Source organism: Sphingomonas naphthae (assembly GCF_028607085.1).
Lineage (GTDB): Bacteria > Pseudomonadota > Alphaproteobacteria > Sphingomonadales > Sphingomonadaceae > Sphingomonas_Q > Sphingomonas_Q naphthae.
The window spans coordinates 2,099,987-2,544,444 of record NZ_CP117411.1; the positions used below are offsets into that span (position 1 = coordinate 2,099,987).

General features: G+C 67.7%; 480 protein-coding genes, 6 tRNA genes, 7 pseudogenes and 1 riboswitch (2 of these 494 running past the window's edge). Of the genes and pseudogenes, 207 read left to right on the plus strand and 286 right to left on the minus strand.

The features are described from left to right. Nucleotides 1-46: the 5' end (the start) of a phosphoenolpyruvate carboxykinase gene (locus tag PQ455_RS09820; RefSeq protein WP_273685895.1), read on the minus strand. Its footprint begins 1,559 nt before the window's first position; only the first 46 of its 1,605 coding nucleotides appear in the window; the start codon lies at nt 44-46; the stop codon falls past the left edge of the window. Nucleotides 47-307: 261 nt separating this feature from the next. On the opposite strand from PQ455_RS09820, the gene PQ455_RS09825 reads away from it, so the two are divergent. From PQ455_RS09825 to PQ455_RS09850, 6 genes are all read left to right on the plus strand, one after another. Next, nucleotides 308-1,012 (plus strand): response regulator transcription factor, encoded by a 705-nt coding sequence (locus PQ455_RS09825; protein ID WP_273685896.1) that lies wholly within the window; start codon nt 308-310, stop codon nt 1,010-1,012. Then, nucleotides 981-2,549 (plus strand): sensor histidine kinase, encoded by a 1,569-nt coding sequence (locus PQ455_RS09830; protein WP_273685897.1) that lies wholly within the window; start codon nt 981-983, stop codon nt 2,547-2,549. The genes PQ455_RS09825 and PQ455_RS09830 overlap by 32 nt, the downstream gene beginning before the upstream one ends. Nucleotide 2,550: 1 nt before the next feature. Further along, nucleotides 2,551-2,973, plus strand: a complete 423-nt coding sequence (locus PQ455_RS09835; protein ID WP_273685898.1) for an HPr kinase/phosphorylase — start codon at nt 2,551-2,553, stop codon at nt 2,971-2,973. A 10-nt stretch (nt 2,974-2,983) separates the two neighbouring features. After that, nucleotides 2,984-3,862, plus strand: a complete 879-nt coding sequence (gene rapZ / locus PQ455_RS09840; RefSeq protein WP_273685899.1) for an RNase adapter RapZ — start codon at nt 2,984-2,986, stop codon at nt 3,860-3,862. A gap of 69 nt (nt 3,863-3,931) precedes the next feature. Then, entirely contained in the window at nt 3,932-4,339 is a 408-nt protein-coding gene (locus PQ455_RS09845) for a PTS sugar transporter subunit IIA (RefSeq protein ID WP_273685900.1), read from the plus strand. Further along, entirely contained in the window at nt 4,336-4,647 is a 312-nt protein-coding gene (locus PQ455_RS09850) for an HPr family phosphocarrier protein (RefSeq protein WP_273685901.1), read from the plus strand. Before PQ455_RS09845 ends, PQ455_RS09850 begins: the two co-directional genes overlap by 4 nt. A gap of 85 nt (nt 4,648-4,732) precedes the next feature. Here PQ455_RS09850 and PQ455_RS09855 read toward each other — a convergent pair whose 3' ends face one another. From PQ455_RS09855 to thiS, 4 genes are all read right to left on the minus strand, one after another. After that, entirely contained in the window at nt 4,733-5,347 is a 615-nt protein-coding gene (locus tag PQ455_RS09855) for an Isoquinoline 1-oxidoreductase subunit (RefSeq protein ID WP_273685902.1), read from the minus strand. Next, nucleotides 5,344-7,503, minus strand: a complete 2,160-nt coding sequence (locus tag PQ455_RS09860; RefSeq protein ID WP_273685903.1) for a xanthine dehydrogenase family protein molybdopterin-binding subunit — start codon at nt 7,501-7,503, stop codon at nt 5,344-5,346. Before PQ455_RS09860 ends, PQ455_RS09855 begins: the two co-directional genes overlap by 4 nt. 2 nt (nt 7,504-7,505) lie before the next feature. Continuing rightward, a complete protein-coding gene (locus tag PQ455_RS09865) occupies nt 7,506-7,967 on the minus strand; it encodes a (2Fe-2S)-binding protein (protein ID WP_273685904.1) in 462 nt (153 codons plus the stop codon). A gap of 270 nt (nt 7,968-8,237) precedes the next feature. Further along, complete coding sequence (gene thiS / locus PQ455_RS09870) at nt 8,238-9,239, minus strand: sulfur carrier protein ThiS (protein WP_273685905.1); 1,002 nt, start codon at nt 9,237-9,239, stop codon at nt 8,238-8,240. Nucleotides 9,240-9,356: 117 nt separating this feature from the next. On the opposite strand from thiS, the gene aroQ reads away from it, so the two are divergent. The 5 genes from aroQ (at nt 9,357) to PQ455_RS09895 (ending at nt 12,402) form a co-directional block, all read left to right on the plus strand. Then, complete coding sequence (gene aroQ, locus PQ455_RS09875) at nt 9,357-9,797, plus strand: type II 3-dehydroquinate dehydratase (RefSeq protein ID WP_273685906.1); 441 nt, start codon at nt 9,357-9,359, stop codon at nt 9,795-9,797. A gap of 38 nt (nt 9,798-9,835) precedes the next feature. After that, complete coding sequence (gene accB, locus PQ455_RS09880) at nt 9,836-10,318, plus strand: acetyl-CoA carboxylase biotin carboxyl carrier protein (protein WP_273685907.1); 483 nt, start codon at nt 9,836-9,838, stop codon at nt 10,316-10,318. 5 nt (nt 10,319-10,323) lie between these two features. After that, the gene (gene accC, locus PQ455_RS09885; RefSeq protein ID WP_273685908.1) at nt 10,324-11,679 is read left to right on the plus strand and encodes an acetyl-CoA carboxylase biotin carboxylase subunit; all 1,356 of its coding nucleotides are present in this window, start codon (nt 10,324-10,326) and stop codon (nt 11,677-11,679) included. After that, complete coding sequence (gene arsC, locus PQ455_RS09890) at nt 11,676-12,011, plus strand: arsenate reductase (glutaredoxin) (RefSeq protein ID WP_273685909.1); 336 nt, start codon at nt 11,676-11,678, stop codon at nt 12,009-12,011. The genes accC and arsC overlap by 4 nt, the downstream gene beginning before the upstream one ends. Nucleotides 12,012-12,183: 172 nt before the next feature. Next, entirely contained in the window at nt 12,184-12,402 is a 219-nt protein-coding gene (locus PQ455_RS09895; RefSeq protein ID WP_273685910.1) for a hypothetical protein, read from the plus strand. A 148-nt stretch (nt 12,403-12,550) separates the two neighbouring features. On the opposite strand, the gene PQ455_RS09900 is transcribed toward PQ455_RS09895, so the two are convergent. From PQ455_RS09900 to PQ455_RS09910, 3 genes are all read right to left on the minus strand, one after another. Then, the gene (locus PQ455_RS09900) at nt 12,551-13,243 is read right to left on the minus strand and encodes a glutamine amidotransferase (protein WP_273685911.1); all 693 of its coding nucleotides are present in this window, start codon (nt 13,241-13,243) and stop codon (nt 12,551-12,553) included. Nucleotides 13,244-13,333: 90 nt separating this feature from the next. Beyond that, nucleotides 13,334-14,737 carry an NAD(P)H-dependent flavin oxidoreductase gene (locus PQ455_RS09905; protein WP_273685912.1) on the minus strand — a complete coding sequence of 468 codons (1,404 nt, stop codon included), beginning with the start codon at nt 14,735-14,737 and terminating at the stop codon, nt 13,334-13,336. A gap of 110 nt (nt 14,738-14,847) precedes the next feature. After that, complete coding sequence (locus PQ455_RS09910; RefSeq protein WP_273685913.1) at nt 14,848-15,705, minus strand: alpha/beta fold hydrolase; 858 nt, start codon at nt 15,703-15,705, stop codon at nt 14,848-14,850. A 38-nt stretch (nt 15,706-15,743) separates the two neighbouring features. On the opposite strand from PQ455_RS09910, the gene PQ455_RS09915 reads away from it, so the two are divergent. Further along, the gene (locus tag PQ455_RS09915; protein WP_273685914.1) at nt 15,744-17,168 is read left to right on the plus strand and encodes a protein adenylyltransferase SelO family protein; all 1,425 of its coding nucleotides are present in this window, start codon (nt 15,744-15,746) and stop codon (nt 17,166-17,168) included. A 91-nt stretch (nt 17,169-17,259) separates the two neighbouring features. On the opposite strand, the gene PQ455_RS09920 is transcribed toward PQ455_RS09915, so the two are convergent. Beyond that, nucleotides 17,260-17,553: a hypothetical protein gene (locus PQ455_RS09920; protein WP_273685915.1), complete on the minus strand. Its 294-nt coding sequence runs from the start codon at nt 17,551-17,553 to the stop codon at nt 17,260-17,262. Between the two features lie 114 nt (nt 17,554-17,667). On the opposite strand from PQ455_RS09920, the gene cobA reads away from it, so the two are divergent. The 6 genes from cobA to PQ455_RS09950 all read left to right on the plus strand — a co-directional run bounded on the left by cobA (nt 17,668) and on the right by PQ455_RS09950 (nt 22,901). After that, on the plus strand, nt 17,668-18,465 hold the full coding sequence (cobA, locus tag PQ455_RS09925) for a uroporphyrinogen-III C-methyltransferase (protein ID WP_273685916.1): 798 nt from the start codon (nt 17,668-17,670) through the stop codon (nt 18,463-18,465). Next, nucleotides 18,462-18,758: a DUF2849 domain-containing protein gene (locus PQ455_RS09930; protein ID WP_273685917.1), complete on the plus strand. Its 297-nt coding sequence runs from the start codon at nt 18,462-18,464 to the stop codon at nt 18,756-18,758. Before cobA ends, PQ455_RS09930 begins: the two co-directional genes overlap by 4 nt. A 176-nt stretch (nt 18,759-18,934) precedes the next feature. Next, on the plus strand, nt 18,935-20,569 hold the full coding sequence (locus PQ455_RS09935; RefSeq protein ID WP_273685918.1) for a nitrite/sulfite reductase: 1,635 nt from the start codon (nt 18,935-18,937) through the stop codon (nt 20,567-20,569). 122 nt (nt 20,570-20,691) lie between these two features. Then, nucleotides 20,692-21,117, plus strand: a complete 426-nt coding sequence (locus tag PQ455_RS09940) for a DUF934 domain-containing protein (protein ID WP_273685919.1) — start codon at nt 20,692-20,694, stop codon at nt 21,115-21,117. After that, on the plus strand, nt 21,110-21,862 hold the full coding sequence (locus PQ455_RS09945) for a phosphoadenylyl-sulfate reductase (protein ID WP_273685920.1): 753 nt from the start codon (nt 21,110-21,112) through the stop codon (nt 21,860-21,862). The genes PQ455_RS09940 and PQ455_RS09945 overlap by 8 nt, the downstream gene beginning before the upstream one ends. 90 nt (nt 21,863-21,952) lie before the next feature. Further along, nucleotides 21,953-22,901 (plus strand): IS630 family transposase gene (locus PQ455_RS09950; protein WP_273685921.1). Its coding sequence is split into 2 segments (ribosomal slippage): nt 21,953-22,294 and nt 22,296-22,901, totalling 948 coding nucleotides; the frame shifts between segments, so codons are not numbered across the junction. A 120-nt stretch (nt 22,902-23,021) separates the two neighbouring features. Here PQ455_RS09950 and PQ455_RS09955 read toward each other — a convergent pair. The 8 genes and pseudogenes from PQ455_RS09955 to ilvD form a co-directional block, all read right to left on the minus strand. Beyond that, nucleotides 23,022-23,375 carry a DUF423 domain-containing protein gene (locus PQ455_RS09955; protein WP_273685922.1) on the minus strand — a complete coding sequence of 118 codons (354 nt, stop codon included), beginning with the start codon at nt 23,373-23,375 and terminating at the stop codon, nt 23,022-23,024. Beyond that, the gene (locus PQ455_RS09960; protein ID WP_273685923.1) at nt 23,372-25,129 is read right to left on the minus strand and encodes a monovalent cation:proton antiporter-2 (CPA2) family protein; all 1,758 of its coding nucleotides are present in this window, start codon (nt 25,127-25,129) and stop codon (nt 23,372-23,374) included. The genes PQ455_RS09955 and PQ455_RS09960 overlap by 4 nt, the downstream gene beginning before the upstream one ends. Then, nucleotides 25,126-25,584, minus strand: a complete 459-nt coding sequence (locus tag PQ455_RS09965; protein WP_273685924.1) for an iron-sulfur cluster assembly scaffold protein — start codon at nt 25,582-25,584, stop codon at nt 25,126-25,128. Before PQ455_RS09965 ends, PQ455_RS09960 begins: the two co-directional genes overlap by 4 nt. A gap of 50 nt (nt 25,585-25,634) precedes the next feature. Then, nucleotides 25,635-26,186, minus strand: coding sequence for a CvpA family protein (locus PQ455_RS09970; protein ID WP_273691339.1), 552 nt, complete (start codon nt 26,184-26,186; stop codon nt 25,635-25,637). Between the two features lie 188 nt (nt 26,187-26,374). Next, nucleotides 26,375-27,571, minus strand: a complete 1,197-nt coding sequence (locus tag PQ455_RS09975) for a class I SAM-dependent RNA methyltransferase (RefSeq protein WP_273685925.1) — start codon at nt 27,569-27,571, stop codon at nt 26,375-26,377. A gap of 129 nt (nt 27,572-27,700) precedes the next feature. Then, a complete protein-coding gene (locus PQ455_RS20995) occupies nt 27,701-28,564 on the minus strand; it encodes an NAD(P)H-hydrate dehydratase (RefSeq protein ID WP_337958576.1) in 864 nt (287 codons plus the stop codon). A 36-nt stretch (nt 28,565-28,600) separates the two neighbouring features. Next, a pseudogene (locus PQ455_RS21005) lies at nt 28,601-29,067 on the minus strand (NAD(P)H-hydrate epimerase); the annotation flags it as partial. A 128-nt stretch (nt 29,068-29,195) separates the two neighbouring features. Then, the gene (ilvD, locus tag PQ455_RS09985; RefSeq protein WP_273685926.1) at nt 29,196-30,917 is read right to left on the minus strand and encodes a dihydroxy-acid dehydratase; all 1,722 of its coding nucleotides are present in this window, start codon (nt 30,915-30,917) and stop codon (nt 29,196-29,198) included. A 366-nt stretch (nt 30,918-31,283) separates the two neighbouring features. Here ilvD and PQ455_RS09990 point away from each other — a divergent pair, with 366 nt between their 5' ends. From PQ455_RS09990 to PQ455_RS10000, 3 genes are all read left to right on the plus strand, one after another. Next, a complete protein-coding gene (locus PQ455_RS09990) occupies nt 31,284-31,847 on the plus strand; it encodes a 5-formyltetrahydrofolate cyclo-ligase (protein WP_273685927.1) in 564 nt (187 codons plus the stop codon). Beyond that, complete coding sequence (locus PQ455_RS09995) at nt 31,844-32,056, plus strand: DUF2842 domain-containing protein (protein WP_273685928.1); 213 nt, start codon at nt 31,844-31,846, stop codon at nt 32,054-32,056. The genes PQ455_RS09990 and PQ455_RS09995 overlap by 4 nt, the downstream gene beginning before the upstream one ends. 164 nt (nt 32,057-32,220) lie before the next feature. Further along, nucleotides 32,221-33,171, plus strand: coding sequence for a GGDEF domain-containing protein (locus PQ455_RS10000; protein ID WP_273685929.1), 951 nt, complete (start codon nt 32,221-32,223; stop codon nt 33,169-33,171). A 238-nt stretch (nt 33,172-33,409) separates the two neighbouring features. Here the strand turns inward: PQ455_RS10000 and PQ455_RS10005 are convergent. After that, a tRNA-Asp gene (locus PQ455_RS10005) sits at nt 33,410-33,486 on the minus strand. A gap of 58 nt (nt 33,487-33,544) precedes the next feature. Continuing rightward, nucleotides 33,545-34,708 carry an AI-2E family transporter gene (locus tag PQ455_RS10010; RefSeq protein WP_273685930.1) on the minus strand — a complete coding sequence of 388 codons (1,164 nt, stop codon included), beginning with the start codon at nt 34,706-34,708 and terminating at the stop codon, nt 33,545-33,547. A 398-nt stretch (nt 34,709-35,106) separates the two neighbouring features. Between PQ455_RS10010 and PQ455_RS10015 the strand changes: the two genes are divergently transcribed. Both PQ455_RS10015 and PQ455_RS10020 read left to right on the plus strand, forming a co-directional pair. After that, the gene (locus PQ455_RS10015; RefSeq protein WP_273685931.1) at nt 35,107-35,667 is read left to right on the plus strand and encodes a cell wall hydrolase; all 561 of its coding nucleotides are present in this window, start codon (nt 35,107-35,109) and stop codon (nt 35,665-35,667) included. 141 nt (nt 35,668-35,808) lie between these two features. Further along, nucleotides 35,809-36,756 (plus strand): IS5 family transposase, encoded by a 948-nt coding sequence (locus tag PQ455_RS10020; protein ID WP_273685932.1) that lies wholly within the window; start codon nt 35,809-35,811, stop codon nt 36,754-36,756. Nucleotides 36,757-36,897: 141 nt separating this feature from the next. On the opposite strand, the gene PQ455_RS10025 is transcribed toward PQ455_RS10020, so the two are convergent. From PQ455_RS10025 to PQ455_RS10035, 3 genes are read right to left on the minus strand one after another with little or no spacing between them, the layout of a single operon-like run. Beyond that, nucleotides 36,898-37,206 carry a hypothetical protein gene (locus tag PQ455_RS10025; RefSeq protein WP_273685933.1) on the minus strand — a complete coding sequence of 103 codons (309 nt, stop codon included), beginning with the start codon at nt 37,204-37,206 and terminating at the stop codon, nt 36,898-36,900. A 29-nt stretch (nt 37,207-37,235) separates the two neighbouring features. Then, nucleotides 37,236-37,880, minus strand: coding sequence for a histidine phosphotransferase family protein (locus tag PQ455_RS10030; protein WP_273685934.1), 645 nt, complete (start codon nt 37,878-37,880; stop codon nt 37,236-37,238). Between the two features lie 52 nt (nt 37,881-37,932). Next, on the minus strand, nt 37,933-38,328 hold the full coding sequence (locus tag PQ455_RS10035; protein ID WP_273685935.1) for a M67 family metallopeptidase: 396 nt from the start codon (nt 38,326-38,328) through the stop codon (nt 37,933-37,935). A gap of 15 nt (nt 38,329-38,343) precedes the next feature. Here PQ455_RS10035 and PQ455_RS10040 point away from each other — a divergent pair, with 15 nt between their 5' ends. From PQ455_RS10040 to PQ455_RS10050, 3 genes are all read left to right on the plus strand, one after another. After that, complete coding sequence (locus PQ455_RS10040) at nt 38,344-39,300, plus strand: RluA family pseudouridine synthase (RefSeq protein ID WP_273685936.1); 957 nt, start codon at nt 38,344-38,346, stop codon at nt 39,298-39,300. Nucleotides 39,301-39,373: 73 nt separating this feature from the next. After that, nucleotides 39,374-40,282, plus strand: coding sequence for an RNA polymerase sigma factor RpoH (rpoH, locus tag PQ455_RS10045; protein ID WP_273685937.1), 909 nt, complete (start codon nt 39,374-39,376; stop codon nt 40,280-40,282). A 113-nt stretch (nt 40,283-40,395) separates the two neighbouring features. Further along, nucleotides 40,396-40,806: a hypothetical protein gene (locus tag PQ455_RS10050; RefSeq protein WP_273685938.1), complete on the plus strand. Its 411-nt coding sequence runs from the start codon at nt 40,396-40,398 to the stop codon at nt 40,804-40,806. A 9-nt stretch (nt 40,807-40,815) separates the two neighbouring features. Here the strand turns inward: PQ455_RS10050 and PQ455_RS10055 are convergent, their stop codons facing one another. Continuing rightward, the gene (locus PQ455_RS10055; protein WP_273685939.1) at nt 40,816-41,769 is read right to left on the minus strand and encodes a LysR family transcriptional regulator; all 954 of its coding nucleotides are present in this window, start codon (nt 41,767-41,769) and stop codon (nt 40,816-40,818) included. 90 nt (nt 41,770-41,859) lie between these two features. On the opposite strand from PQ455_RS10055, the gene PQ455_RS10060 reads away from it, so the two are divergent. Further along, nucleotides 41,860-42,480 carry an FMN-dependent NADH-azoreductase gene (locus tag PQ455_RS10060; RefSeq protein ID WP_273685940.1) on the plus strand — a complete coding sequence of 207 codons (621 nt, stop codon included), beginning with the start codon at nt 41,860-41,862 and terminating at the stop codon, nt 42,478-42,480. Nucleotides 42,481-42,604: 124 nt separating this feature from the next. On the opposite strand, the gene PQ455_RS10065 is transcribed toward PQ455_RS10060, so the two are convergent. Then, entirely contained in the window at nt 42,605-44,047 is a 1,443-nt protein-coding gene (locus tag PQ455_RS10065; protein ID WP_273685941.1) for a class I adenylate-forming enzyme family protein, read from the minus strand. Then, on the minus strand, nt 44,044-44,631 hold the full coding sequence (locus PQ455_RS10070) for a TetR/AcrR family transcriptional regulator (protein WP_273685942.1): 588 nt from the start codon (nt 44,629-44,631) through the stop codon (nt 44,044-44,046). Before PQ455_RS10070 ends, PQ455_RS10065 begins: the two co-directional genes overlap by 4 nt. A 149-nt stretch (nt 44,632-44,780) precedes the next feature. On the opposite strand from PQ455_RS10070, the gene PQ455_RS10075 reads away from it, so the two are divergent. Both PQ455_RS10075 and PQ455_RS10080 read left to right on the plus strand, forming a co-directional pair. After that, a complete protein-coding gene (locus PQ455_RS10075) occupies nt 44,781-45,635 on the plus strand; it encodes an alpha/beta fold hydrolase (protein WP_273685943.1) in 855 nt (284 codons plus the stop codon). Between the two features lie 2 nt (nt 45,636-45,637). After that, nucleotides 45,638-47,962 (plus strand): TonB-dependent receptor, encoded by a 2,325-nt coding sequence (locus PQ455_RS10080; RefSeq protein ID WP_273685944.1) that lies wholly within the window; start codon nt 45,638-45,640, stop codon nt 47,960-47,962. A gap of 126 nt (nt 47,963-48,088) precedes the next feature. Here the strand turns inward: PQ455_RS10080 and PQ455_RS10085 are convergent, their stop codons facing one another. Then, the gene (locus tag PQ455_RS10085) at nt 48,089-48,676 is read right to left on the minus strand and encodes a thymidine kinase (protein WP_273685945.1); all 588 of its coding nucleotides are present in this window, start codon (nt 48,674-48,676) and stop codon (nt 48,089-48,091) included. A 135-nt stretch (nt 48,677-48,811) separates the two neighbouring features. Here PQ455_RS10085 and PQ455_RS10090 point away from each other — a divergent pair, with 135 nt between their 5' ends. Further along, nucleotides 48,812-50,239 (plus strand): UdgX family uracil-DNA binding protein, encoded by a 1,428-nt coding sequence (locus tag PQ455_RS10090; protein WP_273685946.1) that lies wholly within the window; start codon nt 48,812-48,814, stop codon nt 50,237-50,239. On the opposite strand, the gene PQ455_RS10095 is transcribed toward PQ455_RS10090, so the two are convergent. Next, on the minus strand, nt 50,236-50,802 hold the full coding sequence (locus tag PQ455_RS10095) for an arylesterase (RefSeq protein WP_273685947.1): 567 nt from the start codon (nt 50,800-50,802) through the stop codon (nt 50,236-50,238). The two genes, PQ455_RS10090 and PQ455_RS10095, sit on opposite strands and share 4 nt — an antisense overlap. Before the next feature lie 134 nt (nt 50,803-50,936). On the opposite strand from PQ455_RS10095, the gene PQ455_RS10100 reads away from it, so the two are divergent. The 6 genes from PQ455_RS10100 to PQ455_RS10125 all read left to right on the plus strand — a co-directional run bounded on the left by PQ455_RS10100 (nt 50,937) and on the right by PQ455_RS10125 (nt 58,618). After that, a complete protein-coding gene (locus PQ455_RS10100) occupies nt 50,937-51,626 on the plus strand; it encodes an ABC transporter ATP-binding protein (RefSeq protein ID WP_420542868.1) in 690 nt (229 codons plus the stop codon). Then, nucleotides 51,623-54,121: an ABC transporter permease gene (locus tag PQ455_RS10105; protein ID WP_273685948.1), complete on the plus strand. Its 2,499-nt coding sequence runs from the start codon at nt 51,623-51,625 to the stop codon at nt 54,119-54,121. The genes PQ455_RS10100 and PQ455_RS10105 overlap by 4 nt, the downstream gene beginning before the upstream one ends. A 142-nt stretch (nt 54,122-54,263) precedes the next feature. After that, on the plus strand, nt 54,264-54,614 hold the full coding sequence (locus PQ455_RS10110; protein WP_273685949.1) for a YbaN family protein: 351 nt from the start codon (nt 54,264-54,266) through the stop codon (nt 54,612-54,614). A 34-nt stretch (nt 54,615-54,648) separates the two neighbouring features. Next, entirely contained in the window at nt 54,649-55,494 is an 846-nt protein-coding gene (locus PQ455_RS10115; protein WP_273685950.1) for a DUF5694 domain-containing protein, read from the plus strand. Nucleotides 55,495-55,551: 57 nt separating this feature from the next. Next, a complete protein-coding gene (locus tag PQ455_RS10120; protein WP_273685952.1) occupies nt 55,552-57,075 on the plus strand; it encodes a diguanylate cyclase domain-containing protein in 1,524 nt (507 codons plus the stop codon). Nucleotides 57,076-57,121: 46 nt separating this feature from the next. Beyond that, a complete protein-coding gene (locus tag PQ455_RS10125; protein ID WP_273685953.1) occupies nt 57,122-58,618 on the plus strand; it encodes an MFS transporter in 1,497 nt (498 codons plus the stop codon). Nucleotides 58,619-58,652: 34 nt separating this feature from the next. Here PQ455_RS10125 and PQ455_RS10130 read toward each other — a convergent pair whose 3' ends face one another. Both PQ455_RS10130 and PQ455_RS10135 read right to left on the minus strand, forming a co-directional pair. Then, nucleotides 58,653-59,963 (minus strand): amidohydrolase family protein, encoded by a 1,311-nt coding sequence (locus tag PQ455_RS10130; RefSeq protein WP_273685954.1) that lies wholly within the window; start codon nt 59,961-59,963, stop codon nt 58,653-58,655. Continuing rightward, nucleotides 59,960-61,345, minus strand: coding sequence for an amidohydrolase (locus tag PQ455_RS10135; protein ID WP_420542869.1), 1,386 nt, complete (start codon nt 61,343-61,345; stop codon nt 59,960-59,962). Before PQ455_RS10135 ends, PQ455_RS10130 begins: the two co-directional genes overlap by 4 nt. 397 nt (nt 61,346-61,742) lie before the next feature. On the opposite strand from PQ455_RS10135, the gene PQ455_RS10140 reads away from it, so the two are divergent. Next, nucleotides 61,743-62,249 (plus strand): peptidylprolyl isomerase, encoded by a 507-nt coding sequence (locus tag PQ455_RS10140; RefSeq protein ID WP_273685956.1) that lies wholly within the window; start codon nt 61,743-61,745, stop codon nt 62,247-62,249. Nucleotides 62,250-62,498: 249 nt separating this feature from the next. Here the strand turns inward: PQ455_RS10140 and PQ455_RS10145 are convergent, their stop codons facing one another. The 3 genes from PQ455_RS10145 to PQ455_RS10155 form a co-directional block, all read right to left on the minus strand. Beyond that, complete coding sequence (locus PQ455_RS10145) at nt 62,499-63,665, minus strand: FAS1-like dehydratase domain-containing protein (RefSeq protein ID WP_273685957.1); 1,167 nt, start codon at nt 63,663-63,665, stop codon at nt 62,499-62,501. A gap of 64 nt (nt 63,666-63,729) precedes the next feature. Continuing rightward, the gene (locus PQ455_RS10150; protein WP_273685958.1) at nt 63,730-64,245 is read right to left on the minus strand and encodes a nitroreductase/quinone reductase family protein; all 516 of its coding nucleotides are present in this window, start codon (nt 64,243-64,245) and stop codon (nt 63,730-63,732) included. Between the two features lie 42 nt (nt 64,246-64,287). Further along, a complete protein-coding gene (locus tag PQ455_RS10155) occupies nt 64,288-64,662 on the minus strand; it encodes an EthD domain-containing protein (RefSeq protein ID WP_273685959.1) in 375 nt (124 codons plus the stop codon). Nucleotides 64,663-64,853: 191 nt separating this feature from the next. On the opposite strand from PQ455_RS10155, the gene PQ455_RS10160 reads away from it, so the two are divergent. Continuing rightward, on the plus strand, nt 64,854-65,723 hold the full coding sequence (locus tag PQ455_RS10160; protein WP_273685960.1) for a LysR family transcriptional regulator: 870 nt from the start codon (nt 64,854-64,856) through the stop codon (nt 65,721-65,723). A gap of 130 nt (nt 65,724-65,853) precedes the next feature. Here PQ455_RS10160 and PQ455_RS10165 read toward each other — a convergent pair whose 3' ends face one another. The 6 genes from PQ455_RS10165 to PQ455_RS10190 all read right to left on the minus strand — a co-directional run bounded on the left by PQ455_RS10165 (nt 65,854) and on the right by PQ455_RS10190 (nt 69,787). Next, the gene (locus PQ455_RS10165; protein ID WP_273685961.1) at nt 65,854-66,639 is read right to left on the minus strand and encodes a LysR family transcriptional regulator; all 786 of its coding nucleotides are present in this window, start codon (nt 66,637-66,639) and stop codon (nt 65,854-65,856) included. Continuing rightward, on the minus strand, nt 66,636-67,034 hold the full coding sequence (gene apaG / locus PQ455_RS10170) for a Co2+/Mg2+ efflux protein ApaG (RefSeq protein WP_273685962.1): 399 nt from the start codon (nt 67,032-67,034) through the stop codon (nt 66,636-66,638). Before apaG ends, PQ455_RS10165 begins: the two co-directional genes overlap by 4 nt. Next, on the minus strand, nt 67,031-68,239 hold the full coding sequence (gene metZ / locus PQ455_RS10175; protein ID WP_273685963.1) for an O-succinylhomoserine sulfhydrylase: 1,209 nt from the start codon (nt 68,237-68,239) through the stop codon (nt 67,031-67,033). The genes apaG and metZ overlap by 4 nt, the downstream gene beginning before the upstream one ends. A gap of 89 nt (nt 68,240-68,328) precedes the next feature. Further along, nucleotides 68,329-69,198 (minus strand): alpha/beta fold hydrolase, encoded by an 870-nt coding sequence (locus PQ455_RS10180; protein WP_273685964.1) that lies wholly within the window; start codon nt 69,196-69,198, stop codon nt 68,329-68,331. A 26-nt stretch (nt 69,199-69,224) separates the two neighbouring features. Further along, the gene (locus PQ455_RS10185; RefSeq protein ID WP_273685965.1) at nt 69,225-69,413 is read right to left on the minus strand and encodes a helix-turn-helix transcriptional regulator; all 189 of its coding nucleotides are present in this window, start codon (nt 69,411-69,413) and stop codon (nt 69,225-69,227) included. Next, the gene (locus tag PQ455_RS10190; protein WP_273685966.1) at nt 69,410-69,787 is read right to left on the minus strand and encodes a hypothetical protein; all 378 of its coding nucleotides are present in this window, start codon (nt 69,785-69,787) and stop codon (nt 69,410-69,412) included. The genes PQ455_RS10185 and PQ455_RS10190 overlap by 4 nt, the downstream gene beginning before the upstream one ends. 127 nt (nt 69,788-69,914) lie before the next feature. Between PQ455_RS10190 and PQ455_RS10195 the strand changes: the two genes are divergently transcribed. From PQ455_RS10195 to PQ455_RS10215, 5 genes are all read left to right on the plus strand, one after another. Beyond that, nucleotides 69,915-70,466: a glutathione peroxidase gene (locus tag PQ455_RS10195; protein ID WP_273685967.1), complete on the plus strand. Its 552-nt coding sequence runs from the start codon at nt 69,915-69,917 to the stop codon at nt 70,464-70,466. A 686-nt stretch (nt 70,467-71,152) separates the two neighbouring features. Continuing rightward, the gene (locus PQ455_RS10200; RefSeq protein WP_273685968.1) at nt 71,153-72,364 is read left to right on the plus strand and encodes a toxic anion resistance protein; all 1,212 of its coding nucleotides are present in this window, start codon (nt 71,153-71,155) and stop codon (nt 72,362-72,364) included. Next, nucleotides 72,361-73,104 carry a hypothetical protein gene (locus PQ455_RS10205; RefSeq protein WP_273685969.1) on the plus strand — a complete coding sequence of 248 codons (744 nt, stop codon included), beginning with the start codon at nt 72,361-72,363 and terminating at the stop codon, nt 73,102-73,104. Before PQ455_RS10200 ends, PQ455_RS10205 begins: the two co-directional genes overlap by 4 nt. 205 nt (nt 73,105-73,309) lie before the next feature. Continuing rightward, nucleotides 73,310-73,864: a dCTP deaminase gene (dcd, locus tag PQ455_RS10210; protein WP_273685970.1), complete on the plus strand. Its 555-nt coding sequence runs from the start codon at nt 73,310-73,312 to the stop codon at nt 73,862-73,864. Nucleotides 73,865-73,878: 14 nt separating this feature from the next. Next, the gene (locus PQ455_RS10215) at nt 73,879-74,547 is read left to right on the plus strand and encodes a phosphorylase family protein (RefSeq protein WP_273685971.1); all 669 of its coding nucleotides are present in this window, start codon (nt 73,879-73,881) and stop codon (nt 74,545-74,547) included. Between the two features lie 79 nt (nt 74,548-74,626). On the opposite strand, the gene PQ455_RS10220 is transcribed toward PQ455_RS10215, so the two are convergent. Then, nucleotides 74,627-74,956 (minus strand): tetratricopeptide repeat protein, encoded by a 330-nt coding sequence (locus PQ455_RS10220; protein WP_273685972.1) that lies wholly within the window; start codon nt 74,954-74,956, stop codon nt 74,627-74,629. Between the two features lie 708 nt (nt 74,957-75,664). Beyond that, the gene (gene radA, locus PQ455_RS10225; RefSeq protein WP_273685973.1) at nt 75,665-77,035 is read right to left on the minus strand and encodes a DNA repair protein RadA; all 1,371 of its coding nucleotides are present in this window, start codon (nt 77,033-77,035) and stop codon (nt 75,665-75,667) included. Between the two features lie 117 nt (nt 77,036-77,152). Here radA and PQ455_RS10230 point away from each other — a divergent pair, with 117 nt between their 5' ends. Together PQ455_RS10230 and pyrF are read left to right on the plus strand one after the other, a co-directional pair. After that, nucleotides 77,153-77,464, plus strand: a complete 312-nt coding sequence (locus PQ455_RS10230; protein WP_273685974.1) for a LapA family protein — start codon at nt 77,153-77,155, stop codon at nt 77,462-77,464. An 8-nt stretch (nt 77,465-77,472) separates the two neighbouring features. Beyond that, complete coding sequence (gene pyrF / locus PQ455_RS10235; protein WP_273685975.1) at nt 77,473-78,150, plus strand: orotidine-5'-phosphate decarboxylase; 678 nt, start codon at nt 77,473-77,475, stop codon at nt 78,148-78,150. 92 nt (nt 78,151-78,242) lie between these two features. On the opposite strand, the gene PQ455_RS10240 is transcribed toward pyrF, so the two are convergent. The 3 genes from PQ455_RS10240 to folP form a co-directional block, all read right to left on the minus strand. Continuing rightward, nucleotides 78,243-79,304: an NAD(P)H-dependent flavin oxidoreductase gene (locus PQ455_RS10240; RefSeq protein WP_273691342.1), complete on the minus strand. Its 1,062-nt coding sequence runs from the start codon at nt 79,302-79,304 to the stop codon at nt 78,243-78,245. Between the two features lie 129 nt (nt 79,305-79,433). Continuing rightward, complete coding sequence (locus PQ455_RS10245) at nt 79,434-80,339, minus strand: FkbM family methyltransferase (RefSeq protein WP_273685976.1); 906 nt, start codon at nt 80,337-80,339, stop codon at nt 79,434-79,436. Nucleotides 80,340-80,479: 140 nt separating this feature from the next. Next, nucleotides 80,480-81,574, minus strand: coding sequence for a dihydropteroate synthase (gene folP / locus PQ455_RS10250; protein WP_273685977.1), 1,095 nt, complete (start codon nt 81,572-81,574; stop codon nt 80,480-80,482). Nucleotides 81,575-81,925: 351 nt separating this feature from the next. Here folP and PQ455_RS10255 point away from each other — a divergent pair, with 351 nt between their 5' ends. Next, nucleotides 81,926-82,420 (plus strand): CAP domain-containing protein, encoded by a 495-nt coding sequence (locus tag PQ455_RS10255; RefSeq protein ID WP_273685978.1) that lies wholly within the window; start codon nt 81,926-81,928, stop codon nt 82,418-82,420. Between the two features lie 39 nt (nt 82,421-82,459). Here PQ455_RS10255 and PQ455_RS10260 read toward each other — a convergent pair whose 3' ends face one another. Next, nucleotides 82,460-82,624 (minus strand): hypothetical protein, encoded by a 165-nt coding sequence (locus tag PQ455_RS10260; protein ID WP_273685979.1) that lies wholly within the window; start codon nt 82,622-82,624, stop codon nt 82,460-82,462. 246 nt (nt 82,625-82,870) lie between these two features. Here PQ455_RS10260 and PQ455_RS10265 point away from each other — a divergent pair, with 246 nt between their 5' ends. Continuing rightward, nucleotides 82,871-83,236, plus strand: coding sequence for a MarR family transcriptional regulator (locus PQ455_RS10265; RefSeq protein WP_273685980.1), 366 nt, complete (start codon nt 82,871-82,873; stop codon nt 83,234-83,236). 515 nt (nt 83,237-83,751) lie between these two features. Here the strand turns inward: PQ455_RS10265 and PQ455_RS10270 are convergent. Beyond that, nucleotides 83,752-84,159, minus strand: a complete 408-nt coding sequence (locus tag PQ455_RS10270) for a DUF3775 domain-containing protein (RefSeq protein ID WP_273685981.1) — start codon at nt 84,157-84,159, stop codon at nt 83,752-83,754. A 171-nt stretch (nt 84,160-84,330) separates the two neighbouring features. Between PQ455_RS10270 and PQ455_RS10275 the strand changes: the two genes are divergently transcribed. The 4 genes from PQ455_RS10275 to PQ455_RS10290 all read left to right on the plus strand — a co-directional run bounded on the left by PQ455_RS10275 (nt 84,331) and on the right by PQ455_RS10290 (nt 86,252). Continuing rightward, nucleotides 84,331-84,407: transfer RNA gene (locus PQ455_RS10275), tRNA-Met, on the plus strand. 78 nt (nt 84,408-84,485) lie between these two features. Next, nucleotides 84,486-84,866: a hypothetical protein gene (locus PQ455_RS10280; RefSeq protein ID WP_273685982.1), complete on the plus strand. Its 381-nt coding sequence runs from the start codon at nt 84,486-84,488 to the stop codon at nt 84,864-84,866. A 70-nt stretch (nt 84,867-84,936) separates the two neighbouring features. Continuing rightward, complete coding sequence (locus PQ455_RS10285; protein ID WP_273685983.1) at nt 84,937-85,368, plus strand: hypothetical protein; 432 nt, start codon at nt 84,937-84,939, stop codon at nt 85,366-85,368. Nucleotides 85,369-85,418: 50 nt separating this feature from the next. Beyond that, the gene (locus tag PQ455_RS10290) at nt 85,419-86,252 is read left to right on the plus strand and encodes an alpha/beta hydrolase (RefSeq protein ID WP_273685984.1); all 834 of its coding nucleotides are present in this window, start codon (nt 85,419-85,421) and stop codon (nt 86,250-86,252) included. An 81-nt stretch (nt 86,253-86,333) separates the two neighbouring features. On the opposite strand, the gene murA is transcribed toward PQ455_RS10290, so the two are convergent. Beyond that, nucleotides 86,334-87,620 (minus strand): UDP-N-acetylglucosamine 1-carboxyvinyltransferase, encoded by a 1,287-nt coding sequence (murA, locus tag PQ455_RS10295; protein WP_273685985.1) that lies wholly within the window; start codon nt 87,618-87,620, stop codon nt 86,334-86,336. 291 nt (nt 87,621-87,911) lie between these two features. Here murA and PQ455_RS10300 point away from each other — a divergent pair, with 291 nt between their 5' ends. Further along, nucleotides 87,912-88,070, plus strand: coding sequence for a hypothetical protein (locus tag PQ455_RS10300; protein WP_273685986.1), 159 nt, complete (start codon nt 87,912-87,914; stop codon nt 88,068-88,070). Nucleotides 88,071-88,114: 44 nt separating this feature from the next. Here the strand turns inward: PQ455_RS10300 and PQ455_RS10305 are convergent, their stop codons facing one another. The 49 genes from PQ455_RS10305 to PQ455_RS10545 all read right to left on the minus strand — a co-directional run bounded on the left by PQ455_RS10305 (nt 88,115) and on the right by PQ455_RS10545 (nt 124,315). After that, nucleotides 88,115-88,762: a S24 family peptidase gene (locus PQ455_RS10305; RefSeq protein WP_420542779.1), complete on the minus strand. Its 648-nt coding sequence runs from the start codon at nt 88,760-88,762 to the stop codon at nt 88,115-88,117. 206 nt (nt 88,763-88,968) lie between these two features. Further along, on the minus strand, nt 88,969-89,187 hold the full coding sequence (locus PQ455_RS10310) for a hypothetical protein (protein WP_273685988.1): 219 nt from the start codon (nt 89,185-89,187) through the stop codon (nt 88,969-88,971). After that, a complete protein-coding gene (locus PQ455_RS10315; RefSeq protein WP_273685989.1) occupies nt 89,184-89,993 on the minus strand; it encodes a DNA adenine methylase in 810 nt (269 codons plus the stop codon). The genes PQ455_RS10310 and PQ455_RS10315 overlap by 4 nt, the downstream gene beginning before the upstream one ends. Nucleotides 89,994-90,132: 139 nt before the next feature. After that, a complete protein-coding gene (locus tag PQ455_RS10320; RefSeq protein ID WP_273685990.1) occupies nt 90,133-90,534 on the minus strand; it encodes a phage tail assembly chaperone in 402 nt (133 codons plus the stop codon). Between the two features lie 10 nt (nt 90,535-90,544). Continuing rightward, nucleotides 90,545-91,270, minus strand: a complete 726-nt coding sequence (locus tag PQ455_RS10325; RefSeq protein WP_273685991.1) for a gp53-like domain-containing protein — start codon at nt 91,268-91,270, stop codon at nt 90,545-90,547. Then, nucleotides 91,270-91,983, minus strand: coding sequence for a YmfQ family protein (locus tag PQ455_RS10330; RefSeq protein ID WP_273685992.1), 714 nt, complete (start codon nt 91,981-91,983; stop codon nt 91,270-91,272). Before PQ455_RS10330 ends, PQ455_RS10325 begins: the two co-directional genes overlap by 1 nt. Nucleotides 91,984-91,987: 4 nt before the next feature. After that, nucleotides 91,988-93,028, minus strand: coding sequence for a baseplate J/gp47 family protein (locus PQ455_RS10335; protein WP_273685993.1), 1,041 nt, complete (start codon nt 93,026-93,028; stop codon nt 91,988-91,990). A 2-nt stretch (nt 93,029-93,030) separates the two neighbouring features. Beyond that, nucleotides 93,031-93,495: a phage GP46 family protein gene (locus PQ455_RS10340; protein ID WP_273685994.1), complete on the minus strand. Its 465-nt coding sequence runs from the start codon at nt 93,493-93,495 to the stop codon at nt 93,031-93,033. Continuing rightward, a complete protein-coding gene (locus PQ455_RS10345) occupies nt 93,492-94,163 on the minus strand; it encodes a DUF7168 domain-containing protein (protein WP_273685995.1) in 672 nt (223 codons plus the stop codon). The genes PQ455_RS10340 and PQ455_RS10345 overlap by 4 nt, the downstream gene beginning before the upstream one ends. Beyond that, a complete protein-coding gene (locus PQ455_RS10350; protein WP_273685996.1) occupies nt 94,160-94,678 on the minus strand; it encodes a phage baseplate assembly protein V in 519 nt (172 codons plus the stop codon). The genes PQ455_RS10345 and PQ455_RS10350 overlap by 4 nt, the downstream gene beginning before the upstream one ends. After that, nucleotides 94,675-95,742, minus strand: coding sequence for a phage baseplate assembly protein (locus PQ455_RS10355; protein ID WP_273685997.1), 1,068 nt, complete (start codon nt 95,740-95,742; stop codon nt 94,675-94,677). Before PQ455_RS10355 ends, PQ455_RS10350 begins: the two co-directional genes overlap by 4 nt. Then, nucleotides 95,735-97,021 carry a DNA circularization protein gene (locus tag PQ455_RS10360; RefSeq protein WP_273685998.1) on the minus strand — a complete coding sequence of 429 codons (1,287 nt, stop codon included), beginning with the start codon at nt 97,019-97,021 and terminating at the stop codon, nt 95,735-95,737. Before PQ455_RS10360 ends, PQ455_RS10355 begins: the two co-directional genes overlap by 8 nt. Beyond that, complete coding sequence (locus tag PQ455_RS10365; RefSeq protein ID WP_273685999.1) at nt 97,018-98,559, minus strand: tape measure protein; 1,542 nt, start codon at nt 98,557-98,559, stop codon at nt 97,018-97,020. The genes PQ455_RS10360 and PQ455_RS10365 overlap by 4 nt, the downstream gene beginning before the upstream one ends. 261 nt (nt 98,560-98,820) lie before the next feature. Continuing rightward, entirely contained in the window at nt 98,821-99,111 is a 291-nt protein-coding gene (locus PQ455_RS10370) for a phage tail assembly protein (RefSeq protein WP_273686000.1), read from the minus strand. Next, nucleotides 99,111-99,479 carry a phage tail tube protein gene (locus tag PQ455_RS10375; RefSeq protein WP_273686001.1) on the minus strand — a complete coding sequence of 123 codons (369 nt, stop codon included), beginning with the start codon at nt 99,477-99,479 and terminating at the stop codon, nt 99,111-99,113. The genes PQ455_RS10370 and PQ455_RS10375 overlap by 1 nt, the downstream gene beginning before the upstream one ends. Nucleotides 99,480-99,502: 23 nt before the next feature. Then, on the minus strand, nt 99,503-100,969 hold the full coding sequence (locus tag PQ455_RS10380) for a phage tail sheath subtilisin-like domain-containing protein (RefSeq protein ID WP_273686002.1): 1,467 nt from the start codon (nt 100,967-100,969) through the stop codon (nt 99,503-99,505). A gap of 4 nt (nt 100,970-100,973) precedes the next feature. Beyond that, entirely contained in the window at nt 100,974-101,147 is a 174-nt protein-coding gene (locus PQ455_RS10385) for a DUF2635 domain-containing protein (RefSeq protein ID WP_273686003.1), read from the minus strand. Then, on the minus strand, nt 101,140-101,784 hold the full coding sequence (locus tag PQ455_RS10390) for a phage protein Gp37 (protein ID WP_273686004.1): 645 nt from the start codon (nt 101,782-101,784) through the stop codon (nt 101,140-101,142). The genes PQ455_RS10385 and PQ455_RS10390 overlap by 8 nt, the downstream gene beginning before the upstream one ends. Continuing rightward, nucleotides 101,781-101,948, minus strand: a complete 168-nt coding sequence (locus PQ455_RS10395; protein WP_273686005.1) for a hypothetical protein — start codon at nt 101,946-101,948, stop codon at nt 101,781-101,783. Before PQ455_RS10395 ends, PQ455_RS10390 begins: the two co-directional genes overlap by 4 nt. After that, nucleotides 101,945-102,436, minus strand: a complete 492-nt coding sequence (locus tag PQ455_RS10400; protein WP_273686007.1) for a phage virion morphogenesis protein — start codon at nt 102,434-102,436, stop codon at nt 101,945-101,947. The genes PQ455_RS10395 and PQ455_RS10400 overlap by 4 nt, the downstream gene beginning before the upstream one ends. Then, nucleotides 102,436-102,852, minus strand: a complete 417-nt coding sequence (locus PQ455_RS10405) for a gp436 family protein (RefSeq protein WP_273686008.1) — start codon at nt 102,850-102,852, stop codon at nt 102,436-102,438. The genes PQ455_RS10400 and PQ455_RS10405 overlap by 1 nt, the downstream gene beginning before the upstream one ends. 132 nt (nt 102,853-102,984) lie before the next feature. Then, nucleotides 102,985-103,713, minus strand: a complete 729-nt coding sequence (locus tag PQ455_RS10410) for a hypothetical protein (protein ID WP_273686009.1) — start codon at nt 103,711-103,713, stop codon at nt 102,985-102,987. Continuing rightward, the gene (locus tag PQ455_RS10415) at nt 103,710-104,603 is read right to left on the minus strand and encodes a Mu-like prophage major head subunit gpT family protein (RefSeq protein WP_273686010.1); all 894 of its coding nucleotides are present in this window, start codon (nt 104,601-104,603) and stop codon (nt 103,710-103,712) included. The genes PQ455_RS10410 and PQ455_RS10415 overlap by 4 nt, the downstream gene beginning before the upstream one ends. A 12-nt stretch (nt 104,604-104,615) precedes the next feature. After that, entirely contained in the window at nt 104,616-105,026 is a 411-nt protein-coding gene (locus PQ455_RS10420) for a hypothetical protein (protein ID WP_273686011.1), read from the minus strand. Beyond that, nucleotides 105,023-106,084 carry a phage protease gene (locus PQ455_RS10425; protein ID WP_273686012.1) on the minus strand — a complete coding sequence of 354 codons (1,062 nt, stop codon included), beginning with the start codon at nt 106,082-106,084 and terminating at the stop codon, nt 105,023-105,025. Before PQ455_RS10425 ends, PQ455_RS10420 begins: the two co-directional genes overlap by 4 nt. A 114-nt stretch (nt 106,085-106,198) precedes the next feature. Further along, entirely contained in the window at nt 106,199-107,323 is a 1,125-nt protein-coding gene (locus PQ455_RS10430; protein ID WP_273686013.1) for a phage head morphogenesis protein, read from the minus strand. Then, the gene (locus PQ455_RS10435) at nt 107,323-107,811 is read right to left on the minus strand and encodes a hypothetical protein (protein WP_273686014.1); all 489 of its coding nucleotides are present in this window, start codon (nt 107,809-107,811) and stop codon (nt 107,323-107,325) included. Before PQ455_RS10435 ends, PQ455_RS10430 begins: the two co-directional genes overlap by 1 nt. A 1-nt stretch (nt 107,812) precedes the next feature. Continuing rightward, nucleotides 107,813-109,516 carry a DUF935 domain-containing protein gene (locus PQ455_RS10440; protein ID WP_273686015.1) on the minus strand — a complete coding sequence of 568 codons (1,704 nt, stop codon included), beginning with the start codon at nt 109,514-109,516 and terminating at the stop codon, nt 107,813-107,815. A gap of 9 nt (nt 109,517-109,525) precedes the next feature. Further along, entirely contained in the window at nt 109,526-110,833 is a 1,308-nt protein-coding gene (locus PQ455_RS10445; RefSeq protein ID WP_273686016.1) for a phage terminase large subunit family protein, read from the minus strand. 179 nt (nt 110,834-111,012) lie between these two features. Then, nucleotides 111,013-111,576: a DUF3486 family protein gene (locus tag PQ455_RS10450; protein ID WP_273686017.1), complete on the minus strand. Its 564-nt coding sequence runs from the start codon at nt 111,574-111,576 to the stop codon at nt 111,013-111,015. A gap of 3 nt (nt 111,577-111,579) precedes the next feature. Continuing rightward, on the minus strand, nt 111,580-111,882 hold the full coding sequence (locus PQ455_RS10455) for a VpaChn25_0724 family phage protein (RefSeq protein WP_273686019.1): 303 nt from the start codon (nt 111,880-111,882) through the stop codon (nt 111,580-111,582). Beyond that, the gene (locus tag PQ455_RS10460) at nt 111,879-112,226 is read right to left on the minus strand and encodes a hypothetical protein (RefSeq protein ID WP_273686020.1); all 348 of its coding nucleotides are present in this window, start codon (nt 112,224-112,226) and stop codon (nt 111,879-111,881) included. Before PQ455_RS10460 ends, PQ455_RS10455 begins: the two co-directional genes overlap by 4 nt. Before the next feature lie 22 nt (nt 112,227-112,248). Beyond that, nucleotides 112,249-112,689, minus strand: a complete 441-nt coding sequence (locus tag PQ455_RS10465) for a hypothetical protein (protein ID WP_273686021.1) — start codon at nt 112,687-112,689, stop codon at nt 112,249-112,251. Nucleotides 112,690-112,697: 8 nt separating this feature from the next. Then, entirely contained in the window at nt 112,698-113,099 is a 402-nt protein-coding gene (locus tag PQ455_RS10470; protein ID WP_273686022.1) for a transglutaminase-like cysteine peptidase, read from the minus strand. Between the two features lie 130 nt (nt 113,100-113,229). Continuing rightward, nucleotides 113,230-115,698 (minus strand): hypothetical protein, encoded by a 2,469-nt coding sequence (locus PQ455_RS10475; protein WP_273686023.1) that lies wholly within the window; start codon nt 115,696-115,698, stop codon nt 113,230-113,232. Further along, nucleotides 115,695-116,318, minus strand: a complete 624-nt coding sequence (locus PQ455_RS10480) for a putative peptidoglycan-binding domain-containing protein (protein ID WP_273686024.1) — start codon at nt 116,316-116,318, stop codon at nt 115,695-115,697. The genes PQ455_RS10475 and PQ455_RS10480 overlap by 4 nt, the downstream gene beginning before the upstream one ends. An 83-nt stretch (nt 116,319-116,401) precedes the next feature. Then, nucleotides 116,402-116,773 carry a hypothetical protein gene (locus tag PQ455_RS10485; protein ID WP_273686025.1) on the minus strand — a complete coding sequence of 124 codons (372 nt, stop codon included), beginning with the start codon at nt 116,771-116,773 and terminating at the stop codon, nt 116,402-116,404. Between the two features lie 3 nt (nt 116,774-116,776). Further along, the gene (locus PQ455_RS10490) at nt 116,777-117,490 is read right to left on the minus strand and encodes a regulatory protein GemA (protein WP_273686026.1); all 714 of its coding nucleotides are present in this window, start codon (nt 117,488-117,490) and stop codon (nt 116,777-116,779) included. Further along, nucleotides 117,487-117,954: a hypothetical protein gene (locus PQ455_RS10495; protein ID WP_273686027.1), complete on the minus strand. Its 468-nt coding sequence runs from the start codon at nt 117,952-117,954 to the stop codon at nt 117,487-117,489. The genes PQ455_RS10490 and PQ455_RS10495 overlap by 4 nt, the downstream gene beginning before the upstream one ends. Further along, on the minus strand, nt 117,951-118,097 hold the full coding sequence (locus PQ455_RS10500; RefSeq protein ID WP_273686028.1) for a hypothetical protein: 147 nt from the start codon (nt 118,095-118,097) through the stop codon (nt 117,951-117,953). Before PQ455_RS10500 ends, PQ455_RS10495 begins: the two co-directional genes overlap by 4 nt. 1 nt (nt 118,098) lies before the next feature. Continuing rightward, complete coding sequence (locus PQ455_RS10505) at nt 118,099-119,049, minus strand: AAA family ATPase (protein ID WP_273686029.1); 951 nt, start codon at nt 119,047-119,049, stop codon at nt 118,099-118,101. Nucleotides 119,050-119,067: 18 nt separating this feature from the next. After that, on the minus strand, nt 119,068-121,017 hold the full coding sequence (locus tag PQ455_RS10510; protein ID WP_273686030.1) for a transposase domain-containing protein: 1,950 nt from the start codon (nt 121,015-121,017) through the stop codon (nt 119,068-119,070). Continuing rightward, nucleotides 121,014-121,487, minus strand: a complete 474-nt coding sequence (locus tag PQ455_RS10515; protein ID WP_273686031.1) for a hypothetical protein — start codon at nt 121,485-121,487, stop codon at nt 121,014-121,016. Before PQ455_RS10515 ends, PQ455_RS10510 begins: the two co-directional genes overlap by 4 nt. Further along, a complete protein-coding gene (locus PQ455_RS10520; RefSeq protein ID WP_273686032.1) occupies nt 121,484-121,921 on the minus strand; it encodes a DUF2786 domain-containing protein in 438 nt (145 codons plus the stop codon). The genes PQ455_RS10515 and PQ455_RS10520 overlap by 4 nt, the downstream gene beginning before the upstream one ends. After that, nucleotides 121,918-122,331 (minus strand): hypothetical protein, encoded by a 414-nt coding sequence (locus PQ455_RS10525; RefSeq protein WP_273686033.1) that lies wholly within the window; start codon nt 122,329-122,331, stop codon nt 121,918-121,920. Before PQ455_RS10525 ends, PQ455_RS10520 begins: the two co-directional genes overlap by 4 nt. Next, nucleotides 122,324-122,545, minus strand: coding sequence for a hypothetical protein (locus PQ455_RS10530; protein WP_273686034.1), 222 nt, complete (start codon nt 122,543-122,545; stop codon nt 122,324-122,326). Before PQ455_RS10530 ends, PQ455_RS10525 begins: the two co-directional genes overlap by 8 nt. Further along, nucleotides 122,542-123,066, minus strand: coding sequence for a LexA family protein (locus PQ455_RS10535; RefSeq protein ID WP_273686035.1), 525 nt, complete (start codon nt 123,064-123,066; stop codon nt 122,542-122,544). Before PQ455_RS10535 ends, PQ455_RS10530 begins: the two co-directional genes overlap by 4 nt. Further along, nucleotides 123,063-124,052 carry a ParB N-terminal domain-containing protein gene (locus PQ455_RS10540; protein ID WP_273686036.1) on the minus strand — a complete coding sequence of 330 codons (990 nt, stop codon included), beginning with the start codon at nt 124,050-124,052 and terminating at the stop codon, nt 123,063-123,065. Before PQ455_RS10540 ends, PQ455_RS10535 begins: the two co-directional genes overlap by 4 nt. A 2-nt stretch (nt 124,053-124,054) precedes the next feature. Continuing rightward, nucleotides 124,055-124,315 carry a helix-turn-helix domain-containing protein gene (locus PQ455_RS10545; protein WP_337958512.1) on the minus strand — a complete coding sequence of 87 codons (261 nt, stop codon included), beginning with the start codon at nt 124,313-124,315 and terminating at the stop codon, nt 124,055-124,057. 249 nt (nt 124,316-124,564) lie between these two features. Here PQ455_RS10545 and PQ455_RS10550 point away from each other — a divergent pair, with 249 nt between their 5' ends. From PQ455_RS10550 to PQ455_RS10585, 7 genes are all read left to right on the plus strand, one after another. After that, nucleotides 124,565-125,029 carry a hypothetical protein gene (locus PQ455_RS10550; protein WP_273686037.1) on the plus strand — a complete coding sequence of 155 codons (465 nt, stop codon included), beginning with the start codon at nt 124,565-124,567 and terminating at the stop codon, nt 125,027-125,029. After that, on the plus strand, nt 125,026-125,430 hold the full coding sequence (locus tag PQ455_RS10555) for a hypothetical protein (protein WP_273686038.1): 405 nt from the start codon (nt 125,026-125,028) through the stop codon (nt 125,428-125,430). Before PQ455_RS10550 ends, PQ455_RS10555 begins: the two co-directional genes overlap by 4 nt. A gap of 78 nt (nt 125,431-125,508) precedes the next feature. Next, a complete protein-coding gene (locus tag PQ455_RS10560) occupies nt 125,509-125,754 on the plus strand; it encodes a YozE family protein (protein WP_273691346.1) in 246 nt (81 codons plus the stop codon). A gap of 736 nt (nt 125,755-126,490) precedes the next feature. After that, nucleotides 126,491-126,778, plus strand: coding sequence for a hypothetical protein (locus PQ455_RS10570; protein ID WP_273686040.1), 288 nt, complete (start codon nt 126,491-126,493; stop codon nt 126,776-126,778). Nucleotides 126,779-127,384: 606 nt separating this feature from the next. After that, the gene (locus PQ455_RS10575; protein ID WP_273686041.1) at nt 127,385-128,443 is read left to right on the plus strand and encodes a DNA topoisomerase IB; all 1,059 of its coding nucleotides are present in this window, start codon (nt 127,385-127,387) and stop codon (nt 128,441-128,443) included. Between the two features lie 3 nt (nt 128,444-128,446). Next, nucleotides 128,447-129,661, plus strand: coding sequence for a mechanosensitive ion channel family protein (locus tag PQ455_RS10580; RefSeq protein ID WP_273686042.1), 1,215 nt, complete (start codon nt 128,447-128,449; stop codon nt 129,659-129,661). A 41-nt stretch (nt 129,662-129,702) separates the two neighbouring features. After that, nucleotides 129,703-130,188, plus strand: a complete 486-nt coding sequence (locus PQ455_RS10585; protein ID WP_273686043.1) for a pyridoxamine 5'-phosphate oxidase family protein — start codon at nt 129,703-129,705, stop codon at nt 130,186-130,188. Between the two features lie 180 nt (nt 130,189-130,368). On the opposite strand, the gene PQ455_RS10590 is transcribed toward PQ455_RS10585, so the two are convergent. The 4 genes from PQ455_RS10590 to cobU all read right to left on the minus strand — a co-directional run bounded on the left by PQ455_RS10590 (nt 130,369) and on the right by cobU (nt 133,761). After that, nucleotides 130,369-130,641, minus strand: a complete 273-nt coding sequence (locus tag PQ455_RS10590; protein WP_273686044.1) for a hypothetical protein — start codon at nt 130,639-130,641, stop codon at nt 130,369-130,371. Between the two features lie 286 nt (nt 130,642-130,927). After that, on the minus strand, nt 130,928-131,113 hold the full coding sequence (locus tag PQ455_RS10595) for a YbdD/YjiX family protein (protein ID WP_273686045.1): 186 nt from the start codon (nt 131,111-131,113) through the stop codon (nt 130,928-130,930). Continuing rightward, nucleotides 131,110-133,158, minus strand: a complete 2,049-nt coding sequence (locus PQ455_RS10600) for a carbon starvation CstA family protein (protein ID WP_273686046.1) — start codon at nt 133,156-133,158, stop codon at nt 131,110-131,112. Before PQ455_RS10600 ends, PQ455_RS10595 begins: the two co-directional genes overlap by 4 nt. Before the next feature lie 93 nt (nt 133,159-133,251). Next, a complete protein-coding gene (cobU, locus tag PQ455_RS10605; protein ID WP_273686047.1) occupies nt 133,252-133,761 on the minus strand; it encodes a bifunctional adenosylcobinamide kinase/adenosylcobinamide-phosphate guanylyltransferase in 510 nt (169 codons plus the stop codon). A gap of 91 nt (nt 133,762-133,852) precedes the next feature. On the opposite strand from cobU, the gene PQ455_RS10610 reads away from it, so the two are divergent. The 4 genes from PQ455_RS10610 to PQ455_RS10625 all read left to right on the plus strand — a co-directional run bounded on the left by PQ455_RS10610 (nt 133,853) and on the right by PQ455_RS10625 (nt 136,669). Next, nucleotides 133,853-134,449, plus strand: coding sequence for a nitroreductase family protein (locus tag PQ455_RS10610; protein WP_273686048.1), 597 nt, complete (start codon nt 133,853-133,855; stop codon nt 134,447-134,449). Between the two features lie 41 nt (nt 134,450-134,490). After that, nucleotides 134,491-134,829: a GntR family transcriptional regulator gene (locus PQ455_RS10615; protein ID WP_273686049.1), complete on the plus strand. Its 339-nt coding sequence runs from the start codon at nt 134,491-134,493 to the stop codon at nt 134,827-134,829. Nucleotides 134,830-134,965: 136 nt separating this feature from the next. Beyond that, nucleotides 134,966-135,910, plus strand: a complete 945-nt coding sequence (locus PQ455_RS10620) for an L-threonylcarbamoyladenylate synthase (RefSeq protein ID WP_273686050.1) — start codon at nt 134,966-134,968, stop codon at nt 135,908-135,910. Continuing rightward, nucleotides 135,911-136,669: a hypothetical protein gene (locus tag PQ455_RS10625; protein WP_273686051.1), complete on the plus strand. Its 759-nt coding sequence runs from the start codon at nt 135,911-135,913 to the stop codon at nt 136,667-136,669. It begins immediately after the preceding gene. Nucleotides 136,670-136,680: 11 nt separating this feature from the next. Here the strand turns inward: PQ455_RS10625 and PQ455_RS10630 are convergent, their stop codons facing one another. The 5 genes from PQ455_RS10630 to PQ455_RS10650 form a co-directional block, all read right to left on the minus strand. Beyond that, on the minus strand, nt 136,681-136,824 hold the full coding sequence (locus PQ455_RS10630; RefSeq protein WP_273686052.1) for a hypothetical protein: 144 nt from the start codon (nt 136,822-136,824) through the stop codon (nt 136,681-136,683). Nucleotides 136,825-136,956: 132 nt separating this feature from the next. Then, a tRNA-Arg gene (locus tag PQ455_RS10635) sits at nt 136,957-137,033 on the minus strand. Nucleotides 137,034-137,121: 88 nt separating this feature from the next. After that, nucleotides 137,122-137,973, minus strand: a complete 852-nt coding sequence (locus tag PQ455_RS10640) for an amidohydrolase family protein (protein WP_273686054.1) — start codon at nt 137,971-137,973, stop codon at nt 137,122-137,124. A gap of 65 nt (nt 137,974-138,038) precedes the next feature. Beyond that, nucleotides 138,039-138,821: a helix-turn-helix domain-containing protein gene (locus tag PQ455_RS10645; RefSeq protein ID WP_273686056.1), complete on the minus strand. Its 783-nt coding sequence runs from the start codon at nt 138,819-138,821 to the stop codon at nt 138,039-138,041. Nucleotides 138,822-138,909: 88 nt separating this feature from the next. Next, a complete protein-coding gene (locus PQ455_RS10650; RefSeq protein ID WP_273686057.1) occupies nt 138,910-140,085 on the minus strand; it encodes a DUF3667 domain-containing protein in 1,176 nt (391 codons plus the stop codon). Between the two features lie 39 nt (nt 140,086-140,124). Between PQ455_RS10650 and PQ455_RS10655 the strand changes: the two genes are divergently transcribed. From PQ455_RS10655 to PQ455_RS10695, 9 genes are all read left to right on the plus strand, one after another. Next, on the plus strand, nt 140,125-141,381 hold the full coding sequence (locus PQ455_RS10655; RefSeq protein ID WP_273686058.1) for a glutamate-5-semialdehyde dehydrogenase: 1,257 nt from the start codon (nt 140,125-140,127) through the stop codon (nt 141,379-141,381). Between the two features lie 42 nt (nt 141,382-141,423). Beyond that, nucleotides 141,424-141,678, plus strand: coding sequence for a CopG family ribbon-helix-helix protein (locus PQ455_RS10660; RefSeq protein ID WP_273686059.1), 255 nt, complete (start codon nt 141,424-141,426; stop codon nt 141,676-141,678). Nucleotides 141,679-141,719: 41 nt separating this feature from the next. After that, complete coding sequence (locus tag PQ455_RS10665; protein WP_420542780.1) at nt 141,720-141,965, plus strand: type II toxin-antitoxin system RelE/ParE family toxin; 246 nt, start codon at nt 141,720-141,722, stop codon at nt 141,963-141,965. After that, nucleotides 141,962-142,621, plus strand: a complete 660-nt coding sequence (locus tag PQ455_RS10670) for a nicotinate-nucleotide adenylyltransferase (RefSeq protein ID WP_273686061.1) — start codon at nt 141,962-141,964, stop codon at nt 142,619-142,621. Before PQ455_RS10665 ends, PQ455_RS10670 begins: the two co-directional genes overlap by 4 nt. 20 nt (nt 142,622-142,641) lie before the next feature. Then, nucleotides 142,642-143,007, plus strand: a complete 366-nt coding sequence (gene rsfS / locus PQ455_RS10675) for a ribosome silencing factor (protein ID WP_273691347.1) — start codon at nt 142,642-142,644, stop codon at nt 143,005-143,007. Nucleotides 143,008-143,013: 6 nt separating this feature from the next. Beyond that, nucleotides 143,014-143,436 carry a 23S rRNA (pseudouridine(1915)-N(3))-methyltransferase RlmH gene (locus tag PQ455_RS10680; protein ID WP_273686062.1) on the plus strand — a complete coding sequence of 141 codons (423 nt, stop codon included), beginning with the start codon at nt 143,014-143,016 and terminating at the stop codon, nt 143,434-143,436. Beyond that, complete coding sequence (locus tag PQ455_RS10685) at nt 143,436-144,623, plus strand: murein hydrolase activator EnvC family protein (RefSeq protein WP_273686063.1); 1,188 nt, start codon at nt 143,436-143,438, stop codon at nt 144,621-144,623. The genes PQ455_RS10680 and PQ455_RS10685 overlap by 1 nt, the downstream gene beginning before the upstream one ends. A gap of 96 nt (nt 144,624-144,719) precedes the next feature. Continuing rightward, complete coding sequence (locus tag PQ455_RS10690) at nt 144,720-145,280, plus strand: hemerythrin domain-containing protein (protein WP_273686064.1); 561 nt, start codon at nt 144,720-144,722, stop codon at nt 145,278-145,280. Nucleotides 145,281-145,436: 156 nt separating this feature from the next. Then, complete coding sequence (locus PQ455_RS10695) at nt 145,437-147,050, plus strand: M20/M25/M40 family metallo-hydrolase (RefSeq protein WP_273686065.1); 1,614 nt, start codon at nt 145,437-145,439, stop codon at nt 147,048-147,050. A 54-nt stretch (nt 147,051-147,104) separates the two neighbouring features. Here PQ455_RS10695 and PQ455_RS10700 read toward each other — a convergent pair whose 3' ends face one another. The 3 genes from PQ455_RS10700 to PQ455_RS10710 form a co-directional block, all read right to left on the minus strand. Next, nucleotides 147,105-147,815: a ribonuclease T2 family protein gene (locus PQ455_RS10700; RefSeq protein WP_273686066.1), complete on the minus strand. Its 711-nt coding sequence runs from the start codon at nt 147,813-147,815 to the stop codon at nt 147,105-147,107. Between the two features lie 37 nt (nt 147,816-147,852). Next, complete coding sequence (gene nadC, locus PQ455_RS10705) at nt 147,853-148,695, minus strand: carboxylating nicotinate-nucleotide diphosphorylase (protein ID WP_273686067.1); 843 nt, start codon at nt 148,693-148,695, stop codon at nt 147,853-147,855. A 424-nt stretch (nt 148,696-149,119) separates the two neighbouring features. After that, complete coding sequence (locus PQ455_RS10710) at nt 149,120-149,503, minus strand: hypothetical protein (RefSeq protein WP_273686068.1); 384 nt, start codon at nt 149,501-149,503, stop codon at nt 149,120-149,122. Between the two features lie 189 nt (nt 149,504-149,692). On the opposite strand from PQ455_RS10710, the gene PQ455_RS10715 reads away from it, so the two are divergent. Both PQ455_RS10715 and PQ455_RS10720 read left to right on the plus strand, forming a co-directional pair. Beyond that, complete coding sequence (locus tag PQ455_RS10715) at nt 149,693-150,454, plus strand: APH(3')-I family aminoglycoside O-phosphotransferase (RefSeq protein ID WP_273691349.1); 762 nt, start codon at nt 149,693-149,695, stop codon at nt 150,452-150,454. 35 nt (nt 150,455-150,489) lie between these two features. Further along, nucleotides 150,490-151,365, plus strand: a complete 876-nt coding sequence (locus tag PQ455_RS10720) for a DUF2071 domain-containing protein (protein WP_273686069.1) — start codon at nt 150,490-150,492, stop codon at nt 151,363-151,365. A gap of 78 nt (nt 151,366-151,443) precedes the next feature. On the opposite strand, the gene PQ455_RS10725 is transcribed toward PQ455_RS10720, so the two are convergent. From PQ455_RS10725 to PQ455_RS10760, 8 genes are all read right to left on the minus strand, one after another. Beyond that, nucleotides 151,444-151,974, minus strand: a complete 531-nt coding sequence (locus PQ455_RS10725; protein ID WP_273691351.1) for a F0F1 ATP synthase subunit B family protein — start codon at nt 151,972-151,974, stop codon at nt 151,444-151,446. A gap of 76 nt (nt 151,975-152,050) precedes the next feature. Next, a complete protein-coding gene (locus PQ455_RS10730; RefSeq protein ID WP_273686070.1) occupies nt 152,051-152,545 on the minus strand; it encodes a F0F1 ATP synthase subunit B family protein in 495 nt (164 codons plus the stop codon). 66 nt (nt 152,546-152,611) lie between these two features. Then, nucleotides 152,612-152,839 carry a F0F1 ATP synthase subunit C gene (locus PQ455_RS10735; RefSeq protein WP_273686071.1) on the minus strand — a complete coding sequence of 76 codons (228 nt, stop codon included), beginning with the start codon at nt 152,837-152,839 and terminating at the stop codon, nt 152,612-152,614. A gap of 48 nt (nt 152,840-152,887) precedes the next feature. Continuing rightward, entirely contained in the window at nt 152,888-153,673 is a 786-nt protein-coding gene (locus PQ455_RS10740; RefSeq protein WP_273686072.1) for a F0F1 ATP synthase subunit A, read from the minus strand. 41 nt (nt 153,674-153,714) lie between these two features. After that, the gene (locus PQ455_RS10745) at nt 153,715-154,032 is read right to left on the minus strand and encodes an AtpZ/AtpI family protein (RefSeq protein ID WP_273686073.1); all 318 of its coding nucleotides are present in this window, start codon (nt 154,030-154,032) and stop codon (nt 153,715-153,717) included. A 305-nt stretch (nt 154,033-154,337) separates the two neighbouring features. Further along, a complete protein-coding gene (locus tag PQ455_RS10750; protein WP_273686074.1) occupies nt 154,338-154,715 on the minus strand; it encodes a YdbL family probable chaperone protein in 378 nt (125 codons plus the stop codon). A gap of 2 nt (nt 154,716-154,717) precedes the next feature. Continuing rightward, nucleotides 154,718-154,876, minus strand: a complete 159-nt coding sequence (locus PQ455_RS10755) for a YnbE family lipoprotein (protein WP_420542870.1) — start codon at nt 154,874-154,876, stop codon at nt 154,718-154,720. 47 nt (nt 154,877-154,923) lie between these two features. After that, complete coding sequence (locus PQ455_RS10760) at nt 154,924-158,031, minus strand: intermembrane phospholipid transport YdbH family protein (protein ID WP_273686076.1); 3,108 nt, start codon at nt 158,029-158,031, stop codon at nt 154,924-154,926. A 256-nt stretch (nt 158,032-158,287) separates the two neighbouring features. Between PQ455_RS10760 and radC the strand changes: the two genes are divergently transcribed. After that, nucleotides 158,288-158,983: a RadC family protein gene (gene radC / locus PQ455_RS10765; protein WP_273686077.1), complete on the plus strand. Its 696-nt coding sequence runs from the start codon at nt 158,288-158,290 to the stop codon at nt 158,981-158,983. A gap of 3 nt (nt 158,984-158,986) precedes the next feature. Here radC and PQ455_RS10770 read toward each other — a convergent pair whose 3' ends face one another. Then, nucleotides 158,987-159,847: a methyltransferase domain-containing protein gene (locus PQ455_RS10770; protein ID WP_273686078.1), complete on the minus strand. Its 861-nt coding sequence runs from the start codon at nt 159,845-159,847 to the stop codon at nt 158,987-158,989. A gap of 44 nt (nt 159,848-159,891) precedes the next feature. Here PQ455_RS10770 and PQ455_RS10775 point away from each other — a divergent pair, with 44 nt between their 5' ends. From PQ455_RS10775 to PQ455_RS10800, 6 genes are all read left to right on the plus strand, one after another. After that, complete coding sequence (locus PQ455_RS10775) at nt 159,892-160,662, plus strand: ComF family protein (RefSeq protein ID WP_273686079.1); 771 nt, start codon at nt 159,892-159,894, stop codon at nt 160,660-160,662. Nucleotides 160,663-160,699: 37 nt separating this feature from the next. Continuing rightward, a complete protein-coding gene (gene grxC / locus PQ455_RS10780; protein WP_273686080.1) occupies nt 160,700-160,957 on the plus strand; it encodes a glutaredoxin 3 in 258 nt (85 codons plus the stop codon). Next, nucleotides 160,957-161,784 (plus strand): carbon-nitrogen hydrolase family protein, encoded by an 828-nt coding sequence (locus PQ455_RS10785; protein WP_273686081.1) that lies wholly within the window; start codon nt 160,957-160,959, stop codon nt 161,782-161,784. Before grxC ends, PQ455_RS10785 begins: the two co-directional genes overlap by 1 nt. Continuing rightward, complete coding sequence (locus tag PQ455_RS10790; RefSeq protein ID WP_273686082.1) at nt 161,781-162,260, plus strand: DUF1178 family protein; 480 nt, start codon at nt 161,781-161,783, stop codon at nt 162,258-162,260. The genes PQ455_RS10785 and PQ455_RS10790 overlap by 4 nt, the downstream gene beginning before the upstream one ends. 73 nt (nt 162,261-162,333) lie before the next feature. After that, nucleotides 162,334-162,410, plus strand: a tRNA-Arg gene (locus tag PQ455_RS10795). A 248-nt stretch (nt 162,411-162,658) separates the two neighbouring features. Next, nucleotides 162,659-163,162, plus strand: a complete 504-nt coding sequence (locus PQ455_RS10800) for a GAF domain-containing protein (RefSeq protein WP_273686083.1) — start codon at nt 162,659-162,661, stop codon at nt 163,160-163,162. A 103-nt stretch (nt 163,163-163,265) separates the two neighbouring features. On the opposite strand, the gene phaR is transcribed toward PQ455_RS10800, so the two are convergent. Continuing rightward, a complete protein-coding gene (phaR, locus tag PQ455_RS10805; RefSeq protein WP_273686084.1) occupies nt 163,266-163,841 on the minus strand; it encodes a polyhydroxyalkanoate synthesis repressor PhaR in 576 nt (191 codons plus the stop codon). Nucleotides 163,842-163,929: 88 nt separating this feature from the next. Here phaR and PQ455_RS10810 point away from each other — a divergent pair, with 88 nt between their 5' ends. Both PQ455_RS10810 and PQ455_RS10815 read left to right on the plus strand, forming a co-directional pair. Continuing rightward, nucleotides 163,930-164,925: an alpha/beta fold hydrolase gene (locus tag PQ455_RS10810; protein ID WP_273686085.1), complete on the plus strand. Its 996-nt coding sequence runs from the start codon at nt 163,930-163,932 to the stop codon at nt 164,923-164,925. A gap of 38 nt (nt 164,926-164,963) precedes the next feature. Further along, nucleotides 164,964-166,136, plus strand: coding sequence for an acetyl-CoA C-acetyltransferase (locus tag PQ455_RS10815; RefSeq protein WP_273686086.1), 1,173 nt, complete (start codon nt 164,964-164,966; stop codon nt 166,134-166,136). 77 nt (nt 166,137-166,213) lie between these two features. Here the strand turns inward: PQ455_RS10815 and PQ455_RS10820 are convergent, their stop codons facing one another. The 8 genes from PQ455_RS10820 to PQ455_RS10855 form a co-directional block, all read right to left on the minus strand. After that, nucleotides 166,214-167,113: an iron-containing redox enzyme family protein gene (locus tag PQ455_RS10820; RefSeq protein ID WP_273686087.1), complete on the minus strand. Its 900-nt coding sequence runs from the start codon at nt 167,111-167,113 to the stop codon at nt 166,214-166,216. A 216-nt stretch (nt 167,114-167,329) separates the two neighbouring features. Beyond that, nucleotides 167,330-167,893: a peroxiredoxin gene (locus PQ455_RS10825; RefSeq protein WP_273686088.1), complete on the minus strand. Its 564-nt coding sequence runs from the start codon at nt 167,891-167,893 to the stop codon at nt 167,330-167,332. 35 nt (nt 167,894-167,928) lie between these two features. Continuing rightward, on the minus strand, nt 167,929-168,693 hold the full coding sequence (locus tag PQ455_RS10830) for an ABC transporter ATP-binding protein (protein ID WP_273686089.1): 765 nt from the start codon (nt 168,691-168,693) through the stop codon (nt 167,929-167,931). Continuing rightward, the gene (locus PQ455_RS10835) at nt 168,693-169,493 is read right to left on the minus strand and encodes an MlaE family ABC transporter permease (RefSeq protein ID WP_273686090.1); all 801 of its coding nucleotides are present in this window, start codon (nt 169,491-169,493) and stop codon (nt 168,693-168,695) included. The genes PQ455_RS10830 and PQ455_RS10835 overlap by 1 nt, the downstream gene beginning before the upstream one ends. Before the next feature lie 58 nt (nt 169,494-169,551). After that, nucleotides 169,552-169,917, minus strand: coding sequence for a GFA family protein (locus PQ455_RS10840; protein WP_273686091.1), 366 nt, complete (start codon nt 169,915-169,917; stop codon nt 169,552-169,554). Beyond that, the gene (locus PQ455_RS10845; protein WP_273686092.1) at nt 169,914-170,285 is read right to left on the minus strand and encodes a tRNA-binding protein; all 372 of its coding nucleotides are present in this window, start codon (nt 170,283-170,285) and stop codon (nt 169,914-169,916) included. The genes PQ455_RS10840 and PQ455_RS10845 overlap by 4 nt, the downstream gene beginning before the upstream one ends. Before the next feature lie 81 nt (nt 170,286-170,366). Further along, nucleotides 170,367-170,657, minus strand: coding sequence for a DUF2218 domain-containing protein (locus PQ455_RS10850; RefSeq protein ID WP_273686093.1), 291 nt, complete (start codon nt 170,655-170,657; stop codon nt 170,367-170,369). Further along, a complete protein-coding gene (locus PQ455_RS10855) occupies nt 170,657-171,241 on the minus strand; it encodes a PadR family transcriptional regulator (protein WP_273686094.1) in 585 nt (194 codons plus the stop codon). The genes PQ455_RS10850 and PQ455_RS10855 overlap by 1 nt, the downstream gene beginning before the upstream one ends. Before the next feature lie 95 nt (nt 171,242-171,336). Between PQ455_RS10855 and PQ455_RS10860 the strand changes: the two genes are divergently transcribed. Beyond that, nucleotides 171,337-172,647, plus strand: a complete 1,311-nt coding sequence (locus PQ455_RS10860) for a replication-associated recombination protein A (RefSeq protein WP_273686095.1) — start codon at nt 171,337-171,339, stop codon at nt 172,645-172,647. Next, nucleotides 172,644-172,976: an MmcQ/YjbR family DNA-binding protein gene (locus tag PQ455_RS10865; RefSeq protein WP_273686096.1), complete on the plus strand. Its 333-nt coding sequence runs from the start codon at nt 172,644-172,646 to the stop codon at nt 172,974-172,976. Before PQ455_RS10860 ends, PQ455_RS10865 begins: the two co-directional genes overlap by 4 nt. An 18-nt stretch (nt 172,977-172,994) precedes the next feature. Here the strand turns inward: PQ455_RS10865 and PQ455_RS10870 are convergent, their stop codons facing one another. From PQ455_RS10870 to PQ455_RS10880, 3 genes are all read right to left on the minus strand, one after another. Beyond that, entirely contained in the window at nt 172,995-173,249 is a 255-nt protein-coding gene (locus tag PQ455_RS10870) for a BrnA antitoxin family protein (RefSeq protein ID WP_273686097.1), read from the minus strand. After that, nucleotides 173,203-173,484 (minus strand): BrnT family toxin, encoded by a 282-nt coding sequence (locus PQ455_RS10875; RefSeq protein ID WP_273686098.1) that lies wholly within the window; start codon nt 173,482-173,484, stop codon nt 173,203-173,205. The genes PQ455_RS10870 and PQ455_RS10875 overlap by 47 nt, the downstream gene beginning before the upstream one ends. Before the next feature lie 74 nt (nt 173,485-173,558). Next, nucleotides 173,559-174,683, minus strand: a complete 1,125-nt coding sequence (locus PQ455_RS10880) for an NAD(P)/FAD-dependent oxidoreductase (protein WP_273686099.1) — start codon at nt 174,681-174,683, stop codon at nt 173,559-173,561. A gap of 48 nt (nt 174,684-174,731) precedes the next feature. Between PQ455_RS10880 and PQ455_RS10885 the strand changes: the two genes are divergently transcribed. The 8 genes from PQ455_RS10885 (at nt 174,732) to PQ455_RS10920 (ending at nt 182,147) form a co-directional block, all read left to right on the plus strand. Continuing rightward, entirely contained in the window at nt 174,732-175,199 is a 468-nt protein-coding gene (locus PQ455_RS10885; protein WP_273686100.1) for an A24 family peptidase, read from the plus strand. A gap of 43 nt (nt 175,200-175,242) precedes the next feature. After that, nucleotides 175,243-176,268: a Flp pilus assembly protein CpaB gene (gene cpaB / locus PQ455_RS10890; RefSeq protein WP_273686101.1), complete on the plus strand. Its 1,026-nt coding sequence runs from the start codon at nt 175,243-175,245 to the stop codon at nt 176,266-176,268. 1 nt (nt 176,269) lies between these two features. Beyond that, nucleotides 176,270-177,853, plus strand: a complete 1,584-nt coding sequence (locus tag PQ455_RS10895) for a type II and III secretion system protein family protein (protein WP_273686102.1) — start codon at nt 176,270-176,272, stop codon at nt 177,851-177,853. 17 nt (nt 177,854-177,870) lie between these two features. After that, nucleotides 177,871-178,251, plus strand: a complete 381-nt coding sequence (locus tag PQ455_RS10900) for a CpaD family pilus assembly lipoprotein (protein ID WP_273686103.1) — start codon at nt 177,871-177,873, stop codon at nt 178,249-178,251. Then, a complete protein-coding gene (locus PQ455_RS10905; protein ID WP_273686104.1) occupies nt 178,248-179,507 on the plus strand; it encodes a CpaE/TadZ family protein in 1,260 nt (419 codons plus the stop codon). The genes PQ455_RS10900 and PQ455_RS10905 overlap by 4 nt, the downstream gene beginning before the upstream one ends. After that, nucleotides 179,507-180,463: a type II secretion system F family protein gene (locus tag PQ455_RS10910; protein WP_273686105.1), complete on the plus strand. Its 957-nt coding sequence runs from the start codon at nt 179,507-179,509 to the stop codon at nt 180,461-180,463. Before PQ455_RS10905 ends, PQ455_RS10910 begins: the two co-directional genes overlap by 1 nt. Before the next feature lie 4 nt (nt 180,464-180,467). Continuing rightward, on the plus strand, nt 180,468-181,454 hold the full coding sequence (locus PQ455_RS10915) for a type II secretion system F family protein (protein ID WP_273686107.1): 987 nt from the start codon (nt 180,468-180,470) through the stop codon (nt 181,452-181,454). Between the two features lie 186 nt (nt 181,455-181,640). Further along, nucleotides 181,641-182,147: a hypothetical protein gene (locus PQ455_RS10920; protein ID WP_273686108.1), complete on the plus strand. Its 507-nt coding sequence runs from the start codon at nt 181,641-181,643 to the stop codon at nt 182,145-182,147. Between the two features lie 134 nt (nt 182,148-182,281). Here PQ455_RS10920 and PQ455_RS10925 read toward each other — a convergent pair whose 3' ends face one another. Beyond that, a complete protein-coding gene (locus PQ455_RS10925) occupies nt 182,282-183,082 on the minus strand; it encodes a DUF1134 domain-containing protein (RefSeq protein ID WP_273686109.1) in 801 nt (266 codons plus the stop codon). Nucleotides 183,083-183,221: 139 nt separating this feature from the next. Here PQ455_RS10925 and PQ455_RS10930 point away from each other — a divergent pair. From PQ455_RS10930 to PQ455_RS10945, 4 genes and pseudogenes are all read left to right on the plus strand, one after another. Further along, nucleotides 183,222-183,311, plus strand: a tRNA-Ser gene (locus PQ455_RS10930). A 611-nt stretch (nt 183,312-183,922) separates the two neighbouring features. Further along, nucleotides 183,923-184,276, plus strand: coding sequence for a ParB/Srx family N-terminal domain-containing protein (locus PQ455_RS10935; RefSeq protein ID WP_273686110.1), 354 nt, complete (start codon nt 183,923-183,925; stop codon nt 184,274-184,276). Between the two features lie 23 nt (nt 184,277-184,299). Further along, nucleotides 184,300-184,966, plus strand: a pseudogene (locus tag PQ455_RS10940) (IS6 family transposase). 257 nt (nt 184,967-185,223) lie between these two features. Continuing rightward, complete coding sequence (locus tag PQ455_RS10945; RefSeq protein WP_420542871.1) at nt 185,224-185,925, plus strand: IS6 family transposase; 702 nt, start codon at nt 185,224-185,226, stop codon at nt 185,923-185,925. Between the two features lie 139 nt (nt 185,926-186,064). Here the strand turns inward: PQ455_RS10945 and PQ455_RS10950 are convergent, their stop codons facing one another. The 11 genes from PQ455_RS10950 to PQ455_RS11000 form a co-directional block, all read right to left on the minus strand. Further along, complete coding sequence (locus tag PQ455_RS10950) at nt 186,065-186,388, minus strand: DUF2924 domain-containing protein (protein WP_273686112.1); 324 nt, start codon at nt 186,386-186,388, stop codon at nt 186,065-186,067. Nucleotides 186,389-186,478: 90 nt separating this feature from the next. Continuing rightward, nucleotides 186,479-186,961: a DUF3489 domain-containing protein gene (locus PQ455_RS10955; RefSeq protein ID WP_273686114.1), complete on the minus strand. Its 483-nt coding sequence runs from the start codon at nt 186,959-186,961 to the stop codon at nt 186,479-186,481. A 226-nt stretch (nt 186,962-187,187) separates the two neighbouring features. Continuing rightward, complete coding sequence (locus PQ455_RS10960; RefSeq protein WP_273686115.1) at nt 187,188-188,369, minus strand: acetyl-CoA C-acyltransferase family protein; 1,182 nt, start codon at nt 188,367-188,369, stop codon at nt 187,188-187,190. Between the two features lie 41 nt (nt 188,370-188,410). After that, nucleotides 188,411-189,640, minus strand: coding sequence for an NAD(P)/FAD-dependent oxidoreductase (locus PQ455_RS10965; RefSeq protein ID WP_273686116.1), 1,230 nt, complete (start codon nt 189,638-189,640; stop codon nt 188,411-188,413). Further along, nucleotides 189,637-190,755, minus strand: coding sequence for an amidohydrolase family protein (locus PQ455_RS10970; protein ID WP_273686117.1), 1,119 nt, complete (start codon nt 190,753-190,755; stop codon nt 189,637-189,639). The genes PQ455_RS10965 and PQ455_RS10970 overlap by 4 nt, the downstream gene beginning before the upstream one ends. Further along, nucleotides 190,664-191,515, minus strand: coding sequence for an alpha/beta fold hydrolase (locus tag PQ455_RS10975; protein WP_273686118.1), 852 nt, complete (start codon nt 191,513-191,515; stop codon nt 190,664-190,666). Before PQ455_RS10975 ends, PQ455_RS10970 begins: the two co-directional genes overlap by 92 nt. 10 nt (nt 191,516-191,525) lie before the next feature. Next, complete coding sequence (locus PQ455_RS10980) at nt 191,526-192,272, minus strand: SDR family oxidoreductase (RefSeq protein ID WP_273686119.1); 747 nt, start codon at nt 192,270-192,272, stop codon at nt 191,526-191,528. After that, entirely contained in the window at nt 192,272-193,192 is a 921-nt protein-coding gene (locus PQ455_RS10985) for a VOC family protein (RefSeq protein ID WP_273686120.1), read from the minus strand. The genes PQ455_RS10980 and PQ455_RS10985 overlap by 1 nt, the downstream gene beginning before the upstream one ends. 22 nt (nt 193,193-193,214) lie before the next feature. After that, complete coding sequence (locus PQ455_RS10990; RefSeq protein WP_273686121.1) at nt 193,215-193,739, minus strand: aromatic-ring-hydroxylating dioxygenase subunit beta; 525 nt, start codon at nt 193,737-193,739, stop codon at nt 193,215-193,217. Then, nucleotides 193,736-195,031: an aromatic ring-hydroxylating oxygenase subunit alpha gene (locus tag PQ455_RS10995; RefSeq protein WP_273686122.1), complete on the minus strand. Its 1,296-nt coding sequence runs from the start codon at nt 195,029-195,031 to the stop codon at nt 193,736-193,738. Before PQ455_RS10995 ends, PQ455_RS10990 begins: the two co-directional genes overlap by 4 nt. A 23-nt stretch (nt 195,032-195,054) precedes the next feature. Beyond that, the gene (locus PQ455_RS11000; protein WP_273686123.1) at nt 195,055-195,375 is read right to left on the minus strand and encodes a 2Fe-2S iron-sulfur cluster-binding protein; all 321 of its coding nucleotides are present in this window, start codon (nt 195,373-195,375) and stop codon (nt 195,055-195,057) included. Nucleotides 195,376-195,526: 151 nt separating this feature from the next. On the opposite strand from PQ455_RS11000, the gene PQ455_RS11005 reads away from it, so the two are divergent. Further along, nucleotides 195,527-196,291: an enoyl-CoA hydratase/isomerase family protein gene (locus PQ455_RS11005; RefSeq protein WP_273686124.1), complete on the plus strand. Its 765-nt coding sequence runs from the start codon at nt 195,527-195,529 to the stop codon at nt 196,289-196,291. A gap of 7 nt (nt 196,292-196,298) precedes the next feature. Here the strand turns inward: PQ455_RS11005 and PQ455_RS11010 are convergent, their stop codons facing one another. Continuing rightward, entirely contained in the window at nt 196,299-197,552 is a 1,254-nt protein-coding gene (locus PQ455_RS11010) for a CaiB/BaiF CoA transferase family protein (RefSeq protein ID WP_273686125.1), read from the minus strand. A gap of 232 nt (nt 197,553-197,784) precedes the next feature. Between PQ455_RS11010 and PQ455_RS11015 the strand changes: the two genes are divergently transcribed. Beyond that, nucleotides 197,785-200,280, plus strand: a complete 2,496-nt coding sequence (locus PQ455_RS11015) for a TonB-dependent receptor (RefSeq protein ID WP_273686126.1) — start codon at nt 197,785-197,787, stop codon at nt 200,278-200,280. Nucleotides 200,281-200,383: 103 nt separating this feature from the next. On the opposite strand, the gene PQ455_RS11020 is transcribed toward PQ455_RS11015, so the two are convergent. Beyond that, complete coding sequence (locus PQ455_RS11020) at nt 200,384-201,190, minus strand: SDR family NAD(P)-dependent oxidoreductase (RefSeq protein ID WP_273686127.1); 807 nt, start codon at nt 201,188-201,190, stop codon at nt 200,384-200,386. A gap of 16 nt (nt 201,191-201,206) precedes the next feature. Next, complete coding sequence (locus tag PQ455_RS11025; protein WP_273686128.1) at nt 201,207-201,971, minus strand: enoyl-CoA hydratase-related protein; 765 nt, start codon at nt 201,969-201,971, stop codon at nt 201,207-201,209. Between the two features lie 96 nt (nt 201,972-202,067). Between PQ455_RS11025 and PQ455_RS11030 the strand changes: the two genes are divergently transcribed. The 3 genes from PQ455_RS11030 to PQ455_RS11040 are packed head-to-tail and all read left to right on the plus strand — an operon-like array spanning nt 202,068 to nt 204,432. Continuing rightward, complete coding sequence (locus PQ455_RS11030) at nt 202,068-203,057, plus strand: phosphotransferase family protein (RefSeq protein WP_273686129.1); 990 nt, start codon at nt 202,068-202,070, stop codon at nt 203,055-203,057. Continuing rightward, nucleotides 203,054-203,449, plus strand: coding sequence for a DUF6285 domain-containing protein (locus tag PQ455_RS11035; protein ID WP_273686130.1), 396 nt, complete (start codon nt 203,054-203,056; stop codon nt 203,447-203,449). The genes PQ455_RS11030 and PQ455_RS11035 overlap by 4 nt, the downstream gene beginning before the upstream one ends. 2 nt (nt 203,450-203,451) lie before the next feature. Continuing rightward, nucleotides 203,452-204,432, plus strand: coding sequence for an NADPH:quinone oxidoreductase family protein (locus tag PQ455_RS11040; protein ID WP_273686131.1), 981 nt, complete (start codon nt 203,452-203,454; stop codon nt 204,430-204,432). Nucleotides 204,433-204,444: 12 nt separating this feature from the next. On the opposite strand, the gene PQ455_RS11045 is transcribed toward PQ455_RS11040, so the two are convergent. From PQ455_RS11045 to PQ455_RS11055, 3 genes are read right to left on the minus strand one after another with little or no spacing between them, the layout of a single operon-like run. After that, nucleotides 204,445-205,650, minus strand: coding sequence for a CaiB/BaiF CoA transferase family protein (locus PQ455_RS11045; RefSeq protein ID WP_273686132.1), 1,206 nt, complete (start codon nt 205,648-205,650; stop codon nt 204,445-204,447). A gap of 23 nt (nt 205,651-205,673) precedes the next feature. Continuing rightward, nucleotides 205,674-206,717, minus strand: a complete 1,044-nt coding sequence (locus tag PQ455_RS11050) for a DUF7064 domain-containing protein (RefSeq protein WP_273686133.1) — start codon at nt 206,715-206,717, stop codon at nt 205,674-205,676. A gap of 37 nt (nt 206,718-206,754) precedes the next feature. Next, nucleotides 206,755-208,110 carry an MFS transporter gene (locus PQ455_RS11055; protein ID WP_273686134.1) on the minus strand — a complete coding sequence of 452 codons (1,356 nt, stop codon included), beginning with the start codon at nt 208,108-208,110 and terminating at the stop codon, nt 206,755-206,757. A 119-nt stretch (nt 208,111-208,229) separates the two neighbouring features. Between PQ455_RS11055 and PQ455_RS11060 the strand changes: the two genes are divergently transcribed. Next, on the plus strand, nt 208,230-209,069 hold the full coding sequence (locus PQ455_RS11060) for a MaoC/PaaZ C-terminal domain-containing protein (RefSeq protein WP_273686135.1): 840 nt from the start codon (nt 208,230-208,232) through the stop codon (nt 209,067-209,069). Nucleotides 209,070-209,071: 2 nt separating this feature from the next. On the opposite strand, the gene PQ455_RS11065 is transcribed toward PQ455_RS11060, so the two are convergent. Both PQ455_RS11065 and PQ455_RS11070 read right to left on the minus strand, forming a co-directional pair. Then, nucleotides 209,072-209,722, minus strand: coding sequence for a TetR family transcriptional regulator (locus tag PQ455_RS11065; RefSeq protein ID WP_273686136.1), 651 nt, complete (start codon nt 209,720-209,722; stop codon nt 209,072-209,074). 64 nt (nt 209,723-209,786) lie between these two features. Next, the gene (locus tag PQ455_RS11070; protein ID WP_273686137.1) at nt 209,787-210,542 is read right to left on the minus strand and encodes an enoyl-CoA hydratase-related protein; all 756 of its coding nucleotides are present in this window, start codon (nt 210,540-210,542) and stop codon (nt 209,787-209,789) included. A 56-nt stretch (nt 210,543-210,598) separates the two neighbouring features. Between PQ455_RS11070 and PQ455_RS11075 the strand changes: the two genes are divergently transcribed. After that, nucleotides 210,599-211,357, plus strand: a complete 759-nt coding sequence (locus tag PQ455_RS11075) for an SDR family NAD(P)-dependent oxidoreductase (protein ID WP_273686138.1) — start codon at nt 210,599-210,601, stop codon at nt 211,355-211,357. A gap of 19 nt (nt 211,358-211,376) precedes the next feature. On the opposite strand, the gene PQ455_RS11080 is transcribed toward PQ455_RS11075, so the two are convergent. From PQ455_RS11080 to PQ455_RS11105, 6 genes are all read right to left on the minus strand, one after another. Beyond that, complete coding sequence (locus PQ455_RS11080) at nt 211,377-212,180, minus strand: crotonase/enoyl-CoA hydratase family protein (RefSeq protein ID WP_273686139.1); 804 nt, start codon at nt 212,178-212,180, stop codon at nt 211,377-211,379. A 20-nt stretch (nt 212,181-212,200) separates the two neighbouring features. Further along, on the minus strand, nt 212,201-213,349 hold the full coding sequence (locus tag PQ455_RS11085; RefSeq protein WP_273686140.1) for an acyl-CoA dehydrogenase family protein: 1,149 nt from the start codon (nt 213,347-213,349) through the stop codon (nt 212,201-212,203). Continuing rightward, complete coding sequence (locus tag PQ455_RS11090; RefSeq protein WP_273686141.1) at nt 213,342-214,388, minus strand: acyl-CoA dehydrogenase family protein; 1,047 nt, start codon at nt 214,386-214,388, stop codon at nt 213,342-213,344. The genes PQ455_RS11085 and PQ455_RS11090 overlap by 8 nt, the downstream gene beginning before the upstream one ends. Before the next feature lie 86 nt (nt 214,389-214,474). Then, a complete protein-coding gene (locus tag PQ455_RS11095; protein WP_273686142.1) occupies nt 214,475-214,936 on the minus strand; it encodes a nuclear transport factor 2 family protein in 462 nt (153 codons plus the stop codon). Beyond that, nucleotides 214,936-216,570 (minus strand): FAD-dependent monooxygenase, encoded by a 1,635-nt coding sequence (locus PQ455_RS11100; protein WP_273686143.1) that lies wholly within the window; start codon nt 216,568-216,570, stop codon nt 214,936-214,938. Before PQ455_RS11100 ends, PQ455_RS11095 begins: the two co-directional genes overlap by 1 nt. 28 nt (nt 216,571-216,598) lie before the next feature. Next, complete coding sequence (locus PQ455_RS11105) at nt 216,599-218,008, minus strand: FAD-dependent oxidoreductase (RefSeq protein WP_273686144.1); 1,410 nt, start codon at nt 218,006-218,008, stop codon at nt 216,599-216,601. A 143-nt stretch (nt 218,009-218,151) separates the two neighbouring features. Between PQ455_RS11105 and PQ455_RS11110 the strand changes: the two genes are divergently transcribed. Then, nucleotides 218,152-219,117 carry a LysR substrate-binding domain-containing protein gene (locus PQ455_RS11110; RefSeq protein ID WP_273686145.1) on the plus strand — a complete coding sequence of 322 codons (966 nt, stop codon included), beginning with the start codon at nt 218,152-218,154 and terminating at the stop codon, nt 219,115-219,117. A gap of 6 nt (nt 219,118-219,123) precedes the next feature. On the opposite strand, the gene PQ455_RS11115 is transcribed toward PQ455_RS11110, so the two are convergent. Beyond that, a complete protein-coding gene (locus PQ455_RS11115; RefSeq protein WP_273686146.1) occupies nt 219,124-219,744 on the minus strand; it encodes a TetR/AcrR family transcriptional regulator in 621 nt (206 codons plus the stop codon). A gap of 133 nt (nt 219,745-219,877) precedes the next feature. Here PQ455_RS11115 and PQ455_RS11120 point away from each other — a divergent pair, with 133 nt between their 5' ends. From PQ455_RS11120 to PQ455_RS11150, 7 genes are all read left to right on the plus strand, one after another. Beyond that, complete coding sequence (locus PQ455_RS11120) at nt 219,878-220,702, plus strand: SDR family NAD(P)-dependent oxidoreductase (RefSeq protein WP_273686147.1); 825 nt, start codon at nt 219,878-219,880, stop codon at nt 220,700-220,702. A 27-nt stretch (nt 220,703-220,729) separates the two neighbouring features. After that, nucleotides 220,730-221,920 carry an acyl-CoA dehydrogenase family protein gene (locus PQ455_RS11125; protein WP_273686148.1) on the plus strand — a complete coding sequence of 397 codons (1,191 nt, stop codon included), beginning with the start codon at nt 220,730-220,732 and terminating at the stop codon, nt 221,918-221,920. Nucleotides 221,921-221,932: 12 nt separating this feature from the next. Next, entirely contained in the window at nt 221,933-223,045 is a 1,113-nt protein-coding gene (locus tag PQ455_RS11130) for an acyl-CoA dehydrogenase family protein (RefSeq protein WP_273686149.1), read from the plus strand. 85 nt (nt 223,046-223,130) lie between these two features. Beyond that, nucleotides 223,131-224,261 carry an acyl-CoA dehydrogenase family protein gene (locus PQ455_RS11135; protein WP_273686150.1) on the plus strand — a complete coding sequence of 377 codons (1,131 nt, stop codon included), beginning with the start codon at nt 223,131-223,133 and terminating at the stop codon, nt 224,259-224,261. Nucleotides 224,262-224,343: 82 nt separating this feature from the next. Next, nucleotides 224,344-225,537 (plus strand): CaiB/BaiF CoA transferase family protein, encoded by a 1,194-nt coding sequence (locus tag PQ455_RS11140; protein ID WP_273686151.1) that lies wholly within the window; start codon nt 224,344-224,346, stop codon nt 225,535-225,537. Beyond that, nucleotides 225,534-226,535, plus strand: coding sequence for an alcohol dehydrogenase catalytic domain-containing protein (locus PQ455_RS11145; protein ID WP_273686152.1), 1,002 nt, complete (start codon nt 225,534-225,536; stop codon nt 226,533-226,535). Before PQ455_RS11140 ends, PQ455_RS11145 begins: the two co-directional genes overlap by 4 nt. Nucleotides 226,536-226,614: 79 nt before the next feature. Next, nucleotides 226,615-227,385: a FadR/GntR family transcriptional regulator gene (locus PQ455_RS11150; RefSeq protein WP_273686153.1), complete on the plus strand. Its 771-nt coding sequence runs from the start codon at nt 226,615-226,617 to the stop codon at nt 227,383-227,385. Nucleotides 227,386-227,396: 11 nt separating this feature from the next. Here the strand turns inward: PQ455_RS11150 and dmpG are convergent, their stop codons facing one another. From dmpG to PQ455_RS11165, 3 genes are read right to left on the minus strand one after another with little or no spacing between them, the layout of a single operon-like run. Continuing rightward, nucleotides 227,397-228,422: a 4-hydroxy-2-oxovalerate aldolase gene (gene dmpG / locus PQ455_RS11155; RefSeq protein ID WP_273686154.1), complete on the minus strand. Its 1,026-nt coding sequence runs from the start codon at nt 228,420-228,422 to the stop codon at nt 227,397-227,399. Further along, nucleotides 228,422-229,363: an acetaldehyde dehydrogenase (acetylating) gene (locus PQ455_RS11160; protein ID WP_273686155.1), complete on the minus strand. Its 942-nt coding sequence runs from the start codon at nt 229,361-229,363 to the stop codon at nt 228,422-228,424. Before PQ455_RS11160 ends, dmpG begins: the two co-directional genes overlap by 1 nt. After that, nucleotides 229,360-230,151 carry a 2-keto-4-pentenoate hydratase gene (locus PQ455_RS11165; RefSeq protein ID WP_273686156.1) on the minus strand — a complete coding sequence of 264 codons (792 nt, stop codon included), beginning with the start codon at nt 230,149-230,151 and terminating at the stop codon, nt 229,360-229,362. The genes PQ455_RS11160 and PQ455_RS11165 overlap by 4 nt, the downstream gene beginning before the upstream one ends. Before the next feature lie 83 nt (nt 230,152-230,234). Between PQ455_RS11165 and PQ455_RS11170 the strand changes: the two genes are divergently transcribed. Continuing rightward, complete coding sequence (locus PQ455_RS11170) at nt 230,235-230,981, plus strand: IclR family transcriptional regulator (protein WP_273686157.1); 747 nt, start codon at nt 230,235-230,237, stop codon at nt 230,979-230,981. Here the strand turns inward: PQ455_RS11170 and PQ455_RS11175 are convergent. Beyond that, entirely contained in the window at nt 230,971-231,915 is a 945-nt protein-coding gene (locus tag PQ455_RS11175) for a LysR substrate-binding domain-containing protein (RefSeq protein WP_273686158.1), read from the minus strand. The two genes, PQ455_RS11170 and PQ455_RS11175, sit on opposite strands and share 11 nt — an antisense overlap. 107 nt (nt 231,916-232,022) lie before the next feature. Here PQ455_RS11175 and PQ455_RS11180 point away from each other — a divergent pair, with 107 nt between their 5' ends. Both PQ455_RS11180 and PQ455_RS11185 read left to right on the plus strand, forming a co-directional pair. Beyond that, complete coding sequence (locus PQ455_RS11180) at nt 232,023-233,195, plus strand: FAD-dependent oxidoreductase (RefSeq protein ID WP_273686159.1); 1,173 nt, start codon at nt 232,023-232,025, stop codon at nt 233,193-233,195. A 152-nt stretch (nt 233,196-233,347) separates the two neighbouring features. Next, entirely contained in the window at nt 233,348-234,064 is a 717-nt protein-coding gene (locus PQ455_RS11185; RefSeq protein ID WP_273686160.1) for an IS6 family transposase, read from the plus strand. Nucleotides 234,065-234,220: 156 nt separating this feature from the next. On the opposite strand, the gene PQ455_RS11190 is transcribed toward PQ455_RS11185, so the two are convergent. The 8 genes from PQ455_RS11190 to PQ455_RS11225 form a co-directional block, all read right to left on the minus strand. Continuing rightward, on the minus strand, nt 234,221-237,265 hold the full coding sequence (locus PQ455_RS11190; protein ID WP_273686161.1) for an efflux RND transporter permease subunit: 3,045 nt from the start codon (nt 237,263-237,265) through the stop codon (nt 234,221-234,223). After that, on the minus strand, nt 237,262-238,302 hold the full coding sequence (locus PQ455_RS11195; RefSeq protein ID WP_273686162.1) for an efflux RND transporter periplasmic adaptor subunit: 1,041 nt from the start codon (nt 238,300-238,302) through the stop codon (nt 237,262-237,264). The genes PQ455_RS11190 and PQ455_RS11195 overlap by 4 nt, the downstream gene beginning before the upstream one ends. Continuing rightward, nucleotides 238,299-239,639: a TolC family protein gene (locus tag PQ455_RS11200; RefSeq protein ID WP_273686163.1), complete on the minus strand. Its 1,341-nt coding sequence runs from the start codon at nt 239,637-239,639 to the stop codon at nt 238,299-238,301. The genes PQ455_RS11195 and PQ455_RS11200 overlap by 4 nt, the downstream gene beginning before the upstream one ends. Nucleotides 239,640-239,728: 89 nt before the next feature. Further along, nucleotides 239,729-239,899, minus strand: coding sequence for a hypothetical protein (locus PQ455_RS11205; RefSeq protein WP_273686164.1), 171 nt, complete (start codon nt 239,897-239,899; stop codon nt 239,729-239,731). After that, nucleotides 239,896-241,050, minus strand: coding sequence for a glycosyltransferase (locus PQ455_RS11210; RefSeq protein ID WP_273686165.1), 1,155 nt, complete (start codon nt 241,048-241,050; stop codon nt 239,896-239,898). The genes PQ455_RS11205 and PQ455_RS11210 overlap by 4 nt, the downstream gene beginning before the upstream one ends. After that, nucleotides 241,047-241,562 carry a DUF2141 domain-containing protein gene (locus PQ455_RS11215; protein WP_273686166.1) on the minus strand — a complete coding sequence of 172 codons (516 nt, stop codon included), beginning with the start codon at nt 241,560-241,562 and terminating at the stop codon, nt 241,047-241,049. Before PQ455_RS11215 ends, PQ455_RS11210 begins: the two co-directional genes overlap by 4 nt. Then, a complete protein-coding gene (locus PQ455_RS11220; protein ID WP_273686167.1) occupies nt 241,559-242,473 on the minus strand; it encodes a hypothetical protein in 915 nt (304 codons plus the stop codon). Before PQ455_RS11220 ends, PQ455_RS11215 begins: the two co-directional genes overlap by 4 nt. Before the next feature lie 91 nt (nt 242,474-242,564). Beyond that, nucleotides 242,565-243,362, minus strand: a complete 798-nt coding sequence (locus PQ455_RS11225) for a polysaccharide deacetylase family protein (protein ID WP_273686168.1) — start codon at nt 243,360-243,362, stop codon at nt 242,565-242,567. A 182-nt stretch (nt 243,363-243,544) separates the two neighbouring features. Here PQ455_RS11225 and PQ455_RS11230 point away from each other — a divergent pair, with 182 nt between their 5' ends. From PQ455_RS11230 to PQ455_RS21060, 5 genes and pseudogenes are all read left to right on the plus strand, one after another. Continuing rightward, complete coding sequence (locus tag PQ455_RS11230) at nt 243,545-244,060, plus strand: RNA polymerase sigma factor (RefSeq protein ID WP_273686169.1); 516 nt, start codon at nt 243,545-243,547, stop codon at nt 244,058-244,060. Continuing rightward, entirely contained in the window at nt 244,057-245,007 is a 951-nt protein-coding gene (locus tag PQ455_RS11235) for a FecR family protein (RefSeq protein WP_273686170.1), read from the plus strand. Before PQ455_RS11230 ends, PQ455_RS11235 begins: the two co-directional genes overlap by 4 nt. A gap of 76 nt (nt 245,008-245,083) precedes the next feature. Continuing rightward, nucleotides 245,084-247,357, plus strand: coding sequence for a TonB-dependent receptor (locus PQ455_RS11240; RefSeq protein ID WP_273686171.1), 2,274 nt, complete (start codon nt 245,084-245,086; stop codon nt 247,355-247,357). After that, complete coding sequence (locus tag PQ455_RS11245; protein WP_273686172.1) at nt 247,344-248,456, plus strand: glycosyltransferase; 1,113 nt, start codon at nt 247,344-247,346, stop codon at nt 248,454-248,456. The genes PQ455_RS11240 and PQ455_RS11245 overlap by 14 nt, the downstream gene beginning before the upstream one ends. 228 nt (nt 248,457-248,684) lie before the next feature. Continuing rightward, nucleotides 248,685-249,129: pseudogene (locus tag PQ455_RS21060) on the plus strand (IS6 family transposase); the annotation flags it as partial. 25 nt (nt 249,130-249,154) lie between these two features. Here PQ455_RS21060 and PQ455_RS11255 read toward each other — a convergent pair. Then, nucleotides 249,155-250,256, minus strand: a pseudogene (locus tag PQ455_RS11255) (IS3 family transposase). Nucleotides 250,257-250,438: 182 nt separating this feature from the next. On the opposite strand from PQ455_RS11255, the gene PQ455_RS11260 reads away from it, so the two are divergent. Further along, a complete protein-coding gene (locus PQ455_RS11260; protein ID WP_273686174.1) occupies nt 250,439-253,285 on the plus strand; it encodes a hybrid sensor histidine kinase/response regulator in 2,847 nt (948 codons plus the stop codon). A 301-nt stretch (nt 253,286-253,586) separates the two neighbouring features. On the opposite strand, the gene PQ455_RS11265 is transcribed toward PQ455_RS11260, so the two are convergent. From PQ455_RS11265 to PQ455_RS11280, 4 genes are all read right to left on the minus strand, one after another. Beyond that, a complete protein-coding gene (locus PQ455_RS11265) occupies nt 253,587-254,375 on the minus strand; it encodes an SDR family NAD(P)-dependent oxidoreductase (RefSeq protein ID WP_273686175.1) in 789 nt (262 codons plus the stop codon). Continuing rightward, entirely contained in the window at nt 254,372-257,467 is a 3,096-nt protein-coding gene (locus tag PQ455_RS11270; RefSeq protein WP_273686176.1) for an efflux RND transporter permease subunit, read from the minus strand. Before PQ455_RS11270 ends, PQ455_RS11265 begins: the two co-directional genes overlap by 4 nt. Beyond that, nucleotides 257,464-258,555: an efflux RND transporter periplasmic adaptor subunit gene (locus PQ455_RS11275; RefSeq protein ID WP_273686177.1), complete on the minus strand. Its 1,092-nt coding sequence runs from the start codon at nt 258,553-258,555 to the stop codon at nt 257,464-257,466. Before PQ455_RS11275 ends, PQ455_RS11270 begins: the two co-directional genes overlap by 4 nt. A gap of 75 nt (nt 258,556-258,630) precedes the next feature. Then, on the minus strand, nt 258,631-259,251 hold the full coding sequence (locus PQ455_RS11280) for a TetR/AcrR family transcriptional regulator (RefSeq protein WP_273686178.1): 621 nt from the start codon (nt 259,249-259,251) through the stop codon (nt 258,631-258,633). Nucleotides 259,252-259,346: 95 nt separating this feature from the next. Between PQ455_RS11280 and PQ455_RS11285 the strand changes: the two genes are divergently transcribed. From PQ455_RS11285 to PQ455_RS11295, 3 genes are all read left to right on the plus strand, one after another. Further along, on the plus strand, nt 259,347-260,783 hold the full coding sequence (locus PQ455_RS11285; protein WP_273686179.1) for an efflux transporter outer membrane subunit: 1,437 nt from the start codon (nt 259,347-259,349) through the stop codon (nt 260,781-260,783). 250 nt (nt 260,784-261,033) lie between these two features. Further along, entirely contained in the window at nt 261,034-261,822 is a 789-nt protein-coding gene (locus tag PQ455_RS11290) for an alpha/beta fold hydrolase (protein ID WP_273686180.1), read from the plus strand. A 16-nt stretch (nt 261,823-261,838) separates the two neighbouring features. Then, nucleotides 261,839-262,957 (plus strand): PAS domain-containing sensor histidine kinase, encoded by a 1,119-nt coding sequence (locus PQ455_RS11295; protein ID WP_273686181.1) that lies wholly within the window; start codon nt 261,839-261,841, stop codon nt 262,955-262,957. Here the strand turns inward: PQ455_RS11295 and PQ455_RS11300 are convergent. Further along, nucleotides 262,954-263,304: a response regulator gene (locus tag PQ455_RS11300; protein WP_273686183.1), complete on the minus strand. Its 351-nt coding sequence runs from the start codon at nt 263,302-263,304 to the stop codon at nt 262,954-262,956. The two genes, PQ455_RS11295 and PQ455_RS11300, sit on opposite strands and share 4 nt — an antisense overlap. 319 nt (nt 263,305-263,623) lie before the next feature. Between PQ455_RS11300 and PQ455_RS21065 the strand changes: the two are divergent. After that, nucleotides 263,624-263,877 (plus strand): annotated as a pseudogene (locus PQ455_RS21065) (DDE-type integrase/transposase/recombinase); the annotation flags it as partial. A gap of 223 nt (nt 263,878-264,100) precedes the next feature. On the opposite strand, the gene PQ455_RS11310 reads toward PQ455_RS21065, so the two are convergent. From PQ455_RS11310 to coxB, 13 genes are all read right to left on the minus strand, one after another. Beyond that, nucleotides 264,101-265,885 (minus strand): glycoside hydrolase family 15 protein, encoded by a 1,785-nt coding sequence (locus tag PQ455_RS11310; protein ID WP_273691353.1) that lies wholly within the window; start codon nt 265,883-265,885, stop codon nt 264,101-264,103. A gap of 62 nt (nt 265,886-265,947) precedes the next feature. Beyond that, the gene (locus tag PQ455_RS11315) at nt 265,948-267,063 is read right to left on the minus strand and encodes a Gfo/Idh/MocA family protein (RefSeq protein ID WP_273686186.1); all 1,116 of its coding nucleotides are present in this window, start codon (nt 267,061-267,063) and stop codon (nt 265,948-265,950) included. Between the two features lie 228 nt (nt 267,064-267,291). Then, nucleotides 267,292-267,519, minus strand: a complete 228-nt coding sequence (locus PQ455_RS11320) for a DUF3072 domain-containing protein (RefSeq protein ID WP_273686187.1) — start codon at nt 267,517-267,519, stop codon at nt 267,292-267,294. 118 nt (nt 267,520-267,637) lie between these two features. After that, nucleotides 267,638-268,729, minus strand: a complete 1,092-nt coding sequence (locus PQ455_RS11325; RefSeq protein ID WP_273686188.1) for an extracellular catalytic domain type 1 short-chain-length polyhydroxyalkanoate depolymerase — start codon at nt 268,727-268,729, stop codon at nt 267,638-267,640. A 31-nt stretch (nt 268,730-268,760) separates the two neighbouring features. Continuing rightward, on the minus strand, nt 268,761-269,162 hold the full coding sequence (locus PQ455_RS11330; RefSeq protein WP_273686189.1) for a hypothetical protein: 402 nt from the start codon (nt 269,160-269,162) through the stop codon (nt 268,761-268,763). 74 nt (nt 269,163-269,236) lie between these two features. After that, nucleotides 269,237-270,157, minus strand: coding sequence for a cation efflux transmembrane domain-containing protein (locus PQ455_RS11335; RefSeq protein WP_273686190.1), 921 nt, complete (start codon nt 270,155-270,157; stop codon nt 269,237-269,239). Further along, nucleotides 270,154-270,573 (minus strand): hypothetical protein, encoded by a 420-nt coding sequence (locus PQ455_RS11340; protein WP_273686191.1) that lies wholly within the window; start codon nt 270,571-270,573, stop codon nt 270,154-270,156. Before PQ455_RS11340 ends, PQ455_RS11335 begins: the two co-directional genes overlap by 4 nt. A gap of 24 nt (nt 270,574-270,597) precedes the next feature. Continuing rightward, nucleotides 270,598-271,062: a DUF4126 family protein gene (locus tag PQ455_RS11345; protein ID WP_273686192.1), complete on the minus strand. Its 465-nt coding sequence runs from the start codon at nt 271,060-271,062 to the stop codon at nt 270,598-270,600. A gap of 27 nt (nt 271,063-271,089) precedes the next feature. Continuing rightward, on the minus strand, nt 271,090-272,160 hold the full coding sequence (locus PQ455_RS11350; RefSeq protein WP_273686193.1) for a c-type cytochrome: 1,071 nt from the start codon (nt 272,158-272,160) through the stop codon (nt 271,090-271,092). After that, nucleotides 272,157-272,738 carry a cytochrome c oxidase assembly protein gene (locus PQ455_RS11355; RefSeq protein ID WP_273686194.1) on the minus strand — a complete coding sequence of 194 codons (582 nt, stop codon included), beginning with the start codon at nt 272,736-272,738 and terminating at the stop codon, nt 272,157-272,159. Before PQ455_RS11355 ends, PQ455_RS11350 begins: the two co-directional genes overlap by 4 nt. Then, the gene (locus PQ455_RS11360; protein WP_273686195.1) at nt 272,735-273,124 is read right to left on the minus strand and encodes a hypothetical protein; all 390 of its coding nucleotides are present in this window, start codon (nt 273,122-273,124) and stop codon (nt 272,735-272,737) included. The genes PQ455_RS11355 and PQ455_RS11360 overlap by 4 nt, the downstream gene beginning before the upstream one ends. Then, on the minus strand, nt 273,121-275,661 hold the full coding sequence (locus PQ455_RS11365; protein ID WP_273686196.1) for a cbb3-type cytochrome c oxidase subunit I: 2,541 nt from the start codon (nt 275,659-275,661) through the stop codon (nt 273,121-273,123). Before PQ455_RS11365 ends, PQ455_RS11360 begins: the two co-directional genes overlap by 4 nt. Further along, nucleotides 275,658-276,539 carry a cytochrome c oxidase subunit II gene (gene coxB / locus PQ455_RS11370; protein ID WP_420542781.1) on the minus strand — a complete coding sequence of 294 codons (882 nt, stop codon included), beginning with the start codon at nt 276,537-276,539 and terminating at the stop codon, nt 275,658-275,660. The genes PQ455_RS11365 and coxB overlap by 4 nt, the downstream gene beginning before the upstream one ends. 389 nt (nt 276,540-276,928) lie before the next feature. On the opposite strand from coxB, the gene PQ455_RS11375 reads away from it, so the two are divergent. Further along, nucleotides 276,929-278,626, plus strand: coding sequence for a thiamine pyrophosphate-binding protein (locus tag PQ455_RS11375; RefSeq protein ID WP_273686197.1), 1,698 nt, complete (start codon nt 276,929-276,931; stop codon nt 278,624-278,626). A 66-nt stretch (nt 278,627-278,692) separates the two neighbouring features. On the opposite strand, the pseudogene PQ455_RS21070 reads toward PQ455_RS11375, so the two are convergent. Continuing rightward, nucleotides 278,693-278,788 (minus strand): annotated as a pseudogene (locus tag PQ455_RS21070) (IS481 family transposase); the annotation flags it as partial. A gap of 183 nt (nt 278,789-278,971) precedes the next feature. Between PQ455_RS21070 and PQ455_RS11380 the strand changes: the two are divergent. Continuing rightward, nucleotides 278,972-280,000, plus strand: coding sequence for an AraC family transcriptional regulator (locus PQ455_RS11380; protein ID WP_273686198.1), 1,029 nt, complete (start codon nt 278,972-278,974; stop codon nt 279,998-280,000). On the opposite strand, the gene PQ455_RS11385 is transcribed toward PQ455_RS11380, so the two are convergent. Genes PQ455_RS11385 through PQ455_RS11400 form a run of 4 tightly spaced genes read right to left on the minus strand, consistent with a single transcriptional unit; the run spans nt 279,997 to nt 285,608 of the window. Continuing rightward, entirely contained in the window at nt 279,997-280,935 is a 939-nt protein-coding gene (locus tag PQ455_RS11385) for an alpha/beta hydrolase fold domain-containing protein (RefSeq protein ID WP_273686199.1), read from the minus strand. The two genes, PQ455_RS11380 and PQ455_RS11385, sit on opposite strands and share 4 nt — an antisense overlap. Further along, nucleotides 280,935-282,275 (minus strand): MFS transporter, encoded by a 1,341-nt coding sequence (locus PQ455_RS11390; RefSeq protein ID WP_273686200.1) that lies wholly within the window; start codon nt 282,273-282,275, stop codon nt 280,935-280,937. Before PQ455_RS11390 ends, PQ455_RS11385 begins: the two co-directional genes overlap by 1 nt. Next, nucleotides 282,269-283,249 (minus strand): alpha/beta fold hydrolase, encoded by a 981-nt coding sequence (locus PQ455_RS11395; protein WP_273686201.1) that lies wholly within the window; start codon nt 283,247-283,249, stop codon nt 282,269-282,271. The genes PQ455_RS11390 and PQ455_RS11395 overlap by 7 nt, the downstream gene beginning before the upstream one ends. Continuing rightward, nucleotides 283,239-285,608, minus strand: coding sequence for a TonB-dependent receptor (locus PQ455_RS11400; protein ID WP_273686202.1), 2,370 nt, complete (start codon nt 285,606-285,608; stop codon nt 283,239-283,241). Before PQ455_RS11400 ends, PQ455_RS11395 begins: the two co-directional genes overlap by 11 nt. 354 nt (nt 285,609-285,962) lie before the next feature. Here PQ455_RS11400 and PQ455_RS11405 point away from each other — a divergent pair, with 354 nt between their 5' ends. After that, entirely contained in the window at nt 285,963-288,068 is a 2,106-nt protein-coding gene (locus PQ455_RS11405; RefSeq protein WP_273686203.1) for an alpha-ketoacid dehydrogenase subunit alpha/beta, read from the plus strand. A 2-nt stretch (nt 288,069-288,070) separates the two neighbouring features. Beyond that, nucleotides 288,071-289,297, plus strand: coding sequence for a dihydrolipoamide acetyltransferase family protein (locus PQ455_RS11410; protein ID WP_273686204.1), 1,227 nt, complete (start codon nt 288,071-288,073; stop codon nt 289,295-289,297). 219 nt (nt 289,298-289,516) lie between these two features. Here PQ455_RS11410 and PQ455_RS11415 read toward each other — a convergent pair whose 3' ends face one another. Then, nucleotides 289,517-290,116 (minus strand): TetR/AcrR family transcriptional regulator, encoded by a 600-nt coding sequence (locus PQ455_RS11415; protein ID WP_273686205.1) that lies wholly within the window; start codon nt 290,114-290,116, stop codon nt 289,517-289,519. A 65-nt stretch (nt 290,117-290,181) separates the two neighbouring features. Between PQ455_RS11415 and PQ455_RS11420 the strand changes: the two genes are divergently transcribed. Further along, nucleotides 290,182-291,024: an oxidoreductase gene (locus PQ455_RS11420; protein WP_273686206.1), complete on the plus strand. Its 843-nt coding sequence runs from the start codon at nt 290,182-290,184 to the stop codon at nt 291,022-291,024. A gap of 10 nt (nt 291,025-291,034) precedes the next feature. Beyond that, entirely contained in the window at nt 291,035-291,730 is a 696-nt protein-coding gene (locus PQ455_RS11425) for an aspartate/glutamate racemase family protein (RefSeq protein WP_273686207.1), read from the plus strand. Nucleotides 291,731-291,737: 7 nt separating this feature from the next. Here PQ455_RS11425 and PQ455_RS11430 read toward each other — a convergent pair whose 3' ends face one another. The 5 genes from PQ455_RS11430 to PQ455_RS11450 form a co-directional block, all read right to left on the minus strand. Continuing rightward, nucleotides 291,738-293,309 carry an alpha/beta hydrolase gene (locus PQ455_RS11430; RefSeq protein WP_273686208.1) on the minus strand — a complete coding sequence of 524 codons (1,572 nt, stop codon included), beginning with the start codon at nt 293,307-293,309 and terminating at the stop codon, nt 291,738-291,740. Between the two features lie 93 nt (nt 293,310-293,402). Beyond that, nucleotides 293,403-293,984, minus strand: a complete 582-nt coding sequence (locus tag PQ455_RS11435) for a DUF308 domain-containing protein (protein ID WP_273686209.1) — start codon at nt 293,982-293,984, stop codon at nt 293,403-293,405. Between the two features lie 117 nt (nt 293,985-294,101). Next, nucleotides 294,102-294,743, minus strand: coding sequence for a DUF1109 domain-containing protein (locus PQ455_RS11440; protein WP_273686210.1), 642 nt, complete (start codon nt 294,741-294,743; stop codon nt 294,102-294,104). Next, complete coding sequence (locus tag PQ455_RS11445) at nt 294,733-295,236, minus strand: sigma-70 family RNA polymerase sigma factor (protein WP_273686211.1); 504 nt, start codon at nt 295,234-295,236, stop codon at nt 294,733-294,735. The genes PQ455_RS11440 and PQ455_RS11445 overlap by 11 nt, the downstream gene beginning before the upstream one ends. A 139-nt stretch (nt 295,237-295,375) precedes the next feature. Next, on the minus strand, nt 295,376-295,528 hold the full coding sequence (locus PQ455_RS11450) for a hypothetical protein (protein ID WP_273686212.1): 153 nt from the start codon (nt 295,526-295,528) through the stop codon (nt 295,376-295,378). A 149-nt stretch (nt 295,529-295,677) separates the two neighbouring features. Between PQ455_RS11450 and PQ455_RS11455 the strand changes: the two genes are divergently transcribed. The 5 genes and pseudogenes from PQ455_RS11455 to PQ455_RS11475 form a co-directional block, all read left to right on the plus strand. After that, a complete protein-coding gene (locus tag PQ455_RS11455; protein ID WP_273686213.1) occupies nt 295,678-296,589 on the plus strand; it encodes an ABC transporter ATP-binding protein in 912 nt (303 codons plus the stop codon). Next, the gene (locus tag PQ455_RS11460) at nt 296,586-297,344 is read left to right on the plus strand and encodes an ABC transporter permease (protein WP_273686214.1); all 759 of its coding nucleotides are present in this window, start codon (nt 296,586-296,588) and stop codon (nt 297,342-297,344) included. Before PQ455_RS11455 ends, PQ455_RS11460 begins: the two co-directional genes overlap by 4 nt. After that, nucleotides 297,341-298,435, plus strand: coding sequence for a sensor histidine kinase (locus PQ455_RS11465; RefSeq protein ID WP_273686215.1), 1,095 nt, complete (start codon nt 297,341-297,343; stop codon nt 298,433-298,435). Before PQ455_RS11460 ends, PQ455_RS11465 begins: the two co-directional genes overlap by 4 nt. Further along, nucleotides 298,432-299,043, plus strand: coding sequence for a response regulator transcription factor (locus tag PQ455_RS11470; protein ID WP_273686216.1), 612 nt, complete (start codon nt 298,432-298,434; stop codon nt 299,041-299,043). Before PQ455_RS11465 ends, PQ455_RS11470 begins: the two co-directional genes overlap by 4 nt. A 233-nt stretch (nt 299,044-299,276) precedes the next feature. Beyond that, nucleotides 299,277-299,513: pseudogene (locus PQ455_RS11475) on the plus strand (3TM-type holin); the annotation flags it as partial. Nucleotides 299,514-299,520: 7 nt separating this feature from the next. On the opposite strand, the gene mutT reads toward PQ455_RS11475, so the two are convergent. Beyond that, entirely contained in the window at nt 299,521-299,922 is a 402-nt protein-coding gene (mutT, locus tag PQ455_RS11480; protein WP_273686217.1) for an 8-oxo-dGTP diphosphatase MutT, read from the minus strand. Between the two features lie 70 nt (nt 299,923-299,992). On the opposite strand from mutT, the gene PQ455_RS11485 reads away from it, so the two are divergent. Together PQ455_RS11485 and PQ455_RS11490 are read left to right on the plus strand one after the other, a co-directional pair. After that, nucleotides 299,993-300,166 (plus strand): Flp family type IVb pilin, encoded by a 174-nt coding sequence (locus tag PQ455_RS11485; RefSeq protein ID WP_273686218.1) that lies wholly within the window; start codon nt 299,993-299,995, stop codon nt 300,164-300,166. 115 nt (nt 300,167-300,281) lie between these two features. Continuing rightward, a complete protein-coding gene (locus PQ455_RS11490; protein ID WP_273686219.1) occupies nt 300,282-300,440 on the plus strand; it encodes a Flp family type IVb pilin in 159 nt (52 codons plus the stop codon). Between the two features lie 228 nt (nt 300,441-300,668). Here the strand turns inward: PQ455_RS11490 and PQ455_RS11495 are convergent, their stop codons facing one another. The 3 genes from PQ455_RS11495 to PQ455_RS11505 form a co-directional block, all read right to left on the minus strand. After that, the gene (locus PQ455_RS11495) at nt 300,669-301,610 is read right to left on the minus strand and encodes an acetyl-CoA carboxylase carboxyltransferase subunit alpha (RefSeq protein ID WP_273686220.1); all 942 of its coding nucleotides are present in this window, start codon (nt 301,608-301,610) and stop codon (nt 300,669-300,671) included. Between the two features lie 174 nt (nt 301,611-301,784). Next, entirely contained in the window at nt 301,785-302,834 is a 1,050-nt protein-coding gene (locus tag PQ455_RS11500) for a glycosyltransferase family 4 protein (protein ID WP_273686221.1), read from the minus strand. Continuing rightward, complete coding sequence (locus PQ455_RS11505; RefSeq protein ID WP_273691356.1) at nt 302,831-303,679, minus strand: UDP-2,3-diacylglucosamine diphosphatase; 849 nt, start codon at nt 303,677-303,679, stop codon at nt 302,831-302,833. Before PQ455_RS11505 ends, PQ455_RS11500 begins: the two co-directional genes overlap by 4 nt. A 285-nt stretch (nt 303,680-303,964) precedes the next feature. Here PQ455_RS11505 and PQ455_RS11510 point away from each other — a divergent pair, with 285 nt between their 5' ends. Together PQ455_RS11510 and PQ455_RS11515 are read left to right on the plus strand one after the other, a co-directional pair. Continuing rightward, nucleotides 303,965-304,612: a class I SAM-dependent methyltransferase gene (locus PQ455_RS11510; protein WP_273686222.1), complete on the plus strand. Its 648-nt coding sequence runs from the start codon at nt 303,965-303,967 to the stop codon at nt 304,610-304,612. A 2-nt stretch (nt 304,613-304,614) separates the two neighbouring features. Next, on the plus strand, nt 304,615-305,250 hold the full coding sequence (locus PQ455_RS11515; RefSeq protein WP_273686223.1) for a hypothetical protein: 636 nt from the start codon (nt 304,615-304,617) through the stop codon (nt 305,248-305,250). A gap of 96 nt (nt 305,251-305,346) precedes the next feature. Here PQ455_RS11515 and PQ455_RS11520 read toward each other — a convergent pair whose 3' ends face one another. Further along, a complete protein-coding gene (locus tag PQ455_RS11520; protein ID WP_273686224.1) occupies nt 305,347-307,014 on the minus strand; it encodes an aminotransferase class III-fold pyridoxal phosphate-dependent enzyme in 1,668 nt (555 codons plus the stop codon). 35 nt (nt 307,015-307,049) lie between these two features. On the opposite strand from PQ455_RS11520, the gene asd reads away from it, so the two are divergent. Continuing rightward, on the plus strand, nt 307,050-307,940 hold the full coding sequence (gene asd / locus PQ455_RS11525; RefSeq protein WP_273686225.1) for an archaetidylserine decarboxylase: 891 nt from the start codon (nt 307,050-307,052) through the stop codon (nt 307,938-307,940). Between the two features lie 51 nt (nt 307,941-307,991). Next, entirely contained in the window at nt 307,992-308,972 is a 981-nt protein-coding gene (locus PQ455_RS11530) for a hypothetical protein (protein ID WP_273686226.1), read from the plus strand. A 22-nt stretch (nt 308,973-308,994) separates the two neighbouring features. Here the strand turns inward: PQ455_RS11530 and PQ455_RS11535 are convergent, their stop codons facing one another. Continuing rightward, entirely contained in the window at nt 308,995-309,675 is a 681-nt protein-coding gene (locus tag PQ455_RS11535) for a uracil-DNA glycosylase (RefSeq protein WP_273691357.1), read from the minus strand. 23 nt (nt 309,676-309,698) lie between these two features. Between PQ455_RS11535 and folK the strand changes: the two genes are divergently transcribed. Next, nucleotides 309,699-310,196, plus strand: coding sequence for a 2-amino-4-hydroxy-6-hydroxymethyldihydropteridine diphosphokinase (gene folK, locus PQ455_RS11540; RefSeq protein ID WP_273686227.1), 498 nt, complete (start codon nt 309,699-309,701; stop codon nt 310,194-310,196). On the opposite strand, the gene PQ455_RS11545 is transcribed toward folK, so the two are convergent. The 9 genes from PQ455_RS11545 to PQ455_RS11585 form a co-directional block, all read right to left on the minus strand. Next, nucleotides 310,193-310,927 (minus strand): lysophospholipid acyltransferase family protein, encoded by a 735-nt coding sequence (locus PQ455_RS11545; protein WP_273686229.1) that lies wholly within the window; start codon nt 310,925-310,927, stop codon nt 310,193-310,195. The genes folK and PQ455_RS11545 overlap by 4 nt on opposite strands. A 4-nt stretch (nt 310,928-310,931) precedes the next feature. After that, complete coding sequence (locus tag PQ455_RS11550) at nt 310,932-311,354, minus strand: Fur family transcriptional regulator (RefSeq protein ID WP_273686230.1); 423 nt, start codon at nt 311,352-311,354, stop codon at nt 310,932-310,934. Nucleotides 311,355-311,414: 60 nt separating this feature from the next. After that, nucleotides 311,415-311,885: a GNAT family N-acetyltransferase gene (locus PQ455_RS11555; RefSeq protein ID WP_273686231.1), complete on the minus strand. Its 471-nt coding sequence runs from the start codon at nt 311,883-311,885 to the stop codon at nt 311,415-311,417. Further along, nucleotides 311,882-312,505 carry a tRNA (adenosine(37)-N6)-threonylcarbamoyltransferase complex dimerization subunit type 1 TsaB gene (gene tsaB / locus PQ455_RS11560; RefSeq protein ID WP_273686232.1) on the minus strand — a complete coding sequence of 208 codons (624 nt, stop codon included), beginning with the start codon at nt 312,503-312,505 and terminating at the stop codon, nt 311,882-311,884. The genes PQ455_RS11555 and tsaB overlap by 4 nt, the downstream gene beginning before the upstream one ends. Nucleotides 312,506-312,508: 3 nt before the next feature. After that, nucleotides 312,509-313,114, minus strand: a complete 606-nt coding sequence (locus PQ455_RS11565) for a malonic semialdehyde reductase (protein ID WP_273686233.1) — start codon at nt 313,112-313,114, stop codon at nt 312,509-312,511. A 28-nt stretch (nt 313,115-313,142) separates the two neighbouring features. Further along, entirely contained in the window at nt 313,143-313,715 is a 573-nt protein-coding gene (locus tag PQ455_RS11570; RefSeq protein ID WP_273691358.1) for a NifU family protein, read from the minus strand. A gap of 31 nt (nt 313,716-313,746) precedes the next feature. After that, complete coding sequence (locus PQ455_RS11575) at nt 313,747-314,649, minus strand: tyrosine recombinase (protein WP_273686234.1); 903 nt, start codon at nt 314,647-314,649, stop codon at nt 313,747-313,749. A 115-nt stretch (nt 314,650-314,764) separates the two neighbouring features. Beyond that, the gene (locus tag PQ455_RS11580) at nt 314,765-316,558 is read right to left on the minus strand and encodes a hypothetical protein (RefSeq protein WP_273686235.1); all 1,794 of its coding nucleotides are present in this window, start codon (nt 316,556-316,558) and stop codon (nt 314,765-314,767) included. A gap of 13 nt (nt 316,559-316,571) precedes the next feature. After that, a complete protein-coding gene (locus tag PQ455_RS11585; protein ID WP_273686236.1) occupies nt 316,572-316,706 on the minus strand; it encodes a hypothetical protein in 135 nt (44 codons plus the stop codon). 73 nt (nt 316,707-316,779) lie between these two features. Here PQ455_RS11585 and PQ455_RS11590 point away from each other — a divergent pair, with 73 nt between their 5' ends. From PQ455_RS11590 to PQ455_RS11600, 3 genes are all read left to right on the plus strand, one after another. Continuing rightward, nucleotides 316,780-317,334 carry a shikimate kinase gene (locus tag PQ455_RS11590; protein ID WP_420542782.1) on the plus strand — a complete coding sequence of 185 codons (555 nt, stop codon included), beginning with the start codon at nt 316,780-316,782 and terminating at the stop codon, nt 317,332-317,334. Next, nucleotides 317,331-318,431 (plus strand): 3-dehydroquinate synthase, encoded by a 1,101-nt coding sequence (gene aroB, locus PQ455_RS11595; RefSeq protein ID WP_273686237.1) that lies wholly within the window; start codon nt 317,331-317,333, stop codon nt 318,429-318,431. Before PQ455_RS11590 ends, aroB begins: the two co-directional genes overlap by 4 nt. A 221-nt stretch (nt 318,432-318,652) precedes the next feature. Then, nucleotides 318,653-319,900 carry a TCR/Tet family MFS transporter gene (locus PQ455_RS11600; RefSeq protein WP_273686238.1) on the plus strand — a complete coding sequence of 416 codons (1,248 nt, stop codon included), beginning with the start codon at nt 318,653-318,655 and terminating at the stop codon, nt 319,898-319,900. Between the two features lie 98 nt (nt 319,901-319,998). Here PQ455_RS11600 and PQ455_RS11605 read toward each other — a convergent pair whose 3' ends face one another. Further along, the gene (locus PQ455_RS11605) at nt 319,999-321,135 is read right to left on the minus strand and encodes a DUF3089 domain-containing protein (protein WP_273686239.1); all 1,137 of its coding nucleotides are present in this window, start codon (nt 321,133-321,135) and stop codon (nt 319,999-320,001) included. Nucleotides 321,136-321,244: 109 nt separating this feature from the next. On the opposite strand from PQ455_RS11605, the gene rimO reads away from it, so the two are divergent. Beyond that, on the plus strand, nt 321,245-322,579 hold the full coding sequence (gene rimO / locus PQ455_RS11610; protein WP_273686240.1) for a 30S ribosomal protein S12 methylthiotransferase RimO: 1,335 nt from the start codon (nt 321,245-321,247) through the stop codon (nt 322,577-322,579). 194 nt (nt 322,580-322,773) lie between these two features. Here rimO and PQ455_RS11615 read toward each other — a convergent pair whose 3' ends face one another. Continuing rightward, the gene (locus PQ455_RS11615; protein WP_273686241.1) at nt 322,774-323,988 is read right to left on the minus strand and encodes a polyhydroxyalkanoate depolymerase; all 1,215 of its coding nucleotides are present in this window, start codon (nt 323,986-323,988) and stop codon (nt 322,774-322,776) included. A 123-nt stretch (nt 323,989-324,111) separates the two neighbouring features. Here PQ455_RS11615 and PQ455_RS11620 point away from each other — a divergent pair, with 123 nt between their 5' ends. Together PQ455_RS11620 and PQ455_RS11625 are read left to right on the plus strand one after the other, a co-directional pair. After that, on the plus strand, nt 324,112-324,762 hold the full coding sequence (locus tag PQ455_RS11620; RefSeq protein ID WP_273686242.1) for a glutathione S-transferase: 651 nt from the start codon (nt 324,112-324,114) through the stop codon (nt 324,760-324,762). A gap of 146 nt (nt 324,763-324,908) precedes the next feature. Continuing rightward, complete coding sequence (locus PQ455_RS11625; protein WP_273686243.1) at nt 324,909-325,607, plus strand: Crp/Fnr family transcriptional regulator; 699 nt, start codon at nt 324,909-324,911, stop codon at nt 325,605-325,607. A gap of 94 nt (nt 325,608-325,701) precedes the next feature. Here the strand turns inward: PQ455_RS11625 and PQ455_RS11630 are convergent, their stop codons facing one another. From PQ455_RS11630 to pspF, 26 genes are all read right to left on the minus strand, one after another. Next, complete coding sequence (locus tag PQ455_RS11630; protein WP_273686244.1) at nt 325,702-326,379, minus strand: DedA family protein; 678 nt, start codon at nt 326,377-326,379, stop codon at nt 325,702-325,704. 236 nt (nt 326,380-326,615) lie between these two features. After that, nucleotides 326,616-327,326, minus strand: a complete 711-nt coding sequence (locus PQ455_RS11635) for a biotin--[acetyl-CoA-carboxylase] ligase (RefSeq protein WP_273686245.1) — start codon at nt 327,324-327,326, stop codon at nt 326,616-326,618. 88 nt (nt 327,327-327,414) lie between these two features. Next, the gene (gene nuoN / locus PQ455_RS11640) at nt 327,415-328,851 is read right to left on the minus strand and encodes an NADH-quinone oxidoreductase subunit NuoN (RefSeq protein WP_273686246.1); all 1,437 of its coding nucleotides are present in this window, start codon (nt 328,849-328,851) and stop codon (nt 327,415-327,417) included. Beyond that, nucleotides 328,848-330,383 (minus strand): NADH-quinone oxidoreductase subunit M, encoded by a 1,536-nt coding sequence (locus PQ455_RS11645; protein WP_273686247.1) that lies wholly within the window; start codon nt 330,381-330,383, stop codon nt 328,848-328,850. Before PQ455_RS11645 ends, nuoN begins: the two co-directional genes overlap by 4 nt. 5 nt (nt 330,384-330,388) lie before the next feature. Further along, entirely contained in the window at nt 330,389-332,527 is a 2,139-nt protein-coding gene (gene nuoL, locus PQ455_RS11650) for an NADH-quinone oxidoreductase subunit L (protein WP_273686248.1), read from the minus strand. Between the two features lie 7 nt (nt 332,528-332,534). Further along, nucleotides 332,535-332,840: an NADH-quinone oxidoreductase subunit NuoK gene (gene nuoK, locus PQ455_RS11655; RefSeq protein WP_273686249.1), complete on the minus strand. Its 306-nt coding sequence runs from the start codon at nt 332,838-332,840 to the stop codon at nt 332,535-332,537. Continuing rightward, on the minus strand, nt 332,837-333,448 hold the full coding sequence (locus PQ455_RS11660) for an NADH-quinone oxidoreductase subunit J (RefSeq protein ID WP_273686250.1): 612 nt from the start codon (nt 333,446-333,448) through the stop codon (nt 332,837-332,839). Before PQ455_RS11660 ends, nuoK begins: the two co-directional genes overlap by 4 nt. Before the next feature lie 147 nt (nt 333,449-333,595). Then, entirely contained in the window at nt 333,596-334,081 is a 486-nt protein-coding gene (nuoI, locus tag PQ455_RS11665; protein WP_273686251.1) for an NADH-quinone oxidoreductase subunit NuoI, read from the minus strand. After that, nucleotides 334,078-335,130, minus strand: a complete 1,053-nt coding sequence (gene nuoH / locus PQ455_RS11670) for an NADH-quinone oxidoreductase subunit NuoH (RefSeq protein WP_273686252.1) — start codon at nt 335,128-335,130, stop codon at nt 334,078-334,080. Before nuoH ends, nuoI begins: the two co-directional genes overlap by 4 nt. Next, nucleotides 335,127-335,528, minus strand: a complete 402-nt coding sequence (locus tag PQ455_RS11675; protein WP_273686253.1) for a clan AA aspartic protease — start codon at nt 335,526-335,528, stop codon at nt 335,127-335,129. Before PQ455_RS11675 ends, nuoH begins: the two co-directional genes overlap by 4 nt. Further along, nucleotides 335,528-337,534, minus strand: a complete 2,007-nt coding sequence (gene nuoG / locus PQ455_RS11680) for an NADH-quinone oxidoreductase subunit NuoG (protein ID WP_273686254.1) — start codon at nt 337,532-337,534, stop codon at nt 335,528-335,530. Before nuoG ends, PQ455_RS11675 begins: the two co-directional genes overlap by 1 nt. Then, nucleotides 337,535-337,915, minus strand: coding sequence for a clan AA aspartic protease (locus PQ455_RS11685; RefSeq protein ID WP_273686255.1), 381 nt, complete (start codon nt 337,913-337,915; stop codon nt 337,535-337,537). It abuts the gene before it with no gap. A gap of 84 nt (nt 337,916-337,999) precedes the next feature. Further along, nucleotides 338,000-338,590 carry a hypothetical protein gene (locus PQ455_RS11690; protein ID WP_273686256.1) on the minus strand — a complete coding sequence of 197 codons (591 nt, stop codon included), beginning with the start codon at nt 338,588-338,590 and terminating at the stop codon, nt 338,000-338,002. 107 nt (nt 338,591-338,697) lie between these two features. Further along, nucleotides 338,698-339,996 (minus strand): NADH-quinone oxidoreductase subunit NuoF, encoded by a 1,299-nt coding sequence (nuoF, locus tag PQ455_RS11695; RefSeq protein ID WP_273686257.1) that lies wholly within the window; start codon nt 339,994-339,996, stop codon nt 338,698-338,700. Beyond that, a complete protein-coding gene (locus PQ455_RS11700) occupies nt 339,996-340,223 on the minus strand; it encodes a hypothetical protein (RefSeq protein WP_273686258.1) in 228 nt (75 codons plus the stop codon). Before PQ455_RS11700 ends, nuoF begins: the two co-directional genes overlap by 1 nt. Beyond that, the gene (locus PQ455_RS11705; protein ID WP_273686259.1) at nt 340,220-340,390 is read right to left on the minus strand and encodes a hypothetical protein; all 171 of its coding nucleotides are present in this window, start codon (nt 340,388-340,390) and stop codon (nt 340,220-340,222) included. The genes PQ455_RS11700 and PQ455_RS11705 overlap by 4 nt, the downstream gene beginning before the upstream one ends. Continuing rightward, nucleotides 340,387-341,025: a complex I 24 kDa subunit family protein gene (locus PQ455_RS11710; RefSeq protein WP_273686260.1), complete on the minus strand. Its 639-nt coding sequence runs from the start codon at nt 341,023-341,025 to the stop codon at nt 340,387-340,389. Before PQ455_RS11710 ends, PQ455_RS11705 begins: the two co-directional genes overlap by 4 nt. After that, nucleotides 341,018-341,272 (minus strand): hypothetical protein, encoded by a 255-nt coding sequence (locus PQ455_RS11715; protein WP_273686261.1) that lies wholly within the window; start codon nt 341,270-341,272, stop codon nt 341,018-341,020. The genes PQ455_RS11710 and PQ455_RS11715 overlap by 8 nt, the downstream gene beginning before the upstream one ends. Further along, entirely contained in the window at nt 341,269-342,477 is a 1,209-nt protein-coding gene (locus PQ455_RS11720) for an NADH-quinone oxidoreductase subunit D (protein WP_273691361.1), read from the minus strand. Before PQ455_RS11720 ends, PQ455_RS11715 begins: the two co-directional genes overlap by 4 nt. Nucleotides 342,478-342,530: 53 nt before the next feature. Further along, a complete protein-coding gene (locus PQ455_RS11725; protein ID WP_273686262.1) occupies nt 342,531-343,199 on the minus strand; it encodes an NADH-quinone oxidoreductase subunit C in 669 nt (222 codons plus the stop codon). Beyond that, complete coding sequence (locus PQ455_RS11730) at nt 343,196-343,747, minus strand: NuoB/complex I 20 kDa subunit family protein (protein ID WP_273686263.1); 552 nt, start codon at nt 343,745-343,747, stop codon at nt 343,196-343,198. Before PQ455_RS11730 ends, PQ455_RS11725 begins: the two co-directional genes overlap by 4 nt. Then, complete coding sequence (ndhC, locus tag PQ455_RS11735) at nt 343,738-344,115, minus strand: NADH-quinone oxidoreductase subunit A (RefSeq protein WP_273686264.1); 378 nt, start codon at nt 344,113-344,115, stop codon at nt 343,738-343,740. Before ndhC ends, PQ455_RS11730 begins: the two co-directional genes overlap by 10 nt. A 277-nt stretch (nt 344,116-344,392) precedes the next feature. Then, the gene (locus PQ455_RS11740) at nt 344,393-345,208 is read right to left on the minus strand and encodes an inositol monophosphatase family protein (RefSeq protein WP_273686265.1); all 816 of its coding nucleotides are present in this window, start codon (nt 345,206-345,208) and stop codon (nt 344,393-344,395) included. 139 nt (nt 345,209-345,347) lie between these two features. Continuing rightward, nucleotides 345,348-345,911 carry an elongation factor P gene (gene efp / locus PQ455_RS11745; RefSeq protein WP_273686266.1) on the minus strand — a complete coding sequence of 188 codons (564 nt, stop codon included), beginning with the start codon at nt 345,909-345,911 and terminating at the stop codon, nt 345,348-345,350. Nucleotides 345,912-346,088: 177 nt separating this feature from the next. Beyond that, nucleotides 346,089-346,715: a superoxide dismutase gene (locus tag PQ455_RS11750; protein ID WP_273686267.1), complete on the minus strand. Its 627-nt coding sequence runs from the start codon at nt 346,713-346,715 to the stop codon at nt 346,089-346,091. 246 nt (nt 346,716-346,961) lie between these two features. After that, entirely contained in the window at nt 346,962-347,993 is a 1,032-nt protein-coding gene (gene pspF, locus PQ455_RS11755; protein ID WP_273686268.1) for a phage shock protein operon transcriptional activator, read from the minus strand. Nucleotides 347,994-348,175: 182 nt separating this feature from the next. Here pspF and PQ455_RS11760 point away from each other — a divergent pair, with 182 nt between their 5' ends. From PQ455_RS11760 to PQ455_RS11800, 9 genes are all read left to right on the plus strand, one after another. After that, nucleotides 348,176-348,664: an energy transducer TonB gene (locus PQ455_RS11760; protein WP_273686269.1), complete on the plus strand. Its 489-nt coding sequence runs from the start codon at nt 348,176-348,178 to the stop codon at nt 348,662-348,664. Between the two features lie 104 nt (nt 348,665-348,768). After that, on the plus strand, nt 348,769-349,443 hold the full coding sequence (pspA, locus tag PQ455_RS11765; protein ID WP_273686270.1) for a phage shock protein PspA: 675 nt from the start codon (nt 348,769-348,771) through the stop codon (nt 349,441-349,443). Nucleotide 349,444: 1 nt separating this feature from the next. Further along, the gene (pspB, locus tag PQ455_RS11770) at nt 349,445-349,741 is read left to right on the plus strand and encodes an envelope stress response membrane protein PspB (RefSeq protein ID WP_273686271.1); all 297 of its coding nucleotides are present in this window, start codon (nt 349,445-349,447) and stop codon (nt 349,739-349,741) included. Between the two features lie 41 nt (nt 349,742-349,782). Further along, on the plus strand, nt 349,783-350,172 hold the full coding sequence (gene pspC, locus PQ455_RS11775) for an envelope stress response membrane protein PspC (RefSeq protein ID WP_273686272.1): 390 nt from the start codon (nt 349,783-349,785) through the stop codon (nt 350,170-350,172). Nucleotides 350,173-350,202: 30 nt separating this feature from the next. Continuing rightward, nucleotides 350,203-350,481 carry a hypothetical protein gene (locus tag PQ455_RS11780; RefSeq protein WP_273686273.1) on the plus strand — a complete coding sequence of 93 codons (279 nt, stop codon included), beginning with the start codon at nt 350,203-350,205 and terminating at the stop codon, nt 350,479-350,481. An 81-nt stretch (nt 350,482-350,562) separates the two neighbouring features. Next, a complete protein-coding gene (locus PQ455_RS11785) occupies nt 350,563-350,844 on the plus strand; it encodes a hypothetical protein (RefSeq protein WP_273686274.1) in 282 nt (93 codons plus the stop codon). 26 nt (nt 350,845-350,870) lie between these two features. Then, the gene (locus PQ455_RS11790) at nt 350,871-351,143 is read left to right on the plus strand and encodes a hypothetical protein (RefSeq protein WP_273686275.1); all 273 of its coding nucleotides are present in this window, start codon (nt 350,871-350,873) and stop codon (nt 351,141-351,143) included. 20 nt (nt 351,144-351,163) lie between these two features. After that, the gene (locus PQ455_RS11795; RefSeq protein ID WP_420542872.1) at nt 351,164-351,409 is read left to right on the plus strand and encodes a hypothetical protein; all 246 of its coding nucleotides are present in this window, start codon (nt 351,164-351,166) and stop codon (nt 351,407-351,409) included. 154 nt (nt 351,410-351,563) lie between these two features. Beyond that, entirely contained in the window at nt 351,564-351,956 is a 393-nt protein-coding gene (locus PQ455_RS11800; RefSeq protein WP_273686277.1) for a SufE family protein, read from the plus strand. A 13-nt stretch (nt 351,957-351,969) separates the two neighbouring features. Here PQ455_RS11800 and PQ455_RS11805 read toward each other — a convergent pair whose 3' ends face one another. Further along, complete coding sequence (locus PQ455_RS11805; protein WP_273686278.1) at nt 351,970-353,715, minus strand: DUF885 domain-containing protein; 1,746 nt, start codon at nt 353,713-353,715, stop codon at nt 351,970-351,972. A 191-nt stretch (nt 353,716-353,906) separates the two neighbouring features. Between PQ455_RS11805 and PQ455_RS11810 the strand changes: the two genes are divergently transcribed. The 3 genes from PQ455_RS11810 to PQ455_RS11820 are packed head-to-tail and all read left to right on the plus strand — an operon-like array spanning nt 353,907 to nt 356,889. Next, on the plus strand, nt 353,907-355,154 hold the full coding sequence (locus PQ455_RS11810) for a putative DNA modification/repair radical SAM protein (RefSeq protein WP_273686279.1): 1,248 nt from the start codon (nt 353,907-353,909) through the stop codon (nt 355,152-355,154). 38 nt (nt 355,155-355,192) lie between these two features. Next, nucleotides 355,193-356,125: an ABC transporter ATP-binding protein gene (locus tag PQ455_RS11815; RefSeq protein ID WP_273686281.1), complete on the plus strand. Its 933-nt coding sequence runs from the start codon at nt 355,193-355,195 to the stop codon at nt 356,123-356,125. Next, the gene (locus PQ455_RS11820; protein WP_273686282.1) at nt 356,122-356,889 is read left to right on the plus strand and encodes an ABC transporter permease; all 768 of its coding nucleotides are present in this window, start codon (nt 356,122-356,124) and stop codon (nt 356,887-356,889) included. Before PQ455_RS11815 ends, PQ455_RS11820 begins: the two co-directional genes overlap by 4 nt. 115 nt (nt 356,890-357,004) lie before the next feature. On the opposite strand, the gene PQ455_RS11825 is transcribed toward PQ455_RS11820, so the two are convergent. Further along, nucleotides 357,005-359,143 (minus strand): TonB-dependent receptor, encoded by a 2,139-nt coding sequence (locus PQ455_RS11825; RefSeq protein ID WP_273686283.1) that lies wholly within the window; start codon nt 359,141-359,143, stop codon nt 357,005-357,007. Nucleotides 359,144-359,218: 75 nt separating this feature from the next. On the opposite strand from PQ455_RS11825, the gene PQ455_RS11830 reads away from it, so the two are divergent. Together PQ455_RS11830 and PQ455_RS11835 are read left to right on the plus strand one after the other, a co-directional pair. Then, the gene (locus PQ455_RS11830) at nt 359,219-359,959 is read left to right on the plus strand and encodes a hypothetical protein (protein ID WP_273686284.1); all 741 of its coding nucleotides are present in this window, start codon (nt 359,219-359,221) and stop codon (nt 359,957-359,959) included. Nucleotides 359,960-360,023: 64 nt separating this feature from the next. Then, entirely contained in the window at nt 360,024-360,515 is a 492-nt protein-coding gene (locus PQ455_RS11835) for a hypothetical protein (RefSeq protein ID WP_273686285.1), read from the plus strand. 46 nt (nt 360,516-360,561) lie between these two features. Here PQ455_RS11835 and PQ455_RS11840 read toward each other — a convergent pair whose 3' ends face one another. After that, complete coding sequence (locus tag PQ455_RS11840; RefSeq protein WP_273686286.1) at nt 360,562-360,888, minus strand: hypothetical protein; 327 nt, start codon at nt 360,886-360,888, stop codon at nt 360,562-360,564. Between the two features lie 189 nt (nt 360,889-361,077). On the opposite strand from PQ455_RS11840, the gene uvrA reads away from it, so the two are divergent. Next, entirely contained in the window at nt 361,078-364,029 is a 2,952-nt protein-coding gene (gene uvrA, locus PQ455_RS11845) for an excinuclease ABC subunit UvrA (RefSeq protein WP_273686287.1), read from the plus strand. Nucleotides 364,030-364,050: 21 nt separating this feature from the next. Here uvrA and PQ455_RS11850 read toward each other — a convergent pair whose 3' ends face one another. After that, nucleotides 364,051-364,335 carry a GNAT family N-acetyltransferase gene (locus tag PQ455_RS11850; RefSeq protein WP_273686288.1) on the minus strand — a complete coding sequence of 95 codons (285 nt, stop codon included), beginning with the start codon at nt 364,333-364,335 and terminating at the stop codon, nt 364,051-364,053. A gap of 143 nt (nt 364,336-364,478) precedes the next feature. Beyond that, nucleotides 364,479-364,604 (minus strand): type B 50S ribosomal protein L36, encoded by a 126-nt coding sequence (ykgO, locus tag PQ455_RS11855; protein WP_004210176.1) that lies wholly within the window; start codon nt 364,602-364,604, stop codon nt 364,479-364,481. Nucleotides 364,605-364,763: 159 nt separating this feature from the next. Between ykgO and PQ455_RS11860 the strand changes: the two genes are divergently transcribed. Genes PQ455_RS11860 through PQ455_RS11875 form a run of 4 tightly spaced genes read left to right on the plus strand, consistent with a single transcriptional unit; the run spans nt 364,764 to nt 367,076 of the window. Next, entirely contained in the window at nt 364,764-365,357 is a 594-nt protein-coding gene (locus PQ455_RS11860) for a DUF4136 domain-containing protein (protein ID WP_273686291.1), read from the plus strand. Next, nucleotides 365,354-366,481, plus strand: a complete 1,128-nt coding sequence (locus PQ455_RS11865; RefSeq protein ID WP_273686292.1) for a M14 family metallopeptidase — start codon at nt 365,354-365,356, stop codon at nt 366,479-366,481. The genes PQ455_RS11860 and PQ455_RS11865 overlap by 4 nt, the downstream gene beginning before the upstream one ends. Nucleotides 366,482-366,540: 59 nt before the next feature. Then, nucleotides 366,541-366,759, plus strand: a complete 219-nt coding sequence (locus tag PQ455_RS11870; RefSeq protein WP_273686293.1) for an antitoxin MazE family protein — start codon at nt 366,541-366,543, stop codon at nt 366,757-366,759. Beyond that, the gene (locus PQ455_RS11875) at nt 366,756-367,076 is read left to right on the plus strand and encodes a type II toxin-antitoxin system PemK/MazF family toxin (protein WP_273686294.1); all 321 of its coding nucleotides are present in this window, start codon (nt 366,756-366,758) and stop codon (nt 367,074-367,076) included. The genes PQ455_RS11870 and PQ455_RS11875 overlap by 4 nt, the downstream gene beginning before the upstream one ends. A gap of 80 nt (nt 367,077-367,156) precedes the next feature. On the opposite strand, the gene PQ455_RS11880 is transcribed toward PQ455_RS11875, so the two are convergent. Further along, nucleotides 367,157-367,711, minus strand: a complete 555-nt coding sequence (locus PQ455_RS11880) for an FKBP-type peptidyl-prolyl cis-trans isomerase (RefSeq protein WP_273686295.1) — start codon at nt 367,709-367,711, stop codon at nt 367,157-367,159. A gap of 46 nt (nt 367,712-367,757) precedes the next feature. Further along, a complete protein-coding gene (rpsU, locus tag PQ455_RS11885) occupies nt 367,758-367,964 on the minus strand; it encodes a 30S ribosomal protein S21 (protein WP_007404630.1) in 207 nt (68 codons plus the stop codon). A gap of 213 nt (nt 367,965-368,177) precedes the next feature. Between rpsU and PQ455_RS11890 the strand changes: the two genes are divergently transcribed. From PQ455_RS11890 to PQ455_RS11900, 3 genes are all read left to right on the plus strand, one after another. After that, on the plus strand, nt 368,178-368,726 hold the full coding sequence (locus tag PQ455_RS11890) for a (2Fe-2S)-binding protein (protein ID WP_273686296.1): 549 nt from the start codon (nt 368,178-368,180) through the stop codon (nt 368,724-368,726). Nucleotides 368,727-368,874: 148 nt separating this feature from the next. Next, nucleotides 368,875-369,651, plus strand: coding sequence for an RcnB family protein (locus PQ455_RS11895; protein ID WP_273686297.1), 777 nt, complete (start codon nt 368,875-368,877; stop codon nt 369,649-369,651). A 213-nt stretch (nt 369,652-369,864) separates the two neighbouring features. Continuing rightward, on the plus strand, nt 369,865-370,341 hold the full coding sequence (locus PQ455_RS11900) for an RcnB family protein (RefSeq protein WP_273686298.1): 477 nt from the start codon (nt 369,865-369,867) through the stop codon (nt 370,339-370,341). Nucleotides 370,342-370,441: 100 nt separating this feature from the next. Here the strand turns inward: PQ455_RS11900 and PQ455_RS11905 are convergent, their stop codons facing one another. Both PQ455_RS11905 and PQ455_RS11910 read right to left on the minus strand, forming a co-directional pair. Continuing rightward, nucleotides 370,442-371,125 (minus strand): hypothetical protein, encoded by a 684-nt coding sequence (locus PQ455_RS11905; RefSeq protein ID WP_273686299.1) that lies wholly within the window; start codon nt 371,123-371,125, stop codon nt 370,442-370,444. A 24-nt stretch (nt 371,126-371,149) separates the two neighbouring features. Further along, the gene (locus PQ455_RS11910) at nt 371,150-372,736 is read right to left on the minus strand and encodes a lysine--tRNA ligase (RefSeq protein WP_273686300.1); all 1,587 of its coding nucleotides are present in this window, start codon (nt 372,734-372,736) and stop codon (nt 371,150-371,152) included. Nucleotides 372,737-372,811: 75 nt separating this feature from the next. On the opposite strand from PQ455_RS11910, the gene PQ455_RS11915 reads away from it, so the two are divergent. Then, the gene (locus tag PQ455_RS11915; RefSeq protein ID WP_273686301.1) at nt 372,812-373,378 is read left to right on the plus strand and encodes a hypothetical protein; all 567 of its coding nucleotides are present in this window, start codon (nt 372,812-372,814) and stop codon (nt 373,376-373,378) included. 181 nt (nt 373,379-373,559) lie between these two features. Here PQ455_RS11915 and queE read toward each other — a convergent pair whose 3' ends face one another. The 7 genes from queE to PQ455_RS11950 all read right to left on the minus strand — a co-directional run bounded on the left by queE (nt 373,560) and on the right by PQ455_RS11950 (nt 379,492). Next, complete coding sequence (queE, locus tag PQ455_RS11920) at nt 373,560-374,207, minus strand: 7-carboxy-7-deazaguanine synthase (protein ID WP_273686302.1); 648 nt, start codon at nt 374,205-374,207, stop codon at nt 373,560-373,562. Continuing rightward, nucleotides 374,207-374,926, minus strand: coding sequence for a 7-cyano-7-deazaguanine synthase QueC (gene queC, locus PQ455_RS11925; protein ID WP_273686303.1), 720 nt, complete (start codon nt 374,924-374,926; stop codon nt 374,207-374,209). The genes queE and queC overlap by 1 nt, the downstream gene beginning before the upstream one ends. A gap of 168 nt (nt 374,927-375,094) precedes the next feature. Continuing rightward, nucleotides 375,095-376,027, minus strand: coding sequence for an Hsp33 family molecular chaperone HslO (gene hslO, locus PQ455_RS11930; protein ID WP_273686304.1), 933 nt, complete (start codon nt 376,025-376,027; stop codon nt 375,095-375,097). Beyond that, complete coding sequence (locus tag PQ455_RS11935) at nt 376,024-376,203, minus strand: hypothetical protein (protein WP_273686305.1); 180 nt, start codon at nt 376,201-376,203, stop codon at nt 376,024-376,026. Before PQ455_RS11935 ends, hslO begins: the two co-directional genes overlap by 4 nt. Nucleotides 376,204-376,401: 198 nt before the next feature. Then, nucleotides 376,402-377,331 carry an ornithine carbamoyltransferase gene (argF, locus tag PQ455_RS11940; RefSeq protein ID WP_273686306.1) on the minus strand — a complete coding sequence of 310 codons (930 nt, stop codon included), beginning with the start codon at nt 377,329-377,331 and terminating at the stop codon, nt 376,402-376,404. Beyond that, nucleotides 377,328-378,527 (minus strand): aspartate aminotransferase family protein, encoded by a 1,200-nt coding sequence (locus PQ455_RS11945; RefSeq protein ID WP_273686307.1) that lies wholly within the window; start codon nt 378,525-378,527, stop codon nt 377,328-377,330. The genes argF and PQ455_RS11945 overlap by 4 nt, the downstream gene beginning before the upstream one ends. A gap of 125 nt (nt 378,528-378,652) precedes the next feature. After that, the gene (locus PQ455_RS11950) at nt 378,653-379,492 is read right to left on the minus strand and encodes an ABC transporter permease (protein ID WP_273686308.1); all 840 of its coding nucleotides are present in this window, start codon (nt 379,490-379,492) and stop codon (nt 378,653-378,655) included. Nucleotides 379,493-379,560: 68 nt separating this feature from the next. On the opposite strand from PQ455_RS11950, the gene PQ455_RS11955 reads away from it, so the two are divergent. Continuing rightward, nucleotides 379,561-380,283: a GcrA family cell cycle regulator gene (locus tag PQ455_RS11955; RefSeq protein WP_273686309.1), complete on the plus strand. Its 723-nt coding sequence runs from the start codon at nt 379,561-379,563 to the stop codon at nt 380,281-380,283. A gap of 16 nt (nt 380,284-380,299) precedes the next feature. Then, nucleotides 380,300-381,325 (plus strand): phytanoyl-CoA dioxygenase family protein, encoded by a 1,026-nt coding sequence (locus PQ455_RS11960; RefSeq protein ID WP_420542873.1) that lies wholly within the window; start codon nt 380,300-380,302, stop codon nt 381,323-381,325. A gap of 3 nt (nt 381,326-381,328) precedes the next feature. Here PQ455_RS11960 and PQ455_RS11965 read toward each other — a convergent pair whose 3' ends face one another. The 4 genes from PQ455_RS11965 to PQ455_RS11980 all read right to left on the minus strand — a co-directional run bounded on the left by PQ455_RS11965 (nt 381,329) and on the right by PQ455_RS11980 (nt 388,583). Next, complete coding sequence (locus tag PQ455_RS11965; RefSeq protein WP_337958520.1) at nt 381,329-382,288, minus strand: DMT family transporter; 960 nt, start codon at nt 382,286-382,288, stop codon at nt 381,329-381,331. Nucleotides 382,289-382,447: 159 nt separating this feature from the next. Then, the gene (locus PQ455_RS11970) at nt 382,448-385,177 is read right to left on the minus strand and encodes an Rne/Rng family ribonuclease (protein ID WP_273686311.1); all 2,730 of its coding nucleotides are present in this window, start codon (nt 385,175-385,177) and stop codon (nt 382,448-382,450) included. A gap of 530 nt (nt 385,178-385,707) precedes the next feature. Further along, complete coding sequence (phhA, locus tag PQ455_RS11975; RefSeq protein WP_273686313.1) at nt 385,708-386,550, minus strand: phenylalanine 4-monooxygenase; 843 nt, start codon at nt 386,548-386,550, stop codon at nt 385,708-385,710. A gap of 164 nt (nt 386,551-386,714) precedes the next feature. Beyond that, a complete protein-coding gene (locus PQ455_RS11980) occupies nt 386,715-388,583 on the minus strand; it encodes a CHASE3 domain-containing protein (RefSeq protein WP_273686314.1) in 1,869 nt (622 codons plus the stop codon). Nucleotides 388,584-388,824: 241 nt separating this feature from the next. Between PQ455_RS11980 and PQ455_RS11985 the strand changes: the two genes are divergently transcribed. Both PQ455_RS11985 and cbiB read left to right on the plus strand, forming a co-directional pair. Further along, nucleotides 388,825-389,787, plus strand: a complete 963-nt coding sequence (locus tag PQ455_RS11985) for a threonine-phosphate decarboxylase (RefSeq protein WP_273686315.1) — start codon at nt 388,825-388,827, stop codon at nt 389,785-389,787. Further along, entirely contained in the window at nt 389,780-390,805 is a 1,026-nt protein-coding gene (gene cbiB, locus PQ455_RS11990; RefSeq protein WP_420542783.1) for an adenosylcobinamide-phosphate synthase CbiB, read from the plus strand. The genes PQ455_RS11985 and cbiB overlap by 8 nt, the downstream gene beginning before the upstream one ends. 95 nt (nt 390,806-390,900) lie before the next feature. On the opposite strand, the gene PQ455_RS11995 is transcribed toward cbiB, so the two are convergent. From PQ455_RS11995 to PQ455_RS12025, 7 genes are all read right to left on the minus strand, one after another. Continuing rightward, on the minus strand, nt 390,901-391,605 hold the full coding sequence (locus PQ455_RS11995) for an adenosylcobinamide-GDP ribazoletransferase (protein ID WP_273686317.1): 705 nt from the start codon (nt 391,603-391,605) through the stop codon (nt 390,901-390,903). After that, the gene (locus PQ455_RS12000; protein ID WP_273686318.1) at nt 391,602-392,171 is read right to left on the minus strand and encodes a histidine phosphatase family protein; all 570 of its coding nucleotides are present in this window, start codon (nt 392,169-392,171) and stop codon (nt 391,602-391,604) included. Before PQ455_RS12000 ends, PQ455_RS11995 begins: the two co-directional genes overlap by 4 nt. Further along, the gene (gene cobT, locus PQ455_RS12005; RefSeq protein ID WP_273686319.1) at nt 392,168-393,184 is read right to left on the minus strand and encodes a nicotinate-nucleotide--dimethylbenzimidazole phosphoribosyltransferase; all 1,017 of its coding nucleotides are present in this window, start codon (nt 393,182-393,184) and stop codon (nt 392,168-392,170) included. Before cobT ends, PQ455_RS12000 begins: the two co-directional genes overlap by 4 nt. Beyond that, a complete protein-coding gene (locus PQ455_RS12010) occupies nt 393,181-393,588 on the minus strand; it encodes a DUF1636 domain-containing protein (protein ID WP_273686320.1) in 408 nt (135 codons plus the stop codon). The genes cobT and PQ455_RS12010 overlap by 4 nt, the downstream gene beginning before the upstream one ends. A 119-nt stretch (nt 393,589-393,707) precedes the next feature. Continuing rightward, a complete protein-coding gene (locus tag PQ455_RS12015) occupies nt 393,708-394,244 on the minus strand; it encodes a hypothetical protein (protein ID WP_273686321.1) in 537 nt (178 codons plus the stop codon). A gap of 14 nt (nt 394,245-394,258) precedes the next feature. Next, nucleotides 394,259-396,235, minus strand: coding sequence for a TonB-dependent receptor plug domain-containing protein (locus tag PQ455_RS12020; RefSeq protein WP_273686322.1), 1,977 nt, complete (start codon nt 396,233-396,235; stop codon nt 394,259-394,261). Nucleotides 396,236-396,386: 151 nt separating this feature from the next. Further along, a riboswitch (cobalamin riboswitch) is annotated at nt 396,387-396,580 on the minus strand. A gap of 235 nt (nt 396,581-396,815) precedes the next feature. After that, nucleotides 396,816-397,811: a PhoH family protein gene (locus PQ455_RS12025; protein WP_273686323.1), complete on the minus strand. Its 996-nt coding sequence runs from the start codon at nt 397,809-397,811 to the stop codon at nt 396,816-396,818. A gap of 116 nt (nt 397,812-397,927) precedes the next feature. Here PQ455_RS12025 and PQ455_RS12030 point away from each other — a divergent pair, with 116 nt between their 5' ends. After that, nucleotides 397,928-398,434 (plus strand): hypothetical protein, encoded by a 507-nt coding sequence (locus tag PQ455_RS12030; protein WP_273686324.1) that lies wholly within the window; start codon nt 397,928-397,930, stop codon nt 398,432-398,434. Between the two features lie 128 nt (nt 398,435-398,562). On the opposite strand, the gene miaB is transcribed toward PQ455_RS12030, so the two are convergent. Together miaB and PQ455_RS12040 are read right to left on the minus strand one after the other, a co-directional pair. After that, nucleotides 398,563-399,879: a tRNA (N6-isopentenyl adenosine(37)-C2)-methylthiotransferase MiaB gene (gene miaB, locus PQ455_RS12035; RefSeq protein WP_273686325.1), complete on the minus strand. Its 1,317-nt coding sequence runs from the start codon at nt 399,877-399,879 to the stop codon at nt 398,563-398,565. 64 nt (nt 399,880-399,943) lie between these two features. Then, entirely contained in the window at nt 399,944-400,387 is a 444-nt protein-coding gene (locus PQ455_RS12040; protein WP_273686326.1) for a response regulator, read from the minus strand. Nucleotides 400,388-400,554: 167 nt separating this feature from the next. On the opposite strand from PQ455_RS12040, the gene PQ455_RS12045 reads away from it, so the two are divergent. Both PQ455_RS12045 and PQ455_RS12050 read left to right on the plus strand, forming a co-directional pair. After that, nucleotides 400,555-401,877 (plus strand): dicarboxylate/amino acid:cation symporter, encoded by a 1,323-nt coding sequence (locus PQ455_RS12045; RefSeq protein WP_273686327.1) that lies wholly within the window; start codon nt 400,555-400,557, stop codon nt 401,875-401,877. A gap of 60 nt (nt 401,878-401,937) precedes the next feature. Continuing rightward, entirely contained in the window at nt 401,938-402,747 is an 810-nt protein-coding gene (locus PQ455_RS12050) for a transporter (protein ID WP_273686328.1), read from the plus strand. A 46-nt stretch (nt 402,748-402,793) separates the two neighbouring features. Here PQ455_RS12050 and PQ455_RS12055 read toward each other — a convergent pair whose 3' ends face one another. Together PQ455_RS12055 and PQ455_RS12060 are read right to left on the minus strand one after the other, a co-directional pair. Then, nucleotides 402,794-403,843: a Glu/Leu/Phe/Val family dehydrogenase gene (locus PQ455_RS12055; protein WP_273686329.1), complete on the minus strand. Its 1,050-nt coding sequence runs from the start codon at nt 403,841-403,843 to the stop codon at nt 402,794-402,796. 116 nt (nt 403,844-403,959) lie between these two features. Then, a tRNA-His gene (locus PQ455_RS12060) sits at nt 403,960-404,036 on the minus strand. Nucleotides 404,037-404,174: 138 nt separating this feature from the next. Here PQ455_RS12060 and PQ455_RS12065 point away from each other — a divergent pair. The 6 genes from PQ455_RS12065 (at nt 404,175) to PQ455_RS12090 (ending at nt 409,771) form a co-directional block, all read left to right on the plus strand. Beyond that, entirely contained in the window at nt 404,175-404,603 is a 429-nt protein-coding gene (locus tag PQ455_RS12065) for an RrF2 family transcriptional regulator (RefSeq protein ID WP_273686330.1), read from the plus strand. Nucleotides 404,604-405,004: 401 nt separating this feature from the next. Then, nucleotides 405,005-405,808: a sulfate ABC transporter permease subunit CysT gene (cysT, locus tag PQ455_RS12070; protein ID WP_273686331.1), complete on the plus strand. Its 804-nt coding sequence runs from the start codon at nt 405,005-405,007 to the stop codon at nt 405,806-405,808. After that, a complete protein-coding gene (gene cysW, locus PQ455_RS12075) occupies nt 405,805-406,656 on the plus strand; it encodes a sulfate ABC transporter permease subunit CysW (protein WP_273686332.1) in 852 nt (283 codons plus the stop codon). Before cysT ends, cysW begins: the two co-directional genes overlap by 4 nt. After that, on the plus strand, nt 406,656-407,699 hold the full coding sequence (locus PQ455_RS12080; RefSeq protein ID WP_273686333.1) for a sulfate/molybdate ABC transporter ATP-binding protein: 1,044 nt from the start codon (nt 406,656-406,658) through the stop codon (nt 407,697-407,699). The genes cysW and PQ455_RS12080 overlap by 1 nt, the downstream gene beginning before the upstream one ends. A gap of 49 nt (nt 407,700-407,748) precedes the next feature. Next, a complete protein-coding gene (locus tag PQ455_RS12085) occupies nt 407,749-408,036 on the plus strand; it encodes a hypothetical protein (protein WP_273686334.1) in 288 nt (95 codons plus the stop codon). A gap of 214 nt (nt 408,037-408,250) precedes the next feature. Beyond that, the gene (locus PQ455_RS12090; RefSeq protein ID WP_273686335.1) at nt 408,251-409,771 is read left to right on the plus strand and encodes a fumarate hydratase; all 1,521 of its coding nucleotides are present in this window, start codon (nt 408,251-408,253) and stop codon (nt 409,769-409,771) included. Nucleotides 409,772-409,815: 44 nt separating this feature from the next. Here the strand turns inward: PQ455_RS12090 and PQ455_RS12095 are convergent, their stop codons facing one another. After that, the gene (locus PQ455_RS12095; RefSeq protein ID WP_273686336.1) at nt 409,816-410,412 is read right to left on the minus strand and encodes an outer membrane protein; all 597 of its coding nucleotides are present in this window, start codon (nt 410,410-410,412) and stop codon (nt 409,816-409,818) included. Nucleotides 410,413-410,574: 162 nt separating this feature from the next. Between PQ455_RS12095 and PQ455_RS12100 the strand changes: the two genes are divergently transcribed. Further along, complete coding sequence (locus PQ455_RS12100; protein ID WP_273686337.1) at nt 410,575-411,645, plus strand: hypothetical protein; 1,071 nt, start codon at nt 410,575-410,577, stop codon at nt 411,643-411,645. A gap of 12 nt (nt 411,646-411,657) precedes the next feature. Here PQ455_RS12100 and mutM read toward each other — a convergent pair whose 3' ends face one another. Next, nucleotides 411,658-412,470 carry a bifunctional DNA-formamidopyrimidine glycosylase/DNA-(apurinic or apyrimidinic site) lyase gene (gene mutM, locus PQ455_RS12105; protein ID WP_273686338.1) on the minus strand — a complete coding sequence of 271 codons (813 nt, stop codon included), beginning with the start codon at nt 412,468-412,470 and terminating at the stop codon, nt 411,658-411,660. Between the two features lie 45 nt (nt 412,471-412,515). On the opposite strand from mutM, the gene PQ455_RS12110 reads away from it, so the two are divergent. Both PQ455_RS12110 and ubiB read left to right on the plus strand, forming a co-directional pair. After that, nucleotides 412,516-413,259 carry a class I SAM-dependent methyltransferase gene (locus tag PQ455_RS12110; protein WP_273686339.1) on the plus strand — a complete coding sequence of 248 codons (744 nt, stop codon included), beginning with the start codon at nt 412,516-412,518 and terminating at the stop codon, nt 413,257-413,259. Between the two features lie 154 nt (nt 413,260-413,413). After that, a complete protein-coding gene (ubiB, locus tag PQ455_RS12115) occupies nt 413,414-414,958 on the plus strand; it encodes a 2-polyprenylphenol 6-hydroxylase (RefSeq protein ID WP_273686340.1) in 1,545 nt (514 codons plus the stop codon). 49 nt (nt 414,959-415,007) lie between these two features. Here the strand turns inward: ubiB and PQ455_RS12120 are convergent, their stop codons facing one another. The 4 genes from PQ455_RS12120 to PQ455_RS12135 all read right to left on the minus strand — a co-directional run bounded on the left by PQ455_RS12120 (nt 415,008) and on the right by PQ455_RS12135 (nt 418,860). Next, nucleotides 415,008-415,745, minus strand: a complete 738-nt coding sequence (locus tag PQ455_RS12120; RefSeq protein ID WP_273686341.1) for a TlyA family RNA methyltransferase — start codon at nt 415,743-415,745, stop codon at nt 415,008-415,010. 17 nt (nt 415,746-415,762) lie between these two features. After that, nucleotides 415,763-416,287 (minus strand): TIGR02594 family protein, encoded by a 525-nt coding sequence (locus PQ455_RS12125; protein ID WP_273686342.1) that lies wholly within the window; start codon nt 416,285-416,287, stop codon nt 415,763-415,765. 186 nt (nt 416,288-416,473) lie between these two features. Further along, nucleotides 416,474-418,396: a 1-deoxy-D-xylulose-5-phosphate synthase gene (gene dxs / locus PQ455_RS12130; RefSeq protein ID WP_273686343.1), complete on the minus strand. Its 1,923-nt coding sequence runs from the start codon at nt 418,394-418,396 to the stop codon at nt 416,474-416,476. A 65-nt stretch (nt 418,397-418,461) separates the two neighbouring features. Further along, entirely contained in the window at nt 418,462-418,860 is a 399-nt protein-coding gene (locus PQ455_RS12135; protein WP_273686344.1) for a MerC domain-containing protein, read from the minus strand. Nucleotides 418,861-419,025: 165 nt separating this feature from the next. On the opposite strand from PQ455_RS12135, the gene PQ455_RS12140 reads away from it, so the two are divergent. After that, nucleotides 419,026-419,454: a hypothetical protein gene (locus PQ455_RS12140; RefSeq protein ID WP_273686345.1), complete on the plus strand. Its 429-nt coding sequence runs from the start codon at nt 419,026-419,028 to the stop codon at nt 419,452-419,454. A gap of 86 nt (nt 419,455-419,540) precedes the next feature. Next, entirely contained in the window at nt 419,541-419,981 is a 441-nt protein-coding gene (locus PQ455_RS12145) for a hypothetical protein (RefSeq protein WP_273686346.1), read from the plus strand. A 74-nt stretch (nt 419,982-420,055) separates the two neighbouring features. Here PQ455_RS12145 and PQ455_RS12150 read toward each other — a convergent pair whose 3' ends face one another. Further along, complete coding sequence (locus PQ455_RS12150) at nt 420,056-420,811, minus strand: competence/damage-inducible protein A (RefSeq protein ID WP_273686348.1); 756 nt, start codon at nt 420,809-420,811, stop codon at nt 420,056-420,058. 65 nt (nt 420,812-420,876) lie between these two features. Between PQ455_RS12150 and map (PQ455_RS12155) the strand changes: the two genes are divergently transcribed. From map (PQ455_RS12155) to PQ455_RS12195, 9 genes are all read left to right on the plus strand, one after another. Continuing rightward, complete coding sequence (gene map, locus PQ455_RS12155) at nt 420,877-421,704, plus strand: type I methionyl aminopeptidase (RefSeq protein ID WP_273686349.1); 828 nt, start codon at nt 420,877-420,879, stop codon at nt 421,702-421,704. 314 nt (nt 421,705-422,018) lie between these two features. Further along, nucleotides 422,019-422,357, plus strand: a complete 339-nt coding sequence (locus PQ455_RS12160; protein ID WP_273686350.1) for a P-II family nitrogen regulator — start codon at nt 422,019-422,021, stop codon at nt 422,355-422,357. A 149-nt stretch (nt 422,358-422,506) separates the two neighbouring features. Continuing rightward, nucleotides 422,507-423,919, plus strand: a complete 1,413-nt coding sequence (glnA, locus tag PQ455_RS12165) for a type I glutamate--ammonia ligase (protein ID WP_273686351.1) — start codon at nt 422,507-422,509, stop codon at nt 423,917-423,919. A 226-nt stretch (nt 423,920-424,145) separates the two neighbouring features. After that, nucleotides 424,146-424,358, plus strand: a complete 213-nt coding sequence (locus tag PQ455_RS12170) for a ParD-like family protein (RefSeq protein WP_273686352.1) — start codon at nt 424,146-424,148, stop codon at nt 424,356-424,358. Between the two features lies 1 nt (nt 424,359). Further along, the gene (gene map, locus PQ455_RS12175; RefSeq protein ID WP_273691364.1) at nt 424,360-425,142 is read left to right on the plus strand and encodes a type I methionyl aminopeptidase; all 783 of its coding nucleotides are present in this window, start codon (nt 424,360-424,362) and stop codon (nt 425,140-425,142) included. 260 nt (nt 425,143-425,402) lie between these two features. After that, entirely contained in the window at nt 425,403-428,588 is a 3,186-nt protein-coding gene (locus PQ455_RS12180) for an efflux RND transporter permease subunit (protein WP_273686353.1), read from the plus strand. Continuing rightward, nucleotides 428,581-429,780, plus strand: a complete 1,200-nt coding sequence (locus PQ455_RS12185) for an efflux RND transporter periplasmic adaptor subunit (protein WP_273686354.1) — start codon at nt 428,581-428,583, stop codon at nt 429,778-429,780. Before PQ455_RS12180 ends, PQ455_RS12185 begins: the two co-directional genes overlap by 8 nt. Then, a complete protein-coding gene (locus PQ455_RS12190) occupies nt 429,767-431,200 on the plus strand; it encodes an efflux transporter outer membrane subunit (RefSeq protein WP_273686355.1) in 1,434 nt (477 codons plus the stop codon). The genes PQ455_RS12185 and PQ455_RS12190 overlap by 14 nt, the downstream gene beginning before the upstream one ends. Before the next feature lie 11 nt (nt 431,201-431,211). Then, nucleotides 431,212-431,487: a hypothetical protein gene (locus PQ455_RS12195; RefSeq protein WP_273686356.1), complete on the plus strand. Its 276-nt coding sequence runs from the start codon at nt 431,212-431,214 to the stop codon at nt 431,485-431,487. Between the two features lie 68 nt (nt 431,488-431,555). Here PQ455_RS12195 and PQ455_RS12200 read toward each other — a convergent pair whose 3' ends face one another. Both PQ455_RS12200 and PQ455_RS12205 read right to left on the minus strand, forming a co-directional pair. Further along, nucleotides 431,556-432,170: an outer membrane protein gene (locus PQ455_RS12200; RefSeq protein ID WP_273686357.1), complete on the minus strand. Its 615-nt coding sequence runs from the start codon at nt 432,168-432,170 to the stop codon at nt 431,556-431,558. 116 nt (nt 432,171-432,286) lie between these two features. Next, nucleotides 432,287-433,024: an extensin-like domain-containing protein gene (locus PQ455_RS12205; protein ID WP_273686358.1), complete on the minus strand. Its 738-nt coding sequence runs from the start codon at nt 433,022-433,024 to the stop codon at nt 432,287-432,289. A gap of 72 nt (nt 433,025-433,096) precedes the next feature. Here PQ455_RS12205 and PQ455_RS12210 point away from each other — a divergent pair, with 72 nt between their 5' ends. Beyond that, entirely contained in the window at nt 433,097-433,948 is an 852-nt protein-coding gene (locus PQ455_RS12210; RefSeq protein ID WP_273686359.1) for a class I mannose-6-phosphate isomerase, read from the plus strand. A gap of 12 nt (nt 433,949-433,960) precedes the next feature. On the opposite strand, the gene PQ455_RS12215 is transcribed toward PQ455_RS12210, so the two are convergent. After that, nucleotides 433,961-434,590, minus strand: a complete 630-nt coding sequence (locus tag PQ455_RS12215) for an NUDIX hydrolase (protein WP_273686360.1) — start codon at nt 434,588-434,590, stop codon at nt 433,961-433,963. A 107-nt stretch (nt 434,591-434,697) separates the two neighbouring features. On the opposite strand from PQ455_RS12215, the gene PQ455_RS12220 reads away from it, so the two are divergent. Further along, complete coding sequence (locus PQ455_RS12220; protein WP_273686361.1) at nt 434,698-434,952, plus strand: hypothetical protein; 255 nt, start codon at nt 434,698-434,700, stop codon at nt 434,950-434,952. Nucleotides 434,953-434,975: 23 nt separating this feature from the next. Here the strand turns inward: PQ455_RS12220 and PQ455_RS12225 are convergent, their stop codons facing one another. Both PQ455_RS12225 and PQ455_RS12230 read right to left on the minus strand, forming a co-directional pair. After that, on the minus strand, nt 434,976-435,725 hold the full coding sequence (locus tag PQ455_RS12225) for a LytR/AlgR family response regulator transcription factor (protein WP_273686362.1): 750 nt from the start codon (nt 435,723-435,725) through the stop codon (nt 434,976-434,978). A gap of 128 nt (nt 435,726-435,853) precedes the next feature. Beyond that, nucleotides 435,854-437,035 (minus strand): sensor histidine kinase, encoded by a 1,182-nt coding sequence (locus PQ455_RS12230; RefSeq protein WP_273686363.1) that lies wholly within the window; start codon nt 437,033-437,035, stop codon nt 435,854-435,856. 155 nt (nt 437,036-437,190) lie between these two features. On the opposite strand from PQ455_RS12230, the gene PQ455_RS12235 reads away from it, so the two are divergent. The 6 genes from PQ455_RS12235 to rpsI all read left to right on the plus strand — a co-directional run bounded on the left by PQ455_RS12235 (nt 437,191) and on the right by rpsI (nt 441,467). Continuing rightward, nucleotides 437,191-437,463, plus strand: coding sequence for a hypothetical protein (locus PQ455_RS12235; protein ID WP_273686364.1), 273 nt, complete (start codon nt 437,191-437,193; stop codon nt 437,461-437,463). Nucleotides 437,464-437,695: 232 nt separating this feature from the next. Next, nucleotides 437,696-438,244: a hypothetical protein gene (locus tag PQ455_RS12240; RefSeq protein ID WP_273686365.1), complete on the plus strand. Its 549-nt coding sequence runs from the start codon at nt 437,696-437,698 to the stop codon at nt 438,242-438,244. A 169-nt stretch (nt 438,245-438,413) separates the two neighbouring features. Continuing rightward, nucleotides 438,414-439,439 (plus strand): COX15/CtaA family protein, encoded by a 1,026-nt coding sequence (locus tag PQ455_RS12245; RefSeq protein ID WP_273686366.1) that lies wholly within the window; start codon nt 438,414-438,416, stop codon nt 439,437-439,439. 1 nt (nt 439,440) lies between these two features. Continuing rightward, nucleotides 439,441-440,280 carry a hypothetical protein gene (locus PQ455_RS12250; RefSeq protein ID WP_273686367.1) on the plus strand — a complete coding sequence of 280 codons (840 nt, stop codon included), beginning with the start codon at nt 439,441-439,443 and terminating at the stop codon, nt 440,278-440,280. 156 nt (nt 440,281-440,436) lie between these two features. Then, a complete protein-coding gene (rplM, locus tag PQ455_RS12255; protein WP_273686368.1) occupies nt 440,437-440,916 on the plus strand; it encodes a 50S ribosomal protein L13 in 480 nt (159 codons plus the stop codon). After that, nucleotides 440,916-441,467: a 30S ribosomal protein S9 gene (rpsI, locus tag PQ455_RS12260; RefSeq protein WP_273686369.1), complete on the plus strand. Its 552-nt coding sequence runs from the start codon at nt 440,916-440,918 to the stop codon at nt 441,465-441,467. Before rplM ends, rpsI begins: the two co-directional genes overlap by 1 nt. Nucleotides 441,468-441,567: 100 nt before the next feature. Here the strand turns inward: rpsI and PQ455_RS12265 are convergent, their stop codons facing one another. The 3 genes from PQ455_RS12265 to PQ455_RS12275 form a co-directional block, all read right to left on the minus strand. Then, complete coding sequence (locus PQ455_RS12265; protein ID WP_273686370.1) at nt 441,568-442,251, minus strand: PAS domain-containing protein; 684 nt, start codon at nt 442,249-442,251, stop codon at nt 441,568-441,570. Nucleotides 442,252-442,424: 173 nt separating this feature from the next. Further along, entirely contained in the window at nt 442,425-443,537 is a 1,113-nt protein-coding gene (locus PQ455_RS12270; RefSeq protein ID WP_273686371.1) for a CapA family protein, read from the minus strand. 1 nt (nt 443,538) lies between these two features. Then, nucleotides 443,539-444,458 carry the 3' portion of a CaiB/BaiF CoA transferase family protein gene (locus PQ455_RS12275; RefSeq protein WP_273686373.1) on the minus strand. 265 nt of this gene lie beyond the right edge of the window, so 920 of the gene's 1,185 nt are visible here — the last part of the coding sequence; the start codon falls outside the window, past its right edge; it ends in the stop codon at nt 443,539-443,541.

Here is a 444,458-nt window from a genome sequence, read left to right on the forward strand (position 1 = left end):
CGAAACCCTGGGTGGCGAGGCCGTGGGTCGGGATGCGGCTGGTCAAGTGTGGTACTCCCCCGATGGGCGCGCGAAGGCCGCGCTCGATGACTGCTGTATCAAGGCATAACTTGGGGCCGGCGATGCGTCAAAGGGGGCTTTGGGATAGAAACGGTCGCGGAACGGCCAATTCTGCGGAATCGCGACGGGCCGGTGCGGGGAACGGCCGAAAGATTATGCGAATTTGCGAAGCGAAGCCGGAAACGCATTTTCTGTCTTACGCTAAAGGCTGGACGCCCGACGCCCCAGGGCGCACATAGCGGCCACGATGACCGCCTCGATCGCTCTCGTCGATGACGACCGCAACATCCTGACCTCGGTTTCGATCACCCTCCAATCCGAGGGATTCGCCGTGCGCGTCTATTCGGACGGGGAGACGGCGCTGAAGGCGCTGACCGAAAATCCCGCCGACCTCGCCGTGCTCGACATCAAGATGCCGCGCATGGACGGGATGGAACTGCTGCGCCGCCTGCGCGAGAAGAGTCAGGTGCCGGTGATCTTCCTGACCAGCAAGGACGACGAGCTGGACGAGGCGCTCGGCCTCGCCCTCGGCGCCGACGATTATATCACCAAGCCTTTCTCGCAGCGCCTCCTGATCGCCCGCATCCGCGCGCTGCTGCGCCGCACCGAATCCCGCGCCGGCGTCGTGCATGACGACGCGCCCGTGGCCGAGATGATCGAGCGCGGCCGCCTGTCGATGGACCCGGCGCGCCACCGCGTGCAGTGGGGCGGGCGCGACGTGACCCTTACCGTCACCGAATTCCTCATCCTGGAGGCCCTGGCCCAAAGGCCCGGCTTCGTGAAATCACGCGACCAGCTGATGGATACGGCCTATCAGGACGATGTCTATGTCGACGACCGCACCATCGACAGCCACATCAAGCGGCTCCGGCGCAAGTTCCGCCAGGTCGATTCCGATTTCAAGGCGATCGAGACGCTCTATGGCGTGGGCTACCGCTTTTCGGAGGAATGACGAGGGCGAGCTTGGCTGGACCGCCGGGCTGACGCTCACCGCCCGCATCCTCGCGGTCAACATCTTCGCGCTCGCGCTGCTGGCGGGCGGCTTCTTCTATCTCGACAGTTTCCGCACCCAGCTGATCGATCAGCAGATGGAGCAGAAGGCCGACGAGGTGGTGGCGGTCGCCGCGGCCGTGGGGGCGGCGCCCCCGGCCGCGCGCGGGCCGATGGCGGCGCGGATCGGCAACGCGCTCGATTCGCGCATCCGCCTCTACGGCCGCGACGGCGCGCGCCAGCTCGACAGCTTCGCCTTCGGCCCGCCGGCCTATGTGCTGCGCGATCCCAATACCGAGCCGCTCCAGCGTCGAATCGCCCGCTTCCTCGATCGCGCGATCGACACGATCGTATTCGCCGATCGCCCGCCGCCCTATGCCGAGCCGGCGCGCGACCGGCTGGAAGCCTGGCCCGAACTGCGCACCGCGCGGGCGACCGGCGCCGAGCGGACGATGCTGCGCCGCGCGCCCGATCGCACCCCGATGATCTCCGCCGCGATGCCCTTGCCCGACGGCACCGGCGTCGTGCTGGTCACCGCCAACGCGCGCGATATCGTGCGCAGCGTGCGGGCCGAACGCTTCTGGCTGAGCATAATCCTGCTCGGCACGACCATCCTGTCGGTGCTGCTCTCGCTGTTCCTGGCGCGCACCATCGCCCGGCCGCTGCGGCGGCTGGCGCTGGCCGCGCACCGCGTCCGCCTTGGCCGCGCGCGCGAGGTGCAGGTGCCGCGCCTGCCCTCGCGCCGCGACGAGATCGGCACGCTCGCCCGCGCGCTCAGCGATATGAGCCAGGCGCTGCGCCAGAAGATCGACGCCACCGAAGCCTTCGCCGCCGACGTGACCCACGAGCTGAAGAACCCGCTCGCCTCGCTGCGGTCTGCGGTGGACAGCCTCGATATCGTCCAGCAGCCCGATCTGCGCCAACGGCTGGTCACCGTCATCAAGGACGACGTGCACCGGCTCGACCGGCTTATCACCGACATCGCCGAAGCCTCGCGCCTCGACGCGGAATTCGCGCGCGCGCGTTTCGAGACGATCGATCTGGGGCTGATGATCGAGGGGCTGATCGCCGCGCGCGAGGCGCGCGGCCAGCCCGAGAATGTCCGCCTCGCCTTCGCCCGCCCGCACAAGGGCACGGCGGTGGTGTTCGGCGACGGATCGCGCCTGGCCCGCGTGTTCGAGAATCTGATCGACAATGCCGTGTCCTTCTCGCCGCCGGCCGGGCTGGTGCAGGTCTCCGCCACGCGCGACGACGAGGAGGTGGTGATCCGGGTGGACGACGAGGGGCCGGGCGTGTCGCACGAGATGCGCGACGCGATCTTCAACCGCTTCCATTCGATCCGCCCGGAGAGCGAGGGCTTCGCGAGCCATTCCGGCCTGGGCCTCGCCATCGCCAAGGCCATCGTCGAGGGGCATAATGGCACGATCACCGTGGAGGATCGCGACGATCGCAGGAGCGGCGCCCGCTTCCTGATCCGCCTGCCGGCGGCGGTGCGCTGAGGTGGCGGCCGGGCTGACGATCCACGCGACCTGCGTGGCGATCGACGGCCGCGCGGTGCTGCTGATCGGCCCTTCGGGATCGGGCAAGTCCGATCTGGCGCTGCGCCTGATCGATCGCGGCGCGAAGCTGGTGGCGGACGATCGCACCATCCTCGATCCCGTCGCGGGCGAATTGCGGGCCAGCGTGCCCGCCACCATCGCCGGCCAGATCGAGGTGCGCGGCGTCGGCATCGTCGCGGCCACGCCCGTCACCGCCCCCGTGGCGCTGGCGGTACGGCTGGACGCCATGCCCGAGCGGATGCCGCCCGAAGTCCTGCCGCTGACCGATTATGCCGGCCTCGGCGTGCCGACCCTCGCGCTCGACGGCTTCGAGGCCTCCGCCCCGCTCAAGGTCGAACTCGCGCTGAAGGCCCTCCCCCGATGACCGCGCCCCGATGACCGGCGCCTCGCGCCCCCGCCGCATCCTCGTCCTCACCGGCCTTTCGGGCGCCGGCCGCACCACCGCGCTGAAAAGCCTGGAGGATATGGGCTGGGAGGTGGTCGACAACGTCCCCCTCCGCCTGCTCGAACGCCTCCTCGAAAGCCCGCCACCGGCCGGCGCGCTCGACGAGGATCGCCCCTTCGCGCTCGGCATCGACAGCCGCACGCGGGGCTTCGATACCGGCCGCATCCTGTCGCGCGTGTCCAAGCTGCGCGAGGATCTCGACGTCTCGGTGCTGTTCCTCGACTGCGCCGGCGCCGAACTCGCCCGCCGCTATTCGGAGACCCGCCGCCGCCACCCGCTGGCGCAGGACCGCCCCGCCGAGGACGGCATCCTGCGCGAACGCGAACTGCTCGCCCCTCTGCGCGCCGCCGCCGACCATCTGATCGACACCACGGGCCTCACCACCAACGGGCTACAGGCCGAGATGCGGGCGCTGTTCGGGGCGGACGGGGCGGGCGGGCCGACGCTGTCGATCATGTCCTTCGGCTTCTCGCGCGGGGTGCCGCGCCAGGCCGATCTGATGTTCGACATGCGTTTCCTGCGCAATCCGCACTGGGAGCGCGACCTGCGCCCTCTGACGGGACTCGACCGCCCCGTCGCCGATTACGTCGCCGCCGATCCGGCCTATGCCGAGGCGCTGGAGCGGATCGAGGGGCTGCTGCTGATGTTGCTCCCGCGCTACGCCGGCGAGGGAAAATCCTATGTCACGGTGGCGATCGGCTGCACCGGAGGGAAGCACCGCTCGGTTCACGTTGCGCAAAGATTGACAGAAACATTGCGCGCAGCGGGATTTTCGCCCACCCTCACCCATCGCGATCTCGTGCGTTAGACATGGAGAGGCGATGGACTAGGGGGATGGCAGGCCCGTTGGCAGGATGAAGATGGACCGGGTGGCTGCATGATCGGATTGGTGTTGGTGACGCACGGCGGCCTGGCCGCGGAATTCGTCACCGCTATGGAGCATGTCGTGGGCAAGCAGCGCGCCGTCGAGGCGATCTGTATCGGCCCGGAAGACGACATGGAAGCGCGACGCGCCGACATCGCCAAGGCGGTGAAGGCGGTGGATGATGGCTCCGGCGTCATCCTGCTGACCGATCTGTTCGGCGGCACGCCCTCCAACCTCGCCATCTCGCTCATGGAGCCCGGCCGCGTCGAAGTCATCGCCGGCGTCAACCTGCCCATGCTCATCAGGCTGGAGGGTGCGCGAAAGATGATGAAGGTCACAGCAGCGGTGGCGGCGGCACGCGAGGCCGGCCGCAAATATATCTCCGTCGCGTCCGAGGTTCTCGGCGAGGCGGCGGCGTGACTGGCCCCTTGCTGGGCGGGTCCGATGGCGTCGGCGAGGCCGTCCGCCAGACCGTCCTGATCGCCAACAAGCGCGGCCTCCACGCCCGCGCCTCGGCCAAGTTCGTCACCCTCGCCGCCGCGCAGGACGCAACGATCGAGGTGGAGAAGGCGGGCTCCGGATCGGTGCTGGGCACGTCGATCATGGGGCTGATGATGCTGGGCGCCGCCAAGGGCGACCATGTCACCATCAGCGCGAGCGGCGCCAAGGCGGATGCGGCACTGGCCGTGCTGGTCGAACTGGTCGAGAACAAGTTCGGCGAGGAGTGACTCTCGCGAAAATGGGTTCAGCGAGAGTCACCGATCAGCGAGGGTGGTACCCGTAGAGGGCGGCTTCAGCTCGCGCTCCAACGACTCACGACGGGCACACCGCGCCGCTCTCCGCCCACGCCTTGAACAACTCGCCGAACTGCTTCTGCGTGCCGGGCGCGGGGGTGCGGGTGCCGCCGGGGTGCCAGCCCCAGCCGACCAGCTCGTCCTCGGCCATGTGGTGGATCAGTTGGGCCATGTCCTTGCCGCCGTTGCGCGCCGGATCCTTGATCTGGCGGCAGATCTCGCCGAGCGACTTGCCCTGCCAGGCCATCTCGATCGGCGCCAGATGCCACATCGGATTGCCCGGCACGCCCGCCGGATCGAAATTCGCCGCATGGTGGCAGGTGGTGCAGCGCATCCCCGGCGCGCCCATGCCGCCCGCGCCGCGCACGACGAGGGGCTCGTGCGGGCGCATCGCGTCGGTCTGGGTCGGACGGTCGCCGGCGGGGTGGCAGTTGAGGCAGCGCGGGCTCTGGATGACCTTGCCGACCTCGGCGAAGAGCGCGAGGCTGCGTTTGTTGCCGTCCGTGATCGAGGCGAACGCCGCGACCGGCTTCAGACCCACTTCCGGCGTGGCGGGCGCGGTGCGCGCGGCGGCGGCGCCGATCGCGGCCAGCGCGAAGCCGGCGACGCCGACTGCGAGGAGACGCGCGCTCATGCCCGCACCATCGGCAGGCGCGTGGGGCGTTCGCGGCCCAGCCGGGCCATGGCGTTGGCGACGGCGGGGGCGAGCGGCGGGACGCCGGGCTCGCCGATCCCGGTCGGTTTCTCGGTCGACGGCACGATCACGACCTCCACCTCGGGCATCTCGTGGATGCGGAGCGAACGATAGGTGTCGAAATTGGCGACGGTGGGCCGCCCCCCTTCCAGCGGCACCTCGGCATAGAGCGCGTGGCCGAGGGCATAGCCGATGCCGCCTTCCAGCTGCGCGCGGATGATGTCCGGGTTGATCGCCACGCCCAGATCGACCGCCGCCCACACCTTGTGGACCTTCGGCGTGCCGTCGGGTGCCAGCGACACTTCGGCGATCTGCGCGACGAAGCTGCCGAAGCTCTCGACGACCGCCACACCCCGCGCACGGCCGTTGACCGGCCCCGGCCCGTTCCATCTGGCGAGTTTCGCCACCGCCTTCAGCACGCCGGCGAAGCGCGGGTTATCGATCAGGGCGAGACGCCCCTCGACCGGATCGCGCCCGTCCGCCTGCAACAGCCGATCGACGAAGCACTCCACCGCATAGCCGGTGTGGGTGTGGCCGACCGAACGCCACCAGAGCGTCGGCACCGGGCTGTCGACGGTATGCGCCATGCAGCGGAAGTTTTCGGTGCGGTAGGGCAGTTCGCTGGCGCCCTCGCTCATCGTGGGATCGATGCCGTCCTTCATCATCGCCGCCGCGAAGGGGCTGGTGGCGATGAAGGATTGGCAGACGATGTGGTTCTTCCACCCCTTGATGACGCCGCCCTCGATCGAGCCCTCCATCGTGTGGAGCGCCAGCGGGCGATAATAGCCGCCGGTGATGTCGTCCTCCCGCGTGCGGACGAGCTTCACGGGCTTGCCGGGGCCGATCGCCCTGGCGGCCTCGGCCAGTTCGACCGCCAGCTCGGCATCGGATTGGGCGCGGCGGCCGAAGCTGCCTCCCGCCAGCAGGGTTTCGATCGTCACCTTGTCCTGCGGCAGCCCCAGCACCTTGGCGATGGCGGCATGGTCGGCGGTCTGCATCTGGCACCCGAAGCGGGCGACGGCGGTCTTGCCATCCCATTCGAGGAAGCCGTCGAGCGGCTCCATCGGCGCGTGGGCGAGGTAGGGGAAGACGAACTCGGCCTTGTGGCGCTGGCCGGTGGCGAGGCCCGCCTCGACATCGCCATGCTGGTTGACGACCCGGCCGTCCGCGCCCGTCACGCTGGCACGATAGTCGACGAGCATGTCCTCGGTGCCGCGCGTCTCGGCGGCGGCCTCGTTCCACTTGGCCTCGATCAGCCGGCGCGCCTTCAGCGCGGGCCAGGTGCCGGTGGCATAGACCGCCACCCCGCTCGACACTTTGCGGACGGCGACGACGCCCTTCACCTTGAGCGCGGCGGCGCCATCGAACGTGTCGATCTTCGCCCCGAACAGGGCCGGGCGCGCGACGACGACGGTCAGCATCCCCGGCGCGGCCTGATCGATCGTGAATTTCGCGCTGCCGTTGACCTTGGCGGCGCTGTCCACCTTGCCGACGACATGGTCGCGGCCGATGAACTTATAGTCCTTGGGATCCTTCAGGGTCGGGCGCGGCGGGGCCGGCAGGGTCGCGGCGGCGGCGGCGAACTGGCCGAAGCGGCCGCTGCGCTTGCTCGGCCGGTGCGCGATCACGCCCTTGTCCACGGTGATCGTCGCGGGATCGACGCCCCATTGCTTCGCGGCGGCCAGCACCAGCATCGCGCGGGCGGCGGCGGCGGCGCCCCGCATCTGATCGAACGAACTGGCCATGGCGGAGGAGCCGCCGGTGCCCTGGATGCCGCCCATCACGGCATTGCCGTACAGCTTGGCATCGGCCGGCGCCGAGGTGGCGCGCATCTGGCTCCAGTCGGCGTCCAGCTCCTCGCAGGCCATGGTGGCGAGGCCGGTGTACGGCCCCTGCCCGAATTCGATATGCTTGGAGATCACCGTCACCGTGTCGTCCGCGCCGATGCGGAGGAAGGCGTTGGGGTTGGCGGGCGGCGGCGGGTCACCCGGCGCGGCCTGCGCGTGGGCGCCCTGCGGCATCAGGTGGAAGCCGACGACCAGCGCGCCGCCAGCGGCCAGCGCGGCGCGGCGGGTGATGTTCTGCTCATAGCCCATCGTCAGGCCTCCAGCGCCTTGGCCGCGTCATGGATCGCGGCGCGGATGCGGACATAGGTCGCGCAACGGCAGATATTGCCGTTCATGGCATGGTCGATATCGGTGTCGCTGGGCTTCTTCACCTCGCGCAGCAGCGCGACGGCGCTCATCACCTGGCCCGACTGGCAATAGCCGCATTGCGGCACGTCACGCGCGATCCACGCGGCCTGCACCGCCTTCGCCTCCGGCCCGCTGACCGCCTCGATCGTGGTGACCCGCCCCTTGCCGACGGCCGAGACGGGCAGCGTGCAGGAGCGCACCGGCTGGCCATCGATATGCACCGTGCAGGCGCCGCATTGCGCCACCCCGCAGCCGAATTTGGTGCCGGTGAGGCCGAGATTGTCGCGGATCACCCACAGAAGCGGGGTGTCCGCATCGACATCGACGCTCCGCGACGTGCCGTTGACCGATATGCTGAATGCCATCGCCATGATCCTCGTGCGAAGCCGTGCCTATAATGGGCGCAGGCGACAGCGTTGTCATGTGCAACCGACTCGCAATATCGCGTTGTATATCGTTGGACATATTGGGGGATGCTGGGGATCGAAGTGGACTTCTTCTTCGTCACTGCACCTAGCGGTGGACGGCGAGACAATAAACATCCGTGCTCCTGCGCAGGCAGGAGCCCAGGGTGACACGCGCTGCCCTTTTTAACCCCGGGCTCCTGCCTGCGCCGGAGCACAAGAGAAATTACCTCAGATTAAGCCCGCCAGAGGGCTGGACGGATCGGCATAGCGCCGCTTGGCCATCCGCCCGGCGCGATAGGCCAGGCGGCCCGATTCCACCGCCAGCCGCATCGCTCGCGCCATCAGGATCGGGTCTTTCGCCTCGGCGATGGCGGTGTTCATCAGCACGCCGTCGCAGCCCAATTCCATCGCCGCCGCCGCATCGGAGGCGGTGCCGACACCGGCATCGACCAGCACGGGCAGGCTGGTGCCCTCCACGATCAGCCGGATGGTGACGGCGTTCTGGATGCCGAGGCCCGATCCGATCGGCGCGCCCAGCGGCATGATCGCGACCGCGCCGGCATTTTCCAGCCGCTTCGCGCCGATGGGATCGTCGACGCAATAGACCATCGGCTGGAAACCCTCTTTGGCGAGGACTTCGGTGGCGCGCAGCGTCTCGTGCATGTCGGGGTAGAGGGTCCGCGCCTCACCCAGCACCTCCAGCTTCACGAGGGTCCAGCCGCCGGCCTCGCGCGCCAGCCGCAGGGTGCGGATCGCGCTTTCGGCATCGAAACAACCGGCGGTGTTGGGCAGGTAGGTGATCTTCTTCGGGTCGATGAAGTCGGTCAGCATCGGCTGGTTGCGATCGGCGACGTTCACGCGGCGCACCGCCACGGTCACGATCTCCGCGCCCGATGCCTCGACCGCCGCCGCATTCTGGGCGAAGTCCTTATATTTGCCCGTGCCGACGATCAGCCGCGATCGGAAGGTCTTGCCCGCAACCGTCCAGCTGTCGTCGGCTGCGGCCACATGATCGCCGCCGCCGACGAAATGAACGATCTCCAGATCGTCGCCATCCTCGACCTTCACGTCGGCGAGCGTGGTGCGCGGCACGACCTCCAGGTTGCGCTCGACCGCGACCTTCTCGACCACCAGCCCCAGTTCGGCGACCAGCTCGGCGATGCTGATCCCGTCCGTCACGCGGCGATGTTCGCCGTTGAGGCGGATGGAAAGCGTTCCGTCGGTGGTCATTCGGGTCTCCATGGGCGTCGGCCGCGATGGCCGCCCCTCATCATGTCTCGACTTGGCTCGCAACGAGCGGCTAGGTACGGCCGCGATATAGGTCAACTGCCAAGGAGCGGAACCCGCATGAGCGATAAGCAGACGGTGTTCGTGCTCAACGGCCCCAACCTCAACCTGCTCGGCATGCGCGAACCGCATATCTATGGCCACGACACGCTCGACGACATCGCCGCCATGCTGGAGGATCGCGGGGTGGAACTGGGCCTCGCGGTCGATCTGCGCCAGTCCAACCACGAGGGCCATCTGGTCGACTGGCTGCACGAGGCGCAGGCCGAGGGGGCGAAGGCGGTGCTGCTCAACGCCGGGGCCTTCACCCATACTTCGGTGGCGCTGTACGATGCGATCAAGGCTGTCACCGTGCCCGTGATCGAGGTGCATCTGTCGAACCCCCACGCGCGCGAGGCGTTTCGCCACAAGAGCTATGTCGGCATGGCCGCCAGGGGCACGATCGCCGGTTTCGGGCCGGCTTCGTATCTGCTCGCGCTGGACGCGGCCGCCAAGCTCTGACATGGCCGCGCGCTTGAGAGTAACAGGAGGCCCGATCCATGGCCGATAACATTGCCACCCCGATGCAGGTGGACCCGGAATTCATTCGCAAGCTGGCGCTGCTGCTCGACGAGACGCAGCTGACCGAAATCGAGGTCGAGGACGGCGACCGCAAGGTGCGCGTCGCGCGCAAGCCCGCGCAGGTCGTGGCCGGCGGCGCGATGCAGGCCGCCGCCCCCGCGCCCGTCGCGGCCCCCGTGGCGGCGGCCCCCGCCGCGCCCGCGCCCGTCGCCGATCCGGCGGCCCATGCCGGCGCGGTGCGCTCGCCGATGGTGGGCACGGCCTATCTCTCGTCGGCGCCCGGCTCGCCCGCGTTCGTTTCGCCCGGCAAGCAGGTCGCCGCCGGCGACACGCTGCTGATCGTGGAAGCGATGAAGGTGATGAACCCGATCGTCGCGCCCCGGGCGGGCACGGTGAAGCTGGTGCTGGTCGACAACGGCCAGCCGGTGGAATTCGATCAGCCGCTCGTGATCGTCGAGTAAGCGGCGTGGCCATCGAGAAGGTATTGATCGCCAATCGCGGCGAGATCGCGCTCCGCATCCACCGCGCCTGCCACGAGATGGGCATCAAGACGGTCGCGGCGCATTCCACCGCCGATGCCGATGCGATGCACGTCCGCCTCGCCGACGAGGCGGTCTGCATCGGCCCGCCGGCCGCGACCGACAGCTATCTCAACATCCCCAACATCATCTCGGCCGCCGAGATCACCGGCGCCGACGCGATCCACCCCGGCTACGGTTTCCTCTCCGAAAACGCGCGCTTCGCCGAGATCGTCGAGAGCCACAACCTCATCTGGATCGGCCCCAAGCCCGAGCATATCCGCACGATGGGCGACAAGGTGGAGGCCAAGCGCACCGCCGGCGCCCTCGGCCTGCCGCTGGTGCCGGGCTCCGACGGCCCGATCGAGGATATCGCCGAGGCCAAGGCGATCGCGCGCGAGATCGGCTATCCAGTCATCATCAAGGCGGCCTCCGGCGGCGGCGGTCGCGGCATGAAGGTGTGCACGAGCGAGGACCAGCTCGAAACCTTGATGAGCCAAGCCGGCACCGAGGCGAAGGCGGCGTTCGGCGACGCCACCGTCTACATGGAAAAATATCTCGGCAATCCGCGCCACATCGAATTTCAGGTGTTCGGCGACGGCCGGGGCAACGCCATCCATCTGGGCGAGCGCGACTGTTCGCTCCAGCGCCGCCACCAGAAGGTGCTGGAGGAAGCCCCCTCCCCCATCCTCTCCGCCGCCGAGCGCGAGGAGACGGGCGGGATCGTCGCCAAGGCCATGGCCGACATGGGCTATCGCGGCGCCGGCACGATCGAGTTCCTGTGGGAAAACGGGAAATTCTACTTCATCGAGATGAACACCCGGCTCCAGGTGGAGCATCCGGTGACCGAGGCGATCACCGGCCTCGATCTCGTCCGCGAACAGATCCGCATCGCCGACGGCAAGGATCTCACGCTCCGACAGGAGGATGTGACCTTCCGTGGCCATGCCATCGAATGTCGCATCAACGCCGAAGACCCGCGCACCTTCGCCCCTTCGCCGGGGCTGGTGAAGGGCTATCACGCGCCGGGCGGCATGAACGTGCGGGTCGATAGCGGGCTCTACGCCGGCTACCGCATCCCGCCTTATTATGATTCCATGATCGCCAAGCTGATCGTGTGGGGCCACACCCGCGAGGGCTGCCTGCGCCGGCTGCGCCGCGCGCTGGAGGAATTCGTGGTCGATGGCCCGAAGACCACCATCCCGCTGCACCAGGCGCTGCTGGAGGACCCCGAGTTCCAGGCGGGCGACTATACGATCAAATGGCTGGAGGAGTGGCTGGCGCGCGAGGAGCCCTCGGCGTGAAGGCCACCATTTTCCACAATCCGCGCTGCTCCAAATCGCGCGAGGCGCTGGCGATCCTTCAGGACGCCGGCGCCGATGTGGAGATCGTGGAATATCTGAAGAATCCACCCACGCGGGCGCGACTCGCCGGCCTCTACGAGCGGGCGGGAATTAGGCCGCGTGACGGGCTGCGAAAGGCGGAGGACGGCGCGAAGGCGCTCAAGGATGCCAGCGACGACGCCATATTGGATGCGATGGCCGCCGATCCGATCCTGATCGAGCGGCCGCTGGTCGAAACCGAAAAGGGCGTAAGACTGGGCCGCCCGCCCGGAGCCGTGCGCCAGATATTGTAGGCTTTTGCACCGAAGCATCCACAGATGGGATCACATCCATAACGGATGGGTTGCGAAGCGATATAGTTAACCTTTATCAGTCCCAGCCTAATCTCGTTTCAGAATCGTTACGCCCCCGACCAAGGGGCACGCGGGGAAACGGATTCGAGAGAATCGCTGGGGGGGAAGTTTCATGGCCGCTGACAACAGCCGCCACATCGGCCGACGCTGGTACGAGCAGGCGCCACAGCTGGCGTCACGCCGCCCGGCACCGCCACGCCGCGAGAGCAAGTGGAGCCGCCGCTGGATCTTCGCCGTCGCCACGGTGACAGCGCCGGTCTACCTGCTGTTCCTGGTGATCGGCGCGGTGGTCTATCCGTTTGTGCAGGCGTGGCCGGGCGAACAGGAGTAGGGCTTTTCTAAAGCCCTCCCCTTGATGGCGAGGGTTGGGAGGGGTGATCCATCGACCGGGCGCAGCGCCTGGGGTGAGGTCACACTCACCCTCCCACCGCTACGCGGCGGGCCCCTCCCTCTCCCATCGAGGGAGAGGGATTAAGAGGTCACTCCAGCCCCGCCAGCCATTCGGCGATCAGCCGGCGGCCGGCCCGTACCGTCGCGGGGCCAAGCGCCTCGTAATCCGCCCGCAGCGCCGCGACCGTCGTACCGGCGGATTCGACATAGGCTTCGTCGCGCAGCCAGGCGTCGATCCGCGGGTCTTCGCCCATCTCCGGGTGGCATTGCAGCGCCAGCAGGTGGCGACCACGCCGGAAGCCCTGCACATAAGAGGCGGTGCGGGCCAGCACCTCGACATTGTCGGGCACGTCGAACGTGTCGCCATGCCAGTGCAGCACCGGCACGTCGGCGATGTGGCGCAGGGGCGAGGCGGCGCCCGCGTCGGTGAGCTGGACGGGCGCGAAGCCAACCTCTCGCACCGGCCCCGGATAGACTTTCGCGCCCAGCGCCGCCGCGACCATCTGCGCGCCGAGGCACACACCGAGCGTCGGCAGGCCGCGCCCGATGCGGATCGACAGGCGGTTCACCTCGCAATCGATCCAGGGATAGGCGATCCGCTCATGCACCCCCATCGGCCCGCCCATCGCCACGACCAGATCGGGCGAGAGGAAATCGGTGGTGGCGAAGGCGCAATCGGTGACGTCCACCCGATCGATCACATAGCCCGCATCCTCGATCGGCTGGCGGAAGCCGGCGATCCCTTCATAGGGGGTGTGGCGGATGATGAGCGCGCGTTTCATGCTCCCAAGGTAGCAACGGGACGCTGAACGCCAACAAAGCTAATCTTGGCGAGAGACAATGGGGTGGTGCGCCACCTCGGTAGTCGGCGATCAATGCCCCGTCAGGATACGGTCCACCAGCTGCTTCACCGTCGGCACGAAGCCGTTCGAGTAGAAGGGATCCTGCTTGAACTTGTAGGCCGCGTGGCCCGCGAACATGAGGTTCTGGTCGATATCGCCGCCGTGGGCGATGTCCTGCAGGGTCTTCTGGATGCAGAAGCTGCGCGGATCGGCGAGGCGGCCAGTGGAATTGCCCTCGGTATCCGCCCAGGCGGAGAAGCTGCACTGGCTGAGGCAGCCCATGCAATCCGCCTGATCCTTGCGGATGACCTTCATCTCCTCGGGCGTGACGAAGACGAGCGTGTTGTCCGGCGTCTTGAGCGCGGCGGTATAGCCGAGCCCATACCATTCGCGGGCGCGGTGCAGATCGCCCAGCGTCACCCAGAAGCTCTTGCCCTTCACGCCCACGTCGAGCTGATATTGATGGTCGCCCGCCGCTTCACCGGAAAAGGCGATCTGGCGATCCGAGCGCGCCTCGAGGTTGCGCAGGAAGGGGTTGCGGACGGCCGAGGAATAGAAGCCGGTCGGCGAGAAGCGGTGGAGGAGGATATCGCCCTCGTCCAGTTCCATCAGCCGCTGCTTCCATGCCTCCGGGATGGGGCTCTCCTGCGTCAGCAACGGCCGCGTGCCGAATTGGAAGGCGATCTGGCCGAGTTCGGGATTGTCGATCCAGTGATCCCAATCCTTCAGGTGCCATACGCCGCCGGCCATGATGATCGGCACGTCGTCCGAAATGCCGCCGGTGCGCATCGTATCGCGCAGCGCCTTGACGCGCGGATAGGGGTCCTGCGGGGCGCGCGGGTCCTCGGCGTTGGACAGGCCATTGTGGCCGCCGGCCAGCCACGGATCCTCATAGACCACGCCCGCCAGCCATTCGGCCGCCTTGGAATAGGCCCGCTTCCACAGCGCCGAGAAAGCGCGGCCCGAGCTGACGATCGGCAGGTAGTTGACGCCATAGGACGCGGCGATCTCGGACAGCTTGTAAGGCATGCCCGCGCCGCAGGTGACGCCCGCGACCAGGCCGCGCGTCCGTTCCAGCACGCCATGCAGCACCCGCTGCGCGCCGCCCATTTCCCACAACACGTTGATGTTGATGGCGCCCTTGCCGCCGGAAATGTCGAAGGCGCGCTTCACCTGCTGGACGGCGCCCTCGATCGCATATTCGACCAGCTCGTCATGCCGGGCGCGGCGCGTGAGCGCGCGATAGACCTGCGGGATGATCTTGCCATCGGGATCGTAGCTGTCGGCGTTGACGGCGGAGACGGTGCCGATCCCGCCTGCGGCCGCCCAGGCGCCGGAGCTGTTATGGTCGGAAACCGCGACGCCCTTGCCACCTTCGATCAGCGGCCAGACCTCGCGCCCGCCATACAGGATCGGGCGCACACCCTTGAACAACGTCAATCTCCTTGGGAGCCAATCGCGCGCCTATAGGGCAAGTTCCCACAGAAATCGCGGGGAATTTGGTGTCTGGCCCGCGACAGCCCGCGGCGGGTCGTGCCGGCCGGTCAGTCGATCCGGGCGAGGAAGGCTTCCAGCGCCGCCACCGCATCGGGCTCGTCGAGCGTGGGGGTGTGGCCGACGCGGGCGATGGTCGCGAGTTCCACGGTGGGGATGCGCGCGGCCATTTCGTCGGCGATGGCGGCCGACAGGATATCGGATCGCTCGCCGCGCACCACCAGCACCGGCACCGCCCCCAGCGCCGCCGCGACCGGCCACATATCGACCGGCGCATCGGCATTGGCCGCGCGGAACGGCTCGGCGATCTTCATGTCGTAATCCAGCACCACCCGGCCGGCGGGGGTCAATTTGGCCTGGCGTTTGGCCATCGCGATCCAGTCGTCGATCTCGTAATCGGGATAGACGTCGCCATGGCCCTCCTGAAGATAGCGGGCGGCGTGCATCCAGGTCGGCCAGGTCGATCCCTTGCCGACATAGGTGCGGATGCGGGCGAGACCGATCGGGTCCAGCACCGGGCCGACGTCATTGAGCACCACGCCGGCCAGCCGCTTGGCGTCGGTCGCGGCCATCACCATCGCGATCAGCCCGCCGAGCGAGGTGCCGACGATGCCAAACCGCTCCAGCTTCAGCTCGACGACCAGCGCCTCCAGATCGCGCACATAGGTGAGCGGCACATAGGTCATCGGGTCTTTCGCATAGGCGCTCTCGCCCCGCCCGCGCAGATCGACCGCGATGATCCGCCGCCGGCCCGAGAAACGCTCGGCGAAGCCCGCGAAGTCGCGCGCGTTGCGGGTGAGGCCGGGGATGCAGATCAGCGGGGCCTTGTCATCCGACCCCGGATAGTCGCGATAATGGAGGCGCAGGCCATCATGTGACCACCAGATGCCGTCGCTGTAACCCGCCATGCTTGCGTCTCCCGAACCTCCACCCCCATATCCCCCCGATGCCGATACCGCCAACCCCGTCGCCCTTCCGCCCCGAAACCGCGCTGCTGGGGCAGACGGCGATCATCGATCCGGTCGAGGCGGCGGACTTTCCGCAGACGATCCTGCGCTTTCGCAACGATCGCTGGGCGAAGGCGGTCGGGCTGGACGGGCTGAGCGATGCCGAGTGGCTGGCGCATTTCGGGCGGTTCGCGCCGCTGGCGGGGTCGCTGCCGCAGCCGCTGGCGCTGCGCTACCATGGCCACCAGTTCCGATCGTACAATCCCGATATCGGCGACGGGCGCGGCTTCACCTTCGCGCAGCTGCGCGACGGCGCGGGGCGGCTGCTCGATCTGGGCACCAAGGGTTCCGGCACCACCCCCTACAGCCGCTTCGGCGACGGGCGGCTGACTCTGAAAGGCGGCGTGCGCGAGGTGCTGGCGACCGAGATGCTGGAGGCGCTCGGCGTCGAGACGAGCAAGAGCTTCTCGCTGATCGAGACCGGCGAGGCGCTCCAGCGCGGCGATGAGCCCTCCCCTACCCGCTCGTCGGTGCTGGTGCGGCTGGGCCATGGCCACATCCGCATCGGCAGCTTCCAGCGGCTGGCGTGGGTGAAGGATGCCGAGGGGATGCGCGCGCTGGCGGATTATGCGTTGCGCGAACTTTATGGCGAGGCGCCGGGCAACGATCCGGGCGCGCAATTGCTGGCGCTGACGGTGGAGCGCACCGCGCGACTGGCGGCTTCCTACATGGCGGCCGGCTTCGTCCATGGCGTGCTCAATTCGGACAATATCAACGTCACTGGCGAGAGCTTCGATTACGGCCCGTGGCGCTTCACGCCCTTGTGGGACGGCGGGTTCACGGCGGCCTATTTCGACCATCAGGGCCTCTACGCCTTCGGCCGCCAGCCGCAGGCGATCCAGTGGGACGTGGCGCAACTGGCGCTGTCGCTCCGCCAGATTTCGGGCGACGAGCCGCTGACCGAGGCGCTCGACGCCTTCCCCGCCGCCTATGAGCGCCATCATATCGCGGCGATGCTGGGCCGGCTGGGCGTGAAGCCGCGCGGCGACGAGGCGGACCTGACCCTGTTGCAGGCGTTCGACCGGGCGATGGCCGAGGGTATGGTCGAGATCGACCGCGCCTTCTTCGACTGGCGCGGCGGGCGGCGGCGCGGGGATTCCCCGGCGGACGCGGCCTATGCGACCCCGCTGTTCACCGCCTTCGCCGATCTGGTCGCGGGCTATGCGCCGAGCGTCTCGCTGGATCATCCCTATTGGGCGGACGAGGCGCCCTGTTCGATGCATATCGACGAGGTCGAGGCGATCTGGGCGCGGATCGCGGAAGACGACGACTGGTCGCTGTTCGAGGCGAAGGTGGCGGCGGTGCGGCGGATGGGTGAGGCCCACAATCCTCCCCTGCAAGGGGAGGTGGCAGCCGGAGGCTGACGGAGGGTTATCGCGCTATCGGGAGCGGGTCACCCCTCCACCATCGGCTGCGCCGATGGTCCCCCTCCCCTTGCAGGGGAGGATCAATCCGTCACGGAATCCACGGCACCCAATCCCATACGCTCTCGCCCGTCAGCCGCCGGCAGAGGCGATCGACCAGCCACATTGCGAGCATCGCCGGGATGAAGGCCAGGCAGACGGCGCAGACGCCCGCGAAATCGGCCTCGCTGGCGGGTACGATCGACGCGATCAGCGCGTTCATCGGCAGCCACGCCAGATAGCCGACGCCCATCCCCACCGCGCTTTCGATCGCGAAAAAGATCAGCAGGCCGAAACAGCCCAGCACCCCCGGCCCCTTGCGCTTGCCCGATCCATCCTCGGCCATTTCGCCTCCGTTATCGATGTATCGATGCAACGCCGGCCCGTTGAAATCTTTCCTTCCGCCCCTCCAACCAACCGTCGATTGCGCGCTGCGGCATGGGCGACCATCTAGGCGAGCATGGCAAGTCTCCTCGATCCCGATGCGCGTGGCCGCGTCATCCTCGTCGGCGCGGGGCCGGGCGATCCCGGCCTGCTGACGATCCGCGCGGTCGAGGCGCTGCGCGCCGCCGACGTCGTGGTGCATGACGGGCTGATCGATCCAGCGGTGCTGGATTATGCGCCCGAACATGCCCAGCGCATTTCCGTGGCCAAGAGCCGTGACCGGCATACGCTGCCGCAGGAGGCGATCAACGCGCTCATCATCGCCCATGTGAAGGCGGGGTCGATCGTGGTGCGGCTGAAGGGCGGCGACCCGTTCGTGTTCGGGCGCGGCGGCGAGGAGGTCGAGGCGGTGCGCGCGGCCGGCCTGCGGGTCGAGGTGGTGCCGGGTGTCTCGGCGGCGCTCGGTTGCGCGGCGGATGCGATGCTGCCGCTTACCCATCGTGACTGGTCGAGCGCGGTCAGTTTCGTCGCGGGCCAGTGCAAGGGGCTGACCGAGCAGAATTGGGCGGGTCTGGCCGGACAGGGCCGCACGCTCGTGATCTACATGGGCGTCACCTGCTCCGCGCTGATCGCGGACAAATTGATGGCGGACGGCGTCGCGCCCGACATGCCGGTGGCGGTGCTGGAGCGCGGCACCTATGCCGACGCCCGCGCGATGCGGACATTGCTGGCCGATCTCGGCGACATGGTGGCGCGCGAGGCGGTCAAGAGCCCGGCGATCATCATCGTCGGCGAAGTGGTCCTGCTGTCGGACGCCGAGGACAAATTGAAGGCACTGGCGCAACAGGCCCAGGCCATGACGGGGGTCTCGTGAAACTGTTGACGGGAAACGATCTGGTGACGGGCGACGTCACCTGGTGGGCCGGCGGCGAATGGTCGCGCCATGTGGCGGACGCGGTCGATGTCGGCAGCGAGGGCGAGGCGATCGGCGCGCGCGAGGAAGCGGCGCTCAGGGTCAACGGCCCGGTCGTGATCGACGCGACGGCGACGCCCGAAGGCCCCCGCCCCGCCCACATCAAGGACCGCATCCGCGCCTATGGCCCGACGGTGCGGCCCGATCTGGCGATCCTGCCGGCCGACAGACTGGCCGGGAGCTGGGTGATATGAGGATGTTCAGTTCCTCCCCAAGCTGTGCTTGGCTAGGGGGACCGCTCGCGCAGCGAGTGGTGGAGGGGCCATCCGCCCTTTCCCATCGCCGTTCCGCCCATTCGCTTTTCCCCTCCACCATGCTTCGCATGGTCCCCCTCCCCAAGCGCCGCTTGGGGAGGAATTAGAGGTCGCCCATGTACCAGTACGACACCTACGATCAGGCCCTCGTCGACACCCGCGTCGAGGAATTCCGCGATCAGGTCGCCCGCCGCCTGTCGGGCGCGATGACCGAGGATCAGTTCAAGCCGCTGCGGCTGATGAACGGCCTCTACCTCCAGCTGCACGCCTATATGCTGCGCGTCGCCATCCCCTATGGCACGCTCAGCGCCGTGCAGATGCGCGTGCTGGGCGATATCGCGCGGCGCTACGACAAGGGCTACGGGCACTTCACCACCCGCCAGAACCTCCAGTTCAACTGGATCAAGCTGGAGGATACGCCCGACATCCTGGCCGAGCTGGCCAAGGTGGAGATGCACGCCATCCAGACCAGCGGCAATTGCATCCGCAACATCTCGTCGGACCAGTTCGCCGGCGCCGCGGCGGAAGAGGTGTGCGATCCGCGCCCCTGGGCCGAATTGCTGCGCCAGTGGAGCACCTTCCACCCCGAATTCACCTATCTGCCGCGCAAGTTCAAGATCGCCGTGGTGGCGTCGGAGAGCGACCGCGCGGCGGTGCGGCTGCACGATATCGGGCTACAGCTTCGCCATAACGAGGCGGGCGAACTGGGCCTGCGCGTGTTCGTCGGCGGGGGCATGGGCCGCACGCCGATGATCGGGCCGCTGCTGCGCGACTTCCTGCCGGCGGGCGACTTCCTGAGCTACATGGAAGCAGCACTTCGCGTGTACAATCGCTACGGCCGGCGCGACAATATCTACAAGGCGCGCATCAAGATCCTCGTCCACGAGATCGGGATCGAGGCGTACGCCGCCCAGGTCGAGGAGGAATTCCTCGCGGTGAAGGCGCTCGGCATCGATCCGCCGCCCGCCGAACTGGCGCGGATCACCGCCTTCTTCGCCGATCCCGCTTTCGAGGCGGACGCGGCGGATGCGATCGATCGCACCGATCCCGATTTCGCTCTTTGGGTGGATCAGCAGGTCCACGCCCACAAGCAACCCGGCTATGCCATCGCCACGATCAGCCTGAAGCCGATCGGCGGCATCCCCGGCGACGCCTCGGCCGACCAGATCGACCTGATGGCCGACCTCGCCGAAAAGTACAGCTTCGGCGAACTGCGGATCACCCATGCGCAGAATGTCGTGCTGCCGCACGTCCGCAAGGCCGATCTGTACGCCATCTGGCAGGCGCTCGACGCGGCCGGCCTCGCCACGCCGAACCTCGATCTGGTGAGCGACATCATCGCCTGCCCCGGCCTCGATTATTGCGCGCTGGCCAACGCCCGCTCGATCCCGGTGGCGCAGAAGATCGCCGAACGCTTCGCCGATATCGAGCGGCAGCGCGATCTGGGCGAGCTGAAGCTCAAAATCTCGGGCTGCATCAACGCCTGCGGCCACCACCATGCCGGCCACATCGGCATCCTCGGCGTCGACAAGAAGGGCGAGGAAAATTACCAGCTCTCGTTCGGCGGATCGGGCGCGGAGGATGCGAGCCTCGCCAAGATCATCGGCCCCGGCTTCACCGAGGACGGCGTGGTCGATGCTGTCGAGAAAGCGTGCGACACCTATCTGTCGCTCCGCACCGACGGCGAACGCTTCCTCGACACCTATCGCCGCGTGGGGCTCCAGCCGTTCAAGGAGGCGATCTATGGGTAAGCGACCCGTGCGCCTCCCGTGCTTCGACTTCGCTCAGCACGAACGGGGGAGAACCTCCGCCACACAATATCCGTTCGTCCTGAGCGAAGTCGAAGGACGTGCCCCGATCGGTAACCTTTCCCATGTCTGATGGCCTCCGCTTCCGCACCGACGAGCCGCACGAGGAGCCGGCGGTGACGCTCGACGCCTTTCTCGGCGAAACCAACGCCACCGCCGTGCGGCTGGAATCCGATGAGGATCCGCGCGCCTTGCTGCCGATGCTCGATCGGCTGTCGCTGATCGAGGTGGCTTTCCCCAAGTTCCGCGACGGGCGGGGCTATTCGGCCGGGCGTATCCTGCGTGAAGCCGGCTATACGGGCGAATTGCGCGCGCAGGGCGACGTCCTGGTCGATCAGATTCCGCTGATGCGCCGTTGCGGCTTCGACAGTTTCGCGCCCCAGGCCGCGATCGACCCGGAGGTGCTGCAACGATCCCTCGACCGCTACGACCTCGCCTATCAGGGTGCCGCCGACCCGACCGTGCCGGTGTGGAAACGCCGTCATGGGTGAGGCAGCTCTCCGCCAGATGGACGTGATCGATGTGTCGCCGGCTTTCACGCAGGCCGATGCCGACGCGCTCAACGCGCGCTTCGCGGGCGTCTCCACGCAGGACATGCTGCGCGAATTGCTGACCGGCGAATTGCGCGGGCGGATCGCGGCCGTGTCGTCGTTCGGCACCGAGAGCGCGGTGTTGCTGCACATGATCGCGGGCGTGGATCAGGACGTGCCGGTGATCTTCACCAACACGCAGAAGATGTTCGGCGAGACGCTGGCCTATCGCGATGAGCTTTCCGAGCGGCTGGGCTTCACCGATCTGCGCGTCTATCGCCCCGACCCGCGCATTCTGGCGGCGAAGGACAAGACCGGCCTGCGCTGGTCCTACGACCCCGACGGCTGCTGCGACATCCGCAAGGTCGAGCCGTTGCGCCGCGCGCTGGTGCCGTTCGATGCGTGGATTTCGGGCCGCAAGGGATTTCAGGGCAAGACCCGCAGCGCCCTGCCCCGCTTCGAGATCGACGAGGGCCGGCTGAAGATCAACCCGCTGGCCGATTGGGCCAAGGCCGATCTGGACGCCTATTTCGCCGAGCATGACCTGCCCCACCATCCGCTGGAGGCGCAGGGCTATGCCTCGATCGGCTGCTCGCCCTGCACCAGCGTGGTGAAACCGGGCGAAGACCCGCGTTCGGGCCGCTGGCGCGGCTGGGACAAGACCGAATGCGGCATCCACAAGCCGGGCGAAGAGCCGGTCTTCTAGAGCGTGCTGCGGATAGATTGAATCGATTGGGGATTCCCGACGGTCGCTGGATGTGATTCAAGCTGCTGGCTGGCGAGGAGGTCAGTCAGAATGGCACGAGCCTATTCGCAAGATTTGAGGGACCGGGTGATCGATGCGGTGCTGCGTGGCGGAGAGAGCCGGCGGTCTGCGTCGCGGCGCTTCGGGGTAAGCGAGGCCTCGGCGATCAAATGGGTGCAGCGGGTCGAGCGGCTGGGTGACCGGCGGTGCGCCGGCACTGGCGGGCACCGTCCCTCGAAGGTGAAGCCGGAGCGCGACTGGTTGCTGGCGACGATCGCGGAGGAGCCCGACATCACACTGGCGGCCCTGTCGGCCCGGCTACTGGCCGAGCGCGGCGTACGGGCGGACACCGGCATGCTGTCGCGCTTCTTCACCGGCGAAGGCATCAGCTTCAAAAAAAACCGTGCTGCCCAGCGAGCAGGACCGGCGTGACGTTGCCCGCCGGCGGGCGAGCTGGAAACGGTATCAGGGCAAGCTCGATCCCCGGCGGCTGGTCTTTATCGACGAGACCTGGGCCAAGACCAACATGACGCGCACCCATGGGCGTTGTCGGCGCGGGGAGCGTCTCCATGCCAAGGTGCCGCATGGCCACTGGAAGACGCTGACTTTCCTGGCGGCGCTCCGCCACGACCGGATCGATGCACCTGCGGTGATCGATGGCCCGATCAACGGCAAAAGCTTCCTCGCCTACGTCGAGCAAATCCTCATCCCGACGCTTGGCCCCGGCGACATCGTCATCCTCGACAATCTCGGCAGCCACAAAGGTGAGGCTGTGCGCAGCGCCATCCGGGCCGCAGGTGCAAGGCTACTGTTCCTTCCGCCCTACAGCCCAGACCTCAACCCGATCGAGCAGGTCTTCGCCAAGCTCAAGACGCTCCTCCGCAAGGCCGCAGAGCGCACTGTCGAAACCACATGGCGACGCATCGGATCGCTCCTCGACGCCTTCTACCCGTCCGAATGCGCCAATTACCTCGTCAACTCCGGCTATGCTTCAATCTAATAACAGAATGCTCTAGCCCCCCACCCGTTCGTGCTGAGCGAAGTCGAAGCACGTGCGACTGGATGGTATCGTTTGGGGCACGTCCTTCGACTTCGCTCAGGACGAACGGGGCGGTTGAAGCTACCGCCGCATCACCCGCACGGCCAGCACCAGCCAGCCGAGGATCAGCCCCACACCGCCGATCGGCGTGACCGCGCCCAGCCAATGGGGCATGCCCAGCGCCATCGCATAGAGCGTGCCCGCGAACAGCGCCCCGCCGGCCACGAAGGACCATGCCGCCAGCCGCGCGCCCATCTGCGCCGCGACCAGCGCGGCCACGGCATGGACCAGCTGATATTCGGCGCCCGTGCGCAGCCATTCGGCGGGCTTGCCGGTAAAGCCGTGCGCGCCCATCGCGCCCGCGATCACGCCCGCCGCGCCCGAGAGCGCCGCCAACAAGGCGACCAGACCGCCACCACCGCCCGCCCGCCTCATTCGACCTCCTGCCGCCCGTCGTTGCGGAACATCAGGTCGCGCGCGGGCTGGGCGAAGATGTCGCCCGCCTCGACCTGGGCGCGAAGCCGCGCCTTGTCGCGCAGGCGATATTCCTGCTCGATCTTGTCGACCTGCTCCTCGTCCAGCCCGATCGCGCCCAGCGCCAGCCGGCCGAGCTTGACGGCCGATTCATAGACTTCGCGCACCGTGGCGGAGATATCGATGCCCTTGTAGCGCAGCAAAGCACGGCGATCGTAGGCGCGCACGAAGATGGCGGCCTGGCGGAAGCTGTGGAGCGCCGCCGTCAGTTCCTCGGGACTGAGCTGGTCGCCATCCATCGCGAACACGATCGTGCGCGCCTCGTCACCCCCCGCCTGCCGCAGCAGATCGAGCCGGGTGCCGTCGCCATAATAGACCTTCATGTCGAAGCGGGCGGCGATGTCGATCTGCTCGGCCTTGTTGTCGATGATGGTCACGGTCGCGCCCGAGGCCATCAGCATCTGCGCCACCGTCTGCCCGAAACGGCCGTAGCCGACGACGATCGCGGACGACGGGGGCGATTTCTCCGCCCCGTCCAGATCGTCGCGCGCGGCGGGCTTGGGTTCGTTGAAGCGGCGCGTGAGGATCATCAGGAACGGCGTCGTCGCCATCGAGAGGGTGACGACGGCGCCCATCAGGCTGGCGGCCTCCGGCGCGATCAGCTGCGCATTGGCGGCCTGCGCGAACAGCACGAAGCCGAATTCGCCGCCCTGGCTGAGCAGCAGGCCGAGACCGAGCGCCTGCCGTCCCTTGATGCCGAACATCCGGGCCAGCAGGAAGATGATGAGCGTCTTGACCGCAACCACCGCGACGGCGAGGCCGACGATGAACAAAGGCCGCGCGGCGATCGCCGCCAGATCCAGCATCATGCCGACGGCGAGGAAGAACAGGCCGAGCAGGATCGTGCGGAACGGCTCGACGTCCGCCTCCAGCTCGTGGCGATAGGGCGAATCCGCCAGCATCACGCCCGCGACGAAGGCGCCGAGCGCTGTGGAGAGGTGCAGCCATTCCATCAGCGCGGCCGAAGCCAGCACCGTGAACAGACCGGCGGCGACGAACATCTCGCGCTCGCCGAGGCCGCCGATCAGGCGGAACAGCGGGTTGATGATCCAGCGCCCCGCCGCGACCAGCCCCGCCACCGCCAGCACGGTATAGATCGCCAGCATCCAGCCCGGCGGCGCCGAGGGATCGGCCGGGGCGCGGGAGAGCGCGGCGATGATCGTGATGAGCGGCACGATCGACAGATCCTGGAACAGCAGGACCGAGAAGGATCGCTCGCCGAAGGGGGTGTTGAGGCGGCCGGCGGAGCGCAGCATCGGCAGCACCTGCGCGGTGGAGGACAGCGCCAGCGGCATCCCGATCGCGATGGCGGCTGGCAGGCTGAAGCCGGTCATGGTGTAGATCACCGCCGAGAGCGCGAGGCCGCAGACCACGACCTGTGCCAGCCCCAGCCCGAATATGTCGCGCCGCAGCCGCCACAGCCGGCTCGGATGCAGCTCCAGCCCGACGAGGAAGAGGAGGAGGACGATGCCGAGTTCGGCGATGCCCAGTTTCTGCTCGGCCTCCCCCACCCAGCCGAGCCCCTGCGGGCCGATCACCGCGCCGGCGACGAGATAGCCCAGCACCGCGCCGAGCCCGAGGCGGCGGAAGAGGAATACGAACGCCAGCGCGGCGCCCAGCATGATGACGCCGTCGACGATCGACCCCTCGCTCATGCGGCGGCCGTGGTGCCGGAGGTGGTGTCGCGGGTGGCGGCGCGCTCGGCGGCTTCGGCGACCGCCTCGAAGGCGAGGCGGATCGAGGCGTGGCGCGCGCTGTGCGGGCGGGCGGGGGCGAAGATGTCGAGACCCGGCCAGTCGCCCGGATCGTCGCGCGTGCCCGCCAGGAAAGCGGCCAGCGCGTCGCGCGTGGCGGTAAGTTCGGCGGGGCTGCGGCCGATCGCGTGCGCGCCCATCAGCGAGGCGGAGGCCTGGCCCAGCGCGCAGGCGCGGACGAGCTGTCCGATTTCGGCGACGCAGCCGTCCTCGCCCAGCATCACGTCCACCGTGACGCGGCTGCCGCAGACGGGCGAGCGGCGCTCGGCGGTGGCATGGGGGTCGGCCAATCGCGCATGGTGCGGGATCGATGCCGCCAGCCGGAGGATCGTGGTGTTGTACAGCGCCGCGCTCATGTCGCGCCCATGTAGGATGGAATGGGCCGGGCCGCCACCGTCCGTTGGCGCTATTCCGTCGCATTCTCCAGCGGAGGGTCGGCGGCATTGTCCGCCGCGCCCGCCCCGGCCCGCTGGCGCGCCTTGACCCAATCCATGATCGATCGGCCGCTGGCGTTGAGCAAAGGATAGGTGCGCGACTTGGCGATGAACTCGGGCCGCTCGGCCTGCCCACCATAGAGGAAATCATAGCCCAGGTTGAGCGCCAGGAAGAGGAGCGTCGCCGCCAGCAGCCCCTTCAGCCCGCCGAAGCCGAAGCCGAGGATGCGATCGACCGGGCCGAGGATAGAGGTGCGCGTCCGCCGCCCGATCGCCGTCGCCGCCATCTTGCCGACGAAATAGGTGACGAGGAAGATCAGCACGAAGGCCAGCACCGCCGCCCCGGCATGGGTGGCGATCACGCCTTCGAAGAGGGCGGTGACCGGCGTGCCGAGGAACTTCAGCGCCACCACCGCCAGCACCCACGCGGCGAGCGACAGCACCTCGGTCACGAAGCCCCGGATGAGGCCCAGCACGGCGCAACCGCTCAACAACACGAGCGCGACGATATCGAGCATGGTCAGCATGGACGTGGTGCTAGCGGAGATCGAACGCGGCGGAAACGATTCCTGTCTTTAGCTCGGTTCAGCCTTGCTGAACCGAGGGCGGCACCAGCCCGCTCCCCACCCGGCCTCCCATTCAGCATATGCTATGGGAGGCCGGGTGGGGGAGCGGGCTGGTGCCGTCTCATCCGCGTGAGCGGATCAAAGCCTTACCTACTGAAACGGCTCGCCAGCTCGACGTGCGTGGACCAGCGGAACTGGCCCACCGGCCGTATCCAGTCCAGCCGCCAGCCGCCCGCGATCAGTGCCCGTGCGTCGCGGGCGAAGGTGGCGGGGTTGCAGGAGACATAGGCCAGGCGCGACGCCGTCGACGCGGCGAGCGTTGCGACCTGTTCCCTGGCGCCGGCGCGTGGCGGATCGAGGACGATGGCGGCGAAGCGGTCCAGCTCGGATGTCGAGAGCGGGCGACGGAAGAGGTCGCGATGTTCGGGAAAGACCGCGCGGCCGGCCTGCATGGCGGCGCCCTTCAACGCCAGCATTGGATCGCGCGCACCCTCCGCCGCATAGACCTTCGCCCGCGCCGCCAGCGGCAAAGTGAAGGTGCCGAGCCCGGCGAACAGGTCGGCGATGGTGGGCGCGTCGCCGATCGCGTCGATCACCGCCGCGACCAGCGCCGCCTCGCCATCGGCGGTCGCCTGGAGGAAGGCGCCGGCGGAGAGCGGCACCTTCACCCCGCCGAGCGTGACGGTCACCGCATCGGGCTCCCAGCGGGTCTCGGGGCCGAACCCTTCGTCGATCGACAGGCGGGCGAGGCCATGCCCTTCCGCAAACATGGTCAGCGCCTCGCTCTGTTCGAGGCCGGGCGCCGCCATCCCCTCGAGCGCGAGATCGACGCCGCTGTCGGTGAGCGTCATCTGCGCCGTCGCGGTGCCGCGATCGGGCAGCAGGCGCGCCATCAGCTGGCGCAGCGGCGCGACCAAAGCGAACAGTTCGGGCGCGAGGATGTGACATTCGGCCATATCGACGATCCGGTGGCTCGCCTCCTCGTGGAAGCCGACGCGCACCACCCGCCCCTTGCGCTCGATCGACAGCGCGGCGCGACGGCGGGTGCGCGGTGGCGAGAGGTGGATCGGCGCCATCTCGGGCGGCTCGATCCCCTGCTGGCGCAGCGCGCCGACGATCTTGTCGACCGCGAACCCGCCATAGGATTCGTCGTCGACATGCATCAGCTGGCAGCCGCCGCATGTCGGGAAATGGCGGCACGGCGGATCGACATGGTGCGGCCCCGGCGTGACGCTGCCGTCCAGCTCCAGCCAGTCGCCCGGCGCCGCCTGCGGCGACTTGCGCCCATCGGCGGTGATGCCATCGCCACGCGAGGCGATGCGGACGATCAATTCTGCGGTCATGCCGCGCCCCTACAGAGGTTTGGGGGATGGGGCCACTTTACTCCGTTCGTACTGAGCGAAGTCGAAGTACGTGCGACCAGACGCAGCGTTTGGGGCACGCCCTTCGACTTCGCTCAGGGCGAACGGGGGTCAATGTGCGCAGGCGCCGATCAAGGCCGGCAGGCGCATTAGCAGATCGTCCGCGATCAGCGCCGGGCCGGCGGCCTCCCCTGCCCGCCCATGGAGCCACAAGGCGGCGCAGGCGGCGTCGAACCGGTCGAGGCCGCGCGCCAGCATGGCGGCGACGATCCCCGCCAGCACGTCGCCCGTGCCCGCCGTCGCCAGCCAGGCGGGGGCCGGTGGGGCGATGGCGGCGCGGCCGTCGGGCGCGGCGACGATGCTGTCGGCGCCTTTGAGCAGGACGACGGCGTTGGCGAAACAGGCGGCGGCGCGGGCGCGATCGAGCTTGCTGCCGGGCAGATCGCCGAACACGCGCGCGAACTCGCCTTCGTGGGGCGTGAGGACGGCGGCGTCGAACGCGCGGCCGCGCGCCATGGCGATGGCGCCGGCGTCGATCACCAAAGGGCGGCCCGCGCGGAAGGCGGCCTCGGCGCGGGGCGCGTCGCGCTCGGCGATGCCCGGCCCGACCACGATCGCGCCGATATGCGGGTTGGCGAGGATGGGGAACAGCTCGGGCAGGCCGATCGCGCGGCGGACGATCGCCGCCGGGCCGGCGCCGGTGGCGGTCTCGCCGGCGAGCAGGACATAGCCGGCGCCCGATCGCGCCGCCGCCTCGGCCGCGAGCTGCGCCGCGCCGGGCATCCCGCCGGCCAGCACCGCCACCATGCCCCGGCTGTATTTGTGATCCTCCGGCCCCGGCGCGGGCAGATGCGGGCGGCCGATGAGGCTGGTCCGGCTCTCCACCGCAATGCCGATGTCGCCGACGAGCAGCGTGCCGCAATGGCGGGCGGCGGGCTGGAGGCGGTGAGCAGGCTTGAGCGCGCCAAGCGCCACGGTGGCGTCGAAATCGGGGACGGGTGAGAGGATCGCGCCGTCGTCGCTGGAAACGCCGCTCGGCAGATCGACGGCGACGCGGCGTTTCGCACCCGCCGCCAGCCGGGCCAGCGCGGCGACGGTGGCATCGTCGAGCGGCGTTTCAGGCCGGTGCCGAACAGGGCATCGACGAGGATCGGCGCGGGCTCGGCGTCGGCGAGGGAGGTGACCGGGCCGTCCCAGCCGGCGCGCGCCGCGCGGGCGGCGGCGGTGGCGGGATCGGCGCTGGCGGCGACGCGGACGGGGATGCCCCGTTCGGCGAGCAGGCGGGCGACGACATAGCCGTCCCCGCCATTGTTGCCCGGGCCGCACAGGATGAGCGTTTCCGCGCCCGCGCCGATGCGGAGGACGGCTTCGGCGATGGCCTTGCCGGCGCGCGCCATCAGCGTTTCGACCGGGGTGCCGGCGGCGATGGCGCGATCCTCGGCGGCGCGCATTTCGGCGGCGGTGAGGATAAGGGTCATGGCCTTACCTCACCGCCCAAAGACCGTTCGTCCCGAGCGCAGTCGAGGGGCGTGCCCCAAACGGTGCGCTTGGTCGCACGTCCCTCGACTTCGCTCGGGACGAACGGAGAAAAGATGCAGCGTCAGCCTCAGATATCCGCGAACACATGGGTTTCGGCCCTGCCGCCGGGGTGGGTCACCGCGCCGGCCCACGCCGGGCCGACATTCTGGGCGTAGCGCCACAGCGCGCCCGCCTGATAATCGTTGCGGCGCGGCACCCAGGCGGCGCGGCGTTCGGCAAGCACGGCCTCGTCCACCAGCAGGTCGATCGTGCCCGCCTCGGCGTCGATCGCGATCTTGTCGCCATTCTCGACCAGCGCGATCGGGCCGCCATCGGCCGCCTCGGGGCCGACATGGCCGATGCAGAAACCGCGCGTGCCGCCGGAGAAGCGCCCGTCGGTGATGAGCGCCACCTTCTCGCCCAGCCCCTGCCCGTAGAGGGCGGCGGTGGTGGAGAGCATCTCGCGCATCCCCGGCCCGCCCTTCGGCCCTTCGTAGCGGATCACCACCACGTCACCGTCGGTGATCTGCTGCGCCTCGACCGCGGCGAAGGCATCCTCCTCGCGCTCATACACCTTGGCGGTGCCGGTGAACTGGAGCCGCTTCATGCCGGCGACCTTCACGATCGCCCCCTCGGGCGCCAGAGAGCCCTTGAGGCCGACGACGCCGCCGGTGGGCGTGATCGGGGCCTTGGCGTCGTAGATCACCTTCTGGTCGGGGTTCCAGGTCACCTGATCGATATTCTCGGCCAGCGTCTTGCCCGTCACGGTCATGCAGTCGCCATGCAGCAGTCCCTCGGCATGGAGCGTCTTCATCAGCATGTAGATGCCGCCCGCCTCGTACATGTCCTTGGCCACATAGCGCCCGCCGGGCTTGAGATCGGCGATATAGGGCGTGGTCTTGAAGATGTCGGCGACGTCGAACAGGTCGAAATCGATGCCGCATTCATGCGCCATGGCCGGCAGGTGCAGCGCGCCGTTGGTCGAGCCGCCGGTCGCCGCGACGATGCGCGCCGCGTTTTCAAAGGCTTCGCGGGTGCAGATGTCGCGCGGGCGCAGGTTGATCTTGAGCAATTCCATGATCTGGCGCCCGGCCGCGACGGCGATTTCCTCGCGGCTCTTGTAGGGCGCCGGCGCCATGTTGCTGTTGGGCAGCGAAAGCCCGATCGCCTCGCCGACGCAGGCCATGGTGTTGGCGGTATATTGGCCGCCGCACGCGCCATGGCCGGGGCAGGCCGCCTTCTCGATCGCGGTCACCTCGGACAGCGGGCAATTGCCGGCGGCATAGCGGCCGACCACCTCGAACACGTCGATCACGGTCAGGTCGCGCTCCTGATAGCGGCCCGGCAGGATCGATCCGCCATAGACGAAGATCGACGGCACGTTGAGCCGCAGCATCGCCATCATCATGCCGGGCAGCGACTTGTCGCAGCCGGCGAAGGTGACGAGCGCGTCGTAGCAATGGCCGCGCACGCTGAGTTCGACCGAATCCGCGATCACCTCGCGGCTGACGAGCGAGGATTTCATCCCCTGATGGCCCATGGCGATGCCATCGGTGACGGTGATCGTGTTGAAGCGGCGCGGCATCCCGCCATTCTCGTTCACGCCCTGGCGGCACCAATCGGCCTGCGCGTCGAGCGTGGTGTTGCAGGGCGCGCTGTCGTTACCGGCGGACGCGATGCCCACGAACGGCCGCGCGATCTCCTCCTCGGTGAGGCCCATGGCGTAATAATAGCTGCGGTGCGGGGCGCTCTCCACGCCGACCGAGACGTAGCGGCTGGGCAGGCGGGATTTATCGAAGATGTGCGTCATGGAGCCTTCCTTGGGATCGCGCCGCCTCTAGGCCGTGGAACGGCCGAAACGCAAGCCCGTCGAGTAAGGAAATGTGAATTTTTTCTCGATCGAAGCAATTTTGTTTCTTTTGATGCGAGCCGCGCCGGGGCGCCCTGCCCATTGCGCCGGCCCCGCCCCGATCCTAGATAGGCAGGTGGCGGGCACTGCCCGGTACGAGCCAAATTTATCCCTGAGGCTATTCATCATCCTTGGGGGCTGTCCCTGCCCGGATCCTGGTCCGACGCACATGGTCCCCACCTGACGTAAACGGGCGTCAGAGGATATACCGGCACACGGCCACGGCGGTCCCGCCACCCGCTTCCTTTGGCTGACGAGCATGAGCGCATGACGAGCAAGGCCGACCTCCGCTCCGAACTGCGCCGCCGCCGGGCCGACTATGTCGCGGCGGAGCGCGCCGGCGGCGGCCTGCTGGTGCCGACGCTGATGATCGCCGAATATGCCGCGCGCCACCTGCCCGCATCGGGCACGATCGCCGCCTATGTGGCGCAGGGCGACGAGGTCGATCCCACCCCTTTGCTGTTTCAGGCGATCGATCGTGGCCTGACGATCGCGCTGCCGTGGGTGGCGACACGGGCCGAGCCGATGCGTTTCCACCACTGGTTTCCCGGCGACGAGCTGGTCCCCGGCCCCTTCGGCCTGCTCCAGCCGCGCACCGACACGGCTGAACTGGTGCCGGACGTGGTGTTCACGCCGCTGGTGGGTTTCGACCGGCGCGGCCACCGGCTGGGCCAAGGCGCGGGCTATTACGATCGCGCGCTGGCGCGGCTGCCGAACGCGCGAGCGATCGGGCTGGCATGGGCGGTGCAGGAGGTGGATGCCCTGCCCTTCGAGCCGTGGGACGTGCCCCTTTACGGCATCGCCACCGAATGCGAGTGGATCGGCGCATGAACCCCACCTGGCGCAAGCCTGCCGGCATGATCCTCATCATCGCCATCATCACGCTCTGGTGCGCCGTCGTCGTCACCGTCGCCGACGCCGCCGCGCTGCCGACATGGGCGGCGCTGCTGCTGTATGTCGGCGCCGGAATCGCCTGGCTGTGGCTGTTTCCGATGCGGCGGATTCTCTACTGGATGGAGCATGGCCGCTGGCGGCCATGAGGCGGTCGGTTCAGACCGCGCGAATCCCTTGCCGGGAGGGTGGCGCAGGGCTTAGGTAAACAGCCAATTCGGTATCCATTCTGGATATGCTTGGCGGAGCTGGTCCCCTGAGTTCGCAGACGCCCCCTGGAAGCCCGCGCGAGCTGTTCGACCGGATCGGCGAGATGCTGTTCACCAACGGCCTCGATCCCAGCCCGGTCAACTTCTCGCTCGGCCACCGCTACTGGACCGGGGAAGACCCGGAATTCAACAGCCTGATCGACGAGACGATCGCGCAATCGGGTGGCCTTTCCTCCGTGGCGGCCGCCGCGATCGTCGCCGAGCGCAGCGTCGAACTGTCGGCGGTCGATCTCGCCCGCCTCGCCGCCGAGGCGCAGGAGCGGCTGGGCCGCATCGCCGACCAGATGGCGGGCACGGGCGAGGAGGTGCGGTCCTATGGCGTGGCGCTGGAGGAGAATGCCGCCGGGCTCTCGGCCGGCGCGGACCCGCGCGCCATCGTCGAGACGCTGATCGGCCTGACCAGCGCGATGATCGCCCGCACGCGCGAGGTGGAGCGCGACCTGCGCCAGACCGGAGACGACATGCGCGGCATGCGCGCCAGCCTCGCCGACGCGCAGGCCAGCGCCAACAAGGATGCGCTGACCGGCCTGCCCAACCGCCGCGCGCTCGACGCGCGCTTCGCGCAATCGATCGAGGGCTGCAACCGCGACGGCACCGCGCTGACCATCGCGATCTGCGACATCGACAATTTCAAGGGCATCAACGACGGCTTCGGCCACCAGATCGGCGACGAGGTCATCAAGTTCGTCGGATCGTCGCTGGCCGACAAGGATGCCGCCGTGTTCACCGCGCGCTATGGCGGCGAGGAATTCGTCGTGCTGTTCGAGGGGATCGAACTGGGTGACGCGGTGGCACGGGTCGATCGCATCCGCGCGGCGATCTCGGCACGCGAGCTGCGGATCACCGCCACGGGGCAGACCTTGGGCAAGATCAGCTTCTCGGCGGGGGTTTCGGCCTGCAATCCGGGTGACGGCGCCTATGCGGTGCTGCGCCGGGCGGACAATGCGCTGTACGCGGCCAAGCGCGCCGGGCGGAACCGGGTGATCGCGGGGTAATTCCCGCATCGTCCGTCATTGCGAGCGTAGCGAAGCAATCCAGTTTCGACGCTGGTGTCCGGTCGAGCGGCTGGATTGCTTCGCTGCGCTCGCAATGACGAAGAATGGAGCCGTGCCGATCGGCACCGCGATATGCTTGCATGATGCTGGATCGGGCAGCCTGACGGCATGACGACCTGCGCCTGCCCCCCTTGGGGGCGCCATCCTGATGTCCAGTAAATATCTGAAAACAAAAGGATGGCGCGAGTGACGGGGCTCGAACCCGCGACCTCCGGCGTGACAGGCCGGCGCTCTAACCAACTGAGCTACACCCGCGTGAACCGCGTCGTGGAGGGGCCAACTAGTGAAGGCCCGGGGGACTGTCAACGACCTTTCATCGCCCTTTTCGTGTTGGCGCGATTTCGTCGGCGGGCGTGGCGGCGAGCGTACCGCCATCGAACAGGAAGGCGGCCACGTCGGGCTTGCCGGAGGCCGCCAGCACGGTGCGGGTGATGATGAGCAGCGGCACCGCCAGCAGCGTGCCCAGCGCGCCCCACACCCACCCCCAGAAGCTCAGCGCGACCAGGATCATCAGCGGATTGATCGTCAGCCGCCGCGCGACCAGCGCCGGGGTCACCAGATTCGCCTCGATCAGATGCACGCCCACGAAGATCGCCGCCGGCATCATCGCCCACCACGGATCGCTGAACGTCATCAGCCCGCCCGTCGCCAGCAGCAGCGCCGCGCTGATCGGGCCGATATAGGGCACGTAATTCATGATCGCGACAATGCCGCCCCACATGATCGGCGTGGGCATGTGGACGAAATAGAGCGCCGCGGCGACCATCGCGCCCAGCGTGAAATTGATGATGGTGATGGTGAGCAGATAGGAGGAGGTGGCGTCCACCACCTCCTGGATCACCCGCGCGGTCGTCATCGCGCTGGAGAAACTGCCCCGCGCGGTGATCGTGTGGCGGCGCATCCGCGTCCAGCCGGACAGGAAGAAATAGACCACCAGCACGCCGAAGAAGATCTGGATGAGCGCATAGGGCGCCGAGGCCGCGATCATCTCCAGCGCGGAATTGGGCTGCTCGACGGTGACGGTGCGCACCTTGTGGCGGCTGCGCAGCAGGGCGTTGGCGGTCTCGTCGACGAAGCGTTCCAGGCTGGAATACAGTTCGATCACCGGCGCCAGATTGGTGCGGATGCGCACGGCGCGCTGGGGCAGCAGCGCGAACCAGTCGGTCGCGGGCATCACGATCGCGGCGATCGCGACGTTGGCGATGCCGAGGAACACGATCAGGCAGATCAGCGCGGCGAGCTTCGAGGGGATGCCGCGCCGCTCGAGCCATTCGAGCAGGGGCACCATCATGATCGCGACGACCAGCGCCGCCGTGACGGGAAGGAAGAATTCCGCCCCCGCACGCAAGGCGAAGGGCATGGCGAGGATCAGGCCGACGGTGCCGCACATCGCCACCGCCGCCAGCAGCCGATCGCGGCGATAGCCGCCCGCGATCTGCTCGCCGATCAACCGTTCGACTTCGCGTTCCTCGGCCACAACGCCCCTTCTCCGGCGACGTCGAATCGTCGCACGCGAGTCGCATAGCATCCTTTCGCCGCCGATTGCGCCGCCGACACGCGGCCTCCCGCCGATTGTGTCGCAAGCGTTACGGTTTTCGGGATTTTCTGTTGCGGCGCGGCATATTTAGGCGCCGTACCGAACACGAAACCCGGCCGCGCAACGCCGAAATCGCGAAAACGGCCCGCTCGGGTCACCGCGCGACTCTCACCGCTCGTCGCGGCTACATTGACCATTAACCGGGATCGGGCATGGGCGGGCCATAGCCGGTCGTCGGGGGACGTTACCTCACCCACAGCGACAAGTCGTAAAGCGTCCGACGCTGCTCTTGGTTCCGAGCGGCGGTGCGGAGCTTCGCGCATCCGATGGTGTGTTTGATGACGTTTGCGGTTCGTATCTCGAAGGGCATGAAGGCCAAGGCGCTCATGGCGCTGGCGATTGCAGGCACGGCCGGTCTGGCGAGTGCGGCCCCCCTTCCCGATTATGATCCGCAGTTCATCAGCTCGACCAGCCTCAATCTCCAGACCCTGGACGCCAATCTGTCGGCGCCCGTGCGCACCACCGCAGCCGAGCCTTCGCCCCGCGAGCTGGAGTGCATGGCCAAAGTCGTGCACCACGAAGCCGCCAACCAGCCCCGCGCCGGCCAGCTCGCCGTCGCCCAGCTGATGATGAACCGCATGGAATCGGGTCGCTTCGCCGACACGATCTGCGGCGTCGCCGCCCAGCGTGGCCAGTTCTTCGATGTCGATGCCTATACCCCACGCCAGGATGCGCGCTGGGATGTCGCGATGGAGGTCTCGCGCGAGGCGATGACCGACAGCGCCAAGCCTGTCGTGCCGGGCGCCCTTTTCTACCATGCCAACACGCAGGGCGCGACGAGCTTCTTCCGCACCCGCCAGCGCGTGGCGACCCTGGGCGACCATATCTTCTATCGTTGAGCGCTGTTGTGCTCCTGCGAAGGCAGGAGCCCAGAGCCCCACACGTCGCGTTAGACAACCCTGGGCTCCTGCGAAAGCGAGATCTTTGCATAAGGTGTGGATTGGTGATTCATTCTCCTTGAGGGATCGAGGAGGCATGGGATGCGTCGGGAAGCGGGGCAGGGATCGTTTGCGGACGTGTTGGTGGTGGGCGGCGGCAACCGGCGGCTCGAGCGGATCGCGGAATTGCTGGATTGGGGTCGGCTGGAGGGGTTGCTCGGTGGGGTTTATGCGTCGGGGACAGGGCGGCCGTCCTATGCGCCGCTGACGCTGCTTCGGATATTGCTGCTGCAGGGCTGGTACGGGTTGAGCGATCCCGCGATGGAGGAGGCGCTGGGCGACCGGCTGTCGTTCCGGCGGTTCGCGGGTCTTGGGCTGGACGAGCGCGCGCCGGATCATTCGACGATCAGCCGGTTCCGGACGCTTCTGGCCGACCGGGGACTGGCGGACGGCATCTTCGCCGAGGTCGGCCGGCAGTTGGACGCACAGGGCGTGACGATCCGTTCGGGCACGCTGATCGACGCGACGGTGATCGAGGCGGCGGCGGCCGAACCGCACCGCCAGAAGGGCGGCGGTCGGTCGCAGGCCGATCCCGACGCGCGCTGGGTCAAAAGCGCGAACGGCCAGGCGCGGTTCGGCTACAAGTTGCACGCCGCGGTCGATCTGGGGACGGGCATCGTGCGCCGGGCTATCGTGACCGGCGCCAACGTCGCCGACGTCGATCAGGGCCATCATCTCGTCTGTGGCGACGAAACGGCCGTCTATGCGGACAAAGGCTACGTCGGTCCCCGCCTGCGCGAGCGGCTGGCCCGCGACGGCATCCGCAACCGCGTCCAGAAGAAGGCCGGCACCGGCCGGCCCCTCACACCCCGCGAGACATGGCGCAACCGGCTCATCGGCTACCGGCGCGGCAGGATCGAAGCGGTGTTCGGAACCCTCAAACGATCCTACGGACTGGCGCGAATGCGGCTCATGGGCCTGGCTCGCAACACCTGCGCCACCCTCCTGACCCTCACCGCATGGAACCTTGCCCGCGCCGCAGCCCGGTGAACCCTCATCTTCACCCCCAAGGGCTCACGCCAACCCAGCGCTAAGCGCAACCGACCGATCGCGCCGCCGGCTCATTCGCAAATCTGTCCAGACACCACTTACGCAAAGGTCTCGCCTTCGCAGGAGCACGGTGTTTTGATGTCAGCGCGCCCCGCCGATGGTCAGCGCCTGCGCCTGCTTCCACCAGCCGTGCATCGTCGCGCGCGGGGCGCCCAATCCCAGATCGTCGGTGATCGCCACCCATTGCTCGGCCGCGTCGGACAGGCGTTCCTGCGTCGGCGAGGGGGTGAGTTCGTTGGCCCAGTCGCGGATGGTGACGGCGTTGGTGGCCGCCAGCAGCAGCGCGGCGACGGCGATCGCGGCGGAAGCCCAGCCGAGGCCGGCGAGCGCGGCATAGCCGTCGACATCCTCCAGATCGACCGGCGAGAGCGTCTCGTTCGCGCTGTGCATCGGCTGCGGCATCGGCGCGTGTGCCGGCGTCAGGCGGCGGGGGCCGGGGCGCCCACCAGCGAGGCGCCGAACAGCAGCACGCCATCCTCCTGCCCCACCTGGACGCTACCGCCCTCCTCCTCCGCCAGCCGGCGGACCAGCCAGGCGGCGGCGGTGCGCGAACTGGGCTCCTCGGACGAGGCGCCCGAGAGGGTGGCGAGGATCTCCGCGTCGGTCGCGAGGCGCGGCCCCTCGGCGCGGACGACGACCTCCTCGCCCTCGGCACCGATATCGAGCTGGCCACCGCGCACCAGCGCGTCGCCGGCGATCAAAGCGAGGTTGAGCAGCACCTTGGCGGCGCGCTTGGAGAGGGTCGGCTGGGTGACGTGCCAGCCGATCATGGTCTTGCTGCCGGGGCCGCCCAGCACGCCCTCGATCGCGCCCTTGATGTCGCGCGCGTCCACTTCGCCGGCGAAGCCGCCGGCGGCGCCGAAGGCCAGGCGGAAGAATTTCAGCTTCTCGGCCGAGACCCGCGCGCTTTCGGTCAGCAATTCCATGACCCTCTTCTGCATCTCCGGGTCGGTCTCGTCGGCGAGCAGCTCCAGGCCATTGTTGAGCGCGCCGACCGGGCTCAACAGATCGTGGCACAGGCGCGAGCAGAGGAGGCTGGCGAATTCGACGGCGGGGTCGGACACGGGGCGGACGTCCTGAAAGCAACTGGGGCGCTCCATGTGGCCGCTGCCGCCGTCAGGCGCAACACTCCTTGATCGCCAGCCGGCGAAAAGCGCCGCCCTCAAGCGCAAGCCACAGCAACGCCTCCTCCGCGCCGAGGATCAGCCAGTAGCGCCCCGGCTCGGCCATGGCCGCATCGGTGGCCGAGGGGTGCGCGCTGCCGCCGGGGTGGGAATGATAATGACCGATCATGCGCGGCCCCCCTGCCCGCGCCGCCCGGTGCGCGGCGAACAAGGCCGCGGGATCGATCTCGAACGTGCGCGCCGGATCGGCGGCGACGTTGGCGGTGGGATCGGCCCGGTCGATCCGGTTGCAGGCGCCGAACAGCAGCCCGCAGATTTCGGCATGTGGGCTGGCCGCCGCCTCGGCCCGCAATCGCGCCAGCAGCGCCCTTGAGATTTCGACCGCCATTCCTATCTGATAGCCATGTCCGGGGGGATATCACACCATAGCGTAACTTTGCCCGACGAGGCCGCCGGATGGCGGCTGGATCGCGCGCTGGCGGCCGCTTTGCCGATCCTGTCGCGCGAGCGGCTGAAGGTGCTGATCTCGGCGGGTCAGGTGACCAACGCCATGGACGTGCCGGTGCGCGATCCGGCGACCAAGGTGATGGCCGGCGCACGTTTCACCATCGCCGTGCCGCTGCCCACCGCCGCGCACAACCAGGCGCAGGATATCCCGCTGGTGATCGCTTACGAGGACGAGCATCTGATCGTGGTGGACAAGCCCGCCGGGCTGGTCGTCCATCCGGCGGCGGGCAATCTCGACGGAACGCTGGTAAACGCGCTGCTGCACCATTGCCGTGGATCGCTCTCGGGCATCGGCGGGGTCGAGCGGCCGGGGATCGTCCACCGGATCGACAAGGATACGTCGGGGCTGATGGTGGCGGCCAAGACCGATCGGGCGCACACCGGCCTGGCCGCGCAATTCGCCAAGCACACGATCGACCGGCGCTATCTGGCGATCGTGCAGGGCAAGCCCATGCCGATCGAGGGCACGGTCAGAAGCTGGCTCGGCCGATCGGATGCCAACCGCAAGAAGATCGCGGTCCAGCCCGACGGGCGCGGCAAGCATGCGGTGACGCACTACCGCACGTTGGAGCGGCTGAACGGCGCGGCGCTGGTGGAATGTCGGCTGGAGACCGGCCGGACGCATCAGGTGCGCGTGCATATGGCCTCGATCGGCCATCCTTTGCTGGGCGACCCCGTCTATGGCGGATCGCAGAAGGCCCATCGTGCGTTGTTGGGGCAATTGGGGTTCGGGCGACAGGCGCTGCACGCGGCCCATCTGGGGTTCACGCATCCCATCACAAGCTGCGCTTTGTCGATGGATAGCAGCATTCCGCCGGATATGCAGACGCTGTTCAGTAACCTTGGTGTATAAGAGACGTTGAAAGGGACGAGCGATCGTCCCGGTTCAGAGGGCGGGTGATCCGCCCAAGGGAGTGTAGAAGATCATGGCAAGCGGCAAGAACGTCCCAGCGACCGTTCCCGCACTTGGCGGGGAGCAGAGTCTCAACCGCTATCTGTCTGAGATCAGGAAGTTTCCCCTCCTCAAGCCCGAGGAGGAATATATGCTGGCGAAGCGCTTCGAGGAGCATCAGGATCCGGATGCGGCGGCACGCCTCGTCACCTCGCACCTGCGACTCGTGGCCAAGATCGCCATGGGCTATCGCGGCTATGGCCTGCCCACGTCCGAGCTGATCTCGGAAGGCAATATCGGGCTGATGCAGGGCGTGAAGAAGTTCGACGCGGATCGCGGCTTCCGGCTGGCGACCTATGCGATGTGGTGGATCCGCGCCTCGATCCAGGAATATATCCTGCGGTCGTGGAGCCTGGTGAAGATGGGTACCACCGCCGCGCAGAAGAAGCTGTTCTTCAACCTGCGCCGCATGAAGAGCCAGCTCGACGCGTTCGAGGACGGCGACCTGCGCCCCGAGGACCTCACCAAGATCGCCACCGATCTCGGCGTGTCCGAGGAAGAGGTGACGAACATGAACCGCCGCATGTCGATGGGCGGCGATTCGTCGCTCAACGTCGCCATGCGCGAGGATGGCGAGGGTCAGTGGCAGGATTGGCTGGTCGACACCGATCCGTTGCAGGACGAGCGACTGGCCGACGCCGAGGAAAAGGACGTGCGCCACGGGATGCTGCTGGAGGCGATGAACGCCCTCAACGATCGCGAGAAGCATATCCTGGCCGAACGCCGCCTGGCCGACGACCCCAAGACGCTCGAGGAACTGAGCCAGGTCTATGGCGTCAGCCGCGAGCGGGTGCGCCAGATCGAGGTGCGCGCGTTCGACAAGCTGCAGAAGGCGATCATGCGTATCGCCGGCGAGAAAAGGCTGCTGCCCGCCGGGGCGTGATCGCCCGGCCGGATGGCTGAGGACATGGGGCCGGCGGTCGCGGGATCGCCGGCCCTTTTCGTGCGCGAAAGGCGCAGATTGCCGGGATTGCGGGGCTCGGCTATCCCCATGCCATGCGCGACGATCCCGCCCCGAGCAACGTGGTCGAACTCCACCCGATGGCCCGCGCGCCGCGGCCGGCGGCGCCGCGTGGCACGATCGCGTCGGAGATGCTGCTGATCGGCTCGCTCTGCGCGCTCTACGCCTTCCTGCAATTCACCATCTCGCCCGACTGGCCGGCGTGGATCCTCGCCCCCGCCGTGGTGCTGGCCTATCGGATCGCGATGCGGAATGCCGAGCGGCGCGGCACCCGGCGCGACTGGCTGCGCAACGCCGCCGCCTTCATCGTCCCCTTCGCCGCGCTCTACACGCCGCTGCAATGGGCGATGTCGCCCGACTGGCAGGCGTGGGTGATCGCGCCGCTGCTGGTGGCGCTGGGCTGGGGTGCGCTGGGGCTGATGGTCTATCTGTTCGAGGAAGGCTGAGCGGCCGGATCAGCGCGCCGGCAAAGTGCCCTTCACCTGCGCCTCGACACACAATTCCCACGGACGCTCGGTCGCGAAACTCTTCACCAAATGATCGACCAGCGCGCGCACCCGCGCGGTGCTGGCGCGGCCGTGGGGGAGGACGGCGTAGAGGCCCTGCTCCTCGAACGGGGCATCCGCCAGGATATGTTCGAGGCTGCCGTCGCGCAGGCCCGGCGCCGCGATGAAGGTGGGCAGGATGGCGATGCCGAGGCCGGCGCGGCACATCTCGCGGATGGCATCGCCATTGTTGACGCGGGCGCGGGCGTTGAGGCGGGCGCGTTCCCACCGGCCATCCACCTTGAAGCGCCATTCGGAGCCGTTGGCGGCATTGGCGTAGAAGAGCGCGTCATGCCCGGTCAGGTCGGCGGGCGTCTCCGGCCGGCCGCGCGCCGCCAGATATGCGGGGCTGGCGATCACCACCACCTCGACCGGGGCGAGCTTGCGCACGACGAGGCTGGAATCGGGCAGGCTGCCGATGCGGACGGCCAGATCATATTGCCCGGCGACCAGATCGACCCTTTTGTCGTCCAGATGCAGGTCGAGTTCGATCCTCGGATGCTCGATCAGGAAATTGGCCAGCACCGGCGGCAGATAATCGATGCCGAAGCTGAGCGGCGCGGTCACGCGGATCGGCCCGGCGACCTCTGACGTGGCCTCGGCGACCGCCTCGTGCGCGGCCTCCAGATCGGCGAAGATGGCGGCGAGGCGGCGGTGGTAGTCGCCGCCCACGTCGGTCGGCTCGGCCCCGCGTGCCGATCGCACGAGCAGCTTGGCGCCAAGCGTGGCCTCCAGCCGCGCCACGCGACGGCTGATGATCGACTTGTCCACGCCCAGCCGCTCGCCGGCGCGGGCGAAGCTGCCCGTTTCGACCACGCGGGCGAAGGCGGTGACGTCATCGAGATCGACGGGTGTCTGTTTCATGTTCCGCAACGCCAAGGTTCACGCTCTATGTATTCCAGCAACGGCCGGTGCTGTCTACATGGTCTGCACACTTTCCAGTGGAGCAGTGAAATGGACAGCATCCTCGTCATCCGCAGCAGCAGCACCGGCGCCGCATCGGTCTCCAACACGCTGATCGACGGCCTCGTCGCCCGCATCGCGGCCGAGGAGCCGGGCGTCGCGATCGTCGAGCATGACCTCGACAGCGCGCCCGTCCCCCATATCCGTGCCGACGCGCTCTCCGGCCTCGGCCGGGGCGGCCCCGTCACCGATGCCGCGCACGAGGCACGCATCCTCTCCGACAAATTGATCGGCGAAGTGAAGGCCGCCCGCGCGATCGTGATCGGCGCGCCGATGTACAATTTCGGCATCAACTCGACCCTGAAGAGCTGGTTCGACCATGTGCTGCGCGCCGGCGAGACGTTCCAATATACCGCCGCCGGCCCCGAGGGTCTGGTCGCGAGCAAGCCGGTGATCGTGATCGAGACCCGCGCGGGGGTCTACAGCAGCGGCCCGATGACGGCCTATGATTCGCAGGAGCCGCATCTGAAGGCCATGCTTGGCTTCATGGGGCTGACCGACGTGGAATTCGTCCGCGTCGAGGGGCTGGCGATGGGCGAGGCCGAGGTGAAGATCGCGGCTGCGGCGGATGCGCTGGCGGGTGTCGGTCTGGGGCTGGCCGAGGCGGCCTGACGACCTGACCCGTCACCCCGGCCTTGTGCCGGGGTCCACGCCTCCCCACCCGATGCGGCCGATTGGCAGCGCTGGCGATTGGTTCGCGGTGGACCCCGGCACGAGGCCGGGGTGACGGATGGTATTATGCGGGCTGGCGCTGGATATCGGCCAGCTCCGCCAGCCTGCTCCGCATTACCTTGCCCAGCACGTTGCGGGGGAGAGCCTCGACGAAGCGGAAGCGCCGGGGGGCCTTGAAGCCCGCCAGATGCGCGCGGCAGTGGGCCGCCAGTTCGTGCGTGCTCACCGGCGCGGTCGCCACCACATAGGCGACCGGCACCTCGCCCCATTCGGCGTCGGCCTCACCCGCCACCGCCACCTCGGCGACCGCCGGGTGCATGGCCAGCACCGCTTCCACCTCGCTCGCGTGAACGGTCTCGCCGCCGGAGCGGATCATGTCGCCGATGCGGCCGACGATGGTGGCGTAGCCGGCCGCGTCGATCCGGCCGAGATCGCCCGAGCGCAGCCACCGCCGCCCGTCGAGCGCCACGCGGGGATCGGGGCGGCGCCAATAGCCGGGGGTGACGCCGGGGCCGGCGAACCAGATTTCGCCCACCTGATCGGGGCCGAGCGCCCCGGTTTCCCCCATGATCCGCACCTCGACCAGGGGCTGGGCGCGGCCGACCGAGGTGGGGCGGGCACGGGCCGAGGCGGGGTCCATCACGAAGGCGGTCGGGCCGGTCTCGCTCATCCCCATGCCGCCGCACAGGATCGCGCCGCGCGCGGCGAACCGCTCGATCAGGTCGGGACGGAGCGGCGCGCCGCCGCTGCCCCAGAAACGGACGGACGAGAGATCGGCGGCGTCGAAGGCGGGCAGACGCGCGATCCGCTCATAGATGGTCGGCACCGCGAACACCGCCGTGACCGCGCCGATATGGGCCAGCACCGCCTCCGCATCGGCATCGCGCAGCAGCCGCACCCGGCCGCCGGTCATCAGCATCGGCAGCGCATAGAGGTTGAGGCCCGCCGTGTGGAACAGCGGGAGCATCGTCAGGCAGCTTTCGCCGGGGCCGAGGGCTAGGAAGGCGGCGACATTGTCGCGGTTCGCCAGCGCCATGCGCGGCGTGTAGATCACGCCCTTGGGCTCGCCCGACGTGCCGGATGTGTAGATCAGATACCAGATCGCGTCGGGCTCGCGCGCGCAGGGCGGCACCGGCGCGGCATCGAAACTGGCGGGCAGCGACACCATGCCGTCGGCCAGAAATTCCGGCTCGGCCAGCACCAGGGCGGGTTCGATATCGGCCAGCAGCACCGCGCGCTCGGCCGGGGTCAGCCGCCAATTGAGCGGCACAACGATCGCCCCCGCCCGCCAGCAGGCGAAGAGCAGGACGAAAACCTCCGCCCGGTTGCGGCAGAGCAGAGCGACCCGGTCACCCTGCCCCACGCCCTGCCCGGCCAGCCAGCCGGCCGCCTGCCCCGCCATCGCATCCAGCGCCGCGTAGGTCAGGCCGCGCCCCGCCGCCGGCTCCTCGATGGCGACCGCATCGGGCGTGGCCGCCGCCTGCGTGGCCAAGAGGTCGGCGATCATCGCGGGCTCAGCCCCCGCGCCACCAGATCGCCCGCCGCGCGCGCCACCTCCTCGGCCGAGGCCTCGGGCTGCCACAGGCCGTAGCGCAGGCCGAGAAACACGCTCATCCCGATCAGCGCCCAGGCGCGCACCTCGTCCGATCCTTCGCTGATCCGGCCATCGGCGCGGGCGTGGGCGAGGCCGTGGGTATAAGCCTGCGCGAAGGCATCGTAATGGCGGCGATAGGCATCCTCCGCCACGAACTGCGATTCCTCGACGATGCGGTAGATTTCGGGGCGCTGGCGGACGAATTCGATATAGGCCTGGATACCCAGCCGCTCGGCCTCCAGCCGATCGGTCACGCCGCTCAGCCGATCGTGGATATGGTGGCGGACCTGATGGCTCATATCGTCCACCAGCGCGCGGAACAGTGGCTCCTTGCCCTCGAAATAGGTGTAGAAGCTGCCGAGCGCGACGCCGGCGCGGATGGCGATGCCGCTCACCGACGCCTCGGCATAGCCGCGCGTGCCGAACTCCACCGCTGCCGCGTCGAGCAGCTTGCGGCGGGTGGCCTGCCCCTTCTTCGTGCGCGGTTCGCGGTCCATCGCGCCCTTCTGTGCCCCGAAAGCCACAGTGGCAAGGGGAGCGATGCCGACTTCAAAAGTGAATGTTGACTCACTTTTCGGGAACGCGCATTTCGCGGGCCTCGATCGGCGCCACCAGAGCGCGCGACAGGGGAAGAGGGTTGCAAGGCTTGCCGCAGTTCGTCGCCAGTGATGGTCACAGCCTCGCCTATCGCGACGAGGGCGCGGGGCGGCCGCTGCTGTTCCTCCACGGCCTCACCGCCTCCAGCGCGCTCTTCGCCCCGCAGGCCGCCGCCTTCGCGACAAGCCACCGCGTGATCCGCCTCGACCTGCGCGGCCATGGCGCGAGCGGCGCCGACCCGGACGCCGACATCGCCCGCGTGACCGACGACGTGCGCGAGCTTATCGAGGCGCTGGACCTCAACGATATCATCGGCGTGGGCTGGTCGCTGGGAGCGATGCTGCTGTGGGGCCTGCTCGACAGCCCGGCCGCCGCGCGCTTCGCCGGCGCCGTCGCGATCGACATGAGCCCCAAGGTCGGCAACGAACCCGGCTGGTCGCTGGGCTTGGTCGATATGTCGATGCGCGAGGGCGAGCCCGGCGAGAGCTGGTCCGATCGCAGCAAGCGCATCGCCGGGCTGATCGTCGCCAACGGCATGGCCGACGCCCGCACCACATTGATCGACAAGATGGCGCTGGTCATGTCGGACAGCGACCCGGCCACCGTCGCCGCGCTCGGCACATCGATGATGGAGCAGGATTTCCGCGACGTGCTGCCGCGCATCACCGTGCCGATGCTGGTCGTGCATGGCGGGCTGAGCCGCTATTATCCCGCCGCCACCGCCGCCTGGGTCGCCGATCGCCTGCCCCACGGCCGGCAGGTGACCTTCGCCCGATCCGGCCACACCCCGCATCTGGAGGAGGCCGAGGCGTTCAACCGCCTGCTGGCCGACTTCGCCGCTACCACCCCCACCACCAACGACGCCAGCCGGAGCGAACCGGCGACGCCCCACCCAGGGAGATGATGATGACCCGTATGCCCACGATGCTGCACACCGGCGCGGCGCTCGCCGCGCTGATCGCCGCCGCCCCCGCCTTCGCGCAGGACGTGCCCGCCGCCGCCGAGACCACCACCGCCGCCGATGCCGGCAGCGGCGAGATCGTCGTCGTCGCGCGTCGCCGCGAGGAGCGGTTGCTCGACGTGCCGATCGCCGTCACCGCGCTGTCGGGCAACGACCTCGCCAAGCAGCAGGCGATCGACCTGTCGGGCGTGCAGGGCACGATCCCCAACGTGAACATGGTGCAGGGGCGTGGCTCGGCCTCCAACGCCAACATCTTCATTCGCGGCGTCGGCCAGCCCGACGCGCTCCAGACCTTCGACCCAGCGGTCGGCGTGTATGTCGACGGCGTCTACATGAGCCGCATCCAGGGCGCGCTGTTCAACCTGTTCGATGTCGAGCGGGTCGAGGTGCTGCGCGGGCCGCAGGGCACGCTCTACGGCAAGAACACGATCGGCGGCGCGGTCAACGTCGTCAGCAAGAAGCCCAATCTCTCGACGCTGACGGCCGCGGGATCGGCCACCTACGGCCGCTTCGACCAGATTTTGCTCAACGGCTATGTCTCCGCCCCGCTCGTCACCGACAAGGTCGCGCTGTCGATCGCGGGCGTGTGGGACAAGCGCGACGGCCTCGTCACCGATCCGCTGACCGGCCGCAAGTACAACGACCGCGATACGGTCGCCGGCCGCGCCATCCTGCGCGCCAGGCCGACCGAGACGCTCGAGCTGATCGCGGCGGGCGACTATACCCGCCAGCGCACCGCCGCGACCCTGGGCTATGCCACCGCGACGCTCACCAACATCAACCTGCTGACGGGCGCGAGCATCAACGTGAAGCCGGGCTATCCGCTCGGCCGCTACGATTATCGCACCTCGACCAGCCTGAAGCCCGGCCAGGGCCAGCGGCTGGATCATTGGGGCGGATCGCTCACCGCCAACCTCGAGCTGAACGACATCTTCTCGCTCTCCTCGATCACCGCCTATCGCCGCCTGAAGCCCGATTATTACATCGATTTCGACGCGACCGAATTGCAGGTGGCCGATGCCTTCGTCGGCGTGCGCCAGCGCCAGTTCAGCCAGGAGCTTCAGTTCAAGGTCGATACCGGCAAGCTCAACGCGGTCGCCGGCCTCTATTACCTGCGCGAGCACATCACCTCGCATCAGGAAAGCTATGACGACAATTACCTGCGCCTCGGCGCGGTGCCCGTCACCTTCACCCGCTATATCGACGACGATCAGCTGACCCACAGCTATGCGGCGTTCGGCCAGGCGACCTACGACTTCACCGACCAATTGGCGCTGACCGCCGGCCTGCGCTACACCAAGGAAAAGAAGCGCTATTTCCGCACGACCTATACCGTGCTGGCCGGCGCCGCGACCGCGCCCTTCGTGTTCCCCAACAGCCTGCCCGCGCCCTTCAACGCGGACGATACCGCCACCTTCGATGCATGGACGCCGTCGGCCACCCTGTCGTTCAAGCCGACGCCGGATACGTTGCTGTACGGATCGGCCTCGAAGGGGTTCAAGTCGGGCGGCTTCAACGGCCGCGTGAACGGTCTGGGCGACGTGACGCAGGTCATCAACGGCGTCACCACCGTCGTCCCGAACTTCGCGCCGGAGACGGTGTGGACCTATGAGGTCGGCGCCAAGGGCAGCTTCCTCGATCGCCGGGTGAGCATCTCGGCCGACGTGTTCCGTTCGGACTACAAGGACTTCCAGGCGCGGGTCGGCGGCGGCACCACGGGTGTCGCGGGCGGCAGCTTCCCGGTGGTCAACGCCGGCAAGCTGCGCATCTGGGGCGTCGAGGCGGAACTGGCGGTGCGCCCGACCCGCCAGTGGAACATCCGCGCCAACCTCGGCTACCTCAACGCGAAATATCTGGAGTTCAACGACAGCCGCCGCGCGCCGGCCTTCTCGTGCAACCCGACCGGCAACGCCATCACCTGCCGGCCGGCCTTCACCCCGCCGATCACCTACAGCCTGGGCAGCGACTATGCGATCCCGCTCGGCGAGATGGGCAGCGTCACGGTCGGCGGCGACATGCGCTTCGTCGACAAGCATTTCCTGTCGGTCGACAATCGCGCGGGGCTGAAGGAGCCGGGCTATTATCTGTTCAACGCCTTCGTCCAGTTCGACGCGGCGGGAGGCAGATATTACGTTCGGGGCGGCGTGAAGAACATCACCAAGACGCTGTACCGCACCGACGGGCAGGAATTCTCCTCGGTCGGCAACATCCAGACGGTGTATTATGGCGATCCGCGGACGTGGAGCGTGACGGCCGGGTTCCGGTTCTGATTTTCCGCTCCCCTCCCCTTCAGGGGAGGGGCCGGGGGTGGGGGTTGTCCATCCGGCCCCACGTTCGTTGGATTGCGCTGACAGCCCCCACCCCAACCCCTCCCCTGAAGGGGAGGGGCTTTTTGTTCACCGCCCCCCGCCCGCGTCCCCGCGCATGAAATGCCGCCGGCACACCGCCACATAGCGGTCGTTACCCCCGATCTCGGTCTGCGCGCCCTCGCGCACCGCGTGGCCCTTGGCGTCCACCCGCAGGTTCATCGTCGCCTTGCGGCCGCAGGCGCAGACCGCCTTCAGCTCGACCAGCGAATCCGCCAGCGCCAGCAGATGGCGGCTGCCCTCGAACAATTCCGCCTGGAAATCGGTGCGCAGGCCATAGGCCAGCACCGGCACGTCCAGCTCGTCGCACACCCGCGCCAGCTGGAACACCTGATCGCGGCAGAGGAATTGCGCCTCGTCGATCAACACGCAGCTCAAGCGGCTTTCCGCATGGCGCGCGGCGATCGCGGCGAGCATGTCCGTGTCGCGATCGAAGGAGACGGCGGGCATGGCCAGGCCGATGCGCGAGGCGATCGTGCCCGCTTCGTAGCGGTCGTCGATCGCGGCGGTGAACAGCATCGTCTCCATGCCGCGCTCGCGATAGTTGAAGTCCGCCTGGAGCAGCGTCGTCGATTTGCCCGCGTTCATCGAGGCATAATAGAAATAGAGCTTGGCCATGGCCTCGCCTGAGACCATGGCCGGCGCGTGCGGTCAATTGGCCGGTGGCCTGTTGCCGGGCTATCCGGCCGACCGGTACAAGCCTTGAAATCGCGGCCGACGATAACCAAAACCCGGCCCGATCGTTTCCGCATCATGACCCGCGTCGCCACCCTCGCCGCAACTGACGATTTCGATGGCTGGCGCACCGCCGCCCGCGCGCTGGCGCTGGCCCGCGTGCCCGCCGGCGACGTGATCTGGCAGGTGGGGGAACAGCCGACCGACCTGTTCGGCGACGAGGCCGAGCCCGATGCCGCGCCGGGCGCCGGCTTTTCCGTGCCCCGCCCGTTCGTCGATCTCGCGCGCACCGCGATCGCCCATGCCGATCCCGAGCGGTTCGCCTTGCTCTATACTGCGCTGCTCCGCATCCGCGCCAACCCCGCGCTGCTGGACGATCGCGCCGATCCGCTGGTCGGGCGGCTGGAATCCATGGCAAAGCAGGTGCGGCGCGACATCCACAAGATGCGCGCCTTCTTGCGCTTCCGCGAGATCGGCGAGGGCGAGGCCACCCGCTTCGTGGCGTGGTGGGAGCCGGAGCATCATATCGTGCGGCTCAACGCCGATTTCTTCGTGCGCCGCTTCGCCACGATGCGCTGGTCGATCCTCACCCCCGAACTGTCGGTGCATTGGGACGGCGAGACGCTCGATTTCAGCCCCGGCGCCACCCGCGCCGACGCGCCCGACGGCGATCCGCTCGAGGAGACCTGGGCGACCTATTACAGCAACATCTTCAACCCGGCGCGCGTGAAGATCGGGGCGATGCTGAAGGAGATGCCGCGCAAATATTGGAAGAACATGCCCGAAACCGCGCTGGTGCCGGGCCTGATCGCGGGCGCGCAGGCGCGAGAGGCGGAGATGGCGGAGAAATCGCGGGCCAAGCAGGCGGTGGGCGGCAACAGCCTGATCGCGTGGGAGGCACTGCGCGAGGAGGCGGCGCATTGCACCCGCTGCCCGCTCCACGCGCACGCGACGCAGACGGTGTTCGGCGAAGGGCCGATCGATGCCGCTTTGATGTTCGTGGGCGAGCAGCCGGGGGATCAGGAGGATCTGGCGGGCAAGCCCTTCGTCGGCCCGGCGGGGCAATTGTTCGATCGAGCGCTGGCCGAGGCGGGGGTCGATCGCGCGCGGACCTATGTGTCCAACGCGGTGAAGCATTTCAAATATGAGCAGCGCGGCAAGCGGCGCATCCACAGCAAACCCAACGGCGCCGAGATCGAGGCCTGCCGCTGGTGGATCGATCGCGAGCGCGACCTGATCCGCCCGCCGGTGACGGTGGCGCTGGGGGCCACGGCGGCGCGATCGCTGATGGGCAAGGTGGTGACGATATCGGGGACGCGGGGACGGGCCCATATGCTGGCGGACGGCGGCGAAGCGTGGGTAACGGTGCATCCCAGCTATCTGCTGCGTCTGCCCGACGAGGCAGCGGCGGCGGCGGAATATGCGCGCTTCGTGGAAGAGCTGCGGCAGGTGGGCGAGCGCGCCGGGGTGATGTTGTCAGGCTCCTCCCCGGGCAAGACCATCTAACGCAGCGCTTGCCGCACCCCCGGCAGGATGCGGCGGACGATGATGCTCACGCCCCTCGCATTGGGATGCAGCCCATCGGACTGGATCAGCGCGCGGTTGCCCGCCACGCCATCGAGGAAGAAGGGGTAGAGCGGGGCGCGGTAGGCTTTGGCGAGGCGTGGGAAGATCGCGTCGAAGCGGCGGCGATAGTCCTGCCCCAGATTGGGGGCGGCGCGCATGCCGGCGATCAGGACGGGGATTTGGCGGCGTTGCAGTTCGGCGAGGATCAGGTCGAGATTGTCCTCGGTCTGCCTGGGCGGCAGGCCGCGCAGCATGTCGTTGGCGCCGAGTTCGACGATGACGAGATCGGGTTTGGCGCCGAGCCCGCGCAGCCCCCACGCCAGCCGCGCCCGCCCCTGCCGCGCGGTATCGCCGGAGACGCCGCCGTTGCGCACCTCGGCCTTGGCGATTCCGTCCCGTCGCAGCGCCGCCTGAAGCTGCGCGGTGAAGCCCTGGCGCGGCGGCAGGCCGTAGCCCGCCGTCAGACTGTCACCGAACGCCCATATCAGCGGGCGCTGGGCCATGGCCGGACCCGCGACCATCGCGAAAAAGAACGCGATCAGGGCGGCACTCCGGTGGACAAGCCGACGAAGCGAACCATATCCGGCGGATCGTGACAGCATCAGTCTCTCCCAGCATCGCCCAACCCGTCGCTCCGCTGCCCGATAGCAGCGTGATCGCGGCGCGCAACGTCACGCTCGCGCTCGGCCGGGCGCCGGCGCGGGTGGAGATATTGCGCGGCATCGATCTCTCCGTGGCGGCGGGCGAGAGCGTGGCGCTGCTGGGGCCGTCGGGATCGGGCAAATCCTCGCTGATGGCGGTGCTGTCCGGGCTGGAGCGGCCGACCGGCGGCAGCGTGCATGTCACCGGGCTCGATTTCGCGACGCTGGACGAGGATGCGCTGGCGGTGGCGCGGCGCGGGCGCATCGGCATAGTGTTGCAGGCCTTTCACCTGCTGCCGACCATGACCGCGCTGGAGAATGTCGCCGTGCCGCTGGAGCTGGCGGGCGAGCGCGATGCCTTCGCCCGCGCCGAGGCCGAATTGCGCTCGGTCGGCCTCGGCCACCGGCTCGATCATTATCCCGCGCAGCTTTCGGGCGGCGAACAACAGCGCGTGGCCGTCGCCCGCGCGCTGGCGCCGCGCCCGACGCTGCTGTTCGCCGACGAGCCGACCGGCAATCTCGATACCACTACCGGCGCCACGATCATGGACCTGCTGTTCGCCCGCCATCGCGACACCGGCACCACCCTGTTCGTCATCACCCACGATCCCGGCCTCGCCGAGCGGTGCGGGCGGGTGATCGCGCTGGCCGACGGGCGGATCGTATCGGATCGGCGCAACGCTTGAGCATCGCGTGGACGCTGGGCCTGCGCGATCTGCGCCGGGGCGGGCGCGGGCTGCTTCTGCTCGCCATCTGCCTGTTCCTCGGCACCGCCTCGCTCGCGGGCATCGGCAGTCTTTCGGCCAGCATCATCGCCGCGCTCGACGCGCAGGGGCGGCAAATGCTGGGCGGCGATCTGGAGATGCGCGTGTCGCAGCGCCGCGCCACGATCGACGAGCAGGCGGCGTTCGCCTCGGCCGGCGGCCAGCTGTCCGAAACGATCGTGATGCGCGCGATGGCGCGGGCCGAGCGCGGCGGCGGATCGGCGCTGATCGACCTGAAGGCGGTCGACGATCGCTGGCCGCTCGTCGGCAGTCTGGAGATGGCGCCCGGCGCGCTCGCCCCCCGCCCCCATGGTCGCGACGTCGCCATCGCGCAGGCGCTGGCCGACCGGCTGGGGGTGAAGCCCGGCGATCCGATCCGCATCGGCGCGAGCCTCTTTAGGGTAAGCGGCATCCTCACCGCCGAGCCCGACCAGCTGGGCGAGGGCTTCGCCTTCGGTCCGCGCGCGCTGATCGATATCGGCGCGGTCGATGCGACCGGGCTGATCCAGCCGGGAAGTCTGTTCACCGCGCGCTATCGCATGGCGCTGCTGCCCGGCACCGACGCGGCCTTGCTCGGCGACCGGCTGGTGCACCGCTTCCCCTCGGCCGGCTGGACGATGCGGACGATCGAGGGCGCGGCCAACCAGCTGCGGCGCGGAATCGACCAGCTGGGCCAATTCCTGCTGCTCGTCGGCCTCTCCGCGCTGGCGATCGCGGGGATCGGCGTCGGCAGCGGCGTTTCGGCCTATCTGGCGGGCAAGACGCGGATCATCGCGACGCTCAAGGTGCTTGGCGCGCGATCGCGGACGATCGCGGCCGTATTCCTCGCGCAATTGGGGCTGGTCGCGGGCGGGGGCATCCTCGCCGGGCTGGCGCTGGGCGCGGTGGTGCCGGCGATCGTCACCAAGGTGGCCGGCGCCGCTTTGCCGGTGCAGCCGCGCCTCGACCTCTATCCCGTTCCGCTGCTGACCGCCGCCGCGCTGAGCGCGATCGTGGCCCTGCTGTTCGCGCTACCCGGCCTCGCCCGCGCCCGCCGCGTGCCTGCCGCGACCCTGCTGCGCGATGCGCTGGCCGGCGGCGAGCGGCTGTCGTGGCGGGTGATCGGGCTGATGACGGGGCTGATCGCGCTGCTGGCGGTGCTGGCTATCCTGACCTCGACCGACAAATTCCTTGCCGGCAGCTTCCTCGGTGCGACGGCGGGGCTGGTCGTGCTGCTGTGGCTGCTGGGGCTCGGCGTCCGCACGGGCGCCGCCCGCCTGCCCCGCCCCCGCAATCCCCTGCTGCGGCTGGCGCTGGGCAACCTCCACCGCCCCGGCGCGCAGACGGATCGCCTGGTGGTGGCGCTGGGCCTCGGCTTCTCGCTGTTCGTGGCGTTGGCCGCGATCGACACCAGCCTGTCGAGCGAGATGACGACCAGCGCGCCCGCCAAGGCGCCCCGCTTCTTCGCGGTCGATCTCCAGCCCGACGATGCCGCCACCTTCACCCGCGCGGTCCGCTCGGTCGCGCCCGATGCCCGGCTGGAGCTGACGCCATCACTGCGCGGCGCGATCGCGGCGTTCAAGGGCCAGCGCGTCGCCGACATGAAGACGCTGCCGCAAGGCGCGTGGGTGCTGCGCGGGGACCGGACCATCACCTGGTCCGCCACCCTGCCGCCGCGATCGGAGATCACCGCCGGGCGCTGGTGGCCGGCCGACTATCGCGGGCCGCCGCTCGTCTCGATCGAGGATCGCGCGGCCGACATGCTCGACCTGAAGGTGGGCGACGAGATCATTGTCGCCGTCCTCGGCGTCGAGGTGAAGGCGCGGATCGCGGCGCTCCGCAAAATCGACTGGCGCGGCATGGGCCTCAATTTCGCGATCGTCTTTTCCCCCGGCCTGATCGAAGAGGCGCCGCACGGCCTGCTGGCCGGCGTCTATGCCCCGCCCGCCAGCGACGGGCGGCTGGCGGCGGCGGTGGCGAACGCCCTCCCCTCGGTCACCCTGATCCGGGTGGGCGACGTGATCGGGCAGGTGAGCGACCTGCTCGCCCGCATCGCCTTCGCCATCCGCGCGGCGGCGGCGGTGACGGTGGCGGCGGGCATCGCCGTGCTGGTCGGCGCGGTCGCCGCCTCGGCCAACGCGCGGCGGCAGGATAGCGTGATCCTGAAGCTGGTCGGCGCACGGCGGGGGCAGGTGCTGGGGATACAGGCGCTGGAATTCGGCCTGCTCTCGCTCGTGCTGGCGGCGGTGGCGCTGGCGACGGGGCTGGGCGCGGGCTGGTATGTGATCGTGCAGATCTTCGAACTGGCCTGGGCGCCGGGGTGGGGCGTGATCGGCGCGACCCTGCTGGCGGCGATGGCGGCGACGATGGGGATCGGGGTGATCGGCACCCTGCCGGTGCTGCGCGCCCGGCCGGCGGAGGCGTTGCGGGGGGCTTGAGCCGGTCCTTCCGGATCCGTTCGTGCCGAGCGTAGTCGAAGCACGTGAAGCTGGGCCCAGCGCTTGGGGCACGTGCTTCGACTAGGCTCAGCACGAACGGGTTAATGGTGGCGCCCATCGGCGTCTGCTACGCTCACCCGCCATGCGCCTCTTCTATCTCTCGGCCGGCATCCTCGCGATCGTCGTCGGCGTCATCGGCATCTTCGTGCCGCTGCTGCCGACCGTGCCGTTCATGCTGCTCGCCGCGTTCTGCTTCGCCCGCAGCAATCCCGAATGGGAGCGGCGGCTGATCGAGCATCCGCGCTACGGCCCCCACATCCTGGCCTGGCGGGAGAAGGGCGCGATCAGCCGCAAGGGCAAGACGGCATCGCTGCTGATGCTGACGGGCAGCGCCATCATCGGCCTCGTCTTCCTGCCCTATCCCTGGTGCTACACCCCGCTCGGCGTGGCGCTGATCTGCGGCACCTGGATCGCGACCCGGCCGAGCGGCTGAGGGAACCCGGCGCGGGCAGCGGCGTATCCCCGTCATGCTCGCCGCGCTCCTCCTCGCGCCGCTCCTTGCCGGTGCCACGCCCGATCCGCTGCTGATCGACCGCCAGCCCGAGGCGCGGCCCGGATTGCTCGTGCTCGGTTCCCCGCACCTGGCCAACAGCAACCGCGACGTCGTCAACACCCGCATCGGCGACATCACGACACCCGATCGCCAGCGCGAGATCGCGGCGCTGGTCGATCGGCTTGCCGCCTTCCGCCCGACCCGCATCGCGATCGAATGGCCGAGCGCGCGGCAGGACCGGCTCGACGCGCGCTACGCCGCCTATCGCGACGGCACCGCCCCGCTCAAGCCCGACGAGCGCGAGCAGATCGGCTTCCGGCTGGCCAAGCAGCTCGGTCTCGCCCGCATCGACGCGGTCGACTGGAACGGGCGACCGGCGGGCAGCGAGGCCGACTGGGACTATTCCGCCTGGGCCGAGGCCAACGGCATGGGGCCCCGCTTCGCGGCGATGAAGGCCGGCGCGCAGGCCGAGGTGGATATGGACGAGGCGTTCATGGCCTGCACCGCGATCGGCGACTGGTATCGCCGCTACAACCAGCCCGAGGCACGCGCCCGCAACAATCGCCGTTATTATGATTTCGCGATGCTGGGCGCGGGCGAAACCAATCCCGGCGCGACGTGGGTCGGCAGCTGGTATGGCCGCAACCTGCGCATCCTCGCCAATCTCGTCCGCCTCGCGCCGGCGGCGACCGATCGCGTGCTGGTGCTCTACGGCTCCGGCCATGCCTTCCTGCTCGATCAGTTCGCGCGGCAATCGGGCGCGTTCGCGGTAGCCGATACCTTGGCGTATCTTCCGCCACCGGCCGCGCGACGCTGCTGAGCGGCCGGATCTCGCTTCGTCGATTTCGGCTTGTCTCAATGTATGTTACGATACGCCATGCTCCACGCCACGCCAGCGTCGCCGATCGAGGCCTGTGACGCCGAGCGGCTGCGGCTGGAACGGCTCGCCGCGCTGGACATTCTCGACAGCCCGCGCGAGCGCGAGTTCGATGCGGTGGTGGCCATCGCCAGCCGCCTGCTCGACTGCCCGATGGCGCTCGTCTCGCTGGTCGATGACCATCGTCAATGGTTCAAGGCATCATGCGGGATCGACGCGGTCGAGACGCCGCGCGACATCGCCTTCTGCGCCCACGCCATCCGACATGACGACATCATGGTCGTTCCGAACGCGACGCTCGACCCGCGCTTCGCCGCCAATCCGCTGGTCACGGGCGATCCGCGCATCCGCTTCTATGCCGGCGTGCCGCTGCGCCTGTGGGGTACGGACGGGATCGACGGCATCGGCACTCTGTGCGTGATCGATATCAAGCCGCGCCTGCTCACCGAGGCCGATGCGGCGGTGCTGCGCGATCTGGCCGCGCTGGTCTGCGCCCTCATCCGCGCCCGCTCCACCGCCGCCGACGCCATCCGCCTGTCGAGCGAATTGCAGGAACGCTGCCATGCGCTCGATCGCCAGCATCGCCAGTTCCGCCATGCCGAGCGGCTGGCGCAGATCGGATCGTGGCGGCTGCCGATCGGCGGCGACGCGGTCGAATGGTCCGATCAGGTGTATGAAATCTACGGCCTGCCGCTGGGGGTCCAGCCGCCACTGGACAAGGCGCTCGATCATTATCTGCCGCACGATCGCCCCACGATCGCCGCCGCGCTGGAGCGCACCATCGCGGGCCAGGGGCCGTACGATATCGAAACCGAATTCGTCACCGCCACCGGCCAGCGCCGCCGGGTGCGCAGCGTCGGCGAACTGGAGGTGATCGATGGCCGGCCGGTCGCGGCGATCGGCGTGTTCCAGGATGTGACGCGCCAATATGAGATGGAGCAGGCACTGCGCCGCAACGCGACCACCGACGCGCTGACCGGAATCCCCAACCGGGCCCATTTCACCGAAATGCTGGCCGGGAAATTCGCGCAGGCGCAGGCCGAGGACGGGCCGCTCGCCTTGCTGCTGATCGACCTCGACGGCTTCAAGCAGGTGAACGACAGTTTCGGCCACATCGCCGGCGACGGGCTGCTCCAGCTGATGGCCGAGCGGCTGCGCAAGCCCGCCCGCGCCCATGCCTTCGTGGCGCGGCTGGGCGGCGACGAATTCGTGATGCTGATCTCCCGCCCGCGCGACTGCGCCCGGCTGGAAACGCTGGTCGCCGGCCTGCTGCGCGACCTGCGCCACACCGTGTCGCAGGACGGCCAGACCCGCGCCGTTTCCGCCACGATCGGCGCGGCGATGGTCGAGCCCGACATGGCCGGCCCCGCCGACCTGATCCACAAGGCCGACCTCGCCCTCTACCACGCCAAACGCGAACAACGCGGCACCGCCCGCATCCATGGCCGGGACATGCCCATCATGGCGGCCCGCCCCGCGACGACGCGGCTGGGCGGGACCGCGAGGGGCACGGTGGCGGGGTAAGACCCCCGGCCGCCCCGGCCTGCGCCGGGGCGACCGCCAATTGTTCATGGTGATTGACGCCCGCCCCCGGCCCGGCGAGCGTGCGCCGATGGGGCATCATCACACCAAAGGCCGGCTCGCGCTGTATCTGTTGCTCGGCGTGTCGGCCGGGTTGCCGCTGTTCATGTTCTCCTCGATCCTGTCGCTGCGGCTGAGCGAGCATAAGGTCGGGCTGGTCGTGATCGGCTTCTTCGCGTGGGTCGCGCTGTTGCCGACGTTCAAATTCCTGTGGGCGCCGCTGCTCGATCGGGTGTCGGTGCCCGGCTTCGGGCGCTTCTGGGGCAAAAGGCGCGGGTGGATCATGCTGGCGCAGCTCGGCATCTTCACCTCGCTCTGCGCGATGGCCTTTACAGCCACCGACCGGAGCCTGGGCGTCACCGCCCTCTGCGCGGTGCTGCTCGCCTTCTGGACGACCACGCTGGAGATCGCCGCCGACGGCTGGCGGATCGAGATCGCGCCCGACCAAGCCGAGCAGGGGCCGATCGTGGCGGCCTATCTGTGGGGCTATCGATCGGCGATGGTGGTGGCGGGCAGCGGGGCGCTGATCGTGGCCGATATCGCGGGGTGGACGGGGGCCTATCTGGCGATCGCGGCGGGGGCCTTCCTGCCCTTCCCCATCCTCGCCGCGATGCGGCCCGAGGGGGACGGCGGCGGCGGGCGGATGGTGGCGCTGGCGACGGGGCTGCTGGCCAGCGCCACTATCCTGATCGGCGTGGCGGGGGCGACGGCTGCGATCGGCGGCGTGGTGCTGGCGCTGGCGGCCGGCGCCGGGATGAGCGCCACGACCAACGTGACGCCGGTGGTGCTGCTGATCTGCCTCGCCCCCTTCGTGGCGATGGCGCTGGCCCTGCCCGCGATCCGCCGCGCGCCGGCGGACGCGCCGATCCGCACCTCGGCCGCGATCGGCCCCTATGTGGATATCTTCTGGCGCTACGGCAGCGGCGCGCTGGTGCTGCTGGCGTTCGTGTCGCTCTACCGGATGGGCGACGTGCTGGCGATGGCGCTGGCCAAGCCGCTGGTGAAGGGCGCGGGCTATACGCTGACGCAGATGGGGCTGGCCGACGGCGTGGTGGCGCTGGCGGCGAACATGGCGGGCGTCGGCGCGGGCGGCTGGATCGCGACGCGCTGGCCGCAGGGCTGGACGCTGGCGCTGGGCGCGATGCTGGCGGCGATCGGCAACTGGGCGTTCGTATGGCTGGCGCACGAACCGCCCGGCACGGCGGTGCTGGTAATCGCTACCTTCGCTGACCAGTTCGGTAACGGCATCGCGGCGGCGGTGTTCGTGGTCTATCTCTCGATGCTCGTGAACCCCGCGTGGCCGGGGGCGCAATATGCCTTCCTGTCGGGCTTCGCCTTCCTGCTACCGCGCCTGCTGGCCGGGGCGGCGGGATCGATGGAGGCGAGCATTGGCTATGACGGGTTCTTCCTTCTGTCGGGCGGGTTGAGCGCGGCCTCCGTGCTGTTGCTGCCGTTGGTGATGCGGGTGCGGGCTCGCGACGCATGAAGCCCCTCCCCTTTAGGGGAGGGGCTTCATGGCATCAATAGCTGTACGCCTTCGGCAGCGCGCCCTCCTGCGGCGTGATGTAGCGATCGCGCAAACGGGTCTGGCGGGAGACCATCGGCTGCGACACGCCGTCGATCCACACCGCCTGTGGCAGCGAGGCGAGTTCGAGCGGGTCGCCGCTCCAGATCACCACGTCGGCGCGGCGGCCGGGGCGGAGCGAGCCGAGTTCGTCGCCCATCGCCAGCGCTTCCGCCGGCTTGGAGGTGATGCTGGCGAACGCCTTGCCCCAATCGAGCCCGGTGGCACCCGGCACCCTGGCGATCGCCACCAGATTGCCGGCGAACTGCTTGAGGATATGCTCGCCCGCCGCGTCGTTCACACCGATGGTCGAGATGGCGACGGGGATGCCCGCCGCCGTCATCCGCCCGACATTGCTTTCGGTGGCGGCGAGATTCTCGAACGCCGCCGGCAGATCGGCCAGCGCCGAGGCGATCACCGGCACCTTCGCCGCCGCGATCTCGCGGGCGACCATCCAGCCCTCGGTGGCGCCGACCAGCACCAGTTTCAGCTTCGGATAATCGCGCGTCAGGCCCAGCACCGCGCGAATGTCGCTGGCGCGCTCGACATGGACCATCATCGGCACCTTGCCGTCCATCATGTCGAGCAGGGCCTGCGCGTCGGCGCGCTTGAGGAGCGAATCCTTGCCGCGCCCGTCGAAGCCCGCCGGGTTGCGGCGATAATCCTGCGCCTGGGTCAGCGCGTCGCGGAACATCGCGAAGGCCGCCGGGCGGCTGCCGCCCGCCAGCTTGCCGCCATCCTCGCCCAGCTCGACATATTGGAAGGCGTGGGCGCGGGTGAGCGGCTGGGCATCGGCGCCGAGATCGATCACCGCCCCCTGCCCGCCGAAGATCGAGCTGACCGCGCGCGGCGCGACGATCGCGCGGGTGACACCGCCGACCCGCTCGTTGCCGATCGCGACCGCGTCGGGGTTGATCGTCGCCGCCACGTCGAGCCCGGCCGAGAAAGGCGAGGTGCGCGCGGCGGCGTCGTTGCTCTCGGCGACGCCCGCCGCATCGGCCAGACCCAGCTCGCTGGGACCGGCGACGATGCCGGCGGCGACCCACTTGCCGGTCGCGTCGATCACGGTGGCGCCGGCCGGGGCGGCGACCCCCGCGCCCGCCGCGACGATGCGGCCATTGCTGAACACGACGGTGCCGTTGGGGATCGGCGCGGAGCCGTCCCCCAGGGCCACGGTGCCGCCGGTGATGGCGACGGTCTGCGCCACGGCGGGGGCGGCGAAGCCGATGGCGGTCATCGTCGCCATCAGAAGAAGCGCACGCTTCATTTCACGTCTCCCATGCCGGGCTGGCCAAGCTCGAAGTCGCTCACCGGGCGGCGCTTCGGGTCCATCGAATCGTAGAGGAGCGCGCCATCGACCCACACCTTTTCGGGGCGGGTGTAGACGCTGAACGGATCGCCGTTCCACAGCACCACGTCGGCCATCTTGCCGGGCTTGAGGCTGCCGGTCTGGCCATCGATGCCGAGCGCCTTCGCCGGCCCGAGCGAGAGCCATTCCCACGCCTCGGCATCGGGCACGTCGATGCCGGCGCGGCGGCCCGAGGCGAGCGCCTTGGCGACTTCCTGGTTGAGCCGCTGGATGCCGTTCTCGTCGTCCGAATGGATGGTGGCGCAGGCGCCCGCCTTGTGGAGCAGCGCCAGATTTTCGCCGATGCCGTCGAAACTCTCCATCTTGAAGCCGTACCAGTCGGCCCAGACGGCCGCGCAGGTGCCGTTCTGCTTCAGGAGATCTGCGATCTTGTAGGCCTCGACCGCATGGTGGAAGGCGGTCACCTTGTAGCCGAATTCCTTGGCCATATCCATCACGATGGCCATTTCGTCGGCGCGGTAGCAATGGTTCTGGACGCGGATTTCGCCGGCCAGCACGCCGCGCAGCGTGTCCATCGCGATGTCGCGATCGGGGGCGCTGCCGCCGTCCTTCTCATAGGCGTCCCACTTGCGCTTGTAGGCCGCCGCCTTCGCCCAGGTCTGGCGATCGACCGCGACATTGCCCATCCGGGTCGAGGGCTGGCGCCCCTTCGATCCATAGACGCGCTTGGGATTCTCGCCGCACGCCATCTTCAGGCCATAGGGCGCGCCGGGGAACTTCATCCCCTGCATGGTGCGGGCGTAGACGTTCTTCAGGACGACCGATCGCCCGCCGAACAGATTGGCGGAGCCAGGCAGGATCTGGAGCGCGGTGACGCCGCCATTGGCGAGCGCGCGCCCGAAGCCGGGGTCCTGCGGCCAGACGCTATGTTCGGCCCAGACGTCTGCGGTGACGGGGCCGGTCATCTCGTTGCCGTCCGAATGCGCCTGCACCGAAGGGGTGGGGTAATCGCCCAGATGGCTGTGGATATCGATGATGCCGGGGGTGACCCACTTGCCGGCGCCGTCGATGATCGTGGCGCCCGCCGGAACCGAGAGGCTCTTGCCGACCGCGACGACCTTGCCGTCGGCGAACAGCACCTCGCCGCCGTCGATCCGCCCGCCCTCGCCATCATAGACCGTCGCGTTGCGGACGAGCGTGGGGACGCCGGGATAGGCATGGTAGGTCGAGGGGAAGGGATCGTGGGCATAGCCCTTGTTGAGCCCCGGCCCGGCCGGCTTGCTGGCGGCGCTCTTCGGCTTGGCCCCATCGCCCGCGCAGGCGACGACGCCGAGCGTCATCGCAAGCGCTGCCGACAGCCGCAGCCACTGTTTCGTGGTCGTCATGTCGCCCCCTGTTCTGGTTCGTTACGGGGAGGTTAGGCGGAACGGACGGCGAGGTCCATGCCTGGTGCGGCGATGATCCTCCCCTGCAAGGGGAGGTGGCAGCCCGCAGGGCTGACGGAGGGGTATCGCGCTATCGAGGGCGGGTCACCCCTCCACCATCGGCTTCGCCGACGGTCCCCCTCCCCTTGCAGGGGAGGATTTTTCGTTTGGGTTGCGTCACCCGCCCCGAACCCGACATAGGGGGTCGCCGACCTGTCCCGCCCCGGAGGCCGTCATTCGCCATCTGTATCGCTTCGCCCTGCTCGCTCTCTCAGCCGTCACACTTGGTGCGGCGTCCCCGAAGCCGGTTCGGGTGAAGCTCGCCACCAGCCTCGGCGCGATCGTCATCCAGCTCGATACGGCGCGCGCGCCGCTCAGCAGCGCCAATTTCCTGAAGTATGTCGACGACAAGCGCTTCGACGGCACCACCTTCTATCGCGCGGCGCGCAACCCCGGCGATCCGACCAAGGGGCTGGTGCAGGGCGGGATCGACCATTTCGTGCCGAAAGCCTTCAACCCCGTCGCGCACGAGCCGACCAGCAAGACCGGCCTTTCGCACATCGACGGCACCGTCTCGATGGCGCGCAACGCGCCGGGCTCCGCGATGGGCGATTTCTTCGTGACGGTCGGGCCGATGACCTATCTCGACGCGAAAGATGGCCGGCCGGGCTATGCGGCGTTCGGCAAGGTGGTGGCGGGCATGCCGGTGATCCACAAGATCCTGTCGCTGCCGACCTTCCCCGGTGGCTTCTCGAAAGAAACCAAGGGGCAGATCCTGCGCAAGCCGGTCACGATCGTGAGCGCGCGGCGGATGCCTTAGGGCTGGGGTTGCGGTGCTGTGGAGGGCGCGAGGCCCCTCCACCATCCTGCGGATGGTCCCCCTCCCCATCTGCGATGGGGAGAAATTGCGGGAACGTCATGCCATGATCACCGTCGTGCTCCTGCGCAGGCAGGAGCCCAGGGTGGCAGGCGGTGCGCTTCGTGAACCTGGGCTCCTGCCTGCGCAGGAGCACCGGAGAGCCTGGATCGAATGTCGGTTCTCCGTGTGCGCTCCCCGAGCCGAAAGGCGTTACGCCCCCTTCTTCGGCAGCGCGATCTCCGCCGTGCCGGTGCACATCGTCACGCCGCGCTGGTTGGCCATCTTGTGCTTCACCTGGATGAGATGGCGGCCCTCGGCGTCGACCAGCTTGTCGATCACCTCAGCGGTCTGGATGGTGATGTCGCCGGACAGCGCCGGGCCGCGATAGTTGGCGATCGAGTGGACGACCATGCCATGCTCGCCCGCGAAGCCGGCGAGGTAATCGGTGACCCACGATCCCATCGAGGCGCCATAGCCATAGGCGCGCGGCATGCCGATCTTGCGCGCCCAGCGCGGGAAGAGGTGGCCGCGCGAGGGTCCGTAATAGGCGCCGTCGGTGAGCGTCGGGTTGACGAGCTGCATGTCGGGATCATTCTCGTAGCCCGCCATTTCGGGCGTGAAGCCGAGCGCGAGAAGATCGTTCTTGCGCATGTCGAGCGTGCCCCAGGTGTTGATGAGGAAGGCGCGCCATTCGGTGGTGAAGCTGGCGATCGAATGCGGGCCGAACACACGCTCGGGCAGCTGATCGCCGACCGACACATCATCCCACCAGCGCTCCTGGTGGCCGAGATCGTGGAGCATTTTGACCCATTCGAACGCGCGCGCCTCGACGGCGGCGAGTTCCTCGTCGGTCCACACCGGCTCCTCGGCATCGGCCATGTTGACGCTGTCGCCGCCGGCCTTGGCCTGATAGCGGATCGAGGTGGAGCGCTGCTTCGAGATCAGCGCGCCATGCTGGTTGCGGTAGAAATTGTCGCCGCGCTGGAAGCAGGTGGGGCCGAACGAGGTCTGCTTGACGACATAGTCGAACGGGATGCGTTCGTTGACGATCGTGTCGCCGGCCGAGACCTGCGTGTCCGAGAACCAATATTCGTCGCCGCCGAACAGCAGGTGCGAATCCGGGATGCGGCCGACGCAGGCGGGGGCGACGCCATGGCCGTCGTCGGTCGCGATCGGGAAGCTCTGCGGCGCGATCAGCTTGCCCCAGCGGCTCGCGGCGGAAAAGGCCGGATCGTAATGGAGCAGGTTGGCGTAATGCATGGCATGCGCCCAGCGGCGGAAATCATTGTTCGCAAGCGGCTCGCGAAGCGGCGAATAATCCATCGTCTTGCCGAGATATTGATCGATATCCGAGCAATCGAGCGTCGATGCGGTCATGCAGATTTCCTTTGCCGGCGCGGGCGGCCGGGTGACGTTCAGCGGGAATGGTCGGGCGCGGGCCTCAATATTGGCGGGTGCCGGTGGCGTCCGATTCCTTGAACACCGGGATCGCCTCGACCGCGCTCATCATCACCAGCGGCAGGATCCGATCGGTCGACGCCTGGTAGGTGGCGTAGAAGGGGTGGCAATCGACGAAGAAGTCCCACACCTTCTGGCGCTCGGTGCCCTCGGGCTCGCGCCAGGTGCCGCGGAAGGCCTGGGTGGCGATCTGGAATTCGACCTCGTCGGCCTCGACGATGTTGAGATACCAGGCGGGATGATGATCCGCCCCGCCCTTGGAGGCGCAGATCACGACCTCGCCGCCGATGTCGGCGTAGCAGAGCGGCGTGATGAACACCTTGCCGCTCTTGCGACCGACATATTTGACCAGGCAGTTGGTGGCGAAGCTGCGGCCGCCGACGGCGGTGATATCCATGATATGGCCCTCCGCGCCACCCGAGCGGAGGTAGGATTCGCGATGCTCGGCCACCCAGTCGCGGCGGACGGCACTGATGGCGGCGGCGGATTCGGTGCTCAACGGGGCTCTCCCTGACAATGCGGTGGTCGGACGGGCGCGGGCTCAGTCCCTGTAGGTCAACTCGATGTGGGTCATCTCGCCGTTCGGCCCCATCGCGGAATCATATTCGATCACCGAACAGATCGGATTGCTGTTGGAGGCGAACAGGTTCAGCTCGTCCTCACGGATGGCATCGATCCGCTCGGGGCTGGAGATCACCTTCTGCGAAGCCTCGAACTCCTCGCGGCTGTTCCACCAGATTTCCATGATGCAATCATAGCCCGGATCGATCACCTCGCCGGTGATGGGGTTCTTCTCATGCTGGAGATAGCGGCGGACATAGCGCGAGGCGCCGTTGATCGCGCGCTTCTTGCCCATCTTCTTGGCGAGGACCGAATGCTGGTTTTCATAATAGTCCATGAATTGCTCCATGGTCATGTCGGGCCGCTTCCGGAAAAAGCAGATCTGCTTGAACATGCGCCGATACCCTCTCGCCTGATCTCTCGTTGACGAGGTGGCGATCGATACCGGCCGGGGGCCGGCTCTTTTCGCCTCTCGCGGCTGGCAAAGTGGGCGCGGGTCGCTATGCTGTCTAATACCCATTTCGCGTAAGGCTATGTGATCCGGTTATGGACCTATCGATCGGACGGCTGCATCAACTGCTGCTGGTGGCGCGCACCGGCAGCTTCTCGCGCGCGGCGGCGGAGCTAAATATCAGTCAGCCGGCGCTTTCGCGCAGCATCGCGGCGCTGGAGGAGCGCTACGGCTTCCAGATCTTCAACCGGATGGGCCATGGCGTGCAGCTGACCACGGCGGGCGCGCAAGTCATCGCCCAGGCGGAACCTCTGCTGCAAAGCCTGCGCGTGTTCGACAACAATATGCGCCTGTTCGGGTCGGGCGCGGCGGGCAGCCTCCAGATCGGGCTCGCGCCCTTGCTCGCCAGCCAGATCCTCGGCCATTTCGCGGGCGAATTCTTCGCGCCCGACACGATCGCGCAGCTGCGCGTGATGGTGCGGCCCGGCAACGATCTGCTCGAGGCGCTGAAGAAGGATGCGATCGAGCTGTTCCTGTTTCCGGAGAGCCATATCGATCCGGGGCCGGAGATCGACGTCGAGAAGTTCGGCCACATCCAGGCCTCCTGCGTGGTGCGCAGCGGCCATCCGCTGGCGGCGCGGACGGACCTGAAGATGGAGGATCTGCTGCCCTATCCCTGGGCCAGCTCGATCGACCCGCCGGTCGCCAAGCACAAGCTGAGCACGGCGCGCTTCGTGTGCGACAATTACCATATCCTGCGCGAAGCGACCTTGCGGAGCGATCTGGTGTGCATCTGCTCGCTGGCGTTCGTCGCCGAGCAGCTGGAGGACGGGAGCCTGACCGCGATCGCCGTGGCGGACCTGCCGCTGCCGCCGACCCCGATCTATCTGGCCCGGCTGCGCGGGCGGATCGGATCGCCGCTGGCGGAGACGGCGCTGAAGCGCATCCGGCAATATCTGATCTGATGCGAGGCTTCTCCCCTCCCGCTTGCGGAGGGGGCGAGGGTGGGCCTCGACGGATAGGCCGGAGCGCGCCCCTGCGGGCCGCGCACCCACCCCCAGCCCCTCCCGCAAGCGGGAGGGGAGCGCCTTTACCTCACCCCGTCAGCGCGGCGACGAGGGCCTTGACCTTCTTCTGGCGCCATTGCGGCACCGGGGCGACCGCCCAGTAGCGGCGGCCGTCCTCGACCGGGGCGATCGCGGTGACGCGGCCGGCGGCGATGTCGGCGGCGGCAAGGAGGTGGGGAACGCAGGCGCGGCCGAAGCCGGCGGCGGCGGCGTCGATCGCGAGGCCGGCGTCGGCGACGCTGACACCCGCGCCCTTCTCGCCCGCCGGGCAGCCCGCCCAGGCGATCGGCGTGTCCGCGCCATCGGCCAGGCCGACGCTGACGAAGCCGGCTTCGCCCAGCGCAACCCCCTCATGCTCGCCCGGGCCCTCGGCCAGACAGAGGGCGAGATCGAGATTGGCCTCGGTGAAATCGAGGCCACCATCGGACGCGAGCAGCACGAAGCGCAGATCGGGATCGGTGCGGCCATAGGCGGCGAGCCTGGCCGCCAGCCACTTGGCGCTGATGTCGCGCGGGGCGGCGATGGTGAGCGTCTTGGAGGATTGGCCGGCCTGCATCGCGCGCACCGATTCCTCGAACTGGAGGAAGCCCGCCCTGAGCGCATCGAGCCCGGCCTCGCCCTCGGGCGTCAGCTCCAGCCCGCGCGCGGTGCGTCGGAACAGGACGACGCCGAGCGTATCCTCCAAGGCGCGAATCTGCTGGCCGACGGCGGCCGGCGTCACCGCCAGTTCGTCGGCGGCGCGGGTGAAGGACAGGTGGCGCGCGGCGGCGTCCAGCACGCGCAGGCCGTTCAGGGGCAGGTGCGTCCGCTTCATTCCGCCACCGCCGGCCCGATCAGGGGAAATTGGGGGATTTCGACGCGGAACACCGATCCGTCCTCGCCGACCATCTCGTAATCGCCCTTCATCGATCCCGTCGGGGTCGAAAGCGGGCAACCCGAGACATAATCATAGCTGCCGCTCGGCGCGATCACCGGCTGCTCGCCGACGACGCCCTCGCCCTCGACGAGATGGCGATGGCCGATCGCGTCGCTGATCGTCCAGCGGCGGGTCATCAGCTGCACCGCCATCGGCCCGTCATTCTCCAGCCGGATATGATAGGCCCAGAACCAGCGGCCGCGCGCCGGCTCGGATTGCTCGGGCAGGAAGCTGACCGCCACGCGCACCGTCACGCCGCGCGTCGTCTCCGCATAAGGGAAGAGCGCCTTCAAAGACCGACCTTCTTCAAGGCGCGGTCGAAATCCTCGATCACGTCGGCCGGATCCTCCAGGCCGACGTTGAGGCGCAGCAGCCCCTCCTCGACATTCATCTCGGCGCGCACCTCGGGGCTGAGGCCGGCGTGGGTGGTGGAGGCCGGGTGGGTCATCAGCGAGCGGCTGTCGCCGATATTGTTGGAGATATCGACCAGCTCCAGCGCATCGAGCAGGCCGTGCGCCTGTTCGCGCCCGCCATCCAGATAGACCGACAGGATCGTGCCGCCCGCCGCCATCTGCTTCATGGCGAGGGCGTGTTGGGGATGGCTTTCGAGGCCGGGGTAGAGCGTGCGCTCGATCCGGCCCGCCAGGAAGCGCGCGACCTCGAGCGCATTCTCGCTCTGGCGGCGGATGCGCAAGTCGAGCGTCTCGAGCCCCTTCAGCACCACCCAGGCGTTGAACGGCGCAAGCGTCGGCCCCGTGTTGCGGGTGAAGGCCAGAAGCGTGTTCTCGATGAATTCCTCGCTGCCGCACACCGCGCCCGCCAGCACGCGGCCCTGCCCGTCCATCATCTTGGTGGCGGAATGGGCGACGATATCCGCACCGAACTCCAGCGGGCGCTGGAGCAGCGGCGTGGCGAAGGCATTGTCGACGATGCTGGTGATGCCGTTCGCGCGGGCGATGCCGCACACCGCTTCCATATCGACGATGTCGAGCGTGGGGTTGGCCGGCGTCTCGAAGAAGAACACCTTCGTGTTGGGGCGCACGGCGGCGGCCCAGGCATCGTTGTCGGTGCCGTCGACGATCGTGGTCTCGATGCCGAAGCGCGGCAGCAGCGTGTCGGTGAGCCAGCGGCACGAGCCGAAGGCCGCGCGCCCGCCGACGAGATGGTCGCCCGCCGACAGCTGGCAGAGCAAAGCCGCCGTCATCGCCGCCATGCCGGTCGCCATCGCGCGGCACGCCTCGGCCCCCTCCATCAGCGCGATACGATGCTCCAGCATCTCGACCGTGGGGTTCTGGAGGCGCGAATAGGTCATCCCCGGCGCCTCGCCGGCGAAGCGCGCGGCGACCTCGGCCGCGCTGTCGTAGGTGTAGCCCGAGGTGAGGAACAGGGCCTCGCTCGTCTCGCCAAATTCGGAACGCACCGTGCCGCCGCGCACCGCCTGGGTCGCGGGCCGCCAGCGGCTGGTGATGCTCCTGTCCTGTCCGGTCCTGCGCTTCATGGCGGCGCTTTGCCCCCGGTGGGGAGGCTTCGTCAACTTAGGCGTTGGGGTGGACGGGCGGAATATCCGGCATCCGCCCTGCCCGCGCCTCACTTCAGGAAGGCGTCCACCGCCGCGTCGAAGGCGGCGGGCTGGTCGAGCATGATGAAGTGGAAGCTGCCGTCGATCCGCTTGAGGGTAAGCTTCGCCGTCCCGGCATAAGCGCCGGCATAGAGCGCGTCGATCACCTCGGCGCCCACGCCATAGACCGGATCATAAGCGTAGAGGACGGTGACCGGCACGGTGACGCGGGCGAGATCGGGGCGCAGATCGGTGGTCATCAGTTCGTAGGCGGCGCGGGCGACGACGCTTTTGTCGGACGCGACGGCTTCGCGGATCGGGCCGGGGCGTGCCGCCTCGGTCTTGATGTAGCGCGCCATGCCGGCGGTCTGCATCGCCGCCCACTGCCCGGGCGTGGCGGCGGCCATGCGGTCGCGGAACAGCGCGGCCTGGGGGGCGACGGTCTCGACGGTGGCGGCGGGGTTCATCACCAGCGGGAAGAAGGGCAGCGCATCCACCGCGAGCAGCCGCCCGACGAGGGCGGGATGGCGCTCGGCGAGCATCAACCCAGTCTCGGCGCCCATCGAATGGCCGATCACCGCCGGCGCCGTCAGTTTGCTGGCGGTGATGTAGGCCGCGATCTCCTCGGCGAGCGGGGCGACAACCGGCCCCTCCCCGCCATTGCCGGCGACCGGCGCCCCGGCGAAGCCCGCGACCTGGATCAGATGGACGCGGTGGTTTGCCGCAAGCCTCTTCGCCGTGGGGCGCAGCACATCGGCGGAGGAGGCGAGGCCGGGGATCAGGATCACGTCCGGCCCCTTGCCGGACACCTCGACGGTGAAGCGGGTCGGCGCGGCGAGCGCGTGGCCGGCGAGAAAGACGAGCGCGAACAGCGCCGCGAACCATTGCAACGGACGCATGAGCAATTCCTTTCGGGACACGGAAATCAGGGGATGAAGATGTCTTCGATGCGCGCCGCGAACAGAGCGGCGATCTGGAAGGCGAGCGGCAGCGAAGGATCGTAACGGCCGTTTTCCAGCGCGTTGACCGTCTGGCGCGAGACGTTGAGCGCGGCGGCAAGGTCGCCCTGGCTCCAGCCGCGTTCGGCGCGCAGATCCTTGAGGCGGTTGTTCACCGGTAGCGCAGCCGGGCGAGGACCAGCCCGGCCATCCACGCCACCGCCATTACCGGCCATACCGCGAAGGCGTGCATCCGGGGCAGGCCCGCATCCTCCAGGAACCCGTAGGCAAAGGTGCCGAGCGCGGTGACGGCGAAGCCGAAGGCCAGCGCCTCGAACTGCATCCTGCGCTGAAGCTCGTCCAGCCGGCCGATACCGCGCATGATCGCGATCAGCGCCGCGACGCAGCCCAGCATCGGCAACAACGCCAGCGCGATGCGTGCGCCGCCCACGGGGTGATAGGCGCGATCGGCCCAGTTCATCCCCACCAGCAGCACGGCATAGAGGCCGAGCGCGGCCATCAGTTCGATCATGTAGCGACGTTGGGTCATGGTGGCTTCCTCCTGTAAAGCAACCTTTACAGAGGGTGAGTCGGACCTGTCAAGCACGCTTTACATCGGGTTGACGATCGGCGGGCCGCTTCCCTTATTCGGAGCCTCATCCCAGGAGAGAGCCCGCATGACCGCCATTCAGGATATCCCGCTCAAGACCATCAAGGGCGCGGACACGAGCCTCGCCGATTATGCGGGGCAGGTGCTGCTGGTGGTCAACGTCGCCTCCAAATGCGGGCTGACGCCGCAATATGAGGGGCTGGAGGCGCTCTATGCGAAATATCGCGATCAGGGCTTCGCCGTGCTGGGCTTCCCGGCCAACAATTTCGGCGGGCAGGAGCCGGGCAGCGACGCCGAGATCGCCGATTTCTGCACGCTGAACTTCGCGGTCGATTTCCCGATGTTCTCGAAGATCTCGGTCGCGGGCGAGGATCGCCACCCGCTCTACGCCGCCCTCACCGCCGCCGAGCCGACCGCGCAGGGCGGGGGCGAAGACTTTCGCGAGAAACTGCGCGGCCACGGCCTGACCCCGACCGAGGCCCCGGACGTGCTGTGGAATTTCGAGAAGTTCCTGATCGGCCGAGACGGCGAGGTCGCCGCCCGCTTCGCCCCGACGACCGCGCCGAACGACGATGCCCTGATCTCCGCGATCGAACGGGAATTGCATCCGGGCGAGTGAGGATCGCGGAGGGGGCGCCCTGCCTCCGCCCCCTCGAGGATCGCCCGGACAAAAAAAGGCCGCCCCGAAGGACGGCCTGAAGTTTTAGGAGAGGATGCCTGAAAGGCCTGATCCTTGTGCATCGCAGCACCCGATTCTGCAAGCCCCCATGTACCAAATAGTTACCGAACATGTCTGGCAGGGAAAAGCCATGATAATCCATTCCTGCCAATGGCTTATCGTGGAAGGGCGTCGGGATGCCGATCCGCTGTTGGACCAAAGTAGCACATCGCGGGGGCGATGAGCGGGTAGCCGCGACACCGCCGATCCCGCATCGTGGAAGTCGATGCGGTTGCGATTGGCAACGAATCCAAAATGTCGGGAATCAGCCGGGGTAACCGGTATCAGTCGCCGGCGCGGATCCCGCCGCCGGATCGCCGGCCAAAAAAAAGGCCGCCCCGAAGGACGGCCTGAAGTTTTAGGAGAGGATGCCTGAAAGGCCCGATCCTTGTGCGGCGCAGCAGCGAGTCTCGCAATTGCAATAGTAGGAAATGTGGTTGCAAAGATTGCAAGCTGCAACCGGACGGGAACTTTCCTGTTTTTGAAGCGTGCGTGAAATGAGTCGCGCGGGGAACTTGAACCCCGCGCGGGGAACGGCCATCTTGGGCGTGACACACGACTAATACACCGGGCAAAGGGCATCTCCCATGGCGACGCAGACGGCCGAGACGACGACCGAACTCAAGCTGACCCCGCCCGCGCCCGTCGCGGTGATCGCGCCCGAAAAGGCCGCCGGGCTGGTGCCGCTGGGCGACGAGCAGAAAACCAAATTGCAGGAGCGGATCGACGGCTTCGTCAGCGAACTGGTCGCGTTCGATGCCAACAGCCCGGAATTCGGCAAGAAGGTCGATCAGATCACCAACATGGGCCGGCGCGAGATCGCCGAGGCCGCGGGCTTCTCCAACCGCTTCCTCGACAAGCCGGTCAAGGCGATGGACGCCGACACCGGCGTCGGCACCGATCTGGCCGAACTGCGCCGCACGATCGAGGATCTCGATCCGGGCAAGCGCGGCAATCTGCTCGCGCCCAAGAAACTGTTCGGCATCCTGCCCTTCGGCAACAAGCTGCGCGACTATTTCGACGGCTACAAATCGGCGCAGACCCACATCTCGTCGATCCTGGCGCGGCTGGCGGGCGGCAAGGACGAATTGCTGAAGGACAATGCCGCGATCGACGTCGAGCGGCAGAATTTGTGGGCGGCGATGGGCCGGCTGGAGCAGATGATCCACGTCTCCAAGGCGCTCGACCAGAAACTGGAGGATACCGCCGCCGATCTGGAATCGACCGATCCGGCCAAGGCCAAGGCGATCCGCGAGACCGCGCTCTTCTACGTCCGCCAGCGATCGACCGACCTGCTGACGCAGATGGCGGTCACCGTGCAGGGCTATCTGGCGCTCGATCTGGTCAAGAAGAACAATGTCGAGCTGGTGAAGGGCGTCGATCGCGCGTCCACCACCACCGTCTCGGCCCTGCGCACCGCCGTCACCGTGGCGCAGGCGCTGACCAACCAGAAACTGGTGCTGCAACAGATCACCGCGCTCAACACGACGACCGCGAACATGATCGAATCGACCGGCACCATGCTGAAGGAGCAGACCGGTCAGATCCACCAGCAGGCGGCCTCGTCGACGATCCCGCTGGAGACGCTGCGCCGCGCCTTTCAGAACATCTACGACACGATGGATTCGATCGACAAGTTCAAGCTGGAGGCGCTCAGCTCGATGAAGCAGACCGTCAACACGCTGACCGACGAGGTCGAGAAATCGCGCGGCTATATCGCGCGGGCCGAGGGCCAGGCGCAGGCGCAGCTCACCGGCGGTAGCGGCGGCAACGATCCGTTCAAGGCGATCGAGGGATGAGCAACGATCTGGCGCGGATCACCGAGGAGATAAAGCTCGCGGTGGCCGCCCGCGCCGGAGAGGCGCTGCACCATATCTCGCCCGAAGGCCGCCGCCAGCGCCAGCGCCAGCGCGAACGCCGCCGCAAGGCGATGCTGCGCACCCTTTCGCGCATGATGTGGGCGGCGCTCGCCATCGCCATCGCCGCGATCGGCTGGGGCATATTGATCGCGCCGCTGGGCATCATGGGCGTGGTGGCGGCGGCGGCCACGATCATGCTGGCGTGGATCGCGATCATCAGCCTCGCCACCGTCGAGCCCGCCGCGACGCCGCAGGCGCTGGCCACCAGCGACCTGCCCCTCCTGCCCCAGCGCACCGAGGAATGGCTGGTGCGCCAGCGCCCGGCCCTGCCCGCGCCCGCCGTGCGGATGGTGGATTCGATCAACCTGCAACTGGAGGCGCTGTCGCCCCAGCTCCAGGGCATCGACCCGACCACACCGGTCGCCGGCGAATTCCGCAAACTGGTGTCGGAGGAGCTACCCGAACTGATCCAGGGCTATCAGAAGGTCCCCGCCGCGATGCGCGGCCAGGCGCGCGGCGGCGAGGCGCCCGACAAGCACCTGGTGGAGGGCCTCTCGATCGTGAAGAGCGAGCTGGAGCGGATGACGAGCCAGCTCGCCAGCGGCGATCTCGACCGGCTGGCGACCCAGAACCGCTATCTGGAACTGAAATATCGCGGCGCGGGCGACGAACCGGCCTGAGCAGCGCTCTCCCGCCGAAGACTTTCAGCCATTTCCCGATCAGGCTATGGGCAGCCGTCGGGCTCGTCGAAGCGGGGCCTTCGGCTGCGCCCAGAGCGAACCGCACGTCGGCAATACAACGCACCGCACCCCTTGAACCCCGCCGCCCAAACATCGTAGCGCGACATCATCCCGGCCACCGCCGGACGCGAGGGGGAAGTCGACCATGTCCGTGATGTCCGATCGCTGGATCCGCGAGCAGGCGACGCAACACGCCATGATCGAGCCCTTCGTCGAGGCGCAGCGGCGCGACGGCTGCATCTCCTACGGTCTCTCCTCCTACGGCTATGACGCGCGCGTGTCGGACGAGTTCAAGATCTTCACCAACATCGACAGCGCCATCGTCGATCCCAAGGATTTCGCCGCCAACAGCTTCGTCGATCGCAAGACCGACGTGTGCATCATCCCGCCCAACAGCTTCGCCCTGGCCCGCACGGTCGAATATTTCCGCGTCCCGCGCGACGTGCTGGTGATCTGCCTCGGCAAATCCACCTATGCCCGCTGCGGCATCATCGTGAACGTCACGCCGCTGGAACCCGGCTGGGAGGGGCATGTGACGCTCGAATTCTCCAACACCACGCCGCTGCCCGCCCGCATCTACGCCAACGAGGGCGCCTGCCAGTTTCTCTTCCTCCAGGGCAACGAGCCCTGCGAGGTGAGTTACGCAGACCGCTCCGGCAAATATATGGGCCAGCGCGGCGTGACGCTCCCCCGGCTGTGAGCGGGCGTCGTCCGATGAAGCGCATCGGCATCGTCACGGGGATGCAGGCCGAACTGGACGCCTTTCGTCCCGATCTGTCCGGCGACATCCTCCCCGGCCCGATCGCGGTGCGGGCACTGGCGCATGGTGGCAAGGCCTGCTTCCTCGCCTGCACCGGCATCGGCAAGGTCGCGAGCGCCAGCGCGGCGGCGCTGCTCATCCATGTCCACCGGGTCGAGCTGCTGCTGGTGATCGGCACGGCGGCGCGGATCGGGCTGGGGCCGGGCGGAGCGCATCGGATCGTCGATGCGCTCCAGGTGGATTACGGCGCCCGTAGCGAGAGCCGCTTCGCCCGCTACGATCCCGGCACGGTCCCCTTCGGCCCCGAGCCGGTGCTGACGCCCTATCGCGCTTTCGACCTGCCCGGCATCGCCTTGCCCGGCGCGCGCATCGCCAGCAGCGACATGTTCGTCGAAAGCGCGCTCCATGCGGAAGAACTCGGCACCGCTCTCGGCGCGACCCTTATCGACATGGAGACGGCGGCAGTAGCGCAGGCGGCGGCACTGGCCGGCGTGCCATGGGCGGCGATCAAGGCCGCCACCGACGCGGCCGACGAGGACAGCGCCTCCAGCTTCCTCGAACACCTCGCCCGCGCCGCCCGCGCGGCGGCCGAGGAAGCGGAGAGGGCGATCGCGGCGCTATAGCCCGCCCCGTGCTCCTGCGCAGGCAGGAGCACATGGGTTGGGATGGTGGTAGATGGAGGGGCTCACCGCCCCCCTTTGCTCAGCGCGAGGCGAGCGTCATGCCGCGCGTGGCGACATCGTGCGACCAGATCGGCGCACCGCTGGCGGTTTCCATCAGCACGTTCTGTTCGGACTGAACCATCCGATAGAGCGCGACGGCTTCGGCGGCGCGGCCGGTCTTGTTGTAGACGGCGGCGAGATTGAGCAGCACGCCCGGCTCGCGCTGGCCGGCGGCGACCTGTGCGGCCAACTGGGTTTCGGCGGCGGTATAATCGGCTTTGGTGATCGCCCTGAAGGCGACCTGGTCCTGCGCGGCGGCGGCCGTGAGAGGGGCAGCCACGAGCGCAGCAAAGGCAAGGATCGAGCGCATAGTCATTCTCCTTCGTTCGAGTCGGGAGGTGAATGTTACGCTTTTAAGACTCTTCGGCAATTTATTTGCGTGCTGCGCTGCGGTGGGGATCGGGATCGGATGTGATCGGGATTTCAGGAGGTTGGATGGCGGGCGGTGTATGGCTGTCGGGCCGAACCACGAAGGCGGACGCCTGACGGATAGGCTGGAAGGATGTTCGCGCGGAGACGCGGAGGCGCGGAGAGAAGAAAGGAGCTTGATGGGGCGTGGCTCTCCCGGCCTTGGCCAAGGCCGCCACGTCGCCCCGGCGGAGGCCGGGGCCGCAGGGGGCTAGGGGTGTGGCCGCAGAAACGCGTGGCTCTCCCACCGGCTGCCACACCGCCCGAGACCCCGGCCTTCGCCGGGGTGACGGCTTGGGGATGGCTTAATCCGCACCCCAGGGACGAGACACAACTGCGGATTGGTGAAGGTGTCTGGGGCTGCCCAGGCGGCGCGTATCGCTTCCGGCGGCCCCGGCCTTCGCCGGGGCGACGAGATGGGCTTGGCGTAATCGCCAGAGCCAGCCATTCAACGCCTCATCCGCGCCTTAACGCTTGTAAGCCGCTCCGCCGAACCGTTCGCCCCACCCGAAACTCCGCCCCGCCCCCCGGAGAGCCACGTCCCACCAAACCCCTTCTTCTCTCCGCGTCTCCGCGTCTCCGCGCGAACAAACCTCCACCCTATGCCCGATCACCCCCGCCCCAGCAGATGATCCACCATCGCCCCCAGGGTCGAAAAACTCGCCACCGTCATCGGCGCCTCCTTCACCGACGCCGGCGCCAGCGCCCGCGTGAAGCCCAGTTTCGCCGCCTCGCGCAGCCGCAGCGCGCCGTGCGCCACCGGGCGGATTTCGCCCGACAAAGCCACTTCGCCGAAGATCACCGCTTCGGCCGGCACGGGCCGCTCCGCCAGCGCCGACACCAGCGCCGCCGCCACCGCCAGATCCGCCGCCGGATCGGACACGCGATAGCCGCCGGCGATGTTGAGATAGACTTCGCAGGCCGAGAAGCTCAGCCCGCAGCGCGCTTCCAGCACCGCCAGGATCATCGCCAGCCGCCCGCTGTCCCACCCCACCACCGCCCGCCGGGGCGTGGCGCCGCTCGCCAGCCGCACCACCAGCGCCTGGATCTCCACCAGCACCGGCCGGGTGCCCTCCATCGCCGGAAACACCGTCGCCCCGGCGATCGTCTCGCCGCGATGGGTGAGGAACAGGGCCGAGGGATTGGCCACTTCGTCCAGCCCGCCCTCGCCCATCGCGAAAACGCCGATCTCGTCGGTGCCGCCGAAGCGGTTCTTGGTGGCGCGCAGCAGCCGATATTGGTGGCTGCGCTCACCCTCGAACGCCAGCACCGTATCGACCATATGCTCCAGCACGCGCGGCCCCGCGATCGACCCGTCCTTGGTGACATGGCCCACCAGGATCAGCGCCGTCCCCCGCTCCTTGGCGAAGCGGATCAGTTCCTGCGCCGAGGCGCGCACCTGGCTGACCGTGCCCGGCGCGCCCTCGATCAGATCGGAGTGCATCGTCTGGATCGAATCGATGATGAGCAGCGCGGGCGGCACCCCCGCCTCCATCGTCGTCAAAATGTCGCGCACCGATGTCGCCGTCGCCAATTGCACCGGCGCCTTGTCCAACCCCAGCCGCCGCGCGCGCAGCCGCACCTGATCGGCCGCCTCCTCGCCGGAGATATAGGCCACCGACAGCCCGGCCAGCGCCAGCCGCGCCGCCGCCTGCAACAGAAGCGTCGACTTGCCGATCCCCGGATCGCCGCCGATCAGCGTGGCGGACCCCGCCACCAGACCCCCGCCCAGCGCCCGATCGAATTCCGCGATCCCGGTCGACAGGCGCGGCGGCAACGGCGTTTCGGCATCGAGCGGCGACAGCACCACCGCGCGGCCCCCGGTCCTCAGATGGTGCTTCGCCGCGAACGGCGTCACCACGCCGCCGCCGGCCTCCTCGACCAATGTGTTCCACTCGCCGCAATCGGTGCATTGCCCCTGCCAGCGCGGGCTGGTGGTGCCGCAGGCCTGACATGCGTAGCGTTTCTGCGGCCGTGCCATCCTGCCCCCCGATGCCATGAACGAAAAGGGAACATAGGCATTCGTTTCGGCGATGGCAAGCCCGCGCTGGCCAATCCCCTCGCAACGCTCTAAGCCGTCCCCAGCAGGAGAGGTGCGATGAATTTCCTGAAAACCCTGTTCTGGATCGCGATCACGGTGATCGCCGTCGTCTTCGCCACCAACAATTGGCGGCCTGTGTCGATCAACCTGTGGGCGGGTCAGGTCGCGGACGCGAACCTGCCGGTCGCCTTGTTCATCGCCTTCCTCATCGGTTTCCTGCCCACCTGGGCGTGGCATCGCGCCAAGCTGTGGCACCTGCGCCGCCAGCTGCCCGCACCCATCCCGTCCGTCCCTTCCGTGCCGCCCACACCCGTCATCGATGCCGTCCCGGCCCGCCCGATCGCGGGGAGCGCCGACGCGGTCATCTGAGTAAAATCATGTCCAGCCGTATCTTCGTCGCCATCGACACGCCCGATCTCGCCCGCGCCAAGGCGCTCGCCGAACGGGTCCACACCCATGTCGGCGGGCTGAAGCTGGGACTGGAATTCTTCGCGGCCCACGGCCAGGCCGGCGTGCGCGAGATCGCCGCGATCGGCCTGCCGATCTTCCTCGACCTGAAGCTCCACGACATCCCCAATACGGTGGCGAGCGCGGTGCAGGCGCTGTCGAGTCTGAAGCCCGCGATCCTGACGGTCCATGCCGCCGGGGGCCGGGCGATGATGGAGGACGCCAAGGCCGCCGCCCCGCCCGGCACCAAGGTGGTCGCGGTCACGGTGCTGACTAGCCTCGACGGCGGCGATCTGGCCGATATCGGCGTCGGCCAGCCCGATCCCCATGCCCAGGTCGAGCGGCTGACGGCGCTGGCCCGCGACGCCGGGCTCGACGGCGTGGTCTGCTCCGGCAACGAGGTCGCCGCCGCGCGCAAGCTGTGGCCCAAGGGTTATTTCGTCGTCCCCGGCGTCCGCCCCGAAGGCGGCGCGGTCGGCGACCAGAAACGCACCATCACCCCCCGCCAGGCACTCGACAATGGCGCGAGCGTGCTGGTGATCGGCCGCCCCATCACCAAGGCGGAAGACCCGGACGCGGCGGCACGGGCGATCGCGGCGACGTTGTAACAACATACAGGTCGCCCCAGCGAAAGCTGGGGCCTCCCACCGCCGGGCAAAACCTCACGAGATGCCAGCCTGCGCTGGCATGACGATCAGGGTCAGGCGCCCCGCACCGCCCGCAACTCCTTCCGCAGCGTCTCCACCAATTCCCCCGCCGGCATCGCCCGTGCCAGCGGCGCGCCCTGCCCGGCCCATTGCGCGCCGAAGCCATGCTCGCCCCGCGCCCTGGCGGCGGCGTGGAGGGCTTTGCCGGCGTCGTAGGCGATCGGATAATCGGGTGGGGCGAGGCCCGCCAGCGCATCCGCCAGCGCGGTGAAGCGGTTGGCCAGCGCGCGGGCGGGGCGGCCGGAGATCAGCGCGGTGAGCGTCGTGTGGAAGGCGGCGGGGCCGGCGAGCGCGGCGCGATAGGCGGGGTCGGCGGCGGACTCGGGGCAGGCGATGAAGGCGGTGCCCATCTGCGCCGCGACCGCGCCGAGATCGAGCGCGGCGGCGATCCCCGCGCCGTCCATGATCCCGCCCGCCGCGATCACGGGCAAGCCGGTGTGGCGCATCAGCAGCCGGGTCAGCGCCATCGTGCCGAGCGCGTCATCGGGCGCGGCGGGATCGAACATGCCGCGATGCCCGCCCGCCTCGATCCCCTGCGCCACGATCGCGTCGATCCCCGCCGCCTCGATCGCCCGCGCCTCGGCGAGGCTCGTCGCGGTCGCGAGCATCAGGATGCCGCGCGCCCGCAGCGCCGCCACCGCCCCGGCCGGGGGCAGGCCGAAGTGGAAGCTGACGACCGGCGGCGCGATCTCGACCAGCATCGCCAGCATCGCCGCATCCTCGGCTAAGCTGCGGTAGATGGTGCGCAGCGTGGCCGGCGGCGCGGCGCCATATTCGGCGAAGACCGGGCGCAGCGCCGCCAGCCACGCGGCCTCGCGCGCCGGATCGGGGGTCGCCGGGCCATGGACGAACAGATTGACGTTGAACGGCCGATCGGTGCGCGCCCGCACCTCGCCGATCATCGCGCGGGCGCCGGCGGCATCGGTCGCCCCCACCCCGATCGATCCCAGCGCGCCGGCGTTGGATACGGCGGCGGCCAGCGCGGGGGTGGAGACACCCGCCATCGGCGCCTGGATCAGCGGGAGGGTGAGGCCGAGCGGGTCTAGGAAGGGCATGGTCATCCTATCGCAGCCTCATCCTACCTTTCCGTTCGTCCTGAGCGCAGTCGAAGGGCGTGCGGCTGGACGATATCGTGTGGGGCACGTCCTTCGACTGCGCTCAGCACGAACGGGTGAGTGGGGCGATCACCCCCGCGTCAGCACGATCCCCGGCCGTGGCGGCACGTTCGGCAGGTCCGCGAACGACAGCGGCGCCAGCTCCGTCCCGACGATGTCGAACGGCTTCAACCCCATCCCCGCCAGATCGCCCAGGAAGGCCGACAGGTCGAAGCCCGCCGTGCGGATCTGGTCCGGCGACCATTCCATCACGATCCGCAACTGCGGATTGTCCGCGATGGTGCGGCGGGCGCCCGCGAAGGCGAGCGGTTCGGCGCCCTCGACGTCGATCTTCATATGATCGACCCGCCCGCCCATCTCGGCGGCGAGATCGTCGATCCGCACGCCCGTCACCGTGAACGGCTCGACCGCCGGCTCGCCCATCAGGTCGGTCAGCGCCGTGCCCGGATCGGTCATGCTGGTGTTGCCCGGCCGGCCGATGCGGCGATACAGCGTCACCGGATCGCGGCTATCGCAGATGGCCGCGTGGACGATGCGGCTATTCTCCTGCACATTGTTGATCGCCAGATTGTCGCGCGCCAGATCGGCGACCCGCCCGTCCGCCTCGATGCCGACGACCTGACCCTGCGGGCACAGCCGCCCCATCAGGCCGGTGTAGAAACCGAAGTTGCAGCCCGCATCGATGCAATGGTCGCCGGGCTTCAGCACGCGGATGAAATAGTTGGTCAGCACCGGCTCGAACTGGCCGGTGATGATGAACCAGGGCGCGATCAGCCGATCATCGGCTTCGACCATGAAACCGAAATTGCGGCCGGCCATCACCGCCTTCACCAGCACGCGATTATTGCCCATGTAGGTGGCGCGCGAACCGTGGCTGAAGGCTTCCAGCGCGTGGACCTGATGGGTGAGCTGTTCGATCTGGCGCTGCATCCGCCTGGATCGCTTGCCGCTGACCCTCTCCCACAAACCGCGCATCGTTGCTCCTGTTCTGATCCGGCCTTGCCGGATCAGGGCGGCACCGGCCCGCTCCCCCACCCGGCCACCCATAAGATACTGCCGTTGGGTGGCCGGGTGGGGGAGCGGGCCGGTGCCGCCGCCAAATTCGCCGGCGGCTATTACATGGGCGTGGGAGCTTGGAAAGTCAGCGCCTGATCGCGCATCCCCCGCCACACACGCAGCGCCTGCACCGTCTCGGCCACGTCGTGCACGCGGAACAGCTGTACCCCCTGCCCCGCGCCCGCCATCACCGTGGCGAGCGATCCGCCCAGCCGGCGATCGGCCGGCGCCTCGCCATCGAGCGCACCCAGGAACCGCTTGCGGCTCGCCCCCAGCAGGATTGGACAGCCAAGGCCGTGGAACAGCGACAGGCCGTTTAGCAGCGCCAGATTGTGCGCCACCGTCTTGCCGAAGCCGATGCCGGGATCGACGACGATCCGCGCCCGATCGATCCCCGCCGCCACCGCCGCCGCGATCCGCTCGCCAAGCCAGTCGTAGACCTCCAGCAGCACATCGCCATAAGCCGGCCCGCGCTGCATCGTCTCGGGGCTGCCCTGATGGTGCATCAGCACGACCGACGCGCCGGCGCGCGCCACAACCTCGGCCGAACGCGGATCCCACAGCAGGGCCGACACGTCGTTGACGATGGCGGGCGCCGCCGCCAGCACCGCCTCCATCACCCCCGCCTTGCGCGTGTCGATCGAGAGCGCGACGCCGGCCCGCGCCAGCCCCGCGACGACGCGCGCGACCCGCGCGATCTCCTCGCCCTCCCACACCGCCTCCGCCCCCGGCCGGGTCGATTCCCCGCCGACGTCCACCAGCGCCGCCCCGGCCGCTGCCATCGCGACGCCGTCCGCCACCGGGTCGGCATGGGTGCCCCCGTCCGAGAAACTGTCGGGCGTGACGTTGAGGATCGCCATGACCTTGGGCTCGTCGAGCCCGATCCGCCGCTCGCCCAGCATCAGCGCCGGGCGCGGCGCGGTGAGGCGGGCGATCGTCGCCTCGGCCCCGGCCCGCGCGGTGATGTCGAGCGTGGCGAGGAAGGAGGACAGGCGCTCGACCGGAACGAGCGTCGTGCCCGTCCGGCGACCATCCGCGGCGGCGATCGCCTCGATCGCGGAGAACCAGCACAGCCCTCCGGCGAGGCGCAGCACCTGCCCATCGAGGCCGAAGGGTGCGTCGACGAAGGCGGTAGGGCGGAGGTAGAGGGTCATCGGCGACCTCTACGCCCGGCGGATGGGCGAAGTCGAGGAGCCGAAGCCGCCCCGCCCCACTCCCCAAACCAACACCGTCCGTCCTGCGCGAAGTCGAAGGACGCCCCCCGATCGGTGCCGTCCGGTCGACTGCGCTTCGACGTCATACCGGAGGGACGAGGTTCATCCTGAGCGCCTGTCTCGTCGGGCGGCCCCGGGGCCCGGCACGAAGGCGTTGCTGGCTGTGGCAGCTGGCGGATAGCTTGTTCCAGCACCGACTTTTTTCATGTCGCGTGGATCGCATGCCGTCGATCCTCGTTACCGCTCTCGCGACGGGTCCATGAAGTCCCGCGACGGGAGGAATGTCAGTGCATGGCGAGAATCGGCCCTCTGTTCGCGATCGCCTGCACACTGGCCCCGGCTACGACGCTTGCCGGCGCCCCTAGCCGGATCGATCCCGCCCGCATCGTCGCCCTCCACAATGTCGAGCGCGCCCATGTCGGCACCGCGCCGCTGATCTGGAGCGATACGCTGGCCGCCAGCGCGGCCGTGTGGGCTCGTACCCTCGCGCGCGCCGGGCGGATCTGGCACGATCCGCAGAACAAGGTGGAGGGCGAGAATATCTGGATGGGCACGCGCAATGCGTACAGCCTGACCGAGATGCTGGGCCATTGGGCGGCGGAGAAGGAGCAATTGCCCGATCCGGCGCGCTGGCTCGATAACCATGCCGCCGTTGGCCACTACACCCAGATGATCTGGTCGACGACCACGTCGGTCGGCTGCGCAATGGCCAGCGACCGATCCAATGATTTCCTCGTCTGTCGCTATGCGCCCGCCGGGAATGTCGTCGGACGCCCGCCATATTGATCGCCGCCGCGATCGGCCGACACGGGCCCGCCGCCCCGACTATTTATCGGGATCGATGCCCTGCGCGATCAGGCGATGGCGCAGATCGTCCATCGCATGCTCGATTCGCGCGGCCGTGATCGCATCGCCATCGTCCGCCCGGAGACAATCCAGCGCCTCCTTCAGATGGTTAAGGCATTTCAGATGGTTACTGCCTGGTGTCACAAACACATTCCGGTGCCTCGAGAGGGCTATGAACGATAGACGAAGGCATCCAGCCTTCTCCACACCAACGCAATAAGGTCCAATTCGGATGCACCGCCAGACGCAAATTGCGCGCGGGGGCCGCGTCCTTCTAAGCGGGTGGGGGTGTAGGGCGTTCGGAGCGTTTCTTTTGGCGCGGTCGATATTGTTCCGTTATGGTAACGAAGTTGGGCAGGCGGGCCTGACACTGTGCGAAAGACGCTAGAAATGTCGCACGCCGAGGCGAATTTCGAGATGCCCGTGCTGGCGGCGCGGGCGCGGCACATGCTGGTGATGCGTCGCCGGCGTGGCGAGGCGCTGGGTGCCCAATATTTCGCCGATCCCTGCTGGGATATGATGCTCGACCTGTTCGCCGCGCAGATCGAGGGTAAATCCATCTCCACCACCAGCCTGTGCGTCGCCGCCAACGTGCCGACCACCACGGCGCTGCGCTGGATCCAGGCGCTGCTGGTGGGCGGCCATATCACCCAGCGCACCGACGATCGCGACGCGCGGGTCAAATGGGTGGCGCTCAGCCCGGCGACGTTCGACAAGATCGCCCGCATCGTCCGGGAGTCCGCCGCGCCCGTATAGGTGCCGATCGGACGCGCGGCGGCGGCGATGGCTCCCCGTGGCCTTCCGCATGGCGGGAAGCGGGTGGCGGGGTTGATCCCGCCCCCGGTCGGGGCTAGGGCCGCCCGGCGTGATGGGCTCGTAGCTCAGTCGGTAGAGCAACGGACTTCATTAGGAGCCATGAGCGGCGAAAGCGCTTGTGGGATGGTGTCAAATTCGGGGAACCCTCTCGCGTGATGGCGGTGGCGATCCCGAGCCAAGCCCGATCCGCTCCCTTCGGGGCAGGACGGGAAGGTGTAGAGACTTGATGGCACCCGCCTAACGCCCCTTGCGGGCCACGGTGAAGGGAAAGTCCAGACCACGAACGCCCGCACGGGCGGCGGCGGAAGCCGAAGTGGGATGTTAATCTGTAGGTCTCGGGTTCGAATCCCGACGAGCCCACCACGCAAAGCCCTCTTCCGCTCCCGCCGCCAATGCAGCATTCTGCCGATCGCCGCCGCGACGCGGGCGACCGGCGGGCCCGCCGGCCAATGCCCTCAATCGATCTGGCCGATACCCTCGCAGCTCAGATCGAACGCGGTCAGCCCTGCATCCAGATTGGCCGCCAGGGTCGGCATGTCGAGCAACTGGTCGATCATCGACTGGGCGTTCTCGTCGCCGGCTTCCTCCAGCGCATCGTCCCACTCGGTCGCATCGAAGGTGCCGCGCCCGACCCAGGCGAGCGACAGGATTTCGGCCAGCTGGTCCTCGCCGAGGTCTTCCAGCAGCGCCTGGATCTCTTCCTCGATGCCGGTATTGGCCTCATCCTCCAGCACCGCGAACTGATCGTCACTGTCGCTGGGATCGTCCTCCTCGTCATTCTCGATGGCGGGCACCTGCGCCTCCAGCTCGCGCGCCCGGATGATGAGACGACAGATCGTCTCGAGCGAAACCGAAAGCTCCATAAGCTCGTCCCCTTGCGGCAATGCGTGGATGGTATCGAAGGGGGCGAACGTGGCGCGACGCGCGCGGTTCCGCGATCATCGCTCGGGCGCGAAACACAAGGTTGACCCCCAACCACGCCCTGCCTATAGCGCCCGCCTCGCCGAAGGCCCTTGCGGGGCGTCGCTTGGTGGGGCGGAGTAGCTCAGCTGGTTAGAGCACGGGAATCATAATCCTGGGGTCGGGGGTTCAAGTCCCTCCTCCGCTACCATTTCGACACCCTGATCCGCCGCATTGCGGCCATCTTCCATCCATAGCGTCACCGGGTGCCGATCGGGGTCGCCTCACCATGACTGCCCTGACAGCGATCGCCGTCTTGCTGGCCGGCCTCGGGCATGCGCGTCCGTCCACGATGGAGGCGATGGCCCGCTTCCATGCCGCTTATGACGGCGATCCCGAGATCCATTGCCGGGAAAAGACCGGCGAGATCATCGTGTGCGCGCGTCGCGGCCGTTCGCCGTATCGGCTGCCCTTGCCCGATGAACGGCCCGCCATCCGGATGGCGGGGGAGGCGCCGCATGGCGCGGTCGGCGGCTCGCCCGCGCGGATCGCGCCCGGCTTCGGCCTCACGTTGACCATTCCGATCGGCAAGGGACCGGGGCAGGCGGCGCCCGCAAAGGCCTCGCTTCAGGGTACGGGCGATGCCATGGCCGCAACCAGACGGCCCTGAGGACAGCTGGCAGGAACATCTTACCCGCCCGGCGCTTTCCCGTCCGAAAGACTGTGACGGAGGTGATCCGATGGTGCGTCCGATATCGATCATGCTGGGCTGCGCGTTGATCGTGCTGAGCGCGGCGATGTCGCTGTTCGGCGGCTGGGCGCGCTATGCGGCGCTGTCCGAAATGGCCGAGATGTCCGGCGCGGGCGAGAATGCCGGGGCGATGGCGTCGATCCAGGCGATCTTCGTCGGCTCGGCCCTGATCGCCGGGCTGTTCCTGTCCGGCATGGCGGCGCTGATCTGGTATGCCCGCTCCACCGCCGCCCGCCTCGCGCTGACGGTGGTGCTGGCGATCGGGCTGGTGTGGACCTACGTTTTGTCCGCCACCGGGCCGACCGGGCTGGGCACGCTTCAGTCGGCGGTGGACGTAGCGGCCCTGATCCTGCTTTGGCTGCCGGCGAGCAGCGCGTTTCTGGCCGGCAGGACGCCGCCGCCGACCACTTTGCAGCGCTGAGCGACGGATCGCCATCCAACCTGCGTTCAAGGCGGCGAGGAGATGACGATATGCGCTTCGACGGAATGGTTCTTGCCCTGATCGGGATGCTGACCGCGATCCCGGCACACGCCGCGCCGACGACGATCGGCTATGGCGCCGATCCCAAGCAGACGCTGGAATTTCACCCCGCCCCCGCCGGCAAGCCGAAGCCGCCGCTGGTGATCTTCATCCACGGCGGCGGCTGGCGGCGCGGTGATCTGGCGACCGGGACCGGGGCCAAGCCCGATTTCTTCACCGCCCGGGGCTATGCCTTCGCCACGATCAACTATCGGCTCGTGCCGCAGGTGACGGTGGCGGACGAGGCGCGCGACGTGGCGGCGGCGGTGGCGCGGCTGCGGCGGGATGCGGCGCGGCTGGGTTTCGATCCCGATCGGATCGCGCTGATCGGCCATTCGGCGGGCGCGCATCTGGCGGCGCTGGTCGGCACCGAGCCGGCCTATCTGAAGGCGGCGGGCGTGCCGATCTCCGCGATCCGCGCCGTCTCGCTGCTGGATGGCGCCGCCTACGACGTGCCGCGCCAGATGGAGACGGGCCGGCCGATCCTGCGCCGGCTTTACGGCAAGGCGTTCGGCGATGACGAGGCGACGCAGGCGGCGCTGTCGCCGACCCGCCATGCGGCCGCGCCCAACGCGGGCGCCTTCCTGATCCACTGCCTGTCGCAGCGGAGCGACAGCTGCCCGCAGGCCGAGGCGCTGGCCACGGCACTCGGCAAGGCGGGGACGGCGGCGAAGGTGGTGCCGGTGGACGGCACGACCCACCGCCAGCTCAACCAGAATATCGGCGCGGACGGCGACGGGCCGAGCGCCGAGGTGGCGGCGTTTCTGGCGGGGGCTTTCAGATGATCGTCACTGCGAGCGGAGCGAAGCAGTCCAGGTTCCGCCGCTGGATTGCTTCGCTACGCTCGCAATGACGAAGGGCAGTGATCAATCCGCGCCGATACGCTCGATGTCCGCACCTACGGCCGACAGCTTTTCCTCCAGCCGCTCGTAGCCGCGATCGAGGTGGTAGATGCGGTTGATCTGCGTCTCCCCCTCCGCCGCGAGGCCGGCGAGGACGAGGCTCATCGAGGCGCGCAGATCGGTCGCCATCACCGGCGCGCCGACGAGGCCCGTCACGCCGCGCACCACCGCCGTCCGCCCGCGCACCTGGATGTCGGCGCCCATGCGGGTGAGTTCGGGGACGTGCATGTAGCGGTTCTCGAAGATGGTCTCGGTCAGCACGCTCGCGCCCTCGGCCAGCGCCAGCATCGCCATGAACTGCGCCTGCATGTCGGTCGGGAAGGCCGGATAAGGCGCGGTCGAGAGGGTCAGCGCCTTGAGGCGGCCATCGGCCACGACGCGGATGCCGCCGTCCACGGTGGAAACCTGGAGCCCCGCCTCGACCAGACCGTCGATGATCGCGGCCATGTCGGCCGCGTCGGCGCCGGCCAGCGTCAGGTCGCCGCCGGTGATGCCCGCCGCGCAGGCGTAGCTGCCCGCCTCGATCCGGTCGGGCATGACGCGATAGTCGGCGCCGTGGAGGCGGGGCTGGCCCTGCACCACGATCCGTTCGGTGCCGATGCCCGAAATCTCCGCGCCCATCGCGACGAGGCAGCGGCACAGATCGGTGATCTCGGGCTCACGCGCGGCATTGTCGATCACCGTCTCGCCATTGGCAAGGCTCGCAGCCATCAGCGCGTTTTCGGTGGCGCCGACCGACACCAGCGGGAACACGATGCGGCCACCGCGCAGGCCGCCATCGGGCGCGCGCGCCTTCACATAGCCGGCGGCCAGCTCGATCTCGGCCCCCAGCGCCTCGAGCGCCTTCAGGTGGAGATCGATCGGGCGGTTGCCGATGGCGCAGCCGCCGGGCAGCGACACGGTCGCCTCGCCCTCGCGCGCGACCAGCGGGCCGAGGACGAGGATCGAGGCGCGCATCCGGCGCACCATGTCGTAGGGCGCGGTGGTCGAGGCGATCTTTTCGGCGCTCAACGTCATCGAGCGGCCCCATTCGGCGCCGCCGCGCGCGCCGGCGATCGTGGTCGAGACGCCGAGGCCATTGAGCAGGTGGCCGAAGCCGTCCACGTCGGCCAGACGCGGCAGGTTCGACAAGGTCAGCGGATCGGCCGTCAGCAGCGCGCAGGGCAGCAGGGTGAGCGCGGCATTCTTCGCGCCGGAGATGGGGACGGTGCCGGAGAGGCGGTTGCGCCCGCGAATGATGATGCGATCCATGGGTGCCGCCTTAACGAAGGCGGTGCGGGGTGCCAAGGAAGCGGAAGAGAGTCATTTGTTTGATCCGCTCACGCGGATGGGGCCGCACCAGCCCCCACCCCCACCCGACCGCCCGAACAGCGTACCATGTGGGCGGTCGGGTGGGGGTGTGGGCGGGCGGGGCCCGCGCCGTGAGGCGCGCAAAAAACTCCGCAATCAAACTTCACGGCTTCGTCATGACGCTTACGCACTTCGGTGGCATAAGGCTGTCACAAGGCCCCGGCACAGGGGCCAGTGAATGAGGAGACGACCATGGCCGACGACGATCTCGTCTATCTGCTGAGACGCAGCGTGGAAGAGCAGCGGCGCATGAAGGATGCCCGCGCGGAACGCAGCCGCGCCCCCTACCGCGACATGGCCGACGGCCACCGCGGCCCCGGCGGCGACAATCCGCGCGCGTTTTCATGGTGATGGCCCCCCATTAGCATCACCGTGAGGGGCGTCGGCATTCCCCCCTATCCCAGCCGGCGCCCCACCCACACCACCCGACCGATCACATCGATCGACGACACCGCGATATCCGGCCAGCTGGGATAGCGATCGTTGTCGCTCACCACCGCGATCCGGCCGTGCACCGGGCCGATCGCGATGCGCTTGACCATCAGGCGATCCTCCAGCCGCAGCACATAGATGCCATCGCGCAGCCGATCGGCGCGATCGCCGCGATCGACGAGGATCTCGTCGCCGTCGTGGAGCAGCGGCTCCATCGATTCGCCCTCGACCCGGATGATCGACAGATGATCCGGCCCGGCCGCCGCCATTTCGCGCAGCATCGGCCTGGGGAAGGCGATCGTGCCGGTGACATGCTCGCCCGAAACCTCGCGCCCCGCCCCCGCCGACGCACCGACCGCGAGGCGCGGCACCCGCACCAGATCGGCCGGGGGTAGAGGCGCCGGGCCGCCCAGCACCGATTCGTCGACGTTGAAATAACGGGCGAGCTTGCGGCGATCGGCTTCGGCGAGGCGCCGGGGCGTGCCGCGACGGATGAATTGCTGAATGTAGGCGTCGTTGCGGCCGAGCAGGCGCGACACCGAGGTATAATCCTCGCGATGCGCGTCGATCAGCGCCTGGAGGGCGGTGCGTTCCTGCGTCATCATGTTCATCCGATACGGCTAGGATTTTTCCTAGACAAGTAGGAAATGGCTTGCGACCAGATGGAACGTAACAGGAACATCGGAGTCGGGGCAATGCATCTGCTGACCACAATCGAACGCTATCTTCGCAAGACCGGCATGCGCCCCACCCGCTGTAGCGCGACAAGAGCTTTCGGAGTGTCAGACAAGAGGTTCTGGAGCACTCCGAAGCGCGATCAGATGATGCGGACCCCGGTGATGTCGGTCATTGCGACATAAGCATAACCGGGCTGGCCGACCTCTTTGAAACAGACGATTTCGCGGCCTTCATCGAGAACGTAGATGTCATCGATCTGCACCCAATTTGGGAACTGAGGCGTCCAGAGCCAGATCTCCCCGCCTCCTGCTAGATTTTCATGGGCCAGCTTGAACAGCGCCTCTGCTGCCTTCGTCATACGTCCTCCTTAGGCGTGATGATAAGCTCGCGCGCCTCGGTAGGCGGCCCGCTAATGCGATAGGTAAGCTCCACTGGCTGGATGTGGAAGTCAGCAAACATCTTCCGCACCTCGGGCCGATCGTTGATCGACAGGATAAACCGTCCCTTCAGAGCCGCTAAGACCCCTCTTAGAAGGTCGAAGTCCATCCATGAGAAAACGTCGGCGCCATAGTCGCCCTCGCATCCCCAATAGGGGGGATCGCAGTAGAAGAGCGCGCCTGGCCGGTCGTAACGCCGGATGAAGTCGGCGAAGTGAAGCCGCTCGATGGTGACGCCGCACAGCCGATCGTGAACCTCTTCGAGCAGCGGAACCAGCTTGGTCAGATCGAAGCGCGCCGGGCCCGTCCGCGAGGTGCCGAAGTGCCGACCCGCCACCTTGCCTCCGAACGCGGTGCGCTGGAGGTAGAGGAAGCGCGCCGCCCGCTCCAGATCGGTCAGCGTCACCGGATCGACCTTCATCAGCCGATCGAACTCTGCCCGACTGCAAAGCTGGTAGCGGAGCATGTCCAGGAAGGCTGTGTAATGCCGCTGAAGGATGCGGAAGAGCGTCGAGACGTCGGCCGAGATGTCGTTGACCACCTCCACCTTCGGCCGCGCATCACGGCGGAAGAAGACGCCGCCCATCCCCACGAAGGGTTCCGCATAGAGATCATGTGGGGTGGCGGCGATCTGGTCGACCAGACGGCGGGACAGGTTACGCTTGCCGCCGATGTAGCCGGCGACGGGACGAACCGGATCTACCGGTTCGAGAGATATGGACTCCATATGCTTTGATGCTCACAAACACCCCGCCGCGTACCGGCCGGGGGAATCGATCGCGGACCATGGGCCGCGTGAGGTGCAGGGGGCTAGCCTGCGGTGAAGCGCCTTGCAGGGCGCCAACCTCCCTCGTCATCCAGCGCGATCAGCCGGGCGGCGTGGGAAACTCGATCGAGGCGGCGTCCTGGCCGGCCGCGATCGCGGCGGCGGCCTGTGCCGGCAGATCACGAAGCGCCTGACGATACGCCTTCCATTGCTGCCGGCGAGGCGACGCCATCGCGTCCGAAAGCTGGGTCCAATCGGAGGTGGCCAGCGCCGCGTTGCGCAGCTCGCGCAGGCGGGCGAGCTGATCCTCGGCCGTGACCACTGGCGCTACCGCGATCGGCAGGCCGTCATCATCGCCCTCGATCCGCATCCCTTGGCTCTGCGCGATCAGCAGCTCTTCCCACCGCGCGTCGCTGACCTCGACCGCGTCGGCCGGCCGCTCATCGCTGGCATGAATGTCCGGATGATAGAAACCGCCAGTCGTCTTGCTGTAGAACTTCATGTTGGACTCCTTAGAAACCGAACGCGATCCAATGGGCCGCCGCCGGAGAGGCGACACCCGAGCTTTGCGCCTGCCAAACGGTCATGCCGCTCGGGCTGCCGAAGTCCGTTCCCGCCCAGGCGGTTGGCGCCCCGCCGGCCGCGTTGACCGCGAACCCGCGAAAGAAGGCGTTGGGGAAGGTTATCGGGAAGGACACAGCGGCGCTGCCGCCCCCGCTGGTCGTGCAGCCGCCCCACTGGATGATCAGGCCGCCCGGCAAAATCGCATAGCCGGTGGCACCGACTGACAGGACGCCGGGCATCTGGCCCGAAGGCACCTTCCCCGACCCGTCGAGCGAGGCGACGCCATTGGCCGCGCCCTTCTGCCCGCTCGCGATATAGGAAGCCGCGAGGTTCGGCACTTGGCCCGACGGCACCTTGCCGTCACCATCGAGAGACGCGACGCCACCCGCCGCGCCGCGCCGGCCGACTGCGATATAGCTGCCGGATAGATCGGGCACGGTGTAGGCGTTGACGGCTGCCTCTGCTCGCTGGTTCGCGAGAGTGCGGATGGCATCGTACAGCTGGGAATTGGCGCCTTTCGCCAAGCCGATGCCCATCGCCTCGATGACGTAGCAGATCGCTTCCTGCACAGCCTCGGGCCAGTCCTGACCGAGCACCGTGGCCCGCTGGCCCGCCTGCGGGTCACCGACCGAGAAATGGCCATTCAAACTGCCGGGGGTATCGATCCTATGCATCAGGACGCTCCAAGAAAATCGAACCAGAGCATCGGCTCTGGGGGAACAGGCGCGGGCGCGGGCGGCGCCTGGGTGAAGTCGAACCAGAGCATCGGCTCGGGATCGGTCGGGTAGGCAAAGAGCGGCGAGCTGTGGGCCGGTGCCGCCCGCATGACGACGCATTCGAGATCCTCGGCGCCAAAGCTGGCAAGCCGTTCGTCCACGGTGCTGAGCGTGGTGAACTCGGCGATCGCGACGCGCGGCGTGTCGCCGATCGTCTCACTGGGCGGCAGGACGCGGACGATGAAGGCGGCCCGCCAGCCGTCATCGCTGATCTCGCCATCGATCCGCGAATTGCAGTCGAAAGGCTCGGGCTCGCGGATTTCGACATCGAGGCCGAGGCGCGCCGCCAGATCAACGAAGAAGCCGACCGACTGGCCGCCGAGGCCGGCGATCTTGCGCGCCAGCGCCGTCTGCCGATCGGCGATGCTGCCACCAACCGGCACACAGGCATCGGGCAAGCCGGCAACCCGCTCCCAGTCGCCGAGCAGCTCCAGTGTCGTCGACGGATCAAGCTCTTCGAGCAGGTCGGCCGAGCGGGCGTCCACACGCGCCATTCCGTCCGCCATCGCCGCCAGGAGCCGCGTAAGCATCGCATCGGGCGCGCGGCTCCACGCCTGGCCTTGCGGCAGGAGCGCCTGAAGCTGCTGGAGATAGCGGGCCGCGTCGAGCATCGGATCACCAGGTGATCGCGCCGACGCGCGCCAGCCGGCCCGGCGCGCTGACGACATTGGCGGTCGGCGAGATCAGCACATGATCGCTTTCGCCGGCAGCGGTGCTGATCGCTTCGCGGATATGGCTGACCGGCAGGATTCCGCCCGGCTGGGCCTCGCGCTGGAACAGGTCGATCAGCTCGGCCTGGACGGCGGCGCGGACGGCGGCGGTGCCGGGCGCGAGGGAGATATGGAGCGGGATAGCTTCGATGATCGGCGCGAAGACGGTCAGCGCCGCCGTGACCGGCCGCCGATCATCGAGATAGGCGCGCACGACATCGAGATCGCCAGGACCGGGGATGATGTCCGTCCGCGCCTCGCATACGAAGGTGACGCCGACGGTGCCGGGACCGAGCCAGCCGGGATAGACCCACGCGCGCGTCACGCCCGCGCATTCGAGGGTCCACCTTTTGTAGTCGGCGAGGTTGCCGCCGTGCGGCGGCTGGCGGATGCGGTCGAGCAGCCGCGCGCGGAGCGCCTCGGGATCTTCCTCCTCGGCCCCGCCCTTCAGGCCGTCGCCACCGATCGTCGCGATCGAGGACACGCCAGCCACGGGCGACACCAGGGTGAGCTGCTGGCCCGCGAGCGCGTTCGCCGCCGAGCCGGTCAGCGCCGCCGCCACCGCGATCGTCCCCACTCCGCCGGTCAGCACGACATCAGCGATCGTCAGATATTCGACGCCGTCGCTCCGCAGGAGGGCGGTGGCGGCCGGAACGGGCGAGCCCGCGACGCCGGTGAAGGACACGTCGCCGGTTGCCGCCGTCGCGACTTTCGGCGTCACGCCCCAGATCCGCGCGTGGCGGGCTAGCCAGTCTGTTGCTGTATCCGGCATCGCCTCAGCCGCGATCGTGTCGAGATAGCCGTAGAGGCCGAACAGGCCGGCGCCATGGACCCGCGCCAGCACATCCAGGACCGAGCGGCGCAGGCGGCTGTCGGCGCCATCCAGCCGCGCGGCGAGATCGTCGCGCTGGCGATCGACCAGATTGGTCAGGGTAGGACGGATCAAACTCATCGGCCCGAAAGCTCCCGCGCGGTCGCGCTCCAGGTGAAATCGTAGCGCTGGCGCCCGCCGCCGGCCGGCCGGGTGACCGTCACGCCGATCGCCAGCACGTCGCCCGCCGCCGCCGTCTCGACGGCGATCGCCGCGACGACGCCGTCATCGAGCAGCCATTTGAGCGCTTCCTCGGCATAGCCTCGCGCGACGACGGCGACGTCCGCCAGGCGCTTGGCGCGGCTGAGCAGCCACAGGCGCGAGCCGATCACATCGCCGGCCTGCGCTGGCACGGCGTCGCCCCACCAGCCGCCCCGCGCGCCTTCAGCCGGCAGCACGTCATCCGGCCGCGCGGGCGCATCGGTGAAGAGCGAGATGAGGATGGCGGTGAGCAGGCCGTCGTCGGTGGCCAAGCGAGCGCCGTCGAGAGCGATGTCCGCCTCCATCAGGGCGTCACGCCAGGTGAGAGCAATATCGGTCATACAACGCGACCGATGCGAACCGGACCATCTGGCGTGCCGCCGACGCCGCGCGCGATATTCACATCGCGTCCGGCGCTCACACCTCGGAAATAATCGTCGTCGATCCGACGCGCCCCCGCCGATGGCCGCGCCGCAACGTTGATAAGTCCCGGATGCTGTTCAGCCAGATAGCGGCCGATAAGGTCATCGGTTTCAGCGGTTGGCGCCAGCGACTTGATTGATTGCCGCACAACGGCTGCCCACCCCGCGCAGAACGCGTCGGCCCTAACCCGCTTACGGTAAGCAGTTTTGACGCGTCTCAAGTGCTGATCGAGATACCTGGCCCGCTCGGCCTTCAGCCGCCGGTACAAGATCGTGAATGCATAGCTCGCTATCTCTGGCAACGCGCCCCGGCCGACGAACCGATAGTCGCCAACGCTGTCAAGAAAGCGGGTGACGCCGATCGCAGCGCACACCGCATCGGCAAGCAATGTCTGCCAGCCCGCCGGCCGCCTCGTGCGGCTCGCACGAGCTGACGCTTCGCCGACTTCGATTAGATCAAGATCAACGCCGTGAAGCCGCGCCAGTTCGGCAGCTTTAGCGAGCGCAGCGGCGGCTTCATGCTCGTTAGCGCTGCGAGAAAGCGCGAGACACTTCCGGATTTTAGTGATCACCTCCGCCTTGGTCACAGCGCCCTCACTTTGCTGGAGCCGCTCGTGATGATGCCGCCCGACACCGGATCGCCGACACGCGCGATGGACTTGCCGCCCGTGCCGCCCAAATCGACCGAGTCAGTTTCGATCGTCACACTAGCGGCGCTGATCTTGAGCGGCTTCGGGGTGACGACGCGGATGCCGTCGCGACCGAGCAGGATCGACTGCCCCTGATCGTCGTAGAGCGCCACTTCGCCCTCGCGCAGTCCCTTCAGGCGAAATCGTCGATCATCCACGGCAATGACCAGGCCGTGGCTCCGCAGGCCGCCGACGAACATCACCGCCGCCTCGGCGCCGGGACGCGGTACCGAGGTGAAGCCATATTGTTGGAGCCGCTCGACGTCGTCGTGGCCTTCGTCGGCCAGCACCTGGATCTGGACAGCCTGAAGCCCCTTGTTGTCGCTGATCGCGGACACGATGGCGCGCGCCACCATGCCCGACATCCGGCGCCGGATTGGCGCCAGGAAGCGATTGAGCGCCTCCGCGTTCATGCCGCCTTCTCCAGGCGCGCGGCCTCGGCGCGATCGGGGATGGCGAGCTGGGTATAGGCTTCCTTGCGGGCGAGCCGGATCTCGACCCGCTGCCCTTCGTCTTCGTCGAGGCGGAAGGATATACCCGCCGCCACCAGCGGCGCCGTAATCCAGACCGATGGCAGATCGGCATCGACCGCCTGCATCTCCGACCAGAGCTTGCCGTCGTCGCGCCGCCAGCCCGCGAGCGTAACGGTCGCTTCCTGCGCCCGCGCCGCCCGCACGATCGCCTCCCAGGCTGCCCGTTTGCGCAAGGTCGCGATGTCCGCCTGATCCTCGGCCATCACGATCGTCGGCCGGTACCGTTTCACCGCCGGATCGCTGGCGCTGGCGGTCGGCGCGGCGGCGGCGGTGCCGTTGACATCATCGTCGCCGGCAGCCTGCCCCTTCACGACATAGCGGCTGAACCGGTTCGAGACGTCGTGCCGCGCGGATATCCGCATCGGCTGCTCGCCCTCGACGATGCGCACTGCCGGCCCGACCGGCTCGGCCGTGATGATCTCGATGTCGCCGGCCGGCGTCGAGACGGCGAGCAGTCCGCGCTGTTGGCACAGCCGCAGGATCGCCTCCGATACCGTCTCGCCAGGCTGAAGCGCGAAGAGGCGAAACGGCGCGCCGGTCGAGGTGCGGGCCACGACCGAAATGCCGAACGGCTTCGCCAGCTCGCCCGCGATCTGTTCGAGCCGCCGCCCGCGCCAGCTGCCCGGCTTCGCGATCGCCGCGCAGTCGACCAGATCGCCTGCTCGCCCCCGGCCGGCCACGCTGATCGAATGATTCTCGCCATCGATCTCCGGCGTGAGACTATCGACCCAACCGGTGATGACCGTCTCACCGCCGATCTCGACGCGGCAGGGCTGATCCGGCGTGATCGGCCAGGCCGCCCGCGTGATCGGGTCGCGGCTGGTCACGCCCAGCTCGAACGACGGCGCGAGCGCGTCGAGATCGCGTTGGATCGCGATGGATGTCCAGCCGCCATATGCCTTGCCGCCGATGACAAGGGTGACGCGATCGCGATCCTCAGGCACCGGCCGTCCTTTCACCCAGCACCTCGACCGGCTGACCACCCATGACAAACCCCGGATGCCGGATGCCATTGCGGGCGACCAGGTCGGCCGAGCGCGAGAGAAGATCGTCCAGCGTGCCGTCGAGCTGATGCGCCAGCGCGAGGGCGGGGAGCGTCCGGCTTGGGCTGACCGTGTAGATCCGGGCCAGCGAGCCACCGCGCGCTGTGATGTCGCGCACCATGATAAGACGAAGCCGGTCGAGATCGTCGGCGGCGGCGTCATCGCCGGCATCGGCCGCCGCAACCGCGAGCGCGTCCAGATCATCCTGCAACGCGGAGCGGAGCGCGGCGGCCTCGTTGTAGCTGGCGAACACGATCTGCGAGCAGCTGCGCACCGCCTCGGCCGCCGCGATCGTAGTAATCAGACGGGTGAGCGCGACCTGATTTTCCCACTCCTGCCGGCGTGCCGGAGTAAAGCCGATCGGCGCCGGGCTGGTCGCGGTGGCGACGATATAGGGACCGCTCGGTGCGCCGATCGTCGCGGCGACGACGGGCGGGAAGGCGACGCCATCGCTCATCACGCGCCGCAGAGCGGTGACTCGCGAGGCGGGCGAGCTGCCGAGCTGGCCAAGCGCGAACAGCGCGCCATCGATCGCCTGGGCGAGCAGCAGCGGCGACCTAAGCAATCCTCCCGGCAGGACGTTGAGACCGATCAGGAAGGTGCGAAGCGCATTCCCGGTGCCGCCCTGAAGGACGCCCGCCGCAGTGGTGACGGCTGTAAACACGCCGATCGCGTCGGCCGCCGCCGCCTCGACGAACGCTGGCAGACGGGCCACGCTGAACCCGGCGGCGAAGCGCTCGATCGCGCTCAGCTTCACGTCGTCGGCCACCTCGACCGCCGCGTCCGCCGTGGCCTGGCGCACCTCGGCCGCGACAATCTCGCCGGCCTCGACCAGCTCGATCGTGAAGGTGGCCATGCCACCTTCCTCGGTCGATTCTGCGACCGTGTAGGTTCGGCATTGTGCCTGAAGCGTGCCGCGCCAGGGGTGGACCAGCGTGCCCGGCCCCTTCGCCTCGCACGCCGCAATCAGCGCGTCGCGCGCCGCCATATAGTCGGCGCCGATGACGATCGCGTCGATGGTGAACCGGGCCGCCGCCCGGCCGATGTCTTCGGCCCAGCCGGTATCCCGCTGGGGATAGCTGTGGTCAGGCCCGCGCCGGCCGCCGCTATTCTCGGCGGCCCGGACGGCGAACGCCGCGCCCCGGAAGCTGCCGGGCTGGAGTTGGTCGCGCCAGCTCATGCGACGGGCACGAAGCCACGCGACACGTCGATCGGCACGTCACGGTTGACCGAGGAGAGCTTGGTCGTGCGCGCTTGGGTACCGCGATCCGTCGTGATGTGGATGTCGAGCTTGCCGCCGACCTTGACCGGCGCCTGCGGCCGGGCGGGCGTGGCGCGCCGCAGCGGCGGTCCCAAACGTGGCGCGGCCGGCGACGTCGACAAGCGGCGCGGATTGGCCATGATCCGCTGCCACGACGGGGCAAGCTGGGGCGGGCGAACGGGGCGGACCAGCGGCGCCCGCCCCTGCATCAGGCTCCAGCCCGGCGCGCGCTCCTGCTCAGTCCGGGGCGAGCGGATCGACCAGCGCGGCTTCGGCGCAGACGGGTAGCGGAGCGGCTTGCCGTCCTGCCCGTTGAACAGATACTTGCCCCACTGATCGGGAAAATATCGGTCAGCCGCGTCGGCGGCGCCCCACACCTTAGCGGCAACACCATCAGCAGCAGCCTGGAAGCGGCCAAACTTTTCGCGCCACCGATCAAGTTCTCTCAGAATTGGTACAAGATCAGCCAAACCGCCTGCGAGATCACGCACAGTGCCGGCGAGATAGTTGATATCGTCGCCAACCGCCTTCCAATCGGTTCGCGCTATGGCATCACCAGCCCTAGCAAGCCCGTCGCCCACCTTCGTGGCCCACTTATCGAGCGATCCATCCCGCTCGGCCTTCTCTGTCCAGGCGAGCAGCTTCGCGAGGTTACGATCCAGCATCTTGCCGAACCCGCCATCCCAGACCCTCCGCGCCACGCCGCCGAGGAAGTCCATCAGGTTCGACCATTTCCCCGCCACTGTGCGCGACTGGCGATCCATACCACCCGCGAACTTCGCATCGAAAATGGTCAGCAAAGCGGCCTGGATCTTCTTCGCGTCCTTCGCGACGCTGACCGAGGCGGTCTTCCCGGCCTTGGTCATGTATCGAAATGTAGCCGTCGCGCCCTTCTGGCTGCCGACGATGCCGAACTCCTTCAGGCGCTCGAACTCACCCGTCTGCGCGTCGGCCATCATCTCGACGGCGTCATCGAGGGACTTGCCAAGGGCGCCGGCCGCGTCGCCCAAGCTCCGCAGCGACCCATCCATCGGGTCGATGCCGAGATTACGGGATTTGATGAAAGCGGCAACGACGTCTTCGAGCTGATAGGGCGTGGTCTTGGCAAAGTCGGCGATCCATTTCAGCGACCGCTCCGCCTTCCCCGATGATCCCTCGATCCCCTCCATTTGAGACCGAAAGCCCTCGAACCGCGCGCCCGTCGTGATCGTCGCCCAAAGGCCGGTGATCGCCGCGCCGCCCAGCGCCAGCGCCCCGCCCCGGATTGTGCTGCCGATGAACTCGCCGGTGCGCCGCGCGGTGCGGCGCGTCAGCTCGAAGCGCCGATCGAGGCGAGCAAGAGCCCCGACCCCTCGCGTCGCCATGCGATCCATGGCGACGCCAGCGCGGCCCGCGCTGACCACAAGCGAGCGCGTCGAGCGGGTGACCGCCTCGACACCGCGCGAGGCGCGACGCATCGAAGTGTCCAGCCGCCCGGCACGCTCGCGCACGCGATCGAGCCCGGTGGCCGCCGCCGCACCGGCCGCGCGGCCCCGCTGGCCCATCCGATCGAGCGAGCCCGAGGCCCCGCGCACGGTGCGGGACAGGCCGCGCTCGGCCGCCGTGATCAGAATGCTAAGACGCATCACCATCTGAGAGACGCTCCACCTGGCCAAACCACATCTTCAGGTCGGCGACGTCCCAATTCATGTAATCGGGAGGCCAACCGAGGCTGGCGACTATGTCGCCGAGGATGTCCCGCCAGTTGGCCGGCCAGGCTTGGTAAAACCCTCGACGATGTCGCCGATCGCGTCGAAGTCCTGCGCGTCCAGTTCGTCGATCACCGCGACGGGCTGACCGGAGAGCTTGGAGATGAGCAGGATCGTGCCGGCGACGGTGCCGATCGCTTCGTCGGCGACGCGCATGTCACGCGCCTTCGGCCGCCGAAGCGTGATGTGGGTGATCTCCTCCCGATCGGTGCCGATCGTGACGGAAAGCGGGTGCTTCAGCGGATGCGTGATCTCGCTCATCAGCCGATCCTCATCTCTTCGGCGGGCGGCCCCATGAACACGACCTTCGCCTTGCCCTCGGTGACGCTGATGATCTCGCCGGAATAGGCATGGCGCACTACGTAGGTCTGGCCGGTGTCCGCCTCGAACGTGACGGTCGCGTCGTCGATCGCCGCCAGCTCGACCAGACTGACATCCGCCGTGACCAGCACGTCGCATTCGATCTTGGACGATTTGGTCGCCTCGCTGAACATGCCGGCCCGGTGGTCGGCCTCCTGTTCGTCGCGCTTGATCCCGCCCAGCTCCATGCTCGACTTGCCGGCGGTCGTATATTCCTTGCCGTTGACCCGGATGTGGGTCTGTCCCCAGACCTTGTTCCTGTTCGCCATCTTAAGCCCTCCTTAGTCGCCGCTCAGAGGCGAAATTCGACGCGCGCCGCGATTGTGCGGAGCTGGTTGACGATGTCGGGCGGCACCAGGACATCGACCCTGTTCGGATCGCCCGCGCTCCGCTGGACCTGCAGGTCGGCCGCGAACTGATCGATATTCTCAACCAGGCCGGCATCCTCCCAGTCGCGCGCCAGGGCGAGCAGCTCGGCGCGGATGTCGCGCGGACGGACCACCGCCTGGCCGGCCGCGATCGTTGCCGTGTCGCTCGCCAGCTTGTGGCGCGGCCAGCGCTCGGCGAAGCGGACGCGCAGGCTGTGGCGAAGATAAAAGAGCGTGAGCGGCGTGTTGACGTCGAGCCAGGCGACGCTGTCGAGGCCCTGCGCGTTGAGCTGGTACGTCGTGATCGGCCGCTCGATCGTGACGGTGCCCCCGGCATCGACCGTCCAGGTAGAGATGCCGTCGCGCAACAGCAGCTCGCGCTCCACCCGCGTGAAGCGATCGGCCTCGGCCGGCGCCACGAGGCCTGGCAGCGGGAGCGTCTGGAACGGCCGGGCGGGATCGATCGCGCCATAAAACGCGATCTGCGCGCCATGCGCCGCCGCCCAACGCCAAGGCGGCGTGGGCGAGGACTTGGCGCCGATCGGGCAAAGGTACTGGCTGTTGCGCGCCGCGCCGATCGCCGCGAGCGCCGATTGCGTGCCTGCGAGACCCACATAGGCGATGCCGCCGATCATCCGGAGCGGCCCGGCGCGGCTCGCCAGTTCGGTCTCCACGCTGGTCAGCGTGGCTGTGTCGCCGAACGGCAGGATGAAGGACGCATAATGCGCGTCGCCGATCGCCGCCCACACCGCCGAGATATCCGGGTTGGCGGCGCCCGCCGTGCCGGCCGCGAACGCCACGGTCAGCCCGGCCGGCGTCGCCTCGCCCTGGTAATAGTTCAGGCGGACATCGACGTCGTTGCCGGCCGTCCCCTTGTTGCGCGCGGTCAGCGTGACGACACCGGCGGCGGCGCTGGCGGTCACCGGCAGATCAGGCTGCGCGGCGATCGCGGCGACGATCGCGGTGGCGACGGTTGAGACGGATGCGCCGGAGGCGACCGCCACCGGCACGGCGGTGCCGGCTATCATCAGCGCCAGCACACCCGTCGCGGTTGCCGCGCCGGTCAGCGTGACCGTCTTGGTCGCCGCGACGCCGGCACCGTTATCGTCGAGCGCGATCGCCCAGCATTCGGTGCTGTCGTTGACCGCCTTCAGCCCGGCGATCATGTCGGCCAGGAGCGAGCCCCGACCGAACGCGACCACCGCCTGGGCGGGCGAGACGATACGAGTGGGCGTGAGCGCCGCCACCGTGCCGGCCGCCAGGCGCTGGCCGATCACGAGGATCTTCGACGGCGCGGCCGGCAGGCCGGATACCGCCTTAGCGCTATCGAACTCGACGTAGCTGCCGGGAACGCGCAGATCGACCGGGATGGCATTGAAGCTGATCGGCATGGGCTCAGCCCTCCTTCTTCTTGGGGGCGCCGATCAGGACATCGCCGTCTTGGCGGCGGCGCTCCCAATAGGTCGACCAGGTCACCGGCTCGCCGGCCGGATCGAGCAGGGCGCCGTCCGCGTGACGGACGCGCCGATCGGGCGCCGGGGTCACGAAACGGGTATCGGAATCAATCATCGTCGGCCCTCACGGTCAGGTGGTCGGTAGCGTCGGCCGAGGCATCGGCCGGGATCTGAATGCCGGGCACGCCGGGGCTGGCATCCACGTCGCCGAGCGGCGGGATGTCCCAGTTGACGTGCGCGGTGATGAAGTCGCCGATCGCGTTGTCATCGAAGGGCGGGCGCAGCGAGGCGACCGGCACGCGCGTGCGCAGCTCCACCGCGAGCATCGACACCTTGCGCTCTTTCAGCGCGGCCAAGCGGGCAACGAAACGGAGCTGGCCGACCTCGAACCCGCCGATGTCCAGCCCGAGATCCTGATCGGCGAACAGGAGCGTAACGTCGACCGCCAGGCGATAGCTGCCCGTCTCGCGCTCATCGCCTGGCCGGCCGTGGCGCGTCGCCTGTTCGTCGCGCAGGCTCTCCGCCATCACGACGACGCCGAACAGCATCTCCACGGCCTGTTCGTCCGCTATCGATCGCCAGCCGGCGTTCGTCACCCAAGCGGCGGGCGCGTTGATCTTGCCCTTGGTGCCCAAATATTCATCCCAGTCGTCGGGATAGGTCTCCAGCGTCCGGAAGCGGTAGCCGAGCTGGCCCGTCTCGCCGGCTGCCTCCAGGCGCGCGAGGATCGCATTCTCGATCGTCGCGATCATCGCCGCGTCCGATCGAACGCGCACATCGCCATGCCGATCGGCCAGATCGCGATGCCCGCCAACACGGCGGGATCGGCTTTCTCTTCCGGCTTACCGATCAGCAGAAGCTCGCCGTAAAAGGCAATGATGCCACCCAGCCAGAGGTGGATGATGAAGCTGATCATGCGGCCTCCAATCCAAAGAAGTCCTCGGTCAGCGCCTCAATCTCATCCTCATCTTCGTCGCCGATGCCGAACATCGGGCGGGCGGGGATGATGACCTGGCGCGCTGACCGGAAGCCGATACCGGGCAGCTTGAAACGCAACGGGCCATTGCGGCCGACGATCGTCGCGCCGTGCTGATGCACACCGGCATAAATGACGTTGGTGCCAACGCGGACGCTATCGGCCAGTGCGATGTAGCTGACCGATTGCTTGAGGCGGGCGGAGAGCGTCAGCGTCTTGCCGCCGAACTGCTCGACCCGGCGGCTCGGCGTCCAGCGCGAGCCGTCCGGCCCGCGCTCATCCTCGAACCGCTGGAGCGTCGATCCCTCCATGGCCAAGCCGATCGCATCCATAAGCGGCGACAGATCCTCGCCGCGCTCCTGGATGGCGCGGAGGCGTCGCTCGATGGCGTCCTGCCCCTCGACGCGGATTTCTACCGAGGCGGCCATCAGAAGCCTGCCATGCTGTCGCGGGTGAACAGGCGCTCGCCGCCCTCCACCAGGACCACGCCATCGCGCTCGACCTGCTCTTCAACGCCGGCATCGAGCTTCAGCTTACCGGAGGCGATGTCGCGCAGCTGCGCCAGGGCGGCGGCGTGCCGCTTGGCGATCGTCTCGGTCGGCGCATCCTGGTCCAGCTCATAGCGGGCGATGTCGCAGGCGATATTGGTCAGCAGCACCGATGGCGGCGAGATAGGGAGCTTGTAGGCCGTGGCGACATAGCCATCGATCACGGCGGCGGCGGCGTTGAGCGCGCGGCCCGTCCGCACCGCCACCGCCGTGCCGTCGCCTTCGTCGTCGCAGAGCTGCGCGATCGCGCGCTCCGTGAACGCGAGGTTGAGATCGGCAAGGGTGGCGTAGGCCATGGTCAAACACGCTTCCCAAAGTGCGGCAAGCGTGGTGGGGTGGGTTAGGTCAGGCGATCCCGACCAGGCATGGGGGCCTCGCGAGCCGTACCACGCGTGTCTCCACCCCGCTCTGCTCGCGGGTTATTCAGATCAATCGTCCGCCGAGGCGCGACGGCGGCGGGTGGGCGGCGGGCTTTCGGCCACCAGCGTTGGGGCCAGCTCGGCCTCGGACGGCGTGGGCGCGTCGCCCAGAGCGGCGAAGCGCGCGGCATCACCCTCGGGCGCCCCGGCCGCCGCGCTGGCGGCGATCGCGGCCTTGGTGGCGGCGGGCGCGTCGCGATTGGCCAGCTCGGCCGCCTGCGCCGCCAGTTCGCGGGCCACGACATCGCCATCGCCAATCGGCCCGGCTTGCGAGGCCACATCGGCGGCCGGGACGCTTACCGCCATCGCGAGGCCGGTCGCGGCCGGCGCGTCGCGGTTCGCCAGCTCGGCCGCCTCGGCGGCGATCTCCTGCCGGCCAAGGATCCGCGACGTCGCGCCGCGCATGGCATCGGCCACGTCGTCACCGATCTCCAACAGGCCGGCCTCGAAACGCCGAGTCACCTCGGCGATCGAATGCTCATCCACGTCGCCCAGCGCGTCGGCAACCTTGGCGAAGCCGGCGCCCAGGCGAACGAAGAGGTTGCCGTCGAGCGCGGCCTCGACGATCAGGCGCGGCTCGCGCACCAAGTCCGCCAGCTGCTTCCAGGTGACATCCTCGCCGAGCAGCTCGACCGCCTCGGGACCGAAAGCGCGGCCCGCGCGGCGGAACGCGCCGCCCGTTGCCGTGACGCGGATGATGTGCGCGGCGGCGGCCGCCGCCAGACCGAGGCCGCTCATGCGAGCCACGGCGTCATCACCGCTTCGGAGGTGCCCTGCCACTGGTTGGTCGCGCCGCCGGTGGTGAGCTGGTTCTTGGTGATCGCCGTCGCCGCGCCGGTCAGCGCAGGCGGCACGATCAGCTTGCGTGGGCGGAGGCCCAGCGGGCGACCATAATCGCCTTTCATGCTGGCGAGCGCGACATAGGCCGCCTCGTAATTCTCGACCGTGAGCGGCTGCCGGCTGGCATAGGCGAACTGCCAGAAGGCGAAGCCGACCGCCATGCGACCATCGACGCCGTACAGAAATTCCCGACGCTCGAAGACGTTGTCGTCGGTATCCTTGTCCTTCTTCACCCAGGCGAAGTCGCGGCGCATCTGGTAGATGATCGGCTTCAGCGCGCGGCTGTCATCGACCAGCACCCAGAGCGGACCCGAGCCGCCGCCATAATTCGAGACGCTAACTGGCGTGCCGGCTTCGTCCAGGACAGGATGATCGGTGTCGAAGAAGTACTGGCCGTCATAGCAGATCGTGGAAGAGCCCAGCTTGAGAAGGGCGTAGACAAGCTCGGAGGGATGAGCTGCGACCGATCGGCCCAGTTCCTCGAACAGCGGTGTGTACTGGCCGATGTTGTCGTCCTCGATATCGTCGCGATCGACGCCGACAGTCAGCTCGTAGGGTCGGTTGGTGATCTCGTACTTGCCGGACGAGATGTTCTGCACGACGCGCGGGCCGAGCCACTCACGGACGGACGGGATCTTGCCGAGCCAGCCATATTCGTTGGTTTTGGTCGACGAAGGCACCGGGGTGGCGACGAGCAGATGATCGCTCTCCGCCTGCCCTACGCCACGTGAGAAGGCGGCGTTGAAGCCGACTCCCAGCGTGCGAAGATTGTCACCGTTGATCAGCATCTATCGAACCTTTCAGAGAGTGGAGCGAACCCAGACGCCCTGGGCGTCCACCTGGACGATGCGGCCGGCCTTGGACCGCGCGCCGCTGCCGTCCGTCTTGGCGACGGTCTGATCGTCGACAACGTAGCAATCGTCTCCGATCTCGGCCCGCGTGATGGCGTCGGCGCTGGCGCTGTTGGCCCAGCGAAAGACGCCCGACTCGATCTCGGCACGGACGTCACCATCGGCACCGGCATTAACGACGGTCTTTTTGACCCGGCCGACCGCGATCAGATTCAGTGCCGGGGTGCCGGGAATGGCGAAGCCCGTGGCGCTGAGACAAGCGAGAGCGCCCGCAAAGAGCGTGGTAGCCCCCTTTACAGGGTGAGAGGATGCGCCGGGCATCATGGCCGGCGTGTTGCGGGCGGCGGTCAGCGCGGTCATGCCGCCAGCTCCTTCTTGGAGGCGAGCCATTCGGCATCGCTGATATTGAGCAGCCGGGCGGTCGACTTGTCCTTCTCGCTGAGCGTGTTCTCGACCACGACCTTGCTCGCCGCCGTGCCCTGCCCCTCGCTGACGATCGCCGGGGCAACACCGAGGAAGTTCGCGAAGCCGGCCGGATCGGCCTTTACGTAGCCGAGCGCCCATTCCCGGCTGGCCGGAGTGATCTTGCCGGCGGTGATTGCGGCATCGACCGAGGCGGTGGCGCGATCCTCGTTGGCCCCTTCGACCTTGGCGCGCAGCGCGTCATATTCGGCGCGCGGGACGAAGCGGTTGAAGTCGGCGCGGCCGGCGATGGCGCCAGCGGCGGCGATCGCCATCTCCTCCACCGTCGCGGCGGCGGCGAGCCCCAGCGCCAGCGCGACGGGCGCGGTGGCGGCGGTGGCCGTCTTTTCCTTCGCGGTCCCGATCGCGGCCAGGATCGCATCCTCGCTCGCGTCGGCGCCGAGGCCGAGCGCCCCGGCGATCTTCGACAGATCCATGTGCTGGTCTCCGGTGAGCTGGGCCGCAACAGCTCGGGTGTCGAGAGCCGGTCGATTGACCAGCGCGGCGTTGAAAAGGCGGGTGACGCGCCCGTTCGACTTGTCGAAGCCGAACCAGGGCGAGGTGTAGCGATACTCGCGCGCGGCGATCGCGGCGGCGGCGGCGGCGGTCCATTCGACCTCGCCCCAGATGCCGTCCTGATCGGCCGCGAGCGTGGCCGGCTTGATCCACCCCGACGCCTTGGCGGGCGCCTCGCGCGTCCCGGCGCTGGCGGCGGCTTCGCCGAGGTGATCGTAATCGAGCATGAAATCCGTGCCATCGAGCGTGGCGCGGGTGGCGGCGATCACGGCGCTGGCGTGCGCCAGGTCTTCCAGCACGTAGGGGCCACGACCATCGCGGGTGATGTGCGAGCCCATCGGGAAAAGATGGATGCGGGTGGCGACGGCGCCGTCATCGTCCACCACCACTTCCGTGGCGGATGCGATCGCGCGCAGCTCCGAACCCGATACCCCCGCCATGCTGGCCCCCTGTGCGACTGGACTGCCCGGTCGTTGGAGCCGTTATGGAGAGGTGGCGGATAGGGTCGTCATGACAACGTCATGGAAAGGATGCGGGGCAGGAAAACGATCGTGTCAGGCCGCCCGCGCCCGATGGCTTACGAAGCGCCAGCCCGCGCCCGAGACCTCAGCGATCGTCGTCGCCCCTTCCTCGCGGCGAACATAGCGGCGCGTCAAGCGGGCTCGGCCGCTGGCATCGCGAACCCACGTCCACCGGCTCGACGTTGGGCGAGCGATCGCCTGGGCGGCGCGCGCCAGCTCGGCCGGCGCGGCCGGCAGGCGATGGCGTCCGTTGCCGGTGCGAAACCAGCCGCGCCCGATCGCCAGCGGGAAGCCGTCGCGATCGTGTACGATCCGCGCCTTCCCGTCCTTGATTCCGAACACGCTGAGGAATGCATCGATACCGGCCTCGACGTCGCCGGCCGCCGCCGTGGCGTCGCCCTCGATCGGCAGACCCGGCATGTGGCTGGGCGCCAGCGGATCGAGATAGGCCTTGCCGATGTTGAAGTTGAAGCCAGGTGAGATGCCCTGCTCGATCGCGGAGACCTCGCCAGTGCGCGGATTGACATACTGGCGTTTGGGAAAGGCGACCGGCTGTTCGGTGATGGCCCAGCCCCGCCGTTCCATCACGCGCTGATTGACCGGCTGGGCGGTACAGGCGCAGCCCCAGCCGCAGGGGCCGTAATGGGTATCCCACCAATCGTCGTCGACCGGGCGGATCGTGCCGTGCCAGGCAACGTGCTGCGGCCGGGCATTCTCCATCTTGAGCGAGTGCATGTAGCGCAGATACGGAAACGCCTTCTTGTTGCGCTCGATCCGCTCCCACCGGCCGGCGGCATAGGCTGAGCGCATGTTGACCTCGAAGATCGTCTTCAGCCGTCGCGGGCTGCCGAGCTGGACGTTCTTCAGCTCGCCCGTCTCCGGATCGCGCATCGGTTTGCGGCCCCACCAGCCCTTGGCTTCCAGGGTCGGCCGCAGATTGGCCCGGAAGGTTTCGAGCGTCTGTCCGCCCGCGATCGCTTCGTCCAGGGCGGCGCGAATGTCTTCCAGAAGGTCGCGGCTCATCACCTTGGCGACGGTGAAGGCGCGCGCATGTTCGCCGTTCCAGACATCCTGCCAGGCGAAAGACCCTGCCAGCCCCTTGGCGCGGAAAAAGCGAAGCGCCTCGACCGGCGAGACGATCGGTAGCGGTTCGACCATCAGGCGATGATCGCCCGGCCGGCGAAGTCGCCGAGCGCCCGGCCGGCGCCGACCGAAAGCGCCGGGCTGAGCGTCCACAGAATGCCGCGATAGCGGACATAGCCGCCGAGGTTGAAGAGATAGCCTGGCGCCGCGCCGATGATCCGATGATGACCGACGCTGGCCAGCGCGGCGGCGATCGCCGCCCTCGGCGACCGCGTGTAGCGCGCCTCGTAACGGACAACCCCGTCGGCACCCGCCCAGGCATGAAAGATGGTCGCGCCATCGGACGTCTCCCAGGAGCCGGCGATCGGCGTGCACCGATCCTCGAACCCCATGCGATCGCCCGCCTCTATCAGGAGACCGATCGGGTTCCCCGCCTGGTCATAATCGAAGCGCGCCACGTTGGCGGGCGCGTAACTGGCCGCGCCGCTGCTGTCCCGCACCGGCGCGGCGGCCCGACGACTGAAGCTGAAGGTGCTGGCGAACGGGAGGCCGACTAGCGCCACGTCAATTCTCCATCCGCGTTTCGACATCCCCAGCGAGGCGCGAGGCGAAAGCGGCGCGGGCGAGCTGCTCTGCGATGCCGGCGGTGTCCATCCCGTCGAATGCCTCGATCAGCCGATCGCGAAGCTCTTCCAAATTATCGACGTCCTCGATCATCTGATCGATCGGCGCGATCACCGGGGCGAAAAGCCCCTCCCAATCCTCCAGGGCGACGTCCGCGCCCAGCCCGATCGCGTCGGGTTCGGCCTCGATCGGCGGCATCACACCGATCGTGCGCCCCTCGTTGGCCCATTTGGGCGATTTAAGAAGGGATAAGAAGGCAGGTACGGCGGTCGAGTGGGGGTCAGGACCATTACGGGGCTCCACGGCGCTCCTGGGGCGTTTACCGGCGCCCGCCGCCGCGTCGCCTTCTCCCGCCGCCGCGCTGCTTGCCGGCCGCAGCGGCTCCTCGCCCTCGCGCGGCGCGGGCAGGCCGGCTAGATCGCGCATCTGATCGGCGCCGATCTGAACGCCGAGACTGGCCAGCGTGTTCGCCGAGGCGACTAGGCGCTGGACGTCGAGGGCGTCCTGTCGGCCGATCCGAACGCGCGGATAGACCTCGCGCGGTCCCCGGTTGAAGCTGACCAGGAGCGGCACAAGCTGCATGTTGATCGTAGCGGACGTGAGCGCGGCATCGGCGTCGCGAATATCCGCGCGCACCTCGCTATGCGCGTTGGCCTGTCCCGAACCCAGCCCCCCGGCCACCGCATCGCTGCTCGCGGTCTGCCCGGTTACCGCCTTCGAGATCTGCTGCTCGAAATAGACCAGCAATGCCTGGAACAGCGCCGTGCCGTTCGTCGATCCGCCCGTCTCGAAGGTGACGTCCATCGACTTGGGGAAAGCGGCGGCGAAATCAGAGGACAGCGACGCCAGCCCGCGCAGGAGCTTGCGGATGTCTCCCTCGGCCGTCCCCGCTTCATATTTGCCGATGCGCAGCGGCAGGCCGTAGGCCTCGTTAAAGCGGTTCCAGTCCTTGATGCCGAAATTGCGAAACAGGTAGGCCCAGGCGACGCAGCGAGCGAGGCCGCCCCGGATCGGGAGCCCCGTCTTGGCCGGATGGACATGCTCCAGATATTTGCCGCCGGAGAGCGGCTGCGGCCCCGCCTCGGTCTTCAGCAGGAGCGTCCGCCCGTTGGTGCGGTCGAACTCGAACCAGCGCGGGTCGCGCGTCTCAAGGCGGATCGGCGTCCAGGCCTTGGCCGTCGTCTGCCAGATGATCTCGGTGACCGAGAAGCCCTTCCCGATCGCGTCGAGGATATCGAACAGCTCGAACTGGAGCATGTCCCGCTTCAGCCAGTCGCGGACCAGCTCGGCATCGCCTTTCGCCTGGTCATCGTCGCCGGCCGCGTCGACGACGATTGGCAGTTGCGTCACCGCCCGCTTACGGGTGGCCAGCACGCCGAGATAATGGAGATCCTTCTCCTCCATCTCCTCGGCAAGTTCGAGATAGGCGACGGCATCGCCATCCTCGGCCGAGCGCAGCAGGCCCGCCAGGCGCTCGGGGGTGAGGCCCTGCGCTGGATGCCCCGATTGAATCGACCGCACACCCATGTTGGTCGGGCCGGCGATATCGACGGTCAGTTCTTCGCGGCGGAGCGGACGGCCCTGCGGATCGACCAGCATGGGCAGGTTGCGGGACGCGCCGATCGGTACGAGGTCGTTTGTCACGGAAAGCTCCTACCAGGCCCCGGCGCCGAAACGGCCGCCGGGTGTAATGTCATCGTCGGAGGCACGATCGCGCATTCCCGCTCGATTGGCGGCCGCAGCGGCTCGGTTCACGCCATGATATTCGATCGCCTGAAACGGGATGTCGGCGGCGCGACTGGCAAGCGCGCCCGCCCAAAAGCGATCGGCGTGAACCTCTCCTTCGTTGATGATCCGAACGCCTCCACCCACCGACGATGCACGTTTGATCGCTCGCAGATCGCTGCGGATGACCGGATCGGGTGGGATGCGGATAAGGCCGCGCTCGAAACGGGTCTGGAGCGAGAGTGCCAGATCAAGGCGGGTTGGGCCGGTCAGGAGCTGGCCAATCACACGGGTCGTGCCATGCCGGCGCTGCGCGTCCTCGACCACCTTCTCACCCATGCCGGTCTGGTCGATCCATGCCGACGCTATGCGCCGGGTCGCGAACTGCTGATCAAAGTGGGCATCCTGGTGGGCGAAGCTGGTCCCGACTTCCTCGTAACGATCGCGCAGCCACAGTACGTCGCCGACCAGCTCGAACGTCCATTGGATGGCGCCATCCTTGCGTCGTGCCACGTCGCGGCCGAGGTAGCAGAGGCCCCCTGCGTACAGATCGGCTCGGCCGGCGTCGGCATGTTCGCAGGCCGCCAGATCCTCGGGCTTTATGAGCGAGCCCGATCCGGCCTTGGGAATGCAGTCCAGCTCTTCCTCGGCATCGGCACCGTAGCTGGCGCGCACCTCGGCGATCCACGTCGCCTTGTCGGCGATCTGTGCGCCCTTCGTCGCGGCGACCATCCGAACGCGCTCATACAGGCCGTCTTCGATCGCCTGGTCGAAGGCGATCGTTACCGCCTGGCCGCGCCGCCGGCCTGCGCGCACTTCGTCCAGGAGGACATTGAATGGATTGCCGACCCCGTCATGGGTCGAGATGATGATCACCTGGCCGCCCCAGATCAGCAGCGCCATGGCGGCCTTGATGACCTCGCCCAGATTCTTGTGAAATGCGGCTTCGTCCACGACGACGATGCCCTGCTTACCGCGAAAAGCTCGCGGCACGGACGGCAGCGCCGTGATTTTCAGCCCGGACGAAAAGCGGATGCTGAACGCCTTGATTGGCCCCTCATCATCCTCGATCACTTCCTCGCCGATCGCGTCGGCCGCGATCCCGTAGGCCCGCGCCCACATGGCGCACACGTCGATAAACTCGCGCGCCATCTCCAGGTCGTAGCCCATGTACCAGCCGGTCTGCCCGCCGGCCGAGACGCGCGTGGCGGCGCGCAGTACGAGATAGGCGGCCACGCCCCAGGTCAGGCCGATACGACGGCTCTTCTCGATGATAACCAGGGCTGTGCCGGCGTAGAGCAGATCGACCGTGCGGCGCTGATAGCCGAGCAGCAGATCGCCCGGCGGAAGCCGGCCGAGCAGCTGCTCGGTCGCCTCGCGGTCGGCCGAGGTGCTGACGTCCTTCCATGGGGCGCTCACGCGTCGGAGCCCAGGACGGCGCGGCGGATGAAATCGACGGTTTCCTTGCCGAGCCCGCTTTGCTTCGCGGCGCCCTCGGCGCGCTTGGCCGCCTCCTTTCGAGCCTCTTCGCGTACCTTCAGGACCATGTCGGCATTCGTCTTCCGGGCGCCCGCCAGCGCCTGCAATGACTTCGTCAGATAGGCGACGTCCTTGGGCTCGAACATCACCGGCGAGCCATCGCCATCGTCGTTGGTCGCCGTGGTCAGGCGCAGGATCATCGCGTGCATCAGCTCGATATTCAGATCAGCGGTGCGATCCTCGGAGGCGTCGCCGACATGAGAGATCAGCGCATTGGCCACTTCACGCGACTGGCGAAGCTGCGCGCCAATCTCCTCGATCGACTTGACGTGGCGGCCGAGCGCCGAGCGCGACACCTCGCCCTTGCCGAGCTGCCGCAGCTTCGTGAGGATTTCATCGATCGTCCAGCCGTGGTCGATCCGCAGCTTGCCGATCAGATCCTTGATCTCGGGATCGAGCCGATCGACCGTGGACGGCCGGCGCCGCAGGGGCCGCGCCACCGATCAGACCTTCGGCGCCGGCCGCTGGACGCCAGGATAGGTCGACAGCCCCGCCTGCACGTCCAGTCCGCGTTCGGTGATCGTCGCGACGACAAGATCGGCCATCGGCTCGCGCGTCGTCACCAGGCGCGCGTCCGCCAGCCACGCCAGCTCGCCGCGCACCATCGACCGCGAGGCCGTCAGGCCGAGATCGCCCACCGCCTGGCACAGGATGGAGCTGTTGGCCGCATAGCCCGGTGCGACCGCCAGGACGCGCAGCAGCGACAGGCGTAAATGCGGCAGGAAGGCCTCTTCCAGATAGCTCATTGCCCCTTGATCCCCCGCTCGAGGAAATAACCTTCGATGCGGGCCACCCCCGCCTCGGTGCGATCCGCGGCTTTCACCGCGCCCTGCAATTCGGAGCGCAGGGCCATGATCTGCCCCTCCAACGCCACCACTTCGCCGCTCGACGCGACCCGTGCTTCCATTGCTCTGATCTCCCCCCGGAGCGTTTCGACTTCACTTGTGCGGGCAAACCCCTTGAGCTTGCCCTTCAGCTCGCGGACCTCGCCCCCGATGGTATTCAGCTGGCGTTGCAGCGCCCCGGTCCCCACCGGGTTGCTCTTGCCGCCCCGAAAGGCGGAGATGCCGACGAACGTGAGGATCGCCACGCACAGGACGATCTCGATTAAATTAAACGACATCGTCGCTCCCCTTCTTCGACCAGGCTGCCGCCCACGCATCGAGCGCGACCCTGGCGAGCGTCATCACCGACTTTGCGACCATCGCCACGAAGGCGAGGCCCGAATATCCAAGGCCCACGCTCCACCCGAGCGCAATGATCGGCCGCTTCTCCCCGGCTATCACCAACCCCAGCACGCCCAGCGCCAGGAGGATGGTGAGCGCGGCATTGCCGGATCGGCCGAGCTTGGCGCCGGCTTCAGAGGCAGGCGCCACGCGTCGGGCGAGGAACACGCCCAAAACGCCGAACAGGGCCGACAGCACCGGCACCTGCCAGCCGGCGACAATGATGATCGAGGGGCCGAACGACGGCATCGGGCCGGGCTGCATCGCCGAGGCCACGCTGGCCAAGCCCGCGCCGAACACCGGCCCGGCGATCGCCTGACGGACCATGAACCGGATCATACGAACAGCGCCCATCCGGTGGGGCTCGCGGCGCTCTCCCGCCGATCGCCGCGATAACCGAGACGTTTCAGCATCGCCCAATCGACGATGCGGTCCCGGCGATTATCCAGCACGATCGTGTTGCCGCCACTTTCGACCGTCACGACGCAATGGCGCTCGGCCGTCTCGGTCCAGCACACCGCCAACCGGACGTCGCCGACCGGCCAGCCCAGGCGAACCAGCTCCGCCTGTTTTGCGAGCGCCATATCCTCGCAATCCGCCCCGGTGCCCGGCCGTGCCGGCTCCCAATGCTCGACGACACCAAACGTGGCGAGATCGGATAGCTGGCGCGACGCATGGTTCACGCGCAGATTGACCGCCGCCAGTTCGCGCCGCTGCGCCGCTGTCAGCGCGTGCATCGCGGCCACTCCGGATGTCGGCGACACAGATCGACCCAGCCGGTGGGCGGATCGGCGGGACCGCCGTCGCGCATCGGCGACGGGGCCGGGGCGCAGCTGACCAGCGCGAGGGCCAAGAACAACGCGCGGCTCATGTCGGCACCACGAAGGAGGTTGACGGCAGCTTCTGGACGTCCGCGTCGTACAGGCGGACGCCCGATGCGCTGGCGGTGGCAGCGCGGTCGATCGTGACGGTCGTGCCGCTCACATTCTCCACGCGCGCGCCGACCGGGATGCCGGCCCCGCGAATATGGTCGCCCTTGCGCCAGCTCGGCGCATAACTCACGCCTGTGATATCCGCGCTCCCGGCGGTGGTGACGCCAGTGTTGGGGTAATGGAAGCGCATCCACCACGTCAGGCTCAGCGTATAATTCGCCGAATAGAAGCTGGTACCGACGCCGGTGACGGTGACCGCCGATCCGCTGATTGCGGTGACGCGGCCCAGGACATCGGCATAGTAGGGTTGGCGGGTGACGTTGCCAAACCAGTCCTCGATCGGCAGCTCCTCGGTGCTGACCGTATCGCCGATCCTGAAGATCGAGGGGTCGGGCGCGAGGAAGGTGGCGGTGCCATCGCCGTTCGCCGTTACGGCCGTCGAGCCGAGGGAAATCGAGGCGACCCCCACGCCAATGCGATATTCGTTGAGCGGCTCGTTCATGAACACGAGCTTCTGGCCGCTGCACGCATAGGATCGATCGTGCAGGTTCGGCCCGCCGGCCATCTGGATCTGGTCGATATTGTTGTTGCCGTTGCCGTTGCCCAGCACGCCATCGTTGATGATCATCGACGATATGAAGCGGAACAGGCCCGATCGCGCTGGCGTCGGCCCGAGCTGCACCTCGCCACCATAGGGTGAATTGGCCGCGTTCAGGCCGCTACCGCCGATCGAGCAATTCTCGAACGTGACGTTCTTGCCGGCCGGCGTGAACAGCTTGTGCGGGACCATAGTGCCCGTCTCGAACGAGCAGGAATCGAATTTGACCGGCACATTGGCGTACATGAAGACATCGGCGAATTTCGAGCCGGTCGCCATGTTCAGGTGACAGTTGAAGAAGGAAGCGCCGTAGAGCGCCGCCGCGTAGCTGCCGCCGATAAAGCCGAGGCTCGCGAAACTCTCGGCGTGCATGTCGTACACCTTCGCGGCCGGTTCGGCGTGCGACCCGTAAGCCGCGAAGATGTATTTGATGAAGCCGATGTTGAGGCCGAAGATATGCGGCACCGGACCATTGCGGGCGCCGTAGTGGAGACCCGAGAAAGCGAACTCGGAACCGAACACCGTACCGCCGTGCCAGAAATAGCTGCGCGCCTGTGTTTGCGTCGTCGCCACGCCGATCCGGTTGAATTGCAGGAAGCAATCGTACCAGTGAAATTCGGACGAACCGTTGGACTGGCCGACCGCGTCGGTTAGGAAGGCGCAGACGGTGTTGACCACCGACACTTCGCGGAAGACCAAGCCGGCCGACGCTGGCGGCGTGTTGGAGTAATAGGCCGCATAGCCCGGCCAGCCCCCGTCGCTCGGCACGGTGTTCCCGCCAAACGGATCGACCGCGATGCCAGTGTGGGGCGAATAGCGGCTGTCGCGCACGCCGTTGTTGAGGAAGAACGCTGGGTTCAAGATCTGTTCGATCTGAGCCGGATAGCCGTAGGTGTTCCGCCCCACGATCTGGATGCTCTCGATCGTGCAGCCGCGACCGCCCTGAAGGCCGACAACAAACAGATCGCCGAACGTAGAGGTGATGACCGTGGAAGCGCGGTTATAGCCGATGTTGCCACCGTCACCGCGCCATTTCAGCGTCACGAAGTCCCACGCACCGCCGCTAGAACGCTTGGCGATGAACAGAGGCTTGGAGACTTTGTAGCCGCCCTTCGGGGTATAGAGCTTCAGGCCGTTCGCGATCGAATAGTCGATAGCGGCCTGAAGGCGCGCCCAGTCGTCCGGCAGGTTGCCGTAAGTCGTCGGGGACAACGCATCCGTGGTGGCGCCGCCCAACGCGCCAAAATGACGGCTATTCACCTCGCCGCCGTCATGGGCGAGACGGAACACCCGGCCATTCGACGTAAGCACCGACGAATAGGGGTTGGCTGCGACATAAGCGGCGTTCAGGCCGCCGTCGTAGCGCAGCAGCGGATAAGAGCCGTCGCCATAGCTGCCGTAGCCCGAACACAGGATGAGATCGGTGCCGTTGGGGACCAGGAGCCCCGAGACATTGTTGAACGGCCCCACGGCCATCGCATTGCCGCCAGGATCGCCCTTGTCGCCGACGAACAGGTAGGAGCGCACCCAGGAGCCGCCGCCGGGCGCGCCCTGCTTCAGATAATAGCCGTTCCGCCCGATCGCGGCATCGCCGTAGACCAGCGCCAAGGCGCCATCCGCCGCCGACAAAGGAAGATCGGATGAGCCGAGCGCGGCGATCGCCGCCGGCCCCACAGTGGACAGCAGGCGCTGGAAGTCCATCGCCTGCATCTCGCCGCCCGGCGCCTGGACGGCGATCAGATCGGTCGGATTGAGCGTGTTGCGGCGCGCGAGCTGGTCGAGCCGGCGGGTCTCCAATTCGATCACGCCGACTTGCCCCACCAATTCTCGGGGTGGCCGGGCATGAACCAGTCTGAGCGATTATCCCACCCGGCCAGATAGATCCCGTCGCTGGGCCGCCGTGCCACGAGATTCTCGTAATATTCCTCGCGCATCGCCCACCAGGCGCCCGCCATTGCCTCTTCGCTGCGAGCCGCCCGAGCGGCGAAGGCCCTCGCCGTCGCGCCGTTGACGCCGATCACGCCATCCTGGCCTACGTCGAGCAGATCTTGCAGCAGCTTGATCGAGGCGACGGGACCGGCACCCCAGCCGAAATCCACGATCGAGGCGGTCGCCCGGTTCCAGACAAGGCGGTCAAGACCGGGGCCGACGTAGAACAGCTTGCGCGCGATCGCGACCGCCTTGGCCAGATCGATAGCCTTGATGTCGGCGGCGCTGATGTTGGTTCGGCCGAGATAGGTGGCAAGAGTGGCGGCGGTGACACCGAAATTGGAGCCGACCAGCGCGCCCTGGCCCTTCTTCTGCGCCTTGGCGCCGGGCAGGTACCAATTGCCATTGTCGTTCGGATCGAGCGAGAGATAACCGCGCCGCTCGCTGCCCTCCCAGCGGCGGATATAGGCCGCGAAGAAACCGTCCGGTGAAATCATGTGGCGCATCCCTGAAGCGATGTCAGGGTGATGGCGGCCTATGCCCGGCCGGTCGTCATGACGTTGTCATGGAAAGCGGTCGGTTACTCGAAAAGGTCTATTTGTCCGCTCTCGGGATCGTCTTCGCCGAGGATGCGATAGACCTGCCGTTCGCTATAGCCTGTCTGCTCGGCAATGCTGGTACGGGTCAAGCGCCCGGTGGCCGCCAGCTCGCGCACCACTTCGCGCTCCCGGCCGCGCTTGGGGATGTGCAGGCGGGTCGCCGGCATTGCCTCGACCAGGCGCATCGCATCGTCCAGCCCGACCGTCTTGACTAGCGGGTCATGGGGGCTGAGCCGCTTCGGGATATAGAGATAGCGCCCGCCGAATTTGCGCACGATCGCATTCGCCGCCGTCTCGCCGACCGCATCGACCAGCAGCTGGTAGGATGGCGAAATCTGCGCGTCGTGCGCCATGGCCTATACGCCTCGCGCCGCGCGCAGCTTTTCGCCGAGACCGGCCGCCAGCACGCCGAGATCGCCATCGGACGCGAAGATGTGGCCGGTATCGAACCGCATCCCGAGCAGCGACCAGGCCGCCTGCTCGACCGACCAGTCACGCGGCGCGATCTTGGCGGACTTGAGCTTGGCGAGGATCGCCGCGACCAGGCGCAGGCGCAACGTGCGGACGGCGCGATCGGGGGCGACGGCGGACAGTTCCTGCGACCACCCCTCGCGCTCGGCCATCGCCTTCAGCGCCTCGATCAGGCGATAGCCGAGACGCTGATCGGCCCACTGCATCCGCTCGCAGCCAAGCTGGCGGCACGCAAACGCCTCCAGCGCCTGTTCGGAAGGATTGCGGACGGCGCCGAGTTGATGGAGCGAGATCCACATCGCCCGCGCTTTACCCGCCACCTTATGATCGGCGGCTGGCCGGCCGCCACGCTGGGGGCGAGGCGCCGACGCCGCCGCCTTGGCCGTGAAGCCGCGCGACTTGAAACGCTCGACGACATCGACCAGCTGGCCGTCGCTGCAATCGGCCGCGCTGGAGACGCCGGCGACGTCCATCAGCACCGCCATGTAATCGTCATCGGTCAGCCCCAGCTCCTTCTTCGCCACATGCACCTTGGCGATGAGAGCGCGGCGGCGGGGGTTGGCGGCGAACTGGGCGGGGCGAGAGACAGCGGCGCTCATTGCAGGGGCATCCGGAGCTGTTGCGGGTCGGTAGGGAAGCGGACGCCGCTGGAGGTGCAGTCGGCGCAGCGGCAGACGTCGAGATGTTGGATAAAACGGGTCAGCATCCGGTCGGTAAGCTGCCGGTAATCCGGATCAGCCGCCCGGCGTTTTTCAGCGCTGGCCATCATGTAAACGATGGTGGTGTGGTCGCGCTTCAGGAGGCGACCGATCCGCGCATAGCTATAACCGAGCGCCTTGCGAACGACCCACGCCACCGCGCTACGCACGATCGCCGGCTGGCGACGATGGTCGGTCGAAGGCGCGACGATATCGGTCACCCGCAGGCCGGTCGCGACGGCGGCAAAGGCGACGATCGCGGCGCCCGACGCGTTTTCCCAGTCCGTATCCTGCTCGGCCTCCAGGATCGCGATGCGGGCTTCGAGCGCCTCGACCCGATCGGCCACGTTGCGCGCACGCTTCATGGCTCCATCGCCATAAAAACGGCGATCCAGCCCATCAGCGAGAGGATGATGATGGGCAGGCCGACCAACATGCCGATGCCTTCGGTTGGGCGCCGTCGAACGCCCTCGGCAAGCACGTCGATCACGAGGCGGACGGTCGCCATCTCAGCGCCGCCCGATCGTCTGAAGGCGAAGCGCCTGGGCTTGCTTCAGGTGGTCCAGGGTGAGCTGTTGCTGCGCGCCGAACGCGGTCATCGACGCGATCTCCAGCACATGGGTACAGGCGCGCAGGGCGCCTTCCCCGCGCTTGCGGCCAATCGTCACGATGAACGCGCGCATGGCTTCGTCCGTGATGCCCCAGGCGTCCAGCAGCGCGCGCAGATCGTCGTCGAGCGGCTCGCGCTGGACATGGACGTAGGAGACGCGGCTCTTGATCTGCGCCAGCGCCAGCTTGCTGCCGTCCTCCAGCCGGCCGACCACCTCTTCGTTGCCCATCAGGACAACGCCAATGCCGGTTTCGTCATGCCAGCTCCGGATTTCGTCGATCGCCCGCTCCTGGAGCTTGTGCGCTTCGTCGAAGATCAGCAGCCCGCCGGTGCCCATGATCCGCTGCTTGATCGCCATGCCGACGCCGAGGGCTGAACCCTTCTTCATGCGGCTGTTGACGACATAGGCGACATTCGAGGCGATCGTGCTGGCGCTCGCCGACGCATGGCTGACGGTCACCAGCCAGACATTGCTGCCATGATCGCGATAATGCTCGGCCGATTTCGTCTTGCTGATCCCCGGCGAGCCGACGATCACGACGATGCGACCGCGCTGCGCCCAGGCGAAGAGGTTGTCGAGCTTCGCGGCGGTCGGCGTATCGTACCAGGTCGGTATCGTCGGCGCGGCGATCCGGGCGATCTGGTCGATCTTCTGCCGGTACCGCTCGACCTTCTCGGCGATCTTGTAGCCTGGCGCTGCGTAGGAGCCGCTACCCCATGGCGACAGCGTGCCCGAAGGTACATCGACGAGAATGCCAAGCTCGGCCCAGCTTTTGCCGGTCTGCTTACGATGCTCCAGAAGCCACTGACGGGCTTCCTCGGTGTTGATGTCGACGGGGAGCGTGGCCATGCCGAAAGTCCTTCCTGATCAGTCGACAAGCCGCAGGCGGCTGATGCCGGCCGCGAAGGTGTCGATATGCGTGGTGAGAGCGGGCGCGGCGTCGAGCGCCGGCTTGAGCGCGGCGGCGGTCTGGCCACGACGGCGAACGGGGCGGATGATGCTCGGCTCGGTCACCGGCATTTCATCGACCTGGACGGGCAGCAGCGCCGCCAGCTGCTCGGCATCGAGCAGCTGTTCCAGTTCGGCCGCGCGGCGAACCGCCTTGCGCAGATCTGATTCCTGCCGGGCGCGCGTCTTGGCGGCGGCCATGTCGAGGAAGCCGGTCGCCTCCAGCAGCTCGGCCGACACGAGGTAACGGCCATCGCGGCTGTAGACATGGAGCGGTTGGGTCAGATCGTCCGGATCGAAACGGACGGTGACCTTCGTGCCGGCGATCTGTGCCAGCTCGGGCGCCCAATAGCGGTTGCCAGCCAGGTCGATCGCGCCGGACTTCCGATCGGTCGGACGATCCTCGGCGGTGAGCAGCGCCAGGCGAAGCTGCTCGGGGGTGGCCTTGCCGATCGGTGCGGCGGCATAAGATGCCCGGAATACATCGTCGAAGCTGAACTTGCCTTGCGCCATTTCAGTTCGGCGACCCGGCTTTTCATTGTGCGCGCCAATCGAAGCTGTGACGACGCGAATGAAATCGTCATAGGCGACAGCGCGATCGCCGTAATTCTCCGGCTTCGCGTCGGGTTTATTGCCGGTGTAGGCGCCTGCGAACGCCGGATGCTTGGCGATCGCATCGCAGAAATCGCGGAAGCCGCGCTCGATCGGCTTGGAGGAACCGCGAAACGGCAGCGCCCAATGCGTCTGGATGCCCAGCTGGGTGAGGATGCCGAGCGGCTCTTCCTCACGGATGCGGAAGCGGAACCGCGTCTTCGCGCCACCGGTGATCCACTTGCTGGCGAACGCCCGGCCGTTGTCGAGCAGGCAACCCTTGGGGATGCCCCACGTCTTGAAAAGGTCGGCGAACACGAGCCTGGTCATCACCGCGTCTTCGCTGAAGCCGATACGCCATGAGAGGAACCGCCGGCTCATCACGTCCTGGATCGCGATCATCACCGGGCGGCGAACCTCCCCGTCGGGGAAGCGAACGAACACGTCCCAGCGGTGACCGTCGATGTTCACCAGCTCCATCGCGTGGAGCATGGCGACGCTGCGAACTTGCGGCGGCAGCGTGGCGCGAAGCGCGTCGCCACCCGCGCGCCGCGCGATAACTAGGCGCTGATCGAGCCGCTCGATCTTGCGGAACAGCGTGCGCTCGCACGGCAGCTTCATGCCGCGCGGATCGGCATAGTCGCGCTTCAGCCGCCAATAGCAGGATGCGAACGTCGGCGCTTCGGGACGCAGATAATCGGACAGCAGCACCTGCCAGGCGACATCCTCGATCTCGGCCACGGCACCGCCGCCCTTGCGGCACGGCGCGAGGTGCGGGAGCCAATCATTGGGATCGATGCCGTCGATCAGCTGGAGCCAGCTCCACAGCGTGGAGCCGCTGACACCGTGCGCGGCGGCGGCGGCTGTGACGGCGGCCGACCGGCTGAGCCCACCGCGCTCGAACGCGCCGATCGCGCTGACGACCGTCAGGCGCCGCTTGGCCTCCGCTCGCGTCTTGTCCGTCTGTGCCTCGTACCAGGGCCAGCGGCTCGCCGGGCGATCGGTCAGATCGGCGGTGACGGTCGCCTCACCGGACAGGCCGCGCGCGGCCAGCTCCATCCGCGTGGCCGGGGGCAGCAGCGAGAGGTGATATTCGAGCCCGCCGCCCCGGCCGCCGCGCGGGCGGGCGAGCGCCTTGCCGTCGCTATCGACCTTCAGCGCCCAGCGTTCCGCCTCGGCGCGCTCGTTGACCTTGCGCTTAACGCGCGGGAGGCCGGGCAGCGCCATGTCCGCCAGCTCGGCCGCCGAAAACCATTGCTTCCCCCCCGACCCGATCACGCCACATTGCCCCCACGATGGATCGGTCGAACCGACTGGTTCAGCCGCCGGATTTCCTCTTTGATCGCGGCCTCGCGCGCCTTCAGCTGGCCGAGCTGCGCGACCAGGATTTCCTTGTCCCAAAGGATGCGGCCACCGAGGCGCTCGACCAGCGACTCGATCATCGACCGGTCGCCGGTCACCGCCGCCAGCACGAAGGCCCGGCCGAGACTGATGTTATGACCGTCGCGCGCGGGCGAGGCGTAAGCGTCCAATATCCAACGCGAGACGGCGCGATCGGGATCGGTCCCGATCGCCGCCGTCATCGCGCCCGCTATTTCTTCGCGGGAGCGCGCATCATGCTTCAGCACCTCGCCGACGGCGGCTGCCACCCACTCTTCGATGCCAGCCCATGCCGCCGGGCCGGTCACCGGCGCCGGGGTGGCGAACAGGTCCATCTGGCCTGCGGTGGCGTGCCGCTTCTTGCTCATACGCGGTGGCCGTTCACCAGCCGCCGCTTACGCGCCTTGGTTTCATCCCAGCCCGCTGCGATCGCGGCATCGACGATCATGCTGTCCGTGACGACGGGATGGAGGCGTGTCGGCACGATCCAGGCGCGCGGCACCTCATATCTCGCGGTCTTGCGATAGCAGGGCGTGCCGTTGGCCGAGAGGTAGGCTGCCGCGTCCTCGGCCGCGTCGAAACAGGCTTGATGGTCGGAGATATCGTCCTCGAACGGCGCGCAGTCCGGCGGCAGATCGAAGTCGCTGGGGTCGAGATCGTGCGCGGAAATGAGCGCCCAGGCGCGACCGGTCGCGGCGCGCGCCTCACCCTCGAACTCGCTCCGCTTCGCCAGCGCGAGGCACTTGCGAACCGTGGCGGCGATCTCGCGCACACGCTCGAACGGATCGTCGAAGCCGCTCACCCGACGAACCCCTTGGCGATCGCGAGCGAAATCAGCGCATCGTCGTCGATCGAAGCCGGCCGGCCGTCGATGATCCAGCGACTGGCATCGCCGCCTGTTACGCTGGCGCGATAGACGATGAAGCCGCGCCGCTGGAGATAGCGACGGGCCTGCTCGGCCGTATCCGCCGTGCGATGATCCCGCTCGGCCATTTCGGCCCGAGCATTGGCCGACCACGCGCTGAGATAGCCGTGGCGGATGCGTTCGCCACGCGTGCTGCCCGCCTTGCCAACCTCCCCCGCGAGTAGCCGCTTCGTGCAACGGCGCTGGAGTGAGCGGCGATGGAACGCCTCCCGATCGATCGGCTGATCTTCGACTGGACAGACATAGTCCTCTACCCAGCTGCGAAACGGCTTTTGGAGATCAGCCACGGGCGACGATCTCCAAGCGCGGCACCGGGCGAGGCAGCGCCTTCAGCAGCTCGCGCACGTCGTAGGGTTGAAGACCGGCCGCCAGCACGGTTTCCCGGCTGAAGGCGCGATCGGCCAGCATTTCCCGGCCGATCTCGACCGCATCGTGTCGCCGGATCATGTCGGCGATCGCCATCAGGAAGCCCTGCGCGATCCAGGCGTCGGCTGCGCTCACTGGCGGCCTCGCTCGGCCGCTTGGGTGGCCGCCCGCCAGACCGCATCGCTATAGGCATTGCTGTCGGCGGTGAGGCGCGATCGCTTCGCGATGCCGTGGAGCCGGAAGATCTCGTTACGATGATCGCGATCGACGCTGTACCAATGGTCCCGGCACATCAGATGGCCGCTTTCGACCGGCTCGCCGCACCGAGGGACGGCGCAGGTCGGCGCGTAAGCCGAGGCGATCGGCCGCTCGCGGTGGAGCGCCTCTAGCGTCACGCCCCGGCGCGCCAGTTCGCGGCGGAGCGCGGCGGTCGGGATCGCCACGAGGTCTGGCAGATCAGGCAGAGCGAGATCGCGGTTGCGGCCGGTGCCGCGCCGCAGGAGCTTACCGTCCGCGATCAGCAGCTCGACGATGCGATGCGCATTCGTCTTGCTGATCGTCAGCCGGGCGCCGATCTCATCGAGAGTCGGCGCGCAGCCGATCTCAGCAATCCGCTCGCGGATATAGTCGAGCGCGACGACGTGATGGGGGGTCACAGGTTGCCCCCCTTCTTTAGCTCGGCGATCGCGTGATCGATCAGGCTGCCGCTCATCATGCCGATGAGCTGGCTGAGAGCGCCCTTCTTCTCGGTCAGCCCCATGCGGCCGAACGAGCCGATGAACGCGGATAGCGCCTTGTCCTCGGGCGACTGGCGGGGCTTCTGCTGAAGCGTTGACACCGCGCCGCTGACCGTCTTCGCCTGGTCGCCGACCAACAGGGTGACCACCAACCCCTGTTGCCTCTCATCCAGCTTGGCCAAGGCGCGGAGCTGGGATGCGTTCTTAAGGATGGGATGCCCCACCACGATGCCATCATCGTCGGCGTAATTCCGCAGGCGAGCAATCAGGGAGGGTGCGAGGCGGCGGTGGAGAAGGAGATCAAGCTCAATTGAACGACGCCCGAGACCAAGCGAAGTGCCAATCTGTTCCGACCATCCATATACAAACGAAATCGTTTCGTTTGTATCGCACGCCTCGGCTTTCAACGCCTTCTGCCACCGCGTCGCGATCGAGACGGCACGGCCGTCCTTCTCTGGATCGATACCGTTGCGCTCCTTATGGAGCGCGACCAATTCCGCAATGAATGAGGCGCGGTCGATCGGATCGAGCCCGCGCCGCCAAAGGTTCTCGCTTACCTCGCGAGCGATACGCTCTTGCGCGTCGGCCTCGACGACTTTGGCGCGCAAATACTCGATCCCGGCCAGCTGCGCGCCCGTAACGCGATGCGCCCCGGCGACCAGCAGCCAGCCGGCTTCGCCCTCGACGCGGCAGACCTCGATCTCGGTTTTCTGCCCCTCCGCAACCATGATCTGGCCGAGAGCACTCGCCCACATCGGATCAACGGCGCGCAGGCGCTGGCCGATGCGCACATCCCTTGTCTCAACGAGAATGATTTCACCAACGACCGTCGGCGCGGCAAGCCGAGCGCGCTGTTCTCCTTCAGGCGAACCCGCGTAAATCTCCGCCAAAAGCTTCTGCGCCATGTCTAGCGCCCTCCCACGATTATACGGTGCGACAGCTCGGCATCCGCGCTACAACCCGAAAAGTCGGGTCGATTTGTAGGAGCGAGCGGTTCCGTGAGTGCCTTTTCGATAGCCTCTGTCACACGGGCGTTGGTGCTGCCGCGTAAGACGTCATTCACCGACTTGGGCGGGAGCGACCGCGCGCGCTCGAAGGCAGCGATCGTTCCGAACCGCTTTCGCAAGCCCGCCTTGACGTCTTCGCGATGCATGTCTGCGATGTTCATATGTTAAACCCGAATGTTCGGCCCGAAACATTGGGTAAGCAGCCGCGACGGCGCCGTCAAGCGCTCAGTACCGAAAACCCGGTAGGAAGGCGTCTGATCGAGGCCCTTTCAGGCCGAGATTTGGTGTGGCTATCCCGAGAAACAGGTATACCCGACAGCACACTCGGGGGTTACATCAAGAACGGAATATCTCGCGCGGATAATGCGGTTCAAATTGCTGTAGCGGTTAAACGCACAGTCGAATGGCTGATGACTGGCCGGGACCTGGCCGATCGCGCTAACTTGGTCGCGGTGGATCATGCTGAATGGTCTTCGATCCCGCGTTACGATCTGCGCGCATTTAACGACGAAGGAAAAGGCGCAGCCCTTGATCACACGGCCTTCCGCAAAGACTGGCTCTATCGAACCCTGCAACGGTCTAATGGACTTTGGCTGACGAACCTGCTGTCAGATTACACAGGCGGCGCGATTGCAGAGGGAGAGACAGTGTTTTGCCACGACGTGGCGGTGAACGATCTGGCTGAGGGGCACGTATGTATATTTCGCATTGACGGCGCGATCTACGTAGCGCGCTACTCTGTGCGCTCTTCTCCAGGCATGACAGTTGCCGACAGGATCGATGAGGAAATCGTGACCGCCGGGGAGCTAGGCACCGGTGAAGGCGAGTTCATGCCAGTCGCTCGAATTGTCGGTAGGCTAATTGGTCGGATATGAAACAGATTGCCCTCGCCACTTGCCTTGTCTTGTTGGGCTGCAATGATGTCGCCGCTCCACCAGCCGGTGTGGAGAAGCGCGCGACAGATCAGGCGCGACCTGGCCTATCTATCGAGCGGCTCGTTGCCGCCGAAGCCGCGCTTCGGGCTGAACCCGCTGTGCTCGATGTGCTTTCGCGTCCGCATGGCGCCGTTAAATGGCAGATCGCGGTGGCCGACGACGGAAGCCCCCGTTGGGGCTACGCAGCATATATCTGCCTGCGACTACGTGGGCTGGGCGCCTACGACGACCAAACAGACGTGCGGATTGTCGATGCGCGCCAGGCTCGAATTTCAGGTGACTTTCGCGCGGCCAGCCTCAGCCATATCCGATGTCGCGACGAACAGCGCATCGACCCATAGCTTGCCTTTTTGTTCCTGTTCTGTTCTTTCTCCACCTGGACGACTCGGCGCCGGCAGTCGGCGACGACCGCGTCCATAATGTGGAGACACATAGTGATCGCGCATCAATCAGATACGCCTAAGGCAACCTTTGGCTCTTGGTTACTCGCTCAGAAAAGCCGCTCAGATGCGGTCGGTCACCTCGCACAGGCTGCTGCCACAGATCGGCAATTTCCGCGCGACGGCGATCCAAAGGCGGTCAGCCGCAGGCTCAACCAGCTCGGGGCAGATACCGAAATGCACGAAGCGCTCGAAGCCGCCGAGCTGGACTACCACTGTCACTGATCTTCGGCTGAACGCAAAAGAGCCGACCTTGCGGCCGGCCCTTCCGTAGAAGCCGACGTCGAAACGTGCGGACCCCTCGTGTGCAAACTGGGCTTCGCACGTTTCCTCGCCGCCAGGCAATAGCCCGGCGATGAACAGGCTCGGAAAAGGGGCCCAGTTCAGTCCCCCCGCCTCCCAGCCCATATGCGTGAGAAAGCCCGCCGGAACCCTGAATTTCCGCCATTTTTTTGAAGTGGGCCCCCGGTTGCTGAACTGGGCCCCCTCCGGTCCCAGTTCGCGGTAAGGCAAAAGGTGCCGTCCAAGCCGGACATGAGGCCCCGCAACGATCCTAGAATGGCGGAAAGCAGCCGATAAGAGGTTTCTAAGAGGCCGCGCGGCTCACGAGCACCACTCCAGAACGTCCTGTCCGAACTACGTCTAAACGGGGCGTCACTCTAGACATCGGCGCCGATGCGCCCGGATCGCTGGCCCAAGCGACACAATGGCCGTTTTCCGCCGTTTATCCCGCGTAATCCCGGCCAATGCCGTTCAATCCCGGCCCGCCGCCCATTTTTGGATCACTCCAGAACCTCTTGTCCCCTAACACCCGCTTCGGGCGGGAGGCGGTGCGCGACCCGCGATTCGTGTTCGATCTCAGGAACGGGCGCGAGCCAGGCCGAAAGGTCCGCGACAAGGTGCGGACGTTCATCACCTCCGCGCCGCCCGTGACCCGCCCTGCCCGGCGGGAGGCGCGCTGATGGCCGACGCCGGCACCGCCTTGCTCCGCGCGCTCACCGACTGCGCGGGGATACGACCCGAAATCATGGAGGCTGAAATGACGCGATGGTCCAGCGTGACGTTCGAGGGGGCACGGCACCGGCTGGTGATCCGCCTGCCGGGGCCGGCGGCGGGGCGGCTGGCGAAGGCCGTGGCGGGCGATGCCGTGACGCCGGTGGGGCATGTGCTGGCCGATATCGCGCTGGTGCGGCGGGTGGAGGATGCCGGGGAGCGGATGGAGATCGAGGCGCTGACGGTGGAGGGGTAGGTTTTTGTTCGCGCGGAGACGCGGAGGCGCGGAGGCGCGGAGGCGCGGAGGCGCGGAGGCGCGGAGAGAAAGGGGGAGAAGAACGGGTTTTTGGGGCGTGGCTCTTCGGGCGTTGCGGATGAGCGGCGATGGGTGGGAATGGGCGATGACCAAGAATGCCACGTCGCCCCGGCGGAGGCCGGGGCCGCAGGAGGCTGGGGATTCGGCGTTGGCTATCGGTGGCTCCCCCGGCCGGGTGCCGTACCGCCTGAGGCCCCGGCCTTCGCCGGGGCGACGGTTTGGGGAGGGGTTTGGTGGCTCCCCCGGCGTGGCGCATCATTTCTGGCGGCCCCGGCCTCCGTCGGGGCGACGTGGCAGGTTTTACCCGACCTTCGATGCGCCACGTCCCATCACGCGCCTCTGCTCTCCCTGATCTCTCTCCCTTCTTCTCTCCGCGCCTCCGCGTCTCCGCGCGAACCCCGCAACCTTCCCGCCGCCGAACCGTCCTTAGGAGCATGATGGATGACCTGGCCCCTCTCCCCCCGCTCGACGCGCCCGCGCCGCTCTATCCCCTGCCGGAAGACGTCTGACGGGAACCGCAGTGGCGAAAGCGCCGTTCCCCCGGCCATGACCGCCAAATCCGCTGCCAACGATCCGCACCCGCTCCCCTCCAAGCTGGTCTATGTCGACGACCAGCTGCCCGGCATCTCCCGCAGGAAATCGGGCCATGGCTGGGCCTATTTCGATGCCAGGGGCCAGCGCATCAGGGATCGCGAGGAGATCGACCGGCTGAACGCGGTCGCGATGCCGCCGGCCTATAAGGATTGCTGGTTCTGCCCCTCGCCGCACGGCCATATCCTGGCGACCGGCTTCGACGAGAAGGGGCGCAAGCAATATCGCTACCACCCCGCCTTTCGCGAGGCGAAGGACAGCGCCAAATATGAGCGGTGCGCCGATTTCGGGCGCCACCTGCCCCTGCTGCGCGCGCGGGTCGAGGCCGATCTGGCGGGGCGCAAGCTGGCGCGGGATACGGTGCTCGCGGCGATCGTGCGGCTGCTCGATCTGGGGCGCGTGCGGGTGGGCAACGAGGCCTATGCCAAGGCCAACAAGAGTTTCGGGGCGACGACCTTGCGCAACCGCCACGCCAAGGTCAGCGGATCGAAGCTCCGCCTCGAATATCTCGGCAAGTCCGGCAAGATGCAGAAGCTGACGATCGAGGACGGGCGGCTGGCGCGGATCGTGCGGCGCTGCCAGGATCTGCCGGGGCAGCATCTGTTCCAATATCTCGACGACGACGGCGCGCGCCACGGCGTCGGATCGGCCGACGTGAACGCCTATATCCGCGAGGCGACCGGCGAGGATTTCAGCGCCAAGGATTTCCGCACCTGGGGCGCCAGCGTGCTCGCCTTCGACCATATCTGGGCGGCGGGCGCCGAGGGGAAGGTCTCGCTGAAGGGGATGCTGGAGGAGGTGGCGGCGGCGCTGGGCAACACGCCCGCGATCAGCCGCAAATCCTATGTTCATCCCGCCCTCATCGAAATGTGCAAGACGGGCGACGTGACATCGCTGTGCGAGGCGCGCCTGCCGCGTGCTACGCGCTATCTGAACCCCCATGAGCGCGCGCTGATCGCCTTCCTCGACGAACTGGCCAGCGCGACATCCAAGGAGACGGCCAAGGCCGCCTGACCCATGACCCAATCGACCACCGAGGACGTCCTCGCCAAGGCCGCCGAAGAGCCGCTGTTCAAATCCCCCGCCGACGTGCTGATCCTGTGGGACCAGTCGCTCGACTGGCTGCTCCACCATTGGCTCCAGATCGCGATCGCGGCGGGCGCGGGCGCGGTGATCGTGGCGGCGCTGCTGGGGCTGAAATCGCTCAGCAAGAAGCTGTGCGTGCGCAAGGGCGCGCATGGCTGGCCGCTGATCCTGGGCAAGGTGGTGTCACGCACGAGCTTCTTCTTCATGGTGATGCTCGCCGCCCGGCTGGTGTCGGGCTACGCCCGCCCGCCCGAGATGGTCGCCTCCACGATCGAGGTGGTGTGGACGATCACGGCGGCGGTGCAGGCGGCGCTGTGGGCGCGTGAACTCATCATCGGCATCATCGAGCAGCGCAGCGGGGACCATGACGGCTCCACGCTCGGCAGCGCGATCGGCATCATCCGCCTGCTCGTCACGGTGGTGCTGTTCGCCATCGCCACGGTGGTGATCCTCGACAATCTGGGCGTGAACGTCACGGGCCTGATCGCGGGCCTCGGCATCGGGGGCATCGCCATCGGCCTGGCCGCCAAAGGCATCTTCGACGATCTGTTCTCGGCCCTGTCGATCATCTTCGACAAGCCGTTTCGGCGCGGCGATTCGATCAAGTGGGACGGCACGGCGGGCACGGTCGAGGCGATCGGCCTGAAGACGACCCGCGTGCGGGCGGTGACCGGCGAGGAAGTGGTGATTTCCAACACCAACCTGCTCAACAAAGAATTGCACAATATGGCGCGGCTGGCGCGGCGCCGGAACGTGCTGACGATCGGCGTGACCTATGAGACGCCGCCCGACAAGCTGGCCGAGGTGCCCGATCTGGTTCGCCGGATCGTGGAGCAGGAGGACAAGTGCAAGCTGGTGCGCTGCGGGATCGTCAATTTCGGCGCCTCGAGCGTCGATTTCGAGCTTCAGTTCGACGTGATGTCGGAAGTGTACGACGTGGTGTTCAACGCCCGCCATCACGTGCTGCTGGCGATCCTGCGCGCCTTCAACGAGGAGGCCATCGGCATCGCCTACCCCACGCAGGTGACCTACACGGCGGCACCCGGCGGCGAGCTGGTGATGCCCTGGCCTTCCGAGGTCGTAACCCGGCTGCCTGATGGCCCCGCACCGGCGATAGACAATGCGGGAGCGGAACCCGCGCGCTAAGCCATTGGTTCTTCGCGGGACATCACCCGAGGAGAGACGATATGGCGACCGATGCCGAAATCGAAGGCAAGTTCTGGAGCGCGCTGAAATCCGCCCCCAATCTGATGCTCGGCCTGGATGGCGCGCGCGACGGCCACACCCAGCCGATGACCGCCCAGTTCGAGGGCGAGCATGGCCCTATCTGGTTCTTCACCACGAAAGACAATACTTTGGTGGCCGCGCTCGGCGCCTCGCACCGCGCGATCGCCAGCTATACCGGCAAGGGCCACGACCTGTTCGCCACGCTCCACGGCACCGTCACGATCGACAATGACGCGGCCACGATCGACCGGCTGTGGAGCAAGGAAATCGAAGCCTGGTATCCCGCCGGCAAGGCCGACCCGAGCCTGACGCTGCTGCGGCTCGACCCGGACAAGAGCACCTTCTGGCTCAACGGATCGAGCATCGGCGCCGCGATCAGCAAGCTCTTCGGCAACGACCCGAAGGAAGGCTATAAGGACAATATGGCGACCGTCGCGCTGGCGTGACGCAAGGCGCCGAATGAAAACAGGCCGGTCGCTGCGAGGCGGCCGGCCTGTTTCTGTTCAAAGCCCTTCCCTTTCAGGGGAGGGGTTGGGGTGGGGGCTGTCGCGCAATCCAACGCCAGTAGTGCCGGACCGACAGCCCCCACCCCCGGCCCCTCCCCTAAAGGGGAGGGGAGGATGGTTTTACTGTGGCGAAGCACCGCCGTTGCCCGCCACGCCGATCGGGCGGTCGCGCATCGACTGGGCGCTGGCCTCGGTGATCGCCTTCCACTCGGCGGCGGTGCGGCACACTTTCTTCTGCATCATGATCGATCCGGTGCTGCCCTCGTTGCGGCGGCAGATCTTCTTCTCTTCGGGCGCCGGTGCGGCGGCACCGGCCGGCGCGGCGGTCTGCGCGGCGAGCGGGGCGGTGGCGAGGACGGCACTGGCGACAAGCACGACAAAAGACTTCGACATCATCGATCCTGAACAAGCTCCGGCGGACGGGGGATCCGACTCCGCGCTACATTGCTGGAATGTGACTGATTTTCTCGCACTCTGCAATTGCGCCTTGTGCAGCGCACCATGGCCGAAACGATCGGGTTTTGCTCCCACTATCTCCCGTCCATCCCGAGCGAAGTCGAGGGATCGCAGGACCGAGCGCAGCCGAGGGCCGTCTCCCACAACACCGCATCTCGGCTTCGCTCGATGCTAACTGTCCCTCGACTACGCTCGGGATGGACGGGATTTGTATGAGGTAACCCTAACAACACCGCCCGCCATTCTTCCCCCCATATCGCGCCTCCTGCCGATCGCGGAAGAAGGCCACCCGTGTCAGCGGGGTCGCCTCCGGGTGATGCTCGGCCATATGCGCGCGATAGGCGTCGTAGCTCGGCACGCCGACCATCAGCCGCGCGGTCTCGCGCAGGCGCGCCCACAGGCGGATCATTCGGCGGGCACCAGCGCGGGCGGAATTTCGGCCACACTCGGCCGATCCGCGCGCCGCGCCGCCAGACAGGTGCGGATCGTGAAGACGAGGATCACCAGCACCACGGCCAGGAACAGCGCGCACAGTGCGGCGTCGATGCGGTCGTTGAAGAGGATGCGCTCCATCTCCGCCATCGACTTGGCGGGCGCCAGTATCTCGCCGCGCGCCGCCGCGTCGGAAAAGCGCGCGGCGTGGGCGAGGAAGCCGACCTTGGGATCGGCCGACAGCAGTTTCAGCCCGCCCGCGCTGAGCGTGCAGAGCAGCAGCCAGCCGGTCGGCAGGATCGTCACCCAGGCGAAGCGATCCTGCTTCATGCGGAACAGCACCGCCGTGGCCAGCATCAGCGCGATGGCCGCCAGCATCTGGTTGGAGATGCCGAACACGGGCCACAGCGTGTTCACTCCGCCCAGCGGATCGGTGACGCCCTGATAGAGGAAGAAGCCCCACGAAGCGACGCACAGCCCGGTCGCCACCAGCCCCGGCCACCACGCATCGCCATCCTTGAAGCGCGGCGCGACCAGCCCGATCAGGTCCTGGAGCATGAAGCGGCCGGCGCGGGTGCCGGCGTCCACCGCCGTCAGGATGAACAGCGCCTCGAACAATATCGCGAAATGATACCAGAAGGCCTTCATCGCCGGCCCGCCGAGGATGTGGCTGAAGATTTCGGCCATCGCCACGGCGAGCGTGGGCGCGCCGCCCGAGCGCGAGATGATCGTCGCCTCGCCCACGTCGCGCGCGGCCTGCGCCAAGGTGTCGGCGCCGATCGGGAAGCCCATGGCGGTGACGGCGGCGGCGGCGCTGGCGGGATCGGTGCCCAGCACGGCCGCCGGGCTGTTCATCGCGAAATAGATGCCCGGATCGAGGATCGAGGCGCCGACCAGCGCCATGATCGCCACGAAAGCCTCCGTCAGCATCGCGCCATAGCCGATGAAGGGCGCGTGCGCCTCGCTGGCGATCAGCTTGGGCGTGGTGCCGCTGGAGATGAGCGCGTGGAAGCCCGAGACGGCCCCGCAGGCGATGGTGATGAACAGGAAGGGGAAGAGCCCGCCCGCCCACACCGGCCCGCCGCCCTGGGTGAATTGGGTCAGCGCCGGCATCCGGAGCGGCGGCGCCATGATGACGATGCCCACCGCCAGCGCGGCGATCGCCCCGATCTTGAGGAAGGTGGAGAGGTAATCGCGCGGGGCCAGCAGCAGCCACACCGGCAGCACCGAGGCGACCGCGCCATAGCCGATCAATATCCAGCACAGCTGCACGGGCGTGAAGGTGAAGAGCGGACCCCAGAAAGGAGATTGCGCGATCGACTGGCCGTAGACGAGCGCGAGGATGAGCCCGACGAGGCCGAGCAGCGACACCTCGCCGATACGGCCGGGGCGTATCCAGCGGGTGTAGGCGCCCATGAAGAGCGCCAGCGGCACGGTGGCGGCCACGGTGAACATGCCCCACGGGCTCTCGGCCAGCGCGCGCACCACGATCAGCGACAGCACCGCCAGAATGATGACCATGATGACGAAGGCGCCGAACAGGGCGACCGTGCCCGCGATCGGCCCCATCTCCATGCGGATCAGCTCGCCGAGCGATTTGCCATCGCGCCGCATCGAGATGAACAGCACCATGAAATCCTGCACCGCGCCCGCCAGCACGACCCCGGCGATGATCCAGAGCGTCCCCGGCAGATAGCCCATCTGCGCCGCCAGCACCGGCCCGACCAGCGGCCCCGCCCCCGCGATCGCCGCGAAATGGTGGCCGAACAGCACGGTGCGGTCGGTCGCGACATAATCCAGCCCGTCGGCGCGGCGCACGGCGGGCGTGGCGCGGGCGGGATCGAGCCGCATCACTTGGCGCGCGATGAACAAGGCATAATAGCGATAGGCGACGAGGAAGATCGAAACGGCGGCCGTGACGATCCACAACGCATTGACCGCCTCCCCCCGCGCGGTGGCGACGACGGCGAGCGCGGCGCTGCCGATCAGGGCGAGGAGGATCCAGGGGGCGTGCTTGAACATGGTGGCGACCCTAGCCGCAAGCGGGCGGGCATGGCCAGACGGGTGGTGGCCGCCGGTGATTGCTGGGCTGTGTTTTCACGTTTCCCGTTGGGGTTACTTCAGCTTCAGCGGCAGCCCGGCGGCCACGAACATCACCTCGCCCGCCGTCGCCGCGACGGCCTGATTGATCCGTCCCGCCACATCGCGGAAGCGGCGGGCCAGCGCATTCTCCGGCACGATTCCCAACCCCACCTCGTTGGACACGAGAATCACATGGCCCGCCGCCGCCCCGATCGCCGCGACCAGATCGGCCGTCTCCGCTTCGTCGTCGCGCTCGGCGAACAGCAGATTGGAGGCCCAAAGGGTCAGGCAATCGACCAGCAGCACCCGCCCCGCCCCCGCCTCGGCGCGGATCGCGGCGGGCAGGTCGAGCGGGGCCTCCACCGTCCGCCAGCGCGGGCCGCGATCGGCCTGGTGGCGGGCGATGCGATCGGTAATCTCGGCATCGAACGCCTGCCCCGTGGCGAGGAAGATCAGTTCGCCGGGCAAAGCCTCGGCCCGCGCCTGGGCATAGCGGCTCTTCCCCGAACGGGCGCCGCCGAGGACGAAGAGGGTGTCGGCCATGGCGCGTCCGTAGACGATCCTCCATGGCGCGGGGAGGATTTTCCCGACCGCACCCGTTTCCTCGCCCCCCATCGCACCCTAGATAGCCCCCATGTTCAACGACACCGCCACCGCCGCCACCCTCCTCGCCACCCGCCGATCGGGCAAGCCGCGCGACATGGTGGCGCCGGGGCCGGATGCCGCCCAGATGCGCCGCATCCTGGAAGCCGCGATCCGGGTGCCCGATCATGGCAAGCTGGCGCCGTGGCGCTTCCTCACCATCGCCGATGCCGCCCGCGAGGACTTCGCCGCGCTGCTGCGTGACGCCTATATCGCCACCAAGCCCGGCCCCGGCCGGGTCGAACTCCAGGCGATCGAGGACTTTGCGCATCAGGCCCCCGCGCTCGTCATCGCGATCTTCGCGCCGGTCACCACCAGCCACATCCCCTTGTGGGAGCAGGAATTGTCGTGCGGCGCGGCCTGCATGAACCTGCTGACCGCGACCCATGCCGAAGGGTTGGTCGGCGGCTGGCTGACTGGTTGGGCGACCTATTCGGAGGCGGTCGCGGCGGGCCTGGGCCTCACCGCGCACGAGAAGATCGCCGGTTTCCTCTTCCTCGGCACCCCCTCGCGCGACCTCGAGGAGCGGCCCCGGCCCGACTATGACAAGGTCGTCGCGGCATGGCCGGCGGATGGACCAAAAGGTTAAAAGCGGTTGACGCGGATCAGTGTTTTACTACAGTGACGCACATGAGCGCCGACCGTCCCGTCTACCTCCGCCTGCGTGACATGATCGCCGACGCCATCCTCGATGGCCGCATCAAGGAAGGCGACGCCCTTCCCTCGGTGCGCGGTTTCGCCGCCGAGCAGGGCGCCAACCCGCTCACCGTCGCCAAGGCCTATCAGTCGTTTCAGGAGGAAGGGCTGGTCTCGGTCCGCCGCGGCATCGGCATGTTCGTGGTGGAAGGCGCGGTCTACCGCCTGCGCACCCAGGCCCGCGAACAATTCCTGAAGGACGAATGGCCCCGCGTCGCCGCCACCATCCGCCGCCTCCACCTCGATCCCGCCGATTTGCTCGAGCGGGTCTGAATCCTCGAAGAACCCGTGCGTCCCGAGCGAAGTCGAGGGACGTGCCGCAAACGCCAGGCTACCGGTGCGCTGACTGCGCTCGATACGAACGGTGTTGAGCGTTGCGTCCCCGGCCCGGCGATGATCTAGCCACCTCGTGCAGACCCGAATCATCCCCGCCGATCCCGCCGGTATCGCCGAGGCCGCCGCGCTGATCCGCGCGCGCCAGCCCGTCGCGGTGCCGAGCGAGACGGTCTACGGCCTCGCCGCCGACGCCACCGATAGCGAGGCGGTCGCGCGCATCTATGCCGCCAAGGGCCGCCCGGCGTTCAATCCGCTGATCGTCCATGTCGCCGATCTCGCCGCCGCCCGCGCCATCGCGAGCCTCGACACAGCCGCCGAGGCGCTGGCCGCGCGTTTCTGGCCCGGCCCGCTCACCCTCGTCCTGCCGCTGCGCCCCGACGCGGGCATCGCCAGCCTCGTCACCGCCGGGCTCGACACGATCGCGATCCGCGTGCCCGCCCATCCGGCGATGCAGGCGCTGATCGCGGCGAGCGGGCGGCCGCTTGCCGCCCCCTCCGCCAACGCCAGCGGCACCATCAGCCCGACCCGCGGCGCCCACGTCGCCCGCTCGCTCGACGGCAAGGTGGCGCTGATCCTCGACGGCGGCGCGACCGGCCACGGCCTGGAATCCACCATCGCCGCCCCCGGCCCCGGCACCCTCCGCCTGCTCCGCCCCGGCCCGATCACCGCCGCGATGCTGAGCGAGGCAACCGGTCTGCCCGTCACCTCACCCACCGGCGGCGCCATCGAAGCCCCCGGCCAACTCGCCGCCCATTACGCGCCCTCGAAACCCCTCCGCCTCGACGCCACGGACGCCCGCGACGGCGAATGGCTGATCGGCTTCGGATCCGTGGCCGGCCATGTCTCGCTATCCCCCACCGGCGATCCGGTGGAAGCGGCGGCCCGCCTGTTCGACCTGCTTCACGAAGCCGACGCCGGCCCCGCCCCGTCTATCGCCATCGCCCCGATCCCCCACGACGGCCTCGGCGCGGCCATCACCGACCGCCTTGCACGGGCGGCGATGGGGGCCGCCAGATGAATGCAGGATCAGGTCGGGCGCGGCGCGCTTTTTTCCGGCTTGCATAAATGCCCATGCAAGCTGACGCTGGTCGCCATGTGGAACAATCGCGGCTTTGACATTGCCCGTTATGTCATTCTGGCGACGTTGGCGTTCAGCTCCATCATCGCGCTTTCGACCGGAGCAATCCTGGCCGCAGTTTGGACGATCGATGCCCGAAGTTTACCGGCATATGCCGTCGTCCCTCTGTGCTTCTGTCTACTGATCGGCTTTCTCACCGGCCTTCCGGCTTTTTGTTTCCGGCGGGACATCGGACGACAGCGGCTGAACATCATAGCGGCCGGCAGCGTCGGGTTTCTCTCGGCGGTCTGCATTCTTATGGGCATGACATACAGTAATTCCTGCTCCGCGGTGGGCTGGAATTACGACCAAGATGCCGACCTGATGATCCCAGCCATCGTTTGGACGGATACGTGGAGTTGCCACCGTGTGGGGAATTATCAACAATTTTCCGGCGTGTGGAATTACGGCGAACGGCACCAATCATTCCAGCCTACCGGTGCGCAGGCATCCTTGCCGCCCGGAAATCTCTATATCGACGAAGCTGCTGCAAATATGATCTTTGATCATCTACTCCACCATCGGCCGAACCGCTACGCAGGTGCGAGCATTTTCATCAAATTTGGCGGGAACGTGCTTGCTCAGGGACGGCACGACGCCACCGATCGCCCTCTGTATCAGGTCAGGGATATCTCGGAGGCTCACCTTCTGAACGAATAGGCTGTCCTGGACTACCGTCGCCGCCACCACGCGACACCGCCGCCCAGCCCCAGCAGTCCGATCGCCGCAACGCCCGCGATCTGCACCGCCGCCCAGAGGGCGGTGGTGACGAGGATCGACATGAACGCCCCGATCGCGGTGGTCGCCTGGATCATGCGCGGATCATAGCATGGCGGCGATGCGTGCACCACGGATCAGCCGGATGGATGGTCGTCATCCACCAGCATGGTCGGTCACTATGGTGGTGGAGATTCGCGGCCTGGCTGCCGCTGGACCATTTGGGAAAATGGTGCGCCCGGAACGATTCGAACGTCCGACCCTCAGATTCGTAGTCTGATGCTCTATCCAGCTGAGCTACGGGCGCGTTGGAGCGGCGCTATTAGGCGGGGGTCGCGATGGGCGCAAGCCATTAAAATGCCGGGCGCGCGATTTTGTCCTGCGGTCGCCCAGTCCTATCGCGGCGGCGCCAGCCCGAGCAGCCTGCGCGCGTTGTCATAGCGGATCAGCGATTTCTCCTCCGCCGTCAGGCCGAGGCGGTCGAGGGCCTGGGTCATGCGGTGCAGCGAGAATTGCGGATAGTCCGAGCCGAGCAGGATATGATCCAGCCCGACGTTGCGCATCGTCCAGACGAATTCGCCCTGGATCGGCGAGCCGGCCGCCAGCGCGACGGTGGCGGAGATATCGAAATAGAGATTGTCGGCGAGCAGCCCATCTGCGGTGCGGGCCAGCGCGAGGATGTTCCAGAAGCGGAAGTTGAGCCCGCCCATGTGCGCGAAGATGAACTTGGTCTGCGGGCAGGCGATGGCGAGGTTGAAGAGCTTCTCGCTGTCGCCGGGCAGGATGCTGGCATTGTCGATCAGCACGACCAGCCCGAGCGCCCCGGCGCGCTTGACGAGGGTGGCGACGCGCGGGTCGGCGGGATCGAACTTCTGGGTGTGGGGGTGGATCTTGAGCAGCCGCACCCCGCGCGCCGCGACCCGCTCCAGCTCGGCGATCGCGGCGGCGCCGTCATAGGGGCGGACGGTGGCGATCGGCAGCAGGCCGGGGTGGCGCGCCGCCAGCGCGAGGATGCCGTCGTTGCCGGCACGGATCACGGCGGGATCGCCCGCCAGCGCCTGGTTCGGCCCGCCGAACCACATCGCCCCATAACCCGCGACCGCCTCGCCATCGGCCTTCAGCTGCGCCTGATAGGCCGCGATCGAGGCTTCGCCATCGTGGAGGTGGACGTGATTGTCGAAGATCTGCGCGGGCGCCGGGAGGGCGGGCAGGAGGAGCGCGAGAGTGGCGAGCAGCGGTCTCATCATGCCGAAATGAAATCAGGGATGACCAGCCGCCGCAAGGGTGTGTCTCGTACTCGCCCGCCCCGGCTTCAGCCGATCGTCACACCCACGACCCGCCAATTGCCATCCTCGCGATCGAGCGCGACGGTTTCCACCGCCTCCGCCTTGTTGGCGAAGCGCGTGCGGAACTTCACCACCTCATAGCCATCGGGCGGCGCGGGAAGATTCTCCTGGCTGACCAACGTGCGGGAGATCACCGCGCCGAGAGGCACGCGTACCTTCTGCGAGACCGTCGCCCAGACCTGCGCCGTATTCAGCTTGCGGAACGCCGCGCCGCTCGCGGCATAGCTGTCGTCCCACCGGCCCTCGTCCACAAGCACCAGCCATTGCCGGGCGGCGGCCACCACCTCCACGTCCTGCGCCGTGCTCGCGGCGGCCGACAGCGAGGAGGGGGAAGAGGCGATCTGCGGCAGAGCAACGAGGGCAAGAAGGCCGAGAGCGAATGTCATGACGGATACTCCGATGATGATCCGGAAGCGGCGATATCGCCGCCCCGCGCCGCCGATCGGCGCGTCGTCCTGATCCATCCGGGGTTCGGCCCCGTCTCCCCCGATTTCCGTGTCCCCAAACGATTGGGGGGTCGGCGGAACCGTGCCGTCCCCTTCCGCCTCGAGCAACAGACGCGCCGCCTCGCGGCTGCTCGACACCGCCATCTTGCGCCGTGCGTCGCGCAACCGCTCGTTGATCGTGTGGACCGAAAGGCCGAGGCTGCGGGCGATCGACTTCGCGTCATGACCGCGCACCATCAGGCGCAGGGTCTGCTTCTCCTTTTCGGTCAGCGCCCCGAAGCCGTCGTTCACCTGCGTGTTCATACCCCTCGGGGGCTAGGCCGGGCGCCCGGCGGCAGCTACCCCAAAAAATTCGTGTCCCTGTACGGGCGGCCTTTTATCGAAGCCCCCCTCAATGCGCCGTCCCCATGTAGAACAGCATCGACACGAACAGGCTGCTCGTGATCGTGGTTATCATCAGCAGCGTGAAGGTCCGCCATGTCGCGCCGAAGCGGCCGAGGCCGTAGCCATATTTCAGCTGCTTATACATGTGGATCGGCGGCAGGATCGAGAAGGCGGTCCACAGCACCCATTTCGCCACACCGATCCAGCTCAGCACCACCAGCACCACCACCAGCAGGCTCATCGCCGCCAGCGAATAGGTCGCGAAGATGGCGTGGTCGTAGAGGCCGACGCCGCGGCGGAACAGGAACATCATCCAGATGAAGGGCAGCGAGATCGGGATCAGCGCCCAGCTATATTTATAGGCGGACGACTTGATCTTGTAGGCGAGCAACTCGGGATTCTCGCTGGCGTGGCGGAGCGACTGATCGAGCCAGGAGATGCCGGTGTTGAGGCCGACCTTCTCCTCGCGTTCGGGCTGGGCGGTGGCCTTGGCGGTGCCGGCCATGCCGCCGATCGTCTCGATCGCCTTGATCGATTTCTTCGTGTCGGCGATCTGCGCGTCGATGCGTGCGCGCTGGGCATCGGTGGTGGCGACGCTGCGCGCCTGTTCCAGCGCGGAGAGTTCGCCGACGGTATTCTCGCGCGCCTTGGCCATGCCCTTGGCGGTTTCGTTGATGAAATTCTTCTCGACCCCGCCCTTGCCGGTGCCCGTCCAGGCGAGGTTGGAGACGACCGCGAACATCAGAAAGACCGAGAACAGGAACAGCGCCATCGGCGAGACGAATTTCACCCGCTCGCCATCGATATAGCGGCGGGTGAGGTGGCCGGGCTTGGTGGCGAGCAGCGGCAGCGTGTGCCAGGTCCGCCCCTCGAAATGGAACACGCCATGGGCGATATCGTGGAGCAGGCCGGTGGCGTCCTTGTGGAGATGACCGGGCTGGCCGCAGGCGTGGCAATGCGCGCCCACCAGCGGCGTGCCGCAATTGAGGCAGGCGCCATGCCCGTCGGAATGATGCTTGTCGTTGGGCAGCGGACCGCCGCCCGCCGCGCCCGCCTTGCCCGAGAAGGTCCGCGCGACGAGGCCGCCCGTCACGATCGTCCCTAGGTCGTCGATACCGTCGCTCATCCGCTCACCCCAGCGATGCCTCCGCGCATCCTGCCCCAGCCGATGGCGCTTCGCCAAGCCTGTTCCGCTGCGGTGCATCATGCTACCGGCGCGACCATGAGCGAGCATCCCACCAAGCTGATCGCGTCGATGGGCGCACGGGCACGCGAAGCGGCGCTGGTGATGGCCGCCGCGCCGACCGCGTCCAAGGCCGCCGCGCTGCGCGCCGCCGCGACACGCATCCGCGCCGCCGAGACCGCGATCCTCTCCGCCAACGCCGAGGACGTCGCCCGCGCGCGCGGCGCCGGGCTGTCGGACGCGATGATCGACCGGCTTATCCTGAACCCCGACCGGCTGGGCGGCATCGCCACCGCGCTGGACGATGTGGCCGGCCTGCCCGATCCGGTCGGCGAGATCATCGACGAGCGCGAGCGGCCGAACGGCCTGGTGCTGCGCCGGGTGCGCGTGCCGCTGGGCGTGATCGGCATTATCTATGAAAGCCGGCCCAACGTGACGGTGGACGCCGGGGCGCTGGCGCTGATGGCGGGCAATGCCGCGATCCTGCGCGGCGGCTCCGAAGCGGTCGAGACCAATCGCGCGCTCCACACCGCGCTGGCCGCCGGGCTGGCCGATGCCGGCCTGCCGACCGACGCGGTGCAACTGGTGCCGACGACCGATCGCGCGGCGGTGGGCGCGATGCTGACCGCCTCCGGCCTGATCGACATCATCGTGCCGCGCGGCGGCAAGGGGCTGGTCGCGCGGGTGCAGGCCGAGGCACGGGTGCCGGTGCTGGCGCATCTCGACGGCATCAACCACCTCTATATCGACGCCGCCGCCGACCCGGAGAAAGCCGCCACGCTTGCGGTGAACGCCAAGATGCGCCGCACCGGCGTGTGCGGCGCGACCGAGACCCTGCTGATCGACCGCGCCTATGCCGATCCCGCGCCCGTGCTGGCAGCGCTGATCGACGCCGGCTGCGCGCTGCGCGGCGACGTGGCCGCGCAGGCGGTCGACGATCGCGTGACGGCGGCGACGGGGGAGGATTGGGATACCGAATATCTCGACGCGATCTGCGCGGTGGCGCTGGTCGATGGCGTCGAGGGGGCGATGGCGCATATCGCCGTCCATGGATCGCACCACACCGACGCGATCGTCACCGAGGACGAGGCGGTCGCCGAACGCTTCCTCGACACGGTCGATTCGGCGATCGTGATGTGGAACGCCTCTACCCAGTTCGCCGACGGCGGCGAGTTCGGGCTGGGCGCGGAGATCGGCATCTCCACCGGCCGCCTCCACGCGCGCGGCCCGGTCGCGCTGGAGGGGCTGACGACCTACAAATGGCAGGTGCGCGGAACGGGCCAGACCCGGCCGTGATCGCCGCTTGTATCGCCTGTATACAAGCGATACATTGATGCCATGAGCAAGACCGCCGTCATCACCGCCCGCCTCGACGAGGAAACAATGGCCTTGGTCGACAAGGTCGCCAAGGCGCAGGGCCGCAGCCGGGCGTGGTTCGCCGCGCACGCCATCCAGCGCGCTGCCGAGAAGGAGGCCGATTTCCTCGCCTTCGTGCAGGAGGGGATCGACGCGGCCGATCGCGGCGACGTGATCCCGCATGAGGATATCGTCGCGAGGGTCCGGGCGCGTCGGGCGGCGAAGTCCGCGCATTGATGCGGATCGTCTGGACGGGTCCGGCCGAAGCGGACCTTGGCGTGACCGATGATTATTGGGCGCAATATTCCGAAGAATCTGCCGATGCCATGTTGCTCCGCATCCACAGTGCCGCCGCGTTCCTCACGGGAATGCCCCACGCCGGGCAGCGGCTGGAGGATACCGCCGCGCGCAAGTGGACGGTGCGCGGCACCAACTACGTCCTGCTCTATCGCGTGATCGGGGAGCGGCTGGATATCCTCCGCGTCCACCACGCCGCCGAGGACTGGCGCACATTCCCCGAATGACCCCTACCGGCCTGCTCGGCGGCTCCTTCAACCCGGCGCATGGCGGGCATCGATCGATCAGCCTGTTCGCGATCCGCGCGCTGGGGCTGGGGGAGATGTGGTGGCTCGTCTCGCCCGGCAATCCGCTGAAGCCGAAAGCCGGCATGGCGCCCCTGCCCGCCCGCCTCGCCTCGACCCATCGCATGGCCCGCAACGCCCCGATCCGGCCGACCGCGATCGAGCAGCACCTCGGCACGCGCTACACCGTCGATACGATCCGGCGGCTGATCCGCCGTTATCCGAACCGCCGCTTCGTGTGGATCATGGGCGCGGACAATCTGGCGCAGTTTCACGAATGGCGGAAATGGCGGGAAATCGCCCGCCTCGTGCCGATTGCGGTAATCGCCCGACCGGAGTATGATCGGGCAGCCCATGCCGCGAAGGCGATGGGCTGGCTGCGGTCCGCCGTCCGGCCGCGAGCCCAGGCGAGGAACTGGACGAGTTGGAGACCGCCGGCGATCGTGCTGCTGCGCTTCCGCCCCGACCCACGCTCCGCCACCGCCCTGCGCGCGCGCGATCCGGACTGGCATCTGTCTGTCGAAACAAGGGGCCTGCGCGATCGCGTGACGCGCCGGCCCATCCATGAGGAGGTTACTTGCCCACCCCTACCCCGTTAGCCGCCGTCTCCGACCGCGGCATCCCCGGCGCCGATTCCGTCGAGACCCTGCACCGGCTGGTGCTCTCGTCCCTGGATGACGACCAGGCGGTCGAGACCGTCTCGATCCCGCTCGCGGGCAAATCGAGCTTCGCCGACCATATGGTGATCGCCTCCGGCCGATCGACCCGCCAGGTCGCCTCGATGGCGATGAAGCTGGTCGAGCGGATCAAGGCCGAGACCGGCCGCAGCTCGCGCATCGAGGGTCTGCCCAGCGCGGACTGGGTGCTGATCGACGCCGGCGACATCATCATCCACCTGTTCCGGCCCGAGGTCCGCAGCTTCTACAATCTGGAGCGGATGTGGGGCTTCGGCGATTCGCCCAGCCCCGCCGTCGGCACCGCCTGACGCTCCTTGCTGCTCCACATCGTGGCGCGGGGTAAGATCGGTCGCGGGCCGGAGGCGGAGCTTGTCGATCGCTACCTCAAGCGCATTTCCTGGCCGGTGAAATCCACCGAGCTGCCCGATACGGGCGGCCGGATGCCGCCGATCGAGCCCGGCACGGTCCGCATCCTGCTCGACGAGAAGGGCAGGCAACTCCCCTCGATGGCCTTCGCCGAGATGCTCGGCCGCTGGCGCGATGACGGCCGCCGCGAGGCCCGCTTCCTGATCGGCGCGGCCGACGGGCACGACGACGAACAGCGCGCCGACGCCGATCTGCTGCTGGCCTTCGGCGCGGCGACCTGGCCGCACCTGATGGCGCGCGCCATGCTGGCCGAACAGCTCTGGCGCGCGACCAGCATCCTCGCCAACCATCCCTATCACCGCGAAGGCTGATGCGGCGGATTGGGATCATCGCCGCTTTGGGCGCGATGCTGGTCGTCGGCGGCGCGGCGCAGGCGGCCAACGAGCGGGCGGCGCTGGCCTCGGCCAATCGCGCCGCCGCCTCGGCCGGCAATCGCGCGCGGCTGCTCGCCGCCGCCGCAGCTAAGGCGACCAACGACGCCGATCGCATCCGCGCCAACGCCGCCGCCATCGCCGCCAGCGTGCAGGCGGGCGAGGCGCGGATCGCGCTGGCCGAGACGCGGCTGCGCCTGATCGAGCGCGAGCGCCACCGCCAGCGCGACGAACTCGCCCGACGACAGGCGCCGCTGACCCGCGTTCTGGGCGCGCTGGAGACGATGGCGCGGCGCCCGGCGGCGATGACCCTGGTGGAGCCCGGCTCGCTGCGCGACGTCGTCCACGTCCGCGCGCTGATCGGCGCCGCCACGCCCGAGATCGAGCGCCGCACCGCCGACTTGCGCGCCGCGCTGACCGAGAACGAACGCCTCCGCGCGGCGGCCGAATCGGGCATCCTCTCGCTGCGGCAGGAGCGCGCCGCGCTGGGCGCCCGCCGGGTCGAGCTGGCCCGCGCCGAGGCGCAGATCCGCGCCCGATCCGCCAGCCTCGCCGATTCCGCCATGCTGGAACAGGAGCGCGCGCAGGGTCTGGCCGAAAAGGCGCGCGACCTGACCGCGCTGGTCGATCAGATGAACGATCAGGCGTCGGTGCGCGAACGCCTCGCCTCGCTGCCCGGCCCGCTGCTGCGCCCGGCGCTGCCCGGCGCGGTCGCCAGCCCCCCGCCCGCGCCCGAGCCCGTGGCGGGCAATGCCGCCCGCCCGGCCTATCGCATCCCCGCCATCGGCCAGCTCGTCACCGGCCTGGGCGAGACCAATTCGGCCGGCATCCGCACCCGCGGCCTCACCATCGCCACCGCCCCCGGCGCGCAGGTGGTGGCCCCCGCCGGCGGCCGCGTGTCCTTCGCCGGGCCGTTCAAGGGCTATGGCCAGGTCGTCATCATCGATCATGGCGGCGGCTGGAACAGCCTCGTCACCGACCTCGCCGTGGTCGCGGTGCGAGTGGGCGATACGATCGTCCAGGGCAGCCCCCTCGGCCGGATGGGCAACGGCGCCCCCCGCCTGACGGTGGAACTGCGGCGCGGCGGCCAGACGGTGGATATCGCGCGGCTGGTGAGCGTGGGGTGACCTTGCCGGAACAAGGCCGGCCAGCCCGTATCGAGCGCGGGGAACTTGCCGCCCGCACGCGCCGTTCTTGTCGCGACCTAACCTGAGGAATTCGACATGGCCGGCAAATATGAGGCGCGCAACACGCAGGGTGACCATCGCGTGCTGGACGACGACCCCAAGGCGATCGCGCTCCTCAAGGAAGAGCATCGGATCTTCCGCAAGCTGTTCGATCGCGCGGAGAAAGCCGAGGGCGCCGATCTGAAGGCTGTCGCCGACGAACTCTGCCTGCGCCTCACCGTCCACATGACGATCGAGGAGGAAATTCTCTATCCAGCGCTGAAGCCCGTAATCGGCGCCGACGAGGTGGATGAAGGGATCGTCGAACATGCCTCCGGCAAGCGCATCATCGCCGAACTGGAGCAGCTCAAGGGCACGGAGGAACTGTTCAAGTCCAAGGTGCATGTGCTGGGCGAGGAAACGATCCACCATATCGACGAGGAGGATGAAGACCTCTTCGCCGACGCCAAGGAAGCCCATGCCAAGGGCCGGATCGATCTGGACGCCGTGGGCGACGATATGCGCGCCCGGCAGGCCCAACTCTACCGCCAGGTCGAGGAAACCGGCGAAGTCGGCGTCACCTGCGAGACCGACGCGGACGAGATCGCCCACGTCTGAGCATCGGGGCGCGCCTTCCCGATCGGGAGCGAACGTGCCGGCATAGGGTATCCAGTCGAACAGCGGTACGATCCTGCCGCATTCAATGCTGTCCTCCAGCGGCTGGACTGCCTTATGTCAGCGGTACAGCCCGATTCGGAGGAACCCTTTTCCCTCATGCGCCTCAACACCCTGATCGCCGCCCTCGCCTCCACCGCGCTCGTGGCGCCGGCCGTCGCCGCGCCGCTCGATGCGCCGACGATCAACAGGATCGCCGACCAGAGCTTTCAGCACAGCCAGGTGATGCAGACCGCCGCCTATCTGACCGACCGGATCGGCGGACGCATGACCAATTCGCCCGCCATGCGCGAGGCGGAGAAATGGACGCAGGGACAGTTCAAGGGCTGGGGTCTTTCCAACGTCCACCTCGAAGGGTTCGAGTTCGGGCGCGGCTGGTGGATCGAGAATGCCAGCGTGCGGATGGTGAGCCCCCGGCCGATCACCCTGCGCTCGATCCCGATCGCCTGGACGCCGGCGACGACGGGCACGCTCTCGGCGCCGATCATCGTGGCGCCGATGGCCAAGGAGCGCGACTTCGCCGAGTGGCGCGGCAAGCTGGCCGGCAAGATCGTGCTGGTGACCTATCCGGCGCCCGCCAAGGACGACGAGGCCGCCGCGCCGTTCAAGCGACTGACCCGCGACGACATCACCAGGATCAACAAGGTCGAGCAGCCCGATCTCGACCCCGATTTCGACAAGCCGCGCTATGAGCGCACCGTGTGGCCGCGCAAGCTGGACGCCTTCCTGAAGGCCGAGGGCGCGGTGGCGTGGGCGCGCATGTCCTATCGCGACAACGGCCTCGTCCATGGCGAGGGCTATCGCTATCAGGTGGGCGACACCGCCGCGCTGCCCGGCGTGGAGATCGCCGCCGAGGATTATCGCCGTCTCGCCCGCCTCGCCAAGACCGGGCCGGTGACGCTGGAGATCAATTCCAACGTCCATTTCGTCGATACCGACACCAAGGCCTATAACGTGCTGGCCGACCTGCCGGGCAGCGACCCGAAGGCGGGCTATGTGATGGCCGGCGCCCACCTCGACAGCTGGGTGGCGGCCGACGGCGCCACCGACAATGCGGCGGGCAGCGCGATCATCATGGAGGCGGCGCGCATCCTGAAGGCGATCGGCGCGACGCCGAAGCGCACGATCCGCTTCGCTTTGTGGGCCGGCGAGGAGCAGGGTATCCATGGCTCCGACGCTTATGTCCGCCAGCATCTGGCGACCCGGCCACTCAATGCCGACCCGGAGAAAGCGGCGCTGGGGCCGAGCTTCAACAGCCGCACCTATCCGGTGACCAAGCTGCCGGGCTATTCCGATCTGGCCGGCTATTTCAACATCGACAATGGCGGCGGGCGCCTGCGCGGCCTCTACACCGAGGGCAATTTCGCCGCCGTACCGATGCTGAAGGACTGGCTGTCGCCGTTCGAGGGCTTCGACGCGACATCGGTGGTGGCGGCCAAGACCGGCGGCACCGACCACGTCTATATGCAGACGGTGGGCCTGCCCGGCTTCCAGTTCATTCAGGACCCGCTGGATTATGGCAGCCGCACCCACCATTCGAGCGTCGACACCTACGATCATTTGCGCGCGACCGATCTGCGGCAGGCGGCGGTGATCCTGGCGTCGGTGCTGCTGTCGGCCGCGAACAGCGACAAGCCGATCCCGGCGGGCACCACCCCGACCCAGCCGAACGACACCGATCCGTTCCGCTACAAGGATCCGTCGAAGGATTGAGAGACAAGGGGCCGGCTTCGCTCTCGGACCAAGCCGGCCCCTATCGTCCTCCCCTTACTTCCGCCCCCGCCAGATCTTCACCGTCGTCGTCGGGCGCGGCCCGCCGGGGCGGCAGGCGGTGGGCTTGAAGGCGGTATCGAGGCACAGCCACACCTCCTCCAGCCAGCCCTGCCGGTTGATGTTGAGGTGGATCATGTCCGCCCGCATCCCCGGATTGGCGCGCGCGAAGGAGCGCGAGAAGCTCGCCACCGTCTGCGGCCGGCGCGACAGCCAGTCCATGTTGGGGTAGCGCAGCCCCGCGTAGAGCGCGCGCGAACGGCCGAAATAGGCCGCCGGGGTCACGCCCATGCAGGTGGCGTGCTTGGCATATTCATGCTGCACCAGTTGCGCGTCGGGCGTGGCGCACAGCATGTCGCGCACCACCTTTTCGGGCACCAGCGGCGCGGTCTTGCAATATTGCGGCCACAACTTGCCGACGCCGTCCGGCCACAGGCCATGCAGGGTGAAGCCGAAACGCGGCGCCCCGCCCCCGCCGCACTGGAAGGCATCCGCCGCCGATCGCAGCCGGGTGCGGCAATATTGCGGGGACCAGGTGATCGCGAGCGTATAGCTGCCGGTCGGCAGGCGGCGCGCCGGCTCCTGCGCGGTCGGCCCCTCGACCCGATAGGGCGGCACCCGCGCCGGCACGCTGCACTGGCTGGCCTGCGCCAGCGCCGCCCCGGGCGCCGCCAGCAGCGCCAGCGCGAGCCACATCCGCTTCACCATGTCCCTGCCCTCCCGTCGATCCGTGGATATGTGCCGTTCAGCCCGCCTTGAAGTCGAGCCCGATGTCGGCGGCCGGCGCCGACTGGGTCAGCCGCCCGACCGAAATATAGGTCACGCCCGTCTCGGCGATGGCGCGGATCGTTTCCAGCTTCACCCCGCCCGAGGCTTCGGTCGGCACGCGCCCCCCCACCAGGGTCACCGCGCCGCGCAGGGTCGGCGGGTCCATATTGTCGAGCAGCAGATGCGTCGCCCCCGCCGCGATCGCCGGCTCGATCTGATCGATCCGATCCACCTCGACGATGATCGAGGGGATGCCCGCCACCACCGCGCGCCGCACCGCCTCACCGATGTCGCCCGCCACCGCGACATGATTGTCCTTGATCATCGCGGCATCCCACAGGCCCATGCGGTGGTTGGTCGCCCCGCCCATGCGCGTGGCGTATTTCTCCAGCAGGCGCAGGCCGGGGATGGTCTTGCGCGTGTCGAGCAGGGTCGCCCCCGTGCCCCGGATCGCATCGACATAGGTGCGGGCCAGAGTGGCGACGCCCGACAGATGCTGCACGGTGTTGAGCGCCGACCGCTCCGCCGTCAGCAGCGCGCGCGCCTTGCCGCGCAGGCGCAGCAGCTCGGTGCCGGCCGCCACCCGGTCGCCATCCTGCACCAGCCGCTCCAGCCGCACGTCGGGATCGAGCGCGCGGAAGAAGGCTTCGGCGATCGGCAGGCCCGCCACCGTGATCGCGTCGCGGCTGTCCATCACGCCATCGAAGATCGCATCGGCCGGGATCACCGCCGCCGAGGTGATGTCGCCCTTGTCGCCCAGATCTTCGGCCAGGGTCGCGGCGACGAAGGCGGCGACATCGAAACCGGGCAGATCGGGCATCGGGGGACTCTCCTCGGGGGGATCGGACGGAGGTTGGGCTCGCTGCTCCGTTGGCAGAATATCCGCCTGTAGGACAGGCCCGAAACCGGCCGGGCAATCGACTCACCGCATGGTTAATTATTTTTCACGGGAGGGGTGTGGAGTCGTCGTTTCGGCTTCGTCCTGCTCTCAAGGACCGCGCAGGCAGATCGCGGACCCGACCCCCGCCCGGCACTTTTTCCGGCGGGTCAGAGCGAATTTGGGGTGAGGACAATGAAGGGTATCTGCCTGGCTGGCGTCTGCGTTCTGTCGGCTATGTTCTGGGCGGCGGCCGCCGTCGCGGCCGTCGAGACGATGTTCTGAAGAGGGCTTGATCCTGGGCTGGGGGGCGATCCTCCAGCCTGTCGTGGATGAATGCTCGGGGGCGGGCGACAGCGCCCGCTCCTCACACCAGCGTCGGATCGTACCGAACCTGCCGGCGGACGTAGCAGCGGCTCGTCGCGTCGCCGCGCGCGCCGCCCCAGGCGGGCACCATGCACATGCGATCCGGCCCGGCCATACGGAACAGATAGACCGCGCCGCCGCGCGTCTGCGCCTTCACCGTCGTCTGGTGGACGCTGTAGCCGCGCAGGGCGATGCCCTCGCCGGTGCCGATCACCATGCTGTCGCTCGTGAAGGTGAGCTGCTGGCGCGGATCGCCGGGCTGCCAGTCCTGCTCCGGCCCCGCCTCGCGCGCCCAGGCGCCGAGCAGGGGGTTTTCCTTGTCGGCCGCCGCCGCCGGTGCCGCCACCGCCGCGATCAGCCCCATCATGCCCAGCAGCACCCGCATCGCTCATCCCCGTCGCGAAACCGCCGGAACCTAGCCACGCCGCCCCGCCCCGATCAAGCGCGGGATTGCGCGGCTTTGGGGATAAATGCCGGCGCCGCTATACCCCCTCGGGGCGGGAACGGAGAGTGACGGGTGGCAGACGACAGCGAACGTGAAACGCCCTGCGCCGCCCCCGCCCTGCCCGATGCCATGGCCGCGTCGCTCGACTTCTATCTTTGGGCGCGCGACACGATCGGCGAATCGGGTGGGGCCGTCTACCGCCTGCATGGCAAGGCGGGCGCGCCGGATCTGTTCCTGAAACATGGCGCCGCCAGCGTTGCCGGGGATATCACCGACGAGATGGCACGGCTGCTCTGGCTGGCCGATCACCTGCCCGTACCCGAAGTCCGCCACTTCGTCCGCACCGACGACGCGGCATGGCTGCTGATTACCGCGATGCCGGGCCGCACGGCTTTCCAATGCCTGGAGGACGACCCCGGCGCGGCGGACACGATCGTCGATGCGCTGGCGGCCTTCCTGCGCCGCCTCCACGCCATCCCGATCGACACCTGCCCGTTCACCAGCGCGCACCCCCATCGCCTTGCCCGCGCCCGCGCGCGGATCGACGCCGGGCTGATCGACCTCGACGATTTCGACGAGGCCCGCGCCGGCTGGAGCGCCGAACGGGTGTGGGACGCGATGCAGGCCCTGCTGCCGCTCGCCCCCGATCCGGTCGTCACCCATGGCGACTTCTCGCTCGACAATATCCTGATGATCGACGGCGCGGTCGCCGGGCTGATCGATGTCGGCCGGGTCGGCATCGCCGATCGCTATCAGGATCTGGCGATCCTGTGGAACTGCCTGCACGAATTCGGCGGTGGCCTGCCCGAACGTCTCTTCGACCAATATGGCATCGCCGCGCCCGACCAGGCGAAACTTCGCTTCCACCTCATGCTCGACGAACTTTTCTGATTTCACGACTAGCGCAACATAGGCATCGACTGGCCATGACCGAACCTTCGCCTTTTGCAGCAGCATCATCTTTTCGCGCGCCGACCGATGGCTTGATGGGTCGATTGCAAAACCGATTGGCGAACTCCCGACCGATCAAGGCCCTGCTTCGCACCATCATGAAACGCCTGCCGTTCGCAGTTCTGGAAAGCGATGTCCGTGATGTTATCTACGCCAACTGGGTCGTACCGGCAGAAGCCGTCGCCGACCTCGTGCCACCCGGCGTGGAGATCGTACAAGTCGATGGACACACCATTCTGACCATACTCACCTACGCGCATGGTCATTTTGGCCCTGCTCTGGCGGGATCGGGGCGCCGGCTGTTCCCGTCGCCTCGCCAGAGCAACTGGAGACTGTACGTCACAGGCATCGGTGCCGCGTCACCCACGAAGCCGACCGTCCTGTTTCTCGCAAACATATTCGACAGCGCGCTCTATGCGGTCGGCACCCGGCTGTTCAGCGACGTGATGCTCGCTCACCATGCTCACAATTTCCGGCACGGCCGGCAGGGTGATATCTGGACGACCGGTGTCGAGAGTGCGGGCAGCGCACCGGACTGGCTTATCAGGGTTCGCGACACCGAGAGCGCAACAATTCCCCCTGAATTCCGGCCGTTCTTCGCGACCTATGCCGATGCCCTGAACAGTTTATGCCTTCAGGATGCGGCGATTGCCCCGGTCGATGGCATGGCGGCGTTGGCAATCGCCGAAATCGACCTTCCGATCGCTATCGAGAGTTGCGTGCCGATGTTGGTCGAGACGTACCGGCCAGGCTCGCTTCTTGATCGCATCGGTGCCACCAGCGAGCCGTTCTGTTTTAGAGTACCGAAAGTCCGTTTCCGGGCGCTTTCCGAGCATCTCATCACAATCTAGCGTCGTCGACGCTCGCAAACGAAAAAGGCGCCACCGTTCCCGGCAGCGCCCCTGTGTCGTCGATCGGGCCGAACTGCCTCAGTTCAGGCGTGCCGATCCGATGCCCGAGATCGTGCGGTCGATCAGCGCCTTGTCGGCCACCGCGTCGTTGCGTTCCGTGAGGATCGCGGCGGCGGCTTGCGCCGCGATGCGGGCGGCTTCGGCGCGGACTTCGGCGATGGCGCCGCGTTCGGCGGCGCCGATCTTGTCCTCCGCCATGCGGCGGCGGCGTTCGATCAGCGCGGAGGCGTCGCTCTCGGCGCGGGCGACGATCGCCTCGGCTTCGGTGGCGGCGCGGGCGAGGATGTCGTCCGCTTCCTTCGCGGCCTCGGCCGACTTCTTCAGATATTCCGCCTTCAGCGCCTCGGCCTCGGCGCGCAGCTTGGCGGCCTCGTCGAGATCCTTGCGAATGCCGGCGATCTTCTTGTCGAGCGCCTTGCCGATCGCCGCCGGAACCTTCTTCCACAGCATCAGGCCGATCAGCACCAGCATCGCCAAAGCGACCCAGCCGGCACCGTTCAGATAAAGCGCGCTCGGCTCGCTGTGAGGGGCCATGCCGTCGCTGCCCATATGGGTCTTGACCAGCGGCTCCTCGTCGATCGTGTTGGCGAGCGCGGGGGTGTGATGGGACATGGTCGAGCCGCCCTTATTGTGCCGTCGCGGCGCGACGCACCGCCGTGGCGGCCTCGTCGGTCGAGACGGTCAGGCCGGCGAGACGCGCGACCAGATCCTGGGTGATCTCGGCCGCGACGCTTTCCAGGTGCGAGAGCGCATCGGTCCGCGCCGCCGAGAGGCTGGCTTCGGCCGTGGCGGATGCACCCGCCAGCACGGCATCGGCCTGCTTGACGCGGGCCTCCGACGCGGCCTGGGCCCTGGCCTTGGCATCCTGGTTCTGGGCGAGCGAGGTGGCTCGCGCCTCGTTCATCCGCACCCGATAGGCTTCCTCGCCGGCATCGGCTTCGGCCTGGGCGCGCTCGGCGGCGGCCAGATCGTCGGCGATGCGGCGCTCACGGCCCTCGACGGTCGATTCGATCTTCGGAAGCATCGCCTTGCCGATCCCGAAATAGATCAGCGCGAAGACGATCAGCATCCAGAAGACCTGGCCGGCGTAGGTGGACGCAAGCTGTTCTATCTGAGGCATCGGCGGCTCTCGACGGAGTTAGGCAAATTCAAACGGCCGCCGGGCGCGAACGCCCGGCGATCCGGCTCAGGCGACGAACAGCAGGATCATCGCGACGACGAACGCCAGCAGGCCGAGAAGCTCGGCGGCGGCGAAGCCGATGAACAGGCGGCCCTGCTGGCCGTCGGCGGCCGACGGGTTGCGCAGCGCGCCTTCGAGGAACGAGGCGAACACGTTACCCACGCCGAGCGCGGCGAGGCCGAGACCGATCGCGGCGAGACCGGCGCCGAGGAACTTGGCTGCAACAGGATCCATCGTAAAACTCCCTATCTAACTGATTTCAAGCGATTTGACCGCGCGGTCTTAGTGAAGGTTGACCGCGTCGTTCAGGTACAAAGAGGTGAGCAGCGCGAACACATAGGCCTGGATCGCGCAGACCAGCAGCTCGAGCGCCGAGATACCGACCATCAGCACGAAGGTGGGCAGGCCGACCAGCACGCCATAGCCGATGCCGGCGGCGCTGGCGTTGATGACGAAGCCCGCGAGCACCTTCAGCAGGATGTGGCCCGCCGTCATCGCCACGAACAGTCGCAGCGCGAGGCTGAACGGGCGGATCATGAAGGAGAGCAGCTCGATCACGAACATCAGCGGGATCATCACCACCGGCGTGCCGTGCGGCACGAACAGCGAGAAGAAGTGGAAGCCATGTTTGGCGAAGCCCACCACCAGCACGGTGCCGAACGCCAGCACGGCGAGCGTGCCCGTCACGGTAAAATGGCTGGTCGAGGTGAAGGCATGGCCGCCCGGAACCACCCCGATCGGCGCGAGGCCGAGGATGTTCGACAGCAGGATGAACATGAAGAGCGAGAACACGAGCGGCACGAACCGGCGCCCTTCGGGGCCGATATTGGCGTGCATCATGCCGGTGATGAAGCCGGTCACGCTCTCGACGGCGGCCTGCCAGCGGCCGGGCACCAGCTGGCGCTTCATGCCGCCCAGCATGAACACCCACAACCCGACCAGCGTCAGCACCATCCAGAGCGCGCTGTTCGTGAAGGAGAGGTCGTACCCGCCGACCATCAGATGCTGGCCGAACAATGGTTCGACCGTGAACTGATGCATCGGGTCGATCTTGCCGCCGTGCGCCATGCCCCTGTTCAGCCCCGTTTCTTAGTCCAAGCGCCCGAAGTTCACTCCGGGCGCTCCATGGAGATTCGATAGATGTTCCTGATGGCGACGCCGATCCCGAGGAACAGCAACACCAGCAGCGCCCAGGGTGCGGTCCCCATCCAGCGGTCGAACAACCAGCCGAGCAAGGCGCCACCCGCCGGACCCGCGATCATCTCGGCCAGCACGCGATTGCCCTGGGCATAGCCCTTGCCGGAACCGTCGCGTGCCTTGCCGCTTCTGATCGCCTCGGCGGCGCGTGCGTCGCTCAACCGCTTGTCCAGCGAGGAGATTCGCGCGTCTTCGCCGATGGGATCCCGCTCGGAATCTCCTGCCGCCATGTCCGTCTCCTCCAGCCTGCCCCTCATGGGCTGACGCGGGGGGTGCGGCCATGCCGGCGGGCTATCCCGTCCAGGCGCCGACCCTTTAGGAAGCGGTATCCTACAAGTCAACCGCACCGGGATGGGCGTAAAGGATGAGAGCGCGGGAGGCGATCGCGTTCGATCGCCCCGGCGCTTTTCCCGATTTTCAGCGGCAGACTCGTCGCCCTGAAACAGCCGTTGGAAATTACGCCCTGCTGACACCGGTGTCCATGCCGATCTTTGGATCGGCCGCCCGGCCCCCACAGGGGCGATCGCCGATCCGTTTACTTGCAGACGGCCGGCAACGGCACCGGCGCATTGCCCTGGCGCACCGCCCAGTTCGCGCCGGACTTGTAGGCTTCGCCCGGCGCCACGCGCTTGGCAAGCTGGTCGCAGCCACGCGCGGCGGCCACCTCCTGCACGGTCGCGCCCTGCGATCCGGCGATGTCGGTGTAGATCTGGCGGCGCTTGATGTTGATCGCGTCCACCGCCTGCCGCACCGCCGTCGAGGGGGCCGAGGCGAAGCCGAGATAGCCGTCCGCCTGCTCGCCGACGGCGCCGCCCGCGCGCGCCTGCGCCACGACGGCATCCTCGGACTGCGCCACCGCGATGCCCCCCGCCATCAGCAGGAGACCCGCGAAACCGATCACAAACCGCGCCATCGTCAGAACACTCCCGGATATTGCTGGTCGAGATTCTTCACATTCTCGCGCAAGGACACGACCACTTCCTGGCGGATGGTGACGTTCAGGTTGATCTCGATCGGCTTGTCGGGCGCCTTGACCGAGATGCAGCCGGCCAGAAGCAACGGCGATGCGATCATCGCCGCCGCCACCCCCAGCCCGCCTATCCGTATCTCCATGGGCATCCTCATCGTCTATTCTCACTTACAGGGGGCTGAACGGTGGGGGAAGCGGAAGCGCCGCCCGATCCGGGCAGCACGCCCGCCGGGGGCAGCGCCTGCCGGATCAGCCCGCGCGGATCGTTGAGCGAACTGGCCGAATTGAGCAGCCCCCGGAAAGGCGCGCGGATCGTGATGCGGAAGCGGAACGGCAGGTTGCTGAACTGGCCCATGATCCCGCGCCGCGCCGCCTTGGGCGTCTCGTTGGTGCCGTCGAAGAACACCTGCGTCACGACATCCCCGTCGAGCGCGCCGTCCAGCCCGATCGACAGCGAATCGTAGCGCATCGATTTCAGCGCATCGAAGGCGAGCTTGCCGAACGTGCCGAGCTGGGCGTTGGACAGCTCGCCGACATAGGCCAAGGTGCCGCCGGCCTTGCGCACCGTCAGCCGCCCGCCGACGATCCGCCCGCCCGTGTCGTCGAAGATCATCGGGAGGCTGCCGTCGAACGTGCCGGTCACCGCGATATTCTTGAAATCGAACTGTTCCACGAACTTGGCGGCATCCATTCCCGTCACCCGGAAGGTCATGCGCCGCTCGACCGGCCGCCCGAAATCCATCTCGGTCGGCGCCAGCTCCAGCTCCCCGCCCGAAAAAGGCCAGCGCGCCGCCTCCACCTTCACCCTTTGCTCGGGGAGCAGCTGGTAGCGGACGACGCCTTCGCTCACGGCGATGCCGGGGTTGATCTCGGCGATGGTCGCCACCTGCCCCGGCGGGGTGGCGAGCGCGAGCAGATCGGAGAAATGGATGCGCCCCTTGATGCCCTTCACGGGGCCGAAGGCGGCCGCCAGATCGACGCCTTCGGTGGCGAAATCGCCGTCGCTGGACACACCGTTGGCATCCCAGCGAATCCGCCCCTCGCCCGTGAGCGAGCCCTGCACGTTGGCGATCACGCCCAGGGTCAGCCTGGTCAGCGCCTCGGGCTGGAGCCGATCGTCGAACAGCAGCCGGCCGACCGCCAGCGTCGCGTCGCCCGCGCCCTTGCCCAGATCGTGCCGCAGGTTGACCGCCGCGATCTCCGCCGCCGTCTTTGGCTCCAGCAGATGCCCCGACGCGGTGATGACCCCGCCGCGCAGCTCCAGCGTCACGTCGCGCGACACCAAAGGCTCGAATCGGGCGGGCGCCCCGGCATCGGCCACCGTCAGCCCGCCGCCCAGCGCCAGCACCCCACCCTTCAGGGTCCAGTCCCCGGCGGCGCCCGACAGCAGCAGCGGCACATTGCCGATCTTGCCCGATGCGTCGCGGAAGGTGCCCGCGATCCCGGCCGGGGAGAATCGCCCATCGAGCGTAGGCAGGTCGAGCTTGGTCGGGTCGTCCCCTTCGCCCAGCCGCACCGTCAGCCCCTGCGCGGTGAAGCCCGGCCGGTCGAGCGGCACGGCGATAGTGCCAAAGGCGAGCACCAACGGCGCCTTGCCGACCGCGCCCAGGATCCGCGTCCCGGCGATCCGCACGCCGCCGCCCCCGGGCGTCACCATCGCCGCGCCGATCGGGCAGAGCGGCAGGCTGGCCGGGCGGAACACCGTCCCCGCGATGGCCAGCCGCGCGAAGCCGAGACGCTCGCACTGGCGGTTGACGAACAGCCCCCGCGCCCCCGCCTCGCCCGCAACCGGCAGGGTCAGCCCCTCGACCCGCCCGTCCGCGACCGGCCCGTCCAGCGTCAGCCGGGTCGCGAAGCGCAGCGCGCCACCCTCGGCGCGCGAAAAGGCGACCGGCGCCAGCGCCACGCGCGAATCGGCCGTGCCGAACGGCGCCACCTCGGCGCGGCCGCTGATCGATCGGTTGCCGGTCAGCAGCAGGCGTGTCGTCGGCAGCCCGCCGCCCGTGATCGTCCCCGCCAGATGCAGCAGCGGTATCCCGCCCTGCACGATCACAGCCTCGGGCTGGCCCTGCGCGCGCACCGCCAGCGCCGCGCCGCTCGCCGCCTTCAGGTCGATCCGCTCGATCGCCAGCCGCAACGGCGCGTCGCCCGCCCGCAGCGACAGCCGCGCCGATCCGCCGAACGCGCCCGCCGCCGCCTCGATTGCCCGGCCCAGCCCCACCAGCGCCGGCCCGGCGGGCGAACCCGCCCCCGCCGTCGCCAGCGCCCGAACGGCCCGCGCATCGGCCGATCCGCCGGCAAGGCTTGCGTCGCCCGCGACCTCGATCCGCCCGCCCGTGAAGCGATAGCCGCCGTCGAATTCCATCCGCCGCGCACGCCCGCCGGGCACCGCCGCCTCGTCCAGCGCGACCCGCATCGCGCCGTTGGTCGCCTGCGCCGTACCGCTGAAATCCACCCGTCCGCGCGCCGCCTTGGCCCGCACCGATCCGGCGGAAACACCCGCCGTCACGAAGCCCGCCGCCCCGCGCCAGCCGTCGAGCGCCTTGGCCAGCGTCGCGTCCAGCTCCAGCCGGGGCGCCGTCACCGTCGCCCCCGCACAGGCCAGGCTCGCGCTCCGCACCGGCCCGGCGAGGGTCGGCTCGCCGCCCGCCGTGGTGAAGAGCAGCCGCCCCGCCACGTCGCTCGCCCGGCATCCCGCCGCCAGCGCCACCGGCATCGCCACGCCGAGCGTGCCGCGAAACCCGCCCGCCAGATTGCCCCGCCCGGCCAAACTCAGTTGCGCGATGCCAACCGGCGTCTCCAGCCGCATCGCCGCGTCGCGCAGGTCGACAGCGACATCGGGCAGCGCGAACGGACCCCCGCCCGACGGCAGGAGCCGATCGACGCTCCCGAGGCTGAGCGTGCCCTTCACGATCCGCCCGCGCAGCCGCACGCCCTCCGCCTCGATCCGCGTCACGCTCGGCCAGCCGAAGCGGTAGCGCAGGTGGACGGTGGCGCGGCGCGCGGTCAGGTCGGGCGCGGTCGGGTCGCCCAGCGAGACATGCTCGATCGTCTGGCTCGAAACCCCGAAACGGGCGATGCGATAGCTGCCGTCGACCCCGTTCCGCCACAGCATCCGATCGATCGCATTGCGCGCCAGCGGCTCGCGCTGCGACCAGCCGACCGCCAGCCCGAGCGCGAACACGCCCACGGCGCCGCCCGCGATCCAGCGCCCGATGCGCCGGGGCGGCGTCGCCTGTTCGTCATCCTCGTCGATCACCCCACCCTCTTCCCGCCTTTCGCGTCCGGGCTCAACCCCGGGGATACAGCGCCGTTCCTCCCCAAGCTCGCTTGGGGAGGGGGACCGCCGGCGCAGCCGGTGGTGGAGGGGTATCCGCGTTCCCCGCTGCGCGCGGACCCCTCCACCATTTGCTCCGCAAATGGTCCCCGTCCCCGAGCAAGCTCAGGGAGGAATTTATAGTCCCCGCTGGACCAATCCCCGCAAAATTCGCAAAGTCGGCGGTGCAGGGGGAATCATGGCCGACGCGGAACCGATCGATCCGGGGCAGGACGCCAGCGGCCATCGCGCGCGGCTGCGCGGCCGGCTGCTCCATCAGGGGCCGGATGCGCTGCTCGATCACGAGCTGGTCGAATATCTCCTTGCCCTCGCCATCCCCCGCCGCGACACCAAGCCGCTCGCCCGCTCCCTGCTGGCGGAGTTCGGGGGGCTCGGCGGCCTGTTCGATGCCGATGCCGATGTGTTGCAGAAAGCCGGCCTGTCCGAAGGCGCCGCCGCCGCGATCAAGATCGCCCGCGCCGCCGCCCTGCGCCTGCTCAAGACCGAGGTTGCCAGGCGTCCGATCCTCGCCAACTGGCAGGCGCTGGAGGATTATCTCCACGCCGACATGGCCCACCGCGCGGTCGAGGCGGTGCGCGTCCTGCACCTCAATACGAAGAACATGCTGATCCGCGACGAGCTGGTGTCGCAGGGGTCGATCGATCAGGCGGCGGTGCATGTGCGCGAGGCGGTGAAGCGCGCGCTCGATCTCGGTTCGGCCGCGATCATCCTCGTCCACAACCACCCCTCGGGCGACCCCAGCCCCAGCCGCGCCGACATAGCCCTCACCCGCGAGATCATCGCCGGGCTCAAGCCGCTCGGCATCGCCGTCCACGACCATGTCATCGTCGGCGCCCACGGCCAGACGAGCCTGCGGGCGAAGGGATTGATCTGATCCTCAGTCGCGCGGCTTCAGCGCCGCCGCCAGCGAGGCCGTCGCCGATCCGCGTCGCGCCGGTTTGGGCTGATCGGCCGAGGGCGCCCAGCCGGTGAGGTAGACGATCTCGAACCGTTCGCGCACCCGCCCGTCCGCGTCGGCCCCTTCGGAAAAGCTCTCGATCAGCGCGGCGAGGCGACCACGCGTGAGGGGCGGCGGGTGCGGGGCGGCCAGCATGCTGGTCCACGCCATGCCGCGCAGGTCGCGCATCAGTTTCAGCGGATCGGCATAGCCCACGTCGATCGGCTCGCTATCCGCCACCGGCAGCGCGAAGCCGGCGCGGACGAGCAGGTCGCCCGCCGAGCGCACGTCGATCTGCGGGTGGAGCCGCGCCGCCACCCCCTGCCCCGCCGCGATATCCGCCACCATCAGCGCGCGGCGCAATTGGGGGAGAGACCCCGCCCCCGCGAAGGCCGCGAGGAACAGCCCGTCCGGCCGCAGCGCGCGCCGCGCCAGCGCCAGCGCGCCGGGCAGATCGCTGACCTGATCCAGCACGCCCGCCGAAATCACCAGATCGACCGAGCGTTCGGCCACCGCCGGGCGATCCTCCTCGCCCAGCAGCGCGCCCGTCGCGGCGGCGAAGCGCGGGCCGGCCTCCAGCGGGGTGACGCCGAGGCCGCGCGCCTGCAACTGGCGGGTCAGCCGCCCGTCCCATCCACCGATCTCCAGCACATTGCGGAACGGGCGCGTCACCATGTCGAGCCGGTCGAGCAGCCCTTCGATGATCCGGTCGATCAGGAAGGCATGGTCGTCGAATCCGGGCGCGGCGCGGTCGCGGCGCAGGCGGCGGAGCGCGGGGTCGAAGATCTGGGGGTTGTCCATGGCGCGGGGCTTGTGCCGCCTGCGCCGTCGCGGGACAAGCCGGCATGGCATGGGCGGGATCGATCGTGGGCGGCGCACGGCGCGGGGCGGCGATGGTGCTCGCCTTTGCCTTGCCGCCGCGCTGCCCCGGCTGCGGCGGCATCCAGGCCGAGGATCATCACTTCTGCGCCGATTGCTGGCGCGCGCTCGATTTCGCGGGCGCCGACGCCTGCCACCGCTGCGGCGCCACCCAGGAGATCGCGCCCGCCGGCGGCGAATGCGGCGCCTGCCTCGCCGATCCGCCGCCGTGGGACCGGATGGCCGCCGCCGTATCCTATGGCCCGATCGCCCGCGCGATCGCGCTGCGGCTCAAGCATGGCGGGCGTACGGGCCTTGCCGAAACGGTCGCGCGGCAGATGGCGCGGCGGGTGGAGATCGGGCCGGATACGCTGATCGCGCCCGTACCGCTCCACCGCTGGCGCATCTGGCGGCGTGGGTACAACCAGTCGGCGCTGATCGCCCGGCGGCTGGCGGCGGCGCGGGGCGGCACCTTGGCGCTCGATCTGCTGCGGCGGGACAAGGCGACGCCGATGCTGCGCGGCCTCGGCCGCAAGGCGCGTGCCGAAACGGTGCGGGGCGCGTTCAGCCTTTCCTCAGACTGGGGCGCTAGAGTGAAGGGTGGCACGGTGCTGCTGGTCGACGACGTCTTGACCACCGGCGCCACCGCGACGGCCTGCGCCAAGGCCCTGAAGCGCGCCGGGGTTGCGTCCGTATCGGTCGTCACCTGGGCACGGGTGCAACGGGACGTGGGGCAGGACGTTGACTTTCACAGCTGACGGCGACACGCCGCCGACCGAAACGAGGATGGAAACGATGCCCAAGGTCGAAATCTACACCAAGATGTTCTGCCCATACTGCACGCGCGCCAAGAAGCTGCTGACCGACAAGGGCGTGGCGTTCGAGGAATATGACATCACCATGGGCGGTGCCAAGCGCGACGAGATGCTCGCCCGCGCCAACGGCGGCCGCACCGTGCCGCAGGTGTTCATCGGCGACACGCATGTCGGCGGATCGGACGATCTCGCCGCGATGGAGCGACAGGGCAAGCTGGACGAGCTGCTCGCGGCCTGATGCGGATCGGCGTTCTCCAGACCCGGACCGGGATCGATCCGGCCGAGAACGCCGCCGCGCTTGTGGCGGCGATCGAGAGCGCGTCGGCGGGCGGCGCCGACATGCTCTTCACCCCCGAGATGAGCGGCCTGCTCGATCGCGACCGCAAGCGCGCCGCGCCGAACCTGTACGCGCAGGCCGACGATCCCGTGCTGGCGGCGGTGCGCGCGGCGGCGGCGAAGGCGGGCCTGTGGGTCCAGCTCGGCTCGCTCGCGGTGCGCGAGGGCGACGGCGGGCGGATGGCCAACCGCGGCTATGTGATCGACGACAGCGGCGCGATCCGCGCGCATTATGACAAGATCCACCTGTTCGACGTCGATCTGCCCAGCGGCGAGAGCTGGCGCGAATCCGCCGCTTATGCCGGCGGCGACCGGGCCGTGGTGGCGGAGACGCCATGGGGCCGGCTGGGCCTTTCCATCTGCTACGATCTGCGCTTCCCGCTGCTGTTCCAGGCGCTGAGCAACGCGGGTGCCGCGATCATCGCCATCCCCGCCGCCTTCACCGTGCCGACCGGCAGGGCGCATTGGTCGGTGCTGCAACGCGCCCGCGCGATCGAGAGTGGCGCCTTCGTCGTCGCGGCGGCGCAGGCCGGCGTTCATGCCGACGAGCGCGAGACCTACGGCCATTCGATGGTGATCGACCCTTGGGGGCAGGTGCTGCTGGAGATGGACGCCGAGCCCGGCCTCGCCTTCTGCGACATCGACCTCGACCAGATCGCGGCCGTCGCGGCGCGCGTGCCGGTGGTGAAGCATCGCAAGGCCATCGGCCCCGCCGAAATCGCGCCATGATCGTCTTCGATCTGGCCTGCCCCGCCGGCCATGTGTTCGAGGCGTGGTTCGGCTCCTCGACCGATTATGACGACCAACAGGCGCGCGGCCTCGTCTCCTGCCCCCTGTGCGGCGCGGGCGAGGTGACCAAGGCGGTGATGGCGCCGTTCGTGGGCGCCAAGGGCAACCAGCAGCGCAGCGAACCGGCCGTGACGACCGCGCCCTCCCCGCCGACGCCCCCCGGCCCGCCGCCGAGCCCCGAACAGGTCAAGGCGATGTTGGCGACCTTGGCGGAGACTCAGGCGAAGATGCTGTCGGGCGCGGCTTACGTGGGCAAACGCTTCGCCACCGAAGCCCGCGAAATGCACCTCGGCGAGCGCGACGAGGCGCCGATCTACGGCGAAGTCTCGATCGACGAGGCACGCGCGCTGCATGACGAAGGCGTACCCGTCGCCCCCCTGCCCTTCCCGGTGCGTGCGCCGGGACAGGATAATTGACCCCGCCCGGCACGGGCGCGCGGCACACACGACCCTTGAGCCCTGGCCCGCCCGTCGATAGAGCGGCCCGTACGGTTCCATAGCTCAGCAGGATAGAGCAGCGGTTTCCTAAACCGAAGGTCGCAGGTTCGAATCCTGCTGGGACCACCACCGCATCGCAACGATTTCAAAACCTTTATGGCGGTATTCACCGAGGATGCGGTGCGCAGATCATTCGGCCATGACGTTGCGGCGGCGGAATAATCCATTCAGCCCACCGCTTTGGCCTTGCGCGTCGGGGATTTCCTTGGGAATCTGCATATTACCAATTCGGATACTGTTCAGGGAGGGATTCCCGGTGCTCGGCTGCTACCTTGCTCGAATCGCCCATCACCTTGAAATCGTTAGAATTGCCTAAGATGCTGATGACCCACATCGCGCCGGCCTACACCGCAGACGAGGACGCCCGCGAAACCGCCGTCATCGCCTCCGGCCTGCTGTACCCGGAGATTGGCCTGCGGCTGCACGACATCGTCGCGCGGGCGCGGGCGTCGCTGCACACCGGCATGGCCGCGCTGACGATCATCACCGGCGACGATCAGGTGCTGATCGCGGCGGACGGCATCGGCACGGGCACGACGAAGCGATCGACCAGCTTCTGCGGCCATTCGATCCTGAACCCCCATCATGTGATGATCGTGCCCGACGCGCAGCTCGACCGCCGCTTCGCGGGCAATCCCAACGTCACCGACGATCCCCACATCCGCTTCTACGCTGGCGCGCCGCTGGTGTTGGCGAGCGGCCATGCGCTGGGGACGTTGTGCGTGTTCGATCCCGAGCCGCGCACCGGCATCTCGCTGCGCGAGATGGAGGAATTGCGGCAGCTGGCCGCCAAGGTGATGGCGTTCGCCAAGCGGAGCTGAGGCTTCGGCCGCATTGATCAGCGGCAGATCCGGGTAGCCTGGATCGCTTCCGCAGGACGGCCAACCTGCCGTCCCGGCAGTATGATGCGCCGACAGCGGCCCGTTACTGGCCCATCTTGTCGATCTTGTCCTGCATCGCCGCCAGCTGGGCCTTGAGCGCGGCGAGGTCGTCGCCGCCCGTGGCGGCCGGCGCCGGGGTGGGCGCGGGCTTGGCGCCGGAGGCGCCGGGCACCGCGCCGGGGCGGAACGCCTGGGCGGCGGCCTCCATCATTTCCATGTTGCGCTTGGCGATCTCGGCGAAGGGGCCGCCGCCGAACGCGCCTTCCATGGCCTGGCGGAATTGCGACTGGTTGCGGCGGAACGCCTCCATCGACGCCTCCAGATATTGCGGCACCATCGACTGCATGGAATCGCCGTAGAGCGAGATCAGCTGGCGCAGGAAGCTGACCGGCAGCATCGTCTGGCCGCGATTTTCCTCTTCCATGATGATCTGCGTCAGCACCGAATGGGTGATGTCGTCCTCGCTCTTGGCATCGACGACCTTGAAGTCGCGCCCGTCCCGAGTCATCTGTGCCAGATGGTCGAGCGTGATATAGCTCGACGTCTCCGTATTATAGAGGCGACGGTTGGCATATTTCTTGATGATGACGGTGCCGGATGTCCCCGCGGTTTTCGCCATGTCGCAACTCCCCTGATTTATGCTGCCCCTAGCACCCTTTGATGCCGCACCGCAACACAGGCCGCGACCCCTGCCGCTGTTCCTGGATATGCTGCGCAGCGAAACCGATGGCGATCCCGCGCGACGCGCGAAAGCGCTGAAGGGGCTGGCCGCCTACCAACAGGCCGGGCGCCCGGAAAAGCAGGATCCCGCGCCGGTGATCGCGCAGGTCGGCCGCGCGCGGATCCGCGATTATGGGGGTGAAGGGCGACCGGTGCTGTTCGTGCCCTCGCTCATCAATCCGCCCAGCGTCCTCGATCTTTCACTGCACAATTCGCTATTGCGGTGGCTGGCGACGCAGGGCCTGCGGCCGATGCTGGTCGATTGGGGCGAGCCGCTACCGGAGGAACGCGATCTCTCGCTGGCGGGCCATGTCGAACATTTGCTGCTGCCGCTGATCGACGCGCTGCCTGAACCGCCGGTGCTGGCGGGCTATTGCGTGGGCGGGACGATGGCGGTGGCCGCCGCCGCGCGCCGCGCCCTGCCCGGCCTCGTCCTGATCGCGGCACCCTGGTGCTTTTCCGGCTTCCCCGACGTGTCGCGCATCGGCCTGACCGATCTGGCCAATGCTGCGGAGGACGGGGCGCAGCAATTGGGGCTGTTTCCGATCGAGGTGTTGCAGACCGGCTTCTGGAAACTCGATCCGGCGCGCACCGTCGGCAAGTTCGAGCGGTTCGCCGGCCTCGACCCGGCGAGCGAAGCGGCGGCCGATTTCGTGCAGCTGGAGGATTGGGCGAGCGACGGCCCGCCCCTCACCCTGGCCGCCGGTTTCGAGCTGATCGACGCGCTGTTCGGCGACGATCTTTCGGGCAAGGGCGAATGGCATGTCGCGGGCGCGCCGGTGAAGCTGGCCGACATCGACTGCCCGGTTCTCAACATTCTTTCCACCACCGACCGGATCGTGCCCGCGACCAGCGCCGCGCCGATCGGCGAGCGGCTGGTGCTGGGGCTTGGCCATGTCGGCATGATCGTCGGCGGGCGCGGGCGTCGTGCTTTGTGGGAACCGCTGGCGGAGTGGCTGGCGCGTCTGCCTTCCGATCGCTAATTGAAGCCGCAAATCACCCCCGATCGGAGTTTTGCCCTGTGACCGACGTCGTCATCACCGCCGCCCGCCGCACCCCCGTCGGCAGCTTCCTCGGCGCCTTCGCCACCGTTCCCGCGCATGAACTGGGCCGCGTCGCGATCGAGGCCGCGCTGGCCGACGCCGGCGTGAAGGGCGAGGAAGTGTCCGAAGTGATCCTCGGCCAGGTGCTGACCGCCGGTCAGGGCCAGAACCCCGCGCGGCAGGCATCGATGGCGGCCGGCGTGCCGAAGGAAGTGCCGGCGTGGGGGCTCAACCAGGTCTGCGGTTCGGGCCTGCGCGCCGTCGCGCTCGCCACGCAGGCGATCCAGTGCGGCGACGCCACGATCGTCGTCGCCGGCGGGCAGGAAAGCATGTCGCTGTCGGTTCATGCGCAGGCACTGCGCGCCGGGCAGAAGATGGGCTCGGTCGAGCTGGTCGACACGATGATCAAGGACGGCCTGACGGACGTCTTCAACAAATATCACATGGGCATCACCGCCGAGAACGTCGCCGAGCAATATGCGATCAGCCGCGAGGATCAGGATGCGTTCGCGGTCCGCTCGCAGACGCTGGCGTCGGCCGCGCGCGCCGATGGCAAGTTCGCCGGTGAGATCGCCCCGGTCACGATCAAGGGCCGCAAGGGCGACGTGGTGGTCGATCGCGACGAATATATCCGCGACGGTGCGACCGTCGAAGCGATGGCCGGCCTTCGCCCGGCCTTCAAGAAGGACGGCAGCGTCACCGCCGGCAATGCCAGCGGCATCAACGACGGTGCCGCCGCGCTGGTGCTGATGTCGCGCGAGGAGGCCGAAAAGCGCGGTGCGCCGATCCTGGCGCGGGTGGCGAGCTGGGCGACGGCGGGCGTCGATCCCTCGGTGATGGGCATCGGCCCGATCCCGGCTTCGACCAAGGCGCTGGAGAAGGCCGGCTGGACGGTCGCCGATCTCGATCTGGTCGAGGCGAACGAGGCGTTTGCGGCGCAGGCGCTGTGCGTCGGCCGCGAGCTGGGGCTCGACCCCGACAAGGTGAACGTCAACGGCGGCGCGATCGCCATCGGCCATCCCATTGGCGCGAGCGGCGCGCGCGTGCTGACCACCCTGCTGCACGAAATGATCCGGCGTGACGCCAAGAAGGGTCTCGCGACCCTGTGCATCGGCGGCGGAATGGGCATCGCGCTCTGCGTGGAGCGGTAAGCTGATCGCTCGTCATTGCGAGCGCAGCGAAGCAATCCAGTCCGGCGGTGGATTGCTTCGCTGCACTCGCAATGACGTTATTTCCACAGATGCGCGCGATAGCGATCGAAGCAGCGGGCGCCGCAGGTCAGGCGGATCAGGGCGCCCTCGGCCATGGCTGTGGCAGTCGCCGGATTGCCCTCCACCAGCGGGCGGATGGCTTCGCGGTTCCAGTCGGCGCTATGCTTTACGTCGAGAACGGCGTGCAGGTCGAAATAGCGGCGCTCGCGATCGGTGAGGCCGATGCGGCGGAGGCCGGCGGCGACGCAGGCGGAGCGGCCGGGGGCGGTCAGCTCGATCACGCCGAGCGCGCCGACCGAGTGGAAGGCATAGCGCCGGCTGGTCGCCATCGCGGTCATCGCATTGGCGAGCGACAGGCTTTCCCACACGGTATTCTCGATCACGGGATCGACCGCCAGCGTCTCGACCAGCGTGTCGAGCATCGGGCCGTGCATGCCCTTGGCATTGCCGCGCCCCATCTCGTCCCAATAATTCCGCGCCAGTTCCAGCTTGGGCAGCGTCGGCAGCTTCACCTGCGTCAGCGCGACGAGATCGTCGAAGCCGGCCTCGCCGGCGGCCTCCTGCTCGAAGAACCATCGGAGTTCGTCGCGGGTGGCTTCCTCGGCAAGCCACGGGAACAGCGGATCGCCCTGCCCCGGACCGGTCGCCTTCAGATCTTCGAACCAGGCGATGAAGCCGTCTGCGTCGGTCGGCACGGCGGCCGCCTCGTCGGCGATCTCGGCGCGGAGTTCCTCTAGGAAGCCGCCTTCAAGGCGGAGCATGCGAACGTCGCGGTCGAGGATCTTCTGCCAGTCGGCCTGGGGGAAGGCCGGGGAGAGGCGCTCGCGGTTCCAGTGGGCGAGCCCGCGCTGGAAGCTGTCGGTAAGGAATTGGGAGGCACGCGGGGTCGCGCGCTCGTCCACGGGGCGAGTGGCCATCGGTCGATCCTGATGATGAAAGTCAGGCGTAGAACGGCGGCGTTGGGGGTGGGTTCCGTGGCGCATCGATAACGCGATGAACGGAGCGAAAGGGTTGATCTAGTTTAGGAAATTAACGACTGTAGTGCTCCTGCGAAGGCAGGAGCCCAAGGTCACACGCGCTGCGCTTCGACACCCTGGGCTCCTGCCTTCGCAAGAGTACGGTTGCAATCAGCCTCAATCCTGGACGATATTCTCGACGGAGCGGCTGGGATGTTCTTCCATCCAGGCCAGCACCTTGTCGGGCGCGCTTTCGCCATAGGGGTCTTCGTCGGCGCCGGTGTCGTTGATGCCGGGTTCCTCGAACCAGGCGACGATCTCGCCGTCGTCGACGATCATGGCGTAGCGCCAGCTGCGGCTGCCGAAGCCCAGATGGTCCTTGTTGATGAGCATCCCCATGCGGCGGGTGAAGGCGCCCGAGCCATCGGGCAGCAGCTTGGTCTTCTTGAGCCCCAGATGCTTGGCCCATTGATACATCACGAAGGCGTCGTTGACCGACAGGCAATAGACCTCGTCGGCCCCCGCCGCGCGCAGATTATCATAGGCCATTTCGTAGGCCGGGCATTGCTCGGTGGTGCAGGTGGGCGTGAAGGCGCCGGGCAGCGCGAAGACGACGACGCGCTTGCCGTCAAACACGTCGGCCGTCGAAAGATCCTGCCAGCGGAAGGGGTTGGGGCCACCGATCGATTCGTCCCGCACGCGGGTCTTGAGCGTCACATCGGGTACGGTGCGTCCGAGCATCGGCGAAATCTCCTCTACTTACTGGATGGGCCAACTCACTGGATAGGCCCATCGGCCTTGCCCTGAACGAACTGGTCCACATAAGGGTTGCCGGTATCGTAGAGCCGGTCGCGCGGGCCCCGCCAGATGATCCGCCCATCGTAGAGCATCGCCACGCGGTGGGCGATCTTGCGCGCCGAGGCCATGTCGTGGGTGATGGTGAGCGCCGTCACCCCCAGATCCTCGACGAGGCTGACGATGAGATCGTTGATGACATCGGCGCGGATCGGATCGAGGCCGGTCGTCGGCTCGTCAAAGAAGATGATCTCAGGACGCGGGGCGATGGCGCGGGCGAGCGCGACCCGCTTCTGCATGCCGCCCGACAGTTCGGACGGGCGCAGATTGAGGATGCGGTTGTCGAGGCCGACCCGCTCGAGATTCTCCTCGGCGATCTTGCGCATTTCGGCCGCGTTGCGGGCATGGCCACGGGTGAGCGCGAAGGTCACGTTGCGCCACACGGGCAGCGAATCGAACAGCGCACCGCCCTGGAACAGCATCCCGAACTTGGCGCGCACCCGCTCCTGATCGCGACCGCGCAGGCCGACGACATTCTCGCCGTCGATCAGGATCGATCCGCGATCGGGCGTGACGAGGCCGAGGATGCACTTGAGCGTCACGGACTTGCCGCTGCCCGACTGGCCGATGATCGCCATCGATTCTCCCGGCTCGATCGACAGATCGATGCCGTTGAGGATCGTGCGGCTGCCGAAGCTCTTGGCGACGCCGTTGAGCGCGATCTTGGGGGTGGGCGCGCTCGCCATCAGCCGAACGCCGCCACGGTGATGACGAGGTTCGACACGAGGATCAGGATGAAGGCCGAGACCACCGCGTTGCGGGTCGCGTTGCCGACGCCGGCGGCGCCGCCCTCGGTATGATAACCGTGATAGCAGCCCATCAGCGCCACGAAGAAGCCGAACACGCCGGCCTTCATCAGCGCCATCGCGAAATCGTCCGCATCAAGGAAGCGGCGCGTGACGGCGAGATAGTTGGAGGCATTGAAGCCCAGCTTGTAGACCGCCAGGAAATAGCCGCCGAAGATGCCGATGGCGTTGGCGATCAGCACCAGGATCGGCATGGCGATCAGCGCGGCGAACAGGCGCGGGGCAATCAGGTAGCGATAGGGATCGGTGCGCAAGGTCGTCAGCGCGTCGATCTGCTCGGTCACCTTCATCGTGCCGATCTCGGCCGCCATCGCCGAGGAGACGCGGCCGGCCACCATAAGACCCACCAGCACCGGCCCCAGCTCGCGCACGATGCCGATCACCACCACGGCCGGCACGGTCGAGGTGGCCGAGAAGCGCGAGCCGGCGGTGTAGATCTGCTGCGCCAGCGCCGCGCCGGTGAAGATGGCGGTGAGGCCGACGACGGGGAGCGAGAACCAGCCGATATGGGCGATCTGCTCCAGCAACCGGCCGGGATAATAAGGGGGCGTGAAGGCGCGCAGGATCGTGTTCAGAGCAAATTTCGTCGTGCGGCCCACGGCGGCCAGCAGGCCGAGGATGAGCCGCCCGATGATGGCGAAGGGCCGGATGACCGGAAGGACGGTGACTGCAACGCTCATGAAACCCCGCTGATAGCGGGGGCCACGGGTCCGCAGCAACCTGAAAACGCCAAATCCGTCAGCCGACCGCGCCGGGATGATTGCGGCCATCGAACGGCACGATCGTCACGTCGGCGGGCCGGCCCTCCTCGTCCACGCAGCGCCAGTTGACGCTGATGGCGTCGGGGTGGGAGCGCGGCTTGTAGAAGCTCTTGATGCCGCACTGCTTGCAGAAGATGTGGCGCGCCTTGCCGCTGCCGAAGCGATAGGTGGTCGTCTCGCCCTTGCCCTCGACCAGCCGGAACTTCGTCTCGGGCACGATCAGGTGGAGATAGCCGGTCATGCGGCAGATCGAGCAGTCGCAGTCGAGCAGCTCGACCGGGCCGTCGGTGATCGACGCCTCGAATCGGACCAGTTCGCAATGGCATCCGCCGGAGACGATCAAAACAACCTCCCGCCGTTGGGCACCGCGCGATCGGGCGAGACGAGCATGACCTCGCCGGCCTCGTCGGGGAAGCCGAGGGTGAGGACTTCGGAGAGGAATTTGCCGATCTGGCGCGGCGGGAAATTGACGACGGCGGCGACCTGGCGGCCGACCAGTGTGTCGGGCGTGTAGAGCGCGGTGATCTGCGCGCTCGACCGGCGGGTGCCGAGCGTCGGGCCGAAATCGATCGTCAGCTTGAAGGCGGGCTTGCGCGCCTCCGGGAAGGGATCGACCGCGACGATCGTGCCGACGCGGATGTCGACCGCGAGGAAATCGTCGAAGGCGATCGGGGCAGCCGCCGGGGCGGCCGGATCGTGGGTGAGGTGCATAAGGAGCCCCCTGCCCCGGTGACGGCGGCGGTGCAAGGGTGGCGCGTCGCCCCGGCGGAGGCCGGGGCGACGAGATGTGGCTCAGGCGTCCACCCACTCGAACGGCAACGGCGCCTCCCGGAACGCGAATCGGTCGAGATGCTCGGCGACAACCTGTTTCGCCCGTGGCAGGGCCTCCGCCTCGGCCGCGTCGATCGTCACGGTCAGCGCCTCGGGCGTCGCCGCCAGCGTTGTCTTGCCGAAGGGCAGCGCGATCGTCCCCGCCTCTGGCGTGAAATCGACCGCGAACTTGTGGCTCCAATGCTTGCACAGCTGTTGCAGGTAGCGGCTGCCGTTGGCGGTCGCCACGGTGGCGGTGGTGACCGCGCCCATCACAGACGCTCGATCCTGGCGGCGGCCTCGTCGATCAGCGCCACGATCTCGTGGAGCTTGTCGCGATCGAGCTTGTCCTCGCCCAGCTTGTGCTGGAGCACCTGGCGCAGATTGCCCACCGCCCGCTTGATCGGGGCGACATCGGTGCGGGCGCTGTGCTGGCCGAGCGCATCGATGCGCGCGAACAGCTCGGCGACTTCGGCGCCCTTTTCGGCGAGGAAGGCGCTGCCCGCTTCACTGATGCCGAACAACCGGCGCTGGCCGCCCGTCTCGCGCTCCTCGATATGGCCCATGTCCACCAGCAGGGTGAGCGTGGGATAGACCACGCCGGGGCTGGGGGCGTAGGCGCCGCCGGTCCGCTCCTCGATGGCGCGGATCAGATCGTAGCCGTGGCGCTCCTGCTCGGCGATGAGGCTGAGCAGGACGAGCTTCAGTTCGCCGCCGTCGAACAGCCGGCGCCGGCCGCCGCCGCGCCCATGGCGCCCTTCGGGGCCGCCCCGGCCGAAGCCATGGCCGCCGCGACCGCCTTCACGGTCGGGATGGCCGAAGCCGCCGACCCAGTGAGAATAACCTTGTCCAAACATTCGATATCCTTTCATGTCGAACTGCATCTAAGATATATCTTGATAGTCTTCAAGAGGCTTTTGCGAAAAGTCTTCTCGCACCCTATCTGGGGGGCATGGCCGATCTGTTCGGGGATGATCCCCCGCCCCCCGCCCCCGCCGAAACCGCGCCGCTGGCCGATCGCCTGCGCCCCCAGACGCTGGGCGACGTCGTGGGGCAGGAGCATCTGACCGGGCCGGACGGCGCGATCGGGCGGATGGTGGCCGCCGGGCGTCTGTCGTCGATGATCCTGTGGGGGCCGCCCGGCACCGGCAAGACGACCATCGCGCGGCTGCTCGCCGATGCGGTGGGGCTGCGTTTCGCGGCGATCTCGGCGGTGTTCTCCGGCGTGGCCGATCTGCGCAAGGTCTTCGCCGAGGCGCGCGAGGCGGCGCGCGCGGGCAAGCGCACATTGTTGTTCGTGGACGAGATCCACCGCTTCAACCGATCGCAGCAGGATGGTTTCCTGCCCTATGTCGAGGACGGCACGGTCACTTTGGTGGGCGCGACGACCGAGAATCCGTCGTTCGAGCTGAACGCCGCGCTCCTGTCCCGCGCGCAGGTGCTGATTCTCAACCGGCTCGACAGCAAGGCGCTGGAATTGCTGCTGGCGCGCGGCGAGGAGGCCGAGGGTCGGCCGCTGCCGATGTTGCCCGAAGCGCGCGCCGCGCTGGTGGCCTCGGCCGATGGCGACGGCCGCTTCCTGCTCAACCAGGCCGAGACATTGTTCTCGATCGAAGTGCCCGCCCCCCTCGATCCGGCCGGGCTGGCGGCGCTGCTCCACCGGCGGATGGCGGTCTATGACAAGGATCGCGAGGGGCATTACAACCTCATCTCCGCGCTGCACAAGAGCGTGCGCGGCTCCGATCCGCAGGCGGCGCTCTATTATCTCGCGCGGATGCTGGTGGCGGGCGAGGAGCCCTTGTTCCTGCTGCGGCGGATGGTGCGGATGGCGGTCGAGGATATCGGCCTCGCCGATCCGCAGGCGCTGGTGCAATGCCTCGCCGCCAAGGACGCCTATGACTTCCTCGGATCGCCCGAGGGGGAACTCGCGATCGTGCAGGCGTTGATCTATCTGGCGACGGCGCCCAAATCGAACGCGGTCTACATGGCGCAGAAGGCGGCTTATCGATCGGCCAAGGATACCGGATCGCTGATGCCGCCGCAGACTATCCTGAACGCGCCGACCAAGCTGATGAAGCAGGTCGGCTACGGCAAGGGCTATACCTACGATCACGACGCGCCGGATGCCTTTTCAGGCGACGATTACTGGCCCGACGAGATGGACGCCCAGACCTTCTACGCGCCCACCCCGCGCGGCTTCGAGGCGAAGATCGGCGAGCGGCTGGCCTATTGGGATCGGCTGCGTGCGGAGCGGCGGGGATGAGCCTCGACTGGGACATGGTGGTGGCGATCGCCGCCGCGCTGCCGGGCGCGGAAATCACGACCTATTATGGCGACCCGGCGGTGAAGGCCAACGGCCGCCCGATCGTGACACCCGGCCGCGAGCCGGGCAGCTTCGTGCTGCACATCGACCTGGATACCAAGGCGATGCTGATGGAGACCGACCCGGCGACCTTCTGGGAAACGCCGCATTATCACGGCTGGCCGGGCGTGCTGGTGCGCTACGCGACCGACGATCCCGATCGGGTGACGGCACTGATCGCACGGTCCCACGCATGGGCGCTGGCGCGAAAGGCGCCGAGGAAGCGGTAGGCTATCCGACGATCGATGTCAGAGCCCGGCCGCCTTCCGCAAGGCATCGTTCACGCGGGTCTGCCACCCCTCGCCGCCCGCCTGAAAATGATCCAGCACGTCCGGGTCGAGCCGCAATGAGACATGGCGTTTGGGATGCGCGAGCTTCGGGCGGCCCCGGCGCACCAGTGTTTCCCCGACGAAGGCGTCGGCGCCATCGGCCCAGCTTTGCGTCAGCTTGGGGGCGTCATCGGGATCGATCCCGTTCGCGCCAATAGATTTCTCGTTCTTCATCGTCCGCAATCCTTATCGAGATCACACGCACCGCATCCGCTCGCGGGGTCCAGACGACCACGACGGGCCGGCCATCCAGCGCGCCGAGAACGATGTGCCGAACCTCGCCATAATCTTTTCGGTCATCGATTCTCGTCAGGAAAAATCCGCCGAGAACCTTCGCCACATCGTTGAAATCCAGACCATGCGCTTCGAGGGTGGCGTCGCGCTTGGCCGTATCGAACTCGATCCGCATCGCCTTCGCCTGGCCCTCGTCTTTAATGTAGCACGATTATATCGCGCTACAATATTCGTAGCACGAAAATCCTGTTACTCGTCGCGGCCGAAGCGTGTCGGCGCGTAGCGGTCGGGATCGATTCCGCCCAGCCAGCCCGGCATCGTCCGCCCCAGCACCAGCGCCGCCGCCATCGCCGCCGCCGCAGGCGCGGTCTGGATGCCGAAGCCGCCCTGCCCCGCGCACCAGAAGACGCCGGGGGCCTGTCCGTCGAAGCCGTAGACGGGCGCGCGATCGGGGCCGAAGCTGCGGAGGCCGGCCCAGGCGTGTTCGCGGGCGAGGATTTTCCAGTCGACGACTTTTTCCAGCCGGTCGATCGCCACCGCCATGTCGATTTCCTCGGGGGCGACGTCGTGCGCGGCGACTTCGGTTTCGTCGTGGGGGGAGAGCCAGATGCGGCCGCCGGCCTCGGGCTTGAAATAATAGCCGCCGCGCGCGTCCATCACGAGCGGCATGTCGGGCACGGCCGGGGGATCGATGCGGAGCTGGACGATGGTGCGGCGGTAGGGGGTGATGGCGATCGGCTGCGCGCCGGCCATGGCCGCAACCGCGCTCGCCCAGGCGCCGGCTGCGTTGACGACGATTGCGGCATTTACCGGGCCGGCGGGCGTGTCGATGCGCCAACGGCCGTCTTGGCGGGCAAGGCCGCGCACGGGGGCGTCGCACAGCAGGGTTACGCCAGCCTGCCTTGCGACCCGAAGGCAGGCGGCGTGGAGGGCGCCGACGTCGATGTCGCGGCAGGTGGGTTCGGCCAGCGCGCGATCGAACCCGGGGCGGAGACCGGGCAGGATCGCCTCCAACTGGTCGCGCCCGACGGGCTCCAGCGCGACGCCCATGCCGGCGAAATCGGCCGCCAGCGCGTCCAGCGCGGAGCCGCCGCCGGGGCCGGCGAGGTGGAGTTCGCCGCGCGGGTGGAGGAAGCTCTCGCCGCCATATTCGGCCGGCGGCTTCTCCAGCCACGGCCCCGAGGCGCGGGTGAGCGGCTGTACGGCGGGGCCGCCATAGGTTTCGCTCCAGAACGCGGCCGAGCGCCCGGTGGAATGGCGGCCGGGCCGGTCCTCCCCCTCGATCAGCACCACGCGCGCGGCATCGCCGATGGCGGCGGCGAGGCTGGCGCCCGCCATGCCGGCGCCGATGATCGCGATATCGGTGGAAATCATCGCCGCTGGTTACGGTTTGGCAAGCCGCGCCGTCTAGGGGGTTGGCCCATGATATACGGCCAGATCGCCTGCCTGACGCTGCTCGCCCTCCTCCTCGCCCGCGCGGCGTGGACGGATCTGCGGTCGCGAATCATCTCCAACCCGCTCAACATCACGATCGCGCTGCTCGCGATCGTCTGGTGGGGCGTGTGCGGGCTCGATCCGTGGGGGATCGTTACGCAGCTCGCGATCGGGCTCGGCGTGTTCGCCTTCTTCACCCTGTTGTTCACGCTCAACCTGATCGGCGGGGGCGACGTGAAGCTGCTCGGCGCGCTCGGCCTGTGGCTGCCGTTGCAGCAGATGGCGACGATGCTGGTGTGGATGGCGATGCTGGGCGGCATCCTTTCGATCGTGATGCTGGTCGCGCACCGCATCCGCAAGGGCACGCTGGCGCCCGAAGTGCCCTACGGCGTGGCGATCGTTGTCGCGACCCTGCCGATCATAGCAAACCGAATCTTAACCATCCCGGCCGCATGACGCCCTGAACGCCGGGATCATCCCGGCAGTCGGGGACGTGACAATGGACGTGAGACGGCTTGCGCTGATGGTGGGCGCGCTGATGGTGGCGGCGGTTTCGGCCGTGATGGCCCGCAGCCTGTTCATGGGATCGGCGACCCCGCAGGCAGCGGCGTCCATGCCGGCGGCCCCGGTCGCCCCCACCGGCCCCGAGGTGCTGGTCGCGACCCGCGCCATGCCGGTCGGCACCATCATCGGCCCGGACAGCTTCCGCTATCAGCCCTGGCCCTCCGAGCTGATCGAAAAGGCCTATTTCATCCGTGGCCAGTCCGAGGCGCAGACGCTGGTCGGCACGGTCGTGCGGCAGGCGACGAGCGCCGGCCAGCCGATCACGCAGGGTTCGCTGGTGAAGCCGGGCGATCGCGGCTTCCTCGCCGCAGCACTCGGGCCGGGGATGCGTGCCGTCACGGTCTCGGTTTCCGCGCAGAGCGGCGTCGCGGGCTTCGTGTTTCCGGGCGACCGGGTCGATCTGATCCTCGCCTCGCAGGTGACCGCCTCGGGTGACGACCAGCCGTTGCGCGCCTCCGAGACGATCGTCCGCAACCTGCGCGTGCTGGCCACCGATCAGCGCACCGACAAGGTGACCGACGAGCAGGGCAAGACGATGGTCTCGGCCTTCTCCTCCGTCACGCTGGAGACCACGCCGCGCATCGCCGAGAAGATCGCCGTCGCCCAGTCGATCGGCACCCTCTCGCTCTCGCTCCGCCCGCTTGCCAACGACACCGCCGAACTGGAGCGCGCCATCGCCGCCGGCGAGGTGGATGTGCCGGCGACCGGCGGCGCCAAGGCGGAGAAGGACATGATCCTCGCCATTGCCAACCGCCCGTCGGACAGCGACACCAGCTACACCCTCGGCGCCGACGTCTCACGCTTCCAGCGCCGCTCGGTCCCGGTCGCGCAGCAGCCGATGGCGATGGGTGGCCCCGCCCCCGCGCCGGCCGCCCCTGCCCCCGCCTATCAGCCCACCGGCCCGGTCGTGCGCGTCGCGCGCGGCAATGCGGTCTCGGTCGTCGCGCTCGGAGCCAAATAAGATGCGCCGCCTCTCCCTCCTCGCCATCGCCGCCGTCCTCTCGGCGCCCGCACAGGCGGCCCCCGCCCGCACCTCGCTGCGCCCCGCCGCGCCGGCCGCGACCGGCAACGCGCCGATCCCGCAGGCGATGATGTCGATGACCAGCACCTCGACCGACACGACGCTGTCGGTGGGCGCCGGCCGCCTCGTCAATCTGCCGCGCGCCATGGCCGACCTGTTCGTCGCCGACGACAAGGTCGCCGACGTGCAGGTGAAGAGCCCGACCCAGCTCTACATCTTTGGCAAGAGCGGCGGCGAGACGACCGTCTCCGCCACCGATCGCGCCGGCAACGTCGTGTGGACCAGCACCGTGCGGGTCGGCACCAACATCGGCTCGCTCGCCCAGATGCTGAAGATCGCGATGCCCGATTCGGACATTCGCGTGACGGTGATGAACGGCCTCGTCCTGCTGACCGGCAACGTCAGCTCGCCGGGCGAGATCGAAGAGGCGCAGCGTCTCGCGCAGGCGCTGGCCGGCGAGGGCGCGCAGGTGGTGACCCGCCTCAAGACGCCGGTGCCGTTGCAGGTGAACCTGTCGGTCCGCATCGCCGAGGTCAGCCGCGATCTCGCCAAGCAGATCGGCGTGAACCTGCTGAGCCGCGACACGTCCGGCGGCTTCCTCTTCGGGATCAGCCGGGGCAATCCGGGCACGATCTCGACCGTCCAGCCCGGCGACCCCCTGGGTCGAGTGGCGGGAAGCACGGGCTACAGCTTCGCGCCGAAGGCCGGCAGCACGATGCTGGGTGCCGCCGGCAAGTTCATGGGCCTGGACATCCTCAGCACGCTCGACCTCGCCGAGACCGACGGCCTCGTCAGCACGCTCGCCGAGCCGAACCTGACCGCCATCTCGGGCGAGACGGCCAGCTTCCTGGCGGGCGGTGAGATCCCCGTGCCGCTGGCGCAGGGCCTGGGCGCCGTCTCGGTCGAATATAAGCAATATGGCGTCAGCCTGTCCTTCACGCCGACCGTCTTTTCGGACGGGCGCATCTCGCTGCGCGTGCGGCCGGAAGTGTCGCAGCTGTCCAGCGCCGGATCGGTGACGGTGAGCGGCTTCACCATCCCCGGCATCACCACGCGCCGGGTGGAGACGACGATCGAGCTGGGATCGGGCCAGTCGTTCATGATCGGCGGGCTGCTTTCCAACAACACCAACAATTCGACCGACAAGGCACCGTTTCTGGGCGACCTGCCGATCCTGGGCGCGCTGTTCCGATCGAACAATTTCCGCCGTCAGCAGACCGAACTGGTCGTCATCATCACGCCCTATCTGGTGCGCCCGGTCGCGGCCGGATCGATCGCGCTGCCGACCGACGGCTATCGCGCGCCGACCGACGGCGAGCGGCTCCTGCTGGGCAAGAGCGCGAGCGGCAAGAGCGGCGCGCGGGCGCCCCGGCCGATGCTGTCCACGCCGACCTTTTCGGACCGTACCGGCAGCGCCGACGCCGCCATCGCCGGCCCGACCGCCGCCACCTCGGCCGCGCTGGCCAAGGCATCGGGCCCCGGCGGCGCGACCATCACCAACGTCCTGCGCCCCGTCGTCAAGTGACACCGGAGAGAATGAGCATGAAGCCCCTCCCCTTCCTCCTCCTCGCCGGCGCTTTGTCGCTCGGCGGCTGCATGGGCACCGAAAATCGCGGCGTGGACAGCGTCCATGTGCCGATGGTGACGCGCACCGCCACCGGCGCGGTCGCCAGCGTCCCCGGCTGCCCGGACTGGAGCCGCCCGGTCGGCACGGAACTGACGTCCTCCACCACCTCGGACTATGGCTGCGCGACCCGCAGCAATCTGGCGGCGATGATCGCCGATCCGATGGACCTGATCACGCCGAAAAGCTCCACCGCGACCGACCCCTATGTCGCCGCGAAGGGGATCAAGAGCTGGCGCGATACGCCCGCCAGCGGCAGCAAGGGCCTGGAAAAAGTCACCACGGGGGCGTCCAAGTGACCGCGCATTTCAACCCGCGCCATGCCGGCGTGCGTGATCCGTTCAGCGCCTATCTGTTCGACGAAAGCGCCTCCCACATCGTGCGCGAGGTGGCGAGCGAGTTCGGCTGGCCGCACGAGCGCATCTTCGATGGCGGGCTGCGCGCCGCAGCGCAGGGCCTTGCCGTGGCCGCGAGCCCGTCTATCCTGCTGGTCGACATCTCCGACGCGGCCGATCCGCTGGTCGATATCGACGCGCTGGCCGAAGTGGTCGAGCCGGGGACGATCGTGATCGCCTGCGGGCCGATCAACGACATCCAGCTCTATCGCGGCCTCGTCCAGTCGGGGATGCACGATTATCTGCCCAAGCCGCTGACGCGCGCGGCGCTGATGGAAGCCTTCGCCGACGCGCAGAACACATTGCTGAACCCGCGCGGCGGCGAGGGCGAGACCGAGCGGCCGCATGTGCAGACCGCCGTGATAGGCGTGCGCGGCGGCGTGGGCGCCACCACCGTCGCCGCCTCGCTCGCGCACAGCCTGGGCGACGCGCACGCCCGCACGACCGCCCTGCTCGACCTCGACGTGCATTTCGGCACCGGTGCGCTGGCGCTCGATCTGGAGCCGGGTCGCGGGCTCACCGATGCGATCGAGAACCCCAGCCGCATCGACGGCCTGTTCCTCGAACGCGCATTGGTGCGCGCCAACGACAAGCTCTCGGTCCTGTCGGCCGAGGCACCGATCAACCAGCCGCTGACCGGCGACGGCTCCGCCTTCTTCCAGTTGCAGGAGGAATTGCGCCAGAGCTTCGACTGCACCGTGGTCGATCTGCCGCGCCACATGCTGGTGCAGCATCCGGGGCTGCTGCACGATGCGGCCGTCACCGTGGTAGTCACCGATTTCACGCTGGCCGCAACCCGCGACACGATCCGCGTGCTGGCGTGGCTGAAGGCCAATGCCCCGCGCTCGACGCCGCTCGTCGTCGTCAACCGCGTGGCGCCGACCGGGGGCGAGATCAGCCGCAAGGATTTCGAGGCGTCGATCGAGCGCGCGGTGGATATCGTCCTGCCGCTCGACACCAAGCTGTCGATCCAGGCGGCGAAGCTGGGCAAGCCGCTGGCCGAGGTCGCCAAGTCGGCGAAGCTCGGCCACGCCCTCGCCTCGATCGCGACGCGCGTGCTGTCGGCCTCGGGCGATACCGAGGTTGCGGCCAAGGGTGACGGCAAGTCGCTGATCGGCCGCCTCGGCGACTTCAAGAGCCTGCTGGCCAAGAAGCCCTGATGAGCCCGCTCGTCATCTTCCTGTTGCTGGCGGCGACCGGCGGCCTGATCGCCTACGGCTTTTCCGGCCCGACGCCCGCCAAGGCGGCGCAGCGCCGGCTGAAGGGCGTCCGCACGCGCTATGCGCCGGAGACGGGCGAGGTGCAGATGCGCCGCATCGCCACGCCGCAGAACAGCTCGCTCGACAGCTGGTTCGGCCGGATGATCCCGCGCCCGGCCCTGCTGCGCCAGCGGCTGGAGATGACGGGCCGCTCCTGGACGCTCGCCCAATATTCGATCGCCTCGGGCGGGCTCACCCTGTTCACCTGGGTGTCGCTCGGCTTTCAGGGCTTTCCCTTGTTCCTCACCTTCCTGCTCGGCCTCGCCGTCGGCGTGGGGCTGCCGCATCTCGTCGTCAGCAAGCTGATCGCGCGGCGCGTGGCGGCATTCACCGCGCGTTTCCCCGACGCGATCGACCTGCTGGTGCGCGGCCTGCGGTCCGGCCTGCCGATCGGCGAGACGCTCGGCGTGGTCGGCCACGAAGTGCCCGGCCCGGTCGGCGTCGAGTTTCGCGGCGTGACCGATCGGATGCGGATCGGCCGCACCATGGATCAGGCCTTGCAGGAAACCGCCGACCGGCTGCTGACGGCGGAATTCCAGTTCTTCGTCATCAGCCTGGCGATCCAGCGCGAGACCGGCGGCAATCTGGCCGAAACGCTCTCCAACCTGGCCGAAGTGCTCCGCAAGCGCAGCCAGATGAAGCTGAAGGTGAAGGCGATGTCGTCCGAATCCAAGGCGTCGGCCTGGATCATCGGCGTGCTGCCGTTCCTCGTCTTCGGCCTCATCAGCTTCATCAACCCCGGCTACATGCACGGCTTCTTCCACGACGAGCGGCTGATGATCGTGGGGCTCGGCGGGCTCGGCTGGATGGGCGTGGGCGTCTTCATCATGTCCCGCATGATAAACTTCGAGATTTGATCCGATGAGCGCGAACCCGACCCTGATGGGCATCGACATGATCGCGGTGGCGACGATGATGGCGGGCGGCGCCGTCTTCGCGCTGCTGGTGGCGCTCTATGCCGCCATGACCGTGCGCGACCCGATGGCGCGGCGCGTGAAGGCGCTCAACGAACGGCGCGAGCAGCTGAAGGCGGGCATCATCGCCTCGGCCTCGCGTCGGCGCGCCAAGATCGGCGTGTCGAGCCTCACGACCGATCGGATGCGGACCTTCCTGTCCTCGCTCCGCGTGTTGCAGGAAAGCCAGCTGAAACATTCGCAGCTGATGCTCACCCGCGCCGGCATCCGATCGAAGGATGCGGCGATCGCGGTGATCTTTTGCCGGCTCGCGCTGCCGCTGCTGATCGGCGGCACCACGATCATCGGCCTCTATCTGATCGATTGGTTCCCCGATTGGGGGCCGTTCAAACGCTACGCCGTGGTCGCGGTGACGCTGGTGCTGACCTACAAGGCGCCCGACCTGTGGGTGAAGAACAGGGTCACCAAGCGGACCGCCGCGATCCGCAAGGGCCTGCCCGACGCGCTCGACCTGCTGGTGATCTGCGCCGAGGCGGGGCTCACGGTGGACGCCGCCTTCCAGCGCGTCGCACGCGAGCTGGGCAAGGGCTATCCCGAACTCGGCGACGAATTCGCGCTGACTGCGATCGAACTGGGCTTCCTGACCGATCGCCGCACCGCCTTCGAGAATCTGGCGCAGCGCGTCGATCTGGAATCGGTGCGCGGTGTCGTGACGACGATGATCCAGACCGAGAAATACGGCACGCCGCTCGCCTCCTCGCTCCGCGTGCTGGCCGCCGAATTCCGCCACGAGCGGATGATGAAGGCCGAGGAGAAAGCCGCGCGCCTGCCCGCGATCATGACCGTGCCGCTGATCCTGTTCATCCTGCCGGTGCTGTTCGTCGTGATCCTGGGGCCGGCGGCCTGCTCGATCTCGGATAATGTGCTGAAATAGGTCAGCTACGCTGACGGGCGGCACCAGCCCGCTCCCCCACCCGGCCACCCATAAGATACTGCCGTTGGGTGGCCGGGTGGGGGAGCGGGCTGGTGCTGCCACGATGGTTCAGCTTGGCTGAACCATCGTCTAGGAACGGTCCCGGGGTCGGATCGTTACGCCTCCAACTGTATTCGGGAGAGCGTGATGCCGGCCTTTACCACCAACCAATGGGCGATCCTGTTTCTGGTACTCGTGCTGGGCTGGGTGCTGGGCCTCGCCTCGCGATCGGGCGGCGCCAGGTGGAAACGCGCGCTGGCCGCCGAGCGCGAGGAGCGCGCGATCGAACGCGAGCGCCATGCGCAGGAAATCGCGGCGCTCAACACGCGCATCGTCGATCTGGAGGCGCGCCCGGTGCCGGTCGCGGCCCCCGTCGCCGCGCTAGATCCGAGGGCGGAAACACCCGTCACCGGCCGCGCCAAGTCCGACGACCTCTCGCTGATCCACGGCATCGGCCCGGTCGGCGAGCGCCGCCTGAACGAGCAGGGCATCCACAGCTACCGCGACATCATCGCGCTCGACGCCAACCGCAAATCCGCGCTGGAATCCCGCGTGGGCGCGCCCGCCGGCACGATCGATCAGGACCGCTGGCAGGAACAGGCGATCGCACTGGAAGAACGCGGCGTGGACGAACATCGCCGGGTTTTCGGGTAGGGTTTCAGCCGCCAGCTACCTCGGCGGCTTTTTCCTAACCGTTCGTGTCGAGCGAAGTCGAGACACCTTTACGTGGGGCACATCCCTCGACTACGCTCGGGACGAACGGCGTCTAAGCGCGGACGCCCGTTCGATCAGAACGGCAGCCACCGCCCCTTCTCCGTGAAGTTCATGTAACCCACGTTCACGCCCAGTCGCCAGCCGACGCCCAGCCGGATCGGGATCAGCACGATATCGCCGCGCCGCAGGTAGCTCGCGTTGAAGCCGCCGACGAGATAGGCCGCCCCCTCCCCCGCCGGGAACCGCTGATACAATTCCTGTGAATCGTAGAGGTTATAGACCAGCACGAAGGTCTTGGCGCCGTTCGCGCCGATGTCGAAGCCCAGCGACGGCCCGGTCCAATAGACCGGCCGCTGCCCCTCCACCTTGTGGAACATCGTGCCCGATCCATAGCGCAGCCCGGCGATAAACGCCCCGCCCGCCTCGCGGCCCGCGATATAGGCAACCGGCCGGCCATTATCGCCGATGATCCGCTCGATCACCTTGGCAAGCCCCTCGGCGCCCTTGCCGAACACGCCCTCGGCCGCCTCGAAGATGTCCTTTTCCTGATAGGTGGCGCCCGCAGATGCCTCCGACGCCGCCCGCCCCATGGGCGTCGTTCCGACGCTCTCGCTGGCGGGAACGGGGCCGGAGGGCGGCGGGGGCGCCGGTGCGGACTGGCCGCTCGCCGCCGCGTCGCCGGCCTGAGCCGAAACCGCATCGGCAGCCGGCGGATCCTGCCGCGCGGCGGACGCTGGGGCCGAGGCGGACGTCGCCGGGCGCGCCGCGAGCTGGCCCGCCTGATTGGGATCGATCGTCGAAACCTGCGCCATCGCAGTGCCCGCCAGGCCCATCGCCGCCAGCATCCCGATCGTCACCTTTGCCGCCCGGATCATAAACTCTCCCCCTCAAGCGGTTGAGCGCCACCCTATCGCGATGCGGCCTTGCCCAGCAATGAACGGCGACCGAACGCTATTGCTCCACAGCCGGTTGCAGGCCCCGAACGACCTCGCTATAGCCGCCAACGCCGCAGCCGGAGACGTGGGTGAGTGGCTGAAACCAACGCTTTGCTAAAGCGTCGTACGGGAGACCGTACCGAGAGTTCGAATCTCTCCGTCTCCGCCATCAAGTCGTTGTTTTTACTGAATTTTTCAATTGACGCGGTGTCGAGAATGAGCGTTTTTGGTACGGTGATTTCGAAACTTGGGCCGCGAAAATAGGGAATTTTCTCCGTAGTCCGGTTCTAGAAGAATTTTGCCCGTTTTTCCGTACCTTAGCTGCCAGCCGTATTCGAAGTTCGAATCTATTCCGCTCCGCCAGGCAGTCCCCAAAGTAACGAGAAGCGCCGCCGTACTGCGGCTGTAGCGCCGATTTCCGGCGATTCTCGCGCTGCGACCGTAGCGCGGAGAGGGCCCTCGCCCTCTCTCACTCCCCATTCCGACGACACTTTCTCCGCCTCTCGGGGCAGCGGTACGGTTTGCCAAAACGGCACTGCTATTCGCTGTCTTCGAGGCGCTGAATTCCCGCTAAATACGTCGTTTAACGGGAATTATGCTGGGAAAAGGGGCGGTTTTTGGCCTCGCCGTATATTTTATCTCGTATTCTTAGTGATTTAGATGAAATGTGTCCGGATTTGGGCATGCTTAAACCGGCATATCCGGGCGGTTTTTTGCTATTTCGTGGCTTAGATCGCAATATCCGCCGTCAGATGTTGGCTATTCGGGAGACTGTGCGTCGTGGAGCTACCGCCGTTCGAACTGCGCGCCGTCGGATCGTCGAAACCCTTCGATCGCAACGCGCGCACGCATTCGAAGAAGCAGGTGAAGCAGATCGCCAAGAGCATCAGCACGTTCGGGTTCACCAACCCTGTACTGATCACCCCCGATGGCACCATCATCGCCGGCCACGGCCGGGTGATGGCCGCGCGCGAATTGGGCATGGCCGAGGTGCCGACACTGACCCTGGCCAATCTCAGTCCCGCCGAGGTCAGAGCCTATGTGCTGGCCGACAACAAGCTGGCGCTCAACGCCGGCTGGGACAAGGAGCTGCTGGCGCTGGGACTCTGTCAAAGCAAATGCACCGGAAATTAGCGAGTGCCCGGTAGCACCGCGAGATGCCTCGCCATCGCAAGCCACCCAGCCCGTTCCGCTATTTCAACTCATCACCCGTGGTGATCCGCTTGGCGGTGATGATGTATGTCCGCTTCCCACTGAGCTTGAAGAACGTCGAAGACCTGCTGTTCGAACGCGGGATCGACATCTGCCATGAAACGGTGCGGCACTGGTGGAACCGCTCCGGGCCGATGTTCGCGGGCGATATCGTCAGCAGCGTATTTCACGAATGCGCGGGTTTCGCCATTGGCGAAGGCACCTGGATGAGATGTACGTGAAGCTGAATGGTGAGATGGTCTACCTCTGGCGCGCCGTCGATCACGAGGGCGAGGTGCTCGAGAGCTACATTACCAAGACCCGCGACAAGGATGCGGCGCTTACTTTCATGAGGAAGGCGCTGAAGCGCCACGGGTCACCGGAGGCCATTACCACCGATGGTCTGCGCTCCTATCGCGCAGCGATGAACGACCTGGGCAATGCGGAGAAGCAAAAGATCGGCCGCTGGGCGAACAACCGCGTCGAGAACAGCCACCTGCCCTTCCGACGACGAGAGCGGGCGATGCTAAGTTCAGGCGAATGAAGACCCTTCAGAAGTTCGCCTCGGTCCACGCCAACGTCCACAATCATTTCAACCTCGAACGCCACCTCGTCGATCGCCAGACTTACTAGGAACGTCGCTCCGCCGCCCTGGCGGAGTGGCATTCGCTCGCCAGCTAGTCCCCTGCCCTCATAGACCGAATACCATCGTGGGGAGAGCGGTTCGCGTTAGACTGACAGCACCGGTGAGCCATATGCGCGGCTTCCGCCACTGGCGGTGGCATCTCGATGAGATGTACGTGAAGCTCAACGGCGGGCCTTGTCAGACCAACGTGGCAGCGCTGATTGCCAGATGATATCCGGTCGGGATGAGCCGCAAATCCAGAGCGCTGCCGCCCTCCCCGTTCCGCCGCTTCAATTCAGCACCAGAAGTCATCCGCCTTGTTGTGCTGATGTATATTCGCTTTCCGCTGTCGCTGCGGAACGTCGAGGATCTGCTGTTCGAGCGCGGCATCGACATCTGTCACGAGACGGTCCGACACTGGTGGAACAGGTTCGGGCCGATGTTCGCCGGCGACATCCGCCGCCAGCGGGTGAGCCGCATGCGCGGCTTCCGCCACTGGCGATGGCATCTTGACGAGATGTACGTGAAGCTCAACGGCGAGATGGTCTACCTTTGGCGCGCCGTCGATCACGAGGGTGAGATCCTCGAGAGCTACATCACGAAAACCCGCGATAAGGCAGCAGCTCTCAGCTTCATGAAGAAGGCATTAAGGCGCCACGGCGCACCCGAAGCCGTCACTACGGACGGCCTGCGCTCCTACCGCGCAGCGATGAACGAACTGGGCAACGCTGATAAGCAGGAGGTCGGCCGCTGGGCGAACAACCGTGTCGAAAACAGCCACCTGCCCTTCCGACGACGAAAACGAGCCATGCTCAGGTTCAGGCGGATGAAGACCTTGCAGAAGTTCGCCTCGGTCCACGCCAACGTCCACAATCACTTCAATCTCGAACGCCACCTCATCGATCGCCAGACCTTCAAGGAACGCCGCTCCGCCGCCCTGGCGGAGTGGCAGATACTCGTCAGCTAGGCCCCTGCCCTCATAGACCGATCACCATCGTGGGGAGAGCGGTTCGCGTTAGACTGACAGCACCAGTTGAAGCTCTGTTCCAGCCCCTCCTCGCTCGACTTGCGGGTGTAGATCGCGCAGCGGACCTGCGTTCCACCCCTCATGCCGCGATTGTCTTCTTGAGGCCGAAGAAGGCGGGGCCCGACCAGCGGGTGCCGGTGATGGCGCGGGCGACCTCCGACAGCGACCGCCACTCCCGCCCGTCCCAGCGGATCACCTCATCCTTGCCCACCGTCACCACATGGGCCTGCCCGTTCCATTCGCGTACCAGCCGCATGCCGGCCCGTGCCGGGGGGGTGCGGGTCTTGGCCGCGCCGATCTGGGCCAGCCGCTGACGGGTCTGGCGGGCGAGCCCGCCTTGCGCCCGGGCCTGGATTTCCCAGGCCAAAGCGAGCCGCAGCAGGCTGGGGCTGATCCGAGGCACGGCCCCGAGGTCAGGCGGGTCCAGCGGTCGCGCAGGTCAGCGGGCGACATGTGCGCGAGGCTCGCCAGCTCCTCATCGAGCGTCGCCATCTCAGGCCGCCGCCGTGATCTGGTAGCAGGTGGCGCCGTCGCGCTTGCCGCGCTCGACCGCGTACCCCTTCTTGCGCAGGCCGGTGAGCGCCGCCCGCATCGTGTGCGGCAGCCAGCCTGTCACGGCGATAAGTTCGGCCTGGGTCGCGCCGTCGGGCTGGCGCAGCAGGGTCAGGACGCCGTCGATTTTGGTGACGCGGGCTGGGGTGACGGCTGGTCGCTCCGCCGCCTCGGGGCTGGCCGGCGCGGCGCTCTCGGGCGCGGTACCCTGCCCCACCTCGACGCCAATGGCGGCGAGGCCCGCGTCGGTGGCGAAGGTGCCGGTCTCGCGTTCCTCGACCAGCCCCGCCTTTATCAGGGAGGTGATCGCCATCGTGACGCGCGAGCGGTTGGTGATCGCGGGCGGCAGCGGGTGGAGGTTGCGATCGTCGCGCTGGGCGGCGGTCGAGAGCAGGATCGTCTGGGTGTCGGTGAGCTTGGCCATGATGGTCTCCGGTCCGGCGGAGCGGCAACGCGCCGCCCCACCGACCGAAGTCCCGGCGAGATCATCATCCCGAGATCAGGCAAGCCGCAACCAGCGAGTCGCCCCGACGCTGTCGCTCCAACCGCCAGTGAAGTCGACTGGATTGTCTCTCCTGGATGATCGAGTTATCGAACTGACCAGATGACGCCCATTTGATCCTACGGTAGTGTTAGATCGCTAGCCGTGATCAGGCTCGCTCCCAGATGGCGGCGATGCCCTGGCCGCCGCCGATGCACATCGTGGTCAATCCATAGCGGCCGCCCTTGCGGCTCAATTCGTGGACGAGTTTGGTTGTGAGGATCGCGCCCGTCGCGCCGATCGGGTGGCCCAGTGCGATGCCGCTGCCGTTGGGATTGACCTTGGCCGGATCGAAACCCAGCTCGCGCGCTACGGCACAGGCCTGGGCAGCAAAGGCTTCGTTGGACTCGATCACGTCGAGATCCGCGATCGTCAGCCCGGCGCGGGCGAGGGCGGCGCGGGTGGCCGGTACCGGACCGATGCCCATGTACGCCGGATCGACGCCGGCATGGCCGTAGCTGACCAACCGCGCTAGCGGCATCAGGCCATGCGCCCGCACTGCTTCGCCACTGGCCAGAATCGTCGCTGCGGCGCCATCGTTGATGCCCGATGCGTTTCCGGCCGTCACGGTGCCGCCGTCCTTTACGAAAACCGGCTTCAGGCGGCTGAAATCGTCGGGTTTTGCGTCGATGCGGACATGTTCGTCCGTTTCGAACAACGCCGGCTTGCGCTTCACCATGATCTCGATCGGCACGATCTGGTCACGGAAATAGCCTTTCGCAATAGCATGCACGGCCCGCCTCTGGCTCTCGATGGCCAAGGTGTCCTGATCCTCGCGGCTGATGCCGTAGCGCTTCGCCACATTCTCAGCGGTTACGCCCATGTGATAAACGTGGAAGGGGTCGGTCAGCGCACCGAGGAGACCATCGATCAACGCCGTGTCGCCCATCTTCTGGCCCCACCGCACGCCGGGCGCGAAATAGGGCGCTCGGCTCATCACTTCGACGCCCGCCGCCATCGCCACCTCGCAATCGCCAAGCAGGATCGATTGCGCCGCGGAAATGATCGCCTGAAGGCCAGACCCGCAAAGCCGACCGACGGTCATCGCTGGCGTCTCGTACGGAATACCCGCACCGACCGCCGCGATCCGGGAAACATATGCGTCGCGGGGTTCGGTGTGGATCACGCTGCCGACGACGACATGGCCAACGAGCGCGGGATCCACATCCGCCCTAATCATCGCAGCCTTGCCGACGGTTGCGGCCAGTTCGCCGGGCTGCTGATCCTTGAGCGATCCGCCGAACGTACCGATGGCCGTCCGCGCGGCGGATACGAGAAAAACGTCACGCATGGTTCTGCTCCGATGTTGGCGCGGTAATCGAGTAACGAGGCTCAGGAGGCGGCCAATTCCTTGAGAACCACGCTCGTGTCGGCGAGCCGCTCGGCCGGCAATGCTACCGCGCCGACGACCAGCGCCTTGCCCTGGACGTAATCCTTGGTGGCGTTGACGCAGTCGAGCGCGATGACCTTGCCGTCCTTCAGATAGACGATCGAGAAGCTGCGGGTCGCCGGATCCCCGCGTAGCACTGCCTCGTCATGGCCAGTCGACAGGCCCACCGTCTGGAGGCGCAGGTCATATTGGTTCGACCAGAACCACGGCACGGCATGATAGACGACCTCCTGCCCCAGGATCGTCTTGGCCGCGACGGTCGCCTGATCGTTGGCGTTCTGGACCGATTCCAGGCGGATCGGCATGTCGCCGGCGAAGTCGTTGGCGTGGAGCGCGCAGTCGCCGATGGCGTAGATGTGCGGCAGGCTGATGCGGCATTGCGCATCGACCGCGACGCCATTGCCGCCCTCGGCACCCGCCGCCAGCAGCGGCTCGACGGCGGGGATGATGCCGATGCCGACGATCACCATCTCGCAGGCCAGGATCTCGCCATCGGCCAGCCGCACGCCGGTGACCCGGCCCTCGGCCTCCTCGATACACTCCACCTTGGCGCCCAGCCGCACGTCGACCCCATGGGCGCGATGCTCGGCCTCGTAGAAGCGAGACAGCGGCTCGCCGGCGACGCGGGCCAGCACCCGGTCGAGCGCCTCCAGCACCGTCACCTGCTTGCCGAACTTGGCCAGCACGGCCGCCGCCTCCAGCCCGATATAGCCGCCGCCGATCACGACGACGCGGGTGGTGCCGGCCAGTTCTCCGGTCATCCGATCGACATCGGCGCGGGTGCGCACGCCGTGGACGCCGATGAGGTCGTGGCCGGAGCAGGTCAGCTTGCGCGGGCTGCCGCCGGTCGCCCAGATGAGGTCGCCATAGCCGATCGTCTCGCCGTCCGCCGTCGTGATGCTCCGCGCCTCGGGATCCACCGACACGACCTTGCGGCCGAGCAGCATCGCCACCTGCCGCTCCTCCCAGAAGGCCGGCGGGCGGATCAGGATACGCTCGAACGCCTTCTCGCCCGAGAAATAGTCCTTCGACAGCGGTGGCCGCTCATAGGGCAGCTCCGGCTCGTCACCGACGATCGCGATCGCCCCCTCGAACCTGGCCTGCCGCAAAGCCACCGCCGCCTGCGCACCGCCATGCCCGCCACCCACGATCAGGATGCTGTAGTGCGTCATGCAAGTAGCGCCTGGGTCGCCTCGGCCAAGCTATCTGACGAGAGCCCGGCTTCGATGAGATACGGCATAGGATCATCCTGCATAATGTCGTAGGGATAATCCGTGCCCAGCACCGTGCGGCCCCGCCCCCAATCGGCCGCGAGATGACGGAGATAGACCGGATCATAGACGTTGCTGTCGTAGAAGAGATCGCGCGCGACCGTGCTGGGCGCCCGCGTCAATGCTTCCATGCCGCCGGCTCTCACGCGGTAACCGCGATCCATCCGGCCCAATATGGCCCCGAGCGCACCGCCGCCATGGCTGAACAGAAGCTTCAAGCCGGGAAAGCGCGTCGGCAGATCACGGGCGATGCAGGATGCCGCAGCATGGGCGACATCGATCGGAAAGCCCAAAAACGGCGTCAGCCCGGCGGGGAGGCCACCGCTACCCGCCGACAACGGGTGGAAGGCGTGGACGAACACGATCAGCCCTGCTTCGGCCGCCGCCTGATAGATCGGATCGAATAGCGGATCGCCGGCGTAGACGCCGTTGATGTTGCTCCCGATCTCGATGCCGATCAGGCCGAAGCGTGATCGTATTTCACCGATCTGCCGCACGGCGGTCGGCACGTCCTGCATCGTGACGATGCCCAGCCCGCCGAAACGCGACGGATCCATACCGACAAGGCTGGCGGTGAAGTGATTGACGTGATCGCACAGAAGCGCGCTGCGTGCCGGCGAGAAGCTGTAGGAGAATAATTCGGGCATCGGCGAAACGATCTGTCCCGAAACCCCCTGTCGCTCCATATCCTCGATGCGCCGGGCCGCCTCCCATGAGCGCGCGTCGAGCCGGCGAAAGGGTTTACCGCCGAACTCGAGAATGCGTCTGCCGTCCGGGCGACAGGCAAGGCAGGGCCAGCCGGGCCCTGTCCCCTCGGGGTCGATCGGAAAAGCCTCCGGAACCAGATGGGTGTGGAAGTCGATCGGCCCGGTCGACCCACCGGCCAGCAACGCGGATGTCATGGCAGCCTGCCGGCGCGCTGGGTCACTCGGCGCGACCCAGGAACTGGCCGACGAGCGTGTTGAACTGGTCGGCCTTCTCCCATTGCGCCCAATGGCCGCATTTCGGGAAGACATGGAGTTCGGCGTTGGGCAGGGACTTCTGATAGACGAAGGCCGCATCGATCGGCAGCACCCGGTCCTCGCGTCCCCAGATGATGAGAACCGGCTGCTTCACCTTGTAGAGCGGCTCGCGCCACAGGTCGTCACGCATCGCCGACGGCCCCTTGCGCTGCTTGAGCGGCGGATTGGCCACCACGTCCGGTCGCATGCTCGCCTCGAGCCGCTGCTGGAACAACTCCTCCGTGATCAGCGACGGATCGTACACAAGCTCCTTGATGATGCCGCGCAGCTTCTTCTCGCTCGGCCCGTCACCCAGATAATAAGTGAACATCGCCATCAGGCCGGGGGTCGGGAAATTGGAGTGAACCGCCAGGCCACCGCCCGGCCCCATCAGCACCAGCTTCGACACCCGATCGGGATGATCGATCGCGGTTCGTAGCGCCGTACCTCCGCCGAGAGAATTGCCGACGATGCTCGCCTTGGCGATACCCAGCGCATCCATCAGGCCGATCACGACCGCCGACAGGACATCGAAGATGCTCCCTTCGATCTCGCGATTCTCGGAGCCGCCATACCCCGGCAGGTCGATCACGATCACTCGGTTCGACTGCGACAGCGGGCCGATGTTGCGGCTGTAATTGCTGTAGCCGGTCGCACCGGGGCCGCCGCCGTGGATCATGATGACCGCGTCGCCCTCGCCGACATCGTGATAGGCGATCTTCGCGCTCAGAACCTCCACGATGTTGACGGGCGGCCGCTCGCTTACGTCGCTCATCTTTCTCTCCTCATAGCATGGCGCTGCCGCCGTTGACGCTCATGACCTGTCCTGTGACGAAGCCCGATTCCGGGCGCGCGAGATGGACGATCATCGACGCCACCTCGTCGGGCTCTGCCGCCCTGCGCTTAGGGATGACGTCGATGAATTCCTTGATGAAGGGATTGCCCGCCGCAGTTTCCCGCTCGACGAAGGGCGTGCGCACCATCGCGGGGGCGACGGTGTTGACGGTGATGTCCTGCTCGGCGAATTCTCGCGCCAGCCCGGTCGTCAGGCCATGCATGCCGCCCTTGGCCGCATTGTATGCGGCGTGCGCCAACAGGCCGTTGCGCACCGAATCGGCGCCGACGTTCACGATCCGCCCGTATCCGCGCTCGACCATCGCTGGCAGCGCGGCATGGCACATCCAGATGCAGGTCCACAGATTGCGATCCAGTGTCGCATGCAGCGTCTTGGGCGATTGCTTGAGGAACGGCCGGATGACACCCCCGCCCGCATTGTTGACCAGGATGTCGAGGCGACCGAACCGCTCCAGCGCGAGCGCGACAAGGGCGACGGCGCCCTCCTGCTGCGACAGGTCCGCGACGAGCGTCGCGCAACCTTCGCCGTCACGCCACCCGGCGGCCTCCATCGCCGCCGGATCGATATCCGCCAGAACAAGGCTGACAGCTTCGGCCTGGAGCATCCGCGCCGTGGCCTGGCCGATCGGGCTTGCGGCACCCGTGACGATCGCGGCCTGCCCCGCCAGCGGCGCCATCAGGCTTCACCTGCCCGCGCCGGTCGTTCGATATGGCCGACCTTGCCGAAGTCGCGTTCCGCCCGACCACCCCAGGTGTCGAGCGATTCCAGTGCGCGGGGGAAACCACGCGGGGCGCGATCACCCTCTTCGGGAAACTCCTCCATCCCGAAACTATATTCGAGCGTCAGACCATCGGGATCGAGGAAGTAGAGGAACACCGATTCCGATGTGGGATGCCGCCCCGGCCCGAACACGATCGGCACATTGTGCCGCTTCAGGCGGTTGAGCGCCCTGCCGATATCGTCAATCTCGGTGACCATGAAATTGACGTGCTGCAACATCGGCTCGTCGCCCTGCGCCTGCCCCACGCCGAAGCTGTGATGAAAAGGATTGGGGAAGCAACGCATGAACGCGACGACGCCTTCCACCCGATCCGACACGCGGAAGTTCAGATGCTCGATCATGAACATTTCGGTGTCCTCGCGCTGCGGCGTGGTCACGACGACATGGCCCAGCTGGGCGATCTTGGTGTGGCGGATGCGGTAGGGCTCAACACCCTCGATTTCGGTGAAGAATTCGAACTGGGTGCCCGTCGTCGGCTCGATCGCACGAACGGCGTGGGCGATGCCGAGCCCGGCCAAGTCGGCGGCGCCGACTTCGACGACGTCGATCCCGAGCGACGCGAACTCTGCACGCACCGCCGACAGGGCGGCCTCGCTCTCCATCTGCCAAGCGACGCGCTTCAGCCCCGGCGGCCCTTCGTACAATACGATATCCTGATGGCGATCGCTGCACCGGAACAATGCCATGTCCGGGGAGGACGCAGGCACGCGCTCCAGTCCGACGATCGTCTCGTAGAAATCGGCCGACCGGGCAAGATCGGACACGTTCAGGGCGACATAGCCCAATCGGACATATCGAATATCGGCCACGGCCATCGGATAAGACCCTTGCAGATCGCTAGAGGATGATGCTGACCCGGCCCTGAGGGCGCAGATTGGTCAGATCGAGGTAGGAGCGTTTGGCGGCGATCCGCAGCCCGTCCGCCGTCTTGCGCAGCAGGTAGCGGTGGTGGCCGGGAAACACGTCGGTTACGTCGTTCTTCGAACGATAGGTCACGAAGCAGCAGCCGATCCGCGCCTCTTCGGCATTCTCGGAAAGAATGCGAACGTTGCTGATGACGCGCATCACCTTCGACCGTGGGAATTCGGAATGGGCGCCGGGCTTGTTCAGCCGATCGATGCGGTGTTGCAGCCGGGCATAATCGTCCGCGATGTAGAATAGGGTCGTTTGCGGATCGGCACCGTCGGGCGCGCCCGCCGTCGGCACCTCGTAGGTCGCCCCCTCGGTGAACAGGGCGAACCACTCGTCGAGCCGCCATTCGTCGAGCAGCGCCGCTTCGTGAAACAGGAAATCCTCAAAGGCCGCCCGGCCGAGCGACGCCGTCGCCCCCTGATCGGTCATCGCCACAGCCCACTCGGTCACGCCACCCCCTCCACGCGACGGCTCCACTCGCGCCAGAAGGCACGCATCTGCTCCTCGTCGTCGTGCAGCTTTTCGGCGCGCGCCATTCCCCGCGAGAGATCGTTGAACGGCACCTCGGCGAGATTGCGATAGCCCTTTTGCGCCGACTCGAGAGCCTCGACATCGTCCGGCGTTGCGAAGCCGCCGGGGCCGAGGAATTCGAGGAAATTGTCGAGCCGCCATGCGCGGAACTGCGGATCCTCATCGACCGGCGCCAGCGCCCAGCCGGTGACGTGCAATTCATCGACCTGTTCGGGATAAAAGGTGCGCACCGTCAGCGCCATGATGTCGTTGATGACCAGGTTGGGGAAGATCACCATGTTCCGGTTGCCGCGTGCGATCCGGCGGGCGCGATCCGGCCCGTACAATTCCTCGAGCCGCGCGCGCTTTGCGTCGATCACCGCCTTGCCATGTTCCCCCCAGGTCGGGATGGATTGAGCGACGGGCCGGCCCCAGGCGGCTGCATATTCGATCACCGCATGGCCATTGCCCAGATCGATGCCGCGCGAGAGCGTCGGCTTGGCGTTGCGCAGCGCCTGCGCGCCATATCCGGTCGAGACGCCAAGATAGTCGATGTAGGTCGAATGCGTCTCGCTGGCATGATAGCCATCGTTGCTGTTCTCGGCGAGCAGCTTCCAGTTCGCGCGGATGCTATATTCCTGCGTGCCGCCGACGACCTCCATGCCGATTTCGGAATGATCGACGGCGAGGTCGATGATCTCCTTGGCGCCCGCCAGATAGTCTGAGAGGCTTTCGCCCTCGGCGCTGAAATTCACGAACCACAGGTCGCGATAGGAATCGAGGCGGGGCACGGAGCGCAGATTGGCGCAGCCCTCGGCATTGAAATCCGCCGGATAGGTTTCGGCATCGAAACGCGAAGCGAACTGACCGTTATTGTTGAACGACCAGCCATGGTAGAAGCAGCGGAACGACATCGCGTTGCCACTGCTCTCACGCACGACCTGCGCGCCGCGATGCGGACAGACGTTGAAGAAGGCGTGAACGGCCCCCTTCCGATCGCGGTTGAACACCAGCTCGCGACCGCCGACGCTGCGGATCAGAAAATCATTGGGCCGCTTCAGCTCCGATGCGTGGCCGAGATATAACCAGCAGGTCGAGAAGATGTGATCGCGTTCGCGCTTCAGGATCGCGGGATCGACGAAGGCGCGGCGATCCACCCGGAAGGTGGAGCGCGTAACGTCTTCCCGGACGATGGGCGCGTCACGCGGCAGAAGAGGGTCGGCCTCGGCCATGGCGATGTACCTTTGATCTCGGTTCAATGTTGGCTTACGGGAATTTCGACGATCAGCCCGTCGAGCGCCGCGCTCAGGCGGATTTGACACGACAGACGCGAATTGCCGCGCGGCTCGACCGCGAATTCGAGCATGTCCGCCTCACCCGTCTCGATCGGCGGCAGGCGATCGAGCCATTCGGGATCGACATAGACATGACAGGTCGCGCAGGTAAGTGCGCCGCCGCAATCGGCATCGATGCCATCGACGCCATTCTGAACCGCCACCTCCATCAATGAAAAGCCGTCCTCTCCCTGGAGGACGGTCGAATCACCGTCTGGAGACTTGAACTCAACCTGCGGCATGGACGTTCGTAACTCCAAATTTGATTGGTGGTCCTACCAAACTTATATGAATTGCCGTATGAGGCGTCAAGCGATGGTTCGCCATATGCCAAGAGCTGTAGATTATCTTTTTTACACAATGAGTTGGCGTACTTAAGAAAGGGTTGGACGAATGATCGGCTACAGTGAGGAGAGCGGCGTCGCCACTATTCGGATTGATCGGCCGGATGCGCGGAACGCCTTGACCGCAGCGATGCGCCATGACCTCGTCGACGCATTCGCTGCGGCGCAAGCGGCCCGTGGCGTTCGCTCGGTGATCCTGACCGGATCGGGCGGCCATTTTTGCGCGGGCGGCGACATTGCCGAGATGGGAGGAGCGCCAGCCGATGGCCTGATCCGCGTTCGGCGATCCCATGCGTTAATCCGGGCGATCTCGTCGATCGACAAGCCGGTCGTCGCAGCGGTGCGTGGAAGCTGCATCGGTATAGGCTGGTCGCTCGCGCTGGCGTGCGATCTGGTGATCGCGGCCGCCGACGCCCGGTTTCGATTCGGCTTTCAGGCTTTGGGATTGGCGCCGGACGGTGCCGCTTCGATGCTGCTGGTCCGGCAGGTCGGCCTGATGCGGGCCAAGGAACTGATCTACACCGGTCGTTTCGTCAGCGGGTCGGAGGCCGCAGCCCTCGGCCTCGCCCTGGAAGCGATCGATACCGACCGGGTCGATGCGCGTGCCCTGGAATTTGCCGCCAGTCTCGCGTCGGCCCCGACACTGGCGGTGGGTATGGCCAAGCGGCAACTCGACCTCGCCAGCGGCCAGACACTTGAGGCGGCTCTGGCGCTCGAGGCGGCGATGCAGCCGCTCATGCAGCAGACGGCGGACTTCGCGGAGGGCGTCGCTGCCATGCGGGAGAAGCGCGCGGCCCGATTTACGGGCGAATGACGATGGCTCAGGCCGCCCGCCCGCGCGGGCCCGCCTGGCCGAAAGCACCAGCCTCATCGGCGGCGGCGATGGCGGCGGCATCCCACCCGAACGCTTCGGTCAGGATGTCCACGCCATCCGCCCCATGGCGCGGCGCGGCGCGCGGCGAGGCGATCGGCGTGCCCGACAAGCGGTACGGCGGCGCGATGTTGGGCACCGTGCCGCCGGCTGGATGGGGTATCTGCGAGATCAGCCCGCGCGACCCCACCTCGACGCTTGCCATCCCCTCCGACACGCTCGCGACGGGGCCGGCAGGCACGCCAGCCGCGAGCAGGCGCTCGACCCATATCGATCGAGCCCCGGTGGCGAAGATCCGCCCGAGATCGGCGATCAGTTCGTCGTGATGGCGCGCGCGCTGTTGCACCGTCGCATAGCGCGGATCAGCAGAAAGCGCATCGCTGCCCAGCGCGGCGCATAATTTGCGAAACAAGCGATCGTTCGGGCAGGATATGAGCAACGTTCCATCCGCCGCTTCGAAGGTCGCGCTGGGGGGCGCCATGCGCATGGAATTTCCGGTACGCGGCGGATCGACCCCGGTCAGGAGATAATTGTAGGCACGATAGGCGAGCAACGAAACCGCCTGATCGACCAGCGCCACGTCCACCCGCTGCCCCCGACCCGTTCGCTGCCGCGCGAACAGCGCGGCGAGAACAGCGCTCGTCGCGCTCATGCCAGCCGTGATATCGACGACTGGCACGCCGACCAGCAGAGGCGGCCCGTCACGCTCACCGTTGATCGACATCAGCCCGGTTTCCGCCTGGACGATCTGATCGAAGCCTGGCCTGTTGCCCAACGGCCCTTCTCGTCCATAGGCCGAGATCGAACAGTAGATGAGCGCCGGATTGTCCGTGCTGACAGTCTCGTAGCTCAGCCCGAATCGCTCCATGACCGAGCCCGAATAATTCTCGACCAGAATGTCGGCGGATCGCACCAGATCACGCGCGATCGCCTGCCCGGCGTCGGTCGTCAGATCGAGAGCGATGCTGCGCTTGTTCCGGTTGTTCCAGAGGAAGGCGCCCCCCTCGCCGGCGATCTCGGGCGGCCGCACGTTGCGAAAATCGTCGCCGCGCTCGCCATTCTCGACCTTCACGACATCAGCCCCGAAATCGGCCAGCTCCATCGTACAGACCGGCCCGGCGACGAAATGGGTGAAATCGATCACCTTGATGCCGGCCAGAGCAAGGCCGGATTGTGCCGGTGCTTTCGGATCATCGCTGGACATCATCCGCTCCCACAACCTCTCGTAGTCGACCATTCATGCAACATAGGGGTTGCTTTGGACAGACCTAATGGTAGAACCACTGTTACTCGCCGTGAGAAACAAGTGCGGGAGTCGAGGGAGCAGCGTCAATGACGACGAGTTCAGCAGCATGTTCGCTGCCATGCACTGTGCATGGCGGGCTGCCGTCACGCCGCGCCTCCAGCCTGAAGTTCGGGTTTCAGAGAGGATGATCATGGACCATAAAAGTTTTGGCCGCCGTCGCGCGCTGCTGCGCGGGGCCGTCCTGATGGGGTGCAACACGATCGCGCTGGCCGCTGCCTATGCGCAGGCGCCGCAGGCTGCTCCGTCTTCACCCGCCCAACCGGCGGCCGCGAACACGCCGGCCGAGGGCGAGATCGTCGTAACCGCCCGCCAGCGCGGTGAAACGCTGATGAGCGTGCCTGTCTCGGTTTCGGTGGTGACGCCGGCGCAGCTCAAGACCAATCTGGCGAACGATCTGGTGTCGATCGGCGAATTGACCCCATCGGTCATCATCGGTGCCTTCAGCGCGAACGGCGGCAGCTCGATCGCCATTCGCGGCATCAGCAGCCCCGCCAACACCGCAGGCTTCGAGCAGGCCGTGTCGGTTGCCATCGACGGCGTGCAGACCAGCAACGGCCGCATCGCTCTCCTCGGCTTCTTCGATCTGGCCCAGGTCGAGGTGTTGAAGGGGCCGCAGGCGCTGTTCTTCGGCAAGAATTCCGACGGCGGCGTGATTTCCATCAAGACCGCCGGGCCGACCGCCTCGTTGCAGGGATCAGCCAGTTCGACCTACGAATTCGTCGGCGACGAGACGGTCAACGATGTCGCGATCTCGGGCCCGCTCGGCGAGACCCTGGGTTTCCGCGTAGCGCTGCGTTATCGCGACATGGCGGGCTGGATGCGGAATACCGCGGGAGTTACGGCCAACCCCTTCTATCGTGCAGCGACCGGGCTCGCAGCCTCCGCCGCGACCCTACCGGGCACCACCAGCCGCCGCGTCGGCAACAACGAATTGCTCGGCCGCGTCACGCTCGAATTCCGCCCCTCGACCAGCTACACCGCCTCGCTGAAGGTCTTCGCGTCCCATTATCGCGACGATGGTGCCGGCTCCGCCTCGCAGAATATCGGGCCGTGCATCGGCACGCAGCCGCGCTTCGGTGGCATCGCCGATCCTTATGGCGAATGCGTGAAGGATAACCGCACGACGGTGGGCGATGTCCCCGCCGCCGTTGCCGCCGCGATGCTGAACGGACGCAAGAACGGCAAGGCCTTCTCGACGCTCAACTCGATCATCAGCTCGCTGACCCAGACCTTGTCCCTCGACACGGCGACGATCACCTCGATCACCGGTCTCAATCGCTTGCGGACCTTCTCGCAGAGTGGCCTCGACCAGACGACCTTCTCGCAGCTGGCCAATGCCTCGCCGGATCGATCGACCGAATTCAGCCAGGAACTGCGCTTCGCAAGCGACTTTTCCGGGCCGATCAACTTCATGATCGGCGGCTTCTATGGCCACACCGAACGCTACATCAACGGCGACGTGAAGTTCGGCGATGGCAATTATGTCGCCAGCTCGGGCCGGATCGAAAGCTACAGCACCGAATATACCCAGAAAGCGGATGCGGTTTCGGTATTCGGCCAACTTATGTGGAAGCTCACCGACCAGTTCGAACTGTCCGGCGGTGCCCGCTACACGCATGAAAAGAAGACGACGGACAACCGCACCATCTACGGCCTGGGCACCTTCAACACGCTCAACTTCACCTTCCCCGGCGAGACTCAGCCCAATCTGCTGCGCGATCGTTTCAAGGGGGACAATGTGTCGCCGGAAGTGACATTGTCGTGGCGGCCGACATCGCGGCACACGCTCTACGTGGCATATAAGACGGGTTACAAGTCGGGCGGTGCCGTCTCGGGGCCGTTCAGCACGGCCACCCGGCTCGACGACGTTAATTACGGGCCGGAGAAGGTGAAGGGCTTCGAAGGCGGCGCCAAGGGCACCTTCTTCGACAATCGCCTGCGTGCCACGGCGGCGGTCTTCGCTTACGATTTCACCGATCTTCAGGTGAACTCCTATGATCCGGTTCGCACGGCCTATGTCGTCGGCAATGCCGGCAAGGTGAAGCAGCGCGGGGTCGAGTTTGAGGGCAATTTCCGCGTCACACCGGAACTCCAGCTGCGCAGCGCCGTCACCTACGTCCATAATCGCTATCAGGATTATACCGGACAATGCTATGGCTTCGCCTTCGCCGCAGGGACGAGCCGCGCGACGGCGGTGGCGCCGCCAAATTGCTCCTTCGTCAACACGACGGCGCTCACCTTGCAGCAGGTATTCGACGGTCGCGCGCCGGCCCGCTCGCCGGACTGGAGCGGCAATGCCGGCTTCACGTTGGATCTGCCGGTCGGCGACCTCAGCATCATCACCACCGGCGATGCCTTCTACAGCGGCGGCTATTATGCCTCGGAAACGATGGCATCGAGCACCTACCAGAAGGATTTCTGGCGCTTCAACGCCAGCGTCGGCGTCGGCGCGCCGGACAATCGCTGGCGCGTGGCCCTCGTCGGCCGCAATCTGACCAACAAATATTATCTGACCTTCGCGGCGGATCGCACTGGCGGCACCGGCATTCCCAATGTCGTCGGCGAGCAGCGCGGCGTGGTGGCGCGGGGACGGCAGATCGCCGTGCAAGGTAGCGTCAGATTCTAGATTTACGACAGAGCCGCATCGGAGCGACGGCACCATACTCCCCAACTGAAACGGCGGCGAAGCAATTCGCCGCCGTCTTTCTGTTCAGGGGCAATCCATCCAATCAATATGCGCTGAGCGTCGCACCACCGTTCACCAGCAGCAACTGGCCCGTCACGAAACTGGCGAGGTCGCTGGCGAAAAAGCTCACGACCTTGGCGATGTCGTCGGGCTGGGCGAAACGGCGCAGCGGAAAGCCGGCCGCGAGATCCTCGCCGACGCCGCGCGAGGCGGCAACGGCGCTGACCCGCGCGGTCATCGTATAGCCCGGCAGCACTGCGTTGACGCGGATGCCGTCCGGCCCGACCTCGCCCGCCAGGGTCCGCGTGAAGCTGTTGAGCGCCGCTTTCGACGCGCCATAATGCGCCAGCGCGCCGGTCGATCGGGGGAAGGAACCGGCCTGCGAGGATATGTTGACGATCGATCCGCCACGCCCGGCCGTCCGCATGTGCCCCACCGCCGCCTGGCAGCAATGCACCGCGCTTTCGTAATTCAGCGAAAACAGGATGCGCATGTCGGCATCGGACACCGACGAAGCGTAGCTTTCCGCCTCCGGTGTCACGAAACCACCCGCTGCGTTCACCAGGATATCGATCGCACCGAGATCGTACACCACGGCCTGCATCACATCGAAGACCCGATCGCGCTGCGTCAGATCGACGGCGAGGCCGCTCGATCGCCGCCCCAGCGCACGAACCTCGTCCATGACCGTATCGGCCGACAGTGCCTCGTTCCACTGCCGGGCCGCATCGAGATCGATGTCCAGGATCGCCACATCGGCGCCGGCACGCGCCAGCCGTAGGGCGACCGCCCGCCCGATCCCGCGCGCGGCGCCGGTGACCACCGCCACCTTCCCGTCGAGTCCTTCCATGTCCGTTTCCTCTCCTTCAGCGACCAGTCCAGTGCGGCTGCCGCTTTTCGGCGAACGCGCGCAGGCCCTCGGCGCGGTCGTCACTCGCCGCCGTCTCCATCGAGATGCGATCCGACACCTGCCTGATCTCCGTCCGGCTGGCGCTCGGACGAGCCGCGAGCAGCGCGAGTTCCTTCGTCGCCCTCACGGAAAGCGGTGCGCAATCGAGGATGGACGCCGCCCATTGCTTCGCCACGTCGAGCGTGGTGCCGGCGGGCGCTACGTCGGTCACGGCGCCCCAGCGCAGCGCGGTAGCGGCATCCATCGGACGACCTGTCAGGGCATAGCCCATCGCGACATGCCATGGCAGGCGGCTGACCAGCCCATCCGCCCCGCCGCCCAGCGCGACGAAACTGACCTTCGGCTCGGACAAGGCGAAGCGCGCCGTCTCGTCGGCGATGATGATGTCGCAAGCCATCGCCAACTCCCAGCCGCCGCCATAGGCAAGGCCATTCACCGCCGCGATCATCGGCTTCACGATGTCGTCGCGCCGCGCGAGCCCGGCCCAGCCGGTGGGCGGAAGCGGCTCTTCAGGTCGCGAAGCCAGATCATGCCCGGCGCAGAAGGCCCGTCCGGTGCCAGTCACGATCGCCAGCCACAGATCGTCATCGGCAACGAAATCATCCCAGATGCGCGAGAGTTCCTCGCATGCCGGAGTGTCGAGCGCGTTCAACACGTGGGGCCGATCCAGCGTGACCGTGAGAATATGTCCATCACGCGCCGTAACGATCCCTGTCGCCATGCGACCTCTCCTCTTGTTGTAGCCGTCACCCTATCTCGAATTGATTGGACCTACCATCGTTAATCGATATACGAAGTCCTCAAAAAGGGGAGATCGATGGAGAGTGAAAAGCCCTTTTCCGAGCGCGTCGCTGAGATCGCCGCGCGTCTCGGTTTCGTCATGTTGGGATGCGATCGCCTGTCGGGTGGCGCGAGCCAGGAAACCTGGCTGATGTCCGCAACGCGCGATGGGCTGCGCGACGACCTGATCTTGCGTCGCTCGCCCAACGGTCAGGACAAGTTGCGCGAAACATCGGCGGGGCTTACGGCCGAGGCAGCCTTGATGCGCCGCGCCGCGCGGAGCGCGATCCCCGTTCCCGATGTAGTTCACGTTCTGACGGCAGCCGACGAACTCGGCGCCGGCTTTATCAGCCGCCGTGTCTTCGGCGAAACCATCCCCAAGAAAATCCTGCGTGAAGATGCCTATCGCGCCGCGAGGCCGTTGCTGGCGGCTCAGAGTGGCGCGATTCTCGCCGCGATCCACGCCATCCCGCTCGACGAGCTTCCGCCGCTGCAGGAGCAGACGGCCGCGCAGAGAGTGGAAGCATTGCGGGCACGCTATGACCGGATCGGCGAACGCCGGCCGATTTTCGAACTGGCGTTTCGCTGGCTCGGCGAACGGACGCCGGTCGATGCCGTGCGCCGCTTGTGCCACGGCGATTTCCGCAATGGCAATCTGATCATCGATGCGGACGGGATCGCCGCCGTTCTCGACTGGGAATTGGCGCACACGGGCGATCCGATCGAGGATCTGGGATGGCTGTGCGTGCCCTCATGGCGGTTCGGCCATCTCAATCGCGAGGCCGGGGGCTTCGGCACGCGCGACGATCTTCTCGACGCTTATGTCGCTGCTGGCGGGCCTGCCGTCGATCCACGGCGCATCGATTTCTGGATCCTGTTCGGCACGCTGGCGTGGGGCATCGGTTGCCTCAATTTCGCCGCCGAATTCCGGACGGGCGACCGCACGGTCGAGCGAGCATCGATCGGCCGGCGCGTATCCGAAACCGAGCTGGACCTGATGATGCTCTTGACCGGGAGACTGCAATGAGCCGCACGTCGCCAACGGCATCCGAGCTGGTCGCGGTGATTGCCACGTTCCTGCGGGACATGGCCGGCAGCCAACTCGCAGGCGCCGGTCGCTATCATGCGCTGGTCGCCGCCAACAGCCTGGACCTTGTCGGCCGGGAGATCGCCCAGGGCCCGAATGTCGATCGGGCCGCTACGGAGCGCGTGCGGCCGCTGCTGGGGGCGGAAGGAAACATATCGGCGCTCGACGCGATGCTGTGCGACCGTATTGCCGGCGGTGGCATCGCGATCGACGATCCCGCCCTTCTCGAGCATCTGTTGCTGACGGCCGAGGCGGAAATTGGGATCGATCAGCCGGGTTACGCCACATTGCGGCTGCTTCAGGCGCAACGCCGATCGAACGAAGGAGAGTGAAAATGCGGGCGATCGTCTGCGAGCATTTCGGCACGCCCGACGTGGTCGTCCTCAAGGATATGCCCGTGCCTGAACCGGGCTGCGGGGAGGTTCGCATCCGCGCCCACGCGGCAGCTGTGAACTTCCCGGATGTGCTGCACATCGCCAACAAATATCAGAAAAACCGGCAGCCGCCCTTCATCCCCGGCCTGGAGGTGGCAGGCGTGGTGGATAGCGTCGGGGACGGCGTGGTCCGCTTCCGCGCCGGCGATCGGGTATGTTCGTCGCTCGATCGCGGTGGCACCTTCGCGGAATATGTCATCGCCGCCGAGACGCGCTGCTCGCTCCTGCCTGAAACCGTATCCTTTGCGACCGCCGCCGCCATGCCGCTGACCTATGGCACGACGCTGCATGCCCTCCGCGATCGGGGGCGGTTGCAGGCGGGGGAAACCCTGTTGGTGCTGGGCGCGGGCGGTGGAGTCGGCACGGCCGCGATCGATCTCGGCAAACGAATGGGCGCGCGCGTGATCGCCGCAGCATCCTCCCCTGAAAAGCTTGCGTTGGCCCGCAATCTCGGTGCGGACGAGACCATCGATTACAGCCGGGAGGATGTGAAGGTGCGTGCCCGGGAGATCGCCGGGTCGAACGGCATCGACGTGATCTACGATCCGGTCGGCAGCGAATTGAGCGAGGCGGCCTTCCGCGCCCTCGGCTGGTATGGCCGCCACCTCGTCATCGGTTTCGCGCGCGGAACCATCCCTGCCCTGCCACTGAACCTGCCTCTTTTGAAGAATGCCGAACTGATCGGGGTTCATTGGGGCACCGCCGTCGAGCAGCGCCCCGACCTGTATCGCATGGTGATGGACGATGTGATCGATGGTGTCGCGAGCGGCGGCCTTTCGCCACGGATCAGCGCCCGCTATCCGCTCGAAAAGGCCGCCGACGCACTTGCCGAGGTGGCCGCCGGCCGAGCGCTGGGCAAGGTGGTGGTGGAGATCGCCTGACCTCGCGGTCGTTCAGGCGACGACGCCTCGCGCGCGCCATTCGGCGATCTGCGGCGGCGCGAAGCCCAGACCGGCAAGGATCGCGTCCGTGTCCTGTCCGATTTCCGGTGCTGATCGTGGCTTGGTCTTATCGAGGCCGTCGATGTGGAAGGGGCTGTCGATAGTGAGCTTCGCTTCAAAGTTCGCATCACCCTCGATGATGGCACCCGCCTCCCGCATCTGGAGATCGTGAAGCGCATCGCCGCTGCGGGCGACGACGCCCACCGTGTGCCCCGCCGCCTCGAACACCGTCTGCCATTCATCGCTGGGCCGGATAGCGAACAGCCCATCGAGGATGCGGGTCAGCGCGGCGGCGTTGGCATGGCGGGCCGGGCGGGTGGCGAAGCGTGCATCCTGCGCCAGTTCGGGCACACCCAATATCTCGATGAAGGACGGCCACGCCTTATCCTCGGCGATCAGGCTGACGATGAACCAGCGGCCATCGGCACAGGCATACATGTTCGTGAGCGCGTTCCGCGGCGTCTCGCGCGGTTGCCGATAGACGACATCGCCGCCGACCAGCGCGGCCTGGATCGACATGGCGTTGGCCCACGCACCGTTGGCGATGAGCGAGCTTTCGACCATCCCCCCCTCCCCCGTCTGCGACCGCCGATACAGCGCGGTGACGATGGCGGCATAGAGGCTTACCCCGGAAGGCTGATCGCCCATACCGTTGGCGGCCGCGGCCGGCGGCCCCTCCGCGTCGGGCCGAACCAGATCGGCGAGGCCGCTGCGCGCCCAAAAGGCCTGCGCGTCGAAGCCCGGCTTGTGCATCTCGGCACCGCGCTCGCCATATCCCGTGAAAGAGGCATAGATCAGACGGGGGTTGATCGCCGCCAGCTGCGCGTAATCGATGCCCAGGCGGGGCCGCTGGCGCAGCGGCAGATTGGTGATGAAGACGTCCGCTTCGCGCACCAGCGCCTCGACGATCGGTGCCGCATCGGGCGATTTGAGATCGAGCGCCAGCCCCCGGCGATTGCGCGCCGCCATCGTCCAGATGAAATTGTGGTCCGCGATTGCCTGATTGGGCGCCCCGAACACCTTGCGGAGGCCATCGCCCACCACGGGCGGCTCGATCTTGACGACCTCGGCACCGAAGTCCGACAGGATCGTGGCGGCTCCGGGCGCGGCGATGAAGCTCGCGGCGTCGATGACCTTGAGCCCCTTGAAAACACTCATGACTGAACCTCGCGGATAGGTGATCAGGCGGCCGCCGGCGTCTTTTTTTCCGAGATGGGGATGCCGCCGACGACAAGGTCGGTGAATTCGGTCATCCCCAAGGTTTCATGGTCGTCGCACTGGTAGCGGCTCATGCTCTCGGTAATGCGGACATAGCGATCGTCCTGTCCGGGCCGGCGATGGCGCAACGGCACGGTGGCCAGCACCTCGGCCGTCATGACGTAATCGCGGCGCGCCGTCCGAAAACGGGCGGTCAACGTCTTGGGCAGATAGGCGGGTGCATAATCGACATCGATCTTTCCTGCGACGATTGGATCGAAATGGTCGCCGTCCAGCACGTTACCGCTCACCCGGTTCGGACCGCCGGCGGGATCGCCCTTGATCGACAGCAGGGCGGCGAACGTGGGCGAGAAGGTGACCGGCAGCCATTTGTACCAGAAGAAGCTATGCCAGAAACGCGGCCCCCAACTCTTGTCGCGGTAGCCCGTCCCTTGGGAGACATCATAACCCAGGCCATCGACCACGATCCGGCCCGTGACGGCCATCATCTGCTCGGTATGGCCGCGATAGACAGAGGTTTCGGGATCGAGCTCGATCGGCGAGCCGTCCGCATCCACGATCTCACCGCCATGCATCGGCGATACGCCGGTGAAGATGAGATCGATCGACGCGGCCCGTTTTGGATAGCGTTTGAAGGCCGAACTCGGATCGGCCATCGCGAGCGGATCATCCATGATCAGCAGTTCACCCGAGTAGGTGACGCGATGGCACCGAAGCGGCTCGACAACCTCGAAGCGCATGCCTGCCGCCGCCAGTGCCTTGTTGTCGATGATGGCAGGACGGGCGAACATGAAGCCGACCCGACCGTCCGGCAGATAGACGCAGCATGTCATCTCTGCATGGCCTTCATTGGGTCGGTTACCGATCCGCATCCAACAGCCGATGCCTTGCCGGCTATCGAATGCGTTGAAATACATGCTTTCGTTGTAGTTGGAGGCTGCTTCCGGCTCGTGGGTATATTCGTCACGCGCGTCGAGCTTCAGCTTGGTGCCGGGCGGCATGTACATGGCGCAATCCTTTCAGACCTGGCTGTGCGTCGCGCCGTCAGGCGGTAACGACCGCTGCGGTGGCCGCTCGCGCTTTCTGCTCCCTGCGCCACGTCCAGGCACCGAACAGGTAGCACGCCGCTGCCAGCGGCAGGCAGATCGTGCCGAGTGTGCCGAGCGCCTTGCCTAACGCGAGCGGATCGCCCGGCCAGCGCGCGGCAAAAACCGTCACGGCATAGGGGCCGGACGTGGACGCGACGAGGTGCATGACCATCAGGCTCAATGCCGAAAGGCGGGCGCGCATCAGGCTCGGGCCGAAAATCTGGACGGCGAGCGGCGGCATCACGCCGGCGGCGGCGAACGCGATCTGCCCGAAGCCGACCGCGACCAGCGCGATCAACGTGCTGTGCATCGTGTAACCGAACAGCATGATCGGCAGCAGGACGAGGCAAGCCGCCGCCATCGCCGGCAGCACACCTCGCCCGACGGTGCCACGCCCATCGAGCCGGCGGGACAGGTAAGGCCAGACGAAGGCGCCGAAGAGACCCGCGAAGGCCCCGACCGCGCCGATCCGTGCCCCCGCTTCGGCCGGCGACAGACCGTGCCCGCGCACGAGCAAAGTGGGCATCCAGGCCACCGCGCCCATCGAGCAAGTCGCGAACAGCGCGGTGCCGGCATAGAGCGGCACCCATAGCTTCCAATGCCGCCGCAGATAATCGACGAAGCTGCCGAAATCCGATCGCGTATGCTCGTCGGTCGCGTCGATCTGCCGCTCGGGTTCGCGAACGGTGAAGAGCATCAGGGCGATGGCGAGAAAGCCGGGGATGCCGACGAGGATCAGCGCCCAGCGCCATTCGGCCAGACCCACATGGGCCACCAGATAGCCGCCGACCGCGAGCGCACCCGATCCTACCAAGAACGAGCCCATGTTCATGAGGCTTATCATCGATGTGAACGTCGATGTCGGCGGGCCACGCCGTTCGCGCGGGAACAGATCGGCGATCAGCGATACGGCGGCCGGCGTCATGACAGCTTCACCGATCGCGACGCCGGTGCGGCAGATCAGCAGCGTCGTGAAGGATTCGGCGAAACCGGCGGCGATCGTCAGCGCGCTCCAGATGGCGACGCCGAAGATCAGCACCGGCTTGCGGCGTTTGCGATCGATGATGTGCGCCAAGGGTACGCCGCTGAGCGCATAAACGACGGCAAAGCCCGGGCCAATCAGCATCGCCATCTGCGCGTCGGTCAGATGAAGATCGCGGATCACCGGCTGTGCCACCAGCGCCAATATGTAGCGATCGAGAAACGACAGGCCGATCAGGAATGTCAGAATGCCGACGATATACCACGCCTGGGGCGCGATCGGCCGGACGCCCCCTCCGGACGCGGATTGGGGGGCAGCGGGACTCGCCATCAGCATCTTGTCTCTCCGATTGGTCTGTTTATTTCTAATCGAACGAATAACGATGGTCTATAGCAATGCTCATACCATCGCGATATCCCGGTTAAGGGTTGCGGCGGGCGAGGATAGCGATGAAACTGGCGGACTTGCTCGAAACCAAGGTGCGGGGCTGGCAGCGGCAATGGGATGAGCGGGACACCCTGCTCTACGCCCTGAGCCTCGGTTTCGGCATGGACCCGGTCGATCCCGTCGATCATCGCTTTGTCTATGAAGGGGTCGGGCTGCATACGGTGCCAACGATGGCCGTCGTACTGGCCTCGACCGGAATTCTGCAGAAGACCGGCCTGTCGCTGCCGCAGGTGCTGCATGCCGGCCAGCGTCTGGCAGTTCATCGTCCACTTCCGGCGCAAGGCGCCCTCTTGGCCGATGCGTCGGTGATGTCGATCGCTGATCGCGGGCCGACGAAAGGCGCGTTCGTCGAGCTTCGCACGGAGGCGCGCCTGGCAATCGACGATGCGCCGCTGTTCACCTTCGACATGATTGTCCTCGCACGCGAGATCGGCGGCATCGGCAGCGCGGGCTGCCCTTTCAATGCGGCACATGGCGATCCCGTGCGCCCAGCGGATCGAACGGTCACGCTGGACACGCGTCCCGATGCGGCGTTGCTCTATCGTCTCAACGGCGATCGCAATCCGCTGCACGCCGATCCCGAGGTGGCGCGTCGCGTCGGGTTCGAACGCCCCATCCTGCATGGCCTGTGCACGTATGGAATGGTCTGTCGGGCGCTGGTTCGTGCGGGGGTCGCGCCCGAGTCGCTCATGTCCCTCGACGCCCGCTTTTCCGCACCCGTCTATCCGGGTGACCGGCTGAGCTTCGATTTGTGGGACGAAGGCAGCGACATCCGTTTCAACTGCCGTGTCGCGGATCGGGATGTCGTGGTGCTGCGCGACGGTCTATGCCGCCGCAGGTGATATCAGTCCGCACTCGTCGTGGCGCTGATCCCCTGAAGGATCAGCGCCACGACATGGTCGGTATATTCCCGCCGCAGTTCGTCGATCGAAACATCGGGTTGGAGGTGAGGCAATACGCCCCGGCTCGAAAAAAGCTGATCGCATGCGCCGATCGTGGTCAGGTAGAAGAGATTGGGGTCGATCTTGCGGAACTCGCCGTTGCGATGTCCCTCTTCCAGGATGGTGCGATAGAAGTTGCGGATCGGCAGCACGACGCGGCGCGCAACCTCCTTTTGCGCCTCGGCATCGACCCGGTTGAAGGCACCCCGGATCAGGCGGTTGATATAGGGATAGCGCTGATAGACGCGAATGATCCCCGAAAGATGGGTCGTCAGCTTGCGCGTCGCGCTTTCCGGCCCGGCCTGAAGCAGGTTGAGATCGCGGATGGCCGTGCCCACGTCGCGATCGAGCAGGGCGAGCAGAAAGCCGTCCTTGTTGCCGAAATAATATTTCACGAGTGCCGAATTGACGCTCGCCCGAGCGGCGATGTCGCTCAACGGGATATCGATCTCGTCGCGCTCGCTCATCAACTCGCTGCCCGCCTGCAACAATGCCTCGCGGGCATCCTGCTTGCGCTGGGGCAGAGTCAAAGGTCGTTCGGACAGGTCGCGCATCGTGCATAGGCCTATCACCTTGGCGCCCGGCAGGTGTCAAGAAATCGCGTGTCGCGCGAACCACCTAGCCGGCGTGTGCCCGGCTCGACCCGACATGATCGAACCGAAGGTCGCCCCCTGCCCGCTCCCGGTTGCGCTTCGCGAAATCCCGCTCATACGCCAGGGCGCCTTCGAGAGGCAGCAGGCTGCCCCCGTCGATCAATTCCTTGGTGGGTGCCGCGATCCCCTTCACGCCGCTCACGATCGACAGGGCCATCGCCTCCGCGATATCGAGCAGGTCCGCATCGGGCACCACCCGGTTGGCGAGCCCCCAGTCCGCCGCCTCCCGCGCGGACAGCGAGCGGCCCGTCAGCTCGAGTTCCTTGGCGCGGTAGATGCCGATCGCGCGCTGAAGCCGGGCCGAAAGACCCCATCCCGGAAAGAGCCCCACCCGCGAGTGGGTGTCCACGAAGCGCGCGCTCTCCGCTGCCAGGATGATGTCGCACGCCACGGTGATCTCGAAACCGCCGGTCACCGCCGGCCCGTTAATCGCCGCGATCACCGGGCCACGCCATGCGCTGATCGTCCTGGCCGGATTGAAACCCGCGATGGCGATCGAACCATGGGCTTTCAGCATGTCGACATCGAGGCCGGCGCAGAATGCCCGCCCGCGCCCCGTCAGGATCACGACTTCGACAGAGGGATCGGCATCGAGATCGGCCATCGCCTCATCGAATGCCGCCAGCATCTCGGGCAACAGCGCGTTCAGGCGCTCCGGCCGGTTGAACGCGACGGTCGCGAAGCCCTCGCCGCGGATCACCTCCAACATGTCGCTCGGCATGAATTCTCTCCTTCTTATCGGCGCTGTCGGCGGCGCATTTACGGGACAAATCTACGATGATGCAGAATGGGAAAACCGCTGTGGTAACCGGCGCCAGCGGCGGGTTCGGGCAGGCCATCGCGCGTCGTTTGGCCGCGGATGGCCATCCGCTCGTCCTTTTGGGCCGCCACGGCGACATTGAAGGTCTGGCCGAAGAATTGCGGGCGACAGGGGCGACGGTGTGGATCGAACGCCCCGACCTTGCCGATGGTGATGCGGTGATCGCTGCGGGCCGCCGCATTCTGGCGGAGGCAGGTTCGATCCATATCCTGGTCAACAATGCGGGCTTGGCCGTGCGTCGACCGGGCGGTCCCGTTCTGCTGGACGACATGACGCTGACGGAATGGAATCATGCGGTTGCAGTCAACCTGTCCGCCGCCTTCCTGCTGACCCAGCAATTCGCGCCGGGCATGCGTGACAAAGGCTGGGGCCGGATCGTCAACATCAGTTCACGGGCGGGGCGCACAGGCATGGAGGCGGGGGATGTCGCCTATGCGGTCACCAAGGCGGGGCTGATCGGCCTCACGCGGAAAGCCGCTTATGAGCTGGCGCCGCACGGTATCACCGTCAACGCCATCGCCGCGGGCCGCTTCGACGCGGGCATGGCCATGGAAACGGACCCTGCGGTCGCCTCGCGGACCTTGGCCGCGATCCCGGCCGGTCGTGCCGGCGACGTGCGCGAACTCGCCGCAACCGTCGCCTTTCTGGTATCGGACGGCGCCGCTTACATGACCGGCGCCGTGCTCGACGTGAACGGCGGCACTTTCATGGGATAGGCGCTGCCCGCCGCTCACATCAGCGGCCGGTGAACACCGGCGCCCGCTTTTCGATGAAGGCGGTAATCGCCTCGGCATGATCCTGCGTTTCATGCGCTATGGCCTGTGCGGAGGCGGAAGCGTCGAGCAGCGACGGCAGATCGGCGGTCTGCGCCTGCCGGATGAGCCGCTTGGTCAGGCGCACCGCGACCGGCGGATTGGCCGCGATCGCAGCGGCGACCGACCGCGCCGCCGCCATCAATTCCGCATCGTCGACCACCTTGGACACCAGGCCGAGGCGCCAAGCCTCCTCGGCATCGATGATTTCCCCGGTGAGCGACAATTCCATCGCCTTGGATTCGCCCACGATGCGGCGCAGCAGCCAAGCGCCGCCATCGCCGGGCACGATGCCCAATTTCACGAAGCTCTCGGCAAATCGCGCGCTGCGACCGGCGATCCGCACGTCGCACATGCACGCCAGATCGCAGCCGGCACCAATGGCCGGACCGTTGACCGCCGCGACGACCGGGACGTCGATTGCGGCGAACGCCAGAGGAATGCGTTGGATGCCCCGACGATAGTTGCTGACCGTCTCAGACGGGGTGGCGCCCTGCGGGCCCCTGCCCTCGTGCATCGCCTTCAGATTGCCGCCGGTGGAAAAGGCGCTGCCCGCCCCGGTCAAGATGACGACCCGAACCTCGGGATCCTGATCGGCAGCATGTAGCGCATCGACCACGGCATCCACGGTCGGAAGGTCGGAGATCGGATTGCGCAGCGTCGGCTGATTGAGGGTCAGCGTGCGGATACCGGCGTCGGTTTCCGCCAGAACGAGGGCTTCGGACATGTCTTCCTCCAAATCAGGTCTCAGCGCAGGCCAAGGCCGCGCGCGATGATGCCACGCAGGATTTCCCGTGTGCCCCCCCTAAGCGACCAGGCCGGGGCATTGAGCAGGGTGATCGCCATGACCGCCGCGAAGTCCTTCGCGCTGCCCTCGTCGGGCTCGACATCGACCAGTTGACGCGCGATCTCGGGTATCTGCTGCTCGAAACTGGCGCCAAGATCCTTCACGATCGATGCCTGGAGCATTGGATTTTCGCCCCGCTGGAGCATGCCGGCAACAGACTGGGACATGCGGCGCAGGGTCATTACCCGCGCCACGATCCGGCCGATCGCCCCGGCAGCCTGCCCATCGGGGCTGCGCGACAGCACGCGCACCAATTGATCGAGCAGTTCGAACGACGACAGGAAGCGCTCCGGCCCGCTCCGCTCGAAGGCGAGTTCGCTCATCACCTGGTTCCAGCCATCGCCCCGCTTGCCGATGATCGCATCGGCCGGCAGGAACACGTCCTCGAACGACACCTCGTTGAAATGATGCGCCCCGGTCATGTCGACGATCGGCCGGATGGTGATGCCCGGGGTCGTCAGATCGACCAGGAACTGACTCATCCCGGCGTGACGCGCTTCGACACCGCCGTCGGTGCGGCACAACAGGATCATGTAATGGGAATAATGCGCGCCGCTGGTCCACAGCTTGGTGCCGTTGATGCGGAAGCCGCCTTCCACCTCGACCGCACGGGTCCGCACCGCCGCCAGATCCGAGCCGGAATCGGGCTCGCTCATGCCGATGCAGAAGAAGCATTCGCCGGCCGCTATGCGCGGCAGGATGGCCTGCCGCTGCGCTTCGCTGCCGTCCTTCAGGATCAGCGGCCCGCTCTGTCGGTCGGCGATCCAGTGCGCGGCGACCGGCGCTCCCGCCGCCAGCATTTCCTCCATCACCACATAGCGCTCGAGCGCGCTGCGCTCATGCCCGCCATATTTCTTGGGCCAGGTCATCGCGATCCAGCCGCGCTCGCCCAGCTTTCGGCTGAATGCCTTGTCGTGCCCCGTCCAGGACAGGGCCCGGTCGCGGGCCTGGCGATCGCCGATCGTCTCGCGCAGGAAGTCGCGGACCTCCTGCCGGAGATCTGCTGCGGCGAGCGGCGGCGGCGGCGGGAAATGGAGGAGATCAGCCACGGGCCACCTCCGCGTCCATCGACACGAGCACCGGCCACAGGCCATCCTGCGATGCGCTCAAGACCCATCGCCCCAGCCAGTCGGCCCACAGCGTTTCCGAGCCATATTCGTCCCGCCAGGTCCACAATTGCTTGGTCAGCCGATGGAGCATGTGTTCCTCGGTGAAGCCGATCGCGCCGTGCACCTGGTGCACGATCGGGGCGATGATGCCGGCCGCCTCGCCGCAGCGGACCTTGGCAGCGGCGATCGCAACGACGTCGGCCTGCGCGCCAAAGCCCTGAGCCGCGCTGTCCGCCGCCGCGACGGCAGCCGACACTTCTCCCGCCACGATCGCCAATTGTTGCTGAATCGCCTGAAACTTGGCCAACGGCTGGCCGAACTGGCGCCGTTCGCCGACATATTGGACGGTCTGCTGCAAAAGCCGCGCGGCCGCACCGGCGATCAGTTGGCACCGGATCGCGGCGCCGACAGCGCGCCACGTCCAGCCGTCGAATCCGGCGGGCAAGGGCACGACATCCGCCTCCCCAAGCACGACATCCACCACGAGATCGTCCCGCGGTTCTCCGGAAAGGCTGCTCCCGGTAGCCGCCGTAACGATATCCGTCGTCGCGATCGACACCAGACAGGGTGCGGCATCGATCGTGGCGAATGCCAGAACGCGATCGACATTGCGGCTCCACGGCACGCGACCCAGCCGGCCGCCGGCACGGAAGCCGGCGGCCTCGCGTGTCACCGATATCTGCTCCGGGGTCGGCGCGATGGCGGCCCCGACGAGTTCCAGACCGACGAGCGACAGCAGCCAGTTGGCATGGAGTGTTTCGGCGATCGGCAAGATGCCGGTGTATCCGCCTACCGCCCGGAGGAGCGGCAGCACTTCCGAAGGCGACAGCGCAAAGCCGCCGCTTTCTTCAGACGCCAGCGCGAGCGGTATACCCGCTTCCATCATGAGGCCGAAGCCTCGTCCATCGGTCGCCCCGGGGCGGAAATCGGCAGCGGCGGCGCGGTCGCCGACGATCCGTTCCGTCAGATCGATCAGCATTTCTCCCGGACTGTCCACATCATCTCCAGCATCAAATGGTCGGTCCATGCTTAATCGTCATGATTATAATGGGCAAGCCAAAGAGATTACAGAGCGTCGATATGGAACCGGCCCGCCACCGGCCTGCCAAAGGCATAGGCGGACTGGATCGGGTTATAATATTCGCGCAGGCGCGAAATTCGGCCATCGACCAGATCGAACCGCATCACGTATCGATTGCGGTAGGCACGACCGGACTGCATCGTCACATCGCCCTGAAACTCCACGAAAATGCGCGCACCATCGGCGGTGACGCTCGTCTCGATCTCCGTCGAGCGATTGACCCGACCTTCCTGCGCAAAGGCTTCTCGCCAGAAATCCACGCACGCATCGCGGCCCCGATAGACCCGGAAGAAGCCTTGTTCGGTCCGGCCGGATTCGTTGAAGGGCAGTTCGATCACGACATCGTCGGTCATCATGGCCCGAAGGCCGTCGAGCTCCTTGGCTCGGATCGCCCTGTTCCAGCGCCGCAAGGTTTCCTGCGCCGACGTTGTCGCATCCGCCGTCATCATGCCGCGCTTGCGATCATGTCGAGCACGCGGCCGGTAACGCGATCGACCAGCCGCCGACTATCGATGGGCAACGCGTCTCCCCGCCACGCGATGTGCAGGTCCGGCCGCACCAGCAGCAGCCCGCAGCCATAGGCCTCGCGCACAAACGGATTATCCAGCCGGACGACATCCAGCGGCGCCCCGACATCGGCGAAGGCCGTTTCAAGGCTCGCTGTCGGCGTCTTCCCTTGGAGGTCGAGCAAGGTATAGCCCGGCCCCATCACATCCTGCATCGCCCGGCCGTCCGCCAGCCAGATATGCGGGATGCGGACGCCGGGGGCGGCATCGGGGCGATAGACGATCGTGTCCCACCTTTGCGGTTCGCCGGTCTCGGCTTCGATCAGAGGCGAGCCGGCATAGGAATAGCCGAGTTCCACTCCCACCATATCATGAACGCGCCGATGGTGGGCGACGGCCAGTTCGGTGACCGTGTCACGGACAGCGGCAGCCTCCGGCGTGTCTTCCCGAATGATCGGCGTCACGGCCTTTCGCCAGATGCCCATGCCGGATGCGGCCCACCCGGAGGCATCGCGGTTGCGCAGGCCGATTGGTCTGCGTTCGGCCTCGTAACTGTCCAGCAGGGCTTCCCCACCCCAACCCTGAACCGCACCGGCGAGCTTCCAGCCGAGGTCCACGGCGTCCCCGATCCCGGTGTTCATGCCCAGCCCGCCTGTCGGGATCACCAGATGCGCGGCGTCGCCGACGATGAACACCCGCCCATCCCGATAGCGATCCGCGACCAGCAGGTGCAGCCGCCAGCGCCCGACGTTCAATATCTCGAAATCGAAGGGAAATCCGACCCGATCGAGCACTTCCTGGCGGAAATCGGCGTCGTCCGGCAGCGAGGCGTTGATCGTGAACTCCTCGCGATCGCCCTGGACGATCAGCGACGCGCTGGTGGTGTCGGCGAAATAATAATGACGCCCCTGGCCGATCGGGATGCGATCGTAGAGTTCCTTCGACCGGAAGCAGATCTGGCGCATGTCCTGAAGCCCGCCGCTGCCGGACAGCTTGATGCCGAGCGCCTTGCGCACCAGGCTGGCACCGCCGTCGCACCCGGCGAGATAGCGGGCGCGCACTGTTTCCGGATCGTCGTCCAGCGGTTCCAGCCGCACATCGACCCCCTGCGCATCCTGATCGAAGGCCGCCAGCGCACAAGCATAGCGCACCGTCACGTTCGGCGTCGCTTCGGCGATCTGCTTGAGAAGCGGCTCCAGCTTGTTCTGCGAAACCAACTGGTAGGGTTCGAGCGGGCTGCCCAGCCCCTTGTTGGCGGCGATTTCCTGCCGGAACGCGCCGACCGATGGGTAATGGAAGTGCGCCAGCGGCGGATCGACAAGGCGCGTCGTGATGAACACGTCCATCGACGCTTCGGGCGGATAGCCGAGCGCGCGCACCCGATCCGCGAAACCGAGCCGGCGAAAGATCTCCATCGTCCGCGCGTTAGACCGATCCATCTTGGGCCACGGCCCCGTCGTCGGATCACGCTCGACGATCAGGCACCGCACGCCACGCTGGCCGAGATCGATCGCCAGCGTGAGGCCGACCGGCCCCGCCCCCGCGATCACGACATCATAATCGATCTGCTTCATCCCCGCGCAATCCCTTAGCGAAATGTTGTCAGACGATGGCGCCGGCGAGCAGCGGCTCGACCACGGCACGCGCGGCGGCACGGCCGGCGAGCATTCCGAACGTCGCCGAGGAGGCGAGCGAGGAGGCGCTGTAATAGCCGGCACCGTGGAATCCGCCGACGACCTCGCCGGCGGCATACAGGCCCTCGATCCGCTCGCCGAACCAGTCGAGCACCGCCATCCTCTCGTCGGTGACGATGCCACCGTATGTCGAGGTGATAGCGTTGGCGGTCGCGGCAATGTAGAAAGGCGGCTGGTCGATCGGGCGAAGCCCGGTTTTCCGGCCGAACTCCGTGTCATGGCCGGCCCGCGCGTCGCGGTTATAGCGGTCGATCGTCTGGACCAGCACCATCGGATCGATCCCGACGGTCGCCGCGAGTTCCGCGATGCTGCCAGCGGTCTGGATATAGCCGCCGACAACGCCTTCACGATAATTGTTGACCGACGTGTCATCGAGCGATTTGGCCATCAGCCGTTCGTCGAAGATCTGGAAACCGAGCCCGCCCGGCTGCTTCATCCCATCAGCGCTCACCCGCTTGTAGCTTTGCCCTTCGTCGCAGAAGCGGACCCCGTCTCGGTTGACCATCATCCCCCCTTCCAGGAAGGAGAAGATCAAGGGCGGCACCTCGTTGCTCGCCTCGACGACGTTGGGGTAGTTGCGGATACCGCCGCCGAACGAACCGGTGACGTGGCCCAGATCGGCATGGCTGGCCCCGAGGTCGCTCGCCATGACGAGGCCGTCGCCGGTGTTGCCCACCCCGCCATGCTTAACACCGCCCGCCAGTTCCGGCGCGTAGATGGCGAGAAGCTCGCGGGAGCGCGAAAAGCCACCGGTCGCGAGGATCACGCCGCCTGCGGCCTGCACGATAGCTTCCTGATCGCCGTAGAGGATGTGTGCGGCATCGACCCGCCGATCTGCGGTGCGGTGCAACCGGATGCCCGTCGATCGCGAGAAGAAGGTGATCTGGGGATGCGCCTGCACCGCCATGTGAAGATGCGTCACCGCCCGACTTGTGCCCGTCATGTGCAGACGCGTGTTCTTGGGATGAAGAGCGAATTTCACGCCCGACGCCCGCAGCAAACCATAGGCGGCCAGTTGGTTGTGCAGAAACGCATCCACGAGCACCGGATTGTTCTTGCCCCGGCCGCTCGCGAACAGGTCTGCGCGATAGGCGGCGATATCGTCCGAGATACCGGCGGCAGCTTGCAGATCGGTGCCGCAAAAGGCGAAGCCGCCTCCGGCGATCGCCGAACTCCCTCCCGGTTGGCCGCTTTTTTCCAGCAACAACACCTCGGCGCCCGCCTCGGCCGCGGCGAGCGCCGCACAATGACCGGCAATGCCTGCCCCCAGGATCAGCACGTCGGTTCGTGCCGGCAAATCCCCGGTTTCCCTCAGCATCGTGCGTTCATCCCGCGCATCCTCTCTCTGTGTCCGCACCGTCTAGGCCCCGGCGGAACGATGCGGGATTGCCAATCGCGGCAAGCCTGCTTTAACTTGAGGTTAAACCAGATGATATTCCGACCCAGCCGCTTTGGAAGCTCATGACGCGCAGATTGCCCTCCCTGAATGCGTTGCGGGCATTCGAAGCGGCAGGCCGACGAGGCAGCCTGACGGCTGCGGCGCACGAGCTTCAGGTGTCGGTGGCGGCGGTCAGCCGTCACGTCTCGCTGCTCGAAGCCCATTTCGGGAAAGGCCTGCTCCATCGGCGACGAAGCGGTGTCGTGCCGACCGGACCGGGCCAGGCCTATCTCACTGAGATTCACGCCGCCTTCGCGCAGATCGAGCGTGCCGGTCACGCGCTGATGGACGAAACCGCCCCACGACGGGTTCGGCTGGTGGCCTATCCCACCTTTACGACCGAATGGCTCGCCCAGCGACTAACCGGGTTCCGGCAGGCTCATCCAGATATCGACCTCGACGTGACCGTATCGAAACCCGGAAATCCGATCAGCGACCGGGAAGCCGACATCTGGATCACGGTCTTTCCTCAGGATATCGGTGCCCATCCATCGGATCACCTGTTCGATACGCTCGCGACATTGGTATGTACGCCCGAGTTGCGCGATGGCGAACCGCCTTTGCGGACGCCAGCCGACATTACCCACCACCTGCTCCTCCATGCCCGTCGCGAGCGGCAATTGTGGGAAGCGCTGCTGACGGCGCTTGGCGCTCCCGCTCTGGCCGACATGCGCCGGCTCCGGCTCGACACCCTGGGGCAGACGCTTCAGGCGGCACGCAGCAGCAGCGGAATCGCGCTTGCGAACCCCTTCTTCCTAGTCGAGGATCTTCAGCAGGCGCGACTGGTGATGCCGTTCGACTTCGCGCTCCGCTTCGACGTGCCACATCATCTGGTGTGCCACGGTGGTCGCGTTGACGGGCCGGCGGTTGCGGCCGTGCGCCAATGGCTGCTGGACGAGGCCAATGCGACTTCCACGGCGTTGAAGGCCCTGCTTGCCCATCGTCGGGTCGGAGCGGCCCATGTCGCGTTGCGCCAGCCTGCCAAATAGCGGCCTTCAGGCAATGGGCGCCTCGATGATGGCGGCGCCGGTCAGTACGATGTTCTCCAGCGGATCGCGCGCATCCCACACGTCGCTGGGCCGCCCCGTGGCATGATGCGCCTCCAGGGCGCTCAGCACCGAAACCAGATACCAGGCCAGGAAGATCAGGCGCTGCTGCATCGTCTCACGCGGTATATCCGGCCGCGCGCGTCGGAGATGATCGGTCAGGCCCGCGAACACCTCGTAGCGCATGTCGGACATGATGAGGTTCAGCATGTGGCGCCGCGTGAACAGCATGCTCGCCATGAACCGCAACGCCGTTTCCGTGCCGGCCTCGGCGCGCGGACGGGCGCGCACGATGATCTCCACCACCTCGCGAACCGACGCGGGGCTTGTCCGCCGCTGTAGAGCGTCCAGCCCTTCAGTCCATCGCACATGAACTGTCATGAAATAGTCGGCGACCAACTCGCTGATAAGCCCTTCCTTCGAGCCGAAATAATAGCTTAGCGATCCGACATTGCGGGCATCGGCCGCCGCCGCGATCTGGCGCACGGTCACCGCCTCGATCCCACGCTCGGCGAACAGCCGCTGTGCCGCCGATTTGATACGGGATCGCGTATCCCCGCCTTCAATCATGCCCTGTACCTCCCGCGACGGCGTCATGTGCCCTGACATAGCGATTTCGCCCTCGACACGCTAAAACTATCGTTCTAACAAAACGGTCTGACCATGTTTCAACGAGTCGGACAAGCGGGAGGCGAAGCAGGCGATGGCCGAGACGCAAGCAAGGCTCGACGGCAAGGTGGCCCTGGTCACGGGCGCCGGGCGCCGACGCAGCATCGGTCGCGCGATCGCCATGGCATTCGCGGATGCCGGGGCCGCCGTCGCGTTGATCGGTACCGGCCGCGATCCCGATACATTTCCCGATGACGAGAAGGCGCGTGGCTGGCGCGACATCGACAGCGTTGCCGACGAGATCGTTAGCCGTGGCGGGACGGCCACGACGATCGTCGCCGACATCGCCGATCCCGCCGACAGCGCGGATGCGATCGCGCAGACAATCGCCCGTCTCGGCCGGCTCGACATCCTTGTGAACAACGCCGGCGCGGCGCGGGGCGCCGATCGCGGGCCAGCGATCGATCTACCGTTCGACGAATGGCGGCGCGTCCATCGGGTGAACGTCGATGGCACATTCCTGATGGCGCAGGCGGCGGGGCGGGCAATGATCGATCGCGCGGAGGGTGGCGCGATCGTCAATATCTCCTCCGTCGCATCTCGCCTCGCCAACGCCGGCACCGCAGCTTACGCCTCCTCGAAGGCTGCGATGAACACGCTGTCCCGCGTCCTTGCGATGGAACTCGCGCCGCACGCGATCCGCGTCAACGCGATCCTGCCCGGCATCGTCGATACGGCCCGCGTCGACGATCTCGGCCGGGGCGAGCGGTGGCAGGAATTTCTGCGCGGCTTCTCGCCGATGGGGCGGGCCGGCGATGCGCAGGACATCGCCGCTTTGTGTCTGTTCCTCTGCGGCGATCAGGGCCGCTGGATCACCGGACAGGACATTGCAGTCGATGGCGGATCGACCTGGCACTGAATTTGAAGTCTCACGAAAGGACGGACGATGGATTTCACGCTTCCAGCCGAAGATGATCCCCGACGCATCGAAATACGCAGCTTTTTCGAGGACCACCCCGGTGCGAGCTACGCCCAACTCGCGGAGCGGGGATACACCGCCCCCAATTGGCCGGCACCCTGGGGAATTTCGGCGGATCCCGAGACGATGATCGTCCTCGAGCAGGAATATGCCCGCGCCGGCATCGCCCATCCGATGACGTTCAACCTCATCGCGATCAACCAGTGCGGCCAGTCGCTCCTGAAATGGGGAACGGACGACCAGCGGAAAGAACTGCTACCGCCGGCGCTGCGCTGCGAAGCACGCTGGTGCATGCTCTTCTCGGAGCCCTCGGGTGGCTCCGATCTGGCCGGTCTGCGTACGACCGCTCGGCGCGAGGGCGACGAATATGTCGTCAACGGGCAGAAGATCTGGAACTCCTCGGCCAATATCGCCTCACATGGCGTGTTGCTGGCACGAACCGATTCCACCGCTCCCAAGCACAAGGGCCTCACCCAGTTCGTGATCGACATGAAGACGCCGGGCGTCACCGTCCGGCCGATCGTGGATATGTCGGGCGAGGAAAGCGAATATTGCGAGGTCTTCCTCGATGAAGTCCGAATTCCGGTGAGCCGGCGCCTGGGGGAGGAAGGAGACGGCTGGCGGATCACGCTGGAGCAGTTGCAAACTGAACGGCAGAGCATGACCAAGCCTGGCGCCATCTGGGGCGGCGGGCCGACCGCGCGCGAATTGCTCGACGGGCTGATCGCCACTGGCCGCATCAAGGATCCCGTTATCCGCGGTGAAGCCGGGCGCCTCTATGTCGAGGGCGAGATGCTGCGCCTGATGAGCGCGCGCCACCTGAGCAACAAGATCAACGGCCGGCCGGCCGGCCCCGAGGGCAGCTTCGGCAAGATGATCGCCTCGCCGCACGGTCAGGCCATCTCGGACCTGGCCAAGCGCAGCCAGGGGCCTGCGGGCATGATCCGCAACCCCGACGTGCTGCCGCTTCCGGACAAGCACTTCGGCCGCTTCTCCAACTGGGATTACGCTTACTGGTTCGCGCCGGCCGGCACGTTGGGCGTGGGCACGCAGGAAATCCTGAAGAACGCCGTTTCCGAACGAATCCTGGGTCTCCCGCGTGAGGATGATCCCGACATCAAGCTGCCGTTCGACCGCACCCGCCGCGCCGCCGCCTGACGGAGAGATACGATGAATTTCAACCTGAGCGACGACAATCTGGCGCTGCGTGACGCGGCCGCCGATTTCCTGACGAACGAGATTGACCTGGCACCGCTGCTGGTGCCGGGCTCCACCGCCGACGCCATCGATCGGGAGAGTCTCTGGGCCAAGGTCGCCGGGCTCGGCTGGCCTGCTCTTGCCGTCCCGGAAAGCGCGGGTGGGCTCGGCATGAGCCTGCTGGATCTGGTGATGGTCGTGGGCGAAATCGGCCGTACCGTCGCACCCGTTGCGCTGCTGGGTACGCTGGCCGGCACCTGGGCGATCACCGCTGCGGGATCGGACGAGCAGCGTGACCGGCTGCTCGGGCCGGTGGCGGCCGGCCAATGCCGTCTTGCCCTGGCCGCCGCCGATGCCACGGGATTTCATGGCGCGATCCCCTCGGTTCGGGCGACCCCCAGCGCGGATGGCTATATCCTTGAGGGCGAGAGCCACTTCGTGGTGGACGCGCCCGAAGCCGACAGGATCGTCTGCATCGCCGTTCTCGATGGTGAGCGTCGCGCCTTCGTCGTCGATGCCGACGCGGCCGGCCTGGCGGTCGAACAGGTCGACTGGCGCGACATCACGCGCAAGGTGGCCATCGTTCGCTTTTCGGCGACGCCGGCCGAACGCCTCGAAGGTGGATGGGACGCGGCATGGCCCGACGTCCGTGACCGGCTGTATCTATACCTGGCCGCCGAGAGCGCGGCCGGCAGCCACGCCGTTCTCGACGAGGCGGTGGAATATGCCAAACAGCGCCGTGCCTTCGGCAAGCCGATCGGCCAGTTCCAGGCGATCAAGCACCAGCTGGCCGAGATCGCGGGACAGGTGGAACTGGCCGATGTCGGCGTCCAATATGCCGCCTGGGCACTCGACAATCGCGACCCGCGAGCGTCTCTGGCCGCCGCAATGGCGCAGGCCTATGCCAGCGACACCTATCGCAACGCGACCCATCGCAACATTCAGGTGTTCGGTGCGATCGGCTTCACCTGGGAAATGAAGAACCACCTCTTCTACAAAAGGGCGCGCTGTAATGCCGCCCTGCTGGGCGAAAGCGCGCATCAGCATGAGGAGGTCGTCGCCATGTTGGAGGCCGAAGCCGCCTGACCGGCCGCTTCGTCCATCACCGCGCGCTAGACGCGGATCAAAGGAGAGCAGAATGAACAGTCTCGGCCTTCCCGTCTCCGCACTGATGCGCGAGCCGGAGATCGAAGCCTTTCGCGACAGCGTGGCGCGTTTCTTCACACGGCACGTTCCGCCCGAGCGGAGCGCTAAATGGCGGGCCGACGGGCAGGTTGAGATCGGTTTCTGGAAAGAGGCCGCGGAGGCTGGACTGCTCGGCGTTTCGATCCCCTCCGAGTATGGCGGCGGTGGCGGCGATTTCCGCCATGACATCGTCATCTTCGAAGAAGTCGTGCGCCACGATGTCTCCGGCTTCTACGTCACCGGCCACAATGGCGTGGTGACGCCATATGTCCTGAAGCACGGTACGGACGAGCAGAAGCGGCGCTGGCTTCCCCGGCTGTGTTCGGGTGAATTGCGCGCGGCGATCGCGATGAGCGAGCCCGGCACCGGCTCGGACGTGCAGCAGATCCGCACCACGGCGGCGCGGGATGGAGACGGCTATCGCATCAACGGCGCCAAGACCTTCATCTCCAACGGCCAGGGCGGCAATTTCATCGTCGTCGCCGCCAAGACCGACCCCGGCGCCAAGGCGCGCGGCGTTTCGCTTCTGATCGTCGAGACCGACGATGCGCCCGGCTTCCGGCGTGGACGCAAGCTCAAGAAGATCGGCCAGGACGCCGCCGACACGTCCGAGATGTTCTTCGACGACGTATGGGTTCCTGCGGCGAACCTTCTGGGCGCGGTCGAGGGGCAGGGTTTTCGACAGATGATGACCGAATTGCCCCGTGAACGGCTGGTCATATCGACCGTTGCGCTCGCCAACGTCGAGGCGGCAATGACGACGACGCTGGATTATACCCGCAATCGCAAGGCCTTCGGCCAGCCGATCCTGGATTTCCAGAACACTCAGTTTCGTCTCGCCGAACTAAAGACCGAAGCGACCCTGGCTCGCGTGTTCCTGAATCATTGCATCGAACAGCAGGCCGCCGACGCACTCGACAACGCCACAGCGGCGATGTGCAAGCTCTACACGACCGAACTGCTGGGCCGGACGGTCGATCAATGCCTCCAGTTTCATGGTGGCTACGGCTATGTCGAGGACTATCCGATCGCCCGCCTCTATCGTGACGCTCGGGTATGTCGGGTCTATGGTGGATCGAGCGAGATCATGAAGATCATCATTGCCCGCACATTGTGAGAGTGGCTTGATCCATTCGATTGAGAACGGTAGGACCATCCTGCAATCCGCCGCATCGCGAGCAACGGAATCAGGGTGAGTGATGAGCAATCATAAGGCGTATGAAGGTCTAAAGGTTCTCGATCTTACGCAGGGAATCGCAGGGCCTTACGCGACGATGCTGCTGGCCGCCCACGGGGCGGATGTTCTCAAGCTGGAACCTGTAGAAGGCGACTGGGGCCGGGTTCTCGGCCGCTCGATCAATCGGGAATCGGTGAATTACCTCGCCAACAATTGGGGTAAACGGTCGATCGCGCTCGATCTCAAGTCCGAAGCCGGGCTCGCGGTCGCAAGGCGGCTGGCGGACCAATGCGATATCATGCTCGAGAGCTTTCGCCCCGGCGTCATCGATCGGCTGGGCCTGTCCTACAAAGCGGTGTCGTCGACCAATCCGAAGATCGTCTATGCCTCGATATCCGGCTTCGGCCAGTCGGGCCCCCAGTCGCGCCGTCCCGCTACCGATAATCTGATCCAGGCCTATTCGGGCTTCATGACGATGGCCAAGCAGGATGACGGCCGGCCACATCGCCTGCTGATGCCGGTCGTCGATGTGCTGACCGGCCTCTACGCCAACCAGGCGATCGGGGCCGCCGTGCTGAGACAGATCCGGTTTGGCGAGGGTGCCTGCCTCGATATCAACATGGTGCAGGCGGCGGCTGCCTATCAGTCGGCCAAGATCATGGAATGGGTCGAGACGGGCGGAAAGTCGCCGCCGCTCTACGTGCCGTCCGGGATGTACGAGACGGCGGATGGCTTCATCGTCATTAACGGCATGCGTGCCTCGCATTTCGCGTCGGTCTGCAAGGCGCTCGATTGCCCGGACCTTGCCGCCGATCCCCGCTGGCCGACCCCCAACCACCGGCTCGACTATCTTGACGAGATCAATGCCGTGCTTCGCGTCGAATTCCGCAAGCATCCCTCCGAGCAGATACTGGGCCGCCTGGCCGCCGATGGCGTGATGGCCGAGCGGGTGCGCAACTACGGCGAGTGGCTCGATGAGCCGCATGTGCAGGACACCGGCGCCTGCGACTGGGTCGAAACCGCCGCGTTCGGCCGCCTGCCGGTCGCCCGCGTGCCGGGCGTGCAACCGACGCGCTGGAGCCCCAGCGAGGGCCTGCCGCCGCCGATGGTGGGAGAACACAGTCGGGCCGTCCTGCAACGGCTCGGCTACGACGACGACTGGATCGCCGCGCAGATCGCCGCCGGGGCCATCGCCGAAACGGTGAGGGCCGCATGATGCGCGCGATCGGCCATCATGCGCCACGCGCGATCGGTGACGAGGCGTATGTCGCCGCCTTCGATCTCCCCCGCCCGGAGGCGACGGGGCATGATCTGCTGGTCAAGGTTCACGCCGTCAGCGTCAATCCGGTCGATCTGGCCCAATATCGTCGCGGTGCCGACGCCGCGGGCCCGCCGATGGTTCTCGGCTATGACGTGGCAGGGGAAGTGGTCGCCGTTGGCGAGGCGGCAAGCCTCTTCAAGCCCGGCGACGCGATCTTCTATGCCGGCTCGCCGACACGACCCGGCGGCAATGCAGAATACCAGCTGGTCGATGAGCGCTTGGCCGGGCCGAAGCCCGCCACCTTGTCCTTCGCCAATGCCGCGACCGTCCCCCTCGCCTATCTGACGGCTTATGAGGCACTCGGCGACGCGCTGGATGCCTGGGACGGGCCTGCGGGAACCCTGCTCGTCGCGGGCGGCTCCGGGCGGGTCGCGATCGCCGCCATCCAGATCGCCAAAGCTCTGTCGCCGCATGACGTGATCGCGGCCGCCGGTGACGCGCGCAGCCAGCAGATGGTCCGCGATGCCGGTGCCGATGCCGTCGTCAGCTATGCCGGCAAGATCGCGGATCAACTCAAAGCGCAGGGATTGTCGCGGCCCGAACGTATCCTGTCGATGCTGACGGACGCGACCAGCTGGCCGGGGCTCGTCGGCGCTCTGGCTCCCTATGGCGCGATCTGCGCGATCGATCGGGGTGGCAGCATCGAGCTTGCACCGCTGGTGGCCAAGGGCGGTCGTCTCGTCACCGAAGGTGTGTTCAATCGGGGCCTGTATCGGCGGGACATGATCCGACAGCATCGGGCGCTCGGCCATATCGGCCAGTTGATCGACGATCGCCGGCTGCAGCCGCCACCGCCGGACATGATCTGGCCGCTGGATGCCGACCATCTGACAAAGGCCCACGCCGCGATGGCCAAGCGGTCTGGGCCTGTCAGGATCGTGCTGACCTGCTGACCCACCCCGCCTTTCCACCACGCAAAAGGTTTGCAGCCGCCCACGTCCCGGTCCTATCTGGCGACAGGCGGCGGCAGCGATGCTCTCCGCAATCTATCGGAGTGTATTGATGGGCCAGACCCCCCTGCGGGCAAGACCAGTAAAAGCGAGGCAACCGCGGCTTTTCGAACTCGTCAGCGATCGGATTCGTGCCGAACTGGCAGCCGGCCGAATCAAGCCGGGCGATCGGCTACCGTCCGAGCGCGATCTCTCTCAACAGCTTGGCGTCAGCCGGTCGGCGATCCGCGAGGCGCTGCGCTCGCTCGAAATGTCCGGAGTCCTGACGCTCGGCACGGGCGCCAACGGTGGTGCCTACATCAGCGAAGGTGGCCCCGATGGACTGTCGCGTTCGCTGCACGACCTGATGTTCCTTTCCAATGTGGAATTCGACAGGCTGGTCGAGGTTCGATCGGCGCTTTTGAAGCTGGCCGTTCGGGCCGCCTGCGAACGCTCGACGCTGTCGGACATCGTCGCGCTCGACCAGAATGTGGACGAGTTGGAAGAAATCTACGCGCGGGAAGGAATGATCCCCGCGATCGTGACGGTCGGCCGCTATTATGAATTGCTCGGTGTCGCCGCGCACAACGATATCCTGGCCTTCCTGATCGCATCGCTCACCAGCACGGTGACGACATTGCTGCGCCAGGCCGATCTGTACATCACGCCGGCCTTCGTCGCCGGCCGCCGCCTCGTCACGGATCGGATCCGCGAACGCGACGCCGACGGGGCCGAGCAGGCGCTGGACGATCATCTCACCCTCGCTTTCGACTATCTCGCCCGCCGTCGCCGGATCAAGACCAAGGACGCCTAGGCGCACGCCGATCAGACCGATTGACCGGCAAGATCGAGCGCGACATCGACGATCATGTCCTCCTGGCCGCCGACCATCCGACGACGGCCGAGTTCGACAAGAATCTGGCGCGTATCGACACCATGATCCGCGCTTGCCTTCTCGGCGTGGCGCAGGAAGCTGGAATAGACGCCGGCATAGCCGAGGCTGAGGGTTTCCCGGTCTACGCGGACCGGGCGATCCTGCAGCGGCCGGACGAGTTCCTCGGCCGCATCCATCAGCTTGTAGAGATCGCAGCCGTGGTTCCAGCCTTTGCGCTCGGCGGCGGCGATGAAGACCTCCAACGGCGCATTGCCCGCGCCGGCGCCCATGCCCGCCAGGCTTGCGTCGATACGGATCGCGCCGGCCTGCACGCCGACGATCGAGTTGGCGACGCCCAACGACAGATTGTGGTGGGCGTGGATGCCGCGCTGGGTTTCGGGCTTGAGCACCCGATCATAAGCCTCACAACGGGCACGATAATCGTCCATGTCCATCGCGCCGCCACTGTCGGTGACATAGACACAGGTCGCGCCATAGCTCTCCATGAGCTTGGCCTGCTGCGCCAACGCGTCCGGCTCCAGCATGTGGCTCATCATCAGAAAGCCGATCGTATCCATGCCCAGATCGCGCGCGGCGGCGATATGCTGCTTCGAGATATCGGCCTCGGTGCAATGCGTCGCGATGCGGACCGAGCGGACGCCCAGTTTGTAGGCATGGCGCAATTCCTCGATCGTGCCGATGCCAGGGATCAACAGGGTGGTCAGGATCGAATGGTCCAGCACCTCGGCGACGGCCTCAATCCATTCCCAATCGGTATGCGCACCGAAGCCGTAGTTGAACGACGATCCGTTGAGACCGTCGCCGTGCGACACCTCGATCGCATCGACCTTCGCCTCATCGAGCGCCCTGGCAATCGCACGGACATGATCGAGGCCATATTGATGGCGGACGGCGTGCATGCCGTCGCGCAGCGTCACGTCCTGGATGTAGAGCTTGGTCGCCGGATCGAATGCCATCACGCGGCCTCCTTCTCGATGTGGCGCAGCGCGATCTTCTCGGCGGTACGCAGGCCGGCCGAAGTCATGATATCGAGGTTGCCCGCATAGGCCGGCAGATAATGGGCCGCGCCCTCGACTTCGAGGAACACCGTCGTCTTGACCCCCTCGAACCGGCCGTAACCGGGAATCACCACCGGATTGTTCGATCCGAAGCGTTCGAACTGCACTTGCTGCTTCAACCGGTAGCCGGGGACATAAGCGTTGACCCGCGCCACCATCGCCTCGACCGCCGCGCGGATCGCATCTTCGTCGGCGCCCGATGACAAGGTGAACACCGTATCGCGCATCATCATCGGTGGCTCGGCCGGGTTCAGGATGATGATCGCCTTGCCCTTGGCCGCACCACCCACCTCCTCGATGCCCTTCGACGTCGTTTCGGTGAACTCGTCGATATTGGCGCGCGTGCCGGGGCCTGCGCTCTTCGAGGAGATGGATGCCACGATCTCGGCATAATGGACCGTCGCCACCGACGACACGGCCGCCACGATCGGGATGGTCGCCTGCCCGCCGCAGGTAACCATGTTGACGTTCTGTGCGTCGAGATGCGTGTCGCCGTTGACGACCGGGATGACATAGGGGCCGATCGCCGCCGGGGTAAGGTCCACCATCACCTTGCCGGCTGCCTTCACCACGGCATTGTGCCGCTGGTGCGCACCGGCCGATGTCGCGTCGAAGACGATGCCAATCTCGGGCCATACCGGCAACGCCGTGAGACCGTCGATCCCCTCCGCCGTGATCGAGACGCCCATTCGCTCGGCGCGCTTGAGGCCATCGGACTCGGGATCGATGCCGACGAAGGCGCCCATTTCCAGCACGTCCGAATTACGCATGATCTTTATCATCAGATCGGTGCCGATGTTGCCCGATCCGATGATCGCCACCTTCATCTTGCCGCTCATGCGCGATCGTCCTCATATCGGAAGGAGACGGTGCCGAGGCCGCCGATCTTGGCTTCGATGACGTCGCCGGGGGTGAGCGCCACCATCGGCCCGAGTGCGCCGGTCAGCACGATATCGCCCGCACGCAGCGGCTCGCCCGCCGTCGCCAATGTTCGCGCCAGCCAGGCCGCGGCTTCGAGCGGATGACCGAGGCAGGCCGCACCGGCGCCCAGCGAGGCTACCGCGCCATTAACCTCCAGCACCATGCCGCACGTGTAGAGGTCCAGCCCGTCGAGCGATTTGCCCCCCTCCCCCAGCACGAAGAAGGCCGACGAGCCGTTATCGGCTACTGTATCGGCGAAGGTGATCTTCCAGTCCGCGATGCGGCTATCGACGATCTCGATCGCCGGCACGGCCTGCGCCACCGCCGCCGCGACGTCGCTGGCGATCGCATCCGTCTTGTCGAGATCCTTGCCCAGCACGAAGGCGATCTCGGCCTCCGCCTTGGGCTGCAACGCGGCCGAGGCGAGCAGCACCCCGCCATCGTCGATCCGCATGTCGGCGAATAGAACACCGAAATCGGGCTGATCGACGCCCAGTTGCGCTTGTACAGCCCGCGCGGTGAGCCCGACCTTTCGGCCGACGACGACCCGCCCGGCATCTCGCCAAAAGCGCGTGTTGATCGCCTGTACGGCATAGGCCCCGGCGGCATCGGTCGGCTCCAACCCATCGCGAAGGGGCGGCACCGCGCCTTCGCGGTAAGCGGCTCGTAGCCGCTCGGCCAAATTCTGGTGGGTCATGATCGACATCCTTCCTTGCCGATCGGGATAGGGCGACGGCGGGCCGACGGAAAGGTTGCGATGTACCGATTGCCTCATATAGTGAGGCAATCGTGGAAACAATCGATAGCAGCCTCGGCCGCGCATTGGGCCTGTTCAAGGCAGTCGTCGCCGATCGCGGGTCCAGTTCGCTGCGTACCCTCGCACATCGGCAGGGCGTGCCGCTATCGACCGCCCAACGCTGGTTGATCCCCTTCGAGCGCGAGGGCTTGCTGGTGCAAGCCGGACGGGGCCGCCGCGTCGCCGGGCTCGCATTGCGGGCGATGGCGGGGCAAGGCGACGATATCGCGACCATCCGCTCGGTCGCCCTGCCACTGATGCGCCGGTTTGCGCGCGAACGGCGCACATCGATCCATCTCGGCGTCTGGGACGGGGATATGGTGCTCTATATCGCCAAGGCCCATGGCGGCGGCCCGAGGCTGTTCACCCGTGAGGGTATGCGGCTGGAGGGTTATTGTTCGGCGATCGGCAAGGTGTTGCTGGGCGGCCTTCCGGATGCGGCGCTGGACGCCTATCTCGCCGATGGCAGCTTCATACCCCTGACCGAGCGAACGATCACGTCGCCGGCCAGCCTTCGCCGCGAACTCATGCACGCGCGGGAGCAAGGCTTTGCCGCGGACGATCGGGAGATACAGGACGATCTGGTCTGCCATGCGGTGCCCATCCGGGACGCGGCCGGTACGATCCGCGCGGCGCTGTCCGTTTCCCGCATGACCAACCGTCCTACCCCCGAACAGCACCCTACCGAAGCCTTGGCCGAAATAGCCGAACGGATCGCCGGCCGGGTGTTCAGGGCGTGACGTCGAGCGCTCCCAGGGACGCCCGCTGGCGCGCTTCGCTATACACGTCGCCACATACGTTCAGCAGGATCGATCGAAACCAGCGATGACCGGGGTCGTCGTGCTGGCGCGGATGCCACCCCAGCGCGACGGTGATATCCGGAACCTCGACGGGCAGACGGAAGAGGCGGACCGGGATCGCCCGTTGCAGCCATCGCGCCAGCCCCAAGGGGGCGCTGGCGAGCAGGTCCGAAGTGGAGGCCGTGAGCATCGCCGCCGTCGCGCTCGGAACCCCCAGCACGGCTCTCCGGTTCAGGCCCAGGCTGCGCAACGATCGATCGATCGCACCCTCCGTACAGCCGCGCTCCACCCGCACGACATGATCGTAATGGACGAATGTCGCGGGCGTGAGCACCTGGTCGAACAGGGGATGATCGCCCCGCGCCACGCCGACATGCGGATTTCGGAAGACGATTCGCCGTCTGGTTTCAGGGTGATCGCTGATGTCCGGTCCCAACTCGACATCCACCGAACCAGTTCGAAGAGGGTCCGGATGATCGCCGGCGCTCGACACGAATTGCACCGCCACGCCGTCGGCGACGGCATTGAGGGCCTGGACCAGTGGCGCACCGAGGATCGCGGCCAGATCCTCGTTGGTCTGGACGATGAAGCGCCGGCGAAGCGTCGATGGGTCGAAGATCGCCGGTTCCATCAACGATCGTAGCCGGACCAGCATATCCGCAACCTCGGGCCGCAACGCCATCGCGCGCGGCGTCAGGACGAGACGCCCCCCTGCCCTCACCAGAAGCGGATCCGCCAGAGCACGCCGCAGCCGGGCAAGCGCGCGGCTCATGGCCGGCGGGCTGCGCCCCAGTCGCACCGCCGCATTCCCGACGCTGCCCTCGGCGAGCAGCGCTTCCAAGGCGTACAGCAGGTTCAGATCAAGCTGTTCCACTACGTGCATGTACCTCTTGCGCGTGACGGCATCGTGAGAAGCCGGCGAGCGGTGATAGGCCCCATACCATAGCGCAAGACGCGCCAGACCTTGAGGAGAGAGTGCCCGTGACCGATGTGACGATTGTCGGCGCCGGACCCGTCGGCCTTCTGACCGCCTTGGGCCTCGGTCGCGCGGGGTTCGACGTGGAGGTGATCGATGCCGCACCGGGGGTGAACACCGCGCCACGCGCGATGAGCTACACCTGGGCGGTCTTCGCGGATCTTGAGAAACTGGGGGTTCTCGATGATCTCCTCGCCGCAGGTCTGCGCGACGATGCCAGGAGCTGGCGCGTCCGCCGAACCGGGGAAACGATCGTCTTCGATTTCTCCGCGCTTCGTCCCTACACCGATCGCGCCTACGGCCTGACGCTCGGGCAGGATCGACTTTCGGATGTCGTCCTCGGCCATATCGCCCGGATCGACAATATCACGATCCGATGGTCGACCGCGTTCACCGGGCTTCGCCAGACGCCGGAAGCCATCGTGGTGTCCGCCGAGAGCCCTGAAGGCCCTGTCGAAATCGTCGCGCCGTGGCTGATCGGTTGTGACGGTGGTCGTAGCGCGGTTCGCAAGAGCCTGGACCTGCCCTTCGCCGGTATCACCTTCCCGCATCGCTTCGTGGCAACCAATATCCACTATGATTTCGACAGTCATGGATGGCTGTCGGGATATCTGATCGATCCCGAATTCGGCGCCATCGTCGCGAAGATCGCCGGCGACGACCTGTGGCGTGTTACCTTCGCCGAGGATGCCAGCCTTCCCCACGAAGGTATGGAGAAGCGGATCACCCGTTTCATCGAGGAAATCCTGCCCGGCAGCAAGGATTTCGACCTCGCGGCCTGGACGCCCTACAATATGCACCAGCGCACGGCGCCGACCTACCGTGTGGGCCGCGTCCTGCTGGCGGGCGACGCCGCCCATGTGACCAATCCGACGAGCGGCCTCGGCCTGATGGGCGGGATGCTCGACGGTTTCGCGCTTTGCGAGGCGCTCGTCGCGGTCCTAAGCGGCAGGGCGGACGACACGATCCTGGATCGCTATTCCGATGCGCGGCGGGCGGTATTCACCCAACAGACCTCGCCGATATCGGTAAGGAGCATGAACCTGGTGTTCCATTCGCACGACGAAACCGAACTGGAGCGCAGCCTCGCCTGGGGCCGCCGGCTGATGGCCGATCCCGACGCGATGGGCCAGTATCTCGCGGCAGCCATCACTCTCAGAACGCCGTCCCTCGTGTGAGACAGGGGCGGCATGCGGCTATTGGAGTGTGTAGCGGATCGGCAGGCTCTTCAGGCCGCTGACGAAGTTTGAGATATTTTGCTTCGACGTCCCGTTGGGCTCTGTCAAAGCAAATGCACCGGAAATTAGCGAGTGCCCGGTAGCACCGCGAGATGCCTCGCCATCGCAAGCCACCCAGCCCGTTCCGCTATTTCAACTCGTCACCCGAGGTGATCCGCTTGGTGGTGATGATGTATGTCCGCTTCCTGCTGAGCCTGAGGAACGTCGAAGACCTGCTGTTCGAGCGCGGTATCGACATCTGCCACGAAACGGTGCGGCACTGGTGGAACCGCTTCGGGCCGATGTTCGCGGGCGACATCCGCCGCCAGCGAGTGAGCCGTATGCGCGGCTTCCGACATTGGCGGTGGCACCTGGACGAGATGTACGTGAAGCTGAATGGTGAGATGGTCTACCTCTGGCACGCCGTCGATCACGAGGGCGAGGTGCCCGAGAGCGACATTACCAAGACCCGCGACAAGGATGCGGCGCTTACTTTCATGAGGAAGGCGCTGAAGCGCCACGGGTCACCGGAGGCCATTACCACCGATGGTCTGCGCTCCTATCACGCGGCGATGAACGACCTGGGCAATGCCGAAAAGCAAGAGGTCGGTCGCTGGACGAACAACCGCGTCGAGAACAGTCACCTCCCCTTTCGACGACGAGCGCGGGCGATGGTGAGATTCCGGCGAATGAAGACACTTCAGAAGTTCGCCTCGGTCCACGCCAACGTCCACAACCGCTTCAACCTCGAACGCCACCTCGTCGATCGTCAGACCTACAAGGACCGTCGCTCCGCCGCCCTGGCGGAGTGGCAGATACTCGTCAGCTAGGCCCTGCCCTCATAGACTGACTACCATCGTGGGGAGAGCGGTTCGCATTAGACTGACAGCACCGTCGGGCGGCATGAGGGAGGCTTGACCATCAGGATCACGCTGGGCACCGCGCACCGATGATGCGCCCCGATACGCCGAAGCTGATCGGACACATTACCGCGCGCCCCCGGCATCCGAGAGCTTGAGCATGGCGGGCATCGCCAGCAGCACCAGCGGATATTGCAGCAGCAGCCCGGCGATGATCGAGATCGCGAGGGGTTGCTGGATGCCCGATCCCTTCCCGATCGCAAGCGCCAGCGGCAGCAATGTGAGGATGGCGGCGAGCGTGGTCATGGTGATCGGGCGGAGGCGGTTGCGGCTGGCTTCGCGCAGGGCGGCGGCGCGGGGCATGACGCGGGCGAGCGCTTCATATTCGGAGACGTAGAAGATCGCCATTTCGGTGCCGATGCCGATGATCATCGTCATCCCCATCAGCGCCGTGATGTTGAGTTCGACGCCCGTCAGCCAGAGCGCCGCGAACACGGCAGCGGTGGACAGGAGCGAGGTGGCGATGATGATCGCCGGGATGGCGAAGCGGCGGTAGAGAATGAGGAGCAGCACGAATTCGGCCACCAGCGCCGCCGCGAACACCTTGACGAGGCCGGAAAAGGCGATCTGCTGCTGCTGGTACAGCCCGCCCAGTTCGTAGCGGACCCCCGGCGACAGGGTGCCCGGCGTGTCGAGCAATTTCGTCACGTCGCTCACGGCGGCGCCCAGCCCGCGCCCCTGGATGCGACCGGTGACGGCCACCATCGGCGCGAGATTTTCGCGCGAGACCTGCGCCTGCCCGGTCACCGGCACGACGGTGGCGACCTGCGACAGCGCGACGAGATGGCCGTCGGCGGCGCGCAGCGGCAGGGCCGCCAGCTCGGCCTCGCTCAGCGTGGTGGCGTTCGACAGCCGCACGCGCACGTCGATCACCTTGGCGGCCTGCGGCAGCGAGGTGGCGACCGCGCCGGTGAGCGCGTCGTTGAGCGCCGTCTGGATGTCGGCCGGCGTCATCCCCTCATTGCCGGCGCGCACCGGATCGATCCGCACGTCGAGCGCGTCGCCGGCCAGCCGGATGCCGCTCTTCACCTCGACCACGCCGGCGATGCGGCCGATGCGCGCCGCCAGTTTCTCGGCCTCGGCGGGCAGGACCGAGGGGTCCGTCGCGTACAGCTTGATCTCGATCGGCTGGGGCACCGAGACAAGATCGCCGATCAGATCCTCCATCAGCTGCGCGGTCTCGATCGAGACGCCCGGCACCCCGGCCTCGGCATCCGCCAGCGTTTGCGCCATCACCTCTTCGGTCGATTGGCTGTGGCCCGGCTTCAGGCGGATGAAATAGTCGCCATGATAGCTCTGGCCGAGATCGCCGCCGAGGCCCGTGCCGAGCCGGCGCGAGAAGGTGGCGACCTGCGGATTGGCGCGCAGGATCGCGTCGATCTGGCCGACCTGCCGGCCGGATTCCTGCAGCGACGTGCCGGGCGCGGTGTAATAATCCATGATGAACCCGCCCTCGTCGACCTTGGGCATGAAGCCGGTCGGCACGGCGGCGTAGGCGAGATAGCCGCCCACCAGCAGCGGCAGCACCGCGACAGCCAGGATCCACGGCCGCGCGAACAGCCCGTCGAGGCCGCGATCGTGGGCCCGCGCGAGCCAGCCCTGCCCGGCCGTGCCCGGATCGTGCCAGCGGGTGAAATCGACGAGGCGGCGGACGAGCAGCGGTACGACGAACGCCGTCATCGCCCAGGATATCGCCAGCGCCGCCGCCATCGTGAGCGACAGCGCCTTGGAGAAAGCGCCGGTAACGCCGCTCAGGAAGGACAGCGGCACGAACACGATGAGCGTGGCGAGGCTGGAGCCGGTGAGCGGCGCCAGGAATTCGCGCGCCGCCGGCAACACGGCGGCATCGCCCGGCGCCGGGCTCGCCCCGTCGCTTTCGCCGGCGCGGCGGGCGATATGCTCGATCATGACGATGACGTCGTCGATCAGCAGGCCGACGGCGGCGGCGATCCCGCCCAGGGTCATGATATTGAAGCTCATGCCGAGCAGCGCCAGCACCAGCACGGTCGCCGCGAGGGTCGCGGGAACGACGATCGCGGCGACCAGCGTGACGCGCCAGCTGCGCAGGAACAGCAGCAGCACGCCCGCCGCGAGCAAAAGCCCGATCAGCACCGCATCGCGCACGCTGGCGACGGATTGCGTGACGAGTTCGCTCTGGTCGTACCAGTTCACCAGCCGGACGCCCGCCGGCAGCTTCAGCGTCGCCAGCCGCTGGGCAACCTCGTGCGCGATCCGCACGGCATTGCCGTCGGGCTGTTCGTAGACGTTGAACAGGACCGCCGGGCGGCCATCCTCCACGATCCGCAGCCATTGCGGCATCGCCCCATCCTGCACCGTCGCGACATCGCCGACGCGCACGACGCCGGCCGGATCGGCCAGCACGACGATATCGCGAATGCCCTGCGCGGTGGTGACCGATCGATCGACCACCACCAGCGACAGCCGCCCGCGATCCTGGATCTGCCCCGCCGTGCTCAGCACATTGCCGTTGCGGATCGCGGTAGCGAGATCGGCCATCGAGAGATTGTGATCGGCCAGCCGCGCGGGATCGGCCAGCACCTGCACCTCGGCCGTGTCGCCGCCCTGCACCGACACGCGCGACAGGCCGACGATCGACGAGAGCAAGGGCGTGACCTGATAGCGGGCGAAATCCTGCAGCGCGGTTGGGCTCGCCGTATCCGAGACCAGCGCATAGGAGATGATCGGAAAGACCGTGGGGTCCATCCGCCGGACATTATAGGCCGTGCCCGGCGGCAGCGAGGCGAGGATGCGGCCGACGGCGGTATCCACCGACAGCGTCTCCGCCGTCATGTCGCGGCCCCAGCCGAAATCGATCGAGATCGGCGCCGATCCGCGCGTCGTTTCGGAACGGACGTTCTGCACGCCGGGCACCGTCCGCACGGCCTCCTCGACCGGGCGCGTGACCAGTGCTGCGGTCTGGTCGGCGGGGCGGCTGCCCGCGTCCAGATCGACGACGACGCGGGGAAAGGCGACCTGCGGGAACAGGCCGATCGGCAGCGAGAAGGCCGCCACCACGCCGGCGAGCGTGCAGGCGAGCGCCACCACGATGATCGCGCGCGACTGATCGGCGAGGAAGGCGCGCAGGCTCACCGGTCGCGGACCCAGCGCACGGCGCCACCCGCCCCAACCTGATAGGCGCCGTCGATGATGATCGGGCGATGGCGGTGGACCGGCCCGGCCACGACATCGGCGTCGCTCCCGGTCGAAAGGATCGAGACCGGCACGGCGGCGGCCTTGCCGTTCACCACCTGCAACAGATGGGGCTGGCCGCTGGCGGTGACGACGGCGCGATGGGGCACGACCCAGCCGGACGCCGCGCCGGTGCGGATGGCGGCCCGCACCGCCTCGCCATTCACGGCGACGCCCGGCGCGACGCCGAGGTCCACGTCGATCAGCCGGGTCCTGGGATTGAGGGTAGCGCCGACGCGGGTGACCGTCGCCGCCAGGGTTCCGCCACCGGCGAGGGGCGTCACGTCGGCGGACTGGCCCGCCTTCATTCGCGCCACATCGGCGGACGGCACGCCGACCGTGGCCACGAGCTTCCGGCCGCTGGCGATGGTGAGCAGCGCCTGTCCCGCCGCGGTGCGATCGCCCTGGGTGGCGGCGATGGTGGTGACGATGCCGTCATAAGGCGCGCGAACGATCTGTTCGGCCGCGCCGGCGCCTTCCTTCCGCAGGGCGGCCAGGGCGGTCTGCGCGTCGCTGACCGCCTTGTCGCTGGCCGCCACCTGATCGCGGGTCGCCAGTTGCTGGCCGAATAGGCGCGCGGTGGTCGCCCTCTGCGTCCGGGCGGCCTCCAGCGCGGTGGCGGCCTGCTGATAGGCGCCGAGCGCGGTGGGGCTGAGCGTGAAACGCAGCAAAGGCTGCCCGCGACGGACCGGCGCGCCCGGCGTGACCATCAGATCGGTCACCTGCCCCGGCTGCGCCATGCTGACGGTATCCGATCCGCCATCCCGCGCCGGCCCGATCGATCCGTAGGCCATGATCTGGAGCGGGCGGCTGCCCTGCCGGGGCATCTCGACCGTCACCAGCGTGCTGGGCTCGGGCGGGGCGGCGGTGTTGCTCTGGCCGCATCCGCCGAGCAGCAGGAGCCCGGCGAGGCCGGCGATCCGGGGACGGGGGGTCATTGCGATGCTCCGGGCGGTACGATGGTCGAGGCGGCGGGCAGGCCCGCGCCGATGAGCGTCTGGATGGCGACCTCTCGGTCGCGCAGCGCGAGGTCGAGCGCGGCGATTTCCTGCTCCCGGGTGAAGCGCTGGATGACGAGATCGACATAGGCGCGCTCGTCGAGCAGATTGTCGCCGAAGGCCGCGCTGGCGCGCTGCGCGGCGGTGCGGATCGCCGGCAGGTCGCGCCGGGCGACCGCCAGTTGCGCGGCGAGCTGCTCGCGTTGCGCCAGCAGGGCCCGCACCTCGCCCTCGGTCGCGGCGATCCGGGCGGCATATTCGGCGCGGAGCTGCGCGCGGGTCGCGCGGGCGATCGCGATATTGCCCTGATTGCGATCGAATATCGGCAGGCCGATCGTCGCCTGCGGGCCGCCGTTGATGACCTTGCTGTTGTCGCTGGCGACGCTGCCGCCCAGCACCAGATCGGGGAATTGCATCAGGATCGCCTGCCGCACCGCCTCCTCCTGCGCCTGATAGCCCAGCTGCAGCGCCAGCAGATCGGGGCGGCGATCCGCCAGAGTGGCGAGGTCGGCACGAATCGACACGGGATCGAACGGCGGCAGATCGGCCTGCGCGGCGAGCGGCAGCATCACGTCCGGCGCCAACCCCAGCAGCGCGTTGAGCTGATGGCGCAGCTGCAGCTGCTTCTGATCGAGCTGGTCGAGCGCGGTGCGGGCCGCGCCGAACGCCACCAGCGAGGGCGACGCCGTCACCAGCGTGGCATCCCCCGCCGCCAGCGCCTGCCGCATCACCCGGTTGCGCTCACGCAGCAGCGCGAAGGCGTCGAGCAGCAGCGGGCGGGTGCGTTCGCCTTCGATCAGGTCGAGCGTGATCTGCCGCGCCTGCCCGGCGACCTGCCATTCCTGCCAGAGGATATCGGCATCGACCTGGGCCGCCGCATCCTGGGCCGCGCGGCGCTTCGACCGATAGGTGATGAGCGATTTTATATCCTGGCTGAGCGCGATGTTCCACGCCGGCACCGTGCCCGCGCCGGAGAGCAACGGCAGGATGGCGCCCGCCAGCGAGGGATTGGGCAGCACGCCCGCCTGCACCCGCTGCGCCTGCGCCACGCCATGTTTCATCCGCGCCGCGCGCAGATCGGGATTGTCGGCCAGCGCGCGATCGACCGCCAACGCGATCGTCAGCGGCCCCGTGAACGGCGGCGCGGTCGCGAGCGGCGGCGCTGCCGTATCGAGCGGGAGCGGCGCATAGGCGGCGCAACCGCCCAGAAGCATCGCGAACGCAGCAGGCAGGCCACGCACCACGCGCCGCGCATCGAAAGCGGAAGCCAATATCATCACCCTGTCCCGAACTGCGGCACGGCGGGATGATAGCCGCTCGCCGGGCGAAGGGATGTTGTAACATCCCAATGTTGCTGTGGTCACACTCAGGGCCGATGCGCGTTGCGGCTCGCCCAGATCAGGAAGAGGCCGATCAGCCTCATGCAATTGCAGGCCTGCGTCGCCGAACGGGGCCGCGCCACGGGCACCGCGTCGTGCGCGGGCATGGCGGCATCCTCGATCTCCGGGCCGGCCCGCGTGATGACCAGCGGCGTCATGCCGCCGCCGATCGCGGCGCCCCGGCATAGGCCAGGAAGAGATCGTCGAAATGCTGGTCCATCGTGCGGATCGGCGAGGCCGGGCGCGCGATGCGATCGCGTTCCCGCGCGAACCGCACGATCGCGTCGGCGGCGTCCTTTTCGTCGGCCGAGCGGTAGAGCAGGCCGCCCGCCCGCCGCGCATGATCGCCCGCGCCGCCCAGATCGGGCGCGATCACGGGCAGGCCGGAGGCGATCGCCTCGGCCGCCGCGAAGCAGAAGGTCTCCGCCTCGCAGCCGTGGATCAGCGCGTCGGCGCTCGCCATCAGCCGGGCGAGCCGGGCGCGGTCGCGGATCGGCGCCAGCAGGCGGATGTGCGGATTTTCGCCCACCGCCTGCGCGGCGCTGCGCCGGGCATGGCCATCGCCGACGATGACCAGACCGACCGGCACCTGCGCGGCGGCACGGGTGGTGGCGCGCGCCAGCATCGGCCAGCGCTTTTCGAGTGCGTGCCGGCCGACGCCGATCAGCAGCGTGGCGTGCGGCGGCAGGCCGCAGCGGGCGAGCAGATCGGCGCGCAGCCCCTCGTCGCGCAAGCTCGGCGAGAAGAGGCCCGCCTCCACCCCCATCGGATTGGTGACGACGGTGCGCAGCCCGCCTTCGCGCAGGCGCTGCGACAGGCTCTCGCTGGCGCTGACGACCATGTCGAACCGGGTATCCAGCCGGCGCAGATGGCGCCAATACCAGTCGAACGCGCGATCGATCGTCGCCCGATCCGCCACGCCGCCGAACCATCGATAGGCATAGGCCGACAGCGGATCGGCATGGGCGATCAGCGCGCGGCGGGCATCGCCCGGCCAATCCGCCACCATCGAGGCGCTGCGCCACGGCGAGGAGACTTCGACGATATCGGGCCGCTCCTCGCCAAGCGCGGCATGGAGCGCGCGGCGATCGGCGAAATAGCGATAGGTGCGATCGAGCGGGAAGGACGGCGACCGCAGCCAGCGGATGCGCGAGGCCGGCCCGCGCACCTCGATCGCATCCTCCTGCCCCGGCGCGATCACGATCATCTCGTGCCCCCGCGCGGCGGCGGCGGCGAGCTTGCGATCGACATAGGTTCGCACCCCGCCGCCGCCGGGCGCGTAGAAGGCGCAGACATCGACGATCTTCATCGCACGGCCTCGATCGGCCCGAAGGAGAAGAGGCCCCGGCGATAGTTCATGGTGACCGATATCCTCGTGGTGCCGGGGCCGGCGGTGAAGGCCACCTGGCGGGCGGACGGCTTGGACAGGCCGAGCCGGGGATTGTTGGCGAAGCCGATGCCGTCGATCGACAGGCCGAATTTGCGGTTGGCGTCGCGATCGTGGAGCAGCGACAAAGCATAGACGCCCGGCCCCGGCAGGCGCAGGCACAGCGACACCGGCCCGCGCTGCGGCACCGCCATCTCGGCCCGGCGGAAGGTCTTGCCCGCCGCGAGCAGGATATTGTCGTCGGCCAGGAAATCCTCGTCGTTGGGCGGATAGAGTTCGGCCTTCAGATGGCCCTGCCGATCCTTCAGGCCGCGGACGTCGATCAGCAAGGCGGTCTCCTGCGCCTCGCCGCGACACCGCCCTTCGGCGATGCCGAGCATCGGCGTGGAAGGCAGGCTGGCCATGAGCGCCAGCGGGAGCAGCGCCACGCTCACCGGCGCCCCTCCCCACCGAGCAGATCCACCGCCGACGCCGCGATGCCGAGCAGGATGTGGACCGTCAGCATGAGCGAGCCCATCAGCGCCATCAGCGCCGAAATCTCCCCGTCATGGCCGACGAGGAACACCGCCAGCCCGGCGAAGACGACATCCTTGTTGGGCACCAGCGGCAGGCGCGAGAGCAGCATCCGCACCGTCGCCAGCAGCAGCCACCAGGGCAAGGCGACCACCGGCAGCGCGATGTGCCACATCGCGGCGGACAGGCCGAGCACGATCAGGATGCGCGCGACATGCACCGCACTCACGAACATTATGTCGGCGTGGTCGAGCGCGAACAGCCGCTTGCGCACCACGAAGGCCGCCAGCGAAGTCGCCAGGATCACGCCGATTGACAGCATCACCAGCCGCCCGTTGGCGCCGATCCCGATCAGATCGTAGAAGGGCGCGGCCAGCGCCAGCATCACCAAGGTCACGCCATTGCCGGCCAGCGCCGACGTGACGGCGACATCCTTGATGGCGCCGAAGGGGGCCGCGACCATGGCGCTGCGGCGCCGCGCCCAGGCGTAGAAATAGACCTCGCCGATATAGCCGAGCAGGATTTCGTTGCCGACATATTTGCGCAGCAGCGGCACCACGCCCGATGCCGGTATCCGCCACAGCCGGCGGAAGATCAGCCAGTCGGCCGCGACCGGCGCCAGATAGGTCGCCATGAACAGCAGCCAGAAGGCCGGGCCGGCCGGCATCAGCCGCCAGATGCGCGCGGGATCGACCTCGCCGATCTGATAGACCGCCATCGCCAGCACAGCGAGCGAGATAATCGGCCCCGCCAACCGCTGCGACAGGCTGCGGCGGACGATGAGCGAGGCGGGCTCGACGATCCCGGCGGCGGCCGACGGATCGGCGGCCAAAGGGGGGCTCCAAGGGGCGGTCAGTGGCGGCAAGGCGGGGTCTCCGGCCGGGACGTTCGTGGCCAGACGCCACAGGCGCCGCACACCCGCATCACGCCGTCACGATCCGGCGATCGGGCGCCACGGCCGGCCGCAGATCGGCGTAGCGGGAGGGCGCACGCCGGGCGGCGAAATGGCCCAGCGTGCGGCGGATGCTGGCGACGATCTCGGGCTTGGCAACGTCGCCCGGATGCACCGCGACGCGCACCGTCGGCAGGGGCCCGAAGGTGGCGCGGGCGAGCGCCGCCACGCCGAGCGAGCTGGCCGTGCGCATCCGGCTGCGACTGGCCCAGGTGACGACCGGCCCCCGCGCCAGGGTGGCGCCGCCGACCGGATCCCACACGCGCAGATGATCCTCGGTGATCCGAAAGCGCACCCGGCGCATCGCCTCGCGCGTGCCGGCGCTGTAGAGCCATGCGGGCGCGACGAAGCCCGCCACCGGCCGGCCGATCGCCTGCTCGACCATGTCGAGCCCGTCGCGCATCCTGTGTTCGGCATCGATCTGGTCGAGCCCGAGGAATTCGCCCTCGCGCGCCGTCATCGCCCGCGCCTTCCATGCGGCGAGGCCCGGCGCGTGGCGGGTGTCGTCGCGATGGGTGAAGCCGTGGAGGAACATCTCCACGCCCTGATCGGCCCATTGCCGCAGCCGGCTGCGCAGGACGGGATCGGCATCGAGGCTGGCGCCGGCCCAATGATGCGGCACCACCAGCATGGCGAAGCGGGCGGTGCCCATCGTCTCGGTCAGGATGTCCGCCAGCCGCTCGGTCTGGTCGGCATAGGCCGGGCAGACATCGTGGATCGAGGCGATCAATCGCCGCCGGTTCGCCGTGTCCCCGCCATCGTCACGCATGTCACACTCCCGATCCAACCGGGGGCCAGACGACGCCGAGGGAGCACACCCGCAAAAAAATCCACCGGCGGCCGTGCGGGTCGGCCGCGTCGCTGCCGTCCGACCTTCATGCAGGCCGATAGACATCCAAGATGACAGCTTCGCGCGTTGATGGCGCCGCGGCCGGCGGCTATCGGCGGAGCATGGCCGATGCGGAAAACGGGGATGGCGCGAGCGGCCTGGAGGCCGTGCTTCTCGCCCATCGCCCGATGATCCTGCGCTTCCTGCGCGCGCGCGGCGCTGGCGGCGATGCCGAGGATGTGTTGCAGGATATCTGGCTGAAGCTCGGCACCGCCCGCCCCGCCGGCCCGATCGCCGACCCCCTCGGCTATCTGCTGCGGATGGCCGACAATCTGATGCACGATCGCCACCGCGCCTCGGCGCGCCGATCGAAGCGGGAGGCGTCGTGGATCGATGCCGTGGGCGGTGGCGATGCCGCGCCGGCCGACCATGCCCTGGCCGCGCGCGAAACGCTGTCGCGCGCCGACCGGGCGCTGAGCGATCTGGGCGAACGCACCCGCTCGATCTTCCATCGGTTCCGGATCGACGGGGTCGAGCAGCGCCAGATCGCGGCGGACGACGGCATCAGCCTCAGCGCTGTCGAAAAGCATCTTCAGAAAGCCTATCGTGCCCTCATGCGCATTCGGGAGGAGGCATGACCCTGCCGGTTCCCGACGACGCCACGCTCGACGCCGCCGCTCTGTGGGTCGCGCGCAGCCGCGATCCGGCCTTCGCCGACTGGGCGGGCCTGATGGCATGGCTGGAGGCGCACCCGACGCACAATGCCGCCTATGAAGCGGCGCTGGACACGCATGACGCAGCGGGCGCGGTCACTGGCGCGGTTCCCACCCCACGCCCGTTGCCGGCGCCCCGCCGGTCCGCATGGCGGCGTTACGCCATCGGCAGCCTCGCGGCGGCGATCGCCGTCGCGGTGGCGGTGCCCTCCCTGATGCCGGCCGACACGACCTATCGCATCGCGACGGCGCCCGGCCAGCAGGTGCAACGCACCCTGCCCGACGGCACGCGCATCGCCCTCAACGGCGGCACGACGCTCACCCTCGATCGATCGCAACCGCGCTGGGCGCGGCTGGATCGCGGCGAGGCGGTGTTCGCGGTGGTCCACGATCCGCTTGCCCCGTTCGAGGTGGCGACGGGCCAGGTGGTGATCCGCGACGTCGGCACCACCTTCAACATCCAGCGCGACGCGCGCGGGCTGCGCGTGGCGGTAGCCGAGGGCGAGGTGCTGTACGATCCGGCCGGCGTGGCGGTCGCGCTCAACGCGGGCCGCTCGCTGCGCGCATCGGACAGCAGCCGCCTCGTCGAGGTGAGCGATGTCGATGCCGGGGCGGTCGGCGCGTGGCGATCGGGCCGGCTGCTCTATCGATCGGCCGATTATGCCACCGTCGCCGCCGACATCGCGCGATCGACCGGCCGGCCCGTCTTCGCCGATCCCTCCACGTCGGGCCGGCGCTTCACCGGCGGCATCACCCTGCGCGGCACCCCCCCCGCCGTCCTGAAGCGCCAGCTGGAGGCGCTGCTGGGCGTAAAGGTGGTGCCCTCCGGCGGGGGCTGGCGGCTGATGGCGAACGACGGGGCGGCCCATTAGGATCGACCGCTTCGGCCGGATCGCGATCGGCCTCGCCCTCGCCAGCCCCGCATGGGCGGCGGCGGCGCCGTCCCGCGTGGACGTGAGCGCGGGTACGCTTGGGCGGATGCTGCCGATCCTGGCGGCGCAGACGGGCATTTCGGTCGGCTTCACCGATCCGACATTGCTGATGCTGCCCACCCGCCGGCTGCGTGGCCGCTATCAGGCGGGCGAGGCGCTGGCGCGGCTGGTGCGGGGCCTGCCGGTGCGCGTGGTGCGGATCGATGCCGTCACGTGGCGCATCGAGCCGGCGCCGCGCGGCAAATCCCCGCCGCCGCATCGCCCCGCCCCGCCCCCGCCAGCGCCCGCCGAGCCGGCCCTTGCGCTGGATATCGTCATCACCGCCAGCAAGCGCCCGGCGATCGAGCGGACCTATCCCGGCAGCGCCTTCGTCATCGGCGGCGCGGACCTGTCGGCGGTGCACGCGGGACAGGGCACCGCCGCCGTCCTCGCCCGCCTGCCGAGCCTGTCCTCGACCCACCTCGGCCCCGGCCGCAACAAATTGTTCATTCGCGGCGTGGCCGATTCCAGCTTCAACGGGCCGACGCAGGCGACCGTGGGCCAGTATCTCGGCGAGATCCGCCTCAACTACAACGCGCCCGACCCGGATATCGAACTCTACGACGTGCGCGCGATCGAGGTGCTGGAGGGGCCGCAGGGCACGCTTTACGGCGCGGGGTCGCTCGGCGGGATCATGCGCATCGTGCCCGAGCCGGTGCGCATGAGCGACTGGTCGGGCAAGGCGTCGGCCGGGCTGTCGCTGGCGTCGCGCGGACAGGGCGGCGGCGATCTGGCGGGCATGGTCAACGCACCGATCCTGCCCGGCACGATCGGCCTGCGCGGGATGGCGTTCCACACGGTGGCGGGCGGTTATATCGACGATGTCGGGCGCGGGCTGCGCAACGTGAACCGCACCCAATCGGATGGCGGCCGCGCCGCGCTGCGCATCGAGCCGGGGAACGACTGGTCGGTCGAACTGAACGGCGCGATCCAGAATATCGCCACCGCCGACGGGCAATATGCCCAGCGCCCGCTGCCCAAGCTCGAACGATCGAACGTGATCGCGCAGCCGTTCGACAATGATTTCCTGCTCGCCGGCGTCACGATCGAGAAGAGCTGGGGCGACCTGAAACTGCTCTCCGCCAACGGGGCGGTGCGGCACAAGGTGGAATCGATCTACGATTTCTCGCCCGACGCCGCCCACCCGACCGCCTTCGTGCAGGACAACCGGATCGCGCTCTTCACCAGCGAGAACCGCCTGAGCCGCCATCGGCCGGACGGCACCGGCTGGCTCGTCGGCGTCAACGTCGTCCACGATCAGGAAAAGCTGACCCGCGCGCTCGGCGCCTTGCCCGATCCGCCGCGCATTCAGGGCGTGTCCAACGCAGCGACCCAAGGCGCGCTGTTCGCCGAGGGCACACTCGCGCTGCGCCGCAACCTGCTCGCGACGGTCGGTGGGCGGGTCGAGGTGTCGCGGCTCGTCGGCGAGGCGCTCGACCAGCAGCCGATCGGCGAGATCGACGCCAAGCGGACGGAGGTGACCGTCCTGCCCTCGCTCGCGCTGCAATGGACGCTCTCCGGCCGCGCCACCGCCTACGCCCGCTATCAGGAGGGCTTCCGCGCCGGCGGCCTCTCCCAGACGATCGCCGCCAACGCCAGCATCGCCCGCTTCACCGGCGACAGCCTGGCGCTCTACGAAATCGGTGCCCGGCTGGGGCGGCCCGGCGCCGGGCGCTTCGATGCGAGCGCCAGCCTGTCCTATGTGCGGTGGGAAACGATCCAGGCCGATCTGGTCGACATGGGCGGCCTGCCCTACACCGCCAACATCGGCAACGGCCGCATCTTTTCGGCCGAGGCGCGCGGGGCGTGGCGGCCGGTGCGGCGGCTGTCGATCGACGGCGCGATCGCGTTCAACGACAGCCGCCTCACCACCCCGGCCGCCGGTTTCGAGGCGGAAGAAGCGTCCGATCTGCCGAACATCGCCCGGCTGAGCGGGCGTATGGGCCTGGCCTATTCGCTGCCGCTGGCCTCGCGCTGGGCGCTGAGCGGTGCCGCCAACCTGCGCTATATCGGGCGCTCCCGCCTGGGTGTCGGCCCCGAACTGGATCTGCGTCAGGGTGGCTATTTCGAGACCAATGCCGGCGTGCGGCTGGTGCGCGGCCGGCTTGGCCTGTCGATCGACATGGACAATATGCTGAACTCCACGGCGAGCCGCTTCGCACTCGGCAACCCCTTCGATGTCGCCAAGGGGCTGCAAGTGGTGCCGCAGCGACCGCGCACCCTCAGGATCGGCGTGGATGTCGATTTCTGAGCCACGGGCGCGATCGATCGCGCTCGTCCTGCATGATTTTCCGGCGGGCGGCACCGAACGGATCGCCATCCGCCTCGCCAATCACTGGGCCGCCGCCGGGCGCGCGGTGACGATCCTGTGCGGCCATGCCGCCGGCCCGGCGCTGGCGCTGGTCGATCCCGCCGTCGCGATCGTGCCGGTCGATCCCCCGATCCCGCGTAGCCCCACCTCGCGCTGGCGGCTGGGGCGCGCACTGGCGACGATGATGCCGCCCGGCCGCTTCGATATCCTCGTCGCCCCCGGCAATTTCCATCTGCCCGTGATGCTCGCGTTGCGCCGGGCGGCGCGCCACCCGCTCCCGCCGCTGCTCCTGAAGATCAGCAACCCCGTCGCGCCCGCGAGCGGCTTCGCACCGCTCGATCGGCTGGCCGCGATGGCCGCCCGGCTCGCCTTTCGCCGGATCGACCACCTCGTCGCCATGTCGCCGACCTTGGCCGAGGAGGCCGGCCGCGCTCTGGGCCGACGGGATATCACGGCACTGGCCGAACCGATCCTGCCGGATGCTGTGCCCCCGCCGGCGCCACGGCCCGCACGGCGAACCCTGCTCGTCGCCGGCCGCCTCGTCCCCCAGAAGAACGTCGCGCTCGCGATCGACGCCTTCGCCGCCCTCCGCCGCAAGGATATCGACCTCGTCATCGTCGGCGACGGCGCGCAACGGGCCATGCTCGAAGCGCGGGCCGCCGCATCCCCCGCCGCCGGCCGCATCCGCTTCGCCGGCCATGTGCCGGACATCGCGCCCTTCCTCGCGCAGGCCACCGCCCTCCTCTCGCCATCGCGCTACGAAGGCTATCCCGCCGCGCTGATCGAAGCGCTGGCCGCCGGCGTGCCGGTCGTCACGACCCGGTCAAGCCCCGCGATCGACGACATGCTCCGTCACCCCAGCTTCGGCCGGATCGCGACGGCGAACGCCGCCGCCTTGGCCGAAGCGATCGAAGCCACCCTGGCCGCCGGCCCCGTCGATCCGGTCGCCGCTGCCGCCCTGCTGTCGCACCATCGCGCGCGGGTCGCCGCCGGCCATTGGCTGGCCCATCTCGACGGCATCGTCGCCGCCGCGCGCTAGACGGAGGGTGGCCGCGCGCCGAGATTGGCGTTTCTATACAATTCCCAAGTGTTCGACCTCCGCTCCGGACCTAAGAATGCTTCGCGTTATCCGGCTCGGGCAACATGCGAATGGTTCGCGTTAGCCAACCCATAGGGGATAAGAGATGTCCGGCCTTTCCGCGCGCAGCGGCGGACTCTGTCAGAGCATGTGTACCGGACGTTAGGGACTGCCCGGTAGCACGGCGAGATGCCTCGCCATCGCAAGCCGCCCAGCCCATTTCGCTACTTCAATTCATCACCCGAGGTGATCCGTCTCGTGGTGATGATGTACGTCCGCTTCCCGCTTAGCTTGAGGAACGTCGAAGACCTGCTGTTCGAGCGCGGGATCGACATTTGCATGAAACGGTGCGGCACTGGTGGAATCGCTTCGGTCCGATGTTCGCAGGCGACATCCGCCGCCAGCGAGTAAGTCGTATGCGCGGCTTCCGACATTGGCGATGGCATCTGGATGAGATGTACGTGAAGCTCAACGGTGAGATGGTCTACCTCTGGCGAGCCGTGGATCACGAGGGCGAGGTACTCGAGAGCGACATTACCAAGACCCGCGACAAGGATGCGGCTCTCATCTTCATGAAGAGGCACTGAAGCGCCACGGTTCACCGGAGGCCGTCACGACTGACGGTTTGCGCTCTGACGTGCTCCCCAAAGCTCCTCCACTCATAAGTAGAGTCCGGGGTTGCCAGGGTGCCCTGACGGGTGGGTTTGCGCAACGCGCCTTGCAGCATCGGCGGGGGTTAGCCCGCCTATACCGCTATGCGGCCACACATTGTTGTAGTCGTCGCGCCACGACCGTAGCACCGACCGCGCATGGCTCAGGGACGCGAACAGCGTCTCGTTCAAGCATTCGTCGCGCAAGCGACCATTAAAGCTCTCGACGTAGCCGTTCTGCTGCGGCTTGCCCGGCGCGATGTAATGCCACTCGATCTGCCGGTCCTGTGCCCAGCGCAGGATCGCCAGGCTGGTCAGCTCGGTGCCGTTATCGCTCACGATCATCAGCGGCCTGCCGCGAACTGCGATAATCGCATCCAGCTCGCGCGCCACACGAGCGCCCGACAGCGACGTATCGACGACTAGCGCGAGGTTCTCGCGTGTGAAGTCGTCGACGACGGCAAGGATGCGGATACGTCTGCTGCACACCAGCGTGTCGCTGACGAAGTCCAGGCTCCAGCGCTGGTTCGGCCCTTGCGGCAGCGTCATCGGTGCCCGCGTTCCCATCGCTCGCTTCCGGCCCCGGCGACGCCGCACGCGCAGGTTCTCCTCGCGATACAGCCGCAGCAGCTTCTTGTGGTTCATGACGATTCCCTCGCGAGCCAGCATGATCCCTAGCCGTCGGTAGCCGAACCGACGACGCTCAAGCGCGATCTCGCGAAGACGCGACCGCAGGTCGCCATCATCACCACGCCGATGCGCATAGCGCATCGACGATCGATCCACTCGCTGATGCCGAAGGTCTGCCGAACATCTTCGACAGCCCTCCGGCGAGCGGCAGGCCTCACCAGTTTTTTGAGGCAACCTCTTTCAGCACCGCATTGTCGAGCATGGCATCCGCCAGCAGCCGTTTCAGCCGCGCGTTCTCATCCTCCAGCACCTTCAGCTTGCGCGCCTGCGACACGTCCATGCCGCCATAGGTCGCCTTCCACTTGTAGAAGGTCGCGCTGCTCACCCCGTGCTTGCGGCATACGTCCGCCGTCGATGACCCAGCTTCCTGCTCACGCAAGACCGCTATTATCTGCTCCTCGCTAAACCTGCTGCGCTTCATCTTCGTCCTCCTCAATGAAGGACTCTAGCTCAGACTGGCGGAGTTTCAGGGGAACACGTCACCCCGGATGCCATCGTCGTTCGATGAATGTTGAGCAATATCCGCCTGACGGGCGGCGTTTCCCGGGCTATCCCATAGGCATGGCTTCGATCTTCCCTCCTCTTCCCTCCACGGCAGACGAGATGGCGACGGCGATCGGGAGTTTCGCGTGGGAGCGGTCGCCGCTCGGTGCGCGGACCGATTGGCCCGTTTCGCTTCGCGCCGCTGTGGATATGATCCTCGGCTCCCGCTTCGCCATGTTCATGACTTGGGGGCCGGACCAGACGTTCCTGTACAACGACGCCTACGCTCCATTCCTCGGCAGCCGGCACCCCTGGGCGCTGGGCAAGCCGATGCAGGACGTTTGGTCTGAGGTATGGCCGCAGATAGGCCCACTGGTCGATCGCGCCATGGCCGGCGAGACGGTCGCGATCGAAGATATGCACCTGATCATGACCCGCAAGGGCCATGATGAGGACACATGGTGGAGCTTCTCCTACAGCCCATTGCGGGACGATAAAGGTGAGATCGCGGGGATCCTCGACGTTGCCGTCGACACTACGCAGAAGTTCGCCGACGCCCGCACGAGAGCGAGCGATGCGGAAACGATCCGCGCGGGCGAAGACAAGCTCCGGGCGCTGATCGCAGCCACATCGGACGTGATCTACCAGATGAGCGCGGACTGGCAGGAGATGCGCCAGCTCGACGGCCGCGGATTCCTCGCTGACACGAGTTCGCCCTCCGTCAGATGGATCGACGAATATATTCCACAGGAGGAGCGGCCCTTGGTGATGCGGGCCATCGAGGAGGCAATTCGCAAAAAAGCCCCCTTCAACCTGGAGCATCGCGTCAGGCAGGCCGACGGAGCGATCGGTTGGACGGTCTCTCGCGCCGTGCCGATCCTCGACGAACGGGGCGAGATCGTCGAGTGGTTCGGCACCGCGACGGACGTGACCGAAGCAAGGTCCGACCGTGAGCGGCTGGAGACGAGCCAGGAGAAACTGGAGCTGGCCACGCGGGCGGCGCGCATGGGCCAGTTCGACTATTGGCCGCGCACCGGCGCACTTGAATGGGACGTCCGGTGCAAGGAACTGTTCGGACTGAGCCCCGACGCCCCAATCACCTACGAGGCCGCCTTCCTAGCGGGGCTGCACCCCGACGACCGCGAGGCAGCAGATTCCGCAGTCGTCGCGGCCCTCGATCCCGCCGGCAGCCGGCTGTTCGACACGGAGTATCGAACGGTCGGCATCGAGGATGGCGTCGAGCGCCACATCCATGCGCAGGGGATCGCCCTGTTCGACGGCGATGAGCCCGTCAGGCTGATCGGCACCGTCCAGGACGTGACCGCCGATCGTATCGCCCGCCGCACCCTGCGCGAGACCGAGGAGCGTCTCAGGCTCGCGGGTCGCGCCACCAACGACGCCGTCTGGGACTGGGATTTCCGAGAGAATTACGTCACTTGGAACGTAGCGTTGCAGGATGTCTACGGACACCCGGTCGCAGAGGTCGAACCAACCGGAGAATGGTGGATCGCCCACATCCATCCGGATGATCGCGCACGCATCGACGCGAGCATCCATTCCGTCATCGACGGCGGCGGCAGCGACTGGAGCGACGAATATCGATTTGCCCGTGCGGATGGCACCTACGCTGACGTGCTGGACCGCGGCTATGTGCTTCGTGACCAGGCCGGCGCGCCGATTCGGATGGTCGGCGCGATGCTCGATGTCAGCGTCCGCAAGGATGTGGAGCGCAGACTCGAGCAGGACCGCGACCGGCTCGTCGAGGAGGTGGAGGTAACCGCCGCCGAGCGCGACCGCGCGGAGGACGCGTTGCGGCAGTCGCAAAAGATGGAGGCGGTCGGACAGCTGACCGGAGGGCTGGCCCACGACTTCAACAATCTGCTGACGGGCATCTCGGGCGCGCTGGAGATGATGCAGGTTCGGATCGCCCAAGGTCGCGTGAACGAACTCGAGCGCTATTCGGTGTCGGCTCAGGGAGCGGTACGTCGCGCGGCAGCCCTAACGCACCGGCTGCTCGCTTTCTCGCGTCGGCAGACGCTCGACCCCAAGCCCACCAACGTCAATCGCCTGATATTCGACGTGGAGGAGTTGATCCGGCGGACGGTCGGTCCACAGGTGGAAGTGGAGACGGTCGGAAAGGCCGGGGTCTGGACCACGCTCGTGGATCCCAACCAGCTCGAGAATGCCATCATCAATCTGTGCATCAACGCTCGCGACGCGATGCCGGGCGGAGGACGCATCACGATCGAAACGGCGAACAAGTGGCTCGACGAGCGCGCCGCGCGCGAGCGCGACCTGGAGGCTGGCCAGTACATCTCGATCTGCGTGACCGATACGGGAACGGGCATGACGCCCGATGTCCTCGCCAAGGCTTTCGACCCGTTCTTTACGACCAAACCCCTGGGTGAAGGCACGGGCCTCGGTCTCTCGATGATCTACGGCTTTGCGAAGCAGTCTGGTGGTCATGTCCGCGTCTACAGCGAGGTCGGCATGGGCACGACCATGTGCATCTACCTGCCGCGCCATGTGACAGACGACGACCCTGATACGATGGATCAGCTGGCGGAGACGCGAGACGAAGTTGAACCGACGTCAAAGGGCACCGGAAAGGTTCTGGTCGTGGATGACGAACCCACGGTGCGAATGCTCGTGGTCGAGATCGCGGAGGAACTCGGTTACGATGTGATCGAGGCGTTCGACGGATCGAGTGCGCTTCGGGCGCTCCAGTCGGCCCCTCGTATAGACCTGTTGATCACGGACGTCGGTCTGCCCGGAGGCTTGAACGGGCGCCAGGTCGCCGACGCCGCGTTAAGCCTGAAACCTGATCTCAGGATATTGTTCATCACCGGCTACGCGGAGAATGCGGTTTTTGGCAACGGCCAGCTCGCGCCCAACATGGCGCTCGTCACCAAGCCATTCGCCATGGACGCGCTGGCGCAGCGCATACGCGACATCATGCAGGGTTGACCTCCGTTTCCGGATCAAATTCCGATGGGATGGTTGAGCGGTCGAAACGCCGCCGCCGGGAAAGCGATCGCTTTCGGGGGGCCGCACCGGCGTGCTGAATTTCCGACTATAATGGTCCGACTATCAAGCGCGTCGCTGATCACACGCCTTGATAAACCCGATCGGCAGTTCCCGTTCGCGACCGAGGCCGGCGTCAACGAGATCAGGAGAACGATCGGGTGGGGGCTGGCCGCCGACTTCAACTCCTGTCGTGATCGCCGGTCCAGCTCGGACAAGCGCCGGAGGCCAACGACAGCAGGATCTAAATCGCCCTGTATCGAGGCGCGACCTCCCGCCGCGAGAGGCCATTCGCCATGACGAGACGCGCCGCCTGCATAGTCTGCCACTGCTCCTCATCCGCCAAGGGCGGAATGGTCACGACCTCGCCGCGATCGAAGCCCACCAGCGCAGCATCCACCAGATCGCCGGCGTCCATCACGAAGTCCGGCGGAAAGGCATCGACATCCTTGCCGGATCGCGCCCAGATTTCGGTGCGCGTCGCGCCCGGCAGGACGGCCTGCACCCGCACACCGCGATCGGCGACCTCCTTGGCCAGCCCCTGGCTGAGATTGAGGATGAAGGCCTTGGTGGCGCTATAGGTCGCGTCGAACATCTCAGGCGCCAGCGCGAGCACCGAGGAGAGGTTGATGATCCCGCCGCGCGATCGCCCGAGGAACGCCTTGGCGGCTGCGCCAGCCAGCAAGGTCGGCGCGGTGACGTTGATCGCTATCAGCCGCGCGACCATCTCCGTCGGCGTGTCGACGAGCGTGCCGGACAGCGAGATGCCGGCATTGTTCACCAGCAGCGTAAGGGTCTCGTCACCGGCGACACGCGCTTCGACCGTCGCGAGTTGGGTGGCATCGGCGAGGTCGGCGGGGAGGACGTCCACGTTCACGCCGTTCTCGTTCCGCAGCCGCTCCGCCAGCGCATCGAGCCGCGCCTTGTCGCGCGCCACGAGGATGAGATCATGGCCGCGCTTCGCCAGCCGATCGGCATAGACGGCGCCGATGCCGGTGGAAGCGCCGGTGATCAGCGCAGTACCCTGGGTCATAGTGTTGCTCCTTCGGAATAAGGGCGCGGCGCGGATCCGGCGGCTTTCGGCCTGATCCGATACCAGAGGGCGTAGAGTGCCGGCAGGAACACGAGCGTCAGCGCCGTGCCGCCGATGGTGCCGCCGATGAGCGTGAACGCGAGCGAACCCCAGAAGACCGAGAAGGTCAGCGGGATGAACGCCAGCACCGCCGCCAGCGCGGTAAGGATCACCGGCCGCGCGCGCTGCACCGTCGCTTCGACCACAGCGTGATAGGGGTCGAGCCCGTCCGCCTCGTTCTGGTGGATCTGGCCGATCAGGATCAGCGTGTTGCGCATGATGATCCCGGCCAGCGCGATCATCGCCAGGATCGCGTTGAAGCCGAACGGCTGGTTGAAGATCAGCAGGGTCGGCACCACGCCAACCAACGCCAGCGGGGCTGTGAGCAGCACCATCGCCATTCCGGACAGCGAACGGACCTGGAAGATGATGACGACCATCATCAGGACGATCATCAGCGGAAACACCTTGGCCAGCGCGACATTCGCCTTGCCCGCTTCTTCCAGTGCGGCGGCCGTCTCGATCTTGTAGCCGGCGGGAAGCGCGGCGACGATCGGCTGGATCTCCGCGATGATCCTCGTCGATACGTCCGGCGGCTGGACCGCCTCGCCGATGTCGCCACGCACCGTAATCGTCGTGTAGCGATCGCGTCGCCGGAGGATCGGATCCTCCATCCGCACCTCAGCCTTGCCGATCTGATCGAGCGGCACCCGCTGCCCCGCGCTGCCCGTAAGCGTGAAGGCGCTGAGCTTCGCCGGGTCCAGCCGATCTGGTCCCGCGCTGCGCGCGACCACATCCACCGCCCGGATATCCTCGCGCACCTGCGTTACCGACACACCCGTCAGCAGGAACTGGAGCTGCTGGGACGCATCGCGCGAGCTGAGGCCGATCGCGCGCAGGCGATCCTGGTCCAGCACGAAATGCACGGTCGGCACCCGCTCGCCCCAATCGGTGTTCACCTGCCGCATGTCGGCATTCTTCAGCATCACCTGCCGCACCTGATCGGCGATGGCGCGCACCTTGCCCTCGTCCGGCCCCATCACGCGGAAGGCGACCGGGAAAGGCGAATAGGGACCGAACACGATCTGCGTCGCGCGGATGCGGGCACCCGGAACGAGCCCTGCCGCCGCGACCTCGCGCACGCGATGCTTCAACGCCTCGCGCGACTTTTCGTCGGGCGTCAGGATGACGATCTTGGCAAAAGAGGGATCGGGAAGCTCGGGCGCCATCGCCAGGAAGAAGCGCGGCGCGCCCTGCCCCACATAGCTTGTGACGATCTTCGCCTCCGGCTGCTTGCGGAGCCAATCCTCCATCCGGACGGTCGCGGCGGCCGTCGTCTCGATGCTGGTGCCCTCCGGCATCTGCACCTCGACCAGCACTTCGGGCCGATCCGAGATCGGGAAGAATTGCTGTTTCACGAAGCCCATGAAGAAGATCGCCGCGAAGAAGAGCGCGACCACGCTGACCGCCACCTTGCGCTTGTTGTCCACCGTCCAGCCAATCGCGGCGCGCAGCCGTTCGTAGCGGGGCGTGCCGTAGATGGCGGTATGTCCGCCTTCGACCTTCGCGATATCGGGCAAAAGCTTCACCCCGAGATAGGGCGTGAACACCACCGCCACCACCCACGAGGCCAGCAGCGCGAAGCCCACCACCCAGAAGATGTTGCCCGCATATTCGCCGGCGCTCGATTTAGCGAAGCCGACCGGCATCAGGCCGATGACGGTGACGAGCGTACCCGCCAGCATCGGCGCGGCCGTATGGCCCCACGCATAGGTCGCAGCGGAGATGCGGTCATAGCCCTCCTCCATCTTCACCACGATCGTCTCGATGATGATGATCGCGTCATCCACCAGCAGGCCCAGCGAAAGGATCAGCGCGCCGAGCGTGATCCGATCGAAATCGCGGCCCGTCGCCAGCATGATGACGAACACGCTCGCCAGCGTCAGCGGCACGGCCATCGCAACGACGATGCCGGTGCGCCACCCCAGGCTGAGCAGACTCACCGCAATCACCACGGCCAGCGCCACGAAGAATTTCAGCATGAATTCGTCATAGGCCTCGGCGATGTTCACCGCCTGATCGGTAATCTTCGTGAAGGAGAGACCGAGCGGCATTTCGGCGGAGATGGCCGATGCCTCCTTCTCCAGATCCTTGCCAAGCTGGAGGCCATTATACCGCTCCTTCATCACCACGCCGAGGATCAGCGCGGGCTCACCGTCGTTGCGGATCAGGAAGGTGGCGGGGTCCTCATACCCTCGTTTCACGTCGGCGATGTCGGACAGCTTCAGCGTACGGCCGTTGGCGACGATGGGCGTATCCTTGATCTTCTCCAGATCGTCGAGCGCGCCATCGAGGCGTACCTGCACCTGCGGGCCGTCCGTATCGATCGACCCGGCTGGCGTCAGGACGTTGCGATCGTTGAGCGCGGCGAACACGTCGCGCGCCGACACGCCGAGATTGGCGAGGCGGGCATAGGAGAAATCCAGATAGATCCGCTCCGGCCGCTCGCCGATGATATTGACCTTCTTGACGCCCGGCACATGCAGCAGGCGCTGACGCAACTGCTCGGCCTGGCGGACCAGCAGGCGCTGCGGCTCGCCCTTCGCCTTCAGCGCGTAGAGCGCGAAGGTGACGTCGCCATATTCGTCGTTGACGAAGGGCCCCTGCACGCCGCGCGGCAGCTTCGCCGCCTCGTCGCCCAGCTTCTTGCGGGCCTGGTAGAACTCCGCCGGCACTTCGGCGGGCGGGGTCGGATCTTTCAGCGTGACGGTGGTGAAGGCGAGACCGGGCCGCGTGAACGTCTCTGCCCGATCATACCATTTCAGCTCCTGCATCCGCTTTTCCAGCGGTTCGGCCACCTGATCCTGCATCTCCTGCGCGGTGGCGCCCGGCCAGGTGGTGACGAACGTCATCGCCTTGATCGTGAAGCTCGGATCCTCGGCCCGGCCGAGGCTCAGGAAAGCGAACAACCCCGCCGCCGAGACGGCGATGATGAGGAACAGGGTGACGGCGCGCTCGCGCACCGCCAGCGCGGAGAGATTGAAGCCGCTCATCGCGACGCGACCTGATCGGCGACACGCACCGCCTCGCCCGGATGGAGCAGATGTGCGCCCAAGGCCACGAAGCGCTCGCCGGGGCGCAGGCCGCCGGTGACGGTCGCGGCTTCCTCACCGATTCGGGCCACCCGCACGGGGCGCCAGTCGACCTTAGCGGGCTTGCCCGATACCACCCACACGCCCGGCCCCTTGCCGGTATCCAAGAGCGCCGAAAGCGGCACCTCCAGCGCCGTGCCCGCGTTGGCGGACGGCAGGCTTATGGTGACGGTGGCGCCCAGCGGTGCGCCGGCCGCAGCCCCCTCCAGCACGTAGCGCGCTTCATAGGTGCGGGTCAGCGGATCGGCGGCGTTCGAAAGCTGACGCAGCCGCGCCGTGCCCGGGTGTGGCGCGTTGAAGACGGCCGCGGCGGCCGTCGATCCGATCGCGGGGCGGATCGTCTCGGGCAGGCCGATCGTCGCCTCTCGTGGGCCGGAGCGGGCGAGGCGGACCACGGTCTGCCCAGCCGTCACCACCTGCCCCGGCTCGGCCAGGGTCTCGACGACGACGCCGTCCGCATCGGCCAGCAGTACCGCATAGCCCGCCTCGTTGCGTGCCACCCCGGCCTGCGCCACCGCGGCGTCGAGCTGCGCCTTCGCCGCATCGGCGGTGGCCTTCGCCTGATCGTAGGCCGACGCGGAAACGGCACCGGCGGAGACGAGGTCGCGATACCTCTTCTCGTCGGCGGCCGCCTGCAGGAAGCGGGCGCGTGCCGCCTCGACCACCCCGGACTGCGCGACGGTGGCGAGCGCCAGATCGGTGCGGTCGATCCGCATCAACGGCTGGCCGCGCCGCACGCTCTGCCCCGCATCCACCAGCCGCTCGATCACCTTGCCCGACACACGGAAGCCGATGTTGCTTTGCACGCGCGCCGAGACGACGCCGGTATAATCCTGAGTCCGGTTCGCCGCGCCGCCCGCCGTCCCCACGCGGACGAGTGGCGCGCCGACGCGCGGATCGGCGGGCGCCTCGCCGCAGGCGACCAGCGCCAGGGCGAGCGGCGACGCCGCCAGAAGCCGGACAGGAACGGTATCGAAGAAGGTGGCCATGAGTCGCGTCCCTTCGCTGGGTCGCGCTCAAATGACGACGAGTGACTATTATGTCAATTAGTCACACGTCGTTTTTTAGGGTGCCAGGCTCCGCAGGACGAGGCTCACGACCTCGTTCGCGCCGTCCGGCACGGCATCCAGATTGTACTGGAGCATCATCGGGTTCATGAACGGCTGGAAAGCCATCATGATCGCGCGTGCCGCTTCGTCGATCGGCGTCTTTCGCTCGAACTCGCCGGCCTCGCGACCCTCGCGGATGATGGCGGTCAGCATCGCCTCGACGCGGGCCACATAGGCCTCGGACGAAGGCCAGCGCTCCGCGCAGGAATAGGCCGCGATGTCGTAGAGCTTGCGATCGCTGAAGAACAATTCCACGCTGAGAGCGGATATCGTGTTGAACAGCCGCCGGATTTTGTCCGTAGCCGACTTGCCGCCGGCGACCGCCTCATCGACCGTCTCCATGATCGAGCCCAGGCAGCGCGCACAGATCGCCTCGCCGATCGCCTGCTTCGAATCGAAGAATTTGTAGATATAGGCCTTGGAGAAACCGATCGCCTTGGCGAGATCCGCCACGGTCGTCTTGCCATAGCCATAATGGCTGAAATGTTCATCCGCCGCCTCGACAATCTGGCTGCGTATGTCGTGATCGACGGGGCCGCGCTGTCCGGCGGCGGCACTGGCTTTCAGAACGCTCATGCCTTCCCACATAACGATCGCGTATCAGATTGACAACGAGTGACCATAACGTATATCGGTCACTGGTCATCTTCTCGTCCGACTGCGAGGTTCCCATGCGCCTTTCCGGATCCCTGCCGCTGCTCCTCGCGTCGGCCATGCTCGCCGGCTGTGCGGTCGGCCCGGATTATCACCGGCCCGTACTGGCGGCGCCTCCGACTTTTCTGGGCACGGCGGCCATCGAAGCGCGGACGCCCTTGCCGGCCGGCACCATGCCGGAAAAGACCGCATGGTGGGGGATGTTCGGCGATCCCATGATGACGGATCTCGTCGCCAAGGCGCTCGATCAGAATCTGGACATCGCGCAGGCCGTCTCCCGCGTGACGCAGGCGCGCGCCGGCCTGCGCGCCGCCGACGCGGCGCTGCTTCCCTCCGGCACGGTCGCCGGCTCGGCGGCGGCGCTGCGGCTTTCCGGCGAGACGTTGCAGGGCCGTCAGCTCACGGCCTTCGGGGCGAACCGCAACCAGGAGGCGTATGAGGCCAATCTTGGCGCGAGCTGGGAGATAGACCTCTTCGGCGGTCTGCGGCGGGACCGGGAGGCGGCTGCGGCCGACTATCAGGCCTCGCAGGCGGGCGTCGCCGCCGCGCGCCTGTCGGTCGCCGCACAGGTCGCCGATACCTACATCATGATCCGAGGCCTGCAGGCGCGGCTGTCGGTCGCGAACGAGCAGGTCGCGACGCAGCGGCGTCTGGTCGACACGATCGGCCTCCAATATCGAAAGGGCGTCGCGGCCGAACTTCAGCTGCGGCAGGCCGAAGGGGTGCTCGCGCAGGTGCAGGGCGGCGTGCCCGTCCTCACCATCGCGCTCGACAGCGCGCTCAATGCGCTGGACGTCCTGATGGGGGCACAGCCGGGCACCTATCGCGCGCAGCTGTCTCGGCACGCTGTCATTCCCGCCGCACCCGCCATCGCCGACATTGGCAGCCCGGCCGATCTCCTGCGCCGTCGCCCGGACCTTATCGTCGCCGAGCGCCGGCTGGCCGCGTCCAACGCCCGCATCGGATCGGCCATCTCCGAATATTTCCCGAAACTATCGCTGACCGGCCTGATCGGCACGGCCGCGACCGGCCCGGCCGCCTTGTTCACCGGCGGCGCGACGCAGGCCCAGGGCGTGGCCGGCCTGCGCTGGCGACTGTTCGATTTCGGCCGCGTCGATGCGGAGATCAAGGTCGCACGCGGACGGAACGCCGAGGCACTGGCCGCCTATCGCCTGTCCGTGCTGCGTGCATCCGAGGACGTGGAGAACAGCTTCTCTGCGCTGGTAAACCGGGAGGATCAGCAGCGCACCCTGGCCGGCGGCGAAGTCGCGCTGGCCCGTGCCCAACAATCGTCGATGGCGGCTTACAAGGGCGGCGTCGTCAGCCTGATCGAAGTGCTGGACGCAGATACGCGCCTGCTCGCCACGCGCGACGCGCTGGCCCAGGCCCGAACCGAGTCCGCTCGTGCAGCGGTGGCATCATTCCGATCGCTGGGCGGTGCGTGGTCGGGCTGATCGGGCTTGTCGGAGCAACGTGGCGATGTATCGGTCGGGCTGCCGGAACGGCGCCATGAGCCGGAAGTCCGCCAGTTCGTACCGACGCTGGCTCATTCACCGCTCCCTTCATGGAGCTTGAATCATCAACCCAGCCCAGCCGCCACCCCCGTAAGTGCGACGGCACCTTCAAGGCAGCTATCTTTTGCTCGCAAAAGCGCGTTAGATTTTCGCCAGTTACGTTGCCAGTCGGCAGCGCGGGGGATTTGGCGTGTCGGCGGTGCAGCGAAACAACGTGAAGATCGCGGGGCACGGCGATCGAGCTATGATGTTCGCGCATGGTTTCGGCTGCGACCAGAACATGTGGCGGTTCGTGCAGCCCGCGTTCGACGCGGAATTCCGCACCGTGCTGTTCGATCATGTCGGGGCGGGCGGCTCCGATCTGTCGGCCTTCGACGCCGACAGATATGCGAGCCTGCAAGGTTACGCCGACGACATCGTCGATATCGGGCGCGACCTGGGGCTGGAGAATGCGGTGTTCGTCGGTCACTCGGTCAGCGCGATGATCGGTGTACTCGCGTCGCTGGCTGCCCCGCGTCTGTTTTCCGAGCTCGTCCTGGTCTGCCCTTCGCCCCGCTATATCGACGACGACGGGTATCGCGGTGGTTTTGCCTCGACCGATATCGATGACCTCCTCGAATCTCTCGCCGACAATCATCTCGGTTGGTCAGCGACGATGGCACCGGTGATCATGGGCAACCCGGATCGTCCGGACTTGGGCGAGGAACTGGCGAACAGTTTCTGCCGGACTGATCCTGCGATCGCAAAGCACTTCGCGAGGGTCACCTTCACGTCGGATAATCGTGCCGATCTGCCAAGGGTGTCGGCGCGCACCTTGATCCTGCAATGCCGGGACGATTCGATCGCACCGAAGGAGGTCGGCGAATATGTTCACGATCACATAACTGGCAGTAAACTGGTCATGCTCGACGCCACGGGCCATTGTCCCAACCTGAGCGCGCCGCAGGATGTCATCACCGCGATCCGCGCCTTTGTCTGATCACGCGCCTGCTCCGGTGGCGCCGCTGGAGGATTTCGAAGACCTCTTCGATACCGCGCCATGCGGTTATCTGTCGCTGTCGGCAGACGGCGTGATCGGCCACGCGAACCAGCGGATCGCGGACTGGATCGGCTCCACGCGCGCCGACCTGGTCGGGTGCCGGCTGCAGGAGATCATGAGCGTACCGTCGCGCATCTTTTTCGAGACCAACGTGGCGCCGCTGCTTCGCTTGCAGGGCTTCGTCGACGAGGTGGCGATGGATTTGATCGGGCGCGCCCGGACGAAAGTCCCGTGCCTCGTCAATGCGGCGGAGCGGCGTGATGCCGCGGGCGGTCTGCTGTTCACGCGGCTCACCGTGTTCCGCGCGACCGAACGCCGCCGATACGAACGCGCGCTGGTGGATGCCGCCGATGCGACTGAACGGGCCGCCGCGGCCGAGCGCGAGACATCCGAACTGCGGGAGCAGTTCATCGCCGTGCTCGGGCACGATTTACGCAATCCGCTGGCATCGATCAGCAGCGGCGTCCGGCTGCTGACGGAGCGGGAAACGGTGACGCCCCGGGGCCGGCAAATCCTTACCCTGATGCAGGGAAGCGTGATCCGCGCGTCGGACCTGATCGACAATGTGCTCGATTTCGCGCGCGGGCGGCTCGGTGGCGGGATCATCCTGGCCCGCGACGCCCAGTTCGCGCTGACGCCGGTCCTTGAACAAGTCGTCGCCGAGCTGGCCTCGGTCAATCCGGACAGGATGATCGACGCGCGCTTCGCGGTCGACGAGCCGGTAGGCTGCGATCGGGTGCGGCTCGGGCAATTGCTGTCCAATCTACTGGGAAACGCGATCGCTCATGGAGCGAAGGGAGAGCCGATCATCGTCCGCGCGCAGACCCGCGACGGTGTTCTCGAAATCGCCGTGGCCAATGGCGGCAAGCCTATCGCCGAAGCGACGATGAAGCGGCTCTTTCAGCCGTTCTTTCGCGGTGACGGCCGCTCGCACAAGGTCGGACTCGGACTTGGTCTGCACATCGCGTCCGAGATCGCGAAGGCGCATGGCGGTTCGTTGAACGTCAACTCAGACGTCGATGAAACCAGATTCACCTTCACGATGCCGCTGATCGAATCGACGTGTCGATCCTAGGCGGCCCGCATTCGCCGGAAAGCGGCACCGATCGCCGGCCGATCGAGCGGCTTGCGAAATACCTTTCCCGGCGGGGCGCATGGCGAGCAAGCTTCTGGAGTTGCCGTGACGAAGATGACCGGGATCGCACCGAGTTCGCTGCGGATTGCCTCGACCGCGAGTGGCCCGGTCCCTTCCGTCAACGCGACATCCGACAGGATGAAGTCGGGGCGATTGATGCGGGACTCCTCGATCGCGCCTTGCTGGCTATCCGCGAAACTGAAGCTCTGAGCGCCGTTCCGTTGGAGAAGATCTTCTAGGTCGAGTGCGATGAGCGCCTCGTCTTCGATAATCAGAACATGGCACACATTGTCTCTCCCAAGCCGTCGCACTCAACGCCTCAAATTAAGAGTTGGGCGCATCGAGCATGTCGTCCGCCTTGCGTTGGCGAGATGGTCGCATCTTGGCCGACGGACGGGCGATCGTATCGCCTTGACCCCCAGAACGACGTTCACGGTGGCTTGAGTCGACTGCAAACTCGGCGGCTTGTTCAGCTACTGATGAGGCCAGCGAATGAGCGATCGAGTGAGGCTTGTGAAAAAAAGTCCTGTCGGCCCCGCTCAGGATGACTCTGTCAGAGCAATTGCACCGGACGTCAGGAACCAGCCAATAGCACGGCGGGATGCCTCACCGGAGGCCATCACTACCGACGGTTTGCGCTCCTATCGCGCGGCGATGAACGACTTGGGCAATGCCGAGAAGCAGGAGATCGGCCACTGGGCGAACAACCGCGCAGAGAACAGCCACCAGCCCTTCCGACGACGAGAGCGGGCAATGCTGAGATTCCGGCGAATGAAGACGCTCCAGAAGTTCGCCTGGTCCACGCCAACGTCCACAACCACTTCAACCTCGAACGCCATCTTGTCGATTGTCAGACCTAGCGCCGAACAGAATATCGCTCCTCACAAGGCTGTGATGGCCTTGGCTGAGAATGGTGACAACGTGCCCGCCACTTTGCTCGATTGACACTCGGGGGCGGGGAAACCCGTCCCTTCGAATACCTCGGGCGCTCAAAACTCGAGGACGAGCGCCCAATTTTCGATTGCCAACCCTGAAAAGGCCTCCCAGCGAAGGCCGCGCCTGCGCCGCCACCCGTCGGGACTTTCATCTAACGCATTCGCTTGCGGCTACGAGGCCATCGAGCGCCATGACGTGAGCCAGGTGCGAGAGACCCTGCGGCAGGTTGCCGAGAAAGGCGCCGTTTCGCGGATCGACCATCTCGGAAAGGATACCGACACCCCGTCCGATCGTGTCGTCCAATTTCGCGAGCATCTCCTCCGCCTGCGCGCGTTGACCGAGGAGGAAGCGTGCCTCGATCATCCAGAACGTGCAGGCGAGGAAGCAGCCTTCCTCTTCGGACACGTCGCTATACCGATAGTGCCAAGGCCCCGCCCCGAGTTCGCGGTCGATCGCGTCCATGGTGCTGACCAGTCGTTCGGGGCCGTCGAAGCCGAAGCGAACCATCAGGGCGAGCGAGGCATCGAGGCGCTCCGTGCCGGGATGCAGGACGAACGCCCGCTTTTGATCCGACCAGCAATTCTCGCCGATCCAGCTCTCGATCCTGTCCCGTTCCCGCGCCCATCGGTCCCGACAGGTCGTCGGCAGTTGTCCCTGATCGGCTAGCTCGACGGCGCGCGCGAGCGCCTGCCAGCAGCTGACCTTCGACATGGTATAATGTTCGGCCTGTTCCAATTCCCAAATGCCGGAATCCTTCCGCCGCCAGCTGTCGGCGCAGCGGTCGGCAAGGTGGGACAGCGTCTCGGCGCTAGACGAATCGAGGATATTGCCGCAGTCGACGAAGCGCGCTGCCGTCTCGAAGATATCGCCATAGACGCCGTGCTGGCTTTGCGCGGTCGCGCCATTGCCCGTGCGGACCGGACGCGAACCGCGATATCCCGGCACGTCGATTTCGGTGACCTCCGGCACGAGATCGCCGCCAAGCGTGTAGCATACGCGATCGCCGTGTTCCGCCAGCCGTTTCAGGAGCCAGGTGAAGGCGGCCTTCGCCTCCGGCTGGGCGCCCGCCGCCAGAAATGCCTTGATCGTGTAACCCGCGTCGCGGACCCAGGCATATCGATAATCGTAATTCTTGGCGCCACCAATGCCTTCGGGCAGCGATGTCGTCGCCGCCGCCGCGATCGCACCCGATGGCGAAAACAGCAGCAGCTTGAGCGCGAGCACGCTGCGAATGAACTCGGCGCGCCTGTCGCCGCGATACGCGATACGCTCGGCCCAGGTGCGCCACTCGGCGTCCGAGAGGTCGATCCTTTCGTCGATCTCGTTGATCGGCGGTACGACAAGGGGTTCCCCTTCGCCCGCCACGACCGCGACAACCTCGCGTTGGCCCGGGCCGACACTCAGCGATCCGGCAACGGCATCGTCTCGGCGCTCGACCTCCACGCCTTCCGAATGGAGAAACAGGCCCAGCACATCGCCGACGTGGAAGATCGAATGTTTGCCGATGTGCGACTGGTATGGGCTGGCCGTGTGCGCACGCCGGCCCGGCCGCATCTCGATATCGAACCGAACGATGCCGTCCAGGCCGTCGATCCGGCGCGCAAGCTCGACCCACGGGAGCCGGCCGGCGGTCCCGCTGTTGATCGACTCCGTCATCTTCGCGCGGCCCGAGGCGGTCGTGAAGACCGTCTCGAACACGTTGCTGTTCGGCCGATAGCGCTGCTCGACGTCGAACGGCTCGCTCGGCGTTATCGAGAAGCGGCCCCCCTCGTCAGGGTCCAGCAGTCTGTCGAACAAGGGCGGTGAGTCCAGGTTCGGGACGCACAGCCAGTCGATCGAACCGTCCGACCCGGACAGGGCTACGGTGCGGCCGTCGCCGAGCGCCCCGTAATCCTCAAGGGGAAGGTATCCGTCGACCCGCCTTGTCGACATAAGCGCCGCCGGCGACCGATCGCCGATGGCTTGACGCGCCCTGTCCGGCAGTGCCGTCACGATCAGGCAGACTGCGGAATGACGCTGATCAGCCTCTCCTCGCTCGGCTCCTTCGCCGGCTTGAGGTGAAGGGCTTGCTCGGGTTCGATACCGCGGCTGCGGTGCACGGGCTCCAGCGTCACGACGCCACCGGTTTCAAGCGACCGTTCGATCGCCGCGAGAACGCGCATGTCGAGCCAGCCCTCTTCGGCGTCGGCCTCCGGCTGACGGTCGTTGAGGATGCAGTCGGAGAAATATTGCGTCTCGTTCCCGAACTGCTCGACCGGATCAAAGCTGTGCGTCTCGCTGCCGTCCGCAGTGGTTTCCACATAGGAGATGCCGATCTTCGGGCCGAACATGAAGCACGGAGACGCGTCGATCGTCGCCTTTGTGCCCACGAGCGTGAAACGCTCTGCCGGCGCGGTGGCGTAACTCACCGTGAACTGCGCGAGCCGGTCGCCGGGAAATTGCAGGGTCACCGCCACCGTGTCGTGAAAATTGAACCTGCGGCCCGCCGTCTTCGTGCCTATGGCGTGAACCGAGGTCGGCTCCAGCCCGAACAGGTTTCGGACGGCGTTGAGCGGATAGGTGCCCATATCCGGCACGGGCCCTCCCCAATAGCCATTGTGGCCACGCGAATTCTCCTCGGCGACATTCTGGGCAAACGTCGCGCTGAAAAAGCGCAGATCGCCAAAGTCCCCCCTCCGCGCGCGCGTCACCATTTCCACCGTGGCCGGTTCGTGATGCAGCCGGTAAGCGACCATCAGCTTGGCGCCTGATCGCTTCTCGGCGGAAACGATCTCCTCGGCGTCCGCCAGGCTTGCGGTCGCCGGCTTCTCCAGCAGGACGTGCACACCGGCGTCGAGGGCGGCGATGACATAGGGCGTATGGAGCGCATTGGGGGTCGCGACATAGACCGCGTCGATCTCGCCGGAGCGAAGCAACGTGTCATACTGGTCGTAGGCCCATGCCTTGATCTTGTACTGGCTGGCGAGGTCATCCGCCTTGGCGGGATCACCCGTCACGAGCGCCGCCAGCACGGAATTGTCGGTGCGGGCGATGCCAGGCATGAACGCCTGCTGCGAAATCTGACCGCCACCGACGACGGCATAGCGCACCTTGTCCTTGCGTCCGAACATGCAAGCTCCTGTCTTCTTTTAGGGGATATGCAGGGCCAACGAGCCGGACAGGGGTCTGGTTGCGCCGCACCCGTCATCGACACGCGAGGCAAGCCCAACATCAGCGTGGAAGCGGAACTCCCCTCCTCCCGTTCAGCGCCCTCCCCGCAGCGGTGGATACGCCGCCATGCCGAGGGCATGAGGGCCTCATATACCCTGTGGGCCGCACCAGCGGCAGCGCCTCGCCCGTTATGGCAGCTCCAGCTGGGCTTTAAGCTCATCGATCCTCTTCGAGGCATCGGCCTTGGTGAGATCGGCGGGCGGCGGCTCGACACCCGCCTCTTCCGAGAGGGTGGTCAGGTAAGATGCCTGGGCGCCGGTCATCGGATCGTCGCCCGATACCCAATTATCGGGCGCCTTATCAGCATTCGAGGCTGGATGCTCATCGAGCTTTGGATTGTGCAGCGTCCCGGTCATTGCAGCCTCACGTTAGTTCTTGTTATGTTCTAACGACCGGAGCGCGACGCGGTTCCTGTCGGCGGGCATTACAGCGGCGCGTGACCGGGCTCAGGTGGCGCCGCAACCCCACCGAGACCTACGATCGATGGCTCAGGAAGAAGCGCAGCATTTCGGCCGATGCGTCGGGTCCGGCCGCATCGGCATAGGTGCCGGCCGGGTCACCGCCAGCCCAGGCGTGGCCGGCGCCATGCAGGGTCCATCGCTCGATCAGGATGGCTCCGTCAGGACCGGTCGCTGTCGTGCGGGTGAAGGCACGCCCCGCCGTCCGGCCTGTCTCGACACGCCGTTCCAGCGCAACGCCCGCCATCGTCGACGCCGCCGCCACGATCTCATCGGCATTGGCTTCATTCACCGTCGTGTCGCGGTCGCCATGGAAGGTAATGACGGGCACGAACCGGCCACCGGCGGTCGTCGCCCCCGCCGCGCCGCCGCGCATCGCGGCCAAGGCGCTCGGCAGATCCCGCGCCGCGCCACAGGCAAGCCCCGAATGGACGCCGATCGCGGCGTAGAGATCGGGATAAGCGGCCCCCATGATCGCGGCCGCCGCGCCACCCGCCGACAGGCCGGCGACGTAGACACGGGTCGGATCGGCCTGCTCGGCCGCGATCACCTCGCGGGTGATGCCCGCGATCAGGGCGGGCTCGCCGCGATCACGCTGCTGGTCGCCCGGCTGAAACCAGTTCCAGCATTTCTGCATGTTCGCCGCCTTGCTCTGGCCGGGATAGGCGACGAGGAAGCCATGCCGGTCGGCCAGCGCGTTCATCCGTGTGCCCCGCGCGAAATCCTCGGGCGACTGGGTGCAGCCGTGGAGCATGACCACCAGCGGCATGCCGGGTCGGGCATGGATCGGCCGATACAGCCGATAGCCCAGCCGCCCCGCCGGCCCGGCGTAGAACCGCTCCTCGAAGCGACCGGATGCCGACGCGGGCTGTGCGGCGCGCTCGGGCCGAGCGTGCGCCTCCGCCGTTCGTTGGCGCCGCGCGATCGTCACCCGATCGGGCGCGATGTCGATCGTCGCCGGGTCGATCGCTTCCGGGCCGGCGGCGGGCGCCGGTTTGAGCGGCGCGCGCCCGGCAAGGGATCGCCCAAGCACGGCGGTTGCTTCCCCCAGCTTGCCGCTGCGGGTCAGCCGCAACGCCTCGGCCATAGAGATATTCGTGATCGTCATAGGATGGTCCTTGAGAGCGAGGGCGCCGGCGTCACGTCATGCGGTCCGCCAGCGCAGCCTTGACGGGGGCGCTGGCGTGAAGGGCACCGAGGACGCTCAGCGAGCGGATGGTGGCTCTGGCGAGTTCGGGCGAGACATCGCTGGCGATGGTGGCGAGCCCCAGGACGCGGATATCGAGCATGTCGCCCGATGCCCGCACCGCCTCCAGATCTGCTTTGCCGTAGAGGCTGATGCCAAGATCGAGTTGCTTGCGAACGATGGCCTTGCGCGCAACCTCTCCATGTCGCTCGAGATGGCTGCGGATCGCGGTCCGGATGAAATCGGACCGGTTCGCATAGAAGCCATCACCGACGAGCAGGTCGATATGCCCGAGATCGACGAAGCCGAGATTGATCGTGATTTTCTCGCTGTCGATGCGTGCCTTGCCGTCCATCCGAAACCCCATACCATCCAAGTGGATGGTATGGGGATGGCCTTAATGATATTCAAGCCAGCCTGACATCAACGTCACCAAGCTGAAAAGCTGACGGCGTCCAACCGCCAGGCCGTTTCCGATCGACCAGGCCATAGTTCGCCGAGATCGATCGGCTCGACGGGCGCGGGAACACCACAGACCTCCGCCCGGATCAGCCGGCCCGTCTCGCGCATCCTGACGTCGGCTCCCGGAAAACGCCGTTCCAGTTCCCGCCGCAACGCCTCCGCTTCGGCCGAAAGGTCGTTACCCGATTGCTCGCGGGGCGCGCCATCGACCAGTTCGGCGGTCGCCGCGCGGAAGGCGGAGATGCCGTCGTGAATCACGTCGATCGAGATGATTGCCGCCGCGAGCGAATCCGCCCACCACCAGCCGAGCCCGAGACCCAGCACCCCGGCAATCCCGGCCGCCCCCGTCAGCCAGTTCGCCTTGTTCATCAGCGCATCGGTGTGCAGCAGTTTGTCGTTCAACGCCTCGGCGAGGGGCAATTCCTTACGGCCGATGATCATCGGCGGTATCAGCGAATAGAGCTGGGCCGCCAGCATCAGCCATCCCAGCCATATGTCCCTGCCAAACAGGCGTACCGATCCAACGGTCGCATGCTCGGCCGCGAGCAGGGTGGACGCCGAATCCCACAGCAGCACGCTCCCCACCGTTGCCAGCGAGATGGCGGCGACGAAGAAACCGAGGCTGTTCACCCGGTGAAAGCCGAAGGGGAAGCGACGCGATGGCTTCCAGTGCCGCTCGACATGCGCCGCAAGCAGGAACATCAGCGGCGGCACCAGCCCGAGCGTATCCTCGATCCAGGCCGTCTTCATCGTCTGCGACTGGCCGAGGACCAGCCCCATCGCCACGACGATGCTGATCGTCCAGCCGATGTTCCAATATTCCAGATGGATCGCGCGGGTCATCACCGCGCGCTGCTCGTCCGGCAGCGCGTCCACGATCGTAGTCACGAGGCGCGCTCCGTCGCCACCCGGCGGCTGGCGCGCTCGACCGCCATGATCCAGCGGTTCTCGCCGTTGCGCATGGCGGCGCGGAGTTCGAGGGCCGTATCGTCGGTCGTCCGAACGCGCGCCAGCGGCGGGCCGAGCGTCACGCGGGCCTGCCAGGGCGTTGCCTCGTCGAACCAGGCGACGACAAGGTCGGTGCGCCCCTGCTTGAGCGCGGCCAGCATGGGCTCAAGCTCGCCTGCCCGGATCGAGGGCGTCGCGCGCATATCGTGAGACAAGACGCCCAGAAGCCGCCGCGTCTCCGGCCGGTCATCCGCCTTGAGCCCGGTGCCGACCGTGAACCGGTGGTTTTCCGACACTCGCTCCGCCGTGCGCTCAGGGTCTTTCGGCAAGGCCGAGCAACCGGCCAGCGCCAGCATCAGGAGGAGCGTCGGCCCGCGCACCTATGCGACGGCCAGCGCCGGCCGGTTCCGCGCGATGGCGGCCGCCGATGCGATCACCATCGCATCCTCCGCGAAACCGGTCGGAGACTGGCCATGGCGGGCCAACGCCGCCATCCGCATTCGCCAACCGGGATAGGAGGCGACGACAGCCGTCGCCCCGCCGATCGCCGCTGCTAGCCACCGATGCCGGCGGGGCGCCAGCGCCATCCCGGCGACCGCCGAGGTTACGAAGCGCGCTGCCAGGCCGATCGGCACGATCCTATTCGGGGCGGTCTTCTGCTTGTCACCCGCCATCTCGCCTATCGCCAGCGCCAGCGCGCCCGCCGCGACGACGGGATGGCCGAGCAGCTTCGGCGCGCCATTGTCCTCCGCCAGTTCCCCACGCGCGGCGGCGATCGCCACCGTCGCCAAAGGGGTCATCGCGCGCTGGCCACCGACGAGGCCCATGAGAAACGTCGCAAGCATTCCATACTCCCGGAAAGTGTCCGCTGCTCAACGCCGACCGCCGTTCTCCGGGTCCGGGCGATTATCTGCCTTGGAGCCACCCGTCAGATAGGCCGCGAGGGGATCGATCATCTCTTCCGGTATTCGACGTGCGATGACGGCCATGGTGGCGGGGCTCTTGCGCGCGTCGACGACATTTTCGTCGCCGCGCCACTGGCGAAGGCGGTTCGCGATATAGCTGGCCCGCTGGCCGGCGATGACGGGATAGGATTTGCCCGCCATGTGGCAACTGGCGCAGGCCGGCAGCTGGGCGGTGGGCATTCCCCGCTCCACGATCCGGCGCGCGGCGGCATTCTCGGTCGGCGTCGCCGCGCCCAACCCCGGAAGCGCCGCGAAATGGCGGGCGAGCGCTGTCAGTTCCGCATCGTCGAGCGGCGCAACCGCCGTCCGCATGACGGCGCTGTGCCGTGTGCCCGTCGCATATCCACGCAGCGTGGCGAGGAGATAGGCGGGCTGCTGGCCGCCCAGGACGGGTATGTCCGGCTGGCCGCGTCCGCGACCGTCACTTCCGTGACAGCCGGCGCAGCTGGCGAGTGCGGGGTTCGGCGTCGGCCCCTGCCGCGTCAAAGCGCGGTACTCGGCCGGGCTCATCGATGGCAGGCGGCGGACGAAGGCGACCATGCGGCGGACCTCGTCTGGCCGGTCGGCGGGCCAGGCCGGCATGCCGGTGTATTTCACGCCATGGCGGATGATCCAGAACAGCTGCTTGTCGCTCCATTGCCGCGCGTTGATCGCGAGATCGGGCGCGGGCGGGGTCGCGGCCTGCATCGCCGGGGACGGACGCACGCCGGGGGCGCCATGGCAGACCGCACAGGCGTTGGCGAAGTGGCCGGCGGCGCTCACCAGCCCCTCGTCCGATCGCGGATCGGCTGGAGCGGTCAGGGCGGCGTGGGTGCGCACCGAATTGCGCATCACCCAGTGGAGCGCCCAGTCGGTCACCGCCCAATGGCCTGTCGAGGCGGCGACGTTGAACAGCCCGGACCAGGTGAACGCCAGCCCCGCGAGCGCCAGCGCCAGCAGGGTCGCGCCGATCCGCTTCCATGTCAGGCGGATCGTCATGCCGGCGCTCCCTTCGTCCGCAAGAGGGTCGCCAGCATCGCGAGGCCGCCGATGAAATAGCTCGCCGCGCCCACCATCAGCATCACCACCCCGCCGATCTGCTGATCCTCCAGCCCGTGAGCATGGCCATAGAGCGGGCGCGGCGCGAGGCCGATGAGGGCGCCCAGCAAGGTCATGTGCATCGATGTCAGCAGCAGCGCGCCGATCCCGGCCGCGCGACGGTCGCGCCCCGCGCCGAGGACCGCGCTCCACAACGCCAGCCCGGCCGCGAGGAACATCGCCTGCTCGACGATCAGCCACGGCCCGCCCGCATCGGCCAGCGCCCGCAGCGCCGGCAGGTGCCAGCCCCACACCACCGCCGCCTCCACCAGCATCATCGCCATCGGCGTGAGGAGGCGCGGCCAGCGCGCGGCGGGATCGGCGCGCGTGTCGCCCAGCCCCCAGGCGATCAGCGGCGCCGCCACCGCGACCGCGATCATGTGCCCAGCCATATGCCCGGTCATGCCGCCCGCCGCCGCCGCGATCCAGCCGAGCGGCAGGAGCAGCGCGCCGGCGACGAGACTCGCCCGCCGGGTCATCGGCAATCCGTGAGGAACAGCACCGGCAGCGCGGTGAAGATCACGCCGATGAAGCTCAACCCGGCCAGCAGCAGGGTCGCCATGGCGAGGAAGCGTAGGCGGTCGATCTCGGTGCCGGAATCGTGCGGGGCGGCATCGCCCTCCATATGCGCCTGAATCTGCGCGATCCGCCCGGCGGCGAGGATGATGACGAGCGCGACGACCGTGCCGACCGCGAACAAAGTGGGGAAGCGCGCGAACTCGCCCACCTTGGCGCACATCAGCGCGGCCCACAGGTAGGAGAAGAGGAAATGCCCGGCCCAGGTGGTCGGCGGCACGATCAGCGTCCACAAGGTGACGCTCAGCCCGCGCACCTTGCGATGCGCCCGCTGCCGCCACCGCCTCACGAGGCCACCTCGGGGAACAGCCCGATCGTACAATACGCGACCAGCGCGGTCAGCGCGAGGAAGTGCATGTAGACGGTGATGTTGCGCAGATCGGCGTCATATTCGGGCGTCATCCTGCCGGCCAGGCTGCGCGCCAGCGTGTAGCTCTGGCAGATCGCGCCGATGCCGGCATGGGCCGCCGTCCAGATCGCCAGCACCCACACGATCGCGGGGTAGACGTGCGAGTTGGGGTCGAGCCCGGTGGTCCACGGCCCGGCCAGCCCGGCCGCGAGGCTGGCGAGCGTCGCCATCACCCCGAAGCGCAGCAGCGCCCGCGCCACCGCGACGCCACCGCGAGCGTGCACCTCGCGCGCCACCACCGTCGCGCCCCAGCTCGCCACGGTCAGCCCGATCGCCGCGACCGGCCAGAACACCCCCGGCCCGGCCGCGTCGGGCGGCGGGAAATCGGGGTGGATCGTCCAGTAGAAATAATAACCGAACACCAGCCCCGAGAAGGCGGTCGCGTCGGCCAGCATGGTGATGAACATCGCCCACCACCCGCTCGCCGAGGGACCGGAGAGGTAGAGCGGCACGGTCAGCCCACGGCCGATCGCCTTGCACGGTTTCTCGGGGATTTCGGCGGTGCCGGTCCACAGCCAGGTCAGCACGCAGGCGAGCGTCGCCACCCCGCCCGCCAGCGCCAGCCAATAGAGGTGATAGGTCGTCAGGATGAACACGCTGCCCAGCGCGATGGCCGTCAGCATCGGGATGACGCTGGGCGTGCCCAACCGGGCGACCTGGATCGGCCGCGCGTCGAGCACCGATGTCACGATCGTCTCGCGCCGGCCCTCCTCCGCATCGGGCAGGAAGAAGCGGCCTTCATCCACCTTGGCGACGAAATCCTTCTGGTCCCAGATGGGATAGCGGCTCTCGATCAGGGGGACCGAGCGGATACCCCAGCTTTCGTCCTCGGGATGCGCCAGCCATTCGAGCGTGCCGGCGTTCCACGGGTTGCGCGGGCCCTTGGGCCGTGCCGGCGAGAGCGCCAGATCGATCACGACCAGCAACACCCCGCCCGCGAACAGATAGGCGCCGATCGTCGAGGCCATGTTGAGCCCGCCCAGCCCCAGCTCCGCCGGATAGGTGAACACCCGGCGCGGCATCCCCGCCAGACCCGACAGGTGCATCGGGAAGAAGGCGAGATTGGCGCCCGCGAACATCACCCAGAAAGCGATCCGCCCGATCCGGTCGGAGAGCTTCTTCCCCGTCACCAGCGGCCAATAATAATAAAGCCCGCCGAACAGCGGCAGCAGCGTGCCGCCGATCAGCACGTAATGGAGGTGGGCGACGATGAAATAGGTGTCGTGCGCCTGCCAGTCGAAGGGTGCCACCGCGACCATCACGCCGGTCAGCCCGCCGATCGTGAAGATCGCGAGCGAGCCGACCGCGTACAGCAAGGGCGTCGACCAGACGACCCGCCCGGCCCAGAGCGTCGCGATGAAGACGAAGATCTGGATACCGGTCGGGATCGCCACCGCTTCCGACGCGGCCGAGAAGAAGGCCAGGCTGATCTTGGGCAGGCCGGTGGCAAACATATGGTGGACCCACAGGCCGAACGACAGGAAGGCGGTGCCCACCGCCGCCAGCACAATCCACGGATAGCCGAGCAGATGCCGCTGCGCGAAGGTCGGGATCAGCATCGCGAACAGGGCGATCGAGGGCAGGAAAACGATATAGACTTCCGGGTGACCGAAGATCCAGAACAGGTGCTGCCACAGCAGGGGATCGCCGCCCCTGGCCGCGTCGAAGAAGGGCCAGCCCAGCAGCCGCTCCATTTCGAACAGCACGTCCCCCGCGATCAGCGGCGGGAAGGCGAACAGGATCATCACCGCGACGACCAGGATATACCACGCATAGAGCGGCATCAGGTTGAGCCGCATCCCCGGCGGGCGGCATTTCAGCACGCCGACGATCAGCTCCACCGCCGCCGCCACCGAAGACACTTCGATGAAGCTGAGGCCCAGCATCCAGATGTCGGCGCCCAGCCCCGAAAGGTCGGTGCGGGTGGTGAGCGGCGGGTACATGAACCAGCCGCCATCGGGCGCGGCGTTGAAGAAGATCGATCCGCCGACGAACACGCCGCCGATCAGGAACGACCAGTAACCGAAGGCCGACAGGCGCGGGAACGGCAGGTCGCGCGCGCCGAGCAGCTGCGGCAGCAGGATGATCGAGACCGCCTCGAACATCGGCACCGCGAACAGGAACATCATCATCGAGCCGTGCAGGGTGAACAGCTGGTTGAAGGTGTTGGCGGAGACCAGATCATTCTCCGGCACCGCCAGCTGCGCCCGCATGACGAGCGCCAGCACACCGGCGAACAGCATGAAGGCGAAGGCGGTGAGCGTGTACCACACGCCGACCCGGTTGTTGTTCACGTCGGTCCAGCGGAAGAACCAGCCCGATGGCGGCTTCCACACTTCGCGCAGCCGCGCCTCCTGCGCGGCGCGGATGGCGGGATCGTTCTGGTCGAGATGGTCGGCGGCGGCGGGCGCGGTCATTTCAGCCCCTGTAGGGTTCGGGCGAGCGCCAGCGCATCGGCCTCGGGCATGTGCGGGAAGGCGGGCATCCGCACGCCGGGCTTGGTCTTTTCGGGATGGCGGATGAAGCCCGCCACATTGGCCGTCGTCATCGGCAGCACGCCTGCGGCAAGACTGGCCCGCGCGCCGAAATGGGTTAGATCCGGGCCGATCGCCCCGCCCTGCCCCGCGCCCCGGATGGCGTGACAGCCGTTGCAACCATGGCGCGCGAAGAGGGCATCGCCCGACACCGCCGGCCGCCGCTGGCCGGCGAGCCAGCCGTCGAACGCCGCCGGCTCCATCGCAACCACGTCGAACGCCATCAGTGCATGGGAAAGCCCGCAGAATTCGGTGCACACGCCGCGAAACCGCCCCGGTTTCGTAGCGCGGACGACGAGGCTGTTGGTGCGGCCGGGGATCATGTCCATCTTGCCGGCCAGCCCCGGCACCCACAAACTATGGATCACATCGCCGGCTGTCAGCTTCAGCTCGACCGTCCGCCCCACCGGCACCCTCAATTCGTTGGCGCTCTCGACCGGGGCGGCACCCGCCGGCCGATAGGTCACCCGCCACCAGAATTGCTCGCCCTCAACGGCGATCCGCAGCGTATCGGGCTTGACGGGCAGCGGCCGCATCGCCGGCAGCGACCAGATCAGCAGCGCGAGCAGCAGGATCGTGGGGATGATCCCACCCAGCCACAGCACCAACCGCATTCCCTGATGATGGGTCAGCCGCCCGCCCGGCGTGCGGATCGCATGCCGCATGAGCACCAGCATGGCGACGACGATCGCAACCGCGCCGATCAGCAGCACAAGGCTCAGGCGAAGCGTGGCGGCAGCCTCGACGCCAAAGGGCGTCAACGCCGATTGCCGCCGGTTGCAGCCGCTTATCAACAGCGCGACGGCGATCAGAGCCCCGTGAACCCCGCGTACGATGATATCGCCCCTTCAATCGATCCGACCCGATAACGATCGAGAGCCGAAATGATCCGCCTGACGACCCATTTCGGCGCTGGAACCCAGCCAAATATGGCCTGTCGTAGCCGAGGTCGGCATCTGCCGCATTTCGCGCGGATTGCTGAACCATGGACGTCCGGCGATCTGCCCGTTTCCGCGCCAGGATCGTCGAGTTCGGCCAGGGCGGCCATCCGACGCGGGCAAAAATGCGCCAGATCCCCATCGCGTGCCAGCACGAAAGCGGCGCTTGCGCGTTCTGGGCATTCGATGATCCCTGTAGCGGAGCGTATTCCATGTCCCTCACCGTCGCCGAATTGCTCGTCGAAACCCTGGCCGAAATCGGCGTCCGTCAAGTGTTCGGGATCGTCGGTGACGCGCTCAACCCGTTCACCGATGCAATCCGCCGGCAGGATCGCATCGAGTGGATCGGCGTCCGCCATGAAGAAGGCGCGGCGCTGGCGGCGGCAGGTCAGGCCAAGCTGACCGGCAAACTCGGCGTCTGCTGCGGGACCACCGGCCCCGGCGGCAACCATCTCGTCGCGGGGCTCTACGAAGCCCGCAAGGACCATGCCCCGGTGCTGGCCATATCGGGTGGCGTCCCCTCCAATCTGCGCGGCACCGATTATCTACAGGAGGACACGCCTGACCTGCTGTTCCGCGATGTGGCGGTCTACACCCAGACCGTAGCCGCGGCCGCCCAGGCACCGGCCGTATTCCATCAGGCGATCGCCGAAGCCTATGGCGCGCGCGGGGTAGCGCATCTCAACATTCCGCCCGACGTCTTTTCGGCCAAGGTGCCGCATTCGGTGCCGAGCCTCGCCACCCTGCGCCCCCGTCCAGAGATCGCACCGGCGGCCGATGACATCGCCGCCGCTTTGGCTCTGATCGACAGGGCGAAGACCGTCGCGGTCTTCTGTGGTGCGGGCTGCCGTGGGTCCGAAGCGGAGCTAGTCCGTTTGTCCGATCGGCTGAAGGCTCCGTTGATGCATAGCTACCGGGCGCAGGAACTGCTGTCCTATCGCGATCCGCACTGGATCGGCGGCGTGGGAATGATCGGCAGCCGCGCAGGGGTCGATGCCGTGAAGGAAGCCGATCTTCTCCTCATGCTCGGTACCGATTATCCGTATGGCGACTTCCTGCCGCGGCACGGCAACGTCGTTCAGATCGACGAACGCGCCTTCGCTCTCGGCCGCAGGGCACCGATCGCCCTCGGCATCGTCGGCTCGGTCCGTCCGGCCCTGACGATGCTGCTCGACCGCCTTGCCCAACGCGAGGATGGCGCCTTCTTCGCCAAGGCCAGCGCGGCGCGCCGCGAATGGGACGAAATGCTCGATGAGAAGGCCGATCCCGCCCGCAGCGCCGACCGCATTCATCCGCAGGCGGTAGCCCGCGCCATCAGCGACGCGGCCGACGACGATGCGGTGTTCGTCACCGATACGGGCGAAGTGACGCTGTGGGCCGCCAACTGGATGCGGCAGACCGGCCGCCAGCGCATCACCGGATCGTTCAACAACGCCGCCGTCGGCACCGGCCTCGGCCTCGCCAACGGTGTGGCGGCACTCGATCGCAACCGGCAGGTGATCCTCCACAGCGGCGACGGCGGCTTCACGATGCTGATCGGCGAGTTCATGACGGCGGTCGAACACAAATTGCCGATCAAGGTGGTCGTTTACGACAACAGACGCTGGGGCTTGGTGCATCTCGAGATGGAAGGCGCCGGCGTGCCGGCCGCCGATGGCGCGAGCTTTCCCAACATGGACTTCGCCGCCTTCGCGCGGGCCTGCGGCGCGACCGGCTACACCGCGCGCGATCCAGCCACGTTGCTGACCACCGTCCGCGACTTCCTCGCCGCGCCCGGCCCGACCGTGCTGCACGCTGTCGTCGATCCCGACGAGATACCCGCCATGCCGCATGTCGATGTCGCCCAAGCCTGGCGATTTGGGATCGCCAAGGTCCGCGAAGCGGTGGGAGGCGTCTTGGGACGCGACTAGGTGTTCAGTCTCGGCATCTGGTGGATCGGATTGACGATGAACCGGTCTGGCTCTGACGTCCTCCAACTCCCGGCTCAGCGTCGCGAGCGAAGCTTGCGATCGCTGTATTGCTGCTCGGACGGCGTGCGTGGTCGTGGCGCACCCATGACGAACTTGTCCCATACGGCTTCCTTCCATTTCAGCGAAAGGATCGCACCATCAAACCGTGGGATCAAACACCTAGACATCTGCTCTCATAGACCGAACATAATCATGTGGAGAGCGGTTCGCGTTAGACTGACAGCACCCACGGACCAGATCGTCGAGGCATGCGCCTTGCGCCGATAAGGTGATATCGGGTGCCAGATGCGCCTGTCGACCACCGACTCACCCGTTCACCTCATCCCGAACGTCATCCTGTCGTCCTACTCGGCCACGGTACGGTCGCTCGGACTGGACCCGACCGAATTGCTGGAATGCGTCGGGCTCGATCCACGATGCCTGATCGTGCCGAACATGCAGGTGTCGGCATCCCGCGCCACAGAGGCGATCGAACTCGCCGCCATGAAAGCGGGCGTTACGGATTTCGGGATCCGGCTGGCGCTCGCCCGCGGCGTGCCCGATCTCGGCCCGCTGAATCTGCTGCTGCACGAGGAGCCAGATGTCCGAAGCGCGTTGCGGTCGTTGCAGAGCTATCTGCACGTCCATTCGCGCAGCATGCGGATCAGCCTCGATGAAGCCGACGACTTTCCGATTCTGAGGGGGAGCCTTGTGGTTGCCGCCGCGATGGCCGGCACGCCGCAGACCACGGAGATGATGTTGTGCGGGGTATTGCAGACCCTGCGCTGGCTGATCGGCAAGGACTGGTCGCCCGCCGCCGTCTATTTCTCACACCCCGCGCCCGGCAACCCATTGCCGCAAAAGCAGGTTTTCGGCTGCCCGGTCGAGTTCGGCATGAGCCTGGACGGACTGATCCTGACCTCGGCCGATCTGCGGCGGCAGATTTCGCACAGCCCGCCGATGCTGCGGCAACATGCCGAAAGCTATGTGCGCGCGCTGGAGAATGGATCGCGCGGCGATTTCGCCGAAACCGTGTCCGGGCTGATCGCCGCAATGTTGCCGACCGGGCGATGCTCGTCGGCGCGGGTGGCGCGGCATCTCGCGATGGACCGGGCCACGCTCGGCCGCCGCCTCGCTGCCTTGGGAAAGACCTATTCGTCGCTGCTTCAGGAGACACGGCAGCACCTTGCCGAGAAATTCTGCGGCTGGAACTGGCCGCTCGCCGACGTGGCCGACCAGCTCGGCTTCTCCAGCACGAGCGTCTTCTCACGCTGGTTCCGGACAACCTATGCCATGACGCCGAGCGCCTGGCGCAAGGCGCGGCGCTCAGCCTAGGCGGACAGGCGCGCCGCCCACTCGCCGATGCGCGCCACCGCGCAATCGCCGGCCGGCCCGGCGAACTTCATGAAATTGTGCGGCATGCCGGCATAGACTTCCAGCGCGACCTCGCGCCCGAGACCGCGAGCCCGTGCCGCGATGTCGAAGGAATCGTCGAGCGCCATCTCATGCCCGCCGACCTGGATGAGCGTGGGCGGCAGCAGAGCAAGCTCGGCATCGCCCAGCAGCGCGCCGTCCGGCACGCTGATCTGATCGGCGAGGTAATGGCCGATGAACATCCGCCCCATCGCCATCGAGACGATATCGCGCGCCTCGTTCGCTTCCCAGCTGGCCGCCCGCATGGCGAGATCGAACCAGCCGGAGCAGGCGATCGCACCGATCGCGGGCGTGCCGGCCCGCGCCGCGCGCGCGGCGGTCGCGAGAGCCAGATAGGCACCGGCGGAATCGCCAATCAGGAGGATGGGTGCGTCGGTTCGGGCGCGCAGCCAGCGGAAGCCCGCCCAGGCATCCTCGCCGGCCTGCGGATAGGGATGTTCGGGCGCCTGCCGATAGCCCAGAGCCAGCAGCGGCATCGACAAAGCCTCGGCGATGGCGGCGGCGGTGCCGGCCTGCGCCGCAACACTGCCGCAGACGTAGCCGCCCCCGTGAAGATACAGGGCGACCATCCCGCGCGACGCCGTCGGCGGGTGAAACCACATGGAGGGCAGGCCGGCGGCGTCGACGTCCTCGGCCCGCCCCCCTTCGCCCGCCGACCGGGCCAGCGGCCCCCGCCCGAAGGCGATTGCGCCCGCGCGCATCTCGGCGACGGAAGGCAAGGTGTCGACCGGCCGCCGGGCCTGCGCGACGAGCGGGTCGAACGCGGCGATGGCGCTCGGGGGCGGCACGATCTCGACATGATCGTCATGCTGGCGGATCGTCATCGGCCGCGACATCACAGCGCCTCCAGCGACCGGCCGCGCGTGACGACGCCGTAACGCGCCACGATCGCCGCCGCCGCCAGCAGGATCGCACCGATCATCGCGAGCACGCCCATCTGCCCCCACCGTTCGAACAGCGGCACGATCGCGAAGGGCAGAACCATCACGACCATGCGGCCCAGGGTCGCCGCGATCCCCATCGCCCGCATCCGGGTGGCGGTGGGAAACAGCTCGGGAACGTAGCCGACGACGCCGAGCGTGCCGAAGATGTAGATGTTCGTGATGACGAGCAGGCCGAGACCGATGATCGCCGCGTCACTCGTGGCAAAGGCATAGACGCTGCCCAGCAGGACCGCGCTGATCGCCGTCACCACGACCCCCCATTTGCGCTCGATCCGGTCGGTGATGACGAGCCCGATCGCCGTTCCCACCGGGGCACCCAGCGACAGGATTCCGGCGAACAGCGCCGATCCGGCGATGTCGCGGCCCGAGGAGGCGAAGAAAGTCGGCAGCCACGATACGAAGCCGAAGATGGCGCTCATGATTGCGATGTTGACGGCGATCGCGGCCGCCAGGCGGCGCCCGTTGGTGCCGCCCTGCAAGGGGCCCGCGAGGGGCGGTGCGGCCGGTTGCGGAGCGATGCCGCCGCGCGACGTTGCCTGTGCCTCGATGGCCGTCACGATGCGTCGAGCCTCGTCCCCGCGACCGCGTGTCTCCAGCCAGCGGGGCGATTCCGGCAGCGACCAGCGCACCGCGAACACGCCGACCGCCAGCGCGGCGGGAATGGCCAGCATCCAGCGCCAGCCATCCGGCAGCGGCAACACGAAATATCCGATCGCCAGCGCCAGCGGCATCCCGCAATTCGCGACAAGGCCGAGCAGGGCGAGCCAGCGCCCCCGTCGTGCCGGCGGGGCGAACTCGCTCATCATCCCGTAGCCCAGGATCGTCTCGCCCCCCAGCCCGATCGCCGTGAGGCAGCGGAAGGCCAGCAGATGCGGAAGTGACGTGGACAGGGCGGCGCCGATGCCGCCGATCAGGACGAGCAGCAGGGTCGCCCGCATCGTCCAGCGCCGGCCGACCCGATCCGCCAGCTGGCCGCTGACGAAGCCGCCGATGGCCAGCCCGACGGCCGTCGCGATCGCGATCGCCCCCGCGCCCTTCATCGTCGCCGTGCCATCTCGCACGAGCGCTGCGGTGACGCCGCCGGTGAGATAGACGTCGATGCCGTCGACCAGCAGCCCGAAGCTCACGGCCACCGCCAGCCGGCGGTGGAAGGGCGTGGTCGGCAGGGCGTCCAGTCGCGCGCCGATGGTGGCGGCCCCCGCCGAGGCGGCGGCGGGCATGTCGGTCAGCATGGGGCGGTGTCCTGCCAGAAGCGTGCGGTATTCTGATCGAAGAAGGTGAACTCGGCGCTACCCGGCGGCGCGAACGGCGCCAGATGGCCCATGCCGGTTTCGATCACCTTGAGTGTTGCGAACGGCACTTGCCCGACGAAGCGCTCGACTTCGGCGAGATCGAACACCTGATCGCTGGTCGATTGCAGGAACAGCAGGGGGCAGCGGATACCAGTGGCGAGCTGGTCGATGCCGCCATGCACCCGCGCGAGATCGCAATGGCCGACCGCGCGATAGCGCGCCGACAATTCGTCGGCCCGCCACGATTGCGCCCATTGCGCGGCGATCATGTCGAGCAGCGCGGCGACGTCGGCGGCCGCCATCTCCGCCACCGTCCGCCGGCCGTAGAGCGCGGGCAGAAAGGCGGCGGCGGCGGCGCGGAACCCGGCCGGCGTCTGATCCAGCGCCAGCACACCGCGCAACGCATCGGCGACGCCACGGACGAAGCCGTCCGACCGGTGGGCCCCGGTCCACAGCGCCAGCGCGCCGATGCGATCGGGGTAGCGATAGGCGAGATCGATCCCGATCAGGCTCGCCATCGATGCCCCCGCGAAGCCGCGGGCCTGCTCGATACCGAGCGCGTCCAGCAGGGCGACGACCGCCGTACCCATGTCACCGATGGCATATTCGGCCGGAAAGGCCGGGTCGCTGCCGCGCCGGGAGGATCCCCCGCCCCCCGGCATATCGATCGAGATCAGGAAATGCCGGTCGGGATCGAATGCCCCGCCCGGCTGGCAATATGGCAGCGCCCAATCCTTGCCGCCGCTGGCACCGTGGCAGAGCAGCATGGCGTTATCCCGCCCCGGCGCGAGCGTTCCCATCGTCCAGTAGGACAGATGGAGATTGGCCAGTGCCGTCCCGTCCGCAAAGCGGAAATCCGGGACGTTCAGCGTGCAGGCCTTGGGCGAGGGCGCCACCCCGGCCTCAGAAGGCATATTTCAGCTGTATCGAGACGTTGCGGGGCGGTTCGGTGATGTACACGTAGCTGCCGAGGCTCGTCGGCACCGGCGCGCCGAAGCTGCGGATGGTGTGGTCGGTCAGATTCTTGCCGATCACCGCCACCTCCCAGCCCTGGTCGCTGGCCAGCGCGATCGTCAGATCCTCCCGCGCATAGCCCCGCTGGTAGGCAAAAGGATCGTTGTTGGGATTGAGGAACACGCCGCTCTTATAGAACAAGGTGTTCGTCAGCCGCAGCTTGAGGCCATCGGTGATCGGCAGTTGATAATCGATCGTCCAATTGCCCGACCATTTGGGCGCCAGCGGTGGCCGCGCACCCGACAGATCCTGGAAGCGCAGGCCCTGCAACGTCTGCTGCGCGGTCGGCGTCGCGTTGGCGTAGCGGGTGTAATACGCGTCGAGATAGGCGCCGGAGAGCGACATGCGGAGGCTGTCGAGCAGCCGCAGCGACGTCTCCACCTCGATACCGCGCGATACGGCGCCACCCGCATTCTGGACCCGATTGACGAAGGCCCCGTTGCTGGTCGGCGCGATGCCCGACAATTGCAGGTCGCTGAACTTGGAGCGGAACAGCGCGACGTTGAAGGTCGCCCGCCCATCCAGCCAGCGCGTCTTGGCGCCGGCCTCGAAGGCGTTCACCTTTTCCGGCGCGAAGGAAAGAAGCGCAGCCGTGCTGGTCTGGTCGATGCCGTTGAAGCCGCCCGATTTGAAGCCATTGTCGTAACGGCCGTACAGCATGAGATCGCGGCTCGGCTCATATTGGATGCTCACCGATCGCGACAGATGATCGTCGGTGCGGCGGAGAGCCGTGCTGCCCACGACGGCCAGCCCGCCCCCGGCGGCGAAGGCGGCGCCCACCGGCGCCACGTTGGCCGGCAGCGCGATCGGCATGGCATATGCGAAGGAACCCGTGCCCAGCCCGATCGTGCGCGTGAAATCCTTGTCCACCAGAGAATAGCGCACCGCGCCGGTCGCCTGAAGGCCCGGCGCCGGCTTCCACGTCAGCGCGCCGAACATGGAATGGGTATCGGCCTCTTCCTCATAGGCGTTGTCGATCGCCAGCGGCAGATAGGGCCGGAGTGCCGCGAGCCCGGGATTGGCGGTGATCGCCGGGGTCAGGAAGCCATAGGTGAGGATCTGGCGCGGGTTCAGCCGGCTGTGCTGGTAATAGACGCCTGCCAGATATTCGATCGGCCCGCTCGCGTCGGAAGTGATCCGCATCTCCTGGCTGAACTGGCGGTATTTCTCAGGGTTCTGGAGGCCGAGAAGCGGCAGCGGGGTCGTATCGAGATCGGATCGCAGATCGTAATTGTACCGATTGTACCCGGTCACGGAGGTCACCGTGAAACGGCCGGCGTCGATGGTGACCGTGCCGACGAAATCATCCGTCTTCAGCCGGATGCGTTGCCCCGCCGAACTGGCGCGCTCGAAATCGGCCGAGGCCGGCGAGGCGCCGGCGTTGATCGCCGCCAGACAGAAGCCCGTCGGCGGCCCGAACACCGCCGATGGCGGGCATTCGCCACGCACGATCGGCAGGCCGCCCTGTTGCCGCGAGTCGCCATGTTGCGCCTTGAGACGCACGGTCAGCACGTCGGAAGGTTTCCACAACAGGGTGGCGCGACCGGCATAATTGCGCGTGCGCGGCACATGCTGGCCGGTCGCCGTGTCATAGATCCAGCCCCGGCCGCCATTCGCCTGCCCCGCGAGCCTGATCGACAGCGTCTCGGTCGCCGGCACGTCCACGCCCGCCTCGATCTGATAACCCCGGAAGACCGGCGTGTAGAGCGCGCGGATATCGCCCGAGAATGTGTCGCGCGGATCGCGCGTGACGACGTTGAGCGCGCCGGCGATGGCGTTCGCCCCGAAATAGGTGGTCTGCGGCCCCTTCAGGACCTCCACCCGCTCGACATCGAACAATGCCCCTTCCGAAGAGCGCGAGCGGCCATGGTAGATATCGTCGATGAAAGTGCCGACCGACTGCTCGAACGCCGGATTGTCGCCCGAACCGATGCCGCGCACGATCTGCCGGTTGGCGACCGTACCCTGGCTGAGCTGGACGCCCGGCGTGGTGCGGGTCAGATCCTGGATGGTACTGATACCCTGATTGGAAATGGCCGCGCCCGTCACGACAGCGGCGGAGATCGGGACATTCTGCAAAGTCTCAGCACGCTTGCGTGCGGTAACGACGATCTCGCCCAGTTCCGCTCCCGCATCCGGGCGGGAAGCACCGCGCTCAGGGCTTGCGACTTGCGCGTGCAACGGCGCCACCGCTCCACCCGCCATCATCGCCCAAACGATCGCACGACGCCGGCGCCGCAGTTCCGCTTTCATAGCCATCCATCTCCCGAAGACTTATAATTGTGAGGGACAGCTACCACCCGATCCTTCGGCGTGATGTGCATATTGGCGCAATAATTTTGCATTTTGCCGCATGATGGCTTTGCACGGTTGGTGCGTAAAATAAACATCATCGGACACGCGCGGATATTCGGTTTCAGGGTCATCAAAATTCGGCCGAGCTTGAACGAACGATCACCTTTTTCGATTGTATCTCGGATTGATGATCCTGTGTGAAATCGTATTAAGACAATGTTTTATAATCATAAATTTTCACTGGCGCGCCAGACGCCATTCGACTAACAAATAATCGTCCGACCGGACGGCTAATTAATTATAGGGGAGCGGTTCTGCATGGAGGTGGCGATCACGCCCGAACGGTCTGCGGCCGATTCACATGGGTTGAAGCGCAACGCGCCCGGCGCGGATCGCGACTGGCGCGCGGTCGCCTATACCGTCCATCTCTCGCGTGCGCTGGATGCGATGGAGGAGCAACGCCTCGTCCCCGAGAAGAAGGTGCTGTACCAATTCTCCGCGCGTGGCCACGACATGGCGCAGGTGCTGCTCGGCCAGCGGCTCGATCGCGCCAATGATGCGACCTGCGGCTATTATCGCTCTCGGCCGATGCTTCTCTCGCTGGGCGTGCCACTGGTCGATGCGCTGTCCTCGTCGATGGGGCGATCCGGCGGCTACTCGGACGGCCGGGATATCGGCGTGGTGTTCAACTATCCCAATCCGCGGGGCGCCTCCGCCTTGCCGATGTGCGGCGGGGTCGGCGCGCAATATACGCCGACGGCCGGCTGGGCGCAGGCGATCGAATATTATCGCACCGTGCTGAAGGACGACACTTACGACGATGCGATCGCCGTGGTGCTGGGCGGCGAGGCCTCGGTCGCGACCAACGGCTTCTGGGCGGCGTTGACGATCGCCACGACCCAGAAGCTGCCGATGCTCTTCTACATCGAGGACAATGGCTACGGCATCTCCGTGCCCTCGACCTACCAGACACCGGGCGGCGATATCAGCCGCAACCTCTCCGGCTGGCAGGGCCTCACGATCCTGTCCGGCGACGGCACCGAGCCCGCCGAAGCCTCGCGGTTGATCGACGAGGCGATGGCGCATGTGCGCGAGCGGCGCGGGCCGGTGCTGCTGCGCCTGACGGTGCCGCGCCTCCAGGGCCATAGCTTCCAGGATACGCAGACCTACAAGTCCGAGGAATTCGTCGCGGCGGAATGGGCGCGCGACCCGTTGCCCAAGCTCGAATCCTACCTCGTCCCCGCGCTGATCGACGAGGCGGAGTGGACCGAGATCAAGGCCCGTGCCGAAGCCGCCGCCGAAACCGCGCGCGAGGAGGCCGAGGCGCGCCCGCCCGCCGATCCCGAGACGGTCATCCGCCACGTCTTTCACGAGGCCGGCACGATGCAGGCGGTCGGCGGCCAGTGGACCCACGGCTATACGGCGCCCGCCACGACCGCCGAAGCCGCCCCGGAAGGCCAGCGGATCAACATGGTCACCGCCATCCGCCGCGTGCTCGATCAGGAGATGTCGCTGAACGATCGCGTCGTGGTGTTCGGCGAGGATGTTGGCCCCAAGGGCGGCGTCCACGCCGTGACGCTCGGCCTCCAGGACAAATATGGCGAGGGGCGCGTGTTCGACACCAGCCTGTCCGAGGAAGGGATCATCGGCCGCGCGGTCGGCATGGCGCTGGCGGGGTTGATGCCCGTGCCCGAGATCCAGTTCCGCAAATATGCCGAGCCGGCCACCGAGCAGATCAACGATTGCGGCTCGATGCGCTGGCGCACCAACAACCGCTTCGCCGCGCCGATGGTGCTGCGCATCCCCGGCGGCTATTTCAAGTGCGGCGACCCGTGGCACAGCCAGACCAACGAGGTGGCCTTCGTCCATACGCCCGGCTGGAAGGTCGCGGTGCCGTCGAACGCGGAGGATGCCGTCGGGCTGTTGCGGTCGTCGCTGCGCGGCAACGATCCGGTGATCTTCTTCGAGCATCGCAACATGCTCGACCATAGCTGGGCGCGCCGCCCCTGGCCGGGCGACGATTTCGCCCTGCCCTTCGGCAAGGCGCGCACCACCCGATCGGGCGACGACATCACGATCGTCACCTGGGGGGCGATGGTCCATCGTTGCGAGGAGGCCGCCGAGGGCCTGTCCGCCGACGTGATCGATCTTCGCACGCTGATGCCGTGGGATTCGGACGCCGTCCTGGCCTCGGTCCGCCGCACGCGGCGCTGCCTGATCGTGCATGAGGATTTGCAGACCGCCGGCTTCGGCGCCGAGATCGCCGCCGTCGTGGCGGACAAGGCCTTCATGGATCTCGACGCGCCCGTCGCCCGGCTGACGATGCCCGACATCCCCAGCCCGCATAATCCGGTGCTGCTCGACTGGGCTGTCCCCTCGGTGGCGCGCATCCGCGCCAAGATCGAAGAATTGGTGGGGTTCTGAACATGACCGACATCCTCGTGCCGAGCGAGCAGGAAGGCACCAAGGCGATCGTGCGATCGTGGCTGAAGAAGATCGGCGACACGGTCGCGATCAACGACCCGCTGGTCGAACTCGAGACCGACAAGGTCACGCAGGAGGTGCCGTCTCCGGCGGCGGGCGTGCTGACCGAAATCCTGCTCGATACGGACGCCGAGGCGCTTCCGGGCGCCTTGCTGGGTCGGCTCGGCGTCGCGCAGGCGGCCCAGTCGGCGCCCGTGGCGGCGCCGGTCGAAGCGCCCCGCCCGGCGCCTGTGCCCCCGCAGCCGACCGGCGAGCGCAACACCGCTCTGTCGCCGGCCGTCCGCCGCGCGGTCAAGGAAGCGGCGATCGACCCGGCGCGTATCGAGGGCACCGGCCGCAACGGCCGCATCACCCGTGCCGACGTCGATCGCGCCGTCGCGACGCGCGCGCAGGCGCCGGCGGAGCCCGTCTCCGCGCCTGTCCCCGAGCGGATCGCGGCGCCGCCCTCCCCCGCCCCGGTCTCCGGCGCTGTCCAGTCGATCCCGCACAACCGGATGCGGCTCGCCATCGCAGAGAACATGCTGAACTCGGTGACGGTCGCCCCGCACGTAACGGCCGTGTTCGAGGCCGATTTCTCCGCGATCATGGCGCATCGCCGCAAGCACAAGGCGGCGTTCGAGAAGGACGGCATCGGCCTGACCTTCACCGCGTATTTCATCGCCGCCTGTGTCGAGGCGATGCGCGCCGCGCCGGCGATCAACTCCCGCTGGTACGACGACCGGCTCGACATCTTCGGCGACGTCAATATCGGGATCGGCACCGCCCTCGGCGACAAGGGTCTCGTCGTGCCCGTCGTCCACAAGGCGCAGGAACTCTCGCTCCGCGGCATCGCCGCGCGGCTGGGAGAGCTGACCGCCAAGGCCCGGGGCGATCGCCTCCAGCCCGCCGACATGCGCGGCGGCACCTTCACCATCTCCAACCATGGCGTGTCGGGTTCGCTCGTCGCGATCCCGATCATCATCAGCCAGCCGCAATCCGCCATCCTGGGCGTCGGCAAGCTGGAGAAGCGCGTGGTCGTGCGCGAGGTGGGCGGCGTCGATACCATCCAGATCCGGCCGATGGCCTATGTGTCGCTCACGATCGACCACCGCGTCGTCGACGGACACCAGACCAACGCCTGGCTGTCCCGCTTCGTCGATGTCATCGACAATTGGCCGCTGGAAAGCTGACAGCGGCGCCGCCAGAGCAATGCACCAGATGCCGATGGCGCGGCAGATTGCGGCCCCCGCATCTGCTATTCCAACGCGCCCTCAGGCAGCCGTCCTCGGGCATTGTGGCAGGCGCTTGCGAGCGATACTATCTGGCGCGACCAGGCTGAAAATCACGCGCAGGTCCGCCAACGCGAATGGCTCGCCGGCATCTACCTGCGGGGTCGTTCTGTCGTCCAGCTACGAGCCCATGTGCCGCTCTTCGGCAAGGCCGAGCAACAGGGCCTTCGCTATGTCGCGGGCCTTCTCGGCAAGCGCCTCGTCGCCGATCTCTCCCGCCGTCCAGAACGACAGCACGCCGCGAAAGGCGATGGCCAGTTGGCCGGGGAGGTCGCGGAGCGCCTGCGCTCTTCGTGCGGCGTGCAGCCCGTCGCCCGCGCCCAACGCCACGGCCCATAAGGCGGTCGAGCGGGTCAGGGCCTGGCCGGACGCGCCACTGGAAGCGCCGAGCCATCCCATCACCGTTCGGTTGACCTCGGGCGCCTCCACCATCACCGTCGCCGCTATTTCCATCGCCAGCAGCACGCGCCCGGGCGCCTTTTCGCGGCGCGGCACGGCAGCGTAGCGCGCCTCCATCGTGTCGATGCGCCGGCCGGACAGGGCGTGCATGATCGCGGCCTTGCTGCCGAACTGGTTGAATGGCGTGGCAAAGCTGACCGCGGCTTCGGCGGCGAGATCCCGCATCGAGAAATCAGCCCTGCCCTGCCGAAGCAATTGCTCCGCCGCGTCGAGGACGCGCCGGCGCAACGGCTCTCCACGCACACCGGCGGGCGCTTCCATCTTGTTTCCTGTCACCGCCGTATCTATATCATGATATAATTACCGAGCCAGCGCGGAGTTGTATCATGGTCACCCCATCCCGGACTTTCCTTATTTCCGGCGTGAGTTCGGGTCTCGGCCGGGCCTTCGCCGAAGGCGCGCTGGCGGCCGGCCATCGGGTGATCGGCACGGTGCGACGCGCGGACGATGCCGAAGCCTTCGCGGCGCTCGCACCGGATCGTGCCCACCCGCTTCTGCTCGATGTGACGAACTTCGACGCGATAAACGCGGCCGTGGCCGCTGCCGAACAACAGGCCGGGCCGGTCGACGTGCTGGTGAACAACGCCGGCTATGGCCATGAGGGTATTCTGGAGGAATCCTCCATGGATGATCTCCAGCGGCAGTTCGCCGCCAATGTGTTCGGTCCAGTCGCGCTGATGAAGGCGGTGCTGCCGGGGATGCGCGAACGGCGGCGTGGCCATATCGTCAACGTCACCTCGATGGGCGGGTTCATCACGATGCCGGGAATCGCTTATTATTGCGGCAGCAAGTTCGCGCTGGAGGGCATTTCCGAGGCGCTCGGCAAGGAGGTGGCGGGGTTCGGCATCCGGGTCACGGCCCTGGCGCCCGGCCAGTTCCGTACCGACTGGGCGGGGCGGTCGATGGATCGTGCCCCCCGCAGCATCCCGGATTATGATGCCGTCATGGATCCGATTCGCGCCGGGCGGCATGCCAAGGACGGCAGGCAGCCCGGCGATCCCGCGAAAGCGGCGGCGGCTCTGCTCGCCCTGGTCGAGGCGGATCATCCGCCGACACGATTGTTCCTGGGCGATGATGCGCTGGGCCTCGTCGAAACCAAGATCGACGCGATGAAGGCGGAAATGGCTGCGTGGGATGTGCTGTCGCGTTCCACCAGCTTCGCATCCTGAGGGGTGAACCATGCGGATGATCGGCCTGATCGGCGGCATGAGCTGGGAGAGTTCGGCCGAATATTATCGCATTCTCAACGAGGGTGTCCGCGATCGGCTCGGGCCGACCGCATCCGCGCGCTGCATCCTCTGGTCGTTCGACTTTTCGGAGATCGAGACGCTTCAGCATCGCGGCGACTGGGACGGCCTCACCCGTCGCATGGTGGATGCCGCGCGGCGGCTCGAGGCCGGCGGCGCCGAAATGCTGCTCATCTGCACCAACACCATGCACCTCATGGCGCCCGCCGTGCAGGCGGCGGTGGGCATCCCCCTCCTCCACATCGCCGATCCGACGGCGGAACGCATCACGGCGGCAGGCCACCACAAGGTCGGCCTGCTCGGTACGGCCTTCACGATGGAACAGGACTTTTACAGGGGGCGGCTCGCCGATCAGCACGGACTGCACGTCATCATTCCCGACGACGAGGATCGCGCCACGGTCCACCGTGTGATCTATGACGAACTGGTCAGCGGGAGGATCGTCCCGGCCTCGCGGGATGCCTATCGCGCCGTCATCGCCCGCCTGGTCGAGGCCGGCGCGGAGGCCATCATCCTGGGATGCACCGAAATCATGCTGCTGATTCGCCCCGAGGACAGCCCGATTCCCTTGTTCGATACGACGGCGATCCATGCCGCAGCGGCGATCGATATGGCGCTGGCGGGGTAAGAGCCGTTTAGCGGCCGCCTGCCCGGCGATAATGCGCGATCGCATCCATCGCGCGGGTCATATCCTTCCACAACGCGTTGCGGTCCTCGCCGCGCGCATACACTTCGCCCATGCTGTGGCTAGCGCCCGGCACGAATGTGAAATCGGCCCGGCCGCCCACCTTGCGGATGACGGCCTCGAGCCGGTGCGCCGCGCCATCGAGATAATAGGAATCCGCCGTGCCGACGGCGACGTGGATCTTGCCGTCGAGATCGGGCTTCAGCCGGGGCCATTGCGTTTCTATCAGATGCGCGATGTCGAAATGGTCGCGCCAATAGGCCGCGACGGCCGGATCGACAGCCCCACTCTCGCGATCGAACAGGAAGGCGGGGGTGCCATCGGCGCGGCGCGGCGAGAACACCCAGTCGAACGAGCGCAACTGACCACCGTCGTGGCCGAGGATCGTCTCGAGCCTCGCGCTCGTCTCGATCGTCGTCTGCACCCCGCCATGGCCGCGTTCGAGCGGACGGGGCGCACCTTGCGCATCACGGTACATGTTCGCCCCCGGCGCGTAGAGATCGACGCCGATGAAATCGTGGAAATCGACGGGGTCCGGCGAGGTCGGCCAGCTGCCGCCGAACATCGCCGGATATCGCACCATCGCCCACAGCGCGAACCAGCCGCCCGAACTGTGGCCCGTCAGGAAGCGGCCGGAGGGTTTGGCGTCCATCCGGTATCTGGCCTCGAGCGCGGGAATGATCTCGTCGACCAGCGCCTGACCCCAGGGGCCGTTGTTCACGCTGTCGGCGAATTCGGTCGTGCCGGTGGGCGTGCTGAAGTCGGGCGACACCCAGATCATCGGTGGGATGACCCCCGTTTCCATGAGATGCCAGATCTTCGACAGCAATTGCCCGTCGAGCTTGTGCGTCGTGCCGAAGCCGTTGGCGGTGTAGACGGTCGGGTATCGCGTCAGCGACCGGGGGTCGTATCCGGGTGGCGTCAGAACCCAGGCCATCACCGACTGCGGCGTGCCGCGAAAGCGCGTGAGCGCGGGCGAAGCGATGCGCTCCTCGTGCAGATGCGGGCGCGATGCAATGATCTGCTCGGCCGCCCGTGGGGATAGGCCCGTCGTATCGAATTGACCGGTTTCGGGCGGCAGCGCGTGATCGAGCGGTATCGAGGGCATGGCCGTCAGCGGGAATTGAACCGTGACGACCTTCGACACGAGATCTCCGGCGCCACGGCCCGCATAATTATAGTCGCCGTTACGATCGAGCACGGCCTGCACGCGATATTCGCCCTTCAGTGTGGTGGCGAAATCCTTGGGGAAAGCCGTCTCCCCCGCATCGATCGTGACGCGCCGGGCCGGGCCGAAACCGGCGATATCGCGTGCCGCGACAGACACGCCGTCGCGGCCGGAAGCATCGGTATCCACCCCGGCCGCCTTCATGTTCTCCGGCGTCGCGGGCTCGGCGAACAGCAGAAGCCGTCCGGCCGGATCATCGCCCAAACCGGCAGGCAGCGTCACGGCGAACCGCGTTTCGGGCGTGGTCGTGCCCAGCAAGGCCGGCACGGCGAGAGCAAGAAAGGCAAGGCGCATCTGGGATGTCGATTCCGTACTGATGAAGATGGATCGTGCCGCACGAGCAAGTCGGGCGCTACACGCCGGTAGGTTCCCGTGCGCCCTCGCGGCCTAGATCGCGACCGCCTTCGAGCGGCGGCGGAGGTCGCCGATGGTCAGCGAAATCGCCGAAACGAGGAAGTAGAAAGCGCCGAACGCGGCATAAGGCGCGATGTCGGCGATGCTGACAGGCGCAACGCCGGCAGCCTTGTGGAGCATATGTCCGCCCGCCAGACCGGACTGGGCGCCGCTGAGGATCATCGCCCATTGCGCGCCATAAGACCGCCAGCGCCGGACGCCGGTGATGAGCTGAAACAGGCCCGACAGGATGGCCCAGGCCCCGAATACCTGGAGAACCGCGTGCATACCGTGCCCGAGCGTGGCGGCGACCGCGATCGCCGTCGCGATGCTGACGACGACATTCAGCATCTGGCTCTTGTTCCGGAGCAGACCGCCGCTTCGGCCGGCATCGAGATAGTTCGCAAGAGCATCCCAGGCGGGATAGGCGACGAGCATGGCGGCCGCCAGCGACGGCACGCTCCGGCCGATCGTGAAGGCCAGCGCCACCCAGATGGCGGCGACGGCGAACCGCAGATAATAATAGGTCTTGAGCCAGTTCCGGTTTGAAACCGGGGCATCGGTGGAGATCGTCATGGCAGGTTCCTTTTCGCTGGTGCAGGCGCGGGTTTCCGATCCCGGAAGCCGAGTGCCGTGATGCTGGTGGGTCGGTATGATGCGGCTGCCCCGAGACAGCCGCGGCGATGGAGGGCGCTACAGTCGGAAGCGTCTGGGCAATCGCCAGCGGGCCGCGCCGGCGACGGCGGCACAGCCCAGCGAATACCAGACCACGACATAGAGCGGATCGTTGAAGGGGCAGCAGAAGGCGAAGACGAACGCCCCGACGCTGCCCGCGGCGATGCCCGACGCGAGCGCGCTGAGCCTGGGTTGGGTGGGCGCCGCCCGCCGCATCAGCGCGCCCAGCATCGCCACGATCGGCAGCGACAGCACGAAGATCGATCCGGCGCACATGATGCCGCTGGCCGGGGCGAGGCGCTCCAGCAGGGATCGGCCGCTCAAGCCGGCGGGGACTACGATGGCGCCGCCCATCATGGCGACGACCGCCAAGGCGCAGGCCAGCATCACGCCCACGCGGGGGCGGGACGTCGGCGAAAAGGACCGGATCGCGACGGTGCAGGCAATCCCGGCCAGAACCGCGAGACTCCCCACCCGCCACAGCAGATAGGGCGACATGGCCATATGCCCCATGTCCGGGCGCATTGCGCCCAGCCCAAGGAATATCGCCAGTTCGGCCGCGCCGAGCGCCCCGATCAAGCCCCCCTCGCGCAGCATATGCCGGCGTCGGACGGGCACGAGATCGGCGGACAGATCCAGGACCAGGGAGTCACTCGACATCGGGGGTATTCTCCAGGAACGCCGTCAGGCGCGCGAGCCCGCGGTGGATGTTCATCTTGATGGCGGACGAGGACAGGCCGGTCTCCCGCGAGGCCTCCTCGATGCTGTAGCCCTGCACCTTGACCAGCAGGATCGCCCGCGCCTGAGCGGGGCGAAGCTCTCCGAGCAGATTGGCGAGAACCGAACTGCTGATGACCGATGCCTCATGATCCTCGACCGAAAGGGTTTCGGGCAGCGCGTCCGCCGGGCGTCGCCCCAGCGTGCGCAACTGATCGATCCATTTATGCTTGGCGATCGCCGCCAGCCACGGACCGAACGGATGCTGCGGATCATAAGTATGACGCCGCCGGTGGATGGCGAGCAACGTCTCCTGCACGGCATCATCGACATCGCCGGGCGGAAGCCGTCGCTGAAAATAGCGGTTCAGCCAGACAGCGACTTCACCGAGCAGGCGGCGATAGGCGCCGCCATGGCCATCCTGCGCGGCCGCCATCAGGCCACCCCAGTCATCCGGTGCCGTCAGCGAGGGCCGCTCATGCCCGCCTCGCACCGATCCGGGCGATGGCCTGGAGATCATTCTCGAAAGCAGGTTCAGCCGCATGATGGCTTATTCGCCCATCACACAGGATCGGTCACCGTGCGCTGAAAAATATCCGATGCTCCGAAGGTTGTTGGTTGGTCGAGGTGTTTGGCCGGAAGCGGGTGGAGAGGCGCGCATCGACCGCGACACCGCTGCCGCCCTCGGCCCCCGCCGCCAGCAGCGGATCGACCAGCCGACGTGACATCTGTCACTACGCGAGATGACAGCGGGAGCGCAAAAGGCAGGTCCAATCGAAAGGGCCGATCCCATGCAGCCTCTTGTCATTGCTCCCGTCGATACGTCCCCGACCGGACGCACCATTCCGTGCCCGCCGTGCATCCCGGAGATCGCACGATGATCGGCGATCTTGCGGATGTGGCGCGCCTGACGGGCGTGTCGAAGCGGCTGGGTGGTCGGCCGGTGCTGGACGGGCTCGATCTCGGTATCCGGGCCGGCGCGGTGACGGCGTTGCTGGGGCCGAACGGCGCCGGCAAGACGACCTCGGTGTCCCTGCTGACCGGGCGGATCGCGCCGGACGCTGGGGAAGCGACGCTGTTCGGCCTCGATCCCCGGCGGCCGGCCGCGCGGCGACGGCTGGGCGTCATGCTACAGAGCGCCGGCCTGCCTGACGTGCTGACCATCGGCGAGGTGGTGACGCTTCAAGCCGGCTATTATCCCGATCCGCGCCCCGTTTCCGAAACGCTGGCGCTGGCGGGCCTGAGCGATCTGGCCGAGCGGCGCTGCGGCGCTCTGTCCGGCGGGCAGGCGCGGCGCGTCCATTATGCGCTGGCGCTCTGCGGCCGGCCCGACATGCTCGTCCTCGACGAGCCGACCGCCGCGATGGATCGCGCCTCGGCCCGCATCCTGTGGGGCACGGTGCGGGCGATGGCCGACGACGGTGCCGCCGTGCTGCTGACCAGCCACGACCTGGCGGAAGCCGATGCGCTGGCCGACCGGATCGTCGTGATGGAGGCCGGCCGCATCGTCGCCGACGACACGCCGGCGGCGTTGCGCGCGCGGGCCGGCGGGTCGGTGATCCGCTGCCGCACGAGCCTGACGCCCCACGCCGTCGGCCTGCTGCCCGCCGTGCGCGAGGCGGCGATGGAGGGGGCCGAACTGCGCATCGTCGCGAGCGATGCGACGGTCGCGGTGCGGGCGCTGCTCGACACCGATCCCGGCCTGAGCGACCTGCGCGTCGCCGACGCCACGCTGGAGGACGCCATCGCCACGCTGCTGGCCCCGCGCGACGAAAGGATCGCCGCATGACCGCCGCCACCCTCGCCGCACCATCCGGCGTCTGGCGCCGCGAGGTGATCGCCGAACTGAAGCGCACGTCGCGCCTGCCGCAATTCCTGCTGCCGACCGTGCTGACCCCGGCGGCCTTCTTCGGGCTGTTCTCCATGGCCGTCGCCCGGTCGCCATCCCCGGCCTATGTCGCGGCGATGCTCGCAGGCTATGGCGTGTTCGCGGCGACCGGGCCGGCGCTATTCGGCTTCGGCGCGGGCGTCGCGATGGAGCGCGAGCAGGGCCTGATCGAGCTGAAGCGCGTGTCGCCGATGCCGGCCGGCGCCTATGTCGTGGCGAAACTGGCGGCGACGATCATGACGACGGCGATCGCCCTGATCCTGATCGATGCGCTGGCGCTCGTCGCCGGAGTGCGACTGTCGGCGGCCATCTGGGCGCGGCTGACGATCCTGCATCTCGCCGCCGCCATCCCCTTCGCGCTGATCGGCTTCGGCGTGGGGATGCGGATGAGCGGGAAGGGAGCGGTCGCCATCGCCAACGCGCTGTTTCTCGGCGGATCGGTGCTGGGCGGGCTGTGGATTCCCAGTTCGGTGCTGCCCGGCTGGATGCGGACGCTGGGCGAGGTAACACCCTCCTATCACCTCAGCCAGCTCGCCCGCGCCATCATGGGCGCCGAGACGATCGGCTCGCCCGTCGCCCATGCCGCCGCCGTGGCCGCGATCACGCTGGCGGGCGCCGTGTGGGCCTGGTCGGGGTGGCGGCGGAGCCCGGCTTGACCGGCACGCCCCGATCCCGCGACACTGTCGCCATGCGGACGGCCGGCGAGCGATGGTGGGAGGGGCCGTGGCCGTGGCTGGGCTACCTCGTCTTCCTGCCGCTGCCGTGGCTGTGGATGCCGCCCGGCACCGCGACGTTGCTCTGGACCGGGCTCGCCCTCGCCGCCTTCCTGCCGCTCTATTTCCTGGCGCATCGGCTGGAGGGGATACGGCGCGCGGCGGTCTGCGTGGCGATCACAGCGATCGGGATCGCGCTGGCGCCGCTGCCCGTCAACTGGACGACATTCGCGATCTATGGCGCGGCCGAGATGGGCCGGGTGCGGCCACCCCGGATCGCGGTGGCGGGCATCGCGGCGATCGCCACCGTCACCGCGATCGTCGGCCTGTGGTTCGGGCAGCCCGTCTTCTGGTGGTTGCCCGGCGTGGTGCTGATCGTGATGACCGGCGGCGGCACCATATCGCGCGAGGCCTTCTACCGCCGCACCCAGGCGCTGCTGGCGACGCAGGAGGAGGTCCGCCGCCTCGCCGGCATCGCCGAGCGCGAGCGGATCGCGCGCGACCTGCATGACGTCGTCGGCCGGACGCTCACCTTGGTGGCGCTGAAGGCCGATCTCGCCGGGCGGATGCTCGATCGCGACATCGGCGCGGCCCGGTCGGAGGTGGATGCGATCGGTGCGGCGGCGCGGGCGGGGCTGGCCGAGGTGCGCGCGGCACTGGCCGGGCAGAGCGGCGGCGGGCTGACGCAGGAGGCTTCGGCCTCGATCCATGCGCTGCGCACCGCCGGTGTCGAGCCGGTGCTGACCGGCGACCCCGGCGACATCCCCGCCGACGCCGGCGCCGTCCTCGCGATGACCTTGCGCGAGGCGGTGACGAACGTGATCCGCCACGCCGGCGCGCGGCGCTGCGCGATCGCCATCGCCGCCGGGCCGGGCGCGGCGCGGCTGGTGGTCGAGGATGACGGGATCGGCCTGTCCTTCCGCGAGGGCAACGGGCTGACCGGCATGCGCCAGCGGCTGGTGGCGGCGGGCGGTTCGCTCCGGCTGTCGGCCGGTCTCCCCGGTATCCGCCTCGAGGCGAGCGTGCCGACATGACCCCGATCCGCATCGTCATCGCCGAGGATCAGGCGCTGGTGCTGGGCGCGATCGCCGCGCTGCTGGCGCTGGAGGCCGATTTCGCGATCGTCGGCCGCGCCGCCGATGGCGATGCGGCGCTCGATCTCGTCCGCGCGCTCTCGCCCGATATCCTGTTGACCGATATCGAGATGCCCGGCCGCACGGGCCTCGATCTGGCCCAAGCGGTCGCGGCCGAGGCGCCGCGCACCGGCGTGGTGATCGTCACCACCTTCGCCCGCCCCGGCTATCTCGCCCGCGCCCGCGGCGCCGGGGTGCGCGGCTATCTGCTGAAGGACGCGCCGGTCGACGATCTGGCCGCCGCGATCCGCACCGTCGCCGCCGGGGGCCGGGCGATCCCGGCCGATCTCGCCGCCGCCGCCTGGGAAATCGGCACCGATCCGCTGACCGATCGCGAGCGAGATACGCTACGCCTGGCCGAAGAAGGGCTGTCGAACAAGGACATCGCCCGCCGCCTGGGCCTCTCGCCGGGCACGGTGCGCAACTATCTGTCCGAAGCGGCGTCGAAGCTGGGCGCGGGCAACCGGATCGAGGCGGGGCGAATGGCCCGCGCGAACGGGTGGTTGTGAGCGGCGGGGCGGACACGCGCCAACCGGCCGGATCGTCGCCGGCCAAGCCCCTGCCCTCCTAGACCGGATACCGTCGTGGGCAGAGCGGTTCGTGTTGGATCGACAGCACCGAAGCAGCCCCTCGCTCGGAAAAATCGCTGTCCTACAGCCCCGGTTCCTGCATAAAGGAAAGGCTCGCGTTGACCGGGAGCAGACCCATGCCGACCAATTCCCCCGACATCGAGACCGCCGCCGATCGCTGGACGGCGCGGGCGCGGCCGACGTTTCTGTATGTCATGTATGCGTTACTGCTCGGTGCGCTGCCCGTAGGCCTGCTCGCCGCAATCCGGCCGGCGGCGGCCGAGGCGATCACGCGGGGGATCGCCGCTTATCTCGCCGCCATTCCGGAACCACTCTATGCGCTCTTCGGCACCGGCTATCTCGGCTACACGGTCGCACGCGAATGGGGCAAGGCCAAGGGCGCCGGTTGATGGCCGGCTACAGCAGGGCCTCCAGCAGGCCGATCAGCGGCTTGTCGGCCGGTGGCATGGGCAAGGCGTGCATCTCCACTACCCGCACCCAGCGCAGCGCGCCGCCCTCCAGCGGCGCGGGCTGGCCGGTCCATTTGCGGCAGACGTAGAGCAGCAACAGGAGATGCTTCTCGCCCAACGTGGCGCTGGCGAAGGTGGCGGGCGCGAGGCAGGCTTCGGCGACGTCGATGCCGAGTTCCTCGCGCAGTTCGCGCACCAGCGCCGCCTCGGGCGTCTCGCCGGGGTCGATCTTGCCGCCCGGGAATTCCCACAGGCCGGCCATCGCCTTGCCCTCGGGCCGCTGCTGGAGCAACACCCGACCGTCGCGATCGACCAGCGCCACCGCGACCACCGGCAGAAGCGCGGTCATCCTATCATTTCCTTAACCATGCATCGCTAGTCCCCTTTGGCCAGGATCAGGTCAAGCGGGAGCGACGGGCATGGACAGGAAGGACGAACGGATCGCGCGGGACGAAAAGGGCGCGACGGCGATCGAATATGGGCTGATCGTGGCGCTGATCGTGCTGGCGCTGGTCGGCGGGGCCTCGTCGCTGGGCACGTCCTCCGGCGGCATGTGGGGCAACATGACCGACAAGGTGGTGAACGCGGGGTAATTCCTAATGAACGAATCGGTGCGCTTTTAACGGTTTGGCAAGAGCACCCGATCTAAAGCGATGACAGCTTAACCGCCGGAGCGGGGCGGCGGGCACAAGGCAAGGAGTTAGGTTCATGAAGTTCATCAAGATGCTCAAGGATTCCAAGGGCGCCACCGCGATCGAGTACGGCCTGATCGCCGCCCTCATCGCCGTCGCCGCAATCGGCGCGATGCAGAGCCTGGGCACGAAGCTCGGCACGACCTTCAACACGGTCGGCAACAAGCTGGGCTGATCCCGACGGCGACACGCCTCACGCGTGACGCCCGACGACAGGAGGCCGGTGGCAGGGGGAAGCCTGCCACCGGCTTTTTTGTGTCTGTTTGAAAATCCTCCCCTGCAAGGGGAGGTGGCAGGCCGTCAGGGCTGACGGAGGGGTATCGTGCTCTCGAGAGCGGATCACCCCTCCACCATCGGCTGCGCCGATGGTCCCCCTCCCCTTGCAGGGGAGGATTTTACAAACTCACCCGATGCGCAGGAATTTTTCGCGGCGCTGTTCGCGGACGGCGGTGGCGGGCAGGTTGCCGAGCGAATCCAGTTCCTCGCCGATCGCCTGGCCCAGCGCGGCGATGGCGGTGGCGGGGTCGCGGTGGGCGCCGCCGAGCGGTTCGGGGACGATACGGTCGATCACGCCGAGCTTCGCCAGATCCTGCGCGGTCACCTTCATCGCCTCGGCGGCGTCGGGCGCCTTGTCGGCGGTGCGCCATAGGATCGAGGAAGCGCCCTCGGGCGAGATCACCGAATAGACGGCATGTTCGAACATCAGCACGCGGTTCGCCGCCGCCAGCGCCACCGCGCCGCCGGAGCCGCCCTCGCCCACGATCGCCGCGATCATCGGCACGCCGAGCGCGAGGCATTGCTCGGTCGAACGAGCGATCGCCTCGGCCTGGCCGCGCTCCTCGGCCTGGATGCCGGGGAAGGCGCCGGACGTGTCCACCAGGGTAACCACCGGCAGGCGGAAGCGATCGGCCAGCTGCATCAGGCGGATCGCCTTGCGATAGCCCTCGGGCTTGGCCATGCCGAAATTGTGGCGGATGCGGGTGGCGGTGTCGTCGCCCTTCTCATGGCCGATCACGACCACGCGGCGCCCGCCGATCCGGCCGAGCCCGCCCATGATCGCCAGATCGTCCGAAAAGGCGCGGTCGCCCGCCAGCGGCATGAAATCCGCGACGAAGCCCGCCAGATAATGTTTCAGATGCGGCCGCTCGGGGTGCCGCGCGACCTGCGTCTTCTGCCATGGCGTGAGCCTGGCGTAGCAGTCACGCAGCATCTTGTCCGACTTGGCCTCGAGTCGGGCGATCTCGCCGGCGATGTCGATCGATCCACCCTCGGCGGTGTCGCGAAGCTCGGCGATCCGTGCCTGCAATTCGGCCAGCGGGCGCTCGAAATCCAGAAAAGCTGCCATGGGCGCGGGACTAGGGCTTGTGCGCGCCAGCGTCAACGCGGGGTGCGCGGGCGGGGCTCCCAGCCAACTGCCCGTTCGTCCCGAGCGTAGTCAAGGGACGTGCGGCTGGACGAAGCGTTTGGGGCCATCCCTCGACTTCGCTCGGGACGAACGGCGCGCGAGTGGCGGCGTTGCTCACGCCGCGACGGCAAAGCCACGGCCGATCGGGCGGAGGCCGGTGAGGAACTGGTCGGTGCAGGCATCCCAGCTGTAGCGGCGGCCCTCCGCCGCGCAGACGGCGCGATCGAGCGGGAGGGCGCGGGTGATGGCGGTGGCGAGGTCGTCGTCGAGCGCGCCGATCGGGGCGCCCTGCCCGCCCCGGCCGTCCGCGCCCAATATGTCGAGCGGGCCGGGCACCGGATAGGCGGCGACGGGCACGCCGCTCGCCAGCGCCTCGATCATCACCAGCCCGAAGGTGTCGGTGCGGCTGGGGAATACTAGAACGTCGGCCGCCGCATAGGCCGAGGCCAGCGCCCCCCCGTGCAATGCGCCGAGGAAGCGCGCCTGCGGATAGGTCGCCTCCAGCATCGCCCGCGCCGGGCCGTCGCCGACGACGATCTTGGTGCCGGGCACGTCGGCCGACAGGAAGGCGGCGATATTCTTTTCCACCGCTACCCGGCCGACATGGAGCAGGATCGGGCCCGGCAGTTCCGCCAGCGCCACATGCGGGGCGGTGTGGGGCGAGAAGAGGGTGAGGTCGGCACCGCGCGACCAGAGGTTCGTCTGCGTCAGGCCCTGCCCCGCCAGCTCGCGCCGCAGCGTATCGGTCGCGACGAGGATCGACGAGGCGGGCGCGTGGAATCGGCGCACCACCCGCCACAGCCATTCCGCCTTGAGCGGGGTCCGCATCGCGACATAATCGGGGAAGCGGGTGTGGAAGGAGGTGGAGAAGGGCATCGCCCGATCGACGCACCAGCCGCGCGCCGCCCAGCCGAGCGGCCCCTCGGTGGCGATATGCACCGCGTCCGCGCGGAAGGCCTGAAGCCGCTCCCCCACGCCGCGCGTGCAGCCGATGGCGAGGCGGATTTCGGGGTAACTGGGGCACGGGACGGTGCGAAAACCATCGGGCGTGATCGTCTCGACGACATGGCCGCGCGCGCGCAGCCGCCCCACCGTCGTCGTCAGGGTGCGGACGACGCCGTTGACCTGCGGCGCCCACGCATCCGAGACGAGCGCGATCCTCATGCCGGTTCGAGTTCGCGCGGGGTCGCTTCGGCGGTATCCACCACGCTGCGTGCGGTCCTGGCGAAGGTGAGCGCGGCCCAGTCGATCACCTCGATCGCGCCATCGGCATGCTCGACCAGCGCGGTGCAGCTCTCCACCCAGTCGCCATCGTTGTAATAGGTTATGTCGCCGAACTGGCGGATCTCGGCAAAGTGGATGTGGCCGCAGACGACGCCGTCGACATGGCGATCGGCGGCGGCATGGGCGACCGCTTCCTCGAAGCGCGAGATGAAGGCGACCGCGTTCTTCACCTTCTTCTTGAGGTGCGCGGCGAGCGACCAATAAGGCATGTCGAAGCGGCGGCGGATCACGTTGACGACCGTATTGGCCTTCAGCAGCAAGGTGTAGGCATGGTCGCCCAGGAAGGCGAGCCACCTGGCGTACATCACCACGCTGTCGAACACGTCGCCATGCAGCACCAGCAGGCGCCGTCCGTCGGCCGTCTCGTGGACCCACTCCAGCGCGATCTCGACATCGCCGAAGTTCAGGCCGGCATAGTCGCGCAGCATCTCGTCGTGATTGCCGGGAATATAGACGACGTGCGTGCCGCGCTTGGCCATCTTGAGGATGCGGCGGACGACGTCGTTATGGCGGGCCGGCCAATACCAGCCACGCTTCAACTGCCACGCATCGATGATGTCGCCGACCAGATAGAGCGTCTCGCACTCGATCGACTTGAGGAAATCGAGCAGCAATTCCGCGCTGCACCCCGGCGTGCCGAGGTGGATGTCGGAGATCCAGACGGTGCGATAGCGGGTGCGCTGGCGGCCGCCCTGCTTCGGCTCAGGCTCCTCCTGCCCCTCCATGTCGAGCAGCCACGCCGGCAGCGGCGGCGATTTGCGGTTGGAATTGGCGGGCACGGGCGTTTTGCGCGCCACGGGCGGCAGCTTGGGTAAGGATGCCATCACTTGCTCCCCGAGCCTTTGGACTGTGCATCCCCTACGCCATGATAATGATAGGCCGGTGTCACTTATGTTGCAGGACTGTGATGGCCTGCCTTTTTACCGACTGTCATAATAATGGCATCAATCATTCGCCATTTTGACCGGAAGCCGTTCCATGGGCTTTGGACCCGCTTACAGGAGTCGACGATGGCAACCTTGATGCAGACGCGGAACGTGGCCGCCGCCTATGACAGATGGGCGCCGATCTACGATCTGGTCTTCGGACCCGTGTTCCGCCGTGGCCGCAGCGACGCGATCGTCGCCGCCAACCGCATCGGCGGCAAGGTGCTGGAGGTCGGCGTCGGCACCGGCATCTCGCTGCCCGGCTACGGCCACAACTGCCGCCTGCACGGCATCGATATCTCGCCCCAGATCCTCGAGAAGGCCCGCCAGCGGGTCAAGGCGCTCGGCCTCGCCAACGTCGATGCGCTCGACGTGATGGACGCCGAGGCGCTGCCGTTCGAGGACGACAGTTTCGACGTGGTGGTGGCGCAATATGTCATCACCGCCATCCCCGATCCCGAGCGCGCGCTCGACGAATTCGTCCGCGTGCTGCGCCCCGGCGGCGAGATCATCATCACCACCCGCGTCGGCGCGAATATCGGGATGCGCGGCTCGATCGAGAAGGCGCTGATGCCCGTCACCAGCCGCCTCGGCTTCCGCACCGATTTCCCGTGGGAGCGCTATGCCGACTGGGATGCCCGCACCTCGCAGGTGGAGCTGATCGAGCGCCGCGCGCTGCCGCCGCTCGGCCATTTCGCCCTCGTGCGCTTCCGCAAGACCAAGGACGCCTGACCATGACACAGCCCATGATGACGCAGGGCAAGATCGCGACCTTCCGCGCGTCGCTCGCCGAACAGCGCTGGGACGACCATCGCTATTACCACCATAGCCTGGTCAACCAGAGCCTGCACTTCCTGTCGGCGACGACGTTCATCGTCGCCTACATCCTGCTGTTCCACGATCCCGCCATCGCCAGCCTGCTGGCATGGGGCGTGGCGATGACGAGCCGGCAGGCGGGCCACTTCTTCTTCGAGCCCAAGGGCTACGATCACGTCAATCAGGCCAGCCACGAATATAAGGAGGAGGTGAAGGTCGGCTACAACCTCGTCCGCAAGGTGGTCTTCATGAGCATCTGGGCGCTGTCGCCGCTGCTGCTGCTGGTGAGCCCGACGCTCTGGGGCGTGTTCGATCCGCTGCCCGGCCCGATGGGCTTCCTGCGCCATGTCGGCCTGATGTGGCTGGCGCTGGGCGCGGGCGGGCTGGCGTTCCGCACGATCCAGCTGTTCTTCATCCGCGACGTGGGCACCGGCCTGACGTGGGCGTGCAAGATCGTCACCGATCCGTTCAACGACTTCAAACTCTACCGCACCGCGCCGATCCGCCTGCTGAAAGGCGAGCGGTTCGATCATCACGAGATGGCGCGGGGCTGAACTCCTTTGTGCTCCTGCGAAAGCAGGAGCACAGGGTTACCGGGCGCAGCGGTCAGACACCCTGGGCTCCTGCTTTCGCAGCAGCACGGCGGTTCCTCAGCCCAACCGCCCCAGCCGCTTCGCGATCATCTCCTTCAATATCCCCCGCCGGATCGCCTTGTTGCTGGCGCCCTCCGGGGTCCACCACCAGCCGTCCGCCGCCATTTCCTTGGCGGCCGAGACGAAGCGGTCGGCGACTTCGGCGAAGTCCGCGTCGCTGTAGTTCAGGCTGAAGATGATCCGCCCGCTGCCGACCCAGCTCAACGCCAGCCCATGCGCGCGGAGGTAATATTGCAGCATCCAGTTGTAGCGCGACGGCACGTCGTAGAGGACCGTCCAGATCGTCGTGTGGCTGGCGACGCGCACCGGGAGCCCCTCGCCCGCGAGGCGCGCGTTGAGGCTTTCCGCGCGGCCCGCCCACCGTTCGTCCATCCCCTGATAGAGCGCGGCGGTGGCGGGTTTCTCCAGCTCACGCAGGAAGCCGTTCATGGCGGCCATCACATAGGGATGGGCGTTGAAGGTGCCGCGCGCGAAGCAGATGTCGGCCGGGCGATCGGGGCGGAAGCGCTTCATCAGCGCCGCCTCGCCGCACAACACGCCCACCGGCAGCCCGCCGCCGAGCGACTTGCCATAGGTGACCAGATCGGGCCGGATGCCGAAATATTCGGCCGCGCCGCCCTTGGCGATGCGGAAGCCGGTGAACACGTCGTCGAGGATCAGCACGATGCCCTTGGCGCGGCAGACCTCGGCGAGCTGCGCCAGCCATTCGGCATAGGCCGCGCGATCGACCCCGGCGCGACGGCTGCCGTCGACCAGCAGATTGTCCGACGGGGCGGCCGAATTGATGTGGAGCGCCTGGAGCGGGTTGATGAGGACGCAGGCGATATTCTTGCGCGAGGCGAGCGTGCGGAGCGTCGCCTCGGACATGTCGGCCAGCGTGTAGGTATGGTCGGCCGGGATGGGGTTGCCGATGCCCGGCTGCACATCGCCCCACCAGCCATGATAGGCGCCGCAGAAGCGCACCAGATGCGTGCGCCCGGTGTGATAGCGCGCCAGCCGCACCGCCTGCATCACCGCCTCGGTGCCGGACATGTGGAACGACACTTCGTCGAGGCCGGACAGCGCGCGCAGCCGCGCGACATTGTCGGCGACGATCGGGTGATAGCTGCCCAGCACCGGCCCCAGCGCGCCGACCTTCTCGCCCGCCTCCGCGATGATCGCCTTGTAGGCGTCGTAGCCGAGCAGGTTGACGCCGTAGGAGCCGGTGAGGTCGTAAAAGACATTGCCGTCGAGATCGGTGACCGTGACGCCGGCCGAGCTTTCGACGAACGCGCCCACGCCCAGCCGCTCGCGCACGATGCGGCTGAACTGGAAGGGCACGCGGTAACTGCCGGTGAATTGCAGGTCGGACAGGCCCTCACGCGTCCGCGCGGTGAGCGCGCGGCTTTTGGGGTAGCGCGTGGCGAACAGCAGGGAGAGGCGCTCGAACCCGGCGCGGCGGCGATCGGCCACCTCTTCCGGCGCCATGTCGGCGGTGAAGAAGCGCGCCTCGCCATAATCGATGAAGGGCACCAGCCCCGCGAAGCGCTTCGCCATCCGCACATGGCCGCCGAGCGACTTGTGCTTGGATTTGGAAAGCAGCAGGCGGCGATGGGCCTTGGGGGCGGCGAGGCCGGCCGTTCCCACGGCGGCGGCGGCGGCGAGGAGAGCGAGGGCGCTGGTCATGCCCCCTGCCCTAATGACGGTTCGCGGAGAGATTTATGACAGTGAGAGCGACCCTGGCGCGGATCGTGGCGCAGGAGGATCTGAATTTCCTCCTCACCAACCGCATCCCCCGCCGGCTGGCGACGAATTTCCTCGGCTGGTTCAGCAAGATCGAGCAGCCGCTGGTTGCGCGCGCCTCGATCGCGGGCTGGCGCCTGTTTTCGGACGTGGACCTGGCCGATGCCGAGACGCGGCGCTTCCTATCGATGCACGATTGCTTCACCCGCCGGCTGGTGCCCGGCGCGCGGCCGTTCGCGGTGGGGGCCGGTATGCTCGCCAGCCCGTCCGACGCGATCGTCGGCGCGCACGGCCGCGTGTCGGACGCGGGCGAGGTGCACCAGATCAAGGGCTTCCCCTACACGCTGGCCGATTTGCTCGGCGACGCGGAGGCAGCCCGCCCCTTCCTCGGCGGCACCTTCGTCACGCTGCGGCTGACGGCCGGCATGTACCACCATTTCCACGCCCCGGCCGACCTGACGGTGGAGCAGCTGACCTATATCTCGGGCGACTGCTGGAACGTGAACCCGATCGCGCTGAAGCGGGTCGAGCGGCTGTTCTGCAAGAACGAGCGCGCCGCTCTCCGCTGCCGCCTTGCGCCCGACGGCCCCGCGATCATGCTGGTGGCGGTCGCCGCGATCCTCGTCGCCAGCATCCGCCTGACCTTCCACGACACCACCCGCAGCATCCGCGACGGCGGCCCCCGCACCACGCCCCTCGATGCCAAGCTGGCGCGCGGCGAGGAAATGGGGTGGTTCGAGCATGGCTCGACCATCGTGGTGCTGGCACCGCCGGGATATGAGATGGCGGCAGGCATCGCCGAGGGGCAGCGAATCAACGCGGGGCAACCCCTGCTGCGTCAGTTCGGTGGCCTGATCGACGCAACCTGAGCCGGCGCTACCGCGTTGCCACCGGGCTCCGAAGCGCTGAAGGAGAACGTCATGACGAGATTCCTGGTAGCGGCAGTGATGCTGCCGCTCCTCGCGCCAGCGATCGCCAGCGCCGAGAAGCCGTCGGCGCGCGTGGAAATACCCATTCGCGAGGTCGTCCTGCCCAATGGCGTGCGCCGTTATGCCATCACCATCCGCATCGCCGGCGCGCCGGTCGAGGTGGGGCTGGATACCGGATCGACGGGTTTGCGCGTGCTGCCCCGCGCCCTGCCGCCCGCCGCGCTGAAATCGCAGGGGCGGCCTGTCCGCATCAGTTACAATGGCGGCACACGCTTTACCGGGCAGGCGATCGAGCAACCGATCGGGATTGGCGCCGGACGCGACGGCAATCTCCTGATCCAGCGGATCGACGTGGTGGATTGCCGGGAAGAGGTGCCGCAATGCGATGCCAGTCGCGCGACTGGCGACGCCTTCGGGATCGAGGGCGAAGGCATCCCCGGGCAGGGCTTTGCGGCGATCATGGGGATCGGGCTGAAGACCAGCCCGATCCCCAATCCCCTGCGCGGCCTGGGCATCCGTCGCTGGATCGTCGATCTGCCGAGGCCGGATGGCGGCCCGCCCGGTCGATTGGTGCTCAACCCGGACGACTCCGAGATTGCGGACTATAGGCACGTGAAAATGGCCGATGGCGAGGGCAATCATGTCACTGGCTGCCTCGCCCTGCCGGCGCCGGAGGAGGCGATCTGCGGCCAGGCCGAGATCGACACAGGCGCGCCGGGCATGCGGATCGTCTCCAGCGCCGAGCACGACCCCGTTCCGCCCCGGACGGCCGCGGCGCTCGTCATCGGCGATCCGGCGGCGGGCCTGCGGGCCGACATCCTGCTCGGGCAGCGCGATCGGGCCACGCGGCTGCGGTTCGAGACGCGGGCCGACGCACGCCAGTCACGCCTCTTCCTTGGCGTGGCGCCCTATCTCATCTGGTCGATCCTCTACGACATCGAAGCGCGCGAGATCGGGCTGAAGCCGCGATAGACGTGCCCCGGAAGAGACGTCGTCAGTCCACGCGGCCACCGATCTCCACCGCCCGCGCGAAGATCGCGTCGAACATGTCCGCCGTCAGCACGCCGGTATTCTGGTTGTAGCGCGAGCAATGGTAGCTATCGATCAGCAGCGGCGCGCCAGGGATGCGATGTTCCGCGCCATGGGTAAAGCGGGCCTTGGGCAGCTTGCCGCCGAGCGCCTTCACCGCCGACTGGTGCGCGATCTGGCCGAGTGCGACCACGACGCGCAGGTTCGGCAACGCCCCCAGCGAGGTTTCCAGAAAGCGGCGGCAGGTGCGGATTTCCTCCGGCGTCGGCTTGTTCTGCGGCGGCACGCAGCGCACCGCGTTGACGATCATCGCGCCGCGCAGGGCGAGGCCGTCGTCGGCACGGGCCAGATAGCTGCCCTCGGCCAGACCATGGCGGCCGAGGATGTCGTAGAGCAGCGGCCCCGCGCCATCGCCGGTGAAGGGCCGGCCGGTGCGGTTGGCGCCCTGCAATCCCGGTGCAAGGCCGACGATCGCCAGCCACGCCAGCGGGTCGCCGAAATCGGGCACCGGCGCATTGAACCAATCGGCGTGCGCCACCCGTTGGGTTTGGCGGAAGTCGACCAGGCGGGGGCAGAGCGGGCAATCGCGGGGCGGTCCGACGCAAGCAGCGGCGGCGGGATCGACGGTTGGGCTGGCGCTGTTCACCCCGTCGCGATAGGCGCTGGACCATGCCGCCCGCAAGCTATGCCCTCGGCCTCGGCTCGAACCGCCGCCACGGCCGCTTCGGCGCGCCACGCGCCGTGGTGGCCGCTGCCATCGCCGCGTTGGCGGCCGAGGGGCTGCGGGTGATCGCACAGTCGCGAATAGTCGAAACGGCGCCGCTGGGGCCGAGCGCCCGGCGCTTCGCCAATGCCGTGGTGCTGGTGGAGACGGCGCTGTGCCCACCCGCCGTACTGGCCTTGGTCAAGCGGATCGAGCGGCGCTTCGGGCGGCGGCGGGGCCGTCGCTGGGGCGCACGGGTGATCGATGTGGATCTGCTGCTGTGGTCGGGCGGGCGATGGCGCGGTCCGGGGCTCAGCGTGCCCCATCCGGCGATGGCGGTGCGGCGGTTCGTTCTCGACCCGCTGGCGGAGATTGCGGGGATTTGGCGGGTCGAGGGCGGCAGCGTGCAGGCAATGCGATTTCGGCTGATGAAAGCGCGTCGGTCGCGCGAGAACAGGCCCTAAGACATCCCCAGCGCGTTCGCGATCGCGTCCCGTGCCTTCGCCGCCAGTTGCTTGCGATCCAGCCCGGCCGGATCGATCGGCGCCAGGAAACGCACCGTCACCGGCAGCTTGCCGTCGCGCAGCAGCACCCGGCCGGCGTTCGGCCCGAAGCCCTCGTCGCCGCCCCAGGCGATCGCCTCCATCGCCGGGCCGTAGTCGATCGCGACCGGCTGGATCGGCACGTTGCCGCCCGCGACAGAACCGAACAGAGCGGCGCGGAAGGGCAGCAGCGTCTTGCCGTCGCCGGTGGTGCCTTCGGGGAAGAGCATCGCCGGGCGGCCGCTCGCGAGCGCGCGGGTGAGCGCGTCGGTCTGCTGGCCGATGCTGCGCCGCTCGCGATCGATGAAGATGGTGCCGCCGACTTTCGCGAGGAAGCCGATCAGCGGCCAGCTCTGCACGTCGCCGCGCGAGACAAAAGCGGCGCCCGTCGGCCCGGTCGCGCCGCCCAGGGCGAGGATATCGAGCCAGGAGACGTGGTTGGAAACGAACAGCACCGGCCCCGTCAGCCGCTGCCCTTCAGTGGTGACCTTCAGGCTCAGCCGGCGGCCGGTGGCGCCCAGAAAGGCGCGGGTCCAGCGATGCTCGCGGCCGAAGGGTTTGGCCAGCGCCCAGCCGGCGACATGCGGCGGGATCATCGCGACGGCGGCCACGATTCGCGCCAGCCGCCGCGCTTTCGCGACCCGCCCGCTCAACGCCTCAATCCTTGCGGTCGAGCGCGACGCCGTAGAGTTCCATCCGGTGATCGACCAGGCGGAAGCCCAGCTTCTCGGCGATGCGCTTCTGCAAGGCTTCCAGCTCGGCGTCGACGAACTCGATCACCTGCCCGGTCTCGACGTTGATGAGATGATCGTGGTGATGCTCGGGCGCCGCCTCGTAGCGGGCACGGCCGTCGCCGAAATCGTGGCGGTCGAGGATGCCCGCTTCCTCGAACAGCCGCACCGTGCGATAGACGGTGGCGATCGAGATGCCGGGGTCGATCGCGGCGGCGCGGACGTGCAGCGCCTCCACGTCGGGATGATCCTCCGCCTCCGACAGCACGCGCGCGATCACGCGGCGCTGTTCGGTGATGCGCAGGCCCTTTTCCGCGCAAAGCTGTTCGATGTCGATCTTGCGGCTCATGCCCATCCCGCTGTTGTTGGTCCGTAACCTAGAGCCGCCACCCGGCGATGCAACCCCAACTCAGCTATCCAGCCGGCGTGACAGCGTAATGGCGTCGTGCACCGACCCGTCATTGCCGCGATAATAGGCCCGGCGGCGGCCGACTTCGCCGAGACCCGCGCTCTCGTAGAGGATGCGCGCGGGATTGCCGTCGCGCACCTCGAGATGGAGGTGGGTCGCCTTCAGCGTCACCGCCGCGCCGAACACGGCGGTCAGCAGCGAACGGGCGATGCCGCGCCGGCGCTGGCCGGGGCGCACCGCCAGCAGCAGCAGTTCGGCCTCGTCCAGCACCGTGCGGATCAGGGCGAAGCCCGCCGGCTGGTCGTCCATCCGCGCCAGCAGGAGCGTGACGCCAGGCAGGCTGAAGGCGCCCTCCAGCTGCGGCAGCGTCCACGCCTCGCCGAAGGTGGCGGGGAAGCCCTCGACCATGGTGACCATCGCCTCGCCGAGATCGGCGGTGCCGCCCTCGCGGATCAGCAGGCCGCCGCTCATGCCGCCACCCCGCCCGGCAGCTTCGCGTCGGGCGCGCGGCCGTAGATCGGCGAGGGCGGCAGGGTGCGCAGCGCCTCGGGCAACAGGCGGGCGTCGGCGGCGCGGGGCCAGCGATCGAGCGCCTCCCCTGCCCCGCGCGCCGCCACCAGCGCGGGCGCGGCGGGGCCGATCACCCGATCGTCGACCATGGCGACGGCGGCATCGGCCGGCAGCAGCGAGGCGAGATCGGTGAGCGGCGCGAGCGGCCGGCACGCGAATCGCTGGACGAACAATTCGCCATGCCCGCCGGGGATCGCGACCGCGACGGTGGCGACATCGCCCGCCTCCACCGCCAGCAAGGCGAGCGCGGAGAAGCCGGCGACCGGCACGCCCCACGCCAGCCCCAGGCCACGCGCGGCGGCGAGACCGACGCGCACGCCGGTGAAGCTGCCCGGCCCGCAATCGACGAGGATCGCCCCGGGCCGGCGCCCCGCCTCCGCGATCAGTTCGCCGATGGCGGGAACGAGCCGTTCGGCATGGCCACGCCCGACGATCTCATGGCGCTCGGCGATCAGATCGGGTCCGTCGAACAAAGCGACCGAGCAGGCCGCCGTCGCCGTCTCGATCGCGAGCGTCAGCATCCGTCACGCAATGCGGGTCGCTTCCTCGAAATCGAGGCGCGGCAGCCGATCGAAGATGCTGGCCGGATCGCCATGGCCGAGCGTGGCGATGAAATTCACCTTCACCGGCTGGCCGGCGAAGAAGGCCGCGTCCACCTTGGCGGCGTCGAAGCCCGACATCGGCCCCACGTCTAGCCCCACCGCGCGCGCGGCGAGCAGAAAATAGGCGCCCTGCAACGAGGAATTGCGAAAGGCCGATTCCTCGACCGCCGCCTCGTTAGGCGTGCCGTCCTTCTTCATGAACCACGCCTTGGCGTCGGTATGGGGAAAGGTCTTGTGGAGCTTCTCGTAGAATTCCAGGTCCATGCCCAGCACCACCGCGACCGGCGCCTTGCTGATCTTGGCGGCGTTGGTGGCGCTGGCGCAGGCGGCGAGCCTGTCCTTGGCCTCCTGGCTGACGCACCAGACGATGCGGACGGGCTGCTGGTTGGCCGCCGTCGGCCCGAACTTCATCAGATCGTAGATGGCGCGGAGGTCGCTCTCGGCGACCGGCGTATCGAGATAGCCGTTGTAGCTGCGCGACGTGCGGAACAGCCGATCGAGGGCGGCGTCAGGCAAGGGTTCGGCCAAGGCGGGCTCTCCAGAAAAGGCGGGACGATCAGGCGGCGCGGACGTCGCTCACCTCGGGCACATAATGTTTGAGCAGCTGCTCGATGCCCTGCTTCAGCGTCGCCGAGGAGGAGGGGCAGCCCGAGCAGGCGCCCTGCATCGCCAGATAGACCGTGCCGCGATCGAAGCCGCGATAAACGATATCGCCACCGTCGCGCGCCACCGCCGGACGGATGCGGGTCTCGATCAGTTCCTTGATCTGGGCGACGATCTCGGCGTCGGCCGGATCGTCGGTCAGCACCTCGTCGTCGGCGATCTCGATCCCGCCCGCCGATCCGGGGCGGAACAGCGGCGCGTGCGACGAGAAATGATCGAGCATCACGCCCAGCACATCGGGCTTGAGCGTGCGCCACTCGACGCCGGGGGCGGCGGTGACCGACACGAAATCGCGCCCGAAGAACACGCCCTCGACGTCGCCCAGCGAGAAGATCGCCTCGGCCAGCGGCGAAATCTCCGCTTCCTCCGGCGTGGCGAAATCGCGGGTGCCCGCCTCCATCACCGCCTGCCCCGGCAGGAACTTCAGCGTGGAGGGATTGGGGGTGGTTTCGGTCTCGATCAGCATGGCCGCCATGTGGGCCGAATGGCCGGGGGGATCAAGGGTCGCGCCGCTTCATCTTCGCATCGTTCAGCGGGTGGCGGCTGTTGACCAGCTCGATCAGCCGGCTGCTATCGACATGGGTGTAGATTTCGGTCGTCGCGATGTCGGCGTGGCCGAGCATCGTCTGGAGGGCGCGGAGGTCGGCGCCGCCTTCCAGCAGATGGGTGGCGAAGGCGTGGCGCAGGACGTGGGGGCTGACCCGATCGGGCGGCACGCCGGCGTCGGCCGCCAGCGCCTTGACGAGCTGGAACAGCCGCACCCGACTCATATGGCTCTTGCCAGAGGGGAACAGCCACGGCTGGTCCTCCGCCACATGGGCTGCCCACGCCGCCACCGCCGCCCGCGCGCGATCGGAGACGGGGACGAGCCGCTCGCGCCCGCCCTTGCCGCGCAGGATCAGGAAGGGCTGGTCGCGGCGGAAGGCATGGCGCGGCAGCGACACCAGTTCGCTGGCGCGCAGGCCAGAGCCGTAAAGCAATTCGATGAAGGCCGACAGGCGCAGGGTCTGCGGCGTCTCGTCGCGGGCGCGACGATCCTCGATCTCGGCGAAGAGGCGATCGACATCACTGTGGCCGAGGATCTTGGGCAGCGGCCGCCCGGCGCCCGGCCGGGGCAGCGCATCGGACGGGTCGTCGGCGCGCAGGCCCTCTTCGGCGAGGAAGCCGAAGAAGCGGCGCAGCGCCGAGGCCTTTCGCGAGACGGTGGAGCGGGCGAGTTCGTCCCACCCGCCGGCGAGGCGCTGGAGATCGGCGGGGGCGGCCGCGCCCAGCCGGCCGTGGAGGACGGTGGAGGCGGTAACCAGATCGGTGCGGTAGGCGGCCAGCGTGTTGCGAGCGGCGCCGGCCTCGGCGGCCATCATTTCGAGGAAGCGATCAATGAGGGCGGGGTCTTCGCTCATTGCCTGCCCCAGGCGACCCCGTGCTCCGGCGAAGGCCGGAGCCCAGGGGCCACACATGCTGCGATCCGTAACCCTGGGCTCCGGCCTTCGCCGGAGCACAAGGGCACCTTAGCCCTCACAACCGCGCCATCGCCTCCGCCGCGATCATCCGCGCCTCGCCGTCCAGATCGACGCGGCGCAGCGCGCGGATCAGGTGGAGGAATTCGGCCGGGGGCACGCCGCGCCAGTCGGACGTCTGCATCGCCACCGCCGCCAGCAGCAGCACCGTGCCCTTCTCGCCGCGCGCCGCCGCCCGGTCGATCGCCGCGCTCCAGCCGCTCTGGCGGGCGAGGTTGAGGCCGACGGCGCCCGCCACCTGATTGAGATCGTCACCCGACAACCTCTCCAGCCCGGCCAGCGCCGCGACCAGCATCCGGCTGCGGTGCGGGCCGCCGCTTTCGGCATCGGTGCCGGCATTCTCGACGAACGCCTCGACCCGCGCGCGGGTGACGGGCACCAGCCCGCGCACCACGCCGGTCGCCAGCATCGCCCATGCCCGGTCGCCGTCAGCCCCGGTGGCCGAGGTGGCGACGGCCGCGAACCGCTCGGCCTGATGATCGAGCCCTGCCGCCAGCATTGCCGCGATCAGCGGGGCGATGTCGCCCGCCGCAGCGCTCGCCGGCGCGATCCGCGCGGCGGCGCGGGCGGTAAGGATCTGCGCCGCATAGGTCGCCTCGGGCGTGTCGCCCTTCCACAAGGTGCGCAGCGCCGCCAGCTTCGCGGCATCGTCGTCGCCGACATAAGCCGTGCGGAGCAGGCCGCCGGGGCTCTCGCTGTCGAACTCGCCCTGCGCCTCCAGCGACTGGCCATAGAGATCGACCAGATCCTGGCTCGACAGCACGCCCAGCACCGCCGCCGTCCGGGCGAAGGTCAGCCGGTTGGCGAGCGGCAGCATCGGCGCGCGGGCGGCGAAGGCGCGGTAGCGTGGCGCCGATCGGGCCAGCACGTCATCCGGCACGACCACGCCGGTCGCGCTGGCGAGGCCGAAGCGCCAGTCGGTCAGGCTGTCCACCAGCGTCCAGTCGAGCACGATCACGCGGCGGCTGATCGGCCCCGCGCCGACGACCTTTTCGGCCACCTGGATATCGATCGGCCGCAGCCCGCCATTGTGGCGCGGGAAGACGCTGGCATCGGCCGTCTCGCCCGACAGCGAGGTGCACATGGCGCGGACCATCGGCCACATCGCGCGGCCGTCGACCTTCTCGGCGCCGTCGCTGAGCGGGCAGAGCCCCTCCGGGTCCGACGTGGCGAGCGCCGCGCCGATCGCGGCGGCGCGCAACGCGGGGGTGAAATCCTGCACGTCCACCGCCTGCACCAGCGCGCGGGCGGCGTCCGCCTCGCCCAGCCGGAGCAGCAAATTGGCGCGCCCCGCGACCCAATCGGCATCCTCCACCCGTGCCGGCGTGCCCGCCCGTGTGAGGAGGGCGCGGCGCAGCGCGATCTCCATCCAGCGCGAGGCGATTGGCGCGTCCATCCGGTTCATCAGGGTCGTGAGGAAGCGGCCATCGGCATTGCCGAACGCATCCTCGCCATAGCCGCGCGTCATGCCGACGAGCTTCACGTCGCGCCGCACCGCCTCGGGCATCTCGCGTTCGGCGAGATCGACGTCGGCATCGGGGTCTTCGGTGGGCGCGCCTTCGTCGCCCAGCTGCGCGATGAGCGAGCCGATTTCGTCGATGCGGGCGGGCGGCGGCGGGGCGACGACCGGGCCGGAAGGCTGGGCGACCGTGGGCGCGGCGGGTGCCCCCGGCACCGGAGCGGGCGCGGGTTGGCCGAAACCGGGCGGCAGCAGCGATTCGGGCGCCTGCTGCTGGCCGATGGCGACACTGGCCAACGGCACCGCGACGAACGCGATACCCGCTGCCAGCAATCCGAACCTCTTTTTACGCGGCGACGTCATTCTGCACAGCCTGCTCGATGGGGGCCACCGGAACCTCGGTGTTGACGCTGGCCAGGCCGATGACGGCGGCGACGATCGCCAGCACGACGACGATCAGGACGATGGTGGCACGCGACATCTGAGGCTCTACTCCGATTCACAATCAAGCTGCTTTGCCCACAACAGGCGGCCTGTGTATAGCGCCGCCCGCGATGCAGCACAGCCCCACCCCGCGACCCAATCGTCCCTTGCCGCAGATCGCGAAGTCGATCGTGCTGGTGGGCATGATGGGCGTGGGCAAATCGACCGTCGGCAAGCGGCTCGCGGCGCGCCTCCGCCTGCCCTTCGTCGATGCCGATCACGAGATCGAGCGCGCGGCGGGATGCAGCATCACCGAGATGTTCGCCCGCCACGGCGAGGCGCAGTTCCGCGACGGCGAGCGGCGTGTGGTCGCCCGGCTGATCGACGGCCGCCCCCGCGTGATCGCGACCGGCGGCGGCGCCTTCATCAACGACGAGACCCGCGCGCTCATCATGGCGCGCGCCACCGCCGTGTGGCTCAACGCCGATATCGAGGTGCTGGTCGAGCGGGTCGGCCGGCGCGACGGTTCGCGGCCTTTGTTGAAGGACAAGGATCCCCGCGTCGTGCTGCGCGAGCTGGCCGCCGTGCGCGACCCGATCTACGCGCAGGCGCATATCCACATCCGCAGCCAGCCCCTGCCGCACGACGCGGCGGTGGACGCCATCCTGGAGGCCCTGACCCCATGAAGACGATCGAGGTCGGCCTCGGCGCCCGCGCTTATCCCATCCGTATCGCGGACGGCCTGCTCGACCGGGCGGGCGAGCATCTCGCCCCGCTGGCCCGCGCCGGCCGGCTGGTGGTGGTGACGGACGCGCGGGTGGCCGAAGCGCAATTGCCGCGCCTGATCGCCGGGCTGGGCGACGTGGCCGTCGAGCCGATCGTGCTGCCGGCGGGCGAGGGCACCAAGAGCTGGGCGATGCTGGCCGAACTGACCGATCGCCTGCTGGCGCTGGGCGTCGAGCGGAGCGACCATGTCGTGGCGCTGGGCGGCGGGGTGATCGGCGATCTGGTGGGCTTCGCCGCCTCGATCCTGAAACGCGGCTGCCGCTTCGTGCAGGTGCCGACGACCCTTCTGGCGCAGGTCGACAGTTCGGTTGGCGGCAAGACGGCGATCAACACGGCGGCGGGCAAGAATCTGGTCGGAGCCTTCCACCAGCCGGCGCTGGTGCTGATCGACCCGACCGTGCTGGATACTTTGCCGGTACGCGAGGTGCGCGCCGGCTACGCCGAGGTCGTGAAATATGGCCTGATCGACGATCCCGCCTTCTTCGACTGGTGCGAGGCGAACGGCGCGGCGCTGATCGCGGGCGAGCCGGCGGCGCGCACCCACGCCATCGCCGTCTCGGTCGCCGCCAAGGCCCGCGTGGTCGCCGCGGACGAGCGCGAGACGAGCGGCACCCGCGCGCTGCTCAACCTCGGCCACACCTTCGGCCATGCGCTGGAGGCGGACACCGGCTTTTCCGATCGCCTGCTCCACGGCGAGGCGGTGGCGTGCGGCATGGCGCTGGCGTTCCGCTTCTCGGCCGCCCAGGGCCTGTGCCCAGCCGACGACGCCGCGCGGGTGTCAGCCCATCTGGAGGCCGCCGGCCTGCCCGCGACCCTCGCGGCGGCGGGCGTCACCGGCGACGGCGCGGCACTGGTGGCGCACATGGCGCACGACAAGAAGATGGAGGGCGGCAAACTCCCCTTCCTCCTCACCCACGGCATCGGCCGGACCTATCTGGCGCGCGATGTCGATCTGGGCGCGGTGACGGCGTTCCTGGACGCGGAGCAAGCGGGCTGAGCCCAGCACGTCGCCCCGGCGCAGGCCGGGGCCGCCATCGGCTGCCACAATCCTCGCCCCCGGCATCCGGCGGCCCCGGCCTGCGCCGGTGCGACGAATCAAGACGGGCTTCCCCCCGTCCGAAACCTCGCCTAGCCTCGCCTCTAATAAGGAGAGGCTCCCATGATTCACCTGTATCACTGGCCCGCCATCCCCCTCCCCGCGACCCCGCCCGTCCCCGCGTGACGACAGCGCCGCCGCCCCCCGCCGCCCCGCCCGCCGTGGCGACACGGTGGACGGCGCATGTCGTGCTGCTGACGGTGCTGATCGACGCGATCGGCTTCGGCATCGTGTTGCCGGTGCTGCCCGGCATCATCATGCGGCTGGGCCATGTCACGCTCTCCGAAGCGGCGTGGATCGGGGGGTGGCTGGCGCTGATCTATGCCGCCGTGCAGTTCGTGACCGGGCCGATCGCGGGCAATCTGGGCGATCGGTTCGGGCGGCGGACGGTGGTGCTGGCGTCGCTCGGCGGCTTCGCGATCGATTATGCGCTCACGGGCTTCGCGCCGACGCTGGGCTGGCTGTTCCTCGGCCGGGGGCTGGCCGGGCTGTTCGGCGCCTCCTTCGGCCCGGCTGGCGCCGCGCTGGCGGATATCAGCCGGCCCGAGGAGCGGGCGCGTTACTATGGCATGATGGGCGCCGCCTTCGGCATCGGTTTCGTGATGGGGCCGGCGATCGGCGGGTTGCTGGGCGAACTGGGGCCGCGCGCGCCCTTCCATGCCGCCGCCGGCCTCGCCGCGATCAATTTCGTGCTGGCGCTGTTCCTGTTTCCCGAAACACTTCCCAAGGACCGGCGCCGCGCCTTCGAGTGGAAGCGCGCCAATCCGCTGGGCGCGATCCTCTCGCTCGGCCGTATTCCCTCGCTGCTGCCGCTGGCGTCGGTCAGCCTGTTCTGGTTCTTCGCCCACATGGTCTATCCGACGACCTGGGCCTTCTACACGATGCTGCGCTTCGGTTGGTCGGCCGGCATGGTCGGCGCGTCACTGGCGCTGTCGGGCATCCTGATGGCGCTGTGCCAGATGCTGATCGTCGGCCGGGTGGTGAAGCGCTTCGGCGAGCGGCGGACGGCGATGATCGGCATGGGCGGGGCGGCCTGTGCCTTCATCCTCTACAGCCTGTCCGACGAAAGCTGGATGGTGTGGCCGATCCTCGTCCTGTCGGCGGTGCAGAGCTTCGTCATGCCCTCGATCTCGGGCCTGATGTCGCGCCGGGTGCCGGCCGACCAGCAGGGCGAACTGTCGGGCTTCAACGGCAGCCTCGGCGCGCTCGCCTCGATCCTGGCGCCGCTCGTGTTCAATCCGGCGCTGGCCTATTTCACGAGCCCCGCCGCGCCGGTGCATTTCCCGGCGGCGGCGTTCGTGATCGCGGCGGGATCGGCGCTGGTGGCGATGCTGATCCTGATGGCGACGCCGAGGGTATCGCAGGCGTAAATCTCGTCATTGCGAGCGCAGCGAAGCAATCCAGTGGCGACGGTCGTGGCCGGACGATAGGCTGGATTGCTTCGCTGCGCTCGCAATGACGAAAGAAACTATCGCCGCGTCCACCGCCGCGCCTGCGCCTCGACGACGTCGAGGAGGTTGCCCTCGACGAGATTGATATCCTTCGAATGGACACCCCAGCTAGGCCCGGCGCGTTCGACGACGACATATTTCTCGATCAGCGGCTTCAAGGGCGTCTCCTCCACCCGCACCCGCAGGGTGGAGCCCGCCTCGTCAGTGACACATTCGGCCGTCAGCTGGCCGGTCGCCTCGACGAAGGGCGGATCGCCCGCCGGCGCCATCGAGGGCTTGCGCATATAGGTCTTGAGCTTGCCGCGCCCGCCCGACAGCGCGGCGGGGTTGACGCACGCACCCACCAGCTTGCCGCCATCGGTGCTGCTGCCGAACATTCGCGTGGCGGGCGCGGTTTCGGGATAGGTGGACCAGGCGACGACGCAGCCGGTCTGCCCCTCGCGCCGGCACAGCGGGATCGACTGGAAGCTGCCGCCCCGGTCGCGCCCCTTCTTCACCGTCAGGTCGAGATTGCCGGCCAGCAGCGCCGAGACCAGCCGGCGCTGGATCGGCTTGCCGTCGATCTCCTCCCGCATCAGCTGGCGGAGCAGGATCGATCCCTGGCTATGGCCGATCAGAACGACACCGCGCCCCTTGTTCTCATGCTCCAGATACCAGTTCCACGCGGCCTTCACGTCGTCGTAATTGCGCGGATCGGTGGGCAGACCGCCGCCCGACATCGCCCAGATCAGCGCCGGCAAGGTGAACTGGCGATAGACCGGCGCGAACACGCGGCACTGGCTGGCGAAGCGCGCCGCCTGTGCCACCACCACTGTCTTCTCGGCATTGTCGGGCACCATGTCGCTATACATGGTCCGGTCGTTCGAGACGGTGGGATAGACGTAGAAACAGTCGATGCCGGGATCGATGGCGGGCTTGAACGGTTGGAGCTTGCGCTCGCCCCTGCCGTTGACCTGCATCGAATCGAGATCGACCCGGCAGGCATCGCCCGCGATATCGGGGCGGCAGAGCCAGTTGGCGCTATTGCCGTAATCGATCGGCTCGGCGGGCAGGATCGCCGGCTTGGCCATGGCCGGCATCACCTGCGCCGCCACCTCATAGCCGCCCGCGACCATCATCGTCGCGACGCCCAGCGCGATCACCAGCTTGCGCATCCCCATGCCCCTCCCGAGTCCTCTTATCCCCGCTTGTCGCGCGGCCCCGATGCGCCCGCAAGCCGCCCTCTCGCAAAAAGCCGCGTAAAGGACTATGTGGCGCGCCTTCATGGCAACGATACTCCCCTCCCCGCCGAAAGTCGGCATGGTCTCGCTCGGCTGTCCCAAGAATCTGGTCGACAGCGAGCGCATCCTCACCAAGCTGCGCGCCGACGGCTATGCCATGTCGGCCGACTATGCGGGGGCGGACGTGGTGCTGGTCAACACCTGCGGCTTCCTCGACAGCGCCAAGGAGGAAAGCCTGGAGGCGATCGGCGAGGCCATCGCCGAGAATGGGCGCGTGATCGTGACGGGCTGCATGGGCAAGGAAGCCGAGGTCATCCGCACCCGCTTCCCCGGCGTGCTGGCCGTGACCGGCGCGCACCAATATGAAGAAGTGGTGGGGGCGGTGCACGAGGCGGCGCCGATGCCGCCGTCGGCCTTCCTCGATCTGGTGCCCGCGACCGAGCTGAAGCTCACCCCGCGCCACTACAGCTATCTGAAGATTTCGGAAGGCTGCAACCACCGCTGCTCCTTCTGCATCATCCCGGCGCTGCGCGGCGACCTGGTCAGCCGGCGGCCGGACGCGATCCTGCGCGAGGCGGAGAAGCTGGTCGCGGCGGGGACGCGCGAACTGCTCGTCATCAGCCAGGATACGTCGGCTTACGGCCTCGACCTGCGCCATGCCAGCTACCCGCTCAAGGGCGGCGGCGAGGTGCGGGCGCACATGACCGATCTGTCGCGCGAGCTGGGCAAGCTGGGGGCATGGGTGCGGCTGCATTACGTCTACCCCTACCCGCACGTCGATCATGTCATCCCGCTGATGGCCGAGGGGCTGGTGCTGCCTTACCTCGACATCCCCTTCCAACATGCCGCGCCCGCCGTGCTGAAGCGGATGAAGCGCCCGGCGAACGACGCCAAGGTGCTGGAGCGGCTGCGCAACTGGCGGTCGATCGCCCCCGACATCACGATCCGCTCGACCTTCGTGGTGGGCTTCCCCGGCGAGACCGAGGCGGATTTCCAATATCTGCTCGACTGGCTCGACGAGGCGCAGCTCGACCGGGTCGGCGCCTTCCGCTTCGAGCCCGTCGAGGGCGCCGCCGCCAACGATCTCGACGGCGCGGTGTCCGAGGAGGTCAAGGAAGAACGCTACGCGCGGATCATGGAAAAGACCGCCGCCATCTCCGCCGCCAAGCTGGAGGCCAAGATCGGCCGCGTGCTGGACGTCATCATCGACGAGGCGGACGAGGACGGCGGCGCGACCGGCCGATCGAAGGCCGACGCGCCCGAGATCGACGGCCAGGTCTTCCTGCGCGACGCGCCGGGCCTGAAGCCCGGCGATTTCGTGCGGGTCGAGATCGAGGATGCCGACGAGCATGATCTGTATGGGGTGCCGGTGGCGTAAGGGTTGCCGCCGAAGCCCTGCGGCCACCCCAACGCCGTTCGTCCTGAGCGAAGTCGAAGGACGTGCCCCAGGCGGTGCGTCCAGTCACACGCCCTTCGACTTCGCTCAGGGCGAACGGCCGTTAGGGTCCGAGCCCCCTCCCCGCCGTGCTCCTGCGCAGGCAGGAACACGGGTGTGGTATGAGGGGAGCGGCGTTACGCCATCGCCAGCACGAGGTTCCGCACCTGCGGATAGATCTGCTGCTCCCACTTGCGTCCGGCGAACACGCCGTAATGGCCCACGCCCGCCTGCAAATGGTGCCGCTTCAGATGCGGGCGCAGCGACGAGCAGAGGTCGTGCGCCGCCGCCGTCTGGCCGACCGCGCAGATGTCGTCGCGCTCGCCTTCCACCGTCAGCAAGGCGGTCCGGCGGATCAGCTCCGGCCGCACCCGCCGCCCGCGATAATCGAGTTCGCCCTTCGCCAGCAGCGCGCGCTGGAACACGCGATCGACCGTTTCCAGATAGAATTCGGCCGTCAGATCCAGCACCGCGAAATATTCCTCGTAGAAGGCGCGGATGCCGCCCGCCGCCGCCGCGTCGCCGTCCGACAGATGCTGGTAGAGCGCGCGATGCTGATCGACGTGGCGGCCCATGTTCATCGCCATGAAGGCGGTGAGCTGCATGAAGCCGGGATACACTTCGCGCCCGAAGCCCGCGTGGCCGAACGGCACGCGCGAAATCAGATTCGCCTCGAACCATTCGATCGGCTTGGTGTTGGCCAGATCGTTGACGGCCGTAGGCGCCTCGCGCACGTCGAGCGGGCCGCCCATCAGGGTCATCGTGCGTGGCTGACAGGGATGGTCGTCCTCGGCCATGATCGCGACGGCCGCCAGCGTCTGCACGCAGGGCTGGCAGACCGAGACGACGTTGGCGCCCGGCCCCAGCTCCTCCAGGAAGGTGATGATATATTCGACATAATCGTCGAAGCCGAAGGCGCCCTCCCCCACCGGCACGTCGCGGGCGTTGCGCCAGTCGGTGATGTAGACGTCTTGATCGCGCAGCAGCGTCTTCACCGTGGCGCGCAGCAGCGTGGCGAAATGGCCCGAAAGCGGCGCCACCACCAGCACCTTGGGGCGCGGCACCTGATCGTCCTTGGCGAAGTGGAGGAGATCGCAGAAGGGCAGCGACAGGCGCACCGCCTCGGTCACCTCCAGCTCGCGATTGCCGCACAGCACCGTGCCGATGGCGAAGGGCGGGCGCTTGTGCGTGACCTGCGTGTTGGCGGCCATGTCGAGCAGCGCGGCGAACTGGCGGTCGCCGGTCCATTCGGGCAGCGGCCCCGCGATGTCGCGCAGATTGAGCGCGGCCGTCGCCAGCCCGCGCATCGGGGCCAGCATGTCGGTCATCGTCTGATAGGCCTGGTACAGCATTCGCCCCCCGGCTGATGCGGTTGATCCCCCGGCCATGCGCCTTTCACGGCCGCTTGCATAATGCAATTTGTGCAGCGCAGCGCGATTGGGCATGATACTTTGGGCAGACGCAGGGGACGGACGATGACGGCAACGCTGACGATTTCGAGCCGGAATTATTCCTCCTGGTCGCTGCGCGGCTGGCTGATCTGCCAGCTGGCCGGGCTGGAGGTACGCGAGGAGATCGTGCCGATCGACACCGAGACCCGCGCCGAATTGCTGCTGCTCTCCTCCTCCGTCCGCGTGCCGCGCCTGACGCATGAGGACGTGAGCGTATGGGACGTGTTGGCGATCGCCAATTATCTCAACGAGCTATACCCCGATGCCGGCCTTTATCCCGAGGACCGCGTGGCCCGCGCCCGCTGCCGATCGATTTGCGGCGAGATGCATTCGGGCTTCTTCAACCTGCGCTCCGCCCTGCCGATGAACCTGAAATCGCGCCACGAGAGCTTCAAGGTGTTTTCGGGCGCGCGGCCGGATATCCAGCGCATCGAGCAGATCTGGGGCGATTGCCTCACCCGCTATGGTGGCCCCTTCCTGTTCGGCGCCGCGCCCACCATCGCCGACGCCATGTTCGCGCCGGTCGCGACCCGCTTCGTCACCTACAATGTCGCCATCGGCGAGGCGGCGGCGGCCTATCGCGACACGATCATGGCGTGGCCGCTGATGCGCCGCTGGATCGACGCGGCGCTGGCCGAACCGGAGGAAATGGCCGAACTGGACGGAGGTTTTTGATGGCCGGGCCCGGCTAATCCGCGCGTAGGCATCGGGGATTAAAGTAGTTTATCGCGCGGACCCGCAACGATCCCGTAGCGGCAGGGGACAGAAAAATTCTTTGAACGGTTCCTCCCCTGGTTCTTCGCCTTCAAGCATTCACCGAATTGACGGACGGCGACCGCACGCTGCTGGAAGGCATCGCGCAGCGCCGCACGCGGCGCGTGCCCGCACGCCATGACGTGATCGCGGAGGGCGAGCCTCCACGCTTCATCAACGTCGTCGTCGATGGCTGGGGCTGCCGTTACAAGCAGCTGCCCAACGGATCGCGGCAGATGCTCTCGCTGCTGCTGCCCGGCGACACGTGCGACGCCAACGCCTATATCCTGCGCGAGATGGACCATTCGATCGGCGCCATCACCAACATGACCATCGCCGAGGTCCACCCTGAGGAGTTCATGGCGCTGGTGCAGGGCAGCCCGAACATCACCAAGGCCTTGTGGTGGAACGAGATGGTGATGATGGCGATCCAGCGCGAATGGACGCTCAGCCTCGGCCAACGCTCCGCCCGCGAGCGGATCGCGCATCTGTTGTGCGAGATTTTCTTCCGGCTGAAGGTGATCGGCCGCTGCGCCGGCAACGCCTGCGAATTTCCGCTGACCCAGATCGACCTGGCCGACGCGACCGGCCTCACCTCGGTCCACGTCAACCGGATGCTCCAGGATCTGCGCCGCGAGAATATGATCGAACTGTCCGGCAAGGCGCTGACGATCCTCGATATGCCCGCACTGATGGAGGAGGCGATGTTCAACCCGAACTACCTCCACCTCGATTCGGGCGATGCGCGGCGGGTGCGGGAGAATTAGACTCTGCCGTGCTCCTGCGCAGGCAGGAGCCCAGGGTGGCAGGGCGCGGCGCCTGGGGCTCTGGGCTCCTGCCTGCGCAGGAGCACGACGGTGGCTAGCGCGCCACGCGCTCCCGCCGCTTTCCGCCACCCAGCACCCAGCCGGCGATCCCCATCCCCGCGAAGGTCATCACCGTCATCCCCAGCCCGAACGCGGCGATATGCCCCTCATTGAGCTGTTCGATCGGCCCCATCGACCGCGCGGCGATATAGCCGGGGACGAGCAAGCTGGGCGCCCAGAAGATGGCGGACAGGATGTTGGCGATCTGGAAGGGGCGTGGGCCCATCCCCATGATGCCGGCGACCAGCGGCACCGTCGCGCGGATCGGCCCCAGGAAGCGGCCGAACAGGATCGAGACGAAGCCGTAGCGGCGGAAGAACAGACGCGTCTTGGCGACGGTGCCGCGATGGCGGTTGAGCGGCCAGCGATAATAGGCCCGGTGGCCGATCCTGCGGCCGACCTCGTAGGAGACCCAATCGCCGATCACCGCGCCGACGATCGTACCCAGCACGACGGGCACCGCCTCGACCAGCCCGGCCCCGATCAGCCCGCCGACCGCCAGCATCAGCGTGGTGGCGGGGATCAGCAGGCCGACGATCGCCAGCGATTCGCCGAACGCCAGCACGCCGACGATCGGCCCCGCCCATATGCCATGGCGGGCGATGAAATCGGCGACGTGGGCGATGATGTCCTGCAAGCGGGGCCTCCGGCCGATCGAACGGATCGACGCCATGGGAGATACTCCCGACATCGCGTTACGCTTCCATGAATTTCGACCGACGGTGGGGATAAAGGTCCAGACTGCATCATCTTTGCGACAGGCTGTGTGGCGGCGGGGCTCTAATCCCGCTGCCCCCTTCCCTCCGTTCGCCCTGAGCAAAGTCGAAGGGCGTGCCCCAAACGCCGCGTCCAGTCGCACGTCCTTCGACTTCGCTCAGGACGAACGGGGGATGGTCGATATCAGACCGCTCAGATCAGAAACACATCGCCCGCGTGGATCGTCACCACCTCGCCACCCGCCAGGCGCAGGCGCAGCGCGCCATCCGCGTCCAGCCCGTCGAACAGTCCCTCGATCAGCCGCCCCTCGGCCCGCGCCGCCAGCGCCGTCCCCGGCTTGTGCGCCCGCTCCAGCCATGCGCGGCGGACGGCCTCCAGCCCCTGCCCGCGCCACACGCCGACCTGCCGGGCGAAGGCGTCCGCCAGCATCGCCAGCGCGTCGGTAGCGGCCGCCACCGCCCCACCCAGCGCCGCCACGCTCGTCACCGCGCGATCGAGATCGTGGGGATGGTGGGCGAGGTTGACGCCGATGCCGACGATCACCGCCTCGCCGCGCCGCTCGAGCAGGATGCCGGCGATCTTGGCGCCATCGACCAGCAGGTCATTGGGCCATTTGATCATCGGCGCGGCATCCGGCGGCAGGAGGGCGCGCAGCACCTCCTCCAGCGCGACGGCGGCGACGAGGGCGAGGCTGGCGGGGGCGGGATCGCCGGGGCGGAGACGGACGAGGCCGCTGGCGTAGAGGTTGCCCGGCGGCGACACCCACGGCCGCCCGCTCCGCCCCCGCCCACCGGTCTGGCGCGCGGCGCTCAGCCAGCTTCCGTCGGCCGCGCCGCTGGCGGCCCAGGCGGCCATCTCGTCATTGGTCGAGCCGGCTTCGGTTAGGGTGCGGATGTCGGTCATTGGCTTCCAACCGTCATTGCGAGCGAAGGGAAGCAATCCAGCGGCGGAACCCGGATTGCCTCGCTCACGCTCCCAATGACGAAGGGTGTCAGAACAGCGAGCGAGCCGCCGACAGGGTCGCCACGCTGAGCAGCGGGATGGTGAGATAGCCCAGCGGCGAGATGATGACCGCCGTGAGCGCGATCAGGCCGCTTTCGACCGGGTGGTTGCCCTCCGTGTCGAACGCCGGGGCCGGCTCGTCGAAGTACATCGTCTTGACGATCTTCAGATAATAGAAGGCGCCGATCACCGAGGTCGCGATGCCGATCATCGCCAGCGGCCACAGGCCGACCGCGACGAGCGCGTCGAACACCGCGAACTTCGGATAGAAACCGAAAAGCGGCGGGATGCCGGCCAGCGAGAACATGAACATCGCCAGCGCCGCCGCCAGCGCCGGCCGCGTGCGCGACAGGCCCGAGAGGCTCGCGATGCTCTCGACCTGGGCGCCGTCCGCCGTGCTTATCCTGAGGACGCACAGGAAGCTGCCGAGCGTCATCGCGACATAGACCGCCATATAGCTCATCACCGCCGAGACACCCTCGACCGTGCCGGGGATCAGGCCGAACAGCGCGAAGCCGACATTGTTGATCGAGGAATAGGCCAGCAACCGCTTGATGTTGGTCTGGCCGATCGCCGCGACACCGCCGAGGACGGTGGAGGCGAGCGCCATGAAGGTGATGATCTGGCGCCAGTGATCGGTCGCCGGCCCGAGCGCCTCGACCGCGACCCGGACGAGCAAAGCCATCGCCGCCACCTTGGGGGCCGAGGCGAAGAAGGTCGTCACCGGGGTCGGCGCGCCTTCGTACACGTCGGGCGTCCACATGTGGAACGGCACGGCCGAGATCTTGAAGGCGAGGCCCGCCAGCACGAACACCAGACCGAAGGCCTGGCCCAGCGACAGGCCGCTCGCCATGGCGAGGCCGATGCCACCGAACGACGTGGTGCCGGTGAAGCCGTACAGCAGCGAGATGCCGTAGAGCAGGATGCCCGATGCCAGCGCGCCCAGCACGAAATATTTAAGGCCCGCCTCGGCCGAGCGCAGGTCGCGCCGCATGAAGCTGGCCAGCACATAAGCCGCGAGGCTCTGGAGTTCGAGGCCGACGTAGAGCGTCAGCGTATCGCCCGCCGAGACCATCATGCCCATGCCGACCGACGACAGCAGGATCAGCACCGGATATTCGGCGCGCATCCCCCCGAAGCGATCGAAATAGCCGGGCGCGACGAGGATCGAGACGGCGGCGGCGGCATAGATCAGCAGCTTGGCGAAGGCGGCGAACGGATCGGCCAGATAGAGGCCGTCGAACGCCGGGCCGGCATAGCCCGAGGGGCCGAGCAGCGCGAGCGCCGCCAGCGCGAGGACGAGGACGCTGAGCAGGCCGACGAGACGCGACGCGCCGTCACCGGCCCAGGCGCCGACCAGCAGCAGCACCAGCGCGCCGATCGAGAGGATGAGTTCGGGCGCGGTGAGCGCCAAATTCGCGATCATTCGCCATGCTCCTGATGGGCGGGCGCGGCAGGTTTGACGGGCGATACCTTGAGCAGGCTGTCCCCTGCGGGCTTGGCGCGATCGAGCCGGGCGAGAACCGCGCCGACATCGGCGCGCATCGGCCGCAGGAAGCTCTCCGGATGGACGCCCATCCACATCACGCTGGCCGCCAGCGGCAGCAGGATGGCGATCTCGCGCGGCGACAGATCCAGCATCGCCGCCACGTCGGGCTTGTCGAGCGGGCCATAGACCACGCGACGATAGAGGTAGAGCATATAGGCGGCGCCGGTGATGATGCCGGTCGTCGCCACGATCGCCGCCCAGGTCGAGACCTGATAGACGCCCAGCATCGCCAGGAACTCGCCGACGAAGCCCGACGTGCCCGGCAGGCCGACCGACGCCATCGTGAACAACAGGAAGAGGATGGCATATTTCGGCATGTTGTTCGCGAGGCCGCCGTAGCGGCTGATCTCACGCGTGTGCAGCCGATCGTAGATCACGCCGACGCACAGGAAGAGCGCGCCCGAGACGAGGCCGTGGCTGAGCATCACCAGCAGCGCGCCCTCGATCCCCTGCCGGTTGAAGGCGAAGAGACCGAAGGTGACGAACGCCATGTGCGCGACCGACGAATAAGCGATCAGCTTCTTCATGTCGTTCTGCACGAGGGCGACGAGGCTGGCATAGACGATCGCGACCATGCTGAGCCCCAGCACCAGCCAGACGAGCGTGGCCGACGCTTCCGGGAACATCGGCAGCGAGAAGCGGATGAAGCCGTAGCCGCCCATCTTGAGCAGCACGCCCGCCAGGATGACCGAGCCCGCCGTCGGCGCCTGAACGTGCGCGTCGGGCAACCAAGTGTGGACCGGCCACATCGGCATCTTCACCGCGAAGCTGGCAAAGAAGGCGAGGAACAGCCAGGTCTGCGCCTGCACCGGGAAGTCGTAGGCCATCAGCGTCGGGATGTCGGTGGTGCCCGCCATCTGCGCCATCCACAGCATCGCGATCAGCATCAGCACCGATCCGAGCAGCGTGTAGAGGAAGAATTTATAGCTGGCGTAGATGCGGTCCACGCCGCCCCAGATGCCGATGATGAGGTACATCGGGATCAGGCCGGCTTCGAACATGATGTAGAACAGGAACAGATCCTGTGCCGAGAACACGCCGATCATCAGCGTTTCCATCAGCAGGAAGGCGGCCATATACTCCGGCACGCGCTTCTCGATCGCGCGCCACGAGGCGGCGATGCAAATCGGCATCAGGAAGACCGAAAGCATGATGAGCATCAGGGCGATGCCATCGATGCCGAGCGCCCAGGCGAAGCGCCCGAACAGAGGCACGCTCTCCTGAAACTGCCACTGCGCGCCGCCGACATCGTAGGTCGCCCACAGCAGGATACCGAGCGCAAAATCCACGAGGGTGGCGATCAGGGCCGTCCAGCGGGCGCTTTCCTCTTTCAGGAACAGGCAGGCGACGGCCGCGGCGGCGGGCACCGCGATCATCAGGGTGAGGATGGGGAAGCCGAGCTGGTTCATGTCCGTCAGCCCATCACGGCCCAGGTGGTCGCCGCGGCCAGGCCGAGCAGCATCACCAGTGCATAGGTGTAGAGATAGCCCGACTGGAGGCGCCGGGCGGCGGCCCCCGCCCCGACCACGACCGCGGCGGCGCCGTTCGGCCCGAAGCGGTCGATCGTCTTCTGGTCGCCGCGCACCCACAGCAGCCGGCCGAGCGCGAAGGCGGGCCGCACGAAGAGGATGTTATACAACTGATCGAAATACCATTTGTTGAGCAGGAAGGCGTAAAGCCCCGGGAATGTCGCCGCCATCCTCGCCGGCACGCTGCGATCGAGCACATAGGCCCACAGCGCGACGAGGAAGCCGGTGATCATCGCGATCGTCGCCGACCACTTCGCCAGCTCGGGGATCCCGTGCATCGCGTGCATCAGATGCTCGTTGAAGAAGAGGCTGCCGCGCCAGAACTCAGCGCCGCCCTCGACCCCGATGAAGTGCGGCGCGAACACGATACCCGCGAACACCGCGCCGACCGACAGGACGCCGAGCGGCACCAGCATCGGCCACGGGCTTTCGTGCGGATGGTAGCCGGCGGTGCCGTCGCCGCCATGGGCATGGCCGTGCGCGTGGTGATCGTGGCCGTGGCCATGTTCCTCGCCATGCTCGCCCGCCGGATCGCTCACGCGATGATCGCCGGTGTGCGCGGCATCGTGGGCCACGTCGTGCGCATGGTCGTGGCCATGATCGTCATGGCCATGGCCGTGCGCGTCATGCACCGCGTGCTGGATATGCTCGGACTGCTCCCAGCGGGGCTTGCCGAAGAAGGTGAGGAACACCAGCCGCCACGAATAGAAGCTGGTCAGCAGCGCCGCGAACACGCCGACGGCAAAGGCGAGCCCGCCCGCCTGCGTTCCGCTGGCGAAGGCCGCCTCGATGATGGCATCCTTGGAATAGAAGCCCGCGAAGCCGAACACGCCCGCCACGCCGACGCCGGTGATCGCGAGCGTGCCCGCCATCATCGCCCAGAAGGTGAGCGGGATGTGTTTCCGCAAGCCCCCGTAATAGCGCATGTCCTGCTCGTGATGCATCGCATGGATCACCGAGCCCGCGCCCAGGAACAGCAGCGCCTTGAAGAAGGCGTGCGTGAACAGGTGGAACATCGCCGCGCCATAGGCGCCGACGCCCGCCGCGAAGAACATGTAACCGAGCTGCGAGCAGGTCGAGTAAGCGATCACGCGCTTGATGTCGGTCTGGGTCACGCCCACCGTCGCCGCGAACAGCGCCGTCGCCGCGCCCACATAGGTGACGACGGTCATCGCGGTCGGGCTCACCTCGAACATCGGCGAGAGGCGGCACACCATGAACACGCCGGCCGTCACCATGGTGGCGGCGTGGATCAGCGCCGACACCGGGGTCGGGCCTTCCATCGCGTCCGGCAGCCAGGTGTGGAGGCCGAGCTGCGCCGACTTGCCCATCGCGCCCACGAACAGCAGCAGGCAGAGCAGGGTCATCACATCGACCCGCATCCCCGCGAAGCCGATCGAGGCGCCGGCCATGCCCGGCGCTGCCGCCAGGATCGCCGGGATCGAGACCGTGCCGAACACCAGGAAGGTGCCGAAGATGCCGAGCGAGAAGCCGAAATCGCCGACGCGGTTGACGACGAACGCCTTGATCGCGGCCGCCTGCGCCGAGGGCTTCTGATACCAGAAGCCGATGAGCAGATAGGAGGCGAGGCCGACGCCTTCCCAGCCGAAGAACATCTGGATCAGGCTGTCCGACGTGACGAGCATCAGCATCGCGAAGGTGAACAACGAGAGATAGGCGAAGAAGCGGGGCTGGTCGGGATCCTCCGCCATATAGCCCCAGCTGTAGAGGTGGACGAGGCTGGAGACGCTCGTCACCACCACCAGCATCACCGCCGTCAGCGTATCCACGCGCAGCGACCAATCGACGACGAGGTCGCCCGATCGGATGAAGGTGACGACCTGATGCACCATCGGCTCGGCCGTGCCGCCGAGATAGGACAGGAAGATCGGCCAAGACAAAGCGCAGGACACGAACAGGCAGCCGGTCGTGATGACCTTGGCCGGCACGTTGCCGATCGCGCGATTGCCGAAGCCCGCGATGATGGCCGCCAGCAGCGGCAGGAAGACGATCGCCTCGATCACCGCGAAATCAGCCCTTCATCCGATTGATGTCGTCGACCGCGATGGTGCCGCGGCCACGGAAGTAGATGACGAGGATGGCCAGGCCGATCGCGGCCTCGCCCGCCGCCACCGTCAGCACGAACATCGCGAACACCTGCCCCACCAGATCGTTGAGATAGGCGGAGAAAGCGACGAGATTGATGTTCACGCTCAACAGGATCAGCTCGATCGCCATCAGGATGATGATGACGTTCTTCCGGTTGAGGAAGATGCCGAACACGCCGAGCGCGAACAGGATCGCGGAGACGGTGATGAAATGCTGAAGACCAATCATAGCTCGACCCCTTCGCCCACGGCCGGATCGGTCATGCGGATCGCGTCCTTGGGGGTGCGCTGGTTCTGGCGCGCGATATTCTGCACGCGCACCCCGCCGCGCGCCCGGTGGGTCAGCACGATCGCGCCGATCAGCGCGACCAGCAGCACCAGCCCGGCGCCCTCGAAGATATAGAGGTAGCGGGTGTAGATGAGCGTGCCGAGCGCCTGGATGTTGGGCACCTCGGCCGGCGTCGGCGCGATACGGTTGGCGAGTTCGACCCCGCCCGCCTTCCACGCGCCGATCGCGAAGATCGTCTCGCCCGCCAGCACGCCGACCAGCGCGATGCCGAACGGGAAGTAGCGCGCGATGCCCGATCGCAGCTCGGCGAAATCGATGTCCAGCATCATCACGACGAACAGGAACAGCACCGCGACCGCGCCGACATAGACGATGACGAGCAGCATCGCGATGAACTCGGCGCCGACCAGCAGCATCAGCCCGGCGGCGTTGAAGAAGGCGAAGATCAGCCACAACACCGAATGGACCGGGTTGCGTGCGGTGACCGTCAGCAAGCCGGCCACGACGACCAGCGTTGCGAACAGATAAAAGGCGAGTGTCTGGATCACGTTACCGCGCCGCCCCCTTGGCCACCAAATCCACAGTCCGTTCGTGTCGAGCGAAGTCGAGACACGCAGCCCCGACGCCCGTGGCACGTCCCTCGACTTCGCTCGGGACGAACGGAGTGGGGGTGCTCGTGATGATTGCGCGCGCCATTACCGGTACGGTGCATCGGCGGCAAGGTTCTGGGCGATCGACCGTTCCCAGCGATCGCCATTTTCGAGCAGCTTGGACTTGTCGTAGATCAGCTCCTCGCGGGTCTCGGTGGCGAATTCGAAATTCGGCCCCTCGACGATGGCGTCCACCGGGCAGGCTTCCTGGCAGAAGCCGCAGTAGATGCACTTGGTCATGTCGATGTCGTAGCGCGTCGTGCGGCGGCTGCCGTCGTCGCGCGGCTCGGCTTCGATCGTGATCGCCTGCGCCGGGCACACCGCCTCGCACAGCTTGCACGCGATGCAGCGTTCCTCGCCGTTGGGATAGCGGCGCAGCGCATGTTCGCCACGGAAGCGGGGCGACAGCGGGTTCTTCTCGAACGGATAGTTGATCGTCGCCTTGGGCTTGAAGAAATACTTCAAGGTCAGCGCATGCGCCTTCACGAACTCCCAGAGGGTGAAGGACTTGATGTAATAAGCGAGGCTCATGCGCCCACTCCGTAGCGGGTGACCATCAGATAGCCGGAGACGAGGAACACCCAGATCAGCGACAGCGGCAGGAAGATCTTCCAGCCAAGGCGCATCAGCTGGTCATAGCGGTAGCGCGGCACGGTGGCCTTCACCCACGAGAAGACGAAGAAGAAGGCGAAGATCTTGACGAACAGCCAGATGATGCCGGGCACGGCATAGAGCGGCGCCCAGTCGATCGGCGGCAGCCACCCGCCCCAGAAGAGCGTGGCGTTGAGCGCGCACATCAGCAGCACGTTGCCATATTCGCCCAGCCAGAACAGCGCGAAGCTCATCGACGAATATTCGGTCTGGTAGCCGGCGACGATCTCGCTCTCGGCCTCGGTCAGGTCGAACGGGGCGCGCTGGGTTTCGGCCATCGCGGAGATCAGGAACACCACCGCCATCGGAAACAGCAGCGGGTTGAAGCCGAAGCCGTTGATGAAGCCGAACACATGCGCCCGCTGCGCGACGACGATGCCGGACAGGTTGAACGTGCCCGCCCACAACACCACCGAGATCAGCACGAAGCCGATCGACACTTCATAGCTCACCATCTGCGCGGCGGCGCGGATGGCGGAATAGAAGGGATATTTGGAGTTGGACGCCCAGCCGGCCAGGATGATGCCGTAGACGCCCAGCGACGAGGCGGCGAGGATGTAGAGCAGCCCGACATTGACGTCGGCCAGCACCATGTTCGGCCCGAACGGAATCACCGCCCAGGCGATCAGCGCCACCGTGAAGGTGATGATCGGCGCCAGCAGGAAGAGGCCGCGATTGGCCGCCGACGGGATGATCGTCTCCTGAAGGAACACCTTCAGCCCGTCCGCGAAGGACTGCAGCAGGCCGAAGGGGCCGACGACGTTCGGGCCCCGGCGCAGCGCCATCGCCGCCCAGATCTTGCGATCGGCATAGATGATCATCGCCACCGACAGCATCAGCGGCAGCGCGATCATCAGGATCAGGATCAGCGTGGCGACGAACCAGCCGAAGCCATAGCCCAGGAAGGTGGACTGGAAAAACTCGGTCATTGGCCGCTCGCCTGAAAACCCATCGCCATGGACGCGGCGATGTTCGGATGCTGGGGGTTGACCGTCAGTTCGCGCCGCGCGGGGCTGATGACAAGGTCCATATCTTCCATCGGGATCGCGCCGAGCAACGCCTGATCGCCCAACACCAGCGCGCCGGTGAGGCAGCGGCGGTTGGCGAAACGCAGCGAAATCGGGCCGACATAATCGACGAGCTGCGAGCGCCCGTCCGCGACGGTCACCTGTCGCTGATCGAGCACGTCGAGCTGCAACTGCTGCGCCACCTGTGCGGGGATGCACAGATGCAGCGCGCCGCTGTCGACGAGCGCGTCGATCGTCATCGGCGCGAGCCCGTCATGGCGCGCGTTCGACAGCTCGATCGAGGCCGAAAACGTCCCCATTACTCCGCCGCCTCCGCATAGCTCTCGCCGTGGAGCAGTTCGGACGAGCAGCGCTGCATCGTCTCGCTGGCGCGGGCGATGGCGTTGGTGAGGTAGAAATCGGCGATCGGGTAGGCGATCTCGCCCGAGGCGGCGCCATCGAGTGCCGGCACCGACCAGCCGTAATCGGCCAGCGCGCCGACGTCGCCCAGCGCGGGCACATCGGCGATCATCGCCGCCCGCACCGCCTCGAACGTGTCGAACGGCAGGGTGTGGCCCAGCACGTCGGACAGGGCGCGCAGGATCGCCCAATCCTCGCGCGCGTCGCCCGGCGGGAAGACCGCGCGGTCGCCGCGCTGCACCCGGCCCTCGAGATTGACGTAGGTGCCGGGCTTTTCGGTATAGGCCGCCGCCGGCAGGATCACGTCCGCGCCATGCGCGCCCTTGTCGCCATGGTGGCCAACATAGACGGTGAAGGCGCTCGCAAACTTGTCCGCCGGAACCTCGTCGGCGCCGAGCAGGAAGACGAGCTTGGGCGCCGCCGCCGTCACGTCGGCGATGCCGCCGGCCTGCGCATAACCCAGCATGAGCCCGCCCATCCGCGATGCGGAGAAGTGCAGGACGTTATAGCCGTTCCAGCCTTCCTTCACGAGGCCGAGCGTATCGACCAGCTTGAGCGAGGCGCCATGCGCCCCCGCCTTCAGCCCGCCGCCACCGACGATCACCGCCGGCCGCGCCGCCTTGCCGAACGCCTCCGTCACCGCCTGCGGCAGACTACCCAGCAGGCCGAGATCATTGCCGATCCATGTGACCGGATAGGTCAGATCGACCTCCGGCCCGATCGCGAACACCTTGGCGCCGCGCTTCACCGCCTTGCGGATGCGCGTGTTGACCAAAGGCGCCTCCCAGCGGACGTTGGCGCCCACCAGCAGGATCGCGTCGGCCGTCTCGATGCCCGCGATCGTCGAGTTGAAATTGACCGCCGACAGGCTCGTCACGTCATAGGCCATGCCGGTCTGGCGGCCTTCGAGCAGGGTCGAGCCCATGCGCCCAAGCAGCGCCTTGGCGGCATACATCGTCTCGCAATCGACCAGATCGCCCGCGATCGCCGCGACCGACGCGCCTGCATCCACCGCTTTGATCGCCGCGAAGGCTTCGCCCCAGGTCGCGGGCTGGAGCTTGCCGTTGACGCGGACATAGGGCTTGTCGAGCCGGCCGCGCACGAGGCCGTCGACGGCGTGGCGGGTCTTGTCCGACGCCCACTCCTCGTTGACGTCCTCGTTGATGCGCGGCAGCGCGCGCAGCACCTGGCGGCCCCGGCTGTCGAGCCGGATATTGGTGCCGACCGCGTCCATCACGTCGATCGCATAGGTCTTCTTCAGCTCCCACGGCCGCGCCTCGAAGGCGTAGGGCTTGGAGGTGAGCGCGCCGACCGGGCACAGATCGACGACATTGCCCGAAAGCTCCGACGTGACCGCCTTCTCCAGATAGGAGGTGATCTGCATGTTCTCGCCGCGATACAGCGCGCCGATCTCCTCGACGCCCGCCACTTCCTCGGCGAAGCGCACGCAACGGGTGCATTGGATGCACCGGGTCATCACCGTCTTGACGATCGGACCCATATATTTCTCGGTCACGGCGCGCTTGTTCTCGTGATAGCGCGAGTGGCCCTTGCCGTAGGCGATCGACTGATCCTGAAGATCGCATTCGCCGCCCTGATCGCAGATCGGGCAATCGAGCGGGTGGTTGATGAGGAGAAACTCCATCACCCCCTCGCGCGCCTTCTTCACCATCGGCGTGGCGGTGAAGATCTCCTGCTTGTCGGCGGCGGGCAGCGCGCACGAAGCCTGCGGCTTGGGCGGCCCCGGCTTCACCTCGACCAGGCACATGCGGCAATTGCCGGCGATGCTCAGCCGCTCATGATAGCAGAAGCGCGGCACTTCCTTGCCGGCGGCCTCGCAGGCCTGCAGCACCGTGGCGCCCGCGGGCACCGTCACTTCGATTCCGTCTACGGTAAGCGTGGGCATTTACTTGACCTTCGCCAAAGCAAAATTGGGGCGATCGGGCGGCAGAATGAGGCGCTCGTTACGCGGATCGATCATCACGTCCATATCCTGCATGGCGATGGCTCCGAGCAGAACCTCGTTGCCGAGGACCATGGCGGTGGTGGTGGTGATGCGGTTCTCGAACTGAACGGTCACCGGCTCGACGATGCCGACTTCGAGCAGCGATCCGTCGGCCATCTGCGCGACGCGTGTCCGCTTGACGGTGAGGCCCAGCTCGCGCTGCACGATCTCCGGGATGCACAGGTTGATCGCGCCGGAATCGACCAGCGCATCTACCTCGACCGGCTGGAGATCGTCCCGCAGCAGATTGCTGAGCTTGATCGGGGCATAGACGACACCCATCACCCACACCTTCCGACAAGGCGACACCTCAGGACAACACCCTGATTACGGCCGATAACAGCATCATCTTTCAAGACGGTCATCTTAGGTTCTCACCGCCGCCAATTTTGCTCTTCTTGTCGAAAGCTTATAAGCTGCCTCTGCAAGAACTCCTCGCAGCGCAATCTTGCTAAAGGTAATTTTCTCTCGATCAGACATGCAACTGTCTAGCGATGGCGAAAGGATCCTATAAATACCAGCCTCTTCAGGTGAGCCGGCCATTGTTGTAAATAGCTCCGAGGCAGTACCCGGATTTGCTCTAATCGCACAATCGGCTATCTCAACAAGCGCGACATGCTGAAACCAAGCGGCGGGCGCATCCACAGGAACCGGATTACGGTAATCAATCGGTGGGACAGACGCAATTTCAGGAGTCAACAGTAAACCAGGCTGACTAACTAGAAAGGCCTCATAAAGCGACCCGCGAAACAAACCGAAGGACATCTTCAGCCCACCATTCCCGAGACATTCGTTAGTGGCAAGCGCCCGGGCCTGCTTCTTCTCGCCAAGCATATATGGCGGAGTTTCAATGTATGCCTTGGCGAAGCCGCGATAACGCTTCACGACACACTGCCCATAAGCAAGCATCGTCCGTTGAGCACGTGTAGCGGGACTTACAGCGTGATCATCGTTCATGGCCGCTACCCGTGGTTGGAGCGGGTTCCGCATCTCCTGCGCGCCTATGCACGCAGGCGCGGTCGCGATGAAACTCGCGAATACACCAACCAAGAGTTTGATCTGCCTCACTCGGCCGCCACCGCATAGGCCGGCGCGCCGCCCTTATCCTTGATGCGGCGTTCGATTTCCGGGCGGAAATGCTTGATGAGGCCCTGGATCGGCCACGCCGCCGCGTCGCCCAGGGCGCAGATGGTGTGGCCTTCGACCTGCTTGGTCACCTCGTGCAGCATGTCGATCTCGGACAGGTCGGCGTCGCCGGTGCGCAGCCGTTCCATCACGCGCCACATCCAGCCGGTGCCCTCGCGGCAAGGGGTGCATTGGCCGCAGCTCTCATGCTTGTAGAAATAGCTGATGCGGCTGATCGCGCGGACGATGTCGGTGGACTTGTCCATCACGATCACCGCCGCCGTGCCGAGGCCCGAGCCGAGACCGCGCAGGCCGTCGAAATCCATCGGCACGTCCATGATCTCGGCGGCCGGCACCAGCGGCACCGAGGAGCCGCCCGGGATCACCGCGAGCAGATTGTCCCACCCGCCCCGGATGCCGCCGCAATGCTTGTCGATCAGTTCGCGGAAGGGGATGCCCATCGCCTCCTCGACCACGCACGGATTGTTCACATGTCCCGAGATCTGGAAGAGCTTGGTGCCCTTGTTGTTCTCCCGGCCGATGCCGAAGAACCACTGGGGCCCGCGCCGCAGGATCGTCGGCACCACCGCGATCGATTCGACATTGTTCACCGTCGTCGGGCAGCCGAAAAGGCCGACACCCGCCGGGAAGGGCGGCTTCAGGCGCGGCTGGCCCTTCTTGCCCTCCAGACTCTCGATCTGAGCGGTTTCCTCGCCGCAGATGTAGGCGCCGGCACCGCGATGGACGAACACGTCGAAATCATAGCCCGAGCCGGCGGCATTCTTGCCGAGCATGCCCTTGTCATAGGCCTGCGCCACGGCGGCGAAGAGGTTCTCGGCCTCGCGGATGAACTCGCCGCGGATGTAGATGTACGCCGCCCGCGCGCGCATCGCGAAGCCCGCGATCAGCGCGCCTTCGAGCAATTTGTGCGGATCGTGGCGCAGGATCTCGCGATCCTTGCACGAGCCGGGCTCGGATTCGTCGGCGTTGATGAGCAGGAAGCTGGGTTTTCCGGGCTTCTGCTCCTTGGGCATGAAGCTCCACTTCATGCCGGTCGGGAAGCCCGCCCCACCGCGCCCGCGCAGGCCCGAGGCCTTGATATCCTCGATGATCTGGTCCTGCCCACGCGCCATCAGCGCCTTGGTATCGTCCCAGTCGCCACGCTTCATCGCGCCATCGATGGTCCAATCCTGGAAGCCATAGATGTTGGTGAAGATGCGATCCTTGTCGTCGAGCATCAGTGTGCGTCCGTCAGATCAAGGCGACGCTCGATGCGCCCGGTGCGCTCCTCGAGACGGTCCAGCCGATTGTTGATTCCCGCGACGGACATCATGATCCCGCTCAGATGCTCATCGACCGCTGTCAGCCGCATCTTGATGTCCATCTGTTCCAGTTCGAACTTGTCGAACCGGCTGTTGAGCCGCCGCAGATGCTCCAGCACCAGATTTTCGACATTGTCGCTCATCGCCCCTGCCCCACGAGCTTCTCGACGAACAGATAGGCGATCACCGCCAGGCCGATGCCGATCGCGATGGCGACCAGCTTCAGCGCGAGACCCAGCAGCTTGAGGAGCAGCCAGATCGCGACGATGCCGACGACGATCGCCAGGAAGAGGGAGGCGAGCGACCTCAAGAAACATAATCCTTGAGCACCGTCGGCCCGCCCATCGGCGACGAGAGGAAGCGATCGACCTGCGGGCCGGGCTTCGGCGTCTCGCCGCGCGCCAGTGCCTCGAGGATCGCGGTCGTCGTCTCGAAGGTGAGGTCTTCGTAATTGTCGTCGTTGATCTGCACCATCGGCGCGTTGACGCAGGCGCCCAGGCACTCGACCTCGGTGAGCGTGAACAGGCCGTCGGCCGTGGTCGCGCCTTTCTTCAGGCCCTTCTTGTAGCAGGCGTCGAGCACGTCGTCCGAGCCGCGCAACATGCAGGGCGTCGTGCCGCACACCTGCACATGATAGCGGCCGACCGGCGCCATATTGTACATCGTGTAGAAGCTGACGACCTCCAGCGCGCGGATATAGGGCATGCCCACCGCCTTCGCGACATATTCGATCACCGGCACGGGCAGCCAGCCTTGCGTGTTCGTTTCCTTGCCGACCTGACGCTGCGCGAGATCGAGCAACGGCATCACCGCCGAATGCTCGCGCCCCTTGGGATAACGGCCGAAGATCTCGCGCACCTTGGACTCGTTCTCGGCGCTCCACGCGAAACTGCCCCAGCGTGCGCGGGTCTCGGCCTCGTCGGGGATATGGGCTGCGTCAGCCATGCACGTCACTCTTGTTGCGCGTATCGAAGCGGGCTTCGCCGATCTCGCCCGCATGGGTCAGGAAGAAACGCTGGAGGAAGAAGGCGCCGACACCGATGCCGACGAGGAACAGGCCGAGGAAGGCGTTCCACATCGGCTGGCCCGCCTCGGCGAACTCCGCCCACAACAGCGCCGCGACGACGACGAACGCGACGCCACCCCAGATCACCGGGCGCAGCGCCCTGGCGGTCTGTCCCACGCCGCTCACCGGTCGCACTCGCCGAACACGACGTCGATCGCCGAAAGGATGGCGGTGGTGTCGGCCAGCATGTGGCCCTTCATCATGAAGTCCATCGCCTGGAGGTGGCTGAAGGCGGTCGGGCGGATCTTGCAGCGGTACGGCTTGTTGCTGCCGTCGCTCACCAGATACACGCCGAACTCGCCCTTGGGGCTCTCCGTCGCGACATAGACCTCGCCCTCGGGGACGTGAAAGCCCTCGGTATAGAGCTTGAAGTGATGGATCAGCGCTTCCATCGACTGCTTCATCTCGCCACGCTTGGGCGGCACGACCTTGCGGTCGTCGGACGCGATCGGGCCGTCGGGCATGTCGGCCAGGCACTGCTTCATGATCGCGGCGGACTGGCGGACTTCCTCCACCCGCACCATGAACCGGTCGTAGCAGTCGCCGCGCGTGCCGGTCGGCACCTCGAAGCGCATCTTGTCATACGCATCGTAGGGCTGCGAGCGGCGGATATCCCAGGGGATGCCGGCGGCGCGGATCATCGGGCCGGAGAAGCCCCAGGCGATCGCATCCTCCTTGCTGACGACGCCGATATCGACGTTGCGCTGCTTGAAGATGCGGTTGTCGGCGACCAAGCTGATCGCATCCTCGAACAGGCGCGGCAGGCGCGTGTCCAGCCAGTCGGCGATGTCGGTGAGCAGCTTCAGCGGCACATCCTGATGCACGCCGCCGGGGCGGAACCACGCCATGTGCATCCGCGCGCCCGACGCCCGCTCGAAGAAGCCGTAGCAATCCTCGCGAATCTCGAACAGCCACAGGTTCGGCGTCATCGCGCCCACGTCCATCACGTGCGACCCGAGGTTCAGCATGTGGTTGCAGATGCGGCTCAGCTCGGCGAACAGCACGCGGAGGTATTTGGCGCGCTCCGGCACCTCCAGCCCCAACAGCTTCTCGATCGCGAGCACATAGCTGTGCTCCATGTTGAGCGGCGAGCAATAATCGAGGCGATCGAAATAGGGCAGCGCCTGAAGATAGGTCTTGTATTCGATCAGTTTCTCGGTGCCGCGATGAAGCAGGCCGACATGCGGATCGACCCGCTCGACGATCTCGCCGTCCAGCTCCATCACGAGGCGCAGCACGCCATGCGCGGCGGGGTGCTGCGGGCCGAAGTTGATCGTGTAATTCTGGATCTCGACGTCGCCCAGGGTCGGATCGTTCGGCGTCAGCAGCATGTCGAGATCGGCGATCGACCCATGCGGGTTGGCGACGGCCACGGCGGGATCGCTCACTTCTTCACCTCATCGGCCTTGAGCGGCGTCGGCGCGCCGGGGGCCTCGGGGGCCTTCTGCGGAGGCGCCTTCTCGTCGCCGGGCAGGATATAATCGGCGCCTTCCCACGGGCTCATGAAATCGAACATGCGCAGATCCTGCGCCAGCTTGACCGGCTGGTAGGCGACGCGCTTCTCGGCCTCCGAATAGCGCAGCTCGACATAGCCCGTCAGCGGGAAGTCCTTGCGCTGCGGATGGCCGCGGAAGCCATAATCGGTGAGGATGCGGCGCAGATCGGGGTTCCCCTCGAACAGCACGCCATACATGTCGTACACCTCACGCTCGAGCCAGCCGGCGACCGGCCACAGCCCCGTCACCGAAGGCACGGCCTGCACCTCGTCGGTCGCGACATGCACCCGGATGCGGTGGTTCCGGGTGAGGCTGAGCATGCAATAGACCACCTCGAACCGCTCGGCGCGGTCCGGGTAATCGACACCAGCGATCTCCATCAGTTGTTGGTAATGCAGATCGTCGCGCACGACCCGCATCGCCTCGACCAGCCCTTCGCGCTTCACGTCGAGCCGCACCTCGCCGACCTTGTCGGTCGCCGCGATCAGCAGGTCGCCGAGCGCGGCCTTCGCCGCCTCGATCACGCCCGCGTTGGAGGCATATTTCGGGAAGCTCATCGTTCGATCGTCCCCATGCGGCGGATCTTCCGCTGGAGTTGCATGATCCCGTACAGCAGCGCCTCGGCGGTCGGCGGGCAGCCGGGCACGTAGATGTCGACCGGTACGATCCGGTCGCAGCCGCGCACGACCGAATAGCTGTAATGATAATAGCCGCCGCCGTTGGCGCACGAGCCCATCGAGATGACGTATTTCGGCTCGGACATCTGATCGTAGACGCGGCGCAGCGCCGGGGCCATCTTGTTGCAGAGCGTGCCCGCCACGATCATCACGTCCGACTGACGCGGTGACGCGCGCGGCGCGGCGCCGAACCGCTCCAGATCGTAGCGCGGCATGTTGACGTGGATCATCTCGACAGCGCAGCAGGCGAGGCCGAAGGTCATCCACCACAGCGAGCCGGTGCGCGCCCACTGGAACAATTCCTCGGTCGAAGTGACGAGGAAACCCTTGTCCTGCACTTCGGCCTGGAGGCTGTCGAAGAAGGCCTGATCGGGGGGCGTATCTTCGGTCGGGTGGCGGTCGATGGCCGCCGGCAAGGTCACTCCCATTCCAGCGCTCCCTTCTTCCAGCAATATGCGTAGCCGATGGCCAGTTCGATCAGGAAGATCATCATGCCCGCCCAGCCGGCGAAGCCGATCCCGCCGAGCGACACCGCCCACGGATAGAGGAACGCCGCTTCCAGATCGAAGATGATGAAGAGGATGGCGATCAGATAGAATCGCACGTCGAACTGGGCCCGGCTGTCCTCGAACGCGGGAAAGCCGCACTCATATTCGGTCAGCTTCTCCGGGGTCGGCTTGGCCGATCCGGTGAACTTCGAGGCGACGATGGGCAGCACCACGAAGGCGCTCGACAGCGCCACCGCGACGGCGAGAAACAGCAGGATCGGCAGATAGCCAGCGGCGACCGACGCCATCCAAGATACTCCGGTTGCAGCGGGGGCTGGAAAGCCCCCTTCCCTTGGCCGATCCTCTAGGCTTGCCGCACCTGCGAAGCAAGGCATCGGGGCCGTGAGAATGACTCGCAGAAAGACGGAAAACCGCCGCGTATTGGGGTGGGCGGGTGACAAAGCGTTGCGTGACAGGGCGCGATCGTTCCCCTCAAGCTGGGATCTCCCGAGGCCGGGCGATCCATGCGAGGCCCCGTCCAGCCTCCCGAGACCCCGGCTTTCGCTGGGGTGACGATCGTAACTGTTACCGCAGCGCGGTCGCCAGCAGCTTATGCAGCTTGGAATGGATCTGATCGTTGGCGGCGAGCACCTGGCCCTTCTCATACGCCCGGTCCGCCCCGCGATAGTCGGTGACGAATCCGCCCGCCTCGCGCACCAGCAGGATGCCGGCAGCGATGTCCCACGGCTTCAGCGGGCTTTCCCAGAAACCGTCGTAGCGGCCGGCGGCGACCCAGGCGAGATCGAGCGCGGCGGCGCCGAAGCGGCGGATGCCCGCCACCTGCGGGGCGACCGCGTCGAAGATCGCATTATATTCCTTGAAGTCGCCATGCCCCAGGAAGGGGATGCCGGTCGCGATCAGCGCCTCGGACATATCCCGGCGGGAGGACACGCGCAGGCGGCGATCGTACAGCCACGCGCCGCGGCCCTTCTCGGCCCAGAAGCTCTCGTCGGTGACGGGCTGGTAGACCAGCCCCTGCGTGATCTCCGGCCGGCCGCCGGGGCCGTTGGGCTCCTCGACCGCGATCGAGATGGCGAAATGCGGGATGCCGTGGAGGAAGTTGGTCGTGCCGTCGAGCGGATCGACGATCCAGCGCGGCTTGGAGGGATCGCCCTCGACCGTGCCGCCTTCCTCGCCGACGAAGCCCCAGTCGGGCCGCGCCTTCTTCAATTCCTCGTAGAGCGTCTGCTCGGCGCGCTTGTCGGCCATCGAGACGAAGTCGGCCGGCCCCTTGCGGCTGACCTGCAATTCCTGCGTCTCGCCGAAGTCGCGGCGCAGGCGCGGCGCGGCCTTGCGCGCGGCACGCTCCATGACGGTGATGAGGCCAGAATGGGATACCATGGAATGAACTCCCCCCCTCCCTGCCAAGGGAGGGGGCCGGGGGGTGGGTCAGTTCGTCGGGGACGGAATCAAGCCGGGCAAAGCGCCATCGGCCGAACCCACCCCTCGATCCCCTCCCTTGGCAGGGAGGGGAAGCTGGTTAGTCCGCGCGCCGGACATATTCCCGGCTGTACACGTCGACGACGATCTTCACGCCGGCGCCGATGTGCGGCGGCACCATCACGCGCACGCCATTGTCGAGCACGGCCGGCTTGTAGCTGGAGGAGGCCGTCTGGCCCTTCACCACCGCGTCGGCCTCGACGATCATGGCCTCGATCGTGTCGGGCAGCTGCACCGAGATCGGGCGCTCGTCGTAAAGCTCCATCACCACGTCCATGCCGTCCTGAAGGAAGGCCGCCGCATCGCCGAGGATGCCGGCGTCGAGCGTGATCTGCTCGTAATTTTCCTTGTCCATGAAGGTCAGCGCGTCGCCGTCCTTGAACAGGAACTGGAAATCCTTGGTGTCAAGGCGCACGCGCTCGACCGTCTCGGCCGAGCGGAAGCGGACGTTGTTCTTGCGGCCATCGATGAGATTCTTCATCTCGACCTGCATATAGGCCCCGCCCTTGCCCGGCTGGGTATGCTGGATCTTGACCGCCTTCCAGATGCCGCCTTCATATTCGATGATGTTGCCGGGACGAATGTCCACGCCGCTGATCTTCATGGGGTGTCTCGTGCGATAGGAAAGAGCAGGGGCGAGCCCTTAGCGATGTGCAGGGCAAGGGGCAAGGCGGGTGCGTGGTTAAGGGATGGGCCGTTGTGCAGGCCGCCAGGACCGGCAGGCCTGTCGGTTTGACGGAGTGCGACTGCGAGCCCCGCCGCAGCGAGGCTCGCAATCTCCTTACTGCTGCTGGTCGGCGCGGCTCGCGCCCTCGCCGTCGAGGTTCTGGGAAACGAAGTCCCAGTTGACGATCTTGCCCAGCACTTCCTCGGCGAATTTCGGCCGGGCGTTGCGGTAATCGATGTAATAGGCATGTTCCCACACATCGAGCGTGAACAGCGGCTTCACGCCCTCGTACACGATCGGCGTGTCGGCATCGTGATAGCTCGTCACCTTGAGCGCGTCGCCGTCCAGCACGAGCCAGGCCCAGCCGCTGGCGAAATGGCCGACGGCCTCGGCGGCGATCTTGTCGAGCAACCCTTGCGTCGAGCCGAAGCCCGCGTCGATCAGGCTCTGGAGTTTCTCCGACGGCTTGGTCGAGCCGGTGGGGGCGAGGCCGTTCCAGAAGAAGGTGTGGTTCCAGATCTGGGCGGCGTTGTTGAACAGGCCCTTGTCGCCCGTGTCCTTGGCCTTCTTGGTGACGTCGATCAGCGAGAGGCCGGCGAGGCCCTTCTCGTCGATCCAGCCGTTGACCTTGTCGACATAGGCCTTGTGATGCTTGCCGTGGTGGAATTCGAACGTCTCGGCCGACATCACCGGATCGAGCGCGGTCTTGTCGAAGGGAAGCGGGGGCAGTTCAAAGGCCATGCGACATCTCCTGATCGGGAATCCGTTCTCCGCCCCCTAACGCTTTCGTTTGACTATTGTGCAGCCCAAATCGACTGTTGCGAGACGTTCTCACTTGGGTGCGACGGGACGTGAGGATTTGGGGCGTAACGAGTGCGCGGTGCCCTGCTACGTCATTGCGAGCGCAGCGAAGCAATCCAGTTCCGACGGTGCCGTCATGCCGAGAGGCTGGATTGCTTCGCTGCGCTCGCAATGACGATGGGCCGCCTACTGCGCCCGATCGAGCAGGTCGTGGCGCTTCAGGGCGTGGCGGAGCTGGTCGTAGGTGAGTTTCAGCGCCAGCGCGGTCTGGCGCTGGTTGAAGCGGCAGCGTTGCAGGGCGGCCTCCAGCAGCGCGCGTTCATGGGCATGGACGGCCCCGCGCAGGTCGTCGCAATCGAGGACGATGACCGGGCCGGCTTTCGGCGCGGGCGGCGCGGTCGCCTCCACGGCGGGCGCGGCCACCGCCGCTTTCTCCGCCGGGCGCCAGGGCGAGGCGAAGGGATCGAAGGTGATCTCGCCGATCGGCCGCTCGGGATCCTCCCAGCGATAGACCGCGCGCTCGACGACGTTGCGCAGCTCGCGGACGTTGCCGGGCCAGTCGTGCGATTCCAGCGCCTCGGACGCGGCCTTGGTGAAACCCGGCCAGTGCGGCCAGGACAGTTCCGCCGCCATCCGCCGCCCGAAATGATCGGCCAGCACCTCGACATCGCCCTCCCGCGCGCGGAGCGGCGGCAGGGTCACCACCTCGAACGAGAGACGATCGAGCAGGTCGGCGCGGAACCGCCCGGCCTCGACCAGAGCGGGCAGATGCTCGTTGGTGGCGGCCACGATCCGCACATCGACCCGGACCGGCTTGGAGGAGCCGATGCGCGTCACCTCGCCATATTCGGTCGCGCGCAGCAGCCGTTCCTGCGCGCCCTGGCTCAAGGTCGCGAGTTCGTCGAGAAACAGGGTTCCGCCGTCTGCCTCCTCGAAACGGCCGGCGCGGGCGCGGGTGGCGCCGGTGAAGGCGCCCGCCTCATGCCCGAACAATTCGGCCTCGATCAGCGTCTCCGGAAGCGCCGCGCAATTCATCGTGACGAGCGGGGCGGACCAGCGGTTGGACAGGTGATGCAGCCGCTCGGCAATCAGTTCCTTGCCGGTCCCGCGCTCGCCGATCACCAGCACCGGGCGGTTGAGCGCGGCGGCGCGACTGGCCCGCTCGACGCTGTCGAGGAAGGCCGAGGATTGGCCGATGAACTGGGCGTTGCGCTCCATGCGCGAAACTTGGCGAATTTTCCCAATGTTTGGCAAGTGCGATTTGGCATTCCGCCATGCCAATTCAGCCAAGTCTTTGGATTTCAATCAATCTTCAAATTGGCACGGTCCCTGCAAAGTATTTGGCAACCCCGCCGACATGGCGGGAACGACCACCAACTATCAGGTTCAGGAGACCAACAATGTTCACTTTCGACAAGATCGACCTGCAACGCACCGCGGTTTCGGCTCTCGGCGCGATCGCCCTCTCGGCCGCCTCGATCTTCGCGGTCGCGGCCCCCGCCAAGGCCGCCGAGCCCACCAGCCTCTCCTCGTGGCAGAGCGACGTGAGCGGCAAGCTCGACAGCGGCCTGGCCGCGACCAACGCCAACTGGAAGGGTGACAAGCAGGCCACCGTCCGCGTCGCGCTCACCGCCGAAGGCAAGGTCGCCAGCGTCGGCATGCTGAAGAGCACCGGCAGCGCCGCGCTCGACAAGGTGGCGCTGGAGACGGCCGGCAAGGTCGATTACCCGGCCCTGCCCGGCACGCTCGCCGGCAAGGCGACCACCGTCGCGGTGAAGCTGTACTTCACCAGCAGTGAGGATCGCCGCCAGCAGGCCCTGCGCGCCGCGAAGAAGGACGAAGCCTTCGCCTACGCCCATCAGGGCCACACCCAGTTCGCCGCCCTGTGACGCGAGGCCAGGCCCTCGTGCTAGAGTGGCGAAAAGAGGCGGGACAGCCTATCCCCTATACGGTTGTCCCGCCTCGCACAGCGGTTCCTCAAGGAGTTCACATCATGGGTATCTTCTCCCGCACGCGGGACATCATCGCCGCCAACGTCACCGACCTGCTCGACAAGGCGGAAGACCCGGCGAAGACGATCCGCATGATCATCCTGGAAATGGAGGAGACGCTGGTCGAAGTCCGCGCTTCCGCCGCCCGGACGATCGCGGACCAGAAGGAGATGCGCCGCCACATCGCCAAGCTGGACAGCGTCCAGGCGGGCTGGATCGAGAAGGCCGAGCTGGCCCTGTCGAAGGGCCGCGAGGATCTCGCCAAGGCGGCGCTCGTCGAGAAGCAGAAGGCGGGTGACCTCGCCGAGCAGCTCAACGAGGAAGTGGCCACGCTCGACGCGGCGCTGTCTGCCTCCGAGGCGGACATCGCCAAGTTGCAGGGCAAGCTGCGCGAGGCCCGTGCCCGCCAGAACGCCATCGCGACCCGCCTGGAGAGCGCGTACAACCGCGAGCGGATGCGCGAGATGTATCAGGGCGCGAAGGTGGAGGACGCCTTCTCGCGCTTCGAGCAGCTCGAGCGCCGCGCCGATCTGGCCGAGGGCCGCGCCGACGCGCTGTCGCTGGGTGCCGCCGGGCCGAAGTCGCTCGAGGAGGAGATCGCCGAGCTGCGCTCCTCCGACAAGGTCGATGCCGAGCTGGCCGCGCTGAAGGCGCGCTTCCAGCCGAAGGAGGGCTGAGATGTTCGAGGATCTGATCCCGATCGTCGCGATCCTGTCGATCTTCGTCGGGCTGCCGTGGCTGATCTTCCACTACATCACGCAGTGGAAGCGCAACGGCAACCTGCCGATCGAGGACGAGAGGCTGCTCGACGAGCTGCACGATCTCGCCCGGCGGCTGGATGACCGGCTGCGCACGATCGAGCGGATCGTCGCGGTGGACGACCCGAGCTTCGCCAGCCGCGCCCGCCTGTCGGCCGAGCGCAGCGACACCGAGATGACCGCCGACCGTATCGAAGACCGGCTGCGCGCGCGCTGAACAAGCTGCGCCGAAGCCCCTACAGGGAAAGGATTTTCACCATGGAACCGCGTCGCACCAAATTCTACCTCGACAAGAAGAACGGCAAGGTCATGGGCGTGTGCGCCGGCCTGGCCGACTATACCGGGCTCGACGTGACGCTCATCCGCATCGGCTTCGTGCTGCTGATGGTGGGCACCGGCACGATGGGCGGCTTCGGTCCGCTGGCTTACTTCATCGCCGGCTGGATGGCCGACGATCGCCCCCGCGAGCTGGATTACGCCGATCGCGAGGACAAGAAATTCTGGCAGGGCGTGCGCGCCAAGCCGGCCAATTCGGTCCGCGAGGTGCGTGCCCGCTTCCGCGACATCGATCGCCGGCTGGCCGACGTGGAGGTGAGCGTCACCTCGCAGAACCGCCGCCTGGCCGACGAGATCGAGGCGCTGCGCTAAGCGCGCGCCTCACGATAAAGGGGAAAGACGATGAATGCCGACGACCTGTTCATGTTCATCTGCATCCTGGTGTTCATGGGTTCGGTGACCAAGGTAGTGTTGCAGATGCTCAAGACGCGCGAGGCCCGCCACCTCGCCCGCGCCGATGGCGGATCGCCCCAGACCGGCCGCGCGGTGGCGCTGCTCAGCGACGAGAACGAACTGCTCACCGGCAAGATCGGCCGGCTCGAGGAGCGGATCGCCACGCTGGAGCGCATCGCCACCGATCGCCCGCGCCGCCTGGCCGACGAGATCGACTCGCTGCGCTGATGCCCCCTCCGCTGATCGACCGCAGTTTGCGGTTCATCGAAGCGGGCTCCTCAATTCGTCGCAATCTGGAAGGATGACGACATGGACAATCTTCGTTTCCTGATCCCCATCTTCGGCATGCTGATCCCCATCGTCGCAATCCTCTCCGGGGTGGCGCACAAGTGGATCAAGCTGAAGGAAAAGCAGATCCAGGCGATCTCGGCCGACACCGCCGAAAAGGCCGCCCGCTACGCCGCCCAGACCGAGCGCCTCGAACAGCGGATGCGCGTGCTGGAGCGGATCGTGACCGACAAGGGCATCGACGTCGCCGACGAGATCGAGCGGCTGCGCGACCAGCCGTCGCTCCACTCGCCCCTCAACTGATCCAAGCCCGAAGAGGAGTTCGAGAGATGAACCCGTTCGAGATGGTGGTGCTGATCGTCGCGATCACCGCGATCGCCAGCATTTTCCGCGCCAAATATGGCAATGGCCGCAAGTGCCGCACCGGCGAGCGCGACGACCAGATCGTCGACTATCGCGACCCGGATGCCGATCGCCTGCGTGACGAGGTGAGCGTGCTGAAGGAGCGTATCCACGTTCTGGAACGCATCGTCACCGATGGCGACCAGCGCCGTACCCAATCGCTGGAGCGCGAGATCGACGCGCTGCGCGACAAGAAGTGATGGGAGTGCATATCATGACCCTGCATGACCCCCTGTTCCTGCTCTCCGCGATGGGCACCACGCTCGTCTCGGTCACCGTTCTGGCGCTGGTCGCGCTGCGCGGCTGGAGCGGCTGGCTCGATGTGCGCCGGCTGGAACTGGAGCAGCGCCACCACCCGCTCTCGGCCAGCCCGGCCGCCGCCAACCCCGGCGCCCGCATCGAACTGGCCGACCTGAAGGAGCGCGTCCGCAAGCTGGAGGCGATCGCCGCCGGGGTGGATCTGTAATCCTGCTCGCGCCCTCGCTCCGTTCGTGCTGAGCGAAGTCGAAGCACGGGAGGCAGGCGGGGCGATTGGGGCACGTCCTTCGACTACGCTCAGGACGAACGGAGTGAGTTTCTCAAGGTGACGCGCCGGCCCAAGCCGTCTATCGGCACCGCCCATGACCGACCTTGCCGACATTCTCGACGAATATGACTTCCTCGACGCCGACGATCGCTACCGCCTGCTGATCGATCTGGGTCGCGATCTGGAGGCGATGCCCGAGGCGCTCAAGACCGACGCGACCCTCGTGCGGGGCTGTTCGGCGGCGGTGTGGGTCTATCCCACCACCCTGGACGACGGCCGGCTGCACTTCCTGGCCGACAGCAATGCCGCCATCACCAAGGGCATCATCGCCCTCGTGCTGATGACGGTGCAGGACCGCACCCCCGCCGAAATCGCCGGAACCGATATCGAGGGCGCGCTGGCGCCGTTCGATCTGAAGAGCCAGCTCAGCTCGAACCGGACGCAGGGCATTCCCAACATGATCGCGCTGATCCGGGCGACGGCTTAACTTCGGCGGCGCGTCAGCCCGCCGCCTTTTCCGCCTCCACCCAGGCATCCATCCGCGCTTCCAGCACGTCGAGCGGGATCGCGCCGCCGCCCAGCACGGCATCGTGGAAGCGGCGGATGTCGAAGCGGGCGCCGAGCGCCTTTTCCGCCCTGGCGCGGATAGCCAGGATGCGCAGTTCGCCCAATTTGTAGGCCAGCGCCTGCCCCGGCCAGCTGATGTAGCGATTGACCTCCGCCTCGATATTGGCGGCCGACAGCGCCGTATGCTCGGTCATGAAGGCGATCGCCTGCGCCTTGGTCCAGCCCTTCGAGTGGATGCCGGTGTCCACCACAAGGCGACAGGCGCGCCACATCTCGTAGGAGAGGCGGCCCATCTCCTTCTCCGGCGTGTCGTACAGCCCCATCGCGATGCCGAGTTTCTCGGCATAGAGGCCCCAGCCTTCGGTGAAGGCGGCGAAGCTGGCGTTGCGGCGAAATTCGGGCAGGTCGAGTTCCTGCGCGCGGGCGATCTGGTTGTGGTGACCGGGAACGGACTCGTGCGCGGTGAGCGCCGGCAGTTCGTAGAGTGGGCGCTGGTCGAGCTTGGAGGTGTTGACCCAATAGGTGCCGGCGATGCCCGCCGCCGGGCTGCCCGGCCCGTAATAGGCCGTGGTGGTGCCCTCGGCGGTTTCGGCCGGAATGGCGCGGATGCCGTAGGGCAGGCGCGGCAGGGTGGCGAACCAGGCGGGGAGCATCCCGTCGATCCGCTTGGCCTGTAGCGCCGCCACCGCCATCAGCGCCTCGGGCGTTCGGGCGTAATAGGCCGGATCGGTGCGGAGCTTGGTGACGAAGGCGGCGCGGTCGGGGTAGTCGGCGCGTTTCGCCAGCGCGTCCATCTCGGCGCCGATGCGCGCCACTTCGGACAGGCCGATCCGGTGGATCTGATCGGGGGTGAAGTCGGTCGTCGTCTCGGCGCGCACGCGAAAGGCATAGTAGGCCGCGCCCTGCGGCATCGACGAGGCACCTTCGGTCTTGCGGCACTTCGGCAGATAAATGGTGCGGTAGAAGGCGAGCAGCTTTTCGTGCTGCGGGTTGAGGATGGTCGTGACGATCTCTCCCGCCCGCGCCTTGGCCGCCGCCCATTCCGCCTCGCTCATGTCGCCCGGCCGGGCGCGGGCGAAGGGCTGGAGGAAGCGCGATTGCGCCGGATCGGGCGCGATCAGCCCGGCGATCGTCTTGTCGAAGCCGCCCAGCACGTCGCACGGCTGGGTGAAGCCGCCCGCGACCGCCTGCGCGGTGATCTTTATCGCCTCGGCATTATAGGCCGGGTAGGCCGCCAGCCGGTCGAGGTAGGAGCGATAGTCCGCCGCCGTCTTGAAGGGCGAGCGATCGGCGAGGCTCGCGAAGCCCTGGAACCAGCTGTAATAGGTCGTGAACAGCATCTGCCGCTGGCCGAAGCGATTGCCCTCGATCGACTGGCCGAGCAGGCGGAGCAGCACCGCCTTGTTCTCGCGATCGGCGACCGACAGGCCGGTGTCGGGGATGGCCTTCAGCCGATCGATGAAGCCCTGCGCGCCCTTCGCCTTCCGGTCGGCGCCGGCGAGGCTGATGTCGTCGAGCTTGCCGTCGCCGGACCGGTCGCCCATCCGTGAGGCCAGCACGGGATTGTTGGCCAGCGTCCAGCGCCAGTGATCGGCGAGCAATGCCTTGAAGTCGTCGGCCGGGGCGGCGGGGGCGATCGACGCCGTCGCCAAAGCCAGTGCCGCGATTGCCTTGCGCATGATGCCCCCTTCAGATGTGTGGGGTGGGGGTAGCATGATTTGGGGAGAGCCCAACCCCAGCCGTCGCCCCGGCGCAGGCCGGGGCCACAGGTGGCCGCCACGACGTCGCCCCCAGCCTGCCGAGGCCCCGGCCTGCGCCGGGGCGACGAGCGAGGCTGGACAGCCCCGCTCGTCGAACATATATCGAACAAATGGCGCAACTCGACACCCGCGAAAAGCTCGCCATTCTCGCCGATGCGGCGAAATATGATGCGTCCTGCGCCTCTTCCGGCACGGCCAAGCGATCGAGCGAGGGGAAGGCCAAGGGGATCGGATCGACCGAGGGCATGGGCATCTGCCATGCCTATGCGCCCGACGGCCGCTGCATCAGCCTGCTCAAGATATTGCTGACCAACAGCTGCATCTTCGACTGCCATTATTGCATCAACCGCAAAAGCTCGAACGTGCGGCGCGCGCGCTTCACTGCGCAGGAGGTGGTGCAGCTCACCCTCGCCTTCTATCGCCGCAATTATATCGAAGGGCTATTTCTCTCCTCGGGCATCATCCGCTCCTCCAATTACACGATGGAGCAGATCGTGGAGGTGGCGCGATCGCTGCGCGAGGATCATCAGTTTCGCGGATACATCCACCTCAAGACCATTCCCGACGCCGACCCGGAGCTGATCGCGCAGGCGGGCCTCCATGCCGATCGCGTCTCGATCAACGTCGAGCTGCCGACGACGCGCGGCCTCGCCCGGCTGGCGCCGGAGAAGTCCGCGCCGCGCATCGAGGGTGCGATGCGCGACATGAAGACGAAGATCGAGGATACGGCCGACGCGCGCAAACGCTATCGATCGGCCCCGCGCTTCGCGCCCGCCGGCCAATCGACGCAGATGATCGTGGGGGCCGACAGCGCGAGCGACGGCGAGATCGTGACGACCGCCAGCCGGCTCTACGATCGCTTCGGCCTCAGGCGGGTCTATTATTCGGCGTTCAGCCCGATCCCCGATGCCAGCGCCGTCCTGCCGCTCCAGCGCCCGCCGCTGATGCGCGAGCATCGCCTGTACCAGTCCGACTGGCTGATGCGCTTCTACGGCTTCCAGCCCAGGGAGGTGGTCGCGGCGGCGGGGGACGACGGGATGCTGCCGCTCGACATCGATCCGAAGCTGGCCTGGGCGCTGAAATTCCGCGAGCATTTCCCCGTCGATATCAACCGCGCCCCGCGCGAGATGCTGTTGCGGGTGCCGGGGCTGGGGACCAAGGCGGTGGGATCGATCCTCGCGGCGCGGCGCTGGCGCACCCTGCGGCTCGACGACGTGGCGCGGCTGACCGTGTCGGTCACGAAGCTGCGGCCCTTCATCGTCACGGCGGACTGGCGGCCGACCCTGCTGACCGACAAGGTCGATCTGAAGGCCCGCATCGCGCCGAAACGCGAGCAGATGGAATTGTTCGCGGCGTGACATTGGAAACCCCCGCCCGACACCCCATTGTTGCGGGCGTGAAACCGATTCTTTCCATCAAGGGGCTCGCCAAGACCTACGCCTCGGGTCATCAGGCGTTGAAGGGCGTCGATCTGGATATCCGGCGGGGCGAGATCTTCGCGCTGCTGGGGCCGAACGGGGCGGGCAAGACCACCCTGATCGGCGCGGTGTGCGGCCTCGTCCGCGCGACCGGCGGGACGATCGAGGTGGACGGGGTGGACGTGCGCGCCGACTGGCGCGGCGCCCGCGCGCGCATCGGCCTCGTCCCTCAGGAACTGGCGACCGACATGTTCGAGCATGTCGCCCATACCGTGGCCTTCTCGCGCGGCCTGTTCGGCAAGCCGAAGGATCCCGCCGTCGTCGAGCGCATCCTGAAATCGCTTTCCCTGTGGGACAAGCGCGACGCCAAGATCATGGCGCTGTCGGGCGGCATGAAACGCCGCGTGCTGATCGCCAAGGCGCTGGCGCACGAGCCCGACATCCTCTTCCTCGACGAACCCACCGCCGGCGTCGACGTCGAGCTGCGCCGCGACATGTGGGAGATGATCGGCAAGCTGCGCGATCAGGGCGTCACCATCATCCTCACCACCCATTATATCGAGGAGGCCGAGGAGATGGCCGACCGCATTGGGGTGATCGACAAGGGCCAGCTGATCCTCGTCGAGGAGAAAGCCGAGCTGCTCGGCCGCCTGGGCAAGCAGGAGGCGATCGTTGGCCTGACCGAGCCGCTCGCCGCACTGCCCGAGGGGCTGGCCGACTGGCCGCTGACCCTGTCGGACGACGGCGGCACGATCACCTATGTCATCACGGCCGAGGAGGCCGAAACGCGCGGGCTCGCCAAGCTGGTCAAGCGGCTGGAGGCGCTGGGGATCGATTTCCGCACGCTCGACAGCCACCGATCGAGCCTCGAGGATATCTTCGTCGATCTGGTCGAGGGAGGCCGGCGATGAGCATCAACCTGCACGCGGTCCGCGCGATCTACCTGTTCGAGCTGGCGCGCACCTGGCGCACCCTGTTCCAGAGCATCTTCACGCCGGTGCTGACGACCTCGCTCTATTTCGTCGTGTTCGGATCGGCGATCGGCGGGCGGATGCAGGAGGTGAACGGCATCCCCTATGGCGCCTTCATCATCCCCGGCCTGATGCTGCTGACGATCCTGTCGGAAAGCATCGCCAACGCCAGTTTCGGGATCTACCTGCCACGCTTCACGGGCACGATCTACGAACTGCTCTCGGCGCCGGTGGGCGTGGCGGAGACGCTGCTGGGCTATGTCGGCGCGGCGGCGACCAAATCGGTGATCCTGGCGCTCATCATCCTGGCCACCGCGCGGCTGTTCGTGCCTTATCATATCGAGCATCCCTTCTGGGCGCTGGTGTTCCTGATCCTCATCACGGTGAGCTTCTGCCTGTTCGGCTTCATCCTCGGCTGCTGGGCGGACGGGTTCGAGAAGCTCCAGATCGTGCCGCTGATGATCATCACCCCCCTCACCTTCCTGGGCGGCACCTTCTATTCGATCGACATGCTGCCCCAGCCGTGGCGCACGATCACTTTGTTCAACCCGATCGTCTATCTGGTGAACGGCTTCCGCTGGGCCTTCTACGGCATCGCCGACGTCGACATCCGCGTGTCGGCGGGGCTGACCCTGCTGTTCCTGCTGGCGTGCATCGGGGTGATCAGCTGGATCTTCAAGACGGGCTGGCGGCTGCGGACATGAGCTGATCTGACAGGATTCTCGTAGCCGCTCGTCCTTCGCCCCCTCCGGGCGATCAGTCCGGCCAACGACGTGAGTCGGCCGCGCCCCGCCAGGGCGCGACCGCCGACTGGCCAATTCAGATCGAAAGCCGCGCCGTCACCCGGATATCCCGGCCGCTGAGCGGCGCGAAATCCTTGAGGAAGCTGGCGTGGCGGCGGGCATCCACGTCGAAGATGTTGTTGGCGGAGAGCAGGAAGCTGACCGGGCGATCCTTGCCCCATGGGCGGAAGCCCAGTTCGGCGTTGACCAGCGTGAAGCCCTTCGTCGCGGTCTCGTTGAGCGCTAGGCGCGGCTGGTTGTCGGTCCATTCCACCTCGATCCGGCCATCCAGCCTGTCGCTGGTGGCGCCCAGCCCGCCGAGCAGGCGGAGCGGCGGGATGCGCGGCGCGGGGCCGACATTCTTGATGGTCGCGTGGACATAATCGCCGACCGCGTCGGCCTTCACGGTAAAGGCGCCGATCTTCGCGAGATCGACCGCCGCCTGCGCCTCGACGCCATAATAACGCGCATCGGCCTGGCGCTGCTGGTAGACCGGCAGGCCATCCTCGATCGCGCCGGTCCGGTCCTCGTAGATGAAGTTCGAGAACCAATTGTGGTAGGCCGACGCCTCGAACGTATAGCCCGGCCCGCCGCCCTTCAGCACACCCTCGACGCCCCAGCTGCGCTCGGTGCGGAAATCGGGATTGCCGATCTCGAAGGATTCGGTGCCGGCGTGCGGCCCGTTGGCGAACAATTCCTCGGCGGATGGCGCGCGGACGGTGCGCGACAGGTTCACGCCCACCCGCCAGTCGCCCGCGACCTTGTAGGAGGCGCCGAGCGAGCCCGAGACGGTATCGAACGTGCGCTTCACGGCGGCGAATTGCGGCTGGCTGGCCAGCGGCATCGCGGTGCGCACGCTATGTTCGTAACGCGCGCCGCCCTCCAGCTTCAGCGCGTCGAGATCGAATTGCTGGAGCGTGAAGAGGCCGAATTCCTGGCTGTTGCTCTTGGGCAGGAAAGCCTCGTCGCCCACCACGTTGAAGTCGCGGTTGGAATATTGGAGGCCGGTGGCGCCCTTCCAGCCGCCATGCTGGGCCTGCGCCAGTTCCAGCCGGCCCTCGAACCCCTTGTTATAGAAAGTGGTGCCGACCGAACCATCCTCCTCCAGCTCCGAATGGCGATAGTCCGCGAAGCCGAAGCGGGTGCGGATCGCTGACAGGATCTGGCCGCCGGTCTCGATCTCGGCGCGGGCGTCGATGCGGTCCTGCTTCAGCTGGAGGCGCGGGCCTTCCTGCTCCTGCCCCGGCTGGGTCGCGTAACGGACGGGCACGCCATAGAGGCTGTCGTAATGGCTGTAGGCGACGCCGAGGCTGCCGCCCTCGGTGATGATCGCGCCGCCGACGCCGGCGGTCCACGTCTCCGACGCGCTGTTGGGCAGCTTGCCGCGCAGCGCGGCATTCTCGGCGAAATCCACCTCGCTGGCGGGATCGGCGGGCAGGCGGGCCGACGCCAGCGCCTCGGCGCGCGCGGCGGGCGCCAGCACGTTGCCGCCGATGCGCAGGTCGCCGGTCTTCAGATAGCTGCCGTCGGCGTGCGCCACGAACATTGAGCCGACTGGCACATCGACCGATCCCGACACCGACCGCTCGTTCGCGGCCGAGCCATAGGTGCCGATCGCGTCGGCGTGGACGGCTTCCTTAGGGATGGCGCGCGGGATGCGGCGATCGATCACATTGACCACGCCGCCGATCGCCGAGGAGCCGAACAGCAAGGATTCCGGCCCGCGCAGCACCTCTACACGCTCGGCCAGCAGCGGATTGATCGCCACCGCATGATCGACGCTGGTGTTGGACACGTCGATCGAGCCGATGCCGTCGGTCAGCACGCGCACCCGCTCGCCCTGAAGGCCGCGCAGCACGGGGCGCGAGGCGTTGGGGCCGAAGGAGGTGGCCGACACACCGGGGGTGCGGGCGAGCGTCTCGCCGATCGTCGGCCGCAGCGCCTTGGTCAGCGCCTCGCCCTGGAGGATCGACACGGTCGAGATGACATCGCCGCGATCGCGGTGGAAGGGGGCGGTGACGATGATGTCGGTCGCGGGGGCGCCATGATCGTCGGCGGCGCCATGGGTGGCGTCATGCGCGGAGGGCGGCGCCGCGTCGGCCGCCAGCGCCGGGCTCGCCGCGCTTATTCCCAGACCCAACAGGGCCACGCTCGACAGGAAAATCGCCTTCGTCATGTACGCTCCACTCGCCCCGACGCGCGGATACCGGCGCGCCTCTGCTGCAACTGCGAAGGGGGTCTAGCGGGGTTTGTGGGATGTTACAACATATCATTACATGCCAGCCCCCTCGACACCGCGCCGTCCGCGCGCGAAGCTCCGCCGATGGATTTCATGAAGATCATCGAGTCACTCGACGAGGCGCTTTATGCCGTGGCGAGTTGGCTCGTTTTCTATCCGCTGACACTATGGCGCACGCTGTTCCACCCGCAGCGGATGATGAACTATGCCGATCGCGAGGTCTCGGATCGCCCCGAGGATCAATATGAGGATGCGATCCGGCCGCCTCTCTTCCTGTTTCTGACGTTGCTGCTGTCGCATGGCTTCGAGGTCACCGTCGCGCCCCGCAATCCCTTGTTGTCCGACAATCACGGGCTCGCCGCGCTTGTCGACAGCGATCTGGCGCTGCTCGCGCTGAGGCTGCTGCTGTTCAGCCTGTTCCCCCTCATGATGGCGGTGCGTTTGCTGCGTCGTCAGCACACGCGATTGACCCATGCCAGCTTGCGGCGGCCGTTCTACGGACAATGCTACACGACCGCTCCGCTCGCCTTGCTCGTGGGCGTGGGTAGCCTCGCCGGCGGGTTCGCCTTCACCGGAGCCCATATCGTCGCGGCCGTATCGATCGGCACGGCGGTCGTCTGGTATCTGTCGGTCCAGACATGCTGGTTCGCGCGCCGCTTGCGTGTGCCATTATTGGTAGGGGCGGGTGACGCGCTTTTGTCGACCTTTTGCAGCGTGGGCCTTTTTCTGCTCGCCGCGATCGTAATTCTCTAGCCAAGGCGCTGGCCCGCACGGTCAGCTTCTGTCATCCTGCCGCGAAACAAGCGGGAGAATGGCATTGCGTGGGATTTCGCTGGCGGCAACCGCAACGCTCCTTCTCGCCACCCCGGCGCTCTCTCAGGCCGGTGACGGTAGTGACGCGATCAACCTGATCTGCTCGGGCCAGGGCGAAAAACTGGGGTCCGGCTACGTCAATACGCTGGAATGGGATCGCTACGATCACAAATATCGGTCACGCAGCGGCGTGCAGACCGAAATGCAGGGCTTCGCCTCCGCCGTCACCCTACAAATCTATGGCAGCGACGGCCGCATCCGATTGCCGGAGAAGCTCATCCCGCCGCTCAATTCGGGCGGCGACCACCAGCATTGGTGGCCGTTGGACGACGTGATCGTCGGAGCCAACGAGATCCGGGCGAGCTATCGCCTGAACGGCCTCAACAAGCCGAAGCTCAGGATCGATCGCCAGACCGGCGAAATCACGATCAAGGGCACCGGGCAGGATTTTTCCGGCCTGTGCGAAAAGGTCGATGCGGGCCAGCGACGGTTCTGACGATGCCGTGACGGGGCAAGCGGGATAGCGGCGCCGTAGACAGCCTTTACCTCTTTCCCCCAAACAACCGCCCCAGCACGATCTCCGCCGCCCCGCCCAGCGCATCGGCGATCGCCTGTGGATCGGTGGTGCCCGCCGGCCTGGCCGGGTTCGGCGGCGTGGTGGACGGATCGGCGGGAGTGCGCTTCTTCGCCACGGCGGCGGTCGCGGCGGCGGCGGCCATGGTGAGGCCGGCGGCGACGATCTCGCGGGCGGCGGGGGATGCGGCGGCCTTGGCTAGCAGCGCGCCGCCCTGCTCGCGGATTTCCTTCGGCAGCTTCACGCCCAATATCTCCTTGGGCAGCTTGGGGGATTTGGCCTTCTTCTTCGCCATCGCCGGTCCTTGGGCTGGAGGTGTGGGAGGGAGATAATACACTGGCAGGGGAGTTCAAGGGTTTCGGTGGCGCTCCCCTCCCCTGAAGGGGAGGGGCTTTTATGCCCCCCGCCCCCGCTAGGCATCCGCGCACCCGCACCCTATCTTCCCCTCTGGCCCTCCGCACAGAACAGAAGTAGAACTGACTCCATGAGCCTGACCCACATTTCCGTGCGCGGCGCGCGCGAGCACAATCTGAAGGGCGTGGATGTCGAAATCCCGCGCGACAAGCTGGTCGTCATCACCGGCCTGTCCGGGTCGGGCAAGTCGAGCCTCGCCTTCGACACCATCTACGCCGAGGGCCAGCGCCGCTATGTCGAGAGCCTGTCGGCCTATGCGCGCCAGTTCCTGGAGCTGATGCAGAAGCCCAATGTCGAGCATATCGAGGGCCTCTCCCCCGCGATCTCGATCGAGCAGAAGACGACCAGCCGCAACCCGCGCTCGACCGTGGCGACCGTCACCGAAATCTACGATTACATGCGCCTGCTGTGGGCGCGGGTGGGCGTGCCTTATTCGCCCGCCACCGGCCTGCCGATCTCGGCGCAGACCGTGAGCCAGATGGTCGATCGGGTGATGGCGCTGCCGGAGGGCACGCGCTTCCTGCTGCTCGCCCCCGCCGTGCGCGGCCGCAAGGGCGAGTATAAGAAGGAGCTGGCCGAATGGCAGCGCGCCGGCTTCACCCGCGTGCGGATCGACGGCGAGATGGTCGAGATCGAGGAGGCCCCCGCGCTCGACAAGAAATACAAGCATGACATCGAGGTGGTGGTCGATCGCCTCGTCGTGCGGCCCGATATCGAGACGCGGCTGGCGCAGAGCTTCGAGACGGCGCTGAAGCTGGCCGAGGGGCTGGCCTATGTCGATCTGGTCGACGCGGTGGTGCCGGGCCGCGAGGCCGAAGTGGCCACCAAGGGCACCAGCAAGAAGGGCGCCGCCAAGGGATCGGCGGCGGCCGGCGTCGGCACGCTGCCGCCCAACCGCATCACATTTTCCGAGAAGTTCGCCTGCCCCGTCTCGGGCTTCACCATCGCCGAGATCGAGCCGCGCCTCTTCTCGTTCAACGCGCCGCAGGGCGCCTGCCCGGCGTGCGACGGCCTCGGCGAGAAGCTCTATTTCGATCCGCAGCTGGTGGTGCCCAACGAGCTTCTCTCGATCGAGAAGGGCGCGGTGGTGCCGTGGGCCAAGTCCAACCCGCCCAGCCCTTATTACATGCAGGTGCTGGCGAGCCTCGGCCGCGCGTTCGATTTCTCGCTCAAGACGCCGTGGCGCGAACTGACGCCCGAGCAGCAGGCCGTGGTGCTGAACGGCACCAAGGGGAAGGCGGTGACGCTCACCTTCATCGACGGCAAGAAGTCGTATCAGGTGAGCAAGGCCTTCGAGGGCGTGATCGGCAATCTCGATCGCCGCATGGCCTCCACCGAGAGCGCGTGGATGCGCGAGGAACTGGCCAAATATCAGTCCGCCGCGCCGTGCGAGGTGTGCGAGGGCGCGCGCCTGCGCCCCGAGGCGCGCGCGGTGAAGATCGCCGGCGAGGACATCTCCATCTCCACCCGCCGCGCGGTGGGGCCGGCGCTGGCCTTCTTCCGTGGCCTGCCCGATCACCTCACCGATCAGGGCCGCCAGATCGCGGCCCCGATCCTGAAGGAGATCGTCGAGCGGCTGGGCTTCCTCGACAATGTCGGGCTGGATTATCTCAACCTCGATCGCACGTCGGGCACGCTGTCTGGCGGCGAGAGCCAGCGCATCCGGCTGGCGAGCCAGATCGGCAGCGGCCTGTCGGGCGTGCTGTACGTGCTGGACGAACCCTCGATCGGCCTGCACCAGCGCGACAACGACATGCTACTGGTCACGCTCAAGCGGCTGCGTGACCTGGGCAACACCGTGATCGTCGTCGAGCATGACGAGGATGCGATCCGCACCGCCGACTGGGTGATCGACATGGGGCCGGGCGCCGGCGTCCATGGCGGCGAGATCGTCGCCGAGGGCACGCTGGAACAGGTGCTGGCCAATGAGAAAAGCCTGACCGCCGATTACCTCACCGGCCGCCGCGCCGTCGCGCTGCCCACCAAGCGGCGCAAGGGCAATGGCAAGAAGCTGACGGTGAAGGGGGCGACCGCCAACAACCTCAAGGGCGTCTCGGCGGCGATCCCGCTCGGCACCTTCACCTGCATCACCGGCGTGTCGGGATCGGGCAAGTCGAGCTTCACGATCGACACGCTCTATGCGGGCGCGGCGCGCGCGCTCAATGGCGCGCGGGTCGTGGCCGGCGCATGCGAGGCGATCACCGGGCTGGAGGCGCTCGACAAGGTGATCGACATCGATCAGTCGCCGATCGGCCGCACCCCGCGCTCCAACCCGGCCACCTACACCGGCGCCTTCACCCAGATCCGCGACTGGTTCGCCGGGCTGCCGGAATCGCTGGCGCGCGGCTACAAGCCGGGGCGGTTCAGCTTCAACGTGAAGGGCGGGCGCTGCGAGGCGTGCACCGGCGACGGCCTCCTCAAGATCGAGATGCACTTCCTGCCCGACGTCTATGTCACCTGCGACGTGTGCCATGGCGCGCGCTACAATCGCGAGACGCTGGAGGTGAAATTCAAGGGTCACTCCATCGCCGACGTGCTGGACATGACGGTCGAGGATGCGGTGGAATTCTTCAAGGCGGTGCCGCCGATCCGCGACAAGATGGCGATGCTGGCCGAAGTGGGTTTGGGCTACGTCAAGGTCGGCCAGCAGGCGACGACGCTTTCGGGTGGCGAGGCGCAGCGGGTGAAGCTGGCCAAGGAGCTGTCGCGCCGCGCCACCGGCAACACGCTCTATATCCTCGACGAGCCCACGACGGGCCTGCATTTCGAGGACGTGCGCAAGCTGCTCGAAGTGCTGCACGCGCTGGTCGAACAGGGCAATACGGTGGTGGTGATCGAACATAATCTGGAGGTCATCAAGACCGCCGACTGGCTGATCGACCTGGGGCCGGAGGGCGGCACCGGCGGCGGCGAGATCGTCGCCGAAGGCCCGCCCGAGACGGTAGCCAAGGTGGCGCGCAGCTATACGGGGAAGTATCTGGCGCCGCTGCTGGTGCAGAACGCGCGGGTCGCGGCGGAATAACCGCGACCCGCGAATATCCTGTCAGATGCCTGTGGCCACCAGATCCCGCACCTCGGGGTGGCGCTCCACATAGGCCGCCACGAAGGCGCAGGCCGGGCGGATCTTCAGCCCCCGCGCCCGCACGTCCGCCAGCGCGCCCTTCACCAGCCGGGAGGCGATGCCCTGCCCCTCCAGCGCCTCGGGCACCTCGGTGTGGGTGAAGGCCAGCACGTCGCCCTCAGGGCTGTAGGCGGCGATCGCCAGCCCGCCCGGCACCGCCAACTCGTAGCGTTGCGCGGTGGCGTTGTTGCGGACGGTATCGGTCATGGGATGGACTCCTTCGCGTCACCCAACGAAGTGTCGCAACGATGGTTCGATCTTCGCCGGACACAGCAAAACCCGCCGAAGGCGCTGGCCCCCGGCGGGTTTTGCAGGACAGGTCCGGCCGCATCAAGCGGCCGGGCGCCGGATCAGCCCTGGCGGGCCTTGAAGCGACGGTTGGTCTTGTTGATGACGTAGGTGCGACCGCGACGGCGGATCACGCGGTTGTCGCGATGGCGACCCTTCAGCGACTTGAGCGAATTGCGGATCTTCATGGCCGGGGCCTTGTTCCCAGATTTCAGGTTGTTCGAAAGAGGCGTCCCCCTATGCGGCGGGGGCAGGCGAGTCAACCTCCGGCCGCACGTTTCGGTCAGCTTGCGTGCAGCGAAAGAGGCCCAAGGCGCGTTGCTGCCCCTATGATCGGAGCCCTGCCCATGTTCGCCCGCCCCCTGTTGATCCGCGCCACCCTCGCTCTGCCCCTGCTCGCCCTCGCCGCCTGCGCCACCGCGCCGGATACGCGGGTGACCCGATTCCATCTCAACCAGCCGATCGCGCCCGCCGCCATCTCGATCGAGGCGCGCGACCCGGCGCTCGCGAATCTCGAATATGAAACCTATGCCGGCGCGGTGAACGGCGAACTGGCGCGCAACGGCTTCACCCCGGCGCCGCGCGGCACGGCCGAGCTGGTCGCGGTGGTGGACGTGCAGCGCCAATATTCGGCCGGGCCGATCAAGCCCCCGCCCTTCTCGATCGGCATCGGCGGCGGCACTTTCGGCCGCAACGTGGGCGTCGGCGGTGGCGTCACCCTGCCCGTGGGCAAGGCGCGCGCCACCGAACTGGTGCAGACCAATCTGGCGGTGCAGATCAAGCGTCGATCCGACAATACGGTCATCTGGGAAGGCCGCGCCGTCACCCAGGCCAAGGGCGGGACCGAGCAGGCCGCCGCCGCCAACGCCGCCCCCAAACTCGCCGCCGCTCTGTTTGGGGGCTTCCCCGGAGAGTCGGGCAGGACCATAAGCGTCAAATGACCAGCCATATCTCGGCCGCGTTCGACAGCGGCAACATCCAGGTGGTCGCCGCCGACGGCGACCGGTTCGACCTCCAGATCGTGACCGATCATCTGTCGGACTTCTATCAATGGTTCCACTTCCGCCTGACCGGCGCGGCCGGCCGGGCGGTGACCCTGCGGATCATCAACGCCGCCAAATCGGCCTATCCCGATGGCTGGCCGGGCTATAGCGCGCGCATCTCCTCCGACCGCGAGGAATGGCTGACGACGCCGACCCGCTATGCCGACGGCGTGCTGACGATCGAGGTGACGCCCGACAGCGACAATCTGTGGGTCGCCTATTTCGCGCCTTATTCGATGGAGCGGCACCACGATCTGATCGCCGAGATTTCGAGCCGGCCGGGGGTGCGCTATCGCACGCTGGGGCGCACGCTGGACGGACAGGAGATGGATTGCCTCGATCTGGGCGAAGGGCCGCTCCAGGTGTGGCTCTACGCCCGCCAGCATCCCGGCGAGACGATGGCCGAATATTGGATGGAAGGCGCGCTGGAGCGGCTGACCGACCCGCACGACCCCGTCGCCCGCGCGCTGCTGAAGGCGGCCACCTTCCACGTCGTGCCCAACATGAACCCGGACGGGTCGCGGCGCGGCCATCTGCGCACCAACGCGGCCGGCGTGAACCTCAACCGCGAATGGCACGCCCCCACGGCCGACAGGAGCCCCGAGGTGCTGTGCGTGCGCGATGCGATGGACGAGACCGGCGTGGACTTCGCGATGGATGTCCACGGCGACGAGGCCATCCCCTACGTGTTCCTCGCGGGCTTCGAGGGCATCCCCTCGTGGACGGAGCGGCAGGGGCGGCTCTACAAACTGTACGGCACGACGCTGGCGGCGGTGACACCCGATTTCCAGACGCGCCACGGCTATGCCACGGCGGCGCCCGGCAAGGCCAACCTCACCATGTCCACCAACCAGCTCGCCGAACGCTTCGGCGCGGTGGCGATGACGTTGGAAATGCCCTTCAAGGACAATGACGACCTGCCCGACCCCGATTACGGCTGGTCGGCGGATCGATCCGCCCGGCTGGGCGCGGACTGCATGGGGGCGCTGTATCAGATCATCGGGGAGCTGGCGGCGAAGTAGGGCAGCTTGCCAATCACCCTTTCGATGTTACATGTAACTGACATCGAAGGAGCGATGGCATGGCCATGCCGATCAGTCAGCGGGTTCAAAAGCGGCGCGATGCGATGCGCGCGGCGGGCCTGCGCCCTATTCAGATATGGGTGCCGGATACCCGGCGCGAAGGCTTCACCGAGGAATGCCGGCGGCAGGCGCGAATGGTCGCCATGGCCGATGCGGCGGATCGCGACCTGACCGACTTTCTCGATGAGGCGCTGCTCGATCTCGAGCGGGACGCGTGAGGCGCGGCGACATCGTCACGATCGCGACGCCCGGCGACTTCGGCAAGCCACGGCCGGCGCTCATCATCCAGTCGGATCAGTTCGAGACCGGCACGATCACCGTTCTGCTCGTTACAAGCACCCTGCTGGACGCGCCGCTGTTACGGCCGAGCATTCAGCCGTCGCCCGAGAATGGACTGCGAAAGCCCTCTCAGGTGATGATCGACAAGCCCATGAGCATCAGACGCGATCGGATCGGCGATGTCTTCGGGCGGCTCGATGCGGAAACGATGCTCGCCGTCACCCGCGCGCTGGCGGTGTTTCTGGGCATAGCCTGACCCTGAACCAAAACGGCCTCCCCACATTGCGTGGGGAGGCCGTTTTGCTGTCGGTCGATCGCTTGGCCGACCGGCCGAAATTACATCCCCGCGCCGGGCATACCGGGCATGCCGGCCGGCATCGGCTGGAAACCGATCAGGCCGACATCGAACACCAGCACCGAATTGGCGGGGATCGGGCCGGCGGCGCGGTCGCCGTAGCCGAGGGCCGGCGGGATCCAGAAGCGATACTTCCCGTCCGCCTGCATCAGCTGCAGCGCCTCGGAGAAGCCGGGGATGACACCGGACACGGGCATCGGCACCGGCCCGCCATTCTTGGCGGACGAATCGAATGTCTCGCCGCTGACGAGCTTGCCGTCATAGGTAATCAGCGCCACGTCGCCAGCGGTCGGCTTCGGCCCCTTGCCGGGCTTCAGCACTTCATATTGCAGGCCGGAGGCGGTGGTGACGACACCGCTCCGCTTGCCGTTTTCCGCCAGAAAGTCGGCCGGAGTCTGCGCCATGGCGACCGCCTTGGACGTGCTGGTCCAGGCGGCGGCCAGGGCCAGAAGCAAGGTGATCGCGATACCCACCCACAGCATCGGCAGCACGCCCTTCTTGATCGGGCGCAGCGGAACGGCGGTCACTTCGGACATGGGGTACTCGCGATGGAGAGCAGGAAAAACGTGGTGCTACAGCGCCTTACCGGGCGCCGTCACGCTCCGCCCGCTTGCGCTCCAGCTTGCGGGCGCGGCGCACGGCGGCAGCCCGCTCACGAGCGCGCTTCTCCGAGGGCTTCTCGTAATGGCGACGCAGCTTCATCTCGCGATACACGCCCTCGCGCTGCAGCTTCTTCTTGAGCGCGCGAAGGGCCTGATCGACATTATTGTCGCGAACGATGATCTGCATGAACCGTCACACTCCAGCTTCATTATCGTGGGTCGCGGGGGCGGGCTTGCGGCATCCGCACCCGATCCTTCGACCCGAAAACAGTGAATCGCCACGGGAACATCCCGTGACGCGAAGCGGCGCCGATAGCAGCGACGGGCCGAACCTTCAACCCCGCATGGCCGCTACGCGCGCTCTTTCAAACACCGCCGCGCCGCCCTATCGCCTTGGCGCATGACCAGTTTCACCGTCAACGGCATGCCGCTGCACTACAAGCTCGACATGCACACGCCGCTGCTGTGGGCGCTGCGCGACGCATCGAACCTCACCGGCACCAAATATGGCTGCGGCACCGGCCAGTGCGGCGCCTGCACCGTGCATATCGACGGCGTGGCGCAGCGTTCCTGTCAGGTGCCGATCGGATCGATCGAGGGCACGTTCGTCACCACGATCGAGGGGCTGTCGGGCGATCGCAGCCATCCGGTGCAGCAGGCGTGGGCGGAGGAGAATGTGCCGCAATGCGGCTATTGCCAGTCGGGCATGATCATGGCGGCGGCGGCCTTGCTGGCAAAGGTGAAGGATCCCACCGACGACGAGATCGATCAGGCGATCACCAACCTGTGCCGCTGCGGGACCTACCCCCGCGTCCGCCGCGCGATCCACGCCGCCGCGCGCGCCATGGTGGAGCAGCAGGCGATCGCGTCGGCCCCGCCGCCGGGGATCGATCCGGCCGACGCGGCGCAGGCGGTGCCGGCGCTGGTGGCGCCAGTGGAGAAGAAGTGAAGGCCTGACGCACCCCCGCTCCGTCATTGCGAGCGTAATCCTTTCGCCTTGCTGACAGGTGGGTTCAGCCGCTTTTCACCGCGACACGGCCATAAGCATCCCGTGCGGTGGCGAATGGGCCACCGTCTCTGGAGACCATGAGTCGATGTTGAGGATCGCCACCACCGCTTTGCTTCTGGCGGCCGCCGCCACCCCGGCGATCGCCGCCGCGCAGGAGCCCGACCGCAGCTACGGCCGCCCCGGCCGCGAGGCGCCCAACCCCGGTCAGCAACGCGCCACCTTCCGCGACAACGGCGGACAGCGCTCCGACGCGGCCGACGCCCGCCGAGAGTTTCGCCAGACTCAGCGCCCGGAAACGATCGGCGAACGCGGGCCGCGCCCGGACGTGCGCGCCGATACGCCACCGGCGCAGGTCCGTCAGGATCGGCAGGAATTGCGCGGGGATCGTCGTGATATCCGCGATGACCGGCGCGACATCCGCAACGATCGACGCGACATCCGAGACGACCGGCGCGATGATCGCCGCGACTGGCGCGATGACCGGCGGGACGATCGCCGGTACGACAATCGCGGCTGGGACAATCGTGGCGGCTGGAACGGCAATGATCGCGGCGCACAGTGGAACAACCGCTGGCGGGACGATCGCCGCTACGACTGGCAGGGCTATCGCACCGCCAATCGCAACATCTATCGCCTGCCGCGTTATTATGCGCCACGCGGCTATGCCTATCGCCGCTGGTCGGTCGGCTATCGCTTCGACCCGTGGGCCTATGATCGCAGCTACTGGATCAACGATCCGTACCAGTATCGCCTGCCCCCGGCCTACGGCTCCTATCGCTGGGTGCGCTATTATGACGACGTCGCGCTGGTCGATATCAGCACGGGCCTGATCGCGGACGTGCTGTACAGCTTCTTCCTGCGCTAAACGCCTGACACGACTCAAGTAATGTGGCCCCGGACCTTTGCGGTTCGGGGCCGTTTTTCTTTTCCGACAAAAATATTTCGATCCTGAAACCTGTCGCGAAGCTGACCGTTGGGTTCCGCGTCGGTTCAGGCCGAATCACCTAGACCCGTCTTCGTCGCAGGCCATTCTTCGACGAGACGAACGGCCTGCCGCCATTGAGTATGGAGATGGACGATGCGTAAGTTTCTCACCTTTGGCCTGATCGCCGCCGCCATGGTGCCCACGTTGGCTCAGGCCCAGACGCGCGAGTTGCGCGACGGTCGCCAGGATATCCGCCAGGAGCAGCGCGACGTGAACCGCGCGATCCGCAACGGCGCCCCCGGCCATGTCGTGCGCGACCAGCAGCGTGACGTGCGCGAAGCCCGCCGCGAATATCGCGAGGACTGGCGCGACTATCGCCGCAGCAACCGCAACGTCTATCACCGCCCCGCCTATGTCGGTCCGCGCGGCTATGCCTATCGCCCGGTCGCCGTCGGCTATCGCTTCGCCCCGACCTATTATGGCCGCAACTATTGGGTGAGCGACTGGCAGCGCTACCGCCTGTCGGCGCCGGGCCGCAACCAGCAGTGGATCCGCTACGGCAATGATGTCGTGCTGGTGGACGTCCGCAACGGCCGGACGATCGCGGTGAACAACAGCTTCTTCTGGTAAGAGGCGCGGGCCGAGGCCTGAAGGATGCCCCCGGAGCGACGCTCCGGGGGTTTCTTTGTGTGTGGAAACGATCCTCCCCGTGCCGTGGAGGAACTGAAATTCACCCCAGCTTGCCGAAAGGCAGCAGGCTCCGTGCCTGCTTGCGGGCCAGCGCGCCGTTGCCCTCGACGATTGCGGGCAGGATGATCTGGGCGGCGCGCTTCATCACCCGATCGATGCCGGTCGGCGCGGGCGCCTTGAGCGCGGCCTCGGCCAGCTGGCGGGTGCGCAGCAGATCATTGTCGTCGGCGCGGATGTGCAGAAGCGCGGCGGCGCCGAGGATGAAGGCGCGATCGCGGCCGAGTGCCACGGCCTTGTCCAGTTCCGCCTCGCCGATCGCCTTCTTGGCGCCCAGCGCCGCGCCCGCGATGAGGCCGCCCAGCTGATCGACCGAATCGAGATGCCAGGTCGCCACCGCGAGATGATATTCCGGGTTGCGCGGATCGGCCTTGAGCAGCCCCTCGAAGATGGCGCGCGACAATTTGGCGTCGCCCGCGCTCTTGGTGAGCTTGGCGCGATAGCCGATCGCCACGCCGCGCTGAAGGACGGCCTCCTTGTCGGCCGGGTTGGCGGCGATGAGCGCGTCGGCCTGTTTGATCGCCGCGTCGATCTCGGCCGTGGCCTGCTTCTTGTCGGTGACGAGGAAGGCGGTGCGGGCGATATCCTCGCGCAGCGTATCCGCCATCGCCGGGCTGGCGGCCAGCAGCGACAGACAGGAACCGATCAGCAACCAACGACGCGGCATTATCACGATACTCCGGCGGCAGGCTCAGGCGCGGGCGAGAGCGTCCGCGATCAGGGTGCGGCTGTTGGGAACGCCCAGCAGGCGGATAAAGCTCCCCATGCGGGGGCCCTGCGCGGTGCCCAGCAATGTTTCGTAGAGCGCCTTGAACCAGTCGCGCAGCGGATCGAAGCCCGCCGCCTTGCCCGCCTCATACACTTCGTTCTGGATGGTCTCGGCATCCGCCTCGTCCGGCAGCGCCGCGATGCGCGCGTCGAGATCGGCCAGCGCCGCCGCCTCGCGAGGATCGGGCGCGCGGCGGACGAGCGTGGGGGCGATCACGTCGCGATGATAGGCCAGCGCGTGGCCGACGAGGGCGTCGAGCGCCGGATACCGCTCCGGGCTGGCATCCGGCACATAATTGCCGAGATAGCCCCAGATCACCGACCGGTCCGCCTCGCCCAGCACGCCCACCAGATTGAGCAGCAGGCCGAAACTCACCGGCAGCGCCTCGCCCGGCACCTTGGCGTCGTGGATATGGTGCACCGGATTGCCGAGCCGCTTGGCCACATCCTGCGCCGGCCATTCGACCCGGCTCTGCCAATAATCGTCGATCGCGCGCGGGATCACGCCCATGTGGAGTTGCTTGGCGCGCTTGGGCTCGCGATAGGCGAAATAGGCCAGGCTCTCGGGCGGGCCGTAGGTCAGCCATTGCTCCAGCGACAGGCCATTGCCCTTCGACTTGGAGATTTTCTCGCCCTTTTCGTCGAGGAACATCTCGTAGTTGAAGCCCTCGGGCGGCTTGCCGCCGAGGACGCGGGCGATCTTGGAGGACTGGATCACCGAATCGATCAGATCCTTGCCCGCCATCTCGTAATCGACATCGAGCGCGACCCAGCGCATCGCCCAATCGACCTTCCATTGCAGCTTGGATGCGCCCGACAGCGCCGAGGTGGTAATCTCCTCGCCATCGGCCGGATCGACGTAGCGGATCAGCCCCGCCTCGGCATCGACCACGGTGACCGGCACCTGGAGGACGATGCCCGACTTCGGCGAGATCGGCAGGACGGGCGAATAGCTCTGGCGCCGATCCTCTCGCAGCGTCGGCAGCATGACGTCCATGATCGCCTGATAGCGGCGAAGCACCTGCCGCAAGGTCTCGTCGAACACGCCCGCCCGATAGCGTTCGGTGGAGGAGACGAATTCATAGTCGAAGCCGAAGCGATCGAGGAAGTCGCGCAGCATCGCATTGTTATGCGCGGCGAAACTGTCGTGCGTGCCGAACGGATCGGGGATGCTGGTCAGCGGCTTCCCCAGATATTCGGCCAGCATATCCTTGTTCGGCACATTGTCCGGCACCTTGCGCAGGCCGTCCATGTCGTCCGAAAAGGCCACCAGCCGCGTCGGTATGTCGGACAGCGCGTGGAAGGCGTTGCGGACCATCGTGGTGCGCAGCACTTCGTTGAAGGTGCCGATGTGCGGCAGGCCCGAGGGGCCGTAGCCGGTCTCGAACAGCACATGGCCCTTGGCCGGCGCGCCATCCGGATATCGCTTGAGGAGCTTGCGCGCCTCTTCATAGGGCCAGGCCTTACTCGCCAGGGCGGCGGCGCGGAGTTCGGGGGAAATTTCGGTCATCATGCCTTGGCTATCTATCGTCGGCCGCCGCCTTAGAGCATGATGACGCTCCTGTGAAACCTCCGGGACACGGCCATGGCGCAAGAAGTGATCGCCCCCACCGCCACGCTGCCCGCGATGCGCCGGCTGGACCGCACGCCCGAGCGGCTGCTGTACGAAACGCGCGCGGGGCTGGGCGCGCTACCGTCAGGGATCGGCGTGATGGCACTGACGATCGCGCCGCAGATCCTGGCACTGGGCTTCCTCTTCTGGGCGATCTGGTGGCCGGAGCCCGTCACGCGGACGAGCAGGATCTTCGCCTGGGGATGCAGCGCGCTGCTGGTGGCGCTGGTGCTGGGCGTCGCGGGGCTGCTGATGCGCCGCTACCGGGGCTTCGTCACCGCCGTCCTCCGCGCGCCCTTCACCCGCATCCGCGTGACCGACCAGCGCGTGCAATGGCTGCTGCCATGGACGCCGACGCCGCTGATGGAGATCGGCCGCCACCGCATCCTGGGCGGGCTGCTCGGCCCGGTCGACGCCAAGGGGCGCGGCAATGCGGCGATGGTGCTGGTCGACGGCGATCCGGCGGCGGACATCGACGGGAATATCCACTTCGATCGCCTGCCCCACGCCGAGCGATTCGTGGCGGCGCTGAGCGGCTGACACCGGGCGGGCGATAGACCCATCCGTCGCCCCGGCGCAGGCCGGGGCCTCAGGCGATCGCACGATCCGATAGGGGAGCCACGCGTCCAGATCGACCGACCCACACATCGCCCGAGGCCCCGGCCTGCGCCGGGGCGACGGGTTGGGCCGGCATTCCTCCCAGTACGGGCGGAGTTTGCTTCTACCGCAACCCGATCATCTTGTGGCTCTGGAGCGACAGCCGCCACTTCGGGTGACCGGCGATGAACTTGATGCAAGCCTCGCGCGCGTCGTTGCGGGAGGGGCCGTCGAGCGGCTGGACGAGGTAATGGTCGAAATCCCAGCCCTCCAGTTCCTTGAAATTGATCCCCGTCTGCGGCCAGACCAGCTTCAGTTCCTGGCCCGACTTCTGCACGATCGTCGTGCCCGATTTGGGGCTGACGCAGATCCAGTCGATCCCCGGCGGCGCCGCGATCGTGCCGTTGGTCTCGATCGCGATCGTGATGCCCCGCGCATGTATCGCCTCGATCAGCGCGCTATCGAGCTGGAGCAGCGGCTCGCCGCCGGTGATGACGACCAGGGGCTCGCCGCCCTCTTCCTCGATCCACTTGCCCCATTGCCCGGCGATCGCGTCGGCCAGCGCGTCGGCGGTGGGGTAGCGGCCGCCCAGATCGCCGTCCATCCCGACGAAATCGGTATCGCAGAAGGTGCATTGGGCGTCGGCGCGATCCTCCTCGCGGCCCGACCACAGGTTGCAGCCGGCGAAGCGGCAAAATACGGCGCGGCGCCCCGTCTGGAGCCCCTCCCCCTGCAACGTCAGGAAAATCTCCTTGACCGCATAGCCCGCCATCAGCCGATCACCGGCGCGGCGCCCGCATAGCGGGTGGGGTCGGGCAGGCCCGCCTCGACGAAGCCCTTGGCGCGCAGGCGGCAGGCGTCGCATTGGCCACAGGCGGCGCCGTCCGTGGGATCGTAGCAGGACCAGCTCATCCCCGCGTCCAGCCCCAGCCGGTCGGCCTCCAGCGCGATCTGCGCCTTGGTCATGTGGAGCAAGGGCGTGACGATGCGGAAGCCTTCGCCCTCGACGCCCTTGCGGGTCGCCAGATCGGCGAGCGCCTGGAAGCCTTCGATGAATTCCGGCCGGCAATCGGGATAGCCCGAATAATCGAGCGCGTTGACGCCGATCGCGATCGTCTGCGCGCCACACGCCTCGGCGAAGCCCAGCGCCAGCGACAGGAAGATGGTGTTGCGCGCCGGCACATAGGTGCTGGGAATGCCCTCGCCGACGCCCTCCTTCGGCACGGCGATGTCGCTCGTCAGCGCCGATCCGCCGAAGCGGCGCAGATCAAGCGGCAGATCGATCTGGCGTTCGATGCCGAGGGCGATGGCGATGCGGTGGGCGGCGGTCAGCTCGATCGCGTGGCGCTGGTTGTAATCGATCGTCAGCGCGAACACGCGATAGCCCGCCTCGCGCATCAGCGCCGCGACGACCATCGAATCGAGCCCTCCCGACAGGAGGACGACGGCGGCGGCGCCAGGCGTGGCGGGGGGGATGATGTGCGAGGACATGGCGCGCGCCCTTAGCGCAGATCGGTGGCGAAGGGCCACCGTTCACAAGAAAACGGGCCGCTTCCGGGAAGGAAGCGGCCCAGTCTGGGCTGCTCGGGCCCACTAGGGAGGGGGCAACCCACCGGGAAGCCTTGATCCCCTGATAACCGAGTCGGGGTAAACAGGGGCTTAACGCGCATCGACCCGCTCCAGATCGTCGGCGCGGATCGAGAAGCGCCGCGCGCAGAATTCGCAGTCGACATGGATCAGCCCGGCCTCGTCCGCCATCTCGCCGCGCTCCTCGGGCGGGAAGCGGGCGATGACCGACTGGATGTGATCGGGATTGCAGCGGCACCCCTTGGCGAGCGGCGTCGTGCCCAGGGTGCGGACCTCGTCCTCCTCGTTGAACAACCGCCACACGAGGCGGTCGAGCGCCAGCGTCTCATCGGTCAATTCGGCCGGTGCCACCGTCTGGCCGAGCGCCGCGACATGCTCCCATTCGGGATGGTCGAGCCGCGTGTGGAGCCGCTCGCGCCCTTCCTCGCCCTCGGGCAGATGCTGGATCAGTATGCCGCCCGCGATATGGCCCGCCGCGCCGCGATCCTCGACCGCGATGCGGACGAGGCTGGGGATCTGCTCAGACTGCGCGAAATAGCTCTCCGCCGCCGCCGCGAGCGAAGCGCCCTCCAGCGGCACGATCCCCTGATAGCGTTCGCCGGTCACCGCCTGATCGAAGGTGATCGCCAGATAGCCCTTGCCGAACAAAGCGAACAGCGAGGGCGCGACCGGCATCTCGGCCAGCCGTTCGGCATCGTAGCGCACATACCCGCGCACCACGCCGCCCTTGTAGTCGGCGACGAGCAGATCGATCACCCCGCCCTCGGTCTGCGCCTGCAAGGTGAGTTGCCCGGCGGCATCCTTCAGCGTCGCGCCGAACAGCCCGGCCAGCACCACCGCTTCGGCCAGCACCCGCTCGATCGCCGGCGGATAGCCATGCGCGCCGAGGATCGCATCCAGCGCCGGCCCGACGCGCACGATCCGCCCGCGCGCATGGCGCTCGGGAATGACGAAGCCGAGGGCGATATCGATGGCGGCGCTGGTCTCGCCGGAAGTGTCGGTCATGCCCCCCATGTCGGGATGGACGGGCGGAATGTCCAGATGGCGAAGGTGCGCGCGGGAAGCGCCCGTGCTACGATATGGCGATGAACGGTGCGCCCACCCGGATCGACGTAATTGCCGAGATGGAGGCGGATGCACGCGCCGAGGACGACATTCGCGCCGGGCGGACCGTTCGCCATGCCGATGTCGTAGAGTGGCTACGCACTTGGGGCACATGCGACGAAGGCCCGTTCCCATTCGATCGCGCTATACCCCGTTCGTCCTGAGCGTAGTCGAAGGACGTGCAACGGGACGCACCGTTTGGGGCACGCCCTTCGACTATGCTCAGGGCGAACGGGTAAAGTGCGGCTGCGTGGCTGCGTGGCCCCGCGACTAGCTCAGCCCAGCTTGCCCAGCGCCCACAGCAGCACCGATTTCTGCGCGTGAAGGCGGTTCTCCGCCTCGTCCCAGATGGCGGACTGGGGGCCGTCGATCACCGCGTCCACCACTTCCTCGCCGCGATGGGCGGGCAGGCAGTGGAGGAAGGTGGCGTCGGGCGCGGCGCCGGCCATCAGCGCGGTGGTCACCTGATAGGGCGCCATCGCCGCCAGTTTCTCCTCGGCGTGGAGCTGGCCCATCGAGATCCAGGTGTCGGTGACGACCACGTCGGCATCGGCCACCGCGATCGCGGGATCGCGGGTGAGCGTCACCGTCGCGCCGCGCTGGGTGGCGGCGCCGACGGCGGCCATGTCGGGATCGTAACCCTCGGGGCAGGCGGCGCGCACCTCGAAGCCCATCAGGCTGCCCGCCTCGATGATCGAGTGGAGCACATTGTTGCCGTCGCCCAGCCACGCCCACTTCGTGCCGACGAGTTTCGCGCGATGCTCGATCACGGTCAGCATGTCGGCCATGATCTGGCAGGGGTGCGACCAGTCGGTCAGGCCATTGATGATCGGCACGGTGGCGTGCTGCGCCATCTCGACCACCTTGGCGTGATCGTCGGTACGGATCATGATCGCGTCGACGTAGCGCGAGAGGACGCGCGCGGTATCGGCGATGCTCTCGCCGCGCCCGAGCTGCATCGATCCGGCGTCCATCACGATCGTGGTGCCGCCCAGCTGGCGCATCGCCATGTCGAACGACACGCGGGTACGGGTCGAATTCTTCTCGAAGATCATCGCCAGCGTGTGGCCGGCGAGCGGCGCGTCCGGGTCGGCGCCGCCCCTGGGCAGATGCCTGCGCGCCGCCTTGCGGTCCGCCGCGTCGTTCAGCATCGCCGCGATCGCGGCGGGGCCGGCGTCGTCCAGGTCGAGGAAGTGGCGGATCATGCCGCGTCCCCCACCGGATAGTCACGCGCGCCCGCCGAGAGCTTCTCGGCGAATTCGGCGATATGGCTGTCCTCGATGTTGAGCGGCGGCATCACCCGCACGACATTCTCGCCGGCCGACACGGTCAGCAGGCCGTGATTGTCGCGCAGGTGCGCCACGAACGCCCGCGCCTCGGCGGTGGGCTTCAGCTTCAGGCCCAGCATCAGGCCCTTGCCGCGCACGCTGTCGAACAGATGGTCGTGGTTGGGGATCAGCTGCTCCAGCGTCTGGCGCAGCCGGTCGCCCATGCGGCGGACGTTCGCCAGGAAGGGCTCGTTCACCACCTCCTCGAAGATGGTGAGGCCGACCGCCATGGCGAGCGCGTTGCCGCCATAGGTGGAGCCGTGCGTACCCGCGACCATGCCCTTGGCGGCCTCCTCGGTGGCGAGGCAGGCGCCCAGCGGGAAGCCGCCGCCGATGCCCTTGGCCACCGCCATGATGTCCGGCGAGACGCCATAATGTTCATGCGCGAAGAAGGCGCCGGTGCGGGCATAGCCGCACTGGACCTCGTCGAGGATCAGCAGCAGCCCGCGCTCGTCGCACAGCTTGCGCAGGCCGGTCATGAACTCCTGCGTGGCGGGGGTGACGCCGCCCTCGCCCTGCACCGTCTCGACCATGAAGCCGGCGGCGTCGGGCCGGTCGCTGGCGCGATCGGCGGCCTCCAGATCGTTGAAGGCGACCGTCTCGAAGCCCGGCAGCAAGGGCTCATACCCGTCGCGCATCTTGGGCTGGTTGGTGGCCGAGATCGCCCCCAGCGTCCGCCCGTGGAAGGCGTTGGCGAAGGTGACGATATGGTGCCGGTGCGGCTCGCCATTGGCATAATGATAGCGCCGCGCGACCTTGATCGCGCATTCGACCGCCTCGGTGCCCGAATTGGTGAAGAAGACCGTATCGGCGAAGGTGGATGCCACCAGTTTCTCGGCGAGCTGCTCCTGCAACGGCGCGCCGTAGAGGTTGGAGACATGCATCAGGGTGGCCGCCTGATCCGCGATCGTCTTGACCAGTTTCGGATGGGCATGGCCCAGGATGTTGACCGCGATGCCGCTCGCGAAATCGAGATATTTCTCGCCGCGCTCGCCCCAGAGATAGGCGCCTTCGCCTCGCACCGGGCGCACGTCACACCGTGGATAGACGGGCATGAGTGGCGCGATGGTCATCGAAACTACCCCTTCAGAATGGCTTGCGTGGAAAACGGCTCCGGAAACGCAAAAAGGCGGCCAACCCGGCCGCCCTTTCGGAAGCGCGCCTATACGGGCGCGCGAAACGAGCGTCAATCAGGCGATCAGGCGCGCAGCTTCCACCCGCTGACGAGCAGGCGATAGCAGAGGAAACCCAGCACGAGGTTCACGCCCAGCAGCGCCAGCGCCCCCGTCATCAGCGGCGAATCGCTGGTGCCGAGGAAGCCGTAGCGGAAGCCGGAGATGACGTAGAAGAAGGGATTGAGGTGGCTCGCCGTGCGGAAGGCGCCGTGGAGCGCATCGACCGAATAGAAGGTGCCCGACAGCAGCGACATGGGCTGCACGATGAAATTGGTGATCGCGGCGGCATGATCGAACTTGTCCGCCCAGATCGAGGTGAGCGTGCCGAGGAAGGCCAGCAGCAGCGACCCCATCAGCCCGAACCACAGCACCGCCAGCGGCTCCCGCACGGTGACGTGCACGCCCGGCAGCAGCGCCATCACGCCCCACACCGCCAGCCCCACGCACAGCGCCCGCGTCACCGCCGAGCCCACCAGCGCCACCATCAATTCCAGGTTGGAAATGGGCGGCATCAGATAATCGACGATCGTGCCCTGCATCTTGCCGGCCAGGAAGGTGAAGCTGGAATGGGCGAAGGCCGCGTTCATCATCGCCATGATGATCATGCCCGGCGCTATGAAATCGGCGAAGGGATGGCCCAGCACCATCCGCTTGCCACTGCCCAGCGCGACGGTGAAAACGACGAGCAGCAACAGCGAGGTGAAGGCCGGCGCCCACACCGTTTGCAGTTGCACCTTGAAGAAACGCCGCACCTCCTTCACATAGAGGGCCTGCATTCCGCCCCAGTTGACGAACGGGATCACCGGCTCGCCGGGGGCTGAATGTGGCGACGTGCCTGGCGCTCGATCGTTGGGGGTGCTCATGCGAGCCCGCCTATCGGCTGCGACGGCGACGGGCAAGACAGACGCGAATTCAAGGATCGAATCTCTCCATGGCGTGGACCGACGAACGGATCGAACAGCTCCGCAAGCTCTGGGAACAGGGCATGACGGCAAGCCAGATCGCCGAGGAACTGGGCGGCGTGAGCCGCAACGCGGTGATCGGCAAGGCGCATCGCCTGAACCTCCAGTCGCGCCCCTCGCCGGTGAAGGCCGCCGAGCAGGCCGCCGAGGCCGCGGCCCCGGCGCCCGAGCCGACCCCGGCGCCGCCCGCTCCGCCCCCGCCGGTGGTGGCCGCCCCGGTCGAGCGCCCGGCCCCCGTGGCCCCGCCGGTCGCCGCCCCGATCGAGCGCCCCGCGCCCGTGGAGCGCGCGGCCGAGCCGAGCAGCGTGCCCACCGGCGCGCCCGCCCCGATCACCCCGCCGACGACCACACCGCAGCCGATGATCCGCTCGATCGGCCCCGGCGGCTTCCAGCGCCAGACGCCGGGCGAACAGCAGTCGCCGATCCCGCCGGCCCCGCCGCGCCGCCTGGTGCCGGCCAAGCCCTCCGCCGACATGGCCGACAAGACGAGCCTGCTCGAGCTGAACGACCGCATCTGCAAATGGCCGCTGGGCCATCCGGGCGAGGCGGATTTCCACTTCTGCGGCAATCCGGTGAACCCCGGCTTCCCTTATTGCCTCGATCATTGCTCGGTCGCCTATCAGGCGCAGCTGCCGCGCCGCGATCGTCGCCCCCCGCCGCCGCTGCCGTTCGGGGGTCCGCGAGTCCGCTGATCCGCGAGTGGCGGGTATCCATCCGCTACGCTGGCTGCTGTCGCCCCTGTGGGCGGCGGCGCTGGCGACCGGCGCCAAGAGTTTCGTCGACAATCCGCTGATCGGATCGAAGCGGCTCAACGCCGCCGGTCTTCACGCCGCGCGCGTACGACTGGCGCATCGCATGGCGTGGTGGCGTCGCGCGAAGCTGGCGAAGCTGATCGCGCCCGAACAGGCCGAGGCGTTCGCCCGCGACGGCTTCGTCGTGGTGCCCGATTTCCTCTCGGCCCCGCGCTTCGCCAGATTGCGCGACGGCATCGCCGCCCAGCGCCTGCCCGCGCGCGAGATGCAGCAGGGCGACGCCATCACCCGCCGCATCGCGGTCGATCCGCCGGTGATGGACGTGCTGCCCGAATTGCGCGCCCTGCTCCGCGATCCGCGCTGGCGCGGCCTCAATCGCTATGTCGGCAGCTACGACAGCGAGCCGCGCGTCTATATCCAGACGATCCTGGCGGGCCATTATGACGCGCCGCCCGACCCCCAACTCCACCTCCACGCCGATACCTTCCACCCGACGGTGAAGGCGTGGCTGTTCCTGACCGACGTGGCCGAGGACGAGGGTCCGCTGACCTATGTGGCCGGTTCGCACCGCATCACGCCCGAGCGGCTGGCGTGGGAGGCCGAGCGCAGCCGGACGGTGCTGGAGACGGGCGACCGCCTATCCCAGCGCGGATCGCTGCGGATCGAGCCCGAAGAGCTGCCCGCGCTCGGCCTGCCCCCCGCGACCCGCTTCGCGGTATCGGCCAATACGCTGGTGGTGGCCGATACCAGCGGCTTCCACGCGCGCGGCGCATCGGTGCGGCCCTCCACCCGCGTGGAGATCTGGGCCTATGGCCGCCGCAACCCCTTCCTGCCGTGGACAGGCCTCGACCTGCTCTCGGCCCCGCTCGTCGCGCACCGCCGGGGGGCGTGGTACGGTCGCGCGCTCGATCGGTTGCAGCGCTGGGGTCTGGCGGGACAACCCTGGCGCGACGTGGGCAAGAAATTCGCGGCCGAGCGGTAGGCCCTACAGCTCCGCCGCCTCGGGCGGGGCCTGCGCCGCCCGCGCAGCCAGCACGCATCCGATGACGATCAGCACCGCCCCCGCCATGGTCGCGAGGCCGACCGTCTCGCCGAACACCAGCCAGCCAAACAGCGACGCCCACAGGAAACCGCTATATTCGCTCGCCGAAAGCCGGCTGGCCGGGGCGCGCGCATAGGCCCAGCTGAGCAGCAGCAGCGATCCCGTGGCGAGCAGCGCCGCCAGCAGGATCGGGCTCCACTGCGCGGGGGCGGGCACGATCGCCAGCCACGGCGCGGCAAGGCCGAACAGGATCGTCAGGACCAGATGCGAGAAGAAAGCGACCTCGCGCGGGTCCGCCTGCAACGCCTGCCGCCGCATCAGCACGATGTTATAGGCGTAGCACAGCGCCGATCCGATGATCGCCAGCGTGCCCTCCCACGCCTGCGGTTCGGAGGTGCCGCGCGTGCCGCCGATCGCGATCACCAGCACGCCCGCGAAGGCCACCAGCGAGGCGAGGATCGCCCGCCGCCCGACATGTTCGCCGAGCAGCACCGCCGCCAGCGCCAGCGACAGCAACGGCGCGATGAAGGTCAGCGCCACCGCCTGCGCCATCGGCACGCGCACCAGTCCCCAGAAGAACAGGAAGGCCATGATCGTGGTGATCGAGCCGCGCGCGACATGGACGCGAAGCGCCGCCGGCCCCGGCCAGCGCGGCCGCCGCCCGAAATGCAGCGCGCCCGCCAGCACCACCCCCGCGACCGAGCGCCACAACAGGGTGTTGTAGACCCCGATCGCGAAGCTCGATCCCTTGACGACCGCATCCATCGCCGAGAACAGCGCGATGCCGAGCAGGGCGACGCCGAAGGCGGTGGGAAGGGAGGCGGGCTTGGGCAGGGGGCACCTTGGGGCGAAGGGGGCGGATTCGCCCCCCCTTACCGTTCGTGCTGAGCGAAGTCGAAGCACGTGCCCCAGGCGATGTCGTCCGGTTGCACGTGCTTCGACTTCGCTCAGCACGAGCGGGTCTCTATGATTTCGGGATAAAACAAAAAGAAACGGCCGGACGCGTGAGCGCCCGGCCGTCCTTATTCCATCCCGATCGGGCGACACCGCCGCCCGATGCGATCAGGCGCCGAAGGTGCGCTGCCACCAGCCGCGACGCGGCGGTTCGCCCGAGCCATCCTCGGCGGTCGCCGGAGCTGCTGTCTCGGTGTCGGTCGCGACCGGCTCGGCGGCGAGCGCCTCCTCGGCCGGCTGCGCCTCGACCGGCACACCCACGACATTCGGCGTCGCCTCGGCTTCGGCCTCGACCGGCGCCGCCTTGGGCTTGCGCCCGCGACGCGGCTTGGCCGGGGCCGGCTCGGCGGCCTCGATCCCCGGCTCCGCCTCGACCGGTGCGGCCTCGACGGCAGCCTCCGGCGCGACTTCGACCGGCTCGACAGTCTTCTTGCGCGAACGGCGCGCCTTCGGCTTGGGCGCTTCCGCCTCGGCCTCGACGACCGGCTCGGGCGCGGGCGCCTCGGGCTCGGCTGCGATCACCGGCTCGGCGACCTCGGCGGCCGCCTTGCGGGCGCGCGGGCGACGGCGCGGACGCGACGCTTCCTCTTCCACCGGCGCGGCGGCTTCCTCGGCGACCGGCGCCTCGACGATCGGCGCGGGCGCCTCCTCGAGGCCCGTCTCGCCCTCGGCGGCGGCCGGCTGGCTCACGCCCGCCTCGTCACCGCCACGGCGGCGACCGCCACGACGGCCGCGACGGCCACGGCGACCGCCACGACCACCCTCGGCGCTATCGCCGGCACCCGCCTCGGGCGCCTCGACGGTCTCGGCGTCGGTCTCGATCGCTTCGGCCTCGATCGGCTCGCCCTCGACGCTCTCGACGTCGCCCGAGGCACCCTCGGGCGCCTCGTCGCGGCCACCGCCACGACGGCGGCGGCGACGGCGGCGACGGCCGCCCCCGCGACCGTCCTCGCCACGCTCGCCACCGCGATCGCCGCGCTCGGCGCGGGCCGGGCGCTCGCCCTCGGCTTCCTCGGTCTCCTCGATCTCTTCCTCTTCGATCTCATCCTCCTCGATGAAATCGTCGTCGGCCTCGATCACGATCGGCTGCGGCAGGCGCGGGGCATAGGCCGGCGGCGGGCCACCCGCCTCGACCGTCATCCGGGCGCCTTCCATCGCGCCGTCGCCGATGATCTCGATGAACACGCCATAGCGGTCCTCGATCTCGGCCAGCTCGGCGCGCTTGCGGTTGAGCACATAGAGCGCCGCTTCCTGGCTGGCGCGCAGCAGCAGGCGCGAACCCCGGCCGCGCGCGGCTTCCTCCTCCAGCATCCGCAGCGCCGACAGCGCCGACGAGGATGCGGTGCGGACGAGGCCGGTGCCCTCGCAATGCGGGCAGCCGCGGGTCGAGGCCTCCAGCACACCGGTGCGGATGCGCTGGCGGCTCATCTCGAACAGGCCGAAGGACGAGATACGGCCGACCTGGATGCGGGCGCGATCGTTCTTCAGCGCCTCCTTCATCGCCTTCTCGACCTTACGGTTGTTCGACCCGTTCTCCATGTCGATGAAGTCGATCACGACGAGGCCGGCCATGTCGCGCAGGCGCAGCTGGCGGGCGATCTCGTGCGCGGCTTCCAGATTGGTCGCGGTGGCGGTCTGCTCGATATTATGCTCGCGCGTCGAGCGGCCCGAGTTGATGTCGATCGACACCAGCGCCTCGGTCGGGTTGATGACGATATAGCCGCCCGACTTCAGCTGCACGACCGGCTGGTACATCGCCGACAGCTGCTCCTCGACGCCGAAGCGCTGGTACAGCGGCACCGCATCGACATAGGGCACGATCTTCTTGGCGTGGCTGGGCATCAGCAGCTTCATGAAGTTGCGGGCCGAGCGATAGCCCTCCTCGCCCTCCACGATCACCTCGTCGATATCCTTGTTGTAGATATCGCGGATCGCGCGCTTGATGAGGTCGCTGTCGCCATAGACCAGCGCCGGCGCCTCGGACGTGAGCGTCTTCTCGCGGATTTCGTCCCACAGGCGCGCGAGATAATCGAAGTCGCGCTTGATCTCGACCTTGGTGCGCTGGAGGCCCGCGGTGCGGACGATGCAGCCCATCGTCTTGGGCAGGTTGAGATCGGCCAGGATCGACTTCAGGCGCTTGCGATCGCCCGAATTGCTGATCTTGCGGCTGATCCCGCCGCCGTGCGCGGTGTTCGGCATCAGCACGCAATAACGGCCGGCCAGGCTGAGATACGTCGTCAGCGCCGCGCCCTTGTTGCCGCGCTCTTCCTTCACGATCTGGACGAGCAGCACCTGGCGGCGGCGGATGACGTCCTGGATCTTGTAGCGGCGGCGCAGCGACATGCGGCGCTGGCGCAGCGATTCCACGGCCTGATCGTCGCCACCACCGGCGCTGCGGCGCGGCGGGGGCGGCAGATCGCCATGGTCGTCGCCGTCGCCCTCGGCGCCGCCGTCGTCCTCGAACCGCTCGAGCGCGACCTCTTCCTCGATCTCCTCGTCGGCGTCGTCGCGATCGTCCTCGGCGGCGCGCAGCGCCTCTTCCTCGGCGGCATGCTCGGCCTCTTCGCGCAGCAGCGCCTCGCGATCCTCCTTGGGGATCTGGTAATAATCCGGGTGGATTTCCGAAAACGCCAGGAAGCCGTGGCGATTGCCGCCATATTCGATGAAGGCCGCCTGCAACGACGGCTCAACGCGGGTCACACGGGCGAGATAGATATTACCCTTGAGCTGCTTGCGCTCTTCGGAATCGAAGTCAAATTCCTCGATGCGGTTTCCCTTGACGACGGCCACGCGGGTTTCCTCCCGGTGGCGCGCGTCGATCAACATGCGCGTGGTCATTCAATATTCTCCGGGCGCGGGCGGCCGCGACGTCGCGGCGGCGCCTGGCGCCGATATGTGGGGACGCGCCGCCAGTCGCGGGCGTCCGGTTTTGGGTAAGGTCGGAACGGATCGCGTCGATCGCACGGCCATTCCCGATGCGGCGCACCGGGAGAAAAGCCCGAACCAAGCCGCGGCATCCTTGAAGGAAGCGGCTTAGGGACGGGAAGAAATGGCTCATGCGGTCGTCAACTCTTGTCAGCCGCCTGCCGGTCCATGACCGGGGCGGGCCTGTCGTCGGGTTCGTGCGGCTTTGCCGGCAGCGAGGCTGCGGGCGCCGCGGACGCATTCGCCCTGACAGGCCCTGCTAGCACCCATCCTGCACAGCGGCAATATGGTGCGCCGACGGGAAGTTACGAGGGCTGTGGTATTTCGTTGGTGTGTGCACTGATATCGTCATTGCGAGCGCAGCGACGCAATCCAGTTCCGACGTCGCCCCATGCGGAGAGGCTGGATTGCTTCGCTTGAGCTCGCAATGACGAGCGGAAAGCTCACACCCGCGCCTGCGTCCCCCGCGTCACCACCTCGTCCCCCGCCACCAGCGCATCCGGCGCGAGATCGGGCAGCGCTTCCAGTTCGCGATACAGCGGGGCGAAATCCGTCTCGGTCGTCGCGCGCAGCAGCGTCTCGAAATCGGGGATCACGAAATAGCTGCGCTGGTAATCGTCGATCCTGTATTCCGTCCGCATCACCCGCTTCAGATCGAAACCGATGCGGTTGGGGCTCGCATCGTCCAGCGCGAAGATGCTCTCGCCATGGCTGGAAACGATGCCCGATCCGTAGATGCGCAGATCGTCATCCTCGCGCACCAGCCCGAATTCGACCGTGTACCAATAGAGCCGCGCCAGTTTGTGCAGCGCCCCGAATTGCAGCGAACGCAGCCCCCCCTGGCCATAGGCCTGCATATAATCGGCGAAGACCGGATCGGCGAGCATCGGCACATGGCCGAACACGTCGTGGAACACGTCCGGCTCCTGCAGATAATCCAGCTGGTCGCGGCGGCGGATGAAATTGCCCGCCACGAAGCGGCGGTTGGCGAGGTGATCGAAGAACACGTCGTCGGGCACCAGCCCCGGCACCGCCACCACCTGCCACCCGGTCGCCGCCATCAGCCGATCGGAGAGTTCGGCGAAATCGGGGATGCCCGGCCGCGACAGCCGCAGCGTATCGAGCCCCGCCAGCCACGCCTTAGACGCGCGGCCCGGCAATTGCCTCGCCTGCCGCGCGAACAGCAGATCCCACACCGCATGATCCTCGGCGCTGTAATGCGCCCAATCCTGCGGGATGGTCCAGTCGGGGGCGAGGCCGTCGGGCCTCTCGATCGGCGAGTACATCGCCGACATGTAGGAGGGATTGGGGGCAACCTCCAGCCCGGCGGCCTTCGGCCCCCGTCATTGCGAGCGAAGCGAAGCAATCCAGCATCGTGGCAAGATGCGGCGCTGGAACTGGACTGCTTCGCTCCGCTCGCAATGACGATTGTCGAGCGGCGGCAGCGGCCTCAAACCCGGTCGATCGCCTCGCGGATCTTCATCGCCAGCTGGCTCACCGTGAAGGGCTTCGACAGCAGCGACATGCCCGGTTCCAGCGGCCCGCTGTCGTCGCGCATCAGATCGGAGGCGTAGCCGGTGGTGAACAGGATCTGGAGCCCCGGCCGTTCCGCCAGCGCGGCGGTCGCCAGTTCGCGGCCGCCCATTTCCGGCATCACCATATCGGTGAACAGCAATTGCACGCTGGGCTGTGTCGCCAGGATGCCGAGCGCCTCGCGCCCGTTCGGCGCCGAGATCACGGTATAGCCCAGCTCGCGCAGCGCATCGACCGAGTAATGCCGCACGCGCTGCTCGTCCTCGACCACGAGAATCACCTCCTCGCGCCGACCGGTGGGCGCGCGCTGCGCGGCGACGGGGGCGGCCGGCTCGACCGGCTCGGCATCGTGACGCGGCAGGTACAGCCGCACCGTCGTCCCCTGCCCCGGCGTCGAATCGATGGTGATATGGCCGCGCGATTGCTTGACGAAGCCGAACACCTGCGCCAGCCCCATGCCGGTTCCGCGCCCGACCCCCTTGGTGGTGAAGAACGGCTCGAACGCCCGGGCGACCGTATCGGCGTCCATGCCGCTGCCGGTATCGTGGATGCAGAGCGCGACATAATCGCCCTCGCCCAGCCCATCGGGCCGGCCGCCATCCTCGGACGGCGCGAAATTGTCGGTCGCGATTGTCAGCACCCGGTGCGACCGATTCTCCATCGCGTCGCGCGCGTTGACCGCCAGGTTGAGGATCGCATTCTCCAGCTGCCCCGGATCGACGAAGGCGCGCCACAGCCCGCCCGCCAGCCGCGATTCGACCCGCACATTCTCGCCCAGGCTGCGCCGCAGCAGATCGGACATGCCCGCGACCAGCAGGTTGACGTCGGTCGTGACCGGGGCCAGCGGCTGGCGGCGCGCGAAGGCCAGCAGCCGCGCGACGAGAGCCGCCGCGCGCTCGGCGCCGTCCATCGCCGTCTCGATCGATTGCGCCGCGCGCTGCGGATCGTGGCCGATGCGGCGCCGCGCCATATCCAGCCCGCCGATCACCACCGCCAGCATATTGTTGAAATCATGGGCAATGCCGCCGGTGAGCTGGCCGATCGATTCCATCTTCTGCACCTGGCGCAATTCCGCTTCGGCCAGTTCGCGCAGAGCCGCCTGCTCCGCCACCGCGTTGCGCGCGCTGATCGCCTCGTCGCGCGCCGCCTCCATCACATGGAACCGCGCGCGGGCGTCGTTGATCGTCAGCAGCGCCGCGACCACGACGAACACCACCGCCGCCGCCAGACCCGACACCAGCAGGAAGGAGATGCGCGCGGATTCGCGGCTGCGCGCCTCGTACAGCCGCTCCTCCTCGTCGATCATCTCGCGGGTGATCGCCATGAAATCCGCCGTTATCGTGTGCCCGGCGCCGGGCCGGACGCGCTTGAGCGCATCGGCGAACTTGCCGTGGCGAAAGGCGTTCAGGAACAGGTCGCCGATCTGGAACTTGATCGTGATGGTGGGCTTCACCCGCGCCAGCCGGGCGAGCTGCGCCGGATTGTCGGCCAGCTCGATCTCCAGCGCGCGATAGGCCACGGCCGTGGCGGCGCGGGCGCGGGCCGCGTCCTGCAACAGCACCGGCAACGGCCGCACCAGATAGCCGCGCATGGCGCTTTCATATTGCACCACGTTCGACTGGAGCTGGACGATCGCGACCTGGGTGCGGATCGAGTGGGCGACCCAGCGATTGGTGGACCGGTCGACACTGGTCAACCCGATCGCCGCCGCCACCGCGAGCAGCGCCACGACCAGACCGAGCAGGGGCAGGAGCGGCAATCGGCTGAGGGTGAAAGCGCGCGCCATGTGATCCTACCGTAGAAGCCTGACCGTCTCGGCTACAAGATAGAGCATATCCGTTTCGGTTCGGATATGGCCGGGGTGGCAGCGGGTGCCTGCCGGAATCCTCGCCCGCAGGGCAAGGGTGACCAACATGGCTGGTGGAGAGGGCGGAGCCGGAATGTCTGCGGCACACGCTCTCCCCCGAAGCGAGAGCCTTACAGGGTGTTTTGCTGGTGGGCGAAGCGGGACAAGCGAAGACGATCGCATGACGGGCTGGACCTACCATGGCGGGCGGATCGAGGCGGCGGTGCGCGCCTTTGGGGGCGCGCGCGAGGCGTGGCTCGATCTGTCGACCGGCATCAATCCCAACGGCTGGCCGGGCGCCGACAGCGTCTCCATCGACTGGCGCGCCCTGCCCGACGAGGGTGCGCTGATAGTGCTGGAGGCAGCTGCGGCGGAGATGTTCGGCGTCGATCCGCGCTTCGTCTGCGCGCTGCCGGGGAGCGAGATCGGGCTGCGGCTGCTCGGCGACATTCTCCCCGGCGAAGCGGCGCATGTCGCGCCGAGCTATCGCACGCATGCCGAGATCGTGGCCGGGTCGCACGCCATCGCGGTGGAGGAAATCCCCGCGCGGATCGCGGCGGGGCGGACGGTGATCCTCGCCAATCCCAACAATCCCGACGGGCGGCTGATCGCACCGGCCGACCTGCCCGAAGGGCCGGGCTGGCTGGTGGTGGACGAGGCGTTCGCCGACTCGCGGCCGGAGGCGAGCATCGCGGCGTCGGTCGGCACGGGCGCGCGGCGGATCGTGTTCCGCTCGTTCGGGAAATTCTTCGGGCTGGCGGGCGCGCGGCTGGGGTTCGTGATCGCGCCGCCCGCGATCCTCGCCGGCTTTCGCCAGCGCCTGGGGAGCTGGCCGATATCGGCGGCGGCGCTGGCGATCGGGACGGCGGCCTATCGCGATACGGACTGGATCGCGGCGACACGGCGCGCGCTGCCGGGGCAGGCGGCGGCGCTGGATGCGGTGCTGGCGCGGCACGGGCTGATCGCGCGGGGGGAATGCCTGCTGTTCCGGCTGGTCGAGACCGAGGATGCCGCGGCGCTGTTCGAGCGGCTGGCGCGGCAGGCGATCCTGACCCGGCCGTTCGATTATGCGCCCCGCTGGCTGCGGATCGGCTTGCCGGGGGATGCGGCGGGGCTGGATCGGCTGGATCGCGCGCTTGGCTGAGCCGGTCGCCTTGCTGGCGCTGGTGGTGGAGGCGGCGGTCGGCTGGCCGGGCTGGCTCTATCGCGCGGTGGGGCATCCGGTGGGGCTGTTCGCCTGGGTGATCGAGCGGTGCGAGGCGCGATGGAACCGGCCATTGCCCCACACGCCACCGTTCGTGCCGAGCGAAGTCGAGGTACGGAGGCAAGCGGGACCACTTGGAGCACTTCCCTCGACTTCGCTCGGGACGAACGGTGAAGGGGGGAAGCGGCTACGGGGTGTCCTGCTCGTCCTGCTCCTCCTCGCGCTGACCATCGGTGGCGGTCTGCTCCTCCAGTTCCTCGCCTATCGCCTGCTTGGCCCCTTCGGCTGGATCGCCGTCGCCCTGCTCGCCGTGCCCGGCCTCGCGCAGCGGAGCCTCGACGATCATGTCCGCCCCGTCGCCGCCGCGCTCTCGGCGGGCGATCTGGCGCGTGCCCGGCAGGCGGTGGGGATGATCGTCGGCCGCGACACCGCCGTGCTCGACGAGGCCGGCGTCGCCCGCGCCGCGATCGAAAGCCTCGCCGAGAGTTTCTGCGACGGGGTGGTGGCGCCGGCCTTCTGGCTGATCGTCGGCGGGCTGCCCGGCCTGTGGGCCTATAAGGCGATCAACACCGCCGATAGCCTGATCGGCCACAAGGAAGCCCGCTGGCGCGCCTTCGGCTGGGCGGCGGCGCGGACGGACGATCTGCTGAACCTGATCCCCGCGCGGCTGTCGGGCGCGCTGATCTGTCTCGGCGCGATGCGCGGGTGGCGGACGATGCTGCGCGACGCGGGCAACCACGCCTCGCCCAACGCCGGCTGGCCGGAGGCGGCGATGGCGGGGGCGCTCGGGCGGCGGCTGGCGGGGCCGGTGGCCTATGACGGGGCGGTGCTGGACAAGCCATGGATCGGGGACGGGCCGGTGGAGGCTTCGGCTCGCGATATACGGCGGGCGCTGGGCTTTTATCGGCGCGCGTGTGGGCTGCTGTGGGTGGCAGCGGCAATGGCACTGATTTTCTAGCGGTCATCCCCGCGCAGGCGGGGAACCACGTCTCTATCCTTGGGCGGCAGCGTTCGGGGTGGGAGCGATAGGCCCCCGCCTTCGCGGGGGCGACGTTATAGGAGGATCGCCAGCAGCAGGGCGGTTTCGACCAGTTCGATGCCCGCGCCGTGGCCGTCGCCCGAAATGCCACCGATGCGGGCCTTGAGCCACCCACCGAATGCGAGGATGGCCGGGGCGGTCACCAGCAGACCCGGCGAAAGCCACGCTGCCCCCGCCAGAACAACCGCCCACGCCACCACGACCGGCCAACCGATCGCCCCTCGGAAGCGCGCCGCCAATCCCTCGTGCAGCGGTGACAGCCACAGCGTCCACACCAATGGCGCGATGCGCGCGGCGAAGGGGATGAGGGCGAGCGGCCACCACAGCCCACGCTCGATCACGGCGTGCAGCAGCACCAGCTTGGCGAGCAATTGCAGGCCGATCGCCACCGCGCCGAAGCTGCCGACATGCGGATCGGCGAGCACCGCCAGCAAACGGTCGCGGCCCTTGTGGGCGGCTCCGGCGGCGTCGGCGAGGTCGGACAGGCCATCGAGGTGGAGCGCGCCCGTCACCGCGACCCACGCCACCAGCGCGGCCAGCGCGCCGGCCCAGCCGTCGATGCGCAGGCCCGCCCACCCGGCCCCGGCGACGACCGCGCCGACGATCAGCCCGACCGCCGGGAACCAGCGCATCGATCGCGCGAAATCCCCCGCATCCGCCCGCACCGCCGGCATCGGCAGGCGGGTGAGGAACTGGATGGCGAGGATCAGCCCCTTCACGGAAACAGGCCCGCGATCTGCGCGAAGGGTCGATCACCGCGCCACAGGCGGAGCGACAGCAAGGCGCCATAGGGCAGGTCGAACGCCCAGAGCTGGCGCTGATCGAAGCCGCACAGCAGGGCCAGCGCCGCGCGCATCGCACCGCCGTGGGTGACGACGAGCGTCGGCTCCTCCCCCAGCGCGGCGATGGCGGTGCCGACCCGGCCGGTCAGCGCCGACCAGCGTTCGCCACCCGGCGGGGGAAAGGCATCGGGATCGTTCCAGAAACGGCCGAGCGCTTGCGGCTCGACCGCGCTGGGATGCAGCCCGTCCCACGCGCCGAAATCCAGCTCGCGCCAGTGGGGGTCGATCGTGAAGGGCAGGCCATCGGCGGCGGCGATGGCCTCGCCGGCCTTGCGCGCGCGGGCGAGGTGCGAAGCGATCACCCGCGTGACGCCCAGCCCGCTGCCCTGCTGGACACAGGCGGCGATGCCCTCGCGCGTCGGCGCGGCATCGGTGCGGCCCAGCAGCAGACCGGGGGTTTCGGGCGCGCCGTGGCGCAGGAGGTGGAGAAGGGTTCCGCTCACGCCGCCCCGGAGACACCCGCCTCGGCGAAGGTGGCCATGCCGTCGTGCGCGGCGAGCGCCGATCGGATCACGGCCACGGCGACGGCGGCGCCGCTCCCCTCCCCCAGCCGCATGTCGAGGCTGAGCAGCGGCGCGAGGCCGAGGCGGTCGAGCAGGCGCGCATGGCCGGGCTCGGCCGAGCGGTGGCCGGCGAGGCAATGGGCGGTGATCGCCGGGTTCTCCGACGCCAGCGGGGCGATGGCCGAGCAGCTGATGAAGCCATCCAACACCACCGGCACGCGCGCGCGCCGCGCGGCGAGGATCGCGCCGGCGATGGCGGCGATCTCGCGCCCGCCGACCCGGCGCAGCGTCTCGAACGCGGCCACGGGGGCATCGGCGTGGAAGGCGAGCGCGCGATCGACGACGGCCACCTTGCGGGCGATGCCGGCGCTGTCGACGCCCGTGCCCGGCCCGACCCATTCGGCGGCCGACCCGCCGAAGCTGCGCGCGGCGAGCGCGGCGGCGGCGGTGCTGTTGCCGATGCCCATCTCGCCGACGACGAGCAGGTCGATGCCCGGCTCGACCATCGCGGCGCCGGCCGAGAGCGCGGCGAGGCAATCGGCCTCGCTCATCGCGGGTTCGGCGGTGAAGTCCGCCGTCGGGCGATCGAGATCGAGCGCCGCCACCTTCAGCTCCAGCCCGGCGGCGGCGGAGAACGCGTTGATTGCCGCCCCGCCCGCCTGGAAGTTCGCGACCATCTGCGCGGTGACGCTGGCGGGAAAGGCGCTGACGCCGTGGACGGTGACGCCATGGTTGCCGGCGAAGATCGCCGCCCGCCCGCGTGTGATCGCCGGCCGCTCGCGCCCCTGCCAGCCCGCCAGGAAGATCGCGATATCCTCCAGGCGGCCGAGCGAGCCGGCGGGCTTGGTGAGCTGCGCCTGCCGATCGCGGGCGGCGGCGGTGGCGGCGGCGTCGGGCACCGTGAGGTCGGCGAGGGCCGCGTCGAAGGCGGCGAGGCTGTCGAAACGGATCATTCGGCGACATATCCCGGTGGCGGCGTGCGCGTGATGAAATGGCCCTTCACGCCCTCCGGCCAGTCGCGATAGGCCACCCGGCCGTGCGCGCTTTCGGCATAGGAAACGGCATAATCGAGGATCGCCCGCGCCGTATCTTCATCGGGGGTGAAGCGGCCCATGACATAACCCACCTTGTCGGGCGCGCGCAGGTGGAGGGTGCAGAATTCGGTGCAGGCGAACAGGCAGGCCATTTCCTGCACGGCGATGCCCACATAGCGCGGGTCGCTGGCCTTCACCGCACGCAGGTGGGCGGCAAGCTGCGCACCGCCCGTCACCCCCGCCGCATCGGCCTGCGCCAACCGCGACTGGCGACAGGTGTTGCAGGTGACGATCGACGGGCCGTCTTCAACGCGGGTCAGCATATCCTCAACCGTTCGTGTCGAGCGAAGTCGAGACACACGCCGCTGGGGCACGCCCCTCGACTTCGCTCGGGACGAACGGAGATGCGGGGTTCAACACGCCGCATCTCCGCCATCATCGTTCAGGCCGCGACGGGCCGGGCGCCCGTCGCGCGGGGCAGGCCCATGGCGACAAGCGCATGGTAGAGCGCGAGCAGGCCGATCAGGATCGCCCCGTTGCGCGCGAACTGGCGCAGCAGCACATCGGCCGTGAAGGCCGCGCCCACTTCGCCCATGCCGATCGCGAAGACCAGCACGACCAGCTTGAACACCACGAAGCCGGCGACATAGGCCAGCGCCAGCTTCGCCGCGAGCGGTGCCCGCGCGATGCGGCCGGACCCCGCCGAGGCGACGAGGGCGGCGGCGACCGCCCCCAGCCCCAGCGCGACCGCCCAGCCGATATTCTCCCCGCTCAGCGGATAGCCCATCACGCAGAAGCCGGTCGCCTGCGAGACGACCCAGGTGGCCAGCATCAGCGCCACGCCATCGCGCGCCCGCATATGCACCGCCGCCAGCGCGGCGAGCGCCGGGAAGGGTGTGGCGCAGGAGAGGATCAGCGTGGTCGCCGTGCTGGCCAAGGTCAGCAGCACGATCCACAAGGTCGACGCACGATCGGTCATCGCTTTCCCCTCCATCAGAAGCGGCCCCGCACGCCGGCGTAGATGCTGCGGCCGAGCGTGCCGTAGCGGCTTGCGGTCATGTAGCTCTTGTCGAACACATTCTCGGCGCGCGCAAACAGCTTGAGCGCGGGCGACAGGGCGAACTCGCCGCGCAGATCGACGAGCGTATAGCCGTCGAGCCGGGTGGCGTTGCTCGCATTGTCGAAGCTGTGGCCCGACCAGCGCACGGCGGCGCCCGTCGTCAGCCCGAAGCCCCAATCATAGCTGAACGATCCGTTCGCCATGTTGCGCGGGCGGCGCGGCAGCCAGCGGCCGAAATTGGCGGTGCCGACCGAGCGATCCTCCGCCACCGTCCAGGTATAATTGCCGTCGATCACTAGGCCCTCGATCGGGCGGGCCGAGGCCGCCGCCTCGATGCCGTGCGCCTTGGCGCGGGCGACGTTGGCATAATAGCCGAAGCGCCGCGTCGTGGTGCCCGGCGTGAAGCAGAGCGGGTTGGTCGAGGTGGTCGAGCAGCTCGAATAGATGATCTGGTCGGTCGTCTTGCGCTCGAAATAGCTGCCGCCGATGCTGATCCTGTCATCCAGGAAGCGCTGCTCGACGCCCGCTTCCCAGCCATGCGCCTGCTCGGGGTTGAGCGCGGTGTTCCCATATTCGGAGAAGAGCTGGTAGAGCGACGGCGCCTTGAAGCCCTCCGCATAGCTGGCACGGACGATCGTGCCGGTCGGCAGTGCCCAGGCACCGCCCGCCGCGAAGAGGGTCTTGCCCCCGAAGCGGCTGTGATCGTCATGGCGCAGGCCACCCGTCAGCGTCAGGCCCGTCACCGGCACGACGCTCAGCTGGCCATAGACGCTGGTGATCTCGGCCTTGCCGCGCGCGGGCGCCGGAATCGGCACGGCGAGAGAGGCCGACGGCGAGACGCTGCGGAAGCGGCTGTTCTCATTCTCCACCCCGAACAGCGCCGTGATGCCGTCGGTGAAGGCAAAGCTGCCCTGATATTCGATCCGCTTGTTCTTGCCGGCGGCATCGAACGTCTTGGTGCGCGCCAGCGTCGGATTGAAATTGTCGCGATCGGTATCGGTGTAACCATAGCCGATGCGGTTGCGGAACCGCCCGCCCATCAGATCGACCTTCAGGCCCGCGTAACCCACGAATTCCTTGTTGAGCGAGAATTCCTGGCTGTCGCCCGCGAAGCCGTCGATATCGACATGGCCGCGGGAATAATAAGAGCGCAGGTCGGCGGTGACACCCTCGGCCAGATCGAGTTCGACGCGGCCCTGGATGTTGCGGTTGGTATAACCATCCTTCTCGCGCCCGCCGGCCGAGGGGGCGATGGCGGAGATGCCGTCGGTGGTGAAGCTCTGGCCGCCCAGACGCCAGCGCAGCGGCCCCTGCTTGCCGCCGATTGCGGCGCGCGCGGAGGCGGTGCGGCGCGATCCGGCCTCGAGATCGAAGCTGCCTTCCAGATCCTTCTGCGGGCCGGGGGTCACGATGTTGACCACGCCGCCGATAGCCTGGCTGCCCCACAGGATCGATTGCGGCCCGCGCAGCACCTCGATGCGCGCGGCGTCGCCGGTCAGCAGATTGGCGAAGTTGAAGCCGCCGCCGGTGGACGACGGATCGTTGAGCTTGACGCCATCAATGACGACGACGGTCTGGTCGGTCTCGGCGCCACGGATGCGCAGCGAGGTCGCCGTGCCGTAGCCGCCGTTGCGCGAGATGCTGACGCCGGGCGTGCGCAGCAGGAGTTCGGTGACCCCCATGTCCTGCGCGCGATCGATCGCGGCCTTGTCGAGCACGGTGACCGAGGAGGCCACCTGATCGCGGTTCACTGCCGAGCGCGTCGCCGTGACGATGATGGCGGCGGCATCAGCCTCGTTCGCGGCGGCGGCATCGGCCGGGGGCGCGACCTGAGGCGCGTCGGCGGCGTGCGCCGGGCTGAGGGAAACGGTCGCCAGCAACAGGGCGACGGAGGAAATAGACGTCTTCATGGCAACATGATCCCACCACTTTTGGCCGCGTGCCGGGTGGATCGATGCGCTGGAACGGAACCCCCGCCGACACATCGCCCCGCCCGATACGCGGTCCGATCATGTCGTCTCTCGGGTTTACCCCCGTTCGCCCGGAACACCCTGTCCGCACGAAGGACGACCGCGACGGGCAGGTCTCCTGGCTCACGGGTCAACGCCGCTTCGCACCGCCTTCTCAGGATCGTGAGATCCCAATGGCCTGTGGCGCGATGGCTCGCCGCTTACAGTTGCAGGGGCAGCCGGGGCTTATCCACCCCATTCCCTTTTCATCCCCGTCGCCGGGGAACCTGTCGCGGGGTGGCCCTTACGGGGGGTGGGGTGGCGCGTCAATGTGGAGGCTTCCCCCAATTCGTCGCCCCAGCGAAAGCTGAGGCCTCGGGCGGTGCGGCACCCGGCTCGGGAGCCATCCCGATCCTCCATCACATCTCCAGCCTCGCGAGGCCCCAGCTTTCGCTGGGGCGACGTAGAGTTTGGCGTTGCGGCGATGGCGGGCTCGGGACATCGCGAACACCCCGCCATCGCCACAACGATATCGCGGGCCTTATTCGTCCGGCCCCTCATACGCCTGCACGATCCGCCCGACGACCGGGTGGCGCACCACATCCGCCGCGCCGAAGCGCACCGTTTCGATGCCCTGGATGCCCTCCAGCTTGCCCACCGCGTCGGCGAGGCCCGACTTGCCGATATCGGGCAGATCGATCTGGCGGGGATCGCCGCAGATCACCATGCGGCTGTTCATGCCGAAGCGGGTCAGGAACATCTTCATCTGCGCCGGGGTCGTGTTCTGCGCCTCGTCGAGGATGACGAAGGCGTCCGACAGTGTGCGACCGCGCATGAAGGCGATCGGAGCGATCTCGATCTCGTTGCTGGCGATGCGCCGCTCGACCTGTTCGGCGGGCAGCATGTCGTACAAGGCATCGTACAGCGGGCGGAGATAGGGATCGACCTTCTCCTTCATGTCGCCGGGCAGGAAGCCCAGCCGCTCGCCGGCCTCCACCGCCGGGCGCGACAGGATCAGCCGGTCGACCGTGCCCTGGATCAGTTGCTGCACCGCCTGCGCCACCGCCAGATAGGTCTTGCCCGTACCCGCCGGCCCCAGCGCGAAGATGATGTCGGCGCGGTTCAAGGATTCCATGTAGCGGATCTGCGTCGCGGAGCGCGGCACGATCGTCTTCTTGCGGGTGCGGATCATCACCGAGGGCGGCTGGCTCACATCCTTGCGGATGATGCCCTCCAGGGTCGGTTCGGACGACATGGCGATCACCGCCTCGACGGCGCCGCTGTCGATATCCTGCCCCTGCACGATGCGGTTGTAGAGGCCGGAAAGCACATCGCGGGCGCGGGCGGCATTTTCCGCCATCCCCTCGATCTGCACCTTGTTGCCCCGCGCCGAGACATAGACGCCGAGGCGATTTTCTATGGCGACGAGGTTCTGGTCATATTGGCCGAACAGCCTCCCCAGAAGCTGCGGCTTGTCGAACACGATTTCCAGCCGGGCACGTTCTCCGGCCTGCGCGGGTACTGGCTTGCGACTCATGCGGTCCTTTCATGCGCCACATCGGGCACGCGGAGGTTGGACCGGCCGCCCGGCGATTGCCAGCCCTTTGCGAAGCGCCGAGGCAACGCTGACACGAAGCCGCGCGTTGTGGCCGCATGACCACAGCTAAGCCCCGTTTCAGCTCAGGCGATCCCCGCCGCCGCTACGCCCCCGAAAAGCGGATGGCGGTCCGTGTCGGGATCGGCGTCGCCTTCCTGCTGTGGATCGTCAGCCTCACCTATCCGAACATCGCGACCTGCCCCGGCGCGGGCTATTTCGATCCGCACCCACCGCGCCTGAACCCGCTCGGCGACGATACGGTGTCGGTGATGGGCTGGATGGGCATCTTCGTCGGCCAGCTCGCCTGGTACGCCAACATCCTGTCGGCCGTGCTGACGTGGGGATTGTGGAAGGGCCTGCGCCCGACCCGCCTGATCCTGATCGCGCAACCGATCCTGACGCTCTGGGCCTTCGCGCCGATCGACCTGTGGCATGGCGAGAGCCGGGCCGAGCCGGTGTGCCTGGCGGGGTTCGGGCCGGGCTTCTACCTGTGGATGGCAAGCCAGATCGCGATCGCGCTGGTGGCGCTGTATGCGCGGCGGGGAGTGGTGGCGACCGGCTGATCCCAAGATGCGATCGTCACCCCGGACTTGTTCCGGGGTCCACCCCGAAGCAACCGACACGACAAAATTTCAGGCGCAACGATCGGGGGCCGGTGGACCCCGGAACAAGTCCGGGGTGACGATCGGGTTCAAGCCGCCGCCCGCACCCGCTCCACCGCCTGCACGCTGTTCGGCCCGCCGGACACGATCTCCACCTCGACCATGTCGCCCACCTTGGCCGCGCTGTCGATCAGCACCGATTGCAGCCAGGGCGACTTGCCTAGCATCTGGCCGGGCAGCTTGCCCTTGCGCTCGACCAGCACGTCGGTGGTGCGGCCTATCGTGGCGGCGTTGAAGGCGATCGCCTGTTCGCGCACCAGCGCCTGGAGCCGCTGGAGCCGCTCGTCCATCACCGCTTCGGGCACCTGATCGCCCATCGTCGCCGCCGGGGTGCCTGGGCGTGGGCTGTATTTGAAGCTGAACGCCTGCGCGTGGCCGACGGCGCGGATCGCGTCCAGCGTCGCCTCGAAATCGGCGTCGGTCTCGCCGGGGAAGCCGACGATATAGTCGCCGGAGATGGCGATATCGGGCCGGGCGGCGCGCACCCGATCGATCAGCTTCAGGTAGCTGGCGACATCATGGCTGCGGTTCATCGCCTTCAGCACCCGATCGCTGCCCGACTGCACCGGCAGATGCAGGAAGGGCATCAGTTTCTCCACGTCGCGATGCGCCGCGATCAGCCCGTCGGCCATGTCGTTGGGGTGGCTGGTGGTGTAGCGGATGCGCGCGATCGTCGGCATCGCGGCGATCGCCTCGATCAGGTCGTGCAGCCCTCGTCCGCGCTCATCTGTCCACGCGTTAACGTTCTGGCCCAGCAGGGTGATCTCGCGCGCGCCAGCGTCGGCCAGCGCCTTCGCCTCGTCGATCACCGCATCCCACGGCCGCGAGACTTCGGCGCCGCGCGTGTAGGGCACGACGCAATAGGTGCAGAATTTGTCGCACCCTTCCTGCACCGTCAGGAAGGCGGACGGCCCCTGCTTGCGGCGGCGGGGCAGCGCATCGAACTTGGACAGCGCGGGCATGTCGGTATCGAGGGCGCGGCGCCCGGCGGCGGCCTCGGCCACCATCTCGGGCAGGCGATGATAGGCCTGCGGGCCGACGACGATATCGACAGACTTCGCCCGCCGCGTGATCTCCGCCCCCTCGGCCTGCGCGACGCAGCCGGCCACCGCGATCATCGGCGTGGAGCCGTCGTCGCGGCGCAGGCGCCCGATATCCGAATAGACCTTCTCGGCGGCCTTCTCGCGGATGTGGCAGGTGTTGAGCACGACCAGATCGGCGGCGCCCGCGTCGGCCGCCGCGACCATGCCCTCGGCGCCGAGCAACTCGGCCATGCGCTCGCCATCATAGACGTTCATCTGGCAGCCGAACGACTTGACGTGGAAGGATTTGGGAGGGGCGTTCATGGGCGCGGCCTATAATCGAAGGTCCCGATTGCAGCTACGCCCAAAAAAGCCGGCCTCGCGGCGATTACAGGCCGAACAGGGTCAACCCGCGCGGCACGCGGCCCACCGGCATGCCCGCCACCGTCGCCTTCACCGCCTCGATCGCGGCGAGCAGGTCGCGCTGGGTATAGGGTTTCGAGAGGCAGGCCACCGCCAGCGACTGAGCCTCCGGCGGGCAGGCGCCCGTCACGAACATCACCGGCACGCCCTTGCCCTTGGCGACCTCTGCCACCTCGATCCCCGTGCTGCCATCGGACAGGCGCACATCGGCCAGCACCAAATCGGGCGGGGATGCCTGCACGCTGGCGATCGCGTCGGCGGCATTGTCCACCGTCGCCGCGACCAGATAGCCCGCGTCGCGCAGGAAATGCTCATTGTCGAACGCGACCAGAGGCTCGTCCTCCACGATCAGGATCGTGGTCGGCAGATCCTTTTCCGGGCGCGGCTTGCGCTTACCGAACAACGCCATGGTGTTCGCCCCCCTGCCCCAGTGAAACTCGACGCCCATCGCACCATCCTCCCCCGATACACGAAGGAAGGACGGTGTCGCGAGCGATCGCCCTTGACCCGACACCGCTTTGCCCCGACCAAGGGCGCGATTTCTGCCCTTTTCCCGAATTTACCCCGGAGACGCATGTGGCCCGTAGGCTGACCCAGTTCATCCTCCTCGCGATGGTCGCCGGCATCATCCTCGGGTATATCCTCAACGTCACCGTATCTCCTGACGCTGTCGCAACGATCGCAGGCGTGCTTTCGATCCTTACGGATGTGTTCCTGCGGCTCATCAAGATGATTATCGCGCCGCTGGTGTTCGCCACCCTCGTCGCGGGTATCGCGCACATGGGCGACACGTCGGCGCTGGGCCGGGTCGGCGTGCGCACGATCGGCTGGTTCCTGTGCGCCAGCCTCGTCTCGCTGACGCTCGGGCTGATCCTCGTCAACATCCTCCAGCCGGGGGTAGGGCTGAACCTGCCGCTGCCGGACGTGACCGCGTCGAGCGGCATCGACAACAACGCCTCGTTCGATCTCAAGACCTTCGTCACCCACCTGGTCCCCAAATCGATCATCGAATCGATGGCCGGCAACGAGATCCTCCAGATCGTCGTCTTTTCGGTCTTCTTCGGCGTGGCCCTCACCGCGATCGGCGAGAAGGGCGCGCCGATCGTGCGAGGCGTGGAGGCGCTGGTCGGCGTGATGCTGCAGGTGACCGGCTATGTGATGCTGTTCGCGCCGTTCGCGGTGTTCGCGGCCGTCACGGGGTCGATTGCGCGCGAGGGGATCGGCATCCTCGCCACCTTCGGTTACTTCATGGGCGGCTTCTATCTCGGCCTGTTCATCCTGTGGGGGCTGATGTTCTTCGCGGCCTTCCTGTTCGTGGGGCCTCGGGTGAAGCTGCTGGCGCGCTACGTGCGCGATCCGCTGCTGGTGGCCTTCTCGACCGCCTCGTCGGAGGCCGCCTTCCCGCGTACATTGGAGGCGCTCGACCGCTTCGGCGTGCCGCGCCGCATCTCGGGCTTCGTGCTGCCGCTGGGCTATTCGTTCAACCTCGACGGCTCGATGATGTATTGCACCTTCGCGTCGCTGTTCATCGCGCAGGCCTATGGCATCCACCTGTCGCTGGGCACGATGATCACCATGTTGCTGGTGCTGATGGTCACGTCGAAGGGCATCGCCGGCGTGCCGCGCGCCAGCCTCGTCGTGATCGCCTCGACCCTCTCCTTCTTCAAGATCCCGGAAGCCGGCCTGCTGCTGATCCTCGCGATCGACCATTTCCTCGACATGGGGCGCTCCGCCACCAACGTCGTCGGCAACGCGGTCGCCTCGGTGGTCGTCGCCAAGTGGGAGGGCGTGCTGGAGGTGCTGGAAAGCGACATCATCGAACCGCTGCCGACGCCGCACGACACGCCATCGAAGGGCCATGCCGGGCTCGACATCGATCCGGTCGAACAGCGGCGCTGAGCCGCGACGGAGCCTCCGCATCGTCGGCGCGTTGGGAGCGCCGATAAGCAGGGGGCAGGGATGACCGGAATATCAGGGAGCTGGCTGGCGGCGGCGGCGATGCTGGCGCTGGCGGGGCCGGCGATGGCGGAGGATCTGCGGCCCTTCTGCACCAGCCGGCCGGGGCTGGGCGAACCGCCCTGCATCGTCGATCGCGGCTATGTCGTCGCCGAGCTGGGGCTGGGCGACTGGACGCGCGAGACCGAGGATGCGACCCGCACCAAGACTTTCCTGAGCGGCGACGGGCTGCTGCGCTTCGGCGTGGATCGGGTGAGCGAGGTGCAACTCGGCTGGAGCGCCTATGGCCGCACGCGCGAGATCGACCGCGCAGCCGGATCGCGCGAGCGGACGAGCGGCGTGGGCGATGTGACGCTGGGCTATCGTCGCAGCCTGATGAACCCGAGCGGATCGAAACTGTCGATCGCGGTGCAGCCGTCGGTCACCCTGCCGACGGGTGGGCAGGCGATCGGCCAGGGCAGCTGGAGCGCCGACCTGGCGGTGATGGGCAAGAAGTCGATCGGCGGCGGCCTGTCGCTGGAACTGATGCCCTCGATCTCGGCCAGCGCCAACGAGAGCCGGCACGGGCGCCATCTGGCCTATGGCGCGATCGCGGGGGTCGGCATCGAGGCGCGCAAGAACCTGACCTTCACTACCGAGATTTCGGCGATCCGCGACCGCGATCCATCGGGCCACAGCACCGAGCTTCTGCTGGGCGAGGCCATCGCGTGGCAGCCGGGGAAGAACTGGCAGCTGGACGTGGGCGGCGCGGCCGGGCTGAACCATGCCAGCCTCGACAGGCGGATCTATTTCGGCGTGGCGCGGCGGTTCTGATCCAGGCGGAGCGTGCTCCGGCGAAGGCCGGAGCACAGCGAAAGTCTCAGCCCCGCCCGATCAGCCGCATCGCCATGCGATCGGCGACATCCGCCGCCGGATCGCCGGTGGCGGCGCTTTCCGCCCACACCTGCTCCAGCCGCTCGGGGATCAGGGTGATGCGGCGCGCCACTTCGGCGCGGTCGCCCTGCCCCAGATATTCCAGCGCCACGTTGATGATGCCGCCCGCGTTGATGACGTAATCGGGCGCATACAACACGCCGCGCCCATGCAGCCGCGCCGCGTCCGCCGGGACGGCCAGCTGGTTGTTGGCGCCGCCCGCCACGACCGGCGCGCGGAGCGCGGCGATGGCGCCAGCGTCGAGGATCGCGCCCAGCGCGCAGGGGCTGACGACATCGGCCTCGATCGCAAGGATTTCGTTGGCATGGGCGGTCGCCGCGCCCAGCTCGTGCGCCAGCGCCGCCGCCTTCACGCCGTTGACGTCGGCGAGCGTGAGTTTCGCGCCGTCCGCCGCGAGCAGCCGGGCGAGGCCGCCGCCGACCGAGCCGACGCCCTGGATCGCGACATGCACGCCGGCCGCGCTGTCCTTGCCGAGCGCCCGCTTGATGGCCGCCAGCACGCCCAGATAGACGCCGCGCGCGGTGGACGGGCCGGGATCGCCGCCGGCATGGCCCTCGCCGACGGGCAGGCCGGAGACGTGGCGGGTCGCTCTGGCGATCGCGACCATGTCCGCGTCCGACATGCCGACATCCTCGGCGGTGACATATTTGCCGCCCAGCGAATCGATCGCGCGGCCGAAGGCGGCCAGCATCTCGGGCGTCTTGGTGCGCGCGCCATCGGCCAGCACGACCGCCTTGCCACCGCCCATGGGGAGGCCCGCCATGGCATTCTTGAAGCTCATACCGCGCGACAGGCGCAGCGCATCGGTGACGGCGTCGGCCTTGTCGGCATAATGCCAGAAGCGCGTGCCGCCGGCCGCCGGGCCGAGATGCGTCGAGTGGATCGCGATGATCGCCTGAAGGCCCGTCACCGGATCGGTGAAGAAGTGAACGCCCTCATGCTCGTCGAAGTCGGGATAGTCCCACAGCGCCGCCATCATCCGATTCCTTATCCATGCCCGGCTATTGCGAGCGCGCGCAATAATATTACTCGCGCGACTTGGCCAGCCGAAAAGGCGCCGGGCGGCACGAACAGGAAATGCGGAGGAGAAAATGGGGCGACCGACGGGGATTGAACCCGCAACCTCCGGTACCACAAACCGGCGCTCTAACCAATTGAGCTACGGTCGCCACAACGCCACCGGCTCGATCGGCCGACGCGAGCGGGCTCCATAGGCAGATGGAGCGAGCGTTGCAAGCGACGGACGTTGCGATTGGCCGCGCAATCACTACAAAAGGAAAAGACATATAACACTAGGGTCGCCATCCTTGCTCTCCCAACGCACCCGCTATGCGCTCCGCGCGCTGCAACACCTCGCCGACCGCTATGGCGAGGGGCCGGTGCAGCTGCCGGAGATCGCGCGCATCCAGAACATCCCCGCCAAATTCCTGACCGTGATCCTGTCCGAACTGAAGCGCGCTGGCTTCGTCGAGACGCTGCGCGGCAAGGAGGGCGGCTATTGGCTGGGCAAGCGGCCGGAGGAGATCACCTATGGCGACATCGTCCGCGCCACGCGCGGCAGCCTGGCGCTGACCCCCTGCGCCAGCCGCTTCAACCACCGCCCGTGCGAGCAATGCGTCGACGAGGAGACGTGCCGCCTGCGCGAAGTGATGCTGCTGGTGCGCGACGAAACCGCCAACGTGCTGGATCGCATTCCGCTTTCGGCGAAGGTTTCGGCTGCGCAGGCGGCGGAATAGGTCTTTGTTCACGCGGAGACGCGGAGGCGCGGAGAGAAGAAAGAGACAAGGGTGATCGGGACGTGGCTCTCCATCGGTGCCCGATCTTCCGACGGATCGGGAGCCACGTCCCGATAGACCCTCTTCCTCTCCCCTTCTTCTCTCCGCGCCTCCGCGTCTCCGCGTGAACAATCCTTCCTCTCTCCCCCACCCGCTGGCCCGACCGGCATAGCCGCGCTACAGCCCCCCCAAGAGATGCTGCCGCTCCCCCTCTCCCTCGCTCGCCTAGAGAGGCGCGATGCCGAATCGTTTCATCCTCGTCGCCGAGCCCCGCGCCTGAGCCGATGAGCGCCGCCCTCGCCCTCGAACCCCGGCCCGTTTCGATGGGGCCGGCGCGGCGGCGTGGCCGGCAGAGACGGCTGATGCCGGGCTTTGGCCTGACTCTCGGGCTCACCGTCTTCTGGCTGTCGCTGGTGGTGCTGATCCCGCTCTCCACGATCTTCGTGAAGACGGCGGTGCTGGGGTTCGACCAGTTCCTCGAAGCGGCCTTCAACCCGCGCGTGATGGCGGCCTATCGCCTCAGCTTCGGCGCGGCGGCCGCCGCCGCCGGGGTGAACGCCATGTTCGGGCTGCTGATCGCCTGGGTGCTGGTGCGCTATGACTTCTTCGGCAAACGGCTGATCTCGGCGATGGTCGATCTGCCCTTCGCCCTGCCCACCGCCGTCGCCGGCATCGCGCTGACGGCGCTTTATGCCAACACCGGCTGGGTCGGCGCGCTGATCGAGCCGCTGGGGGTGAAGGTCGCCTATCGCCCCCTCGGCGTGATCGTCGCGCTGATCTTCATCGGCCTGCCGTTCATCGTCCGCTCGGTCGAGCCGGTGCTGGCTGATCTCGGCCGCGACGTGGAGGAAGCCGCTTCCGCGCTCGGCGCGAACCGCTGGCAGACCTTCTCCCGTGTCATCCTGCCCGCCATCACCCCGGCGCTGCTGACGGGCTTCGCGCTGGCCTTCGCGCGCGGCGTCGGCGAATATGGATCGGTGATCTTCATCGCCGGCAACATGCCGTTCGAGAGCGAGATCGCGCCGCTGATGATCGTCTCCGAACTGGAGCAATATGACTACCCCGCCGCCACCGCGATCGCGGCGGTGATGCTGGTGGTGTCGTTCGGGCTGCTGCTCGTCATCAACCTCGTCCAGATCTGGACGCGGAAGCGGATCGAGGCATGAAGGCGATCCGCCCGCCATCGGCCACGCAGGAGGCGCGCTGGGTGCGCGTGCTGCTGATCGCGCTCGCGCTCGGCTTCCTCGGCCTGTTCCTGCTGCTGCCTTTGGTGGTGGTGTTCGTCGAGGCGCTGGCGAAAGGGCTGCCGCCGTTCCTGGCGGCGCTGACCGAGCCCGACGCGGTCTCGGCGATCAAGCTCACATTGCTCACGGCCGCCATCGCGGTGCCGGCCAACATCGTATTCGGCATCGTCGCATCGTGGGCGATCACCAAGTTCGATTTTCCGGGCAAGGGTTTCCTCATCACCCTGATCGACCTGCCCTTCTCGGTCTCGCCCGTGGTGGGCGGCGTGATCTATATCCTGATGTTCGGCGCGTCGGGCTGGTTCGGGCCGTTCCTCCAGGATCAGGACATTCAGATCATCTACGCCGTGCCCGGCATCGTGCTGGCGACGATCTTCGTCACCTTCCCCTTCGTCGCGCGCGAGCTGATCCCGCTGATGGCCGAACAGGGCCGCGACGACGAGGAGGCGGCTCTCTCCCTCGGCGCGAGCGGCTGGCAGACCTTCTGGCATGTCACCCTGCCCAACATCCGCTGGGGCCTGCTCTATGGCGTCCTGCTCTGCAACGCACGGGCGATGGGCGAATTCGGCGCGGTCTCGGTCGTGTCAGGCCATATCCGCGGGCTGACCAACACGATGCCGCTCCACGTCGAGATCCTCTACAACGAATATAATTTTGTCGCCGCCTTCGCGGTGGCCTCGCTGCTGGCGGCGCTCGCGCTCGTCACCCTCGCCGCCAAGACCTTGCTCGAATGGCGGTTCGATTATCACCGGAACGGAACGGCGCACTGATGGGGATCACGCTCCAGGGCATCACCAAGGGCTTTCGCGGCTTCCAGGCGCTGCACGGCATCGATCTGGAGGCGCGGCCGGGCGAGTTCCTCGCTCTGCTCGGCCCCTCGGGATCGGGCAAGACCACGCTTCTCCGCATCATCGCGGGGCTGGAGTTCGCCGATCAGGGGCAGGTGGCGTTCGATGGCGAGGATGTCGGGCATCTCGCCGCCGCCCAGCGCCAGGTGGGCTTCGTCTTCCAGCAATATGCCCTGTTCCGCCACATGACGGTGGCCGACAACATCGCCTTCGGCCTGACCGTGAAGAAGCGCCGCGAGCGCCCGGCCAAGGCGGAGATCGCGGCGCGGGTGGCCGAGCTGCTCGATCTGGTCCAGCTCTCGGGCCTCGGCAAACGCTATCCCGCGCAGCTTTCGGGCGGCCAGCGCCAGCGCGTGGCGCTCGCCCGCGCGCTGGCCGTGCAGCCCCGCATCCTGCTGCTCGACGAACCGTTCGGCGCGCTCGACGCCAAGGTGCGCAAGGATCTGCGCCGCTGGCTTCGCGAACTGCACGACCGGATGGGCCTCACCTCGATCTTCGTGACGCACGATCAGGAGGAAGCGCTGGAACTGGCCGATCGGGTGGTGGTGATGGATCACGGCGTGATCGAGCAGATCGCCGAGCCCCAGACCATCTACGACGAACCCGCCTCCGCCTTCGTATTCGATTTCGTCGGGGAATCGAACCGGCTGCCGGTGACGGTGTCAGGCGGCCGGGTCGCCTTCGCCGGCCAGCCGCTCGACGTCGACGGCAGCGGCCTCACCGGCGAGGCCCAACTCTTCTTCCGCCCGCACGACGCGCGCATCGTCACCGACGGCGCGGCCTTCCCCGCCGTCGTCACGCTGGCCCGGCCGAAGAATGGCGCGATCCGGCTGGAGGCCAAGGTGGAGGGACGCACCGTGCCGGTCGAGATCGACGTGCCGCTGGCCGGGGCGCCGGCGGTAGGCGACACGATCCGTGTCGCCCCCACCCGCACCCGCCTGTTCGCGCAACCTTCCGCCGCCTGAGGCCGTTACACCGACGTCATCATCATCAGCGACGGCGGGAACGATCATCATGTCCAGGGCATCCGATTTCCTCGAAGCCTGGACGGTCGCCCGCACCGATACCCGCGCGCTCACCACCGAGGAAGCCGGCACCATCGCCGACCAGTGGGAAGGCGAGGCGATCGAGAATGGCGTCGATCCCGACGATCTAGGCACGGCGGCCGGCGGCGACCTGCGCGCCTATCTGCTGCGCACCTACGGCGAGGTAGGGCAGGAAGTCTCGACCGACGACGGCGACCATTCGGACGCGCAAAAGCCCCCACCCCAACCGCGCCATCGCGAGCCGGGCGTTTTCTAAGCCTCATCACTATCTCCCCGTTCGTCCTGAGCGTAGTCGAAGGACGTGAGACTGGACGATGCCGCGTGGGACACGTGCTTCGATTTCGCTCAGGGCGAACGGGTGAATGTCCAGGACATGCGCCACCCGCCGATTGTTGCATTGCGGCGACTCCCCCTCCCCCACTTTTGCGCTATGGCGGCCGCGTAAAAAGACGAGCGGGGACTCTGCGACCATGACCACCATCATCAAGGAAGCCGACCTGATCGAGAGCGTCGCCGACGCGCTCCAGTTCATCAGTTACTATCATCCGATGGATTATATCCGCGCGCTGGGCGTCGCCTATGAGGCCGAGCAGGGCCCCGCCGCCAAGGACGCCATCGCCCAGATCCTGACCAACAGCCGCATGTGCGCCGAGGGGCATCGGCCGATCTGTCAGGATACCGGCATCGTCACCGTGTTCATCAAATGGGGCCAGCAGTGCATGCTGGACAGCGAGAAGTCGCTCCAGGAGGTCGTGGATGAAGGCGTCCGCCGCGCCTATCTCCATCCCGAGAACCGCCTGCGCGCCTCGATCCTGAAGGATCCCGCCTTCAGCCGCGTCAACACCAGGGACAATACCCCTTGCGTGCTGAACGTGGAGATGGTGCCCGGCCATCATGTCGACGTGCAGGTCGCGGCCAAGGGCGGCGGCAGCGAGAACAAGTCCAAGTTCAAGATGATGAACCCCAGCGATTCGGTGGTCGATTGGGTACTGGAGATGATCCCGCAGATGGGCGCCGGCTGGTGCCCGCCGGGCATGCTCGGCATCGGCATCGGCGGCACCGCCGAAAAGGCCATGACGCTCGCCAAGGAATCGCTGATGGGCGATATCGACATGGCGCAGCTGAAGGCACGCGGGCCGCAGACCAAGATCGAGGAACTGCGGATCGAGATCTTCGACAAGGTCAACGCGCTGGGCATCGGCGCGCAGGGTCTCGGTGGCCTCGCCACGATCCTCGACGTGAAGATCATGGATTATCCGACGCACGCGGCCTCCAAGCCGATCGCGATGATCCCGAACTGCGCCGCGACCCGCCATGCGCATTTCCACCTCGACGGCTCCGGCCCGGCCTATCTCGAGCCGCCGAGCCTGGACGAATGGCCGAAGGTGGAGTGGACGCCATCGAAGGAGTCGATCCGCGTCGATCTCGACACGCTGACTCCCGAAGTGGTGGCGAGCTGGCAGCCGGGCGACCGCCTGCTCCTCAACGGCAAGATGCTGACCGGCCGCGACGCCGCGCACAAGCGCATCGCCGATATGCTCGCGAAGGGCGAGGAGCTGCCGGTCGAGTTCAAGGGCCGGGTGATCTATTATGTCGGCCCGGTCGATCCGATCCGCGACGAGGTGGTCGGCCCGGCGGGCCCCACCACCGCGACCCGGATGGACAAATTCACCAAGATGATGCTCGACCAGGGCCTGCTGGCGATGGTCGGCAAGGCCGAGCGCGGCCCGGTGGCGATCGAGGCGATCAAGGAGGCGAAGTCGGCTTACCTGATGGCCGTGGGTGGTGCGGCCTATCTGGTGTCGCGCGCGATCAAGGGCGCCAAGGTCGTCGGCTTCGCGGATCTCGGCATGGAGGCGATCTACGAATTCGACGTGAAAGACATGCCGGTGACGGTGGCGGTGGACGCCAGCGGCACCAGCGTCCACCACACCGCGCCGCTGGTGTGGCGCGAGAAGATCGCGCGGGAGCGGTTGCTGGAGACGGTGTGAGCCAAACGCGTCGCCCCGGCGCAGGCCGGGGCGACGCGTCTGTTTCAGAAGCCCACGTAAACCCCGCCCATCATCTGCGCCGGATCGTAGCGCCCGTTGGTCGTGCGCTTGCGATATTCCACCCGCGCGCCCGTCCAGGTGCCGAACTTGTAGCGCACGCCCGCGCCGTAGATCAGGCCGTCGAAGCTCTTGCTGCGCTCCGTGCTGGCGCCCGTCGCGGCCAGCGTGGTGGTGATCTTGGCGCGTTCGGCGCCGTAGCCGGCGATGCCGTAGACCGCGAGGCCGGGGATGGCGTTGATGCCGGCGCGCACCGTTCCGCTCCAGTTCCAGCGGCCGTCCTGCTCGGTCAGCACCGTGGCACTGCTGCTGCCGGTGGTGCCGAGCGATTTGCCGTTGGTCTTGCCGATGCCGCCTTCGACCGCGAGATAGCCGAGCGGCATCGACGGCAGCTCGACCCCGATGAAGCCGCCGTAGTCGAGCGCCTTGTCGTTCGACCCCACCGACGTGGCGGCCCGCCGTGTGCCCTGCCCCGCCTCGACCCCGGCATAGACGGAGGGCACGAGCGGCAGCGCCTGCGCGGCGGCGGGCGCGACGAGCGCGGCGGCGGCCAGCAGGCCAGGCGAGAGACGGCGGATGGTCATGGACATTCCCCTTTGGACGCGATCGACAGGCCCGCCCGGTTCGGCAGGCGCCCCGCCTTCCCCTACCCGGCCGGCACTGGCAAGCCCCGAACGGGTGACGGCGGCGCCCGCCCGCGCGACACCGCTTGACGAACGCGCGGCACCGCCTCCACGCTGCGGCCCATGAGCGAGATCATCATCTTCGACGAGCATACGCTCTCCGAACGCGGCACCAGCAACGCCACCTTCGATTATGCCGAGGCGATGGAGGCCCATGCCGGCATCCGCGCGGTGATGATGCACGACCTGCGGCGCGACTGGGTGGAAGGCGCCGTGCGGCGCTGGTCCGCCCGCTTCGAGACGATCGGCTACAACAGCGAGGCGGGGCGCGCCGATCTGGTCAGGCGCATCCAGCCCAAGCTCTATTATTACCAGCGCGGCCAGATCGACGACATCCGCCTGCTGCCCGACGTGAAGGTGGCGGTGCACAGCGTGTTCGATCATTTCCCGGTGCCGCAGGCCGATCGCAACGCCTATATCTCGGACTGGCTGGCCCACCACATGACCGGCGGCAAGGCCCCTGCGGTGCCCTATATCGTGACGATGCCGCCGGCCGAGCGTGACATGCGCGCCGCCTGGGGCATCCCGGCCGGGGCGGTGGTGCTGGGCCGGCACGGCGGGCGCGACACGTTCGACATTCCCTTCGCCAAGCGCGCGGTGGCGCGCGCCGTGCAAGAGCGCCAGGATCTGTGGTTCCTGTTCGTCAATACCGACAGGTTCATCGATCATCCGCGTGTCCGCTTCCTCGATCCGATCTTCGATCTGGTCGAGAAGGCCGATTTCATCGCCACCTGCGACGCGATGATCCATGCGCGCGAGCGGGGCGAGAGCTTCGGCCTCGCCATGGCCGAATTCCTGCTGCTCGACCGGCCGGTGCTGTGCTGGGCCGGCGGGCGGGATCGCAACCATCTGGTGCTGCAACCGAACCCCCACCACCTCTACCGCACCGAGGGCGAATTGATGCGCCTGCTCCGCCGCATCGGCCCCGCCCCGCGTGATGGGAAAGCGGCGGCGGCGATGGCGCCCTACGCCCCCGATCGGATCGCCGCGCGATTCAGCGACGTGTTCCTCACCGGGCCAAGGGTGGCGCTGGAGGGCAAGACGGCGGCGGGCAATCTGCGCCGCCGCGTGCTGAACGCACGCAGCCTGGCGATGAACCGGGCTTGGTATGCGGCGTCACGGATCGGGCTGTAGAATAACGCACGATCACTTCTGGCACTTCCGGCACCAGAAGGTCGATCGCCCGCCATCCACCTGCCGCTCGACGATGCCACCACACGGGCATGCCTCGCCCTCCCGCCCATAGACGCGGAATTGTTTCGAGAAATAGCCCAGTTCGCCATCCGGCCGGGCGTAATCGCGCAGGGTCGATCCGCCCGCCTCGATCGCCGCGACCAGCACATCCTTGCACGCGGCCACCAGCCGGGTGAGTCGCGGCAGGGTCAGCGTGCCCGCCGCCGTGCGCGGATCGATGCGCGCCATGTTGAGCGCCTCGCACACATAGATATTGCCGAGGCCCGCCACGATCCGCTGGTCGAGCAGCATCAGCTTGATCGGCGCGATCCGCCCCTTCAGCCGATCGCGCAGGTGCCGCGGGTTGAAGGCATCGCCCAGCGGCTCCGGGCCGAGCGCCCTGAACGGCGGCCATTCGGCCACCTGATCGGTAGGCATCAGATCGAGCGAGCCGAAGCGGCGCGGATCGTTGAGCGACAGGGTCATCCCCGTATCGGTCTCGATCAGCAGATGATCGTGCGCCCCGATCGTCTCGGGCGCGATCCGCCAGCGGCCGGACATGCCGAGGTGGAAGATCAAAGTATCGTCGCGGTCCGTCTCGATCAGCCCGTATTTGGCGCGGCGGCCAAGGCCCGTCACCTGCGCGCCCGTCAGGCGCTGGCGCAGATCGGCGGGGATGGCGCGGCGCAGATCGGCGCGGCGCGGCTCCACCTTCACCAGCGTGCGTCCCCACAGGACGCGGGCGAGACCGCGCACGGTCGTCTCGACTTCGGGCAATTCGGGCATGTTCGCCCCCTATCCCGTTCCGCCCCGCGCCGCTATGGCGAGGCCATGAGCGATGCAACCCGCGACACCGTCTCCTTCGGCTATACCGACGTCACCCCCACCGAAAAGACCGAGAAGGTGGGCCAGGTCTTCCGCTCGGTCGCGGCCAGATATGATCTGATGAACGATGCCATGTCGGGCGGCATGCACCGGCTGTGGAAGGATCGCTTCGTCCGTCGGGTGAAGCCGCGCCGGGGCGAGGCCATCCTCGACATGGCCGGCGGCACCGGCGACATCGCCTTCCGCCTGATGAAATCGGGCGCGGACATCACCGTCGCCGACATCAACGGCGCGATGCTGGAGGTGGGCCAGGAGCGCGCGGCGAAGAAGGGCTATGAGGGCCTCGCCTGGATCGAGCAGAATGCGGAGACCTTGTGCTTCGCCGACAGGAGCTTCGACGGCTATACGATCGCCTTCGGTATCAGGAACGTGACCGACATCCCCAAGGCGCTGCGCGAGGCGCATCGCGTGCTGAAGCGCGGCGGGCGCTTCTACTGCCTCGAATTCTCGACCACGCTTTGGCCCGGTTTCGGCGAAATCTACGATGCCTACTCGCATCGTCTGGTCCCGAAGCTCGGCAAGCTGCTAGCGAACGACGAGGACAGCTACCGCTATCTGATCGAATCGATCCGCCGCTTCCCCGACATGCCCACGTTCGAGCGGATGATCGGCGAGGCCGGCTTCGTGCGCACCCATGTCGAGCCGATGCTGGGCGGGCTGGTCGCGATCCATTCGGGCTGGAAGATCTGATGAAGCCGAACCGTTCCTCTCCATCGCAGATGGGGAGGGGGACCATCCGCAGGATGGTGGAGGGGCCGCGCCCCCTCGATAGCGCGACACCCCTCCACCATCGCTGCGCGATGGTCCCCCTCCCCCCGCTCCGCGCGGGGAGGAACGATCGCCCATGACCGCCCCCCTCATCCACGGCCTGCGTCTCTTCCGCTGGGGCCGCACCCTCGCCCGCCATGGCGCGCTGCTCGGGATCGAGCGCGATCCGCTCGCGCCGCCGGCGCTGCGCCGCCTCGTGCGGATCGCGCGGATCGGGTTCCGCATGCCCGCCCAGCCGCGCTACGCCGATGCGTTCGAGGCGATCGGCCCGGCGGCGGTGAAGCTGGGGCAGGCACTTGCCACCCGCCCCGATCTCGTCGGCGAGGAGGCCGCGCTCGACCTGACGCGCCTCCAGGACGCGCTCCCCCCCGTCCCCTTCGCCGAGATTCGCGCCGCGATCGAGAAGGGCCTCGGCAAGCCGATCGACCAGCTCTACGCCCGTATCGACGAGGTGCCCGTCGGCGCCGCCTCGATCGCGCAGGTCCACCGCGCCGTCACGATCGAGGGCCGCGACGTGGCGATCAAGGTGCTGCGCCCCGGCGTCGAGGAGGAATTCGCCCGCGCGCTCGAGACCTACGAATGGGCCGCCGCGCAGGCCGAGGCGATGGGCGGCGATATCGCCCGCCTGCGCCCCCGCCTCGTCATCGCCACCTTCCGCCAGTGGACCTTGCGCGAGCTGGACCTGCGGCGCGAGGCCGCCTCCGCTTCCGAACTGGCCGAGGGGATGAGCGCCATCCCCGAATTCACCGTCCCCGCGATCGACTGGGCGCGCACGTCGCGCCGGGTGATGACGCTGGAATGGCTGCCGGGCATCAAGCTGTCCGATCGCGCGGCACTGATCGCCGCCGGCCACAATCCGGGCCTCCTCGCCCAACGCCTCGTCAGCGCCTTTTTACGGCAGGCCATCGCCGACGGTTTCTTCCATGCCGACATGCACCAGGGCAACCTGTTCGCTCTGCCCGGCGACCGGCTGGCGGCGATCGATTTCGGCATCATGGGCCGCATCAACCGGCAGGCGCGGCTGTGGCTGGCGGAAATCCTCCACGGCCTCATCACCGGCAATTACGCCCGCGTCGCCGAAATCCATTTCGAGGCGGGCTATGTCCCCGCGCACCACAATCTCGGCGAATTCACCACCGCGCTGCGTGCCGTCGGCGAGCCGATCCGGGGCCTGCCGGTCAAGGACATCTCGATCGGCTCGATGCTCGACGGGCTGTTCGCCATCACCCGCGATTTCGACATGCCGGTCCAGCCGCACCTGCTGCTGCTGCAAAAGACGATGGTGATGGTGGAGGGGGTCGCCACCGGCCTCGATCCCGATATCAACATGTGGGAGACGGCCGAGCCCTTCGTGCGCGAATGGCTGCGCAGCGAACTCGGCCCCGAGGCGTGGCTCGCCGACCGTCTGCGCGAGGACGTCGCCACCTTCGCCCGCATGCCCGAACTCCTCCGCCGCATCGAAAAACGCTTCCCCGCCGAGGGCGCCGCCCCCCCGCCCCCGCCCTTGCCGGTCGTGGCGGTCGTCGGCCGGGGCGGCGGCAAGCGGACGGCGCTGCTGATGCTGGTGACGGCGGCGGTGGGTGTGCTGGCGGGCTGGGCTGCGGCAATGTTGCTCGGCTGAACGGATAAACCCTCTCCCGCGAAGGCGGGAGAGGGCTTTCACTTTGCCCTCACCCCTTCCGCGCCACCAGCAGGAATTCCACATTCCCCTCCGGCCCGGTGATCGGGCTCGGCTCGATCCCCAGCACCGTCCACCCCTGCCCGACGAACCAGTCCGCGGCCGCCGCCGAGACGCGCGCATGCACCTCCGGGTCGCGCACCACGCCGCCCTTGCCCACCTCGTCGCGCCCCGCCTCGAACTGCGGCTTGACCAGCGCCACCGCCCAGCCGCCGTCCGCCACGAAGCCCACCGCCGCCGCCAGCACCTTGGCCAGCCCGATGAAGCTGGCGTCGCACACGAGGATATCGATCGGCTCGGGCACATGCTCCGCCGTCAGCGCGCGGGCGTTGGTCTGTTCGTGGACGATCACGCGCGGGTCGCTGCGCAGCTTCCACGCGAGCTGGTTGGTGCCCACGTCGATCGCATAGACCTTCGTGGCGCCGCCCGACAGCAGCACATCGGTAAAGCCGCCGGTGGAGGAGCCGATATCCAGCCCCACCATCCCCTCGACCGGAATCGCGAAATGCCGGAGCGCGTGGGCCAGCTTGATGCCGCCGCGCGACACCCAGGGATGATCGCGCCCGCGCACGTCCAGCCCGACATCGTCGGCGATCGGCTGGCCGGCCTTCTCGATCTTTCGCTCGCCGGCGAACACCAGCCCGGCCAGGATCAGCGCCTGCGCCTTCGCCCGGCTTTCGACCAGCCCGCGCTCCACCAACGCCTGATCCGCACGTAGTCCCTTGGCCATCCCGCCCTCCTGCCCGATCACGCCTCGTTCGTCGACAGGGCGGCGGTGGTGGTGCCCATCCGGTACGGCCGCACGCTGGCGGGCTCGGCCCGATAGAGCGGCCGCCGCATCGCGTGCAGCCGCGCCTTCGCGATCCGCAGGATGCACACCCTGTCGCCCTGATTGCCGCCAAGGACATGGAAAGCGGTCGCATCCTCCGCCACATAGAGCCCGACATGCCCGCCGGAGGGCCGCCGGAACACCAGCACGTCGCCCAGCGCCGGCTGCGGCGCGGCCCGCCCGAACCTGGCCCAGTTGAGCGCCCACAGGGGCTTGTCCGGCACCGCCTTCCCCGCGCGTCTGGCGACGACGGCCAGGAACAGCCCGCACCACGGCACCGAATCGGCCCAGTATCCCGCGATCCCGGCCTCCTTCGCCCAGCCCATGATGCGCGGATCGTCCTTCGCCCCGACGGTCTCGCGGACGCCGATCAACCGCACCGCCTCCGCAACCATGCGCGGCGGATAAGCGGAAACCCAGGGGTAGCTGGCGATGTCGGACATGGTGCGCACTCCTCGCATGAGAAATGCGCGCTGGCAGCGAGCCTAAGCGAAATCGGGGGCTGTAGGACAGCGGAAAAGCATGCGCGTCATCCCGGCGCAGGCCGGGATCTCAGGTGGCGGCCACACCGTCGCCCCCAGCCTGCCGAGATCCCGGCCTTCGCCGGGATGACGCTACTAAGAACTACCTCAGGCCCGCGCGCCCTCGATCACGCCCACCGAATTGCGGCGCAGCGCCTTCAACACCGTATCGACGATCGCATCCGCATCCAGCCCCGCCTCGGCATATTGCTTCTCGGGCTTGTCGTGATCCTGGAACACGTCGGGCAGGCGCAGGGTGCGCAGCTTCAGCCCGCCGTCGATCAGCCCCTGATCGGACGCCATCGTCAGCACATGCGCGCCGAGCCCGCCGATCGATCCTTCCTCCACCGTCACCGCCACTTCGTGCGTGGTGAGCAGGCGGCGGATCAGCGCCTCGTCGAGCGGCTTGGCGAAGCGCAGGTCGGCCACCGTCGTCGAAAGCCCCTGCGCCTCCAGCCGGTCGGCGGCAAGCAACGCCTCGCCCAGCCGCGTGCCGAGCGACAGGATCGCGACGGTCTTGCCCTCGCGCACCACCCGGCCCTTGCCGATCTCCAGCCGCTGCGGCGCCGGAATATCGATGCCGATGCCGTTGCCACGTGGATAGCGCACCGCGATCGGCCCGCTGTCGTGCAGCGCGCAGGTGTGGACCATGTGGGTCAGCTCCGCCTCGTCGGCGGCGGCCATCACCACGAAATTGGGAAGGGACGCCAGATAGGTCACGTCGAACGAACCCGCATGGGTCGCCCCGTCCGCGCCGACCAGACCGGCCCGGTCGATGCCGAACCGCACCGGCAGGTTCTGGATCGCCACGTCGTGCACGACCTGATCGTAGGCGCGCTGGAGGAAGGTGGAATAGATCGCGCAGAACGGCCGCATCCCCTGCGCGGCGAGGCCGGCCGCGAAGGTCACGGCATGCTGCTCGGCGATGCCCACGTCGAATGTGCGATCGGGGAAGGCCTTGCCGAAGGCGTCGAGCCCCGTGCCCGAAGGCATGGCGGCGGTGATCGCGCACACCGTCGGGTCGCGCTTCGCTTCCGCGATCAGCGCGTCGGCGAACACCTTGGTGTAGCTCGGCGGCCCCGGCTCGCCCTTGGCCTGCACGCCGGAGACCACGTCGAACTTCTGCACGCCATGATATTTGTCCGCCGCCGCCTCGGCCGGGCCATAGCCCTTGCCCTTCTGCGTCACGACATGGACAAGGATCGGGCCCTGCGCCGCATCGCGGACATTCTCGAGGATCGGCACCAGCTGGTCGATATTATGCCCGTCGACCGGGCCGACATAATAGAAGCCCAGCTCCTCGAAGAGCGTGCCGCCCATCGCCATGCCGCGCGCGAATTCGTCGGTCTTGCGCGCCGCCTGGTGCAGCGGGCGCGGCAGGCGGCGGGCGAGCCGCTTGGCCAGATCGCGCAGGCCCAGGAACTCGCGGCTGGAGACGATGCGGGCGAGATAGGCGGAGAGCCCGCCGACCGGCGGCGCGATCGACATGTCGTTGTCGTTGAGGATCACGACGAGGCGATTGCCCGCCGCCTCGGCATTGTTCATCGCCTCATAGGCCATGCCCGCCGACATCGCGCCGTCGCCGATCACCGCGATCGCCTTGCCGGGCTGGTCGGCCAGCTTGTTCGCCACCGCGAAGCCCAGCGCGGCCGAGATCGAGGTGGAGGAATGCGCCGCGCCGAACGGGTCGTATTCGCTCTCGCTGCGCTTGGTGAAGCCCGAGAGGCCGCCCGGCTGGCGCAGGGTGCGGATCGCGTCGCGCCGGCCGGTCAGGATCTTGTGGGGGTAGGCCTGATGGCCGACATCCCAGATCAATTTGTCGCGCGGCGTATCGAACACATAATGCAGCGCCACGGTCAGCTCGACCACGCCGAGCCCCGCGCCGAGGTGGCCGCCCGTCACCGACACCGCCGACACCATCTCGTCGCGCAATTCGGCGGCGAGCTGGGCAAGTTGTTCGGGCTTGAGGTCGCGAAGCTGGTCGGGCGTGTCGATGCGGTCGAGCAGCGGCGTCGTGGGACGATGGGACATCGCCCCTCCTTAGACTCTTCGCCGCGCGCCCGCAAACGGCGCGGGGGCCGGTATCCGCTGGCGGATCAGCCGGCGTGGCGGTGGAAGGCGCGGCCGTTGAGGCGATGCGCCAGCGCCACCAGCGCGACGCCGCCGATCGTGAGCGCGGCTTCCCACGGCCCGTGCGGCACCGCGAGCCCGGCCGCCATCAGCCCGATCCCGCTCGATCCGACCAGCAGCGGCCCGGTGCGGCCATGGCGCCGCAAACCCAGCCCCAGCCCCACCGCCGCCAGCGCGATCGCCACCGCCAGCCCGATCTCGTGAAAGGCCGGCTCGACGAGGATCGTGCTGGTCGAGGCGAGCGCCGCCACCAGCAGCACCGTCGCCACGCAATGGATCATGCACAGCCCCGACAGGCCGATCGCGGCACGATCGATCCAGCGCTGGACATGGCCCATGGGGGTGGGGGGAGGACGCGAACTCACGAGCGATCACCTAGCAGGGTCGATACGATGATACAATATCACATCGCATGATTTGTTCCGGCGGGCGCCATCGGCTGGCCTGCGGGAGCCGGCGGGCGTTTGATCGGTTCAGCGGGTGGAAAGGGCGTTGCGCGCAGATCGCAGCGCCTATCGGAGTTGCCCGTCATGTTGCGTTTCACCCTTCTTCCCCTCGCCGCCGCGCTGGCCGCCGCCCCGGCCTTCGCCGCCGATCCGCCCAAGGCGCCCGCCCAGCGCAGCGCCGTGGTGTTCGGCAACGATCCCTGCCCCAAGCCCGACAGCCCCGACGAGATCATCGTCTGCTCGCGCCAGCCCGAGAATGAACGCTATCGCCTGCCCAAGCGCTTTCGTGGCAAGCCGCAGGAGGCCGAGGCGGTGACGGGCAGCTGGGCCAACACCGCCCGCTCGCTCGATCAGGCGAGCGCGCCGATGATGCCCAACAGCTGCTCGGTCGTCGGCAGTGGCGGGCAGACCGGCTGTATGCAGCAATTCCTGGCGCAGGCGCGCGCCCAGCGCGCGGCGGACAAGGCCGCGAAGGCGGCGGCGGATGCCGAGCAGGCGCCGGAGGGGGATTGAGACCAATTCCTCCCCTGCCTTGCAGGGGAGGATCGCGAAGGGAACAGTTCGCGCGCCGCGCGTTTTCTCCGCCGAAGGAGACATTCATGATCCGATCGCTGGCCGCGTTCGCCCTGCTCGCCACCACCCTTCCCAGCGCCGCGCTGGCGCTGCCGGATCGCTGGTCGTCCGGGTTCAACCAGGGCATCCTCGAATATAGCGTCGGGCCGTTCGGGCCGGAGGCGAGCAACCTCATCCTGTCGTGCAAGGGCAGCGAGCTGGATATCGCCGTCGCCATCGGCGGGGTCGCGCCGCCCTCCAACAGCCTCATCACCTACAAGGTCGGCCGGCTGACCGAGACGATCCGTGTGGGCAAGGATGGCTGGGCGCGCTTCCGCAATGCCTATCGGGAACCGCAAATCCAACGGCTGTGGGCCGCTTTCCGCAGCGGCGCGACCGCGACCGTCATCTACCCCGGCGGCGCGAGCCACGCCTTCCCCTTGCGTGATTCGGGCAAGGTGATGTCGGCGAGCGTCTGCGCGCCGTAAGGTTGATCCGCTCGCGCGGACATGCGGTGCCGGCCCCGCTCCCCGGTTCGGCCGCGCCGAACCCGCAAATCGCGCTAGATACCCTCGGCGACCGGCTCGTAGCCCAGAGCCGCGAGCCGCGCGTTGAGATCGGCGATGCAGGCGTCGAGCGCGGCTTCCTCGGTCGATCGGACGACGAAGTTCGCGCCGACCCGCCCGTCGCGGAAGAAGGGGTAGCTGCCGATCTGGCAGCCCTCGTTGTCGCGCTCGGCCTTGGCCAGCGTGTCGGCGACCTCGCTCTCCGGCACCCAGCAGCCGACGGTGCGCGAGATCAGCGGCTTGCCGCCCGGCAAGGTGCCCGACAGCGCCTCCAGCATCAGCCCGGCGATGTGCGGCACGCCCGCCAGAATGAAGATGTTGCCGATGCGGATGCCCGGCGCGCCCGACATCGCGTTTTCGATCAGCGTCGCCCCCTCGGGCACCCGCGCCATGCGCAGCCGCGCGTCGGTCAGCCCGCCGCGACTCGCGTAATAATCCTCCAGCACGGCGCGCGCCTTGAGGTGGACGACGACGGGCAGGCCGAGCGTGGCGGCGATGGCGTCGATCGTGATGTCGTCGTGCGTCGGCCCGATGCCGCCGGTCGTGAAGAGATAATCGTTGCCGCCCGCCAGCGCGGTGACGGCCGCGCCGATCGCCTCCATCCGGTCGGCGACGACCCTGACTTCGGCCAGGCGGATGCCCTGGATGTTCAACCAGCTCGCGATCTGGGCGATATTCTTGTCCTGCGTCCGGCCGGAGAGGATCTCGTCCCCGATCACGAGCAGGGCGGCGGTGTAGATGCGGTCGCTCATCGGGCGAGGGCATAGGCCAAGCCGGGCCACTCGCAAAGCACGGCCTTTGCGACTATATCGCCCACATGGTCGATTATCAGCTCATCACCGGAGACGAGACGGTCTCCCGCAACGGTGCGATCAAGCTCCACGGCCCCGACGGCTTCGCCGGGATGCGCGCCGCCGGGCAGCTTGCCGCCACGATCCTCGACGCTTTGGTGCCGCATGTCGTGCCCGGCGTGACGACCGAGGCGCTCGACCGCATCGTCTACGACATGACGATCGCGGCCGGCGCGGTGCCGGCGACGATGAACTATCGCGGCTATACGCACAGCTGCTGCATCAGCATCAACCACGTCGTCTGCCACGGCATCCCGTCCGACCGGACCTTGAAGGACGGCGATATCGTCAATATCGACGTGACCCCGCTGCTGGGCGGCTGGCACGGCGACACGAGCCGCATGTACCTCGTCGGCAACGTGCCGGTGAAGGCGAAGCGGCTGGTGGAGGTGACCTACGAATGCCTGATGCGCGGGCTGGAGCAGGCCCGGCCGGGCAACCGGCTGGGCGACATCAGCCACGCCATCCAGAGCTTCGCCGAAAAGCATCGCTACGGCGTGGTGCGCGACTTCTGCGGCCACGGCCTCGGCCGCCTGTTCCACGACGCGCCCGAGGTGGTCCATGCCGGCAAGCCCGGCACCGGCCCGGAACTGCGCCCCGGCATGTTCTTCACCGTCGAGCCGATGATCAACATCGGCCGCGCGGACGTGAAGATCCTCGACGACGGCTGGACGGCGGTGACGCGCGACCGATCGCTTTCGGCGCAGTTCGAACATTCGATCGGCATCACCGAGACCGGCTGCGAAATCTTCACGACGAGCCCCGCCGGCCGCCATTCGCCTCCTTACGCCTGAGGTTCGCCCCTGAAACGTCGCCCCAGCGAAAGCTGGGGCCTTTTTCCGCTTGGGGTGACCGTGGTGGCCGCCTCCCGTCACCCCAGCCTGCGCTGGGGTGACGGTCCGGTTTGCGGTGCTGGCCCCCGCGACTCGGGCGATCGTTACGGCGCCATATCAGCCTGGCTCTCTGCCCGCTTTTGCAGCAAACGACCCTGCACCTGCCGCTATTTCGGGCATAAGTTAGCAAAGATGGCACCGCCGGCCTCCGATCCTTGCGCGGGGCGCGTCGGCACGCTTATTGGATGCTCGTTGCGCGGAGTTTCGGGGCGGCCATGAAGAAGATCGAAGCCATCATCAAACCCTTCAAGCTCGATGAGGTGAAGGAGGCGCTGCACGATGTCGGCGTGTCCGGCATCACCGTGACCGAGGCCAAGGGCTTCGGCCGGCAGAAGGGCCATACCGAGCTGTATCGCGGCGCCGAATATATCGTCGATTTTCTGCCCAAGGTGAAACTGGAGATCGTGGTGGACGACGCGCTGGCCGATCGCGTGGTGGAGGCGATCACCAACGCCGCCCAGACCGGCCGCATCGGCGACGGCAAGATCTTCGTCACCAACATCGAGACCGTCGTGCGCATCCGCACGGGCGAGCGCGACGCGGACGCGATCTGACGAGGATAGCGGCCGGCGAAGGGGGCGAGCCGGCCGATACGACGACCACAACGACAAGATCGAAGACTATCGCCGGAGAGGGCGACCGAAAGACAAGGGCTCAACCATAAGCCGCAGCGACCGCTGGGGTGACGCGAGTGGGGATGAACATGGCCAACAAGGCTTCGGACGTACTGAAAATCATCAAGGACAAGGAGATCGAGTGGGTCGATCTTCGCTTCACCGATCCCAAGGGCAAGTGGCAGCATTTGACCATGGTCGCGGGCGTCGTGGGCGAGGATGAGCTTAACGAGGGCTTCATGTTCGACGGCTCGTCGATCGAGGGCTGGAAGGCCATCAACGAGAGCGACATGATCCTGAAGCCGGATCTGGACGCGGTGTGGGTCGATCCCTTCTCGGCAACCCCGATGCTTATCCTGGTGTGCGACATCGTCGAGCCCTCGACCGGCGAACTCTATGCCCGCGATCCCCGCTCCTGCGCCAAGCGCGCCGAAGCCTATGTGAAGACGCTGGGCATCGGCGACACCGTCTATGTCGGCCCCGAAGCCGAATTCTTCATGTTCGACAGCGTGACGTTCGATACGACCTACGATTCGTCCTATTACAAGATCGACGACATCGAGCTGCCGACCAACACCGGCAAGGACTATCAGGGCGGCAACCTCGCCCACCGTCCGCGCGCCAAGGGCGGCTACTTCCCGGTCGCCCCGGTCGATAGCGCCGTCGACATCCGCGCCGAGATGGTCACCACCATGCTCGAAATGGGCCTGCCGTGCGACAAGCACCACCATGAGGTGGCCGCCGCGCAGCACGAGCTGGGCCTCACCTTCGGCACGCTCGTCACCACCGCCGATCGCATGCAGATCTACAAGTACGTCGTGTGGCAGGTGGCGCAGGCCTACGGCAAGACCGTGACCTTCATGCCGAAGCCGATCGCCAAGGACAACGGTTCGGGCATGCACACGCATATCTCGATCTGGGACGGCAAGAACCCGCTGTTCGCCGGCAACGGCTATGCGGGCCTTTCCGACATGTGCCTGTATTTCATCGGCGGCGTCATCAAGCATGCCAAGTCGCTCAACGCCTTCACCAACCCGACCACCAACAGCTACAAGCGTCTGGTGCCGGGCTATGAGGCGCCGGTGCTGCTGGCCTATTCGGCCCGCAACCGCTCGGCCTCGTGCCGCATCCCTTACGGTGCTGGCGCCAAGGCCAAGCGCGTCGAGTTCCGCTTCCCGGACGCGATGGCCAATCCGTACCTGTGCTATGCCGCGCTGCTGATGGCCGGCCTCGACGGCATCGAGAACAAGATCCATCCCGGCGAGGCGATGGACAAGAACCTGTACGATCTGCCGCCGGAAGAGCTGGCCGCCGTTCCCACGGTGTGCGGTTCGCTCCGCGAGGCGCTCGACAGCCTGGCCGCCGACCATGCCTATCTCACCAAGGGCGGCGTGTTCACCGAGGACCAGATCGAGAGCTATCTCGAGCTGAAGTGGCCGGAAGTGTATCGCTGGGAAATGACCCCCGCGCCGGTCGAGTTCGACATGTATTATTCGCAGTGATCGCATTGGGCGGGGGCCTCGGCCCCTGCCCACTCGGTTTGCGATACGGATGGGGCGTTCGGAGTGATCCGGGCGCCCTTTTCGTGCCGGGTGTCTGGTGCCGGGGATAACCTCAAGGCAGGTCGGCGCGGACCCCAGCTCGGTCGGGCCGGACCATCCGCCGAGAGGGTTGACCCCGCCGATATACGAAACGTATGTGGTTCGCATATCGCAAGCGGAGCACGGCATGGGTATCGTGAAGATCGACGAGCATCTGCATGACGAGGTGCGCCGCGCCAGCACGGTGATGTGCCGGTCGATCAACGCGCAGGCCGAATTCTGGCTGAAGATCGGGATGCTGGCCGAGGCCAACCCCACCCTCTCCTTCATCGATATCGTGCAGAGCCAGATGGCCGCCGCGCAGGTGCGGCTGGCGCCCGCCCCGGAAGCCGATGCCTGACATGGTCAAGACGGCGGACGAAATCGCGCTGATGCGGATATCGGGCAAGCTGCTGGCATCGGTGTTCGAGATGCTGGACGGGCAGGAGCTGGCCGGGCGCTCCACCATGGCGGTCAACGACATGGTCGATCGCTTCATCACCGTCGATCTCGCCGCACGCCCCGCCAGCAAGGGGCAATATGGCTTCAAATATGTGCTGAACTGCTCGATCAACCATGTCGTCTGCCATGGCGTGCCCGACGCGGCGGAGATCATCCGCGACGGCGACATCATCAATCTCGACATCACGCTGGAGAAGAACGGCTTCATCGCGGATTCGAGCAAGACCTACATCGTCGGCACCGTGCCACCCGCTACCCAACGCCTCGTGCGGGTGGCGCAGGAGGCGATGTGGAAGGGCATCGCGCAGGTGCGGCCGGGCGGTTATCTCGGCGACATCGGCGCCGCGATCGAGCGGCATGCCAGGAAGCATGGCTATGCGGTGGTGCGCGACTATTGCGGCCACGGCATCGGCCGCGAGATGCACGAGGAGCCGTCGGTCCTCAATTTCGGGCGCCCGGGCACGGGGCTCAAGCTGCACGAAGGCATGGTCTTCACCATCGAGCCGATGATCAACCAGGGCAGCCGCAAGGTCTCGACCGAGGACGACGGCTGGACGGTGGTGACCGACGACCGCAAACTCTCCGCCCAGTTCGAGCATACCGTGGCGGTGACGCGCGACGGCGTCGAGGTCTTGACCCTGCGACACGACGAAACGCGGATGCGGGAGCGCAGCGCGGCATAACCGCCAAGCGCGCTCCAGCACCGACCCGACATATCGCGAATGCGAAGAGGCGCGCCCAAGCCGCTCGGCGCGTTCACCAATTTCGTTGCCACACTCCCTTACCGATCGTTATACAATTGACGCACGGCAGCCGATGGTGCAGTGCGCAATAGGTGCGGGAATGAAACCCTTTCGGACTCGCCATCCTTGCGCTCGCCCGCGCCTTGCGGGCCATCGGCTACCATCGGGGCAGCGGCGCTCATAGGGAGACCGGCAGGCCGATGATCGGCATCGTCAAGATCGCGCTGCGACGCCCGCTGACGTTCATCGTCATGGCGGTTCTGATCCTCATCGTCGGTATCGGGGCGGCGCTGCGCACGCCGGTGGACATCTTCCCGGCGATCCGCGTGCCGGTGATCGGCGTGGCGTGGAGCTACGCGAACCTGCCGCCTGAAGAGATGTCCGGCCGCATCCTCAACCAGTTCGAGCGCACCCTGACCACCACGGTCAACGATATCGAGCATATCGAAAGCCAGTCCGTGCAGGGCATGGGGATCGTGAAGATCTACCTACAGCCCACCGCCGACGTGCGTACCGCGACGGCGCAGGTGACCTCCATCTCGCAGACGGTGCTGCGCCAGATGCCGCCCGGCATCACCCCGCCGCTGATCCTGAACTACAATGCCTCGACCGTGCCGATCCTCCAGCTGGCGCTGTCCGGATCGGGCATGAGCGAGCAGCAGATCTACGATCTGGCGCTCAACCAGGTGCGTCCGCCGCTCATCACCGTGCCCGGCGCCGGCATCCCCTTCCCCTTCGGCGGCAAGGCCCGCCAGGTGCAGATCGACATCAATTCGGAGGCGTTGCAGGCGCGCGGCCTCTCGGCACAGGATATCGGCAACGCGCTGGCGGCGCAGAACCAGATCAACCCGGCGGGCTTCGCCAAGATCGGCACCTACCAATATGCCGTAAAGCTGAACAACGCGCCGGATTCGATCGCCAAGCTCAACGACCTGCCGATCAAGGTCGTCAACGGCGCGACGATCTACATGCGCGACGTCGCCTTCGTGCGCGATGGCAGCGGGCCGCAGCAGAATGTGGTGCATGTCGATGGCGGGCGATCGGTGCTGCTGTCGGTGCTGAAGAGTGGCACGACCTCCACCCTCGCGGTGGTGGACGGGGTGAAGGCGGCGATCCCCAAGGCGGTGGCCGGCCTGCCCGATACGCCCCAGCTGAAGCAACTCGGCGACCAATCGGTGTTCGTGAAGGCGGCGGTGGAAGGCGTGATCCACGAAGGCGCAATCGCCGCGACGCTCACCAGCCTGATGATCCTGCTGTTCCTGGGTTCGTGGCGCTCGACCGTCATCATCGCCGTCTCGATCCCGCTCGCGATCCTGGCGGCCATCGCTTTGCTGGCGGCGTTCGGCCAGACGCTGAACGTGATGACCCTGGGCGGGCTCGCGCTGGCGGTGGGCATCCTCGTCGACGACGCGACCGTCACGATCGAGAATATCAACTGGCATCTGGAACAAGGCAAAAGCGTGATCGAGGCGATCCTCGACGGCGCGGCGCAGATCGTGGTGCCGGCCTTCGTGTCGCTGCTGTGCATCTGCATCGTGTTCGTGCCGATGTTCTTCCTGCCGGGGGTCGCGGGCTTCCTGTTCGTGCCGATGGCGCTGTCGGTGGTGTTCGCGATGATCGCCTCGTTCATCCTGTCGCGCACCCTGGTGCCGACGATGGCGATGTATCTGCTCAAGCCCCACAAGGCGGGTGAGGACGTGCACGAGGCGCCGCCGTCGCGCAATCCGCTGGTTCGCTTCCAGCGCGGCTTCGAGGAGCGCTTCACTAGGATTCGCGCCGGCTACGGCAGCTATCTCTCGCTGGCGCTCAACCACCGCAAGCCGTTCATGCTGGGCTTCCTCGTGTTCGTGCTGCTGTCGCTGCTGCTGGTGCCCTTCCTCGGCCGCAACTTCTTCCCGACGGTCGATGCCGGGCAGATCACCATCCACGTCCGCGCGCCGATCGGTTATCGCATCGAGGACAGCGCCGCCGAATTCGACCGGATCGAGCGCCGCATCCGCCAGATCATCCCGGCCGACGAGCTGGAGGTGATGGCCGACAATATCGGCCTGCCGGTGAGCGGCATCAACATGATCTACAATAATTCGGGCACGATCGGCCCGCAGGACGGCGACATCCTCATCAGCCTGAAGCATGGCCACAAGCCGACCGGCGATTATGTGACGGCCTTGCGCCGCGAATTGCCGCGCAGCTTCCCCGGATCGACCTTCGCCTTCCTGCCGGCCGACATCACCAGCCAGATCCTGAATTTCGGATCGCCCGCGCCGATCGACATCCAGATTTCCGGCCGCAAGGGGGCGGAGAACAGCGCTTACGCCGCCAAGCTGCTCCGCCGGATGCGCGGCATCGCCGGCGTCGCCGACGCGCGCATCCAGCAGACCGATCGCTCGCCGCAGCTGAACGTGGACGTCGATCGCGAGCGGATCGGCCAATATGGCCTGACCGAACGCGACGTGACGACAAGCCTCGCCAGCTCGCTCGCCGGCACGTCGCAGACGGCACCCGTCTTCTTCCTCAATCCCGAAAACGGCGTGTCCTATCCGGTCGTGGCGCAGACGCCCGAATATCGCCTCGGTTCGATCGGCGACCTCGCCAGCGTGCCGGTGACGACCTCGGGCGGCGGGGCGACGCAGGTGCTGGGCGGGCTCAGCCGCATCTATCGCGGCAACACCAGCCCGGTCGTCAGCCGCTACAATCTGAACCCCGTCATCAACATCTACGCCACCCCGGCCGATCGCGATCTGGGCGCGGTGGTGGGCGACATCCAGAAGGCGATCGCATCGCTGGAGCAGGAGAAGCCCAAGGGCGTGACCGTCACGGTGCTGGGCCAGTACGCCACGATGAACACCGCCTTCACCGGGCTCGGCCTGGGCCTGATCGGCGCGATCGTGCTGATCTACCTGCTGATCGTGGTGAACTTCCAGAGCTGGCTCGATCCGTTCATCATCATCACCGCTTTGCCCGGCGCCATCGCCGGCATCATCTGGATGCTGTTCGCGACGCACACGACGCTGTCGGTGCCGGCGCTGACCGGGGCGATCATGTGCATGGGCGTGGCGACGGCCAATTCCATCCTGGTCGTCAGCTTCGCGCGCGAGCGGCTGGCGGAACTGGGCGACGCGACCAAGGCGGCGATGGAGGCCGGCATGGTCCGCTTCCGCCCGGTGCTGATGACCGCGCTCGCCATGATTATCGGCATGCTGCCGATGGCGCTGCGGTTGGGCGAGGGCGGCGAGCAGAACGCGCCGCTCGGCATGGCGGTGGTCGGCGGGCTGATCTTCGCGACCTTCGCCACGCTCTTCTTCGTGCCCACCATCTTCGCCTTCTTCCATCGCAAAGGCCGCGCCGAGGCGACGGCCCGGGATCTGGAACTCGCCCATGTCTGAGGATTTCACAATCTCCCCGCCCGACGCGGCGCAGGTGCGCAAACTGAAGCGGTTCGGCATCGGCGCGGCCGTCGTGGCGCTCGCCGTGGTCGGCGTTGGCATCGCCACGCGCAGCCACGCCGACAGCAACCTCGACGCGCAGGCGCGCGATCTGGCGACGACCACCGTGACCGTCGTGCGCCCCGACGCGACCGCCGCCGACGCGCCCCTGGTGCTGCCGGGCGCGGTGCAGGCGTTCAACAGCGCCGCCATCTATGCCCGAACCAACGGCTACATCCGCCGCTGGCTGGCCGACATCGGCGACGAGGTGAAGGGCGGGCAGGCGCTCGCCATCCTCGACGCGCCCGATCTCGACCAGCAACTGGCGCAGGCGAAGGCGGATTATCAGACGACGGTGGCGCAGCAGGATCTGGCGCGCACCACCGCCGAACGCTGGGCGACCTTGCTCAAGTCCGACGCCGTCTCGCGCCAGGAATCGGACGAGAAGGCGGGCGACTACAAGGCGCGGGTCGCCGTCGCCAACGCCAGCCTCGCCAATGTGAAGCGGTTGCAGGCGCTGAAGGGCTTCACCCAACTCACCGCGCCCTTCGCCGGCACGGTCACCAGCCGGTCGGCGCAGATCGGCGCGCTGGTGGTGGCGGGCAATGCCGCCGCCCAGCCCCTGTTCACCGTCTCCGACGTGCATCGCGTGCGCATCTATGTGCGCGTGCCGCAGAATTATTCGTCGCAGGTGAAGGTGGGGATGCATGTCGCCATGACCTTCCCCGAATATCCGGGGCGCACGTTCGATGCGGTGATGACCCGATCGGCCGGCGCGGTCGATAATGCCTCCGGCGCGGTGCTGGTGGAATTGCAGGCGCCCAACCCGGCCGGCGAGCTGAAGCCGGGCGCCTTCGCGCAGGTGAAGTTCCCGCTCAATTCGCCGCAGGGCATGATGCGCCTGCCGGCCAGCACGTTGGTCTTCACCTCCTCCGGCACCAATGTCGCGGTGGTGGACGCGCAGGGGCGGGTGCGGATGAAGCCGATCACCATCGCCCGCGATCTCGGCAACCAGATCGAGGTGTCGTCGGGCGTGTCGGCGAACGACCGCATCATCGATACGCCGCCCGACGCGATCCAGACCGGCGACGTCGTCAAGGTCTCGGCTCCCAGGGCCGCCGCAGCGAAGGCCGGGGCCGATGCGAAGGGCTGAGGCGGCGGTGCGCCGGCTGTTGGGCGCGGGCGGGCTGCTGGCGCTCGCCGGCTGCTCGATGGCGCCGCATTACGCGGCGCCGGTGACCGCCGCGCCCGCCGCCTACAAGGGTGACGGCGCGACGGTAGCGACCGGCTGGATCGAGGCGAGCCCGCAGGACGGAGCGGTGCGCGGCGCCTGGTGGAGCCGGTTCCGCGATCCGGTGCTGGACGATCTGGAAGCGCGGATCGAGGCGGCCAGCCCCACCCTCGCGGCCGCGCTAGCCCGCTACGATGCGGCGCGCGCGCAGGTGCGCGGCGAGGCGGCCGACCTGTTTCCGCAGATCGGCGTAGGCGCCTCGATCGAGCGTGAACGCCTCTCCGCCCGCCGCCCGCTCGCCCAGAATGGCGCGGCGAAATATACCGATCGGGTGATCGCGGGCACGGCCGATTACGAGGTCGATCTCTGGGGCCGGGTCCGTAATTCGGTCGCCGCCGCGCGCGCCGATGCCGCCGCCAGCAAGGCCGATCTCGCCAATGTGCGGCTGAGCCTTCAGGCGCAACTGGCCGACGCTTATTTCCGCCTGCGCGGGCTGGACGCGACCCGGCAATTGCTGGAACGATCGGTCTCGGCCTTTACCCGCGCGCACGACCTGACGGTGACCCGCCACGATGGCGGCATCGCCAACGGGCTCGACGTCAATCGCGCGGCGACTTTGCTGTCGGCGGCGCGGGCGCAGATTTCGTCGGTCGAGGCCGATCGCGTCGCGACCGAGAATGAGATCGCCGCGCTGGTCGGCGCGGTTGCCTCCGACTTCCGCATCGCCCCCGCCATCCTGCCACTGACCCCGCCGCTGGTGCCGGCCGAGGCCCCCTCCGCGCTGATCCAGCGCCGCCCCGACGTGGCCGAGGCGGAACGCCGCATCGCCGCCGCCAACGCGCGCATCGGCGTGGCGCGCGCGGCGTGGTTTCCGCAGGTGACGCTGGGGGCCGGTGGCGGCTGGAACTCGACGGCGGGCGCCTTGATCTCGACGCCGGCGAGCTTCTGGGCGCTGGGGCCGGCGCAGGCCTTGCTGGCGCTGTTCGATGGCGGCCGCCGCGCCGCCAACGTCCGCATCAGCCGCGCCCAATATGACGAGGCGGCGGCCGACTATCGCCGCACCGTGCTGGCCGCCTTCGCCGAGGTGGAGGACAGCATCGCCGCCGCGCGGCTGCTGGCGCAGCAATCGGTCGACCAGCGTGAGGCGGCCGCCGCCGCCAGCCGCACCGAACAACTCGCCCTCACCCGCTATCGCGACGGCGCGTCGGACTATCTCGACGTGGTGACCGCGCAGACCGCCGCGCTCGATTCCGAACGCGCGGCGCTGGCGGTGCAGACCCAGCGGATGCGCGCGGCGGTGGCGCTGGTGCGCGCGCTCGGCGGGGATTATCGGGAGGGTTAAAGGAGAGGCAGATGCGCGGGATGACGGTGGCGATGCTGGGCATGGGCCTGCTGGCGGGCTGCACCGATTTCGATCGCGACCGCACCCCCGGCCCGCGCCGCAACCCCGCCGAAACCCGCGCCCCGCCGCCCGGCCCCACCGCCGACGACTGGACCGATCGCCAGCGCGCGTGCGAGGTCGGCCGCCGCAACAAGCAGCATCAATGCATCCAGCCCTTTCCCGGCACGGGGAGCGGCGGCGGCGCGGTGGGGACTTTGCCGAAGCGCCAGACGTCACGTCGCCCATAACGGGAGAAGGCCCGCCCCTTTCCCGAGGGCGAGCCTCCCGCGCGACGACCCGATGATGGTCGATCCGTTCAGAAGCGGACGCCGACGCCGCCGATCACCGCCTGACGGGCGGTGTGGTCCTCATAGTTCGAATAGCGATAGGCCGCCTTCACATAGACGTTCGGGCGGATCGAATATTCGACGCCGCCGCCGACCTGATAGCCGTCGGTCTTGAACTTGTCGTAGAAGCGGCCGGTGCCGGCGGCGCCCTGCCCGCTCCAGCTGCGGCGCTGTTCGCTGTTAACATAGCCGCCCTGGCCGAACACGATCAGCGCCGGGGTCACCTGATAGCCGGCGCGGACGCCCACGCCGATCTCGTTGAAGCTCTTGTGCGCGACGAGGCCCGATCCACCGGTGGCCGTGGTGATATTCTCGCCGCGCCCGCGCCAGTAGCTGGCATAAGGGCCGACGATCACTTTGCCGATCTGCCCGTCCCAGCCGGCCTCGACGCCATAGCCAAACTTGTCCTTGTGATCGCCCTGCGACTGGAAGCGATCGAGCCCGGCCTGCGCCTCGACGCGGAAGCCCTTGAAGGTGGAGGCGCTCGCGTCGGTGGCCGGGGTGCTGCTCGGCACGTCCTGCGCCTGAGCGGCGCCCGCCAGCAGGAGCACGGCCGCCACGGCCGTGAGGTTACGCATACGCATACTGATACCCTTTCGACAAAACCCTGTCGGCGGGCAAAAGACTGGAGGGGGCCTCCGGTTCCGAGAATATCAGTTCTGAATAGAAACTTTTATCCGTCAGTCGGGCGGCATTCGGTCTAGCGGCACACCCCGAACCCGCCCCGCGCCGCCATGTCGAGGTGCAGGTGATCGTGGTGCGCGCGATTGTAATCCGGGCTGAGCGTCGTGGCGAACAGGGTGCAGGCGCCGTCGCGGATGTCGCGCAGGAAGGCCGCCTCGGCCCCCTTCCCCGTCCAGTCCGCCGCGACACCGATGCGCCGCCCGTCCGCCAGCCGCACGCCCGCCACGTCGATCGCGCGGGCGCGGGCATGTTCGCTCCAATTGGCGCCCTCGGCCCGGCCGTAGATGCGGCGACAGCTGTAGCTGCCGAAATGCTCGATCCGCGCGGCCGGCACGCCGAAATGGCGGAGCGCGGCGGGTTGCACCACCTGCCACTCCCATAGCACCAGTGCCGCCGCGACCGCGCAGGAGGTGCCGAGATCGGCGGGCGCCAGCGCCAGCCCGTTCGCCCCACCCGGCCGCAAAGCCACCGCATCGTCATAGCCGCAATGCGCCCCGCTCGTCCGGTCGGGCGGGCGGCTGTAGCGCACGCCCGCGCGATCGAGCAAAGCGGTGCAGGCCGGCGCATCACCCGCCAGCGCGACCAGCTTGCCGCGCGTGGCCAGGCCGATCGGCTCGCCGAGATCGAGCGGCGTCCACGGCAGATCCTCCGGCCCGCGCCGCGTGGCGACGAACAGCAGCAGCGCGAGGAGCGCGCCGACGCCCAGGACCAGCAGGATCGCGGTCAGCCGCCGCACGATAGGGAGGAAACGCATTGCATCCCCCTACGTTCGAGACAGCGGAGCGTTGCATGATCGCCGATGCCGCGCCCGCCCGAGGAGAGCCGCATGACCGTCACCCGCCTCACCACCAAGCGCGTCGAGAAACCATGGGGCCGCCGCGACCTGTGGCCGGGCTTCGCCGACGTCGCCTCAGGCGGCGATCCGGTGGGAGAGGTGTGGTTTCAGGAGCCCGACGGGTCGCAGCCCGAACTGCTCGTCAAATATCTCTTCACCTCGGCCAAGCTCTCGATCCAGGTCCACCCCAATGACGCCGAGGCGCGCGAGCGCGGCTATCCGCGCGGCAAGGACGAGGCGTGGGTGATCCTCGCCGCCGATCCCCACGCCTCGATCGCGATCGGCACGCTGAACGTGCTGGAGCCCGCCGAATTGCGCGAGAGCGCGCTGGACGGGACGATCGAGCAGAAGATGGACTGGCACGCGGTGAAGGCGGGCGACAGCTTCTACTCGCCCGCCGGCACCGTCCACGCGATCGGCGCGGGGCTGACGCTCGTCGAGGTGCAGCAGAATGTGGACCTCACCTACCGGCTCTACGATTATGGCAGCGATCGCGAACTGCATCTCGACGATGGCGTGGCCGTGTCGAAGCCGGTGCCGTTCGTCGCGCCCTATATCCCGCAGGAGGTAGCGCCCGGCCGGATGCGGCTCGCCGAAGGCCCCGCCTTCGTGCTGGAGCGCTGGAGCGTGGCCGGTGGCGGCACGCTGGACGCCGGTGGCGCCAAGCTGTGGCTGATCCCGCTGGCGGGCGCCGGGACGATCGGCGGCGAAACCGTCGAGGCCGGCGGCGTGTGGGTGATCGAGGACGGCGCCGCGACCGACGTGACGCTGGGCGAGGGCAGCGATCTGCTGGTGGCCTATGCCGGGGGCGATGTGATCGAAGGGCTGTGGCGCGGCGCCTGAGGCCCCGCCGCGCTATTGCCGCATTGCCGCCTCCAGCGGCTCTTCCGTCACCGGATAGCCCAACCCCTCGGGGATGCGCAGTACCCCATCCACGATCTGCGGCGTGATGACCTGCGGCGGATGGGCGAAGCAATCGGCCCGCGCCGCCTCGATATCGGCGAAGCGCGCCAGCCGCTCCAGATTGCGGCGGGTGGGGAAGATCAGCTTGATCTCGCCTGCCTCGGCCATCGCCAGCGTCTCGGCGGCGGTCGCCCAGAAGGCGGTCGCGCACTCGCTGCCGTCCACCACCGGTTCGGCGTCGTCGGGCGCCTCGGCCAGATAGAAGCGCGTGTCGAACACCCGGCGCAGCGGGGCGTGCGGCCGCCAGCGCGCGAAATAGGTGAGCGCCTCGGGATCCACCGTCACGCCGACCTCCTCGGCCGTCTCGCGCACGGCGGCGATGCGGTGGGCGCGATCCTCGTCGCCGCCCGCCGCCACATGATCCTCGGGATCGACCCGCCCGCCCGGAAACACGATCGCCCCCGCCGCGAACGCCAAAGTCGCCCCGCGCTCGACCATCAGGATGGCCGGCGGGCGCCCGGCCTGCGGCCGCATCAGGATGAGGGTCGCCGCAGGGATGGGCGGATTGGGCGCATCGGACATCCTGTCACCTACCACGCGACCGCGGTTCGCGCTACCGGGCGCACCCCGTGACGCGATGGCACCGGAAGCGTGGCGCCACGTTGTCAGGGAATAATCAGGAGATGCCGATGTCCCACGCCCGCCCGTTGCCCGATGCCGCCGTCGCCCCCTGGCCGGCCCAGCCCGCGCCGATCCGGCATGACGACGCGCCGCCGCCGCACGGTGCGGCCACCACGGACACGGTCCGCACCCCCGACGACAGCACGCCCCAGACCCAGGCCAATGCCGCGCGCTGGGCGGCCGCCGGCGTGGGCATCGGCATCGGTTCGGCCGCGCTGGTGGCGGCCTTCCTGTATGCGAGCAAGTCGAAGCGGAAAAAGTAGCCGCGACCAGCGGCGATCGCGGCCTACCGCCCCGCGATCGCCCGCGCCGGCGCCAGATAGGTCCGCCCGATCCGCACCTCCGCGCCATCGGCCAGCACGGCGTGCCACGCGCCCATCCCGTCATGCACCAGCTTGGCGATCCGGTCGCGGCGCACGATCGTCGATCGGTGGAGGCGGATGAAGCGTTCCGGATCGAGCCGGCGCTCCAGTTCACCGATCGTGTGGTGGAGCAGATAGCTGCGCGGGCCGACGTGGAGGCGCATGTAGTCGCGTTCGGCGTCGATCCGGTCGATGTCGATCGCGGCGATGCGGATCATTTCGGAGCGGTGGGGCACCCAGAATTCGGTGGCGAAATCGGTATCGGCGGTGGGGCCGGCGGTCTCGCCCGCGTCGAGCGCGCCCTGCACGCGCTCGACCGCGCGTGTCAGGCGATCGGGGGCGACCGGCTTCAGCACATAATCCACCGCCGCCACGTCGAACGCCTCCACCGCGAAGCGATCGAAGGCGGTGCAGAAGATGATCGCGGGGCGCTTCGGCTTGTCGGCCAGCGCGCGGGCGACGCCCATGCCGTCCAGCCCCGGCATGGCGATGTCGAGCAGCAGCAGATCGGGTTGGAGCGCCTCGACCATGCGGAGCGCCGCGTCGCCGTCCCCGGCCGTACCGATCAGGTCGATCGCGGGGTTCGCCGCGCACAGGATCTGGAGCCGCTCGGCCGCCAGCGGCTCGTCGTCCACGATCAGCGTGCGCAGGACGCGGGGCGGATCATTGGCCATGTGCGGATCCCCTGACCCGTTCGTCCTGAGCGTAGTCGAAGGACGTGCCCCAAGCGGGTGGCTCTCCACGTCCTTCGACTTCGCTCAGGACGAACGGATCTTTTGCGGTGACGGCGCGACGCACGCGATCAGCAGCCATTGCGCACCAGCGGCATGGTCAGCACCACCGAATATCCCCCCGAACTGAGCGGCCCATGGTGGCAGGATGCAGCGTCTCCATGCCGCGCCGCAAGCCTCTCGCGCACATTGGCGAGGCCGACGCCGGTGCCGGGCATCCCCAGCAGCTCCGCGCCGATCCCCGGATCGGCATCGTCGCGCACCGACAGGACGAGGCCGCGCGCATCCTCGGTCGCGCTCACCGAGATGGTGACGGGCCGGGTGGTGCGCGACACGCCATATTTGATCGCATTTTCGACGAGCGGCTGGAGGATCAGGCCGGGCACGCAGGCGTCCTCCAGCGAGGGCGGGATATCGATCGCCACGATCAGCCGGTCGCGGAAGCGCACCGCCTCGATCTCGAGATATTGCCGCTGGAGCGCGATCTCCTCGGCCAAGGTCACGTCGGTGGTAGCATCCACCGTCAGGCTGGTACGGAAGAAGGCGGCGAGATTCTGGATCATCGCCTCGGCCTTTTCGCTCCGGTTCTGGAGGACGAGGCTGGAGAGCGAATTGAGCGTGTTGAACAGGAAGTGCGGGTTCACCTGATAGCGCAGCGCGCGCAGTTCGGCGGCGCGGGCGGCCGCCTGATAGCCGGCGGCGGCGCGCTCCACCTCGCGCACGGCGGCGGCATAAGCGAGCGCGAAATAGAAGGCGCACCAGGCGACGAGGAAGAAATAGCCGTTCATCGTCGTGTCGGCGATCATGCCGAGTGGATCGACGACCTTCTCGTCGACCAGATCGCCGTCGGTGCCGACCGAGATGGTCATGGTCTTGTCCTCGATCCGCACCGTCTTGGCCTCGGTCGGGTGGCGGATCACGACGGTTTCGTGCGGGGTCGTGCGCAGCTTGTAGAAGACGTACCAATTGGCGCTGGAATAGATCAGGGCGGCGGGCGCGCAGATCACCAGCGCCAGGAGGATCGCCTTCGTCAGCGACCAGCTCCGGGCGCAGCGCAGGATCAGGTAAAGCCCGTAGGTGACGGCGATGCCGATCACCCCCACCAGCAGCCGCCAGCCCGCCATCTCCCACCGGTTCTCGAAGGTCATCGCCAGCGCGCGGGCGGTGGCGATGGCGTAATAGAACAGCCAGAAGCCGACGATCGAGATCAGGGCGACGCGCGGGGAGACGCGCGCGGAAAGAGGGGATGCCATCTTCCCCTCTTAGACCTGAACGGCGGAAAAGGCCCGCGCCCTCGTCGAACGCCGCCCGGCCTTCGTCGAAACCGGTAGCAGATCGATACCGTCATATTTCCGGAACGCTGCCCGATGGTAAGCGTTTTTAATCGACATAACCGGAGGATCGCCAGATGAGCGACACGAACCAGATCGATCGGGCGAAGGAGGCCGAGGCGCACGAAGGTGCGACCCCCCATATTCGCACCGCGCACGACGCCGCCGACAACGCCAAGTTGAAGCGAAATTCCTCGGACGAGGATGCCAAGCTGGACGTGGCGCTGGACGAGAGCTTCCCGACCTCGGACGCGCCGTCGAACACCCAGCCCGGCAAGGGCAAGGAGCCGGCGCCCTCCTCGGGCTATGACGAGGATGCCGAGGCCGCACGGATGAAGGCCGGCGAATAAAGTTCCGCGAGAGCGGCAGAAGGAGGGGCCGTCCCGTAGGGGCGGCCCTTTCCGCATGTGCGAATGTGGCCGGATTGCGGCCATCCACAAGCGCGATTCGGCGGCGTGCGCACCACTGTTGCATTGCAGCACGAACCATGCTTCGTTCGGCTCATCGCAAATCGGGTGCGGTTAAGCAGCCGGAAACCTTACCGGCTTAGGATCGCATTCCTGTGGCACAGGGGGTGCGGACATGAGCGCGAAGGCAAGACCGGCAGACGGCACGATGGCCCTTTCCGAAATGAAGGAATTCGCCGGTTTCCCGGCGGGCACCCAGCGATATATCCGCCGCTCGCTCGATATCGGGCTCGATCGCAAGGATGCGCTGGCCTGCTGGTCGCGCGACGTGATCGAGAGCGCCAGCATCAAGGCGCAGGCGCGCATCTACGGCCGGCTCGATCATATCCGCCGCCGCGTGCCCGACGATAGCGGGCTGGATTCGGTCGAGCCCTTCTTCGCCCCGCTGGTGACGGTCTCGGCTTTCGATCTGGGGCAGGATCGCCTGTCGAGCTTCGCTTCCTACCGTTTCCTCTACGAAAGGCTGATCGGCGCCTCGGTGCGGCCGTGGCTGCCGGGCGCCTTCTGCGCCGCCGCCGCTCTGCCGCACCTCCACCCGGAAAAGCGGCGCGGCCTGCTCCAGTCGATCAGCGAAGCCGCGGCGACCGCGCCGGGCTGGTCGAACCGGGAGCCGTGCTTCTACCCGGAATGGGTGGAAAAGGTGGACGTCACGCTGGCGAACTGAAGAGGTGCCCGTCGCCCCGGCGCAGGCCGGGGCCTCGGGAGGCCGGGGGCGACGGCGCGGTGGCTCCCCGGTTGTTACGCTCTACCTCCTGAGATCCCGGCCTTCGCCGGGATGACGTAGTGTTTCGCAAACCTTGATCCGCCGCCGTGCCCGGCGCATGGGCGCGTCCATGGCTTTTTCCCGTCCCGCCGCCCCGTCGCCCCGGCCGCGCGCCATCGCGCGCTGGCTGTTCGTCTGCGCCCTGTTCGTGTTCGCGATGGTGGTGGTGGGCGGCATCACGCGGCTGACCGAATCGGGCCTGTCGATGACCCGGTGGGAGCCGATCTCGGGCGCGGTGCCGCCGCTGAATGAGGCGCAGTGGAACGCCGAATTCGCCGCCTATCAGGCGACGCCCGAGTATCAGAAGATCAACCGGGGCATGGCGTTGGCCGAGTTCAAGAATATCTTCTTCTGGGAATATCTCCACCGGCTGATCGGGCGGACGATCGGGCTGGTGTTCGCGTTGCCTCTGCTGTGGTTCTGGTGGCGGCGGGCGATCCCGCGCGATTATGGCCCGCGCCTCGTCGCGCTGCTGGCGCTCGGCGGATTGCAGGGGGCGGTCGGCTGGTGGATGGTCGCCTCGGGTCTGGTCGACCGGCCCGACGTGAGCCACTTCCGCCTCGCCACCCATCTGCTGTGCGCATTGTTCATCTTCGCCGGGCTGATCTGGACGGCGCTCGACCTGCTGTGGCGGGGCCGCACGGCGCGGCTGACGGGTTTTTCGATCCTCGCCTTGGCGGTGCTGGCGGTGCAATTGATGCTGGGCGCGTTCGTCGCCGGACTCGACGCGGGCTTCTCGTTCAACAGCTGGCCGCTGATGGATGGCGCGATCTTCCCGGCCGGCGGCTGGAACGACGCCATGACGACGCTCGGCAATCTCGGCAGCAATCCGATCGTGGTGCAGTTCGTCCATCGCTGGTTCGCCTGGCTCGCCGCCGCGATGCTGGTGGTGCTGGCGCTGCGCGCGCAGCGGGCGGGGGTGAGGGGGCCGGCGCACGCGATCCTGACGCTCACCGCGGCGCAGATCGCGCTCGGCATCGCGGCGCTGCTCAGCCATGTCGAGATCGTGCTGGGTGTGGCGCATCAGGCGGTCGGCAGCCTGCTGCTCGCGGCGACGGTGTGGGCCGCCCACGGTCTCGGCCGGCGCACGGCCTGACGTGCAGGCGACGCCGCCCGCGATCGTGACGCCGGCGCCGGTGGTGGCCGGCCTGCCCTTCGCGCCGCCCAAGCTGCTGCGCTACCGCACGGTGCAGACCCGCGCGGCGGCGGCCGGGCCGATCCACTTCACCATGGAGCGCAGCCTCGCCTTCGCCCCGCTGCCCGGCGGCCATTGGCGCGCGACGCTGACCTTGACCGCCATGTCGAGCGACGCGCACGAGCCGGTGCGCGGCACCTTCCTGGTGGGCATGACGCCGTTCCTGCATGTGCCGGTGCGGATCGACCTCGATCCGCGTGGGCAAGTGGTGGCAGTGCTGGATGCGGAAAGGACGTGGGGCCGCATCGCCGCCTCCTTCGCCGCCGTCCTGGCCGACATGGAGAAGCGCAAGACGCCCGAGCCGTTCCTGTCGCAGTTCCGCGCCTTCGTCGCCCAGCAGACCGGCCTGCCGCCCGCCGATCGCGAGGCGCGGCTGGCCGAGACGATCGAACCCTTCCTCGCCCGCGCGCTACCGGCGCTGAAGGATGGGGAGACCGCGCCCTATGCGGCGATCCGCCCGTCGCCGCTCGGCACGAAGCTGGCGACCAGCGGCACCGTGCGCCGCGCCGCCGGGCCGGACGGCACCGCGCTCTACGATTTTGATCTGGCCGAGGATTCCGCCGCGCTCGGCAGCGCCGCGAAGGCGGCCGGCGCCGCCCCGGCACGGCCGACGATGCGCCAGCGGATCAGTGCCGCCGCTTCGCGCACGACGGGGATGCTGGTCCGCCAGCGCATCGTGACGACCATCGGCCTGCCCGGCCGATCGGTGGAAATGACGGAAGAAACGGCACAAATCCCCTGATCGCGATGCCCCCAGCAGGCTTATGGTATCATCATACCACTCGCGAAAGGCGCGGTTTTGCTTGACTTGTAGGGGATCGATCCGCATTTGGCCGCCCAACGACGCCGCTCCTCGAAAAGGGGCGGCGCGATTCGTTTCAAACACAGGTTCGGTCCCATGAAAGCTCTCATGAAGACCACCAAGGTGGCGACGCCATCGACGGTGGAAAAGAAGTGGCACCTGATCGACGCCGACGGCCTCGTCGTGGGTCGCGTCGCATCGATCATCGCCAACATCCTGCGCGGCAAGCACAAGCCGAGCTTCACCCCGAACATCGATTGCGGTGACAATGTCATCGTCATCAATGCCGACAAGGTGCGCTTCACCGGCCGCAAGCTGGGCCAGAAGGTCTATTACAAGCACACCGGCTATGCCGGCGGCATCAAGGGCGTCACCGCCGCCAAGGTGCTCGAGGGCCGCTTTCCGGAGCGTGTTCTGGAGAAGGCCGTTGAGCGCATGATCCCGCGTGGCCCGCTGGGCCGCCAGCAGATGCGCAACCTGCGCGTCTTCGCCGGCACCGAGCATGCCCATGCCAGCCAGAACCCCGAGATCCTCGACGTTGCGGCGATGAACCGCAAGAACAAGGTGGGCGCATAATGTCCGACAATCGCCAGTCCCTCACCGACCTCGCGTCGCTCACCGGCCAGGAAGCGCCGGTCGCCGCGCAGGCGCCCGCCGCCGGCTACACCCAGGACGAGGGCGTCGAAGCCTTCGTGCCGACCCAGCCGACCACGCCGCTGCGCGAGCAGGAAATCGACGCGCAGGGCCGCGCCTATGCCACCGGCCGCCGCAAGGACGCGGTCGCCCGCGTCTGGCTGAAGCCGGGCACCGGCAAGATCACGATCAACGGTCGCGATCAGGAAGTCTATTTCGCGCGCCCCACGTTGCGCCTCGTCATCAACCAGCCGTTCGGCGTCGCCGAGCGTGATGGCCAGTATGACGTGATCTGCACCGTCAAGGGCGGTGGCCTTTCGGGCCAGGCCGGCGCGGTCAAGCACGGCATCAGCCAGGCGCTGACCAAGTATGAGCCGGTGCTGCGCGCGCCGGTGAAGGCCGCCGGCTTCCTCACCCGCGACAGCCGCGCCGTCGAGCGCAAGAAGTACGGCCGCGCCAAGGCACGCCGCAGCTTCCAGTTCTCGAAGCGCTAAGCCTTCAGGAACCTCGGTTCAGGAAAGGGCGGTCCCGCGAGGGGCCGCCCTTTTTCCGTTTGGGGGGCTGCCTGTCTCAACCCAGCGCACATCAAGCCGCTCAGGCGGCGACACGGACCCACTGATTATCCTGCACGCCGCGCAGATATTGCTCCAGCCGGTCGTGCGCGGCGGTCGTCAGGCGATAGCTCTTGTTGGCGTAGGGGTCGTGGCCCAGTTCCAGTTCCAGCACGCGGTGGTGCACCAGCGCCGTGATCCAGCCGGCGGCGAGGCGCGGCGATAGACCCTGATCCTCGGAAATGGCCCCCACGTCGAGGGCACGCCCGCTCGCTTCGGTGACGTAAGCCAGCAGGGTGATGTCCCATGCCGGATCGGAGAACAGGCCACCATCGGCGATCAGGGTGCGCATTCTGCGGTGGCGGATGATGCGCTGGGCGCATTCCAGCAGCACGCCGGGCGAGCGATCGTCGCGCGGCGCCTTCAGGGGCTCGATCGTAGCGATGATGAGCGGCGGGCCGGCGCTCGGCACAGAGATAGACACCGTGTTGCGCACCCACACCAGCGACCCGTCATCCCGGATGAAGCGCTTGGAGATAACGAACGGCGTGCCGTGCTGGATCAGTCGCTGGATCGCGATGTCGCATTCCTCGCGATCGGCCGGCGCGGTGATGTCGGCCACGGGGCGACCCAGCAGGCTATCGCACGGCGCCTGCATGATGGCGCAGAATCCTTCGTCCAGGCTGACCAGCCTGCCGGATGCATCGATGAGCACATGACCCGTCATGACGGCGCTCCTCCTGCTCGCACTGCGGTCCCGGTCGTTACGCGCCGGATCGGACTTTCGCGCCCGGCAACGCGTGCGCGATCCTAAGCCCGGTTTATTAGGCAGTTCAACAATCGAGAAGGCGACCGGTATCCATCGCCTCGGCGAATGCCGGCGACTGTGTCGCCGATACCTCAGCGCTGGCCAAGGAGAAAGCGGTCGCCCGCCCAGCGCATGGTCAGCGGGGCGAGCCCGGCCTTGATGCCGATCGCGTCGACATAGGCCCCCACGTCCTGCGCCAGCGCGCCGGTGGCGAGGATGGGGCGGCCGGGGGGTTCGCTCCAGATGGGGGTGAAGCCGGCCTCCAGCGTGCCGTCCTCGGCGACGCGAACGCGACCGATCAGGCCGTTGACCGCCTCCGGGTGGAAGGGCGCCAGCGTGTAGGCGGGATCGGGCTCGAAACCGAACATGCGCTTGCGCCGCTCGGCCCATTCGGCGCGGGCGGGATGGTCCTGCGCGGGGCTGAGGGCGTGGGTGACGACCACGCCGTTGCCGAGCCCGTGGAAGATCGGCCTGCCGCGATGGAATTCGATGCCGCGCGCGATATGGGCGTGGTGGCCGACGACGATATCCGCGCCCGCGTCGATCGCGGCGAAGGCCAGCGGGCGCTCATAGGGGGCGAGCGCGGCCGGGCGGTGGGTGATACCCTTGTGGAGCGCCACGACGAGAATGTCGGCCTGCGCCCGCGCCTCGGCGATGGCGGCCTGCATCGCGGCGAGCGAGGCGGGGTCGATCTCGTCCAGCTCCGCCTGCGGGCGGCTCGGCCCGCCATCGACCGCGCGCACCGCGACATAGGTGGAGCCGGCCCGCGTATCGCTGGCCCAGCTGATCTCGGGACCGACGCAATTGTAGCTGAGCAGCGCGATCCGCCTGCCGCCCCGCTCGATAAAGGCCGGCACGCTCGCTTCGGCGAGGCTCGCGCCCGCGCCGTTATAAGCGATGCCCAGCCGGTCGAGCCGCTCGCGCGTGTCGGCGATGCCGATGGCGCCGCAATCGGCGATATGGTTGCCCGCCATCGACACGGCATCGATGCCGGCGCGGGCGAGCGCGTCGAGATGATCGGGATTGGCGCCGGGGGCGGGCACGTCCCCCTCCAGTTCCTGCCCCCGATTGGTGTGCGGCACTTCGAGATGGCCGATGGTCACGTCGGCGGCGCGGGTGGCGGGGGCGATGCCGCCGATCCAGTGATCGGGATCGGGCACGTCGAGGATGATGTCGCCGAGGAAGGCGAGGTCGAGCGTGGCCATGTCAGATGCTCCCCGCCGCGCGGAGCCGGGCGATGGCACCGGCATCGTAGCCGAGTTCCGCCAGCACCGCATCGGTATCACCGCCCAGGGTGGGCACGACGGGCGGCGCGGCCGGCCGATCGACCGCGAAACCCGGCCCGACGACCGCCAGGGGCGCGTCGAAGCCCGGCAGGATCGCCTCCTGCAACAGCCCACGCGCCGCGAGCTGGGGGTGGACGGCGATCTGGCCGATGTCGCGGATCATCGCCGCCGGCACGCCCGCCGCCGTCAGGCGCGGTTCGAGATCGGCGGCGGTCTCGCCGGCCAGCACCTCGACCAGCCAGGCGCGCACCGCATCATAATGGCGCACGCGCGCCGCATGATCGGCGAAGCGCGGATCGGCGATCAGCTCGGGATGGCCCAGCACCCGGAGCAGCGCCTCGACATGATGCTGCTGGTTGGCGCCGAGCGCGATCCAGCCGTCGCCGGTGGGGTAGAATTCGGCGGTGGCGACCAGCCGGTAGCCGCGATTGCCGGTGCCCTTGGGCACTTCGCCGGTGTGCGAATGGATCGTCACGCTGGTGGCGACCAGCTTCAGCGCGGCATCGAGCATCGCGACATCGACATGCTCGCCCTTCCCCGTGGCATCGCGCGAGCGCAGCGCCGCCAGCACCGCGATCACCGCCAGATAGCCGCTGAAACTGTCGACGATCGGCATGCCCAGCTTGCGCGGGCCATCGCCCTCGGCATTGAGCATCGACAGGCCCGACATGGCCTGCGCGATATGATCGTAGGCGCCCCAGTCGCGCAGCGGCCCGGTCTGGCCGAAGCCGCTGACCGAGACCGAGACGAGACCGGGTTTGCGCGCATCGAGCGCGGCGCGGCCGAAGCCGAGCCGCTCCAGCACGCCGGGGCGGAAATTCTCGACCAGCACGTCGGCGC

Coding starts and splice junctions, on each gene's coding strand:
- PQ455_RS10270 (WP_273685981.1), bottom strand. CDS start 84,159: ATGGAGCTTTCGGTTTCGCTCGAGACGATCTGTCGTCTCATCATCCGG.
- PQ455_RS11950 (WP_273686308.1), bottom strand. CDS start 379,492: ATGAGCACCCCCAACGATCGAGCGCCAGGCACGTCGCCACATTCAGCC.
- nuoH (WP_273686252.1), bottom strand. CDS start 335,130: ATGACCGAGTTTTTCCAGTCCACCTTCCTGGGCTATGGCTTCGGCTGG.
- PQ455_RS11000 (WP_273686123.1), bottom strand. CDS start 195,375: ATGCCGCAGGTTGAGTTCAAGTCTCCAGACGGTGATTCGACCGTCCTC.
- rapZ (WP_273685899.1), top strand. CDS start 2,984: ATGACCGGCGCCTCGCGCCCCCGCCGCATCCTCGTCCTCACCGGCCTT.
- PQ455_RS10640 (WP_273686054.1), bottom strand. CDS start 137,973: ATGATGAGACCGCTGCTCGCCACTCTCGCGCTCCTCCTGCCCGCCCTC.
- PQ455_RS10255 (WP_273685978.1), top strand. CDS start 81,926: ATGGCGAGAATCGGCCCTCTGTTCGCGATCGCCTGCACACTGGCCCCG.
- PQ455_RS10875 (WP_273686098.1), bottom strand. CDS start 173,484: ATGCGGATCGAGTTCGATACGGCCAAGCGCGACGCCACCCTCGAAGCG.
- PQ455_RS10115 (WP_273685950.1), top strand. CDS start 54,649: ATGCTCGCCGCGCTCCTCCTCGCGCCGCTCCTTGCCGGTGCCACGCCC.
- PQ455_RS10240 (WP_273691342.1), bottom strand. CDS start 79,304: ATGCCCTTCCTAGACCCGCTCGGCCTCACCCTCCCGCTGATCCAGGCG.
- cobT (WP_273686319.1), bottom strand. CDS start 393,184: ATGATCCGTTTCGACAGCCTCGCCGCCTTCGACGCGGCCCTCGCCGAC.
- queC (WP_273686303.1), bottom strand. CDS start 374,926: ATGTCCTCGCACATCATCCCCCCCGCCACGCCTGGCGCCGCCGCCGTC.
- PQ455_RS09895 (WP_273685910.1), top strand. CDS start 12,184: ATGGCCGCTGACAACAGCCGCCACATCGGCCGACGCTGGTACGAGCAG.
- PQ455_RS10750 (WP_273686074.1), bottom strand. CDS start 154,715: ATGGCGCGGTTTGTGATCGGTTTCGCGGGTCTCCTGCTGATGGCGGGG.
- PQ455_RS11090 (WP_273686141.1), bottom strand. CDS start 214,388: ATGCTGATCGATCTGACGGAACGGATCGTCGGCGACCGCGCCGCCGCT.
- PQ455_RS10220 (WP_273685972.1), bottom strand. CDS start 74,956: ATGCGCTCGATCCTTGCCTTTGCTGCGCTCGTGGCTGCCCCTCTCACG.
- cobA (WP_273685916.1), top strand. CDS start 17,668: ATGGCAAGTCTCCTCGATCCCGATGCGCGTGGCCGCGTCATCCTCGTC.
- PQ455_RS09830 (WP_273685897.1), top strand. CDS start 981: ATGGCGTGGGCTACCGCTTTTCGGAGGAATGACGAGGGCGAGCTTGGC.
- PQ455_RS10425 (WP_273686012.1), bottom strand. CDS start 106,084: ATGGCGGGGGTATCGGGTTCGGAGCTGCGCGCGATCGCATCCGCCACG.
- PQ455_RS12215 (WP_273686360.1), bottom strand. CDS start 434,590: ATGTCCGATGCGCCCAATCCGCCCATCCCTGCGGCGACCCTCATCCTG.
- PQ455_RS10405 (WP_273686008.1), bottom strand. CDS start 102,852: ATGGCCTACGCCACCCTTGCCGATCTCAACCTCGCGTTCACGGAGCGC.
- nadC (WP_273686067.1), bottom strand. CDS start 148,695: ATGCCCGATCTGCCCGGTTTCGATGTCGCCGCCTTCGTCGCCGCGACC.
- PQ455_RS11410 (WP_273686204.1), top strand. CDS start 288,071: ATGACCGACATCCTCGTGCCGAGCGAGCAGGAAGGCACCAAGGCGATC.
- PQ455_RS10710 (WP_273686068.1), bottom strand. CDS start 149,503: ATGCGGGTGCTGCTGGGCATGATGGGGCTGATCGCGGCGGTGGCGGCA.
- ilvD (WP_273685926.1), bottom strand. CDS start 30,917: ATGACGCACATCTTCGATAAATCCCGCCTGCCCAGCCGCTACGTCTCG.
- PQ455_RS10095 (WP_273685947.1), bottom strand. CDS start 50,802: ATGGCCCAGCGCCCGCTGATATGGGCGTTCGGTGACAGTCTGACGGCG.
- PQ455_RS12085 (WP_273686334.1), top strand. CDS start 407,749: ATGTCCAGGGCATCCGATTTCCTCGAAGCCTGGACGGTCGCCCGCACC.
- PQ455_RS11365 (WP_273686196.1), bottom strand. CDS start 275,661: ATGACCGCGCCCGCCGCCGCCGACCATCTCGACCAGAACGATCCCGCC.
- pspA (WP_273686270.1), top strand. CDS start 348,769: ATGGGTATCTTCTCCCGCACGCGGGACATCATCGCCGCCAACGTCACC.
- folK (WP_273686227.1), top strand. CDS start 309,699: ATGCCGCCCGCAAGCTATGCCCTCGGCCTCGGCTCGAACCGCCGCCAC.
- PQ455_RS11080 (WP_273686139.1), bottom strand. CDS start 212,180: ATGTCCGAAGCCCTCGTTCTGGCGGAAACCGACGCCGGTATCCGCACG.
- PQ455_RS10655 (WP_273686058.1), top strand. CDS start 140,125: ATGAGCGAGCATCCCACCAAGCTGATCGCGTCGATGGGCGCACGGGCA.
- PQ455_RS11275 (WP_273686177.1), bottom strand. CDS start 258,555: ATGGCCACCTTCTTCGATACCGTTCCTGTCCGGCTTCTGGCGGCGTCG.
- PQ455_RS11785 (WP_273686274.1), top strand. CDS start 350,563: ATGGACAATCTTCGTTTCCTGATCCCCATCTTCGGCATGCTGATCCCC.
- PQ455_RS11030 (WP_273686129.1), top strand. CDS start 202,068: ATGGAGAGTGAAAAGCCCTTTTCCGAGCGCGTCGCTGAGATCGCCGCG.
- PQ455_RS10320 (WP_273685990.1), bottom strand. CDS start 90,534: ATGAAGTTCTACAGCAAGACGACTGGCGGTTTCTATCATCCGGACATT.
- PQ455_RS11260 (WP_273686174.1), top strand. CDS start 250,439: ATGGCGACGGCGATCGGGAGTTTCGCGTGGGAGCGGTCGCCGCTCGGT.
- rpoH (WP_273685937.1), top strand. CDS start 39,374: ATGGCAAGCGGCAAGAACGTCCCAGCGACCGTTCCCGCACTTGGCGGG.
- PQ455_RS12240 (WP_273686365.1), top strand. CDS start 437,696: ATGAGCGCGAAGGCAAGACCGGCAGACGGCACGATGGCCCTTTCCGAA.
- PQ455_RS10300 (WP_273685986.1), top strand. CDS start 87,912: ATGGCCGACGACGATCTCGTCTATCTGCTGAGACGCAGCGTGGAAGAG.
- PQ455_RS10265 (WP_273685980.1), top strand. CDS start 82,871: ATGTCGCACGCCGAGGCGAATTTCGAGATGCCCGTGCTGGCGGCGCGG.
- accB (WP_273685907.1), top strand. CDS start 9,836: ATGGCCGATAACATTGCCACCCCGATGCAGGTGGACCCGGAATTCATT.
- PQ455_RS11340 (WP_273686191.1), bottom strand. CDS start 270,573: ATGCTGGCGCTGGCCGGTTGCTCGGCCTTGCCGAAAGACCCTGAGCGC.
- dcd (WP_273685970.1), top strand. CDS start 73,310: ATGTCCGTGATGTCCGATCGCTGGATCCGCGAGCAGGCGACGCAACAC.
- PQ455_RS11685 (WP_273686255.1), bottom strand. CDS start 337,915: ATGGGTGTCGTCTATGCCCCGATCAAGCTCAGCAATCTGCTGCGGGAC.
- PQ455_RS10190 (WP_273685966.1), bottom strand. CDS start 69,787: ATGACCCAACGTCGCTACATGATCGAACTGATGGCCGCGCTCGGCCTC.
- PQ455_RS11075 (WP_273686138.1), top strand. CDS start 210,599: ATGATGCAGAATGGGAAAACCGCTGTGGTAACCGGCGCCAGCGGCGGG.
- PQ455_RS11605 (WP_273686239.1), bottom strand. CDS start 321,135: ATGCGCAAGCTGGTGATCGCGCTGGGCGTCGCGACGATGATGGTCGCG.
- PQ455_RS09845 (WP_273685900.1), top strand. CDS start 3,932: ATGATCGGATTGGTGTTGGTGACGCACGGCGGCCTGGCCGCGGAATTC.
- PQ455_RS11550 (WP_273686230.1), bottom strand. CDS start 311,354: ATGAGCCGCAAGATCGACATCGAACAGCTTTGCGCGGAAAAGGGCCTG.
- PQ455_RS10500 (WP_273686028.1), bottom strand. CDS start 118,097: ATGGCGACCGTCCGCCTCGTGATCGACGTGCTTGCCGAGGGCGTTCGA.
- PQ455_RS12265 (WP_273686370.1), bottom strand. CDS start 442,251: ATGACGGGTCATGTGCTCATCGATGCATCCGGCAGGCTGGTCAGCCTG.
- aroB (WP_273686237.1), top strand. CDS start 317,331: ATGAAGACGATCGAGGTCGGCCTCGGCGCCCGCGCTTATCCCATCCGT.
- argF (WP_273686306.1), bottom strand. CDS start 377,331: ATGATCCGCCACTTCCTCGACCTGGACGACGCCGGCCCCGCCGCGATC.
- PQ455_RS10230 (WP_273685974.1), top strand. CDS start 77,153: ATGAATTTCCTGAAAACCCTGTTCTGGATCGCGATCACGGTGATCGCC.
- cpaB (WP_273686101.1), top strand. CDS start 175,243: ATGGACGTGAGACGGCTTGCGCTGATGGTGGGCGCGCTGATGGTGGCG.
- PQ455_RS12225 (WP_273686362.1), bottom strand. CDS start 435,725: ATGGCCAATGATCCGCCCCGCGTCCTGCGCACGCTGATCGTGGACGAC.
- PQ455_RS11675 (WP_273686253.1), bottom strand. CDS start 335,528: ATGGGGACGTTTTCGGCCTCGATCGAGCTGTCGAACGCGCGCCATGAC.
- PQ455_RS09965 (WP_273685924.1), bottom strand. CDS start 25,584: ATGAGCGCGGCGCTGTACAACACCACGATCCTCCGGCTGGCGGCATCG.
- PQ455_RS11095 (WP_273686142.1), bottom strand. CDS start 214,936: ATGACGGCGGATGCGACAACGTCGGCGCAGGAAACCTTGCGGCGCTGG.
- PQ455_RS11105 (WP_273686144.1), bottom strand. CDS start 218,008: ATGCTGAGGGAAACCGGGGATTTGCCGGCACGAACCGACGTGCTGATC.
- PQ455_RS11025 (WP_273686128.1), bottom strand. CDS start 201,971: ATGGCGACAGGGATCGTTACGGCGCGTGATGGACATATTCTCACGGTC.
- PQ455_RS11070 (WP_273686137.1), bottom strand. CDS start 210,542: ATGCCGAGCGACATGTTGGAGGTGATCCGCGGCGAGGGCTTCGCGACC.
- PQ455_RS10695 (WP_273686065.1), top strand. CDS start 145,437: ATGCGCCTCAACACCCTGATCGCCGCCCTCGCCTCCACCGCGCTCGTG.
- PQ455_RS11555 (WP_273686231.1), bottom strand. CDS start 311,885: ATGAGCGGCGGCCTGCTGATCCGCGAGGGCGGCACCGCCGATCTCGGC.
- PQ455_RS12270 (WP_273686371.1), bottom strand. CDS start 443,537: ATGGCCACGCTCGACCTCGCCTTCCTCGGCGACATCATCCTCGACGTG.
- PQ455_RS11015 (WP_273686126.1), top strand. CDS start 197,785: ATGGACCATAAAAGTTTTGGCCGCCGTCGCGCGCTGCTGCGCGGGGCC.
- PQ455_RS11400 (WP_273686202.1), bottom strand. CDS start 285,608: ATGGCTATGAAAGCGGAACTGCGGCGCCGGCGTCGTGCGATCGTTTGG.
- PQ455_RS10160 (WP_273685960.1), top strand. CDS start 64,854: ATGGACCTATCGATCGGACGGCTGCATCAACTGCTGCTGGTGGCGCGC.
- PQ455_RS09860 (WP_273685903.1), bottom strand. CDS start 7,503: ATGGGCTATGAGCAGAACATCACCCGCCGCGCCGCGCTGGCCGCTGGC.
- PQ455_RS10145 (WP_273685957.1), bottom strand. CDS start 63,665: ATGACCGCATCGACGCTCGATTGCTCGGATATCGATCAATATCTCGGC.
- queE (WP_273686302.1), bottom strand. CDS start 374,207: ATGGCGGGCTATGCGGTCAAGGAGATTTTCCTGACGTTGCAGGGGGAG.
- nuoF (WP_273686257.1), bottom strand. CDS start 339,996: ATGCTCGACGACAAGGATCGCATCTTCACCAACATCTATGGCTTCCAG.
- PQ455_RS10375 (WP_273686001.1), bottom strand. CDS start 99,479: ATGGCGAACAGGAACAAGGTCTGGGGACAGACCCACATCCGGGTCAAC.
- PQ455_RS11620 (WP_273686242.1), top strand. CDS start 324,112: ATGACGGCAACGCTGACGATTTCGAGCCGGAATTATTCCTCCTGGTCG.
- PQ455_RS11210 (WP_273686165.1), bottom strand. CDS start 241,050: ATGAAGATCGTCGATGTCTGCGCCTTCTACGCGCCCGGCGGCGGCGGG.
- PQ455_RS09990 (WP_273685927.1), top strand. CDS start 31,284: ATGACGAGCAAGGCCGACCTCCGCTCCGAACTGCGCCGCCGCCGGGCC.
- PQ455_RS11585 (WP_273686236.1), bottom strand. CDS start 316,706: ATGTCGCGTGCCACCATCGTCCTGATCGTCGTCGTGCTGGCGATCGTC.
- PQ455_RS10855 (WP_273686094.1), bottom strand. CDS start 171,241: ATGTTTGGACAAGGTTATTCTCACTGGGTCGGCGGCTTCGGCCATCCC.
- PQ455_RS11515 (WP_273686223.1), top strand. CDS start 304,615: ATGACACAGCCCATGATGACGCAGGGCAAGATCGCGACCTTCCGCGCG.
- PQ455_RS10315 (WP_273685989.1), bottom strand. CDS start 89,993: ATGGAGTCCATATCTCTCGAACCGGTAGATCCGGTTCGTCCCGTCGCC.
- PQ455_RS10585 (WP_273686043.1), top strand. CDS start 129,703: ATGGCGACCGATGCCGAAATCGAAGGCAAGTTCTGGAGCGCGCTGAAA.
- PQ455_RS11115 (WP_273686146.1), bottom strand. CDS start 219,744: ATGATTGAAGGCGGGGATACGCGATCCCGTATCAAATCGGCGGCACAG.
- cobU (WP_273686047.1), bottom strand. CDS start 133,761: ATGGCCGACACCCTCTTCGTCCTCGGCGGCGCCCGTTCGGGGAAGAGC.
- cysW (WP_273686332.1), top strand. CDS start 405,805: ATGAAGGCGATCCGCCCGCCATCGGCCACGCAGGAGGCGCGCTGGGTG.
- PQ455_RS10215 (WP_273685971.1), top strand. CDS start 73,879: ATGAAGCGCATCGGCATCGTCACGGGGATGCAGGCCGAACTGGACGCC.
- PQ455_RS10325 (WP_273685991.1), bottom strand. CDS start 91,270: ATGCATAGGATCGATACCCCCGGCAGTTTGAATGGCCATTTCTCGGTC.
- PQ455_RS10915 (WP_273686107.1), top strand. CDS start 180,468: ATGAGCGCGAACCCGACCCTGATGGGCATCGACATGATCGCGGTGGCG.
- PQ455_RS10180 (WP_273685964.1), bottom strand. CDS start 69,198: ATGCGTCCGTTGCAATGGTTCGCGGCGCTGTTCGCGCTCGTCTTTCTC.
- PQ455_RS10130 (WP_273685954.1), bottom strand. CDS start 59,963: ATGAAGCGTGCGCTTCTTCTGATGGCGACGATGACCGCCATCGGCTTC.
- PQ455_RS11810 (WP_273686279.1), top strand. CDS start 353,907: ATGGCGCAACTCGACACCCGCGAAAAGCTCGCCATTCTCGCCGATGCG.
- PQ455_RS11880 (WP_273686295.1), bottom strand. CDS start 367,711: ATGTCCGAAGTGACCGCCGTTCCGCTGCGCCCGATCAAGAAGGGCGTG.
- PQ455_RS11985 (WP_273686315.1), top strand. CDS start 388,825: ATGACGGGCTGGACCTACCATGGCGGGCGGATCGAGGCGGCGGTGCGC.
- PQ455_RS11910 (WP_273686300.1), bottom strand. CDS start 372,736: ATGACCGAAATTTCCCCCGAACTCCGCGCCGCCGCCCTGGCGAGTAAG.
- PQ455_RS11490 (WP_273686219.1), top strand. CDS start 300,282: ATGAAGTTCATCAAGATGCTCAAGGATTCCAAGGGCGCCACCGCGATC.
- PQ455_RS10545 (WP_337958512.1), bottom strand. CDS start 124,315: ATGAACATCGCAGACATGCATCGCGAAGACGTCAAGGCGGGCTTGCGA.
- PQ455_RS11905 (WP_273686299.1), bottom strand. CDS start 371,125: ATGCCGCGTCGTTGGTTGCTGATCGGTTCCTGTCTGTCGCTGCTGGCC.
- nuoG (WP_273686254.1), bottom strand. CDS start 337,534: ATGCCCACGCTTACCGTAGACGGAATCGAAGTGACGGTGCCCGCGGGC.
- PQ455_RS12110 (WP_273686339.1), top strand. CDS start 412,516: ATGAGCGATGCAACCCGCGACACCGTCTCCTTCGGCTATACCGACGTC.
- PQ455_RS10985 (WP_273686120.1), bottom strand. CDS start 193,192: ATGGCCGTGGCCGATATTCGATATGTCCGATTGGGCTATGTCGCCCTG.
- PQ455_RS11055 (WP_273686134.1), bottom strand. CDS start 208,110: ATGGCGAGTCCCGCTGCCCCCCAATCCGCGTCCGGAGGGGGCGTCCGG.
- dmpG (WP_273686154.1), bottom strand. CDS start 228,422: ATGGCATTCGATCCGGCGACCAAGCTCTACATCCAGGACGTGACGCTG.
- PQ455_RS10555 (WP_273686038.1), top strand. CDS start 125,026: ATGAAACAGATTGCCCTCGCCACTTGCCTTGTCTTGTTGGGCTGCAAT.
- PQ455_RS10020 (WP_273685932.1), top strand. CDS start 35,809: ATGCGTCGGGAAGCGGGGCAGGGATCGTTTGCGGACGTGTTGGTGGTG.
- aroQ (WP_273685906.1), top strand. CDS start 9,357: ATGAGCGATAAGCAGACGGTGTTCGTGCTCAACGGCCCCAACCTCAAC.
- PQ455_RS11840 (WP_273686286.1), bottom strand. CDS start 360,888: ATGGCGAAGAAGAAGGCCAAATCCCCCAAGCTGCCCAAGGAGATATTG.
- PQ455_RS10825 (WP_273686088.1), bottom strand. CDS start 167,893: ATGCTCGGACGCACCGTACCCGATGTGACGCTCAAGACCCGCGTGCGG.
- PQ455_RS10470 (WP_273686022.1), bottom strand. CDS start 113,099: ATGCACGCGCTGACAGCGGCGCAGCGGCGCGAACTGGCGGCGGTCAAT.
- PQ455_RS11425 (WP_273686207.1), top strand. CDS start 291,035: ATGCGGATGATCGGCCTGATCGGCGGCATGAGCTGGGAGAGTTCGGCC.
- PQ455_RS11955 (WP_273686309.1), top strand. CDS start 379,561: ATGGCGTGGACCGACGAACGGATCGAACAGCTCCGCAAGCTCTGGGAA.
- PQ455_RS10090 (WP_273685946.1), top strand. CDS start 48,812: ATGACCCGCGTCGCCACCCTCGCCGCAACTGACGATTTCGATGGCTGG.
- PQ455_RS11380 (WP_273686198.1), top strand. CDS start 278,972: ATGCGCCTGTCGACCACCGACTCACCCGTTCACCTCATCCCGAACGTC.
- PQ455_RS10590 (WP_273686044.1), bottom strand. CDS start 130,641: ATGTCGAAGTCTTTTGTCGTGCTTGTCGCCAGTGCCGTCCTCGCCACC.
- PQ455_RS12230 (WP_273686363.1), bottom strand. CDS start 437,035: ATGGCATCCCCTCTTTCCGCGCGCGTCTCCCCGCGCGTCGCCCTGATC.
- folP (WP_273685977.1), bottom strand. CDS start 81,574: ATGACCCTCTACCTCCGCCCTACCGCCTTCGTCGACGCACCCTTCGGC.
- PQ455_RS11970 (WP_273686311.1), bottom strand. CDS start 385,177: ATGACCACGCGCATGTTGATCGACGCGCGCCACCGGGAGGAAACCCGC.
- PQ455_RS12055 (WP_273686329.1), bottom strand. CDS start 403,843: ATGGCGGCGCTGTGGGACTATCCCGACTTCGACGAGCATGAGGGCGTT.
- PQ455_RS11495 (WP_273686220.1), bottom strand. CDS start 301,610: ATGGCAGCTTTTCTGGATTTCGAGCGCCCGCTGGCCGAATTGCAGGCA.
- PQ455_RS11235 (WP_273686170.1), top strand. CDS start 244,057: ATGACCCTGCCGGTTCCCGACGACGCCACGCTCGACGCCGCCGCTCTG.
- PQ455_RS10850 (WP_273686093.1), bottom strand. CDS start 170,657: ATGGGCGCGGTCACCACCGCCACCGTGGCGACCGCCAACGGCAGCCGC.
- PQ455_RS09955 (WP_273685922.1), bottom strand. CDS start 23,375: ATGAGGCGGGCGGGCGGTGGTGGCGGTCTGGTCGCCTTGTTGGCGGCG.
- PQ455_RS10420 (WP_273686011.1), bottom strand. CDS start 105,026: ATGACCGCGCTGACCGCCGCCCGCAACACGCCGGCCATGATGCCCGGC.
- PQ455_RS09825 (WP_273685896.1), top strand. CDS start 308: ATGACCGCCTCGATCGCTCTCGTCGATGACGACCGCAACATCCTGACC.
- PQ455_RS10615 (WP_273686049.1), top strand. CDS start 134,491: ATGAGCGCCGACCGTCCCGTCTACCTCCGCCTGCGTGACATGATCGCC.
- PQ455_RS11805 (WP_273686278.1), bottom strand. CDS start 353,715: ATGCGCAAGGCAATCGCGGCACTGGCTTTGGCGACGGCGTCGATCGCC.
- PQ455_RS09920 (WP_273685915.1), bottom strand. CDS start 17,553: ATGGCCGAGGATGGATCGGGCAAGCGCAAGGGGCCGGGGGTGCTGGGC.
- PQ455_RS11325 (WP_273686188.1), bottom strand. CDS start 268,729: ATGACGATCACGAATATCTCTATGGCCGAGGCGTTGCGGCTGACCCGC.
- PQ455_RS12170 (WP_273686352.1), top strand. CDS start 424,146: ATGGGTATCGTGAAGATCGACGAGCATCTGCATGACGAGGTGCGCCGC.
- PQ455_RS10735 (WP_273686071.1), bottom strand. CDS start 152,839: ATGGATCCTGTTGCAGCCAAGTTCCTCGGCGCCGGTCTCGCCGCGATC.
- PQ455_RS11945 (WP_273686307.1), bottom strand. CDS start 378,527: ATGACCATCGCGCCACTCATGCCCGTCTATCCACGGTGTGACGTGCGC.
- PQ455_RS10245 (WP_273685976.1), bottom strand. CDS start 80,339: ATGCGCGGTTTGTGGGAGAGGGTCAGCGGCAAGCGATCCAGGCGGATG.
- PQ455_RS12090 (WP_273686335.1), top strand. CDS start 408,251: ATGACCACCATCATCAAGGAAGCCGACCTGATCGAGAGCGTCGCCGAC.
- efp (WP_273686266.1), bottom strand. CDS start 345,911: ATGAAGATCAGCGGCGTGGACATTCGTCCCGGCAACATCATCGAATAT.
- mutM (WP_273686338.1), bottom strand. CDS start 412,470: ATGCCCGAATTGCCCGAAGTCGAGACGACCGTGCGCGGTCTCGCCCGC.
- PQ455_RS11110 (WP_273686145.1), top strand. CDS start 218,152: ATGACGCGCAGATTGCCCTCCCTGAATGCGTTGCGGGCATTCGAAGCG.
- PQ455_RS12100 (WP_273686337.1), top strand. CDS start 410,575: ATGAGCGAGATCATCATCTTCGACGAGCATACGCTCTCCGAACGCGGC.
- PQ455_RS11355 (WP_273686194.1), bottom strand. CDS start 272,738: ATGACCCGGCGGGCGAGTCTCGTCGCCGGCGCGCTGCTCCTGCCGCTC.
- PQ455_RS11635 (WP_273686245.1), bottom strand. CDS start 327,326: ATGACCGACATCCGCACCCTAACCGAAGCCGGCTCGACCAATGACGAG.
- PQ455_RS10955 (WP_273686114.1), bottom strand. CDS start 186,961: ATGGCCAAGCTCACCGACACCCAGACGATCCTGCTCTCGACCGCCGCC.
- PQ455_RS12160 (WP_273686350.1), top strand. CDS start 422,019: ATGAAGAAGATCGAAGCCATCATCAAACCCTTCAAGCTCGATGAGGTG.
- PQ455_RS12235 (WP_273686364.1), top strand. CDS start 437,191: ATGAGCGACACGAACCAGATCGATCGGGCGAAGGAGGCCGAGGCGCAC.
- PQ455_RS11285 (WP_273686179.1), top strand. CDS start 259,347: ATGCGCCTTTCCGGATCCCTGCCGCTGCTCCTCGCGTCGGCCATGCTC.
- PQ455_RS11050 (WP_273686133.1), bottom strand. CDS start 206,717: ATGTACATGCCGCCCGGCACCAAGCTGAAGCTCGACGCGCGTGACGAA.
- PQ455_RS09915 (WP_273685914.1), top strand. CDS start 15,744: ATGCCGATACCGCCAACCCCGTCGCCCTTCCGCCCCGAAACCGCGCTG.
- PQ455_RS11445 (WP_273686211.1), bottom strand. CDS start 295,236: ATGGCGGCCGCGCAGGATGGCCATGGCGGCGCCTATCGCCGCCTGCTC.
- PQ455_RS11100 (WP_273686143.1), bottom strand. CDS start 216,570: ATGAAGCAGATCGATTATGATGTCGTGATCGCGGGGGCGGGGCCGGTC.
- PQ455_RS11040 (WP_273686131.1), top strand. CDS start 203,452: ATGCGGGCGATCGTCTGCGAGCATTTCGGCACGCCCGACGTGGTCGTC.
- PQ455_RS11310 (WP_273691353.1), bottom strand. CDS start 265,885: ATGTCGACAAGGCGGGTCGACGGATACCTTCCCCTTGAGGATTACGGG.
- PQ455_RS10660 (WP_273686059.1), top strand. CDS start 141,424: ATGAGCAAGACCGCCGTCATCACCGCCCGCCTCGACGAGGAAACAATG.
- PQ455_RS10380 (WP_273686002.1), bottom strand. CDS start 100,969: ATGCCGATCAGCTTCAATGCCATCCCGGTCGATCTGCGCGTTCCCGGC.
- PQ455_RS10740 (WP_273686072.1), bottom strand. CDS start 153,673: ATGGCGCACGGCGGCAAGATCGACCCGATGCATCAGTTCACGGTCGAA.
- ykgO (WP_004210176.1), bottom strand. CDS start 364,604: ATGAAGATCCGCAATTCGCTCAAGTCGCTGAAGGGTCGCCATCGCGAC.
- PQ455_RS10670 (WP_273686061.1), top strand. CDS start 141,962: ATGACCCCTACCGGCCTGCTCGGCGGCTCCTTCAACCCGGCGCATGGC.
- miaB (WP_273686325.1), bottom strand. CDS start 399,879: ATGAACGCCCCTCCCAAATCCTTCCACGTCAAGTCGTTCGGCTGCCAG.
- PQ455_RS12205 (WP_273686358.1), bottom strand. CDS start 433,024: ATGCGTTTCCTCCCTATCGTGCGGCGGCTGACCGCGATCCTGCTGGTC.
- PQ455_RS10860 (WP_273686095.1), top strand. CDS start 171,337: ATGGCCGATCTGTTCGGGGATGATCCCCCGCCCCCCGCCCCCGCCGAA.
- nuoN (WP_273686246.1), bottom strand. CDS start 328,851: ATGATCGCGAATTTGGCGCTCACCGCGCCCGAACTCATCCTCTCGATC.
- PQ455_RS11200 (WP_273686163.1), bottom strand. CDS start 239,639: ATGATATTGGCTTCCGCTTTCGATGCGCGGCGCGTGGTGCGTGGCCTG.
- PQ455_RS10370 (WP_273686000.1), bottom strand. CDS start 99,111: ATGAGCGAGATCACGCATCCGCTGAAGCACCCGCTTTCCGTCACGATC.
- PQ455_RS12140 (WP_273686345.1), top strand. CDS start 419,026: ATGTTGCGTTTCACCCTTCTTCCCCTCGCCGCCGCGCTGGCCGCCGCC.
- PQ455_RS10000 (WP_273685929.1), top strand. CDS start 32,221: ATGCTGTTCACCAACGGCCTCGATCCCAGCCCGGTCAACTTCTCGCTC.
- PQ455_RS10360 (WP_273685998.1), bottom strand. CDS start 97,021: ATGAGCTGGCGCGACCAACTCCAGCCCGGCAGCTTCCGGGGCGCGGCG.
- PQ455_RS11505 (WP_273691356.1), bottom strand. CDS start 303,679: ATGGAGGGGCAGGAGGAGCCTGAGCCGAAGCAGGGCGGCCGCCAGCGC.
- PQ455_RS10415 (WP_273686010.1), bottom strand. CDS start 104,603: ATGCTGATCAACGGTGACAATCTTCGCACGCTGGGAGTCGGCTTCAAC.
- PQ455_RS10910 (WP_273686105.1), top strand. CDS start 179,507: ATGAGCCCGCTCGTCATCTTCCTGTTGCTGGCGGCGACCGGCGGCCTG.
- PQ455_RS10800 (WP_273686083.1), top strand. CDS start 162,659: ATGCTGATGACCCACATCGCGCCGGCCTACACCGCAGACGAGGACGCC.
- PQ455_RS11245 (WP_273686172.1), top strand. CDS start 247,344: ATGTCGATTTCTGAGCCACGGGCGCGATCGATCGCGCTCGTCCTGCAT.
- PQ455_RS11145 (WP_273686152.1), top strand. CDS start 225,534: ATGATGCGCGCGATCGGCCATCATGCGCCACGCGCGATCGGTGACGAG.
- PQ455_RS10540 (WP_273686036.1), bottom strand. CDS start 124,052: ATGGCGCAGAAGCTTTTGGCGGAGATTTACGCGGGTTCGCCTGAAGGA.
- PQ455_RS11520 (WP_273686224.1), bottom strand. CDS start 307,014: ATGACCAGCGCCCTCGCTCTCCTCGCCGCCGCCGCCGCCGTGGGAACG.
- PQ455_RS11385 (WP_273686199.1), bottom strand. CDS start 280,935: ATGTCGCGGCCGATGACGATCCGCCAGCATGACGATCATGTCGAGATC.
- PQ455_RS11750 (WP_273686267.1), bottom strand. CDS start 346,715: ATGGCCTTTGAACTGCCCCCGCTTCCCTTCGACAAGACCGCGCTCGAT.
- ubiB (WP_273686340.1), top strand. CDS start 413,414: ATGACCGCCCCCCTCATCCACGGCCTGCGTCTCTTCCGCTGGGGCCGC.
- PQ455_RS11645 (WP_273686247.1), bottom strand. CDS start 330,383: ATGAACCAGCTCGGCTTCCCCATCCTCACCCTGATGATCGCGGTGCCC.
- PQ455_RS11045 (WP_273686132.1), bottom strand. CDS start 205,650: ATGAGTGTTTTCAAGGGGCTCAAGGTCATCGACGCCGCGAGCTTCATC.
- PQ455_RS10845 (WP_273686092.1), bottom strand. CDS start 170,285: ATGCACCTCACCCACGATCCGGCCGCCCCGGCGGCTGCCCCGATCGCC.
- PQ455_RS10720 (WP_273686069.1), top strand. CDS start 150,490: ATGACCGAACCTTCGCCTTTTGCAGCAGCATCATCTTTTCGCGCGCCG.
- PQ455_RS11935 (WP_273686305.1), bottom strand. CDS start 376,203: ATGGCGAACGGTCCGCCCGGCGCGAATGTCGTCCTCGGCGCGTGCATC.
- PQ455_RS11630 (WP_273686244.1), bottom strand. CDS start 326,379: ATGGCGTCGATCCGTTCGATCGGCCGGAGGCCCCGCTTGCAGGACATC.
- PQ455_RS11395 (WP_273686201.1), bottom strand. CDS start 283,249: ATGCCTTCTGAGGCCGGGGTGGCGCCCTCGCCCAAGGCCTGCACGCTG.
- PQ455_RS11150 (WP_273686153.1), top strand. CDS start 226,615: ATGCTCTCCGCAATCTATCGGAGTGTATTGATGGGCCAGACCCCCCTG.
- murA (WP_273685985.1), bottom strand. CDS start 87,620: ATGGATCGCATCATCATTCGCGGGCGCAACCGCCTCTCCGGCACCGTC.
- PQ455_RS11890 (WP_273686296.1), top strand. CDS start 368,178: ATGACCAGTTTCACCGTCAACGGCATGCCGCTGCACTACAAGCTCGAC.
- PQ455_RS11020 (WP_273686127.1), bottom strand. CDS start 201,190: ATGGAAGGACTCGACGGGAAGGTGGCGGTGGTCACCGGCGCCGCGCGC.
- PQ455_RS09940 (WP_273685919.1), top strand. CDS start 20,692: ATGTCTGATGGCCTCCGCTTCCGCACCGACGAGCCGCACGAGGAGCCG.
- PQ455_RS09975 (WP_273685925.1), bottom strand. CDS start 27,571: ATGACCGCAGAATTGATCGTCCGCATCGCCTCGCGTGGCGATGGCATC.
- PQ455_RS11740 (WP_273686265.1), bottom strand. CDS start 345,208: ATGGTATCCCATTCTGGCCTCATCACCGTCATGGAGCGTGCCGCGCGC.
- hslO (WP_273686304.1), bottom strand. CDS start 376,027: ATGACCGACACTTCCGGCGAGACCAGCGCCGCCATCGATATCGCCCTC.
- PQ455_RS10995 (WP_273686122.1), bottom strand. CDS start 195,031: ATGGCCGAGGCCGACCCTCTTCTGCCGCGTGACGCGCCCATCGTCCGG.
- PQ455_RS12040 (WP_273686326.1), bottom strand. CDS start 400,387: ATGGCGTTGTTCGGTAAGCGCAAGCCGCGCCCGGAAAAGGATCTGCCG.
- PQ455_RS12080 (WP_273686333.1), top strand. CDS start 406,656: ATGGGGATCACGCTCCAGGGCATCACCAAGGGCTTTCGCGGCTTCCAG.
- PQ455_RS11455 (WP_273686213.1), top strand. CDS start 295,678: ATGATCGGCGATCTTGCGGATGTGGCGCGCCTGACGGGCGTGTCGAAG.
- PQ455_RS10080 (WP_273685944.1), top strand. CDS start 45,638: ATGACCCGTATGCCCACGATGCTGCACACCGGCGCGGCGCTCGCCGCG.
- pspB (WP_273686271.1), top strand. CDS start 349,445: ATGTTCGAGGATCTGATCCCGATCGTCGCGATCCTGTCGATCTTCGTC.
- PQ455_RS10465 (WP_273686021.1), bottom strand. CDS start 112,689: ATGGTCCGTCAGGCGATCGCCGGGCCGGTGTTCGGCGCGGGCTTGGCC.
- PQ455_RS10570 (WP_273686040.1), top strand. CDS start 126,491: ATGGCCGACGCCGGCACCGCCTTGCTCCGCGCGCTCACCGACTGCGCG.
- PQ455_RS12150 (WP_273686348.1), bottom strand. CDS start 420,811: ATGAGCGACCGCATCTACACCGCCGCCCTGCTCGTGATCGGGGACGAG.
- PQ455_RS10365 (WP_273685999.1), bottom strand. CDS start 98,559: ATGCGTCGCGCCTCGCGCGGTGTCGAGGCGGTCACCCGCTCGACGCGC.
- PQ455_RS12050 (WP_273686328.1), top strand. CDS start 401,938: ATGACCGGAATATCAGGGAGCTGGCTGGCGGCGGCGGCGATGCTGGCG.
- PQ455_RS10865 (WP_273686096.1), top strand. CDS start 172,644: ATGAGCCTCGACTGGGACATGGTGGTGGCGATCGCCGCCGCGCTGCCG.
- PQ455_RS11440 (WP_273686210.1), bottom strand. CDS start 294,743: ATGTCGAGTGACTCCCTGGTCCTGGATCTGTCCGCCGATCTCGTGCCC.
- nuoK (WP_273686249.1), bottom strand. CDS start 332,840: ATGATTGGTCTTCAGCATTTCATCACCGTCTCCGCGATCCTGTTCGCG.
- PQ455_RS10495 (WP_273686027.1), bottom strand. CDS start 117,954: ATGAAGCGTGCGCGCAACGTGGCCGATCGGGTCGAGGCGCTCGAAGCC.
- PQ455_RS11120 (WP_273686147.1), top strand. CDS start 219,878: ATGGCCGAGACGCAAGCAAGGCTCGACGGCAAGGTGGCCCTGGTCACG.
- PQ455_RS11135 (WP_273686150.1), top strand. CDS start 223,131: ATGCGCGAGCCGGAGATCGAAGCCTTTCGCGACAGCGTGGCGCGTTTC.
- PQ455_RS10480 (WP_273686024.1), bottom strand. CDS start 116,318: ATGATTTCACCGGACGGTTTCTTCGCGGCCTATATCCGCCGCTGGGAG.
- PQ455_RS10065 (WP_273685941.1), bottom strand. CDS start 44,047: ATGATCGCCGACCTCTTGGCCACGCAGGCGGCGGCCACGCCCGATGCG.
- PQ455_RS11420 (WP_273686206.1), top strand. CDS start 290,182: ATGGTCACCCCATCCCGGACTTTCCTTATTTCCGGCGTGAGTTCGGGT.
- PQ455_RS12180 (WP_273686353.1), top strand. CDS start 425,403: ATGATCGGCATCGTCAAGATCGCGCTGCGACGCCCGCTGACGTTCATC.
- PQ455_RS11160 (WP_273686155.1), bottom strand. CDS start 229,363: ATGAGCGGCAAGATGAAGGTGGCGATCATCGGATCGGGCAACATCGGC.
- PQ455_RS10920 (WP_273686108.1), top strand. CDS start 181,641: ATGCCGGCCTTTACCACCAACCAATGGGCGATCCTGTTTCTGGTACTC.
- PQ455_RS09855 (WP_273685902.1), bottom strand. CDS start 5,347: ATGAGCGCGCGTCTCCTCGCAGTCGGCGTCGCCGGCTTCGCGCTGGCC.
- PQ455_RS10015 (WP_273685931.1), top strand. CDS start 35,107: ATGACGTTTGCGGTTCGTATCTCGAAGGGCATGAAGGCCAAGGCGCTC.
- PQ455_RS10580 (WP_273686042.1), top strand. CDS start 128,447: ATGACCCAATCGACCACCGAGGACGTCCTCGCCAAGGCCGCCGAAGAG.
- PQ455_RS11405 (WP_273686203.1), top strand. CDS start 285,963: ATGGAGGTGGCGATCACGCCCGAACGGTCTGCGGCCGATTCACATGGG.
- PQ455_RS10600 (WP_273686046.1), bottom strand. CDS start 133,158: ATGTTCAAGCACGCCCCCTGGATCCTCCTCGCCCTGATCGGCAGCGCC.
- PQ455_RS10135 (WP_420542869.1), bottom strand. CDS start 61,345: ATGACGCTCGGCGTCGTCGCCTGCGCGGGCGATGGGGCCAAGCCGAAG.
- PQ455_RS10970 (WP_273686117.1), bottom strand. CDS start 190,755: ATGTCTTCCCGAAATGCGGCCATTGGGCGCAATGGGAGAAGGCCGACC.
- PQ455_RS11280 (WP_273686178.1), bottom strand. CDS start 259,251: ATGAGCGTTCTGAAAGCCAGTGCCGCCGCCGGACAGCGCGGCCCCGTC.
- PQ455_RS10595 (WP_273686045.1), bottom strand. CDS start 131,113: ATGATCCGCCTGTGGGCGCGCCTGCGCGAGACCGCGCGGCTGATGGTC.
- PQ455_RS10560 (WP_273691346.1), top strand. CDS start 125,509: ATGTGGAGACACATAGTGATCGCGCATCAATCAGATACGCCTAAGGCA.
- PQ455_RS12015 (WP_273686321.1), bottom strand. CDS start 394,244: ATGACCGATCGTGCGTCGACCTTGTGGATCGTGCTGCTGACCTTGGCC.
- PQ455_RS11570 (WP_273691358.1), bottom strand. CDS start 313,715: ATGCTGATCGAGACCGAAACCACCCCCAATCCCTCCACGCTGAAGTTC.
- PQ455_RS12200 (WP_273686357.1), bottom strand. CDS start 432,170: ATGCGTATGCGTAACCTCACGGCCGTGGCGGCCGTGCTCCTGCTGGCG.
- PQ455_RS10770 (WP_273686078.1), bottom strand. CDS start 159,847: ATGGACAACCCCCAGATCTTCGACCCCGCGCTCCGCCGCCTGCGCCGC.
- cysT (WP_273686331.1), top strand. CDS start 405,005: ATGCCGGGCTTTGGCCTGACTCTCGGGCTCACCGTCTTCTGGCTGTCG.
- PQ455_RS11450 (WP_273686212.1), bottom strand. CDS start 295,528: ATGTCACGTCGGCTGGTCGATCCGCTGCTGGCGGCGGGGGCCGAGGGC.
- rimO (WP_273686240.1), top strand. CDS start 321,245: ATGGCAACGATACTCCCCTCCCCGCCGAAAGTCGGCATGGTCTCGCTC.
- PQ455_RS12190 (WP_273686355.1), top strand. CDS start 429,767: ATGCGAAGGGCTGAGGCGGCGGTGCGCCGGCTGTTGGGCGCGGGCGGG.
- PQ455_RS11865 (WP_273686292.1), top strand. CDS start 365,354: ATGACCAGCCATATCTCGGCCGCGTTCGACAGCGGCAACATCCAGGTG.
- ndhC (WP_273686264.1), bottom strand. CDS start 344,115: ATGGCGTCGGTCGCCGCTGGCTATCTGCCGATCCTGCTGTTTCTCGCC.
- PQ455_RS10290 (WP_273685984.1), top strand. CDS start 85,419: ATGCGCTTCGACGGAATGGTTCTTGCCCTGATCGGGATGCTGACCGCG.
- PQ455_RS12185 (WP_273686354.1), top strand. CDS start 428,581: ATGTCTGAGGATTTCACAATCTCCCCGCCCGACGCGGCGCAGGTGCGC.
- PQ455_RS10870 (WP_273686097.1), bottom strand. CDS start 173,249: ATGAAGAACGAGAAATCTATTGGCGCGAACGGGATCGATCCCGATGAC.
- PQ455_RS10390 (WP_273686004.1), bottom strand. CDS start 101,784: ATGATCGCGACGATCGAGAATGCGATCCTCGCGCGCCTGGAGGCAGCC.
- PQ455_RS10330 (WP_273685992.1), bottom strand. CDS start 91,983: ATGCTCGACGCGGCCCGCTATCTCCAGCAGCTTCAGGCGCTCCTGCCG.
- mutT (WP_273686217.1), bottom strand. CDS start 299,922: ATGACCGCGCTTCTGCCGGTGGTCGCGGTGGCGCTGGTCGATCGCGAC.
- PQ455_RS10575 (WP_273686041.1), top strand. CDS start 127,385: ATGACCGCCAAATCCGCTGCCAACGATCCGCACCCGCTCCCCTCCAAG.
- PQ455_RS11195 (WP_273686162.1), bottom strand. CDS start 238,302: ATGACCCCCCGTCCCCGGATCGCCGGCCTCGCCGGGCTCCTGCTGCTC.
- PQ455_RS11165 (WP_273686156.1), bottom strand. CDS start 230,151: ATGTCGATCATGACCCACCAGAATTTGGCCGAGCGGCTACGAGCCGCT.
- thiS (WP_273685905.1), bottom strand. CDS start 9,239: ATGACCACCGACGGAACGCTTTCCATCCGCCTCAACGGCGAACATCGC.
- PQ455_RS10385 (WP_273686003.1), bottom strand. CDS start 101,147: ATGATTGATTCCGATACCCGTTTCGTGACCCCGGCGCCCGATCGGCGC.
- PQ455_RS11205 (WP_273686164.1), bottom strand. CDS start 239,899: ATGACGCCGCTGGTCATCACGCGGGCCGGCCCGGAGATCGAGGATGCC.
- PQ455_RS10055 (WP_273685939.1), bottom strand. CDS start 41,769: ATGAAACAGACACCCGTCGATCTCGATGACGTCACCGCCTTCGCCCGC.
- PQ455_RS10410 (WP_273686009.1), bottom strand. CDS start 103,713: ATGAGCGGCCTCGGTCTGGCGGCGGCCGCCGCCGCGCACATCATCCGC.
- PQ455_RS10900 (WP_273686103.1), top strand. CDS start 177,871: ATGAAGCCCCTCCCCTTCCTCCTCCTCGCCGGCGCTTTGTCGCTCGGC.
- PQ455_RS10980 (WP_273686119.1), bottom strand. CDS start 192,272: ATGGCGCCGCTGGCGGGGCAGGCCGCGATCGTCACGGGTGCCGCAAGC.
- PQ455_RS11330 (WP_273686189.1), bottom strand. CDS start 269,162: ATGGACGGCAAGGCACGCATCGACAGCGAGAAAATCACGATCAATCTC.
- glnA (WP_273686351.1), top strand. CDS start 422,507: ATGGCCAACAAGGCTTCGGACGTACTGAAAATCATCAAGGACAAGGAG.
- PQ455_RS09900 (WP_273685911.1), bottom strand. CDS start 13,243: ATGAAACGCGCGCTCATCATCCGCCACACCCCCTATGAAGGGATCGCC.
- PQ455_RS10820 (WP_273686087.1), bottom strand. CDS start 167,113: ATGGCCACTCGCCCCGTGGACGAGCGCGCGACCCCGCGTGCCTCCCAA.
- PQ455_RS11430 (WP_273686208.1), bottom strand. CDS start 293,309: ATGCGCCTTGCCTTTCTTGCTCTCGCCGTGCCGGCCTTGCTGGGCACG.
- PQ455_RS10050 (WP_273685938.1), top strand. CDS start 40,396: ATGCGCGACGATCCCGCCCCGAGCAACGTGGTCGAACTCCACCCGATG.
- PQ455_RS11230 (WP_273686169.1), top strand. CDS start 243,545: ATGGCCGATGCGGAAAACGGGGATGGCGCGAGCGGCCTGGAGGCCGTG.
- PQ455_RS10110 (WP_273685949.1), top strand. CDS start 54,264: ATGCGCCTCTTCTATCTCTCGGCCGGCATCCTCGCGATCGTCGTCGGC.
- PQ455_RS10120 (WP_273685952.1), top strand. CDS start 55,552: ATGCTCCACGCCACGCCAGCGTCGCCGATCGAGGCCTGTGACGCCGAG.
- PQ455_RS11140 (WP_273686151.1), top strand. CDS start 224,344: ATGAGCAATCATAAGGCGTATGAAGGTCTAAAGGTTCTCGATCTTACG.
- PQ455_RS10630 (WP_273686052.1), bottom strand. CDS start 136,824: ATGATCCAGGCGACCACCGCGATCGGGGCGTTCATGTCGATCCTCGTC.
- PQ455_RS10060 (WP_273685940.1), top strand. CDS start 41,860: ATGGACAGCATCCTCGTCATCCGCAGCAGCAGCACCGGCGCCGCATCG.
- PQ455_RS11010 (WP_273686125.1), bottom strand. CDS start 197,552: ATGTCCAGCGATGATCCGAAAGCACCGGCACAATCCGGCCTTGCTCTG.
- PQ455_RS10790 (WP_273686082.1), top strand. CDS start 161,781: ATGATCGTCTTCGATCTGGCCTGCCCCGCCGGCCATGTGTTCGAGGCG.
- metZ (WP_273685963.1), bottom strand. CDS start 68,239: ATGAAGCGCAGGACCGGACAGGACAGGAGCATCACCAGCCGCTGGCGG.
- PQ455_RS09945 (WP_273685920.1), top strand. CDS start 21,110: ATGGGTGAGGCAGCTCTCCGCCAGATGGACGTGATCGATGTGTCGCCG.
- PQ455_RS11130 (WP_273686149.1), top strand. CDS start 221,933: ATGAATTTCAACCTGAGCGACGACAATCTGGCGCTGCGTGACGCGGCC.
- PQ455_RS11485 (WP_273686218.1), top strand. CDS start 299,993: ATGGACAGGAAGGACGAACGGATCGCGCGGGACGAAAAGGGCGCGACG.
- PQ455_RS10775 (WP_273686079.1), top strand. CDS start 159,892: ATGGCATGGGCGGGATCGATCGTGGGCGGCGCACGGCGCGGGGCGGCG.
- PQ455_RS10195 (WP_273685967.1), top strand. CDS start 69,915: ATGACCGCCATTCAGGATATCCCGCTCAAGACCATCAAGGGCGCGGAC.
- PQ455_RS11390 (WP_273686200.1), bottom strand. CDS start 282,275: ATGCTGACCGACATGCCCGCCGCCGCCTCGGCGGGGGCCGCCACCATC.
- PQ455_RS10645 (WP_273686056.1), bottom strand. CDS start 138,821: ATGAACACGCAGGTGAACGACGGCTTCGGGGCGCTGACCGAAAAGGAG.
- PQ455_RS10965 (WP_273686116.1), bottom strand. CDS start 189,640: ATGACGCACTACAGCATCCTGATCGTGGGTGGCGGGCATGGCGGTGCG.
- PQ455_RS11725 (WP_273686262.1), bottom strand. CDS start 343,199: ATGAGCTTCCCGAAATATGCCTCCAACGCGGGCGTGATCGAGGCGGCG.
- PQ455_RS10305 (WP_420542779.1), bottom strand. CDS start 88,762: ATGAACATGATGACGCAGGAACGCACCGCCCTCCAGGCGCTGATCGAC.
- PQ455_RS11790 (WP_273686275.1), top strand. CDS start 350,871: ATGAACCCGTTCGAGATGGTGGTGCTGATCGTCGCGATCACCGCGATC.
- PQ455_RS12125 (WP_273686342.1), bottom strand. CDS start 416,287: ATGTCCGACATCGCCAGCTACCCCTGGGTTTCCGCTTATCCGCCGCGC.
- PQ455_RS11315 (WP_273686186.1), bottom strand. CDS start 267,063: ATGTTCGGACGCAAGGACAAGGTGCGCTATGCCGTCGTCGGTGGCGGT.
- PQ455_RS10700 (WP_273686066.1), bottom strand. CDS start 147,815: ATGGTGAAGCGGATGTGGCTCGCGCTGGCGCTGCTGGCGGCGCCCGGG.
- PQ455_RS12025 (WP_273686323.1), bottom strand. CDS start 397,811: ATGAGTCGCAAGCCAGTACCCGCGCAGGCCGGAGAACGTGCCCGGCTG.
- PQ455_RS10830 (WP_273686089.1), bottom strand. CDS start 168,693: ATGGCGAGCGCGCCCACCCCCAAGATCGCGCTCAACGGCGTCGCCAAG.
- PQ455_RS10340 (WP_273685994.1), bottom strand. CDS start 93,495: ATGACCGATATTGCTCTCACCTGGCGTGACGCCCTGATGGAGGCGGAC.
- PQ455_RS12145 (WP_273686346.1), top strand. CDS start 419,541: ATGATCCGATCGCTGGCCGCGTTCGCCCTGCTCGCCACCACCCTTCCC.
- PQ455_RS10285 (WP_273685983.1), top strand. CDS start 84,937: ATGGTGCGTCCGATATCGATCATGCTGGGCTGCGCGTTGATCGTGCTG.
- PQ455_RS10755 (WP_420542870.1), bottom strand. CDS start 154,876: ATGATCGCATCGCCGTTGCTTCTGGCCGGCTGCATCTCGGTCAAGGCG.
- PQ455_RS10725 (WP_273691351.1), bottom strand. CDS start 151,974: ATGGGCAGCGACGGCATGGCCCCTCACAGCGAGCCGAGCGCGCTTTAT.
- PQ455_RS12095 (WP_273686336.1), bottom strand. CDS start 410,412: ATGACCATCCGCCGTCTCTCGCCTGGCCTGCTGGCCGCCGCCGCGCTC.
- map (WP_273691364.1), top strand. CDS start 424,360: ATGGTCAAGACGGCGGACGAAATCGCGCTGATGCGGATATCGGGCAAG.
- PQ455_RS10085 (WP_273685945.1), bottom strand. CDS start 48,676: ATGGCCAAGCTCTATTTCTATTATGCCTCGATGAACGCGGGCAAATCG.
- PQ455_RS10165 (WP_273685961.1), bottom strand. CDS start 66,639: ATGAAGCGGACGCACCTGCCCCTGAACGGCCTGCGCGTGCTGGACGCC.
- pspF (WP_273686268.1), bottom strand. CDS start 347,993: ATGGAGCGCAACGCCCAGTTCATCGGCCAATCCTCGGCCTTCCTCGAC.
- PQ455_RS10200 (WP_273685968.1), top strand. CDS start 71,153: ATGGCGACGCAGACGGCCGAGACGACGACCGAACTCAAGCTGACCCCG.
- PQ455_RS09865 (WP_273685904.1), bottom strand. CDS start 7,967: ATGGCATTCAGCATATCGGTCAACGGCACGTCGCGGAGCGTCGATGTC.
- PQ455_RS11435 (WP_273686209.1), bottom strand. CDS start 293,984: ATGACGATCTCCACCGATGCCCCGGTTTCAAACCGGAACTGGCTCAAG.
- PQ455_RS11870 (WP_273686293.1), top strand. CDS start 366,541: ATGGCCATGCCGATCAGTCAGCGGGTTCAAAAGCGGCGCGATGCGATG.
- PQ455_RS11780 (WP_273686273.1), top strand. CDS start 350,203: ATGAATGCCGACGACCTGTTCATGTTCATCTGCATCCTGGTGTTCATG.
- PQ455_RS10455 (WP_273686019.1), bottom strand. CDS start 111,882: ATGAGCTATCTGGAAGAGGCCTTCCTGCCGCATTTACGCCTGTCGCTG.
- rplM (WP_273686368.1), top strand. CDS start 440,437: ATGAAAGCTCTCATGAAGACCACCAAGGTGGCGACGCCATCGACGGTG.
- PQ455_RS11825 (WP_273686283.1), bottom strand. CDS start 359,143: ATGACGAAGGCGATTTTCCTGTCGAGCGTGGCCCTGTTGGGTCTGGGA.
- PQ455_RS10280 (WP_273685982.1), top strand. CDS start 84,486: ATGACTGCCCTGACAGCGATCGCCGTCTTGCTGGCCGGCCTCGGGCAT.
- PQ455_RS11710 (WP_273686260.1), bottom strand. CDS start 341,025: ATGGCTGACGCAGCCCATATCCCCGACGAGGCCGAGACCCGCGCACGC.
- PQ455_RS11350 (WP_273686193.1), bottom strand. CDS start 272,160: ATGACGATCCGCCTGACATGGAAGCGGATCGGCGCGACCCTGCTGGCG.
- PQ455_RS12020 (WP_273686322.1), bottom strand. CDS start 396,235: ATGAAGACGTCTATTTCCTCCGTCGCCCTGTTGCTGGCGACCGTTTCC.
- PQ455_RS10715 (WP_273691349.1), top strand. CDS start 149,693: ATGGCCGCGTCGCTCGACTTCTATCTTTGGGCGCGCGACACGATCGGC.
- PQ455_RS11690 (WP_273686256.1), bottom strand. CDS start 338,590: ATGAACGATGATCACGCTGTAAGTCCCGCTACACGTGCTCAACGGACG.
- PQ455_RS10025 (WP_273685933.1), bottom strand. CDS start 37,206: ATGCACAGCGCGAACGAGACGCTCTCGCCGGTCGATCTGGAGGATGTC.
- PQ455_RS11415 (WP_273686205.1), bottom strand. CDS start 290,116: ATGGAAGCGCCCGCCGGTGTGCGTGGAGAGCCGTTGCGCCGGCGCGTC.
- PQ455_RS11820 (WP_273686282.1), top strand. CDS start 356,122: ATGAGCATCAACCTGCACGCGGTCCGCGCGATCTACCTGTTCGAGCTG.
- PQ455_RS10690 (WP_273686064.1), top strand. CDS start 144,720: ATGGCCGGCAAATATGAGGCGCGCAACACGCAGGGTGACCATCGCGTG.
- PQ455_RS11185 (WP_273686160.1), top strand. CDS start 233,348: ATGCCTCGCCATCGCAAGCCACCCAGCCCGTTCCGCTATTTCAACTCG.
- PQ455_RS11460 (WP_273686214.1), top strand. CDS start 296,586: ATGACCGCCGCCACCCTCGCCGCACCATCCGGCGTCTGGCGCCGCGAG.
- PQ455_RS10880 (WP_273686099.1), bottom strand. CDS start 174,683: ATGATTTCCACCGATATCGCGATCATCGGCGCCGGCATGGCGGGCGCC.
- PQ455_RS11270 (WP_273686176.1), bottom strand. CDS start 257,467: ATGAGCGGCTTCAATCTCTCCGCGCTGGCGGTGCGCGAGCGCGCCGTC.
- PQ455_RS10485 (WP_273686025.1), bottom strand. CDS start 116,773: ATGGCGCACGACGCGCAGATTTCGCCATCCTACCAGCTGCTGGTCGAT.
- PQ455_RS11590 (WP_420542782.1), top strand. CDS start 316,780: ATGCAGCACAGCCCCACCCCGCGACCCAATCGTCCCTTGCCGCAGATC.
- PQ455_RS11035 (WP_273686130.1), top strand. CDS start 203,054: ATGAGCCGCACGTCGCCAACGGCATCCGAGCTGGTCGCGGTGATTGCC.
- tsaB (WP_273686232.1), bottom strand. CDS start 312,505: ATGCTGACGCTCGCGATCGAGACGGCGACGGCGGCCTGCTCGGTCGCT.
- PQ455_RS11700 (WP_273686258.1), bottom strand. CDS start 340,223: ATGAGCGACAATGTCGAAAATCTGGTGCTGGAGCATCTGCGGCGGCTC.
- PQ455_RS10400 (WP_273686007.1), bottom strand. CDS start 102,436: ATGGCCGCCTCGGTAGAAATCCGCGTCGAGGGGCAGGACGCCATCGAG.
- pyrF (WP_273685975.1), top strand. CDS start 77,473: ATGTCCAGCCGTATCTTCGTCGCCATCGACACGCCCGATCTCGCCCGC.
- PQ455_RS11125 (WP_273686148.1), top strand. CDS start 220,730: ATGGATTTCACGCTTCCAGCCGAAGATGATCCCCGACGCATCGAAATA.
- PQ455_RS11470 (WP_273686216.1), top strand. CDS start 298,432: ATGACCCCGATCCGCATCGTCATCGCCGAGGATCAGGCGCTGGTGCTG.
- PQ455_RS10505 (WP_273686029.1), bottom strand. CDS start 119,049: ATGGCCACGCTCCCCGTCGACATCAACACCGAGGAAGCCCGTCAGTGG.
- PQ455_RS12120 (WP_273686341.1), bottom strand. CDS start 415,745: ATGGCCAAGGGACTACGTGCGGATCAGGCGTTGGTGGAGCGCGGGCTG.
- asd (WP_273686225.1), top strand. CDS start 307,050: ATGACAGTGAGAGCGACCCTGGCGCGGATCGTGGCGCAGGAGGATCTG.
- PQ455_RS11900 (WP_273686298.1), top strand. CDS start 369,865: ATGCGTAAGTTTCTCACCTTTGGCCTGATCGCCGCCGCCATGGTGCCC.
- radC (WP_273686077.1), top strand. CDS start 158,288: ATGGCCGACGCGGAACCGATCGATCCGGGGCAGGACGCCAGCGGCCAT.
- PQ455_RS10785 (WP_273686081.1), top strand. CDS start 160,957: ATGCGGATCGGCGTTCTCCAGACCCGGACCGGGATCGATCCGGCCGAG.
- PQ455_RS10550 (WP_273686037.1), top strand. CDS start 124,565: ATGACTGGCCGGGACCTGGCCGATCGCGCTAACTTGGTCGCGGTGGAT.
- PQ455_RS10125 (WP_273685953.1), top strand. CDS start 57,122: ATGGTGATTGACGCCCGCCCCCGGCCCGGCGAGCGTGCGCCGATGGGG.
- PQ455_RS10035 (WP_273685935.1), bottom strand. CDS start 38,328: ATGGCGGTCGAAATCTCAAGGGCGCTGCTGGCGCGATTGCGGGCCGAG.
- PQ455_RS10310 (WP_273685988.1), bottom strand. CDS start 89,187: ATGACGAAGGCAGCAGAGGCGCTGTTCAAGCTGGCCCATGAAAATCTA.
- PQ455_RS10070 (WP_273685942.1), bottom strand. CDS start 44,631: ATGGACCGCGAACCGCGCACGAAGAAGGGGCAGGCCACCCGCCGCAAG.
- PQ455_RS12220 (WP_273686361.1), top strand. CDS start 434,698: ATGTCCCACGCCCGCCCGTTGCCCGATGCCGCCGTCGCCCCCTGGCCG.
- radA (WP_273685973.1), bottom strand. CDS start 77,035: ATGGCACGGCCGCAGAAACGCTACGCATGTCAGGCCTGCGGCACCACC.
- PQ455_RS10960 (WP_273686115.1), bottom strand. CDS start 188,369: ATGCGTGACGTTTTTCTCGTATCCGCCGCGCGGACGGCCATCGGTACG.
- PQ455_RS10835 (WP_273686090.1), bottom strand. CDS start 169,493: ATGAGCGTTGCAGTCACCGTCCTTCCGGTCATCCGGCCCTTCGCCATC.
- PQ455_RS11225 (WP_273686168.1), bottom strand. CDS start 243,362: ATGCGTGACGATGGCGGGGACACGGCGAACCGGCGGCGATTGATCGCC.
- PQ455_RS11860 (WP_273686291.1), top strand. CDS start 364,764: ATGTTCGCCCGCCCCCTGTTGATCCGCGCCACCCTCGCTCTGCCCCTG.
- PQ455_RS10515 (WP_273686031.1), bottom strand. CDS start 121,487: ATGAGCAAGAAGCGGCACGCCACCGCAGGCCAGATGGACCTGTTCGCC.
- PQ455_RS11980 (WP_273686314.1), bottom strand. CDS start 388,583: ATGGCGCGCGCTTTCACCCTCAGCCGATTGCCGCTCCTGCCCCTGCTC.
- PQ455_RS10155 (WP_273685959.1), bottom strand. CDS start 64,662: ATGACCATGGAGCAATTCATGGACTATTATGAAAACCAGCATTCGGTC.
- PQ455_RS11265 (WP_273686175.1), bottom strand. CDS start 254,375: ATGACCCAGGGTACTGCGCTGATCACCGGCGCTTCCACCGGCATCGGC.
- PQ455_RS12245 (WP_273686366.1), top strand. CDS start 438,414: ATGGCTTTTTCCCGTCCCGCCGCCCCGTCGCCCCGGCCGCGCGCCATC.
- PQ455_RS10395 (WP_273686005.1), bottom strand. CDS start 101,948: ATGATCAGCTTCATCATCCACCTCTGGCTGGGTGGCATCATTGCCTTT.
- PQ455_RS10745 (WP_273686073.1), bottom strand. CDS start 154,032: ATGGCGGCAGGAGATTCCGAGCGGGATCCCATCGGCGAAGACGCGCGA.
- PQ455_RS10925 (WP_273686109.1), bottom strand. CDS start 183,082: ATGATCCGGGCGGCAAAGGTGACGATCGGGATGCTGGCGGCGATGGGC.
- PQ455_RS11345 (WP_273686192.1), bottom strand. CDS start 271,062: ATGCTTGCGACGTTTCTCATGGGCCTCGTCGGTGGCCAGCGCGCGATG.
- PQ455_RS12010 (WP_273686320.1), bottom strand. CDS start 393,588: ATGCTGACCCGCGTTGAAGACGGCCCGTCGATCGTCACCTGCAACACC.
- PQ455_RS12030 (WP_273686324.1), top strand. CDS start 397,928: ATGACCACAGCTAAGCCCCGTTTCAGCTCAGGCGATCCCCGCCGCCGC.
- PQ455_RS11065 (WP_273686136.1), bottom strand. CDS start 209,722: ATGCGCGACCTGTCCGAACGACCTTTGACTCTGCCCCAGCGCAAGCAG.
- PQ455_RS10730 (WP_273686070.1), bottom strand. CDS start 152,545: ATGCCTCAGATAGAACAGCTTGCGTCCACCTACGCCGGCCAGGTCTTC.
- PQ455_RS11850 (WP_273686288.1), bottom strand. CDS start 364,335: ATGACCGATACCGTCCGCAACAACGCCACCGCGCAACGCTACGAGTTG.
- PQ455_RS10810 (WP_273686085.1), top strand. CDS start 163,930: ATGCTGCGCAGCGAAACCGATGGCGATCCCGCGCGACGCGCGAAAGCG.
- rpsU (WP_007404630.1), bottom strand. CDS start 367,964: ATGCAGATCATCGTTCGCGACAATAATGTCGATCAGGCCCTTCGCGCG.
- PQ455_RS09960 (WP_273685923.1), bottom strand. CDS start 25,129: ATGAGCGAGGGGTCGATCGTCGACGGCGTCATCATGCTGGGCGCCGCG.
- PQ455_RS11320 (WP_273686187.1), bottom strand. CDS start 267,519: ATGACCGGGACGCTGCACAATCCAAAGCTCGATGAGCATCCAGCCTCG.
- PQ455_RS11375 (WP_273686197.1), top strand. CDS start 276,929: ATGTCCCTCACCGTCGCCGAATTGCTCGTCGAAACCCTGGCCGAAATC.
- PQ455_RS11510 (WP_273686222.1), top strand. CDS start 303,965: ATGGCAACCTTGATGCAGACGCGGAACGTGGCCGCCGCCTATGACAGA.
- PQ455_RS12210 (WP_273686359.1), top strand. CDS start 433,097: ATGACCGTCACCCGCCTCACCACCAAGCGCGTCGAGAAACCATGGGGC.
- pspC (WP_273686272.1), top strand. CDS start 349,783: ATGGAACCGCGTCGCACCAAATTCTACCTCGACAAGAAGAACGGCAAG.
- PQ455_RS09995 (WP_273685928.1), top strand. CDS start 31,844: ATGAACCCCACCTGGCGCAAGCCTGCCGGCATGATCCTCATCATCGCC.
- PQ455_RS11530 (WP_273686226.1), top strand. CDS start 307,992: ATGACGAGATTCCTGGTAGCGGCAGTGATGCTGCCGCTCCTCGCGCCA.
- PQ455_RS11615 (WP_273686241.1), bottom strand. CDS start 323,988: ATGCTGTACCAGGCCTATCAGACGATGACCGACATGCTGGCCCCGATG.
- PQ455_RS11760 (WP_273686269.1), top strand. CDS start 348,176: ATGTTCACTTTCGACAAGATCGACCTGCAACGCACCGCGGTTTCGGCT.
- PQ455_RS11720 (WP_273691361.1), bottom strand. CDS start 342,477: ATGCTGCTGACGCCGAACGATCCGACCCTGGGCGACGTCGAGATCCAG.
- dxs (WP_273686343.1), bottom strand. CDS start 418,396: ATGTCCCATCGTCCCACGACGCCGCTGCTCGACCGCATCGACACGCCC.
- PQ455_RS09935 (WP_273685918.1), top strand. CDS start 18,935: ATGTACCAGTACGACACCTACGATCAGGCCCTCGTCGACACCCGCGTC.
- map (WP_273686349.1), top strand. CDS start 420,877: ATGGTCGATTATCAGCTCATCACCGGAGACGAGACGGTCTCCCGCAAC.
- PQ455_RS10975 (WP_273686118.1), bottom strand. CDS start 191,515: ATGAGCGACGTAAGCGAGCGGCCGCCCGTCAACATCGTGGAGGTTCTG.
- nuoI (WP_273686251.1), bottom strand. CDS start 334,081: ATGAGCCTCGCTTATTACATCAAGTCCTTCACCCTCTGGGAGTTCGTG.
- PQ455_RS10895 (WP_273686102.1), top strand. CDS start 176,270: ATGCGCCGCCTCTCCCTCCTCGCCATCGCCGCCGTCCTCTCGGCGCCC.
- PQ455_RS11575 (WP_273686234.1), bottom strand. CDS start 314,649: ATGAGCGAAGACCCCGCCCTCATTGATCGCTTCCTCGAAATGATGGCC.
- PQ455_RS10490 (WP_273686026.1), bottom strand. CDS start 117,490: ATGAGCGCCGCTGTCTCTCGCCCCGCCCAGTTCGCCGCCAACCCCCGC.
- PQ455_RS11500 (WP_273686221.1), bottom strand. CDS start 302,834: ATGAGGATCGCGCTCGTCTCGGATGCGTGGGCGCCGCAGGTCAACGGC.
- PQ455_RS10350 (WP_273685996.1), bottom strand. CDS start 94,678: ATGAACGCGGAGGCGCTCAATCGCTTCCTGGCGCCAATCCGGCGCCGG.
- PQ455_RS11730 (WP_273686263.1), bottom strand. CDS start 343,747: ATGGGAGTGACCTTGCCGGCGGCCATCGACCGCCACCCGACCGAAGAT.
- grxC (WP_273686080.1), top strand. CDS start 160,700: ATGCCCAAGGTCGAAATCTACACCAAGATGTTCTGCCCATACTGCACG.
- PQ455_RS11005 (WP_273686124.1), top strand. CDS start 195,527: ATGATCGGCTACAGTGAGGAGAGCGGCGTCGCCACTATTCGGATTGAT.
- PQ455_RS11060 (WP_273686135.1), top strand. CDS start 208,230: ATGAAACTGGCGGACTTGCTCGAAACCAAGGTGCGGGGCTGGCAGCGG.
- PQ455_RS11915 (WP_273686301.1), top strand. CDS start 372,812: ATGGCGCAAGAAGTGATCGCCCCCACCGCCACGCTGCCCGCGATGCGC.
- phaR (WP_273686084.1), bottom strand. CDS start 163,841: ATGGCGAAAACCGCGGGGACATCCGGCACCGTCATCATCAAGAAATAT.
- PQ455_RS10430 (WP_273686013.1), bottom strand. CDS start 107,323: ATGGTCGAACCGCTACCGATCGTCTCGCCGGTCGAGGCGCTTCGCTTT.
- PQ455_RS10625 (WP_273686051.1), top strand. CDS start 135,911: ATGCAGGATCAGGTCGGGCGCGGCGCGCTTTTTTCCGGCTTGCATAAA.
- uvrA (WP_273686287.1), top strand. CDS start 361,078: ATGAGCCTGACCCACATTTCCGTGCGCGGCGCGCGCGAGCACAATCTG.
- PQ455_RS11800 (WP_273686277.1), top strand. CDS start 351,564: ATGACCGACCTTGCCGACATTCTCGACGAATATGACTTCCTCGACGCC.
- phhA (WP_273686313.1), bottom strand. CDS start 386,550: ATGTACTCGCCGATCGAGAGGCCCGACGGCCTCGCCCCCGACTGGACC.
- PQ455_RS10040 (WP_273685936.1), top strand. CDS start 38,344: ATGTCCGGGGGGATATCACACCATAGCGTAACTTTGCCCGACGAGGCC.
- rpsI (WP_273686369.1), top strand. CDS start 440,916: ATGTCCGACAATCGCCAGTCCCTCACCGACCTCGCGTCGCTCACCGGC.
- PQ455_RS10205 (WP_273685969.1), top strand. CDS start 72,361: ATGAGCAACGATCTGGCGCGGATCACCGAGGAGATAAAGCTCGCGGTG.
- PQ455_RS10885 (WP_273686100.1), top strand. CDS start 174,732: ATGATATACGGCCAGATCGCCTGCCTGACGCTGCTCGCCCTCCTCCTC.
- PQ455_RS10685 (WP_273686063.1), top strand. CDS start 143,436: ATGCGGCGGATTGGGATCATCGCCGCTTTGGGCGCGATGCTGGTCGTC.
- PQ455_RS09910 (WP_273685913.1), bottom strand. CDS start 15,705: ATGGCGGGTTACAGCGACGGCATCTGGTGGTCACATGATGGCCTGCGC.
- PQ455_RS12195 (WP_273686356.1), top strand. CDS start 431,212: ATGCGCGGGATGACGGTGGCGATGCTGGGCATGGGCCTGCTGGCGGGC.
- PQ455_RS10610 (WP_273686048.1), top strand. CDS start 133,853: ATGTTCAACGACACCGCCACCGCCGCCACCCTCCTCGCCACCCGCCGA.